At 65.8% G+C, this 451363-nt stretch carries 409 protein-coding genes, 5 tRNA genes and 2 pseudogenes (2 of these 416 running past the window's edge); 227 read left to right on the top strand and 189 right to left on the bottom strand.

The annotated features are described in order from the left end of the window. The 3 genes in view from CBY09_RS05940 to CBY09_RS05930 are tightly spaced (each overlapping or abutting the next) and all read left to right on the top strand, a layout consistent with a single transcriptional unit that may run on beyond the window. Window positions 1-500 carry the 3' portion of a response regulator gene (locus tag CBY09_RS05940; protein ID WP_094288052.1) on the top strand. The gene continues 184 nt to the left of window position 1, outside the view, so the window shows 500 of its 684 coding nt (coding positions 185-684); the start codon falls outside the window, past its left edge; the stop codon is at window positions 498-500. Further along, complete coding sequence (locus tag CBY09_RS05935) at window positions 497-1969, top strand: sensor histidine kinase (RefSeq protein ID WP_205734097.1); 1473 nt, start codon at window positions 497-499, stop codon at window positions 1967-1969. The genes CBY09_RS05940 and CBY09_RS05935 overlap by 4 nt, the downstream gene beginning before the upstream one ends. Beyond that, the gene (locus CBY09_RS05930) at window positions 1966-2400 is read left to right on the top strand and encodes an RNA-binding S4 domain-containing protein (protein ID WP_094287374.1); all 435 of its coding nucleotides are present in this window, start codon (window positions 1966-1968) and stop codon (window positions 2398-2400) included. Before CBY09_RS05935 ends, CBY09_RS05930 begins: the two co-directional genes overlap by 4 nt. 54 nt (window positions 2401-2454) lie before the next feature. Here the strand turns inward: CBY09_RS05930 and CBY09_RS05925 are convergent, their stop codons facing one another. The 8 genes and pseudogenes from CBY09_RS05925 to cysS form a co-directional block, all read right to left on the bottom strand. Then, window positions 2455-2985, bottom strand: coding sequence for a hypothetical protein (locus tag CBY09_RS05925; protein ID WP_094287372.1), 531 nt, complete (start codon window positions 2983-2985; stop codon window positions 2455-2457). Window positions 2986-3541: 556 nt separating this feature from the next. Continuing rightward, window positions 3542-3634, bottom strand: a tRNA-Ser gene (locus CBY09_RS05920). Between the two features lie 33 nt (window positions 3635-3667). Then, a pseudogene (locus CBY09_RS05915) lies at window positions 3668-4180 on the bottom strand (ACT domain-containing protein); the annotation flags it as partial. A 69-nt stretch (window positions 4181-4249) separates the two neighbouring features. Next, complete coding sequence (tilS, locus tag CBY09_RS05910) at window positions 4250-5200, bottom strand: tRNA lysidine(34) synthetase TilS (RefSeq protein WP_094287368.1); 951 nt, start codon at window positions 5198-5200, stop codon at window positions 4250-4252. Window positions 5201-5343: 143 nt separating this feature from the next. Further along, entirely contained in the window at window positions 5344-7194 is a 1851-nt protein-coding gene (locus tag CBY09_RS05905; protein ID WP_094287366.1) for a methyl-accepting chemotaxis protein, read from the bottom strand. A 198-nt stretch (window positions 7195-7392) separates the two neighbouring features. Continuing rightward, window positions 7393-8370, bottom strand: coding sequence for an acetyl-CoA carboxylase carboxyltransferase subunit alpha (locus CBY09_RS05900; RefSeq protein ID WP_094287364.1), 978 nt, complete (start codon window positions 8368-8370; stop codon window positions 7393-7395). 99 nt (window positions 8371-8469) lie between these two features. Next, entirely contained in the window at window positions 8470-9144 is a 675-nt protein-coding gene (locus CBY09_RS05895) for a DNA-3-methyladenine glycosylase family protein (protein ID WP_205734095.1), read from the bottom strand. Between the two features lie 47 nt (window positions 9145-9191). Then, complete coding sequence (gene cysS, locus CBY09_RS05890; RefSeq protein ID WP_094287362.1) at window positions 9192-10571, bottom strand: cysteine--tRNA ligase; 1380 nt, start codon at window positions 10569-10571, stop codon at window positions 9192-9194. A 225-nt stretch (window positions 10572-10796) separates the two neighbouring features. On the opposite strand from cysS, the gene CBY09_RS05885 reads away from it, so the two are divergent. From CBY09_RS05885 to CBY09_RS05850, 8 genes are all read left to right on the top strand, one after another. Then, window positions 10797-11873, top strand: a complete 1077-nt coding sequence (locus CBY09_RS05885; protein ID WP_094287360.1) for a L,D-transpeptidase Cds6 family protein — start codon at window positions 10797-10799, stop codon at window positions 11871-11873. A 75-nt stretch (window positions 11874-11948) separates the two neighbouring features. Beyond that, complete coding sequence (locus CBY09_RS05880) at window positions 11949-13238, top strand: L,D-transpeptidase family protein (protein ID WP_094288046.1); 1290 nt, start codon at window positions 11949-11951, stop codon at window positions 13236-13238. Continuing rightward, window positions 13235-13819 (top strand): peptidylprolyl isomerase, encoded by a 585-nt coding sequence (locus CBY09_RS05875; RefSeq protein ID WP_094287358.1) that lies wholly within the window; start codon window positions 13235-13237, stop codon window positions 13817-13819. The genes CBY09_RS05880 and CBY09_RS05875 overlap by 4 nt, the downstream gene beginning before the upstream one ends. A 22-nt stretch (window positions 13820-13841) precedes the next feature. Beyond that, entirely contained in the window at window positions 13842-14369 is a 528-nt protein-coding gene (locus CBY09_RS05870; RefSeq protein WP_094287356.1) for a peptidylprolyl isomerase, read from the top strand. A 35-nt stretch (window positions 14370-14404) separates the two neighbouring features. Then, window positions 14405-15193 carry a UDP-2,3-diacylglucosamine diphosphatase gene (locus CBY09_RS05865; protein ID WP_094287354.1) on the top strand — a complete coding sequence of 263 codons (789 nt, stop codon included), beginning with the start codon at window positions 14405-14407 and terminating at the stop codon, window positions 15191-15193. Between the two features lie 37 nt (window positions 15194-15230). After that, complete coding sequence (locus CBY09_RS05860) at window positions 15231-16061, top strand: M90 family metallopeptidase (protein ID WP_094287352.1); 831 nt, start codon at window positions 15231-15233, stop codon at window positions 16059-16061. A gap of 147 nt (window positions 16062-16208) precedes the next feature. Further along, window positions 16209-16892 (top strand): helix-turn-helix transcriptional regulator, encoded by a 684-nt coding sequence (locus CBY09_RS05855; protein ID WP_094287350.1) that lies wholly within the window; start codon window positions 16209-16211, stop codon window positions 16890-16892. Window positions 16893-16961: 69 nt separating this feature from the next. Then, window positions 16962-17936, top strand: coding sequence for a threo-3-hydroxy-L-aspartate ammonia-lyase (locus CBY09_RS05850; protein ID WP_094287348.1), 975 nt, complete (start codon window positions 16962-16964; stop codon window positions 17934-17936). A gap of 36 nt (window positions 17937-17972) precedes the next feature. Here the strand turns inward: CBY09_RS05850 and CBY09_RS05845 are convergent, their stop codons facing one another. Together CBY09_RS05845 and CBY09_RS05840 are read right to left on the bottom strand one after the other, a co-directional pair. Next, window positions 17973-18206: a hypothetical protein gene (locus CBY09_RS05845; protein ID WP_063463142.1), complete on the bottom strand. Its 234-nt coding sequence runs from the start codon at window positions 18204-18206 to the stop codon at window positions 17973-17975. Between the two features lie 424 nt (window positions 18207-18630). Then, window positions 18631-19149 (bottom strand): DoxX family protein, encoded by a 519-nt coding sequence (locus CBY09_RS05840; protein WP_094287346.1) that lies wholly within the window; start codon window positions 19147-19149, stop codon window positions 18631-18633. A 121-nt stretch (window positions 19150-19270) separates the two neighbouring features. Between CBY09_RS05840 and CBY09_RS05835 the strand changes: the two genes are divergently transcribed. Continuing rightward, window positions 19271-19936 carry a TetR/AcrR family transcriptional regulator gene (locus CBY09_RS05835; RefSeq protein ID WP_094287344.1) on the top strand — a complete coding sequence of 222 codons (666 nt, stop codon included), beginning with the start codon at window positions 19271-19273 and terminating at the stop codon, window positions 19934-19936. A gap of 73 nt (window positions 19937-20009) precedes the next feature. On the opposite strand, the gene mdeB is transcribed toward CBY09_RS05835, so the two are convergent. Next, window positions 20010-22688, bottom strand: a complete 2679-nt coding sequence (gene mdeB / locus CBY09_RS05830) for an alpha-ketoglutarate dehydrogenase (protein WP_094287342.1) — start codon at window positions 22686-22688, stop codon at window positions 20010-20012. 103 nt (window positions 22689-22791) lie between these two features. On the opposite strand from mdeB, the gene CBY09_RS05825 reads away from it, so the two are divergent. Next, window positions 22792-23265, top strand: coding sequence for an Lrp/AsnC family transcriptional regulator (locus CBY09_RS05825; RefSeq protein WP_094287340.1), 474 nt, complete (start codon window positions 22792-22794; stop codon window positions 23263-23265). Here CBY09_RS05825 and CBY09_RS05820 read toward each other — a convergent pair. After that, on the bottom strand, window positions 23213-24505 hold the full coding sequence (locus CBY09_RS05820; protein ID WP_094287338.1) for a methionine gamma-lyase: 1293 nt from the start codon (window positions 24503-24505) through the stop codon (window positions 23213-23215). The two genes, CBY09_RS05825 and CBY09_RS05820, sit on opposite strands and share 53 nt — an antisense overlap. A 150-nt stretch (window positions 24506-24655) precedes the next feature. On the opposite strand from CBY09_RS05820, the gene CBY09_RS05815 reads away from it, so the two are divergent. After that, window positions 24656-25123 carry an Lrp/AsnC family transcriptional regulator gene (locus CBY09_RS05815; protein ID WP_063463138.1) on the top strand — a complete coding sequence of 156 codons (468 nt, stop codon included), beginning with the start codon at window positions 24656-24658 and terminating at the stop codon, window positions 25121-25123. 33 nt (window positions 25124-25156) lie between these two features. Here CBY09_RS05815 and CBY09_RS05810 read toward each other — a convergent pair whose 3' ends face one another. The 5 genes from CBY09_RS05810 to CBY09_RS05790 form a co-directional block, all read right to left on the bottom strand. Further along, entirely contained in the window at window positions 25157-25828 is a 672-nt protein-coding gene (locus tag CBY09_RS05810) for an alpha/beta hydrolase (protein WP_094287336.1), read from the bottom strand. Window positions 25829-25880: 52 nt separating this feature from the next. Next, entirely contained in the window at window positions 25881-26702 is an 822-nt protein-coding gene (locus tag CBY09_RS05805) for a DODA-type extradiol aromatic ring-opening family dioxygenase (protein ID WP_094287334.1), read from the bottom strand. Window positions 26703-26825: 123 nt separating this feature from the next. Further along, window positions 26826-27239 carry an alternative ribosome rescue aminoacyl-tRNA hydrolase ArfB gene (gene arfB / locus CBY09_RS05800; RefSeq protein WP_094287332.1) on the bottom strand — a complete coding sequence of 138 codons (414 nt, stop codon included), beginning with the start codon at window positions 27237-27239 and terminating at the stop codon, window positions 26826-26828. A gap of 30 nt (window positions 27240-27269) precedes the next feature. Then, the gene (aroQ, locus tag CBY09_RS05795) at window positions 27270-27746 is read right to left on the bottom strand and encodes a type II 3-dehydroquinate dehydratase (RefSeq protein ID WP_094287330.1); all 477 of its coding nucleotides are present in this window, start codon (window positions 27744-27746) and stop codon (window positions 27270-27272) included. Window positions 27747-27931: 185 nt separating this feature from the next. Continuing rightward, window positions 27932-28273 (bottom strand): hypothetical protein, encoded by a 342-nt coding sequence (locus CBY09_RS05790; RefSeq protein WP_094287328.1) that lies wholly within the window; start codon window positions 28271-28273, stop codon window positions 27932-27934. Between the two features lie 173 nt (window positions 28274-28446). Here CBY09_RS05790 and CBY09_RS05785 point away from each other — a divergent pair, with 173 nt between their 5' ends. From CBY09_RS05785 to CBY09_RS05765, 7 genes are all read left to right on the top strand, one after another. After that, complete coding sequence (locus CBY09_RS05785; protein ID WP_094287326.1) at window positions 28447-30285, top strand: glutamine--tRNA ligase/YqeY domain fusion protein; 1839 nt, start codon at window positions 28447-28449, stop codon at window positions 30283-30285. Between the two features lie 63 nt (window positions 30286-30348). Next, window positions 30349-31650 (top strand): MarR family winged helix-turn-helix transcriptional regulator, encoded by a 1302-nt coding sequence (locus tag CBY09_RS23630; protein WP_133066240.1) that lies wholly within the window; start codon window positions 30349-30351, stop codon window positions 31648-31650. 6 nt (window positions 31651-31656) lie between these two features. Next, the gene (locus CBY09_RS23625) at window positions 31657-31881 is read left to right on the top strand and encodes a hypothetical protein (RefSeq protein WP_133066239.1); all 225 of its coding nucleotides are present in this window, start codon (window positions 31657-31659) and stop codon (window positions 31879-31881) included. Window positions 31882-31898: 17 nt separating this feature from the next. Then, window positions 31899-32207 carry a nucleotidyltransferase family protein gene (locus tag CBY09_RS05780; RefSeq protein WP_094287324.1) on the top strand — a complete coding sequence of 103 codons (309 nt, stop codon included), beginning with the start codon at window positions 31899-31901 and terminating at the stop codon, window positions 32205-32207. Further along, window positions 32197-32541 (top strand): HepT-like ribonuclease domain-containing protein, encoded by a 345-nt coding sequence (locus tag CBY09_RS05775; protein WP_094287322.1) that lies wholly within the window; start codon window positions 32197-32199, stop codon window positions 32539-32541. Before CBY09_RS05780 ends, CBY09_RS05775 begins: the two co-directional genes overlap by 11 nt. An 83-nt stretch (window positions 32542-32624) precedes the next feature. Further along, window positions 32625-32927 (top strand): putative quinol monooxygenase, encoded by a 303-nt coding sequence (locus tag CBY09_RS05770; protein ID WP_094287320.1) that lies wholly within the window; start codon window positions 32625-32627, stop codon window positions 32925-32927. A 203-nt stretch (window positions 32928-33130) separates the two neighbouring features. Continuing rightward, a complete protein-coding gene (locus CBY09_RS05765) occupies window positions 33131-33448 on the top strand; it encodes a hypothetical protein (RefSeq protein ID WP_094287318.1) in 318 nt (105 codons plus the stop codon). 92 nt (window positions 33449-33540) lie between these two features. Here CBY09_RS05765 and CBY09_RS05760 read toward each other — a convergent pair whose 3' ends face one another. Beyond that, window positions 33541-34662: a hypothetical protein gene (locus CBY09_RS05760; protein WP_094287316.1), complete on the bottom strand. Its 1122-nt coding sequence runs from the start codon at window positions 34660-34662 to the stop codon at window positions 33541-33543. Window positions 34663-34789: 127 nt separating this feature from the next. Next, complete coding sequence (locus tag CBY09_RS05755; RefSeq protein ID WP_094287313.1) at window positions 34790-35734, bottom strand: M14 family metallopeptidase; 945 nt, start codon at window positions 35732-35734, stop codon at window positions 34790-34792. 78 nt (window positions 35735-35812) lie between these two features. Between CBY09_RS05755 and CBY09_RS05750 the strand changes: the two genes are divergently transcribed. From CBY09_RS05750 to CBY09_RS05720, 7 genes are all read left to right on the top strand, one after another. Continuing rightward, window positions 35813-37234 (top strand): S1 family peptidase, encoded by a 1422-nt coding sequence (locus CBY09_RS05750; RefSeq protein ID WP_094287311.1) that lies wholly within the window; start codon window positions 35813-35815, stop codon window positions 37232-37234. Continuing rightward, window positions 37231-38229: an FHA domain-containing protein gene (locus tag CBY09_RS05745; protein ID WP_094287309.1), complete on the top strand. Its 999-nt coding sequence runs from the start codon at window positions 37231-37233 to the stop codon at window positions 38227-38229. Before CBY09_RS05750 ends, CBY09_RS05745 begins: the two co-directional genes overlap by 4 nt. Window positions 38230-38311: 82 nt before the next feature. Continuing rightward, on the top strand, window positions 38312-38818 hold the full coding sequence (locus CBY09_RS05740; protein WP_094287307.1) for a helix-turn-helix domain-containing protein: 507 nt from the start codon (window positions 38312-38314) through the stop codon (window positions 38816-38818). Further along, complete coding sequence (locus CBY09_RS05735) at window positions 38808-39521, top strand: nucleotidyl transferase AbiEii/AbiGii toxin family protein (protein ID WP_094287305.1); 714 nt, start codon at window positions 38808-38810, stop codon at window positions 39519-39521. Before CBY09_RS05740 ends, CBY09_RS05735 begins: the two co-directional genes overlap by 11 nt. Window positions 39522-39544: 23 nt before the next feature. Next, window positions 39545-39874, top strand: coding sequence for a hypothetical protein (locus CBY09_RS05730; protein WP_094287303.1), 330 nt, complete (start codon window positions 39545-39547; stop codon window positions 39872-39874). 132 nt (window positions 39875-40006) lie between these two features. Further along, a complete protein-coding gene (locus CBY09_RS05725) occupies window positions 40007-40324 on the top strand; it encodes a DUF2322 family protein (protein ID WP_094287301.1) in 318 nt (105 codons plus the stop codon). Between the two features lie 144 nt (window positions 40325-40468). Continuing rightward, complete coding sequence (locus CBY09_RS05720; RefSeq protein ID WP_094287299.1) at window positions 40469-40930, top strand: SRPBCC family protein; 462 nt, start codon at window positions 40469-40471, stop codon at window positions 40928-40930. Between the two features lie 36 nt (window positions 40931-40966). On the opposite strand, the gene CBY09_RS05715 is transcribed toward CBY09_RS05720, so the two are convergent. Then, window positions 40967-41752: a transporter substrate-binding domain-containing protein gene (locus CBY09_RS05715; protein WP_094287297.1), complete on the bottom strand. Its 786-nt coding sequence runs from the start codon at window positions 41750-41752 to the stop codon at window positions 40967-40969. Between the two features lie 236 nt (window positions 41753-41988). Between CBY09_RS05715 and CBY09_RS05710 the strand changes: the two genes are divergently transcribed. The 3 genes from CBY09_RS05710 (at window position 41989) to CBY09_RS05700 (ending at window position 43967) form a co-directional block, all read left to right on the top strand. Beyond that, complete coding sequence (locus tag CBY09_RS05710) at window positions 41989-42237, top strand: hypothetical protein (RefSeq protein WP_094287295.1); 249 nt, start codon at window positions 41989-41991, stop codon at window positions 42235-42237. 88 nt (window positions 42238-42325) lie between these two features. Next, the gene (locus CBY09_RS05705) at window positions 42326-43258 is read left to right on the top strand and encodes a M23 family metallopeptidase (RefSeq protein ID WP_240515595.1); all 933 of its coding nucleotides are present in this window, start codon (window positions 42326-42328) and stop codon (window positions 43256-43258) included. A 28-nt stretch (window positions 43259-43286) separates the two neighbouring features. Continuing rightward, window positions 43287-43967, top strand: coding sequence for a pseudouridine synthase (locus tag CBY09_RS05700; protein ID WP_420807441.1), 681 nt, complete (start codon window positions 43287-43289; stop codon window positions 43965-43967). On the opposite strand, the gene CBY09_RS05695 is transcribed toward CBY09_RS05700, so the two are convergent. Continuing rightward, a complete protein-coding gene (locus CBY09_RS05695) occupies window positions 43889-44599 on the bottom strand; it encodes a glutathione S-transferase family protein (protein ID WP_094287291.1) in 711 nt (236 codons plus the stop codon). The two genes, CBY09_RS05700 and CBY09_RS05695, sit on opposite strands and share 79 nt — an antisense overlap. Continuing rightward, the gene (gene gstA / locus CBY09_RS05690; protein WP_094288045.1) at window positions 44596-45204 is read right to left on the bottom strand and encodes a glutathione transferase GstA; all 609 of its coding nucleotides are present in this window, start codon (window positions 45202-45204) and stop codon (window positions 44596-44598) included. Before gstA ends, CBY09_RS05695 begins: the two co-directional genes overlap by 4 nt. A 133-nt stretch (window positions 45205-45337) precedes the next feature. On the opposite strand from gstA, the gene CBY09_RS05685 reads away from it, so the two are divergent. Then, complete coding sequence (locus CBY09_RS05685; RefSeq protein ID WP_420807439.1) at window positions 45338-46228, top strand: LysR family transcriptional regulator; 891 nt, start codon at window positions 45338-45340, stop codon at window positions 46226-46228. A 360-nt stretch (window positions 46229-46588) separates the two neighbouring features. Here CBY09_RS05685 and CBY09_RS05680 read toward each other — a convergent pair whose 3' ends face one another. Further along, window positions 46589-47026: an Lrp/AsnC family transcriptional regulator gene (locus CBY09_RS05680; protein WP_094287289.1), complete on the bottom strand. Its 438-nt coding sequence runs from the start codon at window positions 47024-47026 to the stop codon at window positions 46589-46591. 137 nt (window positions 47027-47163) lie between these two features. Between CBY09_RS05680 and CBY09_RS05675 the strand changes: the two genes are divergently transcribed. Next, entirely contained in the window at window positions 47164-47703 is a 540-nt protein-coding gene (locus CBY09_RS05675; protein ID WP_094287287.1) for an RBBP9/YdeN family alpha/beta hydrolase, read from the top strand. A 42-nt stretch (window positions 47704-47745) separates the two neighbouring features. On the opposite strand, the gene CBY09_RS05670 is transcribed toward CBY09_RS05675, so the two are convergent. Then, window positions 47746-48369: a DUF2242 domain-containing protein gene (locus tag CBY09_RS05670; RefSeq protein WP_094287286.1), complete on the bottom strand. Its 624-nt coding sequence runs from the start codon at window positions 48367-48369 to the stop codon at window positions 47746-47748. Window positions 48370-49070: 701 nt separating this feature from the next. Between CBY09_RS05670 and CBY09_RS05660 the strand changes: the two genes are divergently transcribed. Then, window positions 49071-49508, top strand: a complete 438-nt coding sequence (locus tag CBY09_RS05660; RefSeq protein ID WP_094287284.1) for a thermonuclease family protein — start codon at window positions 49071-49073, stop codon at window positions 49506-49508. 20 nt (window positions 49509-49528) lie between these two features. On the opposite strand, the gene CBY09_RS05655 is transcribed toward CBY09_RS05660, so the two are convergent. Then, entirely contained in the window at window positions 49529-51232 is a 1704-nt protein-coding gene (locus CBY09_RS05655; RefSeq protein WP_094287282.1) for a flagellinolysin, read from the bottom strand. 255 nt (window positions 51233-51487) lie between these two features. On the opposite strand from CBY09_RS05655, the gene CBY09_RS05650 reads away from it, so the two are divergent. From CBY09_RS05650 to CBY09_RS05640, 3 genes are all read left to right on the top strand, one after another. Then, the gene (locus CBY09_RS05650) at window positions 51488-52759 is read left to right on the top strand and encodes an MFS transporter (protein WP_094287280.1); all 1272 of its coding nucleotides are present in this window, start codon (window positions 51488-51490) and stop codon (window positions 52757-52759) included. Window positions 52760-52907: 148 nt separating this feature from the next. Further along, the gene (locus CBY09_RS05645; protein WP_094287278.1) at window positions 52908-54521 is read left to right on the top strand and encodes a DUF1800 domain-containing protein; all 1614 of its coding nucleotides are present in this window, start codon (window positions 52908-52910) and stop codon (window positions 54519-54521) included. Between the two features lie 10 nt (window positions 54522-54531). Continuing rightward, the gene (locus tag CBY09_RS05640; RefSeq protein WP_094287276.1) at window positions 54532-55749 is read left to right on the top strand and encodes a DUF1501 domain-containing protein; all 1218 of its coding nucleotides are present in this window, start codon (window positions 54532-54534) and stop codon (window positions 55747-55749) included. Between the two features lie 87 nt (window positions 55750-55836). Here CBY09_RS05640 and CBY09_RS05635 read toward each other — a convergent pair whose 3' ends face one another. Further along, window positions 55837-56754 carry a DHH family phosphoesterase gene (locus tag CBY09_RS05635; RefSeq protein WP_094287274.1) on the bottom strand — a complete coding sequence of 306 codons (918 nt, stop codon included), beginning with the start codon at window positions 56752-56754 and terminating at the stop codon, window positions 55837-55839. Between the two features lie 141 nt (window positions 56755-56895). Between CBY09_RS05635 and CBY09_RS05630 the strand changes: the two genes are divergently transcribed. Together CBY09_RS05630 and CBY09_RS05625 are read left to right on the top strand one after the other, a co-directional pair. Then, entirely contained in the window at window positions 56896-57360 is a 465-nt protein-coding gene (locus CBY09_RS05630) for a tellurite resistance TerB family protein (RefSeq protein WP_094287272.1), read from the top strand. Window positions 57361-57428: 68 nt separating this feature from the next. Then, window positions 57429-58256, top strand: coding sequence for an alpha/beta fold hydrolase (locus CBY09_RS05625; protein WP_240515593.1), 828 nt, complete (start codon window positions 57429-57431; stop codon window positions 58254-58256). Window positions 58257-58299: 43 nt separating this feature from the next. On the opposite strand, the gene CBY09_RS05620 is transcribed toward CBY09_RS05625, so the two are convergent. After that, the gene (locus CBY09_RS05620; RefSeq protein WP_094287268.1) at window positions 58300-58635 is read right to left on the bottom strand and encodes an ankyrin repeat domain-containing protein; all 336 of its coding nucleotides are present in this window, start codon (window positions 58633-58635) and stop codon (window positions 58300-58302) included. 156 nt (window positions 58636-58791) lie between these two features. Next, window positions 58792-59385, bottom strand: a complete 594-nt coding sequence (locus CBY09_RS05615; protein ID WP_094288041.1) for a DUF6151 family protein — start codon at window positions 59383-59385, stop codon at window positions 58792-58794. Between the two features lie 150 nt (window positions 59386-59535). Here CBY09_RS05615 and CBY09_RS05610 point away from each other — a divergent pair, with 150 nt between their 5' ends. Together CBY09_RS05610 and CBY09_RS05605 are read left to right on the top strand one after the other, a co-directional pair. Then, entirely contained in the window at window positions 59536-60327 is a 792-nt protein-coding gene (locus CBY09_RS05610) for a pseudouridine synthase (protein ID WP_094287266.1), read from the top strand. A 69-nt stretch (window positions 60328-60396) separates the two neighbouring features. Then, window positions 60397-61347, top strand: coding sequence for an NAD(P)H-dependent flavin oxidoreductase (locus CBY09_RS05605; RefSeq protein ID WP_094287264.1), 951 nt, complete (start codon window positions 60397-60399; stop codon window positions 61345-61347). A 27-nt stretch (window positions 61348-61374) separates the two neighbouring features. Here CBY09_RS05605 and CBY09_RS05600 read toward each other — a convergent pair whose 3' ends face one another. From CBY09_RS05600 to CBY09_RS05580, 5 genes are all read right to left on the bottom strand, one after another. Continuing rightward, window positions 61375-61965, bottom strand: a complete 591-nt coding sequence (locus tag CBY09_RS05600; protein ID WP_094287262.1) for an NAD(P)H-dependent oxidoreductase — start codon at window positions 61963-61965, stop codon at window positions 61375-61377. A gap of 250 nt (window positions 61966-62215) precedes the next feature. Then, window positions 62216-66847: a DUF7948 domain-containing protein gene (locus CBY09_RS05595; protein WP_240515592.1), complete on the bottom strand. Its 4632-nt coding sequence runs from the start codon at window positions 66845-66847 to the stop codon at window positions 62216-62218. A 59-nt stretch (window positions 66848-66906) separates the two neighbouring features. Next, entirely contained in the window at window positions 66907-67425 is a 519-nt protein-coding gene (locus CBY09_RS05590) for a phage tail protein (protein ID WP_094287260.1), read from the bottom strand. 24 nt (window positions 67426-67449) lie between these two features. Continuing rightward, a complete protein-coding gene (locus CBY09_RS05585) occupies window positions 67450-67944 on the bottom strand; it encodes a phage tail protein (protein WP_094287258.1) in 495 nt (164 codons plus the stop codon). 4 nt (window positions 67945-67948) lie between these two features. Then, window positions 67949-68455 (bottom strand): phage tail protein, encoded by a 507-nt coding sequence (locus CBY09_RS05580; protein ID WP_240515591.1) that lies wholly within the window; start codon window positions 68453-68455, stop codon window positions 67949-67951. A gap of 371 nt (window positions 68456-68826) precedes the next feature. On the opposite strand from CBY09_RS05580, the gene CBY09_RS23945 reads away from it, so the two are divergent. Continuing rightward, complete coding sequence (locus CBY09_RS23945; protein ID WP_205734093.1) at window positions 68827-69096, top strand: DUF6916 family protein; 270 nt, start codon at window positions 68827-68829, stop codon at window positions 69094-69096. A 70-nt stretch (window positions 69097-69166) separates the two neighbouring features. On the opposite strand, the gene CBY09_RS05570 is transcribed toward CBY09_RS23945, so the two are convergent. Together CBY09_RS05570 and CBY09_RS05565 are read right to left on the bottom strand one after the other, a co-directional pair. Next, the gene (locus CBY09_RS05570) at window positions 69167-69649 is read right to left on the bottom strand and encodes a GNAT family N-acetyltransferase (protein WP_240515589.1); all 483 of its coding nucleotides are present in this window, start codon (window positions 69647-69649) and stop codon (window positions 69167-69169) included. Between the two features lie 76 nt (window positions 69650-69725). Next, window positions 69726-70049, bottom strand: coding sequence for a DUF6916 family protein (locus CBY09_RS05565; protein ID WP_133066237.1), 324 nt, complete (start codon window positions 70047-70049; stop codon window positions 69726-69728). A 268-nt stretch (window positions 70050-70317) separates the two neighbouring features. Between CBY09_RS05565 and CBY09_RS05560 the strand changes: the two genes are divergently transcribed. Further along, window positions 70318-71199 carry a DMT family transporter gene (locus tag CBY09_RS05560; protein WP_094287248.1) on the top strand — a complete coding sequence of 294 codons (882 nt, stop codon included), beginning with the start codon at window positions 70318-70320 and terminating at the stop codon, window positions 71197-71199. 120 nt (window positions 71200-71319) lie between these two features. Then, entirely contained in the window at window positions 71320-71859 is a 540-nt protein-coding gene (locus CBY09_RS05555) for a DUF924 family protein (protein ID WP_094287246.1), read from the top strand. 24 nt (window positions 71860-71883) lie between these two features. On the opposite strand, the gene CBY09_RS05550 is transcribed toward CBY09_RS05555, so the two are convergent. Further along, window positions 71884-72819 (bottom strand): M14 family metallopeptidase, encoded by a 936-nt coding sequence (locus tag CBY09_RS05550; protein ID WP_094287244.1) that lies wholly within the window; start codon window positions 72817-72819, stop codon window positions 71884-71886. Window positions 72820-72922: 103 nt separating this feature from the next. On the opposite strand from CBY09_RS05550, the gene CBY09_RS05545 reads away from it, so the two are divergent. After that, window positions 72923-76087: a hypothetical protein gene (locus CBY09_RS05545; protein ID WP_094287242.1), complete on the top strand. Its 3165-nt coding sequence runs from the start codon at window positions 72923-72925 to the stop codon at window positions 76085-76087. Window positions 76088-76117: 30 nt separating this feature from the next. On the opposite strand, the gene CBY09_RS05540 is transcribed toward CBY09_RS05545, so the two are convergent. Next, complete coding sequence (locus CBY09_RS05540; protein WP_094287240.1) at window positions 76118-76501, bottom strand: glyoxalase superfamily protein; 384 nt, start codon at window positions 76499-76501, stop codon at window positions 76118-76120. Between the two features lie 219 nt (window positions 76502-76720). After that, window positions 76721-77743, bottom strand: coding sequence for an OmpA family protein (locus tag CBY09_RS05535; RefSeq protein ID WP_094287238.1), 1023 nt, complete (start codon window positions 77741-77743; stop codon window positions 76721-76723). 259 nt (window positions 77744-78002) lie between these two features. On the opposite strand from CBY09_RS05535, the gene CBY09_RS23820 reads away from it, so the two are divergent. After that, window positions 78003-78146 carry a hypothetical protein gene (locus CBY09_RS23820; protein WP_165773866.1) on the top strand — a complete coding sequence of 48 codons (144 nt, stop codon included), beginning with the start codon at window positions 78003-78005 and terminating at the stop codon, window positions 78144-78146. Between the two features lie 130 nt (window positions 78147-78276). Here CBY09_RS23820 and CBY09_RS05530 read toward each other — a convergent pair whose 3' ends face one another. Both CBY09_RS05530 and ylqF read right to left on the bottom strand, forming a co-directional pair. After that, complete coding sequence (locus tag CBY09_RS05530) at window positions 78277-80562, bottom strand: putative bifunctional diguanylate cyclase/phosphodiesterase (protein WP_094287236.1); 2286 nt, start codon at window positions 80560-80562, stop codon at window positions 78277-78279. Between the two features lie 127 nt (window positions 80563-80689). After that, window positions 80690-81667: a ribosome biogenesis GTPase YlqF gene (gene ylqF / locus CBY09_RS05525; RefSeq protein ID WP_094287234.1), complete on the bottom strand. Its 978-nt coding sequence runs from the start codon at window positions 81665-81667 to the stop codon at window positions 80690-80692. Window positions 81668-81762: 95 nt separating this feature from the next. On the opposite strand from ylqF, the gene CBY09_RS05520 reads away from it, so the two are divergent. Both CBY09_RS05520 and CBY09_RS05515 read left to right on the top strand, forming a co-directional pair. Next, window positions 81763-82014, top strand: coding sequence for a hypothetical protein (locus tag CBY09_RS05520; RefSeq protein WP_094287232.1), 252 nt, complete (start codon window positions 81763-81765; stop codon window positions 82012-82014). 8 nt (window positions 82015-82022) lie between these two features. Then, complete coding sequence (locus CBY09_RS05515; protein WP_094287230.1) at window positions 82023-82253, top strand: oxidoreductase-like domain-containing protein; 231 nt, start codon at window positions 82023-82025, stop codon at window positions 82251-82253. A gap of 116 nt (window positions 82254-82369) precedes the next feature. Here the strand turns inward: CBY09_RS05515 and gshA are convergent, their stop codons facing one another. Both gshA and CBY09_RS05505 read right to left on the bottom strand, forming a co-directional pair. After that, entirely contained in the window at window positions 82370-83896 is a 1527-nt protein-coding gene (gene gshA, locus CBY09_RS05510) for a glutamate--cysteine ligase (protein ID WP_094287228.1), read from the bottom strand. A gap of 71 nt (window positions 83897-83967) precedes the next feature. Next, window positions 83968-84876 (bottom strand): SDR family NAD(P)-dependent oxidoreductase, encoded by a 909-nt coding sequence (locus CBY09_RS05505; protein WP_094287226.1) that lies wholly within the window; start codon window positions 84874-84876, stop codon window positions 83968-83970. A gap of 967 nt (window positions 84877-85843) precedes the next feature. Here CBY09_RS05505 and CBY09_RS05500 point away from each other — a divergent pair. The 11 genes from CBY09_RS05500 to tolA all read left to right on the top strand — a co-directional run bounded on the left by CBY09_RS05500 (window position 85844) and on the right by tolA (window position 93839). After that, window positions 85844-86125, top strand: a complete 282-nt coding sequence (locus CBY09_RS05500) for a DUF427 domain-containing protein (RefSeq protein ID WP_094287224.1) — start codon at window positions 85844-85846, stop codon at window positions 86123-86125. A gap of 545 nt (window positions 86126-86670) precedes the next feature. Next, on the top strand, window positions 86671-87309 hold the full coding sequence (locus tag CBY09_RS05495) for a DUF938 domain-containing protein (RefSeq protein ID WP_094287222.1): 639 nt from the start codon (window positions 86671-86673) through the stop codon (window positions 87307-87309). A 12-nt stretch (window positions 87310-87321) separates the two neighbouring features. Continuing rightward, window positions 87322-87618: a 2Fe-2S iron-sulfur cluster-binding protein gene (locus tag CBY09_RS05490; RefSeq protein ID WP_056064834.1), complete on the top strand. Its 297-nt coding sequence runs from the start codon at window positions 87322-87324 to the stop codon at window positions 87616-87618. Window positions 87619-87844: 226 nt separating this feature from the next. Then, on the top strand, window positions 87845-88966 hold the full coding sequence (gene ribBA / locus CBY09_RS05485) for a bifunctional 3,4-dihydroxy-2-butanone-4-phosphate synthase/GTP cyclohydrolase II (RefSeq protein ID WP_094287220.1): 1122 nt from the start codon (window positions 87845-87847) through the stop codon (window positions 88964-88966). A 19-nt stretch (window positions 88967-88985) separates the two neighbouring features. Continuing rightward, on the top strand, window positions 88986-89450 hold the full coding sequence (ribH, locus tag CBY09_RS05480) for a 6,7-dimethyl-8-ribityllumazine synthase (RefSeq protein ID WP_094287218.1): 465 nt from the start codon (window positions 88986-88988) through the stop codon (window positions 89448-89450). Next, window positions 89447-89986, top strand: coding sequence for a transcription antitermination factor NusB (nusB, locus tag CBY09_RS05475; protein WP_094287216.1), 540 nt, complete (start codon window positions 89447-89449; stop codon window positions 89984-89986). Before ribH ends, nusB begins: the two co-directional genes overlap by 4 nt. Window positions 89987-90077: 91 nt before the next feature. After that, the gene (locus CBY09_RS05470) at window positions 90078-91262 is read left to right on the top strand and encodes a pyridoxal phosphate-dependent aminotransferase (protein ID WP_094287214.1); all 1185 of its coding nucleotides are present in this window, start codon (window positions 90078-90080) and stop codon (window positions 91260-91262) included. A gap of 4 nt (window positions 91263-91266) precedes the next feature. After that, on the top strand, window positions 91267-91686 hold the full coding sequence (gene ybgC, locus CBY09_RS05465; protein WP_094287211.1) for a tol-pal system-associated acyl-CoA thioesterase: 420 nt from the start codon (window positions 91267-91269) through the stop codon (window positions 91684-91686). Continuing rightward, window positions 91683-92396: a protein TolQ gene (gene tolQ / locus CBY09_RS05460; protein ID WP_063462830.1), complete on the top strand. Its 714-nt coding sequence runs from the start codon at window positions 91683-91685 to the stop codon at window positions 92394-92396. Before ybgC ends, tolQ begins: the two co-directional genes overlap by 4 nt. Before the next feature lie 15 nt (window positions 92397-92411). After that, window positions 92412-92840 (top strand): ExbD/TolR family protein, encoded by a 429-nt coding sequence (locus tag CBY09_RS05455; protein WP_063462831.1) that lies wholly within the window; start codon window positions 92412-92414, stop codon window positions 92838-92840. A 30-nt stretch (window positions 92841-92870) separates the two neighbouring features. After that, complete coding sequence (gene tolA, locus CBY09_RS05450) at window positions 92871-93839, top strand: cell envelope integrity protein TolA (protein ID WP_094287209.1); 969 nt, start codon at window positions 92871-92873, stop codon at window positions 93837-93839. Window positions 93840-94053: 214 nt separating this feature from the next. Here tolA and CBY09_RS05445 read toward each other — a convergent pair whose 3' ends face one another. Further along, the gene (locus CBY09_RS05445) at window positions 94054-95394 is read right to left on the bottom strand and encodes an MFS transporter (RefSeq protein ID WP_094288037.1); all 1341 of its coding nucleotides are present in this window, start codon (window positions 95392-95394) and stop codon (window positions 94054-94056) included. Between the two features lie 242 nt (window positions 95395-95636). Here CBY09_RS05445 and cyoA point away from each other — a divergent pair, with 242 nt between their 5' ends. From cyoA to CBY09_RS05410, 7 genes are read left to right on the top strand one after another with little or no spacing between them, the layout of a single operon-like run. After that, window positions 95637-96701: a ubiquinol oxidase subunit II gene (gene cyoA / locus CBY09_RS05440; protein WP_094287207.1), complete on the top strand. Its 1065-nt coding sequence runs from the start codon at window positions 95637-95639 to the stop codon at window positions 96699-96701. Between the two features lie 24 nt (window positions 96702-96725). After that, entirely contained in the window at window positions 96726-98735 is a 2010-nt protein-coding gene (cyoB, locus tag CBY09_RS05435; protein ID WP_094287205.1) for a cytochrome o ubiquinol oxidase subunit I, read from the top strand. Then, the gene (gene cyoC, locus CBY09_RS05430) at window positions 98728-99372 is read left to right on the top strand and encodes a cytochrome o ubiquinol oxidase subunit III (protein WP_063462836.1); all 645 of its coding nucleotides are present in this window, start codon (window positions 98728-98730) and stop codon (window positions 99370-99372) included. Before cyoB ends, cyoC begins: the two co-directional genes overlap by 8 nt. After that, window positions 99373-99813 (top strand): cytochrome o ubiquinol oxidase subunit IV, encoded by a 441-nt coding sequence (cyoD, locus tag CBY09_RS05425; RefSeq protein WP_094287203.1) that lies wholly within the window; start codon window positions 99373-99375, stop codon window positions 99811-99813. Further along, on the top strand, window positions 99813-100631 hold the full coding sequence (locus CBY09_RS05420; RefSeq protein ID WP_094287201.1) for an SURF1 family protein: 819 nt from the start codon (window positions 99813-99815) through the stop codon (window positions 100629-100631). Before cyoD ends, CBY09_RS05420 begins: the two co-directional genes overlap by 1 nt. Further along, window positions 100628-101968 (top strand): ATP-binding protein, encoded by a 1341-nt coding sequence (locus tag CBY09_RS05415; protein ID WP_094287199.1) that lies wholly within the window; start codon window positions 100628-100630, stop codon window positions 101966-101968. The genes CBY09_RS05420 and CBY09_RS05415 overlap by 4 nt, the downstream gene beginning before the upstream one ends. 3 nt (window positions 101969-101971) lie before the next feature. Beyond that, a complete protein-coding gene (locus CBY09_RS05410; RefSeq protein WP_094287197.1) occupies window positions 101972-102535 on the top strand; it encodes a response regulator transcription factor in 564 nt (187 codons plus the stop codon). Window positions 102536-102548: 13 nt separating this feature from the next. Here CBY09_RS05410 and sbmA read toward each other — a convergent pair whose 3' ends face one another. The 6 genes from sbmA to CBY09_RS05380 form a co-directional block, all read right to left on the bottom strand. Next, window positions 102549-103538, bottom strand: a complete 990-nt coding sequence (sbmA, locus tag CBY09_RS05405) for a peptide antibiotic transporter SbmA (RefSeq protein WP_094287195.1) — start codon at window positions 103536-103538, stop codon at window positions 102549-102551. 318 nt (window positions 103539-103856) lie between these two features. Further along, the gene (locus tag CBY09_RS05400; protein ID WP_094287193.1) at window positions 103857-106406 is read right to left on the bottom strand and encodes an ankyrin repeat domain-containing protein; all 2550 of its coding nucleotides are present in this window, start codon (window positions 106404-106406) and stop codon (window positions 103857-103859) included. Between the two features lie 206 nt (window positions 106407-106612). Continuing rightward, window positions 106613-109213 (bottom strand): bifunctional aconitate hydratase 2/2-methylisocitrate dehydratase, encoded by a 2601-nt coding sequence (gene acnB, locus CBY09_RS05395; protein WP_094288035.1) that lies wholly within the window; start codon window positions 109211-109213, stop codon window positions 106613-106615. Between the two features lie 130 nt (window positions 109214-109343). Next, entirely contained in the window at window positions 109344-110000 is a 657-nt protein-coding gene (locus CBY09_RS05390; protein WP_094287192.1) for a hypothetical protein, read from the bottom strand. A 35-nt stretch (window positions 110001-110035) separates the two neighbouring features. After that, window positions 110036-111127 (bottom strand): HpcH/HpaI aldolase/citrate lyase family protein, encoded by a 1092-nt coding sequence (locus CBY09_RS05385; RefSeq protein WP_240515587.1) that lies wholly within the window; start codon window positions 111125-111127, stop codon window positions 110036-110038. An 18-nt stretch (window positions 111128-111145) separates the two neighbouring features. Further along, entirely contained in the window at window positions 111146-112132 is a 987-nt protein-coding gene (locus tag CBY09_RS05380) for a malate dehydrogenase (protein WP_094287188.1), read from the bottom strand. A gap of 226 nt (window positions 112133-112358) precedes the next feature. On the opposite strand from CBY09_RS05380, the gene CBY09_RS05375 reads away from it, so the two are divergent. The 12 genes from CBY09_RS05375 to CBY09_RS23815 all read left to right on the top strand — a co-directional run bounded on the left by CBY09_RS05375 (window position 112359) and on the right by CBY09_RS23815 (window position 123301). Next, a complete protein-coding gene (locus tag CBY09_RS05375) occupies window positions 112359-113147 on the top strand; it encodes a GntR family transcriptional regulator (RefSeq protein WP_094288033.1) in 789 nt (262 codons plus the stop codon). 134 nt (window positions 113148-113281) lie between these two features. Continuing rightward, window positions 113282-113716, top strand: a complete 435-nt coding sequence (gene sdhC / locus CBY09_RS05370; RefSeq protein WP_094287186.1) for a succinate dehydrogenase, cytochrome b556 subunit — start codon at window positions 113282-113284, stop codon at window positions 113714-113716. A 65-nt stretch (window positions 113717-113781) separates the two neighbouring features. After that, window positions 113782-114147 (top strand): succinate dehydrogenase, hydrophobic membrane anchor protein, encoded by a 366-nt coding sequence (gene sdhD / locus CBY09_RS05365; protein WP_094287184.1) that lies wholly within the window; start codon window positions 113782-113784, stop codon window positions 114145-114147. Between the two features lie 29 nt (window positions 114148-114176). Beyond that, window positions 114177-115982: a succinate dehydrogenase flavoprotein subunit gene (gene sdhA / locus CBY09_RS05360; RefSeq protein WP_094287182.1), complete on the top strand. Its 1806-nt coding sequence runs from the start codon at window positions 114177-114179 to the stop codon at window positions 115980-115982. Window positions 115983-116007: 25 nt separating this feature from the next. Then, window positions 116008-116712: a succinate dehydrogenase iron-sulfur subunit gene (locus tag CBY09_RS05355; RefSeq protein ID WP_094287180.1), complete on the top strand. Its 705-nt coding sequence runs from the start codon at window positions 116008-116010 to the stop codon at window positions 116710-116712. Window positions 116713-116741: 29 nt separating this feature from the next. Next, on the top strand, window positions 116742-117068 hold the full coding sequence (locus tag CBY09_RS05350; protein ID WP_094287178.1) for an FAD assembly factor SdhE: 327 nt from the start codon (window positions 116742-116744) through the stop codon (window positions 117066-117068). Window positions 117069-117130: 62 nt separating this feature from the next. After that, window positions 117131-118441: a citrate synthase gene (locus CBY09_RS05345; RefSeq protein ID WP_094287176.1), complete on the top strand. Its 1311-nt coding sequence runs from the start codon at window positions 117131-117133 to the stop codon at window positions 118439-118441. A gap of 226 nt (window positions 118442-118667) precedes the next feature. After that, window positions 118668-118937: a metal/formaldehyde-sensitive transcriptional repressor gene (locus tag CBY09_RS05340; protein WP_094287174.1), complete on the top strand. Its 270-nt coding sequence runs from the start codon at window positions 118668-118670 to the stop codon at window positions 118935-118937. A gap of 47 nt (window positions 118938-118984) precedes the next feature. Continuing rightward, entirely contained in the window at window positions 118985-120100 is a 1116-nt protein-coding gene (locus CBY09_RS05335; RefSeq protein ID WP_094287172.1) for an S-(hydroxymethyl)glutathione dehydrogenase/class III alcohol dehydrogenase, read from the top strand. A 13-nt stretch (window positions 120101-120113) separates the two neighbouring features. After that, a complete protein-coding gene (fghA, locus tag CBY09_RS05330) occupies window positions 120114-120998 on the top strand; it encodes an S-formylglutathione hydrolase (RefSeq protein ID WP_094287170.1) in 885 nt (294 codons plus the stop codon). A 35-nt stretch (window positions 120999-121033) separates the two neighbouring features. Beyond that, complete coding sequence (locus CBY09_RS05325) at window positions 121034-122782, top strand: phosphoethanolamine transferase (RefSeq protein WP_094287168.1); 1749 nt, start codon at window positions 121034-121036, stop codon at window positions 122780-122782. A gap of 363 nt (window positions 122783-123145) precedes the next feature. Continuing rightward, window positions 123146-123301 (top strand): hypothetical protein, encoded by a 156-nt coding sequence (locus CBY09_RS23815; protein ID WP_165773865.1) that lies wholly within the window; start codon window positions 123146-123148, stop codon window positions 123299-123301. Between the two features lie 21 nt (window positions 123302-123322). Here CBY09_RS23815 and CBY09_RS05315 read toward each other — a convergent pair whose 3' ends face one another. Next, window positions 123323-124222, bottom strand: a complete 900-nt coding sequence (locus CBY09_RS05315; RefSeq protein WP_094287164.1) for a LysR family transcriptional regulator — start codon at window positions 124220-124222, stop codon at window positions 123323-123325. 86 nt (window positions 124223-124308) lie between these two features. Here CBY09_RS05315 and CBY09_RS05310 point away from each other — a divergent pair, with 86 nt between their 5' ends. Further along, window positions 124309-125367 carry a sodium-dependent bicarbonate transport family permease gene (locus CBY09_RS05310; protein WP_094288031.1) on the top strand — a complete coding sequence of 353 codons (1059 nt, stop codon included), beginning with the start codon at window positions 124309-124311 and terminating at the stop codon, window positions 125365-125367. Window positions 125368-125520: 153 nt separating this feature from the next. Here CBY09_RS05310 and CBY09_RS05305 read toward each other — a convergent pair whose 3' ends face one another. Next, window positions 125521-126687, bottom strand: a complete 1167-nt coding sequence (locus CBY09_RS05305) for a PA0069 family radical SAM protein (RefSeq protein ID WP_094287162.1) — start codon at window positions 126685-126687, stop codon at window positions 125521-125523. 298 nt (window positions 126688-126985) lie between these two features. Here CBY09_RS05305 and CBY09_RS05300 point away from each other — a divergent pair, with 298 nt between their 5' ends. Next, complete coding sequence (locus CBY09_RS05300) at window positions 126986-128170, top strand: GGDEF domain-containing protein (RefSeq protein WP_094287160.1); 1185 nt, start codon at window positions 126986-126988, stop codon at window positions 128168-128170. Window positions 128171-128240: 70 nt separating this feature from the next. Here CBY09_RS05300 and CBY09_RS05295 read toward each other — a convergent pair whose 3' ends face one another. Continuing rightward, on the bottom strand, window positions 128241-129140 hold the full coding sequence (locus CBY09_RS05295) for a LysR family transcriptional regulator (RefSeq protein WP_094287158.1): 900 nt from the start codon (window positions 129138-129140) through the stop codon (window positions 128241-128243). 66 nt (window positions 129141-129206) lie between these two features. Between CBY09_RS05295 and mdlC the strand changes: the two genes are divergently transcribed. The 4 genes from mdlC to CBY09_RS05275 all read left to right on the top strand — a co-directional run bounded on the left by mdlC (window position 129207) and on the right by CBY09_RS05275 (window position 133064). After that, window positions 129207-130805, top strand: a complete 1599-nt coding sequence (gene mdlC, locus CBY09_RS05290) for a benzoylformate decarboxylase (RefSeq protein ID WP_094287156.1) — start codon at window positions 129207-129209, stop codon at window positions 130803-130805. An 86-nt stretch (window positions 130806-130891) separates the two neighbouring features. Further along, a complete protein-coding gene (locus tag CBY09_RS05285; RefSeq protein ID WP_094287154.1) occupies window positions 130892-131893 on the top strand; it encodes a Bug family tripartite tricarboxylate transporter substrate binding protein in 1002 nt (333 codons plus the stop codon). Between the two features lie 99 nt (window positions 131894-131992). Next, the gene (gene rnk, locus CBY09_RS05280) at window positions 131993-132406 is read left to right on the top strand and encodes a nucleoside diphosphate kinase regulator (RefSeq protein ID WP_063462866.1); all 414 of its coding nucleotides are present in this window, start codon (window positions 131993-131995) and stop codon (window positions 132404-132406) included. Window positions 132407-132674: 268 nt separating this feature from the next. After that, on the top strand, window positions 132675-133064 hold the full coding sequence (locus CBY09_RS05275; RefSeq protein ID WP_094288029.1) for a hypothetical protein: 390 nt from the start codon (window positions 132675-132677) through the stop codon (window positions 133062-133064). A 28-nt stretch (window positions 133065-133092) separates the two neighbouring features. Here the strand turns inward: CBY09_RS05275 and CBY09_RS05270 are convergent, their stop codons facing one another. The 9 genes from CBY09_RS05270 to CBY09_RS05230 form a co-directional block, all read right to left on the bottom strand. Continuing rightward, a complete protein-coding gene (locus CBY09_RS05270; protein ID WP_094287152.1) occupies window positions 133093-134211 on the bottom strand; it encodes an acyltransferase family protein in 1119 nt (372 codons plus the stop codon). 171 nt (window positions 134212-134382) lie between these two features. Beyond that, window positions 134383-135516 (bottom strand): ABC transporter substrate-binding protein, encoded by a 1134-nt coding sequence (locus CBY09_RS05265; RefSeq protein ID WP_094287150.1) that lies wholly within the window; start codon window positions 135514-135516, stop codon window positions 134383-134385. 253 nt (window positions 135517-135769) lie between these two features. Continuing rightward, window positions 135770-136723 carry an NAD(P)H-dependent flavin oxidoreductase gene (locus CBY09_RS05260; protein ID WP_094287148.1) on the bottom strand — a complete coding sequence of 318 codons (954 nt, stop codon included), beginning with the start codon at window positions 136721-136723 and terminating at the stop codon, window positions 135770-135772. A gap of 133 nt (window positions 136724-136856) precedes the next feature. Further along, window positions 136857-138647 (bottom strand): acyl-CoA dehydrogenase, encoded by a 1791-nt coding sequence (locus CBY09_RS05255; protein ID WP_094287146.1) that lies wholly within the window; start codon window positions 138645-138647, stop codon window positions 136857-136859. 78 nt (window positions 138648-138725) lie between these two features. Beyond that, a complete protein-coding gene (locus CBY09_RS05250) occupies window positions 138726-139658 on the bottom strand; it encodes an electron transfer flavoprotein subunit alpha/FixB family protein (RefSeq protein WP_094287144.1) in 933 nt (310 codons plus the stop codon). After that, entirely contained in the window at window positions 139659-140408 is a 750-nt protein-coding gene (locus CBY09_RS05245) for an electron transfer flavoprotein subunit beta/FixA family protein (RefSeq protein ID WP_094287142.1), read from the bottom strand. It abuts the gene before it with no gap. 214 nt (window positions 140409-140622) lie between these two features. Continuing rightward, the gene (locus CBY09_RS05240) at window positions 140623-141951 is read right to left on the bottom strand and encodes a mechanosensitive ion channel family protein (protein WP_094287140.1); all 1329 of its coding nucleotides are present in this window, start codon (window positions 141949-141951) and stop codon (window positions 140623-140625) included. A 17-nt stretch (window positions 141952-141968) separates the two neighbouring features. Next, the gene (locus CBY09_RS05235; RefSeq protein WP_094287138.1) at window positions 141969-142760 is read right to left on the bottom strand and encodes an enoyl-CoA hydratase; all 792 of its coding nucleotides are present in this window, start codon (window positions 142758-142760) and stop codon (window positions 141969-141971) included. 160 nt (window positions 142761-142920) lie between these two features. Continuing rightward, window positions 142921-143826: a histone deacetylase family protein gene (locus CBY09_RS05230; RefSeq protein WP_094287136.1), complete on the bottom strand. Its 906-nt coding sequence runs from the start codon at window positions 143824-143826 to the stop codon at window positions 142921-142923. A 90-nt stretch (window positions 143827-143916) separates the two neighbouring features. Here CBY09_RS05230 and CBY09_RS05225 point away from each other — a divergent pair, with 90 nt between their 5' ends. The 4 genes from CBY09_RS05225 to mltB all read left to right on the top strand — a co-directional run bounded on the left by CBY09_RS05225 (window position 143917) and on the right by mltB (window position 149333). Then, window positions 143917-144837: an AAA family ATPase gene (locus tag CBY09_RS05225; RefSeq protein WP_094287134.1), complete on the top strand. Its 921-nt coding sequence runs from the start codon at window positions 143917-143919 to the stop codon at window positions 144835-144837. Between the two features lie 29 nt (window positions 144838-144866). Continuing rightward, a complete protein-coding gene (locus CBY09_RS05220; RefSeq protein ID WP_094287132.1) occupies window positions 144867-145892 on the top strand; it encodes a DUF58 domain-containing protein in 1026 nt (341 codons plus the stop codon). A 304-nt stretch (window positions 145893-146196) separates the two neighbouring features. Then, entirely contained in the window at window positions 146197-148245 is a 2049-nt protein-coding gene (locus CBY09_RS05215; RefSeq protein WP_094287130.1) for a transglutaminase TgpA family protein, read from the top strand. A gap of 8 nt (window positions 148246-148253) precedes the next feature. Then, window positions 148254-149333: a lytic murein transglycosylase B gene (gene mltB, locus CBY09_RS05210; RefSeq protein ID WP_094287128.1), complete on the top strand. Its 1080-nt coding sequence runs from the start codon at window positions 148254-148256 to the stop codon at window positions 149331-149333. Here the strand turns inward: mltB and CBY09_RS05205 are convergent. The 9 genes from CBY09_RS05205 to CBY09_RS05165 all read right to left on the bottom strand — a co-directional run bounded on the left by CBY09_RS05205 (window position 149273) and on the right by CBY09_RS05165 (window position 160134). Further along, window positions 149273-150358: an LLM class flavin-dependent oxidoreductase gene (locus tag CBY09_RS05205; protein ID WP_094287126.1), complete on the bottom strand. Its 1086-nt coding sequence runs from the start codon at window positions 150356-150358 to the stop codon at window positions 149273-149275. The two genes, mltB and CBY09_RS05205, sit on opposite strands and share 61 nt — an antisense overlap. Window positions 150359-150360: 2 nt before the next feature. Next, the gene (locus CBY09_RS05200; protein ID WP_094287124.1) at window positions 150361-151305 is read right to left on the bottom strand and encodes an ABC transporter substrate-binding protein; all 945 of its coding nucleotides are present in this window, start codon (window positions 151303-151305) and stop codon (window positions 150361-150363) included. Between the two features lie 24 nt (window positions 151306-151329). Then, entirely contained in the window at window positions 151330-152265 is a 936-nt protein-coding gene (locus CBY09_RS05195; RefSeq protein ID WP_094287122.1) for an ABC transporter substrate-binding protein, read from the bottom strand. A 285-nt stretch (window positions 152266-152550) separates the two neighbouring features. Beyond that, window positions 152551-154416, bottom strand: a complete 1866-nt coding sequence (locus tag CBY09_RS24210; protein ID WP_094287120.1) for an amino acid ABC transporter permease/ATP-binding protein — start codon at window positions 154414-154416, stop codon at window positions 152551-152553. A 42-nt stretch (window positions 154417-154458) separates the two neighbouring features. Further along, a complete protein-coding gene (locus CBY09_RS05185; protein WP_094287118.1) occupies window positions 154459-154971 on the bottom strand; it encodes a GNAT family N-acetyltransferase in 513 nt (170 codons plus the stop codon). 13 nt (window positions 154972-154984) lie between these two features. Next, window positions 154985-156178: a M20 aminoacylase family protein gene (locus CBY09_RS05180; RefSeq protein ID WP_094287117.1), complete on the bottom strand. Its 1194-nt coding sequence runs from the start codon at window positions 156176-156178 to the stop codon at window positions 154985-154987. Beyond that, a complete protein-coding gene (locus tag CBY09_RS05175; RefSeq protein ID WP_094287115.1) occupies window positions 156178-157542 on the bottom strand; it encodes an LLM class flavin-dependent oxidoreductase in 1365 nt (454 codons plus the stop codon). The genes CBY09_RS05180 and CBY09_RS05175 overlap by 1 nt, the downstream gene beginning before the upstream one ends. Window positions 157543-157577: 35 nt before the next feature. After that, window positions 157578-158579, bottom strand: a complete 1002-nt coding sequence (locus CBY09_RS05170) for an LLM class flavin-dependent oxidoreductase (RefSeq protein ID WP_094288027.1) — start codon at window positions 158577-158579, stop codon at window positions 157578-157580. Between the two features lie 208 nt (window positions 158580-158787). Beyond that, entirely contained in the window at window positions 158788-160134 is a 1347-nt protein-coding gene (locus CBY09_RS05165; RefSeq protein WP_094287113.1) for a branched-chain amino acid ABC transporter substrate-binding protein, read from the bottom strand. Window positions 160135-160227: 93 nt separating this feature from the next. On the opposite strand from CBY09_RS05165, the gene CBY09_RS05160 reads away from it, so the two are divergent. Beyond that, the gene (locus CBY09_RS05160) at window positions 160228-160617 is read left to right on the top strand and encodes an Hsp20/alpha crystallin family protein (protein ID WP_094287111.1); all 390 of its coding nucleotides are present in this window, start codon (window positions 160228-160230) and stop codon (window positions 160615-160617) included. Window positions 160618-160710: 93 nt separating this feature from the next. Here the strand turns inward: CBY09_RS05160 and CBY09_RS05155 are convergent, their stop codons facing one another. From CBY09_RS05155 to CBY09_RS05135, 5 genes are all read right to left on the bottom strand, one after another. Continuing rightward, entirely contained in the window at window positions 160711-161916 is a 1206-nt protein-coding gene (locus CBY09_RS05155) for an ABC transporter permease (protein ID WP_094287110.1), read from the bottom strand. Further along, a complete protein-coding gene (locus CBY09_RS05150) occupies window positions 161916-162692 on the bottom strand; it encodes an ABC transporter ATP-binding protein (protein ID WP_094287108.1) in 777 nt (258 codons plus the stop codon). Before CBY09_RS05150 ends, CBY09_RS05155 begins: the two co-directional genes overlap by 1 nt. Continuing rightward, window positions 162689-164077, bottom strand: a complete 1389-nt coding sequence (locus CBY09_RS05145) for an efflux RND transporter periplasmic adaptor subunit (RefSeq protein ID WP_094287106.1) — start codon at window positions 164075-164077, stop codon at window positions 162689-162691. Before CBY09_RS05145 ends, CBY09_RS05150 begins: the two co-directional genes overlap by 4 nt. 69 nt (window positions 164078-164146) lie before the next feature. Beyond that, on the bottom strand, window positions 164147-165556 hold the full coding sequence (locus CBY09_RS05140) for an efflux transporter outer membrane subunit (protein WP_094287104.1): 1410 nt from the start codon (window positions 165554-165556) through the stop codon (window positions 164147-164149). Between the two features lie 222 nt (window positions 165557-165778). Next, entirely contained in the window at window positions 165779-166774 is a 996-nt protein-coding gene (locus CBY09_RS05135) for an AraC-like ligand-binding domain-containing protein (RefSeq protein WP_094287102.1), read from the bottom strand. Between the two features lie 219 nt (window positions 166775-166993). Between CBY09_RS05135 and CBY09_RS05130 the strand changes: the two genes are divergently transcribed. The 6 genes from CBY09_RS05130 to CBY09_RS05105 all read left to right on the top strand — a co-directional run bounded on the left by CBY09_RS05130 (window position 166994) and on the right by CBY09_RS05105 (window position 173141). Beyond that, the gene (locus tag CBY09_RS05130) at window positions 166994-168202 is read left to right on the top strand and encodes an amino acid ABC transporter substrate-binding protein (RefSeq protein ID WP_094287100.1); all 1209 of its coding nucleotides are present in this window, start codon (window positions 166994-166996) and stop codon (window positions 168200-168202) included. A gap of 4 nt (window positions 168203-168206) precedes the next feature. Beyond that, window positions 168207-169085, top strand: coding sequence for a branched-chain amino acid ABC transporter permease (locus tag CBY09_RS05125; protein WP_094287097.1), 879 nt, complete (start codon window positions 168207-168209; stop codon window positions 169083-169085). Next, window positions 169082-170014, top strand: a complete 933-nt coding sequence (locus CBY09_RS05120) for a branched-chain amino acid ABC transporter permease (RefSeq protein ID WP_094287049.1) — start codon at window positions 169082-169084, stop codon at window positions 170012-170014. The genes CBY09_RS05125 and CBY09_RS05120 overlap by 4 nt, the downstream gene beginning before the upstream one ends. After that, window positions 170007-170765 carry an ABC transporter ATP-binding protein gene (locus CBY09_RS05115; protein ID WP_094287047.1) on the top strand — a complete coding sequence of 253 codons (759 nt, stop codon included), beginning with the start codon at window positions 170007-170009 and terminating at the stop codon, window positions 170763-170765. The genes CBY09_RS05120 and CBY09_RS05115 overlap by 8 nt, the downstream gene beginning before the upstream one ends. Then, entirely contained in the window at window positions 170762-171472 is a 711-nt protein-coding gene (locus CBY09_RS05110) for an ABC transporter ATP-binding protein (RefSeq protein ID WP_094287045.1), read from the top strand. Before CBY09_RS05115 ends, CBY09_RS05110 begins: the two co-directional genes overlap by 4 nt. Before the next feature lie 217 nt (window positions 171473-171689). Beyond that, window positions 171690-173141: an aldehyde dehydrogenase gene (locus CBY09_RS05105; RefSeq protein ID WP_094287043.1), complete on the top strand. Its 1452-nt coding sequence runs from the start codon at window positions 171690-171692 to the stop codon at window positions 173139-173141. Window positions 173142-173205: 64 nt separating this feature from the next. Here CBY09_RS05105 and tsaD read toward each other — a convergent pair whose 3' ends face one another. Together tsaD and CBY09_RS05095 are read right to left on the bottom strand one after the other, a co-directional pair. Continuing rightward, the gene (tsaD, locus tag CBY09_RS05100) at window positions 173206-174249 is read right to left on the bottom strand and encodes a tRNA (adenosine(37)-N6)-threonylcarbamoyltransferase complex transferase subunit TsaD (protein WP_094287041.1); all 1044 of its coding nucleotides are present in this window, start codon (window positions 174247-174249) and stop codon (window positions 173206-173208) included. Window positions 174250-174359: 110 nt separating this feature from the next. Beyond that, window positions 174360-175520 carry a branched-chain amino acid ABC transporter substrate-binding protein gene (locus CBY09_RS05095; RefSeq protein ID WP_094287039.1) on the bottom strand — a complete coding sequence of 387 codons (1161 nt, stop codon included), beginning with the start codon at window positions 175518-175520 and terminating at the stop codon, window positions 174360-174362. Window positions 175521-175753: 233 nt separating this feature from the next. On the opposite strand from CBY09_RS05095, the gene CBY09_RS05090 reads away from it, so the two are divergent. The 4 genes from CBY09_RS05090 (at window position 175754) to CBY09_RS05075 (ending at window position 180001) form a co-directional block, all read left to right on the top strand. After that, window positions 175754-176380, top strand: coding sequence for an ANTAR domain-containing response regulator (locus tag CBY09_RS05090; RefSeq protein WP_094287037.1), 627 nt, complete (start codon window positions 175754-175756; stop codon window positions 176378-176380). A 505-nt stretch (window positions 176381-176885) separates the two neighbouring features. After that, complete coding sequence (locus CBY09_RS05085) at window positions 176886-178130, top strand: CmpA/NrtA family ABC transporter substrate-binding protein (protein WP_094287035.1); 1245 nt, start codon at window positions 176886-176888, stop codon at window positions 178128-178130. 66 nt (window positions 178131-178196) lie between these two features. After that, window positions 178197-179165 (top strand): nitrate ABC transporter permease, encoded by a 969-nt coding sequence (gene ntrB / locus CBY09_RS05080; protein WP_094287033.1) that lies wholly within the window; start codon window positions 178197-178199, stop codon window positions 179163-179165. Continuing rightward, window positions 179162-180001, top strand: coding sequence for an ABC transporter ATP-binding protein (locus tag CBY09_RS05075; protein ID WP_094287031.1), 840 nt, complete (start codon window positions 179162-179164; stop codon window positions 179999-180001). Before ntrB ends, CBY09_RS05075 begins: the two co-directional genes overlap by 4 nt. 227 nt (window positions 180002-180228) lie before the next feature. Here CBY09_RS05075 and CBY09_RS05070 read toward each other — a convergent pair whose 3' ends face one another. Then, window positions 180229-180666: a CBS domain-containing protein gene (locus tag CBY09_RS05070; protein WP_063462898.1), complete on the bottom strand. Its 438-nt coding sequence runs from the start codon at window positions 180664-180666 to the stop codon at window positions 180229-180231. A 597-nt stretch (window positions 180667-181263) separates the two neighbouring features. On the opposite strand from CBY09_RS05070, the gene CBY09_RS05065 reads away from it, so the two are divergent. Then, window positions 181264-181551, top strand: a complete 288-nt coding sequence (locus CBY09_RS05065) for a DUF4148 domain-containing protein (protein ID WP_094287029.1) — start codon at window positions 181264-181266, stop codon at window positions 181549-181551. A 79-nt stretch (window positions 181552-181630) separates the two neighbouring features. Then, complete coding sequence (locus tag CBY09_RS05060) at window positions 181631-181924, top strand: DUF4148 domain-containing protein (protein ID WP_094287027.1); 294 nt, start codon at window positions 181631-181633, stop codon at window positions 181922-181924. Between the two features lie 142 nt (window positions 181925-182066). Here the strand turns inward: CBY09_RS05060 and CBY09_RS05055 are convergent, their stop codons facing one another. From CBY09_RS05055 to CBY09_RS05040, 4 genes are read right to left on the bottom strand one after another with little or no spacing between them, the layout of a single operon-like run. Beyond that, entirely contained in the window at window positions 182067-183086 is a 1020-nt protein-coding gene (locus CBY09_RS05055; protein ID WP_094287025.1) for a TRAP transporter substrate-binding protein, read from the bottom strand. Between the two features lie 47 nt (window positions 183087-183133). Beyond that, window positions 183134-184435: a TRAP transporter large permease gene (locus tag CBY09_RS05050; protein WP_240515585.1), complete on the bottom strand. Its 1302-nt coding sequence runs from the start codon at window positions 184433-184435 to the stop codon at window positions 183134-183136. Beyond that, on the bottom strand, window positions 184435-184947 hold the full coding sequence (locus CBY09_RS05045; RefSeq protein WP_094287023.1) for a TRAP transporter small permease: 513 nt from the start codon (window positions 184945-184947) through the stop codon (window positions 184435-184437). Before CBY09_RS05045 ends, CBY09_RS05050 begins: the two co-directional genes overlap by 1 nt. After that, entirely contained in the window at window positions 184944-185429 is a 486-nt protein-coding gene (locus tag CBY09_RS05040) for a gluconokinase (protein WP_094287021.1), read from the bottom strand. Before CBY09_RS05040 ends, CBY09_RS05045 begins: the two co-directional genes overlap by 4 nt. Before the next feature lie 204 nt (window positions 185430-185633). Here CBY09_RS05040 and gntR point away from each other — a divergent pair, with 204 nt between their 5' ends. Continuing rightward, window positions 185634-186659 carry an HTH-type transcriptional regulator GntR gene (gene gntR, locus CBY09_RS05035; RefSeq protein ID WP_094287019.1) on the top strand — a complete coding sequence of 342 codons (1026 nt, stop codon included), beginning with the start codon at window positions 185634-185636 and terminating at the stop codon, window positions 186657-186659. 223 nt (window positions 186660-186882) lie between these two features. Here the strand turns inward: gntR and CBY09_RS05030 are convergent, their stop codons facing one another. Beyond that, a complete protein-coding gene (locus CBY09_RS05030) occupies window positions 186883-188544 on the bottom strand; it encodes a methyl-accepting chemotaxis protein (protein WP_094287017.1) in 1662 nt (553 codons plus the stop codon). Window positions 188545-189041: 497 nt separating this feature from the next. On the opposite strand from CBY09_RS05030, the gene CBY09_RS05025 reads away from it, so the two are divergent. Then, on the top strand, window positions 189042-190256 hold the full coding sequence (locus tag CBY09_RS05025; RefSeq protein ID WP_094287015.1) for an MFS transporter: 1215 nt from the start codon (window positions 189042-189044) through the stop codon (window positions 190254-190256). Window positions 190257-190532: 276 nt separating this feature from the next. Here CBY09_RS05025 and CBY09_RS05020 read toward each other — a convergent pair whose 3' ends face one another. Then, window positions 190533-192293, bottom strand: coding sequence for a bifunctional protein-serine/threonine kinase/phosphatase (locus tag CBY09_RS05020; protein ID WP_094287013.1), 1761 nt, complete (start codon window positions 192291-192293; stop codon window positions 190533-190535). Between the two features lie 320 nt (window positions 192294-192613). Here CBY09_RS05020 and nirB point away from each other — a divergent pair, with 320 nt between their 5' ends. The 8 genes from nirB (at window position 192614) to CBY09_RS04980 (ending at window position 203801) form a co-directional block, all read left to right on the top strand. Next, entirely contained in the window at window positions 192614-195058 is a 2445-nt protein-coding gene (gene nirB, locus CBY09_RS05015; RefSeq protein WP_094288023.1) for a nitrite reductase large subunit NirB, read from the top strand. A gap of 20 nt (window positions 195059-195078) precedes the next feature. Continuing rightward, window positions 195079-195891 (top strand): type IV pili methyl-accepting chemotaxis transducer N-terminal domain-containing protein, encoded by an 813-nt coding sequence (locus tag CBY09_RS05010; RefSeq protein ID WP_094287011.1) that lies wholly within the window; start codon window positions 195079-195081, stop codon window positions 195889-195891. Between the two features lie 56 nt (window positions 195892-195947). Beyond that, window positions 195948-196349 carry a nitrite reductase small subunit NirD gene (gene nirD, locus CBY09_RS05005; RefSeq protein WP_094287009.1) on the top strand — a complete coding sequence of 134 codons (402 nt, stop codon included), beginning with the start codon at window positions 195948-195950 and terminating at the stop codon, window positions 196347-196349. A 117-nt stretch (window positions 196350-196466) separates the two neighbouring features. Further along, entirely contained in the window at window positions 196467-199304 is a 2838-nt protein-coding gene (locus CBY09_RS05000) for a nitrate reductase (protein WP_094287007.1), read from the top strand. 168 nt (window positions 199305-199472) lie between these two features. Then, window positions 199473-200396 carry a DNA-binding protein YbiB gene (gene ybiB, locus CBY09_RS04995; RefSeq protein ID WP_094287005.1) on the top strand — a complete coding sequence of 308 codons (924 nt, stop codon included), beginning with the start codon at window positions 199473-199475 and terminating at the stop codon, window positions 200394-200396. Beyond that, entirely contained in the window at window positions 200393-201226 is an 834-nt protein-coding gene (gene cobA / locus CBY09_RS04990) for a uroporphyrinogen-III C-methyltransferase (RefSeq protein ID WP_094287003.1), read from the top strand. The genes ybiB and cobA overlap by 4 nt, the downstream gene beginning before the upstream one ends. A 253-nt stretch (window positions 201227-201479) precedes the next feature. After that, a complete protein-coding gene (locus CBY09_RS04985; protein ID WP_094287001.1) occupies window positions 201480-202184 on the top strand; it encodes a methyl-accepting chemotaxis domain-containing protein in 705 nt (234 codons plus the stop codon). 186 nt (window positions 202185-202370) lie between these two features. Then, a complete protein-coding gene (locus CBY09_RS04980; RefSeq protein WP_094286999.1) occupies window positions 202371-203801 on the top strand; it encodes a glycoside hydrolase family 5 protein in 1431 nt (476 codons plus the stop codon). Window positions 203802-203870: 69 nt separating this feature from the next. On the opposite strand, the gene CBY09_RS04975 is transcribed toward CBY09_RS04980, so the two are convergent. Further along, on the bottom strand, window positions 203871-204359 hold the full coding sequence (locus CBY09_RS04975; protein WP_094286998.1) for an acyl-CoA thioesterase: 489 nt from the start codon (window positions 204357-204359) through the stop codon (window positions 203871-203873). A gap of 118 nt (window positions 204360-204477) precedes the next feature. Between CBY09_RS04975 and CBY09_RS04970 the strand changes: the two genes are divergently transcribed. After that, window positions 204478-205611, top strand: a complete 1134-nt coding sequence (locus CBY09_RS04970) for a sterol desaturase family protein (protein ID WP_094286996.1) — start codon at window positions 204478-204480, stop codon at window positions 205609-205611. A 41-nt stretch (window positions 205612-205652) separates the two neighbouring features. On the opposite strand, the gene CBY09_RS04965 is transcribed toward CBY09_RS04970, so the two are convergent. Beyond that, window positions 205653-206135 carry a DUF4124 domain-containing protein gene (locus CBY09_RS04965; protein WP_094286994.1) on the bottom strand — a complete coding sequence of 161 codons (483 nt, stop codon included), beginning with the start codon at window positions 206133-206135 and terminating at the stop codon, window positions 205653-205655. A 204-nt stretch (window positions 206136-206339) separates the two neighbouring features. Between CBY09_RS04965 and CBY09_RS04960 the strand changes: the two genes are divergently transcribed. The 4 genes from CBY09_RS04960 to CBY09_RS04940 all read left to right on the top strand — a co-directional run bounded on the left by CBY09_RS04960 (window position 206340) and on the right by CBY09_RS04940 (window position 211822). After that, window positions 206340-207515, top strand: a complete 1176-nt coding sequence (locus CBY09_RS04960) for an ABC transporter substrate-binding protein (RefSeq protein ID WP_094286992.1) — start codon at window positions 206340-206342, stop codon at window positions 207513-207515. Between the two features lie 239 nt (window positions 207516-207754). Beyond that, window positions 207755-209956, top strand: coding sequence for a TonB-dependent siderophore receptor (locus tag CBY09_RS04955; protein ID WP_094286990.1), 2202 nt, complete (start codon window positions 207755-207757; stop codon window positions 209954-209956). A gap of 198 nt (window positions 209957-210154) precedes the next feature. Further along, window positions 210155-211408: a BaiN/RdsA family NAD(P)/FAD-dependent oxidoreductase gene (locus tag CBY09_RS04945; RefSeq protein WP_094286986.1), complete on the top strand. Its 1254-nt coding sequence runs from the start codon at window positions 210155-210157 to the stop codon at window positions 211406-211408. A gap of 99 nt (window positions 211409-211507) precedes the next feature. Then, window positions 211508-211822 carry a hypothetical protein gene (locus CBY09_RS04940; RefSeq protein ID WP_094286984.1) on the top strand — a complete coding sequence of 105 codons (315 nt, stop codon included), beginning with the start codon at window positions 211508-211510 and terminating at the stop codon, window positions 211820-211822. A gap of 30 nt (window positions 211823-211852) precedes the next feature. Here CBY09_RS04940 and CBY09_RS04935 read toward each other — a convergent pair whose 3' ends face one another. Then, window positions 211853-215131 carry an EAL domain-containing protein gene (locus CBY09_RS04935; protein ID WP_094286982.1) on the bottom strand — a complete coding sequence of 1093 codons (3279 nt, stop codon included), beginning with the start codon at window positions 215129-215131 and terminating at the stop codon, window positions 211853-211855. Between the two features lie 308 nt (window positions 215132-215439). On the opposite strand from CBY09_RS04935, the gene rpsU reads away from it, so the two are divergent. Then, window positions 215440-215652 (top strand): 30S ribosomal protein S21, encoded by a 213-nt coding sequence (gene rpsU / locus CBY09_RS04930; protein ID WP_007833691.1) that lies wholly within the window; start codon window positions 215440-215442, stop codon window positions 215650-215652. 220 nt (window positions 215653-215872) lie between these two features. Further along, complete coding sequence (locus tag CBY09_RS04925) at window positions 215873-216319, top strand: GatB/YqeY domain-containing protein (RefSeq protein WP_094286980.1); 447 nt, start codon at window positions 215873-215875, stop codon at window positions 216317-216319. 82 nt (window positions 216320-216401) lie between these two features. Here CBY09_RS04925 and CBY09_RS04920 read toward each other — a convergent pair whose 3' ends face one another. Continuing rightward, entirely contained in the window at window positions 216402-217340 is a 939-nt protein-coding gene (locus CBY09_RS04920) for a LysR substrate-binding domain-containing protein (protein WP_205734090.1), read from the bottom strand. Window positions 217341-217464: 124 nt separating this feature from the next. On the opposite strand from CBY09_RS04920, the gene CBY09_RS04915 reads away from it, so the two are divergent. From CBY09_RS04915 to CBY09_RS23605, 4 genes are all read left to right on the top strand, one after another. Then, window positions 217465-218571: a tartrate dehydrogenase gene (locus CBY09_RS04915; protein ID WP_094286976.1), complete on the top strand. Its 1107-nt coding sequence runs from the start codon at window positions 217465-217467 to the stop codon at window positions 218569-218571. A 124-nt stretch (window positions 218572-218695) separates the two neighbouring features. Beyond that, entirely contained in the window at window positions 218696-219115 is a 420-nt protein-coding gene (locus tag CBY09_RS23615) for a hypothetical protein (RefSeq protein WP_165773864.1), read from the top strand. Between the two features lie 42 nt (window positions 219116-219157). Further along, the gene (locus CBY09_RS23610) at window positions 219158-220135 is read left to right on the top strand and encodes a hypothetical protein (protein WP_205734089.1); all 978 of its coding nucleotides are present in this window, start codon (window positions 219158-219160) and stop codon (window positions 220133-220135) included. Between the two features lie 39 nt (window positions 220136-220174). Then, window positions 220175-220633: a hypothetical protein gene (locus tag CBY09_RS23605; RefSeq protein WP_133066234.1), complete on the top strand. Its 459-nt coding sequence runs from the start codon at window positions 220175-220177 to the stop codon at window positions 220631-220633. Window positions 220634-220953: 320 nt separating this feature from the next. On the opposite strand, the gene CBY09_RS04905 is transcribed toward CBY09_RS23605, so the two are convergent. Beyond that, window positions 220954-221337: a VOC family protein gene (locus CBY09_RS04905; RefSeq protein ID WP_094286972.1), complete on the bottom strand. Its 384-nt coding sequence runs from the start codon at window positions 221335-221337 to the stop codon at window positions 220954-220956. 444 nt (window positions 221338-221781) lie between these two features. Between CBY09_RS04905 and CBY09_RS04900 the strand changes: the two genes are divergently transcribed. Next, complete coding sequence (locus CBY09_RS04900; RefSeq protein WP_094286970.1) at window positions 221782-222678, top strand: LysR family transcriptional regulator; 897 nt, start codon at window positions 221782-221784, stop codon at window positions 222676-222678. 22 nt (window positions 222679-222700) lie between these two features. Here the strand turns inward: CBY09_RS04900 and CBY09_RS04895 are convergent, their stop codons facing one another. The 4 genes from CBY09_RS04895 to CBY09_RS04875 all read right to left on the bottom strand — a co-directional run bounded on the left by CBY09_RS04895 (window position 222701) and on the right by CBY09_RS04875 (window position 225303). After that, window positions 222701-222946 carry a hypothetical protein gene (locus CBY09_RS04895; RefSeq protein ID WP_094286968.1) on the bottom strand — a complete coding sequence of 82 codons (246 nt, stop codon included), beginning with the start codon at window positions 222944-222946 and terminating at the stop codon, window positions 222701-222703. Then, the gene (locus CBY09_RS04890) at window positions 222943-223368 is read right to left on the bottom strand and encodes a VOC family protein (RefSeq protein WP_094286966.1); all 426 of its coding nucleotides are present in this window, start codon (window positions 223366-223368) and stop codon (window positions 222943-222945) included. Before CBY09_RS04890 ends, CBY09_RS04895 begins: the two co-directional genes overlap by 4 nt. 287 nt (window positions 223369-223655) lie before the next feature. Beyond that, window positions 223656-224192, bottom strand: a complete 537-nt coding sequence (locus CBY09_RS04880; protein WP_240515583.1) for a helix-turn-helix domain-containing protein — start codon at window positions 224190-224192, stop codon at window positions 223656-223658. Between the two features lie 88 nt (window positions 224193-224280). Continuing rightward, complete coding sequence (locus CBY09_RS04875) at window positions 224281-225303, bottom strand: saccharopine dehydrogenase NADP-binding domain-containing protein (protein WP_094286957.1); 1023 nt, start codon at window positions 225301-225303, stop codon at window positions 224281-224283. A 94-nt stretch (window positions 225304-225397) separates the two neighbouring features. On the opposite strand from CBY09_RS04875, the gene CBY09_RS04870 reads away from it, so the two are divergent. Beyond that, window positions 225398-226066, top strand: a complete 669-nt coding sequence (locus tag CBY09_RS04870; protein ID WP_094286955.1) for a TetR/AcrR family transcriptional regulator — start codon at window positions 225398-225400, stop codon at window positions 226064-226066. A 97-nt stretch (window positions 226067-226163) separates the two neighbouring features. On the opposite strand, the gene pmbA is transcribed toward CBY09_RS04870, so the two are convergent. Continuing rightward, window positions 226164-227606 carry a metalloprotease PmbA gene (gene pmbA / locus CBY09_RS04865; RefSeq protein ID WP_094286953.1) on the bottom strand — a complete coding sequence of 481 codons (1443 nt, stop codon included), beginning with the start codon at window positions 227604-227606 and terminating at the stop codon, window positions 226164-226166. 65 nt (window positions 227607-227671) lie between these two features. Here pmbA and yjgA point away from each other — a divergent pair, with 65 nt between their 5' ends. Beyond that, a complete protein-coding gene (gene yjgA, locus CBY09_RS04860; RefSeq protein WP_094286951.1) occupies window positions 227672-228343 on the top strand; it encodes a ribosome biogenesis factor YjgA in 672 nt (223 codons plus the stop codon). Then, window positions 228336-228938 (top strand): molybdopterin adenylyltransferase, encoded by a 603-nt coding sequence (mog, locus tag CBY09_RS04855; RefSeq protein ID WP_094286949.1) that lies wholly within the window; start codon window positions 228336-228338, stop codon window positions 228936-228938. Before yjgA ends, mog begins: the two co-directional genes overlap by 8 nt. Before the next feature lie 97 nt (window positions 228939-229035). Here mog and cysE read toward each other — a convergent pair whose 3' ends face one another. After that, the gene (cysE, locus tag CBY09_RS04850) at window positions 229036-229818 is read right to left on the bottom strand and encodes a serine O-acetyltransferase (RefSeq protein WP_094286947.1); all 783 of its coding nucleotides are present in this window, start codon (window positions 229816-229818) and stop codon (window positions 229036-229038) included. Window positions 229819-229863: 45 nt separating this feature from the next. Beyond that, window positions 229864-230667 carry an RNA methyltransferase gene (locus CBY09_RS04845; protein WP_094286945.1) on the bottom strand — a complete coding sequence of 268 codons (804 nt, stop codon included), beginning with the start codon at window positions 230665-230667 and terminating at the stop codon, window positions 229864-229866. A 175-nt stretch (window positions 230668-230842) separates the two neighbouring features. Between CBY09_RS04845 and CBY09_RS04840 the strand changes: the two genes are divergently transcribed. Next, on the top strand, window positions 230843-231799 hold the full coding sequence (locus tag CBY09_RS04840) for an inositol monophosphatase family protein (RefSeq protein ID WP_094286943.1): 957 nt from the start codon (window positions 230843-230845) through the stop codon (window positions 231797-231799). 201 nt (window positions 231800-232000) lie between these two features. Here the strand turns inward: CBY09_RS04840 and CBY09_RS04830 are convergent, their stop codons facing one another. The 5 genes from CBY09_RS04830 to CBY09_RS04810 all read right to left on the bottom strand — a co-directional run bounded on the left by CBY09_RS04830 (window position 232001) and on the right by CBY09_RS04810 (window position 245152). Then, complete coding sequence (locus CBY09_RS04830) at window positions 232001-233131, bottom strand: response regulator (RefSeq protein ID WP_094286939.1); 1131 nt, start codon at window positions 233129-233131, stop codon at window positions 232001-232003. Between the two features lie 47 nt (window positions 233132-233178). Then, on the bottom strand, window positions 233179-238050 hold the full coding sequence (locus CBY09_RS04825; protein WP_094286937.1) for a PAS domain S-box protein: 4872 nt from the start codon (window positions 238048-238050) through the stop codon (window positions 233179-233181). Window positions 238051-238134: 84 nt separating this feature from the next. Beyond that, complete coding sequence (locus CBY09_RS04820) at window positions 238135-241440, bottom strand: EAL domain-containing protein (RefSeq protein WP_094286935.1); 3306 nt, start codon at window positions 241438-241440, stop codon at window positions 238135-238137. A gap of 160 nt (window positions 241441-241600) precedes the next feature. Further along, window positions 241601-244543 carry an aconitate hydratase gene (locus CBY09_RS04815; protein WP_094286933.1) on the bottom strand — a complete coding sequence of 981 codons (2943 nt, stop codon included), beginning with the start codon at window positions 244541-244543 and terminating at the stop codon, window positions 241601-241603. A 198-nt stretch (window positions 244544-244741) separates the two neighbouring features. Next, window positions 244742-245152, bottom strand: coding sequence for a hypothetical protein (locus tag CBY09_RS04810; protein ID WP_094286931.1), 411 nt, complete (start codon window positions 245150-245152; stop codon window positions 244742-244744). Window positions 245153-245279: 127 nt separating this feature from the next. Between CBY09_RS04810 and CBY09_RS04805 the strand changes: the two genes are divergently transcribed. Then, on the top strand, window positions 245280-246155 hold the full coding sequence (locus CBY09_RS04805; protein WP_094286929.1) for a helix-turn-helix domain-containing protein: 876 nt from the start codon (window positions 245280-245282) through the stop codon (window positions 246153-246155). A 161-nt stretch (window positions 246156-246316) separates the two neighbouring features. On the opposite strand, the gene CBY09_RS04800 is transcribed toward CBY09_RS04805, so the two are convergent. After that, window positions 246317-246619: an H-NS histone family protein gene (locus CBY09_RS04800; protein WP_063462523.1), complete on the bottom strand. Its 303-nt coding sequence runs from the start codon at window positions 246617-246619 to the stop codon at window positions 246317-246319. 349 nt (window positions 246620-246968) lie between these two features. Here CBY09_RS04800 and CBY09_RS04795 point away from each other — a divergent pair, with 349 nt between their 5' ends. Next, a complete protein-coding gene (locus CBY09_RS04795) occupies window positions 246969-247814 on the top strand; it encodes a symmetrical bis(5'-nucleosyl)-tetraphosphatase (RefSeq protein ID WP_094286927.1) in 846 nt (281 codons plus the stop codon). 100 nt (window positions 247815-247914) lie between these two features. Here the strand turns inward: CBY09_RS04795 and CBY09_RS04790 are convergent, their stop codons facing one another. The 3 genes from CBY09_RS04790 to ypfJ form a co-directional block, all read right to left on the bottom strand. Beyond that, window positions 247915-249432: a DEAD/DEAH box helicase gene (locus tag CBY09_RS04790; RefSeq protein ID WP_094286925.1), complete on the bottom strand. Its 1518-nt coding sequence runs from the start codon at window positions 249430-249432 to the stop codon at window positions 247915-247917. Between the two features lie 403 nt (window positions 249433-249835). After that, a complete protein-coding gene (locus CBY09_RS04785) occupies window positions 249836-251998 on the bottom strand; it encodes a cyclic nucleotide-binding domain-containing protein (protein ID WP_240515582.1) in 2163 nt (720 codons plus the stop codon). Window positions 251999-252043: 45 nt separating this feature from the next. Next, window positions 252044-252928: a KPN_02809 family neutral zinc metallopeptidase gene (ypfJ, locus tag CBY09_RS04780; RefSeq protein ID WP_094286923.1), complete on the bottom strand. Its 885-nt coding sequence runs from the start codon at window positions 252926-252928 to the stop codon at window positions 252044-252046. Between the two features lie 117 nt (window positions 252929-253045). Between ypfJ and pcp the strand changes: the two genes are divergently transcribed. From pcp to CBY09_RS04765, 3 genes are all read left to right on the top strand, one after another. Further along, on the top strand, window positions 253046-253720 hold the full coding sequence (gene pcp / locus CBY09_RS04775; RefSeq protein WP_094286921.1) for a pyroglutamyl-peptidase I: 675 nt from the start codon (window positions 253046-253048) through the stop codon (window positions 253718-253720). 98 nt (window positions 253721-253818) lie between these two features. Continuing rightward, window positions 253819-254778, top strand: a complete 960-nt coding sequence (locus tag CBY09_RS04770; protein WP_094288019.1) for a delta(1)-pyrroline-2-carboxylate reductase family protein — start codon at window positions 253819-253821, stop codon at window positions 254776-254778. A gap of 11 nt (window positions 254779-254789) precedes the next feature. Next, window positions 254790-256490, top strand: coding sequence for a sensor domain-containing diguanylate cyclase (locus CBY09_RS04765; protein WP_094286919.1), 1701 nt, complete (start codon window positions 254790-254792; stop codon window positions 256488-256490). 44 nt (window positions 256491-256534) lie between these two features. Here CBY09_RS04765 and CBY09_RS04760 read toward each other — a convergent pair whose 3' ends face one another. From CBY09_RS04760 to CBY09_RS04710, 11 genes are all read right to left on the bottom strand, one after another. Next, window positions 256535-256819, bottom strand: a complete 285-nt coding sequence (locus CBY09_RS04760) for a hypothetical protein (protein ID WP_094288017.1) — start codon at window positions 256817-256819, stop codon at window positions 256535-256537. A 138-nt stretch (window positions 256820-256957) separates the two neighbouring features. Beyond that, window positions 256958-257530, bottom strand: coding sequence for a dCTP deaminase (gene dcd / locus CBY09_RS04755; protein ID WP_094286917.1), 573 nt, complete (start codon window positions 257528-257530; stop codon window positions 256958-256960). 85 nt (window positions 257531-257615) lie between these two features. Further along, window positions 257616-258914, bottom strand: coding sequence for a guanine deaminase (gene guaD / locus CBY09_RS04750; RefSeq protein ID WP_094286915.1), 1299 nt, complete (start codon window positions 258912-258914; stop codon window positions 257616-257618). Between the two features lie 97 nt (window positions 258915-259011). Next, a complete protein-coding gene (locus CBY09_RS04745; RefSeq protein WP_094286913.1) occupies window positions 259012-260112 on the bottom strand; it encodes a BMP family ABC transporter substrate-binding protein in 1101 nt (366 codons plus the stop codon). A gap of 112 nt (window positions 260113-260224) precedes the next feature. Further along, window positions 260225-261277 carry an adenosine deaminase gene (locus CBY09_RS04740; protein WP_094286911.1) on the bottom strand — a complete coding sequence of 351 codons (1053 nt, stop codon included), beginning with the start codon at window positions 261275-261277 and terminating at the stop codon, window positions 260225-260227. Next, entirely contained in the window at window positions 261277-262257 is a 981-nt protein-coding gene (locus CBY09_RS04735; RefSeq protein WP_094286909.1) for an aromatic ring-hydroxylating dioxygenase subunit alpha, read from the bottom strand. The genes CBY09_RS04740 and CBY09_RS04735 overlap by 1 nt, the downstream gene beginning before the upstream one ends. A 107-nt stretch (window positions 262258-262364) precedes the next feature. Beyond that, the gene (locus CBY09_RS04730) at window positions 262365-263531 is read right to left on the bottom strand and encodes a BMP family ABC transporter substrate-binding protein (protein ID WP_063462501.1); all 1167 of its coding nucleotides are present in this window, start codon (window positions 263529-263531) and stop codon (window positions 262365-262367) included. 109 nt (window positions 263532-263640) lie between these two features. Next, window positions 263641-264561: an ABC transporter permease gene (locus CBY09_RS04725; RefSeq protein WP_094286907.1), complete on the bottom strand. Its 921-nt coding sequence runs from the start codon at window positions 264559-264561 to the stop codon at window positions 263641-263643. 84 nt (window positions 264562-264645) lie between these two features. After that, complete coding sequence (locus tag CBY09_RS04720) at window positions 264646-265722, bottom strand: ABC transporter permease (RefSeq protein WP_094286905.1); 1077 nt, start codon at window positions 265720-265722, stop codon at window positions 264646-264648. Further along, the gene (locus tag CBY09_RS04715; protein ID WP_094286903.1) at window positions 265715-267325 is read right to left on the bottom strand and encodes an ABC transporter ATP-binding protein; all 1611 of its coding nucleotides are present in this window, start codon (window positions 267323-267325) and stop codon (window positions 265715-265717) included. The genes CBY09_RS04720 and CBY09_RS04715 overlap by 8 nt, the downstream gene beginning before the upstream one ends. Before the next feature lie 79 nt (window positions 267326-267404). After that, on the bottom strand, window positions 267405-268337 hold the full coding sequence (locus CBY09_RS04710) for a LysR family transcriptional regulator (RefSeq protein WP_094286901.1): 933 nt from the start codon (window positions 268335-268337) through the stop codon (window positions 267405-267407). Window positions 268338-268447: 110 nt separating this feature from the next. On the opposite strand from CBY09_RS04710, the gene xdhA reads away from it, so the two are divergent. Next, window positions 268448-269956, top strand: a complete 1509-nt coding sequence (xdhA, locus tag CBY09_RS04705) for a xanthine dehydrogenase small subunit (protein WP_094286899.1) — start codon at window positions 268448-268450, stop codon at window positions 269954-269956. Beyond that, a complete protein-coding gene (gene xdhB / locus CBY09_RS04700; RefSeq protein ID WP_240515580.1) occupies window positions 269953-272301 on the top strand; it encodes a xanthine dehydrogenase molybdopterin binding subunit in 2349 nt (782 codons plus the stop codon). Before xdhA ends, xdhB begins: the two co-directional genes overlap by 4 nt. Window positions 272302-273367: 1066 nt before the next feature. Here xdhB and CBY09_RS04695 read toward each other — a convergent pair. Next, window positions 273368-275488: a sensor domain-containing diguanylate cyclase gene (locus tag CBY09_RS04695; protein ID WP_094286897.1), complete on the bottom strand. Its 2121-nt coding sequence runs from the start codon at window positions 275486-275488 to the stop codon at window positions 273368-273370. Between the two features lie 183 nt (window positions 275489-275671). Next, on the bottom strand, window positions 275672-276295 hold the full coding sequence (locus tag CBY09_RS04690; protein ID WP_094288002.1) for a Crp/Fnr family transcriptional regulator: 624 nt from the start codon (window positions 276293-276295) through the stop codon (window positions 275672-275674). 313 nt (window positions 276296-276608) lie between these two features. Here CBY09_RS04690 and CBY09_RS04685 point away from each other — a divergent pair, with 313 nt between their 5' ends. The 6 genes from CBY09_RS04685 to CBY09_RS04660 all read left to right on the top strand — a co-directional run bounded on the left by CBY09_RS04685 (window position 276609) and on the right by CBY09_RS04660 (window position 282383). Beyond that, window positions 276609-277658 (top strand): porin, encoded by a 1050-nt coding sequence (locus tag CBY09_RS04685; protein WP_094286895.1) that lies wholly within the window; start codon window positions 276609-276611, stop codon window positions 277656-277658. Between the two features lie 151 nt (window positions 277659-277809). After that, window positions 277810-279687, top strand: coding sequence for an EAL domain-containing protein (locus tag CBY09_RS04680; RefSeq protein WP_240515579.1), 1878 nt, complete (start codon window positions 277810-277812; stop codon window positions 279685-279687). Window positions 279688-280140: 453 nt separating this feature from the next. Continuing rightward, complete coding sequence (locus CBY09_RS04675) at window positions 280141-280833, top strand: ASCH domain-containing protein (RefSeq protein ID WP_240515578.1); 693 nt, start codon at window positions 280141-280143, stop codon at window positions 280831-280833. Between the two features lie 31 nt (window positions 280834-280864). After that, window positions 280865-281419, top strand: a complete 555-nt coding sequence (locus tag CBY09_RS04670; protein ID WP_094286891.1) for an AacA4 family aminoglycoside N(6')-acetyltransferase — start codon at window positions 280865-280867, stop codon at window positions 281417-281419. Between the two features lie 6 nt (window positions 281420-281425). Beyond that, the gene (locus CBY09_RS04665; protein ID WP_094286889.1) at window positions 281426-281914 is read left to right on the top strand and encodes a hypothetical protein; all 489 of its coding nucleotides are present in this window, start codon (window positions 281426-281428) and stop codon (window positions 281912-281914) included. Window positions 281915-281999: 85 nt separating this feature from the next. Beyond that, window positions 282000-282383 carry a RidA family protein gene (locus tag CBY09_RS04660; RefSeq protein ID WP_094286887.1) on the top strand — a complete coding sequence of 128 codons (384 nt, stop codon included), beginning with the start codon at window positions 282000-282002 and terminating at the stop codon, window positions 282381-282383. A 64-nt stretch (window positions 282384-282447) separates the two neighbouring features. Here the strand turns inward: CBY09_RS04660 and CBY09_RS04655 are convergent, their stop codons facing one another. Next, a complete protein-coding gene (locus tag CBY09_RS04655; protein WP_094286885.1) occupies window positions 282448-283719 on the bottom strand; it encodes a urate hydroxylase PuuD in 1272 nt (423 codons plus the stop codon). A gap of 265 nt (window positions 283720-283984) precedes the next feature. Then, window positions 283985-284803 (bottom strand): xanthine dehydrogenase accessory protein XdhC, encoded by an 819-nt coding sequence (xdhC, locus tag CBY09_RS04650; protein ID WP_094286883.1) that lies wholly within the window; start codon window positions 284801-284803, stop codon window positions 283985-283987. Between the two features lie 61 nt (window positions 284804-284864). Here xdhC and CBY09_RS04645 point away from each other — a divergent pair, with 61 nt between their 5' ends. Further along, window positions 284865-285410: a hypothetical protein gene (locus tag CBY09_RS04645; protein WP_094287998.1), complete on the top strand. Its 546-nt coding sequence runs from the start codon at window positions 284865-284867 to the stop codon at window positions 285408-285410. A 45-nt stretch (window positions 285411-285455) separates the two neighbouring features. Here CBY09_RS04645 and uraH read toward each other — a convergent pair whose 3' ends face one another. Further along, window positions 285456-285806 (bottom strand): hydroxyisourate hydrolase, encoded by a 351-nt coding sequence (uraH, locus tag CBY09_RS04640; protein WP_094286881.1) that lies wholly within the window; start codon window positions 285804-285806, stop codon window positions 285456-285458. Window positions 285807-285914: 108 nt separating this feature from the next. Between uraH and CBY09_RS04635 the strand changes: the two genes are divergently transcribed. From CBY09_RS04635 to CBY09_RS04620, 4 genes are read left to right on the top strand one after another with little or no spacing between them, the layout of a single operon-like run. Continuing rightward, window positions 285915-286583, top strand: coding sequence for a GntR family transcriptional regulator (locus tag CBY09_RS04635; RefSeq protein ID WP_063462488.1), 669 nt, complete (start codon window positions 285915-285917; stop codon window positions 286581-286583). 21 nt (window positions 286584-286604) lie between these two features. Then, a complete protein-coding gene (gene puuE, locus CBY09_RS04630) occupies window positions 286605-287564 on the top strand; it encodes an allantoinase PuuE (RefSeq protein WP_094286879.1) in 960 nt (319 codons plus the stop codon). Between the two features lie 2 nt (window positions 287565-287566). Beyond that, window positions 287567-289345, top strand: a complete 1779-nt coding sequence (uraD, locus tag CBY09_RS04625; protein WP_094286877.1) for a 2-oxo-4-hydroxy-4-carboxy-5-ureidoimidazoline decarboxylase — start codon at window positions 287567-287569, stop codon at window positions 289343-289345. Continuing rightward, the gene (locus CBY09_RS04620) at window positions 289342-290577 is read left to right on the top strand and encodes a M20 family metallopeptidase (protein WP_094286875.1); all 1236 of its coding nucleotides are present in this window, start codon (window positions 289342-289344) and stop codon (window positions 290575-290577) included. Before uraD ends, CBY09_RS04620 begins: the two co-directional genes overlap by 4 nt. Window positions 290578-290590: 13 nt before the next feature. Here CBY09_RS04620 and pdxR read toward each other — a convergent pair whose 3' ends face one another. Beyond that, complete coding sequence (pdxR, locus tag CBY09_RS04615; protein ID WP_094286873.1) at window positions 290591-292087, bottom strand: MocR-like pyridoxine biosynthesis transcription factor PdxR; 1497 nt, start codon at window positions 292085-292087, stop codon at window positions 290591-290593. A gap of 140 nt (window positions 292088-292227) precedes the next feature. Here pdxR and CBY09_RS04610 point away from each other — a divergent pair. Together CBY09_RS04610 and ggt are read left to right on the top strand one after the other, a co-directional pair. Beyond that, window positions 292228-292935: pseudogene (locus CBY09_RS04610) on the top strand (GNAT family N-acetyltransferase); the annotation flags it as partial. A gap of 194 nt (window positions 292936-293129) precedes the next feature. Next, entirely contained in the window at window positions 293130-294908 is a 1779-nt protein-coding gene (gene ggt / locus CBY09_RS04605; protein WP_094286869.1) for a gamma-glutamyltransferase, read from the top strand. A 110-nt stretch (window positions 294909-295018) separates the two neighbouring features. On the opposite strand, the gene glxR is transcribed toward ggt, so the two are convergent. From glxR to gcl, 3 genes are read right to left on the bottom strand one after another with little or no spacing between them, the layout of a single operon-like run. Beyond that, window positions 295019-295933 carry a 2-hydroxy-3-oxopropionate reductase gene (glxR, locus tag CBY09_RS04600; RefSeq protein WP_094286867.1) on the bottom strand — a complete coding sequence of 305 codons (915 nt, stop codon included), beginning with the start codon at window positions 295931-295933 and terminating at the stop codon, window positions 295019-295021. A gap of 50 nt (window positions 295934-295983) precedes the next feature. Then, window positions 295984-296763, bottom strand: a complete 780-nt coding sequence (gene hyi, locus CBY09_RS04595; protein ID WP_094286853.1) for a hydroxypyruvate isomerase — start codon at window positions 296761-296763, stop codon at window positions 295984-295986. 41 nt (window positions 296764-296804) lie between these two features. Further along, window positions 296805-298595: a glyoxylate carboligase gene (gene gcl, locus CBY09_RS04590; RefSeq protein ID WP_094286851.1), complete on the bottom strand. Its 1791-nt coding sequence runs from the start codon at window positions 298593-298595 to the stop codon at window positions 296805-296807. A gap of 166 nt (window positions 298596-298761) precedes the next feature. On the opposite strand from gcl, the gene CBY09_RS04585 reads away from it, so the two are divergent. Continuing rightward, a complete protein-coding gene (locus CBY09_RS04585) occupies window positions 298762-299679 on the top strand; it encodes a LysR family transcriptional regulator (protein ID WP_094286849.1) in 918 nt (305 codons plus the stop codon). A gap of 105 nt (window positions 299680-299784) precedes the next feature. On the opposite strand, the gene CBY09_RS04580 is transcribed toward CBY09_RS04585, so the two are convergent. Then, a complete protein-coding gene (locus tag CBY09_RS04580) occupies window positions 299785-301125 on the bottom strand; it encodes a glycerate kinase type-2 family protein (RefSeq protein ID WP_094286847.1) in 1341 nt (446 codons plus the stop codon). A 216-nt stretch (window positions 301126-301341) separates the two neighbouring features. Here CBY09_RS04580 and CBY09_RS04575 point away from each other — a divergent pair, with 216 nt between their 5' ends. From CBY09_RS04575 to CBY09_RS04560, 4 genes are all read left to right on the top strand, one after another. Next, complete coding sequence (locus tag CBY09_RS04575) at window positions 301342-302673, top strand: C4-dicarboxylate transporter DctA (RefSeq protein WP_094286845.1); 1332 nt, start codon at window positions 301342-301344, stop codon at window positions 302671-302673. Next, window positions 302670-303356 (top strand): GntR family transcriptional regulator, encoded by a 687-nt coding sequence (locus CBY09_RS04570; protein ID WP_094286843.1) that lies wholly within the window; start codon window positions 302670-302672, stop codon window positions 303354-303356. Before CBY09_RS04575 ends, CBY09_RS04570 begins: the two co-directional genes overlap by 4 nt. Before the next feature lie 203 nt (window positions 303357-303559). After that, a complete protein-coding gene (locus CBY09_RS04565; protein WP_094286841.1) occupies window positions 303560-305047 on the top strand; it encodes a nucleobase:cation symporter-2 family protein in 1488 nt (495 codons plus the stop codon). Between the two features lie 179 nt (window positions 305048-305226). Further along, window positions 305227-307533, top strand: coding sequence for an NADP-dependent malic enzyme (locus tag CBY09_RS04560; protein WP_094286839.1), 2307 nt, complete (start codon window positions 305227-305229; stop codon window positions 307531-307533). A 68-nt stretch (window positions 307534-307601) separates the two neighbouring features. On the opposite strand, the gene CBY09_RS04555 is transcribed toward CBY09_RS04560, so the two are convergent. Beyond that, a complete protein-coding gene (locus CBY09_RS04555) occupies window positions 307602-308420 on the bottom strand; it encodes an HDOD domain-containing protein (protein ID WP_094286837.1) in 819 nt (272 codons plus the stop codon). A gap of 458 nt (window positions 308421-308878) precedes the next feature. On the opposite strand from CBY09_RS04555, the gene CBY09_RS04550 reads away from it, so the two are divergent. The 11 genes from CBY09_RS04550 to otnI all read left to right on the top strand — a co-directional run bounded on the left by CBY09_RS04550 (window position 308879) and on the right by otnI (window position 319610). Then, window positions 308879-309910, top strand: a complete 1032-nt coding sequence (locus CBY09_RS04550) for an ABC transporter substrate-binding protein (protein ID WP_094286835.1) — start codon at window positions 308879-308881, stop codon at window positions 309908-309910. A gap of 80 nt (window positions 309911-309990) precedes the next feature. Then, entirely contained in the window at window positions 309991-310815 is an 825-nt protein-coding gene (locus CBY09_RS04545) for an ABC transporter ATP-binding protein (protein WP_094286833.1), read from the top strand. Between the two features lie 24 nt (window positions 310816-310839). Continuing rightward, the gene (locus tag CBY09_RS04540; protein ID WP_094286831.1) at window positions 310840-311607 is read left to right on the top strand and encodes an ABC transporter permease; all 768 of its coding nucleotides are present in this window, start codon (window positions 310840-310842) and stop codon (window positions 311605-311607) included. Then, a complete protein-coding gene (locus CBY09_RS04535; RefSeq protein WP_276208243.1) occupies window positions 311600-312088 on the top strand; it encodes a nucleoside deaminase in 489 nt (162 codons plus the stop codon). The genes CBY09_RS04540 and CBY09_RS04535 overlap by 8 nt, the downstream gene beginning before the upstream one ends. A gap of 130 nt (window positions 312089-312218) precedes the next feature. Beyond that, a complete protein-coding gene (locus tag CBY09_RS04530; protein ID WP_094286827.1) occupies window positions 312219-313262 on the top strand; it encodes a patatin-like phospholipase family protein in 1044 nt (347 codons plus the stop codon). 110 nt (window positions 313263-313372) lie between these two features. After that, window positions 313373-314152 (top strand): FadR/GntR family transcriptional regulator, encoded by a 780-nt coding sequence (locus CBY09_RS04525; protein WP_094286825.1) that lies wholly within the window; start codon window positions 313373-313375, stop codon window positions 314150-314152. Window positions 314153-314483: 331 nt separating this feature from the next. Next, on the top strand, window positions 314484-315851 hold the full coding sequence (locus CBY09_RS04520) for a GntP family transporter (RefSeq protein WP_094286823.1): 1368 nt from the start codon (window positions 314484-314486) through the stop codon (window positions 315849-315851). A gap of 35 nt (window positions 315852-315886) precedes the next feature. Continuing rightward, entirely contained in the window at window positions 315887-316798 is a 912-nt protein-coding gene (ltnD, locus tag CBY09_RS04515; RefSeq protein WP_094286821.1) for an L-threonate dehydrogenase, read from the top strand. Continuing rightward, window positions 316795-318072 (top strand): 3-oxo-tetronate kinase, encoded by a 1278-nt coding sequence (gene otnK / locus CBY09_RS04510; RefSeq protein ID WP_094286819.1) that lies wholly within the window; start codon window positions 316795-316797, stop codon window positions 318070-318072. The genes ltnD and otnK overlap by 4 nt, the downstream gene beginning before the upstream one ends. Before the next feature lie 17 nt (window positions 318073-318089). Further along, window positions 318090-318779: a class II aldolase/adducin family protein gene (locus CBY09_RS04505; protein WP_094287996.1), complete on the top strand. Its 690-nt coding sequence runs from the start codon at window positions 318090-318092 to the stop codon at window positions 318777-318779. A 33-nt stretch (window positions 318780-318812) separates the two neighbouring features. Beyond that, window positions 318813-319610, top strand: coding sequence for a 2-oxo-tetronate isomerase (otnI, locus tag CBY09_RS04500; RefSeq protein ID WP_094286817.1), 798 nt, complete (start codon window positions 318813-318815; stop codon window positions 319608-319610). A 39-nt stretch (window positions 319611-319649) separates the two neighbouring features. Here the strand turns inward: otnI and CBY09_RS04495 are convergent, their stop codons facing one another. Continuing rightward, entirely contained in the window at window positions 319650-320645 is a 996-nt protein-coding gene (locus tag CBY09_RS04495) for an isopenicillin N synthase family dioxygenase (RefSeq protein ID WP_094286815.1), read from the bottom strand. 445 nt (window positions 320646-321090) lie between these two features. Here CBY09_RS04495 and CBY09_RS04490 point away from each other — a divergent pair, with 445 nt between their 5' ends. From CBY09_RS04490 to CBY09_RS23600, 13 genes are all read left to right on the top strand, one after another. Beyond that, a complete protein-coding gene (locus CBY09_RS04490; RefSeq protein ID WP_369804331.1) occupies window positions 321091-321606 on the top strand; it encodes a nucleoside deaminase in 516 nt (171 codons plus the stop codon). A 67-nt stretch (window positions 321607-321673) separates the two neighbouring features. Next, window positions 321674-322330 carry a TetR/AcrR family transcriptional regulator gene (locus tag CBY09_RS04485; RefSeq protein ID WP_056747723.1) on the top strand — a complete coding sequence of 219 codons (657 nt, stop codon included), beginning with the start codon at window positions 321674-321676 and terminating at the stop codon, window positions 322328-322330. A gap of 189 nt (window positions 322331-322519) precedes the next feature. Beyond that, window positions 322520-322822 carry a 2Fe-2S iron-sulfur cluster-binding protein gene (locus CBY09_RS04480; protein ID WP_094286813.1) on the top strand — a complete coding sequence of 101 codons (303 nt, stop codon included), beginning with the start codon at window positions 322520-322522 and terminating at the stop codon, window positions 322820-322822. A 25-nt stretch (window positions 322823-322847) separates the two neighbouring features. Then, window positions 322848-323435, top strand: coding sequence for an NAD(P)H-dependent oxidoreductase (locus CBY09_RS04475; RefSeq protein WP_044398955.1), 588 nt, complete (start codon window positions 322848-322850; stop codon window positions 323433-323435). Between the two features lie 23 nt (window positions 323436-323458). Further along, window positions 323459-324799 (top strand): amidohydrolase family protein, encoded by a 1341-nt coding sequence (locus tag CBY09_RS04470; protein WP_094286811.1) that lies wholly within the window; start codon window positions 323459-323461, stop codon window positions 324797-324799. Beyond that, a complete protein-coding gene (locus tag CBY09_RS04465) occupies window positions 324796-325272 on the top strand; it encodes a RidA family protein (protein ID WP_094286809.1) in 477 nt (158 codons plus the stop codon). Before CBY09_RS04470 ends, CBY09_RS04465 begins: the two co-directional genes overlap by 4 nt. A gap of 30 nt (window positions 325273-325302) precedes the next feature. Next, on the top strand, window positions 325303-326166 hold the full coding sequence (locus CBY09_RS04460) for a creatininase family protein (protein ID WP_063463091.1): 864 nt from the start codon (window positions 325303-325305) through the stop codon (window positions 326164-326166). An 85-nt stretch (window positions 326167-326251) separates the two neighbouring features. Further along, a complete protein-coding gene (locus CBY09_RS04455; protein ID WP_094286807.1) occupies window positions 326252-327250 on the top strand; it encodes an ABC transporter substrate-binding protein in 999 nt (332 codons plus the stop codon). A 198-nt stretch (window positions 327251-327448) separates the two neighbouring features. Next, window positions 327449-328279 carry an ABC transporter ATP-binding protein gene (locus CBY09_RS04450; protein WP_094286805.1) on the top strand — a complete coding sequence of 277 codons (831 nt, stop codon included), beginning with the start codon at window positions 327449-327451 and terminating at the stop codon, window positions 328277-328279. Then, a complete protein-coding gene (locus CBY09_RS04445; protein ID WP_420807438.1) occupies window positions 328276-329196 on the top strand; it encodes an ABC transporter permease in 921 nt (306 codons plus the stop codon). Before CBY09_RS04450 ends, CBY09_RS04445 begins: the two co-directional genes overlap by 4 nt. A 225-nt stretch (window positions 329197-329421) precedes the next feature. Next, a complete protein-coding gene (locus CBY09_RS04440; RefSeq protein ID WP_094287992.1) occupies window positions 329422-330807 on the top strand; it encodes an FAD-binding oxidoreductase in 1386 nt (461 codons plus the stop codon). A gap of 246 nt (window positions 330808-331053) precedes the next feature. After that, window positions 331054-331890, top strand: a complete 837-nt coding sequence (locus CBY09_RS04435) for an urease accessory protein UreD (RefSeq protein ID WP_094286802.1) — start codon at window positions 331054-331056, stop codon at window positions 331888-331890. Window positions 331891-331932: 42 nt separating this feature from the next. Beyond that, window positions 331933-332808 carry a hypothetical protein gene (locus CBY09_RS23600; protein ID WP_133066233.1) on the top strand — a complete coding sequence of 292 codons (876 nt, stop codon included), beginning with the start codon at window positions 331933-331935 and terminating at the stop codon, window positions 332806-332808. 179 nt (window positions 332809-332987) lie between these two features. On the opposite strand, the gene alaC is transcribed toward CBY09_RS23600, so the two are convergent. Then, entirely contained in the window at window positions 332988-334214 is a 1227-nt protein-coding gene (gene alaC, locus CBY09_RS04425; protein ID WP_094286798.1) for an alanine transaminase, read from the bottom strand. Between the two features lie 159 nt (window positions 334215-334373). Then, window positions 334374-335597, bottom strand: coding sequence for an MFS transporter (locus tag CBY09_RS04420; RefSeq protein WP_094286796.1), 1224 nt, complete (start codon window positions 335595-335597; stop codon window positions 334374-334376). A 257-nt stretch (window positions 335598-335854) separates the two neighbouring features. On the opposite strand from CBY09_RS04420, the gene CBY09_RS04415 reads away from it, so the two are divergent. Beyond that, the gene (locus tag CBY09_RS04415; RefSeq protein ID WP_094286794.1) at window positions 335855-336583 is read left to right on the top strand and encodes a haloacid dehalogenase type II; all 729 of its coding nucleotides are present in this window, start codon (window positions 335855-335857) and stop codon (window positions 336581-336583) included. 27 nt (window positions 336584-336610) lie between these two features. Here CBY09_RS04415 and CBY09_RS04410 read toward each other — a convergent pair whose 3' ends face one another. The 4 genes from CBY09_RS04410 to CBY09_RS04395 form a co-directional block, all read right to left on the bottom strand. Beyond that, a complete protein-coding gene (locus tag CBY09_RS04410) occupies window positions 336611-337693 on the bottom strand; it encodes an adenylate/guanylate cyclase domain-containing protein (protein ID WP_094286793.1) in 1083 nt (360 codons plus the stop codon). 370 nt (window positions 337694-338063) lie between these two features. Beyond that, a complete protein-coding gene (locus tag CBY09_RS04405; protein WP_094286791.1) occupies window positions 338064-339101 on the bottom strand; it encodes a fumarylacetoacetate hydrolase family protein in 1038 nt (345 codons plus the stop codon). Beyond that, window positions 339098-339931: a cyclase family protein gene (locus CBY09_RS04400; RefSeq protein ID WP_240515577.1), complete on the bottom strand. Its 834-nt coding sequence runs from the start codon at window positions 339929-339931 to the stop codon at window positions 339098-339100. Before CBY09_RS04400 ends, CBY09_RS04405 begins: the two co-directional genes overlap by 4 nt. A 34-nt stretch (window positions 339932-339965) precedes the next feature. Continuing rightward, window positions 339966-340958, bottom strand: a complete 993-nt coding sequence (locus CBY09_RS04395) for a tripartite tricarboxylate transporter substrate-binding protein (RefSeq protein ID WP_094286789.1) — start codon at window positions 340956-340958, stop codon at window positions 339966-339968. Between the two features lie 169 nt (window positions 340959-341127). Between CBY09_RS04395 and CBY09_RS04390 the strand changes: the two genes are divergently transcribed. Both CBY09_RS04390 and CBY09_RS04385 read left to right on the top strand, forming a co-directional pair. Further along, the gene (locus CBY09_RS04390; RefSeq protein ID WP_094286787.1) at window positions 341128-341871 is read left to right on the top strand and encodes a TetR/AcrR family transcriptional regulator; all 744 of its coding nucleotides are present in this window, start codon (window positions 341128-341130) and stop codon (window positions 341869-341871) included. Between the two features lie 298 nt (window positions 341872-342169). Continuing rightward, complete coding sequence (locus CBY09_RS04385) at window positions 342170-343354, top strand: porin (RefSeq protein ID WP_094286785.1); 1185 nt, start codon at window positions 342170-342172, stop codon at window positions 343352-343354. 79 nt (window positions 343355-343433) lie between these two features. Here CBY09_RS04385 and CBY09_RS04380 read toward each other — a convergent pair whose 3' ends face one another. Continuing rightward, entirely contained in the window at window positions 343434-344228 is a 795-nt protein-coding gene (locus CBY09_RS04380) for a metallophosphoesterase family protein (RefSeq protein WP_094286783.1), read from the bottom strand. Window positions 344229-344240: 12 nt separating this feature from the next. Further along, a complete protein-coding gene (locus tag CBY09_RS04375) occupies window positions 344241-345305 on the bottom strand; it encodes a diacylglycerol/lipid kinase family protein (protein ID WP_094287988.1) in 1065 nt (354 codons plus the stop codon). A gap of 279 nt (window positions 345306-345584) precedes the next feature. Between CBY09_RS04375 and CBY09_RS04370 the strand changes: the two genes are divergently transcribed. Next, complete coding sequence (locus tag CBY09_RS04370) at window positions 345585-346460, top strand: phosphatase PAP2 family protein (RefSeq protein WP_094286781.1); 876 nt, start codon at window positions 345585-345587, stop codon at window positions 346458-346460. Between the two features lie 4 nt (window positions 346461-346464). Here CBY09_RS04370 and urtE read toward each other — a convergent pair whose 3' ends face one another. The 5 genes from urtE to urtA form a co-directional block, all read right to left on the bottom strand. Then, window positions 346465-347157 (bottom strand): urea ABC transporter ATP-binding subunit UrtE, encoded by a 693-nt coding sequence (urtE, locus tag CBY09_RS04365; protein WP_094286779.1) that lies wholly within the window; start codon window positions 347155-347157, stop codon window positions 346465-346467. 1017 nt (window positions 347158-348174) lie between these two features. Beyond that, entirely contained in the window at window positions 348175-349050 is an 876-nt protein-coding gene (gene urtD, locus CBY09_RS04360; RefSeq protein ID WP_094286777.1) for an urea ABC transporter ATP-binding protein UrtD, read from the bottom strand. Next, the gene (gene urtC / locus CBY09_RS04355; RefSeq protein ID WP_094286775.1) at window positions 349047-350186 is read right to left on the bottom strand and encodes an urea ABC transporter permease subunit UrtC; all 1140 of its coding nucleotides are present in this window, start codon (window positions 350184-350186) and stop codon (window positions 349047-349049) included. The genes urtD and urtC overlap by 4 nt, the downstream gene beginning before the upstream one ends. 20 nt (window positions 350187-350206) lie before the next feature. After that, the gene (gene urtB / locus CBY09_RS04350; RefSeq protein WP_094286773.1) at window positions 350207-351790 is read right to left on the bottom strand and encodes an urea ABC transporter permease subunit UrtB; all 1584 of its coding nucleotides are present in this window, start codon (window positions 351788-351790) and stop codon (window positions 350207-350209) included. A gap of 101 nt (window positions 351791-351891) precedes the next feature. Beyond that, on the bottom strand, window positions 351892-353154 hold the full coding sequence (urtA, locus tag CBY09_RS04345; RefSeq protein WP_094286771.1) for an urea ABC transporter substrate-binding protein: 1263 nt from the start codon (window positions 353152-353154) through the stop codon (window positions 351892-351894). 347 nt (window positions 353155-353501) lie between these two features. On the opposite strand from urtA, the gene CBY09_RS04340 reads away from it, so the two are divergent. Continuing rightward, window positions 353502-355772: a xanthine dehydrogenase family protein molybdopterin-binding subunit gene (locus CBY09_RS04340; protein ID WP_094286769.1), complete on the top strand. Its 2271-nt coding sequence runs from the start codon at window positions 353502-353504 to the stop codon at window positions 355770-355772. Between the two features lie 19 nt (window positions 355773-355791). Beyond that, window positions 355792-356256: a (2Fe-2S)-binding protein gene (locus tag CBY09_RS04335; protein ID WP_094286767.1), complete on the top strand. Its 465-nt coding sequence runs from the start codon at window positions 355792-355794 to the stop codon at window positions 356254-356256. A gap of 9 nt (window positions 356257-356265) precedes the next feature. Here CBY09_RS04335 and CBY09_RS04330 read toward each other — a convergent pair whose 3' ends face one another. Both CBY09_RS04330 and CBY09_RS04325 read right to left on the bottom strand, forming a co-directional pair. Beyond that, window positions 356266-357306, bottom strand: coding sequence for a sensor domain-containing diguanylate cyclase (locus CBY09_RS04330; protein WP_094286765.1), 1041 nt, complete (start codon window positions 357304-357306; stop codon window positions 356266-356268). Window positions 357307-357386: 80 nt separating this feature from the next. Continuing rightward, window positions 357387-358571 carry an S-methyl thiohydantoin desulfurase domain-containing protein gene (locus CBY09_RS04325; RefSeq protein WP_094286763.1) on the bottom strand — a complete coding sequence of 395 codons (1185 nt, stop codon included), beginning with the start codon at window positions 358569-358571 and terminating at the stop codon, window positions 357387-357389. Between the two features lie 186 nt (window positions 358572-358757). Between CBY09_RS04325 and CBY09_RS04320 the strand changes: the two genes are divergently transcribed. Together CBY09_RS04320 and CBY09_RS04315 are read left to right on the top strand one after the other, a co-directional pair. Further along, window positions 358758-359444, top strand: a complete 687-nt coding sequence (locus CBY09_RS04320) for a DUF3334 family protein (protein ID WP_063463065.1) — start codon at window positions 358758-358760, stop codon at window positions 359442-359444. Between the two features lie 121 nt (window positions 359445-359565). Continuing rightward, the gene (locus tag CBY09_RS04315) at window positions 359566-360243 is read left to right on the top strand and encodes a phytanoyl-CoA dioxygenase family protein (RefSeq protein WP_094286761.1); all 678 of its coding nucleotides are present in this window, start codon (window positions 359566-359568) and stop codon (window positions 360241-360243) included. A gap of 8 nt (window positions 360244-360251) precedes the next feature. Here CBY09_RS04315 and CBY09_RS04310 read toward each other — a convergent pair whose 3' ends face one another. Together CBY09_RS04310 and CBY09_RS04305 are read right to left on the bottom strand one after the other, a co-directional pair. Next, a complete protein-coding gene (locus tag CBY09_RS04310) occupies window positions 360252-361319 on the bottom strand; it encodes a response regulator (protein WP_094287986.1) in 1068 nt (355 codons plus the stop codon). A 17-nt stretch (window positions 361320-361336) separates the two neighbouring features. Continuing rightward, window positions 361337-364957 (bottom strand): hybrid sensor histidine kinase/response regulator, encoded by a 3621-nt coding sequence (locus CBY09_RS04305; RefSeq protein WP_094286759.1) that lies wholly within the window; start codon window positions 364955-364957, stop codon window positions 361337-361339. Between the two features lie 298 nt (window positions 364958-365255). Here CBY09_RS04305 and CBY09_RS04300 point away from each other — a divergent pair, with 298 nt between their 5' ends. The 9 genes from CBY09_RS04300 (at window position 365256) to CBY09_RS04260 (ending at window position 371090) form a co-directional block, all read left to right on the top strand. Next, window positions 365256-365558, top strand: coding sequence for an urease subunit gamma (locus CBY09_RS04300; RefSeq protein ID WP_044397060.1), 303 nt, complete (start codon window positions 365256-365258; stop codon window positions 365556-365558). Between the two features lie 30 nt (window positions 365559-365588). Next, the gene (locus CBY09_RS04295) at window positions 365589-366203 is read left to right on the top strand and encodes a HupE/UreJ family protein (RefSeq protein WP_094286757.1); all 615 of its coding nucleotides are present in this window, start codon (window positions 365589-365591) and stop codon (window positions 366201-366203) included. Between the two features lie 22 nt (window positions 366204-366225). Continuing rightward, complete coding sequence (locus tag CBY09_RS04290; RefSeq protein ID WP_094286755.1) at window positions 366226-366531, top strand: urease subunit beta; 306 nt, start codon at window positions 366226-366228, stop codon at window positions 366529-366531. 93 nt (window positions 366532-366624) lie between these two features. Beyond that, on the top strand, window positions 366625-368343 hold the full coding sequence (ureC, locus tag CBY09_RS04285; protein WP_094286753.1) for an urease subunit alpha: 1719 nt from the start codon (window positions 366625-366627) through the stop codon (window positions 368341-368343). A gap of 7 nt (window positions 368344-368350) precedes the next feature. Beyond that, window positions 368351-368839, top strand: coding sequence for a GNAT family N-acetyltransferase (locus tag CBY09_RS04280; protein WP_094286751.1), 489 nt, complete (start codon window positions 368351-368353; stop codon window positions 368837-368839). A 74-nt stretch (window positions 368840-368913) separates the two neighbouring features. Then, the gene (gene ureE / locus CBY09_RS04275; RefSeq protein ID WP_094287984.1) at window positions 368914-369582 is read left to right on the top strand and encodes an urease accessory protein UreE; all 669 of its coding nucleotides are present in this window, start codon (window positions 368914-368916) and stop codon (window positions 369580-369582) included. A gap of 10 nt (window positions 369583-369592) precedes the next feature. After that, window positions 369593-370303: an urease accessory protein UreF gene (locus tag CBY09_RS04270; protein ID WP_094286749.1), complete on the top strand. Its 711-nt coding sequence runs from the start codon at window positions 369593-369595 to the stop codon at window positions 370301-370303. Then, window positions 370300-370983, top strand: a complete 684-nt coding sequence (gene ureG, locus CBY09_RS04265; RefSeq protein WP_094286747.1) for an urease accessory protein UreG — start codon at window positions 370300-370302, stop codon at window positions 370981-370983. Before CBY09_RS04270 ends, ureG begins: the two co-directional genes overlap by 4 nt. 19 nt (window positions 370984-371002) lie before the next feature. Beyond that, window positions 371003-371090 (top strand) — tRNA-Ser (locus tag CBY09_RS04260). A gap of 108 nt (window positions 371091-371198) precedes the next feature. Here the strand turns inward: CBY09_RS04260 and CBY09_RS04255 are convergent. Both CBY09_RS04255 and CBY09_RS04250 read right to left on the bottom strand, forming a co-directional pair. Further along, complete coding sequence (locus tag CBY09_RS04255; protein WP_094287982.1) at window positions 371199-371387, bottom strand: hypothetical protein; 189 nt, start codon at window positions 371385-371387, stop codon at window positions 371199-371201. 304 nt (window positions 371388-371691) lie between these two features. Continuing rightward, window positions 371692-373428, bottom strand: a complete 1737-nt coding sequence (locus tag CBY09_RS04250) for a sensor domain-containing diguanylate cyclase (protein ID WP_094286745.1) — start codon at window positions 373426-373428, stop codon at window positions 371692-371694. A gap of 282 nt (window positions 373429-373710) precedes the next feature. On the opposite strand from CBY09_RS04250, the gene CBY09_RS04245 reads away from it, so the two are divergent. Continuing rightward, window positions 373711-374046, top strand: a complete 336-nt coding sequence (locus tag CBY09_RS04245; protein WP_094286743.1) for an I78 family peptidase inhibitor — start codon at window positions 373711-373713, stop codon at window positions 374044-374046. Window positions 374047-374178: 132 nt separating this feature from the next. On the opposite strand, the gene hemW is transcribed toward CBY09_RS04245, so the two are convergent. The 5 genes from hemW to CBY09_RS04220 form a co-directional block, all read right to left on the bottom strand. Continuing rightward, window positions 374179-375426, bottom strand: a complete 1248-nt coding sequence (gene hemW / locus CBY09_RS04240; RefSeq protein ID WP_094286741.1) for a radical SAM family heme chaperone HemW — start codon at window positions 375424-375426, stop codon at window positions 374179-374181. A 172-nt stretch (window positions 375427-375598) separates the two neighbouring features. Then, window positions 375599-376201, bottom strand: a complete 603-nt coding sequence (gene rdgB / locus CBY09_RS04235; RefSeq protein WP_094286739.1) for an RdgB/HAM1 family non-canonical purine NTP pyrophosphatase — start codon at window positions 376199-376201, stop codon at window positions 375599-375601. Between the two features lie 49 nt (window positions 376202-376250). Further along, a complete protein-coding gene (gene rph / locus CBY09_RS04230) occupies window positions 376251-376985 on the bottom strand; it encodes a ribonuclease PH (protein WP_094286737.1) in 735 nt (244 codons plus the stop codon). 121 nt (window positions 376986-377106) lie between these two features. After that, window positions 377107-378009 carry a PP2C family protein-serine/threonine phosphatase gene (locus CBY09_RS04225; RefSeq protein ID WP_094286735.1) on the bottom strand — a complete coding sequence of 301 codons (903 nt, stop codon included), beginning with the start codon at window positions 378007-378009 and terminating at the stop codon, window positions 377107-377109. A gap of 82 nt (window positions 378010-378091) precedes the next feature. Further along, window positions 378092-379108, bottom strand: a complete 1017-nt coding sequence (locus CBY09_RS04220; RefSeq protein ID WP_063463038.1) for a serine/threonine protein kinase — start codon at window positions 379106-379108, stop codon at window positions 378092-378094. Window positions 379109-379183: 75 nt separating this feature from the next. Between CBY09_RS04220 and CBY09_RS04215 the strand changes: the two genes are divergently transcribed. The 4 genes from CBY09_RS04215 to CBY09_RS04200 all read left to right on the top strand — a co-directional run bounded on the left by CBY09_RS04215 (window position 379184) and on the right by CBY09_RS04200 (window position 383355). Beyond that, window positions 379184-380101: a YicC/YloC family endoribonuclease gene (locus CBY09_RS04215; RefSeq protein WP_094286733.1), complete on the top strand. Its 918-nt coding sequence runs from the start codon at window positions 379184-379186 to the stop codon at window positions 380099-380101. 36 nt (window positions 380102-380137) lie between these two features. Then, window positions 380138-380758, top strand: a complete 621-nt coding sequence (gene gmk, locus CBY09_RS04210; protein ID WP_094286731.1) for a guanylate kinase — start codon at window positions 380138-380140, stop codon at window positions 380756-380758. A 16-nt stretch (window positions 380759-380774) separates the two neighbouring features. Next, the gene (gene rpoZ, locus CBY09_RS04205) at window positions 380775-380978 is read left to right on the top strand and encodes a DNA-directed RNA polymerase subunit omega (protein WP_005794722.1); all 204 of its coding nucleotides are present in this window, start codon (window positions 380775-380777) and stop codon (window positions 380976-380978) included. 97 nt (window positions 380979-381075) lie between these two features. Continuing rightward, window positions 381076-383355 carry a RelA/SpoT family protein gene (locus CBY09_RS04200; protein ID WP_094286729.1) on the top strand — a complete coding sequence of 760 codons (2280 nt, stop codon included), beginning with the start codon at window positions 381076-381078 and terminating at the stop codon, window positions 383353-383355. Window positions 383356-383434: 79 nt separating this feature from the next. On the opposite strand, the gene greB is transcribed toward CBY09_RS04200, so the two are convergent. The 4 genes from greB to hrcA form a co-directional block, all read right to left on the bottom strand. Next, window positions 383435-383992, bottom strand: coding sequence for a transcription elongation factor GreB (gene greB, locus CBY09_RS04195; RefSeq protein WP_094286727.1), 558 nt, complete (start codon window positions 383990-383992; stop codon window positions 383435-383437). A gap of 79 nt (window positions 383993-384071) precedes the next feature. Further along, window positions 384072-384148, bottom strand: a tRNA-Arg gene (locus tag CBY09_RS04190). A gap of 207 nt (window positions 384149-384355) precedes the next feature. Beyond that, window positions 384356-384432 (bottom strand) — tRNA-Ile (locus CBY09_RS04185). A gap of 50 nt (window positions 384433-384482) precedes the next feature. After that, window positions 384483-385487, bottom strand: coding sequence for a heat-inducible transcriptional repressor HrcA (gene hrcA / locus CBY09_RS04180; RefSeq protein ID WP_094286725.1), 1005 nt, complete (start codon window positions 385485-385487; stop codon window positions 384483-384485). Window positions 385488-385515: 28 nt separating this feature from the next. Between hrcA and CBY09_RS04175 the strand changes: the two genes are divergently transcribed. From CBY09_RS04175 to rapZ, 3 genes are read left to right on the top strand one after another with little or no spacing between them, the layout of a single operon-like run. Continuing rightward, complete coding sequence (locus CBY09_RS04175) at window positions 385516-386415, top strand: NAD kinase (protein WP_063462566.1); 900 nt, start codon at window positions 385516-385518, stop codon at window positions 386413-386415. A gap of 2 nt (window positions 386416-386417) precedes the next feature. After that, window positions 386418-388088 (top strand): DNA repair protein RecN, encoded by a 1671-nt coding sequence (gene recN, locus CBY09_RS04170; protein WP_094286723.1) that lies wholly within the window; start codon window positions 386418-386420, stop codon window positions 388086-388088. Continuing rightward, the gene (rapZ, locus tag CBY09_RS04165; protein WP_094286721.1) at window positions 388088-388951 is read left to right on the top strand and encodes an RNase adapter RapZ; all 864 of its coding nucleotides are present in this window, start codon (window positions 388088-388090) and stop codon (window positions 388949-388951) included. Before recN ends, rapZ begins: the two co-directional genes overlap by 1 nt. A gap of 49 nt (window positions 388952-389000) precedes the next feature. On the opposite strand, the gene mutY is transcribed toward rapZ, so the two are convergent. From mutY to mutM, 3 genes are all read right to left on the bottom strand, one after another. Beyond that, entirely contained in the window at window positions 389001-390074 is a 1074-nt protein-coding gene (gene mutY, locus CBY09_RS04160) for an A/G-specific adenine glycosylase (protein ID WP_094286719.1), read from the bottom strand. Beyond that, window positions 390071-391927, bottom strand: coding sequence for a dynamin family protein (locus CBY09_RS04155; protein ID WP_240515576.1), 1857 nt, complete (start codon window positions 391925-391927; stop codon window positions 390071-390073). Before CBY09_RS04155 ends, mutY begins: the two co-directional genes overlap by 4 nt. Before the next feature lie 256 nt (window positions 391928-392183). Next, on the bottom strand, window positions 392184-392999 hold the full coding sequence (mutM, locus tag CBY09_RS04150) for a bifunctional DNA-formamidopyrimidine glycosylase/DNA-(apurinic or apyrimidinic site) lyase (RefSeq protein WP_094286715.1): 816 nt from the start codon (window positions 392997-392999) through the stop codon (window positions 392184-392186). 29 nt (window positions 393000-393028) lie between these two features. On the opposite strand from mutM, the gene CBY09_RS04145 reads away from it, so the two are divergent. From CBY09_RS04145 to pth, 7 genes are all read left to right on the top strand, one after another. Then, on the top strand, window positions 393029-394807 hold the full coding sequence (locus tag CBY09_RS04145; RefSeq protein ID WP_094286714.1) for a tetratricopeptide repeat protein: 1779 nt from the start codon (window positions 393029-393031) through the stop codon (window positions 394805-394807). Beyond that, window positions 394807-395337: a lipoprotein insertase outer membrane protein LolB gene (locus CBY09_RS04140; RefSeq protein WP_205734087.1), complete on the top strand. Its 531-nt coding sequence runs from the start codon at window positions 394807-394809 to the stop codon at window positions 395335-395337. Before CBY09_RS04145 ends, CBY09_RS04140 begins: the two co-directional genes overlap by 1 nt. Window positions 395338-395377: 40 nt before the next feature. Continuing rightward, the gene (gene ispE / locus CBY09_RS04135) at window positions 395378-396235 is read left to right on the top strand and encodes a 4-(cytidine 5'-diphospho)-2-C-methyl-D-erythritol kinase (RefSeq protein WP_094286712.1); all 858 of its coding nucleotides are present in this window, start codon (window positions 395378-395380) and stop codon (window positions 396233-396235) included. A gap of 30 nt (window positions 396236-396265) precedes the next feature. Then, window positions 396266-396342: transfer RNA gene (locus CBY09_RS04130), tRNA-Gln, on the top strand. A 48-nt stretch (window positions 396343-396390) separates the two neighbouring features. Then, window positions 396391-397365, top strand: coding sequence for a ribose-phosphate pyrophosphokinase (locus CBY09_RS04125; protein WP_094286710.1), 975 nt, complete (start codon window positions 396391-396393; stop codon window positions 397363-397365). Between the two features lie 161 nt (window positions 397366-397526). Further along, a complete protein-coding gene (locus tag CBY09_RS04120) occupies window positions 397527-398162 on the top strand; it encodes a 50S ribosomal protein L25/general stress protein Ctc (protein ID WP_094286708.1) in 636 nt (211 codons plus the stop codon). Between the two features lie 155 nt (window positions 398163-398317). After that, window positions 398318-398926: an aminoacyl-tRNA hydrolase gene (gene pth / locus CBY09_RS04115; protein ID WP_094286706.1), complete on the top strand. Its 609-nt coding sequence runs from the start codon at window positions 398318-398320 to the stop codon at window positions 398924-398926. A 101-nt stretch (window positions 398927-399027) separates the two neighbouring features. Here pth and CBY09_RS04110 read toward each other — a convergent pair whose 3' ends face one another. Then, a complete protein-coding gene (locus CBY09_RS04110) occupies window positions 399028-399285 on the bottom strand; it encodes a YfhL family 4Fe-4S dicluster ferredoxin (RefSeq protein ID WP_094286704.1) in 258 nt (85 codons plus the stop codon). A 204-nt stretch (window positions 399286-399489) separates the two neighbouring features. Between CBY09_RS04110 and CBY09_RS04105 the strand changes: the two genes are divergently transcribed. The 10 genes from CBY09_RS04105 (at window position 399490) to CBY09_RS04060 (ending at window position 411037) form a co-directional block, all read left to right on the top strand. Continuing rightward, window positions 399490-400452, top strand: coding sequence for an ABC transporter permease (locus CBY09_RS04105; RefSeq protein WP_094286702.1), 963 nt, complete (start codon window positions 399490-399492; stop codon window positions 400450-400452). A 5-nt stretch (window positions 400453-400457) separates the two neighbouring features. Beyond that, window positions 400458-401336, top strand: a complete 879-nt coding sequence (locus CBY09_RS04100; RefSeq protein WP_094286700.1) for an ABC transporter permease — start codon at window positions 400458-400460, stop codon at window positions 401334-401336. A gap of 34 nt (window positions 401337-401370) precedes the next feature. Further along, complete coding sequence (locus CBY09_RS04095) at window positions 401371-402390, top strand: ABC transporter ATP-binding protein (protein WP_094286698.1); 1020 nt, start codon at window positions 401371-401373, stop codon at window positions 402388-402390. Beyond that, the gene (locus CBY09_RS04090; protein WP_094286696.1) at window positions 402387-403259 is read left to right on the top strand and encodes an ATP-binding cassette domain-containing protein; all 873 of its coding nucleotides are present in this window, start codon (window positions 402387-402389) and stop codon (window positions 403257-403259) included. Before CBY09_RS04095 ends, CBY09_RS04090 begins: the two co-directional genes overlap by 4 nt. Before the next feature lie 105 nt (window positions 403260-403364). After that, entirely contained in the window at window positions 403365-404855 is a 1491-nt protein-coding gene (locus tag CBY09_RS04085) for an ABC transporter substrate-binding protein (protein WP_094286694.1), read from the top strand. 379 nt (window positions 404856-405234) lie between these two features. Further along, window positions 405235-406638, top strand: a complete 1404-nt coding sequence (locus CBY09_RS04080) for an amidase (RefSeq protein WP_094286692.1) — start codon at window positions 405235-405237, stop codon at window positions 406636-406638. A 124-nt stretch (window positions 406639-406762) separates the two neighbouring features. Next, window positions 406763-407371, top strand: coding sequence for a hypothetical protein (locus tag CBY09_RS04075; protein WP_094286690.1), 609 nt, complete (start codon window positions 406763-406765; stop codon window positions 407369-407371). A 23-nt stretch (window positions 407372-407394) separates the two neighbouring features. Beyond that, window positions 407395-408738: a tetratricopeptide repeat protein gene (locus CBY09_RS04070; protein ID WP_094286688.1), complete on the top strand. Its 1344-nt coding sequence runs from the start codon at window positions 407395-407397 to the stop codon at window positions 408736-408738. Between the two features lie 296 nt (window positions 408739-409034). Next, window positions 409035-409931 (top strand): hypothetical protein, encoded by an 897-nt coding sequence (locus tag CBY09_RS04065; protein WP_240515574.1) that lies wholly within the window; start codon window positions 409035-409037, stop codon window positions 409929-409931. Window positions 409932-410092: 161 nt separating this feature from the next. Beyond that, window positions 410093-411037, top strand: coding sequence for a hypothetical protein (locus tag CBY09_RS04060; RefSeq protein ID WP_133066232.1), 945 nt, complete (start codon window positions 410093-410095; stop codon window positions 411035-411037). Between the two features lie 15 nt (window positions 411038-411052). Here the strand turns inward: CBY09_RS04060 and CBY09_RS04055 are convergent, their stop codons facing one another. The 8 genes from CBY09_RS04055 to CBY09_RS04020 form a co-directional block, all read right to left on the bottom strand. Continuing rightward, window positions 411053-411724, bottom strand: coding sequence for a histidine phosphatase family protein (locus CBY09_RS04055; RefSeq protein ID WP_094286684.1), 672 nt, complete (start codon window positions 411722-411724; stop codon window positions 411053-411055). Window positions 411725-411832: 108 nt separating this feature from the next. After that, the gene (locus tag CBY09_RS04050) at window positions 411833-412051 is read right to left on the bottom strand and encodes a hypothetical protein (RefSeq protein WP_094287976.1); all 219 of its coding nucleotides are present in this window, start codon (window positions 412049-412051) and stop codon (window positions 411833-411835) included. 84 nt (window positions 412052-412135) lie between these two features. After that, window positions 412136-412984, bottom strand: coding sequence for a DUF429 domain-containing protein (locus CBY09_RS04045; RefSeq protein ID WP_094286682.1), 849 nt, complete (start codon window positions 412982-412984; stop codon window positions 412136-412138). Further along, entirely contained in the window at window positions 412981-413862 is an 882-nt protein-coding gene (locus tag CBY09_RS04040; RefSeq protein WP_094286680.1) for a DMT family transporter, read from the bottom strand. The genes CBY09_RS04045 and CBY09_RS04040 overlap by 4 nt, the downstream gene beginning before the upstream one ends. A 198-nt stretch (window positions 413863-414060) precedes the next feature. Further along, a complete protein-coding gene (locus tag CBY09_RS04035) occupies window positions 414061-414483 on the bottom strand; it encodes a BLUF domain-containing protein (RefSeq protein ID WP_063459884.1) in 423 nt (140 codons plus the stop codon). A 3-nt stretch (window positions 414484-414486) separates the two neighbouring features. Further along, on the bottom strand, window positions 414487-415215 hold the full coding sequence (gene folE, locus CBY09_RS04030; protein ID WP_094286678.1) for a GTP cyclohydrolase I: 729 nt from the start codon (window positions 415213-415215) through the stop codon (window positions 414487-414489). Window positions 415216-415415: 200 nt separating this feature from the next. Then, on the bottom strand, window positions 415416-416654 hold the full coding sequence (clsB, locus tag CBY09_RS04025) for a cardiolipin synthase ClsB (protein ID WP_205734086.1): 1239 nt from the start codon (window positions 416652-416654) through the stop codon (window positions 415416-415418). Between the two features lie 4 nt (window positions 416655-416658). Continuing rightward, the gene (locus tag CBY09_RS04020; protein WP_094286659.1) at window positions 416659-417396 is read right to left on the bottom strand and encodes an endonuclease/exonuclease/phosphatase family protein; all 738 of its coding nucleotides are present in this window, start codon (window positions 417394-417396) and stop codon (window positions 416659-416661) included. Between the two features lie 116 nt (window positions 417397-417512). On the opposite strand from CBY09_RS04020, the gene CBY09_RS04015 reads away from it, so the two are divergent. After that, window positions 417513-419282 carry a response regulator gene (locus tag CBY09_RS04015; protein ID WP_094286657.1) on the top strand — a complete coding sequence of 590 codons (1770 nt, stop codon included), beginning with the start codon at window positions 417513-417515 and terminating at the stop codon, window positions 419280-419282. A 43-nt stretch (window positions 419283-419325) separates the two neighbouring features. Here the strand turns inward: CBY09_RS04015 and hpaH are convergent, their stop codons facing one another. The 5 genes from hpaH to CBY09_RS03990 are packed head-to-tail and all read right to left on the bottom strand — an operon-like array spanning window position 419326 to window position 424516. Further along, on the bottom strand, window positions 419326-420141 hold the full coding sequence (gene hpaH, locus CBY09_RS04010; protein WP_094286655.1) for a 2-oxo-hept-4-ene-1,7-dioate hydratase: 816 nt from the start codon (window positions 420139-420141) through the stop codon (window positions 419326-419328). Between the two features lie 10 nt (window positions 420142-420151). Next, entirely contained in the window at window positions 420152-421147 is a 996-nt protein-coding gene (locus tag CBY09_RS04005) for a Bug family tripartite tricarboxylate transporter substrate binding protein (RefSeq protein ID WP_094286653.1), read from the bottom strand. 27 nt (window positions 421148-421174) lie between these two features. Next, window positions 421175-422119, bottom strand: a complete 945-nt coding sequence (locus tag CBY09_RS04000; protein WP_094286651.1) for a fumarylacetoacetate hydrolase family protein — start codon at window positions 422117-422119, stop codon at window positions 421175-421177. After that, window positions 422116-423015: a DODA-type extradiol aromatic ring-opening family dioxygenase gene (locus CBY09_RS03995; RefSeq protein ID WP_094286649.1), complete on the bottom strand. Its 900-nt coding sequence runs from the start codon at window positions 423013-423015 to the stop codon at window positions 422116-422118. Before CBY09_RS03995 ends, CBY09_RS04000 begins: the two co-directional genes overlap by 4 nt. 25 nt (window positions 423016-423040) lie before the next feature. Then, a complete protein-coding gene (locus CBY09_RS03990; RefSeq protein WP_094286647.1) occupies window positions 423041-424516 on the bottom strand; it encodes an aldehyde dehydrogenase family protein in 1476 nt (491 codons plus the stop codon). Between the two features lie 152 nt (window positions 424517-424668). Here CBY09_RS03990 and CBY09_RS03985 point away from each other — a divergent pair, with 152 nt between their 5' ends. After that, window positions 424669-425574: a LysR family transcriptional regulator gene (locus CBY09_RS03985; protein WP_094286645.1), complete on the top strand. Its 906-nt coding sequence runs from the start codon at window positions 424669-424671 to the stop codon at window positions 425572-425574. Between the two features lie 37 nt (window positions 425575-425611). Here the strand turns inward: CBY09_RS03985 and nudB are convergent, their stop codons facing one another. From nudB to serA, 14 genes are all read right to left on the bottom strand, one after another. Further along, window positions 425612-426070 (bottom strand): dihydroneopterin triphosphate diphosphatase, encoded by a 459-nt coding sequence (nudB, locus tag CBY09_RS03980; protein WP_094286643.1) that lies wholly within the window; start codon window positions 426068-426070, stop codon window positions 425612-425614. A 15-nt stretch (window positions 426071-426085) separates the two neighbouring features. Then, window positions 426086-426895: a CsgG/HfaB family protein gene (locus CBY09_RS03975; RefSeq protein ID WP_094286641.1), complete on the bottom strand. Its 810-nt coding sequence runs from the start codon at window positions 426893-426895 to the stop codon at window positions 426086-426088. Window positions 426896-427031: 136 nt separating this feature from the next. Then, window positions 427032-428849 carry an aspartate--tRNA ligase gene (gene aspS, locus CBY09_RS03970; protein WP_094286639.1) on the bottom strand — a complete coding sequence of 606 codons (1818 nt, stop codon included), beginning with the start codon at window positions 428847-428849 and terminating at the stop codon, window positions 427032-427034. Window positions 428850-428890: 41 nt separating this feature from the next. After that, window positions 428891-429514: a DUF502 domain-containing protein gene (locus tag CBY09_RS03965; RefSeq protein WP_094286637.1), complete on the bottom strand. Its 624-nt coding sequence runs from the start codon at window positions 429512-429514 to the stop codon at window positions 428891-428893. An 8-nt stretch (window positions 429515-429522) separates the two neighbouring features. Continuing rightward, a complete protein-coding gene (locus CBY09_RS03960; protein ID WP_094286635.1) occupies window positions 429523-429864 on the bottom strand; it encodes an FmdB family zinc ribbon protein in 342 nt (113 codons plus the stop codon). A 91-nt stretch (window positions 429865-429955) separates the two neighbouring features. Then, window positions 429956-431407 (bottom strand): high affinity choline transporter 1, encoded by a 1452-nt coding sequence (locus CBY09_RS03955; RefSeq protein WP_094286633.1) that lies wholly within the window; start codon window positions 431405-431407, stop codon window positions 429956-429958. Window positions 431408-431621: 214 nt separating this feature from the next. Continuing rightward, the gene (gene ubiB, locus CBY09_RS03950; RefSeq protein WP_094286631.1) at window positions 431622-433187 is read right to left on the bottom strand and encodes a ubiquinone biosynthesis regulatory protein kinase UbiB; all 1566 of its coding nucleotides are present in this window, start codon (window positions 433185-433187) and stop codon (window positions 431622-431624) included. Continuing rightward, window positions 433184-433798 carry a hypothetical protein gene (locus CBY09_RS03945; RefSeq protein WP_094286629.1) on the bottom strand — a complete coding sequence of 205 codons (615 nt, stop codon included), beginning with the start codon at window positions 433796-433798 and terminating at the stop codon, window positions 433184-433186. The genes ubiB and CBY09_RS03945 overlap by 4 nt, the downstream gene beginning before the upstream one ends. Window positions 433799-433855: 57 nt before the next feature. Beyond that, a complete protein-coding gene (locus tag CBY09_RS03940; protein ID WP_094286627.1) occupies window positions 433856-434899 on the bottom strand; it encodes a Tim44 domain-containing protein in 1044 nt (347 codons plus the stop codon). A gap of 36 nt (window positions 434900-434935) precedes the next feature. Continuing rightward, the gene (gene ubiE, locus CBY09_RS03935) at window positions 434936-435667 is read right to left on the bottom strand and encodes a bifunctional demethylmenaquinone methyltransferase/2-methoxy-6-polyprenyl-1,4-benzoquinol methylase UbiE (protein ID WP_094286625.1); all 732 of its coding nucleotides are present in this window, start codon (window positions 435665-435667) and stop codon (window positions 434936-434938) included. Window positions 435668-435848: 181 nt separating this feature from the next. Then, the gene (locus CBY09_RS03930) at window positions 435849-436271 is read right to left on the bottom strand and encodes a gamma-butyrobetaine hydroxylase family protein (RefSeq protein WP_094286623.1); all 423 of its coding nucleotides are present in this window, start codon (window positions 436269-436271) and stop codon (window positions 435849-435851) included. Window positions 436272-436368: 97 nt separating this feature from the next. Further along, the gene (locus CBY09_RS03925) at window positions 436369-436800 is read right to left on the bottom strand and encodes an HIT family protein (RefSeq protein WP_094287972.1); all 432 of its coding nucleotides are present in this window, start codon (window positions 436798-436800) and stop codon (window positions 436369-436371) included. Between the two features lie 8 nt (window positions 436801-436808). After that, window positions 436809-440693, bottom strand: coding sequence for a DUF3683 domain-containing protein (locus CBY09_RS03920; RefSeq protein ID WP_094286621.1), 3885 nt, complete (start codon window positions 440691-440693; stop codon window positions 436809-436811). Between the two features lie 122 nt (window positions 440694-440815). Beyond that, a complete protein-coding gene (gene serA / locus CBY09_RS03915) occupies window positions 440816-442045 on the bottom strand; it encodes a phosphoglycerate dehydrogenase (RefSeq protein ID WP_094286619.1) in 1230 nt (409 codons plus the stop codon). A 298-nt stretch (window positions 442046-442343) separates the two neighbouring features. Here serA and ugpB point away from each other — a divergent pair, with 298 nt between their 5' ends. From ugpB to ugpQ, 5 genes are all read left to right on the top strand, one after another. Next, a complete protein-coding gene (gene ugpB / locus CBY09_RS03910; protein WP_094286617.1) occupies window positions 442344-443660 on the top strand; it encodes a sn-glycerol-3-phosphate ABC transporter substrate-binding protein UgpB in 1317 nt (438 codons plus the stop codon). Window positions 443661-443780: 120 nt separating this feature from the next. After that, window positions 443781-444662 (top strand): sn-glycerol-3-phosphate ABC transporter permease UgpA, encoded by an 882-nt coding sequence (ugpA, locus tag CBY09_RS03905; RefSeq protein WP_094286615.1) that lies wholly within the window; start codon window positions 443781-443783, stop codon window positions 444660-444662. A 146-nt stretch (window positions 444663-444808) separates the two neighbouring features. Next, entirely contained in the window at window positions 444809-445660 is an 852-nt protein-coding gene (ugpE, locus tag CBY09_RS03900) for a sn-glycerol-3-phosphate ABC transporter permease UgpE (RefSeq protein WP_094286613.1), read from the top strand. Window positions 445661-445731: 71 nt separating this feature from the next. Further along, complete coding sequence (locus CBY09_RS03895; protein WP_094286611.1) at window positions 445732-446736, top strand: sn-glycerol-3-phosphate import ATP-binding protein UgpC; 1005 nt, start codon at window positions 445732-445734, stop codon at window positions 446734-446736. Window positions 446737-446899: 163 nt separating this feature from the next. Further along, window positions 446900-447643 (top strand): glycerophosphodiester phosphodiesterase, encoded by a 744-nt coding sequence (ugpQ, locus tag CBY09_RS03890; protein WP_094286609.1) that lies wholly within the window; start codon window positions 446900-446902, stop codon window positions 447641-447643. A gap of 97 nt (window positions 447644-447740) precedes the next feature. Here the strand turns inward: ugpQ and CBY09_RS03885 are convergent, their stop codons facing one another. Both CBY09_RS03885 and CBY09_RS03880 read right to left on the bottom strand, forming a co-directional pair. Further along, window positions 447741-448727 carry a Bug family tripartite tricarboxylate transporter substrate binding protein gene (locus CBY09_RS03885; protein WP_205734085.1) on the bottom strand — a complete coding sequence of 329 codons (987 nt, stop codon included), beginning with the start codon at window positions 448725-448727 and terminating at the stop codon, window positions 447741-447743. A 167-nt stretch (window positions 448728-448894) separates the two neighbouring features. Further along, a complete protein-coding gene (locus tag CBY09_RS03880; protein ID WP_094286607.1) occupies window positions 448895-449170 on the bottom strand; it encodes a hypothetical protein in 276 nt (91 codons plus the stop codon). 71 nt (window positions 449171-449241) lie between these two features. Between CBY09_RS03880 and hemA the strand changes: the two genes are divergently transcribed. Then, window positions 449242-450573, top strand: coding sequence for a glutamyl-tRNA reductase (gene hemA / locus CBY09_RS03875; RefSeq protein ID WP_094286605.1), 1332 nt, complete (start codon window positions 449242-449244; stop codon window positions 450571-450573). Between the two features lie 115 nt (window positions 450574-450688). Continuing rightward, window positions 450689-451363, top strand: the 5' portion of a protein-coding gene (prfA, locus tag CBY09_RS03870; RefSeq protein WP_094286603.1) for a peptide chain release factor 1. The gene runs 411 nt beyond the window's last position; the window shows 675 of its 1086 coding nt (coding positions 1-675); the start codon lies at window positions 450689-450691; its stop codon lies beyond the right edge, outside the window.

The following is a 451363-nucleotide window of genomic DNA, read 5'->3' as shown; positions in this document are numbered from 1 at the left end:
TGCTGCAGCAGGCGCGCAACCGGGGCCTGCGCACCCCTGTGCTGATCCTGACCGCGCGGGGCACGGTGGGCGACCGCGTGATGGGCCTGAATGCGGGCGCCGACGACTACCTGCCCAAGCCCTTTGACCTGGACGAGCTGGAGGCCCGCCTGCGCGCCCTGGTGCGGCGCAGCGCCGACCCCACCGTGGCGCCGCTGGCACCCAGCACCCTGCAGATCGGGGCCATCCGCTACGACAAGGACAGCGGCGCGCTCTACCTGAATGGCGAGGTGATGGAACTCACCCCCCGCGAGCTGGCGCTGATGCATGCGCTGCTGGCCCAGCCCGGCCACGCCGTGACCAAGGAGCGGCTGTATGAGCTGGTGTTCCCCGGCCAGCTCGACGTGCAGTACGAAGCCATCGAGGTGGTGGTGTACCGGCTGCGCAAGAAGCTGGCGGGCACGGGCCTGACCCTCATGACGCTGCGTGGCCTGGGCTATCTGCTGCGGGCCGACGCATGAACCCAGGCAAAACCCAGAATGTGACACGCCACCACTCGCTGCGGCGGCGGCTGCTGCTGGGCATCCTGCTGCCGGTGGCGCTGTTCATTGGCTTCAACACCTGGAGCCTGTACCGCCAGACGCTGGCATCGCTCAACACTGCCTACGACCGCACCCTGCTGGCATCGGCCAAGAGCATCAGCGAGCAGCTCGATGTGAAGGGCTTTGACGACGCGGCGCAGCTGCGCGCCATCGTGCCCTATTCGGCCCTGGAGGCCTTTGAGGCCGACAACCAGAGCCAGATGTTCTACCGCGTCTCCACCCTGGGCGGCGAGATGGTGTCGGGCTTTGAAGACCTGCCGGTATGGCGCGGCAGCATCCCCGACAAACCGCCCTATGCAGCCCTGGTGGATTTTTACGACGACCGGTTCCGCGACCGCGACGTGCGCGTGGCCGTGCTGCTGCAGCCGGTGGCCAGCTCGCAAGGCCGGGCCATGGCCGTGATCCAGGTGGCCGAAACGCTGGAAGTGCGCGAAACCCTGGCCCTGCAGATCCTGTGGAACACGCTGCTGCGCCAGGCGCTGCTGATCGCCGTGATCGCCTTCACCGTGGTGCTGGTGGTGCAGCGCGCCACCCGACCGGTGCGCCAGCTCAGCCAGCAGCTGCAGGCCCGGCGCGAGGGCGACCTGAGCCCCATCGCCGCCCCCACGGCCCCGCGCGAGCTGCAGCCACTGGTGGATGCCACCAACGAAGTCATGCAGCGCTTGCGCCACCTGCTGCGGCACCAAAAGCGTTTTGTGCGCGATGCATCGCACCAGCTGCGCACGCCCTTGGCCGTGCTCAAGACCCAGGTGCAATCGGCCCTGCGTGGCGATGTGGAACCGCACCAGGCCCTGCACGAGATCAGCGACACCGTGGACCGCGCCACCCAGCTCGCCAACCAGATGCTGGCCCTGGCCAAGGTGGAGCAGCTGCGCCAGCAAAGCGCCCCACCCGCCACCCGGTTCGACGACATCCTGCGCGCCGTGGCGCTGGAGATATCGCCCCTGATCGCCCAGCGCGACCTGGACTTCGGCATCCACACCGAGCCCGCGCTGGTGCAGTCCCACGAATGGATGCTGCGCGAGCTGAGCCGCAACCTGCTGCACAACGCAGTGCGCCATGCGCCGCCAGGCAGCGAGCTCACGGTGGACCTGCGCAGCGACGGACGGCATGTGGCGCTCACCATCAGCGACCACGGCCCCGGCATCGACGACGAACTGGCCGCCCGGCTGTTCCAGCCGTTCTCGGCGGGTGATGTGCGCACAGGCAGTGGCCTGGGCCTGGCGATTTGCCACGAAATCGTGCAGGCGCTGGAGGGCAGCATCACGCTCACCAACCGCATGGTGGGCCATCGAGTGGCGGGCCTGGACGCTGTGGTGCGCCTGCCGCTGCCCAGCGCTGCGGCCGATGGCCCACCCGAGGCACAAGCGGCACAATCACGCCCATGAGCAACCTGGAGACAATGCGCCTGGACAAGTGGCTCTGGTGCGCCCGCTTCTACAAGACCCGCAGCCTCGCAACCGACGAAATCGGCAAGGGCCGGGTGACCGTCAACGGCCAACTGGCCAAGCCCGCACGCGACCTGCGCTGCGGCGACACCGTGGCACTGCGCCAGGGGCCCGTGGCGCGCACCGTGCGTGTCCTGGGCCTGAGCGGCGCGCGCGGCCCGGCGCCTGTCGCGCAACAACTGTACGAAGAAACCGCCGACAGCATCGCCGCGCGTGAAAAAGCCGCCGAGCTGCGCCGCCTCGCCCCCGAGCCCGCCGCCACCCTGCAAGAAGGCCGCCCCACCAAACGCGACCGCCGCGAGATCGACAAGGTCAGCCGCCCCGGCGGCGGCGACTGGGGAAGCCGCTGGAGCGCTTCGATCGACGAGTGAGCGGGAGCGCGAAAAGGCCCATGCCATCGCACTGCGCAGTGGGCGGGGCCTCTCTCACAGACAAAGTGGAACCCGGTTCAACGGGCGCATCCGCAGCCTGAACCGGGACATCACCAACACCGCATGGGGCGCACTGCGCGGCAGCAACTCTTCCACACACCCGGTGGCTGCGGGAGGCACAAAACCCGACGCAATGCCCCCCATGGCCGCCTTGGAGCCCCCCGTCCAGTCCCCGCCCCACTCCGGCCCTTCAATGCCCCCTGCGAAAAGCAGCGCACCTTCTGCCGAACCGCCTGCGCGGATCTCGATCCCCATACTGTTGGCCAGAGGACCCCGCCGATAGCCCGCCACAATTCGCAGCGCGAAAACAGGGTGCTGCCCCGGATCGAACACTGCGCCCGAGGTATTGGTGATGGTGGTCAGCGCAGGCATGGCGGTGCCGTTCCAGCCCTCGGCCATCACCACACCATCGCCAAAAACGATAAACCCCCGCGCTGTGGCCCACAGGTTCTTGCCATACCGGAAGATCGGGCCACAGTGCGGGTTGTAACTGCCCTGCCCGCCTTCACAATCGAGCGCGAACACGATGTGGTGCCCCCCCCCTTGGCAAAGAAGCGGGACGCATCCACAGTGCACACCAGTTCGCTGCCATGCGAGGGCGCAGAACTCGTAACCCGTGGCAGGTAGCAAAAATCCAGGTCATTGGGTGTCAGGCAGAGTTCGCGGGGGTGCGCTGTGCGGAGGGAAGTCATGGGTGCCCTTGTGCGGTGCATGCATCAACCGCCAGCATACAAGCCCATAAAAAGTGCCCTGCATCCCCGCACTGATCCGAACAGGAACACAGCGGCAAACGCAGCCAGGAGATCAACAGCACAAAAAAAGCCCGCACAGGGCGGGCTGAAACCTTGCCAGACTCTCAAGGACTTCACCACTCCACCACCCGAAGCGGCGGGCAGGGCCTGGAGTCCACAGAGATCGGACAAGGCTCTTAGGACTCTCTGATTGGGCACGCAACCCGACCGCTTGGCAATGCGGGAATCACCTATGCGCAGGCACGGAGCAATTGCAGGCCAACGCCGAGGGCTTGACCGAAGCGGCCAAAGAAAAAGCCCCAAGTGCGAGGAGCACTTGAGGCTTATCTTGGCGGAAACGGAGGGATTCGAACCCTCGATGAGGCTCTACACCCCATACTCCCTTAGCAGGGGAGCACCTTCGGCCACTCGGTCACGTTTCCAATCCCTCTATTATGCCTCATTTCGGAGGCGGTTCAGGCAGCCTGGGCGGCCTGGGCGGCCTGCGGCTTCAATGTGAAGGCCTCGCGCAGGCTGCGCACAGCCAGTTCCGCCTGCGTTTCATCGATCACGACCGAGGTCCTGGCCTCAAAGGTGGAGATCATCTGGGCCTGGATGCCCGCTTCACGGAGCGTGCCGAACACCTTGCCGGCCACACCCACTTGGCTGCGCGTGCCGGTGCCGACGATGCTGACTTCGCAAACACCGGCATCCCCCACGACTTCCAGCGCGCCCAGCGCGGGAAGCACTTGATCCAGCAGCAGCTCTACGGTGCGCACGCAGTCGCTGCGGTGTACCGTGAAGCTGAGATCGGTCTTGCCGTCCTTGCCCAAGTTCTGGACGATCGCGCCAGAGTCGATGCGGGCATCGGCCATGGTGCGCAGAACATGGCTGGCAATGCCGGGCTGGTGGGGCACACCGAGCACGGAGACCTTGGCCAGGTTGCGGTTGACGGCAATGCCGGAGACGACGGTTTGTTCCATTTTTTTGATTCTCAAGGTACTGCGGTGGGCGGCTTGTTGTGCACCGCCGTGTTGCGCGTCTGCAGGGCGGCCCACCTATGGGCTGAACCAATCAATCCCCGGGCCTGAGCGCACCACAAAACCACGCCCCACCTTGATATGGATCTGGTGGCCACGCGTGGTGCAGGCATGGATCTGGTCGAGCAACTCACCCAATTGCGCCGCAGCGGGCGTGGTGTGATGGGCCTGGCGCAGCCAGTGGCGCAGCACGTTGGCCTGCCTTGCACGGCTGAGTCCCTGCAGGGCCTTGATCAGCGGGGGCACACCCACCAGGGCCAGGTCCTGCTGCGCCAGCTCGTGCAGCAATTCGGCGGCCTGGGCGGCGTTGTCGGCCGAGCGCGCAAAGGTGTCGCGAAAGGATGGGAATGCCGCGTCCAGCGCAGGCAGTAACTGGGCACGGATGCGGTTGCGCGTGAAGCGCTCGTCGATGTTGGTGGGATCTTCTACCCAGGCCTGGCCCTGTGCGCGCAGCCAGTGGCGCACATCCGCCCCTGCCACCTGCAGCAAGGGGCGGTGCCAGACGATGCCCGCGCGCTCCCAGCGGGCGGGCATCGCGGCCAGGCCCGCCACGCCCGCGCCGCGCGACAGTGCCAGCAGCAGGGTTTCAGCCTGGTCGTCGGCATGTTGCGCAATTGCTATTGATTTGACAGCAATACCTTGGATATGGTCGCGCGCAAAGGCCTCAAAAGCCTGGTATCTGGCCTGCCGCGCCGCGTCTTCCGGGCTCTGGCCGGGGACATGGCGGGCATCGAGGCGCTGCACCACCAGCGGCACGTCCAGCCGCTGGCACAGCGCGGTGCAATGCTGCTCAAAACCATCGGCTGCGGCCTGCAAGCCATGGTGCACATGGATGGCCCGCACCTGGCCGGGCCAGCGCCGGGCACAGGCCAGCAGCAGGGCGGTGGAATCCGCGCCCCCGCTGAGTGCCACGGCCAGAGGCAACGCGGGCGCAAAAGCCTGCAGGGCGGCGTCGAAGGATTGGGTCATGCCAGGAGCCCTCGCGCCGGGCGGGGGACCAGCCGAGGGGCAGAGGCAGGATCATCAGCAAAACAAACAGGGCAGCGGGGCATGGGCGCCGATTATCGCGGGCGCCCTCGCCTGCTCTGCGCGCCCCAAAAAGCAAAACCGCCTCAACCGCCGGGCGCCGACAAACGCGGTGCCGCGTGCGACGCGTCGGTGGACAGGCGGAAGGTGCCCACCACTTCAGACAACCGCACCGACTGGTCCTTGAGGCTTTGCGCGGCTGCGGCGCTTTCCTCCACCAGTGCGGCGTTCTGCTGGGTCATCTGGTCGAGCTGTGCCACGGCCTGGCCGACCTCGTTGATGCTGGTGCTCTGCTCGTTGGTGGAGGCCGTGATTTCGGCCATGATGTCCGTGACGCGCTGCACCGAGGTGACGATGTCGTTCATGGTCGTGCCTGCGTCGTGCACCAGGCGCGAGCCGTTCTCGACCTGCTCCACCGAGGTGTTGATCAGCGTCTTGATCTCGCGCGCCGCCTCGGCACTGCGCTGGGCCAGGCTGCGCACCTCACCCGCCACCACCGCAAAGCCCCGGCCCTGCTCGCCCGCGCGGGCGGCTTCCACGGCGGCGTTCAGCGCGAGGATATTGGTCTGGAAGGCAATGCCGTCAATCACCCCGATGATGTCGTTGATCTTGCGGGAGGCTGCGTTGATCTGGTCCATGGTGGTGACCACATTGCCAACCACCTGGCCGCCGTGCTGGGCCACGTTGGACGCCTGGGCCACCAGCTGATTGGCCTGGCGGGCCGCATCGGCGTTGTGGCGCACGGTTTCGGTGAGCTGCTGCATGGAGGCCGATGTCTCCTGCAAGCTGGACGCGGTGAGTTCGGTGCGGCCGCTCAGGTCGTGGTTGCCGGTGGCGATCTCTTCCGCCGCCACGCGCACCGAGCTGCTGGCATCGCGGATCTGCGCCAACACACCCGAGAGCTTGCCTGCAAAGCTGTTGAAGCTGGCGGCGATCTGCGCCAGTTCGTCCTCGCCATGCGTGTCAATGCGGCGCGAAAGATCGCCATCGCCCGCTCCCACCTCGTGCATGGCGTCGCGCACCTGGGTGAGTCTGCGTAGCCGCTGGGTCAGTACCGTCGCCAGCAGGGCGACGGCTATCGCGAGCACCACGATGCTCGACAGCACCGAGGTAGTGAGCATGGTACGGATGGGAGCCATGGCTTCCGACTCATCCAGCGCCACCACCAGCATCCAGTTGGAGCCCGCGATCGGCGCCACTGTCAGAAGGCGCTGACGTCCATTGATTTCCACGGGCACCATCGTCTTGGACTGAACCGCTGCGGTGAGCTTGTTGCCGGACAGATCCTTGGACAAATCGGACAGGGGTTTCAGCGTCAGCGCGGCGTCCGGGTGCGCAATGATCTTGCCGTCGGCGGAGGCCATGAAGCCGAAACTTGTGGGCGTGGGCTTGACAGACGCTACGGTGGCCACGACCGACTCCATGGACACATCCCCGGCCGCCACGCCTTTGAGTGCACTGCCCGCCCCGACAGGGGTGGCAAACGTGACGACCAGCTTGCCGTCCGAAGCTGAAATGTAGGGCGGCGTGATGACGGATGCACCGGCCGCCGCCGCCTGCTTGTACCAGGGCCGAGCAGTGGGATCGTAGTCGGGGGGGAGGCTACGCTGCTCGGAGAACACGTACTTCTTGTCCGCATACCCGAAATACACGGTAGAGAACTTGCCAGCATCGCGCAGGATGGCCAGAGTTTTGACGGGATCCGGATCTTCAAAAGCGCTGATGGATGCCGCCACGATCATGGCCTTGGCACGCCCCCACTCCTCAATGGTTTCCACATGGCTCTTGGCGGTGGCCAGGCTCTCCTCTTGAAGCGCATCGCGCGCTTGGCTGCGCGCCACCAGAAAGTTCGCCACCGTCAGCACCAGCAGGGCCAGCACCAGGCAAATTGTGGACAACACCAAAATCTGCCCCTTGAGGGACTTGAACATCGACATGCGACACTCCTTTGGCCCGCAGCGAGCCATCGAAACATGCTACATCTTGTTGCAACATGTACGCCATAGGGAAATGCCGACGGCATGTCGCCCGCCACCACGCCCCCAACCCAAAGTGGCCCAGAAACGACAACGGCCCCTGTTGGGGCCGCATTGCAAGCAGGTCACCAGTGCGACCGGCTCAGGAAGCAGGGGTATTCAGCGGCTATCGGCCTTGGTGTCGGCGAAGCGGCCGTAGCTTTGCAGGCGCTCGTAACGGCGGTCCAGCAGGTCCTTGACCTTGAGGTCGGCCACCTGGCGGAAGGCATCGCCCAGCGCGCGCTTGAGGAAGGCGGCCATCTGCTTGTGGTCGCGGTGGGCGCCGCCCACGGGCTCGCTCACGATCTTGTCCACCAGGCCCAGCGCCTTGAGGCGGTGGGCCGTGATGCCCAGCGCATCGGCGGCCTCCTGGGCCTTGTCGCTGGTCTTCCAGAGGATGGAGGCGCAGCCTTCAGGGCTGATCACGGAGTAGATGGCGTACTGCAGCATCACGACCTGGTCGGCCACGCTGATGGCCAGCGCGCCGCCGGAGCCACCTTCGCCAATGATGGTGGTGATGATGGGCACTTCCAGCTGCGCCATCTCGAAAATGTTGCGGCCGATGGCCTCGGACTGACCACGCTCCTCGGCATCGATGCCAGGGTAGGCGCCGGGCGTGTCCACAAAGGTGAACACGGGCAGCTTGAACTTCTCGGCCGTCTTCATGAGGCGCAGGGCTTTGCGGTAGCCCTCGGGCTTGCTCATGCCGAAGTTGCGCATGGCGCGCTCTTTGGTATCACGGCCCTTCTGGTGGCCGATGACCATGCAGGCGTGGCCATTGAAGCGCGCGAGGCCACCCACGATGGACTGGTCATCCGCATAGTGACGGTCGCCGTGCAGCTCCACGAAGTCGGTGAAGATGTCGCGCACGTAGTCGAGCGTGTAGGGGCGCTCGGGGTGGCGGGCGATCTTGGTGATCTGCCAGGGGGACAGCTCGCTGTAGATGTCCTTGGTGAGTTGCTGGCTCTTCTTGCTCAGCTGGTCGATCTCTTCCGAGATATCGACGGCACTCTCGGTCTGCACGTAGCGCAGTTCTTCAATTTTGGACTCCAGCTCTGCGATGGGCTGCTCGAAATCCAGAAAGGTCTTTTTCGCCAACGTTGTTCTCCTTGGGGCTCGCGCCGGGCGGCTGCCACGATGAATGGCACGCACTGTAACCGACGGTTAACGATTTTTGGTCAAACGCGTCAGAGGGCGTCAGTAAGCAACCGGCTGCGGGTCGAGCGACCGCCAAATATACCAAGTCGCCACACTGCACCAGGGCTTCCAGGCCTCGGCCACCTCGCGGGCGTCGCTGCGGCTCACGGGGTCGCCCGAGAAGTAATTCTGGCTGATGCCGGTGATCAACCCCGGGTCGTCCAGGGGCAATACATTGGGCCGCATCAAATAGAAGATCAAAAACATCTCAGCCGTCCAGCGGCCGATGCCGCGAATGGCCACCAGCTCGGCAATGATGGCCTCATCCTCCATCGCCGCCCAGTCCTTCACATGCAGCTTGCCACTCTCGAAGTGCATGGCCAGGTCCACCAGGTAGTCCACCTTGCGGGCCGACAGGCCGGCGGCGCGCATGTCGTCGATCTTGAGCTTGAGCACGCTGGCGGGCTTCATGCCACGCGGCAGCAACGCCACCAGGCGCTCCCACACCGCCTGGGCGGATGCCACCGACACCTGCTGGCCCACGATGGAGCGCGCCAGCGTAATAAAAGGGTCGCCTTTGGTCTGCAGCGCGGCGTCGCCAAACTGCGGGATCAGGCGCTTCATCACCCGGTCTTTTTTGACAAGGTGCTTGCACGCCTCGGCCCAGTAGTCGGGCGTGGCCAGCACCAGCGGCGGCGTTGCAGCGTCGCCCGCTATTTTTTTTGAAGCTGCCACGGCTTACCCCATGCGCCGTAGCGTCATTTTTTGCATACAAATGGGGATCACTGCGCGGCTTCCCATGTCGTGCCTGCGGCAGAGTCCTTGAGCACGATGCCCTGGGCCAGCAGCGCCTGGCGGATGCGGTCGGCCTCGGCGAAGTTCTTGGCGGCCTTGGCGGCGGCGCGGGCAGCAATCTGCGCCTGGATGTCGGCTTCGTTCACACCTGCACCGGCCTGCAGGAAGGCCTTGGGGTCACCCTGCAGCAGCCCCAGGCAACCACCCAGCGCCTTGAGCAGTCCGGCCAGCTCGGCCGAGCGGGTCTTGTTGACCTCGCCCGCCAGCTCGAACAGCACGGCCACGGCCTCGGGGGTACCAAAGTCCTCGTCCATCGCGGCCTTGAAGCGGGCTGCGTAGGGGTTGCTCCAGTCGATCGCAGCCGCTTCGGCGGGGGCGACCAGGCTCAGCGCCGTGTACAGGCGCTTCAAGGCCTGGCGCGCGTCGTCCAGGTGGGCGTCGCTGTAGTTCAGCGCGCTGCGGTAGTGGGCGCGCACCATGAAAAAGCGCAGCGTCTCCGCGTCGTAGCTCTTGAGCACGTCGCGGATGGTGAAGAAGTTGCCCAGGCTCTTGGACATCTTCTCGTTGTCCACGCGCACGAAGCCGTTGTGCACCCAGAACTTCGCCAAAGGCTTGCCGGTGGCGCCTTCGCTCTGGGCGATCTCGTTCTCGTGGTGGGGGAACTGCAGGTCTGCGCCGCCGCCGTGGATGTCAAACGTTTCGCCCAGCGTGGCGCCGCACATGGCCGAGCATTCGATGTGCCAGCCGGGGCGGCCCGCGCCGAATTCGCTGTCCCACTTGGCCTCGGGCGGCTCCTCGGGCTTGGAGGCCTTCCACAGCACGAAGTCGAGCGGGTCTTCCTTGCCATCGAGCACGGCCACGCGCTCGCCGGCACGCAGCTCGTCCAGCGATTTGCCCGAGAGCTTGCCGTAGCCGTCGAACTTGCGCACCGAGTAGTTCACATCACCGTTGCTCGCTCGGTAGGCGAGGCCTTTGCCTTCGAGCTGGCCGATGAGCGAGAGCATCTGGGGCACGTATTCGGTGGCGCGCGGCTCCACGGTGGGTGGCTCGATGCCCAGCAGGCCGATGTCCTGGTGCATCGCGGCAATCATCTCGTCGGTGAGCTGGCGGATGGTGATGCCCCGCTCCAGCGCGCGCTTGATGATCTTGTCGTCGATGTCGGTGATGTTGCGTACATAGGTGACGCGCAAGCCGCTGCTTTTGAGCCAGCGCTGCACCACATCAAACGCCATCATCATGCGGGCGTGGCCGATGTGGCACAGGTCGTAGATGGTCATGCCGCACACATACATGCGCACATGGCCAGGTTCGAGCGGGGAAAAGTCCTCCAATGCACGCGACAGCGTGTTGTAGATGCGCAAACTCATGGGATTTCAGTCACGGGGAAGGGGTGGTTGGGTGAAGCGATTCACCCGGTAGCAAAGGGCCTGGAACAGGTTTTCAGAGCCCTCGGCGGGGGTTGGCCCGGCAGGGGGCCTACAGCGAAATCACCCGCGGCAACAGCGTTCCGTCATGACAACCCCCTCAGCTACAATCCGCCGCAGTATAAGCCCCCGCCCCGGCGGGCCGCTGCCCAACACCCCGGAACCCCCATGAAGCCAGTCCTCCGCACCCTTCCACAACTCCTGCGCCTGGTGGCGCTGACCGCGCTGCTGGGCGCGGGCGTGGCCCATGCCGAGGACTACTCCGACATCACCCAACTGCTGAAAACCGGCAAGGCCGCCGAAGCCCTGGTGAAGGCCGACCAGCGCCTGGCCGCCACCCCGCGCGACCCGCAGCTGCGCTTTCTGCGCGGCGTGGCACAGGCCGACAGCGGCAAGCAGGGCGAGGCCATCACCACCTTCACCAAGCTGACGGAAGAGTACCCCGAGCTGCCCGAGCCCTACAACAACCTGGCTGTGCTCTACGCCAACCAGAACCAGCTGGACAAGGCCCGCACGGCGCTCGAAATGGCGATCCGCACCAACCCCAGCTACGCCACCGCGCACGAAAACCTGGGCGACATCTACGCCAAGCTGGCCAGCCAGGCCTACAACAAGGCCCTGCAGCTGGACGCCAACAGCGCCAACTCGGTCAAGCCCAAGCTGGCCCTGATCCGCGAACTGTTCTCTGCCGACGCAGCCAGCAAATCCGGCCGCCCTGCGGCGGCAGCCCCCGCACCCGCCGCCGTGGTGGCCACCCAGCGCCCGGCGCCTGCCGCAGCAGCGCCTGCACCCGCAGCCCCCACCCCGGCCCCGGCAGCAGCGGCAGCCCCTGCGCCCGCCGCTACCCCGGCGGCTGCAGCGCCCGCCGCTGCCCCCGCTCCGGCCCCTGTAGCCGCCAGCGACGCGTCCACCCAGGCCGTGACAGCCGCCGTGCAGGCCTGGGCCGCCGCCTGGGCCGCCAAGGACATGAAGGCCTATCTGGGCGCCTACGACAAGTCTTTTGATCCACCGGGCAACCAGAACCGCTCCGCCTGGGAGAAAGAGCGCGAAGCCCGCATCGTCGGCAAGTCCAAGATCAGCGTGAAGCTGTCCGACATCGCCGTGTCGGTCCAGGGTGACAAGGCCACGGCCCGCTTTCGCCAGGCCTACAGCGCCGACGCGCTCAACGTGACCAGCCGCAAGACCCTGGATCTGGTGAACAGCAACGGCCGCTGGGCCATTGTTCGCGAATCCACAGGCGGTTGACCGTGAACCCCGGCGCGGCGCCTGCGCCTCTTGCGCGGGCTTTTTTTTTGCCCTGACCCGACCCTGATGCCGCGCATGTCCGTGCCTTTGTCCGCACCAGGCCGCCTGGTGGCCACTGCCGCCCTGTGCCTGGCGGGCCTGCTGCTGGCCGCCCCCGCGATGTCCCAGGGCGACAAGGAGAAGAAGAAGCGGCGCGCAACAGCCTCTGCACCACAGCCTGTCTCCGTCGAAGCCCTCCGCGACGGCCAGGCCGAAGCCCGCCTGATGGCGGTGTACAAGCTCGTGGCCGAAGGCCGGGGCCGCGAGGCCCTGGTGCAGGCCGAAAGCCTGGCGCGCGACTACCCCAACTTCCAGCTGGCCCAGCTCGCCGTGGGCGATCTGCTCATGTCGCGCACGCGCCCCATCCGCCACCTGGGTGATGTGGCGCCCGAACCCGACTCGGCCCGCAGCCTCCAGGCCGCCGCCACCCTCACCGAGCTGCGCACCGAATCGCGCCAGCGGGTGGACGCACAACGCAGCCGCCCGCCGGAGAACAGCGTCCCTGCCCAGTTCCTGGAGCTGTCCCCCCGCTCGCGCCACGCCATTGCGGTGGACGCATCGCGCTCGCGCCTGTACCTGTTCGAGAACACCCCCAAGGGCCTGCAGCTGGTGGCCGACTACTACGCGTCGGTGGGCAAGCTCGGCATCGAAAAAGAGGTGGAGGGTGACCAGCGCACACCGCTCGGGGTGTACTTCATCACCAGCCGCCTGGACCCCGCCACGCTCAAGGATTTCTACGGCGCGGGCGCCCTGCCCATCAACTACCCCAACCCGCTGGACCAGAGCCGGGGCAAGACGGGCAGCGGCATCTGGCTGCACGGCACGCCTCCCGACCAGTTCGCGCGCGCGCCCCTGGCCACCGACGGCTGCCTGGTGCTGGCCAACCCCGACCTGGAGCGCATCCTGCGCACGGTGGAGCCCCGCTCCACGCCCGTGGTGATTGCACGCCAGCTGCAATGGGTACTGCCCCACAGCGTGGCGGCCGAACGCAAATCGTTCGAGGCCGTGCTCAACGCCTGGCGCACCGCCAAGACCGAAGGCGACATGAAGCGCCTCTTGAGTTTTTACGCCCCCGACTTCCAGAGCTACCGCAAGAAGCCGCTGGAGGAATGGGCCCAGGTGCTGCAGGCCGAAACCCGGGCGCTCAAGGGCCGGGAACTCCAGCTCAAGGACAAGTCTTACCTGCGCTGGACAGACTCGGCCGACACCATGGTGGTAACGTTCGGCGAAGTCGCCGAAGGCGCCCGCACCGGCCCGACCAAGCGCCAGTACTGGACGCGGCGTGGCCCACATTGGCAGATATTTTTCGAAGGAGTGATTGGATGATTTCCAGAAGAAATTCGACCCTGGCGCTTGCCAGCATTGCCCTGGCAGCTATTTTTTCAGTAGCACCCGCCTACGCGCAAGACGCAGCCCCCAAGGTCAAGCTGGCCACCTCGATGGGTGACATCGTGGTGCAGCTCGATGCCGCCAAGGCGCCCAAGACGGTCGAGAACTTCCTAGCCTATGTGAACAGCAAGCACTACGACGGCACGATCTTCCACCGCGTGATCGACGGCTTCATGATCCAGGGCGGCGGCTTCACGGCCGACATGCAGCAAAAGCCCACCAAGGCCCCCATCGCACTCGAAGCCAAGAACGGCCTCAAGAACGACACCTACACCATCGCCATGGCCCGCACAGGCAACCCCGACTCGGCCACCTCGCAGTTCTTCATCAACGTGAAGGACAACGCCATGCTCAACGCCCCCAGCCCCGACGGCCACGGCTATGCCGTGTTCGGCAAGGTCGTGGAAGGCACCGCCGTGGTGGACAAGATCAAGGCCGTGGCCACTGGCAACAAGGGCCCGCACCAGAACGTGCCCACCACCCCCATCACCATCACTTCGGCCACCGTGGTGAAGTGAATTTTTTCAAGAAAGCACTGCAATGAGCAATCCACAAGTTGAACTCCACGTGACCATCAACGTGGCAGAAACCGCCACCCAGGGCGTGATCACCATCGAACTGGACGCCGTGAACGCGCCCAAGTCCACGGCCAACTTCCTGAGCTACGTGAACAGCGGCTTCTACAGCGGCACCGTGTTCCACCGCGTGATCAAGAACTTCATGATCCAGGGCGGCGGCATGACAGCCGACATGAAGCAAAAGGAAACCCAGGCCCCCATCGAGAACGAAGCCAAGAACGGCCTGAAGAACGACAAGTACACCCTGGCCATGGCCCGCACCGGCGACCCCCACAGCGCCACGGCCCAGTTCTTCATCAACACGGTGGACAACGGCTTCCTGAACCACACCTCGCCCACCGCCCAAGGCTGGGGCTATGCCGTGTTCGGCAAGGTCGTGAAGGGCCAGGACGTGGTGGACGCCATCAAGGCCGTGCGCACCACGCGCAAGGGCTACCACGATGACGTGCCATTCGACGCTGTCGTGATCGACAAGGCCGTGGCCCTGTAAATCCACAGCCTGCTCGGGCCTTGACTGCCGCCCCGTTGACGACCGTGCCCCCGTTCGAGGAGCTTGCCGCTCCCTCGCACTGGCGCACGGTCGAATTCATTTCGGACCTGCACCTGCAGGCCAGCGAGCCCGCCACCGTGGCCGCCTGGCAGCACTACCTGCAGACCACGCAGGCCGACGCCCTCTTCATCCTGGGCGACCTGTTCGAGGTGTGGGTGGGCGACGATGCCCTGCAGGAGCCCGGCAGCTTCGAGGCCACATGCTGCGCCACCCTGCGGGCCGCCGCGCAGCGCCTGCCGGTGTACTTCATGCACGGCAACCGCGATTTTCTGGCGGGCCCGGCCTTTCTGGCGCATTGCGGCATCACCGGCCTGGCCGACCCTACCGTGCTGGCGTTTGGTGACCAGCGCTTTGTGCTCAGCCATGGCGATCTGCTGTGCCTTCAGGATGTGGACTACCAGCGTTTTCGGGTGCAGGCGCGCAGCGCCGAATGGCAGCAGCAGTTTCTGGCCCAGCCCCTGGCCACACGCCGTGCGCAGGCACGCGGCATCCGGCAGGAGAGCGAGGCGCGCAAACAATCCGGCGCCAGCTATGCCGATGTGGACGGCCCGGCCGCCATTGCCTGGCTGCAGGCCGCAGGCGCCCGCACGCTCATCCACGGCCACACCCACAAGCCTGCCAGCCACCTGCTGGCCCCGGGCTTGCAGCGCGTGGTGCTCAGTGACTGGGACGCCGCCGCATTGCCTCCTCGCTTGGAAACACTGCGTTTGTCCGGCGCGGGCTTGGAACGGGTCACCTTGGCCCCCAGCTACCAGCGATCCTGAACTGCGCGGGGCCTGACCGCCTTGCAGCCTGATCGTCATGCCCCCTTTTCTCAACCGGCTCTGGCGCCACGTGCGCTCCACCGTGGCCCCGGTGCCCGACATCTCCGCCACGCTGTGGCTGCAAACACTGCAGCGCTACCCCTTCCTGGCGGCGCTGTCGCTGCACGACCAGTCCAAGCTGCGCGCGCTCAGCGCCCTCTTCCTGCACCACAAGGAGTTTCACGGTGCCCACGGCCTGGTGGTGACCGACGCCATGGCCATCGACATTGCAGCCCAGGCCTGCCTGCCCCTGCTGCATTGGGGCGATCCTGCCAAGGCGCTGGCCTGGTACGACGACTTCGTGGGCATCGTGCTGCACCCCGGCGAGGCCGTAGCCCGCCGCAAAACCATGGACGAAGCCGGTGTGGTGCATGAACACACGCAGGTGCTGCTGGGCGAAGCCATGGAGCGCGGCCCCATCATGCTGAGCTGGGAACATGTGGCCAACGCCACCGAAAACACCGCGCGCGGCCACAACGTGGTGGTGCACGAATTTGTGCACAAACTCGACATGAAAAACGGCGAGCCCAACGGCTGCCCGCCCCTGCCCGCCGGCTTCATGGGCGCGCGCACCGGCCGCGCTGCCTACGAAGCCTGGTGGAACGCCTGGGAGCCCGCCTACCAGGACTTCCGCGAGGCCGTCATCAAGGCCGAGCGCTTCGGCGCAGAACGCCCCTGGCTGGACGCCTACGGGGCCACCTCGCCCTCCGAATTCTTCGCTGTGGCCTGCGAGGCGTACTTCGTGAACCGCGAGCGGTTTGCGCAAGAGTTTCCGGGGCTGATGCCGGTGCTGGACACTTTCTTTCAGCGCCCCGCCCACGCGAACTGACGAGCAAAGCCGCACGCGGAGCGAGAAGCCCCCGCAGGCATTGCCTCTGCTTGCTGATGCCAGGGCGTTGCAGACATGGAATTGCCTGCCCACAAGACAAAAAGTCCATATTTTGACAATTTATACAATTCTGGATAAATTGCCGCTATGCCTGCACATGTCCCCGCACCCGCCCACCCCCGTCCCCGCACCCGCCGGGGGACTCCACAGCGCACCGCCGAACAAGCCGCCCTTCTCTCCCAGATCGAACAGGTCGCCCAAGGCCTCGCCGCCACGTTTGCCCCCTTCTGCGAGGTGGTGGTGCACGATCTGCTGGACCCCAAGCACTCCATCCTGGCCATCCACAACAACCTGTCGGGGCGCATGGTGGGTGACCCCACCACCGAGATGGGGCTCACACGCATCGCGGATCCGGACTATCCGCAGGTGGTCGCCAACTACGCCAATCAGTTCGCTGACGGCCGCCCGGCCAAGAGCACCTCGGTGGGCATCAAGGACGCGTCGGGCCACTACATCGCGGCGCTGTGCCTGAACGTGGACATGACGCTGTTTCGCAGCCTGCAGAGCGTGGTGGGCCAGTTCATCGCCACGGACGGCGACACAGGGCTCAAGGAATCTCTGGACCCCGCCGGGGCCGAAGCCATCCGCCAGCGCATTGACCAGTTCGCGGCGCGGCTGTCGTCGGCACCGCGCGCCCTCAAGGCGGCCGAGCGGCGCGCGCTGCTGCGCGAACTCAAAGCCTCGGGCAGCCTGGAAGTGCGCCGCGCCATGGAGGTGGTGGCACAGCACCTGGGCGTGTCGCGTGCCACGGTGTATGGCGACGTGAAATGACACGGCCCCACAACCCGGCCTGCCGCACCCGCCGCATCTGATTTTTTCACTTCCCACCCGGACTTCACCATGACCCCAACCCTCCCCGCCCTTCCCACCTACGACGACGTGGTGGCCGCCGCTGGCCGCATTGCGGGCGTGGCCCATCGCACACCGGTGCTCACCTCGCGCACCGTCAATGAAGAATTTGGCGCCCAGGTGTTCTTCAAGTGCGAGAACCTGCAGCGCATGGGCGCGTTCAAGTTCCGGGGGGCTTACAACGCGCTCGCAAAATTCAGCCCCGCGCAGCGCAAGGCTGGTGTGGTCGCGTTCTCCTCAGGCAACCACGCGCAGGGCATTGCGCTGGCCGCGCGCGAGCTGGGCATCCCGGCCACCATCGTCATGCCACAAGACGCACCCGCCGCCAAGGTGGCGGCCACGCAGGGCTACGGCGCCACCGTGGTGTTCTACGACCGCTACACACAAGACCGCGAGCAGATCACCCGCGACCTGGCGGAGCAGAATGGCCTCACGCTGATCCCGCCCTACGACCATGCCGATGTGCTGGCCGGCCAGGGCACGGCTGCCAAGGAGCTGTTCGAGGAGGTGAGCCCGCTCGATGCATTCTTTGTGTGCCTGGGCGGCGGCGGGCTGCTGTCAGGCTCGGCCCTGGCCACGCGCGCACTCTCGCCCCAGACCAAACTCTATGGCGTGGAGCCTGCAGCGGGCAACGATGGGCAGCAGTCGTTCCGCAGCGGCTCCATCGTGCACATCGACACGCCCACCACCATTGCCGATGGTGCCCAGACGCAGCACCTGGGCCACATCACCTTCGCCATCATCCGCCGCGACGTGGACGACATCCTCACGGTGACGGACGAACAGCTGGTGGATGCCATGCGCTTTTTTGCCGAACGCATGAAGCTGGTGGTGGAGCCCACCGGTTGCCTGGGTTTTGCTGCGGCGCGGGCCATGCAGAGCGAACTCAAGGGCCAGCGCGTGGGCGTGCTCATCAGCGGCGGCAACGTGGACCTGGCACGGTTTTGCGCCTTGGTGGCAAGGTGACGGGCCCCCGCCCGGCCCCGCCAGCCTGAAAACACCTCAGGCCGACAGCGCCTGCTCCACCGCTGCCTGGGCCTCTTCCAGGCTGCTGAAGAACCGCATCGGCTGGGGCATGGCCTTGGGCAAGTGGGCCGGTGCGGGCCAGAGGCGCTCGTCCTCCCAGGCGGCAGTCCATCCGCCGATGTCTTTGCGCTTGACGGAGCAGATCGCTTGCCCGTCCACCATCGCGGTCCAGGTGGTAGGCGGGTTGTGGTCCCAGCTGACATGTGCCATGGTGCCCTCCGGCAGTTGCTCGGTTACAACCCATTCTAGGAAGCTGTTACAGGCTGGGCAATGTGTTCGACCCTAGGGATCCTCTGCACGAATCGAGCGGTAAGTGTGCGCTGCGGATCGGGATGGGCTGCAAGGCGCAAAACGCAGCAATAGCCGTAGCTATTGCGAGTATTTGCAACGCCGCAGACCGCCCGAGACCGCAGATGCACACGGCGCGATGATTTGCGCAGAGGATCCCTAGGGGAGGCAGGTGGGACTGCCCGGTGGCCGGGGCTCGGTGCACGAAGGCAAAAAGTTAGAGCGAAAACGGCCTTCTCCGCCCATCCAAATTGCCTCATTAGCTATCAAATATGTAGCACTCAGGCCATACCAGGATTGAATTCGCCGCTCTGCATCCATCTTCGCCCGACGCGGAAAGATGACCCTAGCGTCCATCGGCGGGGACAGCCTCCCTTGCAAACCCCGCCCAGACGCCCGAGCAGTACAACGCCCACAAAACGAACACCGGCTGCAGCAAAGGCCGCACCCAGTAGTACCAGGCGCCAAACGGCAGCCCATGCACCTGCTGGCCCTGCTGCGCCACATGGACGTTGGCCACCACCACACACACCAGCAGCGCCGCCAGCCCCAGCCCGGCCAGTTGGTGCAGGCGCGGCAACCCCACGCGATCCAGCAGGCGCTGGGGCAGCAGCAGGGCCAAGCCCCCGGCCAGTTCGGCCACCCCCGTCAGATACACCCAGAACAGCGCCTGCGCCGCCAGCAGGTCGGGAATCATGGGCACATAGCGCAGTTGCGCGTTCACAAAATGGTCCACCCCCGTGAACACAAAACCCAGGCCCATGCCCCAGCGCATGGCCCACCGCAGGCCGGGGCGCCCCCCCGCCAGCCGACGCACCAGCCAAGCCAGCGCACTGGCACCCATGATCAACAGCAGAAAACTCATGGCAGACACCTTGATGTTAACAATGGAAACATTCTAGAGTGTTAAAGTTTCCACCGTCAACATTCAATGTTTTCCTGTCGTTTTCTTTTTCTGCACTTTTTGTGTCCGCCAACGCCTATCCATGACCAGCCCCTACCACCACGGCGACCTCAAAAGCACCCTGCTGGCCTACGCGCTGGAGCAGATGGAAGGCGCCGGGCTCGACGGCCTGTCGATGCGCGAGATGGCCAAGGCGGTGGGGGTTTCGCACACAGCGGCCTACCGCCACTTTGCCGACAAGCAGGCCCTGCTGGACGCCATGGCCGAACAAGGCTTCGAGGCCCTGCGCCAGGCCAGCAGCGAGGCGATAGCAGCCGCCCAGGGCAGCCCAGACCGGCTGCTGGCCAGCGGTCTGGCCTATGTGCAGTTCGGGCGCCAGCACCCCCGGCAACTGGCCCATATGTTCGGCGCTGCAGCCCGGGCCACAGCGCCACCGCGCCTGCGCGCCGTGGCGGCCGACCTGTTCAACGACCTGCAGACCCTGGTGGCCGAGGGCCAGCAGCACGGCAGCTTCCGCACAGGTGACCCGCGCGCACTGGCCCACGCATGCTGGGCCATGGTCCACGGCTTGGCGCTGTTGCAGGGCGGGCACCTGCTGGGCCAGCCGCCTGGTGTAGGGGCGGAGATCGGCTCGCCCACCGCCGCTCCACTATCGCCTGACCATGCCGCCAGCCAACAGACGCGCGCGGCGCTGCAGGTGCTGATGCAGGGGTTGCTGGCGCCCCTCCAACTGCCCCCCGACTCCTGAGCCCCTGTCCTTCGGCGCCCGAGGTGGCACAGCGCGCGGGGCGCGGCTCGCTCGCAGGCTTATGCCTTCTGCCTTAGGCCTTGAGCCGACCGATTGCGCTGCGGGCAGCACGCGCCACGGCCTGCGCATCCACCCCAAAAAATTCCCGCAGCGCCGCCCGCGTGTCGCTGCGGCCAAAGCCGTCGGTGCCCAGGGTGATGTACTTGCGCCCTTCGGGGATAAATGCGCGCACTGTCTCGGGCACGGCGCGCACGTAGTCGGTGGCGGCCACCACGGGCCCGCTGGTGGCGGCCAGTTGGGCGGCAAGCCAGGGGGTGCCGGGCTCCACCCCTTCTTCACCCGCCAGCGCGCGCTGTTCGCAGGCCACGCCGTCGCGGGCCAGTTCGCTCCAGCTGGTGACGCTGAGCACGGTCACATCCAGGCCTTCGCTGGCGAGTTGTTCTGCGGCCTTGACCACCTCGGTCAGGATGGCGCCGGAACCCATCAGGGTGACGGAACTTTGAGAAGAAACAAGGCCTTTGCGCGCGTCCACATTGCCCTGGTAGCTCCTGAAAACATAGCACCCACGCAAGACCCCGTCTGCAGCGCCTGCGGGCAGGTCGGGCTGCGCGTAGTTCTCGTTCATCAGCGTCACGTAGTAGAAAACGTCGCGCTGCTCGGTCACCATCTCGCGCATGCCAGCGTCGATGATCACGGCCATCTCGCCCGCGTAGGCCGGGTCGTAGGCCTTGCAGTTGGGGATGGTGGCGGCCACGAGGTGGCTGGTGCCGTCCTGGTGCTGCAGGCCCTCGCCGCCCAGCGTGGTGCGGCCCGAGGTGGCGCCCAGCAAAAAGCCACGCGCACGCTGGTCGGCAGCCGCCCAGATGGCGTCGCCCACGCGCTGGAAGCCGAACATGGAGTAGTAGATGTAGAACGGCAGCATGGCCAGGCCGTGCACGCTGTAGCTGGTGGCGGCTGCTGTCCAGCTCGCAATCGCACCCGCCTCGCTGATGCCTTCTTCAAGGATTTGCCCGTCCAGCGCCTCGCGGTAGCTCAGCACCGAGCCGATGTCCTCCGGCGCGTAGCGCTGGCCCACGCTGCTGTAGATGCCGACCTGCTTGAACAGGTTGGCCATGCCAAAGGTGCGCGCCTCGTCGGCCACGATGGGCACGATGCGGGGGCCTAACGTGGCGTCCTTCAGCAGCGTGCCCAGCATGCGCACAAAGGCCATGGTGGTGCTCATCTCCTTGCCGTCGGCCTGCAGCGCAAACTGGGCGTAGCCGGCCAGGGGCGGCACGGGCAGCACGTCGCAGGCCGTCTGGCGGCGCGGCAGGTAGCCACCCAGCTGCTGGCGGTGGCGGCGCAGGTACTGCATCTCCGGGCTGTCTTCGGCAGGCTTGTAGAACGCTAGGCTGGTCGCCTGCGCGTCCGTGAGCGGCAGGTTGAAGCGGTTGCGGAATTCGATGAGGTCGGTGTCGTCCAGCTTCTTCTGGCTGTGCGTGGTCATCTTGCCCTGCCCCGCCGTGCCCATGCCGTAGCCCTTTTTGGTGTGGGCCAGGATCACCGTGGGCTGGCCCTTGTGGGCAGCGGCGGCAGCGTAGGCGGCGTGGATCTTCACCAGGTCGTGCCCTCCGCGCTTGAGGCGATCGATCTGCTCGTCCGTCATGCCCTGGGCCAGCGCGGCCAGTTCGGGGTTCTGGCCGAAGAAGTTGTCGCGGTTGAAGCGGCCGTCCTTGGCGGCAAAGGTCTGCATCTGGCCGTCCACCGTGCCTTCCAGCGTGCGCACCAGCGCGCCGGTCAGGTCGCGGGCAAACAGGCCGTCCCAGTCGCTGCCCCACACCAACTTGACCACGTTCCAGCCCGCACCGGCAAACAGCCGCTCCAGCTCGTCGATGATGCGGCCGTTGCCGCGCACCGGGCCGTCCAGGCGCTGCAGGTTGCAGTTGACCACCCAGACGAGGTTGTCCAGGCCTTCGCGCGCGGCGAGCGTCAGCGCACTCATCGACTCGGGCTCGTCCATCTCGCCGTCGCCAAACACGCCCCACACCTTGCGGCCCTCACAGTTGAGCAGATTACGGTGCGTGAGGTAGCGCATAAAGCGCGCGTGGTAGATGCTGCTGATGGGGCCGATGCCCATCGAACCGGTGGGGAACTGCCAGAAGTCGGGCATCAGCCAGGGGTGCGGGTAGCTCGACAGGCCCTGCGCGCCTGCGCTGGGGGCCGTGATTTCCTGCCGGTAGTGCTGCAGGTCGTTTTCCGTCAAATGCCCTTCCAGAAACGCCCGCGCATACACGCCCGGCGCGCTGTGCGGCTGAAAGAACACCAAATCGCCCCGGTGCTGGCCCTCGCCCACGCCTTCGCGGGCGCGGAAGAAGTGGTTGAAGCCGCTCTCAAACAGATCGGCCGCGCTGGCGTAGCTGGCGATGTGGCCGCCCAGCTCGCCGTAGGCTTGATTCGCCCGCACCACCATGGCCAGCGCGTTCCAGCGCATGAGCGACGCCAGCCGCTCTTCAATCGCGAGATCGCCCGGGAAGGTGGGCTGCGCCTGGGCCGCCACGGTGTTCACATACGGCGTGTTGAGCTGCGGCTGCCAGCCCACGCGCTGGGTGCGGGCCAGGCGCACCAGCTCCTGCAACACAAACCGCGCGCGCTCGGGGCCTTCGGTGGCCACCAGGGCCAGGAAGGCATCGCGCCATTCGGCGGTTTCTTGCGGGTCGATGTCGGCCAGGGTGTCCTGGGGGCTGAGGAGGTGGGGGGGCAGTGGGGCGTTCATGGGAGCACACTGTAGAAGGGTTGGGCAAAAATGTGATGCCGAAACGCGCCAATCAAGCGCCATTAAAAGCACAATATGCTGCACCAACAAAATATTGCAGCATATGAAGCTTGACGTGACCGATCTGCGCATTCTGGCCGAGCTGCAGGCCGACGGTTCGCTCTCCAATGTGGAGCTGGCGCGGCGCGTGCACCTGTCGCCCTCGCCCTGCCTGGCGCGGGTGAAGGCGCTGGAGGCGGCGGGCGTGATCGCCCGCTATGTGGCGCTGGCCAACGCGGCGGCGCTGGGGCTGGGGCTGAATGTGTTCATCAGCATCAGCCTGAAGACGCAGAACAAGGAGGCGCTGGCCGACTTCGAGCGGCGCATTGCCGAGCACGACGAGGTGATGGAGTGCTACCTGATGAGCGGCGACTCCGACTACCTCATCCGCGTGGCGCTGCCCGACATTGCGGCACTGGAGCGGTTCATCCTGGAGCAGCTTTCGCCGATCCCGGGGCTGGAGAAGATCCGCTCCAGCTTCGCGCTCAAGCAGGTGCGCTACAAGACGGCTCTGCCGCTGCCACACGCTCGGAGCTGAGCCCGGCGTTGATGCCAGCGCTGAGATCCATGGCGTGGGCCAGGTCCAACGCCTGGCCGATGTCGGCCAGCAGGTCGTCCAGGTCTTCCAACCCCACCGACAGGCGCACCAGGCCTTCGGCAATGCCGTGGGCGGCACGCTGCTCGGGGGTGTAGGTGGAATGGGTCATGCTGGCCGGGTGCTGGGCCAGGGTTTCGGCGTCGCCCAGGCTCACGGCGCGGGTGACGAGTTGCAGCGCGTCCATGAAGCGCACGCCCGCCTGCAGGCCGCCGCGCAGCTCGAAAGCGATCATGCCGCCCATCTGGCGCATCTGCTGCTTGGCCAGCGCATGCTGCGCAAAGCTGGGCAGACCGGGGTAGTGCACGGCCGCCGCAGCGGGGTGGGCGGCGATGAATTCGGCCACCTTCTGCGCGCTTTGGCAGTGGCGGTCCATGCGCAGGGCCAGGGTTTTCAGGCCGCGCATCACCAGGTGGGCGTCTTGCGCCGACATCACCGCGCCGGTCATGTCTTTCAGGCCGTACAGGCGCACGCGCTGGGCCAGCTCGGCATCGGCAAACACCGCTGCGCCTGCGGTCAGGTCGCCATGGCCGCCGAGGTATTTGGTCATGGAGTGCACGCTCACATCCGCCCCCAGCAGCAGCGGCTGCTGCAGGTAGGGCGTGCAGTAGGTGTTGTCCACCACCACCTTGGCGCCCTGGGCATGGGCCAGGGCCGACACGGCGGCGATGTCCACTAGGCGCATGTTGGGGTTGGCGGGGGTTTCGAGGTACAGCACGCGGGTCTTGGCGGTCAACGCCTCGGCCACGCGGGCGGGGTCGGTCATGTCCACATGGCGCACCGTCACGCCAAAGCGGCCCAGGCCGTGGTGCAAAAACGAGAAGGTGCAGCCATAGAGCGTGAGGTCGGCCAGGATCTCGTCGCCCGGCTCCAGCATGGACCACAGCGTGGCCGTGATGGCGCCCATGCCCGAGCCGAACACCACGGCGCCTGCGCCCTCTTCCAGCGCCGCCAGCCGCCCTTCGAGCAGCGCCAGCGTGGGGTTGGCGATGCGGGTGTAGAAGTAGCCGGGCTCCTGGCCCGCAAAGCAGCGCGCGCCGTAGGCCACATCCGGGAAGGCATAGGTGGCCGAGGTGTGGATGGGCGGCACCAGTGCGCCCTGGTGGTCGGCCGGGTTGTAGCCGTGGTGGATGGCGCGGGTGCTGAAGCCGGTGGCGGGGCTGCGGTCGGTGCTGCGGGTCATGTTTGTCTCCTGGTGGGCCGACCACAGACGGAATGCGGGGGTCGGATGCGGAGATTCTTGAACTCATCGACAGGCAAAATTTCGCCTTCTTTGCCTCATAAATCAATCCAAAGGGCAAAATTTGCCCCAAACCCTCACCACCCCACCACCATGCACCCCTACCCGCTCGACCCCGTGGACCGAACCCTGCTCAACGCCCTGCAGCGCGACGGCCGCGCCACCGTGGGCGACCTGGCCGAGGCGGTGTCACTTTCCACCTCACCCTGCTGGCGGCGCGTGCGGGCGCTGGAAGAAGCCGGGGTGATTGCGGGCTACCACGCCCACCTGCACCGCCAGCGCGTGGGCTGGGGCGTGCTGGGTTTTGTGCAACTGGCGCTGCACGACCACACCGCCGAGACCACGTCGGCCCTGGAGCGCGAGGTGATGGCCATGCCCCAGGTGCTGTCGTGCCACAACCTCTCGGGCCGGTACGACTACCAGCTGGAAGTGGTGGCGGCCGACCTGGAATCGTTTGCCGAATACGTGCGCACCCATGTGCGCAGCCTGCCGGGCGTGCGCGAGATTTCGACGAGCTTTTCGCTCAAGGAGGTGAAGCGCACCATGGCGCTGCCGGTGTGAGGCTGGGGCGCTGCGGCGAGACGGTGCCTTCGCTCAGAAAGCGGTGGGCGTGGTCGAGAGCGACTCCAGCCAGGTCACCGTGGCCGCCAGCTCCGATGGCCGGATCTCGTGCGCGCTGGGGAACTCGTGGTAGCTCACCGCCACCGGCAGGGGCGCCATGTGGTGCGCAATGGCCTGGGCGTTGGCCAGGGGGATCACGTTGTCGTGCGTTCCATGGCTCAGCCACAGCCGCTTGCCCCGCAGCGCATCGGCCGGGGCCGTCAGGGGCACCACCTGCGGCAGCAGGCGGCTGTGCCACACCAGGCCGGCGTGCATCAGTTCGGGCTTTGTCAGCAGCAGCGACAGCGCCATGATGCCGCCCTGGCTGAAGCCGCCCACCACCACGCGCTCAGGCGGGATGCCCAGTTGCGCGCTGGCGGACTCCACCGCCTGGGCCACCAGGGCGCGGCTTTGGGCCTCTTGCTCTTCGTTGATAGTGCGGTCGCCATTGGGCTCGATGGAAAAATCAAACCACGCGTGCGAGCCCGGCCCCATGCGGAACGGCGCGCGCAGGCTGAGCACATGAAAGCGCTCGGGGATCTGCGGCGACAGGCTGAACAGGTCCTGCTCGTTGCTGCCCACACCGTGCATCAGCACCAGCAGCCAGGGGCGGGGCGTGGTGGCAGCAGCGGGGCGCTGCAAAAATGTGAGCGGTAGATTGAGCATAGACAGGCGCCAGGGGCAGTTTTGACTTAGAAAATGCAGGACCGATGCACCATCAATGCACCGGCTCCAGCGCAAACGCATCCATCGACAGCATGCTGTACATCACCTCGCGGCTCAAGTAGTTTGCGTGCAGGTCGTCGCCCGCCGCACCCAGTGCAAAGAAGATGGGCAAAAAGTGGTCTTCGGTGGGGTGCGCGCGGTGGGCATGGGGCGCCTGGCTGCGATAGTTGAGCAGCGCGGCCATGTCGCCACGGGCCAGCGCGTCTTCGATCCAGCGGCTGAACTCCAGCACATAGGGCGCGGGCGCACGCTCGCCGCCAAAAAACTCGGCCAGGTTGTGCGTCATGCTGCCCGAGCCCACCACCAGCACGCCCTGGGCGCGCAGGCTGCGCAAGGCGGCGCCCAGCGCATACACCTCGGCCGGGCCCGCACCCACGGGCAGGGCCACCTGCACCACGGGCACATCGGCCTCGGGGAACAAATGCATCAGCGGCACCCAGGCGCCATGGTCAAAGGGGCGCGCGGCATCGCCCTGCGCGGCCACACCGGCCGCCTGCAGCAGGCCCAGCACCTCCTGCGCCAGCGCGGGCGAGCCGGGGGCGGGGTACTGCAGCTCGTACAGCGCGGGCGGAAAGCCGCCAAAGTCGTGCCAGGTGGCGGGCTGCGGGCCGGTCATCACCTGCACCGAGCGCACCATCCAGTGCGGCGACATCACCACCACACCGCGCAGGCCGGGCACCTGCGCCTTCAGGCCCTGGCCCCATTGCGTGAGCGCGGGGCCGGTGGTGCCAGCGTCCACCGCAAACAGCGGCGCGCCGTGGGATACGAACAGGGCTGGAACAGTGGGCAAAGGGGTGTGGGCAGCAGCGGTCATGGCAGTTTCATCCGTGAATGCCCCACTGTAGGCCGGACGGGCGCCCACACCAAGCCCTGCGGGGCAGACAGATTGTTCTACGGGTGATGCTAATCAAGCCCTGGCAGCATCCCACCGACGCTATCAGGAGCCGTCGCGCACCCGCCCCCGCAGCGCCTTGGTCTCGCTGCGCTGGGTCTTGCCCTGCAGGCGGCGCTGTTGCGACCCGTAGGTGGGCTTGGTGGCGCGGCGCACCCGGGGCGGCACGGCCACGGTGTTGACCAGCGCGTTGAGCCGCGCCAGCGCATCGGCGCGGTTCTGCTCCTGGCTGCGGAACTGCTGGGCCTTGATGACCACCACGCCCTCTTGCGTGATGCGGGTGTCGCGCAGGGCCAGCAGGCGCTCTTTCACGCCCTCGGGCAGCGACGAGGCCGCCACGTCAAACCGCAAGTGGACAGCGCTCGACACCTTGTTGACGTTCTGCCCGCCCGCGCCCTGGGCGCGCATGGCGGTGATTTCAACCTCGTCCTCAGAGACCTGCAGGGGCAGCGGGGCCATACAAATAGAAAAGGCCCGCGCGCCCGGCCATCAGGCCGCAGGCTGCTGCTGGGCCAGCAGTTGTGCCAGGCCGTCAATCGCCAGGCCATAGCCCAGCACGCCAAAGCCACACATCACCGCCTTGGCGGCGGCGGCCATGTACGAATGGTGGCGGTAGGCCTCGCGCGCATGCACATTGCTGATGTGCAGCTCGATCAGGGTGATGCCCGTGCCCTTGATGGCGTCATGCAGCGCAATGCTGGTGTGGGTGTAGGCACCGGCGTTCAGCACCACCCCAGCCAGCTCGCCCGCCGCGTGCAGGCGGCCTGCCTCATGAATCCAGTCCACCAGCGCGCCCTCGTGGTTGCTTTGGTGAAAACGCAGCGCATAGCCATGGCGCTGGCAGGCGTCGGCACAGAGCTTTTCCACATCGGCCAGTGTTTGGGCGCCGTAGACGGCGGGCTCTCGCGTGCCCAGCAGGTTCAGATTGGGGCCATTCAGGACAAAAACGGTTTTATGGGCAGTCACAGACAGGGTCTCCGGGGCAATGCGCCTGCCACGCTGGCAGGCCAGAGTGCGGGATTATGCGGCGCCCAGCGCAGGGGCCGCCCCAATAAAAAAGCGGCCCCGAAGGACCGCTATAAAAGGCAGCCTGTGCAACGCTGCCTGTGAGCGACTCGCGCCCAAGAGGTTGATGGCACGCCCTAGGCTGATCAACGGTCCCAGTGGCGACCGTGGCCGTGACCATGGTGGCGGTGATGGCGATGGTGCCGGTAGCCATGGCCGTAATACACCACCGGTGGGGGGGCGTAATAGGCGGGCGGGGCGCTGTAATACACGGGCCGGGGCGGCGCGTAATACACCGGTGGGGGCGGCGCCACGTAGACCGGGGCGGGGGCGTAGTAGCCATTGCTGGCACCGATCACCACGCCGGGCACGCCAACGCCAACCGACCAATTGACGTCACGGGCCTGGGCGGCGCCAGCACCGGCCAGCAAAGCCAGGGCCACGCCAGCCGAAGCGGCCATGGCATAAAGAGAACGGGTTTTCGTCATGGAAATCTCCTGGTAAATGAAAGCCCGCCGCCAGGTGGCAAGGGCCCTCACCGGTACACAACGCACCAAGTAGCCAAAAGGATGGCATAAAAGCGTCTTTACGTTGTGTCTGAACGTACACGCGCTTGTTTTAATGCGTAAACCGTCACGAAACCGCCGCCTAAAATGGCTGGATGAGCACCCCCTCCCCCGCCAATACCCCCGCCAGCGCCGCCGCTGCGGACACCGCTGAATCCACCAAGCCCAGCAACTTCCTGCGCCAGATCATCGAAAAAGACCTGGAGCAAGGCACTTACGCCACCCGCCGCTGGGCTGGCGCCCCTGGCGACGCCGCCCACCACGCCCAGGGCGAGCCCGACCCCGCCAAGATCCGCACCCGCTTCCCACCCGAGCCCAACGGCTACCTGCACATCGGCCACGCCAAGAGCATCTGCATCAACTTTGGCCTGGCGCGCGACTACGGCGGCGTGTGCCACCTGCGCTTTGACGACACCAACCCCGAAAAAGAAGACACCGAATACGTCAACAGCATCATCGACGCCGTGAAATGGCTCGGTTTTGACTGGGCCCAGCTCGGCCAGGCGCCCGGCAGCGCCGCGCCCTACCAGGCCAGCGACTACTTCGGCTTCATGTACCGCGCCGCCGAATATTTGATCGAAGCAGGCCACGCCTACGTGGACGAGCAGACCACCGAACAAATGCGCGCCAACCGGGGCGACTTCAGCAAGCCCGGCGTGGACAGCCCCTTCCGCAGCCGCACGCCCGAAGAAAACCTGCGCATCTTCCGCGAGATGCGTGATGGCCAGCATGAGGATGGATCGATGGTGCTGCGCGCCAAGATCGACATGGCCAGCCCCAACATCAACATGCGCGACCCGGCCATCTACCGCATCCGCCGCGCCACGCACCACAACACGGGCGACACCTGGTGCATCTACCCCATGTACACCTACGCGCACCCCATCGAGGACGCGCTGGAGCAGATCACTCACAGCCTGTGCACGCTGGAATTTGAAGACCAGCGCCCCTTCTACGACTGGCTGCTGGAGCGCCTGACCGAAGGCGGCCTGCTGGCCAGCCCCCCCCCCCGCCAGTACGAATTTGCGCGCCTGAACCTCACCTACGTCATCACCAGCAAACGCAAGCTCGCCCAGCTGGTGTACGACCACAAGGTCAGCGGCTGGGACGACCCCCGCATGCCAACAATAGTCGGCCTGCGCCGCCGTGGCTACACACCCGAAGCGCTGCAGGTGTTTGCCGAACGCATCGGCGTGACCAAATCCGACAGCTGGATCGACTACAGCACCCTGGAAGGCTGCCTGCGCGAAGACCTGGAGCTGAAGGCCCACCGTGGCATGGCCGTGCTCAACCCCGTCAAGCTGGTGCTGACCAACTGGGACGACGTGATGGGTGCAGGCCACCTGGAGCCCTGCAGCCTGCCCGCCCTGCCCCACCCACCAGAGGGGGTTGAGAGCCCCGTGCGCCACTTCACCATCGGCAAGGAAGTGTGGATTGAACGCGAAGACTTTGAAGAAGTGCCGCCCAAGGGCTACAAGCGCCTCTTCCCCGGCAACAAGGTGCGCCTGAAGGGCGGCTACGTCATCGAATGCACCGGCTGCACCAAGGACGCCGACGGAGTCATCACCGAAGTGCTGGCCACCGTGGTGCCCGACACCAAGAGCGGCACCCCCGGCGCCGACAGCGTGAAGGTCAAAGCCGCCATCACCTGGGTGGGCGTGGCCGACGGCGTGAACGCCGAAGTGCGCATGTACGACCGCCTGTTCCTGGACGCCCACCCCGACGCGGGCGGCAAGGACTTCATCGAAAGCCTGAACCCGAACAGCCTGAGGGTGGTGACCGCCATCGTGGAGCCGTCATTGGCCAATGCCCAACTGGACGACAAGTTCCAGTTTGAGCGGCATGGGTACTTTGTGGCGGACCGTGTGGATCACCGGGCGGAGAAGCCGGTGTTTAACTTGGCGGTGGGGTTGAAGGATTCTTGGGGCAAGTAGCTCAAGATTTACCATTCAAACGACCCAACCAGATAAATATAAAAATAAAACCAAGGAAATAAAATGGCGAATGCGGGCTTCTACAAACAATGGGGTTTTTTAGACAACCCCTTTTCGCCGATGCCACTTAGTGGTGATGCATTTGGAAGTCAACTATTAATCGGCAGAGATGTCGAGTTGAATTCGGTTCTTTTTCGACTAAAATCTGGAGGCGAAGCAATTTGCCTTGATGGTCCAGTCGGCGTGGGAAAGACAAGTCTTGCAAATGTTGCAGCGTTCCGCGCCGAACAAGATTTCGCCAGTGATTCGAACGCAAATCCGCTATTACTGCTATGCAGGAAGCCATTTCAGATTTCAACCAAGCAGTCACCCGAAGAACTACGATTCCACATTCTTACGGAAGTAGCACAGACATTAATTGAAAAGGCAGCTTTCTACAAATCTCGTGGCTCGATGTCCTCATTAAAGGGCATAGATAGTTGGCTCAATAACCCGATGCTTTCGCAAGTTGAAGGGCAAATATTAGGTTTTGGACTTGGCGGCTCCTCGCAACCAAATGAGTCACAGGGATTTCGAGATAGCGGCTTCACCAAACTTATTACCCAATGGCTTGAAACGGTATTTCCTGACAGAACAACAGGAGGTGTCATTTGTGTCATTGATAATTTGGAATTACTCGAAACATCAGAGGCCGCCAGAAAAACGATAGAGTCGCTGAGGGATACACTTTTTACCATCTGCGGGATCCGATGGGTACTTTGCGGTGCACATGGAATAATTCATAGCGTAGTAGAATCACCTCGGCTTGTTGGCTATTTAGGCCAACCGATTACAGTAAAGCGACTACGACTCCAACAGGCCCAAGCAGTTTTTGATGCTCGCGTATCAACATTCAAAGACCACACGAGCAGAAATCAATATCTACCACTACTCGCCGACGATTTCCACAACCTTTACATGATTCTTGGCGAAAATCTTCGACAAGCGCTTGCCTCGGCTCAGGCGTATTGCCTTCACGTTGCGGAACAGGGTAACTATCCAGAAGATGACGAAGCCAAGAAGCAACGTTTCGAAACTTGGTTGCGGTCAAATGCATTAGCCACAAAAAGCAGCCTCGAAACACATGTTGGGAAAAAGGCACTGGAACTATTGCGAAATGTAATCCTCAACATGTCGGGAGAATTCAATCCAAGTGATTTTTCCGCACTAGGATTCAATAGTATTCCAGCCCTGAGACCACATGTTAAGAGCCTAGAAGATTTCGGTTTAGTTGAGGCCACGAGAGACGAAACAGATCAACGTCGCCGCACCATTACCGTGACTGGAAAAGGATGGTTAATGCACTGGGCATCTATAATCACCTAGGTAATCATGAGCCAAGTAGTAAAAATCCGTTCCGCCTTCAGCGTTGACCCAGCTCAAGCAGCATTGGCGGCGCTATTACGCGCCGGGTTGCGTGCAGCCGAAGAGGCGCGGCGCGCCAACACCTACATGGTGGTAGAGGAAAACGGCAAAGTGATGCATGAGAGTCCACAGGAGTATTTGCGCAAGCGCAGCGAGCAATCCCCGCCTTCAAGCTCCAAGACCAGCGCCTGATTGATTGACACCGCCCAATGCACCCCGCCATCGCCCAACACCGCTCCGGTATTGCCGCCATCTGCCAGCGCTACGGCATCCGGCGACTGGAGGTGTTTGGCTCGGCTGCCCGGGCCACAGACTTTGACCCAGACCGCAGCGACGCCGACTTTCTGGTGGAGTTTGCGCCGGACGTTGACCCTGGGCTCCACACGATTTTTGGTGCCAAAGCCGATCTGGAAGCCCTGCTAGGCCGAGGCGTAGACCTGGTGGAGCCCGGCGCGGTGCGCAACCCCTATGTGCTGGACAACATCAACCGCCACCGCGAGGCCGTTTATGCAGCGTGACCCGCGTGCTTTTTTGTGGGACGTGCGCGAGGCGGCGCTGGCGATCCAGTCGTTCACCACGGGCATGGACGCAGCGGCCTATGCAGCCAATGCAATGGCGCAAGCGGCTGTGGAGCGCAAGTTTGAAATCATTGGGGAAGCGCTCAACCAACTGTCCAAGCTAGATACGGCCATGGCCGCCCGCATTCCTGACCTGGCGCAGATCGTGGCGTTCCGCAACCAGCTCATTCACGGTTATGCGACGGTGAATGTCAGCACTGTGTGGAACATCACTCAAACCGCACTGCCCGCGCTGCGGGATGCCGTGCAGGCTCTTCTCGACGAACTTGGCTAGCTAGCGCGCCTAGCAGCAAGTGCCCTGTGCACGGCGAGGGCGCAGTGCTAGCATGGCCCGACCACCATCACAAGGAGTGGGCCATGACTGCAATGAACGTCGTGCACATGCGTGTGAAACCGGGCAAAGAGGACGACTATGTCCGCCTGCACCAGGAGATGGACATCCGCTCCATGCCCGGGGGGCGCAACTTCTGGCTGATCCGTTCGGGCGAACGCAGCTTTGTTGTTGTGGGTGAGTGGGACAGCCTGGAGGCGATGGCAAACGCCCGCCCCGCGATGGTTGCCAATCTGGACAAATTGCGCCCCTTGCTGGAAGACCTTGGCGGTGGCCGTGGACTCACCGAGCCGTGGTCGGGCGAGGTGTCGCTGCATGTGAAGCCCTGAAGGTGGCGGCGCAGGCGGACAACAGGATCGCCAAGCGCATGGAAACCGCCAGTTCATCCCGCCCGCCCAACGGGCCATCAGCAGCCCCCATGCCTCGTCTGCGCCCAGCGATACCGACTGGGCGCGTCATCTTGTGCGGCAGGGCCCAGGGCCCGCTTGGCGCTGGGCAGTGGGCGCCGGGCTTTTGAGATACAAACACCGCCATGCTTCAGCCCCAACCCCAGCCAAACCACTTCACCCCCACCTTCGCCCACGTACCACCCGGCCCGCTGGCAGGCCCCCTGCAGTTGCTCCCCATCAACGCCACCGCAGTGTCCGTCCACACCACCAATGGCGCGCATGTGGGTTCGCTCAAGCTGGTTGGCGGGGTGTGGAAGTTCAAGGCCATGGGCTACGACGCAGCCGGGCGCATGGAGCCGGGCCACGGGCCACTGACGGATCAACACAACATGCAGTTCGCCACGCTGGATGCGGCCGAGGTGAGTGCGCGGTTGCTGGGTGCTTTGGGAAGCCATCCGTAGAAGGCACTTGCACTTACTCGCCAAACCCTTGGCGCTTTCAATTTGATAGCAAAAAAGGCAATACCATCAGGCGGAAACGGCCCATTTCGCCTCTATTTCCGCTCCACTAACGCCCGCAACGGCTGCCCGCCTATTGAGAGCTGAAACACCAGCCCCATGGCCTGCACCTGCCAGCCTTGTTTGGCCACGGTGGGGCTGAGCTGGAAACCCGCCATCACGCAATCGGTCGTGCGCACCTCGCCTGCTTCGGGCGGGCTGCCCAGCATCTGGGTGTAGGTCTGCGGCGGTTGCTGCATCGGCGCTTGCTGTGGCTGCGCCGCCTGCCCTTCTTTCACCAGCACTAGGTACGCCCTCTCACGCGCGATGGGGGCGGCGGGGTCGGCGCCGTCGGGGCGCAGGGTGAGGGGGAAGTCGGGTACGGGGGTGGCCGGGTCGAACGCCAGCTGGGGCGTGAACTCGGCCTTAGTGGGTGCGCCGTTGCTCTGTGCCCAGTGCAGGCGCAGGTAGGGTGGGGGTTCCTGGGCGGACCACATCAGGTGCACGTTGTTGCCGTGGGTGCAGTAGCTGGGGTGGGCCACGGGGTGGGGGTGGGCGGGCCATTGGCCGCCGCCGTGGCGTTGCTCCACGCGCAGCAGGCGGGTGTCGGGGGTGCCCAGCAGTGACTGGGTGTAGATGAGCCCCACGCCGGGCAGGTGGTAGCGCTGCACGGGCTGCACGGTGTGGGCCAGCGGGGGGTTGCTGGCGGGCAGCTCGCGGCGCTGGGCCACGTCGCGTGCGGCGGTTTGCAGGGCACTTTGCGCCAGCAGGCTGGCGTAGACGGGCACGGCGGCAATGGCCAGGCCGGTGAGGCCCAGCACCAGGCTTTCGGCGCGCGAGAGTGCGGGCCGCACCCAGCGCCCGGCCAGCACATGGCCGCCAAACCACACCACAGGGCCCAGGGTGTAGAGCGACAGCACAAACACACCCAGCGCGGCGGGCCCACCGACGGCGCGCGCGGGCAGCAGCACGGCCGCTACCGCCAGCAGCGCGGCCAGCACCGACACCAGGCGCACCGCCAGCCAGCTGCCCACGCGGCGGCTGGGTTTGAAGTAGCGGCTCTCCAGCCACAGCAGGGCCACCACCACGGCCAGCAGCCCGGCGGCCATGCGCCACCAGGCCTGCTGCTCGGCGGCGGGCATGCGGGCGAAGGTGTCCAGCATCTGGGGCAGGTCCACAGTCAGTTCCTTTCAATGCGGGTGGTTGGTGGGCTTGGGCTCTAGCGCTTTATTGCTTCAATTTTTATAGCTATCAGTGCTTATCCATCAGGCGGTAGAAGCCAATTTGACTCAAAGAATTTCAGGTTTACTGCGCCCCACACACAAACTCCACCGCCGCACACACCGCCGCCACCTGTGCGGCGATGCACTGCTCGGGTGTGGCGCGGGGGCTGTCGGGGTAGACCTCGGTGGTGGTGGTGTAGCGCGCGCCGCTCACGCTGGCGCAAAGGCCCCAGGCCTTGAGCTGGTAGCGGATCACGCCCGGGGCCACCACGGGCGAGCCGATGATTTCGTTCTTGTCGTCGGCAGGCGCGATGTGCGTGACGCGGCCCACGGCGTCGATGATGGATTGCTGGAAGGCGGGCTGCGGGTTCTCGGTGTCGTCCACCAGGTAGAAGCCGTCGGGGATGCTGCCGGGCTCGAACACCTTGCCGTCGCGCGCGGCCACGGCGGGGCGGTATTCGGATTCGTCGGTGTCGGTGGTTTCGTGCAGGTCGATGTGGGCGGCGAATGGGCCGTATTGGGCCTGGTGCTGTGCCACCAGTTGCATGAGGGCGGCGGATTCCTGTGCGGGCGAGCCTTCCTTGAACGCGCGGTTGGGGTCGATGGCGTCGAAGTTCCAGCGCTGAATGCGCTCATACGCCCAGGGGCTGACGCAGGGCACCACCAGCAGGTTGGCGCGGCCCGCAAACTCGGCCGCATGCTGTTGTGCAAAGCGCAGCGCGCCGTGCACCCCGCTGGTTTCGTAGCCGTGCACGCCACCCGTCACGAGCACGCTGGGCAGGCCGGGCTGCCAGGGGTGGCTGCGCAGGGCCTGCAGGGGGAAGTGCTCGGGCGCGTGATGGGTGTTGGCATAGGCCACCTCGCCGTAGGGCAGCACATCCCACTGGCTGCGCAGGGCGTCGATGGCGCGCAGCACGTCTTCGGCATGGCTGCGCTGGCGCACCTGGCGCGCGCGCCACTGGTCGCGTTCGGCGTCGCCCCAGGGTTGGCCGGGCGTGCCGATGGGGTAGGAGGGAGTGGGTTGCATGGGTGTGTGGGCAGGTATGAGAAGAACCCGTGGCCGACAGGGCCCGGGCAGGTCGCAGAGCGTTCATAGAATACCGCGATGCCCTTCCCCCTGATCCGGCCCTTGCGGCTGGCCACCTCGTCCCTGGTTCTGCTGGTTTGCGCCCTGGCGGCCCATGCACAGAACGCCCCTTCAACCGCCACCGCATCCACCCCGGCCCCACGCCCGGCGGGTAGCAGCCCGGTGGATGGCGCAGCGCAGACATCTGCAGCCGCCGCCCCCACAGCGACCGATGCCGCCCTGCTCTCGCGCGATGCGCGGCGCATTTACGAGCTGTCGCGCGACAAGCTGGTGCAGATCCGCACGCTGCTGCGCAACGCGGGCACGCAGGCGTCGATTGGCTCGGGCTTTTTTGTGTCGGCCGATGGGCTGATCGTGACCAACTTCCATGTGGCCAGCCAGCTGGCGCTGGAGCCCGAACGCTACCGGGGCGTGTACGTGACGATGGAAGGCCAAGAGGGCGAGGTGGAGCTGCTGGCGTTTGACGTGCAGCGCGACCTGGCCGTGCTGCGCGCCAAGGGCCGCACGGCCGCTGCGCCGGTGCTGGGCTTTCGGCCCGCCGACGAGGCGCTGGCGCAGGGCGAGCGCATTTACTCGCTGGGCAACCCGCTCGATATCGGCTTTGCCGTGACCGAGGGCACGTACAACGGGCTCGTCAAGCGCAGCTTTTACCCGCGCATCTTTTTTGGCGGCACGCTCAACCCCGGCATGAGCGGCGGCCCGGCGGTGGACGACGCAGGCCGCGTGCTGGGCGTGAATGTGGCCAAGCGGCTGGATGGCGAGCAGGTGAGCTTTTTGATCCCGGCCGAGTTTGCGCAGGCGCTGGTGCAGCGCGCGGCCAACGCCCAGCCCATCACCCAGGCCGCATATGGCGAAGTGACGCGGCAGCTGGTGGAGCACCAGCAGGTGCTGACCGACCGGTTTTTGAAAACGCCGCTGCGCGAGCAGCGCCACGGCAGCTACCGTGTGCCCGTGCCCGACGACGCGCTGGCGCGGTGCTGGGGCTCGGGGCGCGACCCGTCCTTCCCCGGCCTGAACCTGGAGCGCACGCAGTGCCGTGCCGACAGCGATGTGGTGGCGGGCGACTTCAACACCGGCGCGGTGCGCCTGTCGTACGAGGCCTACAACGCGCCCACGCTGGGCGCCGCGCGGTTTGCGCGCATGTATTCGCAAAGTTTTGCCAACGAGCAGTTGCCCACACGCGGCAACCGCCACCAGACGGCGGCCGAGTGCACCGAGCGTTTTGTGGACCCCGGCAGCCTGCCGCTGCGGGCCGTGGTGTGCCTGTCGGCCTACCGCAAGCTGACCGGCCTGTACAACATGACGGTGCTGGTGACCTCGGTGAACCAGCCCACGCAGGGCGTGCTGGGCCGCCTGGATGTGCAGGGCGTTGCGTTTGACAACGGCATGAAGCTGGCCGGCCACTACCTCAAGGCCTTCCGCTGGGAGGCCGCACCATGAGCACGATGCCGACAACGACCACCCTGGGCCTGATCGAAGCCCATGACCGCCACGGCGCCCTGCTGGCACGCGCGCCCATCACCCGCTGGCCCGTGACCGTGGGCCGCGCGCTGGACTGCGACTTGGTTCTGGACGACCCGTTTGTAGCCCCCCGGCACCTGCGCATCGACCGCACGGTGGACGAACACCGCACGGTGCAGGTGGAGGTGCTGGAGACCCGCAACGGCGCCCGCCTGCAGCGCAAGCGCCATGCCCAGGGCGAGCGGTTTGACTGGCCCGGCGGCACGCCCATCGACCTGGGCCACACCCACATCACGCTGCGCCTGGCCGATGCGCCCATTGCCGACGAGCAGGCGCTGCCGGAGTTTCCGTGGCGCACCGTGGGCACCACGGCCGCGCTGGTGGTGCTGGTGGGGGCGGCGGCCATGGCCTCGTCGTGGCTGGAGTCGCGCGACAGCTCGCAGTACCTCAAGTCGCTGCCCAGCGTGCTGCTCATGCTGCTGCTGGTGATGAGCGCCTGGTCGGGCCTGTGGGCCGTGGCCAACAAGATGTTTGCGGGCCGCCTGCAGTTCTGGCGCCATGTGCGCATTGCCTGCACGGTGTACCTGGCCAGCGAAGCCCTGCGGCTGGTAGCCAACCTGGCGGCGTTCTCGTTCTCGCTGGAGGCGCTGTCGCAATTCGCCAGCGTGCTGGGCGTGCTGGTGCTGGCCTGGGCGCTGTATGCCCACCTGGCCACCGTGCTGCCCCGCCGCCGCGTGGGCCTGGCCTGGACGGTGGCCGCCGTGGTGGCCCTGGGCTTGCCCGCATGGCTGGGCGCACAGTGGCTCAACCGCATGCGGCTGACCAACGAGATGTACATGAGCAGCCTGTTCCCCCCCAGCCTGCGCGTGGCCCCGGCCGCACCGGTGGACCAGCTGCTGCAAGACGCCGAAGCCCTGCGCGCCAAGCTGGACCGGCGCCTGAAGGACGATGGGCTGGCGGACGAGGACGAATGAGTGGGTGGGTGGGTAGATGCCACATTGAAAAGTGTTTCTTATATTTGACAATAATACGTTTTTGCAAATAATAAGAAACACTATGCCCACCCCATCGCCTGCTACACCAGAAAACTGCACCGCCCTGCTCCAGGCCCTCGGCGCACAGATTCGCAGCCAGCGCAAGGCGCTGCGGCTGAGTGCCACGGTGACGGCCGAGGCGGCCGGGGTGTCGCGGGTCACGCTGCACCGCATCGAGAAGGGGGAGCCTTCGGTCACCATGGGCGCCTGGTGCAACACGCTGGCTGCACTGGGCATGGTGCTCCAAGCGCACGGCGGCAGCGAGGTGCCGTTGGCAGGCGCCGCGCCCGACCTCACGGGCTGGATTCCGGCACGTGTGCCGCTGGCCGACTACCCCCAGTTGCGCGCGTTGGCCTGGCAGGTGCATGGCACCGATACGCTGACGCCCGCTGAAGCCCTGGGCATCTACGAGCGCAACGCGCGGCACCTGGACATGCAGGCCATGCCCGCCCACGAACAGGCGTTGTTGGAGGCGCTTCAGTTGGCGCTATCGCCCAACGTAGCAACCAGGGCTACCGATGCAGTTTGAACGCCCGCACCACCAGCGCATTGCGCATGTGCTGGGCGCGCTCAACGGAGCCACGCTGCGGCAGCACGGCTGCCTGTTTGGCGGCGGCACCTGCATTGCGCTGCGCCATGGCGAGTACCGCGAGTCCGTGGACATTGACTTTCTGGTGTCCGACGCCGGAGGCTACCGCGCGCTGCGGCAGCTGCTCACCAGCCCCGATGGGCTGGCCGCCATCTGCCACAGCCATGCTCCACCACTGGTGCTGCTGCGCGAGATCCGTGCCGACCAGTACGGCATCCGCACCCAGGTGCAGATGGATGGGCAGGCGATCAAACTGGAGATCGTGCGCGAGGCGCGCATCGTGCTGGAGCCCCCTGCGGCCAACGACACCTTGTGCGGCGTGAGCACCCTGACCCACCTGGACCTGGCGGCATCCAAGCTGCTGGCCAACTCCGACAGGCAGGCCGACGACGGCGTGTTCAGCCGCGACGTGATCGACCTGGCCATGATGGAGCTGCCCCTGCCCGCCTTGCGCGCAGCGCTGGCCAAGGCCGCCGACGCCTATGGCGCATCGGTGGCGCGCGACCTGGGCAAGGCAATTGACCGGCTGCACACCCGCACCGGCTGGCTGGAGCGCTGCATGCAGGCCATGGCCATGCAAATGCCCAAGGCGGTGCTGTGGAACAAGGTGCGCGCGCTGCGGCGCATCCTGCCCGATGCGTGAAACAGAAGCCCCCAGCCAGCCCCATGCGCCGCCGCAAGCCCCACCACCACGTCTACGTGGTCGAACTCTCCAAAGACGTGCTGCTGGAGCCGCGCTTTCGCAAGAACAACCCAGGCTACATCGATGGCAAGCCCTGTGTGTATGTGGGCATGACCGGGCTGGACCCGGATGTGCGGTTTGACAAGCACAAGGCGGGTATCCAGGCCAACCGGTTTGTGACGCAATACGGCCTGCGGCTGCTGCCAGACCTGTACGAGGGGTTCAACCCCATGAGCTACGAGGAGGCGGTGGACCGGGAGATCGAGATCGGCATCGACCTGCGCTCGGCGGGGTTTGGGGTGTGGCAGGCGTGAGCACCCGCCGCCACGCTGACACGCCGACACGCATATACCATCGGCATTTACTCCTCTTTTGGTAGCTACCAGCGCTTACCCATAGCGCGGAAGCAGCCAATTTCATTCAAACTTTTCTTCCATCACCATCCCATGAACTTCGCAGACCGCCTGAAACAACTCCCCTCCGCCAGCCACCTCGCCGCCCTGCACCTGCTGGGCACCGACGGTCAGGTCCTCGCCACCATTGAGAACAAGCCCGGCCAGGGCGGATCGCTGGTGGTGTATGCCGCGCTGGGGGCGCTGTATGGCGGCCGCATCACGCCCGCAGCCGCCAGCCTGGGGCTGGAGTGGTATGCCGAGCATGTGGCGGATGCGCGCGCCTTTCCCGGCAAGCATCCCAACATCGACCGGCTGCTGGCCTGGGCGCAGGGCAGCGAGAGCTTTGGGGTGCAAGTGGTTTTGGTCTGAGAAAAAAAACTGCCGTGGCAGCGGCAGGTTGTCGAAAACGCACAGGCCCGTTCGTCGTAGGGGTGTGAACACGTTGAATGAGCGATATCGTTTGGCGGTTCACGCTTTCATCCACCCTGATGCCCACCCTCAAGGAGACCCTGCATGACCACCACCACTACCACCGGCACCGTCACCCTGCACCGCGTGCTGCGCGCCCCGGCCGAGCGCATCTACCGCGCGTTTCTCGACCCCGATGCCATGTGCAAATGGCTGCCGCCCCATGGCTACACCGGCCGGGTACTGAGCCTGGATGCGCGCGTGGGCGGCAGCTACCGCATGCAGTTCACCAACATGAGCAGCGGCGGCACGCACGCGTTTGGCGGCGAATATGTGGAGCTGGTGCCGGGCGAGCGCATCGTGCACACCGACCGGTTTGACGACCCCAACCTGCCGGGCGAAATGCGCACCACCGTCCAGCTGAAAAAGGTGATCACGGGCACCGAAGTGTCCATCGTGCAGGCGGGCATCCCGGCGGTGATCCCCACCGAGATGTGCTACCTGGGCTGGCAGGAGTCGCTGCAGCTGCTGGCGCTGCTGGTGGAGCCGGAGATTCCGGGCGAGTAACGCCCACAGCCCCCGGCCCTGGTCACTTCAACCGCATCACTTCAACCACTTGTCAGCCGCCTGCTTGATGGTGCCTCGGCTGTCCACCAGGCCCCACACAAAGCCCATCACACGCACGTAGTCGGCATCGTCGGTGGGCAGCATGAATCCCAGGTAATTCTTCGGGGTCAGCGGCGCATCGACGAATGCGGCGTGCAGGCGCGGGTCGGCCTTGGCGTAGTGCAGGGCTTCGTAGGTCTCGGTGATCATCACGTCGCCCTTGCCCTCGGCGATCAGCGCGGGGATCTCGGCGTTCTTGTCGTGCGTGCTGACCTGGGCGGCCTTGAGGTTGGCCAGCACATAGGTCTCGTTGGTGCCGCCGGGGTTCTTGATGACGCGCACGGCGGGCTGGTTCATGGCGTCCAGGCTGGTGTACTTTGCCTTGTCGGCGGCGCGCACCAGGGCCACTTTGCCAAACGGGGCGTAGCCGGGCAGCATGTCAAAGATGCGCATGCGGTTGACGTTGCGGGTGATGCCGCCCACGGCCACGTCAAACTTGTCGCCCTGCAAATCCTTCACCAGGTTGGGCCACGAGGTCTGCACATATTCGATCTTCACCCCCAACTCCTTGGCCATGGTTTCGATCACGTCGATGTCGTGGCCGCTGTAGCCCGCGTCGGTCTTGATGGCAAACGGGCGGTAGTCGCCGGGCGTGCCCACGCGGATCACCTTGGCCTCCATGATCTTGTCGAGCCGGGGGCCTGCCTGCGCGGCCTGGCTGAAAAAGGACAGGGCAGTGGCCAGGGCAGCGGCAGCCACGGCAAGCGTTTTCTTGGGGATCATGTGGGAAGTGCTCCAGAGGACAAAAAGGATAAAACCAGCCGCCAAAGCAACGCTGCATGCACCACCCTGGCAAAGCCACAAAAAGGATACGCCAACCACAAGCACGCAACATGCCACGCGCGACCGGTGGTGGCATGTTGCGGGCACTGCCGTCGTGCTGGGTTACCCTCCGGGGCCTGAAGACCATTCCCCCGGCTTGCCCCACAGCAAGCCACACCCATTACCCGAGGAACACCATGAAAAAACTCAACGTCACCATCCAGCTCGAAATGACCGTGCCCGACGACTGGGAGCTGGTCGAAACCTCCGAAGGCACGCCGGTGATCCAGATGGCCGACGGCAAGTTTCTGGACATCGCCATCGAGCCGCTGTTTGCCACCGACCCCGAAGACATGTGGAGCAGCACCGACAGCGAGGAAGAACTCCATGAAGTGCTGGACATGGTCGAAAGCGAAGCCGTGACCTATGAGTTTGTGACGCACTGACCAAGGCTTGGCCTCCGGCCCGCCATTTCCTCGTTTGCCCCCCCGGCCACAGTCCCACTGCAGCCTCCTCGCCACGCCAGACTCTCCCGTGCCAGCACCTTCGCCCCATCCTGTTCATCTCCCCCTCCTCACCCGCCGCACCGCACTGGCCAGCGCGGGCGGCCTGCTGCTGGCACCCGCCATGGGCCTGCACGCCAAGCCGCAGCCTGCATCTCCCGCCAAGCCACCTGTAGCACCCGCCGTATGGCCCCAGGCGCTGCAGGTGCCGGGCGGTGTGGCCCGCCTCTCGCTGGGCCCTGCCGCCGCGCGGCCCCGGGCCCTGGTGCGCCAGGGTGACGTGGATGTGCCGGTGCTGGTGGTGGGCGATGTAGTCGAGTGGACGGCCATCGTGGGCATTCCGCTGGCCGCAGCGCCCGGCGACGCGTTCATCACCGCGCTGGCCGACGGCGGCAGCCCCCGCCCGCTGCACTACACGGTGGCGCCCAAGCGCTACAAGGAGCAGCACTTGCAGGTATCGCCGCGCACGGTAGACCTCTCGCCCGAAGACCAGGCGCGCTACGAGCGCGAGCGCGACCACCAGGCGCGGGTGATGGCCACCTTCACCGAGCTGCCTGCGGGCCAGGCCCAGCCGTCGCTGCGCATGCGCGTGCCGGTGCCCGGGCGGCGCTCCAGCTCGTTCGGGCTGCGCCGCGTGTTCAACGGCCAGCCGCGCAACCCGCACAGCGGCATGGACATCGCTGCGCCCACAGGCACGCCCATCGTGGCCCCGCTGGCAGGCCGGGTGATCGACGTGGGCGACTACTTTTTCAACGGCGGCACGGTGTGGCTGGACCACGGCCAGGGCCTGCTCAGCATGTACTGCCACCTGAGCCGCATGGATGTGCGCGTGGGCGATGTGCTGCAGGCGGGCGACGCCTTCTGCCAGGTGGGCGCCACCGGCCGCGTGACGGGGCCGCACCTGCACTGGGGCGTGATGCTGAACCGCAGCATGGTGGACCCGGCCCTGTTCATCCCTGCATAACTACAATTTTGATAGCTGCTTGCGCATGATGGACGAGCGCAAGCAGCCCATTTCATTCAAAACCTACGCCCCGCCCGCCCCCATGACCCCGCGCCTGATCCGCTTCAACAAACCCTATGGCGTGCTGAGCCAGTTCACGGCCGAGGGCAAGTGGCAGGGGCTGAAGGACTACATCGCGCTGCCCGGCGTGTACGTGGCCGGGCGCCTGGACGCCGACAGCGAAGGCCTGCTGCTGCTGACCAACGACGGCCAGTTACAGGCCCACATTGCCGACCCGCGCTTCAAGATGGAGAAAACCTACTGGGTGCAGGTGGAGGGCATCCCGGATGAGGCCGCGCTGGCCGCGCTGCGCAGCGGCGTGGTGCTGAACGACGGCCCCACCCTGCCCGCCCGCGCGCGCCTGCTGGAACCCGCACCCGCCGTGTGGGACCGCACCCCGCCCATCCGCGAGCGCAAAGCCATCCCCACCGCGTGGATCGAACTCATCATCCGCGAAGGCCGCAACCGCCAGGTGCGCCGCATGACCGCCGCCGTGGGCCACCCCACGCTGCGGCTCATCCGCGCAGCCATCGGGCCGCACACGCTCGACGGGCTGGCGCCCGGTGCCTGGGCCGATGCGGACGTGGGGAGCTACGCCGCCACGGCGCCCATGCGCCGCGAAAGCGCCGAGCCCCGCGCGCGCAAGAAGGTGCGCAAGCCCTCGGCATAGTCCGCGCCCACGGCCTGCTGTACCGATGTGCGGGCGGCCAGCGCCGCACGCCAGTGCGCCACGCGGGGCAGGCCCTGCCACAACCCCAGATCTGCCATGCCTGGCAAGGGGTCGATGACATCGAAGTAACGGAACACGGGGCCGAACACCGCGTCCACCATGCCGAAGTCTGGCCCGGCAAAGTACGGCCCCGGCCCGCTGCGTTGCCCCAGCGCGTCCTCGATCTGCACAAAGCGGCCGCGCAAATCGTGCGCGCGGGCCTGCAACGTGGCCTCGTCGGGCGCCGAGTAGAACGCGCCGATGCTGCCCAGCACCGCAGAGCCAAACTCCATCCACGCGCGGTGGCGGGCTCGCTGCAAGGGGTCCTGCGGGTGCAGCGCCGGTGTGGCGACTTCGTCCAGGTATTCGCAGATCACGGCCGACTCGAACAGGCTCTGGCCGCGCACCTGCAGCACCGGCGTCTTGCCCAGCGGCGACAGGGCCAGAAACCAATCGGGCTTGTGCGCCAGATCAATGGTGCGGCGCTCAAACGCAAGGCCTTTTTCGTGCAGCACGATGGCCACGCGCTGCACATAGGGGCACAGCGCATGCGAAACCAGCGTGAGCCCAGGTGCGGCCACTGCACCGGTCACGACAACAGCCCCTCGGCGCGCAGCGCGGCCTGCACCTGCGGGCGGGCTGCCACGCGCGCCATCCAGGCCTGCAGGTGCGGGTAGGCGGTGAGCGGGATGCCCAGCAGGTTCGACCAGTTCACGATGGTGAAGCCATAGGCGTCGGCCACGCTGTAGGCCCCCGCCAGGAAGTCGCTGCGCGACAGCACCGCATCCAGCTCGGCAAACCGGGTGGCCAGCTTGGCCCGCGCGGCCTGGCGCGTGGAGTCGGCGGTTTCCTTGTGCCACAGCCAGGGGCTGAAACCCTTGTGCAGCTCGGTGCTGATGAAGGTAAGCCATTCCAGCACGGCCAGGCGCTCGCGCGAGCCGGGTTGGCCAATCAGCGCCCGCGCCGGATCCAGGTCGGCCACGTACTGCAGCAGCGCCGCGCCCTCGGTGTGGCGCGACTGGTCGGCAAGCTCCAGCAGGGGCACGTAACCGCGCGGTGAAATATCGAGGAAGTTGGCGCCGGCCTCGGTGGTGTGGCGCGCCAGGTCCACCTTCACCAGGTCAAAGGTGGCACCCACCTCGCGCAGGGCAATGTGGACGGCGAGCGAGCAGGCGCCGGGGGCGTAGTAGAGCTTCATCATGGTGGCGGGGCTTTCTGTCAAAAAGAGGTGGAAGGTCGTCACCCGGATGCATGCGGCCTGGATCGGATCGGGCCGGCAGGGGCGACAGGCAGAATTTATGATTGCACTAGCGCAAACGAAATTCGCAGCCATGAAATCATTGATTGCAACAACGCAATACCGTCTGGGCGCCGCCGAGCTGGAGGTGCTGCTGGCCATGGTGCGCACCGGCACGCTGGCGGCGGCCGGCGAGCGCCTGGGGGTGGATGCCTCCACCGTGTTCCGCGCGATCCAGCGCATCGAGAGGGGGCTGGGGCAGTCGCTGTTCGAGCGCTCTCGCGCGGGCTACCGCGCCTCGGAACTGGCCCAGGCCCTGGCCGAGCAGGCAGAACGGGTAGAGGCCGCCCTGGAGGCCGCGCGCACCGCCACCCAGGCGCAGCCTGAGCAGATCACGGGCACGGTGCGCATCTCCACCACCGACACCCTCCTGCACGGGCTCATCGCACCGGCACTGCAGCGGCTGCAGCCCCGGCACCCGGCGCTGGTGTACGAGCTGCATGCGGGCAACGAGCTGGTGAGCCTCACACGGCGCGACACCGACATCGCCGTGCGCGCCACCAAACGCCCGCCGCAGCATCTGGTGGGCCGGCAAATCGGCACGATCCGCTCGGCGCTCTACACCGCCCACACCAGCACGCTGGCCTTGTCCGATGTGCAGGCGGGCCGCGCGGCCTGGGTCGCGCCCGACGACTCCATGCCCGACCACCCCTCGGTGCGCTGGCGCAAGAAGCAGTACCCCAAGGTGCAGCCCACCTACCGCGTGAACAGCCTGCTCACGGTCATGGAGCTGGTGGCCCGGGGTGCGGGCGTGGGCGTGCTGCCGACCTTTCTGGCCCAGGGCCGCAGTGACCTGCGCCCGCTCACCGGGTCGCTGGCCGAATGTGACAACGAGCTGTGGCTGCTCACGCACCCGGAGTCGCGGCACCTGCGGCGCATCGCAGCGGTGTACGGGCATCTGGCAGACACGGTGGAGCTGCCCTGAGGGCTCCACGAAACGACCGATGATTGCTATGCATTCAATAGCTGTCAGCGCTTAGCCATTGCGCGGAGTCGGTCATTTCAGCGCCCCCTTAGAACCTGTTCAAGATCTTTTCGAGGATCGCATTGGAGTGCAATCGGGATGAGTGGATGCTTCGGATGCACAGCATGGGCTCATGCCCATGCAAGCAGCCGGAGCGGCCTTGTCGCCCGATTTCACTCCAACCCTGCGGGCAAGTGCCTTGCCGGGCGGTCTGCGGCGTTGCGGCGCTTGCCAATAGCCGAGCTATTGGCTGCGCACCGCGCCTAGCATCCCATCCCGGCAAGGCACTTGTGCGACCCCGAAAAGATCTTGAACAGGTTCTTACACCAGCGGCACCGCCTTGTTCACCGGGTGCGACAGCACCAGCGAAGTGGACACGCTGCCATACGCCGCCAGCGCATCCACCACACGCTCCAGGTCGGCGGGCTGGCCGAAGGCGCAGCGCACCACAAAACAGTCTTCACCGGTCACACGCACGGCCTCGAGCACCTCGGGCATGGACTGGAACAGTTGCACATAGCGCTGGATATGCTCGTGCGTGGTGCGCACCCGCACCACGGCCTGCAGGCCCAGCCCCACGGCGGCGAGGTTGATGCGGGCGGAGTAGCCCGCAATCACGCCTGCGTCTTCGAGTTTCTTCACGCGCTCGCTCATCGCGGGCTGCGACAGGCCGATCTGTTTGCCCAGCGCCGACAGGCTCTGGCGCGCGTCGTGCTGCAGGGCCGTGAGGATCTGCCGGTCTTTTTTGTCCAGTTCCACAGCAGCGTTTCCTTTGTGTTTGCGATGACTTCAAGGTTTGGGCGGGCGATTTCCGATGGCTGCCACTGGCCGAGGTGGCCGCAGATTCCTATCGTGGGCGGGCAGTGATGGATCTGCTTTGACAACAAGGAATTTGGATGACGACGCGACCTGTTTTGCTCATTCCGGGCATCTACAACTCGGGCCCCACCCACTGGCAGTCATTGTGGCAAACGCGGCACGCGGGCGTGGCGCGGGTGGAGCAGGCCGACTGGGACCACCCCGTGTGCGACACCTGGGTGCGTGCACTCGATGACGCGATTGCCGCGCTGCCGCAGCCCCCGATTCTGGTGGCGCACAGCCTGGGCTGCCTGGTGGCGGTGCACTGGGCCGCACGCCACCGCCGGTCCGTACATGCGCTGCTGCTGGTGGCGGTGCCCGACCCCAGCGGGCCGAACTTCCCGGCCGACGCCCACGGTTTTGCGCCGCTGCCTGGCACCTTGCCCGCCGGGCCCCGGCGGGTGCTGATGAGCAGCACCACCGACCCCTATTCCACCCCCGGCTTTTCAGCGCAATGCGCCAGCGCCTGGAACGCCGAACCTGTGGTGCTGGGCGCGCGGGGCCACCTCAATGCCGACAGCGGGCTGGGCGACTGGCCCGAGGGGTGGGCGCTGGTGGAGCGCTGGCGCGGCGAGTGATGCCTGCTGCTCTATCGCTGCGGGGCGCCTGGCCTCACACGTTCAGCCGCCACTAGTCTGGGCTTGGTCGATGATGAGGTAGCGCTTCACTAGGTCGAAGAAGCTTTCGTAGAAGGTGTCTTTGGAAATGGTCTCGCTGCCCACCTTCACCAGCGATTCGCTGCTGGAGGAAAACGGCAGCGACACCGAGCCGATGGCGCCCACGCCCACGCTGGCGGAGTTGTTGGTCTTGCGCAGGGCGTAGGTGTCCTGCAGCGCGGTCACAAAGCCCAGGCTCACCTTGCCGTCATTGGCCTCGGGCACACACACCACGCGCACCACCATCTGCAGGTGCGATTCGGCCTCGGGCTGGAAGCTCTTCTTGCCCTCGATCAGCTCGGCCTGCTGGGTGGAGATGACATAGCCCTGGCTGAGCAGCGCACGGCGCGATGCCTCGCAGGTCTGCTGCGGGGTAGCGTCAAAAAGGCGCGAATAGGTGGCCACGGAGCCAAAGTTTTCCTGCACTTCGAAGGTCTTGACGGTGGTGCCCACGCAGCCCGCCAGCAGCAGGGCCGATGCACCGCCTGCCACGGCCAAGGCCAGCGCCCGCAGCGGGGCACGGGCTGGCGCGCTGGCCGCCGTTGCGGCGGGGGGCAAGGGGCAATGCGTCTGGGGTTTTGGTGTCATGTCGGGTTGTTTTCTTCACGCTGCGCAACAGGGTGCTCTGACGGCACAGGCCCGGCGCGGTTCCATCGATTTTAGGGAGCGGCCAGCCCACCGGCCGCTACATGGCCAGGGTTTGGACGGGGTTGTTCGCCGTGCCCACCATCTTCCGGCAAGTTATACCCGCAGCATGTGCAACAGGTTGTGGATAAACCCCGGAACAACCTTCAGAACGTGTTCACGATCTTTTCGGGGCCGCGTTGGGGCGCAATCGGGATGAGTGGATGCTTCGGGTGCGCTGCATGGGCTCGTGCCCATGCAAGCAGCCGGGGCGTCCAATCGCCCGATTTCGCCCCAACCCTTCGGGCAAGTGCCTTGCCGGGCGGTCTGCGGCGTTGCGGCGCTTGTGGATAGCCGAGCTATCCACCGCGCACCGCGCCTTGCATCCCATCCCGGCAAGGCACTTGCGCGGCCCGGAAAAGATCGTGAACACGTTCTCAAACCCGCGCCGGTGTGTGGTTTCAGCAGGCTGCACAAAAAACCGGCATTCCTGCACCCCATGGGCCACACCCCCCGGCTTGCCCCGGAGCCTGCTCCACAGCAGCTACACTATTGATAGCTATCAGCGCTTATCCATTGCGCCCAAGAGGCCAAAAAAGCTTGTAAAGCTGCCGCCTCCCGTCAACGCAGCCTTTCGCCCACCTCTCCCAACCCCACCACCGCCCGTGCCCCTTGCTTCCCTGTTCTGCCTGGTCGTCGCCATCAGCGACGGCGACACCCTCACCGCGCGCTGCGGCGCGCCCGGCGCCTACCAGCAGGTGAAGGTGCGCATTGCCGCCATCGACGCACCCGAGTCGCGCCAGGCGTTTGGCCAGAAGTCGCGGCAGCACCTGGCGCGGCTGTGCTTCAGGCAGCGCGCCACGCTGCAGCCGGTGGATGAAGACAGCTACGGCCGCACGGTGGCCCATGTGCGCTGCGGCAGTGCCGATGTGGCCACGGCCCAGGTGCGCGCGGGCCTGGCCTGGGTGTACACGCCCTATGCCGAATCTCGCCCACAGCTGGCGGCGCTGCAGCAGCAGGCGCGCAGCAGTGGCACCGGCCTGTGGTCGCAGAAGCGGCCGCTGGCGCCGTGGGACTACCGGCACCGGCGCAGCCAGCGCTGAGCTGGCTGCAGAGGGATGGATCAGGTGCGCAGCAAAGCCAGCACGCCCTGGGGCATCTGGTTGGCCTGCACCACCATGGCGTTGCCCGCCTGCTGCAGGATCTGCTGGCGCGCCAGGGTGGCGGTCTCCACCGCAAAGTCGGTGTCGGTGATGCGCGCCCGGCTGGCCGAGAGGTTCTCGCTGCCGATCTGCAAGTTGGTGATGGCCGACTCCAGACGCGACGACTGCGCGCCGATGACGGCACGCTGGCTGTTCACGTAGTCCAGCGCGCGGTCTACCGACACGATGGCCTGCGCGGCCGAGGTGGTCACGTCCAGCGTGTTGCGCAGCCCCATGGCGCCCAGACCAATTGCGCCCACGCGGGTTTCCAGGGTCTGGTTGGCGTTGGCGCCCACCTGGAAGACCTTGGTGCTGATGGCGCCGCTGGTCGAGGCGATGTTTTCGTAGGTCTCGGTGAAGCCCTGCAGCGCGTCCTTGCCCGAGCGGCTGCCCTGGTTGGGCAGCGCCGCCTTGGCGTCGCGCACCATGCCGCCGTCCACGTCGGCGCCGCCAATGGCGCCGGTGTCGGCATTGTTCAGGTCAAAACTGCCGATGAAGGCCGCCCCGTTGAGCCCGTACTGCGTGAGCACATCGCCCGCGTTGGTGAAGGCCCCGGCCGAGGCTGCGCCAATGGCCGCGTCCAGCGTGGAGCCGGGGTTGTTGCTCATGTAGGTGAGCACATCTTTGATGCCGGTGCCGCCCGCCGTCTTGATGCGCTCGTGCATGTAGCGCACGGCCGAGTAGCTGGACGAGTAGAACTCGCTGGTATTGCTGGGCCCGCCAATGGCCGCCACCACCGCGGCCACGCCCAGGTTGGCCACGTCGGCGCGCACCCGTTCTTCGGCGCCGTGGATGAATTCGGCCGCGCCTTCGGCAAACCACAGGTGGCTGCCAGTGATGTTCTGCCAGTTGGTGGAGCGGGCCATCACCGCGTGCACCATTTCGTGGGCAATCACACGGTCGTTGTAGAACGGCGCAGAGCCCCCATTGGGCGGGTTGGGCGGCACGAAGTCGGCCATGTCCACCTGCAGCACCAGGTTGTTGCCCCGCCCCTGCCCGTCAAACCCGGTGACCTGCACATAGGCAGCCACACCGCCCGCGTTGTCGGTAAAGCCGGTGTAGCGGATGTCGATGGCCGCCCCATCGCCCTGCAGGCCAAAATAGGTGCGGATAAGGTTTTCGCTGCTCTCCAGCCAGCTGCCCGCGCTGGTCAGGCCATCAAACACGGACAGCAGGTTCTCGTCGCCCACCACGCTGGCGTCAGAGCGGTCGAACACGTCCATGCCGTTGAACTGCGTGGTGCGCCCGGTACGGTCAATCTCTTGCGCCAGCCGCGTCACCTCGGCCTGGATCGCCTGGCGGTCGGACGCGCTGTTGGTGTCGTTGGCGGCCTGCACAGCCAGCTCGCGGATGCGCTGCAGGCTGGCCGTGACGCTCTGCAGCGCGCCCTCGGCCGTCTGCATGAGCGACAGGCCGTCGTTGGCATTGCGCGCCGCCTGGTTCAGCCCGCGGATCTGCGAGGTGAAGCGCTCGGAGATCGCCAGGCCCGCGGCGTCGTCCTTGGCGCTGTTGATGCGCAGGCCCGAGGACAGGCGCTGCACGGTCGTGGCCATATCGCTCTGCGCATTACCAAGCCGGCGCTGCGCATTCAGCGACATCACGTTGGTGTTGATCGTCAACCCCATGGCCAGCCCCGCAGCTCCTGGTGAGTGGTGGATAAATACACAGGCACCGCGCCCCACGCCACAGCGCCGGGGGCCCGGAAACCCGCTTCTCTGTCTCCTTATCGACGCGCTCCGGCAAAACCTGAATGGCGATTTCTGCGGGTCTTTACCTAAGCCGCCAGCGCGCAGGGGGCATCGCCGATAGCATCGTGGGGTCTTTCTCCCTCCTGGCTCCACCGCGCACAGCGCCCCGGTGCCAACCCGTCCCCGTTTGTCATGACCGCCCCCCCATCCCCTTTTGCGGCGCCCACTGCCGAGCCCACCAGCGTCTACCGCCATTCCGGTTTTGTTGCTTTTCTGATCGCCCGCGTGGTGGCCGTGGTGGCCACCCAGGTGCAGGCCGTGGTGGTGGCCTGGCAGGTGTACGACCTCACCCGTGAACCCCTGGCGCTGGCCTATGTGGGGCTGGCGCAGTTTCTGCCCATGCTGTGCCTGCTGCTGCCGGCGGGCGATCTGATCGACCGGTTTGCGCGCAAGCGCATCCTGGCGCTGGCCTGGGCGGTGGGCGGGGTGTGCAGCGCACTGCTGTGGTGGCTGTCGGGCCACGGGGCCAGCGGGGTGGCGGGCATTTATGCGGTGCTGGTGCTGTATGGCTGTTCGCGCGCGTTCTCGGGCCCGGCCATGCAAAGCCTGCTGCCGCAGATCGTGCCGCGCGGGCATCTGGCGCAGGCCATGGCTGCCAACAGCATGCTGATGCGCGTGGCCAGCATCGGCGGGCCCCTGCTGGGCGGGCTGCTGTATGCGCTGGGCGGCGGCGAGCTGACCTATGCCATGTGCTGCGCCTGCTTTGCGCTGGGGGTGGCGCTGGTACTGCGGGTTCCGGTGGCACACGGCACCGCCCCCGGGCCCACGCAGGGCACGATGTGGCAGCGTTTTGGCGCGGGCATCGGCTTCATCCGCTCGCGGCCCATCATCCTGGGCACCATTTCGCTGGACCTGTTTGCCGTGCTGCTGGGCGGCGTGGTGGCCCTGCTGCCCATCTACGCGCAAGAGGTGCTGCACGTAGGCCCGGCCGGCCTGGGCGCGCTGCGCAGCGCCATGGCCGTGGGCGAGGTGGGTGCCGGGCTGTACCTGAGCATGCGGCCCTTCAACCGCCATGTGGGGCGCACCATGTTCATCGCCGTGGCGGTGTTTGGTGTGGCCAACCTCGTGTTTGCGCTCTCACACTGGTTCTGGCTGTCGTTTGCGGCGCTGATGGTGGCGGGAGCGGCCGACATGGTGAGCGTGTACATCCGGGGCGCGCTGGTGCAGTTCTCCACGCCCGACACGATGCGCGGGCGGGTGAACGCGGTGAACATGCTGTTCATCGGCTCGTCCAACGAGCTGGGCGAGTTCCGCGCGGGCACCAGCGCCGCCTGGCTGGGCGTGGTGCCCGCCGCCGTGGTGGGCGGGCTGTGCACGCTGGGCGTGGTGGGTGGCTGGATGCTGGCGTTCAAGACCCTGCGTACGGTAGACCGTTTCGAGGAAGCTGCGCAGGCCAGCAGCTGAGCAGCTGAGCGGTTCAGCGACGGCGCGACAGCCCTTGTAAACAAGCTCCGGGGCGTTTGTGTCGCGCAGGTAAAACCCGCGCGGCAGGCTTGCACGGCGCGTTGGGGCGGAGCACCATGCGCTCCACTGCCTGCCCCCTGTGCGCCCCATGAACGCTCCTTCCGCCCCGCTCCCCGGCCCTCTTCACCGCCGCACCGTGCTCGCTGGCCTGCTGGGCATGGCTGCCACCGCCCCGCTGGGCCTGGCACGCGCCGCTGCCCCGGCGGGTACCGCTGGCTGGGCCAGTGCAGACGAAGCCACGCAAACCCGCCTGCTGGACCGCGTGACCTGGGGCAACACCGCCCAGGGCGCACAGGCGCTGCCACCGCAAGGGGTTGCCGCCTACCTGGCCGCGCAGCTGTGCCCCCCGCCCGCCACGCTGCCGCGCGCGGCCCAGGCGCAGATCGACGCCATGGCCATCACCCGCACGCCCCTGCCCGAGCTGGCCGCGCGCATGGAGGCGCAGCACCAGGCCGCCAAGGCCCAGCCCACCGAGGATGGCCGCAAAGCCGCGCTCAAGGCCTGGCAGCAGGACATGCGCGCGCTGCAGCAAGAGGCTGCCGAGCGTTTTGTGCTGCGCGCGCTGTATTCGCCCACCCAGCTGCGCGAGAAGATGACCTGGTTCTGGATGAACCACTTCAGCGTGTTTGCGGGCAAGGGCCACCTGCGTGTGCTGGTGGGCGACTACGAGGAACGCGCCATCCGCCCCCACGCACTGGGCCGCTTTCGCGACCTGCTGGGTGCCACGGTGCGCCACCCGGCCATGCTGCATTACCTGGACAACGCCCGCAACGCAGCGGGCCGCATCAACGAAAACTACGCGCGCGAGCTGATGGAGCTGCACACGCTGGGCGTGGACGGCGGCTACAGCCAGCAGGACGTGCAGGAGCTGGCACGCGTGCTGACCGGTGTGGGCATTGCGCGCCAGCCAGACAGCGACGAGCACCCGCGCATGAAGCCCGCGCTGCGCCGCCACTACGTGCGCGATGGCCTGTTCGAGTTCAACCCCCAGCGGCACGACTGGGACCCCAAGACCCTGCTGGGCCAGCCCCTGCGCGCCGAAGGCCTGGCCGAGGTGGACGAAGCGCTGGACCGACTGGCACGCGCACCGGCCACAGCGCGTTTCATCACGCGTAAGATCGCGCTTTTCCTAGTGGGCGACAAGCCACCGCCCGCGCTGCTGCAAACCCTGGCCCGCACGTTCGAGCGCACCGATGGCGACATCGCCGCCGTGCTGGAGGCACTGTTCAGCGCGCCGGAATTTCGTGCATCGCTGGGCCAGCGCTTTCGCGACCCGGTGCACTATGTGCTGGCCAGCCTGCGCCTGGCCCATGGCGACGCCGTGCTGCCCGGCGCCGAGCCCGCGCTGAGCTGGCTGCAGCGCCTGGCCGAGCCCCTGTATGGCCGCGCCACGCCCGACGGCTACCCGCTGGACGCGGCGGCATGGGCAGGCTCAGGGCAGATGTCCACGCGCTTCGAGATCGCCCGCGCCATCGGCGCCGGGGTGGCCACCGTCCCCGTGCCCACCCCGCGCGAGAAGGAGATGAGGATGGCCGAACAGTCTGCATCGCAGCGCACACCCCCACCGCTGGCGCAGAGTGCCTATGTGCGCGCCCTGCAGCCCACCTGGTCGGCCGCCACGCGCAATGCGCTGGCGCAGGCGGCATCGCCACGCGAGTGGAACCTGTTGTTCCTTGCATCACCGGAATTCATGCACGGCTGAGGAAATCACCATGCGACGCAGACACCTTCTTCAAGCGCTGGGCACCAGCGCCCTCGGCGTGCACAGCGCCAGCGCGATGGCCGCCCCCGGCGCGCAGGACGTGCGTTTTCTGCTCGTGTTCTTGCGCGGTGGTTATGACTGCACCAGCCTGCTGGTGCCCACGGCCAGCAGCTACTACTACGAGACACGGCCCAACATCGCCATTGCCCGCCCGGGGCAGGACGGCGGCGCGCTGCCGCTCACGCCCGACTGGGGCCTGCACCCCGTGCTGGCAGATTCGATGCTGCCGCTGTACCAGCAGCGCCAGCTGGCCTTTGTGCCCTTTGCGGGCACCGACGACCTCTCGCGCAGCCACTTCGACACGCAAGACAGCATGGAGCTGGGCCAGCCCGTGGGCGGGCGGCGCGACTACCGCTCAGGTTTTTTGAACCGGCTGGTGTCCGAGCTGAACCCACGCACCGGCAACACCCCGGCCACGGCCGCGCTGCAGCCCATGGCCTTCACCAGCACCCTGCCCCTTGTGCTGCGCGGCGCAGTGGATGTGCCCAACACGCTGCTGAGCGCGGCGGCGGGCCGCAGTGGCGTGGATGCGCGGCAGGCGCAGCTCATCGAATCCATGTACCGGGGCACGCCACTGGCCACACCCGTGGCCGAAGGTTTTGCCACGCGCGAAGAAGTCGCCCGCACCATGCAGGGCGAGATGGAGGCCGCCAGCCGCAACGCACTGAGCACCAAGGGCTTTGAAGGCACGGCCCGGCGCATGGCAAAGCTGATGCAGACGCGCTACCAGATCGGTTTTGTGGACGTGGGCGGCTGGGACACCCATGTGGGCCAAGGCGCGGCCACCGGCGCGCTGGCCAACCGGTTTGAAGAGCTGGGCCGGGGCCTGGCAGGCTTTGCCGACGAGATGGGCCCGGCGTGGAAGCACACCGTGGTCGTGGTGGTCAGCGAGTTTGGCCGCACCTTCCGCGAGAACGGCAACCGGGGCACCGACCACGGCCACGGCACCGTGTTCTGGGTGCTGGGCGGCGGTGTGGGCGGCGGCCGCATAGTGGGCGAACAGCAGGCGCTGACGGCCACCACCTTGTTCCAGAACCGCGACTACCCCGTGCTCAACGACTACCGCGCCGTGCTGGGCGAGTTGTTCGCCAGGTTGTACGGGTTGAACGCGGCGGCCGTGGCGCGGGTGTTTCCAGGGACGAAGGGGGCGGACTTGCGGCTGGTGTAGCTTGCGCCGAATGCTATATATTTAATAGCTATCAGCGCTTATCCATAGCGCGCAAAGGCCGATTTTTATTCAAAACCGGCGCCTGCTTCAGGCATTGAAGGTGCCAGAGAGCAGCTCGGGCAGGCGCTCCACCTTCATCTTGAAACCGCAGGCCTGCGCATGCCCGCCGCCGCCCATGCTTTCGGCCAGCGCGATGCAGTCAAAGTTGCGCTGCGCACGCAGCCCCACCTTCACACCTTTTTCGCCAGCGCTCCACATCAGCGCAAAGGTGCCAGTCTTGGCCGAAAGCATGTCGCCCACCAGGCTGTGGAACATGCCGGGCGCATTCACCATCAGGCCTGCAATGCCGTTGAACACCAGGGGCTGCGCGCCCTCGGCGATGTCGGCGCAGAGCTTCTTGTACTTCTCGTCCATGGCCGCGCCGCGCACCATGAACTGCGCAAGCTGCTCGGGGCTGAAGGTGGCAATCTCGCTCCAGCGCGCAAAATCCTGCGACTCCATGTCGAGCGCCGACAGGAAACGTGCGCTCTCTTCAAACTCCCATTTCCAGATGTCGCGGTCTTCCACATACTGCAGCAGCGGCGGTATGGGGGTATGCGGGTGGAAGAACTCCCAGGCCAGGCGCGCACCCGACTTGCTCATGTCAAAGTGCACCACCCCGCAGCGGCAGGCAAAGCCAGTGAGCTTTTCGGCCGCGCTCTTGTGGTGGTCCAGCATCACAAGCTTGGCGGCGCGCTCGTCAATGGCCTGCAGGATCTCGGCCGAAAACGAGAAGTCGAGGATGTAGACAGTGCGGCCCGCCACGGGCGGCAGGTCGTCCACCGAGAGCACATCGCCATGGTCCAGCCCCCGGTACTCGGCGCTGTCGCCGTAGTACAGCCAGGCCGCCAGCGCGGCGCCAAAACCATCGGGGCAGTTTCGCCCGTGGTACAGGATCAGCGGTGCGGGGTCGTTCTTGTCGGGGGCAACCAGCAGTTGCAGGGGGAGTATGGTTTTCTTCGTCATGACCCCCAATTGTCACCGGGGCAGTAGTCAGCCGCGAGCGCAAAGTGCGCAACCGCCTGCGCGCACGGCGGGAACCAACCGGCGCGACCACACCTCCACCCCCTTGCGCCACACGGCGAAAGCCCTCCCCAAAGGTCCCCGATGTTCCAAACCCTCAAAGACCTGTTCGACAGCTTCACGCAGCCCACGCCGTCACAGTCACCCGCCGAGCGCGCACACACCGTGCAGCTGGCCACCGCCGTGCTGCTGGTGGAGGTGGTGCGATTTGATGCCTCCATGGACGACGCCGAGCGCACCACCGTAGTGGCCGCCCTGCGCAGCAAGTTTGCGCTGAGCGACGACGAACTGGCCCGCCTGCTGGAGCTGGCCGTGACCACATCCCAAACCGCCTACGACTACCAGCGCTTCACCAGCAGCCTGAACGAGCACTTCACGCAGGACCAGAAGATTCAGCTGGTCGAAGCCATGTGGCAGGTGGCCTATGCCGATGCGCGCCTGGACGAGAACGAGATGCACACCATCAGCAAGGTGGCCGGGCTACTGCATGTGACGCATGGGGAGTACATAGCCGCCAAGATGCGGGCGAAGGAAACCGCGCTGCTGTGACCCTGTGCGGCGAGCCGCCTGACACCTCGCATTGACACCCCGAGTCGGCGGTCGGTATCTTCCCCCGCATGACAACTAGGAAAACGATGCAGGTGAAAGTCAGCGGTGCGTTGCTGGCTGTGGAGCAGGACGCTCACCCCGGCGCTGCGGGTGTACCGGTCCTTTTCCTGCACGCCAACGTCGCGGACCGACGCATGTGGCAGGCCTCCTGCAGCTGGCTGGCCTCGTTCCGCCCTGCCATCAGCTATGACCGCCGAGGGTTTGGCGAATCGCGCACTCTCGCACCCACGCCGCATTCCCACGTGGCCGACCTGTGGTCGGTAATGGATGCTCTTGGATATGAGCAGGCAGTTCTCGTCGGCTGCTCCACGGGCGGTCGTATTGCCATCGATGCAGCCATGGCTCAACCTGCGCGCGTGGGTGGCTTGGTGCTGGTGTCGCCCGGTGTCGGCGGCGCACCGACGCCAGAGCCCGTCGCCACGGTGAAAGAGCTCATGGACACCATCCATGCAACCGCATCGCGTGGCGACCTGGATGCAAAAAACGAACTGCAGGCCCAGCTGTGGCTGGACGGCCCCCTGAGCCCGCCGGGCCGGGTCGGAGGCGAGGCACGCTCCCTTTTTCTGTCGATGAACGGGACCGCACTGCGGGCGCCGCACCCGGGAGTGGCCGTCGAAGAGCCATCGGCATGGGCGCGGCTGGAGTCCATCCAGGCCCCCACGGCCGTGCTGTGGGGCGATCTCGACCTGCCGCATTTGCAAGACCGATGCAGGCTGCTCGCTCAGCGCATCCCTGCCGCGCAAGGCACCATGCTGCCGGGCGTGGCGCATTTGCCTTCGCTGGAAGCCCCGGAGCAGTTCAATACAGCCCTCCAGCGCTGCCTCGCCGGCCTCTGAGAATCTGTGGGCAACGGGGTGATCCATCACCCCGCCGCATCGCCTACACCGGCAGCCAGCGCCACCAGAACGGCTTGCGCTCTTCCTTGGCACCCCGTGCCTGCAGCAAGGCGATGAACTCGGTGCGCCGGTACCTGCGTGCGGCCTCCAGCGGGGTCATGTCGTCAAAGTCGGAGCGCAGCCCGGGGTCGGCGCCGTGGGCCAGCAGGTAGTGCGCGATCTCGCTGTGCCCATGGATCAGGCTGGCCACCAGGGGCGTGCACAGAATCTCGGGGTGCTGGTAGTTGGGGTTGACGCCCGCACTGATGTGGTGGCGCACCAGCGCCAGGTCTCCCGCCACGGCGGCGGCGTACATGTCTTTCCAGTCTCCTGCCGACATGGGGTCTCCTTTTGGTGTTTTGGGGTTCGGCAGGGAACGCAGCACAACCCGACGCACCAGCATCCGGGCCCATGGCTCCCAAGCAAACCGTGGGCATTCTGGCATGCCCGGCCGCTCGGCCGGTGGCGCAGAGGCCCCATGCAACCGGCCTAGCGCCTACACCGCAGCCATGGCCCTTTCGCGCTCGGCGGCGGTCAGCACGCGCACAGCCACCACGGGCACACCAGTGGCTGTGAAGAAAGGTGTGCGGCGAAAGCTGCCAGTGAATCGCGCCGCCGCAATGCGGGGCATGAAGCCCAGCAACGCCCTCAGCTGGCTCCAACCTGTGCGAGGCGGCGTGCCCTGGGCGCTGGCGGTCTCCAGGTGCATCTGCACTGGCACAAACGCAGGCACAAGCGGTGCACCACCCGCCCGCAGGCACAGATGGACCAGACCCACATAGGGCATGCGCCAGTCGCGCCCCGTATTGGCCAAGGGGGTGTTGCAACAGCGCGCGTACCAGCGCAGCAAGCCGCCTTCGGACAATGACAGGCAGGCCAGCTGATCGATGCCACTGCTGAAAGACACGTTGCGGGCATGTGTGCCCACCACCTCGGTACCGGCCAGGGCGTCCAGCGCCGCGTCGGCCTGGCCCAGGTGGTGGGCATAGGCCTGGCAGTCGCGGCAGTAGCAGATGGCATGGATGGCAGACCGTGTGTGGGCCACCTCGCCAACAAGCTGGCCACACTGGCATTGAAAACGATGGTTCATGGCTCCCTCCATTGGAACCACCAGCTTATCGCCCCTGCTGCCAGAATCTGTCAGCAGTGTGCGGGCGCCATGTAGTAAAACGGCGCGCACGGCATCGCCGCCCGTGCGTGCTGCCTGCCTTTTTCCTGCCACCCTTCCCCGCTTTCTTCCATGCCCCCTCCCCTGCACATCCTCTGGCGCGACGAGCACCTGGTGGCCGTGTACAAGCCTGCGGGCTGGCTAGTGCACCGCACGGGGCTGGACGCGGGTGAAACGCGGTTTGTGATGCAGACCCTGCGCGACCAGCTGGACCAGCATGTGTTCCCGGTGCACCGGCTCGACAAGGGCACCTGCGGCGTGCTGGTGATGGCGCTGCACAGCGATGCGGCGCGTGCACTGTCGCAGGCGTTTGAGCATGGCGCCACGCACAAGCGCTACCTGGCGATGGTGCGCGGATGGGCGCCCGGGGCCATCGAGGTGGACCACGCGCTCAAGCCCGATGACGCCCCGGCCGATGCGGCTGTGCAGGACGCCCACACACGCTTTCGGCGGCTGGCGCAGCTCACGCTGCCCGAGGCCAGCGACGCGCGTTTTGCCACCACCCGCGCCTCGCTGGTCGAGGCCATCCCAACCACAGGGCGGCGCCACCAGATCCGCCGCCACCTCAAGCACCTGGCGCACCCCATCATCGGCGACGCCACACATGGCAAGGGCCCGCTCAACCGCTGGTGGGCCGAGCGGCTGGGCCAGCAGCGGCTGTGGCTGCACGCGTGGCAGCTCACGGTGCCGCATCCGGTGACGGGGGCGGCGATGAAGTTTGACAGCGGGCTGCGCTGGCCGGGGCCTGCGGACTGGGGCAGCGGGCACCGCCCCACCGACGAGTCCACGGCGCCGCCCTGCGCCGACTGGCAGCGCCTGTTTGTGCAGCTGCCCTGGCAAGAGACACCCGCCCCGGCCCCGTAACGCGGGCGACACGGCGTCGGCACACGCGTCGAAATAATGGGCGCTCCCAAAAATCAGGAGACACCGCCCATGACCACACCCGCCACCAACCGCGTCCTCGCCCACACCGGCGCGCGCTACCCCATCATCCAGGCGCCCATGGGCTGGATTGCGCGCACGCAGCTGGCTGCGGCGGTGTCGCGAGCAGGCGGGCTGGGCATCATCGAGACGTCCTCCGGCGAGACGGCCAACTGCCAGGCCGAGATCACCAAGATGAGCGCGCTGGGCCTGCCCTTTGGCGTGAACCTGCCCATCCGCTTTTTGAAGGACGATGCCATGCTGCGCTTTGTGTGCGCGTCGGGTGTGAAATTTGTGACCACCTCGGCGGGCAGCCCTGCCAAGTTCATTGCGCCGCTCAAGGACGCAGGCATCACCGTCTACCACGCCGTGCCCACGGTGGACGCAGCGCTCAAATGTGTGGACGCCGGCATTGATGGCCTGGTGGTCGAAGGTGGTGAAGGCGGCGGCTTCAAGAACCCCGAAGAGGTCTCCACCCTGGTGCTGCTGCAGGCCATCCGCGCGCGGGTGGATGTGCCGCTGGTGGCCGCCGGGGGCATCTGCGACGGGCGCGGCATGGCGGCGGCTTTTGCGCTGGGGGCCGAGGCCGTGCAGATGGGCACACGGTTTGTGAGCTGCGCCGAAAGCCCCGTGCACGCCAACTACAAGAACGCCATCGTCGATGCGGGCGTGACCGGCACCTGGATGCTCAACACCAAGGCCAGCCCCTGCATCCGTGCGCTCAAGTCACAGCGCACGCAGGCCATCCATGAGGCGGGCCTGATGCCCGCCGACAGCTTTGCGGGCATCCAGCGCGTGTACTTTGATGGCGACATGGAGGCAGCCCCTGCACTCGCAGGGCAGACGGCCGGGCTCATCGACTCCATCAAGACGGCGCAGCAGATCATTGAAGAGACGGTGGCAGAGTTCTTTGCGATCAGCCAGCGCATGGGCGCCCTGGCCGCAGCGCGGTCGTTTGGTTGACGGCCGTTGCAGTGCGGTGGCGGGGCCCTACGCCGCCTTGGCTCCCAGCACACGCATGCGCGCCTTCCACTTCGCCACGCCTGCATCGCCCAGTTGCTCCACATGGCCGACCAGGGTTTCATGCACCGGGGCGATGCCCACAAAACCCAGGATATTGCGCTCCAGCGACTTCACGCTGTGCGCGCGAAAGTACCAGCGGTACACCAGCGCCGGCATGCCCATGGTGACCACCACACGCGCGCTGCGGCCCGTGAGGCCCTTGCGGCCAAACGTGTTGCCGCCTTCGGTGCTGAAAGCGAACCCGGGCCGCGCCACCTGCTCCAGAAAGCCCTTGAGCAAGGCGGGCATGTCGCCCAGCCACAGCGGGAAGAACAACACGATGTGCTGCGCCCAGCCGATGTCGGCCTGCGCCGGTTTCAGCGAGGCGGGCAGCAAACCCAACTCCCACTCGTGCTGGCTGCGCAGCAGCGCAAAGTCGATGGTGGCGACATCGATCTGGCGCACCTCGTGCCCTGCAGCAGTGGCGCCGTCGGCATAGGCCTGGGCCAGCGCATGGCACAGGTGCGGCGCCAGGGCGTCGGGGTGGCCCTGGATAAGCACAATACGTTCTGGGTCCACCCCACCTCCTTGGGGGCCAACGCCCCCCAAGACCTAACGCCTTGTGACTCTACGCCACGTTTCACCGTTCGGCTAGACCGATGCTCCGTAGCACGAAGCCCAATGCCCCACAACGGCATACGGATCGTATACATCGCCATGTTTGGTAGCAGCCAGCGCTCTACCAGCAATCACCAAAGATCCATTTGGTCCGACCCTGATGGAGCGAAACCGCCGGGGGCGACCACTGCCCCCAATGCCCTGCGCGCGATCAGCGGGGAAATCGTTGGCGCAACACCCACCAGGAGAGAGATGCCATGAGCAACACCAGCACGATGCGTCCCCATTCCGAGAGGGAAGGAATGGCAGTTGCCCCACCCGCAGTCACAGCCAGCAATGCGGGGCCTCCGGGGTCGAGGATGATGGCATTGGCCTGCAAGTCGTCATCGCCCTGCTGTCCGTCCACTACCGTCAGCGTGATAGTGTTGCCCGAGATGACCGCTCCCGGGTAGGCATACCAGTGGGGTGTAGCGTTAGAGAGCGTAGGGCCGAACTTCCAGTACTGCGTGCCGGGAGGCAGTGGCGTGGGGTAAGTCAGTTTGACGGTGAAGGACGAGCCCGGCACGCCGCTCACGGCCACCAGATCAAACAAGCCCATGGGGAAAGACATCCCGGCAGGAGGAGGTACCGCAGGTGACTTGGGATGACCAGTCAACGGCATGAAACCAGCGTTTTGGTATTTCCCCGTACCAGCCTCAGCAAACACCCAGGCAGGCGTTGAAATATCGGCTGCCGCAGGGCCTGCTGGAGTCGCTCCCGTAACACCCGCGCCAGCTGTCACCGGAGGAGCCACCACGAAAGCCTGAACCACTTCAGTCGCGGCGTTGTAGTTGGCATCACCTGCCTGCGCCGCGATCACCCGGCAGGTCCCCATACCCACCAAGCGAACCACGGTGCCATTCACAGCACACACCAGCGGTGTGTCTGTACGAAAGCTCACCGGCAGCCCAGAGCTGGCCGTCGCTGATAACGTGAAGTCTGGATTTCCCAACACCTTGCCTGACAACGGTGCGAAGCTGATGGTCTGCAGAGCCTTGCCCACAGAAACAGACGCGGTGCTAGTAGCTGCCTCATAGGTTGGGTCTGCCGCTTTGGTGGCCGTGATTTCACACACGCCCACCGCCGTTCCGGTCAACGTCGTTCCCGCCACGGAGCAGACTCCCGCGCCAGATGCAACCACATAGGTTACCGCGCCAGTGCCCGCACCTCCACTGGTGGAAAGGGTGGCCGTACCGTTGAGCGCAACCGACGAGGGCGTGGCCACCACCACCAGGGCGGGCTGTACCGCCCGGTTCACCATGACGGCAACGGTGGCAGTCGCGGAGCCGTAGTTGGTATCAGCTGCCTTGGTGGCTGTGACGGTGCAGCTGCCGACGCCAATACCGGTCAGGACATTGCCAGACACCTGGCACAGCCCAGCACCCGCCGTCACTGCAAAGCTCACCGCTCCGGTGCCCGATCCGCCACTGACACTCAGCGAAGAAGTACCCAGGTAAGGAATCGACGAGGGGCTGGCCGTGGCGACCAAAGGTGCCTGAGCGGCCTGATCCACCTGGATATCCACGGTGGTGGAGACGGGCTCATACTGCGCATCGCCCGCGTTGGTGGCGGTCACGGTGCAAGTGCCCGGCTTCACCCCTGTGACCACGTTGCCCGCCAGCGAGCACGAGACAGCACCCGCCGTAACAGCCAGACTGACTGCGCCAGTGCCCGCACCACCTGAGGTCACCACCGTGGTCGTCCCGTTGACGGAAATGGTGGCGGATGGCGTAGCGCTGGCTGTCCAGCCAGGTTGCAAGGCCCGCGTGACCACCACCACCACCTGTCCAGAGACTTCGTTGTAGAGCGCATCGGAGGCGCGGGTGGCAGTCACGGTACACGAGCCCACGTCCGTCCCCGTGAGCACGCTGCCAGAGACGGAGCAAATGTTCGCGCCCGCCGTCACCGCAAAGCTGACCGCGCCCGAACCAGATCCACCTGCGGCGCCCAGCGTGGACGTACCGTGCAGCGCGATGGTGGTCGGCGAAGCCGACACAGTCAGCGGCGCCTGGTGGGCCTTGTTCACGGTGAAATCGACCGTTGCAGTAGCCTGCAGGTAGTTGTCGTCAGATGATTTTGTGGCTGTCACGGTGCAGCTGCCAACGCCAGTGCCTGTCACCGTAGAACCAGTAATCGCACAGTTGGAAGCCCCGGCAGTCACGGCATAGGTCACGGCCCCGGTGCCGGTTCCACCCGACACGGACAATGTGGAGGTGCCGTTGTAAACCAGCCCGGCAGGGCTGGCTGACACCGAGAGCGCAGCCTGCGCACCCTTGGCGTTTGTCAGCGCCAAGGTAGCCTGCACGGCACCGACCGTGGCGGTAATGTTGTACGTGCCAGCCAACATGTTTGCCGTAGCGTTCAGGGTGGCGATCCCGCTGGAGTTGGTAGTAACGGTACCGCCAGAATCCAGTACGGCCGAGGCGCCAGAGCCCGGTGCACTGAAACTCACCACCACGTTCGGCAGCGTCCGCGAATCAACGTCAAACACCTGCACCTGCAGGGGCGTGGCAAAAGCCTGTCCGATAGGGGTGGACTGGGGGGAGCCTGCCATCACGTCCATCCGATGCGGCGGGCCGAAGGGGTCGATGCGCAGCACCAGCCCATTGGCTGCAGCCACGCTAGCCGCAGCCCCTGTGGTGGGGTTCGTCAAACCCGCTGCGCCAGATGTGGTGACGCCGCCAACTGAGAGGATTGCGTCGGCATCGACCATCGTGGCGGCGAGCGCATGCATGGCATCTGCCCCACTCGTCCCCAGAAAACCCGAATACACCAGCGTCGAAGGTGAGGAGTATTCAATCTTGCTGAGGAAGCCATCTTGCTGACCGGGGCGCACGGTAGCAATGCCACTCTGCGCCACCACTGGAAACCCCGTGCCCACACTGGTAACCCCGGTGGCGTAGAGCGCCGATCCATCGTCCGCCAACGCCGAGACATGGTCGTAGCCCGACCCGCCCAGGTACGTCGCAAATGGGGCCGAGGGATGGAGTCGGACCACAAAACCGTCCATGTTGCCGCTCGGGTTGTTCTGTGCACCCCCTGCAATGAACCGGGTATTGCTGTCATTGGCCGGAAAATTAGGCGCGTTGGTCTCGCCGCCCACCAACAGCCCACCATCAGCCGCAGCCACGATCGCAAGCGCACGGTCCATGCCAACTTCGCCGTTTTGCGGCAGCGAGCCCGTCAGGATCATCGTCTGCGCACTAGCTCCGTTAGGTGCGACAAACGCTACAAACGCATCCACCGCATCGACCGAACGCACCGCGAAGGTGGTACGCGATCCTGTCAGGTTGGGCAGACCTGCGGTGGAGTCCGTGGCGCCTGCCACGGCCAGTCGGCCATCGGACAACAGCGCCAGAGCGTTACCCATTTCATCACCGCCATTGCCGCCAATAAAACCCGCGTACTCCAGTCCGCTGCCATCTGCCGCTACCCGCGCAACGAATGCGTCCATACCGCCCGAGCCAACCTGGTCGCCACCGTGACTCAGGCTGGGGCCTCCAATGGCCGGGAACGCAGGGGCAGCCGTGGTGCAGCCTGCCGCCGCCGTGGTGGTACAGACGGAAAAGCCCGTGACGTAGGCGCGGCCCAGCGCGTCCACCGCAATCGCGTTGGCCTGGTCGTCTTCAGCACCGCCGATGAAGCCTGAGTACGAAAGCGTCGAGCCATTGCTATTGAGCCTCATCACAAACGCATCGCGGTCGTCCTGTACCTTGGTGCGGCGCAGGCGATTGCTGGCATCCGTTCCCGCTGTGGGGAAATTCGTGGAATGCGTGGCGCCAGCGAGATAGATGCTGCCTCCAGCATCAACGGCCAGTCCATGGCAGGCATCGTTGGCGCTCCCGCCGAGGTAGGTTACGAACTCCGCCACGCCCTTAGGGCTGAATTTGACGAGGAAGGCGTCATCGCCCCCCCGCACGCCGGTGCCGCCCGTGGTCGGCAGATTCATGGATTGCGTGGCGCCACAAGCAAAGGTATTGCCATCATCATCACGGGCGACAGAGAACACCTGATCATCGGCATTCCCCCCCACCAGCCCAGAGTACCCCGTCCAGGCAGGGTCGATCACCAAAGGCTTGGCCGCGTCGTGGGCCGCCAATCCAAACCCGATGCGCCAGCTTCGCTCGCCGACCTGTTCCACCCTGTACTTCGCAGCGACAGGGATGCGGCGGCCTCCGTCGGGCTGAAACACCACTGGTGCGGCATCCACCAGAAGGTCATCGCCCACGCGCCATAGCAAGGACCCGTCGGGCTGGAGGCGAACCCCGTCTGCTCCATCCACGCGCCAAATCACACGCAACGGATCGGCACCAGGTGTCAGCTCGAACTGATACTTGAAGCCTCCGGCATCCCCCGCAAAAACGGCATCTACGCCAGGCCATACGCTGCGGTACACCACCGAGCCATAGCTCTTGAGGCCCGTCTGCCACTGCGCCCGCTCTCCCACCAGCCAGTGGTAGACCGTGGGCGATGCTTGCGTGCCTTGGGGAGTGGCTCCCGCCGTACCCTCGAAGGTATAACGCAAGGCACCATCATTTGCGACCTTCATGCCCAAGGACTTTGCCTGGGATGCCGCAGCCTGCGCACGCCGGGACTGCAATACAACGCCTGTGGAATCAAAGGCGATCTGCCGTCCCCCAGCCACCGCACGAAACCGCGCCGCATCGCTGGCTGGCATGGCCACAAAACGATTTTCGCGCCCTGCGAACTCGCGCTGCACAACAGGTTTGGTCTGCGACCAGGTAGGCATGGCGCTGACGATGAGCGCCAGGGCCAGAACGGAACAACGCATGATGGAGGTCACTACAGGGCAGATAGAGAAAACCGGTTGGGGAGCAAAGCTGAGAGCGCGGCCTATGCAGGTCAGGTCCGGGGAGGGAAAACCCCCTGCAGCGCGATGATGAAATACGCAGTCAGGTAGGGCGGCATGTTGTTATGCGGCTGACTGTTGCCCGACACGCTCACAGCCTCACTCGCCATCGGCTCGCTTGGAGACACGCTGGCATAAGCACGCGCAGGCGATGCCCCCAGGCTGGCGCCTGTGGGGTCTGCCACAGTCGGCCCTGACGCATCACCGCCGCGCAGCATGTGGGTATGAGAAGGTATCTCTGATTCCAGCAAACTCACGCTTTCCGCGCCGCCCGTTTGGCCGAGGTCATAAAGCGACAGGCCCGGGCCTTGCCCCGGCATCATGGGAGCGCGCCCTTGCAGGTCAGGCAAGGCAAAGTTGCTTTTGCCGTTGCCACCATAAGTGGTACCCAGCAACGAAAACAAAGCCGTGTTCTGCGACAAGGGCAGGAGTTGCCCATCGCACCATGCCCACCCTTTGGGAGCGAAATTGAAAGGCACGATACGGATTTCAGCAACAAAGGGGTCGGCCATAGAAAGTGTTCTCTCGTAGATCGATCAGGTTGCCGAAGGGAAGATGCCTTGCAGCGCGATCACAAAGTTCAAGGTCAGGAATGGGGGCAGGTTCAGGTGCGCCTGAGAGCCTCCCACAGACGTAATGGCGTCTGCGCGGACGGACGTTGTGGCCGATGCCGCATAGCTGCCACGGGATGCGGCGAAGACATTGCCAGCTGGCCCCGTAGCACGCCCCGTGGCGGAGGTCGCTAGGGGCACATGGGTATGCATCGGCATTTCATTGATTGACAGGGTGTGAGCCTCCTCACCACCACGCTCACCGAGCGTATGACTCTGGCCGACATGAATCGGCATACGCCCCCGGAAATCGGGCAGCGCGAAGTTCACGCGACCATCACCGCCGAAGGTCGTGCCCAGCAATGAAAACAGCCCCTGATTCTGGTTGATAGGCAGAAGCTGGCCATTGCAAAGGGCCCAGCCTTTGGGCGCAAATACAAACGAGACAATGCGAATCTCGGAGAGAAAAGGTTCTGCCATAGCGTCAGGTGGGAGACGGGAAAATACCGAAAAGCGAGATGATGAAGTTCACGCACAGGAAGGGCGGCCTGTTCTCATGCGGTTGGCTGCCACCAACCGGCGGCAGCGTTCCCAAATGCATGTTCTGCGCTGCGGGGACTGCATTCACGAACGCCTTGTAGTCGCGGTGTCGGGCGGGCAACGCCCCCACAGGAGAAGCCACGTAACCCGTGCCGGTCGATGCTCTCAGCACATGGTTGTGGTTGGGAATCTGGTTCACGGTCAGTGTGACTTCTTCCGCACCGCCCGTCTCCGCGAGGATGTAGCCGTTGCCCTGGTGAATCGGAATACGCCCGCGCAGATCAGGCACGGCGAAGGTGGCTTGCCCGTCACCGCCGTACGTGGTGCCGATCAACTGAAACAACGTATCGTTCTCAGAGATTGGCAGCAACTGCCCTTCACACAGAGCCCAGCCAGCAGGAGCAAAATTTCCGGCGAACATGCGTATTTCGCCAACGTAAGGTTGTGCCATGAAGCGCAGCAGGCCCGAAGGGCCGATGACATTGAGGGGGGATAACTGTCAGAGATAGGCCCGCCAAAACGAACCGGCGCGTCGATCATCTAAGCGCAACGCGCGGCGCCGAATATAGGATGGTCCGCGCACAGGAGCAAGACAAATGTGGCGCCGCAACAAAAACTGAGGCAAGATCGCTGCAGCGTGTCAGTGCTCTGAACCGACGCGACGCTGTCAGCCTCTTCAATATGAATCCACAAAGACGCACTCTTCTCAAAGCTGCTGGCCTAGCGCACGCCGCAGCATCTGCGGGACTGGCCCATGCCGCAACCACCTCTCGGCCCCAACAGTACACCCCGCACCCCGCCACGCTGCTGCGTAGCCACTTCGTGCCGCTGACCGGCGAGACGTTTGAGTTTCGCAAAGCCGATGGATTCCGAGCCACGGCGGTACTGCAACTGGCCAGCCCTTTACCAGGGGCGAATGATGGTGAAGCCAGCTTTCGGCTGGTCTTCCAGGCCACAGAGCATCAGCCGCTGAAGCAGGACACCTGGGATGTTTCTCACCCAGCCCTCGGCAGCCACGCAATCTTTGTAAGCCCCAATGATGCTGCGGGCTTTGAGTTGGAAGCTGTGTTCAACCGCCACCAGCCTGTCTAGAGTGCCGCCACATTTCTTGCTATCTCTCTCGGTGCCGCAGCCGCACAGCCCATGCATACCCTGCAGCGCCCTATCCGGGCAATCTCGATGGGTTCTCTGGTGGCAATTGGGACTTGGGCACATCGCCCTGTGACCAGACCTGACTGGCCGGGCGCCGCATGCGCACATAGACACCCTCAACCGCTTCAGGCACGAAGCCCTCGCGCACATACAAGCCATAGGCAGGGTTGCTCGCTTCCACAAACAAGAGAGTTTCTCGGCCTTCTCGGTCCGCCCGCTCAAGCACTGCGTGCACGAGGGCAGCCCCCCACCCGCGTCCGCGCGCGGCGGGCATAAGCGCAATATCCATTAGGCGCAGCGGGCCCGGTGCCGTTCCAAGGTACAGGCGGCCAACGCGCTCTCCCTCGTACTCCGCCACCAGGAACAGCGCCCCCGGGTAGTGAGAACGGTAGTGTTTGTCCTGCAGCGCGAACTGCGAATCAGAAAACGCCTGCTTCTGTGACTCCGTCCAAACAGTCATCGCCAGTTCCGGGTCCCGCACGGTGCGGTACAACGCACGTAGAAAAGGTAGATCCTCTTCGCCGACAGCTCTTAGCCGCATCCCCATCGGCAGGGGTGACAGACCCCACTCACACCACATGCGAAAAGCATGCCTCGTATGCGAACCCAGCAGGCAAGCGTGCAATAGGAGTCATGAACACAGCAAAATCGCCCAACTCGGCATGCCGCAGTTGATAGGTTCCCTGGGCAAGAAAATTGTCTGCCGGGCCTTCAAAACAGATGGCGAACTGGTGGACACCCGGTGCAGCGGGAGACTCGACGACACTACTAACTTCCAGTGTCACATCGACTGGGCCGACCGCCGTTGGCGCAATGGCCAGAATCTGCTGGCCAACAAAGCGCTGCGCATCAACCCACGTCAGTTGGCGAGCGTACAAGGCGGGTTCCAACACGGCAAAGCTCCAATTTTCAGCAGTAACAATACACCCCAGCCACCCGCACATTGCCTTGTGGTGGAGCCCAAGAAGTATAGCGAGGGGGGGCGCCCATGCAGGTGCCAGAGCGTCGCCAAGCTCTTGACGATAAGCATAGAGCACGCCCCTCGCCTACACTTTCGAGCGCTGGCACCGTGTCCCCACTCAACACGCCACGCGACGCGCCCGTCTGGCCCTCGATTTTTTTGTTTCCAGCATGACCCCACCCACAACCACTGCCGCCCCGATGCTGACCACCTCCTCCGGCAACCTGCGCGGCATCGTGGCCATGGTGGCCGCTGTGGGCTTCTTCTCGCTGATGGATGCGCTGCTCAAAACGCTGACCGCCCACTACCCGGCCATGCAGGTCGCCGCACTGCGGGGCTGGGCCGCGCTGCCGCTGGTGGCGCTTTATGCGCTGTGGCGTGGCGAGGTGCCCCGGCTGCTCCAGGTGCGCTGGCCGCTGCACCTGCTGCGCGGCGGACTCAACGTGGCCATGCTGGCGCTGTTTGCGTTTGCTATCCGCGAGCTGGCACTGGCCGAGGCCTACACGCTGTTCTTCATCGCGCCGCTGCTGATCACCGCGCTGTCTACCGTGGTGCTGCGCGAACGCGTGCGCGCCGCCCACTGGGTGGCCATTGCACTGGGCATGGTGGGCGTGCTGGTGGCGCTGCGGCCCAGCCAGGAGGCGTTCTTCACCCTGGGTGCGCTGGCGGTGCTGGCGGCGGCGGGCTGCTATGCGGTGTCGGCCATCACGGGCCGCCTGCTCACGCGCACCGACTCAAGCGCCAGCCTGGTCTTCTGGACCACCACCCTGCTGGCGCTGGGCGCGGGCACGCTGGCCTGGCCGCAGTGGGTGGACGTGGCCCAGGCGCACTGGCCGCTGGTGGCGGGGCTGGCCGTGACCGGTTTTGCGGGCCAGTTGGCCATCACCGAGGCGTTCCGCCACGGGCAGGCGTCGGTGGTGGCGCCGTTTGAATACACGGCCCTGGCCTGGGGCATGGGGCTGGACTGGGTGCTGTGGCAGACCGTGCCGGGCTACAGCACGCTGCTCGGGGGCGCGATCATCATCGGCAGCGGCCTGTATCTGGTGCGCCAGGAGCGCACGCAGGCCGTGTTGCCCCCCTGACAACGGCGCCGCCACTGCACAGTTGCCTGCGCACAAGATGCTATAAATTGAATAGCAAACAAGAGAATACCAGAGCGCGGAAACGGCCAATTTTTCTCAATAAAACCGGACACCCAGCCCATGCAAGCCCACGACATCCTGCACTTCTGGTTTGAAGAGCTCACGCCCGCGCAGCACTTTGCCCAGAGCGACGCGCTGGACGCGCAGATCCGCACCCGGTTTGGCGCCACCTGGCAGGCCGCGCGGCAGTGCGAGCTGTGGACCTGGCGCGCCACGCCCCTGGGGCGCCTGGCCGAGATCCTGGTGCTGGACCAGTTCTCGCGCAACCTGCACCGGGGTTCGCCCCTGGCGTTTGCGCAGGACGCCCAGGCCCTGGCGCTGGCCCAGGAGCTGGTGGCCGGGGGCCACGATGCTGCGCTGACGCCCGCGCAGCGCGCCTTTGCCTACATGCCCTACATGCACAGCGAGTCGGCCGCCATCCACGCGCAGGCCCTGGTGCTGTTTGACCAGCCGGGGCTGGAAAACAACCTGCAGTTCGAGGTGCGCCACCGCGACATCATTGCGCGCTTTGGGCGCTACCCGCACCGCAATGCGGTGCTGGGGCGCAACTCCACGCCCGAGGAGCTGGCGTTCTTGCAGCAGCCCGGTTCGTCGTTCTGAACCACCGGGCGCGTTGCGCTCCCGTCAGATCGGCCGGGTCAGGTACACCGCCTCACGCCCCACGATGGGCTCGCGCGTGGGCATCATCACCGTGCAGTCGTCGCACAGCGCGCGGATCTCGTGCGGGCCATCGGTGGCGATGAGTTCGCCGTTGGCAAACACCTCAAAGCCCTGCACAGGCCGCGCAAAGCGGAAGTCTGCCGTGCGCACCATGCAGGTCTCCAGCAGCTCGTAGCGGCGCTGTGCCTCGGGCGCGGGCCGGTCGGCCAGCGGGGCGATCAGGCCAAAGTGCGCCAGAAAATCCTGCGCCACCGCCGTGGCCACATCGGCGGCCGATTGCAGGAAATGCTGCCCACACTCCACCACCAGGGCCACGCCCGTGCCATCGGCCTGGCCGTGGCGGCCATGCTGGATAAGCGGCGTGCCCGAGCCCAACCCGCTGGGCATCACCAGGTGCACGGGCGGGCGGCCCAGGGCCAGCGCGGCCTCGGCGTTGCGCGGGTAGGCCGGGTAGACCCAGAAGGGCTGAACGTCCTGGCTGGTGGAATGGATGTCGAGGATATGGTCGGCCGCCGCCACCACCGGACGCAGGGCGCGGGCGCGTTGCAGTTCGGGGCTGTCTGTGGTGCCGTCCAGCTCGGCCGCCGACCACACGCGGTTGAGGTTGTGCACCAGCTGGCGGCTTTCAAACGGGCGGCTCGGGTCAAACGACTCGTAGGCGGCCACGTTGGCGAAGCTGATGGTCAGCGTGCCGATGAGGGGGCGCACGCCCGTGTCCAGCAGGTGCGTGGCGGCCACCATGCCGCAGATCTCGTTGCCATGCGTGAGGGCGTTGATGAGCACATGGGGGCCGGGCTTGCCGGATTCGAAGCGGTGCACATAGTCGATGCCCACATTGCCCTGGCGGTAGGCCGAGAGGTCGCGGGGCAGGACTTCAAAAACAGGGGGGTTCTGAGACATGGGGGGCAATTGATAAGACAACACATCATTGTCTGCGCAAAGCAGAAACCGCGTGGCCTGCGTGTACGATGCCCCGCCACTGGCACCACCACTTCAACGCCCGATGCCCACTGCCCGACTTTGCCCGCTGGCCGATGTGGCCGCCCTGATCCCCGCCGACTGCTGGATGGCCGAGCGCCTGGCGGAGGACCCCACCGCGCTGGCCGATGAAACCGTGCTGTGGATCACCGGCGACGTGCAATGGCCCGAGCTGCACCTGGACGCCCCCCTGGCCAGCGGCAGCCCGCAGCGTCGCTGGTGGCAAGGCCTGCAAACCGGCGCGGACAACACGCCCATCCCCCGCTCGCTTTTTCTCATCCTGGTGGACGGCCACCTGCGCATCGACGGCGCACTGACCTGCGACGACACCGACGGCGCGACCCACCTCATCGTCACTGGCAACGCCCAGGCGCACAACGCCGTGATCGGCGGGCAGCTGGTGCATGTGCAGGGCGCACTGCGGGTGCAAGACCTGTTGTGGGGCCACTACAACCACGGCGAGCTGCGCGTGCACGGCGGGCTGCAGGCCCGCGTGGCGCTGTTCACCGACGAATACCACCTGCACATCGCAGCACCCGAGCAGGTGGAGTTTCTGCTGGACGAGGTGCGCCCCGTTCCGCACCTGGCGGAATTCTCGTGCGAGGTGCTGGGCGCCGTGTTTGCCCCCGAGTTTCTTCATGGGGCAACGTCGGGCGAAGAGGGTCTGGCCGCGATGCTGGACCGATCCCAAGTGGTGGCCGCCGTGCGGGCTGGCGACAGCGCGGTGCACAGCAGCGCAGACATCCAGGCCGCCTGGCCGCTGGCGCACGACCTGTGCGCCGACAACCGCATCAGCGTGCCAAACGTCCTGGCCGTGGTGCACACGCCGGTCATCGCGCACAAGGAGCACAAGGCCTATGGCTGGTTCCAGCAAACCGACTTCTCGATCTGCCAGCGGCATGTGGACGAAGACGGTGACCAGCGCGACGACAACGTGTTCATCACCGTCTGGAAAACCTGGGACTTCTACCTCTCGGTCGAGCAGACGCCTGCGCCCCAGGGCCTGCTGCAGAGGCTGGCGGCTACGGTGTTGCGCCGCAGCGTGCCCACCACGCCGCAGCTCACGCTGCTGTACCGCCGCTACAGCCATGGCGAGGCGGGCGAATGGCAGGCGCTGGCCGAGGACACCGACCCCGACGCCTGGCAGGCCTGCCAGACCGCCTGGCGCGGTGTGCTCGACTACGTGCGCAAGGCCGTGGGCCAGCACCGCGCGCGCTACCCGCTCCACCAGCGTCTGGTGACCACGCTGACGGCGGAGCACATTGAGCGCTTCACCAGCCTGCCCGTGTTCACCGACCAGTACAACGACTGGTGGGACAGCGACCGCAACGGCTGGTGGGAGGGCGACATCTGGGTGGGCGCCCGCCAGCCCTGCATGCACGACGGCGAGCCCTGGGGCCGCGCGCTCAAGCTCAGCTGGCACAACGGCGACGACGCACCGGGCGACGAAGAAGACAACGCCCACAGCGCCTACCAGATCAACATCGACGAGGCCCGCGAAGGGCCGGCGGTGGTCGAGTTCACCTACGCGCAGCGCCAGAGCGACAGCCGCGCCCCCCTGCCCCGGGGGGCAGCCGACCACATCGCCCGCCTGCTGCGCTTTTATGGCGCTGTTGAGGCCCGTGTCCGCGCCAAGGCCGAGCAAGAGGCCGCCCGCCAGGCCGAGGCCCAGCGCATCGAGGCAGCCGTGCACCTGCTCGCCACCCCGCCCCTGGCGGCCGATGTGCCCGATGTGGCGGTCTTTCCGCTGGAGCTGATGGAACTCTCAGCCCGGTGGCAGGCCGACGGCCAGGCCTATGTGGCCGCCGTGCGCGCATACCAGCTGGCGCTAGACAACCCCGAGCCCACGGCGGGCGATGCGGCGGCGGCGGACGGCGAGAATGACGACGACGAGGAGGAAGACAACCCCCTGCCCCCCGACCCGCGCAAGGCCGCCGCCCCCACCGTGCTGCAACTGGCACGCGTGGTGCACCGGCATGCCGATGCCGACCTGGGCGAGCGCTTTCGCCAGCGTTTTGCGTTTGCCCCCGATGCCTTTGTGCAGCGCGCGGCCAATGCAGGCTGCTTTATCGGCCCGGTGTTTGCGCTGGACGACGGCCGTGTGGTGGCACGCATTGGCGCGGCCTACGACGACACCGCGCACTGGGTGGCCGTGCAGGGTCCGCACCACCAGCCGCTGCCCACGCTGCGCGGCCTGGGCCGCTCCCACAACCGGCACATCTTTGCCCAGAGCGACGGCCAGCAGATCACCACCCACCAGGGCTTTGGCGGCCCGGTGATTGCGCGTTTTGCCCTGCCCCGTGGCAACGAAGGCCTGCCACCCCATGTGCCCGTGGCGCCCGGCCCGCTGGGGCAGCGCTGCGACGAACTCATCCCCTTCAACGACGGCCAGCGCGTGCTGCTGCGCAACCCGACCGGCATCTACCTGCTCACCCCCACGGAGAGCGGCGGCAGCGATGGCCGCAGTGGCGGTGGCGGCGTGCAACGCCTGCACCCGCAAACCTTTGACGAAGACGGCCCCTACACCTGGCCCAAGAACCAGATGGACGAAGAGGCAGGCGGCCAGACCGTCACCGTGCTGGCCCTCGACATGCTGCACATGGCCCTCTCGCCCGACGAACACCGCATCGCCGTGGGCGACCAGGACAGCAGCCACATCCTGCTCGATGCCCGGGGCACCCTGGTGGCCGAGTACGACCCGCAATCGTCCTACCCGCACCACGCGGTGTTCTCGCACGACGGCACACGCCTGTTCGCCAACTCCTGCCATCTGTACTGGGGCAGCACGCTGTCGGTGCCGCTCTCGCCGCTCGCTGCGCAGGGGCAGCAAGATACACCGCAGCCCGCGCCCACCGACGCAGAAGACCTGCCCACGCTGGACGGCCGCTGCCGCGTGTACGCCTCGGCGACCCAACCCGGCCTGGTCGTCCTGGGCGACGCCGACGGCTACCTGCACGCCATCAGCGACGACGGCCAAGCCCTGTGGCGCCACCACATCGGCAGCACCATCAGCGGCATGGACATGGCCCCCGACGGCGGCGTGCTGTGGGCCGCCAGCTACGGCGGCTACCTGGTACGGCTGGAGCGCAGCGAGGCGGGCATGGACCCGTATTCGATTGGGACCTCGCTGTATGTGGAGACCAGCCGGTGGATTTTCTGGGGGGATGAGGCGGGGCCGGTGCGGTGGTGAGCGTTGGGCAAGTGTGAAAGCGGCGACGCGCTACAAGCCTTCGGCCACATCGATTCGGTTTCCATCGGGATCAGCGAAAACAAAACACCTCAGCCCGAAATCCGCGTCACGGATGGTCTTGATGATCTTGACCCTGCTCTCTTCCAAGTGCCGATACAGAGCGGCCGCATCTTGAACCATCAGGTGAGCCACATTCTGAGCCGTTGCCTTGTGACTCTTGAACAACGACAGGTGAAGCTCCGAAGCATCTTTTTCAAGAATGACGAAGCCGACGGGGCTCCCATTCTCAAAGACCTTTGAGAAGCCGAGTACGCGTGTGTAGAAGTCAACGGCCCGATCAATATTAGCGACCGACACCGTCGGCGCCATTCGGCCAAAGCCAACAGCATGAGACTGCAGGAGAGTCGATTGCATATTGCGCTCCAAATTGCGGAAACAGGGACCAAGTTCGAGACGGTGCTATCTGCCTAGCCTGTCGCCAAAAGGCGGAGCGGTGTCCGCAAGATTGACAATGAATTTTAGCGAGCGGTCAATGAGGGCAGCGCTCTTCGGCCACTACTCCTGAACGATAGTCCTTACTCACATTCTCATTCCATCCACCTGCGACCCCACCGCAGCGGTCAGCCCCGCCCCCTACTGCAGCACCAACTCCACCCGCCGATTCTTCGCCCGGCCTTCATCACTGCTGTTACTCGCCACAGGCGCCAACGAGGCCACGCCGTTGCCCACCATGCGGTTGGCGGCAATGCCATAGTCCTTGACCAGCGCCGCAGCCACTGCATCAGCCCGGCGTTTGGAAAGCGCCAGGTTGCTGTCGAAGCCGCCCACGCTGTCGGTGTGGCCCACCACGTGCAGCTTGACGGTCGGCTCGGCCTTGAGGAAGGCGGCAATCTGCTCCAGCGAGGGCTTGGATTCGGGCTTCACGTCGGCCTTGCCGGTGTCGAACAGGATGCCGTAGATGGCGACCTTGCCGTTGGCGGTGATGGATTTGCTGATGTCGGACGCGCTGACCACCACCATCTTCTGCTCCATGGCCTGGGTCTCCAGGATGTCCACAGCGATGTAGGCGCCCTGCTTGGCCTTGTAGGTGGGCTCGTCCTTGGGCCAGTCGATGGCGATCAGGCGCACGGTGGTGTTGCCCTTCTGGAAGGTGCCGGTGCGCAGGCTGCTGGCGCTGGCCGCGTACATCACGTATTCGCTGCGGTTGTTCTTGACGAAATCGCGGCGGCCGCTGCTCAGGCTGGCCAGAAAGTTGGTGTAGCTGCCGGCAGCGCTGTCGCGGGTGGAGTCGTACAGCGCCGCAAAACCGCTGGCCGTGAGCTCGTTCGCGTAGTTGCGGAACAGCTCCAGCGACCGCGTGGCGCCCGGGGCTTCGTACCACAGGCGGGTGAGCTTGCCTTCGAGCGCCAGGGGCGGCTGCACATAGATTCGCCGGTAGGCCTGCAGGTCAAACTCCTTGAAGGTGGAGGTCTGGAACTCCACAGCGTCGAAGTTGCGCACCTCGTAGCCCACGATGGTGCTGCCGCCAAAGCGCTTCACGGCCGGGTGGTCCTTGGCGCCGGGCAGGTCTTGCGCTGCGGCCGGTGCCTGGCTGGCCAGGGCCAGGAAGCCGAGGCACAGCGATGCGCCCCATTGGCGAAACAGTGTCTTGATCATGAACGCTCTCCGGTTGGCTGCACGGGTGCCAGATGGCAGCGCCATGATAGGAGAGGCCCTGGACGCACACTACCCTGCGCGCACGCGCGCCGCAGTGGCTGCCAGCGCCTTTCGCGCAAAACCTCACGGATTGGCGCGGGCTTGTCGCACCCGCCAGAGTGCGAAGCAAGCCCCCGCGCATGTCCCAGCGCACGGGACACGCCGGTTTGTGCCGTACCATGCGGCACGGTCCCATCCCGAGACCTTTCAAGGAAACCCCATGGCCAAAGGTGAACAACGCAGCAACAAGATGGCGAAGAAGCCCAAGAAGGACACATCGCCACCCAAGGAATACAGCGGCTCCGACCGCCCCATGCCACCCGTCACCAGCGTCATCCCCAAGGGCAAGGACAAGAACAAGTAGCGGCTGGGCATTGCGCACCAGGGGATTTGCTATCAAAAAAGCAGCAAGATCCCTTTTACCCTTGCGCGCAGACGGCCTTTTTTCTTGTATTTTTCGTGGATCCAGCCCCCATCGACCTCTCCTGCCCTCCTTACCGCAATGCCTCGGCAGGCACCAGGCGGGCCAGCCACTGGGTGTCGGGCTCGGGCCGGCCGAAGAGATAGCCCTGGTACACGATGTCGGGCGCGCGCTGGCTCAGGAAGTCAGCCTGTGCCTGGGTCTCGACCCCTTCAGCCACCACGCGCAGGCCAAAGTGGCGCGCCACCGACAGGATGCCTTCCACCAGCACGCCATCGTCGGCATCGGTGGGTGCATCGTGCACAAACGATCGGTCGATCTTGATCTCCTGGATGGGCAGGCGCTTGAGGTAGGCCAGCGATGAGTAGCCCGTGCCAAAGTCGTCGAGCGAGATGTCCACCCCCAGTTGGGCCAGCTCCCGCATCTTGGCCACCGTGTCGTCAAAGTCTTCGATCACCAGCCCTTCTGTCACCTCCAGCGTCAGCAGCCGGGGGTCGGCCCCGCTGGAGGCCAGCAGCGCGCGCACCTGCGGCACAAAGCCTGCCTGCCGGAACTGGCGCGCGCTGAGGTTGACCGACAGCCGCAGCCGCCGCTCGTGGAACGCAGGCTGCGCCAGCAGTCCGCAGGCATGGGCCAGCACCCACTCGCCCAGGCTCACGATGAGATCGGACTCCTCGGCGATGGGGATGAACACACCCGGCGGCACCAGCCCGTCGCGCGGGTGCTGCCAGCGCACCAGCACCTCGGCCCCGGTCAGCCGCCCCTCCACGTTGACCTGCGACTGCAGGTGCAAACGCAGCTCGCCCGCGCCAATCGCGTGGCGCAGCTCGCGTTCCAGCCGAAAGCGTTGCTCGGCGGCCTCGCCCATGCCCTGCTCAAAAAACGCGGCCCGCCCGCCACCTGCCTGCTTGGCCCGGTGCAGGGCCATGCCGGCGCGCCGCAAGGCGTCGTGTGCACTGTCGCCCGCGCTTTGTGGGTACAGCGTGATGCCCACGCTGGCGCCCAGCTGGGCGTCCTGCGCATCGCCCTCCAGGCGCAGGGGGTGCAACAGGGTGGCCTGCAGCCTGGCGGCAAAGGCCAGCGCGTGGCGGCTGGCCAGGGACACATCCACCCCCAGGCCGTGCAGCACCACGGCAAACTCGTCGCCCGCCACCCGCACCAGCAGGCTCTGGGCGGGCAGGATCTCGGACAGGCGCAGGGCCACGGCGCACAGCAGGCGGTCGCCCATCTCGCTGCCACGCGCGTCGTTGAAGGTGGTGAAGCGGTCCAGGTCCAGCAGCAGCAGCGCGTGCTGCATGGAGGGCGGGCGGCCCGCGCGGCCGTGCAGGGTCTGCAGCCGCTCCATCAGCGTGGAGCGGTTGGGCAGGCCGGTGAGGCTGTCGAAATGCGCGAGGCGGTGGATCTCGTCGGCCGCGCGCTTGCGCTCGGTGATGTCCTGCTTGAGTTCCACGTAGTGGCTCACGCGGCCGTCGGGCTGGCGAATGGGGGCCACCACCACCGACTCGATCAGCGCCTGCCCGTCCTTGCGGTAGTTGACCTGCTCGCCCGCCCAGCTGTCGCCCCGGGCCAGGGTGGTGCGCAGGCCCTCGCGCTGCGCGGGCGCCAGGCCGTTGCTTGAATACTCGGCCGACGCGCGGCCCACCACTTCTTCGCGTTCGTAGCCCGTGCGGCGCACGAAGGCGTCGTTCACATATTCGATGTCTTCGCGCAGGTCGGTGATGACGATGGCCTCGGGGCTCTGCTCCACGGCCCGCAGCAGCTTGCGCAGCGAGGCCTCACTGGCCGCGAGGTTGGCGGCCGTGCGCTGCGCCTCCTGCACACGGCTCATGTAGCTGCGGCGCGAAAGCAGCGTGGCCGCCGCCGTGAGCACCAGGATGCCCGCCAGGTACACGGCCCCGGCCACGCGGTTGGCCACCTGCACCGGCTTGAACATGCCCAGGATGTCGGCCCAGATAAAACCCAGGAACAGCAGTGCCGTGAGCCCCACCAGCGTGATCGTGGCGCGCCCCCCCAGCAGCCAGCCCGCCAGCACAATGATCACGGGGTAGTTGAGCAGGTTGGGGCCGTTGACGCCGCCATTGCGGGCCGCCACCAGCGACACCGACACCCACACGCCCCACACCAGCAAATGGGTGGCCTGCTTCCAGCGCTGGCGGCTTGCGAGCCACAGCGTTGCAGCCCCCACCAAGGACGCCACAAAGTTCAGCCCCACCCGCACCGGCGCCACGGGTTCGTCGAACATCAGCAGCACACCGATGGTGCCCGCCAGCAGCATCACGGCCCAGCCTGCCACCCGCACCAGGTTGCGCGTGATGGCATCTTCGTAGTCAGGCAACGGAACAGCAGAAGCTTCGGCCATGGCAACGGGTAGAGGGGGGAAGGAACCATCGTAACCGCAGCTTTCGCAAACGCCTACCAGCAAAATGCCTGCGGCGGCGCGCCTGCAACAGGGCTGCGGGCCTTGCCCAGGGCCCTTGAGGGCAAGGTCAGTCTGCGCTGTCTTCGCTGCCCGGGGCCGGTTCCCGCACGCCCGAGCCTTTGCCCTTGGCCTTGGCACGCGCGTCTTTCTTGGCCTGGCGTTTGGCGTCTTCGGCCAGGCCCGCGGCGCGCCAAGCCTCAAACTCAGCGGGCGTCTCCAGCGTGATGCGGCCCAGGATGGCCGAGCGGAAGTCGGTCATCACGATCTCGGCCGTCTTCTGCAGGTTGACCCGGCCACCGCCCAGCATGGCGCCGCGTTTTCGGCCAATGGCTTCCAGCAGTTCGTCGTCCTGCATGGTCGCCATGGCCCCGGCGGGCAGGCCCAGCTTGTAGCGCGCCTCCAACAGCGGGGCATAGTGCTGCTGCAGGCGGCGCAGCAGCTCCAGCGCCACCAGCTCCTCATCGTAGGCATTGCGGCCCACGGCGCCGCTGGCGGCCAGGTTGTAGCCACTTTCGGGCACGATGATGCGCGGCCACAGCATGCCGGGCGTGTCCCACAGGTAGAAATCGTCGGCCAGGGTGATGCGCTGCTCCAGCTTGGTGATGCCCGCCTCGTCGCCCGTCTTGGCCTGGCGCTTGTTGCTGAGCGTGTTGATCAGCGTGGACTTGCCCACGTTGGGCACGCCGCAGATCAGCACACGCATGGGCTTGGCCATGCCGCCCCGGTTGGGCGACAGCAGATGGCAGGCGTCGATGAGCTTGCGCGCGGGCGCGGCGTCGGACGCATCCAGCGGCACGGCGCGCGTGTCGCTCTGGGCGTTGTACCAGTCCACCCACAGGGCTGTGCGCTCGGGGTCGGCCACATCCTGCTTGTTGAGCACCTTGAGCGTGGGCTTGTGGCCCGTGATTTCGGCCAGCAGCGGATTGGCGCTGGAGCCGGGCAGGCGCGCGTCCAGCACCTCGATCACCACATCAATGTCCTTGATGCGTTCGGTGATGGCTTTCTTGGTCAGGTGCATGTGACCGGGGAACCACTGGATGGCCATGATGCGGGGGTACTTTCTTGTGTTTTTAAGACTGTCGGAGGGTGGCAAGGATAATCGCGCTCTTTGCCGCCACCCGCCACAGCGCTTTTTCTGCCATGCCTGCACCCACCGACAAACCCCGCAATGCCGCCGCCCGCAAGGCCGACAAGGAGCTACTGTTCAAGGCCGTGACCTGCTCCCTGATTGGCCTGGTCATCCTGCTGGCGCCGTATGTCGCCCGTTCGGACAGCGTGCGCGAGTTGATGGCGCAGGCCACGCTGGTGGGCTGGTTTGCGCTGGTGCTGGGCATTGGGTTCGGGGTGCTGTACGGCGTGCGCCGCGCCCAGGCCGGACGCCACCAGCCGTGACACCAACCATGGCAGCAGATGGCTTCACCGCCCCGGCCCGCGCCGTGGACGGCGCCTCGGCCCAGGCCCTGTTTGTCGCCTTGCAACAGCGCGCCGAAGAACTCGGGATCACCCTGCGCAACCCGCCGCCCGAGCCCACCACCTGCTGCGGCCGGGGCTGCAATGGCTGCGTGTGGGAGGGGTTTCTGGACGCGGCGGAATACTGGCGCCAGGAGGCCCTGCTGCAGTTGCAAGGCTAAAAAGATCAAGCCAAATTAGCCTCTACCGCCTGATGGGCAAGCGGTTCAAGCTATTAAATTTATAGCAAATGCATCTGCAGAGCGCCTGCAGAAGTTGACGCCAGCAGCTTCTTGCGTCAGCCCAGTTCCTTCACCGCCATGTACTGCTCGCGCCATTCCTCGAACGGCAGCGTATCCGCCGCCTCGATGGCTTTCTGCGCAGCGATGGACTCTGCGGCCATGGCCATGTAGCGGGCCTGTTGCGCGTCCGACCAGGGCAGACCCAGCAGCGCGTCCCGCGCAGCGATGGACTGCTGGCGCGCAAAGGACTCGAAGCTGTGGTGGTGCTGCTGCGTGATGTGGTCCAGCACGCGGGCCGACGGGGTGCGCTCGGGCGCGGCCATGAGCGCGCGGGCATCGCGCAGCGCGGCACTGTAGTCGCCCGTGCCATGGGTGGCATCCAGCGCGGCGGCCAGGGGCTCGCAGGCGGCCAGCACCTCGCTGCCCCAGTCGGTCAGCAGCACGCTCTGGCCGTTGCGTGTCAGGTGCAGGCCACTTTCGCGGCCGCGCTCGGCAGTAAGGTGCTGGTTCTGCTTGAGCTCGGCGATTTCGGCGGGCGTGTCCGGCGGGCTGTCGGACAGCAGGCAGTGCAGCAAAAACACGTCCAGCAGGCGCATGGTGGATGCCGTGATGCCCACGGGCACGAACGGGTCCAGGTCCATCAGGCGCACCTCCACATACTCCACACCGCGCTCGCGCAAGGCGTGCAGCGGGCGCTCGCCCGTGCGCACGGTGCGCTTGGGGCGGATGGTGCCGTAGAACTCATTCTCAATCTGCAGCAGGCTGGTGCCCAGCTGGTTGTAGTCGCCGCCCGGGTTGCGCACGCCCACGGTTTCATAAGCCGGGTAGGGTTTGGTCAGCGCCTCGTGCAGCGAGTTGGCGTAGCCGGTCAGGCCGTTGTAGCTCACGGCCAGCGTGGCCTGGGCATCGCTCTGGTAGCCCAGGCGGCCCATGCGCAGCGAGGTGGCGTGGGGCAGGTACAGCGCGCTGCCGCCCTCCATCTGCTGCAGGCCATGCTGGCGCCCTTCCACAAAACAGGGGCACAGCGCGGGCGAGGCGCCAAACAGGTACAGCAGGACGAACGCGTGGCGGCGGAAGTTGCGGATGAGCGAGAAATACTGCTCGCTCGTCACGCCGGGCAGCGACCAGTTGTAGTGGATGCCTGAAATGGTCTGCATGCGCCGCCCATAGCGGTGGCCCAGACCCATGCGGTACACGCTTTTGGCGCGGCCCACGTTGGAGCTGCCGTAGCGGCCGATCGGAATCGTCTCGTCCGTGGGCAGGCCGCAAGGCATGCTGGATGCCCAGAGCAGCTCGCCGCCGCTGTCCTTGAGGGTGCGATGCACGAACTGGTGCACCTCGGTCAGCTCATCCAGACAGGCCAGCACCCCCTTGTGGGCGCCGGTGATGAGTTCGAGCTGCGATTCGCTGTAGTCGGTGGTGATCAGCGGGTGCGTGAGCGCAGAGCCCAGCGCCAGCGGGTGGGGCGTAAGCGCCAGGCCGCCCGTGGGCAGCACGCGCAGCCCTTCCTTTTCAATGCCGCGGCGAATCCCCCCCAGGGCATCCGCCGGGTAGGCGGCCAGTCTCTCGTGCAGTTTGCTCATATGTTTATACCGATCCAACTTCTGTCGGCCCGGAACTTAGCACGTTGAGCGCTGGCCCGCCTTTGGGGAAATCAAGCCCTTGCGGCCATGGCCTTTCCTATTTCGCTGGTTCCCTGTGCAGCGCCACTTTGTGGTACCTGTTCGCCCGCACGCTCGGTCACCTCGGCCAGGCGGGCCGCAAGTTGCTCGGGCACGTCAGCGCCAGTCCCCAGGTGGATGCCCTGCGTGAGCGTGATGTGGGCCGCCTCGAAGCTGCCGCCGCCCGCGCACAGGACGGTGCGCGTGGGCGCGCTTTCGTGCGCCAGCACCAGCATGGCGGGCACCACGGACTCGGGGCGCAGGGCGTCGAGCATGTCCTTGGGGAACAGGTCTTCGGTCATCCGCGTGGCGGCCGTGGGCGCCAGCGCATTCACACGGATGTTGTTCTTCGCGCCTTCGATGGACAGCGTCTGCATCAGCCCCACCTGCGCCAGCTTGGCCGCACCGTAGTTGGCCTGGCCGAAATTGCCGTACAGCCCGGTGGACGAGGTTGTCATCACGATCCGGCCGTACTGCTGCGCGACCATGTGCGGCCACACTGCCTTGCAGCAGTGGGCCGCGCCCATCAGGTGCACATCCACCACTAGGCGGAAGTCGGCCATGTCCATCTTGGCAAACGACTTGTCGCGCAGGATGCCGGCGTTGTTGACCAGGATGTCCACCCGGCCCCAGGCGTCGATGGCCTGCTGCACCATGGCTTCGACGGCGGCAAAGTCGGTGACGGACGCGCCATTGGCGAGCGCTTCGCCGCCCGCAGCGCGGATCTCGTCGACCACAGCCTGCGCGGCCGTCACCGTGCCGCCGCTGCCGTCCACCGCGCCGCCCAGGTCATTGACCAGCACCTTGGCGCCGCGCTTGGCCAGCGCCAGTGCGTGCTGGCGGCCCAGGCCCCCGCCTGCGCCTGTGACGATGGCCACGCGGCCTTGGAAGTCGATACCCATGTGAGCTTCTCCTGTTGTTGGTTGGTTAGTTGGTTGTGTTGTGCAAAGACGGTCTGGGTGCCGGGAGGGAACGCTGCGCGTGGGACTTTAAGCGAGATGGGGGGTGGAGGGGGTTGCGCAGGTGACTGGAGGGGAGCTTGCTTTGTGTGCTGGTGCTGGTTGTGGCGATGTGCTTGTTTTACGGGCAGAGGCCGGGATGTCGCCCCGGCGGGCGAGTCCCTTTCTTTCGCGTCGCCGAAAGAAAGGAACCAAAGAAAGGGCGACCCTGCTGTCTGCGACCCCTTCGCTGCGCTGCGGGGCAACCTGGGGTGCTCGGCCGCGGGGTGCACCGCAGAACTCGCTGCGCGCCTTCGGCGCTCCGCTCGGACAACTGCGGTGAGTCAGTTCACGAAGCATGCGCGCTCCGACGCGCATGCCACCCCGCGCCCTGCGCGCCCCAGGCGCATCCAGAAGGGAACCCGCGAATCGGACATCCACACGGGCCATCGCTTTGCTCGGCACCATCTCGCGGGCGCAAGCGCCGCGCGCTGCGAAAGCTGGGCCGAGCGCAGCGATGGCCCGTGTGGCTGTTCGGCTGTTGGATGTTTGGTTGTCCACCCCTGCTGGCTGCGCCTGCGGCGGGGCGGTTGTGGGGTGGCATGGGCGTCGGAGCGCCCATGCTTCGTGCTCTGACTCGCCGTTGTTGTCCGAGCAGCGCGCGCAGCGCAAAGCGAGTTCCACGGCGCACCCCGCAACCGCCCCGCCGCAGGTTTGCCCCGGAGCGCAGCGCAGGGGTCGCAGACTGGGGGTCGCCTTTCTTTGGTGACTTTCTTGTCGAGCAAGCGAAAGAAAGTTACTCGCGCGCCGGGCGACTCCCGGCCTTCGCCCTCAAAAAAGCACGCAGCCAACCAAGCCCTCCCCAAAAGAAGCCAATCGAGTAAGGTATCTCCCCCGCAAACAAGCCCCGAAGAAAAGGAAAAGAAACCCCATGAAAGCAACCTGGAACGGCGTCGTCATCGCCGAGAGCGATGACACCGTGGTGGTCGAAGGCAACCACTACTTCCCCGAAAGCGCACTCAAGCGCGAGTTCTTCACCTTCAGCAACCACAAGACCATGTGCGCCTGGAAAGGCCAGGCCAGCTACCTGTCGCTGCTGATCAACGGCGAAATGCACCCCGATGCCGCCTGGTTCTACCCCGACCCCAAACCCGAAGCCGAAGAAATCCGGGGCCGCGTGGCGTTCTGGAAAGACGTCAAGGTCACGGCCTGAACCACAGCCTGTGGGTTATCCCTGCTGCCGCTGGACAATCATGTGGATAAGTTTTGGCAAGTCCTGTATGACAACTCCAAGTGCTTGATTTGTAAGGACACACCCCGCATTGCATATTTTTTAAGCAACCCCTCAAAAGCCAGCAGCGGTTATCCCTTTCTGCACTGGACAATCATGTGGATAACTTTGAACAAGCCCTGTATGACACCGCTAAGTATTTGATTCACAAAGAATATCCTTGAATTGATCAAAAAACAGGCAGCCAGAAGCACCGTCCAACCCCGGGACCAACCACCCACAGCCAAGACCTCCCGCGCCCCGGTTATCCCGCCCGACACTGGACAATCTTGTGGATAACTGTGAACAAGCCTTGTATGACAAGGTTAAGTGCTTGATTTGCAAGGAATATCCTTGCGCCGCTTAAAAAACAGGCACCCCGCCGGACAAGGCATCTGCGGTACATTGCACACCGGCACACCCACAAGCGCTCCTTATTTGATAGCTATCAGCGCTTGATAGACGCGCGCAAATAGCCAAAAACATTCATGTCCAACGCCCTCCTCCAGCACAGCCCTGCCGCAGAACGCAACCAGGGACCCATCCTGGCGCAGCTGCTGGCCCTGCTTGCGCCAGCGGGGGCGGCGCTGGAGATCGCCAGTGGCACCGGCCAACATGCCGCGCACTTTGCCGCCGCCCTGCCCGGCTGGACCTGGCAGCCCACCGACTTGCAGGACACCCACTTTGGCTCCATCACCGGGTGGGCCGCGCAGGCCGGTGCCCGCAACATGCAGGAGCCCCGGCGGCTGGACGTGCTGCACGACCGATGGCCCAGCGAGGGCCCGGCATTCGTCGCCGCATCGTTTGACCTGGTCTACTGCGCCAACATGCTGCACATCGCCCCCTGGGCCTGCTGCACCGGGCTGATGCAGGGCGCGGCGCGGCACCTGGCACCGGGCGGCCGCCTCGTCACGTATGGCCCCTACCTCGAAGACGGTATCCCTACCGCACCGGGCAACCTGGCCTTTGACGCCAGCCTGCGTACCCAAGACGCCGCCTGGGGCATTCGACGCATCGAAGACGTAACAACCGTGGCCGCCCAGGCCGGCCTGCAACTGGCCGCGCGGCACGCCATGCCCGCCAACAACCTGCTGCTGGTGTGGACCCACGCCGCCCGCCAACCCTGAAGAGACACGCCCATGACGACACCCACCGCCGCCCCTTTCTTCATCGCCAAGGTCGAGCCCGATGGCACCCAGTGCGACGCCTGGCCCGAGCAGCCGCTGCTGCTGTCCATGGAGCAAGGCGGCATCGACTGGCCCAGTTCCTGCCGCAACGGCACCTGCCGCACCTGCCTGGGCCAACTGGTCGAAGGCACCGTGCGCTACGCCATCGAATGGCCGGGCCTCACGGCCGAAGAAAAGGAAGAAGGCTGCGTGCTGCCCTGCGTGGCCTACCCCACGTCGGACGTGGTGTTGCAGGGCAGCGCCATCTGATCTGCGTCAGGGGCCGCGCCTTTCAGGCACGCAACCAGCCCCGGTGCACTAAAATCCAAGGTTTTGGGGCACGATGCCCCTTTGACGTGCGGCAGCGCCGCATCGCATGTTCTTTGGGGCGGTTTCTTGGGGGCACAGCAGCTGCCCCCGGCCACGGGAACCTGTGCTGCAGCACACCGCCAGCTGGCAAGCCGCCAGAGGCTCCCACAGAAAGCCCCAACCTTCCATGAACACCCCCCTCACCCCCGTGCCGATCTCGCCTGTCGAGGACATCGTGGCCGAGATGCGCGCCGGGCGCATCGTCATCCTGGTGGATGAAGAAGACCGCGAAAACGAAGGCGACCTCGTCCTGGCCGCCGACCATGTCACGCCCGAGGCGATCAACTTCATGGCCCGCTTCGGCCGGGGCCTGATCTGCCTGACGCTCACCCGCGAGCGCTGTGAGTTCCTCAAGCTGCCGCCCATGGCCGCGCGCAATGGCACGGTGTACAGCACGGCGTTCACCGTCTCCATCGAGGCGGCCGAGGGTGTGACCACCGGCATCTCGGCGGCCGACCGTGCCCGCACCGTGCAGGTGGCGGTGGACCGCAACTCCAAGCCCAGCGACCTGGTACAGCCTGGCCACATCTTCCCGCTGCAGGCCGTGGACGGTGGCGTGCTCATGCGCGCCGGCCATACCGAAGCCGGTTGCGACCTGGCCGCCATGGCGGGCTGCAGCCCCGCATCGGTGATCTGCGAGATCATGAAGGACGATGGCACCATGGCCCGCCTGCCCGATCTGCAGCTGTTTGCGGCAGAGCATGGCCTCAAGATCGGCACCATTGCCGACCTGATCGAATACCGCAGCCGCAACGAGTCGCTGGTCGAAAAGGTCGGCACGCGCACGCTGCAGACGGCCTATGGCGAATTCACCGCCCACGCTTTCCGCGACAAGCCCAGCCAGGCCGTGCACCTGGCGCTGGTCAAAGGCCAGTGGAGCACCGACGACGTGGTGCCCGTGCGCGTGCACGAGCCGCTGTCGGTGTTCGATGCGCTTGAAATCAACCGCTCCATGCACTCGTGGGGGCTGGACACCAGCCTGCAATACCTCGTTAAACAAGGCAAAGGCGTGGCCGTGCTGCTCAACTGCGGCGAAAGCGCTGCGCAGTTGCTGGCCCAGTTTGAAGGCACCGCCCGCTCCGCCCAGGCGCCCGAGCGCGGCCGCATGGACCTGCGCACCTACGGCGTGGGCGCGCAGATCCTGCGCGAATGCGGCGTGCACAAGATGGCCCTCATGGGCCAGCCGCGCCGCATGCCCAGCATGACCGGCTACGGCCTCGAAATCACCGGCTTCATCCCCAAAGAATAAAGACAGGAACAGGATCACTATGTTTGGCGCAGACAAAGGCACCGCAGATAAATTGGACGGCAAGAAGCTGCACATCGGCATCGTGCAGGCCCGCTTCAATGAAGGCATCACCAACACCCTGGCCGCCGCCTGCCGCGCAGAGCTTCTGGCCCTGGGCGTGCAAGAGAAGCACATCAAGCATGTGCTGGTGCCCGGCGCACTCGAAGTGCCCGTGGCCCTGCAAGCCATGGCCGAAAGCGATGAGTTCGACGCGCTGATCGCGCTGGGCTGCATCATCCGTGGCGAAACCTACCACTTCGAACTGGTGGCCAACGAATCCGGCGCGGGCGTCACGCGCCTGGCGCTGGACTACCAGATCCCGATTGCCAACGCCATCATCACCACCGAGAACCTCGAACAGGCGATTGCCCGCCAGACCGAGAAGGGCACCGACGCTGCCCGCGTGGCAGTGGAAATGGCCAACCTGCTGGACGAACTGTCATGAGCGAAAACACCCCCACGCCTTCGTCGCCCCGTCCGCCCAAGCAGAGCCGCACCGGCCTCAAGAGCACGGGCACGCGCAAAGCGGCCTCCAAATCCAACCGCAGCCGCGCGCGCGAATTTGCGCTGCAGGCGCTGTACCAGCACCTGGTGGGCGGCAACGACGCCCATGCCATCGACGCGTTCACGCGCGACTTGGCAGGCTTTCACAAGGCCGACTCGGTGCACTACGACGCGCTGCTGCATGGCTGCATTGCCAACGCAGCCGAGATGGACCTGCTTATCACCCCGCTGCTGGACCGCAAGATGGCTGAGATCTCGCCCATCGAGCACGCCACGATGTGGATCGGGGTGTATGAGTTTCAGCATTGCCTCGATGTGCCCTGGCGCGTGGTGCTCAACGAGTGCATCGAACTCGCCAAGGAGTTCGGCGGCACGGACGGCCACAAGTACGTGAACGCCGTGCTCAACGGCCTGGCACCGAAGCTGCGCGCCGTGGAAGTGGCGGCCGACAAGGCTGCAGGCGCAGGCGCTGCCTGACCCCGCACCGGCCCCACCGGTGCGGTCGGGGCCGCTCCACTGTTTTCTCCCTCCACGCCCCCACGCCCAGTCTGGGCAGGATGCCTTTGCCATGAAGTTTTCCACGCGCGCCGAGCGCATTGAACCGTTCTATGTGATGGAAGTGGCCAAGGCCGCGCAGGCCCTGGCCCGCGAGGTGGCTGGCACGCGCGAGCCGATGATCTTCCTGAACATCGGCGAGCCCGACTTCACCGCCCCGCCCCTGGTGCAAGAGGCTGCCGCGCGCGCCGTGCACAACGGCGCCACGCAGTACACCAACGCGCTGGGCCTCGATGCGCTGCGCGAGCGCATCAGCGGCTGGTACCAGAGCCGCTTTGGCGTCAACGTGCCTGCGCGCCGCATCGTGGTCACGGCCGGTGCTTCGGCCGCGCTGCAACTCGCGTGCCTTGCGCTCATCGAGTCCGGCGACGAGATCTTGATGCCGGACCCAAGCTACCCCTGCAACCGCCACTTTGTGAGCGCCGCCGAGGGCAAGGCCGTGCTGCTGCCCACCACGGCGGCCGAGCGCTACCAGCTGAGCGCCGACAAGGTGCGTGCGGCGTGGAATGACAAAACGCGCGGCGTGCTGCTGGCGTCGCCCTCCAACCCCACCGGCACCTCGATTGCACCCGACGAGCTGCGCCGCATCCACGACGTGGTGCGGTCACACGACGGCATCACGATGATCGACGAGATCTACCTGGGCCTGTCGTACGAGGAAGAGTTTGGTCACACCGCACTCGCCATAGACGACAACATCATCAGCATCAACAGCTTCAGCAAATACTTCAACATGACCGGCTGGCGCCTGGGCTGGATGGTGGTGCCCGAGGCCATGGTGCCCGTGGTCGAGCGCCTGGCGCAGAACCTTTTCATCTGCGCCAGCACCGTGTCGCAGCACGCGGCGCTGGCCTGCTTCGAGGCCGAGAGCATTGCCGAATACGAACGCCGCCGTGCCGAGTTCAAGGCGAGGCGCGACTTCTTCATCCCTGCGCTGCAGTCACTGGGCCTGACCGTGCCCGTGATGCCCGATGGCGCCTTCTATGCGTGGGCCGACTGCACGCAGGCAGCGCAGCGTCTGGGCGTGACCGGCAGCTGGGACTTTGCGTTCGAGCTCATGCGCCGCGCCCACATCGCGGTGACACCGGGGCGCGACTTCGGCACGGCCGAGCCCGAGCGTTTCATCCGTTTCTCCACCGCCAACTCGATGGCACAGCTGGAAGAGTCCGTGGCGCGGTTGCGCACGCTGCTCGGCTGAACCAATGGCGTTCGAGTTCCCGATCCGCATCTACTGGGAGGACACCGATGCCGGTGGCATCGTGTTCTACGCCAACTACCTCAAGTTCTTCGAGCGCGCGCGCACCGAGTGGCTGCGCTCGCTGGGCGTGGGCCAGCAACGCCTCAGGGAACAAACCGGCGGCATGTTTGTCGTAACCGATGCGCAGCTGCGCTACCACCGCCCCGCGCGGCTGGACGACGAACTCATTGTTACCGCCGCCCTGCATGACGCAGGCCGGGCATCGTTGACAATAGTGCAGCAGGCGCTCCTGAAACAAGAGCAGATGTCCGACCAGCCCCCCACCTTGCTGTCCGAAGCCACCATCCGTATCGGATGGGTCGATGCCGCCACGATGCGCCCTGCAAGAATCCCCAGCACCCTTCTGGAACAACTCACACCATGAACTCCCAAAACATGTCCATCATCTCCCTGGTGCTGCACGCCAGCTGGGTGGTGCAACTCGTGATGCTGCTGCTACTGGGCGTGTCGGTGGCCAGTTGGGCGGCCATCTTCCGCAAGCTGTTTGCCTTGAAGCGCGTGAAGACCCTGAACGAGGACTTCGAGCGCGAGTTCTGGTCAGGCACCAGCCTGAACGACCTGTATGCCGCTGCCGCGCAAAACGCCAAGCAGGCCGGCCCCATGGAACGCATTTTTGCCAGCGGCATGCGCGAGTACCAGAAGCTGCGCGAGCGCCGCATCGTGGACCCCGGCACCCTGCTCGACGGCGCGCGCCGCGCGATGCGCGCGAGTTTCCAGCGCGAGATGGATGTGGTCGAGTCCAGCCTTTCGTTCCTGGCCTCCGTCGGTTCCGTGTCACCCTACGTGGGCCTGTTCGGCACGGTGTGGGGCATCATGCATGCGTTCACCGGCTTTGCAGGCATGGAGCAGGTCACGCTGGCCACCGTGGCACCCGGCATTGCCGAAGCGCTGGTGGCCACCGCCATCGGCCTGTTTGCTGCCATCCCGGCCGTGATCGCCTACAACCGCTTTGCGCGCGACATCGACCGCGTGGCCACGCACCAGGAGACCTTCATCGAGGAGTTCTCCAACATCCTGCAGCGCAACCTGGGCGCGCAGCCCGCGTCCTCGGGCCACACGGCCTCGGGCCACTGATCCGGGAGGCGCCCCATGCCCGCCATGGCATCCCGCGGCCGAGGCCGCCGCACCATCAACGAGATCAACATGGTGCCCTTCATCGACGTGATGCTGGTGCTGCTCATCATCTTCATGGTGACGGCGCCCATGCTCACGCCGGGCGTGGTCGATGTACCCAGCGTCGGCAAGGGCAAGAACATGCCCAAGGTCGTCGCGCAGGTCATCGTGAACAAGGACGGCACGCTGCAGTTCAAGACACCTGAAGCCACCCGCAGCCTGAACCAGCGCGAGATCGGTGACGCCGCGAGCCGCTGGCAGAAGGCCCAGGGTGCCGACAGCGCCAGCGCGGTGGTCATCAGCGCCGACAAGGGCGTGCAATACGAAACCGTGGTGAAGGCCATGGATGCCTTGCAGAAGGCAGGCGTGCAGCGCGTGGGCCTTTCCGTCAAACAAGGCGGTTGAACCTCGTCCCCGCGCGCCGCTCTCACGCCCATGCAAGCCCACACCGACCGCGACCAGTTTGCCCCGCCCCGCCCTCCGGCGCGCCTGCGCGCCATCACGCTGGCGGTGCTGGTGCATGCGGTGCTGATTGGCGCACTCACCTGGGGCGTGAACTGGAAGAACACGGCCGACCAGCCCGCCGTGGAGGCCGAACTGTGGGCCGCCGTGCCCACCCAGGCCGCAGCGCGTGCGGTGGAGCCTCCGGCGCCCCCTCCACCGCCCCCCACGCCAGAACCGGTTGTTCCGCCCCCGCCTCCACCGCCGCCCGTGCGCGCCGTGCAGCCGCCCGACACGCGCGAAGCCGACATCGCCATCGAACGCGAGAAGAAGCGCCTGGAGCAGGAAAAGAAAGCCCGCGAACAACAGCAGGAACGCGAGAAGCGTGAACGCGAGCGCAAGGAAGAAGAACGCCGTGACCGCCTGGAGCAGGAGAAGAAAGAGCGCCTGCAAAAGGAAAAAGACAAGGAACAGCGCGAGAAGCTGCTGGCCGAGCAGAAGAAGGCCGAGCAGGAAAAGCAGAAAAAACTGGCCGAAGACAAGCGCAAGGCCGAAGAGGCCGCCAAGCGCAAGGCAGAAGCGGAAGAAAAGCAGCTGGCCAAGCTGCGCGAAGACAACATGCGCCGCATCCAGGGCATGGCAGGTGCCACTGGAGCCGAAAACGCCACAGGCACGGCCCAGCGCAGCGCGGGCCCCTCGGGCAGCTACGGCGGCAAGGTCGCGGCCAAGGTCAAGCCCAACATCGTGTACCCGGACGCCATCTCCGGCAACCCACGCGCCGAGGTGGAGGTGCGCCTGTCCCCCGACGGCACCATCGTGGGCAAGCGCCTGGTGCAGCCCAGCGGCAACAAAGCCTGGGACGACGCCGTGCTGCGTGCACTGGACAAGACCGAGACCCTGCCGCGCGATGTGGACGGGCGGGTGCCGTCTTCGCTGACCATTGGTTTCAGGCCCCAGGACTGACGTAGGCGGGATTACCCTCCACCGCCCCAACCGTTCGGGCTGGTTTTTTTGGCAAAGCCCTGGCACCGCACCGTGCTTCGACCCATTCAGAAACCAAAACGCCCGGTAGTTACCGGGCGTTTTTACAAGCCTTTTTGGCCTCTACCGCCTGATGGGCAAGCCCAAGCAGCTATCAATAGAGTAGCAAATCACTTGGACGGCCTCCATCAGGCTTTTACCGATCCCGCCGCTCCATGCGCCGGTTCAGGTTCAGCGCGCCCAGCGTGCAGGCCACGCCGGACAGCAGGTACACCGTCACGGCCAGCAGGCCGAACTGGGCCGACAGGTACAGGGCCACCAGGGGCGCAAAGGCCGCGCCGATGATCCAGGCCAGGTCGGCCGACAAGGCGGCGCCGGTGTAGCGGTACTGGGGCGAGAAATTGGCCGTCACGGTGCCGGAGGCCTGGCCATACGACAGGCCCAGCAGCACAAAGCCCAGCAGCAGGAACATGGTGCTGCCCACCTCGCCGGAGTTGAGCAGAACGGGTGCCATGAAGCTGAACACGCCAATCAGCACCGCCATGCCGCCCAGCAGCTTGCGGCGGCCCAGGTGGTCCGACAGCCAGCCGGACACCATGATGGCGCCCGCAGCCAGGAAGGCGCCAACGATCTGCACACCCAGGATCTGGGTCACGGGCTGCTCGGAATACAGCGTGATCCACGACAGCGGGAACACGGTGACCAGGTGGAACAGCGCAAAGCTGGCCAGCGCCGCAAACGCGCCCAGCAGCACATTGCTGCCTTCATCGCGCATGACTCGGCTCACGGGCACGGGCTGCAGTTCCCGGTCCTTGAGCAGCTCAGAGTACGACTGCCCCACCACTAGGCGCAAGCGCGCAAACAGGGCCACCACGTTCACGGCAAAGGCCACAAAGAAGGGATATCGCCAGCCCCAGGCCAGGAACTCCTGCACGGAGAGGCTGCTGTACAGGTAGGCAAACAGGCTCGCCGCCAGCACAAACCCCAGCGGGGCGCCCAACTGGCCGATCATGGCGTACCAGCCCCGGCGCTCCTTGGGGGCCGACATGGCCAGCAGCGATGGCAAGCCGTCCCACGAACCGCCAAGCGCCAGCCCCTGGCCAACGCGCAGGATCAGCAGCGCCACCACGGCCGTCAGGCCCACATCCTTGTAGCCGGGCAAAAACGCCATGCCCACCGTGCACACGCCCAGCAGGAAGAGCGCCACAGTCAGCTTGGTGCCCCGGCCCCATCGCCGCTGGATGGCCATGGAGATGGCTGTACCCACCGGGCGCACGACAAAAGCGACCGCCAGCAGCGCAAAGCCCATCAGCGTGCCGTCCAGGCGCGACAGGAAGGGGAACAGAAAGGACGGGAAGACGAGAACGCAGGCGATCCCGAAAACGAAGAAGTCGAAATACTCGGACGAGCGTCCAATGATCACGCCCACAGCGATTTCGCTTGGGGTGACGTCTTCATGCGTATCAGCCCGCGAGAGAGAGGCGGGGCTTTCTTCAAAACCGGCCGCAGGGTAGGTGGCAGAGGCGGGGCTGCTCATGAACAAGGCTCCTTGTCGTTGTGTGAATAAGACAACACCGTTCTACACGCAAGTCGAACCGCCCACAAGTGCGGTTTTACTGATCTGACTGCAGCACAACGCCCCTCGATGCACCAAATTAGGGCAAGCCTCGTTGACCTTGGACAAAATGTCCAATGTACAAATTCGCTAGGGCTATTACATTCGGCGGCACTTCGTTATCCGCGTTTACCCGTAATTAAACGCCCCGATTGCGCTTCCACATGCCCAAACTATCCCTCTCCCGCGTGCCCGCCTGGCTGGCCGCCATGGCTGCCCTGGGCAGCCTGGCTGGCTGCAGCAAGGCAGTCGTCCTCAACCCCGCTGGCGACATCGCTGCGCAGCAAGGCCACATGGTCATCCAGGCCACCCTGCTGATGCTGATCATCATCGTGCCGGTGATTGCGCTGACCCTGTGGTTTGCCTGGAAGTACCGCCAGAACAACACCGCCAACACCGAAGACGACTACGACCCCGACTGGCACCACTCCACCTCGCTGGAGCTGGTGATCTGGACGGTGCCTCTTTTGATCATCATCGCCCTGGGCGCGCTGACCTGGATCGGCACCCACAAGCTCGACCCCTACCGCCCGCTGGACCGCATCTCGGCCACCAAGCCGCTGGATGCGCAGTCCACGCCGCTGGAGGTGCAGGTGGTAGCCATGGACTGGAAGTGGCTGTTCTTCTACCCCGAACTGGGCATTGCCACCGTGAATGAACTGGCGGCACCGGTGGACCGCCCCATCCTGTTCAAGCTGACGGCCACATCCACCATGAACGCGTTTTATGTGCCTGACCTGGCCGGCATGATCTACGCGATGCCCGGCATGCAGACCGAACTGAACGCCGTGATCAATCAGGCCGGCGTGTACAAGGGCATGTCCTCGCACTACAGCGGCTCGGGCTTCTCGGGCATGACGTTCAAGTTCCATGGCCTGAGCCAAGGCGACTTCGACCAGTGGGTGGCCAAGAACAAGACCGAAGGCAAGCCGCTCACGCGCCAGACCTACTTGGACCTGGTCAAGCCCAGCGAGCGCGACCCCGTGCAGCGTTTTGCCAGTGTGGAAGACGGCCTGTACGACAAGGTGCTGAACCGCTGCGTCGAGGACGGCAAGATGTGCATGCACCACATGATGTCCATCGACGAGCGCGGCGGCGAGGCCTTCATGAAGGCCCAGGGCCTGAACCTGCCCCAGGACGTCTGCACCGTGGACAACGCCGCCCAGGTGGTGGCTGCCCTCGAAGCGCGCCACGCCACGGTCTACGACCGCACCCTCTCCCGCCAATGATCCGCGCATAAGAGACTGACGAACATGTCCACCTCACCCGTTGTAACCGAACCGCATTGGGCCCTGGGCCGAATCACCTGGGACTCCATACCGATGGCGCACGAGCCCATCGTGCTCTGGACCTTCATCGCCACCATGCTGGGTGGCCTGGCCGTGATGGCCGCCATCACCAAATTCAAGCTCTGGGGCCCGCTCTGGCGTGACTGGATCTGCAGCATCGACCACAAGCGCATCGGCATCATGTACATGATCCTGGGCCTGGTGATGCTGCTGCGCGGCTTTGCCGACGCCGTGATGATGCGCCTGCAGCAGGCCATGGCCTTTGGCGACAACATGGGCTACCTGCCGCCGCACCACTATGACCAGATCTTCACCGCCCACGGCGTGATCATGATCTTCTTCGTGGCCATGCCGCTGGTCACGGGCCTGATGAACTACCTCGTGCCGCTGCAGATCGGCGCGCGCGACGTGTCCTTCCCGTTCCTCAACAACTTCAGCTTCTGGATGACCACGGCCGGTGCCGTGCTGGTGATGGTGTCGCTGTTCCTGGGCGAGTTCTCCACCGCTGGCTGGCTGGCGCTGTCGAACCTGGGGGCGCAGAACCCGGGCGTGGGGCTGGACTACTACATCTGGGCGCTGCAGATTGCGGGGGTGGGCACGACGCTGTCGGGCATCAACCTGATCGTCACCATCATCAAGATGCGCGCCCCCGGCATGAACCTGATGCGCATGCCCGTGTTCACCTGGACGGCCCTGTGCACCAACGCGCTGATCGTGGCGTCCTTCCCCGTGCTGACGGCTGCCCTGGTGCTGATGTCGCTCGACCGCTACGCGGGCACCAACTTCTTCACGAACGACCTGGGCGGCAACCCCATGCTGTACGTGAACCTGATCTGGATCTGGGGCCACCCCGAGGTCTACATCCTGATCCTGCCTTGCTTCGGCATCTTCTCCGAAGTGGTGGCCACGTTCTGCCGCAAGCGCCTGTTCGGCTACACCTCCATGGTCTACGCCACGGTGGTGATCACCATCCTGTCGTACCTGGTGTGGCTGCACCACTTCTTCACCATGGGCTCCGGCGCCAGCGTGAACACGTTCTTTGGCATCACCACGATGATCATCTCGATCCCCACGGGCGCGAAGATCTTCAACTGGCTGTTCACCATGTACAAGGGCCGCATCCGCTTCGAGCTGCCCATGATGTGGACCGTGGCCTTCATGGTGACCTTTGCCATCGGCGGCATGACCGGCGTGCTGCTGGCCGTACCCCCGGCCGACTTCGTGCTGCACAACAGCCTGTTCCTGATCGCCCACTTTCACAACGTGATCATTGGCGGTGTGTTGTTCGGCCTGTTCGCGGGCATCAACTACTGGTATCCCAAGGCCTTCGGCTACAAGCTCGACCGCACCTGGGGCCTGCGCTCCTTCTGGCTGTGGGTGGTGGGCTTCTGGGTGGCGTTCGGTCCGCTGTATGTGCTGGGCCTGATGGGCGTCACGCGCCGTGCCAACCACTTTGAAGACCCGTCGCTGCAGATCTGGTTCGTGATCGCCGCCATCGGCGCCGCGATGATTGCTGCGGGCATCGCCTGCTTCCTGATCCAGCTGGTGGTGAGCTACCTCAAACGCGACCAGCTGCGCGACGTGACTGGCGACCCCTGGGACGCCCGCACGCTGGAATGGGCCACCTCGTCGCCCCCGCCCAACTACAACTTCGCCTTCACACCCGTGGTGCATGAAATCGACGCCTGGTGGGACATGAAGAAACACGGCTACCAGCGCCCGCTCACCGGCTTTGCGCCCATCCACATGCCCGCCAACACCGGCTCGGGTGCAGTCATCTCGGCGCTGTCGCTGGTGCTGGGTTTTGCGCTGATTTGGCACATGTGGCTGCTGGCCGGTGTGTCGTTCGTCGGCGTGATCCTGGCGTCCATCATCCACACCTTCAACTACAAGCGCGACTTCTACATTCCCGCCTCTGAAGTGACAGAGACGGAAAACCTCCGCACCCAACAACTGCGCGCCAGCCATGTCTGATATCCGTTACACCCCTGGCGCGGCAGGCGCCGCAAGCGCAGCCCTGCCGCTGCGCCAGTACCACCCCGCGCACGAGCCTCACCCCGAAAACGGCACGGCCCTGGGCTTCTGGCTCTACCTGATGAGCGACTGCCTCATCTTTGCCGCCCTGTTTGCCACCTATGGCGTGCTGGGCCGCAGCTATGCGGCGGGCCCCACCGGTGCGCAGCTGTTCGACCTGACGCTGGTGGCCATCAACACGGCCTTCCTGCTGCTGTCGTCCATCACCTTCGGCTTTGCCATGCTGCGCAAGCAGCAGAACGACGTGAAGGGCACGCTGGTGTGGCTGGCCGTGACGGGCTTTTTTGGCCTGTGCTTCCTGGGCCTCGAACTCTATGAATTCGCCCACCTGATCCACCAGGGCGCCACACCCCAGCGCAGCGCTTTCCTGTCGGCCTTCTTCACGCTGGTGGGCACCCACGGCCTGCACGTGACCTTTGGCCTGATCTGGCTGGTGGTGCTGATGGTGCAGATCGGCAAACACGGCCTGATCCACGAAAACAAGCGCCGCCTGATGTGCCTGTCGATGTTCTGGCACTTTCTGGACGTGGTCTGGATTGGCGTCTTTACCTTTGTCTACCTGATGGGAGTGCTGTAAATGAGCGCCGCACAACACACGGCACATGCCGGACATGACCACCACCACGGCCATGGCGGCCATGGCGACCACCATGGCGACGTGGGCCCCCACAGCAGCCTGCGCGACTACACGATCGGCTTTGTGCTGTCGGTCATCCTCACCGCCATCCCCTTCTGGCTGGTCATGGCCAAGGTGATTGCCGACCGCAACACCGCCGTGCTGGTGCTGGGCGCCTTTGCCGTGGTGCAGATTCTGGTGCACATGGTGTACTTCCTGCACATGAACGGCAAGGTCGAAGGCGGCTGGACCATGCTGTCCACCATCTTCACCGTGGTGTTCGTGGCTATCGCCATCGCTGGCACGCTGTGGGTGATGTTCCACATGAACGCCAACATGATGCCCGAGCACCCCACCCCCACACCACCGACGCACGAGGCGCCGGGCCACTCGACGCCCTGATGCCGTCCCACCCCACAGCCCCGAGGCCCCAGGCCCGGCGGCTTCGCCAGGCGGTGCTCGCGGTCGTGGGCATCGCCTTGTTTTTGGGTTTCACCGCGCTGGGCACCTGGCAGGTGCAGCGCCGCGCCTGGAAGCTTGCACTGATCGAGCGCGTGGAGCAGCGCGTGCATGCGGCCCCCGTGGCCCTGCCCCCCAGCCCCGAGTGGCCCCAGGTCAGCGCAGCCAGCCACGAATACCTGCCCGTCACCGCACAGGGCCAGTGGCTGCCCGAGAAAACCGTGCTCACCCAGGCACTGACCGAGCTGGGCTCGGGCTTCTGGGTAATGACGCCCCTGCAGCTGGCAGATGGCACCCAGGTGCTGGTGAACCGGGGGTTTGTGCCGCAGGAGCAGCGCGCAAAGTGGCTGGCCACGCCCCTGCCCGCCTCCGCTCCCACCACAGCAACCATTCAGGGCCTGCTGCGCATGAGCGAGCCGGATGGCGGCTTCCTGCGCACCAATGCCCCGGCGGAGCAGCGCTGGTATTCGCGCGACATTGCCGCCATGGGCCGCGCGCTGCAGCTGCCCCAGGCCGCCCCGTTCTTCATCGATGCAGGGTTGCCACCACCGCCGGGCAGCGCTCCCACCCCGGTGACTGAGTCCACTTGGCCACGCGCGGGCATGACGGTGGTCCGCTTCTCCAACAGCCATCTGGTCTATGCATTGACCTGGTATGGCCTGGCCCTCATGGTTGCGGGCGCAGGCTGGTATGTGGCACGCTACGAGCGCCGCCTGCGCGATGCCCGCAGCGCCCCACAGCCCGCCAGCCACCGCTCATGACTCCCACCCCGCGCGCAGAACCCACCGCCACGCCGCAGCAACAGCAGCAGCGCAGCCCGCGTGCGGCCGATGCGGCTGCGGGCATCAAGAACCTGCAGCAGCTCATCGAGCTGCGCTGGATTGCCGTGGTGGGCCAGGTGTTCACCATCGAGATGGCGCACTACAGCCTGAACCTGACCCTGCCGCTGCGCGAGATGCTGCTGGTGGTGGGCTGCCTGGCCATGTTCAACGTGGTGAGCCTGCTGCGGCTGCGCACGGGGGTCATGGTGCGGACCATCGAACTGTTCCTGGCCCTGCTGATCGACGTGGCCGTGCTCACCGTGCAGCTGTACCTGAGCGGCGGCACCACCAACCCCTTTGTGTTCCTGTACCTGCTGCAGATCACCATCGGCGCCGTGCTGCTGCGCGGGGCCTACATCTGGTCCATCGTCGTCATCACGCTGCTGTGTTTTGCGGTGCTGGCCACGCACCACCTGCCGCTGGATCTGCCGCAGGACCTGCACCAGGGGCTTTCCAGCCTGTATGTGCTGGGCCTGCTGGTGTGTTTTGTGCTCAACGCCACACTGGTGGTGGTGTTCATTACCCGCATCAACCTGAACCTGCGCGAGCGCGACGCGCGCCTGGCCGCCGCACGCCGCCGCCGCGTGGAAGAAGAACACATCGTGCGCATGGGGCTGCTGGCCTCGGGGGCGGCGCACGAGCTGGGCACGCCGCTGTCCACCTTGGCCGTGATCCTGGGCGACTGGCAGCACGACAAGCGCCTAGCCGACAACACCCCGCTGCAAGAGGACATCCGCGAGATGCAGGCCCAGGTGCAGCGCTGCAAGAGCATCGTGAGCGGCATCCTGCTGTCGGCGGGCGAGGCGCGTGGCGAGGAGTCGGTGCAGACCACCGTGTGCACCTTTGTCGATGCGCTGGCACGCGAATGGCGCGGCACACGCTCGATGCCCACGTTCGAATACGACAACCAGTTCGGCGCCGACACGCCCATGGTGTCGGACACCACACTGCAGCAGATGGTTTTCAACGTGCTGGACAATGCCCGCGACGCCTCGCCCGACTGGGTGCGCTTGGCCGTCACGCGCAATGCCGATGTGCTGAACATCACCGTGACGGACCGGGGCCCTGGTTTTGCACCCGACATGCTGGCCAAATTGGGAACCCCGTACCAGTCCACCAAGAACCGCCCCGGCCACGGGCTGGGCCTGTACCTGGTGCTCAATGTGGCCCGCACGCTGGGCGGCAGCGTGGCGGCACGCAACCTGCCCGAGGGCGGGGCGCAAGTGACCATAGAGCTGCCGCTGGCAGCCGTTGCCCTGCCCGGCACAAAGAACTGAGCCATGCACACCGAAGACAACGCACACGATGACGACGACGCGCGCCTGCTGCTGATCGTGGAAGACGACGAGGCCTTTGCGCGCACGCTCACCCGCTCGTTCGAGCGGCGCGGCTACCGCGTGCTGCAGGCCACCAGCCTGCCCGAGGTGGAAGCCCTGCTGGCCGACCACACACCGGGCTATGCGGTGGTAGACCTGAAACTCAAGGGCGATGCCTCCGGCCTGGCCTGCGTACAGCGGCTGCACGCGGCCGATGCCGACATGCTCATCGTGGTGCTCACGGGGTTTGCCAGCATCGCCACGGCGGTGGAGGCCGTGAAGCTGGGCGCCTGCCACTACCTGGCCAAGCCCTCCAACACCGACGACATTGAGGCGGCCTTCGGGCTCAAGGAAGGCAACACCGAGGTGGAGCTGACGAACCGCTCCAGCTCCATCAAGACGCTGGAGTGGGAACGCATCAACGAGGTGCTGGCCGAGACGGGCTTCAACCTGTCCGAAGCGGCCCGGCGCCTGGGCATGCACCGGCGCACGCTCACCCGCAAGCTCGAAAAGAAGCAGGTGCGGTAGCGCGCCACCGGCCCTAGGCAGAGGCAGGTGCGGCCTCCTGCATCTGCCGCTCAAACGCCCGCAGGCGCTTGTAGATCGATATCTGCTCCACCACCGTGCTCCAGTTGAGCACCAGGAACTGGAACGACTCCAGCACCTTGTCGAACGCCCGCGCAATCTGCTGCATCACCCCCAGCGTGATGGCACCTGCGATCAACGTGGGGCCGAGCGCGATCAGCGGCACCAGCACGCTCACCTGCAGGTACGACCACTTCACCACGTCAAAGTACAGGTAGTGGAAGAACAGCCGGAAGTAGTTGCGCCGCACGGCCGCAAACAGCTCAGCCGCCGTGGGCGGCGCAGCACGCGCAGGGTCGTCCTCGCCCAGCACCAATTCCTTGCGGTAGGCCGCCTCCACGCGCTGGTTGTGAAATTCGAGCCCCGGCAGCTTCACCCCTACGCAGGCCAGCAGCAGCGTGCCGCCCAGCGACCAGGCCAGCGCCACCCACACCAGCGCATGGGGCACGGTACCGATCAGCGGCAGTTCGGTGATCTTGTCCGACAGCGCCCACAGCACCGGCAAAAAGGCCGCCAGCGTCATGAGGCTGCGCATGAAACTCAGGCCCAGGTCTTCCATGGTGCGGGCGAAGCGCATGGTGTCTTCCTGCACACGCTGCGCCGCGCCCTCGATGTGCCGCAGGCGCGGCCAGGCGGCCATGTAGTGCTCGTTCATCGCCTGCCGCCAGCGGAAGATGTAATGCTTGCTGAAGAAATCCACCAGCACCGCCGTGGTCACATAGATCATGGCGATGCGCGCAAAGGTGGAGAGCTGGCCCCAGAACTGCTCGGCCGTGATGCTGCCGGGCTTGCCCAGCGCCTCCTGAATCAGGTCGTAAAAGCTGCCAAACCATTCGTTGATCTGCACATCCAGCTGCACCCGGTAGGCCGTGGCCAGCAGGATCACGGCAGAGCCCAGAACAGACCAAGCCCACCAGCGGCGGGCAAAAAAGAAGGACTTGAACATCGTGGGTGGGGTGTTGTTGTGGTGAAAAGGTTCGCCCGGCTCTGACAGCCACCGAGCCCGAACGTTCCGCAGCGGCGGCTGCCAGACGGGACATGGGGCGCACGCGTGGCGGGGGGTGCCGTGCTGCGCACCAAAGCAAAAACAGTGCGAAAAATAGGGCAAAAATAGCCGTTACCGCGCGATGGGTCTCAAGTATCGCTTCAAAAACAATAGCAAATACTACCTACGGTCCGCTGAAGCCCGCCCCCGGGTCTTCCCGCAGCCATCGCAGTGCAAGCAGGGCTTGTGCGGGGGCGGCTCCAGCCGTGCAAAGCGCCCCTACCGCTGGGGCCCCAGGTGCTCTGCCAGCCAACGCTCGGCATCGGCCTGCCCACTCCGCTGTGCCCAGTCCTGTGCATTCCGGCCCTGCCGGTCGCGCCAGGCCAGATCCACACCACGCGCCTGCATCCACTGCAGCACCGCCACACGGCCCTTGACAGCCGCCAGCATAGCCGGGGTTTCGCCCCGGCTTGCGGGCGCGGGCTCGTCCAGAGGCTGGCCCTGTTCGGCCAGCCATTGCAGGCACGGCACACAGCCGCTTTGCGCCGCCATGTGAACGGGCCCCCAGTCCCAGCGGTTGCGCACCTGCAGGCTGGCACCGGCCTGCACCAACCGCTGCGCCACGGCCAGGTGGCCGCCATAGAAGGCCCGCAGCAGCGCCGTGTCGCCGCGCTCGCTGTCTTTCTGGGTCTGGCGCAGGTCCGGCGTGGCGCCCGCCTGCAAAAGCAGCTCCACATGCGCCATCTGCCCCCGGTGCGAGGCGAGCATGAGCACCGACGAGCCGTTGTCGGCCAGCAGGTTGGGGTTGGCGCCAGCGCGCAGGGCCCGCTCCAGCGCGGCGGCATCGCCTGCGTTCTGCGCATCCAGCAGCTGCGCATCCGCTGGCGCCCAGACCCGCGCAGGCGCTGCGCCCATGCGGGGGCCACCCAACTCCAACGCGCCCTGTGGCGCCCACAGCGCCGCCGCCATCAGGGCAGCCACCAAGAGCCAGCCCCAGGCGGGGCGTGCGTGGTCACTGGTGGTGTGCCGCTGCGCCCCGGGCGCAAAGCGGCCGCGCCGGTCTTGCCAGGCCTGCGCGATGGCGCGCCCCACCGTGTCGGCAGCATTGGCGCCCCTGAGCCCCGGGGTGAGCCGCGCCAGCCCCCCACGGGCATGCCGCGCATACACCGCGTGGTAGCGCTGCTCACTGCTCCCGCTGCCTGTCGAGTACAGCAACTTGTGCACCAGCGCCTGGCTGGCTTCGCCCGGGACGGATTGCACCGACGACCACCACCAGGACCTGCGCTGCACCCGCACACCATCGTCGTGCACGCACAGCGTCCAGCGCCGGGTGCCTGCATGCAGCGCAAACGCCACCAGCACCACCATCACGCCCAGGCCCCCGGGGGAGCGTGGCAACACCAGGCCCTGCATGCCCACACGGCCCTGCAGGACCCACTCCAGCCCCAGCAGAACCAGCGCCACCCCGGCGGCCCAGCGCCATCCCGTCTGCGAAAAGTGCAGTTGCCAGGCGCCGGTTGTCTCGTGCACCCGCACACCTTGCGGCCACAGCGCGGTACTGTGATCACTCTCGACGCGCGTATTGTCCGGCAGCGCAACAGGCACTGCCTGCTCCCACGCCACACGGCGATCAAACCGGTCGGGAGTGGAGGCCACCAGGGCCGACGCATCGGCCTGCACCTGCAGGTCGTACGAAAGCTCCAGAGTGCCGCCGGGCCGCTGCAGCTCCACCCGCCAGTCCACGCGTTCGCCCGACCGTTGCGCACCGTGGGTGGGCGCGTCCTCGGGCAGTTCAAAACGGGCAGACAGGTGCAGGCCGCCGTCGGGAGTAGGTTGTAGTGAAGTGCTGGCCGCTACCACTTCCACCAACCGCTCGGGCGATCCCGAGCTGGATTCGTCCACCCGGTACTGCGCCAGACGCAGGCGCAGGGCCTGCGCACCGTCTTGCCCCGCCGCCCGGCCGGGCAGCCGCAGGGTGACGGCCACCGCCCGCCCCGCCTGGGGCCGGTGCGGCAGGGCCGTGAACGCCGAGCCCCGGTAGCGCCACACCTTGCGCGTCTGCCCTGCGGCCAGGCACAGCAGCATCAGCCCCACCCCCACAAACACCCCCATGAAGGCCTTGGCCCACCCCGACGCGCCCCTGTCGGACCAGAGCGCCCCCGCCATGGGGAACGCGATACCACACCAGAACAAGGCAAAAAACCAGGCTCTGGCGGCCGTGCCCTGCAAGGAGCTGCGCGCACCGGTATCCAGGCTCGGCCCCTGCGCGGCGCCCCCCTCCTGCGGCTGTTGGGCCACAGCCGCCCCGCCGCACCCCAGCAGCACCCACACGAAGACCCAGGCTGCCGCCAGCCCCACCCCGGTGAAAACAAATGCGAACGGCAGCCGGACCATCAGCAGCGGCCAGCGGATGTGCGGGTCGATCAGGGCGCGGGACGGCCGGGCCGGGTCTACCCAGACCGTGATGGCCTGGTTGTGCGACTGCGCCTCCTGCAGCCGCTGATGCCACTGCTGCTGCCAGTCGCCCAGGTTGTCGGCACCGCCTTGCGCGTCGAGCCCCACCTGCGTGCCCTCGTAGCGGGCCCCGCCGAATTCGTAGAGGTAACGTGCCTGCAGCTCGTAGGTGATGCCCCCTTCACTGCCCCGCCGCTGCCGCAGGTCCGCCTGGAGCACCTGGGCTGGCATGGCCACCCAGCTGCGCGCCTGCCACGCCGCCTGCAGGGTCTGCGCCAGCGGTCGCAAGCCCGCCCAGTAACCCCCGAGGCCAAAGCCGATCGCAAACACGGCACTGAAAAGCAGCGCCCCCGCCCGACCCACCATGGATGCCATGCCAGCCTCTCTTTCTTTTATTTGTTGTTGTGGCCGCAGCATAGGAACGGTTTCATGACAAAACCGTGACTGTCACATTTTTGCCTTCAGGGCCAAGAGACGAACACGGCCCAAGAAACGACCCAAGAAGCAAAAAAAACGGCCCCGAAGGGCCGTTTTTTGAGGCTGGAGGCGGTCTGCACCGCCGTCCAGGCATCCGCAGTGCGTCAGCAGGACGCGACCGCCGTCCCCTTGGCGGCTTCTGCGTACTCTTCGATCTGGTCGAAGTTCATGTAGCGGTAGACGCTCGCCTTGTCGGCATCGATCACGCCCATTTCCTTGAGGTACTCCTCCCGAGAAGGCAGGTAGCCCAGGCGCGAGGCGATGGCGGCCAGTTCGGCCGAGCCCAGGAACACGTTGGTGTTCTTGCCCAGGCGGTTGGGGAAGTTGCGGGTGGAGGTGGAGATCACCGTCGCGCCTTCGCGCACCTGTGCCTGGTTGCCCATGCACAGCGAGCAGCCGGGCATTTCGGTGCGTGCACCGGCCGTGCCGAAAGCTGCGTAGTGGCCTTCCTTGATCAGTTCGCTCTCGTCCATCTTGGTGGGGGGTGCCACCCACAGCTTGACGGGGATGTCGCGCTGGCCACCCAGCAGCTTGGCGGCTGCGCGGAAGTGGCCGATGTTGGTCATGCACGAGCCGATGAAGGCTTCATCGATCTTGGTGCCAGCCACTTCGGACAGGAACTTGGCGTCGTCCGGGTCGTTGGGGCAGCAGACGATGGGTTCCTTGATGTCGGCCAGGTCGATCTCGATCACGGCGGCGTATTCAGCGTCCTTGTCGGCTTCGAGCAGGTCGGGCTTGGCCAGCCAGGCTTCGACCTTCTCGATGCGGCGCTGCAGCGTCTTGGCGTCGGCATAACCGTCGGCGATCATGTTCTTCATCAGAACGATGTTCGAGGTCAGGTATTCCTTGATCGGCTCAGGGTTGAGCTTGATCGTGCAGCCAGCGGCCGAGCGCTCTGCGGACGCGTCGGACAGCTCGAATGCCTGCTCAACCTTGAGGTCTGGCAAACCTTCGATTTCCAGGATGCGGCCGGAGAAGGCGTTGATCTTGCCAGCCTTGGCCACCGTCAGCAGGCCCTGCTTGATGGCGTACAGCGGAATCGCGTGCACCAGGTCGCGCAGGGTCACGCCGGGCTGCATTTCACCCTTGAAGCGCACCAGGATGGACTCAGGCATGTCCAGGGGCATCACGCCCGTGGCGGCGCCGAAGGCCACGAGGCCGGAGCCTGCGGGGAAGGAAATGCCGATGGGGAAACGCGTGTGCGAGTCACCACCGGTGCCCACGGTGTCGGGCAGCAGCAGGCGGTTGAGCCAGCTGTGGATCACGCCATCGCCAGGACGCAGGGCCACACCACCACGGTTGGAGATGAACGCAGGCAGTTCGCGGTGCGTCTTCACGTCCACAGGCTTGGGGTAGGCAGCCGTGTGGCAGAACGATTGCATCACGAGGTCGGCGGAGAAGCCCAGGCAGGCCAGGTCCTTCAGCTCGTCGCGGGTCATCGGGCCGGTGGTGTCTTGCGAGCCCACGGTGGTCATCTTGGGTTCGCAGTAGGTACCGGGGCGCACGCCCTGGCCTTCAGGCAGGCCCACAGCCCGGCCGACCATCTTCTGCGCCAGGGTGAAGCCCGCATTGCTGGCTGCAGGCGCAGTAGGCAGGCGGAACACGGTGGATGCAGGCAGGCCCAGGAACTCACGGGCCTTGCCGGTCAGCGAGCGGCCGATGATGAGGTTGATGCGGCCGCCGGCGCGCACTTCGTCGAACAGCACGTCGCTCTTGAGCTGGAACTCGGCCACGGTCTCGCCGTTCTTGACGATCTTGCCGTCGTAGGGCATCACGTCGATCACGTCACCCATTTCCAGCTTGGACACATCCACTTCGATGGGCAGCGAACCGGAGTCTTCCTGCGTGTTGAAGAAGATGGGCGCGATCTTGCCGCCCAGCGTGACGCCACCAAAGCGCTTGTTGGGCACAAAGGGGATGTCCTGGCCAGTGGCCCAGACGATGCTGTTGGTGGCCGACTTGCGCGAAGAACCGGTGCCCACCACGTCGCCCACATAGGCCACCAGGTGGCCCTTCTTCTTCAGGTCGTCGATGAACTGCATCGGGCCGCGCTTGCCGTCCTCCTCGGGCTTGAAGGCCGCGTCGGGACGGGTGTTCTTCAGCATGGCCAGGTAATGCAGCGGAATGTCGGGACGGCTCCAGGCATCGGGCGCGGGCGACAAATCGTCAGTGTTGGTTTCGCCGGGCACCTTGAAGACGGTGACGGTGATCTTCTTCTCGACTTCGGGGCGCGAGGTGAACCACTCGGCGTCGGCCCAGCTCTTCATCACTTCCTGGGCCTTGGCGTTGCCCGCCTTGGCCTTGGTGGCGACGTCGTTGAAGAAGTCGAACATCAGCAGCGTCTTCTTGAGCGCATCGGCGGCCACACCCGCCACTTCGGCATCGTCCAGCAGCTCGATCAGAGGGTGCACGTTGTAGCCGCCCACCATGGTGCCCAGCAATTCGGTGGCCTTGGACTTGGAGATCAGGCCCACCTTCACATCGCCATGCGCCACGGCAGCCAGGAAGCTGGCCTTGACCTTGGCGGCGTCGTCCACACCCGGAGGCACGCGGTGCGTGAGCAGGTCCAGCAGGAAGGCGTCTTCACCCGCGGGTGGGTTCTTGATCAGTTCGATCAGTTCGGCCACTTGCTTGGCATCCAGCGGCAGCGGCGGGATGCCCAGGGCGGCACGCTCGGCCACATGGTCACGGTAGGCTTTCAACATCATTTTTCTCCGGTTGCGTTCTAAAGTGGGGCGGTGTGCCGGGCTGCAAGGGCATCAAAGGCCCTCACGCCAGCACACACAAGGGGTTCGTGGGTTTCTCGGGGGCGTTGGCGCAAAAAAAGCAAGCGGACTACTTGGCCGCAGGCAGGGGTTCCAGAACGCTCACAGGGGGGTTCTTCTTGATGGCTTCGGCCACCACCACCTGCTCGGCGCTCATGCACTCGTCGGCCAGGCGCTGGCCGAGCTTCTGGTTCATCAGCATGGACTTGTTGGCGATCTGCAGCCAGACGGCGCCGCCCTTCTGGTCTTCCAGGCGCACCGTGCCGGTGGTCGTGGCCACGGGCGACATGAAGTACTTGAAGCCCTTGCCTTCCACATGGAAGTGGCCGGGCGTGGCGGGGTCGGCCGTCACCGTGACAAAAGCGCCCAGCTCGCAGGGCATGCGGCCCGTGTGCACGCGTTCGGCGATGGCCAGTTCGGCAGGCGAGAGTGCCGCTTCTGCGGCAATGATGCCCGCTGCCACCTGATTGGTGGCGCTTTTCAGCTGGGTGCGGCTGCTGGTGGGCTCGGCCTTGGCCACTGCGGCCTTCTTGGCCGCTGGTTCCTTGGCCGCAGTCTTGGCAGGCTTGGCCTCGGACTTGGCTGCCGTCTTGGGAGCAGTTTTTGCGGCGGGCTTGGCTGCTGCAGCCTTGCTTTCGGACTTGGCGGCTGGCTGGGCCGACGCGGTTTGCGCCAGGGCGATGGCCGGGGCCAGCAACAGGAGAGCGGAGGCAATGATGGATTTCATGGAGGGTCCTGCGTAGGGGTGTTCAGGAAGGTGGTTCACGATGGAACAACCGCCGATGCGCCAAACCAGGGGCGCACAGACGGGGGAAGCGCGCGCCCGGTGTGGTGGGCGCGCTCAAGGGTCTGCCAGTAGAAACGGTAACTGGCACGGTCATGCAGCACACCTTCAAAACTGATCGGAGCCCAATCAGCCTGAGCGGCAGCCGCTATTATTTTTGAAGCATTTTCGATATCGTCCTGCTGTGGCGCAAAGGCCTGCAGGATGGGACGTATCTGCGCGGGGTGGATGCTCCACATGCGGGTGTAGCCCAGTTCCTGGGCAGCACGGCGGGCCGCAGCCTGCATGGCCACGGTGTCAGAGAACTCGGTCACCACACAATGCGAAGGCACCTTGCCATGGGCATGGCAGGCGGCGGCAATCTCCAGCTTGGCGCGCACCACCAGCGGGTGGGCAAACTGCCCAGCCGAGGTCATGCCCTGGGCCGGGATCGCACCGCCATGGGCCGACACAAAGTCCATGAGGCCAAAGCTCAGGCTCTGCACCCGGGGGTGGGCGGCAATCTCGAAGGCCCGGTGCACGGCAGCGGGGGACTCGATCAGCACGTGGATGGGAAGCCCCGGTGCCGAGGCGCGCTCCAGCGCACGCTCTACCTGCAGCACGTCGTCCACGGACTCGACCTTGGGCACCATGATGTGGCAGAGCCTGTGGCCTGCTTCGCCTGCAATCATGGCGACATCATTGGCAAATGCCGGGTGGTCCACCGCATGCACACGGGCGGCGACGCGGGCCGTGGGCGCGGCTTCCAGCGCCAGGCTGGCGACCAGCCGCGCATGGTCGGCCTCGAAACCAACCGGGGCACCGTCTTCACAATCCAGGGTCACGTCAAAGACGCAGGTGCCCAGCTCCTGCGCCATCTCGGCCTGCAGCTGCAGGCTTTTGCGCATGCGTGCTTCCACACCACTGTAGTGGTCGCACACGGGCAGAAATCCGGTCTGCGCCTGCGCCCCCAGCAGCACATCCCGAGGATGCGCGCTGCCGGAAGGCGGGGCAGAAGAAAGCGCAGCGCCCTGCCCCTGCGCGGGGACCGGGGCGGCCCGAAGGCCCGATGCCATGGGCGTCGGCTGCATGGGGTTCACCAGGCTTGTTTACAGCAGGTGCTTGACGCCGTCTTGCTCGCCTTGCAGTTCGGCCAGCGTTTTGTTGATGCACTCTTGCGAGAAGGCATCGATCTCCAGGCCTTCGACGATCTTGTACTCGCCGTTTTCCGTGGTGACGGGGAAGCCGAACACGATGCCGGCAGGAATGCCGTACTCGCCATTCGAGGGCACGCCCATCGTGACCCATTCGCCGTTGGAGCCCAGGGCCCAGTCACGCATGTGGTCGATGGCGGCGTTGGCGGCCGAAGCGGCCGACGACAGACCACGTGCGGCGATGATGGCCGCACCACGCTTGCCCACGGTGGGCAGGAAGGTTTCAGCGTTCCAGACCTGGTCGTTGATCAGGGCCTTGATGGACTGGCCGTTCGTGGTAGCGAAGCGGTAGTCGGCGTACATGGTGGGCGAGTGGTTACCCCACACGGTCAGCTTCTTGATGTCGCCGACCTTGGTGCCGGTCTTGGCGGCCAGTTGCGAGGCAGCGCGGTTGTGGTCCAGGCGCAGCATGGCGGTGAAGTTCTTGGCTGGCAGGTCAGGCGCCGACTTCATGGCGATGTAGGCGTTGGTGTTGGCGGGGTTGCCGACCACCAGCACCTTCACATTGCGCGAAGCCACAGCGTTCAGGGCCTTGCCCTGGGCCGTGAAGATCTGGGCGTTGGCAGCCAGCAGATCGGCGCGTTCCATGCCGGGGCCGCGGGGACGGGCACCCACCAGCAGGGCGTAGTCGGTGTCCTTGAAGGCCTGGAGCGGATCGCTGTGGGCTTCGATGCCGGCCAGCAGGGGGAAAGCGCAGTCTTCCAGTTCCATGATCACGCCCTTGAGCGCGTTCTGGGCCTTTTCGTCAGGGATTTCGAGCAGCTGAAGAATGACCGGCTGGTCCTTGCCCAGCATTTCGCCGGAGGCGATACGGAACAGCAGGGCGTAACCGATTTGACCAGCGGCACCGGTGACGGCTACGCGAACAGGCTTCTTGCTCATGATGAGAACTCCAGGGAAGTAAGGAAAACAGGTGTGTGTGCAACGCAAGCACCAGCGCCTGTTACCAGCAGCCCGTGCCCCGCAAAACAGCCTTGGAGTTTACCCCCGATTGGACGCCTCGGTCAATTTGTCTTATGTCTTATATAAGATATGATTGCAACCCGTTTGTCGTCCGGCTGTCATGTGGCAACCGGTGCGCCACACCACCAACCACGCGCCACCCGCCATGTCATCCCTGCCGTTCGCCGCCGACAACCCCGCCACGCCCCCGGGCGCTGCGGGCGCCACCACGCCGGCGTTCAGCCCGCTGTACCAGCAGATCAAGGGCCTGATTCTGCAGAGCCTGCAACAGGGCGAGTGGAAGCCCGGCGAAGCCATCCCCAGCGAAATGGAGCTGGCCGCACGCTTTCGGGTGAGCCAGGGCACGGTGCGCAAGGCCATCGACGAGCTGGCGGCAGAGAACCTGGTCATGCGCCGCCAGGGCAAGGGCACCTTCGTGGCCACCCATGCCGAGCAGCATGTGCAATACCGCTTCCTGAAGCTGCTGCCCGACACCGGCGACGCCCGGGTCGAGGGCCCGGCCCAGCGCCGCGTGATCGACTGCCGCCGCGTGCGCGCCAGCGCAGACGTGGCGCGCACCCTGGCGCTGCGCAGCGGCGACCCCGTGATGCAAGCCAAGCGCATCCTGTCGTTTGCCGGGGTGCCCACCATCCTCGAAGACATCTGGCTGCCCGGGCAGGCCTTCAAGGGCCTCACGGCCGAGCAGCTGGCCAACTACCAGGGCCCCACCTACGCCATGTTCGAGCTGGATTTCGGGGTGCGCATGGTGCGTGCTGAAGAAAAAATCCGTGCCGTGCTGCCCGACGCAGAGCAGGCCCAGCTGCTGCAGATCACCCCCGCCACGCCGCTTTTGAGCGTGGAGCGGATTGCCTACACCTACAACGATGTTCCGATGGAGTTACGCCGGGGCCTCTACCTCACCGATACCCACCACTACCGTAATGAATTGAGCTGACAGCAGGCTGGCACCCGAGCAAACACGTCGAAAATTCCGAAGGTGTCAGACGCCCCATTGTTGCGTTGCAATAGAATTTTGCGTTCTTTGCATCTCCGAATTACAAAGAAGTTACATCCACGAAAGCACTCAACATGACCGAGCTTGCCAAAAAACGGCCTGAATTCCGCAACATCAATGCCTTCAAGGACCTCACCACCTACCGCATGACCCCTGCGGCATGGGTCTCGATCCTGCACCGCGCCAGCGGGCTGATCATGTTCCTGCTGTTGCCTTTCATCATCTGGATGTTTGACACCTCGGTGTCGTCCGAAATCTCGTTCGCCAAATTCTCGGCGGCCTTCAACATCGGCATCGGCTTCGTGCCCGGCTGGTTCATCAAGCTCGTGGCCCTGGCGCTGATCTGGTCGTACCTGCACCACTTCTGCGCCGGCCTGCGCCACCTGTGGATGGATGTGAGCCACAGCGCCGTGAACAAGCAGTTCGGCAAGACCTCGGCCCTCTCCGTGTTTGCGGTGAGCATCGCCCTGGCCCTGGTGCTGGGCGCCAAGCTGTTCGGCCTGTACTGATCGGTCTCCATACAAGGCAGCGGCCGCTGCCTCCCAGTGCCCCACACAACAAGAGGAATACATCCATGTCCGTCAATTACGGTTCCAAGCGCGTCGTCGTCGGCGCCCACTACGGCCTGCGCGACTGGCTCAGCCAGCGCGTCACGGCAGTCCTGATGGCTCTCTTCACCCTGGCGCTGCTCGCCCAGGTGATCTTCTCCAAGGGCCCCATCGGCTATGACAAATGGGCCGGCATCTTCTCGGCCCAGTGGATGAAGGTGCTCACCTTCACCGTGATCATTTCGCTGGCCTGGCACGCCTGGGTCGGCGTGCGCGAAATCCTGATGGACTACATCAAGCCCGTGGGTCTGCGCCTGGCACTGCAGGTGTTCACCATCGTCTGGCTGGTCGGCTGCGCCGGCTGGGGCATCCAGGTTCTGTGGCGTCTCTGATTGATCCCCGCGACTGAAGGCAAACAACAATGAGCTACACCAACGCTAACATCACCAAGCGCAAATTCGACGTCGTCATCGTCGGGGCCGGCGGCTCCGGCATGCGCGCCGCGCTTGAACTCTCCCGCGCAGGCCTGAACGTGGCCTCGCTGTCCAAGGTGTTCCCCACCCGCTCGCACACCGTGGCAGCCCAGGGTGGCGTGTCCGCATCGCTGGGCAACATGAGCGAGGACAACTGGCACTACCACTTCTACGACACCATCAAGGGCTCTGACTGGCTGGGCGACCAGGACGCCATCGAGTTCATGTGCCGCGAAGCACCGAACGTGGTGGTGGAGCTGGAACACTTCGGCATGCCGTTCGACCGCAACCCCGACGGCACCATCTACCAGCGCCCCTTTGGCGGCCACACCGCCAACTACGGCGAAAAGCCCGTGCAACGCGCCTGCGCTGCAGCCGACCGTACCGGCCACGCCATGCTGCACACGCTGTACCAGCAAAACGTGAAGGCCAAGACGAACTTCTTCGTCGAGTGGATGGCCCTGGACCTGATCCGCGACGCCGACGGCGACGTGGTGGGCGTGACCGCCCTCGAAATGGAAACCGGCGACCTGTACATCCTGGAAGCCAAGACCGTGCTGCTGGCCACCGGTGGTGCAGGCCGCATCTTCGCCGCCTCGACCAATGCCTTCATCAACACCGGTGACGGCCTGGGCATGGCGGCCCGTGCCGGCATCCCGCTGCAGGACATGGAGTTCTGGCAGTTCCACCCCACCGGCGTGGCCGGCGCGGGCGTGCTGCTGACCGAAGGCTGCCGTGGCGAAGGCGCGATCCTGCTCAACAGCAACGGCGAACGCTTCATGGAGCGCTACGCGCCCACGCTGAAGGACCTGGCCCCCCGCGATTTCGTGTCCCGCTCGATGGACCAGGAAATCAAGGAAGGCCGTGGCTGCGGCCCCAACAAGGACTACGTGCTGCTCAAGCTCGACCACCTGGGCGCCGACACCATCCACAAGCGCCTGCCCTCGGTGTATGAGATCGGCGTCAACTTCGCCAACGTGGACATCACCAAGGAACCGATCCCTGTGGTGCCCACCATCCACTACCAGATGGGTGGCGTGCCCACCAACATCAACGGCCAGGTCGTCACGCACGACGGCACCAGCAACCAGGTCGTCAACGGCCTGTACGCGGTGGGCGAATGCTCCTGCGTGAGCGTGCACGGCGCCAACCGCCTGGGCACCAACTCGCTGCTGGACCTGCTTGTGTTCGGCAAGGCCGCTGGCCGCCACATCGTCGAGTTCAACAACAAGAACAAGGAGCACAAGCCCCTGCCAGCCGATGCGGCCGACCGCACGCTGGAGCGCCTGAACCAGCTCGACAAATCCACCGGCGGCACCTATTCGCAGGCCCTGGCAGGTGACATTCGCTCCACCATGCAGCAACACGCTGGCGTGTTCCGCACCCAGGCCAGCATGGACGAAGGCGTCAAGAAGATTGCCGAGCTGCGCACCCGCGTGGCCGGTGTCACGCTGCAGGACAAGTCCAAGGTGTTCAACACCGCGCGCATCGAAGCGCTGGAAGTGGACAACCTGATCGAAGTGGCCCAGGCCACGATGGTGTCGGCCGCTGCCCGCAAGGAATGCCGTGGCGCCCACACGGTGTACGACTACGAACAGCCTGCCGACCACCCCACGGCACCGCTGGGCCGCAACGACGCCGAGTGGATGAAGCACACCCTCTGGCACAGCGCCGACAACAGCCTGACCTACAAGCCAGTGAACCTCAAGCCCCTGACGGTGGACAGCGTGCCGCCCAAGGTCCGGACGTTCTAAACAGTAGCCCCACGAGAGCAGAACCATGCAAAAGCGCACATTCCAAATCTACCGCTACGATCCGGACAAGGACGCCAAGCCCTACATGCAGACCATCGAGATCGAACTCGACGGCCACGAACGCATGCTGCTGGACGCCCTGGTCAAGCTCAAGGAACAAGACCCCACGCTGTCGTTCCGCCGCTCCTGCCGCGAAGGCGTGTGTGGCTCCGACGCCATGAACATCAACGGCAAGAATGGCCTGGCCTGCCTCACGAACATGAACACCCTCAAGGGCACGATTGTTCTGAAGCCCCTGCCCGGCCTGCCGGTGATCCGCGACCTGATCGTGGACATGACGCAGTTCTTCAAGCAGTACAACTCGATCAAGCCCTACCTGATCAACGAAGGCCTGCTGCCCGAGAAGGAACGCCTGCAAAGCCCCGAAGAGCGCGAAGAACTCAACGGCCTGTACGAGTGCATCCTGTGCGCCAGCTGCTCCACCAGCTGCCCCAGCTTCTGGTGGAACCCCGACAAGTTCGTGGGCCCGGCCGGTCTGCTGCAGGCCTACCGCTTCATCGCCGACAGCCGCGACGACGCCACCGGTGCGCGCCTCGACAACCTGGAAGATCCGTACCGCCTGTTCCGCTGCCACACCATCATGAACTGCGTGGACGTGTGCCCCAAGGGCCTAAACCCCACGAAGGCCATTGGCAAGATCAAGGAACTGATGGTGCGCCGCGCCGTCTGAGCCAGCCCACTCCTGCTGAGCACCAGGCCATGGAATCCACGTCCACCACCACCACGCCAGCGGCGGCTTCGCCGCTGCTGGACGCGCGTGAACTGAGCAAGCTGCACTGGCGCTGCCGGCGCGGCCTGCTGGAGAACGACCTGTTCATCGAACAGTTCTTCACCCGCTACGAGTCGTCGCTGACCCAGCGCCACGCACAGGGCATGCGCGCACTGATGGACCTGGCGGACAACGACCTCCTGGACCTGCTGCTGCAGCGGCGCGAGCCAGCAGGCGAGCAAGACACAGAAGAAGCACGCGAAGTGCTCGGCATGCTGAGACAAAGTGGTGGCACCCCCACGGCCCTGCAGGCCTGACACCACACACAAGCACGCCCAAGACCGGATCACTATCGGCAACCTACCCAAGGAAAGTAACAATGAAGCTAGCTGACAACAAAGCCACCCTGTCCTTCAGCAATGGCAGCCCCAGCGTGGACCTGCCGGTCTACCAGGGCAGCATTGGCCCGGATGTCATCGACATCCGCAAGCTGTACGCGCAGACGGGCATGTTCACCTATGACCCCGGCTTCCTGTCTACGGCAGCCACCCAGTCCGCCATCACCTACATCGACGGCGACAAGGGCGAGCTGCTGTACCGCGGCTACCCCATTGAGCAGCTGGCTGAAAACTGCGACTTCCTGGAAACCTGCCACCTGCTGCTGTACGGTGACCTGCCGAACGTGGCGCAAAAGGCCGACTTCACCAGCCGCGTGACCAACCACACCATGGTCAACGAGCAGATGCAGTTCTTCCTGCGTGGCTTCCGCCGCGACGCGCACCCCATGGCCGTGCTGACCGGCCTGGTGGGCGCCCTGTCGGCCTTCTACCACGACAGCACCGACATCAACAATCCGCAGCACCGTGAGATCGCCGCGATCCGCCTGATCGCCAAGATGCCCACCCTCGTCGCCATGGCCTACAAGTACGGCATGGGCCAGCCCTACATGTACCCGCAGAACAACCTGTCCTACGCAGGCAACTTCCTGCGCATGATGTTCGGCACGCCCTGCGAAGAGTACAAGGTCAACCCCGTGCTGGAACGCGCACTCGACCGCATCTTCATCCTGCACGCTGACCACGAGCAGAACGCCTCGACCTCCACCGTGCGCCTGTGCGGTTCGTCGGGCACCAACCCGTTTGCGGCCATCGCTGCGGGCGTGGCCTGCCTCTGGGGCCCTGCCCACGGCGGCGCCAACGAAGCTGCCCTGAACATGCTGTACGACATCCAGGCCCAAGGCGGCGTGGAAAAGATCGGCGACTTCATCAAGCAGGTCAAGGACAAGAACTCCGGCGTCAAGCTCATGGGCTTTGGCCACCGCGTGTACAAGAACTACGACCCGCGCGCCAAGCTCATGCAGGAAACCTGCAATGAAGTGCTGGCCGAGCTGGGCCTGGAAAACGACCCGCTGTTCAAGCTGGCCAAGGAACTGGAAAAGATCGCCCTGGAAGACGACTACTTCGTGCAGCGCAAGCTCTACCCGAACGTGGACTTCTACTCCGGTATCGTGCAGCGCGCCATCGGCATCCCCGTGAACCTGTTCACCGGCATCTTCAGCCTGGCCCGCACCGTCGGCTGGATCGCCCAGCTGAACGAAATGATTGGCGACCCCGAGTACAAGATCGGCCGCCCCCGCCAGCTGTTCACCGGCTCCGTGCGCCGCGACGTGCCCCCACTGGCCAGCCGCTGATCGCTGGCACGGCGCCCAGCGCGCCGTCCCCCCCAAAAAAGCCCGCAGGCCTTGTGCCTGCGGGCTTTTTTCATGGGCGCCCCACACAGGCCAGGCCCCGCTGGGTACACATACTCCCCCCTAGTTAAAAGGTTTTTTAACGGCCTACCGCGCAACCAGTATGGGGCTATCTTTTATACTGCCACCCAGTACATAGGCAGCACCAGCACCACATACCCCGCAGCCCATGCCCCACACCCCCGAAGACAAGCAACGCGCCATCACCCGCCTGCGCCGCATCAAGGGCCAGGCCGAGGCGCTGGAGCGCGCCGTGGAGGCAGCAGGCAGCGACTGCGCCCCCATCCTGCAGCAGCTGGCCGCCATGCGCGGCGCCGTGCACGGGCTGATGGCCGACCTGCTCGACAGCCATGTGCGCGAGACGCTGGCCGAGAAACCCGCGCCATCCCAGGCAGCGATCGACGAAACCCTGGCCCTGCTGCGGTCGTACCTCAAATAGACAGACCGCCCACCCCCATTCACCCGATTGACCCAAAGGACCACCCCATGAAATCCCGCGCCGCCGTCGCCTTCAAAGCCGGAGAACCCCTGCAGATCGTCGAGATCGACGTGGCCCCGCCCAAAAAGGGCGAAGTGCTCATCCGCATCACCGACACCGGCGTGTGCCATACCGACGCCTTCACCCTGAGCGGTGACGACCCCGAAGGCCTGTTCCCCGTGGTGCTGGGCCATGAAGGCGCGGGCATCGTGGTGGAAGTGGGCGAAGGCGTGACCAGCGTGAAGCCGGGCGACCATGTGATCCCGCTCTACACCGCCGAATGCGGCGAATGCTTGTTCTGCAAGAGCGGCAAGACCAACCTGTGCGTGAGCGTGCGCGCCACGCAGGGCAAGGGCGTGATGCCCGACGGCACCACCCGCTTCAGCTACAACGGCCAACCCATCTACCACTACATGGGCTGCAGCACCTTCAGCGAATACACCGTGGTGGCCGAGGTCTCGCTCGCCAAGGTCAACCCCAACGCCAACCCCGAGCAGGTCTGCCTGCTGGGCTGCGGCGTGACCACGGGCCTGGGCGCCGTGAAGAACACCGCCAAGGTGCAAGAGGGCGACACCGTGGCCGTGTTCGGCCTGGGCGGCATTGGCCTGGCGGTGATCCAGGGCGCCAAGCTGGCCAAGGCCGGGCGCATCATCGCCATCGACACCAACCCCAGCAAATTCGACCTGGCCCGCACCTTTGGCGCTACCGACTGCATCAACCCCAAGGATTTCGACAAACCGATCCAGCAGGTCATTGTGGAGATGACCACCTGGGGCGTGGACCACAGCTTTGAGTGCATCGGCAACGTCAACGTGATGCGCGCCGCACTCGAGTGCGCGCACCGGGGCTGGGGCCAGAGCGTCATCATCGGCGTGGCCGGAGCCGGGCAAGAGATCAGCACCCGCCCCTTCCAGCTCGTCACCGGCCGCAAGTGGCTGGGCACGGCGTTTGGCGGCGTCAAGGGCCGCAGCGAGCTGCCCGGCATGGTCGAAGACGCGATGGCGGGCAAGATCCAGCTCGAACCCTTCGTGACCCACACCATGGGCCTGAAGGACATCAACGAGGCGTTCGACTTGATGCATGAGGGCAAATCCATCCGCTCAGTCGTCAAGTACGCAGCATGAGGCCCGGAGCGCCATGTCCACGCCATTTGAACTGCTCAGCGCCCACGCCTGCTTCGGCGGCGAACAGCGCTTCTACCAGCACGCATCCACCACCATCGGCCTGCCGATGAAGTTTGCGGTCTACCTGCCGCCCCAGGCGCAGCAGGGCCCCGTGCCCGCCGTGGTGTACCTGGCGGGCCTCACCTGCACCGAAGAGACCTTTATGGTCAAAGCCGGAGCCCAGCGCCTGGCCGCCGAGCTGGGCCTTGCCCTGATCGCGCCCGACACCAGCCCGCGCGGCGCCAATGTGCCGGGAGAGGCCGACAGCTGGGACTTTGGCGTGGGCGCAGGCTTCTACCTGGACGCCACCCAGGCGCCCTGGCGCACCTACTGGCGCATGGAGAGCTATCTGCTGGACGAGCTGCTGCCCCAGGTGGCGGCCCAGTTGCCCATCGACGGCAGCCGCCTGGGCATCACCGGCCACTCGATGGGCGGGCATGGAGCGCTCACGCTGGCGCTGCGCCACCCGGGCCGGTTCCAGTCGCTGTCGGCCTTTGCGCCCATCTGTGCCCCCACCCAGTGCCCCTGGGGCGACAAGGCCTTCACCGGCTACCTGGGCCCGGACCGCAGCACCTGGATCGAACACGACGCCACCGTGCTCATGCAGCACCAGCCCGTCGCCCCCTACCCGGCGGGCATCCTCATCGACCAGGGCCTGGCCGACAAGTTCCTGCCCGACCAGCTGCACCCCCACCTGCTTGAAGCCGCCTGCGCCGCCATCGGCCAGTCGCTCACGCTGCGCCGCCATGCCGGTTACGACCACGGCTACTACTTTGTGCAGAGCTTCATGGCCGACCATCTGCAGCACCACGCGCGGCAGCTCATGGCGCCCCCCTCCGCAGGGGCTTCCGCACGTTAATGCGCCCTTAAGTCTGGGGCGCCACAGTGCGCCCCATGCCTCTGATCCTGCAGCGCCTGCTGCACCCCCACCTGGCTGCAGGCGCAGCGCCGCAAGCCCCGTCCACCGCCCGCCGACCTGCGCCACCTGCGCACCTGCACCCCGTGTGGGTGGTGGTGCTCATCAGCACATGGCTGGCCACGGCCTGCAACGTGCCGTTGTGGCGCGAGGTGGCCCAACTGCCCGGCCACGGCAGCCTGCGCAGTTGGGGCTTTGCCATGGCGTTTGCCGTGATCGTGGCCGCAGGCAATGCCGCGCTGCTGAGCCTGCTGGCCTGGCGCTGGACGCTCAAGCCCGCCGCAGCGCTGATGGTGGTGATGGCCGCCTTCGGCGCCTACTTCATGCTCGCTTACGGCATTGCCATCGACGCCAGCATGCTCACCAACGTGCTGCAGACCGACGCCCACGAAGCCACCGACCTGCTGAGCTGGCGCATGGCCGCCACCGTGCTGGCCCTGGCCGCGCCGCCGCTGGTGTGGCTGTATCGCCGCCCCGTGCGCCGCCTGGGCGCCTGGCGCCACGCCGCCCACAACGGCCTGCTGCTGGTGGGCGCGGTGGCCCTCATCGTGGTGTGTGTGCTGGCGGTGTTCCAGGACTTTGCCTCCACCATGCGCAACCACACGCGCCTGCGTTACCTCATCAACCCGCTCAACAGCGTGTACGCCCTGGGCCACATCGCCACCCAGCCCCTGCGCATCAACACCCGCACCCTGCTGCCCGTGGGGCGCGACGCCCAGCTGGGCGCCAGCTACGCGGGCCAGGCCCAGCCGCCTCTGTTGGTGCTGGTGCTGGGCGAAACCGGCCGCAGCGGCAACTTCGGCATCAACGGCTATGCGCGCAACACCACGCCGCTGCTCTCGGCCCGTACCGACCTGGCGAGTGCAGGCAACGCCTGGTCCTGCGGCACCAGCACCGCTGCATCTGTGCCCTGCATGTTCTCGCACCTGGGCCGCACGGGCTACGAAGCACGCGCCGCCAATTTCGAAAGCCTGATCGACGTGCTGCAGCACGCAGGCCTGGCCGTGCTGTGGGTGGACAACCAATCCGGCTGCAAAGGCGTGTGCGACCGCGCGGGCCAGACCAGCACCGCCAGCTGGAGCGACCCCGCCCTGTGCCCCACCCCGGGCGAATGCCTGGACCGCGTGATGCTGAAAGACCTGGACGAACGCATCGCTGCCCTGCCCGCCGAGCAGCGCCAGCGTGGCACCGTGGTCGTGCTGCACCAGATGGGCAGCCACGGCCCGGCGTATTCCAAACGCTCGGCCCCCGAGCACAAGCGGTTCCTGCCCGAATGCACCTCCACCGCGCTGCAGGAATGCGAGCGCCAGCAGGTGGTGAACGCCTATGACAACAGCATCGTCGAGACCGATGCCTTCCTCGACGCGGTCATCCAGTGGCTCTCTGCGCGCGGCGGCAAGGCACAGACCGCCATGATGTACGTGGCAGACCACGGCGAATCGCTGGGCGAAAACAACCTCTACCTGCACGGCCTGCCCTACAGCATCGCGCCCGACGTACAAAAACACGTGCCCTGGATCACCTGGCTCTCCCCCGCCATGCAGGCCCGCACCCACATCGCCACCGGCTGCCTGCAACACGACCTGGCCGAGCGGCGCATCACCCACGATCACTACTTCCACTCGGTGCTGGGCCTGATGGACGTGAAGACCGGGGCGTACAGCGCGGGGCTGGATATGTTTGGGGGGTGCAGGCAGGGCGTGGGGGCCGGGACGGGAGTGTGGTAACGGGCCACGGAAGGTACACTTTTCGCTCCATCACGCGAAGTGAAGTGTCGCCCCATGCCCACCACCTCAGGCCACCCGATTCTGTCCCGCACGTTCGGCGAGGCCCAGTAGCGACGACTGCGCTCCCGTCCGCGCCAAATCTCGCCAGCACGCCCAACACCCATGAACCACGCCTGCCCCCATTGCCAGCGGTCCCTGCGGTGGTTGCCGGTCCTCCAGGCAGAGGGCGGGGCACTTGTAGGGAAGCGGTGGGAGCCGTTCCAGCGGTGTCCCCGCTGTGGCGGAACCATTCTCTCCAACCTGCCGCCCCGCAGCCTGCGTGAAGAGATGGGGTGTCTGCTGTTCGTACTGGGCATTTCCGCCGTGGCCCCATTGGTTGCACCGGGACCGCAGCGCTGGCTGCTGTGGGGAGCCGTGGTGCCCGTGCTGGTGTTTGTGATCTACCGCGATGCCAAGAGAGATCGGACGACCAAGACGCACCCGCGCTGGCTCGCAGGCAAGCCAGAAAACGAGTCGTAACGCGGCATACCTCCGGCAGGCCTACCCCCGCCCCATCCACCCCTCCACCTCCCCCATCAAGTGCCCGCGAAACACCTCCGCAATCGGGGACAGCTGTTTGCCCTTGGGCCAGACCAGGTGCCATTGCGAGCGGATGGGAAAGCCCACTACGTTGAGCACGGCCAGGCCCTCGTGGTGCGGGCCCAGGGCGTGGAGGGAGACGATGGAGAGGCCCAGCTGGCCCTCCACCGATTCCTTGATGGCTTCGTTGCTGCCCAGCTCCAGCACGGTGCGGGGCGCAAAGCCCTCCTCGCGCAGGTGGGCGTCGGTGGCCATGCGGGTGCCCGAGCCTTTTTCTCGCAGGATGAAGCGCTCAGACTGCAGCTGCTCCAGCCTGATGCGCTTTTTAGCCGCCAGCGGATGGCCTGCGGGGGCGATGACGACCAAGGGGTTGGGCATGAGGATCTGGTCTTCCAGCGGCAGGTCGGCGGGCGGCATGGACATGACGTAGAGGTCGTCCTGGTTGGCGCGCAGGCGGCCGATGACGTGGTCGCGGTTGAGCACTTCAAGCGAGATGTCGATGTGCGGGTGCAGCTTGCAGAAGCTGCCCAAAAGGCGGGGCACAAAGTATTTGGCGGTGCTGACCACGGCGACCTTGAGGCGCCCGCTGGTCAGGCCCTTGGCGCCCGCTATCCGCTGCTCGAACGCGTCCCACTCGCCCGCGATGGCGCGCGCGGTGCGGGCCAGGGCGTGGCCCGCTTCGGTGAGGTGCACGCGGCGCGAGATGACTTCGTACAGCGGCAGGCCCACGGCCTGCGCCACCTCGCGCAGCTGCATGGAGGCGGTGGGCTGCGTGACGTGCATGACCTTGGCGGCCGCGCTGACGCTGCCGGTTTCGGCCAGCGCCAGAAAAAGCCGCAGCTGGCGGAAGGTGATGTTCATAGATTTTTATCTATAGATATGCACATTCGAATCGATTTTACTTTGCACCCTGCGCTGCATAGCATTGGCGCCCAAGGAGTTGAATGATGCAAAGCTTGCTGGATCCGGCGATCCTGTTTTTTGCCCTGGGCATTTTTGCGGGCCTGGTGCGGTCCAACCTGGAGATGCCTGCGGCGATCTCGAAGTTCTTGTCGATCTACCTGCTGATGGCACTGGGCCTCAAGGGCGGGTTTGCGCTGGCGGCGTCGGGCTTCACGCCCAGCGTGGCGACCAGCCTGGGGCTGGCGGTGCTGCTGGCCATCGTGGTGCCGCTGGTGGGCTATGCGCTCTTGCGGCGGGTGCTGTCGGGCTTCAATGCGGCGGCGGTGGCAGCCACCTATGGATCGGTGAGCGCGGTGACGTTTGTGACGGCCACGCAGTACCTGGAGTCGCAGCACATCGCCTACGGCGGCCACATGGCGGCGGCGATGGCGCTCATGGAGTCGCCCGCCATCATCCTCGCAGTGCTGCTGGCCAATGCGCTGCGGCAAAAGCAGCAGGCGGTGGCCGTGGCCACTAGCGCCGCACCCGTGGTGGCGATGACCAGCGGGGGTGCCGCCACGCTGGGTGGTCACGGCCCGGGCAACGTCAGTGGGAAGAGCGGCCCGCACCTGTCGGTGGGCAAGATCCTGCACGAGTCGTTCACCGATGGCACGCAGTTGCTGCTGCTGGGCGCGATGCTGATCGGCCTGCTGACGGGCGATGCGGGCAAGGCGGCCATGCAGCCGTTTTCGGGTGATCTGTTCAAGGGCATGCTGTGCCTGTTCTTGCTGGACATGGGCTTATCGACCGCACGCAACCTGCCTGCGGTGCGCCAGCAGTCGCCCTGGCTGCTGGCCTATGCGGTGCTGGGCCCCATCACCCACGCCACGCTGGCGCTGGGCCTGGCCTGGCTGGTGGCGGTGCCTGCAGGCGATGCGGTGCTGCTGATGGTGCTGGCAGCCAGTGCCTCGTACATCGCCGTGCCTGCGGTGGTGCGCTATGCCATCCCCGAGGCCGACCCGTCGCTGTATGTGAGCCTGTCGCTGGGGCTGACGTTTCCGCTCAACATCGTGCTGGGCATTCCGCTGTACACGCAGGTGGTGCAAAGCCTGTGGGCCGTGTGAGGGGGCGATGCATACAGCCCACACGTGGCCCCTGGCGTGCGCTTGCGAAGCCTGGCTCAATAGCTATCATTTAGATAGCTATTGAGGCATACTGGACGGGCGGAAACGGCCATTTTTATTCAAACTTTCATCCCACCGCGCCACACAGCCGGGTCAGAACAGGCTGCTTTGCCCCCGCAGCAGTCCGGGGCGGAACTGGCCCAGGTCCAGCTCCACGCGTTCGCGGTTCAGGCCCAGCCTGCGGCAAGTGGTGGAAAAACGCTGGTGCACCAGGTCGGCCCACAGGCCGGTGCCTTTCATGCGGGTGGCGAAGTCGCTGTTGTAGGTCTTGCCTGCGCGGCGCTCGGCGTCGCTGAGGTGGTGCAGGTCTTGCACACGGGCCATCACGCGCGCGGCGCGCTGGGGATAGTGCACCTGCAGCCATTCGCGGAAGAGCGCGTCCAGCTCCCACGGCAGCCGCAGCACGGTGTAGAAGGCACTGCGCGCACCTGCCTCGCGCGCGGCCTCCAGCACCTGCTCCATGTCTTCGGTGATGAAGGGGATCTGCGGCGCCACGCTCACACCCACGGGCACACCCGCCTCGGCCAGCGCGCGGATGGTGCGCAGGCGCCGGTGGGGCGCTGCGGCACGGGGTTCCATGCGGCGGGCCAGGGTGGCGTCGAGCGTGGTGATGGTGACGTACACCGCAGCCAGGCGCTGCGCGGCCAGCGGGGCGAGCAGGTCCAGGTCGCGCTCCACGCCGCTGGACTTGGTGATGAGCGAAAACGGGTGGCGCGCGTCACGCATCACCTCGATCACGCTGCGGGTGAGCTTCAGCTCGCGCTCCACGGGCTGGTAGCAATCGGTGGCCGAGCCAATGTTCAACAGGCGCGGCACATAACGCGGCTGGGCCAGCTCGTGCCGCAGCACGCTGGCGATGTTGTGCTTGGCCACGATCTGCGTTTCAAAGTCCAGCCCGGGCGAAAAGTTGAGGTAGCTGTGCGTGGGCCGGGCGTAGCAATAGATGCAGCCATGCTCGCAGCCCCGGTAGGGGTTGACCGAGAGTTCAAAGAAGATGTCCGGCGAATCGTTGGCGCAGATGGCGCTGCGCGCTGTTTCGAGGTGCACCCGGGTGGCGGCGGGGGTGGCTGGGACATCGCCTGCACCGTCCTCATCACCAGGCGGCTGGCCCCAGCCGTCGTCTGCCACCTCGCGCGTGTCGCGCGCAAACCGGTGCGCCAGGGCTGTGGCCGCGCCCCGGCCACGGATGGCCTGCAGCGGGATGCGGACCTCTTCGGGCGGTGCGGGGATGTCGGACTTGTCTGTGAAGGTGCGGGGCATGGCTGCTTGCCTCCGTGTAGGGCGTGTCTGCGGGGCTCCAGCGCTGCAAATTTACTGGATAAAAAAACAGTATATTAAAACCGCTCCACAGGATCGGCAACGTGGCCGAAACTCTGGGTTTGCGAACACCTGCAACGGTATTGACCCTGAAGACAGGTTGCAAAAGGTAACGCGATACTTCCACTCAGTGGTCTGCCAGCCCGTGAATGCGCAGCGCGGCAGCAGCGCAGCAGCAACACAGCCACCTGGAAAGACAACCAAGACGCCGACATCCCCGCTGAGCAACGGAGCACCCAAAATGCCAAGCGAGATCGTCCACACCATCGGCTGTACCGCCTACTCTGTTTTTGCGATCCTGTTCCTGTGGATGAGCAGGGTGCCCCGAACCAACTCCGGGCCGGGCTGGTGGGCAGGGGCCATGGCATTCGCCCTGGCGGCGCGCCTGGCTTATCAGCTGTTGCTTGACCAGACGGACCTGGCGGAGGCTGTTTTTGCCTATGCCGCCTTGGTCGCCGTAGAGAAGACGCTGCTTGCCATCGGTCTGGTGGAGTTCCTGGGGCTGAAGCTGCGGCACCGCTGGTTCTGGGGTGCCTTGTTGCTGGCCGAAGCATGGGTGGTGATCGGGTGGCTGTCTGACATCCAGCCCATTGCCCGCAGCGTCGGTCTGGCGGTTTTCAATGCAGGATTCCTCGGCTATGTCGCATGGACGGCCTTCAGGCACCGCAGCGAAATACCCCACCACCTTCTGCTGCTGACCGCGGCGGCCAGTGCGATGCTGGTAGTGCATTGGATGTCGGCTTTCCTGATCTTCCAAGCCTTCCCCAACTGGCGTGTCACGGGGTTCCTGCTGGGAACGGTGCTGGTGCTGGTGCAATACCTGTCGCTGCTGGCCGCCGTGCTGGCGGAGTTTCAGCGGAGGTTGGTGCAAGCGGAGGCCAACGCGCTGGACATGGCGTTTCAGGATCCCCTGACTGGTTTGAACAACCAGCGCTACATGAACACCCTGTTTGAAAAGGCCCTGGTGCTGGCCAACCGGCCTCACCAATACTCCGCCGTCATCTTCATCGACCTGGACAACTTCAAGCCCATCAACGACCTTGCAGGCCACCATGCCGGTGATGAGGTGCTGCGGACGGTCGCGAATCGGCTGCGACGATGCACACGCAGCACGGACATCTGTGCCCGCATCGGAGGCGACGAGTTCGTGGTGATCTGCACCCAGCTGGAAGCCACAGAGCAGGTCGGAGACATTGCCACCAAGTTGCTCGGAGAACTGATTGCACCGATTGCGGTCGAGGACAAGCGCTTCGTGCTTGGCGCAAGCATTGGCATCAGCCTGTACCCCATCCACGGCAACAGCCTGGCGGAACTGCTTGAGCATGCAGACAAGGCCATGTACCAGATAAAACGCTCGGGAAAAAACGGCTACCGGATCTACTCAGACCAACCAAGTCAGACATCAGCGGGGCCTGCAGATCGCTGACGGTCTTGAACGGTTGGGTTCTGCGAACCTGCCCCTGCCCCGCAGACGCTCGCGCCGCACCGGCCCTGCTTCACTCCTTGAACAGTCGCTCGATCAGGCCGCGCATCCACTGGTTGCCGGGGTCGCTTTCAAAGCGGCGGCTCCAGTGCAGCGACACGGTGAAGTCGCGCAGCGGCAGCGCGGGCTCGATCAGGGTGTAGCCCCCGTCGGCCGCAAAGGTGCGCGCAATGTTGCGGGGCATGACCACGGCCAGGTCTGTGGCGCGCACGATGGCGGGCAGCACCATGAAGTGTTCGGTGGTCAGGCGGATGCGGTCCTGCAGCTGCTGCATCTCCAGGATGCGCAGGGTGTCCGAGTGGGAGCGCACGGCCACAAACTCCAGCTGCCGCAGGGCGCTGAGCAGTGCGGGGCCGCCGCGCCTGGCGGCCGCGAAGGGGTGGCCTGCGCGCAGCAGCACCACGTAGCGGTCCTGGAGCAGCTGCACACGCTGCGTGTCCTTCACCGTGGGCAAAAAGCCGAAGGCGAAGTCGATGGCGCCGCTGTCCAGCCGCTGCGGGATCTCGTGGCGCGGCACCGGCAATGTCTCCAGCCGCACGCCGGGCGCCTGGTGCTGCAGCGCCACCATCAGGTCGGGCAGAAAGCGGCCTTCGCCAATGTCGCTCATGTGGATGCGGAAGACCTTGTGCGACTGCAGAGGGTCGAACAAGGCGGACTCGTTGAGCGCTTCTTCCAGCAGGCCCAGCGCGCTGCGCACGGCGTTGGCCAGCCGGTCGGCCTTGGGGGTGGGCTGCACACCGCCGCCTGCACGCACAAACAGCGGGTCTTTGATGAGCAGGCGCAGGCGCGTGAGCGCCTGGCTGGCAGCGGGCTGGGTCAGGTCCAGCAGGTCGGCGGCGCGGCTCACATTGCGTGTGCGGTAAACCGCATCGAACAGCCGCAGCAGGTTGAGGTCGATGTCCTTGATATGCATTGTGCAAATACCGCTTAGTCATTTCATTGTATTGATGGATGAAGCAAGCCCCCCGAAGATGGCGGCATGCCTTCTGACGAAACCCCTTTGCCCACCGTGCGCGAGGCCGTGCTGGACCTGCTGCGCGGCTTTCACATCAACACCATCTTCGGCAACCCCGGCTCCACCGAGCTGCCGCTGTTTCTCGACTTCCCGCCGGACTTCCGCTACATCCTGGGCCTGCAGGAATCGGTGGTGGTCGGCATGGCCGACGGCTACGCCCAGGCCACGCACAACGCAGCCTTTGTGAACCTGCACTCGGCCGCAGGCGTGGGCCACGCCATGGGCAACATCTTCACGGCGCACAAGAACCGCACGCCCATGGTCATCACGGCCGGGCAGCAGGCGCGCTCCATCCTGCCGTTCGACCCCTTCCTGTTCTCGGGCCAGGCCACCGAGCTGCCCAAGCCCTATGTGAAGTGGAGCATCGAGCCCGCGCGCGCCGAAGACGTGCCCCTGGCCATCGCCCGCGCCTACTACATCGCCATGCAGCAGCCGCGCGGGCCGGTGCTGGTGTCCATCCCCGCCGACGACTGGGACAAGCCTTGCGAGCCGCTGCAGGCCCGCACCGTAAGCACCGAGTCGCGCCCCGAGCCCCGCGTGCTGCAGGCCATCGGCGATGCGCTGGATGGCGCACAGCGCCCCGTGTTTGTGGTGGGCGCCGCCGTGGACCGCGACCGCGCCTGGGACGGCGTGCTGGCGCTGGCCGAGCGGCACAACGCCGCCGTGTGGATCGCGCCCATGTCCGGCCGCTGCGGCTTTCCGCAGGACCACCGCCTGTTTGCAGGTGTGCTGCCTGCCATGCGCGAGAAGATCGTGGCGCTGCTGGGCGGGCACGACCTGGTGTTCGCACTCGGCGCCGCCGCCTTCACCTACCACGTGGAAGGTTTTGGCCCCCATGTGCCGCCCGGGGCGCAGCTGGTGCAACTGATCGACGACCCGGGCACGGCGGCCTGGACACCCGAAGGCACCTCGGCCGTGGGCAGCGTGCGCCTGGGGGTGCAGGACTTGCTCGCGCGCCCGGCGCCTGCAGTGCGCGCCCTGCCCCCACCCCGCGCCGCGCGGCCACGGGCCGAGGCTTCAGCGCCTGGTGCATTGATGAGCGTTCCCTATGTGATGCAGACACTGGCCGAGGTGCGCGATGCCGCCTCCATCGTGGTGGAGGAAGCCCCCAGCTCGCGCGCCGCCATGCACGCCTACCTGCCCATTTTGCAAAGCGAGACCTTCTACACCATGTGCAGCGGCGGCCTGGGCTATGGCCTGCCCGCCGCCGTGGGGGTGGCGCTGGCCAAGCCTGATCGCAAGGTCATCGGACTCATCGGCGACGGCTCGGCGATGTACTCCATCCAGGCGCTGTGGAGCGCGGCGCAGTTGCAGCTGCCCATCACCTTCATCATCCTGAAGAACCGGCGCTACGCAGCCCTGCAGGAGTTCGCCCCCACCTTCGGCTTCCACGAGGGCGACAAGCTCGAAGGCACCGACCTGCCCGACCTGGACTTCCTGGCGCTGGCGCGGGGCCAGGGCTGCGACGCCGTGCGCGTGAGCGATGCCAGCCAGCTGGCGCCGGTGCTGCGCGAGGCGCTGGCGCACCCCCGCGCCATTCTGGTGGAGGTGGATGTCGCCTGAGAAGGTGTGAACAAACCCACCATGCCTTCCAACTTTTTTGTTCATTGCACAAGACCCGGCACACCCGGGCTTTACCGGAGACACGCATGCATTCCTATCCCCCACGCTCCAAGCGCCACCTGCTGGGCGCGCTGGCCCTGGCTGGCATGGCCTTCAGCCTGCTGCTGCAGCCCGCCCAGGCCCAGACCGAGGCCTGGCCCGGCAAGCCGATCAAGGTGATCGTGAACTTCCCCGCAGGCGGCGCGGCCGACCAGATTGCGCGCGCAGTCACCGTGCCGCTGCAAGCTGCGCTGGGCCAGCCCGTGGTGGTCGAGAACCGGGGCGGCGCGGGCGGCAACATCGGCGGCGAGGCGGTGGCCAAGGCGCCGGCCGACGGCTACACCCTGCTCATGAGTTCGGGCGGCATGGTGTCGGTCAACCCGCACCTGTACCCCAAGATGCCGTTCGACCCCACCAAGGACCTGGTGCCCGTGGCGGCGGCTGCGCGGGTGCTGGTGTTCCTGGAGGTGCGGCCCACACTGCCGGTCAACAACATCCAGGAGTTCATGCAGTACCTCAAGGCCCACCCCGGCAAGCTGAGCTTTGGCACGCCGGGCAACGGCAGCTCGCCACACCTGGCTGCCGAGATGCTCAAGGCACAGGCCAATGTGTTTGCCGTGCATGTGCCCTACCGGGGTGCGGCCCCCGCCATGCAGGACCTGCTGGGCGGGCAGGTGGATTTCATGTTCGACCCCGGCATCGGACTCCAGCACGTGAAGGCGGGCAAGCTCAAACTGTTGGCGGTGGGCAGTGCCAAGCGCTCGCCCCTGTTCCCGGATGTGCCCACGCTCGATGAGGTGGGTCTCAAGGGCTTTGATGCCGACACCTGGTTTGGCTTTTATGCTCCCGCAGGCACGCCGCCCGAAGTGGTGGCCCGCCTGAACCGCGAGATCAACAAGGTGCTGGCCACCACCGCCGTGAAGGACCGCATCACCGCGCTGGGTGGCGTGCCCGCGCCGATGTCGCCCGCCGACTTCCACGCACGCGCCGCCATCGACAGCACACGGTTTGGCGCACTCATCCAGGCCCGCAACATCAAGGGCGACTGAACGCCGCCCACGCAGCCCCGAATGCCCGCGCACGGCAGTGCGAGATTCGCGATGGACTACAGTCCCGCGCTTTGTCACAACCATCCCAGAGGTACTGCCATGGCGCGCAAGCCCCAGATCATCCTGTCGTCACTCGACGTTGACCGCATCGAGGCCCTGCTGGCCGCGATTCCGGCCAGCGTCTTTCCAGGCAAGGCGGATCTGCAGGCAGAGCTCGATCGGGCGGACGTGGTGCCGCCCGAGGAGATCCCGCCCAATGTGGTGACCATGAACTCCACCGTGCAGTTCTCCATCCTGGAGACGGGCAAGGAGTTCTGCCTGACGCTGGTCTACCCACGCGACGCGGACGGCACCGCAGACCGCATCTCGATCTTTGCCCCCGTGGGCAGCGCCCTGCTGGGCCTGGCGGTGGGCGACGAACTGGCCTGGCCCGGACCGGGTGGCAAGTCGATGACGGTGCGGGTGAAGGACATCCTGTACCAGCCCGAGAGCGCTGGCGAATTGCACCGGTGAATTCGGAACACCCCCCTGAGCGGCTGCGCCGCCTCCCCCCGCTCTCGCAGCGCTGCGCTCTGCGGGCAGGGGGACGCAGCCCTCGCGGCGGGGCGGCCCTTGCTTGGCTGCCCTGGCCTTTGGGCGCGCCAGTCTCTGAGGTTACGGGGTAACAGGAGCCTCCTGGAGCGCTGAGCGCCGTCTGTTCCCATTGACCCCGTCTGGATGGCGTGGGTGCCATGGATTGGGGTGGTGCAAAGCGCCATGAGCCGCGACAATGGCAGCCGCCATGACCACACCGCCCGCCCGGAACACGCCAGACCTGCCCCCGTCCATCGATCAGTTCGACCCGGACTCCACCCTCGCCTTCCAGAGCCGCATGGAGCGGGCGCCCGAATGGTTCTGCTCCTTCCTGGCGGGTAACAGCCGTGAAAAGAGCCGTCTCAAGCGCGAGATGGCCACCATGAAGGGATCGGTGGTGTGGCTGGTGCAGCAGCGCCGCCAGGGCAACTGGACGACCGATGAACGCGCCCATCTGCGCGATGTGATGCGGTCGGCATCGTCCGTGAGCCCCTACCTGTTCATCTGGGTGATCCCGGGCTCGATGCTGATCCTGCCCTTCATGGCCTGGTTCCTGGACCGGCAGCGCAAGCGGCGCGAGCGCAAGCTGCAGCGTTGAAGGGCTCTTGGCGAGCCCTCACTCAGAATCAGAACCCGTTGTTGGAGACGGCGACCAGCAGACCAGTACCAACCAGCCCCGCCTGCCAGCGCAAGGCGGTTGACCAGGTGGGCACATGCTGCTCCACCCGCAGGTACAACAGACGCCCGGCAGCAAGGGACAGCACAAACGCCAGCAGCATGCCCAGCGCATTGGGCACCGGCGACGCAGGCCATAAATGGCTGACTACCGCGTTGACGAGCAGGCACACGGCAAAGTGCACAAGGAAGATGGAGTAGGATATCTGCCCCACGCGCACCAGCGGCGCAAAGCCCCCCCAGCCACGCACACGCTCAGACCGCAGCGCCACCACCAGGCACAGCGCCGTGACCAGCGCCACCACGATGCGGCCCCGGAAATCCATCGCCAGGGCCCCACCGCCCAGCAGCACGATGGCGCTCAGCCACCCCACCGGGCTGGGCGCGCGCACGGCCCAGAAGGCCAGCATGCCCAGGCCATAGGCGCCAAAGAAGTAGATGGCCCACATGTCGAGCCCCGCCATGCGGTTGAAGACCCACAGCGATGCCGCCACACCGGCCACGATGATCGCCCGGGCCAGCGCAGCCCCGTGCCGCTGCGCCCATGCGCCCGGCAGCGCCCGGACGCCCGCCCAGACCAGCACGCTCAGTGCAAACAGCTGGAAGTCGATAGCCACGTACCAGACCCCGGCCGACAGGGCATCTTCATCCACGATGTCCTGCAGCAGCAGGGCATTGGCCAGCAGCTGCGCCAGGGTCGGCTCCTCGGGCACCGAAGGATGCGCCATCCAGGGCCGCACCAGCGCGGCCACCACCACGGTCAACAACAGCGCCACCGCGTAGGGCACGACCAGGCGCACAAAACGCTTGGCCACCGCATTGCCCGCATGGTCAAACCGCGCCACGCCCTGGGGCGCCAGGCTGGCGGCAGCCAGGTAGCCGCCCAGCACCAGAAACACCTGCACCGCCATGCGCCCATAGTCATACAGCCACGCCATCAGGGCCGGGGCCAGGGGCTGGGCGATGTCCGACATGGGCCCGTAGAAGGCCAGGTGGTGCCACACGATGGTGATGCACGCCATGGCCTTGACCATGTCGATCAGGGGTGTGCGGGAGGGAGAGGACGACATGGCTGCGCGGGGTCGGTAAGGTGCCGGGGTATGGAGCCTTGCCGAGGCCGAAAAGGGCCGCAACAGCAGGCAAAAGCCTCTATTGTCCTCTGTCGGCACGATTTATGGGCAATCGCTCTGCGCTTGGCGCGACACCCCCTGTTCTGCGCAGGCCTGCGCACCCATCCAGACTCAGTACCGCAGGCTGCCTTCCGCATCCACGATCGCCAGCTCGACATAGGTGGAGCCGTTGTGGCTCTTGGGCGAATACTTCACGCTGAAGCGGCCGAACGAAATTTCGCCCGCGTCTTCCATGGTCTTGGTGAACGATTCGGTGGTCAGGTTGCGCCCGGTGCGCCGCAAGCCCTCCACCAGCAGGCGTGCATGCACAAACCCTTCGAATTGCGACGCAGAAGGTTGCGCGTTGGGCGACTTGGCGCGCAGCAGGCTCAGGTACTCGGCCACCACCGGGATGGTGGTGTTGCGCAGCGACGGCATGATCTGCGCGAGGATGATGCCGCGCGCCTTGTCCTTGAGTTCGCGGTTGATCACATCCAGGCTGGCGACCGAGAACCCGTAGTAGGCAGGCCGCGCGGCCGTGGCCTGCACGGCCTTGATGTAGTGCGTGAAGGTGGTCCCCGCCGTGGCCACGATCACTGCCTGCGGCTGCGCCTTTTCGGTGGCGGCGGCCGCAGCGGCGAAGTCGGGTTGTTTGGGGTCTACCTTGATTTCGGCGACGAAGGGCAGCTTTTCGTCGTCCGACGCCTTCTTCAGCTCGGCGGCCAGGGTCTTGCCCAGGCCGTCGTCCTGGTAGAACACCACCACCCGGCTGATGCCCTGCTGGCGCATCTGCGAGACGATCCTGCTGGCTTCGCTGGCATACCCCGCGCGCACATGGAACACATAGGGATTGAAGGTTTCGCGGAACACCGATGCACCGGTGACCGGGCCGAACAGCGGCGTGCGGTGCTCCTTGATCAGCGGCAGGATGGCGGCCGTCTGCGCCGTGCCCGTGCTGTTGTAGATCATGAAGACCTTGTCGGTCTCCAGCAGCTGGCGGGTGTTTTCCACCGCCTTTTGCGGATCGAAGCCGTCATCCAGCGTGGTGTAGCGGATCATGCGGCCATGCACGCCGCCTTGGGCGTTCACCGCGTCGAACATGAGCCGCGAGCCCTCGCCATACTGCGCCGTCTGCGGGCCCAACGGCCCCGACAGCACGGCCGATGCCCCGAGGCGGATCTCGTCGGCGGTCACGCCCTCGTTGCGGGCATGGCCCAACCCGGTCGCGCACAAGGCCGCCAGCAGCACTACCAAAGAACGAACCATCGCGCACCCACCTTGCAAAGAATGTGCTGAACCCGCCACCAAAGCCGGCTTGCTTTGGTTATTGTTCATCACCATTATCTGCAGCCACCGGGGGCCGGTTTATGGGGGTTTGCCCTTGCGCGAAGGTGCTTGAAACGACTTCGCCCACCGTGCGCGTGACGCGCTGGGTGGGCGAAACCGGTGTCTCTCGGGCCGCCACCACGCCATGCAACTGGCGTGGATAACGGCCGAAAAACAGAGGATCAGCGCAGCATCAGAGCTTCAGGCGCGCGCGTGCCGCCTCGTACTCGCTGCGCAGCCTGGCCACCAGCTCGGCGGTGCTGGTCACGGCGCTGATGGCGCCAATGCCCTGGCCGCAGCCCCAGATGTCCTTCCAGGCCTTCTTGGCGTCGCCGCCAAAGTTCATCTTGCTCGGGTCGGACTCGGGCAGGTTGTCCGGGTCCATGCCTGCGGCACGGATCGAGGGTGCCAGGTAGTTGCCATGCACGCCGGTGAACAGGTTGCTGTAGACGATGTCGTCCGAGCTGCCTTCGACGATGGCCTGCTTGTACGCATCGCTGGCGCGTGCCTCGTGCGTGGCAATGAAGGCCGAGCCGATGTAGCCGAAGTCCGCCCCCATGGCCTGCGCGGCCAGCACGGCGCCGCCGCTGGCGATGGAGCCGCTCAGGGCCACCGGGCCATCGAACCACTGGCGGATCTCCTGGATCAGCGCAAAGGGGCTCTTCACGCCCGCATGGCCGCCCGCACCGGCGGCCACTGCGATCAGGCCGTCGGCGCCCTTCTCGATGGCCTTGCGCGCGAACTTGTTGTTGATGATGTCGTGCAGCACCACACCGCCCCAGCCATGCACGGCCTGGTTCACGTCCTCACGCGCACCCAGGCTGGTGATGATGATCGGCACCTTGTACTTGGCGCAGACCTGCATGTCGTGCTCCAGCCGGTCGTTGCTCTTGTGCACGATCTGGTTGATGGCAAACGGCGCGGCGGGCTTGTCGGGGTTGGCCTTGTTGTAGGCGGCCAGGGTCTCGGTGATCTCGGCCAGCCATTCGTCGAGCAGTTCGGCAGGGCGGGCGTTGAGCGCGGGCATGGAGCCCACCACACCGGCCTTGCACTGCTCGATCACGAGCTTGGGGTTGCTGATGATGAACAGCGGCGAGCCGATGACAGGCAGCGACAGGTTTTGCAGCACGGGTGGCAGTTTGGACATGGCAACAACTTCCAGGACAAGAAATTAGGATGAAATGGGCCGCTACCGCCTGATGGATATGCGCTAGCAGCTATTATTTTTATAGCACCCTGCAGCACAGGGGTGCGTCTCCTCACAGCTCGCTCGCCGCGCCTCAGAAGGCGTCCAGCGCCAGCTCGGTCACGCTGGCCGCGCCTTCCACAATGCTGTCGCGCAGGCCGGGGGCCTTCACCAGGATGTGGTCGGCATAGAACTGTGCCGTGGTGATTTTTGCGCGCATGAAGGCTTGGTCCTGTCCCTTTTGCAACAGGTCCTGCGCCACCAGCAGGCTGCGCGCCAGCTGCCAGCCCGCCACCACATTGCCCGCAAGCATCAGGTAGGGCACGCTACCCGCAAACACGGCGTTGGGCTGGGCCTTGGTGCCACCAGCCACAAAGTCAATCACATCGAGCAGCGCCTTGCGCGCGGCCGTCAGGCGCTTGGCCACGGCCAGGGCAGCGGGCGTGCCACTGGCCAGCAGGTCGGCTTCGGTCTTTTCGATCTGCGCGGCGATGCCCTTGGCCGTCTGGCCGCCGTCGCGCGCCGTCTTGCGGCCCACCAGGTCGTTGGCCTGGATGGCGGTGGTGCCTTCGTAGATGGTGAGGATCTTGGCGTCGCGGTAGTACTGCGCAGCGCCCGTTTCTTCGATGAAGCCCATGCCGCCATGCACCTGCACGCCCAGGCTGGTGACTTCCTGGCTCATCTCGGTGCTGTAGCCCTTGACCAGCGGCACCATGAATTCGTAGAACGCCTGGTTCTGTTTGCGCGTGTCGGCGTCGGGGTGGTGGTGTGCAGCGTCAAACGCGGCAGCGGCCACCGTGGCCATGGCGCGGCAGCCTTCGGTGTAGGCGCGCATGGTCATGAGCATGCGCTTCACATCGGGGTGGTGAATGATGGGCGCGCTGGCGGCGATGCTGCCGTCCACCGGGCGGCTTTGCACGCGGTCTTTCGCGTACTGCACGGCCTTCTGGTAGGCGCGCTCGGCAATCGCGATGCCCTGCATGCCCACGGCGTAGCGCGCGGCGTTCATCATGATGAACATGTATTCGAGGCCCCGGTTTTCCTCGCCCACCAGATAACCGACGGCACCACCGTTATCGCCGAATTGCAGCACGGCGGTGGGCGATGCCTTGATGCCCAGCTTGTGCTCGATGCTCACGCAGTGCGCGTCGTTGCGCGCGCCCAGCGAGCCATCCTTGTTGACCAGGAACTTGGGCACCACGAACAGGCTGATGCCCTTCACGCCCTCGGGCGCACCCTGCACGCGGGCCAGCACCAGGTGCACGATGTTGGCGGCCATGTCGTGCTCGCCATAGGTGATGAAGATCTTGGTGCCAAAAACCTTGTAGCTGCCGTCGGGCTGCGGCTCGGCGCGCGAACGCACCAGCGCGAGGTCCGAACCGGCCTGGGGCTCGGTCAGGTTCATGGTGCCGGTCCACTCGCCCGTCACCAGTTTTTCGAGGTAGGTGGCCTTGAGCTCGTCGCTGCCAGCCGTGAGCAGCGCCTCGATGGCGCCGTCAGTCAGCAGCGGGCACAGCGCAAAGCTCATGTTGGCGCTGTTGGTCATCTCGATGCAGGCCGCACCGATGGTCTTGGGCAGGCCCTGGCCGCCAAAGTCGGCCGGGTGCTGCAGGCCCTGCCAGCCGCCCTCGCCGTACTGGCGGAATGCGTCCTTGAAGCCGGGGGTGGTGGTGACCACGCCGGATTGAAAGCTCGACGGGTTCTTGTCGCCTTCGAAGTTGAGCGGAGCCAGCACGCCCTCGTTGAACTTGGCGCACTCTTCCAGCACGGCGGCGGCGGTGTCCAGGCCGGCATCTTCAAAGCCGGGGATCTGCGCGATCTGTTCGATGTTGGCCAGGTGCTCGATATCGAACAGCATGTCCTTGACGGGGGCGGTGTAGCTCATGGGGGTCTCCGGGAAATTTCGTCAAAAAAAAGGCATCGCAAGCGATGCCTTTTGTAGCGGCTATGGGGCCAGGGCGCCTTACAGCGCCTTCACCAGTTCCGGCACGGCCGTGAACAGGTCGGCTTCCAGGCCGTAGTCGGCCACGCTGAAGATGGGGGCTTCGGGGTCCTTGTTGATCGCAACGATCACCTTGGAATCCTTCATGCCAGCCAAGTGCTGGATGGCGCCCGAGATGCCAGCGGCGATGTACAGCTGCGGCGCGACGATCTTGCCGGTCTGGCCCACCTGCAGGTCGTTCGGGGCGTAGCCCGCATCCACCGCAGCGCGGCTGGCACCGATGGCGGCACCCAGCTTGTCGGCCAGGGGGGTGATGACTTCGTCGAACTTTTCCTTGCTGCCCAGCGCGCGGCCACCGGAGACGATGATCTTGGCGGCAGTGAGTTCGGGGCGGTCGCTCTTGGCGATTTCGCTGCCCACGTAGCTGCTCTTGCCCGCATCGGCAGTGGCAGCAGCGGTTTCGACAGCGGCGCTGCCACCGGAGGCGGCAGCGGCGTCAAAACCCGTGGTGCGCACGGTGATGACCTTCACCGCGTCGCCCGATTGCACGGTGGCAATGGCGTTACCGGCGTAGATCGGGCGCTCGAAGGTGTCGGCGCTCACGACCTTGGTGATATCGCTGATCTGGGCCACGTCCAGCTTGGCAGCCACGCGGGGGGCGATGTTCTTGCCGCTAGCGGTGGCCGGAAACAGGATGTGGCTGTAGCTCGAAGCAATGGCCAGCACTTGCGCGGCCACGTTTTCGGCCAGGCCGTGGGCCAGGCTGGCAGCGTCGGCGTGGATGACCTTGCTCACACCAGCGATCTGGCCGGCGGCGGCGGCAGCAGCGCCCGCGTTGTGGCCAGCCACCAGCACATGCACGTCGCCACCGCAAGCGGCTGCGGCCGTCACGGTGTTCAGGGTTGCGCCCTTGATGGATGCGTTGTCGTGTTCAGCAATAACGAGTACCGACATTTAGATCACCTTCGCTTCGTTCTTGAGTTTCTCGACCAGGGCGGCCACGTCGGCCACCTTGACGCCAGCGCCGCGCTTGGCAGGCTCGCTGACCTTCAGGGTCTTGAGGCGGGGCGCCACGTCCACGCCGAGGTCTTCGGGCTTGACGGTGTCCAGCTGCTTCTTCTTGGCCTTCATGATGTTGGGCAAGGTGACGTAGCGGGGCTCGTTCAGGCGCAGGTCGGTGGTGATGACAGCAGGCAGCGACAGGGCCAGGGTTTCCAGGCCGCCGTCGATTTCGCGCGTCACGTTGACCTTGTCAGCAGCCAGTTCCACCTTGCTGGCATTGGTGGCTTGCGGCAGGTCGGCCAGGGCCGCCAGCATCTGGCCGGTCTGGTTGGCGTCGTCGTCGATGGCCTGCTTGCCCAGGATCACGAGCTGAGGCTGTTCCTTGTCCACCAGGGCCTTGAGCAGCTTGGCCACGGCCAGGGGCTGCAGTTCCACGTCGGTCTCGACCAGGATGGCACGGTCGGCGCCGATGGCCATGGCGGTGCGCAGGGTTTCCTGGCACTGGGCCACGCCGCAGGAGACTGCGATGACTTCGGTCACCAGGCCTTTTTCTTTCAGGCGCACGGCCTCTTCAACGGCGATTTCGTCAAAGGGGTTCATGCTCATCTTCACGTTGGCGATGTCCACACCCGTGTTGTCCGACTTCACGCGGACCTTCACGTTGTAGTCCACCACGCGCTTGACAGGGACCAAGACCTTCATTGCTGCGGCTCCTAGAGAGTTGGTTGAATTGACGTTTACGTAAACTGGAACATTCTATGCCGCACTGCAACGCAACTGCTACAGGACCGGGGCAGAGACTGCACGATCAAAAAAGAACGATCGTGCTTTTTGTCGATTATAGGCGAGTGCGCCGGACCACTGTCCAGTGTTTGTTGTCGCCTGCGGAACCCGGCACCAGGGCTGCATGCCGGACTCACTGCGCGGGAGCCGGTGCGGGTGCCACCGGAGCGCCGGGCGACATCGCCGCCGCCAGCCCCCCATCGACCTGCACGTGCATGACCCGCTGGGGGTACGGGATTTCGATCTGGTGGGCGCGCAAGGCGCTCAGGATGGCGCGGTTGATCTCCGAACGCAGGCCCAAGGCGCCGTTCTCGGGATCGGCAATCCAGAAGCCCACCGTGAACTCCAGCCCGTCGGCACCAAAGGCCGACAAGGCCACGCTGGGCGCGGGATCGCGTAGCACCCGGCTGCTGGCCAGGGCCGCCTCGCCCAGGAGGCGGGTGACCAGTTCCACATCGCTTTCATAGGCCACGCTCACCACGGTGGACAGCCACACGCGGGGGTCGGCCAGCGACAGGTTCTCCACCCGCTGGGTGATCAGCATTTCATTGGGCACGATGGATTCGCGGCCCGTGGAAGAGCGCACCACGGTGTAGCGGGCATTGATGGCGGTGATGCGGCCCTCGAAGTTGTCCACCCGCACGTTGTCGCCAATGCGCATGCTGCGCTCGGCCAGAATGACAAAGCCGCTTACATAGTTGGATGCAAGCTTCTGCAGGCCAAAACCGATGCCCACGCCCACCGCACCCCCCAGCACCGACAGGGCCGTGAGGTCGATGCCCACGGCCGACAAGGCCATCATGAGCCCCACAAACACCAACAGCGCGCGCACGGCATTGCTCACGGCCATGCGCAGCGACAGCTCGGCCCCGGTGGCCGAGCGCAGCAGGCGCGCCTCGATGACCGCAGAAATCCACAGCGCAATCAGCAGGACAGCACCCGCCGTCAACGCGCCTTCGATCATGGTGCGCACCGACAGCGTGGCACCGCCCACCTTCCAGTGGATCTGGTCCAGCTCGTCCAGCACCAGCGGCAGGAGCCCCGTGACCCACAGCACCATGCCCAGCCAGGCCAGCCAGGAGATAGAGCGCTCGATGGGCCGCACCCAGGCGGCATCGGGATACGCTACCTGCAGCACCTTCACGCCGATGCGTATCACGACCAGCGCCACCAGCACCGGGATCGCCACCTTGAAGGCCGCCAGCGCCACCCAGTGGTGCAGCACGGTGCGCGCCACATAGGCCAGGCCCAGCAGCAGCAGCGGGAACAGCGCGCCATCCACGATCCGCACACCAAACAGGATGGAACGCGGATCCCCCCGTTGCAGGCCGCGCTGCAGCAGCGCCACCAACGCCCAGGCCAGGGCCACACAGCCCGCCAGGGCCGCCAGCTCCACCAGCACGGTGGGGCTCAAAAAGGCCTGCACCCACAAGCCCACATCGTCCAGCATCGGTTTGTCCATTGCCATCGTGCGGGCCCTCAGCGCTTCCAGCCGGGCTGGCGCTTTTCCGCAAAGGCGCGTGCGCCCTCCTGCGCGGCCTCATCCATCATGTTGGTGGCCATGGCCTGGCCCGCCAGCTGGTAGGCGGCGTCCATGCCCAGCTCGCGCTGCTGGTAGACCAGCGCCTTGCCCATGGCCACGGCCACGCGGGGCTTCTGCAGGATGGACAACACCAGTTTTTCGACCTCAGCATCCAGGGCATCGGCAGGCACCACGCGGTTGACCAGCCCTTGCGCCAGCGCCGTGGGGGCGTCGATGAAATCGCCGGTGAGCAGCATCTCCATCGCCCGCTTGGCGGGCACGTTGCGCACCAGGGGCACGCTGGGTGTGGCACAGAACAGGCCGTAGTGGATGCCGCTGGTGGCAAAGCTGGCCGTGTCGGCCGCCACGGCCAGGTCGCACTGCGCCACCAGCTGGCAACCCGCCGCCGTGGCCATGCCCTGCACGCGCGCGATCACGGGCACGCTGAGCTTGTGGATGGTGAGCATCATGCGGCTGCACTGTGCAAACAGCTGCTGGTAGTACGCCAGATCGGGATGGGCCGCCATGTCCTTGAGGTTGTGGCCCGCGCAAAACGCCTTGCCCGCCGCAGCCAGCACCACCACACGCACCGATTCATCACGACCGGCATCGTCCAGCGCCCGCTGCAGCGCCGCAAGCATCTCGCTGCCCAGCGCATTGAAGCGGGCGGGGTCGTTCAGGGTCAGGGTGACCACGCCACGGGCGTCGCGGGTGGTTGTCAGCACATCATCGAAGTTCTTTGTCGTCATAGTTTGCTCCTGTCAGCCATCTGCACGCCGACTGAAACTGGCACGGCTCAGGCGAGGGCCGCCGCGCAAGGGCCGCCCCGCCGCGCTGGCGGCGTCCCCCTTCCGCATGGCACAGCGATGCAAGAGAAGGGGGAAGCGGCAAAGCCGCTCAGGGGGTTGGTCACAAGTCCGCCAGGACGCGCAGGTGCGTCTCCACACTGCGCGCCAGCGGCCCCATCACATAGCCACCTTCCAGGCAGGACACGATGCGGCCCTTGGCATAGCGCCGCGCCACGTCCTTCACACGCTGGGTGATCCAGGCGTAGTCCTGCTCGGTCAGGCCCAGCTGGCCCATGTCGTCCTCGCGGTGGCCATCAAAGCCTGCGCTCACAAAAATCATCTCGGGCTTGAAGGCTTCCAGCCGGGGCATCCACATCATCTCGATGATCTCCCGGATGTCCATGCCCCGCGTGTAGGCCGGTACCGGCACATTCACCATGTTGGGGGCCGGGTCCTGGTCGCCGCTGTAGGGGTAGAACGGGTGCTGGAAGATGCTGACCATCAGCGCGCGCGGGTCGCCCGCCAGGATGTCCTCGGTGCCATTGCCATGGTGCACGTCGAAGTCCACCACCGCCACGCGCTGCAGGTTGTAGCGCTGCAGCGCGTATTTGGCGGCCACGGCCACGTTGTTGAAGAAGCAGAAACCCATGGCCTTGTCGCGGCAGGCATGGTGGCCCGGCGGGCGCACGCTGCAAAAGGCGTTTTCGACCTCGCCCGCCATCACCGCGTCGGTGGCGGCCAGGGCGGCCCCGGCGGCGCGCAGGGATGCCTTCCAGGTGTGGGCGTTGATGGAGGTGTCGGTGTCGATCTGCGCGTAGCTCGGGCCACCGGCCATCAGCTCTTCGTTCAGCCGGTCCGACAGGCCCCGCAGCGCCGCAATGTGCATGCGGCCGTGGGCCAGCTCGATGTCGGCCAGCGAGGCCTCGGGTGCCTCGTAGCGCTCCAGCGCGTCGGCCACGCCGGTGATCAGCAAACGGTCTTCGATGGCATCGAGCCGTTCAGGACATTCGGGGTGCCCCGGGCCCATCTCGTGCTTCCAACAATCCCGGTGGGTGAAATAGCCCGTCTTGCTCACAGTCAATCCCCGTGTCTCAATTTTTTAGGATAACGTCGCGCCATGAATGCACAGCACAAGATCAAATCGCTTCTGGACCAGCTTAACACGGTGATTGTGGGCAAACAGGCCCAGGTGCAGGACTGCGTGGCCTGCCTGCTGGCGGGGGGCCACCTGCTCATCGAAGACGTGCCGGGCGTGGGCAAGACCACGCTGGCGCATGCGCTGTCGCACACCTTCGGCCTGCAGTTTTCGCGCGTGCAGTTCACCGCCGACCTGATGCCCAGCGACCTGACCGGCGTGTCGGTGTACGAGCGCGGCAAGGAAGCCTTTGTGTTCCACCCCGGCCCGGTGTTCGCCCAGGTGCTGCTGGCCGACGAAATCAACCGCGCCAGCCCCAAGACCCAAAGCGCCCTGCTCGAAGCCATGGAGGAAAAGCAGGTGTCGGTGGAGGGTGAAACCCGCGCCCTGCCCCACCCCTTCTTCGTGATTGCCACCCAGAACCCGCACGACCAGCTGGGCACCTTTGCGCTGCCCGAGTCGCAACTCGACCGTTTCCTCATGCGCATCTCCATCGGCTACCCCGACCGTGCGGCCGAGCGCCTGCTGCTGTCGGGCGCCGACCGGCGCGACATGGTGAGCAGCCTGCTGCCCCTGCTGTCGGCAGACGAACTGACCGAACTGCAGCGCCAGGTGCAGGCCGTGCACACGGCCGAGCCGCTGCTCAACTACGTGCAGGACCTGATCGCCGCCACCCGCTCGGGCCGCTGGTTTTTGCAGGGCCTGTCGCCCCGCGCGGGCATTGCCATGCTGCGCGCGGCCAAGGCCCAGGCCCTCATAAGCGGGCGCGACTATGTCGCGCCCGACGACGTGCAGGCCGTGCTGCCCCAGACCATCGCCCACCGCCTGGTGCCCGTGGGCGACGCCGGGCGGGGTGCGGTGGAGCAGGTGCGCGCCATGGTCGATGCCGTGCCCTTGCCCTGAGAAGGTGTGAGCACACCGTGGCAATCCCCATGGACCCGGCTGCCCCCGCCCCCTGGCGCACCGCCCTCGCCCGGCTGAGCCCGCTGGCGCCGTTTCGCAAGCGCTTCCAGAACTGGTGGCAGGCGCGCCTGCCGCTGAGCGACACCCTGCTGCTCACCCAGCGCAACGTCTACATCCTGCCCACCAGCTCGGGCTGGATGCTGGCGCTTACGCTGGCCGTGCTGCTGGTGGCGTCCATCAACTACCAGCTGAACCTGGGCTACCTGCTCACCTTTTTGCTAGCAGGCAGCGCAGCGGCAGGCATGCACATCTGCCACGCCAACCTGCGGGGCCTCACGCTGCACCTGAAGGCGCCCGAGCCCCAATTCATGGGCACAAGCACGGCGTTTGAGCTGCAGTTGTCCAGCGACCGCAAGTCGCCGCGCTATGGCATCGCGCTGTCGGTGCATGGCACGGGCAAGGCCGAGCACCACTGGGCCTGGACCGATGTGCCCGCCCAGGGGCAGGCCAGCGTGCAGGTGGCCTTCCGCCCCACGCGCCGGGGCCTGCACCGTGTGCCCACTCTCACGGCCGAGACGCGGTTCCCGCTGGGCACCTTCCGCGTCTGGACCTACTGGCGCCCCGCCTCCGAGGTGCTGGTCTACCCCGCACCCGAAGTGCCCGCGCCGCCCCTGCCCCCGGGCGAGCCCCGCGCGGGCGGCACGGGTAGCGCACCGTCGCAGGGCATTGGCGAATTCGATGGCGTGCGGGCCTACCGGCGCGGCGACCCGCTCAAGCTCGTGGTGTGGAAGAAAGCCGCCAAGTCGCTGGCCACCGGCACCGACGACCTGGTGAGCCGCGACGCCCAGCAGGCCCAGCGGCATGAACTGTGGCTGGACCTGGCCCGTGCCGCCCTGCCCGACCACGAAGCCCGCGTCTCGCGCCTGACCGCCTGGGTGCTGCAGGCCGACCGGCTGGGCCTGGACTATGGCCTGCGCCTGCCCGGGGTCGAGATTGCCCCCGACACCGGCGCCGCCCACCGCAGGCGCTGCCTGGAGGCACTGGCCCTGTGTTGATAGAGGACACCCCCCTGAGCGGCTGCGCCGCTCCCCCCGCTCTCGCAGCGCTGCGCGCTGCGGGCAGGGGGACGCAGCCCTCGCTGCGGGGCGGCCCTTGCTTGGCTGCCCTGGCGCTGGGGCGCGCCAGTTTCGTGGGCTGCGGGTGAAGCGCAGCGCAGTGGAGAGCAGAAATGACGGCAGGCAGTGAAACGTTGATAAAAAATTCAATCAAAACAGCCTCCTGCGCTCGACCATATTGCCTTTATAGCTACTACTTTTATAGCAAACAAATGATGCCGTGCCTGGGACCATCCCCACAACCATGACCCTGCGCCAAACCCTCCACGCCCTGCCCCGCGACGCCCGCGACACGCTGTTCCTGCTGTGTGTGATTGCCTGGGTGATCGCGCCGCAGGTCAACGTGTTGCCCGTCTGGGCGAGCCTGCTCGCGGGCGGCTTGCTGCTGTGGCGCGGCTGGCTGGCCTGGAAGGGGCGGCCCCTGCCCACGCGCTGGGTGCTGGCCATCCCGCTGATCCTGGCCGTGGGCGGCACGCTGTACACCCACCGCACCATCCTGGGCCGCGACGCGGGCGTGACGCTGATCGTGATGCTGCTGGCGCTCAAGATGCTGGAGCTGCGCGCGCGGCGCGATGCGATGGTGGTGTTCTTCCTGGGCTTCTTCACGATGCTCAGCAACTTCTTCTTCTCGCAGTCGCTGTTCACGGCCGCGGCCATGCTGGTCGCGCTGCTCGGGCTGCTGGCGGCCCTGGTCAACGCGCACATGCCGGTGGGGCGGCCGCCGCTCGCGCAAACGCTACGCACGGCAGGCACCATGGCCCTGCTGGGCGCGCCCATCATGGCGGCGCTGTTCATGCTGTTCCCGCGCATGGCGCCGCTGTGGGGCATGCCCAGCGACACCATGGCAGGGCGCAGCGGACTCTCAGGCGTCATGAAGGTGGGCAACATTGCCGAGCTGGCGCTGGATGACAGCGTGGCCATGCGCGTGCGTTTCGACACCCCCAACGGCGCGCCGCCTCCACAAAGCGATCTGTACTTTCGCGGGCCGGTGTTTGGCGCCTTCGACGGCGTCGAATGGCACCCGCTGGGCGCACGCAGCGGCGACATGCTGCAGTCGAGCCCCAGCACCCTGGCCAACCTTCAGGTGCGCGGCGAGCCCGTGCGCTACGAAGTGACCCTGGAAGCCCACCAGCGCCCCTGGCTGCTGCTGCTGGATGCCGCTGCAACCAAGCCCGCCATCTCGGGCATGGACACGCTCATGACGCAGGACCTGCAGTGGCTCACCAACCGCCCCATCACCGCCGTGGTGCGCTACAAGGCAGAAAGCCACCCCGATTTCAGCCATGGCCCCAGCGCGCCCACCCCCCGCCTGCGCGCCTACACCGAGCTGCCCGCAAGCTTCAACCCCCGCACGCTGGCGCTGGCCCAGCAGATGCGCAATGACCCGCAGATCGCCCCCAACCCCGCCCAGAACAACGCCGAAGCCCTGGTCAATGCTGCCCTGGTGCGCCTGCGCACCGGCGGCTACACCTATACGCTGGAGCCAGGCGTGTACGGCCAGCACACGGCCGACGAGTTCTGGTTTGACCGCAAGGCGGGGTTCTGCGAGCACATCGCCTCCTCCTTTGTGGTGCTGATGCGCGCGCTGGACATCCCGGCCCGCATCGTTACCGGCTACCAGGGCGGCGACCGCAACCCCGTGGACGGCCTCTGGACAGTGCGCCAGAGCGATGCCCACGCCTGGGCCGAGGTCTGGCTGGCCGGACGCGGCTGGGTGCGGGTGGACCCGACGGGCGCCGTGGCCCCTGGGCGCACCGGCGCCTTCGAGCGGCTGCGCGCGCCGCAGGGTGCGCTGGCTGCCGCCATGGGCACGGTGCTCAGCCCTGGCCTGGCCCAGAACCTGCGCGCCATGTGGGAGGCCGTCAACAACAGCTGGAACCAGTGGGTGCTCAACTACACCCAAAGCCGCCAGCTCGACCTGCTCAAGGCCCTGGGCTTTGAAGCCCCCAGCTGGCAGGACCTGACCATGGTGCTGGGTTTCCTGATCATCTTTGCGGCCCTGGCTGGCATGGCCTGGAGCCTGTGGGAGCGCAGCCAGCACGACCCCTGGCTGCGCCTGCTGGCCCGCGCCCGCCAGCGCCTGGCCCGCGCCGGGCTGGTGCTGTCGCCCACCCTGCCGCCCCGTGCCATGGCCGAGCGGGTACAGGCACAATTCGGCGCCCCGGCCGCAGCGGTGGCCGACTGGCTGCTGCGCCTGGAGCGCCTGCGCTACGCCCCCCAGCCCGATACCGAATGGAGCCACCTGCGGCGCGAGTTCAACACCTTGCCCTGGCCCCCTGCATCCAAACACTGACCCCGGACATGCCGAAGACCCACCGATCGATTGCCCTCATTGCTACGTTATTGATAGCTACTTGCGCAATACCAGCAGGCGCAAAGCCCGAAAAATCCTCAAAAACCACCGCCACCAGGCAGCCTGCGGTGCTCTACGCATCGCGCCCCGAGGCCCTGCAGTTTGCCGACGACCTGGCCGCGCGCCGTGACCTGGACCGCGAATGGGTGCGCCAGGCGATTGGCCAGGCGCATTTCCTGCCCCAGGTGCCCAGGCTCATGCTGCCGCCGGCCAAGGGCACGGCCAAGAACTGGCGCGTGTACCGCAGCCGCTTTGTGGAGCCCATCCGCATCCGCGCCGGTGTGCGCTTCTGGCAGCAAAACCAGGCAGCGCTGGAGCGCGCGGAGCGCGAGTTTGGTGTGCCCGCCGAAACCATCGTGGGCATCATCGGCGTGGAGACCATCTACGGCCAGCAGATGGGCAACTTTCGCGTGATGGACGCGCTGGCCACGCTGGCCTTCGACTTCCCTGCAGCCCACCCGCGCGCCAAGGAGCGCACCGAATTCTTCCGCCGCGAGCTGGAGCAGTTTTTGAGCTTCACCAACCGCAGCAACACCGACCCCTTCGAACCGCGCGGCAGCTACGCCGGGGCCATGGGCCTGGGCCAGTTCATGCCATCGAGCTGGGTGCGCTACGCCATCGACTTCGACGGTGACGGCCGCGTGGACCTGTTCAACAGCCCGGCCGACGCGATTGGCTCGGTGGCCAACTACTTCCGGGGCCACGGCTGGACGCCCGGCATGCCCACGCACTTTGGCGTGCAGTTCGACAACGCGCGGCTGCAACTGGACGACCTGCTCGCCCCCGACATCCTGCCCACCTTCAGCGCGGCCAGCATGCTGGCCAAGGGCGCTGTGCTGGATGCCCAGGGCGCGCAGCACACGGGCCCGCTGGCGCTGGTGGAACTGCAAAACGGCAACGATGCACCCAGCTACGTGGCGGGCACCGAGAACTTCTACGCCATCACACGCTACAACTGGTCCAGCTACTACGCGATGGCGGTGATCGAGCTGGGGCGCGAGGTGGCGGCGGCACGCGGCACGCCGTGACCGGCCGCTTCCACGGCCTGCGCCGGTGACCAGCCCAGCGCGGGCGCGATGTACCGCGCGGTGTCGCTCAGGATCTGGGCGTACTCCACGCCCGTGAAGTCGTACGGCAGCTCCAGCCGCAGCTCCTGCACGCTCGGCAGGATGGGATCCTGGCGCAGGCTCTCCAGGATTTCGTCGGAGGTGCCCACCAGGTCGCGCGCGAACAGCGTGCGGCGATCGCCCTGTGGCCCCAGCGTGCGCGGCACCCTGAGTGCAGCCCAGGCGCGGTAGCGTGCACGGGTGGCGGTGTCGGCGCTGTCCAGCGGCACGATGACGCGGCCCAGCGCCACGCGCGGTGCATAGGGCGCCGACCAGCTCGCGTGGAACAGGTCCAGCTGGCTGCGCTGCGCCTCGAAGAAATTGTCGGTCTGCTCGCCCCGGTTGAGGTTGCCGATCAGCAGGTGGTAGCCCTGCGCACCCGCCCACTGCGCCGATTTCAACGAGCCGCCGCCGTACCACAGGCGCTCCACCAGCCCGGTCGCATGGGGCTGCACGCGCGGACGGTGGCGGCCCGCGGGCGACTCCACGAAGAAGTCGTCATCGCCAAAAAAGTCACCCCGCAGGTTGCTGCGCAGGCGCTCCACACGCGCATGCGAGAAATCGATGCCCTGCGCATCGCCATCGAACAGGCGCCCGCCCAGCAGCGGCCCGTATGGCGGCGCCCCCGCACTCAGCCCCACCTGCAACCGCCCATGCGAGAGCACATCCACCGTCGCCAGGTCTTCCGCCAGCCGGAACGGGTTCTCATACCCCATCTGGATCACCGCCGTGCCCAGTGCGATGCGCCGGGTGCGCTGCGTGGCGGCAGCCAACAGCGTGGTGGCGGACGACACGGCCCGCTCCAGATGCCGCTGGCGCACCCACGCGCCCTGGTAGCCCAGGGCTTCCCCCTGCTCGAACAGGCGCAAGGTGTCTTCCAGCCCCTGGTAGGGACTGTCCTCGGCATAGTTGCCGGGCGTCAGAAATGCAAGGTGCGCAATCGCCATGGTCAGAACTTCGGCAGTCCAGGGGGGTTGGTCTCGGACTTGGGCAAGGCCTCTTCCAGAAGGCTCCAGCGCTGCAGCGCCTGTGTGTACTTGCCGCTCTTGATGAGCCCATTGGTCGCCAGAGTGAGCGCGTCGGCCAGGCCCGAACCCTTGCGCGTGGTGATGGCCACGTCGGACTTGAGCGGCCAGCCCGCGTTCACCGTGCCCACCAGCTTGATCTTGCCGTCCTTGGCCGCGTGGTAGGCCTGCGGCGCATTGGGGTTGAAGTTGGCATCGGCCCGGCCCGAGACCACGCCCAGCAGCCGCGCGGCGTCGTCGTCGAAGTACACCACTTCCACGGGTTTGAGGCCCGCAGCGATGTTCTGCTTGTTCCACTCCAGCAGGATGCGCTCCTGGTTGGTGCCCGAGCCGGTGATGACCTTGAGCCCGGCAATGTCCTTGGGCTCCTTGATGGACGTGATCTTGCTGTCGGCGCGCACGTAAAAGCCGTGCAGCCCCAGGCGGTAGGTGGAGAAGTCGTACTTTTCCTTGCGCTGCTCCGTCACGCCCACGTTGGAGATGACCGCGTCGTACTTACCCGAGGAGAGACCCAGCGGCCAGTCGGCCCAGGCAATCGGCAGCAATTCGAGTTTGAGGCCCAGCGCATCGGCAATGAGCTGCGCGTAGTCGGGGTCGAAGCCCACCACGGTCTTGGCGTCGCTCGCGTAGGTAGCAATGGGCGGCGCAAAGGGGGCGATGGCCACGGTGAACACGCCCTCCTTCACAAACTTGAAGTTCTTCGGGATCGCCTGGATGGCAGTGGCGTCCTTCTCGGCGCGGACACGGCCTTTCTGCTCGGGGCTGAAATCGAATGCGGCGGCAGCGCTGGCAACGGTCCAGGCGCAGGACAGCGCACACGCCGAGGCCAGGGCCACGAGGCTGCGGCGCGACAGGGAATGGAGAGTCATGGAAGGTCCTTGAACGCTGCAGGCTTACTTCTTGGGCAGGCCGGGTGGGTTGGTGCGCGCGACCTGGATGGCCTCGGACTGCAGGTTCCAGCGCTCCAGCGCCTTGGTGTAGTTGCCGTTCTTGATCTGTGCGTTCAGCGCTACCGTGATTGCGTCGGCAATGCCCGAGCCCTTGCGCGAGGTCACGGCGATCTCGGCCGCCTGGGGCCAGCCGCCCGAGAAGGTGCCCACCAGACGGGTCTTGCCGTCGCGCGCGTTGTGGGCGGCAATGCCGTTGGGGGCCAGGTACGCGTCGGCGCGGCCCGAGGCCAGGGCCAGGTACAACACCACATCGTCGTCGTAGTACTGGATCTCCACAGGCTTGAGGCCTGCCGCGATGTTCTGCTGGTTCCAGCGCAGCAGGATCTGCTCCTGGTTGGTGCTTGCGCCCACCACCACCTTCAGGCCCGCGACGTCCTTGGGCTCCTTGATGGACGTGATCTTGGAGTTGGCGGACACGTAGATGCCCAGTTGGTCGTTGCGGTAGGTGGAGAAGTCGAATTTCTCCTTGCGCTCCTCCGTCACGGTGACGTTGGAGATCACCACATCGAACTTGCCCGACTGCAGGCCCAGCGGCCAGTCGGCCCAGGCCACGGACACCAGCTCCAGCTTGCGGCCCAGGCTGTCGGCGACGAGCTGCGCGATGTCGGGCGCGTTGCCCACGGGCGTCTTGTTGTCGGTGGCGTAGGCACCAAATGGCAGGCGGCCTGTGGTGGTGCCCACGGTGAGCACGCCCTCCTTGGCGAACTTGAAGTCCTTGGAGACGAGCTTGATCGCTTCATCCACCTTTTGCGAGCGCGGGCGCCCGGGCTGCTCAGGGCTCAGGTCGATGGCCTGCGCCGAGGCGTGGATGGGCGCGAGGGCGGCAATGGAGGCAGCGGCCAGCGCGAGGGCGGCCAGAGTCTTGTTCACAAAGGTCATGGATGGGCTCCGGGATAAAAAAGGGTTGTCGGATGGTTGAGAAGAAAAAAATCAAACTGCGTCGCCCACGCTGCCGCCAGGCCTGGGCACAGGCCTGCCACAGCGGTGCGAGAGAGAGGTCTAGGGATCCTCTGCACGAATCGAGCGGTAAGTGGGCACTGCGGATCGGGATGGGCTGCTAGGCGCGAAACGCAGCAATAGCCGTAGCTATTGCGAGTATTTGCAACGCCGCAGACCGCCCGAGACCGCAGATGCACACGGCGCGGTGATTCGTGCAGAGGGTCCCTAGAGCACCTTGGCCAGGAAGGCCGCCGTGCGGGGGTGATCGGGCTGGCTGAACACCTTGGCGGGCGTTCCTGTCTCCACCACCCGGCCCTGCTCCATGAACACCACGGTGTCGGCCACTTCGCGGGCGAAGCCGATCTCATGGGTCACGATGACCAGCGTGGTGCCGGTGCGCGCCAGCTCCTTGATGACGTCGAGCACTTCGCCCACCAGCTCGGGGTCGAGCGCCGAGGTGGGCTCGTCGAACAGCAGCACTTTGGGCTTGAGTGCCAGCGCCCGGGCAATCGCCACGCGCTGCTGCTGCCCGCCGGAGAGTTGGCGTGGGTAACTGTGTGCCTTGTCCGACAGGCCGACGCGGGCCAGCAGCTCCAGCGCCAGGGCCTGCGCCTCTGCACGCGCCAGCTTGCGCACGGTGACCGGCGCTTCGACGATGTTCTCCAGCACCGTGAGGTGCGGGAACAGGTTGAAGTTCTGGAACACCATGCCCACGTCCACGCGGCGCTTGAGGATGTCTTTTTCGCCCAGCTCATAGAGCGTGTCCGCATCCTGGCGGTAGCCGATCAGCTCGCCGTCGATGGCGATGAAGCCGCCGTCCACGCGCTCCAGGTGGTTGATGGAGCGCAGCAGCGTGGACTTGCCCGAGCCCGATGGGCCGAGGATCACCGTCACGCTGCCGGGCAACACGGTCAGCGTCACGTCCTTCAAGACCTCCAGCGCACCATAGCGTTTGGACACGCCGTGGATGGTGACCTCGCCGCCGCGGTTGAGTGCGCCTGTCCAGCGCGGAACCGCCACAGGCGCAGGCGCTGCTGGCACCACAGGCTCCGGAGCCACAACGGCCCGCCGCGCAGGCCACAGCCGGGCCGCGACAGCGCTGAAGATAGAGGGCGGCGGGCTGCGCAGCGCACCCTTGGAGAAATGGCGCTCGATGTAGTACTGCAGCAGCGACAGCACCGTGAGGATCACGAGGTACCACACGGTGGCCACCATCAAGAGTGGGATCACCTCCAGGTTGCGGCGATAGATGATCTGGATGGTGTAGAACAGCTCGGGCAGGGCCAGGATGTACACGTTGGACGTGCCCTTGGCCAGGCCGATGATGTCGTTGAAGCCTGCGGGCAGGATGGAGCGCATGGCCTGCGGCAGCACAATGCGGAACGCCTGGCGGCGGCGCGGCAGGCCGAGTGCGGCCGCCGCCTCCAGCTGCCCCTGGTCCACCGACAGGATGCCACCGCGCACGATCTCCGAAGCGAAGGCCGCCTGGTTCAGCGTGAGCCCGATCAGCGCCGCCACGAAGGGGCTGATGAGCTGCGTGGTGGGGTACGAGAAGAACTTCCAGTCGGTGAACGGCAGGCCCAGGCTCACGGTCTCGTACAGGTAGCCCAGGTTGTTGATGATGAGCAGCAGCACGATGACCGGAATGGACCGGAAGATCCAGATGAAGGTCCACGACAGCCCTGCCAGCAGCGGCGAACGCGACACGCGGGCCAGAGCCAGCGCCGTGCCCAGCGTGAAGCCGAACAAGGCCCCCAGCGCCGTGAGCAGCAGGGTGCGGCCCAGGCCCACCAGCACGGGCTCCGAGAAGAAATACTCGCCAAACACCCCCCAGCCCCAGCGCGGGTTGGTCAGCACCGAGTACAGCACCAGCGCAATGACCACAGCGGCAAACACGGTGCCCACGGCCCGCGCCCTGTGCCGCGCGGGCACGACCCGGTAGTGCGAATAGTCGCCCTTGGCGGGCGCGGGCAATGGGGTTGCAGGGGGCGCACTGGGCGCGTGGGTGCCAACGGGTGCAGCAGGTGCAGCGGGATGCACAGGGCCTCGTGGCAGGCCTCCAGCGGCATCCAGGGTGGTGGTTGTGGACATGGTGGGAACTGGTTGGGAGTGATCGATCAACAGCGGGCGGAATCAGGCAGCGCGGGCCAGCGCGGCCACCCGCAGCCACTTCTCGAACGGCAGGTGCCGGTAGGTCTCGTGCGGCAGTGAGGTATCGAACAGGGCGGTGTAGCCGTGGCGCAGGTACAGCCCCACGGCCTCGGGCTGGCGAAAGCCGGTGGTGAGGTACAGCCGCGCGTAGCCCTGGCGCAGCGCCTGGGCCTCCAGCTCTTGCAGCACGCGGCCCGCCAGGCCCTGGCGGCGCTGGGCCGAGTGGGTCCACACGCGTTTGAGTTCGGCCGTATCGGTGTCGTCATGGCGCTTGAAGGCGCCGCCGCCAATGGCCTGCCCATCGCGCAGCAGGAGCACGAAGTTGCCGCCTTGCGCAGGCGAGAACAGCTCGGGCGCGTATTTGTCCATTTCGCGCGGGCCGCCGTCCTGCTGGTAGAACTCGCCGTAGCGGCTCTCGTACTCCTGCGAAAGCTCGTCGATCAGAGGCCGGGCCAGCGGGTCCAGCGGTGTGGTGTAGAGGAATCGGTCGCTCATGGTGGGCTCCGGGTCAGGCCAAAAACCGCTCGGCCAGGCGCACCCAGTAGGTGGCCGAGGGCGCGAGGATGGCGTCGTTGAAGTCGTAGTAGGGACTGTGCAGCGATGCACCATCGCCATTGCCCACAAACACATAGCTGCCCGGTCGTTTGAGCAGCATGAAAGCGAAGTCCTCGCTGGCCGTGCGTGGACGAAAGCCCGCATCGACGCGCACATCGCCGAAGGTGTCCCGCGCCACACTGCGCGCCAGTTCCGTCTCGGCTTCGTGGTTCAGCACGGCGGGGTAGCCCGGCAGGTACAACACCTCGGCGGTCGCGCCAAAGCTCTCGGCCTGCGCGCGGGCAATGGCGGGAATGCGCTGTTTGAGGATCTCGCGCACCTCCGGCTTGAAGGCGCGTGCGGTGAGCTTGAGTTCCACGCTCTCGGGCACCACGTTGGGCGCATTCCCACCATGGATGGAGCCCACCGTGACCACGCCCATGTCCAGCGGGTCCACATTGCGCGACACCACCGTCTGCAGCGCGGTGATGATGTGGGCGCTGGCCACCACCGGGTCCACCGTTTCGTGCGGCGCGGCGCCGTGGCCGCCCTTGCCGCGCACGGTAATGGTGATCTGGTCCACCGAGGCCATGGCCGGGCCGGTCACGCAGCCAAAGTGCCCCTCGCCCACGCAGGGCCAGTTGTGCAGCCCGAACACGGCGTCGCACGGAAAGCGCTCGAACAGGCCCTCGCCGATCATGCGGTTGGCACCGCCGCCATGCTCCTCGGCAGGCTGGAAGATCAGGTTCAGCGTGCCGTCAAAGCGGCCCGATTCCGCCAGGAAACGCGCGGCCGCCAGCAGCACCGTGGTGTGCCCGTCATGCCCGCAGGCGTGCATCACCCCGGCGTTGCGGCTGGCATAGGGCAGGCCCGTGGCCTCGGTGATGGGCAGTGCGTCCATGTCGGCGCGGATGCCCAGGGCCTTGCTGCCCTGCCCCCGGCGCAGCGTGCCCACAACCCCGGTGCCCGCGATGCCTGTGGTGACGGAATAGCCCCAGGACGCCAGGCGCTCGGCCACAATGGCCGAGGTCCGGTGCTCCCGGAACGACAGCTCGGGGTGCTGGTGCAGGTCGCGGCGCAATGCCTTGAACTCGTGGATGAAGGCGGCAATGCCTGCTTCCACACGTTCCACGTCCTGCTTCGGCGCGGCGGGCAACGCAGCTCCCATCACGCCACCTTCCGGGCTGGCGCCGGTGCAGCACCTGCATCGGCTTGCGCGTAGCGGCTGGCCTTGCGTGGCAACCCAAGGTGGTCGCGCAGGGTGTGGCCCGGCAGCGTGCGCTGGTAGCGTCCCCGCGCCTCCAGCACGGGGATCACGTGGGTGATGAAGTCATCCAGCCCCTGCGACAGCACCGGGAAGCCCAAGATGAAACCATCGGCCGCGCCTTCGTCCACCCAGCGGATGATCTCGTCGGCCACGCGTGCCCCGGTGCCCACGAACTGCGAGCGCGGTGTGGCGGCCTCCAGCGCCACCTGGCGCAGGGTGAGGCCGCGCGCCTTCGCATCGGCCTTGATGCGGTCGGTGGTGGAGCGAAAGCTGTTGCGCCCGATCTCGCCCAGCTCCGGGAAAGGCTCATCGAGCGGGTACTGGCTGAAGTCGTGGTGGTCGAAATAGCGGCCCAGGTAGGCCAGCGCTTCCTCGACCGTGAGCAGCTCGCGGATGGCCTGGTATTTGGCCTCGGCCTCTTCCTGCGTGGCCCCGACCACGGGCCCGATGCCCGGGAAAATTTTCACGTCGTCGGCCTGGCGGCCGTGCACCACGGCACTGGCCTTGACCTTGCGCAGAAAACTGCGGGTCTCTTCGATGGAGGGCGAATGGGTGAACACCGCATCGGCGTACTTGCCCGCCAGGCCAATGCCCGCGTCCGAAGACCCCGCCTGGAAGATCACTGGCTGCCCCTGAGGGGAGCGGCCAATGTTGAGCGGCCCCGCCACCTGGAAGAAACGCCCCTTATGGTTCAGCGTGTGCAGCTTGTCGCGGTCGAAGAACTGGCCGGTCTCGCGGTTGCGCACCAGGGCATCGTCGTCCCAGCTGTCCCACAGGCCCTGCGTCACCTGGAGGTACTCGTCCGCGATCTCGTAGCGCAGCGCATGGTCAGGGTGGTTGCGGCTGTAGTTGGTGGCCGTGCCCTCCAGCGGCGTGGTCACCACGTTCCAGCCTGCGCGTCCCTGACTGATGAGGTCCAGCGATGCAAATTGCCGGGCGACGGTGAACGGCTCGCTGTACGAGGTGGAGATGGTGCCCGCCAGGCCGATCTTGGACGTCGCCACGGCCAGCGCCGACAGGATGGAGATGGGCTCGAAGCGGTTGAGGAAGTGCGGGATGGACTTCTCGTTGATGAACAACCCGTCGGCCACGAAGGCAAAGGCAATGCCGTTGGCTTCGGCCTTCTTCGTGGTATCGATGTAGAAGCCCAGGTTGACGCTCGCGTCCGCCGGGCCTGCAGGGTGTTTCCACGAATTCATGTGGCCGCCCGCGCCGTGCAGCATGACGCCAAAGCGGATGGGGGACTTGTTGTTGTGGTGGCTCATGGTTTTTTCTCCAGGGGATGTGGGGGGGATCAAGCTCAGGCTTCGGCCGTGGCGTAAGCACCGGCCAGCAGCTCGACCGAGGCCAGCCGCTCGGCAAAACCCGTGACGGGCGTATCGATCACAAACTCCTCAATGCCGTAGCGCGCGCTGAGCGCATCAAGCTGTTCGCGCACATGCTCGGGCGAGCCTGCAATCACATGGGGGCGGGTCTCTTCCAGCCGGTAGTCCGCCACGCCCGCCTGGCGCGCAAACTCCGCTGCGGCCTGGGCGCTGGGCAGGTTGACGCTTTGCCCCGTGGAGAGGTGCAGCTTGAACACACGCAAGGCACCCACCAGGCTTTCGGCCTGCGCCTGCGTGGGGGCCACCAGGGCATACAGCGCCAGCGATGGAGAACGCCCCGAAGCCTCGCGGTACACGCGCACCGTGCGCTCGATGTTCACCGGGTCGCCGTTGAAATGGCCTGCGTAGGTGAAATGCCAGCCATGGCGCGCCGCCAGCGCGGCGCTGTCGGGGCTGCCACCCAGCAGGTGGCGCTCGGGCAGACTCGGGGGGCTGGGGAAGGCGATGGCGCCGGCCAGCGCATGCTCCGGGTCCAGCGTGTTGTGCAGGAAGGCGTCCAGCTCCGCAAAGCGCACATCGAAGCCTGAAGCCGGGGACTTGTCGTGCAGCGCCTGCAGCGCCCGGGTGGACAGCGGCAAGCCACCAGGGGCCTTGCCCACGCCCAGGTCCACCCGGCCCGGCGCGAGCGACGCCAGCACCTTGAAGACCTCGGCCACCTTGAACGGGCTGTAGTGCTGCAGCATCACGCCGCCAGAGCCGATGCGGATGCGCGAGGTGCGCGCCAGCAAGTGCGCCACCAATACTTCGGGGGCCGATCCGGCCAGGCCCGGGTTGCCATGGTGCTCGGCCACCCAAAAGCGGCGGTAGCCCAGTTGTTCTGCGCGCTGGGCCAGCGCTACGGTGCGCTGCAGCGCCTCGGCCGCCGTGGCCCCTTCGGGGATGGGACTTTTGTCGAGCAGGGAAAGGGCGTAGGACACGGTGGGAGCAGCAATTTGCGCATGAGTGATCAATGCGACAAATTCTGTGGCCCGGGGGCCTCCACCGGTTGCGCTAACTTTTCATATCGATATGCGGCGCGCGCTCCGTGCATGAGCACGGGCCCCGCCAGAGCCACCCTCGAACTGGTTTTGCCAGGCCACGGGTGGCCCCCTCGGGAGAGGGCGCCGAGGGCGGCTCAGGGCGGGTTTAGAACCTCGTCATGGTGCAGCTGTGCGGCTGCTGCGCCTTGGCAGCAGGGATCTGCCGCACCACGCGGAAGCCGTAGCCCGAGCCTTCCACGTCGAACTTCACGCCCGGCGCACCCTTCTTGTCCATCACGCCCACCACCAGCGCCTGCTGGAACTGGTGGTCTGCCGCGCGCATGGTGCCGCCCTGGCCGGAGAGCTGCACATTGGCGCTCTCCATTTGCCGGGCGATGGCGACGGTGTCGGTGCTGCCCGCGCGCTCGATGGACTGGGCCAGCGCCTCGATCATGAGCTGCATGCGCATGTGCACGTAGTCGTCCTGCGGCTTGGGGAAGCGGGTGCGGAAGGACTGGTAGAACGCCTCGCTCTGCGCGCCCGGCACATTGGGCAGCCAGTCGGCCACGGCCACCACCTTGCCGATGCCGGCGTCGCCGATGGCAGCGGGCGCTCCGAGTGCATTGCCGTAGAAGGTGTAGAAGCTGCCTTCGTAGCCCACCTCGCGCGCCGCCTTCACCAGCAAGGTCAGGTCATTGCCCCAGTTGCCGGTGACCACAGCCTGCGCGCCGCTGGTCTTGATCTTCACGGCGTAGGGCGCGAAGTCCTTGATACGGCCGATGGGGTGCAGCTCTTCGCCCACCACGGCCACGTCGGGGCGCTGCGCGGCCAGCTGCTTCTTGGCTTCGCGCAGCACGGCCTGGCCAAAGCTGTAGTCTTGGCCAATGAGGTACACGCTCTTGAGGCTTTTGTCCTCGCGCATCACATCCATCAGCGCGGCCATGCGCATGTCGGCATGGGCGTCGAAGCGGAAGTGCCAGAAGCTGCATTTTTCGTTGGTGAGGATGGGGTCCACCGCCGAGTAATTGAGGAACAGCACGCGCTTGTTCGGCTCGCGCTCGTTGTGCTTGTTGATGGCCTCGATCAGCACCGCCGCCGTGGCCGAGGAATTACCCTGCAGGATGATCTGTGCGCCATCGTCGATGGCAGCGCGCAAGGCCGACAGCGCCTCTTCGTTCTGGCCCTTGCTGTCGTAGCGCTCCAAGGCCAGCGGGCGGGGGCCGCCGCTGCTGGCGGGCAGCTGCACGCCACCGCGCGCATTCACGCGCTCCATGGCCCAGTACACATTGCGGTACACCGCTTCGCCGGTGTTGGAGAACGCACCCGACAGGCTTTCGATGAGTGCCACCTTGACGGGCTTGGCCTGGGCCGCAGCAGCGGCTGGCGCCGGGGCCTGCGCCCAGCTGGCGGACACGGGGGCCATGGCGCCCGCCAACGCCACCGCAGCGGCCCAAACGGTGTGACGTAATGCTGCTGCGCCCGATTTCAAGCCCACGGCTTGCAATTTATTCATGCCACTTTTTCCCTTGAAAAGCGACGCGGGCGTACACAACTCCTTGGCATGCGGCGACCACGTCGAGAGCCGCGCAGTTTATAGGAGTTACCCATGATCTTCGCCCCTGTGATCCGCCGCGCCGCCTACGCCCAGGCCCCCCGCTCCGCCGACCTCGCGCTGCAGCGTTTTCTGATGGGCGCGCTGGCAGAGCCCACCGCAGCCCGCTCTGCTGGCTGCACCGTGACGCAGGACGACAAGGCCACCACGCTGCAGTTGGATGTGCCGGGCCTGGCCCGTGAGCAGCTGCAAATCAGCATTGAAGGCAATGTGGTGCGTCTGCAGAGCGTGGAAGGCGCCCCGCGCCAGGTGCAGCGCGCCTGGGAGCTGGCGGCCGACATTGATGCAGCCAACAGCAGCGCCAAGCTGGAAAACGGCGTGTTGACGCTGACCCTGGCCAAGGTGGAACCCGCCAGCAAGGCCACCACGCTCACCATCCACTAAACACTACCGAATTGATAGCTATAAGTGCCCGCACCGCAGGCTGTACGGGCACTTTTTATTGAAAAACCGGATCGTTGTGCATGCACCCGCTGCTCACTCATGCCGCAGCGCATCGATGGGGTCCATGCGCGCCGCACGCCGCGCCGGGAAGTAGCCAAACACCACACCGATCCCGGCCGAGAACAAAAACGACAGCAGGTTCACGCCGGGGTTGAAGAGGTAGGGCACACCCATCAGCCCTGACAGCGCGAGCGACGCGCCCGTGGCCAGCACGATGCCGATGAGACCGCCTAAAGCGGCCAACACCACCGCCTCGATCAGGAACTGCAGCAGCACCTCGCGCTCCAGCGCGCCGATGGCCAGGCGCAGGCCGATCTCGCGCGTGCGTTCGGTCACGCTCACCAGCATGATGTTCATGATGCCGATGCCGCCCACCAGCAGACTCACGGCCGCCACGGCGCCCAGCAGCGTGGTCAGCACCTTGGTGGTGCCCGAGAGCGTGTCAGCCAGCTGCTTGGTGTCGAGCACGTTGAAGTTGTCTTCGTCCGAATCCGACAGCTTGCGCAGCTCGCGCAGCAGTTGCGTGAGGCTGGCCTTCACCCGCTCGGGGTCGCTGCCGTCCTTCATCGACACCAGCAGCGTGTTCACCCGCGTGTTGCCCGTCACGCGGCGCTGCAGCGTGCGCAGCGGCACCAGCACGGTGTCGTCCTGGTCGTTGCCAAAGGCGCCCTGCCCTTTGGACTCCAGCACGCCCACCACTTCGCACGAAAACGCCTTCACGCGCAGCTGGCCGCCCACGGCATCGGCTGTGCCAAACAGCTCGCGCCGCACGGTTTCGCCAATCAGGCACACGGCGGCACCGGCACGCAGTTCAGCGTCGCTGAAGACACGGCCATTTCGCACCGTCCAGTTGCCGGTCTCCAGCCAGGCGTTGGTGCTGCCGATCACGCTGGTCGTCCAGTTGCGCCCGCCCACCACGGCGGTGGCGGCGGCGCGCGCCTCGGGTGCCACGGCCAAGATGCCGCCGATCTGCTGCGCGATCATGTCGGCATCGGTGTCCTTGAAGGCCGGGGCGCCCGTGCCGCCGCCGGGCCCCATGCGTTGGCCGGGGCGCACCTGCAGCAGGTTGGTGCCCAGGCCCGAGATCTGGTTCTGGATGGCCAGCGTGGCGCCATTGCCCAGCGTGACCATGGTGATCACCGCGCTCACGCCGATCACGATGCCCAGGATGGTGAGGAACGAGCGCATGAGATTGCGCCGGATGGAGCGCAGCGCCAGCAGCAGGGTGTTGAGCAACATTAGTGGTCTCCCGCATCCGAACCGGCCACCGCCAGCTGGGCCGATGCCGCATCAGCGTCCAGGCCCTTGGGGTGTGGGTTAGCCGCATCGCGGTCCACCACGCCATCCACAAACCGCACGATGCGCCGCGCGTACTGCGCCATGTCGGGCTCGTGCGTGACCATCAGCACGGTAATCCCGTGGTCGGCATTCAGGCGCCAGAGCAGTTCCATGATCTCGTAGCTGCGCTGGGTGTCGAGGTTGCCGGTGGGCTCGTCGGCCAGCAGCACATCGGGCTCGGTGACGATGGCGCGCGCAATCGCGACGCGCTGCTGCTGCCCGCCCGACAACTCGGCGGGTGTGTGGTGTTCCCAGCCCTTGAGGCCCACCGCTTCCAGCGCACGCGCGGCCGCTGCGTGGCGCGCGGTGGCCGACTCGCCCCGGTACAGCAGGGGCAGCTCCACGTTCTCTTGCGCCGAGGTGCGCGCCAGCAGGTTGAAGCCCTGGAACACAAAGCCAAAGTAGCGCCGCCGCAGCCGCGCCCGCTCGTCGCGCGAGAGCGACTCCACATGCACGCCCTTGAACAGGTATTCGCCCGTGGTGGGCCGGTCCAGGCAGCCCAGCGTGTTCATGGCCGTGGACTTGCCCGAGCCGCTGGGGCCCATGATGGCCACAAAGTCGCCCTGCGCGATGTCCAGATCTACGCCCTTGAGCGCCTGAAAGGCCAGCGCCCCTTCGCCATAGACCTTGGTCACGCCGCGCAGGCGGATGAGTGGGATGTCGCCCGCCACGCTCATGGCTTGGCCCCTGCCGCGCGCTGGTCGGTGATCACGGCCATGCCGGGGGTGAGGCCGTCGCCAGTGACTTCGGTGTGACGGCCATCGCTGATTCCGACCTGCACGTCGATGGGCTTGGCAGCCCCGTCCTGCAGCACCCACACCTGACGCGTCTTGCCCGCGCCGTCGCCTGGATCGCCCCCCGCCCCCGGTTTGCGTGGGCCCGAGCCAGACCGTGGCATGCGCGGCATGAGCTGCGACATGATGCCGCCACCACTGCCGCTGCCCGACGCACCAGGCTTGGAGCCCCCCGCCCCCGGTTTCGCATCGGCCCCTGCGGCCTGCGCGGGCGTGAAGCGCAGCGCCGTGTTGGGCACCAGCAGCACGTCCTTGCGTTCAGTGGAAGTGATGGTGGCCGCCGCCGTCATGCCGGGGCGCAGGCTCATGTCGCTGTTGTTCACCTCCAGCCAGGTGATGTAGGTGACCACGTTGTCCGTCTTGGTAGAGCCAAACGACACGCGCGTGACCTGGGCCGGGTAGCGGTGCGAGGGGTAGGCGCTGACCGTGAAGCTCGCGTCCTGACCCACCTTGACCGAGCCCACATCGGCTTCGTCCACGCTCACATCCAGCCGCAGCTGCGTGAGGTCTTCGGCCACGGTGAACAGCGTCACTGCCTGCAGTGATGCAGCTACCGCGTTGCCGGGCTCCACCGTGCGGGTCAGCACCACACCGTCGATGGGCGAGCGGATGGAGGCCTTGGACAGGTTGGTCTCGTCGGTGGACAGCGCAGCGCGTGCGTCTTCCACCGTGGCGCGGGCGCTGGTTTCATCGGCGCGGGCGCGGTCCAGCGTCGCGCGGCCTGCGTCCAGCTCGGAGGCCGAGGGCACTTTGCCGCCGGAAAGGCGCGCCACGTCCTCCAGCCGGCCCAGGTTGGCAATGGCCTCCTTGGTGGTGGCCACAGCCTGGGCCAAGCGGGCCTGCGCGGACGCCAGCGAGGCGCGCGAGCGCAGCACCTGCGATTCGAGCTTGGCGGTATCCAGCTCTACCAGCAGCTGCCCTTTCTTGACCTTGTCGTTCACATCCACCAGCACATTCCGCACCGTGCCTGACAACTCGCTGCCAATGGTGACCGAGCGCGTGGGCTGCAGCGTGCCGTTGGCCGACACGGTGAGTGTGAGATTGCCCCGGCGCAGCTCTTCGGTGACATAGGTGGGTGCAGTGCTGGCACTCTGGCGCGACTGCCAGGCATACAAGCCGCCGCCCAGCACCACGAGCGCGGCCACCCCCAGCCACATGGTGGTGCGCTGCCACCAGCGGCGGGGCCGGTCAGCCCCCAGCAAGGCGCTCAGGTCGGAGGGGGCGGCTTTGGCGGGTGCAGAAGAAGCGGAAGTGTCGGTAATTGGCATGGGACGTGAATCAGAAAAATGGGGGCTGGCAGGCAATGAGGTGGGCGTGTGGAAGGGCCTGTCAGCTGTTCATTCGGCTACCGCCCAGCCGCCGCCCATCGCCTTGTAGAGGCGCACATGGTCTGCCGCGACGGCAGCGGTGGTGGTGGCCACACTCTCTTGCGTGGACAGCAGCGTGCGCTGCGTCTCCAGCACCGCCTGAAAGTCGATGAGCCCGCTGCTGTAGCGCTGCTGCGCCAGCAGGGCGGCGTTGCGGGCAGCGTCTGCGGCGGCCGTGAGGCGCTCCAACTTTTCGCGGTCGCCACGCAGGGCCACCAGCGCGTTCTCCACATCCTGCAGCGCCGTGAGCACGGTGGCTTCGTAGGCTACGCGGGCCTGCTCCAGCGCGGCAGACTGCACACGCACCTGCGCGCGGGCCGCGCCGCCATCCAGCAGCGGGATGGACACGCTGCCCAGCAAGGCACTGGTCACGGCACTGCCACCCGACAAGGCGCCCAGCGTGAGGGCGCGCAAGCCCAGCGAGCCACCGAGGGAGAAGCTGGGGTAGCGCGCCGCATCGGCCTGCGACACGCGCGCCAGGGCGGCGGCAATGCGCTGCTCGGCCGCACGCACATCGGGGCGTTGGCGCAAGGTCTCGGCCGGGATTGCCAGGGCCAGCTCTGCGGTCGGCTGAGGCACGGCGGCATTGGCGGCCAGGGTAGCGTCGAGCGCGCCGGGCACCTGGCCGGTCAGCACGGCCAGGCTGTAGCGCGACTGCGCCAGGCTGGCTTCCAGGCTGGGAATCTGCGCGGCGGTCTGCTCGGCCGCTGCACGGGCCTGCTCGGTGACGAGCGAGGTGGTGAGCCCGGCCTGCAGGCGCCACTGGGTGATCTGCAAGGTCTCCTGCTGGCTGGCCAGGTTGCTGCGCGCAATGGCCAGGCGCTGCTGCAGCCCGCGCATCTCGATGTAGTTGACGGCCACCTCGGCCGCCAGCGACACCTGCACGTCGGCCAGGCTGGCCTCGGCCGCGCGGGCGTCAGCCTCGCTGGCGCTCACGCCGCTACGCAGGCGGCCAAATACATCGGGCTCCCAGCTCGCATCAAAACCGGCCTGGAAGGTGTTGCCCGTGCTGTTGCTGGCCCGGCTGCGCTGCGCCGAGGCCGAGGCACCCACGCTGGGCAGTAGACCAGCGGACTGCACATCCACCTGGGCACGCGCTTGCCGCAACGCGGACTGGGCAGTGCGCACGCTGGTGTTGGCGCGCACGGCTTGCTCGACCAGCGTGGTGAGCACAGCATCGTCAAACCGCCGCCACCACTGGGCCAGCGATGTGGCTGCCGCGCCTTGCGCAGTGCCGCCGCCCCCTGCGGACCAGGCCGCCGGTACGGCCACCTCGGGCAAGGTACCTTCTGTTGGTGCAAGGCTTGCGCACCCCGTGACGGCCAGCACACACCAGATCAGCGCCGCACGCCTCCAGGGCACAGCGCGCAGGGTGGGCATTGCGCGGGCGGTGGGTGCGCTTTTTGAGGCCAGGGGGAAACAACGCATGGGCAATCGCTACACAAGGGAAAACCCCATTGTGGGCAGCGATTGCGGTCACCAGGTACCCACTGGGTCAAGCCCAGGTAAAGAATTGATGCAAAGCCGGTGCTGGACTGGTGCCTGACGCGGCACTGCATGCCGGGCGGCCCAGCACAGCGAACCGACAGGCTGGCAGGGAAGTCAGTGGGCGTGCAGCAACTCGCCCCGCAGCAGCACGACCGGCGCAAACGCCCGGGCCCGGTACTCGCTGGGGCTGCAGCCCACATGCGCGCGGAACGCCCGGCTGAAATGCGCGCTGTTGCTGAAGCCCCAGGACAGCGCAATGTCGGTGACCGAGCGCTGCGCATGCGCCGGATGGCGCAGGTCACGCAGACAGGCCTCCAGGCGGCGGCGCTGGATCATGGCGGCCAGGGTTTCCTCGTCGTCGGCCACAGCGTTGTACAGGTGCCGCTTGCTGCAGTTGAGCGCCTGGGCCATGCGGTCGATGGTGAGGTCGGGGTCGCCCAGGTGGCGGTCGATGTACTGGCTGATGCGATCGCGCAGCGCCTCGCGCTGCGACAGCAGGCTTTGCTGGCCGTTGCGCTCCAGCAGCGACAGCTGCACCAGGTGCGTGATCACATCGGCCACGCCATCGGCGGCGGCATCCGACATGGTGGGCAGCTCGGCAAACGCGGCGCGCATGGTGTCCCACGCCAAGCGCGACACGCCCGTGGTGCCCGAGAACCGCTGCACCATCAGGTCATCCAGCTTGAGCTTGCGCTCGGGCAGTTGCTCCTTGGGGATCATCAGCACCATCTGCCGCACGGCGTCAGGGTTGCTCACGGCATAGGCGCGTGTGGTGTCGTACACGCTCCACTCGCCAGGTGACAGCCACACCTGGCGCCCGTTTTGTTCAAAGCAGGCCCGCCCTTCGAGCTGCGCCACCACCTTGATGTAGGCCCGGTCGCTGCCCCGGATGAGGCTGGGGGTACGCACCACGCGGTGGCGGCTCACGTCCAGCTGGCACAGGTTCACATAGCCCGCCTGGCCCGAGGTGATGTGGCCTGCAAAGGCATCGTCACCAAACGCGTCGGACTCCAGCCCGCCAATGAGGCGCCACACGGCATCGCCCCACAGGTGCAGGCGGTCGCGCGCAGGCACGGCGTCGGTGGATACCTCGGTCAGGGGGTGGGCCATGGTGTCTCCAGTGCGGGTTGCGCAAGCCTGATGGTTATGCGGCTGAATTATCGGACGCCCAGGTACCCCGTGCCACCGAGGGAAATCCGGGTAAACCCGCTGCCGTCTGCACGCTGAGGCAAGCGTTTTGTGCACGCTGAGCGCAGCGCGCAGGGGCGGGTCTCCCTACGATTCCCGGCACGGCGTGCACCACGCAGGCCCCATCCGAGGAGACACACAATGACAGCACACCAACCCTCCAAGCGCCAGTGGATCAAAGGGGCCGCCGCCACGGTCGGCACCCTGGCAGTGGCCCCCCAGCTGTGGGCCCAGGGCAGCAGCGCAGCCCCCGTTCGCATCGGCTACGCCATTGCCCGCACGGGCCCCTGGGCGGCCGGTGCCCAGGTGAGCCAGGAGCCCAACTACCTGCTGTGGGCCGAGCAAGTCAACGCAGCAGGCGGCCTGAGCGTGAAGGGCACCAAGCGCCCCATCGAACTCATCGGCTACGACGACCGCAGCGAGACCGAGACCTGCGTGCGCACCTACGAAAAGCTCATGGGCAGCGACAAAGTGGACCTGATCCTGCCACCCTGGGGTTCGGGTGCCAACTTCGCCATCGCGCCGCTGGCCAACCGCTTTGGCTACCCGCTGCTGGCACCCACGGCGCTGTCGCGCAAGCTGATCGACATGAACCTGCCCTACTTCTTCTCGCTGCTGCAGCAGCCTGACAAGATGATGGGCGCGCTGGTGGACATGCTGGTGGCCAACAACGTCAAGACCATTGCCATCGTCTACATGGACGACCTGTTTGGCCTGGAGAACTTCGCCGCGCTGAACAATGCGCTCAAGAAGACCAGCATCCAGGTGGTGGAGCGCAAGAGCTACCCGCTGGGCGTGAAGGACCTGGCCCCCGTGCTGCGCGGCATCAAGGACCTGAACCCCGACGCGTTCATCGGCATCACCTACCCGCCCGACACCATCCTGGCCAGCCGCCAGGCGCGCGAGGTGGGGCTGAACCCCAAGTTCTTCTACGCCTCGGTGGGCACGGCCTTCCAGCTCTACAAGAACGTGATGGCCGCCAACACCGAGGGCGTGATTGGCATGGGATCTTGGAGCGTGAAGACAAGCCCCGAGGCCAAGGCGTACTTCGACGCCCACGTGAAGAAGTTCAACAAGGAGCCCGACCGCTGGGCCAGCGGCCATGCCTGGGCGGGCCTGCAGATCCTGCAGCAGGCGGTGGAAAAGGCGGGCCTGGACCGCAAGGCGCTGCGCGAGCACATCGCCAAGAATGAGTTCCAGACCATCCTGGGCGGCATCCGCTTTACGGGCAGCGAGAACGCCTCCATCCCCGGCACCGTGAGCCAGTGGCAGGGCAGCGACTTTGAAGTCGTGTGGCCCAAGGACCGCGCCACCGCACAGTTGAACACTAACAAACCTGCGTGGAAGTAACACTGTGTCTTTGACTTCCTGGGCCGAACTGGTCGCCAGTGGCCTCATTACCGGCGGCATCTACGCGCTGGTGGCCATGGGCCTGAATCTGCAGTACGGGCTGATGCGCATCATGAACATCTCGCATGGCGAGTTTCTGATGCTCGGCGCCTTCCTGACCTGGTGGGCGCACACGGCCACGGGCATCTCGCCACTGCTGCTCATGCCACTGGCCTTCATCGCATTGTTTGTGCTGGGGGTGGTGGTGCACGCGCTGTGCTTCAAGCGCCTGGCGGCGCGCGCGCCCAACGTGGACGTGTTCGAGGCCCGCAGCCTGATGGTGGGCTTTGGCCTCATGTTCCTGGTGCAGAACACCGCCCTGCTGATCTGGGGCGGCGATCTGCGCGGCTATGAGTACCTGGCCGACCCGGTGCAGATCGCGGGCATGCGCTTCACCGAGAACAAGCTGGTGCTGTTCGGCGTTGCGCTGGCGTTGTCGGCGGGGCTGATCGCGCTGCTCAAGCTCACGCTGCTGGGCAAGGCCGTGCGGGCGCTGATGCAGTCGCCCACGGGCGCGCAGCTGGTGGGCATCAACACGCGGCGGCTGCACCCGATGATGTTCGGCATTGGCCTGGGCCTCTCGGGCGTGGCGGGGGCGTTGCTGTCGATGACGTATGAGATTTCGCCGTCGATGGGCGAGCCCTACACCGTCACCGCGCTGATCGTCATCACGCTGGGCGGCTTCGGCAGCCTGGCGGGCAGTCTGGCCGGTGGCTTGCTGCTCGGCGTGGTCGAGGCGCTGGGCATGCACTTCAGCAGCCCGTCTCTCAAGATGCTGCTGAGCTATGCAGTGTTCATCGGCGTGCTGATCTGGCGCCCCAACGGTTTGTTTAGCAAGAAATGAAATTCCTCCCTTCCAACAAGCCCTGGCTTGCGCTCGCAGTGGGCGTGGCCGTGGTCGCCACCCTGCCCTGGCTGGTGTCCGAGTTCGTGGCCTCGGTGCTGCTCAGCTGCCTGATGTACATCGCGCTGGCCACCAGCTGGTCGTTGTTCTGCGGTGCCACGCGCTACCTCTCGCTGGCTACCTCGGCCTTCTTTGGTATCGGCGCCTACACCAGCGCCACCCTGCTGGCAGTGTTGCCCTGGCCCCTGGTCATCCTGGCCGGCGCTCTGATCGCCACCGTGGTGGCCGTGGTGATGGGTGCGGCCGTGCTGCACCTGCGCGGCACCTACTTTGCGGTGCTCACTTTCGGCATGACCGAGCTGATCCGCCACGCGGTGACTTTTGTGGAAAAGCAGGTGTCCGGCACCGTGGGCCGCGTGCTCACGGTGGTGCCCAGCAACGAGACGGTGTACCTGACGGTGCTGGTGATTGCGGCAGGTGCCATCGCCACCGCCATTGCCATCCAGCGCAGCCGGTTTGGCCTCGCACTGGCAGGGATCGGCGCCGACGAGCAGCGCGCCCAGACGCTGGGCGTGGACACGCGCCTGGCCAAGATCGCGGGCTTTGGCATCACCGCCGCCTTTGCGGGCGCCGTGGGCGCGGCCATGGCCGTGCGCTGGACGTACATCGAGCCCGCAGCGGTTTTCAGCCCCTTCATCGGCTTCCAGACTGTGCTGATCGCGCTGATCGGCGGCGCGACCAGCCTGGGCGGCCCCATCCTGGCGGCCATCGTGTTCAGCCTGCTGGCCGAAACGCTGCGCCTGCAGCTGCCCTACGGCTACATGATGGTGCTGGGCCTGCTGCTGATTTTGTGCGTGATGTACCTGCCCAATGGCCTGGCCACCCTGTGGCAACGGCGCAAACCTGCGGTGGAGGCACACCATGGCTGAAGCCCTGTTGACCATCGACGCCGTGACCGTGCGCTTTGGCGGCCTGACTGCCGTGGACGGCGTGAGCGCCACGCTGCACACGGGTGAGCTCATCGGCATCATCGGCCCCAACGGTGCGGGCAAGACCACATTCTTCAACGCCATCTCGGGCGTGCAGCCGCCCACATCGGGCACGTTGCACAGTAGCACCGACAACCTCACCGGCAAGGGCCCGCACCACTACGCCGCCCACGGCATTGCGCGCACCTTCCAGACGCCGCGCGTGTTCCCCGACATGACGGTGCGCGACAACGTGCGCTTTGGCATGCAGTTCGCAGGCCGCCACCGCCAGGGGCCCGAGGGCCTGCGCAGCGAAGGCGAAATCCTGGCCATGCTGGGCCTGGCCCATCTGGCCGACCGCCCGGCTGCGGACGTGACGCCTTCGCAGCAGCGCCTGCTGGAGATCGGCATGGCCCTGGGCACACGCCCGCGCCTGCTGCTGCTCGACGAGGTGGCCGCCGGACTGACCGAGGCCGAGGTGGACGCCATGGCCCAGCGCATCCGCCGCCTGCGCGACGACTGGGGCCTGACGGTGGTGTGGATCGAGCATGCGGTGGCCACGCTGCTCAAGTATGTGGAGCGCGTGCTGGTGCTGCACCAGGGCCGCAAGATTGCCGACGGTACGCCCGCCGAGGTGGTGCGCGACCCGCATGTGATCGAGGCCTATCTGGGTGACGAAATGGCAGCCAACAGCGAAGGAGCCACGGCATGAGCGGCGCACACCTCACCGTACAGAACCTGAGCACGGGCTACCACGGCTTTCAGGTGCTGCAAGACCTGTCGTTGCAGGCCGCGCCCGGAATCACCGTCATCGTCGGCCCCAACGGTGCAGGCAAGACCACGCTGCTCAAGGCGCTGGCCGGGCTGCTGCCGCGCACGGGCACCGTGGCGCTGGACGGCAGCGACCTGCCTGCCATGAACGCCACCGCCTGCGTGCAGCGCGGCCTGGCCCTGGTGGCCGAGGGCCGCCAGCTGTTCCCGCAGATGACGGTGACCGAGAACCTGGAACTGGGCGGCTGGCTGGTGCCATCACGCACCCGCGCCGACCGGCTGGCCCAGGCCTTCGAAGACTTTCCCCGCCTCAAGGAACGGACCACGCAGCTCGCCGGCACCATGAGCGGCGGCGAGCAGCAGATGGTGGCCGTGGCCCGCGCCATGATGAGCGGCCCGCGCCTGCTGATGCTGGACGAGCCCTCGCTGGGTCTGGCTCCGCGCATGGTCGATGAGCTGCTGGCCATCGTGCAGCGCATTGCGGCACAGGGCGTGACGGTGCTGATGGTCGAACAGAACGTGCGCAAGGCGCTGCAGATCGCGCAGCGCGGCTATGTGCTGGAGCGCGGGCGCATCGTGGCGTCTGGCGCGGCCGCTGACCTGCTGCAGTCCGATGTAGTGCGACAGGCCTACCTCGGCGTCGCCTGAAGTCTATGCAGCACCCCCTGAGTCGCTTCGCGCCTTCCCCCTCTCCTTCGGGAGGGGAACGCCCCCAGCGCGGCGGGGCGGCCCTTGCGCGGGGGCACTGGCCTCGGCACCGCCGGTTTCGCGGACCATAGGTCATTGCGAAAACCGTGCGGCGCTATCGCATCCCATCATTTCGATTGCTTTTATTTTCTTTTTTGCCCTCCAGGAGATTGATTCCATGACTGCCATTTCCATGCTGATCAACGGCGAGCGCGTGCAGGCCACTGGCGGTGCCACGTTTGAGCGCCGCAACCCGCTCGACGGATCGGTCGCCACCACGGCCCCCGCTGCCAGCGTGGCCGATGCCAAGGCCGCCGCCGACGCAGCCGCCAAGGCCTTCCCGGCCTGGTCGGCCCTGGGGCCCAACGCGCGCCGCGCGCTGCTGCTCAAGGCCGCACACGCGCTGGAGGCCCGCACGGCCGACTTTGCCGTGGCCATGGCGGCAGAGACCGGCGCGTCGGGCATGTGGGCGGGCTTCAACGTGCACCTGGCCGCTGGCCTGCTGCAAGAGGCCGCCGCGCTCACCACGCAGATTGCAGGCGAGGTGATCCCGTCCGACGTGCCAGGCAGCCTGGCCATGGGTGTGCGCCAGGCGGCGGGCGTGGTGCTGGGCATTGCACCGTGGAACGCCCCCGTCATCCTCGGCGTGCGCGCCATCGCCACGCCATTGGCCTGCGGCAACACGGTGATCCTGAAGGGGTCGGAGCTGTGCCCCGCCACCCATGGCCTCATCATCGAAGCGCTGCAGGAGGCCGGTTTGCCTGCCGGTGTGGTGAACTTTGTGACCAACGCCCCGGCCGACGCCGGTGCCGTGGTCGAGGCCATCGTGGCCCACCCGGCGGTGCGCCGCATCAACTTCACCGGCTCCACCAAGGTGGGCCGCATCATTGCGCAGACCTGCGCCAAGTACCTCAAGCCCGTGGTGCTGGAGCTGGGCGGCAAGGCCCCGCTGCTGGTGCTGGACGACGCAGACATCGACGCCGCTGTGGCAGGCACCGTGTTTGGCGCGTTCGCCAACTCGGGCCAGATCTGCATGTCCACCGAACGCATCATCGTGGACAACGCCGTGGCAGACGAATTTGTGGCCAAGCTGGGCGAGCGCGCCAAGGCCCTGCCCCTGGGCGACCCACGCAAGGGCCCAGTGGTGCTCGGCTCGGTGGTGGACATGACCACGGTGCAGCGCTGCAACGCCCTGATCGACGACGCACTGGCCAAGGGCGCCAAGCTGGTGTGTGGCGGCAAGAGCGACAGCACGCTGATGCAGGCCACGGTGCTCGACCACGTGACGTCCGCGATGGACATCTACCGCGAAGAATCGTTCGGCCCCGTCAAACCCGTGGTGCGCGTGAATGGTGTCGAGGAAGCCATTGCCTGCGCCAACGACAACGAGTTCGGCCTGTCCTCCGCTGTGTTCAGCCGCGACGTGGCCAAGGCCTGGAACGTGGCCGCGCGCATCGAGTCGGGCATCTGCCATGTGAACGGCCCCACGGTGCATGACGAAGGCCAGATGCCTTTTGGCGGCGTGAAAAGTTCGGGCTATGGCCGCTTTGGCGGCATGGCGGGGGTGCGTGAATTCACCGAACTGCGCTGGATCACGGTGCAGACCACACCCCGCCACTACCCTTTTTGAATATCAAAAAAGATAGCTACTACCGCTTGCTGGACGGGCGGTGGCGGCCTTTTCTATTCAAAAATCAAACCGTGATCGCATCCAGCGGCCAGCGCGGTTTCACGTCAAACGCATAGTCGCTGTTGGCCTGCTGCTGCCCCGCCTGCAGCCGCATGGCGGCGGCCATGGCGATCATGGCGCCGTTGTCGGTGCACAGATGCAGCTCGGGGTAATGCACACGCACCTTGGCAGCGGCGCAGGCGGCGTTGAGCTGGGCGCGCAGGTGCCGGTTGGCTCCTACGCCACCGGCCACGACCACACGCTTCAGGCCGGTCTGCTTGAGCGCGGCCAGTGTCTTTTTGACCAGCACCTCGACAATCGCGGCCTCGGTACTGGCGGCCAGGTCGGCCTTGCGCGCTTCCAGTTCGTCGCCCAGCTTCTTTGCCTGCGTGAGCACGGCCGTCTTGAGCCCGGCAAACGAAAAATCCAGGTCACCGCTGTGCAGCAAAGGCCGTGGCAGCTTGAAGGCCGCGGCATCGCCCTGCTCAGCCAAGCGCGACAGCGCAGGGCCACCAGGATAGCCCAGGCCCATGAGCTTGGCGGACTTGTCGAACGCCTCGCCCGCCGCATCATCGATCGTCTCGCCCAGGATCTCATAGCGGCCCACCCCATCCACACGCATCAGCTGGGTGTGGCCGCCCGAGACGAGCAGGGCCACAAAGGGGAACTCGGGCGGATCGGCGCTCAGGAAGGGTGACAGCAAATGCCCCTCCAGGTGGTGCACGCCCAGCACCGGCTTGTTCAGCGCAGCACCCAGCGCGCAAGCCACGCCCGCCCCCACCAGCAGCGCACCCGCCAGGCCCGGCCCGCGCGTGTAGGCCACCACGTCCACGTCCGCCAGCGTCTGGCCGGACTCAGCCAAAACCTGCGTGGCCAGCGGCAGCACCCGGCGGATATGGTCGCGGCTGGCCAGCTCGGGCACCACGCCGCCATAGGCCTGGTGCATCTCGATCTGGCTGTGCAGGGCATGGGACAACAAGGTGGGGATGGCGGCATCGCCCGTAGAACGGACCAATGCCACGCCCGTTTCGTCGCAGGAAGATTCGATACCGAGGATCAGCAAACTCATGCCCCGAGTGTAAAACCCAGCCCCCTGCCAAGCCGGATGGAAAAACCCCTGCGGGCAGTTACCAGCAGGGGTTGCGCGGATGAAGGGGGCCAGACGACCCGGCGGCTTGCCTACCAGCGGTCCGACCGCATGCGCAGCTCCCAGCTGCCCGCCCGCAGTTCATACACGCCCACAGCGCCGTAGCGCTGCTCGCCCTTGTCGTCCCAGGTCATGGTGCCGATCACGGGCGCGTAGCCGTTGATGCTGTGCATGGCCTTGGTGATGTCCTTGGGGGCGGCCGACTTGGCCTTCTGGATAGCAGCCGAGAGGACGTAGGTGCTGTCGTAGCTGTAGTGGCCGCCGTAGGCCGGGGGCTTCTTGTAGGCGGCGATGTATTTCTCCAGGAAGGGCTTGCCGGTGGCGAACTCCTTGGCCTCCAGCACGGGCGAGGTGGCGTAGATGCCCTGTACGATGCCCGCGCCCTTGGTCATGTCGGTGGTCTTGATGGTGTCGCCACCGAGCAGGCTGACCTTGGTGTGGTCCACCTTGCGCAGGGCTTCGAGCAGGGCCAGGGCCTGAAAGTCGTTCAGCGTGGAGACAATCACCTCCACCTTGGCGGCCTTGAGTTCGCCGGCCAGCTCGTCAAACGCCACGGTCTTGTCATCGAACGACTTGCGCACCACCACTTCTTTCTTCTCGGCCTTGAGCTGCTCGGCAGCGCCGTCGGCCAGGCCCTTGCCGTAGGGGGTGCCGTCGTCCAGCGCGGCATAACGTGCAGCGCCCAGCTGCGTGGCGGCAAACGAGCCGATGGCGCGGGCCTGCAGGGTGTCGTTGGCCACCATGCGGAAAGTGGTGGGGAACCCGAGCTGTGTGAACTTGGGGTTGGTGGAGATGGCGATCTGCGCGATGTCCTTGGCCGCGTAGATGGGCGCGGTCTCGATGCTCACGCCCGAGTTCAGGTGCCCGATCACGGCCACCACGCCCGCATCCACCAGTTGCTGGGCCACGGCCTTGCCGGTGGCGGCGTCGGCCTTGTCGTCCACCGACACCACCTCCAGCGTCACGCGCTTGCCATCCACCGTGTAGCCGGACTTGTTGAGTTCGTCCACCGCCAGGGTCACGCCGTTGAGCAGGTCCTGCCCCAGGGCGCCCAGCGGGCCAGAGAGGGGCTGCGCCACACCAATTTTGATGGTGTCCGGCACCTTGCCGCATCCGGTCAGGAGTGCGGCAGTCGCCACTGCGGTCAGGGCCAGGCTGGCCGAGAAGCGGCGCCGGTTGAAGTGCTTGTTCATGCAAAAAACTCCATATCTGAATGTCGAAGTGACCGGATGTATATGCGAGGCCACCCGGAGGCGCTATCGGGTATGCCCTCCCGCAGCGTCCTTTATTAGCAACTTTCAGGCCCCGCAAGGGAGTGCCGCCGCTGTGCGGGGGCCGGTCACAGCCCACCCGCCCAGCCCAAGCCGCCCCACGCACCGCTTCGGCGCACCAAATTGCGGCGTGAAAATTGCTTATGCTCGGGTCTATGAATGAGGCCTTGCGCATCGTGGTGGTCGCCCCGGATCTGGCGATCGCCGACCCACACGACGAACACGCCGTCCTGCAGGCGGAGCGGTCGCGTGCGCTGCGCATCGGGTTGCTGGAGAACAACTTCAACCTGGTGGCCACGCTGCCCGCCGATGTGTTTCTGAGCGAGCGCATCGCCCAGCTGCAGCCCGACCTGATCATCGTGGACGCCGAAAGCGAGGCGCGCGACGCACTCGAACATGTGGTGATGGCCACGCGCGACGAGCGCCGCCCCATCGTGATGTTCACCAACGACGAGGACACCTCGCACGTGAAGGACGCGGTGGCGGCGGGTGTGTCGGCCTACATCGTGGCGGGCCTGGCGCCGCAGCGCATCCGCCCCATTCTGGACGTGGCCATGGCGCGCTTCCAGCACGAGCAGGCCCTGCGCGCCGAGCTGGCCGACGCCAAGACCGAACTCAAAGACCGCAAGACCATCGACCGCGCCAAGGGCCTGCTGATGCAGCGCCAGGGCCTGACCGAACAGGCTGCCTACGAGAAGCTGCGCAAGACGGCGATGGACAAAGGCCTCAAGCTGGCAGATGTGGCGCAGCGCATGCTCGATGTGATGGATCTGCTGGGATAAACAAGTGACTTCCCCCTGAGCGGCTGCGCCGCTTCCCCCTTCTCTCGAATGTCTACGCCATTCGGGAAGGGGGACGCAGCCCTCGCTGCGGGGCGGCCCTTGCTCGGCTGCCCTGGCCTCGGCCGCGCCCAGATCCACCAGCTTCTCCCAGATGGTGCGCCGCACAAATGCAGTGCAGCCCGGCCCACATGCACCAGCCTTGGCCATTTCAAGCAAAAAAGGCCGTTTCCGCCTGCCCATCTTGCCTAAGCAGCTATCAAAAGCATAGTAATGGCAGCGCCAGACTGGCGCAACACAGGCTGGCACGCTGCTTGCATTAACCCTGGCAAGACCAAAGAAGGTCCCACCCTGACAGCACCGGCCCAATGGCGGGCCAGTGCTGACACAAAGCCCCCCAATGGGCTTTGCCATGGACAAAGGCGTCCCTCTCCGAGCCCGTTTGCGCATGCAACCCGGCCAGGGGAGGACGCCTTTTTTGTTTTCTAACGCACCGAGGAACCGCCCCATGACCGATCTGTTGAAAACCAGCCTCAACCGCCGCACCGTGCTGCAGGCCGCTACCGTGGGCGCCGTGGGCGTGAGCCCCGCCCTGCGCGCCCTGGTGCACGCCCAGGGCTCGGACGCCCCCGAGAAGAAGGAAGTGAAGATCGGCTTCATCCCGCTGACCGACTGCGCCAGCGTGGTGATGGCCTCGGTGCTGGGCATCGACAAGAAGTACGGCGTGACCATCATCCCCACCAAGGAAGCATCGTGGGCCGGTGTGCGCGACAAGCTGGTGAATGGCGAACTCGACTTTGCCCACGTTCTGTATGGCCTGGTCTACGGCGTGCACCTGGGCCTGGCGGGCCCCAAGAAGGACATGGCCGTGCTGATGAATCTGAACCACAACGGCCAGGCCATCACGCTGTCCAAGAAGCTGGCCGAAAAAGGCGCCGTCAACGGCGCTGGCCTGGCCAAGCTCATGGCCAGCGAGAAGCGCGAATACACCTTCGCCCAGACATTCCCCACCGGCACGCACGCCATGTGGCTGTACTACTGGCTGGCCGCACATGGCATCAACCCCATGAAGGACGCCAAAGTCATCACCGTGCCGCCACCCCAGATGGTGGCCAACATGCGCGTGGGCAACATGGACGGTTTCTGCGTGGGCGAGCCCTGGAACCACCGCGCCATCATGGACGGCATCGGCATCACCGCCACCACCACGCAGGACATCTGGAAGGACCACCCCGAAAAGGTGCTGGGCACCACGTCCGAATTCGTGCAGAAGTACCCCAACACGGCCCGCGCCGTGACGGCCGCCATCCTCGAGGCCAGCAAGTGGATCGACGATGGCCTGGCCAACAAGAACAAGATGGCCGAGACCATTGCCGGCAAGGCCTACGTGAACACGGGTGTCGATGCCATCAACCAGCGCATCCTGGGCCGCTATCAAGACGGCATGGGTAAGACCTGGGACGACCCCAACCACATGAAGTTCTTCAACGAAGGCACGGTGAACTTCCCGTACCTCACGGACGGCATGTGGTTCCTCACCCAGCACAAGCGCTGGGGCTTGGTGAAGGACCACCCCGACTACCTGAATGTGGCCAAGGCCGTGAACCGCATCGACGTCTACAAGCAGGCCGCCACTGCATCGAAGACACCGCTGCCCAAGAGCGACATGCGCAGCCACAAACTGGTGGACGGTGTGGTGTGGGACGGCAAGGACCCCGCCAAGTACGCCGACAGCTTCAAGATCAAAGCCTGATCGGGCACCCCACCCTGACCCGACCTGCACACCCGGCCTCTTCACAGGATTCACAGGAGAAACACCATGGTCAGTGCCGTTTTTCACTCACCCCTGGATGCCGCCCCCGCCGGGGCGGTACAGAATGCTATGAATAATGTAGCTGCAAACGCTTTACCAACAGGCGCAAGAGCCCAAAAAACCTTGAATCCTGCGCCAGCACCCAAGGCCACGACTGCACCTGCCGCCCCTGCAGCACGGGACTGGGCAGCACTCTCACGCAGCTTCTGGCTGGCCGTGCTGCCGCCGCTGTGTGGCCTGGGCCTGCTCATCGGCCTATGGGCGGTGGTCTCCACCACCACGGGCGGCAGCATCCCCAGCCCCAAAGACACCTGGCAACAGGCGCTGGAAGTGTTCAGCAACCCCTTCTACCGCAACGGCCCCAACGACCAGGGCGTGGGCTGGAACGTGCTGATGAGCCTGCAGCGCGTGGCCATCGGCTTTGGCATGGCGGCGCTGGTGGGCATCCCCGCAGGCTTCGTGATCGGGCGCTTCCACTTTCTGTCGCGCATGTTCAACCCACTCATCAGCCTGCTGCGCCCGGTGTCGCCGCTGGCCTGGCTGCCGATTGGCCTCTTGGTCTTCAAGGGTGCCAACCCGGCCGCCATCTGGACCATCTTCATCTGCTCCATCTGGCCCATGATCATCAACACCGCCGTGGGCGTGCAGCGCGTGCCACAGGACTACATGAACGTGGCCCGCGTGCTGAACCTGAGCGAGTGGAAGATCGCCACCAAGATCCTCTTCCCCGCCGTGCTGCCCTACATGCTGACCGGCGTGCGCCTGGCCGTGGGCACCGCGTGGCTGGTGATCGTGGCGGCCGAGATGCTGACCGGCGGCGTGGGCATCGGCTTCTGGGTGTGGGACGAGTGGAACAACCTCAACGTCAAGAACATCATCATCGCGATCTTCGTGATCGGCATCGTCGGGCTGGTGCTGGAGTTCGCACTCATCAAGCTGGCCACCGCATTTACTTTTGAAGAGGTGAAAGCATGAACACGACCACCACGGCAGCATCCACACACCCCTCCATGAGCACCAAGTTCATCGAGATCCACGGCGTTGAACAGACCTTCAAGACCGCCAAGGGCCTGTTCCCGGCATTGCGTGACATCAACCTGACCATCGCCAAGGGCGAGTTCGTGGCGCTGATCGGCCACTCGGGCTGCGGAAAGTCCACGCTCTTGAACCTGATCGCGGGCCTCACCACCCCCACCAACGGCGCGCTGTTGTGCGCCAACAAGGAGATCAAGGGCCCAGGGCCTGAACGCGCCGTGGTGTTCCAGAACCACTCGCTGCTGCCCTGGCTCACCTGCTTCGACAACATCTATCTGGCCGTGGAGCGCGTGTTTGGCGCCAAGGAAACCAAGGCCCAGCTCAAGGCCCGCACCGACGCCGCACTGGCGCTGGTGGGCCTGACCCACGCGGGGCAAAAACGCCCCGGTGAAATCTCGGGCGGCATGAAGCAGCGCGTGGGCATCGCCCGGGCCCTGTCCATGGAACCCCAGGTGCTGCTGATGGACGAACCCTTCGGCGCCCTGGACGCCCTGACCCGCGCCAAGCTGCAGGACGAGCTGCTGGAGATCGTCGCGCGCACACAAAGCACGGTGGTCATGGTGACCCACGACGTGGATGAAGCCGTGCTGCTGTCCGACAAGATCGTGATGATGACCAACGGCCCCGCAGCCACGATTGGCGAAGTGCTGACCGTCAACCTGGCCCGCCCCCGCAAACGCGTGGAGCTGGCCGAGGACCCGCAGTACGTGCACTACCGCAAGGCAGTGATCGACTTCCTCTACACGCGCCAAGGGCACGTCGAAAAAGCCGCTTGAGACGCAGTGCTCCAGTCCCAACAACACGGCAAAACATAAGGGCTCTGACCAGATCGGTCAGAGCCCTTTTTTTCAGCGTTGCGCCAAAGGAAGCCGCCCGCAGAACGCGCACGACCCAAGTCAGTGCCCCCGCGCAAGGGCCGCCCCGCCGCGCCGGGGTGCGTCCCCCTTCCCGCGCGCAGCGCGAGAGAAGGGGGAAGGCGCGCAGCGCCTCAGGGGGTTGCCCCTTAATGCGTTCCAGTGATGTAGTGCTCCAGCTGCTCGATGATGAATTTCTGCTCGGAGATGATGTCCTTGACCAAGTCACCGATCGAGATCATGCCCACGAGCTTGCCGTTGTCCACCACGGGCAGGTGGCGCAGGCGGCCCGTGCTCATGATCTGCATGCACTGCTCGCTGGTCTGGTCGGGCCGCACAAAACGCACGGCAGAGGTCATCACATCCCGCACCTGCGTGACGGACGAGGTGCGCCCCATGAGGGCGATCTTGCGGGCGTAATCCCGCTCCGTGAAGATGCCCGCAATGGCCTCGCCCTCGGTTACCAGCAAGGCCCCGATGCCCTTGTCGGCCATGAGCTTGAGCGCATCAAACACCAGTGCCGTGGGGGCGATGGTGTGCACGGTGGTGTCCGGTTTGGACTGAAGAATCTTGGCGACGCTGGTCATGGAAACCTCCCTCGTGAGAACAGAAACAGGCCTGGGGAGCCTCCACGCGGACCTGGCAGTCCGCCCCAGTCTGCAGCGCACAGCTGCCACTCAATTCGGGCTGAAGCCCCCTGGAGAGATTTCAGCCCATAAGCCCCGCGCGCGCAACCCGCGCAAGCCCGATTTGCCAGGCTTTTTGCCCCTGTGTCGCAGCCGCGATGCATATGTTTCGCCACTGTTGCATTCGGCGGAACGCGAAACAAACTGAAAAGAACCGAAACGGTGACGAGACGACGCCAAGGCGCGGGCTGGGCACGATACAACCCATGTCCAACGCACTTCGAAAGGATCCACCGCCCACTTTCCTGGCCCCCGCGCCCATCGCTTGCGCCCCCAACGGCCTTGTGGCCGCACAGGAAACAAGCACCTGGATTGTTTCCAATACTGGAACAGTTAATTCGCGACCCAATGGTTTTTCTGTGAACACCATCGGCGTACAGTTCAACCCATCGATGAGCCGATCCCGCAAGGCGACTCACCGAACCCAGGGTTGAAGCAGTTTTTGTTTTGTGTTTCTCCTGGTTTTTTTGAGACGCTTTTTTTAAGGACTTATCCATCATGAACAACACCGCCCGTTTCCTCTCCATCGCCGCTGTCGCTGCTTTCGCCTCTTTTGGCGCCCACGCTGACGAAGCCGATGCTTCGCAGTTCGCCACCAAGTTTGAAACCAACCGCACCCGCGCCGAAGTGGCCGCCGAAGCCGCCACTGTGGCCCAGACCCGCAGCCAAGAGCCTGCTGGTTCGCGTGTGGTGACCTACAAGAGCACCGCTGACCGCGCTGCCGTGCGTGCCCAGGCTGCCGACGCTGTGCGCACCGGCCAGATCGCTTACGGCGAACGTGGCTGAGCTGAATCCGCTGGATTCAACGCCCACATTCCCCGATCAATTGATACCCCAATTTTCTGAATTTCACCGGAGTTTCACCATGAACAAGACCGCACGTTTCCTGTCCATCGCCGCTGTGGCTGCTTTCGCTTCTTTTGGTGCCCAGGCTGACGAAGCCGATGCTTCGCAATTCGCCATCAAGTTCGACACCAACCGTACCCGCGCCGAAGTGCAAGCCGAAGCTTCGGCTGTGCCCCAGACCAGCGGTGCCATCCCCGTCGGTTCGCGCGCTCTGGTCTACACCTCCACGGCTGACCGCAGCGCCGTGAACGCCCAGGCCGCAGACGCCCTGCGCACCGGCAAGATCTCGTCCGGCGAAATCGGCTCCCTGTAATTGATCCCGCCTCCACCGCCAAGCGGTGTGGGCAGGCAGTTGCCAATGCAAAAGGCCGGGGCCCCGAAAGGGGCTCCGGCCTTTTTTGTCTTGAACACGGTACAGGCGCAGCAAAAGCCAGCGCCCGCCTCCCCACCGGGGCTTACTTCGCTGCGCGTGCCTGCGCCACAGCGCCCTGCACTTCCTTCCACAGGGCCTCGCCCACGTTGGCGGCGATGCCAGCGTTCACGGCGGCAAGCTTTTCGCGCATGCGGCTGGCTTCGGCGGCGGGCAGCTCGTTCACCTGCATGCCCTTGGCCTTCAGGTCGGCCAGGGCCTTGTCGGCTTCCGCTCGGGTGTCCTGGCGCTCGAAGTCGCGGCTCTTCTTGGCGGCGTCCAGCAGCACCTTCTGCTCAGCCTTCGACAGGCCATCCCAGTACTTCTTGCTCACCAGCACGATCCAGGGGCTGTAGACGTGGTTGGTCACGGTGAGGTACTTCTGCACCTCATAGAACTTGCTCGACAGAATGGTGTTGTAGGGGTTCTCCTGGCCGTCCACCGTCTTGGTTTCCAGCGCGGTGAAGAGTTCGGAGAACGGCAGCGGCACGGCGTTGGCGCCCAGGGTCTTGAAGCTATCGAGGAACACGTTGTTTTGCATCACCCGCAACTTGATGCCGTCCATGTCTTCCAGCTTGTTGACGGGGCGCTTGCTGTTGGTGAGGTTGCGAAAGCCGTTCTCCCAGTACACCAGGCCGACCAGGCCCTTTTCCTGCAGCTTGTCCATCACCTTCTGGCCCACGGGGCCATCCAGCACCACGTCAGCTTCCTTGGCGTTGTTGAACAGGAAGGGCGTGTCCCAGATCGCCATTTCTTTGGTGATGCCGACCAGCGTGGCGGTAGAGCCCACCATCATCTCCTGCGCGCCGCCGATCAGCGCCTGCTGCATCTGCACGTCCGAGCCCAGTGCAGCAGCACCGATGGCACGCACCTTCATCTTGCCGCCAGAGGCCTTCTCAACCTCTTCGGCAAACAGTTTGGTGGCGCGGCCCTGGTTGGACACCTCGTTAAGGCCGTAGCCAAAACGGATGATGCGCGGCTTGAAGTCTTGCGCAGCCACCTGGAACGAGCAGGTGATGGCAGCCACCGACAGGGCGGCGAGCAGGGTACGGCGGAAAGTTTTCATGGTTGTCTCCATTGGCGAGGGGAAAGGAAAAAGAGAGTGGATGGAAGTCAGCGCAGCCACACCACAGGCGCAGTCACGATCTGGGGAAACACGACCAGCAGCGCCAGGATCAGCACGTAGGTGAAAAGGAAGGGGTTCACCCCCTTGATGACGCTGTGCATCGAGATGCGCCCCACCCCGGCCACCACGTTGAGCACCGTGCCCACCGGCGGGGTGATGAGGCCGATGGCGCCGTTGAGCACGAACATCAGGCCGAAGTACACCGGGTCGATCCCCGCCTTGACGGCGATGGGCAGCATCACGGGCGCAAAGATCAGGATGGTGGGCGTGAGGTCCAGCGCCGTGCCGATGAGCACCAGCACGATCATCATCACGGCCATCAACAGGCGCGGGTTCTCCACCAGCGGTCCCAGCCAGCTGGTCAGCACATTGGGCAGGTCGGCCAGCGTGATCATGTAGCTGGCCACCTGGGCGCCGGCGCACAAGAACATCACGATGGAGGTCGTCTTGGCCGCGCGCACCAGCACGCCGTAGATGTCGGCCACCTTCATCTCGCGGTGGATGAACAGCGCCACCACCAGCGCATAGAACGCAGCCACCACGGCGGCCTCGGTGGGCGTGAACACGCCGGTCTTCATGCCGCCGATGATGATGAGCGGCATCAACATGGCCCAGAAGGCGCGGGCCGTGGCGCGCAGGCGGTCCTTGGCGGGCAAGGGCTCGCCCTTGGGCAGGTCCAGACCACGCAGCACCCAGCGCCAGGCAAAGATCAGGCCCACTCCCATCATCAGCCCCGGCACGATGCCCGACACAAACAACGCCGAGATTGAGGTGTTGGTAGTCACGCCATAGATCACGAACGGCATGGACGGTGGAATGATCGGCGCGATGATGCCACCCGAGGCGATCAGCCCCGCCGACGTGTTCATGGGATAGCCCTGCTGGCGCATCATGGGCAGCAGGATGGTGGCCAGCGCTGCCGTGTCGGCCAGGGCCGAGCCACTCATGCTGGCCATCAGCACCGCAGCGCCAATCGCCACATACCCCAGGCCACCCCGGATATGCCCCACCCAGGCCTGCGCCATGTCGATGATGCGGCGGCTGATGCCCCCCGAGTTCATCAGCTCACCCGCCAGGATGAAGAACGGCACGGCCAGCAGCGGAAAGCTGTCCACCCCGGCCACCAGGTTCTGCGCGAGCAGCTGCGCATCCCAGAAATCGAGCACCCAGGCCATGCCAGCGCCCGTGAGCACCAGGGCCAGGCCCATGTTCATGCCCGTGCCCATCAGCACCAGCATGCCCAGCGAAAAGACCACAAAGGCCATGGCTTCAGGCGTCAGTCCCAACATCACTCCACCTCCGCGCCGTGGCCCAGGTCCAAGGGCTTGCGTTGAATCAATTCAATGGTCGCCATCACACCAATGGCCACCGCGCACAAAAAGGCCGGCAGCGGCAACAGCGCCGCCGGGTAGGCCATGACCACCGAGCGGCTGCCCATGCCCACCACCACCTGCTGCCAGGCACCCCAGGCCAGCATGGCGCAGGCGGCCATCACCAGCAGCCGGATAACGGCGGTGAGCGCGGCAAATGCCATGGGGCGTTTGGCCAGCAGGCCCGCCAAGCTGGTGAAGGCCATGTGTTCACCCGCCGGGTAGGCCGCTGCGGCGCCGATGAACACCATCCAGACAAACAAGAGGCGCGACAGCTCTTCGCTCGCGGCCACGCCGCTGCCAAAGCCGTAGCGCAGCACCACATTGATGAACACGGCCACGGCCATCACGCCCAGGCAGCTCGCCATCAATACCTGGGAGACCCGGGCAAAGCGGCTCTGTGGCGTTGCGGGTTGTGCGGGGGAACTCATGCGGCCTCCTTCGTTGCCAGCCAGCTGGATGCCAGTTGCTGCAGGGTGGGCAGGTCCAGCAGCGCATCCAGGCGCAGCACGCCCGCCTCACCCACGGGTGATTCCAGCGTGGCAAACTGACTGTCCACCAGCGCGCTTGAGAAAAAATGGGTGCCCGCACGGGCCGCCACACGCAGGCCTGCGTGCGCGCGGTCAATCTCCAGAAAGGCGAAGCGCAACCCCGGGCAAGCGCTGCGCAGGCGGTCGCGGTACGCCTTTTTGAGCGCCGAGCAGGTCAGCACCGCCCCCTGCGGCTGGGCCTGCAGCAACTGCCCGAGGGTGGCCAGCCAGCCTTCGCGGTCGGCGTCGGTCAGCGCAATGCCCTGGCGCATTTTTTCGCGGCTGGCGGGGCTGTGGTGGTCATCCCCTTCGATCAGGGGCAGGCCTTCTGCCTGGGCCAGCGCAGCCCCCAGGCTGGACTTGCCACAACCGGCCACTCCCATGACGACCAGATAAACCGATGACGGCGTAAAACTCATATTGGTAGCGCTATCCAATGAATCCAAAAAAATGCATCTCTACAGATGCCTCCAAAATACCAGTGCTGATCACGCCAATGCGCCAAAAAAGACGCTGGCTGTCTTGCCCAGGCGTTTGGACAGCGCTATCCTAACCAGATCATTACCCATCCCCATGAGGGTTAACCCTTGAACAAATCCGAGACCCGGCGCCGCTCCAGTGGGCGCATCACGCTGAGCGACGTGGCCAAGGCGGCGGGCGTCAGCCCCATCACGGCGTCCCGCGCATTGCGCGGCGAGCGCGGCGTGGCGCAAGAACTGGTGCAGCGGGTCAAGGATGCAGCCCAGCAACTGGGCTATGTGCCCGACCCCGCCGCCCGCACGCTGGCCTCGCAGCGCAGTGTGCAGGTGCCGGTGCTGGTGCCCCTGCTGTCCAACGCCCTGTTTGTGGACGTGCTCGAATCCGTGCACCGCACGCTGTTCCCCGAGGGTTACCAGGCCCTGATCGGCGTGACGCACTACGACCCGCAGGAAGAAGAACAGCTGCTGCGCACCTACCTCGCCCACCGCCCGGCGGGCCTGCTCGTCACCGGCTTTGACCGCACCGAAGCCGCGCGCCAGCTGATTGCAGCCAGCGGCGTGCCTTGTGTGCACCTGATGGAAATGACCCCGGCCCCCGGCGTGTTCTGCGTGGGGTTCTCGCAGCAGGACGCGGGCCACAGCATGACGGCCCACCTGCTGGCGCGCGGCTATCAAAACGTGGCCTTTGTGGCCGCGCAGCTCGACCCGCGCACCATGCAGCGCGCAGAAGGCTACCGCCGTTGCCTGCGCGAGGCGGGCCGCTATGACCCCAAGCTGGAACTGCTGAGCCCCCAGCCCTCGTCGATGCGCCTGGGCGGCGAACTGCTGGAGGAGCTGCTGCGCACCCGCCCCGGCGTGGATGCCGTTTTCTTCTGCAACGACGACCTGGCCCAGGGCGGCCTGCTGGCCGCACAACGCCTGGGCCTGTCGGTGCCCGGCCAGGTGGCGATTGCGGGCTTCAACGACCTGGCAGGCAGCGACCAGATGCTGCCCCCGCTGACCACCGTGCGCACGCCCCGCTCCGCAGTGGGCGAGGCCAGCGCGCGCATGCTGCTGGCGCTGATGCGCGGCGAGGAGCCGGCGCACAACTCGGTGGATCTGGGGTTTGAGCTGACGGTGCGCGAGAGCACATAAGCCCCCTGACCCGTTGCGCGTCGTCCCCCGAGGCGGGCGCCACCCGTGGCCAAGCGATGACGTCGCGCCAGTTTTCAAGAACGGCGGGAAACCTGGGCCGACTCATGCCGGCCTGTATCCCCAAAAACAGAACCGTTCACGCTGGGCTTGTCGAAGCGCCGCGCGAGGCTTCGACAGGCCCTGCCTGAACAACTCTGCCGGGTCGAACGCCAATCAATCAGCCTCACACTGCCGCCAAGGCGCGGCTGGACGACGACGCGCCCTGGCTGCCCTTCATCTCCTTGCGCAGCGCCACCGCATCCCGTGTCTGCGACGGGGCCGAGGCATCGATGCGGAACACCTGCACGGTCTCGGTCATGGTCTGCGCCTGGCCGTTGAGCTGCATGGCCGAGGCGGCGTTTTCCTCCACCAGCGCCGCGTTCTGCTGCGTGATGGTGTCGAGTTGCGCCACGGCAGAGTTGACCTGCGAGATGCCGCTGAGTTGCTCGTTCGACGCACTGTGGATCTCGCCGATCAGCGTGTTCACGCGGCGCACCAGCTCCAGCGACTCAGCCATCGTCTTCTGCGCGGCGTCGGTCTTCTCGTGGCCCTCGCTCACCTTGTTGGCGGAGTCGTCGATGAGCTGACGGATTTCCTTGGCGGCCGACTGCGTACGGTGCGACAGGCTGCGCACCTCCGACGCCACCACGGCAAAGCCGCGCCCCTGCTCGCCCGCACGGGCCGCCTCCACCGCAGCGTTCAGCGCGAGGATATTGGTCTGGAACGCGATTGAATCAATCAGCTGCGTGATCTCGCTGATGCGGTTGGACGCTGTCTGAATCTGCTTCATGGTGTCGGCCACGCCATCTACCGCGCTGCTGCTGCGCTCGGTGACCTGGGTGGCCTGCGTGGCCAGCACAGTGGCCTGGCGGGCAGATTCTGCCGTCTGCTTGACGGTGCCGGTGATCTCTTCCATCGATGCCGCCGTCTGCTGCAGGTTGCTGGCCTGCGCCTCGGTGCGGGACGAGAGGTCCTGGTTGCCCTGCGCGATCTCGCGGGTGGAGAGCTGCATGTGCTCACTTTCCTGGCGCGCATCCCGCACGATGGACAGCAGGTTCACGTTGAGCTGCGCCAGCGCCTTTTGCAGCTGCCCCATGGTGTCGGTGCGCGTGGCCGAGAACTTCTGCGTGAGGTCGCCCGCCGCCATGCGGTTGGCCCAGCGCAGCATCTCCAGCAAGGGCAGCACCGTGACCCGGTGCAGGTACACCGCCATGGCAATGGCAGCCACCACCACGCCCAGCCAGGCCACGCCCGCCCCCAGCGTCATCGCATGCCCGCCCAGCGCAGCGGCTCCCCACGACAACAGCACCAGCAGCAGGGTGCACAGGGCGATCTTGCCCAGGGGCCCGGGCTGCAGTGCCGTCATCAGGCGGCCCATGAAGGTGTCGGTGATCAGCTGCCCGCCGCGCAGCACATGCACCAGCTTGCCCGCCTGCTTTTCGGCCTGCATGGTGCGGTAGAGCTGATCGGCCGCCTGGATCTGCTCGCGCGTGGCCTCGGTGCGCACCGACATGTAGCCCGTGGGCTGGTCACCCTGCATGAGCGGCGTGACGTTGGCCATCACCCAGTAGAAGGAGCCGTCCTTGCGCCGGTTCTTGACCGGTGCCGACCAGGGGATGCCTTTGGCGATGGTCTCCCACATGTCGCGGAAGGCCTCTTCGGGCATGTCCGGGTGCCGGATCATGTTGTGGGGCTGGCCCAGGAGTTCTTCTTTTTCGTAGCCGCTAACCTCGATGAACATCGGGTTGCAGTACAGGATGCGGCCCTTGAGATCGGTGGTGGACACCAGAGTCTGGCCTTTGGGAAACGCATATTCGTGCGTGCTGACGGGCAGATTGACGCGCATGAAACCCCTCCTTATGGAAAACCTTGTCACCCCAGAAAAAAACTGAACTGAAAAAAGCCTCGGAAAAGTCGGGTTCATCCTATGGTGAAAAATTTGTTTCTCAAACAAATAAATCGCTGCGTGCTGCAGATTCACCAAAATGGTGCATTCATCCAACACTTTGCCCCAAAGCGTGGCAACCCCTCTCCCAAACGCTCATATTTTTATAGCTACAAACTGAATATGGACGCGCGGTAATGGCTATTTTTTAATCAAGCCTTCGGAGCACCCTGGCTGGCATAGGCATTGCTTGCAGATTGGTGCGGCCAACGCTGGCCGTGTATCAGCCCGGTGCAATGGCGGATTGGGCGAACAGGACGATGGCGTCTTCATGGAATGCAACCTGGCCACAAGGCCTGCGCGATCCATGCAGGCGCCTTTTTGTTTTTTGCCCCGGCTGAGGCGCAGCCTCCAGCCTTCCCTATCTCCTTCTTGCGCGCGAACTGCGCACGATCGCCATGCTTCAATTCCGCGAGTTCCTCAAGTCCGGCCACGCCCCCACGCTGTGGTCGTCCTTCCTCTACTTCGGCTTCTCGTGCGCTGTCTGGGTGATCAACGGTGCCATGGCGCCGTTCATCCGCGACAGCTTCCAGCTCACGCCCACACAGATGGGCATGATGCTGTCCATCCCCATCTTTGCCGGTGCGCTCATGCGCTTTCCGCTGGGCATCCTGGCGCAGTACATCGGGCGCAAGAACGCCACGCTGGTCGAGATGGCGGGCATTTTTGTGGCCATGGGCTATGGCTACCTGTTTGTGCACGACTACGGCGACCTGCTGGCCATGGGCATCCTGCTCGGCGTGGCCGGAGCCAGTTTTGGCGTGGCGCTGTCGCTGGGCTCGGGCTCGTTCCCGCCGCGCTACAAGGGCCTGGCCATGGGCATCGTGGGCGCGGGCAACGTGGGCACCGCCGTGGCGGCCCTGCTGGCCCCGGCGCTGGCCCAGAAGTTCGGCTGGCAGGCTGTGTACGGCTTTGCCGCGCTGAGCGTGGCCGTGCCCGCCATCGTGATGGCGTTGTATGCCAAGGAGCCCTCGGACCTGCCAGCCCATTCGAGCTTCCGCGAACACATCGCCTGCCTGTTTGAAAAAGACGGCTGGGCATTCAGCCTGATCTATGCCGTGACCTTTGGCGGCTTCATTGGCCTCACCACCTTCTTACCCAGCTATTTTTACGACCAGTTCAACGTGAGCAAGGTGCAGGCAGGCCAGCTCACCATGCTGGCGGCCTTTCTGGGCGCGGCGCTGCGCATCTTTGGCGGCTGGCTGTCGGACCACTGGGGTGGCGTGAACACGCTCACGGCCGTGCTGGCCATCACGGCCGTGAGCATGGTGCTGTGTGGTCTGGCCGAGAACTCGCTGCCCATCACCATGCTGCTGTTCCTGGTGTGTTTTGCGGCGCTGGGCGCGGGCAATGGCGCGCTGTTCCAGCTGGTGCCCCTGCGCTGGCCGCTGACCACGGCAGTGGCGGGTTCGATGATTGGCGAGATCGGCGCCCTGGGCGGCGGCCTGATCCCGAGCGGCATGGGCCTCTCGCGCCAGTACACCGGCACCTACCTGTGGGGCTTTGTGGGCATTGCGGTGTGCGCGCTGGCCATGCTGGTGCTGTTGCGCGTGATGCAGATCCGCTGGACGCGGACATGGGCGGAAAAGGGCGGTCGGGCACGCAGTGCCTGAGCTGGAGTAGCCAGCCAATGCGCAGCATTGCCCGCACTTTCGCTAGAAGGGTGGACGTGCGCGCAGCGCATGACCGGCGCAGCCGTTAAGGCGCACAGCGCCTTTCCATCTTTCGCATCCCCCAACCGTTCGGGCTGAGCCTGTCGAAGCCGGGTGCCAGGCTTCGACGAGCTCAGCCCGAACGGTGGGTCGATATTCAAGAGGAAAAATGGCCTCTGCGCCTATCCAGCAAGCGCACGCAGCTATTCTTTTAGGAGTGAATCCAACGCCCCACCCTTACCTCGGCAAAAACAACAGCCAGTAAATCAGCAGCAGGTTCACCAGCACGCTCACCGCCAGCGCGATCTTCCACAGGGCCGTGGCGTCGCGCTGCATCAGCGGCTGCGGGCCGGGGGCTGACAGGGGGCGGGATGCGCCGCGCTCCAGCGCCAGCAGCAGTTCCTCGGCGGTCTCGAAGCGCTGAGCGCGGCTGCGGGCCACGGCCTTCAGGGCAATCTGGTCCAGCCAGATGGGCACGCCGGGGTTGTGGCGGCTGGGGGGCAGCGGGTCGCGGTGGTAGCGGCCCAGCTGGTACTGCACCACCTCGCCATAGGGCAGGCGGCCGTGGCTCAGCAGCTGGTAGAGCGTGACGCCCAGCGCAAACAGGTCGCTGCGCGCGTCGGGCAGCTGCCCTTCGGTGTCGCCGCTTTTTTCGTAGCCGGGCCATTGCTCGGGGTTCATGTAGCTGGGTGTGCCCGCGTGCAGCTGGCGCGTGGCCTCGGGCTCGCGGCCGGACAGGGCCACGCCCAAATCGAGCACGCGCAGCACGCCGTCGTCGCCCAGGTGCAGGTTGTCGGGCTTGATGTCGCGGTGCACCACCCCCTGGCGGTGCAGCCAGCCCAGCACGCGCGCGGCCTGCACCACCACCGACACGGCTTGCGGTATGGGCAGATGCTGGCGGCTGCGCAGGCGCTGGCCCAGGGTTTCGCCCGCGTGCCAGTCGTACAGCAGGTAGAACGCGCTGGCGCCCGGTCCGCCTCGCCCGTCATCGGCGGGCCAGGTGTGGAGCCACGCCAGGTGGGCGGCGGCGTGGCCGGACTGCATGCGCCGCGCCACCCAGGCCTCGTGCGCGAGCGTGGCGCGCTCCTCGGCATCGTGGGCGCGCGTGGGCAGCAGGGTCTTGAGGGCATACAGGCGCTGCGTGGCGCCGTCGCGCACCTGGTACAGCCGGTGAATGCCGTTGTCGGCCACGATGGCCGTGACCGTGAGGCCGTCCACGGTATCGCCCACCTTGAGCAAGGGCAGCACGGGCAGGTCCTGTGCACGGCGGGATTCGTCCTGCAGCGTGGCCTCCAGCGCGCCCTGCACCCGCACCACCAGCGCAGTCACGTTGTCGCTGCTGCCCCGGCGCAGCGCGGCCTGCACCAGCTCGTCGCTGAGTGCCTGGGCCGCCACGCCCTCCTGGCGCAGCAGCTGCCGCAGCTCGCGCTCGGGCAGACTGCCGTGCACGCCGTCGGACAGCAGCACAAACAGGTCGCCGCTGTGCAGCTCGCCCTGGCTGTAGTCCACCACCACATGGTCGTCGAGCCCCATGGCGCGGGTGAGCTGGTGCGCAAAGTCGCGCTGCGCCATCACATGGTCGGCCGTGAGCAGCTGCAGCCGCCCGCCGCGCAGCAGGTAGGCGCGGGTGTCGCCCACATGGGCCAGCGTGTACGACTGGCCGCGCAGCACCAGCGCCGTGAGCGTGGTCAGCCCCACGGCGGGCTGGCGGCGCCGGTTCATGGAGGCGAGCCAGCCGTTGTGGGCATTCAGGATGCGGTCCAGCGCCACGGTGGTGTCCCAGGTCTCGGGGGTGGCGAAGTAGTCGCCCACCAGGGTGCTCACCGTGGTCTGGGCGGCCTCGCGGCCCTTGCCGCCCGTGCTCACGCCATCGGCGATGGCGGCAATGGCGCCGCGCTCGCGGTCGCGCCCCTGCCCCACCACCAGGGCGGCAAAGTCCTCGTTCACCTCATTGCGGCCGGCCAGCGAGACCTGGCCCACATCCAGTTCAAAGCTCATGCACCAGCTCCACGCAGGTTCTGTGCCCAAGGTGGTGCATGCCGGGGCGTGGCCGTCCGCACCACCCTGCGCCTTTGACGGCCCTCGCCCCGGAACCCCCTCCTGGTTCACCCCAGTTCAGTGCAAAAAATCTGGCACGGCCATTGCTTAACAGGGGCAAGGGCCAGGCAGGCCCACGCAATTCAGCAGTGCAAAGGCGCACGGAGGAGTTGTACGGACGAAGGCGTCCCCACATGCGGTTTCGAGACCTCGAAGCAGCATCGTGTGGACGCCTTTTTTGTTTTGCGCATCGCTCCGGCGATGGAACCGATGGAGTCATGATGAAAAAGCTCAAACTGGTGATGGTGGGAAACGGCATGGCCGGTGTGCGCACGCTGGAAGAGCTGCTCAAGATCGCCCCCGATCTGTATGACATCACGGTGTTCGGTGCCGAGCCCCACCCCAACTACAACCGCATTCTGCTGTCCCCCGTGCTGGCGGGCGAGCAGACCATCGACGAGATCATCCTGAACGACTGGTCCTGGTACGCCGACAACCACATCACGCTGCACACCGGCTTCACCGTGACCGATGTGGACCGCATGCGCCGCGTGGTCAGCGCCACCAGCAGCGACGGCACGGTGATCAGCGCCGAATACGACCGCCTCATCCTCGCCACCGGCTCCAACCCGTTCATCCTGCCCATCCCTGGCAAAGACCTGAAGGGTGTGCTGGCCTACCGCGACATTGCCGACACGCAGGCCATGATCGACGCCGCCGCCACCTACAAGCACGCCGTCGTCATTGGCGGCGGCCTGCTGGGCCTGGAGGCCGCGAACGGTCTCATGAAGCGCGGCATGACCGTGAGCGTGGTGCACGTGATGCCCTCGCTGATGGAGCGCCAGCTGGATGACGTGGCGGGCAAGATGCTGCAGAAGTCGCTGGAAGACCGTGGCATGCGCTTCTTGATGGGTGCGCAAACCCAGGAACTGGTGGGCAACGCCGAAGGCCGCGTGGCCAGCGTGAAGTTCAAGGACGGCAGCGAGGTGCCCGCCGATCTGGTGGTGATGGCCGTGGGCATCCGCCCCAACACGGCTTTGGCCGAAAAGATGCGCTTGCATGTGAACCGCGGCATTGTGGTGAGCGACACGCTGCAGACCACCACCGACGCGCGCATCTACGCCGTGGGCGAATGCGCCGCACACCGGGGCATTGCCTATGGCCTGGTGGCCCCGCTGTTCGAGCAGGGCAAGGTGCTGGCCAACCACCTGGCGGAGTTCGGCATCGGTCGCTACCAGGGCTCGCTCACGTCCACCAAGCTCAAGGTGACGGGCATCGACCTGTTCTCGGCCGGAGACTTTCAAGGAGGAGACGACACCGAGGAGATCGTGATGAGCGACCCCTTCGGTGGTGTGTACAAAAAGCTCGTCATCAAAGACGACAAGCTGGTGGGTGCCTGCCTGTATGGCGACACGGTGGACGGCAGCTGGTACTTCAAGCTGCTGCGCGACGGCCGCAGCGTGAGCGACATCCGCGACAAGCTGATGTTTGGCGAATCGCACCTGGGCGACACAGGCCACCAGGGCCAGAGCAAGGCTGCCGTCATGCAGGACAGCGACGAGGTCTGCGGCTGCAACGGCGTGACCAAGGGCGCCATCTGCAAGGCCATCAAGGACAAGGGCCTGTTCACGCTGGACGAGGTGCGCAAGCACACCAAAGCCAGCGCGAGCTGTGGCTCGTGCACCGGGCTGGTGGAGCAGATCATCATGTTCACCGCAGGTGGCGACTACAGCGCCACGCCCAAGACCAAGGCCATGTGCGGCTGCACCGACCACGGCCACCAGGCGGTGCGCGACGCGATCCGCAGCAGCAAGCTGGTGACCATCTCCGACGTGTTCAAGTTCATGGAATGGAAGACACCCAATGGTTGTGCCACCTGCCGCCCGGCGGTGAACTACTACCTCATCAGCACCTGGCCCAAAGAGGCCAAGGACGACCCGCAGAGCCGCTTCATCAACGAGCGCAGCCACGCCAACATCCAGAAAGACGGCACCTACAGCGTGATCCCCCGCATGTGGGGCGGCGAGACCACGGCCGATGAGCTGCGCCGCATTGCCGATGCGGTGGACAAGTACAAGATCCCCACCGTCAAGGTCACAGGCGGCCAGCGCATCGACCTTTTGGGCGTGAAGAAGGAAGACCTGCAGAACGTCTGGAAAGACATCGGCATGCCCAGCGGCCATGCCTATGCCAAGGCGCTGCGCACCGTGAAGACCTGCGTGGGCAGCGAGTGGTGCCGCATGGGCACGCAGGACAGCACGCAGATGGGCAAGGACCTGGAACGCGCCATGTGGCGCATGTACGCACCGCACAAGGTCAAGTTTGCCGTGAGCGGCTGCCCGCGCAACTGCGCCGAGGCGGGCATCAAGGACGTGGGCATCATCGGTGTGGACAGCGGCTGGGAGATGTATGTGGCTGGCAACGGCGGCATCAAGACCGAGGTGGCGCACTTCTTCACCAAGCTGAAGACCGCCGAGGAGGTGCTGGAGTACACCGGCGCGTTCTGCGAGCTGTACCGCCAGGAGGGCTGGTACCTGGAGCGCACCGTGCACTACGTGAGCCGCGTGGGCCTGGACTACGTGAAGAAACGCATTCTGGAAGACCACGCAGGCCGCAGGGCGCTGTGGGAGCAGTTGCAGTTTGCGCTGGATGGCGAGCCCGACCCCTGGTTTGAATTTGACAAGGCGGCCGTGGACACGCGCCAGTTTGCGCCCCTGGGCGCCTGATCGAAAAGAAGGAGCCCACCATGCAACGCCGTACCCTTCTGACCTCTGCGGGCTACACCACGGCCTGGGGCGCCCTGGGCCTTCTGGTGCCTGGGGGCAAAGCCCAGGCCGAGGTGGCCGACCTGAACGACGCCATCAACAAGGCCGGGCGCCAGCGGATGCTGAGCCAGCGCATGGGCAAGGCCTGGCTGGCCCTGGCCCACAAGTCCGACACCCCGGCGGCACGCGCCGTGCTGGAGCAGTCCCTGGCGCTGTTCGAGCGCCAGTTGGGCGAATTGAAGGCCTTTGCACCTTCGCCCGCCATCCGCGACACCTACGTAAAACTCGAAGGCGCTTGGGCCGACCACAAGGCCACGCTGATGGGCACCACGCCCTCGCGCGACGGCGTGACCGCGCTGCTGCAAGCCGACGCCAAGGTGCTGGCCCTGGCCCACCAGGGCACTTCGCAGTACGAAGCCGCACTGGGCAAGCCCGTGGGCCACCTGGTGAACGTGGCCGGGCGCCAGCGCATGCTGAGCCAGCGCATGGCCAAGTTCTGCCTGTCGGCCATGCTCGGCGTGGACACGGCCGCCGCCACGACCGAGATCGCCAAGGCGCGCGACGAATTCCTGAAGGCCACCGAGTTGCTGCGCAACGCCCCGCAGGCTACCGTGCGCATCCGCCAGGAGCTGCTGCTGGCCGACAGCCAGTGGGTGTTCTTCGACGCGGCCCTGCAGCGGCTGGGCAACGCCAGCAACACCTTCCGCCAGGTGTCCGAAGTGTTCGTGAGCAGCGAGAACCTGCTGGCCAGCATGGACCGCGTGACCGGCATGTATGCCGCACTCGGCACCTGAGAACCGGCTATCGAGTCCGCCCCACACCACCACAACAACATCCCCAAGGACACCCCATGACCACGAACCAACCCACTCCCGACTGGAAGCTGATATGCAGCGTGGACGACATCCCCGTGCTGGGCGCACGCCGCGTGGCGCGCCCGCAGGGGCTGGATGTGGCGGTGTTCCGCAACGATGCGGGCGGCGTGTTTGCGCTGCTGGACCGCTGCCCCCACAAGGGCGGCCCGCTGTCGCAAGGCATCGTGTTTGGCACGCAGGTGGCCTGCCCCCTGCACAACTGGACCATCGGCCTGTGCGACGGGCAGGCATCTGCCCCCGACGAGGGCTGCACGCCGAAGTTTGCGGTGAAGGTGGAGAACGGCGCGGTGTACCTGGACAGCCACGAACTGGCCACGCTGGCCACCGACCTCGCCCGCCCCATTGCAGGGCCAGCGCGGCGCACCGCCACGGCATGAAACGCCGTGGCCGCACCACAGGCCACCAGCACCAAGATGCTATAAATTAAATAGCAATAAGCGCTTTATAGACGAGCGTAAGCACCCAAAAAAGATCACAAATCCAGGCCCCTCGCCATGCAAGAAACCAAATCCACCTGCCCCTACTGCGGCGTAGGCTGCGGCGTGATCATCGAAAGCAACGGCCCCCAGATCACCGGCGTGCGCGGCGACCCGAACCACCCCGCCAACTTTGGCCGCCTGTGCACCAAGGGATCGACCCTGCACCTCACGGCCAGCAGCCCCATCACGCTGCAGACCCGCTTGCTACAGCCCCTGCACCGCGCGCAACGCAGCGATGCTCCCCAGCCCCTGCCATGGGACGCCGCGCTGAACCTGGCCACCGAAAAATTCGCAAACACCATCCAGAACCACGGCCCCGATGCCGTGGGCTTTTACGTGAGCGGCCAATTGCTCACCGAGGACTACTACGTCTTCAACAAGCTGGCCAAGGGCCTGATCGGCACCAATAACATCGACACCAACTCGCGCCTGTGCATGAGCAGCGCGGTGGCGGGCTACAAGCAGACCCTGGGCGCTGACGCGCCACCCGCCTGCTACGACGATGTGAAACACGCGCAGTGCCTGTTCATTGTGGGCAGCAACGCGGCCTGGGCGCACCCCATCTTGTTTCGCCGCATTGAAGACGCACGCGCCGCCAACCCGGGCATGAAAGTCATCGTGGCCGACCCGCGCCGCACCGACACCGCCGGCATGGCCGACCTGTTCCTGCCCATCCAGCCTGGCAGCGATGTGATGCTGTTCAACGGCATGCTGCACCTGATGCTGTGGGAGGGTTGGACGGACGCCGAGTACATCGCCGCGCACACCACGGGCTTTGACGAGCTCAAGGCCCTGGTGCGCGACTACACGCCCGAACGCGTGGCGCAGACCTGCGGTATCAGCGTGGCCGACTTGACCACTGCCGCCCGGTGGTTTGCACGGTCCAAAGCCACGCTCAGCCTGTACTGCCAGGGCCTGAACCAGAGCAGCAGCGGCACGGCCAAGAACGCAGCGCTCATCAACCTGCACCTGGCCACCGCCCAGATCGGCAAGCCCGGCGCGGGCCCGTTCAGCCTGACCGGCCAGCCCAACGCCATGGGCGGGCGCGAAGTGGGTGGCCTGGCCAATCTGCTCAGCGCCCACCGCGACCTGGCCAACCCGCAGCACCGCGCCGAAGTGGCCGCGCTCTGGGGCGTGGCCGATGTGCCCAGCAAGCCGGGCAAGACGGCCGTGGAGATGTTCCAGGCCGCCGCCGACGGCGAGATCAAGGCCCTGTGGATTGCCTGCACCAACCCCGCGCAAAGCATGCCCGACCAGGCCACCGTGCGCCGCGCACTGCAGCGCGCCGAGTTTGTGGTGGTGCAAGAAGCCTTTGCCACCGCCGCCACCTGTGCCTATGCCGACCTGCTGCTTCCCGCCACCACCTGGGGCGAGAAGACTGGCACGGTGACCAACAGCGAACGCCGCATCTCGCGCGTGCGCACTGCCGTGTCCGCACCGGGCGAGGCCCGCCACGACTGGGCCATTGCGGTGCAGTTTGCGCACCAGCTGGAGGCCCGCCTGCGCCCCGGCCAGCCCACGCTGTTCCCCTACACCACTGACGACGCCGACCAAGGCGCCGAAACTGTGTGGAATGAGCACCGCGAGAGCACCCGCGGACGCGACCTGGACATCACCGGTCTGTCGTGGGAGACGCTCGAATCTGCAGGCCCCCAACAGTGGCCATTGCCTGAGGGATCCACCACGGGCAAGGCCCGCCTGTACGAAGACGGCGTGTTCCCCACCCCCGATGGCCGCGCCCGTTTTGCCGCGCACGCCTGGCAACCCACGGCCGAGCAGCGCGAGTCGCGTTACCCCTTCAGCCTGACCACCGGCCGCCTGCGCGACCAGTGGCACGGCATGACGCGCACCGGCACACTGGGCCGCCTGTTCGGCCATGTGGCCGAGCCCAGCGTGCAACTGCACCCGCAGGACATGGAACGGCGCGGCCTGAAGAACGGCGACCTGGTCTACGTGACGAGCAAGCGCGGCACCATCGTGGTGCCAGCGCAGGTCGACACCACGTTGGGCCTGTCGCAGGCTTTCATGGCCATGCACTGGGGCAGCGAATTCTTGAGCGGCTGCTCGTCCACCGGCGAGCGCTTGGCGGGCGTGAACGCGCTCACCACCTCGGCGTATTGCCCCACCTCCAAGCAACCCGAGCTCAAGCACGCGGCCGTCAAGGTGCTCAAGGCCGAGCTGCCCTGGACGCTGCTGGCCATGGCCTGGCTGCCCGCCGACAGCGCCCAGGCCACGCGCGAGGCGCTGTCCGCGCTGATGGCGCAGTTCCCGTTTGCGAGCTGCGTGCCCTTCAGCAACAACACACCGCTGGGCGAACCCGGCCGTGAGCGCGTGGGCGTGCTGCTGCGCGCCGCCGCGCACGAGGCACCGCCCGACGCCACCGTGGAGCGCATCGAATCCCTGATGGGCCTGACTGGCGCCGACACGCTGCGCTATGCCGACAAGAAACGCGGCCAGCGCCGCGCCGCGCGGCTGGCTCGCCATGGGGACACCACCACGCTCGAAGGCATAGTGCTCGCGGGCGACACCAGCGCCGAGGGCTGGCTCAAGACCCTGCTGCAGGAAGAACTGCCCGCGCAGACTTATGGCCGCCTGCTGCTCGTGCCCGGCGCCAAAGCCCCCGTGGCCGTACAGTCGCGCGGAAAATCGGTGTGCACCTGCTTCAACGTGACGGATGCGGCCATCACCGCCGAGCTGGCGCACTGCCACGGAACCGACGACGACCGCCTGGCGCAACTACAGGGCAAGCTGCGCTGCGGCACCAACTGCGGCTCGTGCCTGCCCGAACTCAAGCGCATGGTGCGCGCCACAGGGCCACTGGCGTCCAAGCCCCTGGCGCAGGCCACCATATAACCAAAAGTTCTCTGGGTTGCGAGAAAATAGCCTTCAAACCAACAAACCCCACCAGGACTTGTGCAACAGGGCTGCAGCCAGGCGCTTTCGGCACAGACAGTACTCCTGTACGGCAAGCCGAAACAACGACGCTGAAGCCCTGTTTCACAAGTCCCGCCACCAAGAACCATGGGCATCAGTCAGTACATCAAAGAGATTGGGCGCGGCGCGCGCGGCGCCAAGCCGCTGTCGCGCGAGCAGGCCACCGACCTGTTCGGCCAGGTGCTGGACGGGCAGGTGAGTGACCTGGAGATCGGCGCCTTCTGCCTGGCCATGCGCATCAAGGGCGAGACGTCCGAGGAGATGTGCGGTTTTCTGGACGCCACGCACAGCCGCCTGGCACCGCTGCCTGCCACCGACCGCCCGCTCATCGTGCTCCCCAGCTACAACGGCGCGCGCAAGTTGCCGGTGCTGACCCCGCTGCTGGCGCTGCTGCTGGCGCGCGAAGGCCTGCCCGTGCTGCTGCATGGCATGCGCACCGAGGCGCGGCGGGTTCTGGCTTCGGATGTGCTGCTGGCGCTGGATGTGCCTGCGCTTAAAGCTCCTGAAAAGATAGCGAACGGCACCGTGCGCCATATCCACACCCAGCACCTGCACGCGGGCCTGGCGCGCCTGCTGGCCGTGCGCGAGGTGGTGGGCCTGCGCAACCCGGGGCACAGCGTGGTCAAGCTGATGAGCCCCTGCGCGGGCGCCTCGGTGGTTGTCACGGCCTACACACACCCCGAGTATTTTGAAATGCTGCAAACCACCTTCCGCACGCTGGGCATGAGCGCCCTGCTCTCGCGAGGGCTGGAGGGCGAGGTGGCCACCGACCCGCGCCGCACACCCCGCTACGACGGTTTTGTGCGCGGCGTGCACCAAGTGCTGGATGCACAGCAACCCGGCACCGCCAGCGAGGTGCCCGGCCTGCCCGCCGAGATCGACGTGGCCACCACGGCCACCTACACGCGCCGCGTTCTGGCGGGCGAGTTGCCGATTCCCCCCGCCATCGAGCGGCAGGTGGAACATATCTTGCAGCTGGCTGATCAAACTGCTTCGGAGACATCCCCATGAGCCGCCCCACGCCTTCCACCACACCGCCCACGGCCCAACCGCACCTGGGCACCGGCGGCAGCTGCACGCTGGTGGGCGCAGGCCCGGGCGACCCGGAGCTGCTGACGATCAAGGCTCTCAAAGCCATCCAGGCCGCCACGGTGCTGCTGGTGGATGATCTGGTGAGCGATGCCATCGTGGAACACGCATCGCCCACGGCGCGCATCGTCTACGTGGGCAAGCGCGGCGGCTGCAAGAGCACGCCCCAGGCCTTTATCGAAAAGCTGATGCTGATGGCCGTGAACGAAGGCGAAAACGTGGTGCGGCTCAAGGGCGGCGACCCCTTCATCTTCGGCCGGGGTGGCGAAGAGGTGGAGCACCTGCGTGCCGCTGGCGTGCAGGTCACCGTCATCAACGGCATCACCGCAGGGCTCGCGGGCCTGACCTCGCTGGGCGCGCCGCTCACGCACCGTGAACATGCCCACGGCGTGGTGTTTGTCACCGGCCACGCCAAGCCCGGCGACGCGGGCACCGACTGGCGCCAGCTGGCCGCCACGGCCCGCGACGCCAAGCTCACGCTGGTGATCTACATGGGCGTGAGTGGGGCCGCCACCATCGAGCAGGAACTGCTCACCGGTCTGCCTGCAGACACACCGGTTGCCATCATCCAGCACGCCAGCCTGCCGCACCAGCGGCACGCCGTCACCACCCTGGGCACGTTGCACGCCACCATCACGCGCGAGGGGCTGGCCAGCCCTTCGGTGATCGTGGTGGGCGATGTGGTGCGGGGCGTTGCATTGGCTGTGCAAGACGCCAGCGCATTGCCGTTGCAGGCCCTGCGCGCGGGCTGAGCAGGCACCGCCATCCTCATCTTTCCATCGGCCCGCCTGCGTTCTGCGCAGGGCGGTGCCGGGTCGCGCGCCATCGCGATGCAGCGCGCGCCGATGCACACCCAGGCACATCGCGCATGCATGTTTGCACAGACATCACGCCCCCCACACAGAGCCACATTGACAGCACCGCATTGGGTCATCCCAACCGCACATCTTGGCCCGGGTATTGCTTGAAAAAACGTATCTGAATGCAACCCGCACAAGGAACACCATGGCAGCCTTTCCCCTCTCCGCACGCACCTCCAGCATGCCTACGCTGTCGTCTTCCACACAGGCTCCCTCGCGCGACGCGGGCATGTCACTCGTCAACATCGCGGCGCGTCAGCGCATGCTGTCGCAGCGCATGGTGCTGCAAACCGTTCTGGCCGCACGCGGCAGTGACCTGCACCTGAAAGCTGCCCGCAGCTCGCTCACCCTGTTCACCGACAGCCAGGCGCAGCTGTTGGACACGCCGCACCACCTTGATGCCACCAGCGCAGAGATCATCCGCAAGGCCTACCATGGCCCCCAGGGCGTGGGTGCCACCATCGATGCGTTTGCACAGCAGGTGGGCACGGCCCTGGACCTGGCCGAGCGCCAAAGCCCGCGCGTGGAAGACGCACTGGCCCGCCTCGTGGAAACCACCGATGGCGTGCTCGACGCCCTCAACACCGCCACCACGGCGTTTGACCAGGTGAGCAAGGCCCAGTCCGAAACCTTGATGAAAGAGCTGGCGGGCATCGTGGCCTCGATCCAGACCGTGGCCCGCGAGGCCAAGGTGGTCAGCTTCAACGCCCAGGTGATGGCCGCCCGCGCAGGCCAGCACGGCCGCGAGTTTGCCGTGGTGGCGAATGTGCTGTCCGGCATCACCAACGAGATCGATGGCCTGTCACTGCAGGCGGTGTCGCTGGCTGGGCGCAGCCGCGCAGGGGCTTGATGCCCCGATCACCAGGCCACGCGATGCCACGCGGTGGCCCGTCGCTCACATGCGCTTACAAGCAGGAGGCAAACCACTGCAGTTTCGCTGCAGGCGCCACCTATCATTCCTGAAAACATCGGTGTCCACGAGATGCCCCCTTGGCCCCACACCGCGTGCGCGGCCCATTCAGGAAGAGAGGATTTCATGAAGCTCACCCACCTATGCCAGAGCTTGGCCCTTGCCGGCTGCCTGCTCCTTGGCAGTAACGCGGCCTGGAGCTACGGCATCCAGGCGGGCAAGGTCGTCAACGATGCGGGCCAAGCCATTCAGCTGCGCGGCGTGAACTGGTTTGGGTTTGAAACCAACACGCATGTGGTGCATGGCCTCTGGGCCCGCAACTGGAAGGACATGATCACGCAGATGCAGGCCCAGGGCTTCAACGCCGTGCGCCTGCCGTTTTGCCCCGCCACCCTGCACGGATCGGCCCCACCAAGCAGCATCGACTACGGCCGCAACACCGATCTGCAAGGCCTCTCGGCCATCCAGGTCATGGACAAGGTAGTCAACGAGCTGAGCGCGCGCGGCATGTATGTACTGCTGGACCACCACACTCCGGATTGCCAGACCATCAGCGAGCTTTGGTACACCCCCAGCTACAGCGAACAGCAGTGGATCAGTGACCTGCGCTTTGTGGCTCAGCGCTATGCGGGCGTGCCTGGCGTCATCGGCATCGACATCAAAAACGAACCCCATGGCGCGGCCACCTGGGGCACGGGCAACAACGCCACCGACTGGAACCGCGCCGCGGAGCGTGCGGCCGCAGCGGTTCTGCAACTCGCGCCGCAATGGCTGATCGCCGTCGAAGGCATTGGCGAGAACCCCAGCTGCTCCAGCAGCAGCGCGCATTTCTGGGGCGGCAACCTGGAGCCCCTGGCATGCACCCCCCTGAACATCCCGGCCAACCGCCTGCTGCTGGCACCACACACCTACGGGCCGGACGTGTATGTGCAGTCGTACTTCAACGCCTCCGACTTCCCCAGCAACATGCCCGCCATCTGGGAGCAGCATTTCGGCCAGTTTGTGCAGGCTGGCTATGCGGTGATGCTGGGCGAGTTCGGCGGCAAGTACGGCCGGGGTGATGCGCGCGACGTGCAATGGCAGAACGCGCTGGTGGACTACATGGTCACCAAGGGCATGCGCAGCGGTTTCTACTGGTCGTGGAACCCCAACAGCGGCGACACCGGCGGCATCCTGGACGACGACTGGACCACCGTGCGCACAGACAAGGTCCAACTGCTGCAGCGCCTCTGGGGCGATGGCACCACAACACCTGCCCCCACGCCAACGCCCACCCCGACTCCCACTCCAACCCCCACGCCGGTTGCCAATTTCTCGGTGGTGCAGACGGTGAACAGCGACTGGGGCTCGGGCTACTGCCAGCAGGTCCAGGTCATCAACATGGGCAATGCCACCGGCAACTGGGCCATCAGCGTCCCGGTGAGCGGCACCATCAACAACCTGTGGAACGCTACCTGGTCCCAGGTGGGTGGCAACCTCAGCGCGTCGGGCGTGAGCTGGAATCAGACGCTTGCCCCCGGGGCCTCGGCAGAATTCGGCTTCTGCGCCGCCCGCTGACCAACCATCACCCCATGAACAAGGGCCCCTGTCATGCAGGGGCCCTTTTTTATCTCACTGCTATTTTCTCTACCCACCGGCCGTCTCGCGCACCTGCCGGAACCGCTCCGCAAGCTCCTTGCGCAAGGATTTGCGCAGCAGGGCCGCATCCCAGCGGCGGCGTTCGTCGGGGGTGGAGGGCGACAGCGGCGGCACCTGCACGGGCTTGCGCGACTCGTCCACAGCCACCATGGTGAAGAAGCAGCTGTTCACATGCCGCACCACCTGCGAACGGATTTCTTCGGCCACCACCTTGATGCCCACTTCCATCGACGAACTGCCCGTGTAGTTCACGCTGGCCAGAAAGGTCACCAGCTCGCCCACATGGATGGGCTGCAGGAACATCACCTGGTCCACGCTCAGCGTCACGGTGTAGCAGCCCGAATAGCGGCTGGCGCACGAGTAGGCCACCTGATCCAGCAGCTTGAGAATGGCGCCGCCGTGCACGTTGCCCGAAAAGTTGGCCATGTCGGGCGACATGAGCACGGTCATGCTCAGTTGGTGTGAAGGGATGTTCATGCAGCGATTTTAGGAAGCCGCGCGCGCTGCGTCGCGCGCAAATGGAGCCATAGGCACTGCAGGTGGCGGCTTCGCTACACTCGCGCAGCACCTGCCGACCGGGTGCAAGGAGGAACCGATGATCGAACTAGAAAAACTCAACGAATTCACCGAAAGCCACGGCGCATTGCGCACCGGCAAGGGGCTGGTATCGGGCGTGATTGCGCTCACACTGGCCATCCTGTGCTTTCTGGGCGTGCTGGCTTTCCACTTTCCCGAGTACCTCACCACGCCGCAACTGCGCAAGAGCTATGACGTGGCGGTGATCCGCAACATCATGCTGGTGGCCATGGCCATTGCGGGCGGCATCTCGCTGGTCAACATCCTGTTCAACCGCGCCCGCTGGCTGGCCACGTTTGCGTTTGCCATGGTGGCCCTCACGGCCTTCCTGGGCGGCCACAAGGTGGAGGTGGACCCGAACTTCCCCGACAACACGCCCTACATCGGCCTCGACTGGTTCATCCTCGACCTGCTGGGCAGCTCGCTGATCTTCATCTTCATCGAGAAGCTGTTCGCACTGCGCAAGGACCAGCCCATCTTCCGCGCGGAGTGGCAGACCGACTTTCACCACTTCATCGTCAACCACATGGTGGTGGGCTTTGTGCTGTTGGCCACCAACCTCATCGCGCACAAGTTCTTTGGCTGGGCGGCCAGCGACGGTATTCGCGGCTGGGTGCAAGGCCTGAACTTCTGGGTGGCACTGTTCCTCATCGTGCTGGTGGCCGACCTGGTGCAGTACTGGACCCACCGCGCCTACCACGAGGTGCCCGTGCTATGGCGCCTGCATGCCGTGCACCACAGCGTCAAAAGCATGGACTGGATGGCCGGATCGCGCCAGCACATCCTGGAACTGCTCATCACCCGTACCCTGGTGCTGGCCCCTATCTACGTGCTGGGCTTTTCCAAGGAAGTGATCGACGCCTACATCGTCATCGTGGGCTTCCAGGCCGTGTTCAACCACGCCAACGTGAGCGTGCGCCTCGGGCCGCTGCGCTACGTGCTGGTCACGCCCAACTTCCACCACTGGCACCACAGCCAGGACCAGGAGGCGCTGGACAAGAACTACGCCGCGCACTTCGCATTTCTGGACTACCTGTTTGGTACCGCCGTCAAAAGCACCAAACTCTGGCCCGAACACTATGGCGTGCTGGGTGACTACGTGCCCAACGGCTTCGTTAAGCAGTTCAAGTTTCCGTTCACCTGGAAAGGCTGAGGACGGAGGCCGACAGCCTCTGCCCACACCCGGCCGACGGCCTACAAGGCGCTGAGCTCCTCTTCCAGCTGCCTCAGCTGCTCACGCAACTCATTGCTGCGGGCATCACACGCCGCTTTGTCCTTGGCGGCGGCCGCTGCAAGGTCCTTCGGAAACTGATTGCCCGACGGCAGAGTGCTGCGTCGCAAAGGGCCCGCCTGGGTCGTGGCTTCCGCAGGCTGTGCCGTGCATTCTTGCTGGTTGCGCGCAAGGGCCGCGCGCGCCTGCGGGATGCCCTGGGTCTGCAGGTACTGCTTGCGTTGCCACGATGCGCCGAACGCCCCCTCCTTACCCGCAGAAGGTGCAGGCCGGACCGGGGTCGCCCCCTGGATGGCAGGCCGCACGTCGATCTTCTCGCCCTCGCCCACACAAGGCGCGTCCTGAAACGAGACCTTGCCGTTGGCATCCGTGCATTTGTTGACGGCCCAGGCCGGGGCCAGAAAGCCCAGCGCCAGGATGCTGGCAGCGTAACGGATCGAATTCATGACTCAGTCCTCGTCGGTTGGATGGCACATGCTACCGCGCAGCCTGGCACAGACCGGCGCGTATAGCCACGCAGGGGAGACAAGAGCTTGTCCCTCACATGACGCGCCCGGGTACAAACCCGGTGGGCGCGCAGCCTGCAGCCCTCCTACGATGCGTGGCCCCACTTCGCGGCCATGGCCACCCACACCAGGAGACTCTGCGCGATGACAACCCCCACTGTTTTTCCCACCGGCCAACACCCGACCCAGGCGCACCGCCGCAGCCTGATGCTCGCATTGGCAGGGGGCATGGCCTTGGCCAGCCTGCCCGCCCGGGCGCAGCCCGCTGCGGGTAAAAGCGACATCCTGATTGGCCGCTCCACGGCCTTGTCGGGTGGCATGGCGCCCTTTCTGTCTCCCATCCACGAGGGGCAGGACGCTGCCATCGAAGATGCCAACGCCAGGGGAGGCATCGGCGGCCGCAAGATCCGGCTGGTGACGCTGGACGATGGCTTCGACCCGCGCCGCGCACTCGACAACGCCAAACAGCTGAGCGAAAAAGACGGCGTGCTGGCCCTGTTCGGTGTGTCGGGCACATCGCAGGTCATGACGCTGCTGCCTTACCTGGCGCAGGCCAAGCTGCCACTGATCTCCGTGTACACAGGCAGCCCCGCCATCCGTGCGCAGCAGCACCCCTATCTGTTCACGACCCGCGCCAGCTATGCCGACGAGCTGGTGAAGATCGTGCGCAACCTCGTGGCGGTGCAGACCTCGCGCATCGCCGTGGCCTATGAGAACAACGACTTCGGCAAGCTGCTGCTGCCCCTGGTCGAAAAAACCATCGCGGCCGAGGGCGCGGCCCTGGCCGGGTCGCACGCACTGGCATCGTCGGGCGACGACGCCAACGATGCAGCCAAGGCACTGGCAGCGCAGAAGCCCCAGGCCGTGCTGCTGGTGGCGGCAGGCCCGTCGGTGGTGGCCTATGTGCGGGCCAACCGCGCACACCTGGGCGTGCCCATCTACACCCTGTCGCTGGGCGCAGGCACCGCCGTGCTCAAGGCACTGGGCGACGATGCACGCGGCCTGGCCGTGGCACGCACGGGCCCCTCGCCCAGCAAGCCCACGATTGCGCTCACGCGCGACTTCCAGGCATCGATGAAACGCCACGACAAGCCCGTGGACTACGACCGCTACACCGGCTACATGGACGCACGCGTGCTCATCGAAGGCCTGCGCGCCGCTGGCCCCAGCGTCACACGCGCCAGCCTGGTCCAGGCCATGGAAGGCCTGGGTAATCTGGATCTGGGCGGCTTTGGCTACCAGTTCAGCGCGCAGAACCACCATGGCTCCAACTATGTGGACATCGCCGTGGTGGGGTCTGGCGGGGTGTACCGGCAGTAAGAACCTTCTCCCCGGCATGCGCTCAGCCCTGTGTGGCTGCCTTGACCCGTGCCCGGCCATGTGCCAGCCCGTTGTGCCATTGCGACAAAACGGCAGGTATCGTGCTGCAGAACAATTAGTTGTCAACAATTATTCTCATTCGCGTTTACAATTTTTACAACTGTTCCCAGCCAGCCGTGCGTCCCGTAGGAAAAGCGCTGCAAGCCAGCCCGTCACCGCTTTCCCTCTGGAGCCCGTTCATGTCCGCACCCCGCAGGCGCTTTGTCTGTGCCGTTCACCCCCTGGCCATCGCTTCCGCACTTGCCGCCAATCTGGCGGGTGCCGCCTGGGCCCAGCAGCCCGCAGTCACAGACACCTCTTCGGCCACCACCACCGACCAGGTCGTGGCGCCCAAGGCACTCGATAGCGTCACCGTGTCGGGCGCGCGCGAAAGTGCTTCCACCCGGCTGCAGCTCACGGCGCGTGAAACGCCGCAGTCGGTCAGCACCGTGAACCGTGCGCAGATTGAGCGCCAGTCGCTCACCAGCATCGACAGCGTGCTGCGCAACGTGAACGGCATTGCTGTGAGCTTCTACGACACGCAGCGCCCGCTGTACTACGCACGGGGCTTCCAGATCACCGACTTCCAGACGGACGGCCTGCCCAGCTATAGCAGCAGCACCAACCAGGAGTTCGACACCGCGCTGTACGAGCGCATCGACATCGTGCGCGGCGCCAACGGCATCCAGACCGGTGTGGGCGTGCCTTCGGCCACCATCAACATGATCCGCAAGCGCCCGCAGCGCGAGTTCGCCGCCTCCGTGGCGCTCACGGCGGGTTCGTGGAGCCTTTACCGGGGCGAGTTGGACATCAACGCACCGCTCAACAGCGACGGCAGCGTGCGCAGCCGCCTGGTCGTGGCCCCGCAGAAGAAAGAGAGCTTCCGCGACCGCTACTCCGAGGACAAGACCGCCCTGCTGGCAGCGGTGGAAGCCGACATCGGCACTGCCACCGTGGTGTCGGTGGGCTACCAACGCCAGTCCAACGACCCCAAGGCGCCGATCTGGGGCACCATCCCCCGTTTTGCCACCACGGGCGCGCCCATCGACCTACCGATCTCCACCAGCTTCTCGCCATCGTGGACGCGCTGGGAGCGCACTTCCGGCACGCTCTACGCCACGCTGGACCACCAGATCAACGACGACTGGAGCCTGAAGGCCGCGCTGAACCACACCGAAGGCGACACCTTCCGCCTGAGCACCTACGGCTATGGCGCCACCACCGCCAAGGCGCCCTTCATCAACCCGGTGACGGGCGCAGGCACCACGCTGTATGCCGCTGTCAACGGCAGCAGCGAAAAGCAGGACACGGTGGATGCCTACCTGTCGGGCAAGTTCGAGCTGGGCGGCCGCAAGCACGACCTGGTGGTGGGCATGAGCTCCACGCGCACCGCCACGCGCACCGATGGCTACACCTCCGTGGCGGGCTGGAGCTATGTGATCCCCAACATCTACACCTGGGACGGCAACGCGCCTGCGCCCACGTACTCCAAGACCGGCGCCTGGCGCACGCAGATCACGCAGCAGACCGGCCTGTTCGCCTCGGCACGCTGGCGCCTGGCCGACCCGCTGTCAGTGCTCACCGGCCTGCGCCTGACCGACTGGCACCGCCACTCCGACACCTATGGCACCACAGGAGCCTATGCGGGCCGCTCGGCCGTGCAGGACGAGAACCGCAAGGTCACGCCCTTCATCGGCGCGGTGTACGACATCACGCCCACCCTGTCGGCCTACGCCAGCTACGCGCGCATCTTCAACCCGCAGAACTACAAGGACCGCCACAACAATCCGCTGTCGCCCGTCATCGGCAGCAATGCCGAGGCCGGCCTCAAGGCCGAGCTGTTCGAGCGCCGCATCCAGGCGCACTTTGCGGTGTTCCAGACGAAGCAGGACAACTTCGGCGTGCGCGACAGCGCCATCACCACGCCGCTGCCCGACGGCACCTTGCCCTACGTGGCCGTGAACGGCACGAAGTCCACCGGCTTCGAGCTGGAGTTCGCAGGCATGGCCACCCGGCATTGGCGCGTGAGTGCAGGCCTTACCCGCGCCAAGGTCACGCGTGCCCCCACCGACCTGATCTACGCCAACATGCCGGACTACCTGCTGCAACTGGGCACGGACTACCAGCTTTCGGGGGCCCTGGCGCCGCTGTCGGTGGGCGGCAACCTGACCTGGCAAAGCGCCATCGAAGGCTTCAACATCCCGCACCCCAGCGGCACGGTAACGGTGAAGCAATCGCCCAAGGCCATCCTCAACCTGCGCGCGTCCTGGCAGTTCAACCCCAAGCTCAGCGCCACGGTGGCCGTGAACAACGTGACCAACCAGAAGTACTGGGCCAACCTGGACTACGGAAACTACGCCGACCCGCGCAACCTGAGCGTGACGTTGCGCGCGAAATTCTGACCATCCCCCTGAGCGGTTGCGCCGCTTCCCCCTTCTCTCGAATTGCTACGCAATTCGGGAAGGGGGACACCGCCAGCGCGGCGGGGCGGCCCTTGCGCGGCGGTCACTGGCATGGGCCGCGCGTGCTCCACGGGTAGCAGGCAGCGGAGCGGTCAAAGTCGGCACAATCAGCCCCTTTCCCAACCGCATCCACACGCCGTGCCGACGATCCCATTTTTTGACGCCATCATCATCGGCGCCGGCGCGGCCGGCCTGTTCTGCGCGGGCCAGGCGGGCCAGCGGGGGCTGAAGGTTTTGCTCATCGACCATGCCGACAAGGTGGCAGAGAAGATCCGCATCTCGGGCGGCGGGCGCTGCAACTTCACCAACCGCGACCTGGACCCGGCCGCACCCCACAAGCACTTTGTGGGGCAGAACCCGCAGTTCTGCCGCTCGGCGCTGTCGCGCTACACGCCGCAGGATTTCATTGCGCTGGTGGACAAGCACGGCATCGCCCACCACGAAAAACACAAGGGCCAGCTGTTTGCCGACCGTTCGGCCGAGGACATCATTGCCATGCTGCTGGCCGAGTGCGCGGCGGGTGGGGTGACCCATTGGCAGCCTTGTACCGTCAGAAGCATAGCCTTTTTGGCCGCTACCGCGCATCCATCAAGCGCTGATAGCTATCAAATTGATACTGACCGGGGCCCGGTGCAAGCGCGGTCGCTGGTGATTGCCACGGGCGGGCTGTCGATCCCCAAGATCGGCGCCACGGACTTCGGCTACCGGCTGGCGCAGCAGTTCCAGATCCCGCTGGTGGAGCGCCGCCCGGGCCTGGTGCCGCTGACCTTTGACGGTGCGGACTGGGCGCCATATGCACAGTTGGCAGGGCTGGCGCTGCCGGTCCAGATCAGCACGGGTGCCAAAAAAGCCCGCATGGCGTTTGATGAAGACCTGCTGTTCACCCACCGGGGCCTGTCGGGCCCTGCCGTATTGCAGATTTCGAGCTACTGGCAGGAGGGCACGCCGCTGGCCATCAACCTTGCGCCCACCGTGGATCTGCCTGCGGCGCTGGCGCAGGGCAAGTCGCGTTCGCGCAAGCTGATTGCCAACGAGCTGGCCACCCTGGTGCCCAGCCGCCTGGCCGACGCCTGGGCCAGCCGCGAAGCCGACTGGCAGCGCCCCATCAACGAAGCCAGTGATAAGGCCCTGGCGCGCCTGGCCGAGCAGCTGGCGCGCTGGGAGCTGACGCCCACAGGCACCGAGGGCTACAAGAAGGCCGAGGTCACGCTGGGTGGCGTGGACACCAAGGCGCTGTCGCAGCAGACCATGGAGTGCAAGACGCAGCCCGGCCTGTATTTCATTGGCGAGGTGGTGGACGTGACGGGATGGCTGGGCGGCTACAACTTCCAGTGGGCCTGGGCCAGCGCGCATGCGTGTGCGCAAGCGCTGCCGCTGGCCGGTGGTGCATGACGCATCACTGAAGCGGAAGACACCACCAGGACAACGCGCCTACACTCCGGCCAGCCCACCGGGCTTTCACCCCGGGCGTCTTTTCATCAGGGGACCGGCATGGATGCGATGGAGCGCGCAGAAAAATTGCAGGCCGCCGCCACGGCCGTCGGTGCCCTCGTAGCGTTGGTGCCTGCGGCGAGCATCGGCGGCAACATCTTTGTCGCCATCCTCGCAGCGCTGGGTGTCGGATCGTTGGCCGGGGGCGCGGTCATGCTGCGCTGGCTGCTTACCGACGAAGGCGATGCCTACCTGCGGGCCGACTCGCGCATCTCGGGTCGCTCCACATCACGCCCCGCCGTGTGGCTGGGCAATCTGGCGCCGGGCGTGATCCTGACCGGACTGGCGGTTTTGCTCCACCTGCGCCTGGGCTGACCCCGGCAAGCCCCGCAGCGCGGCGCGGCGTCACCCCATCAGCGGTGCGGGTTGTGTGCTGGTGGCATCCAACGTACGCAACGATGCCCCCTGCAGCAAGCGGTGCTGCAGCGCCCAGGCCTCCAGGTGGTCCAGCGGCAAGGGGCGGCTGAAGTAGTAGCCCTGCAGCTCCTCGCAGTCCAGCGCGCCCAGCACCTGGGCCGTGGCCAGGTCTTCCACGCCTTCGGCCACGATGCGCAGCCCCAGCGTGTGGCCCAGCGCGATGATGGCGCGGGTGATGGCCATGTCGGCGGGGTTGGTCAGCATGTCGCGCACAAAGGACTTGTCCACCTTGAGTCGGTCGATATCAAAGCGCTTGAGGTAGGCCAGGCTCGAATACCCCGTGCCGAAGTCGTCGATGGACAGCTGCACGCCCAGTGCCTTGAGTGCTGCCAGTTGCTGCGCGGCGGCATGGGCGTTGTCCATGAGCTGCGATTCGGTGATCTCCAGCTCCAGCCGGTGGGCGGGCATGCCGGTGCGGGCGAGCAGCGCCTCGATGTCGGACACCAGCGCAGGGTCGGACAGCTGGGCGGCCGAGAGGTTGACGGAGATCGACACATCTGCCAGCGGGTGCGCGCCCTGGCCCTGGGGCAGTGCCTGCCAGCGCACCCACTGCTCGCAGGCCTGCTGCAGCACCCAGCCGCCAATCGCGCGGATCATGCCGCTTTCTTCGGCGATGGGGATGAACTCGCTGGGCGGGATGGCGCCCAGCACCGGGCTGTTCCACCGCAGCAGCGCCTCCACCCCCAGCAGGCGCGCGCCCTTGGCGGACAGGCGCGGCTGGTAGTGCAGGCTCAGCTCGTTGCGCTCCAGCGCGCGGCGCAGCTGCTGCTCCATGGTCTGGCGTGCCACGGCACGCAGGTCAGTTTCCATCGAGTAGAACAGCGCCATGTCGCGGCCGGTGGTCTTGGCCTCGTACATGGCGGCGTCGGCGCGGCGCATGAGTTCGTCGATGTCGCTGCCGTCCTCGGGGTAGACCGCAATGCCCACGCTGCACGACACGTTCAGCTCATGCCCTTCCACCGGGTGGCTCTGGCGGATGAGCGGGATCAGGCGCCGCTCCACCAGCTGCTGCACGTCCTCGCGCCCGGCCACGTCGCGCATCACCACCACAAACTCGTCGCCGCCCAGGCGGCTCACCGTGTCACGGCTGCGCACGGCCTGCGTGAGGCGCGCGGCCACCGAGCGCAGCAGGCCGTCGCCAATGTGGTGGCCCAGCGTGTCGTTGATGGATTTGAAGCGGTCCAGGTCGATGAACAGCACGGCCACCTTCTCGCCGGTGATGGGTGCCTGGGCCAGTGCCATCTGCAGGCGCTGCACACACAGCGAGCGGTTGGGCAGTTCGGTGAGCACGTCGTGGTGCGCGAGGAACTGGATGCGTTCCTCGTTGTGCTTGCGGTCGGTGATGTCGATGGCAATGCCGATGTGGTTGGCCACGGCGCCCCCCTTGCCCTCGCGCACGGCCGACACCATGAGCCAGGCCGGGTAGGTCTCGCCCGAGCGGCGGCGAAACCGCACCTCGCCCTGCCAGGACTCCTTGTCGGCCATGGTGCGGCGGATCTGCGCCGACAGCGGCTCGCCCCCGGCTTCTTCCAACAGCGAGCCCAGGCCTTCGCCGATGAGTTCGTAGAAGTCGTAGTGCGTGCTGCGGCAAAACGCCTTGTTCACGCTGATGATCTGCTGATCGGCGTTCATGATGATGATGCCTTCGGACGAGGCCTCGAACACCTTGGCCCACAGCTCCAGGCGCTGCTCCATGACCTTGAGCACATTGATGGGCGTGAACGCCGTGAGCACCGAGTCGCGCCCCTGGAACTGCAGGCGCCGCGCCGACAGCACGGCCCACGAAGGCTCAGGGCTGCCCTTCCAGCGCACTTCAAATTCATCAACCGAGCCCTGGTCCGCCAGGCGCTGAAAGAACCGCGCGCGCACGCCAGGCTCCAGCCCCACGGCCCAGGGGTCGGTCTTGCGACCACCCAGCCAATGGGCGGCGGGCGCGTTGGAGTGCAGCACCTCGTGCTCGGGGATGGACGTGACCACCATGGGGATGGGGAAGGCCTCCACCAGCTCGCGCTGCGCCTCGGCCGCGCGGGCGCTGGCGGCAAGCTCCTGCTGCAGCACGCGGTCGCGGTCGAGCTGCGACAGCATCTCGTTGAACGCGGTGAACAGGCGGCCGATTTCGTCGCGGCTGTTCCACTGCGCGCGCAGGGTGTGGTCGCCGCTCTTGCGCACCTCGTCAGCCACCCGCGCCAGCTGCTGCAGGGGCTTGGCGATCTGGCGTGCCACCAGCGTGACGAGCGAGAGGATGCAACCCAGCAGCACCAGGGCCGTGCCCAGGTGCAGCCACATGCGCGCAAACAGGCTGTCCACCCGCTGGTTCAACAGACGCTCCAGGTCCACGATGCCCACCGACCAGGCATCGCGCAGCGCGCCCAGCACCTGGGCCTGCTGCGCGCCCACCTGGGCCAGCGTCAGGCGCGATTCGCCAGCGGCAATGCCCTGCAGCAGGGCCTGCAGGCTCGCCAGCGACGCCTTGAGCGCCTCGCGCTGCGGGCCCAAGGCCGCGCGCATCTCGGGGGACCCTGCAATGAAGGCCTGGTTGTAGTCCGACTCAATGCCCTGCGCCACCGCGTCCAGCCGCCCCACCAGCGTGAGCAGCTCCGAGTTCCACTGCGGCCCCCGCGCCGAGGGCGCCGCACTCAGAAAACTCACCGTGTCGTGCACCGCCTGCAGCAGCTCCGGGAAGCGCAGCACCACCAGCGACATCACGTAGTAGCTGTCCAGGTCCGGGTCCAGGATCAGATTGGACTGGTTGCCCACGGTGGTGAGCAGCTCGCGCCCCTCGCGCAACAGCTGGCTGCGCTGCAGGGTGAGCGACGGGGTATTGCCCCCGGCGGATACCCCCGGGGCGGGCGATGCCGTGCCGGGCAACTGCTCCAGCGCGGTACTGAAGCGCTGGCCTGCATCGCCGGTGTGCAACTGCTCGTCATGGGCCTCGCGCACCACGGCCAGCCGGGCCAGCACCTCAGCCACCGGCGGTGGCTGCTGGGACGCATCCAGAAACTGCCCCAGCAAGCCGTCGCGCACCACCGCCGCATAGGTGGTGCCCACGATCTCCTTGCGCGTGAAGTCGATGGCCAGGTACTTCTCATGGATCAGGATGCTGGAGACGTAGATCACCGCCGTCAGGTCCAGCAGATAGATGAGCATGAGCTTGCGGCCCACACTGAGGCGGCCCAGCCAACCCGATACGCGGCGCATGAATGCCATGGTGTTGTGGCGGGGCCGCCCGGGCGGATGGCCAGGGCTCCCCACCGATGAGTAGGAGTGTTACAACATGAAGCAAATTTCGCGCCATTGCCGACCTGGCAACCGCCCCAGACGCCATCCTCGCGCAACATCCACCGAAAGGCGGGCGCCCCTTGCACCACTGGCGCGGATAGAGGCTATAATCTCCGGCTTTGCTGGCAATGCCCCGTCGGCCAAATACTAGTTACAGACGGGGAAACCGCTTTGTACGGACTTGAGGCCCGATCTCCCCAAGCCCCTCTGCAGGCACATTTGGAAAACATTAGCTAATGACTACGATCCGCGTAAAAGAAAACGAACCCTTTGACGTTGCCCTGCGCCGCTTCAAGCGCACCATTGAAAAGCTCGGCCTGCTGACCGACCTGCGCGCCCGTGAGTTCTACGAAAAGCCCACCGCCGAGCGCAAGCGCAAGAAGGCTGCTGCCGTGAAGCGTCACTACAAGCGCGTTCGCAGCATGCAACTGCCCAAGAAGCTGTACTAAGTACCGCTTTGGCCCCGTTCTGATACGGAGTGCCGACAAACCCGCGCTAGGGACGCCAAGCGCGGGTTTTTGTTTTTTCGGGTTTGCAAAAAGCCCCTCTGGCGTCGTTGTAGCGCCTTGCCGTAGCAAGACTACTGTCTGCGGCACTACGCCTAGCCAGAGGGGCTTTTTGCAAACCCTAAGTCCCTGCCTGACCCACACAAAGACAAGGAAAAGCCTCATGAGCCTCAAGGACCAGATCACCGAAGACATGAAAACCGCCATGCGCGCCAAGGACAGCGAGCGCCTGGGCACCATCCGCCTGCTGCAGGCGGCGATGAAGCAAAAGGAAGTGGACGAGCGCATCGTGCTGGACGACGCGGCCATCGTGGCCATCGTGGACAAGCTCATCAAGCAGCGCAAGGACTCGATCACCGCGTTTGAAGGCGCGGGCCGCCAGGATCTGGCCGACAAGGAAAAGGCCGAGATGGCCGTGCTGCAGGCCTACCTGCCCGAGCGCATGTCGGCCGAAGAAACGCTGGCTGCCGTGAAGGCCATCGTGGCCGAAATCGGCGCCTCGGGCCCCGGCGACATGGGCAAGGTGATGGGCGTGGTCAAGACCCGCCTGGCGGGCAAGGCCGACATGGGCCAGGTGTCGGCCGCCGTGAAGGCTGCGCTGGCGGGCTGATCGCCCCCTCACCACCACCCCATCAGTATCTTTTTGATAGCTGCTACCGCTTGCCAGACGGGCGGTAGCGGCTATTTTTTCTTCAAACGAGAGCGCTTGCGCCCGCGTCCGCACCCCGCGCCATCCACCCGGCGCGGAAATGCGCCTGCAGAAACTCCACACACACCCGCACCTTGGCCGACCGCTCCAGCCGCGTGGGGTACACGGCCCACACATTGGCTTCTTGCTGCCACTGCGGCAGCACCTGCACCAGGCGCCCCGTCTGCAGGTGCGCGCCCACGTCCCACAGCGAGCGCAGCACAATGCCGCGCCCATCCACCGCCCACTGCACGGCCATCTCGCCGTTATTGGCCGACAGCGGGCCGCGCACCTTGACCGATTCTTCCTGCGCGCCGCTGCGCAGGCGCCACACGCCAAACGGGTGGTCGCGCTCCTTGATCACCAGGCAATCGTGCGCGGCCAGATCGGCCACGGAGCGCGGCGCGCCCTTGCGCTGCAGGTAGGCAGGCGCTGCGCACAACACGCGGTGGTTGTCTGCCAGGCGGCGGGCAATGAGGTGCCGCGCAATCTCGTCGCCCACGCGCACGTCCAGGTCAAACCCTTCGCCCGCCACGTCCACCAGCCGGTCGAACACCTCCAGCCGCACCTGCACCCCCGGGTGCTGCTCCACCAGCCGCGACAGCGCGGGCGCCACGATCTGGCGGCCGAAGCCAAAGCTGCTGCTCACCCGCAGCAGCCCGCGTGGCTCGCTGCGCGTCACGGCCACCTCTTGCATCAGCTGTTCCATGTCGTCCAGGATGCGCTGCGCCCAGTGGAACACCCGCTCGCCCTCCTCCGTCACTGCCACGCGGCGGGTGGTGCGGTGCAGCAGCTTGACCTGCAGGTCCTGCTCCAGCAGGCGGATGCGCTTGCTCACGTAGGCAGGTGAAGTGCCCAGCTCGGTGGCGGCACCACCAAAGCTGGCCTTGCGCACCACGGCCGTGAACACGCGCAGATCTTCTGCAGCAGGATTTTTATGCACGATGTGTAAATGATGAAGCCACAGTCGGCGGATTGTAGTTTTCAACAGCGCTGGGAACAATGCACGCCAAACCGCTGGCTGCGCCTTGCAGCAGCGCTCCTCCCCACACCGCAAGGACTGCTTGATGACCTCTTCCGCCACCTCCAAAACCTACCGCATCGCCCTCATTGCCGGAGACGGCATTGGCAAGGAGGTGATGCCCGAAGGCCTGCGTGTGGTGCAGGCCGCTGCAGCGCGCTTTGGCATTGCGCTCGAAACCACCTCCATCGACTGGGCCAGCTGCGACTACTACGCCGCGCACGGAAAAATGATGCCCGACGACTGGAAGGCGCAGCTTGCGGGCATGGACGCGATCTTCTTCGGCGCCGTCGGCTGGCCTGCCACCGTGCCGGACCACGTGTCCCTGTGGGGGTCCCTCCTCAAGTTCCGCCGCGAGTTCGACCAGTACATCAACCTGCGCCCCGTGCGCCTGTTCGAGGGCGTGCCCTGCCCCCTGGCCGGCCGCCAACCCGGCGACATCGACTACTACGTGGTGCGCGAGAACACCGAGGGCGAGTACACGTCCCTGGGTGGCCTCATGTACGAAGGCACCGACCGCGAAATCTGCATCCAGGAATCCGTCTACTCCCGCCACGGTGCCAACCGCCTGCTGAAGTTCGCCTTCGACCTGGCGCAGAGCCGCCCTAAGAAGCACGTCACCCTGGCCACCAAGAGCAACGGCATCGCCATCAGCATGCCCTGGTGGGACCAGCGTGCCGACGATGTCGCCAAGGACTACCCCGAGGTCACGCTGGATAAGCAGCACATCGACATCCTCACCGCCCGCTTTGTGCTGCAGCCCGGCCGTTTTGACGTGGTGGCCGCCACCAACCTGTTTGGCGACATCCTCTCCGACCTGGGCCCGGCTACCACCGGCACCATCGGCCTGGCGCCGTCGGCCAACCTGAACCCTGAGCGCACCTTCCCCAGCCTGTTCGAGCCCGTGCATGGCTCGGCGCCCGACATCTATGGCAAAAACATCGCCAACCCGATTGCGATGATCTGGTCCGGCGCGCTGATGCTGGACTTCCTGACGCAGGGCCAGGGCGCAGGACGGGCGGCGCACGATGCCATCGTCAACGCCATCGAAGAAGTGATCAAAAGCGGTCCGCGCACGCCGGACCTGGGCGGCACGGCCAGCACCACGCAGGTGGGACGGGCCATTGCGGAGCGGGTCACCACAGCCGCATAGCGGCACCGAAGCTCGGAAACTTACCGCTGACAATGAACGGCAGGTCGCCAGCGATAACTTCACCCAGCTACTACTTCAATTCCGGTTGAGTAAATAGAAATCTGCCCATAACCAATCATTTTGAATGAGATCCAACATAAAACTCGCCACCACCATCGTCTACATCAGCGCCATGGCATCGGTCGCCATCGGCAACGCCCATGCATGCAGCTGCAGCCTGGCCTCCGCAGAAAGAGATGGCCCACAAACCACGATCATATTCAAAGGAATTGCAACAGAAGGACCCACCGATATCACTCAAGAAGCAGGTTATTATAAATTTTCACCCACAAAAATATACAAAGGCGATCAAGGAAAACCCATCACCATCTACAGCCCAAAGAATACCTGCGGACAGTTCTTTCAAAAAAATACAGAGTACATGGTGTTTGCCTATAATAATAAAGGCACGCTGACCACCAGCATCTGCCGTTCATGGCCTATTTCTGCAAGGTATTCAGCAAATACAAAAGAAGTTGAAGAATATTTCGACAAGAACAAGTAGCCACTCTCAGACCCAACACCCACCGGACTCCCCGCCATGCCCATGAAGTCACCCGCCCCATTGCCCGCCGAGGAAATCAGCAGGGCAGAGATCATCGAGAACTGGGCACTGTTCCTGGCAGTACTCGGGACCATTCCCTGGGCGGTCTATCTCATCAACGATGTCTTTCCGCGCTGGGACATCCGCTTCATGAAACTCGGAATACTGATTTTCAGCATCATCATTCCACCCCTGGCGATCTGGAGATTGGTGGGTATCCTGGCCCAAAAAATCTATCCTCCGAAAAATCCGCCCGTCCATCTCCATAAAAAATATTCAGCAGTGAGCAAAAGCACGACAAGTCATGATATGGGCTTCATCGCAGGCACCCCGGTTCACACCCGCAATGGCTTGGTGTCCATTGAGAAAATTCGCGTAGGTGATTGGGTCTGGACCAAGGCAGAAATGGGTGCCGAACTGCTGTGCAAACAGGTTACAAAAGTATGGGAATTTCCAGAACAACCCGCGCTGGCCATACAAGTGATCTTGAATGAAGATCGCATCAAGCGGCTTTCAGTACCGGATGAACAACTCGCCACACGAATGATCATCATGGGAGCCAAGCAACCTCTGCAAACCATGATGGGTGGCTGGATGGAAGCAGAAAGAATAGGCCGTGGCGAATGTCTAGGGATAAAAAATGAGGGCTATGCGTATGTTTCGGCCTCGGCCGCCGCTGTTTTAAAAACACACAATCCTCTTCATGGACTGCACTCTACGGATGATGCACCGGACTGCGGCTGGGGCCAGTTGATTGATTTCACTCGCTATCCGCATGTGGACTTCAGCCAAGCCACTGTGGAATTTGATTCATTTGAGGAAGGCTATCTTCCACCAGAGATGTGGCACCCCACATACAGCATCGAGATGGGAAACAGCGATATCTTCTTCGTTGGTGATCTACGTAGCCATCAATCACCCAAAGCACAAGCAGAAGGTTTAATTGCGCGCTGTGTCACACGCATTGAAAAATTCAATTAAAAGAAGAATTTAGCATCAGATATTATTTGGAATAAAAATATGAGACCATCCCGTTTAGGATTTACCATCACACTATGGCTGATGACCCTGGCAACCTTTTTTCTATTTGCAAGCAAAATAACTCCGTGGATTCAATTTCATTATTTTTCCGAGCCTGCGGTTCTGCATTATGGTCCAGAGCCAGATCTCGACAGCTTTGAAAAAGCGCAAAAATATAAAATTCAAATGGAAAAAAAAGGAAGCTCGGTCGTTCTTAAGATGAATTCTGGCAACAGCGTGACAGCCTTTGCACACGTCGCAGGAGACAAGGCGCACCATAAGGCGCAAACCAGAGAGGGATTGCCCGTCTATTTTATAAAAAAAGGGGTGGACACGGTGAGCATCATTGGCAGCTTAGATGAGCTTGAATCACCCTGGCCGCCATTTATTTTATTTATTCCATTTCTCGTTGTTTCTATCTTGGCCACGAAGCTATTTCGTCGAGAGATAAACGACTGATCGGAGAGGCTGCTGAAATGCAGCCCCCATAGTCACCCAACCAACCGCGCGTCTCAGGAATGATGCCTGAGGCGCAACTTGTAGAAAAGCCTTGTTGGCGTCGATTGCGAAGGCCATTAGCCTGCGGGTAAAAAGCCCTCACCCACCACCCAGCGACACCGGACCTGGGCGGCACGGCCAGCACCACGCAGGTGGGCGAGGCGATTGCGGCGCGGGTGGCGGGGCGCTGAGCCACGGCCCTCAGCCTCACGCTCCTATTTCAATAGCTTTAAAGGCATACCCACCGCGCGGCAACGGCCTTTTTCGCCTGAAAAAACGGGTTATGTGGCAATGTCCTCGTGCAGACAGAGGTAGTTGCCCTCGGTGTCCTTGAACCACGCGGCCTTCTCGGCGCCCAGCACACACACGTGATTGACGGTCTTGAGGCCCGGGAAGTCGTAGTCCTCGAAGACCACCTTCGCGCGTTTCAGTGCCTCGATGGTGGCCGCTATGTCGGCCACCTGGAAACTGATGGCCGTGTGGTCGGCCTTGGTGCCTTCCGGCTTGGGGAACAGCGCCAGCGTGCTGCCCCCCACCGCATAGACAAACTTGCCATCGGGCCGGAACCCACCGGGCTTCAGGCCCAGACAACCCTCGTAGAAGGCGCGGGCGCGGTCCATGTCCATCACAGGCAGCATGGTGGTTACGGAAGCATCGGACAACATACCAGGTCCTTTCGCTCAATCCGGCCCCGGGCCTTGCAGCCCCCTGGTGCACACCAGGCCCCGGTTCGGGCCGCCTGACCGGTGGTGCAGTGTAGGCCGATCCCCTCCGCCTCACCAGTGCACGCAGTGCAGGCAGTGAGGAGGCCCGCCCCCGTCACCCCCCATGGGGCGGCACCCGGAAGTTCTCGCTGATGTGTTTTTCCGCCCGCGCAAGGGCGGCACCCAGCGCCCGCTGCCACCGCCCGCCCAGACGCCGCACCCGCCGGGGCCAGCGGCCCCCAGGGGCCGGGTGCTCTGGCACAACCCCCGGCGGCTGGCAGGCCTGGGATTGGCGGGTCGTGCTTTCGGGGTCCAGACGGGTGGGATGCAACATGGCCCGGATGCTCGGGCTTGGCATACCATCTGTAAAGTTGAATTCAATGAAGCCTCAATTCATAAAAACTGATGCGTAACTTCAACCTGGACCACTTGCAGACGCTGATCGCCATTGCCGACCTGGGCAACTTTGCAGCGGCCGCACAGGCGCTGCACCTGGCGCCGCCCACCGTCAGCCTGCACATCAAGGAGCTCGAGTCGCGCCTGCAGGCCGACCTGGTGGTGCGAGGCCGACGGCAGGCCGAGCTGACGCCCGCAGGCGAAGTGCTGGTGCAGGAGGGGCGCCAGCTGCTGCTTGCCTGCGACGACCTGATGGAGCGCGTGCGCCGCCGCGCCTCGGGGCGCGAGGGCATCGTGCGTGTGGGCGTGTCGGCGGGCGTGAGCACGCGCCTGCTGCCGCGCATGCTGGAGGCACTGGCGGCGCGCTGCCCCGGTGTGGAGATCCGGCTGGAGGCCGTCGGATCGGCCGAGTCCATGCAGCGGCTCAAGGCAGGCACGCTGGACATTGGCATCATCGCCAGCCCCCAGCCGCCTTTGGCCGAGGTACGCCAGGCCCCTTGGCGCAACGACCCCATGGTGGCGTTGCTGCCTGCGGCCTGGGACGCGCCCGCGTTCGCAACCCCCGACTGGCTGGCCACTCGCCGCTGGGCGTCGTTTGCGCCCGCCACGCAAATGCACGGGCTGATTGCCAACTGGTTTGGCCAGGCGGGCCACCACCCACGCCCCTTTCTGGCGCTGAGCTACCCCGGCGCGCTCAAGAGCCTGGCCGTGGCCAGCCAGTGCGCCGCGCTGCTGCCGATGGAGGAGGTGGAGGACCTGCAGGGCACGCCTGGCGTGCAGATCCGCCCTCTGCAGCCCCTCCTCATGCGCCCCATGGCTGTGGCGCACCGCCACCAGCCACCGCCCTCACCTGCGGTGGAGGGCGTGCTGCAACTGCTGGCCGAGTTTGCGGACTGTGGGGAGTAACAGCTGGGCTTGCCGCCTGCCATCACACGGGTGGCAAGACCGGAGCGCCTGGGGCACGCCGAGCCGCAGGCCGCCGCAAATAGGGCTGCACAAACAGGTACAGCCCCGTCAACAGCAGCAGCGCCAGCGGCGGCAGGGGTGCATAGGTCACCCAGTCGGGCGGGTTGCCCGGACCCATCCCCCGAGCCACGAAATTGGCGATGACAGTCAGCGTGAACGCCATCGACACCCAGCGGTGAAACCGCCGAATGCCCACACCGGCGCTCATTGCGCACCTCCGGCCGCGAGTTGGATCATCTTCCAGCCATTGCCCGCCGGGTCCCGAAAACCCGCATCCACATTGCCGTACCGGTCCACGGGCTCCTGCGTGAACTCCACACCCTGGTCGCGCAGCCGGGCATACGCAGCGCGGCAATCTGCCACATGCAACACCAGCGGCGGCATGGCGCCCTTGGCCACCATGGCGCGCAGCGTCTGCGCCGTGGCGGCATCGTGGATGGGCGGGCCGGGTGTGAACAGCCCCAGCTGAAAGCCCGGCTGGTCAGGATGCTGCACTGTCAGCCAGCGGTAGGGGCCGTTGCGCACGTCCGTGTGCACCTGAAACCCGAGCTTGCCCACATAGAACGCAAGCGCTTCGTCCTGGTCGTCCACATACACCCCCACCACACCAATGCCTTGGTTCTTCGTCATCAGATCTCCTTGGTTGCTAAGAGCCTGTTCAAGGTCTTTTTGGAGATCGCATTGGAGTGCAATCGGGAGGAGTGGATGCTTCGGATGCGCCGCATGGGCTCGTGCCCATGCAAGCAGCCGGGGCTTCCAATCGCCCGATTTCACTCCAACCCTTCGGGCAAGTGCCTTGCCGGGCGGTCTGCGGTGTTGCGGCGCTTGCCAATAGCCGAGCTATTGGCTGCCCACCGCGCCTTGCATCCCATCCCGGCAAGGTACTTGTGCGACTCCAAAAAGACCTTGAACAGGCTCTAGGACCGATTTGTACCTTCCGCCAGGCGGCGGCGCTTCTCCAAAACTGCTGTGGTGAGGTCGGGGCGTTGCGCGGCCTTCAACACACAGGCGGGCACCTGATCCAGGGGCGTGGCACTGGCCTGGGCCTCCAGCCGTACCGCACTGGGGCTCATCCCCGTGATGTCGCGAAAGATGCGCCCGAAGGTGCCCAGGCTCTCCCAGCCGGTGGCAAACGCAATCTCGGTGATGGGCAGGTTCGTATCGCGCAGCAGCGTGGTGGCCTGCTCGATGCGGCGGGTCAGCAGGTAGCGGTGGGGCGGAATGCCAAACGCCTGCCGAAACGAGCGGGCGAAGTGCGCCTCTGAAACGCCGCTGACCTCGGCCAGCCGCTGAACTGGCCAGGCCTCGTGCGATGCGGCGTCCATGCGGTCCTTGGCGCGCAGCAGGCGGCGCAACAGGGCCGGGTCCTGCGGCGCAATAGCCGCACCCGACGCCTGTTCCGACGGCGCGGCGGGCGCGCTGGAGGGCAATGGGTGCGGGCGCTCAGAGGGCATGCGCGAAGCATATCGCCTTGGGGTCTGGCGACCCGCCCGATCTTCCCGGGCAGGGACTGCTGCTGGCACACACACTCGGAGTCGCTTTTCAGGCTACCTGCACATCGCCAAAGACTTCGAGCGCCTGGCCGTTCAACGCCCGCAACGTGTCCATGGAGTCCACCGCCTCGCCCAAGGCCAGCGCACCGCTGCGCTGGTACGCCGGGGCCATCAGGCGCTGCGCGGCCTCCAGCACGAGGGGCGCCGTCACGGCATAGATGTCCTGGCCGCGCACACCGGCCGTCCGCACCACGCCGTTCTGCACCAGCCGCACCACCAGTTCAAAACGCTGGGCCGACCGGCCGCTGCCATCCACCGCCGTGGGCGGCGGGGTGCTGGCATCGCGGATGTCGGCCAGGGCCGAGCGGTTGATGAGCGAGCGGATGGTGTCGGCCTGCAGGTGGTGGGCCAGGGTGATGGTCTCGCTGAACGGCAGCTCGACCATGGCATAGGTCGCCAGAGGCGCGGCAAAGGTCCAGTCGGGCACGTCGGCGGCGGGCACCAGCGGCACCAGGCGCCCGCCCTGCACCACCTGGCGCTGCGCCTTGTTGCGCTCGCCCGTCAGGCGCGTGCCTTCGGTGGGCCACCAGCGGTCCAGCCCCATGGCGACGGTGATCTCGTCGATGGGGCCGGGCGCGGCGAGCGCGCTGGCCAGCAGGTCAGCCAGGCCGCCATAAAAACCAGCGGCGGGCACCACCGCGCGCCCGGCGGCCACGGCGGGCGCCTGCAGATCGGCAAAGGTGGCCTGGGCGCTGGGCTGCTCGGCGGTCACATCGATGTAGTGGGCGCCCGCCTGCAGCGCGGCCTGCGCCACTGGGGTGGCCGTGTCCATGAAGGGCCCCGCGCAGTGGATGACCACGCCACAACCGGCAAAGGCCTGCACCAGCGCCGCCGGGTCGTCCAGCGCCGCCACGCGGCACTCCACCCCCGAGGGAAACAGCGCAGCCAGCCGGGTGGCATTGCGCCCCACGGCCACCACGCGCAGGCCACGGCGCAAGGCCTCCTGCACCACAAACTGGCCGGTATGGCCGCTGGCACCGTACACCGCGATGGAAGAAACAGAGGATGTCATGGAGAACCTTTCGGGAAAGAAGTGGAGGGAAAAATTGACGATACAGACCTGTCTGTTGTTTGAAGATTACAGACAGGTCTGTATCATGTCAAGCATGGCTGCACATTCTTTTTCCCATCCCCTCCCGGCAACCACGCCCGGCGCCCGCCCCAAGCCTGCGTCACGGCGCGCTGCGACGGCCTCCAGCGAGCCCGTGCAGGACTTGCGCGAGCGCATCCTCGACACGGCGTCGAGCTTGTTCTACCAACGCGGCGTGCGTGCCGTGGGGGTGGACCTGGTGGTGGCCGAAGCGGCCGTGGCCAAGACCAGCCTGTACCGCTACTTCCCCACCAAGGACGACCTCATCGTGGCGTTTCTGGAGCGTGAAGACGTGGACTTCTGGGGCCTGTGGGATGCGGTGGCGGCGCAGCATGCCAACGACCCGGCCGCCGAGCTGCAGGCCCATATGCAGTGGATCGGCGAGCGGCTGGGCCGGTCCAACTACCGGGGCTGCCCGCAAATCAACGTGGCGGCCGAATTTGCCGAGCAGGACCACCCGGCCCGCCAGGTGGCCCGGCAGCACATGGTGGCGCTGCGCAGCCGCCTGCACGGCATTGCCCAGCGGCTGGGCGTGCCCCGGCCCGAGGCCCTGGCGGCCCAGCTGGCTGTGCTCATCAATGGGGCTTTTGTGAGTTCAGGCCTGCTCAGCGGCGAGGAGGCAACCCCTGTGCTGCAAGCAGCAGTGCAGGCCTTGCTGGCGGGTGCGCGGGCAGGCAACACGTAGCGCAACAGCTGCTCAAAAAACAAAAAGGCCCTCGCTCGTCGCGAGGGCCTTTTGCATCAGCGTAGCCCTTTGCTGCGGCTGCGCTGCGAACCAAACATCAGCTCCCCGCCACCTTCATGCGGTTGACCAGGATGGAGCCCACGGTTTTGGCGCCGTAGTTGTAGGCGTCGGCGCCCACGGCCTCAATGCCCTTGAGCATGTCCTTCAGATTGCCCGCGATGGTGATCTCGTGCACGGGGAAGGCGATCTTGCCGTTCTCCACCCAGAACCCGCTCGCGCCGCGCGAATAGTCGCCCGTCACGTAATTCACGCCCTGCCCCATCAGCTCCACCACAAACAGGCCCGTGCCCAGCTTTTGCAGCATGGCGTCCAGGTTGTCGCTGGCCTGGGTGAGGCGCGAGGTCATCACCAGGTTGTGCGAGCCACCAGCGTTGCCCGTGGTCTTCATGCCCAGCTTGCGCGCCGAGTAGCTCGACAGGAAGTAGCCTTCCACCCGCCCGCCCTTGACCACCTTGCGCGGTGCCACGCGCACGCCTTCTTCATCGAACGGCGAGCTGCCCTTGCCGCCCAGGATGAACGGATCTTCGAGGATGTCGATGTGCTTGGGGAAGACCATCTTGCCCAGCGAGTCGAGCAAGAAACTGCTCTTGCGGTAGAGCGCGCCGCCACTCACGGCCTGCACAAACCCTCCCAGCAGGCCTGCGGCCAAGGTCGATTCGAACAGCACGGGGCATTGCGTGGTGGGGATCTTGCGGCTGCCCAGGCGGCTCAGCGCTCGTTGCGCGGCGTAGCGGCCCACGGCCTCGGGCGATGCCAGTTCGGTGGCGTCGCGCATGGAGCTGTACCAGGCATCGCGCTGCATCTCGCCGTTCTTGCCGGGCAGGGACGCAATAGGTGCCACCGAGAAGCTGTGGCGCGAGCTGGCATAACCACCGCGAAAGCCGCGCGTGTGGGCGCTGAAGAAATGGCTTTGCTGGGCCGACACACCCGCGCCTTCGCTGTTGGTGATGCGGCGGTGTGTCTTGAACGCAGCGGCTTCGCAGGCCTTGGCCATCTCGGCCGCTTCTTCGCTGGTGATGGCCCAGGGGTGGAACAGGTCCAGGTCACGGTGCGTGTCGGCCTGGGCGATGTCATCGGCGTCCGGCAGGCCTGCCATGGGATCTTCAGCCGTGAAACGGGCGATGTCGTAGGCTGCCTGCACGGTCTGCTCGATGGCCTTGTTCGAGAAATCGGAAGTGCTGGCATTGCCACGGCGTTTGCCAAGGTACACCGTCACGCCCAGCGATTTGTCGCGGTTGCGCTCTACGTTCTCCAGCTCGCCCTTGCGCACGCTGACCGACAGGCCGCAGCCTTCAGACGCCTCGGCGCCAGCGTCGGTGGCGCCCAGCTTCTTGGCATGCGCCAGGGCGCGGTCCACCAGCTCTTCAAAAAACGGGCGGCTGTAGCTGAAGCCGCTGTCGGGGGTGCGGGAGGTGGCTGCTGCGGGCGCAGCAGCCAGCGCGCCGGGGGTGCGCGGGGCGCGGTTGGAGGGTTTATTCATAGCGGCGGCTATGATACTTGCCACTTTGGCGCACTCGCTGCCACCTCTCTCTTTGCCCCCACCCCATGTCACGCAAACCCAAAAAAGGCTACTTTGTGAAGGGCCATTTTGTTGCCGAAGGCAGCGAACTGGACATTCAACTCAAGGCCGAACTCAAAGGCACGCCCGATGCCAGCCGCACCGATCTCAAACGCGAGAGCGATGAACTGCAAGACCTGGGCAAGGAGTTGCTGACCCTGCGCGCTGACCTGTTCGACGCCGTGGGCCTGCCCGACAAACTGGTGGAAGCGCTGGCCGAGGCCAAGCGCATCACCAACTTTGAAGGCAAGCGCCGCCAGATGCAGTACGTGGGCAAGCTCATGCGCAAGCTGGAGCCCGAACTGGTGGACGCCGCCCGCCAAGCCCTGGAAGAGCAACACAAGGGCTCTGCCACCGAAAAGCTGCAGCTGCACCTGGCCGAACAATGGCGCGACCGGCTGATTGCCGACGACGACACGCTGGCCGCCTGGATGGCCGAGCACCCCACCACCGACACGCAGCAGCTGCGCGCGCTGATCCGCCAGGCCCGCAAGGACGCCCAACCTGCGGGCAAGGAGGCCAATGTCCAGGTCTCGCAAGGTCTGGCCCCGCGCAAGGGCCGCGCATACCGCGAACTGTTCCAGCTGGTACGCGAGCACCTGGGTGGCACGGGCATGGCAGATGCCAGCGACACCAACGAGGACAACAGCGATGAGTGAGCCCCTGCACGACCCGGTAAAGATCGGCATCGTCTCCATCAGCGACCGCGCCAGCACCGGCGTCTACGAGGACAAGGGCCTGCCTGCGCTGCAGGACTGGCTCACACGCGCGCTGCACAACCCCATCACCTTCGAGCCGCGCCTCATCCCCGACGAACAGGCGGGCATCAGCGCCACGCTGATCGAGCTGGTGGACGCCGGTTGCGCCTTGGTACTCACCACCGGCGGCACCGGCCCTGCGCTGCGCGACGTGACGCCCGAGGCCACGCTGGCCGTGGCGCACAAGGAGATGCCGGGCTTTGGCGAGCAGATGCGCCAGATCAGCCTGAAGTTCGTGCCCACCGCCATCCTCTCGCGCCAGGTGGCCGTGGTCCGTGGGCAAAGCCTGATCATCAACCTGCCGGGCCAGCCCAAGGCGATTGCCGAGACGCTGGAGGGGCTGAAGGATGCGGACGGACAGCAGATCGTGCCGGGCATCTTTGCCGCCGTGCCCTACTGCATCGATTTGATCGGCGGGCCGTACCTGGAGACGCGCGATGAGGTGTGCAAGGCGTTCCGGCCCAAGACAGCCATTCGCGCACCGCGCACGGCCTGACCAGAGAACATTCAAAGAAAAATAGCTGCTACCGCCCGTCCATCAAGCGATAGCAGCTATATTTTCAGGAGCAGAACAATTCAGCGGACCGGGCTGCCTACTTGCCCACCAGCTCGTTGAGCTTGCCCGCCTCGAACTGCTCCTTGAGCGCCGCGTCGCAGGGCACGCAGTCCTTGGCCTGCTGGTTGGCGGCCGAGAGCTTTTCAATGGCCTGCCACAAAAGCGCAATCTGGTGCTCTTGCGACGAGGCGTTGTCGATCAGGCCGCGCATGGCCTGCGACAGTGGGTCGTCCTCCTGCGTGATGCCGTAGGCCGTGAACTTGCGGGCCTGCTGCGGCTCGGTCACGTCGGCGCTCTGGCCCTCTTTGGACGGAATGATGCGCGCCGGAATGCCCACGGCCGTGGCGCCCGCAGGCACGGGTTTGATGACCACGGCATTGCTGCCGATCTTGGCGCCGTCGCCCACTTCGAAGCCGCCCAGCACCTTGGCACCGGCGCTCACCACCACATCCTTGCCCAGCGTGGGATGGCGCTTGGCGCCCTTGTAGAGCGAGGTGCCACCCAGGGTCACGCCCTGGTAGATGGTGCAGCCGTCGCCAATCTCGGCCGTCTCGCCCACCACCACGCCCATGGCATGGTCGAAGAACACACGCTCGCCGATCTTCGCACCAGGGTGGATCTCGATGCCGGTAAGCCAGCGCGAGAAGTTGGAGATGAAGCGGCCGGGCCATTTGAGGCCGTTGTTCCAGCACCAGTGCGCGGGGCGGTGCAGCCAGATCGCGTGCAGGCCCGGATAACAGGTGATCACCTCCCACGTGCTGCGTGCGGCAGGATCGCGGTCGAGGATGCACTGGATATCGGAACGCAGGCGGGCGAGCATCGGCGGTTTCGTTTCTTTTGGTTATGTGTTTATGGGCTGCACAGTCTATCGTTTCGCCTGCGCCGTCTCGATCATGGCTTTGGCGACACCTCTCAAGATGTGGATTTCCTCGGGGCTGAGCTGCGCGCGGTTGAAAAGCTGGTTAAGGCGGGGCATGAGCTTCTTGGGCGCGGCCGGGTCCAGAAAACCGATGGAGGTGAGCGCCTGCTCCCAGTGGCCCAGCATGCCCGCCACCTGCGCAGCATCGGCCAGCGCGCGGGCAGGCGTGGCGTCCTGCACCGCAAACCCGCCCAGCGCCTGGCGCCATTCGTAGGCAATCACCTGGATGGCCGCGCCCAGGTTGAGCGAACCGAAGCCGGGATTGGTGGGAATCGACAGCGCCACATGGCAGCGGTAGACATCTTCGTTGGTCATGCCAAACCGCTCGGAACCAAACAGAAAGGCCACGCCCGCCTGATGGGCGGCTCCGGGCTCAGAGGCCTCTGGATTTGAAGCATTTTCAGCCTCTTGCGCGCATCCATTCTGCCTTGATAGCTCCTGATTCAATAGCATTTCAAAGTGGGCACGCGGCGCAGCCGTGGGCGGACCGAAGTCGCGTGGCGTCATGGCCGTGGCGCACAGGTGGCTCATCCCGTCCAGGGCCTCGTCCAGCGTGTCCACGATGCGCGCGTTGTTCAGCACATCCAGGGCGCCACTGGCGCGCTGGATGGTTTCCTCGCGCCTGAGCACGTTGGCCCAGCGGGGCGCCACCAGCACTAGGTCGTCAAACCCCATGGTTTTCATGGCGCGGGCGGCGGCACCCACATTGCCGGCGTGGCTGGTGTTGATCAGGACAAAACGGGTCTTCATGGGCGGGCGGGGAGAGAGGGGAAAAGCGGCCGGTTAGGCAAAAAAGGGCACTGCGGGTAAAATCCCGCCCTCTATTGTCGCCGCCCGCATCGCCGGGACGGGTCTGACCTCCCCGCTCATCCTGTACGCAGACACCCACGCCGCCCCGGCCGTGCGCTGCCAACCACCACAATTTATGTCGTCCAATCTGCACCCCATGCTCAACGTGGCCATCAAGGCTGCACGCGCCGCCGGCGCCATCATCAACCGCGCGGCCCTGGACGTGGAATCGGTGCGGATCTCGCAAAAGCAGATCAACGACTTTGTGACCGAGGTGGACCACGCCTCCGAAAAAATCATCATCGAGACGCTGCTGACGGCCTACCCCGGCCACGGCATCCTGGCCGAAGAGTCGGGCAAGGAATACGGCGCCAAGGATTCGGAATTTGTCTGGATCATCGACCCGCTGGACGGCACCACCAACTTCATCCACGGCTTTCCCGTCTACTGCATTAGTATCGCGCTGGCCGTGAAGGGCAAGGTCGAGCAGGCCGTGGTGTACGACCCCACGCGCAACGACCTCTTCACCGCGACCAAGGGCCGCGGCGCCTACCTGAACGAGCGACGCATCCGCGTGAGCAAGCGTACCCAGCTCAAGGACTGCCTGATCTCCACCGGTTTCCCCTTCCGCCCGGGCGACAACTTCAAGAGCTACCTGAACATGATGGCCGACGTGATGCAACGCACCGCCGGCCTGCGCCGCCCCGGCGCCGCCGCGCTGGACCTGGCCTACCTGGCTGCGGGCTTCACCGACGGCTTCTTTGAAACCGGCCTGTCGATCTGGGACGTGGCCGCAGGCTCGCTGCTGGTGACCGAGGCCGGTGGCCTGGTGGGCAACTTCACGGGCGAGGCCGACTTCCTGGAGCAGCGCGAGTGCCTGGCGGGCAGCCCGCGCATCTATGGCCAGCTGGTGCCCATCCTGGGCAAGTACAGCAAGTTTGCGAGCGCTGGCGACAAGGCGGCTGTGCGCCAGGCGGCTGCGGCAGACGCACCCGAAGCCGGGAACACCCCAGAGGCAGAAGGCGCTGCGGACGCCGCTGAATCGGTGGCTCCCCAAGCAGACGCCGCCAAGGGCGAAGACGCGCCGTTCTAAATCCATCCATCGCGCACAGCGGTGAAGCCGACGCACGATGACCCCTGGTGAGGTCTGGTAGCTGGACCGTGCAGCGGGCGAGACGCACACCAGGGCAGCCGCGCAAGGGCCGCCCCGCCGCGCTGGCTGCGTCCCCCTTCCCGAATTGCGCAGCAATTCGAGAGAAGGGGGAAGCGACGAAGTCGCTCAGGGGGTTGTCCGCTACGCCGGGTCCGGGTATTTCTGGGCAATGCTGCGGAAGTCTTCCGCAATGTCCACAAACGCGTCCACCATGTCGGGGTCAAAGTGGGTGCCCTTGCCCCGCACGATGGTGCTGCAGGCCTGATCGTGTGAAAACGCGGGCTTGTACACACGCTTGCTGATGAGCGCGTCGTACACATCGGCCACGGCCATCAGGCGTGCCGACACCGGGATCGCATCACCCGCCAGCCCCTGCGGGTAGCCCGAGCCGTCCCACTTTTCCTGGTGGCTGTAGGCGATCTCCTTGGACACGCTCAAAAACGCCACGCGCATGCCCAGGCGCCGCTCGGCCTCTTCGATGGCGTCGCGGCCCAGCGTGGTGTGGGTCTTCATCACTTCAAACTCTTCCACCGTGAGCTTGCCGGGCTTGAGCAGGATGCTGTCGGGGATGCCGATCTTGCCAATGTCGTGCAGCGGGGCGGACTTGTAGAGCAGCTCGATCATGCGGTCGTTCAGCACATGCTCGAAGCGCGGGTGGTGGCGCAAGCGCTCGGCAAGCGTCTTCACATACAGCTGGGTGCGGCGGATGTGGTTGCCGGTTTCGTTGTCGCGCGTCTCGGCCAGCGAGGTCATGGCCATGATGGTCACGTCCTGGATGGCCTGCACCTCCAGCGTGCGCATCGCCACCTCGCGCTCCAGGTAGGAGCTTTTGTCGCGCAGAAAGTCGGCCGTGGCCTTGAGCGCCAGGTGGGTGTTGACGCGTGCCAGCAGGATGGGCGGGCTGATGGGCTTGGTGATGTAGTCCACCGCGCCCAGTGCCAGGCCCATGCGTTCGTCATCGGGGTCGGAGCGCGCGGTCAAAAAGATCACCGGGATGTCGCGGGTGGCGGCCGCTGCCTTCAGGCGCCGGCAGACTTCGTAGCCATCCACCTCGGGCATCATGATGTCCAGCAGGATCAGGTCGGGTGGTGTGCCCGACTGGGCGATTTTGATCGCCTTTTCACCATGGTTGGCCACTTTCACCAGGTAGTGCTCGCGCAGCAGGCTGCCCATCAAGGTGAGGTTCTCGGGCGTGTCGTCCACCACCAGCACCGTGGCGATCGGCTTGTCAACGAGTGTCGCCTGGGGGGCGGCAAAGGGCGCGTTGTCCATGGGTGTCCTGCTTGTAATGCCGTTGTAGGGTGCCGTTGGCGGGCCGTTCAGGAGAGCGGGGCCGCCAGGGATTCGGAACCCGGCACGGCTGCCATGGCCTCCAGGGCCAGCTCGAAATCAAAGTTCAGGGTGTGCATCTCGACGGTCTTGAAAACATCCCCCAAGGCCGCGCCCAGAGTTTTACCATTGTGTTGGAAAAATTCCGTGGCTGCAGGGTCATCCTGCTCCAGCAGATGGCGCAGGCGCTGCACGGCCTGCGCTACCGCCTCCGCCGCCAGCTCCCCGCCCGGTTCCGGCACAGCAGGCACGGGCTCCGCCACCACCACCGACTCCACCACCCACGCCTGCAGCCCAGTGAGCAGCGGCACCAGGGCCGCGCGCAGCTCGGCCAGCACGTGGACGATGGCCTCGTTGCCATGGCGAAACCGCAGCGCATGCTCCAGCGCCTGGGCGCGCTCCGACACGGCAGGCGCCCCGATGTTGGCGGCCACCGACCGCAGTGTGTGGGCCAGGCGCTCGGCCACGCCCAGGTTGTTGGCGGCCAGGGCCTGCTGCAGCTCGGCCAGCACCGGCGCCTGCCCCTCGGCAAACCGGCGCAGCAGCTCAACATAGAGCACCGGCTTGCCCAGTGCGCGCTGCAGGCCCAGGGTCGTATCGAGCCCGGCCACGGTGGGCAACGGCACGGATGGGGGTGGCACGTCGGGCTTGCGCGTCAACGGCAACAAGGCGGCGTCTTCACCCGTGCGCCCGGAGGGCACTCCGGCCTTGGCAGCGGCAGCCCCCAGGCCAGCGCGGGGCCGTATCCAGCGGCCCAGGGCCGCCCACAGGGCTGCGGGTTCGATGGGCTTGGCCACATGGTCGTTCATGCCCGCCGCAAAGCAGCGCTGGCGGTCGGCCTCCATGGCGTTCGCCGTCATCGCAATGATCGGCAGCTGGGCATGCCGGGGGTTGCTGCGCAGGGTCCGGGTGGCGGTTTCGCCATCCATGACGGGCATCTGCATGTCCATGAGCACGGCGTCGTAGTGCTTGCGCTCGATGCGGTCGATGGCGATCTGGCCGTTTTCGGCCACGTCCACGGTAAACCCGGCGTCCAGCAGCAGCTCCATGGCCACCATCTGGTTGAGTTCGTTGTCTTCCACCAGCAGCACCTGGGCGCCCCGGATCTCCAGCGGCAGCTCATCGGCTGCCGGTGCGGGGGCGGCGGTGCGGCGCCCGGCGGCCGTGGAATGCTCCAGCGGCTGCATGAGGGTGTCGAACAGCACCGAAGCGTTGACCGGCTTGATGAGCACGGTCTCGATGCCCTGGGCCCGCGCGGCGCGCATCACGTCCTCGCGGCCATAGGCGGTGACCATGAGCATCTGCGGCACCTTGGGCATGCCCAGGCTGCGGATGTGACCCGCCAGCTCCACACCGTCCATGCCGGGCATATGCCAATCGAGCAGCAACAGCCCAAACGGCTTGTGCTGGGCCATGGATTCGCGCAGCCGGTCCAGCGCCTCCAGGCCGGAATGGGCCTGCTCGACCTCAAAACCCATGGCGTGCAGCATGTCGGACAGCACCGTGGCCGCCGTGTGGTTGTCGTCCACCACCAGCACGCGGCTGCCGCGCAGGTCGGGCGGCGGCAGCAGCACCCGGGCCGCTGCGCCGCGCTCCAACGGCACGGCCACCCAGAAGGTGGACCCCTGGCCAAACACACTCTCGACCCCCACCTCACCGCCCATGAGTTCGGCCAGGCTCTTGCAGATCGCCAGCCCCAGCCCCGTGCCGCCATAGCGGCGGGTGGTGGAGGTGTCGGCCTGCTGGAAGCTCTGGAACAGGCGCCCCATCTGCTCCTCGGTCAGGCCGATGCCGGTGTCGCGCACCTCAAACCGCAGGCGCACCTGCTGACCCGCTTGCGCCAGCAGCCGCACGGCAATGCTGATCTCGCCCGATTCGGTGAACTTGATGGCGTTGTTGGCGAAGTTGATGAGGATCTGGCCCAGACGCAGGGCGTCGCCCACCAGGTTGGGCGGCACATCGGCCGCCACGTCGCAGACCAGCTCCAGCCCTTTGGCGCCCGCCTTGTAGCCCACCACGTCGGACACGCTCTCCAGCATGCGGTCGAGCAAAAACGGCTGGCGCTCCACCACCAGCTTGCCCGCCTCGATCTTCGAAAAATCCAGGATGTCGTTGATGACCCCCAGCAGATGCTGGCCCGCCTGCTGGATCTTGCTCACGTAGTCGTGCTGGCGCGGGCTCAGGCCCGACTTGAGCGCCAGGTGCGACATGCCGATGATGGCGTTCATCGGCGTGCGGATCTCGTGGCTCATGTTGGCCAGGAAGTTGGACTTGAGCGCGGTGGACTCCTCGGCCAGCTCCTTGGCGCGGCGCAGTTCCTGTTCCGCGCGCTGGCGGTCGGTGATGTCCACAAACGTGCCGATGGTGCCACCGGGGCTTCCGTCTGCGCGCCGGAACCCATGCAGCCAGAACAGCGTGTGGTGCATCTCGCCGTCGGCATAGGGCAAGTCCACCTCGCGGTGCACCGACTGCTCACCCGCCAGGACCAGCGCGTTGTCGCGCTCGAACAGCACGCGCGAGGCGTGGGGCAGGAACTCCAGGTCCATCACGGTCTTGCCCACCAGGGTTTCGCGCTCCACACCAAAGGCCTGCTCGTAGGCACGGTTGACGCCCACATAGCGCCCGTCGGCCCCCTTGTAGAACAAGGGCACGGGGATGGCGTCGATCAGGGCCTGCTGGAAGTCCAGCTGCCCGGCCACCTGCTCTTCGAGCAGCTTCTGGTCGTGGATGTCCACATTGACCCCGACCACCCGCACCGGCCGCCCCTGCCCGTTGCGGAAGATGCGAGCGGCCTCCAGGAACCAGCGCACCTCGCCATCGGGGCGCACGATGCGCCAGGAGTCGCGCAAGTGGTCTTCGGTTCCGGCCAGGCAGCTGTCGAAATAGGCCGCCGCCTGCGCGCGGTCCTCGGGGTGCAGGCAGTTGAGCCAGAAATCGCGGCCATCGGGCTGGGTGCCAGGCGGCAGGCCCATCATCTGCGCGAGCTTGTCGGACCACAGGATCTCGCCGGTCAGCAGGTTCAAGTCGAACACGCCGATCTTTCCGGCCTCCTGGGCCAGCTCCAGGCGCTCCTTGGCCTGCTGGATGGCCAGCTCGGCCCGCCGCTGGTCGCTCACATCCTCGATCACCCAGATGGAGGCGGCACCGAAGTCGTCCATCTTGAGACTGCGCCCTGCCAGCCGCGCCTCGAAGCGGCTGCCGTCCAGGCGGAACAAGGTGGCCGTCTCGCGCAGCGCCTGGCCAGAGGCCAGGCTGGGCGCCACCCGGGCGGTGAACAGGTCCGAGTGGCCCGGACCACCAAACAGCACCGACACCCCAAGCCCCAGCAGTTGCGAAGCCGTGCCGCCCATGAGTTCGACAAACGCCGGATTGAACTGCCGGAAATGCCCATCGCACACCAGCACGATGGGCGGAGCGTTGTCAAAGATGGCCGTCTGCTGCTCCAGCAGCTCGTTGAGCAGGCGCTCGCGCCGCTCCAGCTCCTTCTGGGCCTCGATGCGCGCGGACACATCCTCGTGCAGGCCCACGATGCCGATGCGCCGCCCCTTGCCATCGAACACCGGCGACAGCGTGGCTTCGTCGTGGTAGGTGCTGCCGTCCTTGCGCCGGTTCACAAAATGGCCCTGCCACGACTGCCCCGACAGCAGCGTGGACCACATGACCTGGTAGGTCTGCGCCGGGGTTTGGCCGCTGGAGACCAGCGATGGCTTTTTGCCGCGCACTTCCTCCAGCGTGTAGCCGGTGTTGCGCTCGAACTGGGGGTTGACCCAGTCGATGTAGCCTTCGCCATTGGTGATGACCACCGAGACCGGGCTGCTCTCCAGCGCTGCGCCCAGCACGCGGAACCGCTCCAGCGCCGACGCCACCCGTGCGCGGCTGCGCAGCAAGTCCAGCAGCAGCAGGCCCAGCAGGCTGATGACCACAAACGCGACGGCCCCTACCTGCACCCGCTGGGTGGATGTCATCAGAGCGCTGATGTCGTCGAGCATCACCAGTTGCCACTGGCCCCCGGGGTCGTTCCATTGGATGGCGCGGTGGGCCACCGCATAGGCCACGCCGTTGAGCACCACCTCGCCCGCATCGGTAGCAAACGGCAGGGCCGAGGCCACGCCTTTCTCGAAGAACTGCCCGAACTGACCCGATGCGCGCAGAGCGTCGATGCGCGCCTGGGTCAGCGGCGGGGCCACGGCAAACTGCCATTCGGGGCGCGTGGAGGAAAATACAGCCCCCTGGGGCGAGAGCAGCACCGTGGGCAACCCCGCCCGCTTGAGCAGCAGGTCCACCGGCTCGAAACCCTGCTTGAACATCACCACCCCGATGATGGAGCCGGTCGGCGTGTCGCCTTCATACAGCGGTGCGGCATAGTACAGGCCCCGCTCCTGCGTGTTGCTGCCAACGGCGGGGTACACGCTGACGGCCCCCCGGATGGCCTGCTGAAAATATGGCCGGAACGCCAGGTTGAGCCCCGTGGACCGGGTGCCTGGCGTTTCATGCGCCACCACCGTGCCATCGGCCGAGATCACATAGACGCCGTTGACCAGAAAACGCCCGCGTGCCACGGCCAACTTCGCCAGTGCGTCGGGATTGTCCGGGGGCAGATGGCCCAGGGCCATGTCCTTGAGCAAGGGTTCGCTCAGGCCCAGCAGCGAGACCGCACCCAGCATGGAGCCGCCCGTGGTTTGGCTCATCAGGGCCTCGGCCGTCTGCTGCAGCAGGCGCGACCGCTCGGCCGCGCGCTCGGTGCTCCGCCACTGCAGAGCCCCTTGCACCACCAGCACGGCCCCCAGCAGGGCGGCCGCCAGCACCAGGAGCAATCCACGGATTCCGGGGGCCTCGCGGTCCAGCAATTTGTCAAAAAACATGCCTACGCCTTCACGTGCAACACACACCAGCGCTCGGTCATGCCGTCTGTGGCGACCACCGCACGTTGACTTGCCGCAGCCCCGTCAGCGGTGTGGGTGCAGGAAAACATCCATTTCCCCCACCGGCCCGGGCCGCCCAAACAAATACCCCTGGAACCCCTCACACCCGTGCAGCCTCAGAAAGCTCAGCTGCCCCGTCGTCTCCACCCCCTCCGCCACCACCTCCAGGTCCAGGCTCTTGGCCAGCGCCAGGATGGTCCGCACGATCGCCGCGTCGTTCGGGTCCGAGAGCACGTCCCGCACGAAGCTCTGGTCGATCTTCACCTGGTCCAGCGGCAGCCGCTTGAGGTAGGAGAGAGACGAGTACCCGGTGCCGAAGTCGTCCAGCGCAAAGCCCACGCCTTCGCTCTTGAGCTGCACCATGCGGGCGATGGTGTCTTCGATGTCTCCCAAGAGCAGGCTTTCGGTGAGTTCGAGTTTGAGTTTGCGGGGGTCGGCGTTGTGGTTCTTGAGGGTTTGCAGCACTTCGGCCACGAAGCCGGGTTGGCGGAACTGGCGGGCGCTGACGTTGACGGAGATGGACAGGTGGGCGGTGTTGTCGTGCTGGCTCCAACGCTGCAGTTGTTCGCAGGCGGTCTGGAGGACGTATTGGCCCAGGGGGAGGATGAGGCCGGTCTGTTCTGCCAGGGGGATGAAGTCGCCGGGGCTGATCATGCCGCGCTGGGGGTGGCGCCAGCGCACCAGGGCTTCTGCGCCCATGAGGCGGGCGTGGTGGTCTACCACGGGCTGGTAGTGCACGAGCAACTCGCCCCGGGCCAGGCCCTGGCGCAGGTCGGCTTCGAGGTTGGAGCGGGCATTCACTGCCGCCTGCATGTCGGGGTCGAAGAAGCGCTGGGTGTTGCGCCCTGCGGCTTTGGCCTGGTACATGGCCAGGTCGGCGCGTTTGAGGAGTTCGTCCACGGTGAGGCGTTCGTCGCCAAACAGGGTGATGCCGATGCTGGGGGTGCTGTAGTGCTGTGCGCCGTCCAGGTCGAAGGGCTGGTTCAGGTTGGCCAGGAGTTTCTCGGCCACGGTTTCTGCCTGGGTGGCGGCGTTTTGCAGGTCGGGGGCCAGGGCTTCGAGCATGACGACGAATTCGTCGCCGCCAAAGCGCGCCACGGTGTCGGCTTCGCGCACGCTGCCCACCAGGCGGGCGGCCACTTGCGACAAGAGCTGGTCGCCCATGTCGTGGCCCAGGGTGTCGTTGAGGTCTTTGAAGTTATCGAGGTCGATGAACAGCAAGGCGCCCAGGCTTTTGGTGCGCTGGCAGGCGGCGATGGAGCGTTGCAGGCGGTCCAGCAGCAGGCGCCGGTTGGGCAGGCCGGTCAAGGCGTCGTAGAAGGCCAGGCGTTCGATTTCCTGCTCGGCACGTTTGCGGTCGGTGATGTCGCGGCACACGCCCAGCACACCGGTCACGCGGCCGTGCAGGTCGCGGATGGGGGTCTTGATGGTTTCGAACTGGCCCTGGTAGCCGTCTTCGGCAAAAGTGAGCGTTTCTTCATACACCAGCGGCTGCCAGGCCTGCATGGCACGCTGGTCGTACTTGCGAAAGCGCTCGGCCTCGGCCGGGTTGGTCAGGTCGTAGTCGTTGCGGCCCACCACATCGCGTTCGGGCCGGCCCGCAAAGCGCTCGAACACGGGGTTGACCGACAGGTACACGCCCTCGGCATCCTTGAGAAACACCATGTCGGGCATGGCGTTGACCACGCGGGCCAGGTGCGCCTTCTGGTGCGCCAGCTCCTGCTCGACGCGCTTGAGCGCCGTGAGGTCGTAGGCAAACAGCACCACGGCCGATGTTCCCTGCCCTGCAACGGCCTCGGGTGCAATGGTGGTGTGGCGGTACTGCATGCCATCAGGGCCATCGATGCGGTTCTCAAACACTGCCATCTCGCCCGCAAAGGCTTTCTCGAAATGGGGCTGCATGCGCACGAAGACTTCGGGCGGAATCACGTCCTGCAGCAGTTGCCCCTGCAGGTCCTGCGGCGTCTTGTACAGCCAGCGTGCCTGTTGCTCGTTGACATACAGAACCCGCAGATCGCGGTCGAGTCGGGCCACACCGCCCGGCACCAGGCGCAACATGTTGGCCATGAGCGCATCCTTGGCGTGCGCCGCCTCAGCGGCCTGGTGGTGGGCGGTGATGTCGGTCTGCACGCCATCCCACAGCACCCGGCCGTCGTCCAGCCTTCGGGGAGACGAACTCAGGTGCATCCAGCGCACTTCCCCATCGGTGCGGCGAACCCGGAAAACCGCCTCCAGGCTGGTCATCGACAGGAATGAATGCCGCTCTGCCTCGCGCAGGCGGCCCATGTCTTCCTCCAGGATCTGGCGATACAACACGCTGGGGTCGTCCAGCACCTCTTGCACGCGCACCCCGTTGAGGCGCTCGATGGCTTCGCCCATGTGCACAAAGTGCACACGGCCATCGAGTTCACGCACCACCTGAAACAACACGCTGTGGGGCAGATTGCGGCCCAGCAGCGACAGGCGGCCTTCGCTTTCGCGCAGGCGGCTCTCGGCGGTCTGGATGCGGGCAAAGGGCCGGCGGATGCCAGCATCGAACACCGCCTGGTACAGCAGCGCATAGGCCACCACCCGCAGGCCATGGGCCAGTGGCCCACCGACGGGGGAATGGCCGCCCAGCACCCCCACGGTGATTTCGCCACACACAAACGCCATGGCCGCCCAGGCAAACAGGCGGTCACGGGGCCGGTTTTCGTCCTCCGGGACCGCCTGGCCATCGCGGCGGCTCCGGCGGTACAGCACCCCGGCAATCACGGCCAGCGCCAGCGCCAACCCCGCCGCCAGCGCCTGGCGCAGCACCCCGCCAGCGGCCTGGGCAAACCAGCCCGGCAAGGGGCCCATGGCCGCCCCCACCACCAGCAGCGTGATCCCCCCGGAAACCGCCAGCCAGGCCTGGGGCGCCCCCGGCGCCGCCAGCCGCGTGGCCACGAGCCCCAGGGTGAGCACCTCGGCCAGACGCGCCCAACTGCTAAGCCACAGGGAGATATGGGCAGTGCCCACCGGCATGTGCACCGGGCCGGAGTGCACCAGCACGCCATGCAGAAAATTGCAGGCCGCCGCAACCCCCACCCCCACCACCAGCACGTTAGCCCGCGCCTGTTCATGCGCTTCGAGCGCGTGCAGCGACACCGACACCACCAGCAGCCCCAGCAACACCGCCGCCATCTCCAGCAGCGGCTCCAGCCCGTGCTGCGCCCCGGCGCCGTCCCCCAGCAGCTGCACCAGCGGCAGGATCACCAGAGCCAGCACCGCCACCACCAGCACCACCGTGACAGCGGGCGCGTCCGACAGGTAGGAGCGCGCGGTCAGGGGGGGTGGGGAAGGGGCCATGGGCAGCGTGGAGAAGCGGTGCAGAAACGGGGCGGGGTGTGATTCCGGAAGTACGTCACAAGTGTATCGAGGCGTAAGGAAATGACCAGACCACCGCCACCGGTCGCCCCCTCCTGGGTCACCCAAGAAAAACGGGGCCGAAGCCCCGTTGTGCAACAGCTCAACCCTCCAGCAACTGCCGCAGCACAAAGGGCAGAATGCCCCCGGCGCGGTAGTAGTCCACCTCGATGGGGGTGTCGATGCGCAGCGTGACCACCACCTCGCGCACTGTGCCATCGGCGCGGCGGATGACCAGCCGGGCATCGCTTTGGGGGGTGAGCGCGGCGTCGGGCACCACGTCGATGACTTCGTTGCCCACCAGGCCCAGCGTCTCCCACGAATCGCCCACCTTGAACTGCAGCGGCAGCACGCCCATGCCCACCAGGTTGGAGCGGTGGATGCGCTCGAAGCTGCGCGCCACCACGGCCTTGATGCCCAGCAGCTGCGTGCCCTTGGCCGCCCAGTCGCGGCTGGAGCCGGTGCCGTATTCCTCACCCGCAAACACCACGGTGGGCGTGCCCTGGGCCATGTACTGCATGGCGGCGTCGAAGATGAACATCTTCTCGCCCTGCAACGCCCCCTCGTTCTGGAACAGCGTGACACCGCCCTCTTCGCGCGAGCCGTCGGCCGTGGGGGGAATCATCAGGTTCTTGATGCGCACGTTGGCAAAGGTGCCGCGCACCATCACGTCGTGGTTGCCGCGCCGCGCGCCGTAGCTGTTGAAGTCGGCTTTCTGCACGCCGTGCTGCCGCAGCCACTGGCCTGCGGGCGAACTCTCCTTGATGGAGCCTGCAGGCGAGATGTGGTCGGTAGTGATGGAGTCGCCAAACAGCGCCATGATGCGTGCGCCCAGCACCGACGGAAGTTGGGCATCATTTTGGCCTTCTCCCCCCGTCCCGCTTGCCTTACCAGCTCCTTTTTCAAGAGCAAACTGAGCAAAAAACGGTGGCTCGGCAATGTAGGTGCTGGCGGGCCAGGTGTAGGCCGTGCCACTCACGCCCTGGATCTTCTCCCACAGCTTGCCGGGGTCGGTCGCCACCTTGGCGTAGTTGTCGCGGAAGGCCTTGCCCTTCATGGCGAATTTCAGCAGCGCATGCACCTCGTCGCTGCTGGGCCAGATGTCGCCCAGGTACACGTCGCGCCCCCCCTTGCCTTTGCCCACGGGCTCGGTCATCAGGTCCTTGAGCACCGTGCCCGCAATGGCGTAGGCCACCACCAGCGGCGGGCTGGCCAGAAAGTTGGCCTTGAGGTTGGGGTGGATGCGTGCCTCGAAGTTGCGGTTGCCCGACAGCACTGCCGCGCAGACCAGATCGTTGCTGGTGATGGCCTCATTCAGCTCGGGCGTGAGGTCGCCCGCATTGCCGATACAGGTGGTGCAGCCATAGCCCGCAATCGAAAAACCCAGCTTTTCCAGGTAGGGCAGCAGGCCGGTTTCAGTGAGGTACTCGGTCACGATGCGCGAGCCAGGCGCCAGCGAAGTCTTGATGTGCGGCTGCACCTTGAGCCCCGCCTCCACCGCCTTCTTGGCCAAAAGGCCCGCTGCCAGCAGCACGCTGGGGTTGCTGGTGTTGGTGCAGCTGGTGATGGCGGCAATCAGCACATCGCCATTGCCCACCGTGGGGTCGGCGCCCTTGGCGGGCGACGTGGCACTGCGGGCCTCGGCATGCGCGGTGGCCAGGGCCGGTTTGTTGGCCTCCATCTCGACCACCGAACGCGGTGCACCCGCCGGGGTGGGCTTGCCGTCGGGTGCCACATCGGCCACCCCCTCTGCCGCGCGGTGAACGTGGAAACGGGTGTGCAGCAGTTCGGCGGGGCGGTTGAAGCCGTTGTGTGCCGCAGGTTGGCTGAACAGGTCGGCAAACTGGCGGCTGACCTGGCCCAGCTCGATGCGGTCCTGCGGGCGCTTGGGGCCGGCCAGGCTGGGAGTGACACTGCCGAGGTCGAGTTTGACAACCTGCGAATAGTCCACCTCGCCCGCCAGCGGCACGCCGAACAGACCCTGGGCCTTGAAGTAGGCCTCGAAGGCTTCGATCTCGGCCTTGGTGCGGCCCGTGCCCTGGAAGTAGTCGATGGTCTTTTCGTCCACCGGGAAGAAGCCCATGGTGGCGCCGTACTCGGGCGCCATGTTGCCGATGGTCGCGCGGTCGGGCAGCGCCAGGGTGCGGGTGCCTTCACCGAAAAATTCGACAAATTTGCCCACCACCTTGTGCTTGCGCAGCAGCTCGGTCACCGTGAGCACCAGGTCGGTGGCCGTCACGCCTTCGCGCAGCCGCCCCGTCATCTCGAAGCCCACCACATCGGGCGTGAGGAAGTACACGGGCTGGCCCAGCATGGCGGCCTCGGCCTCGATGCCGCCCACGCCCCAGCCCACCACGCCAATGCCGTTGATCATGGTGGTGTGGCTGTCGGTGCCCACCAGGGTGTCGGGGTAGTAGACGTTGTCCTTGCGCTTGTGCACCCCACGCGCCAGGTATTCGAGGTTGACCTGGTGCACGATGCCGAACCCCGGTGGCACCACACCAAAGGTGTCAAAGGCCTGCATGCCCCACTTCATGAACTCGTAGCGCTCGCGGTTGCGCTGGAATTCGAGCTTCATGTTCAGGTCGAGCGAATTTTTCTTGCCGTAGTGGTCGATCATGATGGAGTGGTCCACCACCAGGTCCACGGGCACCAACGGCTCAATCTTCTTGGGGTTCTTGCCCAGTTTCACGGCCACGCTGCGCATGGCGGCCAGGTCGGCCAGCAGCGGCACGCCGGTGAAGTCCTGCAGCACCACGCGCGAGACGACGAAGGGGATCTCGTCCTTGCGCTCGGCATTCGGCGCCCAGCGGGCCAGCTGCTCCACATGCTCCGGCGTCACCTTGCGGCCGTCGCAATTGCGCAGCACCGATTCGAGCACGATGCGGATCGACACCGGCAGGCGCTTGATCTCTGGAAACTGTTTGGCCAGCGCGGGCAGCGAGTAGAACTGGCCTTCTTTGCCGGACGCTGTCCTGAAGCTCTTGAGGGTGTTGGCAAACGCGTGGCGGGCGGGCTGGGGCGACGACTTGCGTGAAGTGGCCATGGCGGACTCCTGTGAAAGGCAACACGACCTATTCTGGCAGTCCTGCATGGCGGTGCAATCGTGGGGCCTTACCGCCCCGGGGTGTGGCGACGGCCTCCCGCCATGCGGCGGGGGGCATTTCTCAAGCAAAAAAGGCCGTTTCCGCCTGACAGACAAGCAAAGTAAGCTATATTTTTTATAGCAGACAAAGATGCGCCATCATGCTGCCGCCCACACACGCAGGCGGCGCACGCCCCACCACTGCAGCTCGGCCAGCAGCGCCACCGACACCACATGCACCAGCAGATAGGCCTGGCCCAGCAGCGTGGGCGTGAGCGTGGAGCCCAGCAGCAGGGCCAGGCTGGCCACTGCCCAAGCAAAGTTGCCCACGATCAGCACCCACAGCCAGCCCCGGGGCATGGGTTCGGACCGGGCAATCGCAATGGCCAGCGCGGCGTAGCCCAGCAGCATCACACCCGTGGCCTGCAGCAGCCCTGCAGGCAGGCCCAGCCATTCGGCCAGCGGCGCCGTGAGCAGCAGGTGCAGCGCGCCCAGCAAGACGCCCGTCGAGGCATCAAACCAGACCACGGCACGCAGAAATCGGGGGGAAGACATCAGGTTGGCAAACATGGAAAACTCCTTGGTGGATGAAACAACGGATGGAAGGAAGAGGCCTCCATCGTTCCCGCCCCGGCGCATGCCGTCGATGACCTGGCAGGTAATGGCCCGTGCGCGGTTTGCACCTAGGATGCGGTACATGACCTCTACCAACTCCGCACCGCACCGCCCCCCGCGCCATCCGCTGCCGCACCGCGTGGCGCCAGCGGGGCCCGCCTCGTTTGGCGACCACCTGCGCACCTGGCGCCAGCAACGGCACCTGAGCCAGCTGGAGCTGGCCGACGAGGCAGACATCTCCACCCGACATGTGAGCTTCATGGAAACCGGCCGCACCAACCCCAGCCGCGACATGGTGCTGCGCCTGTGCGAGCGCCTGGCCATCCCGCTGCGCGAGCGCAATGCCCTGCTGGTGGCCGCAGGCTATGCACCGATGTACCGCGAACGCGCGCTGGACGACCCGGCCCTGGCCGCCGCCCGCCAGGCGGTGGAGCTGGTGCTCAAGGGCCACGAGCCCTGCCCTGCGATTGCGCTCGACCGCTGCTGGAACGTGGTGGCCACCAACCGCGCCGCGCTGGCCCTGCTGTCTGCCCATGTCAGCCCCGAGCTGCTGGCGCCGCCCATCAATGTGTTCCGCCTGAGCCTGCACCCCCAGGGCCTCGCGCCCCGCATTGCCAACCTGGCGCAATGGCGCGCGCATCTGTTCGAGCGCCTGCGCCAGCAAATCCAGGCCACGGCCGACCCCACCCTGATCGCCTTGCAAGCCGAGTTGCAGGAATACCCCGCCCCCGAAGAAACCACGCCGCTGGTATTGGCCGGGGAAATGCTGGGCGTGGTCATGCCGTTTTGTTTCGAGAGCGTGCACGGCATGCTGTCGCTTATCAGCACCACCACGATATTCGGCACCCCGGTGGATGTGACATTGCAGGAGTTGGCTGTGGAGTCGTTCTTTCCAGCCGACGATTTCACCGCCCACGCACTGCGCGAACTGGCCCGTCAGCAAAATGCCGGCGACTGAAACCCACAAACCAGCAGATACGGAATCTGCAGATACCGACAGAACCGCAGCAAGCATCTCCGTCTTGGGAACTGCGGCTCGCAGCCATGTCTTCACCTCTGCACGCACCCATAAAAAAAGCCCGCATCAGCGGGCTTTTTGGTCGCAGGGGTTGTACACCCTCAAATCGCGAACTTCTCGCGGTTTTCGTTTTGAATCCACTTGGGCGCCTTGCCACGGCCGGTCCAGGTCTGGCCGGTTGCGGGGTCGCGGTACTTGGGTGCCACCTTGGAACCTGCCGTGGAGCTGCGGCCGGTTTTGCCTGCGGCCTTGCCGGCAGGGAATACATCCTGGGCGGTCAGGCCATATTCGGCGACCAGTGCACGAACCTGTGACACAGCGTCGGACAACTCGCGGCGCCGTGCTTCGCTGATTTGTTGCTCAAGGGCTTCCCGCTGCTTCAAAAGTTCTTTGTAGCTGGTCATGGTGTCTGAATAAGAAGTGTGAGGTTGGTGACGACGCGATTATAGGAATAATCCCTCGACAGGGAAGCACGGCCTGCAAATTTTCTCCGAGAAAACCACAAATAACCGGGGTCTATATTCATCCAGCGCGAATACCCGGGCCTCGCATTGGGGAGTGTTTGTCTTTTTCAAGCCCCTGAGACGGGTACTGCGGCACCTTTTCACGAATATCCCCCTACACCAAACTGGAGCCCCGCACGGACAAGGCGCCAAGGGACGCGCGCCGACTTGCAGGCCCCTGCTGCGCTCCTGGTGTAATCCCCCACCTCCTCGGCAGAAAATCCACACTCCATCCCATCCACACTACACCATGGCCATTTATTGCATCGGCGATATCCAGGGCTGCGACAGCGCCCTGGGCCGCCTGCTGGACACCATCGGCTTTTCTGCCAGCCGCGACACCGTTTACCTGCTCGGCGACCTAGTCAACCGGGGGCCCGATTCAGCCGCCGTGCTGCGCCGCAGCATGCGCCATGGCGACGCCATCCGCTGCCTGCTGGGCAACCACGACCTGCACCTGCTGGCCGCCGCCGCAGGGGCGCGCAAGCCTTCGCGGCGCGATACGCTGGCCTCCGTGCTGGACGCCCCCGACCGCGAGGCCCTGCTCGCCTGGGTGCGCCAGCAGCCCCTGGCCCGCGCGCACACACATGCCGGGCAAACCTTGCTGATGGTGCACGCCGGTGTCTTGCCCGCCTGGTCGGTGGCCGACACGCTGGCCTATGCCGATGAGGTGCAGGCCGTGTTGCGCAGCCCCGAGCTGCCCGCCTTCTTGCAGGCCATGTATGGCAACACCCCCGACCGCTGGAGCGACCCACTCACCGGCACCGACCGGCTGCGCGTGATCGTGAACGCGCTCACCCGGCTGCGCTTTTGCTCGGCCGACGGGGTGATGGATTTTGAAAGCACTGAAAGCGCCAGCGCCGCCCCGCCCGGGCTCATGCCCTGGTTCGACGTGCCAGGGCGCCGCACAGCAGGCACCGTGATGGCCTTTGGGCACTGGTCCACATTGGGCTGGCTCAACCGCAGTGACCTGCTGGGACTGGACACCGGCTGCGTCTGGGGTGGCTGCCTGAGCGCCGTGCGTTTTGGCTCCACGCTGACCGAGCGGGAATTGCTGCAAGTGCACTGCGAACAGGCGCAACAGCCCGGCGGGTAAATCCGGGCTACGCCTGCTGGCAATAATTTGCTATCTTTTCGATAGCTTGTAGCGCTTAATCAGAAGGCGCTAGAGCGCAATCTGGCTCAAAAAAATCCAATCAGGACTGTGCCGTCGACTCTGGCTGGGCTGCAGCTTTGAACAGTGCGGCCACCTTGCGCTTGGGCTTGATGTTGGCCGAGATGCTGCTGCGCGGCGCAGACTTGGTGGCGGCCTCCCAGGCGGGGGCTGCATCGGAGGCCGCGCTGGCCTCGTAGGGTTTCTCGAAGAACGGGTCGCGCGAGATTGCGGCGGGACGGAAGCCCCGGTGCTGATCGCGCGGATCGCGGGATTCGCGGGACTCACGCCCCCCCCGGTAGTCACGATCACGTTCGCGGCGGGGGGCCGATGCACCCAAGGCATCGCGGCCATCGCCCGTCTCGCCCGCTTCGCGCCAGGCGCGGCGGCCGTCGTTGATGCGGCCCCGGGGCTGGTCTTCGTCGTACTCGACGGCTTCCAGCTCGATCTTCTTCTTGATGAGCTTCTCGATGTCCGCCACCAGGCGGGCATCGCTGCCCGACACCAGGGTCACGGCCAGGCCCGATGCGCCTGCACGGCCCGTGCGGCCGATGCGGTGCACATAGTCTTCGGCGTTGAAGGGCACGTCGAAGTTGAACACAGCGGGCACGTCCTTGATGTCCAGGCCGCGCGCGGCCACGTCGGTACACACCAGCAGGTCCACTTCGCCCTTCTTGAAGGCTTCGAGTGCCTTCAGACGTTCATCCTGGCTCTTGTCGCCATGCAGGGCCGCCGTCTTGAGACCTTCGCGCTCCAGGCTGCGCGCCAGGCGGGCGCAGCCGAGCTTGCTGTTCACGAAGATGAAGGCCTGCTTGATGCCGCGCGTCTTGAGCACCTGGTGGATGGCGCGGCGCTTGTCGTCGTCATTGGCGCTGTAGAAGCGCTGCTCCACCGTGGAGGCCGTCTCGTTCGGGCGGGCCACCTCGATGGTGATGGGGTTCTGCAGGTAGCTGCTGGCCAGGCGCTTGATCTCGGGCGAGAACGTGGCGCTGAAGAGCAGCGTGGTGCGCTGCTTGGGCAGGTAGCTCAGGATGCGCTGCAGGTCGGGCAAAAAGCCGATGTCCAGCATGCGGTCGGCCTCGTCGAGCACCACGTACTCGACCTGGTTGAGCACCGCGTTCTTGGCCTCGATGTGATCCAGCAGGCGGCCCGGCGTGGCCACCAGCACCTCGACGCCTTTTTTCAGCTCGATGGTCTGGGGCTTCATGTCCATGCCGCCAAACACCACGGTGCTGCGCAGCTTGGTGTGTTTGGCGTACAGCGCGATCTGCTGGGCCACCTGGTCGGCCAGTTCGCGCGTGGGCAGCAGCACCAGGGCGCGCACCGGGTGGCGCGCAGGTGATGTGGAGCTGTTTTCGTGCTTGAGCAGGCGCTGCAACAGGGGCAGCGAGAAGGCGGCGGTCTTGCCGGTGCCGGTCTGGGCGGCACCCATCACGTCCTGGCCGGTGAGCACGACCGGAATGGCCTGCTGCTGGATGGGCGTCATGGACTCGTAGCCCATTTCGGCCACGGCACGTGCCAGCGGCTCGGCCAGCGATAGATTGGAGAAGGAACTAGTCATTAAAAGCGTGTTTGTAGGCGACGCTGAATTTATGTCTGAGCAATGTGGCACGCCCTTGGGAGGGGGCTGGCTGCAAGGCGCAAACCGCAGCCGGGCTGGTGGCCCGGCGAGGAGTGCAACGCCGCAGAGAGGGCCCCAGCGGGCAATGTGCCGTGCGCCGGGGACTGTTGGGGCGTTGCGCTAGAACCTGCTCACGATCTCCCGCGGCACCGGGGCCGCGCGAGGTCATGAACAGGCTCGCAGCCCTCTATTGTCGCACCGGTGGCCCAAAAAGCGATTTTTTGCGGTACGGAGCGGCACGCCACACCGGCACGCGGGCGGTGCGGGGTACATATTCACTACTCTTTTGATAGCTAAAAAGACTTAGCCATTGCGCGCAGAGGCCGATTTTTGCTTGTGAAAATCATTCCAGCACGGCCCGCAGCTGGCGCGTGGTCACCGCCAGCCGCCTCGCCCCGATCTGCGCGAGGTTATTCATCACCGTGAGCGCGGCCTCGGGGTATTGCCGGGCCCAGGCGTCAAAGTGCGCGCGCGACAGCCGCACCAGGTGTGCGGGGCCGCGCTCGGCCCCGGCGCAGGCGCTGCGGGCCGCGCCGTTGAGGAAAGCCATCTCGCCAAAGGCCATGCCCGGCCCCACGGTGGCCAGGCGCAGGCCCTTGTCGGGCGGCCACAAGGTCACCAGGGTGATGTGGCCCGACTTGACCACCAGCAGGTCGTGGTCGGTGTCGCCCGCGCGGAAGACCACGCCGTGGGCGGGCACGTCCAGCGGCTCCAGCAGGGCCATGAGCGCGTCGGCGGCGGCGCGGGGCACGCCTTCGCCGATTTCGCCCAGCAGGTCGCGCTCGGGGCGCGCGGGGCGCTGCTCGATGGGGCGTTGCGCCATGATGCCGGCCTCGGCCCATTCCAGCGCACGGTCCAGGTCGGCAAAGGCGCGCACCTGTTCGCCCGCGTGTTCGGCGGCCAGGGGGTCGAGCGCCGCCACGGCGGCGGCAATGCCCTGCTGGCCCAGGTCGCGCACCAGCGCGCGCAGCTGGGCCAGGGCCGTGCTGTCCCAGGCGGGCACACGGCCCGCGTCCAGAATCACCCAGCGGTGGCGCGGCTGCAGCAGCATGCGCACCTGCTCGGCCAGGTGGGCCGCCACGCCAAACGACATCACGCCCTGCAGCTCGAACACAGCCACCTGGTTCATGCGCGGCGCCAGCCAGGTGTCAGACCCCGCCCGGCGCAGGCGCCGCGAACGCAGCTCGCCATCCAGCCGCACATGGCGCAGCACCGTGGCGGCCGAGTCGTGCAGCAGCACAAAGGTGGCCACCACCAGGCCCGCCACCAGCGCACCCACACCGCCCATCACCGCAAACACCAGGGCCACCAGCCAGCTCTGCGCCCAGGTCACGCGCGAGCGGCGCGCATAGCCCAGCGACCACATCAGCCCCGGCACCTGCATCAGCCCGGCCAGCACCAGCCCCCCCGCCAGACAGGCCATGGGCACCCAGTGCAGCCACCACGGCCCCGTGATGGCCACGCCCAGCATGATGGCGGCGTGCCAGCGCGGGGCATCGCGTGATGTCCCGGCCTGCGCCAGCACGATGCGCGAGCGCGACGCGCTGGTCGATGCCGGGATCATGCACGCCAGGCCGCACAACGCGCCCAGCAGGCTCTCGCGGCGCAGGGCCAGATTGGCGTCGCCGCGCAGGCCATGGTCCAGCTCCAGCTCCTGGTTGAAGACCAGGATTTCCAGGCTGTTGACCAGCGCCATCAGGAGCGCCAGCACCACCAGGGCCGAGCCCTGCTGCTGCGCCAGGGCCATCCAGGGGATGCCGCGCCAGTCGGGCAGCGGCGGCCAGGCGAATGCGCTGGGCTGCACGGCGGGCACAAACACGGCCCCCAGCCCGGCGCCCCAGAAGCCCGCCAAAGCCACGGCCAGCGCCACCACGGCCACCGCCGTCAGCAGGCCGGGCATGCGGGGCCAGCGGCCCCGCAGCCACCAGGCCAGCCCCACCACGGCCACGGCCGCCAGCGCATGCCAGCCCAGCTGGGCATCCCAGGGTGCGGCCGCCCCCGCGCCAAAGCCGTTGCGCACCTGGCCCAGCACCATCGACAGGCCCACGCCCGCCGCAAACCCGTGGGTGACTGAAATCGGCAAGAACCGCGCCACCGAAGCCAGCCGCAGCACGCCCAGCAGCCACTGGAAGACAAACGCCAGCGCCACCGTGGCCCCGCTCACGGCCAACACCTGCCGCGCGCTCAACCCCAGCGCGGGTGCCGCACCATGGGCCGTGGCCAGCACCGCAGCAAACAGCAGCGCCACCACCGTGGTAGGCGCATACACCACGCCCGCGCGGGGCGCCAGCAGGGTGAGCAGCAGGCCCGGCAGCGCAGCCGACCACAGGGCCAGCGCCGCCAGGGAATAGTCGCCCGCCAGGGGCGCAAAGGCCAGCAGCCCCAGGCCCACCGCATGGGGCACGGTGACCGCCGCCGCCGACCACGCCGCCGCCGCGCCCGAGGGCTGCGTTGCCGGGTCAGGCGCCCGGTGGGAAGGCGCCGCCAGGGGCGCTGCGGAGGACATGGGCCGTGGTCTTCAAAACCCGTGCGGGCTGCGGTGGCCTACAGCCTACAGGCTGCGCGCAGCGAAGGTGTCGCAGGCTTTCACGCTGCCGTTCTGCAGGCCGTTGTGGAACCAGCGCTGGCGCTGGGCGCTGGTGCCGTGCGTGAAACTCTCGGGCACCACGGCGCCGCCCTGGGCGCGCTGCAGCGCGTCGTCGCCAATCTTGGCCGCCGCGTTCATGGCCTCTTCCACATCACCCTGCTCCAGGATCTGGCGCGCATTCTGCGCATGGTGGGCCCACACGCCCGCAAAACAGTCGGCCTGCAGCTCCAGCCGCACCGACAGCGCGTTGTATTCGGCCTTGCTCACGCGACCGCGCATCTGGTCCACCTTGCCGCTGATGCCCAGCTGGTTCTGCACATGGTGGCCCACCTCGTGGGCAATCACATAGGCCTGTGCAAAGTCGCCAGGTGCGCCCAGGCGGTTCTTGAGGGTTTCGTAAAAGCCCAGGTCGATGTAGACCTTCTGGTCGGCCGGGCAGTAGAACGGGCCCATCGCCGCCTGGCCTGTGCCACAGGCCGTGGGCGTGGCGCCCCGGAACAGCACCAGGCGCGGCTCCTGGTAGCGGCCGCCCCCCTGGCGGAACACCTGGCCCCACACGTCCTCGGTGTCAGCCAGCACGGTGGACACAAACCGGGCCATGGTGTCGTCTGCGGGCGGGCGCTGCGCAGGCCCCGGCTGCTGCACATGGGTCGGTGGCCCGCCACCGCTGAGCAGCCCCAGAATCGTCAACGGATTGATGCCCAGCACCCATCCCCCCAGCAGGGCGATGACGATGGTGCCGATGCCAATGCTGCGCCCGCCGAATACCGGCGATCCGCCCCCTCCACCGCCACCATCGCCACGGCGGTCTTCCACGTTGTCGGATTCGCGATTGCCTTCCCATTTCATGCCAGATCTCCTGGGCCCTCCTGCGGGTGGAAGGCCAATGCTGGATATTACGCGCCGTGCAGGCGCAGCCCGGGCGAACTACGATGCACGCCTGCCACAGGTCCGCCCCCACCGCCCATGATCAACGACACCCGCCATCTCACGCCCGCACCCGACCAGGTGATCCTGCTCACCGGCTTCGACCCCTTCGGCGGTGATCCGCTCAACCCCAGCTGGCTGATTGCCCAGGCGCTGCACGGCCAGCGGATTGGCGGCCACCGGGTGGTGGCTGCGCAGCTGCCCACGGTGTTTGGGCTGTCGCTGCAGCGGCTGGCTGCGCTGGTGCACACGCACCAGCCTGCACTGACCGTGTGCCTGGGCCTGGCGGGCGGTCGCAGTGCGCTGTCGCTGGAGCGCATCGGCATCAACATCAACGACGCCCGCATCCCCGACAACACCGGTGCCCAGCCCATCGACACCCCTGTGGCGACCGAGGGGCCCGCCGCCTACTTTGCCAGCCTGCCCATCAAGGCCATGCTGCGCGCCGTGCAGCGGGCGGGCCTGCCCTGCGAGGTGTCGCAGACGGCTGGCACCTTCGTATGCAACCATGTGCTGTATGGCCTGCTGCACCTGCTGGCCCAGGGTGCGGGCCCTGCCGGGGCAAGGGGAGGCTTTGTGCATGTGCCCTGGCTCACCGGGCAGGGTGCACCCCACCTGCCGCTGCGCGACATGGTGCGCGGCATCCACGCCGCGCTGTGGGCCGCTGTGCTGGCGCCCCAGGACATCAGCTTGCAGGCTGGCGCAACGCACTGAGCCAACCCGGGATCCAGCGCCCCGGGAATGCCCTGAAAAACGGGGAAATGCACCCGCCAAACAGCCCGGAAGCGCTGGCCGCTGTGTACAGTCAGGCCATGTCTTTTGCCCCCTCTACCCTGGTCGCTGGCACCCTGGATGCCGCCGCCACCGCGCAGCGCTTGCCCTGGTCGGCCCTGGCCGACGAAATTGCCAAGCTGCTGCACGACAGCACCGTCTCGGTGCCTGCCCGCAGCGTGCTGCCCCTGGCCCAGGGCGGCAGCCTGTTCCTGATGCCTGCTACCGACCGCAGCGTGGCCATGACCAAGCTCATCACCTTCACGCCCGCCAACGCGGGCACCGGACGCCCCTCGATCCAGGGCGACGTGGTGGTGTTCGACATTGCCACCGGCGCACGCCAGCTGGTGCTGGACGGCCCCACCGTCACGGCCCGGCGCACGGCTGCAGTCTCTCTGCTGGCGGCGCGGCACCTGGCACCCGCACCGCAAGGCCCCTTGCTCATCGTGGGCGCCGGGGTGCAGGGCCTGGCGCATGCCGAGGCATTTGTGCTCGGGCTGGGCGTGCAGGAGGTCTGGATCAGTTCACGCAGCGCCGCCAGCGCCGAAACCCTGGCCACGCAGGTGCGTGGGCTGGGCGCCCAGGTGCGGGTGGTGGCCGACGCCGACGCGGCCCTGACCCACTGCCCCCTGGTGGCCGTCTGCACCACGGCCAGCAGCCTGGTGCTGCACGCCACGCCCCGGGCCGATGCGTTCATCACGGCGGTGGGCGCCTTCACCCCCGCCATGGCTGAGCTGGCGCCCGCGCTGTGCCAGCACGTGGCAGAGCACGGCAGCATCGTGGTGGACACGGCCGACGCCAGCCACGAGGCGGGCGATCTGCTGCAAGCGGGGCTGGACGTGGCAGCACTGCCCGTGCTGCGGGACGTGGTCTGCGGCCCCTGGAAGCCCCGTGCCCCCTCCGGGCCGGTGCTGTTCAAGAGCTGTGGCTGGGCCGGCTGGGACCTGGCCGCCGCACGCCTGGCACTGCGCCAGGGCGCTGCACAGCCCCCCGCCACCTGAGAGGCCCGCCCATGGCCCTGCTCGCACGCTTTTCCGACCACAGCCTGCGCATGCAGATTGCGCTGGTGTTCGGCACGCTGGTCATCGTGCTGGCCGTGCTGCTGTCGCTGGGCTTTGGCGAGCTGCTCAAACACCACATCCGGCGTGACGCGGGGCTTTCGCTTCAGACCGTGGCCGACAACGCGAGCAAGCTGCTGGCCAATGGTCTGATGCAGCGCAGCCTGGAGGCCGAGGTGCTGGCGAGCGCCGCAACGATCTGGTCCGCAGGACTGGATTCACCCGAGGCCCAGCACATGCTGGCGCGCAGCCAGGCCATGGAGCCGAGCAACCTCTGGATCGGCGTGGCCGACGCACAAGGTGTGGTGCGCAACGCCACGGGCGGCCTGCTGCAGGGCCATAGCGTGGCGCAGCGCCCCTGGTTCCAGCGCGGCTTGCAGGAGGTACATGTGGGCGATGTGCACCCTGCCCAGTTGCTGGAGAGCCTGCTGCCTCCCACCGCTTCGGGCGAGCCGCACCGGTTTGTCGATTTCGCAGCCCCCATCCGCATCGGCCCGACCACCGTGGGCGTGCTGGGCATCCACGGCAGCTGGGAATGGACGCGCGAGGTGCTGGAAGGACTCGCGCCGTCCACCTCGGCAGAAAACGCGGTGGAACTTTTCATCTTCGACCGCCAGGGCCAGCTGATCCTGGCCCCCCGGCGGCACAGCACCACGCTGCAAGCCGCTGGCCAGCGCCTGCCCGAAGGCATCCACGTCAACAACAACCGCGATGGCGGGCGCCTGCAGACTGCCGTGGTGCCCTGGCTGGACGGCAAGCACTACCTCACGGCCGCCACGCAGCTGCAGGCCCGCAATGCTGCCAGCGACCTGGGCTGGCGCATCGTGGCGCGCCAGCCGGTCGAGCTGGCGTTTGCCGAGGCCGACGGTACCGTGCGCCTGGCCCTGGCCATCGGCCTGGCCGCAGCGCTCATGGCGTCGGGCCTGGCCTGGATGGCCGCACGCCGCCTGAGCGAGGACCTGTATGCGCTGGCCGATGCCGCCAGCGCCGTGGAGGCGGGCCGCCCCGGCAGCAACATCCCGGCCATGGACAGCAACCGCGAGGTGCACCAGCTCTCCCAGGCACTGGGCCAGATGACCCACCGGCTGCTGGCCGCGCGCGAGGCCATGGAAGAAAAGGTGCGCCTGCGCACCCTGGAGCTGGAGGCCGCCAACCGCGCCCTCGACTTGCAGGCCCGAACCGACGCCCTCACCGGGCTGCTGAACCGGCGCGGTTTTGAATCGCAGATGGCGTTTGCACTGGCGCTGGCCCGGCGCAGCACCCGGCCATTGAGCGTGATCGCCGTGGACGTGGACCATTTCAAGCGCGTGAACGACACCTACGGCCACGAGGCCGGGGACGAGGTCCTGCGCCGACTGGCGCGCACGCTCGAAACCCGGCTGCGCGGCTCGGACGTGATCGCCCGGCTGGGAGGGGAGGAGTTTGTGGCGCTGCTGCCCGACACCGACCTGGAAGGCGCGCGTGCGATTGCCCAGACCCTGGTCACCGCCATGGCCCAGCAGCAGGACCCGGTGGTGGGCACCATCACCGTGAGTGCTGGCGTGGCCAGCATGCGGGGCGCCGACGACAGCGGCGCGGCCATCCTGCGGCGCAGCGACATGGCGCTCTACGAAGCCAAGGGCCAGGGCCGCAACCGGGTGTGTGTGGAGGCCTGAGTACCCTCAGCCGCTTGGCTAAATAGCAGGCCATCGGCCCCCAGCTACCCCGGCCGGGGGCTGTCGAAGTAGGCCTGCAACTGGGCGGCCAAGTGGTGCAGTTCGCCATCTGCCGCCCCGCGCGCCAGCGCCAGCTGCTCCAGCGCATAGGGGCGGTGGCCCAGCATCATGGACATGTTCACACAGTGGCCACTCGCGGCCATCTTCAGCGCGAACGCATTGAGCAGCTCGCAAGGCCAGTAGGTGGCCGGCGGGCCCCCGGCAGCCAGCCCCGGGCACGGGGCCTCGGCCTGGGTGGCGGGCGCAGAAGGTGCAGCAAAGGTCAGCATGGCAAGGCTCCATCCAGCCGCCAGACCGCGCGGCGGCATGGGTTCATGCTAGAAAAAACACTGTGGCCTGCCATTCAGCCAAGCGGCTGAGGCCACGTAGGACGAAAGCCCGGGGGCCACACCGCGCCCCCTGCCGAATCAGGCCTTGGGCAGCGTCACACCCACCTGGCCCTGGTACTTGCCGCCCCGGTCGCGGTAGCTGACCTCGCAGACATCGTCCTTGTCGCTCTCGAAGAACAGCACCTGGGCACAGCCCTCGCCCGCGTAGATGCGTGCGGGCAGCGGGGTGGTGTTGCTGAACTCCAGCGTCACATAACCTTCCCATTCGGGCTCGAACGGGGTCACGTTGACGATGATGCCGCAGCGCGCGTAGGTGCTCTTGCCCAGGCAAACGGTCAGCACGTTGCGCGGGATGCGGAAGTATTCGACCGTGCGCGCCAGCGCAAAGCTGTTGGGCGGGATGATGCAGCTCTCGCCCTCGAAATCCACAAAACTCTTCTCGTCGAAGTTCTTCGGGTCCACCACCGTGCTGTGGATGTTGGTGAACACCTTGAATTCGGGCGCGCAGCGGATGTCGTAGCCGTAGCTGCTGGTGCCGTAGCTGATGATCCTGCGGCCCTCCGCCTCGCGGACCTGGCCGGGTTCGAAGGGCTCGATCATGCCGTGCTCGGCCGCCATGCGGCGGATCCATTTGTCGCTCTTGATGCTCATAGCAGAACTCCCTGCGCAATGGCCTGGCGGCTTTTCATGAAAACCGCCGGGCGCTATTAAATGTGTAGCTGCCAGCGCTTGATGATCAGGCGCGGGAGCCGTATTTTGCTTGAGAAATCACGGTTTGCTCCACCACCCGGTCGTCGCCGAGCACGATCAGCGCAAAGAGCAGCTCTTCCAGGTTGCGCGCTTGGCTGCTCTTGCGCGCCAGCAGCGGCGTGGCCGCCGGGTTGAGCACCACAAAATCGGCCTCGCAGCCGGGCTGCAGGTTGCCCACCACGCCCGCAAGGCCCAGCGCCCGGGCAGCGCCCGCCGTGTGCTGCCACCACAGCTGCTGGGGCGACAGGCTCAGACCCTGCTTGGTCTGGCCCTCTCGCCCCACATAGTAGGCCGCCAGCATGGTGTGGAAGGGGCTGAAGCTGGTGCCCCCGCCCACGTCGCTGGCAAGGCCGTAGCCAAAACCCACGCGGTCGGCGCCGGCGTAGTCAAAAAAGCCGCTGCCAAGAAACAGGTTGCTCGTGGGGCTGACGGCCGCCGTGGCGCCCGTGTCGCGCATCAGTGCGCGGTCGTCGTCGTCAAAGTGGATGCAGTGGGCGTACACCGCGCGCTCGCGCATCAGGCCGAAGTCGTCGTACACGCCCAGGTAGCTGCGCGAGGCCGGGAACAGCTCGCGCGCCCAACGGATTTCATGAAGGTTCTCGGCCACATGCGACTGGATCCACACATCGGGATAACGCGCGGCCAGCTCGCCCGCGCCGCGCAGCTGCTCGGGGGTGCTGGTGGGCGCAAAACGCGGGGTGATGGCATAGCCCAGGCGGTCCACGCCGTGCCAGCGCTGGATCAGCGCCTCGGTGTCGATCAGGCTCTGCTCGGTGTCGTCGCGCACGCCGTCGGGCGAGTGGCGGTCCTGCAGCACCTTGCCGGTGATCAGGCGCATCTGTTGGCGCTGCGCCTCGGCAAACAGGGCATCGGCCGACGCGGGGTGCGAGGTGGAAAACGCCAGTGCCGTGGTCACGCCGTTGCGCAGCAACTCGGCCACAAAAAATTCGGCCACCTGCTGGCTGTAGCCTGGGTCCGCAAACCGCGACTCGTGGGGGAAGGTGTAGTTCTCCAGCCAGGGCAACAGGCCGTCGGCAGGGGAGCCGATCACATCGGTCTGCGGAAAGTGGATGTGCATGTCCACAAACCCCGGCGCCAGGATGCGCCCTGGCAGGTGCACCACGGGCTCGCCTGCAAATTGCGGCGCCAGGGCCTGCCAGGCACCCGCCGCCAGCACACGCTGGCGTCCCCGGGCATCGGGACCCACGGCCAGCAGGCCATCTTCGTCATACAGGGCGCGGCCGTCGTCGGCAAAGCGCAAAAGGGCAGATCGGTATACAGGCATGGGGGCGAGCTTAGCGGCAGGGGGCGCTGCTTGTATACGGCGCGCCCCATAGTGGCTATGGGGGTTGGCGGCAAACGCGTGGTGGTGATGGCCGCTGCTAGCGCGCCAGCTTGCCCACCACGCCCTCCACCAGCCAGTTCATCTGCAGGATCTGCGCGTCCGCCAGCACCTGGCCGGGGGCAATGCGCTCCTGCCCTTCGTTGTCGCGCACCGGCGCCTTGCCCGCACGGAAAGGCTGGAGCTTGCCGCTTCCGATGGTCTTTTGCGCGGCCAGCACCTCCTGCTGCACGGAGGCAGGCACCTTGGTGCCGAAGTCACCGACGCGGATCATGCCCTCGCGCACGCCGCCCCACACATTGGCGCTTTTCCAGCTGCCGTTTTGCACGGCGCGCACGCGCTCGGTGTAGTAGGCGCCCCACTGGTGCGTCACTGCCAAGATCTGAGCATCCGGCCCGGTCTTGCGCATGTCCGAGTGGTAGGCCACCGCCATCTTGCCACGCTCCTGCGCAGCCGCCATCACGGCGGTGGAGCCGGTGTGGAACGCAATCACATCCACGTCCTGGTTGAACAGCGCCATGGCCGCGTCACGCTCCTTGGGCGGGTCGAACCACACGTTGAGCCACACCACCTTGACAGTGGCCTGCGGGTTCACCGAGCGCATGCCCAGGGTGAAGGCATTGATGCCCTGCAGCACCTCGGGGATGGGGAAACCCGCCACAAACCCGGCCACACCGGTCTTGCTCATGCGGCCTGCCGCAATGCCGGCGAGGTAGCGGCCTTCGTAGTAACGCGCGTTGGCCGTGGCCACATTGGCGGCCTGCTTGTAGCCGGTGATGGACTCAAACTTCACGCCCGGGAAGTCCTGCGCCACCTTGAGCGTGGGCTCCATGTAGCCAAAGCTGGGCGTGAAGATGATCTGGTGGCCCGTGGCCGCCAGGTCGCGGATCACGCGCTCGGCATCGGCCCCCTCAGCCACGTTCTCGACAAAGGTGGTTTTCACCTGCGGGCCCAGCGCCGCCTCAACGGCCTTGCGGCCTTCTTCGTGCTGGCGCGTCCAGCCCGCCTCGGTAATGGGCGAGACATAGACAAAACCGGCCTTGACGGGCTCGGCGGCGTTGCCCTTGGCGGGTGTGGTCTGGGAAAAAACGGGGGAAAAAAAACAGGCGGCCACGAGCGTGGCTGCGAGGTTTTTGTACATGGTGGTCCTCTACATGGTCCCGAAAACAGAAAAAACAAAAGGCTGCCGGGACAGCAGCCTTTGTGGCGTATTTTACCGTGAAGGCCTCCAGGGCAGAGGCCTGCCGCAGGCTTCAGTAGTCGTGCTCCACACACCGCTCAAAGGTTTCCTTGAGCTTGTGCTCCCACACCCGCTTGTCGGCATTGCCCGCAAAACTCGCCTCGAAGCTGTTGAACGCCAGCTGGTAGGCATGTTTGGCCGTGAGGCCCGTGGCGGCAAACACCTGGGTGAAGTTCTCGTTGATGTAGCCACCAAAGTAGGCCGGGTCGTCGGAGTTGACTGTGGCGGCCAGCCCCGCATCGAGCAGCTGGCCGAGGTTGTGGTCGGCCAGGTTGGGGAACACGCACAGCTTCTGGTTGGACAGCGGGCACACCGTGAGCGCAATGCGCTCCTGCGCCAGGCGCTGCATCAGCGCAGCGTCATGAACGGCCTGCACGCCGTGGTCGATGCGCTCGACCTTGAGCACATCGAGCGCGCTCCAGATGTAGGCAGGCGGCCCCTCCTCGCCCGCATGGGCGACCAGGTGCAGGCCCAGTTCGCGGCAGCGCGCAAACACACGCGCAAACTTCTCGGGCGGGTGGCCCACTTCGCTGGAATCGAGGCCCACACCCACGATCTTGTCGATGAGCGGCATGGCCTGCTCCAGCGTTTCAAACGCAGACTCCTCGCTCAGGTGGCGCAGGAAACACAAGATCAGCGTGGCACTGATGCCCAGCTCGGTGCGCGCATCTTCACAGGCCCGGTGCAGGCCGTTGATCACGGTCTCCATGGCCACGCCGCGTGCGGTGTGGGTCTGTGGGTCGAAAAAGAGTTCAGCATGCAGCACGTTGTCGCGCGCCGCGCGGCCCAGGTAGGCCCGTGCCATGTCATAAAAATCCTGCTCATGAATCAGCACACTGGCGCCCGCGTAGTAGATGTCGAGAAAACTCTGCAGGTTGGTGAACGCATAGGCACTGCGCAGGGCCTCCACGCTGGCGTAAGGCAGTGTCATTTCATTGCGCTGCGCCAGGGCAAAGATCAGTTCGGGCTCCAGCGAACCTTCGATGTGGATGTGCAGCTCGGCCTTGGGCATGGCACGCAGCAGCCCGGGCAGGCGCTCGGCGGAGATGGGAGGGATCTTGAACATCAGCAGACTCCAAAGGTGATGCCACTCTGGCGCAGAAAGCGGCGGTAGGCAGATGATGCCTTGTCGGCGGCGGTATGCAACTCCGCACGCAGATCGAGCGGCAGGCACTGTGGCATTTGCGACTCCAGTACGGGCTGGTCCTGCGTGAAGATGGTGTGCTGGAAGGCCTGCAGTTTCTCGTCGGGTGAGTCGAAATCGGCCACGGCCAGGCGGAACCACACGCGGCTGCGTACCGGAGTGATCGGGCAGATGAAAAGCGCAATGGACTCGCGCCAGCCATCCACCGCCGTAGTGCCCGCCTCGGGCACCTTGGTCAGCACAGCCGCATACGGGGCCGTGACTTCGTAGGTGTATTCGACCTGGGCGGCTGCGGTGGAATGCAGATTGGACTGGGGTTGCCAGGCCTTGCAGCCCGTGGCCAGCAGGCCGGTGGCGGTGGGCTCCACGCGGTAGTCTTCGATGGCGGTGGCTTCGCGGCTGCCGAGCCAGCCTTCGTGCACAAAACCAAAGTGCGCCATGTCGAGAAAGTTCTCGATGATGCGCGGCGCGCTGGCCGCCACGTCGTAAGGGCCGCAGTTGAGCTTGCGCAAGCGTACGTCCTCTTCGGCGGCGAATGGGGGCAGCGCTGCACTGCCTGGCGCAAGGCGCACCCACACCAGGCCATGGGCCTCGCAGGTCTCGTGGCGCCGGGCGCAGTGCGTGGCGGGCGGCACAAACGCGGGCAGTGCGGGCACATGTGTGCACTGGCCCGAACCATCGAACTGCCAGCCGTGGTACGGGCACTCCAGCCGCCCCTGCACCGTCACCCGGCCCAGCGACAAGCGCGCACCCCGGTGCGGACACCGATCGGCCAAGGCCTGCACTACACCCAGGCCATCACGCCACAGCACCAGCGGCTGCTCCAGCAACTGCACGGCCAATGGGCTGTTCCCCACATCACCCGCCAGTGCCACGGGGTGCCACAACGTCGATTCGACCATCGTCTCTGCTCCAAAATGCACTGAACCAACGAAAAAGGGCCACCCAAGAAGGTAGCCCTTTTGAACGGACAGCCCCAAAAGGCCGCCCGATGACGGGTGAGAAGTGCTTACTTCTTTTCGCCGCCAGGGATCTTGCCTTCCACGCCCTTGACGTAGAAGTTCACGCCGCCGAGGAACTTGTCATCGGCAACAGCGTCTTTCGCCAGCACTTCCTTGCCGTCCTGGCCCACGATCGGACCCTTCCAGATCACGAAGCTGCCGTCGGCCAGGCCCTTCTTGATGGACTCGACCTTGGCCTTGGTGTCGGCAGGCACGTCTTCAGCGATGGAGACGATGTCGATCGCGCCTTCCTTCACACCCCACCAGCTTTGGCCCGAAGCCCACTGGCCTTCCAGCGCGTCCTTGGTGGCCTTGATGTAGTACGGGCCCCAGTTGATGATGGCCGATGCCAAGTGGGCCTTGGGGCCGTAGGCGGTCATGTCCGAATCCCAGCCGAAGGCGCGCTTGCCCTTCTCTTGCGCCGTCTTCAGCACGGCGGGCGAGTCGGTGTTCTGGAACAGCACGTCGGCACCACCGTTGATCAAACTGGTGGCGGCTTCGGTTTCCTTGGGGGGGCTGAACCACTCGTTCACCCAGACCACCTTGGTCTTGATCTTGGGGTTGACCGACTGCGCACCCAGCGTGAAGCTGTTGATGTTGCGGATCACTTCAGGGATTGGCACCGAGCCGACCACGCCCAGCGTGTTGGACTTGGTCATGGCGCCGGCGATCACGCCGGCCATGTAGGCACCTTCGTAGGTGCGGCTGTCGTAGGTGCGCATGTTCTCGGCGGTCTTGTAGCCGGTGGCATGCTCGAACTTGATGCCCTTGTTGTCTTCAGCGACCTTGAGCATGGATTCCATGTAGCCAAAGGTGGTGCCGAAGATCAGCTTGTTGCCCTGGCCAGCCAAGTCGCGCAGCACGCGCTCGGCGTCGGCGGACTCGGGCACGCTTTCCACAAAGCTCGTCACGACCTTGTCGCCGAATTCCTTCTCGATGGCCTTGCGGCCGTTGTCGTGGGCAAACGACCAGCCACCGTCGCCCACCGGGCCGACATAGGCAAACGCGATCTTCAGTGGCTCTGGCTTGGGGGCCGGTGCTTCTGCAACGGGGGCCGGTGCAGGCGCGGGGGCCGGTGCCGGTTCTTCCTTCTTGCCACAGCCCACAAGGGCAGCAGCGGCCACGGCGGAGAGCGCTGCCACCTTGAGCATGGAGCGTTTCTGCAGATCAGTCATGTCGGTTTCCTTATCGAAGAAGTAAGACTTGCAAAGGTTGGGGGACGAAAACGGTGATTATGGTGCGATCTACCGCAGGGTAACCAGATTTTCACGCGGACAACCCCTTTCAGGAGCCCGGATAAAACGGCTTGCCCAGCGATGCCGGCATGTTGATGCGGATCCACGTGGGATTGCGCGAGATCAGCGCCAGCACCACGATGGTGGCCACATAGGGCAGCATGCTCAGCAACTGGCTGGCCACCTGCACCCCTGTGGCCTGCAAATGGAACTGCAGCATGGTCACGCCACCAAACAGATAAGCCCCAAGCAACACCCGTGCCGGGCGCCAGGTGGCAAAGGTGGTGAGCGCCAGTGCGATCCAGCCGCGCCCGGCCACCATGCCCTCGACCCACAGCGGGGTATAGACGGTGGAGATATAGGCACCCGCCAGCCCGCACAGGGCGCCACCCACCACCACGGCCAGCAGGCGAATGCGGCGCACCGGGTAACCCAGCGCGTGGGCCGACTCGGGCGATTCGCCCACCGAGCGCAGCACCAGCCCAGCGCGCGAGCGGTAGAGGAACCAGATCAGCCCCGCCACCAGCAACATGGTGAGGTACACCAGCGGGTGCTGCTGGAACAGTGCGGGCCCAAGCAGCGGCACGTCACTCAGCACGGGAATCGCGTACTTGGGCAGCTCAGGCAGCTTGGCCTGCACGTAGCTGATGCCCGCAAAGGCCGAGAAGCCCACGCCAAACAGGCTGAGCGCCAGCCCCGTGGCGTACTGGTTGGTGTTGAGCCAGATCACCAGCACACCAAAGATGGCTGCCAGCACGGCGCCAGCGGCCATGCCTGCAGCAAAACCCAGCCAGGTGTTGCCCGTGTGCACCACGGTGGCAAAGCCCGCGATGGCGGCGCAGAGCATCATGCCCTCGGCCCCCAGGTTGACGATGCCGGCCTTTTCGTTGATGAGCAGGCCCAGGGCCGCGATGGCCAGCACAGTGCCCGCGCTGAGAGTGGCACCGATGAGGAGTGCGTAGGATTCCATATCAAGCCTCCCGCCGGGCCGCCCCAAGGGAGGCTTGCACCCCCATGGGGGGCAACGAATACACGAAGTGATGAGTGTGGGGGCTCATGTCTTTACCACCTTCTTTGTGCCCACCCAGCGGATGCGGTAGGCAATCAATGTGTCACAGGCCAGCAGCGTGAACAGCAGCAAGCCCTGGAACACGCCGGTCAGAGACTTGGGCAGGCCCAGGCGCGACTGCGCCAGCTCGCCACCGATGTAGAACATGCTCATGAGGATGGCCGAGAGAATCATGCCCACCGGGTGCAGCCGCCCCACGAAGGCCACGATGATGGCCGCGAAGCCGTAGCCCGCGGGCACATAGGGCGTGAGCTGGCCGATGGGCCCGGCCACCTCCAGCGCACCCGCCAGGCCCGCTGCGCCGCCCGAAATCAGCAACGCCGTCCACAGCGCGCGGCGCGACGAGAAGCCCGCATAGCGCGCCGCCGCCGGTGCCAGGCCGCCCACCTGCTGGGCAAAGCCCGCTCGGGTACGGAACAAGAACACCCACAGCGCAGCCGCCCCGGCCAGCGCCAGCAGCAGGCCGATGGACATGCGCGAACCCTGCATCAGGCGCGGGATCTGCGTGACCTTGTCGAAGGTCTTGGTCTGCGGAAAGTTGTAGCCCATGGGGTCTTTCCACGGGCCATAGACCAGGTAGCCCAGCACCAGCGTGGCCACATAGACCAGCATCAGGCTGACCAGGATTTCGTTGGCGTTGAACTTGTCGCGCAACAGGGCCGTGAGCCCCGCCCACACCATGCCGCCCAGCACCCCGGCGAGCAGGATGGCGGGCACAATCCAGGGGCCGGTGGTCTTGTCGGCCAGCAGCGCCACACCACCCGCCACCACGGCACCGATCACGAATTGGCCCTCAGCGCCGATGTTCCACACGTTGGAGCGGAAGCACACGGCCAGCCCCAGCGCAATCAGCAGCAGCGGCGTGGCCTTGACCATGAGTTCGCCAATGGCGTACTGCGTCTTGATGGGCTCCCAGAAGAACACCTGCAGCCCGCGCACCGGGTCCTTGCCCAGTGCGATGAACAGGGCCACACCAATCAGCACTGTGAAGGCCAGCGCCAGCAGCGGCGAGCCATAGGTCCAGAGTTTCGACGCCTGGGGGCGTGGTTCCAGCTTAAGCATGCTGCACCTCCCCGGCCTGGTTCTGCTCAAGTTGCTGCTGGTGCTGCTGCGCCAGATGGGCCTGCACGTCGGCATGCCACAGGCCACTCATCCATTCGCCAATGCGCTCCACCGTGGCCTCGGCGCGTGGCACAGACGGCGACAGATGCCCCTTGGCCACCACATGCAGCCGGTCGCAGATTTCAAACAATTCGTCCAGCTCCTCACTCACCACCAGCACGGCGCAGCCCGCATCGCGCAGCGCCAGGATGGAGCCCCGGATCTGCGCCGCCGCGCCCACATCCACGCCCCAGGTGGGTTGCGAGACGATGAGCAGCTTCGGGTTGGCGTCGATCTCGCGGCCCACGATGAACTTCTGCAGGTTGCCGCCCGACAGCGACTTGGCTGCCGAATGCGGGCCACCGGCCTTCACATTGAAGCGCTGGATGATGTCCCGGGCATGCGCTTCAAGCGCGCCCACCTTGATCCAGCCGCTGCCCGACACTGCGTTCTTGCGCGTGAGCAGCAGGTTGTGCGCCAGGCCCATGGTGGGCACGGCGCCCCGGCCCAGGCGCTCCTCGGGCACAAAGTGCAGGCCCAAAGCGCGGCGCTGACCGGGGCCCATGCGACCCGCGTTCTGGCCCGTCACCTGGATGCTGGCGGGCTCCGCGCGCTGGTCTTCGCCCGACAGCGCGTAGAGCAGTTCTTTTTGCCCATTGCCCGACACCCCGGCAATGCCCACCACCTCGCCCGCCCTCACTTCAAACTGCAGGTCGATCAGGTCCACACCAAACTGGTCGGCGCGCGGCAGCGACAGGCCCTTGACGCGCAGCACGGTGGCGCCGGTCTGTACTGCGCGGTGTTCCAGCGCAGGCGGCTCGGCGCCAATCATCAGGCGCGACAGGGAGGCATTGGACTCCTCGGCCGGGTTGCACACGCCCGTGACCTTGCCGCCGCGCAGCACGGTGCAGGCGGTGCACAGCGCGCGTATCTCGTGCAGCTTGTGGCTGATGTAGAGGATGCTGCAGCCCTCGCTGGCCAGCTTGCGCAGCACCACGAAGAGCTTTTCGACCGCCTGGGGCGTGAGCACCGAGGTGGGCTCGTCCAGGATCAGCACCTTGGGGTTGGTGAGCAGGGCACGGATGATTTCCACGCGCTGCATCTCGCCCACAGAGAGCGTGTGCACGGGGCGCAGGGGGTCGATGTCGAGGCCGTATTCGGCTGCCTTGGCGCTGATACGCTGCGTGACTTCGGCCAGCGTCAGGCTCTTGTCCAGGCCCAGCCACACGTTCTCGGCCACCGTCAGGGTGTCGAACAGGCTGAAGTGCTGGAACACCATGGCGATGCCCAGGGCGCGTGCCTCTTGCGGGTTGCGCACCTGCACGGCCTGGCCGTTGAAGAACACGCTGCCCTCGTCGGGCTTGACCGAGCCGTAGATGATTTTCATCAGCGTGGATTTGCCCGCGCCGTTTTCGCCCAGCACCGCATGGATTTCACCCGGCAGCACGGTGAGCGAGACACCGCTGTTGGCCACCACGGCCGGGTAGCGCTTGGTGATGCCCACAAGCTGCAGCCGGGGCGGCGGCGACGCCCCCGGGGCGGAGGGAATAGGAGGTGAACTCATGCGGGGATTGTCTCTCAGTTTTACAACTTGTTATAGGAACGAAAACACCTTCTTGCGCTTGTTCAGCATGCCCAAGCAGCTATTCTTTTCGTAGCGAAGACGCGACAGCCTTCACACACTCGCGCAGCCACACGGCTGCCGCCGAATGGTGGGTGCGCGCGTGCCAGAGCTGGTAATACATGAGCCGGGGAAACGGCACCGGGCAGGGCAGGATGGCCAGCGGCAACTGCTCCACATACCGCTCGCAATACTGGCGGCCCGTGGTCAGCACAAGCAAGCTGGATGCCACGATACTGGGGATGAGGCTGAAATGCGCGCAGCGCGCCGTGATGTGGCGCTGCATGCCCAGGCTGTCCAGGTGCACGTCGATCACGCCGCGTGCACCCGGGTGGGTGGGCGTGGGCGCGATGTGCTCGGCAGCCAGCCAGCTTTCCACATCCCAGCCGCGCCGCACGGCGGGGTGGTCCTTGCCCACCAGGCACACCACCTCGTCGCCAAACAGGCGACCCATGTGCAGGTCGTCCGGCGGTTGCGGCCAGTTGCCGATCACCACATCGACCTCCCCCTGCGCCAGATGCGCGTGGTAGTGAGCGTCGGCCGACAGCGGCAGTATCTCGATGGGGCACAAGGGCGCTTCGACCTTGATGCGGGCCACCAGCTGGGGCAGGAACAGCGGGTCGAGGTAGTCGCTGGCGGCGACGCGGAAAGTGCGGGTGGCTGTGCGCGGGTCAAACCCGCGTGCATCCGAAAACAGCGCCTCTGCCGCCCGCAGGATGGCCCCTGCGGGCTCCACCATGCGCAGCGCGGCATCGGTGGGCATCATGCTGGCGCCGGAGCGCACCAGAAGCGGGTCGCCCGACAGGTCGCGCAGCCGTTTGAGCGCAGCCGACACCGCCGGCTGGTGCATGCCCAGGCGGACGGCGGCCCTCGATACGCTGCGTTCTGTGAGCACGGTGTGCAAGACCCTTATGAGATGGAGGTCTATCTTGTCGAAAAGGGCGTGGTCTCTCATAGCAGTGCGTGCATTGATGTCATAAGCTTGTACTTATGCTGAAGGCCTCGGGGCGCCCTACCCTCTGATGAATTGAAGAATTGATAGCAATCGAAAAAGCGGCATCCGTCATGACCACCCAACCCTTGCAATTCCTGCGCCGAGGCCAGCCCGTGGCGCTGGGCAATGTACCACCCGACCGCACCCTGCTGGAGGTGCTGCGCGAAGACCTGGGCTGCACCGGCACCAAGGAGGGCTGCGGCGAAGGCGACTGCGGCGCCTGCACCGTGGTGCTGGGCGAAGAACGCGGCGGCCGTCTGCACTACAGCGCCGTGAACAGCTGCATCCGCCTGGCCCATTCGGTGAATGGCATGGCGCTATGGACGGTAGAGGACCTGGCGGAAGACCCGCTGATCCAGCCGGTGGGCGATGCCCCCGCCGCCCCACAAACGATCACGCTCCACCCCGCGCAGGAAGCGATGGTCCAGTGCCACGGCTCCCAATGCGGGTTCTGCACTCCCGGCTTCGTGATGAGCCTCTTCGGCATGTACCAGAACCACGTTTGCCATGGTGAACCCATCACCCGCGAACTGGCGCAGGAAGAACTCTCGGGCAACCTGTGCCGCTGCACCGGCTACCGCCCCATCCTCGATGCCGCCCAGCAGATGGCTGCGCTGCCCGGCATGGCAGTCAATGAAGCCGAAGTGCTACAAAAACTGAAGCTTCTGGCGCAAGACCTGAGCGCGCAGGCAGCCAATTTTTCTTATATCGCCCCCACCAGCCAGGCCGCCCTGCTGGCCGCGCGTGCCGCCCACCCCGGCGCGCAGATCGTGGCGGGTTGTACCGACGTGGGGCTGTGGGTGACCAAGCAGCACAAGCAATACACGCAGGTGATCGACGTGACCCGCGCGGCCGAGCTGCGCGAGGTGGCGCAGCACGCTGAGGCCATCCACATCGGTGCGGCCGTGAGCCTGACCGACGCATTTGCAGCCCTCACCGCGCAGTGGCCGCAGTTGCACCGATTTGCCACGCGGTTTGCAGGGCTGCCCGTGCGCAACTCCGGCACGCTGGGCGGCAACGTGGCCAACGGCTCTCCGATTGGCGACTCCATGCCGCTCTTGATCGCGCTGCGCGCCCAGGTGGTGCTGGCGAGCCAGGCCCGGGGCGAGCTCCAGCTGCCGCTGGAAGACCTCTACACCGGCTACCGGCAGAACGTGATGGCGGCGGATGAGTTGCTGGTGCGCATCGTGGTGCCCCGCCCCACGGCGCAAGAACAGCTGCGCGCATACAAGATTTCGAAGCGCTTTGACGACGACATCTCTGCCGTCTGCCTGGTGCTCAACCTCGACATCGCGGACGGCACCGTGCAGCGCGCCAGCATTGGCGCGGGCGGCGTGGCCGCCACGCCGGCCCGCGCGCGGCAGACCGAGGCTGCGCTGGCAGGCCAGCCCTGGACCGAGGCCACCGCGCAGCGCGCTGCCGCGGTGCTGCAGGCCGAGTTCAGCCCCATCTCGGACATGCGCGCCAGCGGCGCCTACCGCCGCCAGGTGCTGGGCAGCCTGCTGCAACGCTACTGGCTGGAGAGCCAGGGCCACCCCTCGGTGAGCCTGGACACCTTGACGCTGGAGGCCACGGTATGAACGCCCCCGAACACATCCCCACCCAGGCCCTGCCCTCGCCCACCCGGGCCGCCATGGGCCATTCGCACATCCACGAAAGCGCCCGCGCCCAGGTGGCAGGCGCCGCCCACTACATCGACGACCTGCCCGAGGTGAAGGGCACGCTGTATGCGGCACCCATCCTCTCCACGGTGGCGCATGGCCGCCTGAACGGTGTGGATGCCAGCGCCGCGCTGGCCCTGCCCGGCGTGCGTGGCGTGGTGCTGGCGAGTGATGTGCCGGGCGACAAGATTTTGGCCGCCTTCGCGCACGACGAACCGGTGTTTGCCATTGATAGCGTGCAGTTTGTAGGCCAGGTGATCGGCTTGGTGGTGGCCGACTCGGTCATGCAGGCGCGCCGTGCGGTGCGCGCCGTGAAGCTCGACATCACCCCCCTGCCTGCCGTGCTGACGGTGCAGGACGCGCTGAAAGCACAAAGCTATGTGCTGCCCCCCGTGTTTGTGCGCCGGGGCGATGCGGCCACGGGCCTGGCGCAATCCGCCCACCGCCTGAGCGGCGCATTCGAGGTAGGCGGGCAGGAGCATTTCTACCTCGAAGGCCAGATCGCCTACGCCATGCCGCTGGAGCAAAAGCAGTGGTGGATCTACTCCAGCACCCAGCACCCCGGCGAGGTGCAGCACTGGGTGGCGCACGCGCTGGGCATCGACAACCATGCGGTCAAGGTGGAATGCCGCCGCATGGGCGGTGGCTTTGGCGGCAAGGAGACGCAGGCCGGGCACCTGGCCGTGTGGGCTGCCGTGGCCGCCCACAAGCTGGGTCGCCCCGTCAAGCTGCGGCTGGACCGGGACGAGGACTTCATGGTCACCGGCAAGCGCCACCCGTTTGCGTACGAATACGACGTGGGCTTTGACGACACCGGCCGCATCACGGGCCTGAAGCTGCACATGGCTGCCAACTGCGGCTTCAGCGCTGACCTGTCGGGCCCCGTGGCCGACCGCGCCGTATTCCACAGCGACAACGCCTATTACCTGAGCGATGTCGAGATCGCGTCGTACCGCTGCAAGACGAACACCCAGAGCCACACCGCGTTCCGCGGCTTTGGCGGCCCACAGGGCGTGATCGTGATCGAGGCCATCCTGGGCGACATCGCGCGCGCGCTGGGCCTGGACGCACAGGACGTGCGCCTGGCCAACCTGTATGGCAAGGACGCGAGCAGCGGCCGCAACGTCACCCACTACCAGATGGCGGTGGAAGACAACATCCTGCACGAGCTGCTGCCCACGCTGGAGCAGACCTCGGGCTACCGCCAGCGCCAGGCCGAAATTGCTGCTTGGAACGCGCACAACCCGGTCATCAAGCGCGGCATCGCCATCACGCCCGTCAAGTTCGGCATCAGCTTCACCGCCACGCTGTTCAACCAGGCCGGCGCGCTGGTGCATGTGTACACCGACGGCAGCGTGCAGGTGAACCACGGCGGCACCGAAATGGGCCAGGGCCTGCACACCAAGGTGGCGCAGATCGTGGCCGACGAGCTGGGCGTGCCCCTCGCCCGCGTGCTGGTCACGGCCAGCGACACCAGCAAGGTGCCCAACGCCAGCGCCACCGCCGCCAGCAGCGGCACCGACCTGAACGGCCGCGCCGCCCAGTACGCCGCACGCAACGTGCGCGACAACCTGGCCTCGTTCGTGTGCGGCCTGGACGGCTGCGGCGCAGGCGCGATCCAGTTCGCGGGCGGCCAGGTGATCTCGCCCAAGGCCGTGCGCAGCTTCGACGCCGTTGTGAAAGAGGCGTACGCCAACCGCATCCAGCTGTGGAGCGACGGCTTTTATCGCACGCCCAAGATCCACTACGACAAGGCCACGCTCACCGGGCGCCCCTTCTATTACTTTGCCTACGGCGCCGCCTGCACCGAGGTGGCCATCGACACCCTCACCGGTGAGAGCCGCGTGCTGAAGGTGGACATCCTGCACGACGTGGGCCACAGCATCAATCCGGCCATCGACATCGGCCAGATCGAGGGCGGGTTTGTGCAGGGCATGGGCTGGCTCACGACCGAGCAGCTGGTGTGGAACGACAAGGGCTACCTGGCCACCCACGCGCCCAGCACGTACAAGATCCCGGCAACGGGAGACATCCCGGCACACTTCAAGGTGGACTTGTGGCCCGAAGCCAACCGCGAGGACAACGTGGGCGGCAGCAAGGCGGTGGGGGAGCCGCCGTTCATGCTGGCGATCAGTGTGTATGAGGCGCTGCGCAATGCGGTGGCGGCTGGGCGCAGTGGGGTGGATGCTACGGTGCCGGTGGTGTTGACGGCACCGGCGACTGCGGAGAATGTGTTGAGGGCGTTGGGGCAAGTGAAGGACTGAGGCTTTTTTGGCGTCTACCGCCTGCTGGCTATGCCTTTTTAGCTAGTTTTTTCATAGCATTTTGATTTCTGCTCGGCGTTCGGGTTGGGTGGATCGGAACCAGTTCAACATCTTCCGTTCGTTCGGGCTGCGTCTCTGTCAAAGCCTGGGTGCAGCCTTCGCCCGTTCGGGCCTGTCGAAGCCGGGGCAAGCTCGTTCTCTGGTTTATGCAGCGTGCTTGGGTCAAGGGCGGAGGCCGGGAGTCGCCCGGCATGCGAGTCCCTTTCTTTCGCGTCGCCGAAAGAAAGGAACCAAAGAAAGGGCGACCCTGCTGTCTGCGACCCCTTCGCTGCGCTGCGGGGCAACCTGCGGTGCTCGGTCACGGGGTGCACCGCAGAACTCGCTACGCGCCTTCAGCGCTCCGCTCGGACAACTGCGGTGAGTCAGTTCACGAAGCATGCGCGCTCCGACGCGCATGCCACCCCGCGCCCTGCGCGCCCCAGGCGCATACAGAAGGGGACCCGCGAATCGGACATCCACACGGGCCATCGCTGCGCTCGGCCCAGCCTGCGCAGCGCGAGGCGCTTGCGCCCGCGAGAGGGGGCCGAGCGAAGCAATGGCCCGTGCGGCTGTTCGGCTCCCCCCCTGCTGGCTGCGCCTGCGGCGGGGCGGTTGTGGGGTGGCATGGGCGTCGAAGCGCCCATGCTTCGTGCTCTGACTCGCCGTGGTTGTCCGAGCGGCGCGCGCAGCGCAAAGCGAGTTTCACGGCGCACCCCGCAAGCGCCCCGCCGCAGGTTTGCCCCGGAGCGCAGCGAAGGGGTCGCAGACTGGGGGTCGCCTTTTCTTTGCTTACTTTCTTTTGGCGAAGCAAAAGAAAGTGAGTCGCCTGCCGGGGCGACAACCCGGCTCCCGCACTCAACCCGAGCATGCTTTTCAAACCAGCACGCCCCAGCTTCGACAAGCTCAGCCCGAACGGTTTGCGAGCCACATGAACTTAGGCAGACCCAATCTTCACAGCCAGGAAACATTCACTACAAAAACAATAGCTACAAAGACATACTCATCAGGCGCCAGCAGCCAAAATACCTCAAACCGGCCCTAGCGCCATCCGCCCCGAAGCCGACACCGTCGCCTGGCTCGCATGCCGCGTCTCCACCCGGTTGCGCCCCGCCCGCTTGGCGTCATAACAAGCCATGTCCGCCGCATACAGCACCGACGGCACATCCTGCAGGCTCGCATCCAGCACCACCAGCCCGATGCTCACCCCCAGCGTGAAACTGCGCCCCTGGTACGACGGCTCCCAGGCATGCACCGCCACGCGCAGTTGCTCCGCCACCGCCTGGCCGCGTGCCAGGGCGCAGCCGGGCAGCACCACCGCAAACTCGTCGCCCCCCAGGCGCGCCGCCCAGCCGATCTGGCGCACCTGCGATGCCAGCAGGCGGGCCACATGGCGCAGCACATCGTCACCCGCGTCATGGCCTGCAACGTCGTTGACCACGGTGAAATGGTCCAGATCGAGGAACAACACCACCCCGTCGCCCTGCGGCTCGTTGCCGTCTTCGTCCTCTGCGGCACTGCGCTGGCGCGTGGAGCGCTCGGCCATCAGCAGGCCCAGGCGCTCGTCAAAAGCAGCGCGGTTGTAGAGCTGGGTGAGCGCATCGTGCGAGCGCTCCCAGGCGTGCTGCACCTGGGCCTCGCGGGCGGCGGTGATGTCTTCCAGGATCCACACGGTGCCGCCGTGCATCTCGTCGGGCCGCACGCTGCGCCCCTGCACACGGGCCCACACGGGCGTGCCGTCCTTGCGCATGAAGCAGATGTCGCCGTCGAATGCGCCATGTGCGGCCATCTCGGAGCGCACGCGCTCGCCCACCTGGGCATAGTCGGCGTCGCTGGCGTACACAGTGCGTGCGGGGCGCCCCTGCAGCTCCTGCGCGGTGTAGCCCAGCATCACGCAGGCCTGGCGGCCCACCACGTCGAGCATGCCGTGGCGCGAGATGATGATGCCCACCGAGGCGCTGTCGAGCACGGCCTGGAACTGGCCATCGAGCGTGTCCTTGCGCTGCTGTTGCTGCTGGCCCTGCTGCACCAGGCCCTGGAACACGCGCACCAGCTCGCCGACCTCGCCGCCCGCGCGGGGCCAGTCCTGGTCGGTCGGGGGCTGCTGGTGCCGGGTGCTGGTCTTGAGCAGCTGGCGCGCCTTGTGGGTGAGCTGCGCCAGGGGCTGGGCCATCCAGCCCATCAGGGCCACGGCCAACAGCATGCACAGCAGCATGCTGGCCACGGCCAGCCACCAGGCCTCGCGCTGGGCGCCGCGCAGGGGTGCAAGCAATGCCTGCGAGGTGCTGACCCGCGCCACGATCCACTGCGGCAGGGGCATGCCCGCCATGCTCACGATGTGGTCGGGCTGCACATGGCTCATGCCCCGCCCCACCACAGGCTGGGCCTGGGTCAGCCAGCGCGCATACACCGGCGCCAGCCCGGCTTCATCACGCACCTGGCCCAGGATGCGGGACGAGTCGGAGTGCGAGAGGATGGTGCCGTCGCGCGTGAACACGATGAGCTGCGAGTCCTCGCGTGCGGGCAGTGTCATGGACGGGGGCAGCAGGCTTTGCGACTGCAGGCGCAAGGCCCCGGCCACCACGCCCAGCACGGTGCCGTCTTCGCGGTGCAACGGCATGGTGAACATCACACGCGGCTCGCCACCGCGCCCGGCGATCAATTCGGACACCAGGGGTTTGCCGTCCACCAGGGTGCGGCGCAGGGCGTCGCGCTCGGCCGGGTCCAGGTCGGCGGCTTTTTGCTGCTGCCCGGCACGCAGGTTCAGGCGCAGCTCGCCGTTGTCGCGGGCCACCTGCATGGTGTCGAAGAACTGCACGGCGGGCAAACCCTGCTGCAGCAGCCATTCTAGCGACGAGGGGGATTCGAGCATGCCGGGCGTGATGCCTGCGGCCACGGTGCGCAGCACCTTCTGGCTTTGTTCGATCTTGCTGGCCAGCAGGCGGGCCACCACCTCGACTTCATCGGTCTGCTGGTTGACCACCCGGCGCACGGCCTCTTGACCCGATGCGCGCGTGACCAGCCAGGCCGCAACCGCCCCCGACAAGGCCACGGCCAGCGCCGCCACCAGCATGAGCCGCAGCACCAACGCACCCGGCACCAGCCAGCCGGGTGCGTCGTCGGGCGCAGCCGAGGGTGCGGGGGCCGTCATGGACACCCCGGCACAGGAGCGTCGCAGGCACGCGGAAGGTTAGGCATGGGGACGGGTCACAACAGACATGTCCCAACAAATATACGCAGCCCCCGGGGCCGGGGGCTTGGGTGGAACCCTTGGAAAAACGCAAGGAAAAACCCTGAGTGCGGCGCCGCCCCGCTGCGCGGGGAAGGCGCGCCCTCAGCACCCCGCCATCGACTGCAACGCCCGGGGTTGGGGCAGGTTCAGCACGTTGCCGGTGCCATGGATGAGGCCCAGCTCCCGCAAATGGCGCAGCACGCGCGAGAAGGTCTCGGGGGCAATGCCCAACTGGGCGGCAATCAGGCGCTTGCGCTGGTGCAGCGTGACCTGCATGGCGCCCGAGGGGTCGGGTTCAGCGTGCTTGAGCAGCCATTGCGCACAGCGCGATTCCGCATCTTGCGCGAGGCGGCTTACCGCCAGTTCGGACTGCTGCCGGTAGCCTTGGGCCATGTCCAGCAGCAGGCCGCGCGCGCCTGCTGGCATGGCCGCCAGGCTGCGGCGGAATGCTTCAATCGGCAGGCGCCGCACCTGCAGGCGCGTGTCGGCCACCATGTCCACCGGAAAGGGCATGCCCATCAGGGCCGACGCGGCATCGAGCCAGAACGGCCCTTCCACCGCGCCTAGCTGGTGGCGCAAAAAGCCGTCATCCAGCACACCGCGCAGCACGCGGCCGCTTTCCAGATGCAACACGGAGGTGAGGACCTCGTTGCGCCTGCGCAGCACTTCGCCGGGGGCGATCACCTCGGTGTCAGCGGGCAGGGAGAAAAGGGTAGAGGGCAGCATGGAAGCCACTTTGCCGCGCCGCCGCGCCCGGGGCATTGAGCAAGATCAAAGGCCCACAACGTCGCAAGCCGCGTCCTGCCAGGGTTTGCGCAAAAACACAAGAAAGCTGCGCGCGGACCTGCTACCGCCCACATGCCTGCACCCTGCCCTGCTTGCACTGCGATGGGATGTGCAGCTGTAAGAACCTGTGTCAGCAGAGGCACGGAAATTGCGGATTCCTGCGTGCGGGCCCGCCGCTGCACCACGGTGCACACCGGGCCGCAATCCCCTCCTCCCAACGCCGGGCGTCCGGCATTTCACTCCAGGAAAATCCATGAAAAAAAACCTGTCCACACTGTCTCTGTCCCTCTCGCTGGGCGGCGCCCTGCTGCTGTGCACCACCGGGGTCCAGGCCCAAAGCTCGGTCCAGCTGATGGGGCTGACCGACGTGTATGTGGGCTCCATGAAAAATGCCGGTGATGCGGGCCGCAGCGCTGTAGTGGGCAGCGGCGGCATGACTACGTCGTGGTTTGGCGTCAAGGGCACGGAGGACCTGGGCGGCGGGCTCAAGGCCAACTTCGCGCTCACCTCCTTCATCAAGGTGGACAGCGGCATCCAGGGCCGCTTCGCCAACGACACCTTCTTCTCGCGCGACGCCAACGTGGGCCTGTCGGGCGGCTTCGGCAGCGTCACTGTGGGCCGGGGCCTGGCGCCCAACTTCCTGCCTTCCATCCTGTCGAACCCGCTGGGCGACTCGTTCACCTTCGCGCCCGTGATCCTGCACATGAACGTGCCGCTGTTCAACGGCACCGGCTGGGGTTCCACCACGCCATCCGACACCGGCTGGGCCAACGAGATCATCTACAGCACGCCCAACTTTGGCGGGCTCTCGGCCAACCTGCACTACCAGTTTGGCGAGATCGCGGGCGACAGCGGCAAGAAGAACGTGGGCATCAACGCGCTGTACTTCAACGGCCCCATCACGCTCACCGGCTTTTACGAGCGCGACCAGATGAGCAACCCCGCCGTGCCCAGCACCTACCTGGGCACGACCAAGACCGACTGGATGCTGGGCGGCGCCTACGACTTCACGGTGGTCAAGGCCTTTGCCAGCTATGGCCAGGCCAAGGCCGACAACACCACCAACAAGGCCAAGACCACGCAGCTGGGCGTGTCGGTGCCCGTGGGCGCCACCGGCAAGGTGCTGGCATCGTGGGCACAGACCACGCTGAGCGCCACCGACATCTCGCGCAAGACCTTCACCGTGGGCTACGACCATTTCCTGTCCAAGCGCACCGACCTGTACGTGATGGCCATGGCCGACCGCATCACCAACCAGGCCAAGGGCAGCAGCGTGGGCGTGGGCGTCCGCCACCGTTTCTGAGGCTCTTGAGCGGGCTTTTCGTGAAAAAAAGGCCCTCTCCGCGCTACAGACATGCCATGCAAGCTATCAAAAATATAGCAACCTGGATTCTGTAACCAAACCGTCACGGCGGCTGGGTATCTTTGCGTCCTTGCTCAGGGACCACAACGCGATGCAGAACACCCAATGGAGCCGGCTGGAGGCGATGATGGCGCTGCTGTCGCCCGCTGCACGCCATGGCACCGGCCCGCTGGCCCGGCTGATGCAGGCGGGTGGGCTGCACTGCGTCTTCCAGCCCCTGGCCGATCTGCGCGAGGGCAACATCCATGCCCATGAGGCCCTGATCCGGGGCCCCCAGGACTCACCCCTCCACACCCCCGACGTGCTGCTGAGCCTGGCGCGGCAGGAGGGCATCCTGCAGGACTTCGAGCTGCTGTGCGTGTTCACCGCACTCGCCCAATGGGGCCAGCACGAAGCGCCGGGCCGCCTGTTCGTCAACATCAGCGCCGATGCACTGGTGCACGGCGTGGCGCTGGTGGGCGCAGAGATGCTGGGCGAGACCGTGCGCAGCTTTGGCCTGAGCGCCCGCATGCTGGTGCTGGAGATCACCGAACACGAGCGCGTGAGCGATATGCCCGTGTTGCGCCAGGCCATCAAGGCCGTGCACGCCTGCGGTGCGCGCGTGGCGCTGGACGATTTTGGCGACGGTCGCTCCAGCCTGCGGCTGTGGTCCGAGGTCAAGCCCGACTTCGTGAAGATCGACAAATACTTCATCCACGACATCAGCGACCACCCTGAGAACCTGCAGATGCTGCAAGCCATCAAGGGCATTGCCGATGTGTTTGGCACCAAGCTGATTGCCGAAGGCATCGAAACCCGCGACGACCTGCGCGCGCTGCGCGACCTGGACATCCCCTACGGCCAGGGCTGGCTGCTGGGCCGCCCGGCACGCGAGCCACGCGACACGGTAGAGGGCCCGGCGCTGGAAGTGATGCAGGACCGCCGCGTGGCCGTGCTGCCACACCTGGGCCAGACCGCACGCCCGGGCATCCTGCGCAGCCTGCTGGTGGTGCAAGCGCCCACCGCATCGCCCGCCACCAGCAACGATGCGGTGGCCGCGATCTTCCACCAGCACACCGACCTGCACGCGCTGGCCGTGGTGGACGGCACCCGCCCCGTGGCGCTCATCAACCGCCAGCAGTTCATGAACCACTACGCCACGCTGTACTTCCGCGAGGTGCATGGCCGCAAATCGTGCCTGGCGTTTGCCAACCTGGCGCCGCGCGTGGTGGAACTGGACTGCGATGTGGATCAGCTCGTGGGCATCCTCACGTCGCAGGACCAACGCTACCTGAGCGACGGCTACATCGTGACCGACAACGGCCGCTACCTGGGCCTGGGCACGGGCGACCAGCTGGTGCGCGCCGTGACCGAGACCCGCATCGAGGCCGCGCGGCACGCCAACCCGCTGACCTTTCTGCCCGGCAACATCCCCATCAGCCTGCACATGCAGCGCCTGCTGGAGAGCGGCACCGAGTTTGTGGCCTGCTATGCCGACCTGAACAACTTCAAGCCCTTCAACGACCACTATGGGTACTGGCGCGGCGACCAGATGATCCGCCTGGTGGCGCGCCTGGCCACGGCCCACTGCGACGCACGCCGCGACTTCGTGGGTCATGTGGGCGGGGACGATTTCATGCTGATCTTTCAGAGCAGCAACTGGCTGCAGCGCTGCAAGAACATCGTGGACGAATTTGCGCGCGAGGCCGTCACGCTGTTTGACGACGGCGCCCGGCTGGCGGGCGGCATCCACGCAGAAGACCGGCATGGCGTGCGGCGGTTCTTCCCGTGCACCACGCTGGCCATTGGCGCAGTGCGCATCACCCCCGGGCGCTTCCGGCACGCCGAAGAGGTGGCCAACCTGGCCGCCGTGGCCAAACACGAGGCCAAGCTCGCCGCCACCGGTGTGGTGCTGCACGGCGGCTTCACCGAATCCAGCCTGGGCGCGCTGGCCGCCACGCGGGCGCTGCAGGATGTGCTGGCGGCGTAGGGAATGGAGGGAGCAGCGCAGGTTCAGTCAGGTACAGGGGCCGTGCGATTCACGCTGCAAGCCAGTTCGCCTCGGTCCCAGGCGCACCGAGGAGCGCCTGGGAGCGCCTAGGAGCACCGTCCCATCTGTTCATGGGTTCTGTGCGCGGCTCGAATTGGAGGTGTGATTACCTTGCCTTTCAACTTCGCAAGCTATAGTTTGTACGGCTGGGGCAAGCGTGTTTCGCAGAATTTTTGAACGCAAAGCCCGAAGGCTACGAGCTCCTCCACGACCCCAAATCTGAACGCAGAGGTGATGATGAAATTGAAGGCGCCATCTATCGATCCAGCGGTTGGCTAGCCTTCGAGAATGGCAGCATCCAGCCCCACCTAGCTGCTCTTGAGCGTTGGATGGGAAAACGGGCCCGAGTGCAGGGAATAGTTCAAACCAAAAACACCATGCCCATCGCATCCCGTGAGTTCCATCATCACGGTGGCTTTGGTCCCCCTGGTTTCTGGCCTGCGCGATTGGAGCCGTGTTCGATTCAGCGTGTTACTTCGGAAATCCGTCGTGAAGAAAGTGTCTGACCCTGCAGTCCAGCAGGACAGCCACCAGCTGAGCTTGTGGTTCCCACCCCTTCGCGCCAGCTGCTCCTCACTTCCACATCAGGCCGTAAACCAACCTATGCCCGTCCCCCCACACCTTCTTCCGTTCTGGAACGAGTTCCTGCTCGCCACAGGGACGGCCGATCATGGCCGCTACTACGACGTCTGCATCTTTGGCGACAGCGAGGAGCTTGCCGACGAACTGGCCGACCTGGTGCTACGCGGCATCAAGCGTGCAACCGCAGGCTCGTTGTGGTCCTACGAAGACCAGGGAATACGGCCCCCAAGGCCGGGAGACCTCAGCATCGTCACAGCCTGGTCAGGCCAGCCGCTGTGCATCATTGAGACGCAAGCCGTCGATGTTGTGCCCTACAACGAAGTCACCGCAGAGTTTGCCGCCGTCGAAGGTGAAGGCGACGGGTCTCTCGCCTACTGGCTTGAGGGCCATCGACGGTACTTCGAGCAGGAGTGCGCCAGAGCCGGGCGACAGTTTGACGAGAGGATGTTGCTCGCCTGTGAGAAATTCAAAGTCATCTATCAACCTCAGCCCCGCACGGCCTAGCCCGTCGTTGGGCAACACGGAGTCCGTTTTCATGAGTACCAACCATGGCTCAGTCACACTGCGCCTCATGACCGAGCAGGACCTTCCCATGCTCCATGACTGGCTGAACCGGCCTCACATCGTGGAGTGGTGGGGCGGAGAAGAAGCACGGCCGACACTCGCTGAAGTGCAGCAGGAGTACCTGCCAAGCGCTCTGGCGAAAGAGTCTGTCACGCCATACATCGCCATGCTGGACAACGAACCGATGGGGTACGCGCAGTCATATGTCGCACTTGGAAGTGGTAGCGGGTGGTGGGAAGACGAAACCGATCCTGGAGTCCGTGGAATAGACCAATCCCTGGCAGATCCATCGCAGTTGGGGAAAGGCCTTGGAACCAAGCTGGTTCGGGCGCTTGTTGAGATGCTGTTCAACGACCCTGAGGTAACCAGGATTCAGACCGACCCGTCTCCGGACAACCTGCGAGCCATCCGCTGCTACGAGAAGGCGGGGTTCGTGCCGCAACAGACGATAAACACCCCCGATGGGCCGGCTGTGTACATGGTTCAAACACGGCGGGCATTCGAGCTGGCGCGCGGTGCTGTCTAGCCCCCCATGCGACCCATCCTGAACTTCGCAAAAGCCATCGCGCTTGCGAGCGTCCTTGCAATCCTGCTCGCCTGCACCACGGCCAAGCCAGCAGGTGAGTTCAGCACAGCCCTCGGAAAGCTGGTTCGATCCGGGAAAGTCCATGAGGTAGATCTGGCAAACGTACTCCCACTGGACTGGCATGAACTGTTCGCCTTTGGCCCGTACTCAACCCGCGACAGCAACTGCCAGGCGTTGCAACTTGGCTGGCTCCAATGCCGCATGACGCTGCCTGCCGAGGTGAATGAAGGCGAATTCGTCCTGGTCTTCCGATCAAGCTCCAAAGTCGTGCACGTGGAGTACCATCGACGGTGGAATGGCGACTTCAGCTCGCGGACTAGTCCGCGACCCCAACCGATACTGCGGTCAGCTGCAAAGTTCTCTGTCAGTCTGGTGTCCAACCGGGCGCCAGAGAGTGAGCAGTGGTACCAACTTGAGCATCAGGCCCACGACTGAGCACCAGCAATGACGAGGCCTGAGTCTCATGCCAAACGCTAGGCGTCACAAAAGAACTCGCGCCACATCTCACTCTGCACCACCCATGAACGAAGCCGAATCCGCCGCAGGCCTGCCAAGCACACCGGACTATCAGTACGCGCAGCGCGTGGGGAGTCAGCTTTTCCTTGCGGGCCAGGTGCCGCAGGCCACCGATGGTTCGATCTTGGCGCCCGGAGACCCGAGCGCCCAGGCATCGCAGTGCCTGGCGAATCTGAACAAGGTCCTGGCTGTTCACGGGTTTGCCACGCCAGACATTCGCCGCCTGGTTGTCTACGTCGTCGGCGAGCAGGCCGACCTCTCAGCTGCCTGGGGTGCCGTGACCGCGCACTTTGGCGGGCAAGTGCCTCCGGCAACGCTCCTAGGTGTCGCCCGCCTGGGATACCCGGGGCAGGTGGTGGAGATCGACGCCACCGTCGTCAAGGGCTAGGAGTCTGCACGGCTTCGCTTGAGCGCAGAGTGACGCCGCACTCAGCACTCCACACTACGCGGCCTCAAGGCCCCGTGGGCGCCCCTGCCTCGAACCAGCGCTTGACCAGCGCACGCTCGGCATCCGTCATACCCGTGGCGTTGTTCATAGGCATGAGCTTTTGCACCACCACCTGCTGGTAGACGGCCTGGGCATGCTGCTGGGCCAGCGCGGGCGAATCGAGCCGCAGGTTCTTCATCTGCACCTGCTCGCCGTGGCACATGTAGCAGCGCTGCTCCAGCACAGCCTGCACCGATTTGAAGTCAATTTGGCTGCCTGCGCCCGCTGCACCTGCCCCGGTAGCTCCTGAAACAGGAGCAACACCGGCAGCTGGCGCGGGGGTGGCCACGGCTGCAACAGCGGCGACGGGTGCCGGGCGCATCCAGGCGATGGCGCCCACGATCACCGCCACGCCCACCAGCGCATAGGGCAGCGGGTTGCCGTTGCGGCCCAGCTTGTAGCCGTGGCGCATCACGAAGAACTGGCGGATGGCCGCGCCCGCAAACATCATCAGGATCAGCACCAGCCAGTTCTGCGGGTGGCTCCAGGTAAAGCTGTAGTGGTTGCTGAGCATGGCAAACAGCACGGGCAGCGTGAAGTAGGTGTTGTGCACGCTGCGCTGCTTGCCGCGCTTGCCGTGGATGGGGTCCACGGGCTCGCCCGCCTTGATCTGCGCGATCACGGTGCGCTGGCCGGGGATGATCCAGAAGAACACGTTGGCGCTCATGGCCGTGGCGATCATCGCGCCCACCAGCAAGAAGGCCGCGCGGCCCGCAAACCAGTGGCAGGCTAGCCACGAGGCAATGCACACCAGCACCAGCACCAGCGCGCCCACAATGGCGTCACCGTTCTTCCTCTGGCCAAAGATGCGGCAGATGGCGTCGTACAGCAGCCAGAACACCACAAAGAACGCCAGCGCCACGACGATGGCTGTGGCGGGCGCCCAGTCCATGCGCGACTTGTCGATGAGGTAGGTACTGGCGCTGTAGAGGTAGGACACCGTGAACAGCGCAAAGCCGCTGATCCAGGTGCTGTAGCTCTCCCAGAAGAACCAGTGCAGGTGCCCAGGCAGCTTGGGTGGTGACACGGCGAACTTGACGGGGTGGTAGAACCCGCCGCCGTGCACGGCCCACAGTTCGCCGCTCACGCCCTGTTTCTTGAGGTCTTCGTCCTCGGGCGGCGTGAGGCTGCTGTCAAGGAAGACGAAGTAGAACGACGAGCCGATCCAGGCGATGGCGGTGATGACGTGGACCCAGCGCAAGAGCAGGTTGGCCCAGTCGAGAAGGTAGCTTTCCATAGTTCTCAACCTTGGCAGCGTGCGGGCGAATGTGCCGCGCATGCCGCTTGTACAACCTGCTCACCACTGCGGGCGCTCTGAGCAGAAGAAGGGGGTCGCGCACCTGGGCAGAGAGAATCTGCTGGGCACCGCTGCGACCGGTGAATCAAAGTGTATGCAGAAATTGTTCCCGATTCCAGCCCCAGTCTGGTGCCTGCGGGGCGGGAATTACCCGCATTCAAGCTGTTGTGACGGCAGGTGCATGAATCGTTCCAGCCATAGGTTCTCAGGCCACCTTCAGACTGAGCAGCAGCTGCGCCGCCACGGCCACGGCGATCACCTCGGGCTCCTTGCCCCCGATGCCGGGGATGCCGATGGGGCAGGTCACCTGGGTCAGCTCGTCTTGGCTGAATCCCCGGCTGCGCAGGCGGCTGCCGAAGGTGGCCCACTTGGTCTGGCTTCCAATGAGACCGATGAAGGGCAGGTCCCGCTGCTGCCGCTGGCGCTGCAGGCAGGCGGCCACCACGTCCAGGTCTTCGGCGTGGCTGAAGCTCATGATCAGCACGCGGCTGCCCGGTGCCAGGCCTGGCACGGCCCCCTGCACGGGGTCGGAATGCTCGCAGACCGCGCCGTCGGGCGGTGGCTCGGGGAAGATGCCGTCGCGGCTGTCGATCCAGGTCAGCGCAAACGGTAGCGGCGCCAGCACACGGGCCAGCGCATGGCCCACATGACCGCCGCCAAACAGTGCCACGGGGTGGTGGCGGGGCGCCAGGCGAGTGGCGAGGCCTGGGGTATCGGCCGCCGTGAGCAGTGCAAATCCCAAGTGCACCACACCGCCACAGCATTGACCCAGCGCAGGGCCCAGTGCGTACCGCACGGGCGCGGGGTTGTTGACGGCCGTGCCTGCCAGCCGCAGGCGCGCTTCGGCAATGGCCTGCAGCTCCAGGTGCCCCCCGCCGATGGTGCCCACCAGGCGGTCGGCAAACACGGCCATCCAGGCCCCGGCCTCGCGGGGCACCGACCCTTGGGTAGACTCTACGGTTACCAGGCATGCTGACCCGGCGGCCAAACCGTCCAACAGCAAACGCAAATTTGTCACCGCCATTCCTTTGTCGTTAACGCCCTTGGCCGCTGACACCGCTGGCGGCCCCTGCCACACCCACACCATGCCCGACACGCCCCCCCACCGCTCCCCCGGCCCGCGCAGCCACTGGCTGCTGGCAGGCATCATGGCCCTTGGCGCCGCCCTGGTATCGGCCTGCAAATCGCCACCTGAACCCACCCCGGCACCTCCTGACAGCGTGCCGTCCACCAGCGCGGAGCCCAGTGGCGTGAAGGGCCCGGTGCCCGCTGCCGCCGGGTCGGCACGCCCCTCGGCCGCCGCCACGCCCCAGGCCTACCGGCAGGATGCGGCCACGCACCTTTATGGGCTGAACCGTGAACGCATCTTCAAAGGCAAGCTGCCCGCCCAGTTGTACGCCATCGGCGTGCTGCAGGTAGACATCGACCGCAGCGGCAAGGTCACCCGCCTGCACTGGATGCGCGCCCCGCGCCACGCGCCCGAGGTGGTGGCCGAGATCGAGCGCACCGTGCGCGCTGCGGCGCCCTTTCCTGCGCCCACGCGCATGGGCAAGGTCACCTACACCGACACCTGGCTATGGGACAAGGGCGGGCACTTTCAGCTGGATACCCTGACTGAAGGACAGTTGTAAGTACATCCCTCCGAGCGGCTTCGCCGCTCGGCGCGGCCGCGATGCCTACGAACCTCGGTAGGTCGAATAGCTCCACGGGCTCACCAGCAGGGGCACGTGGTAGTGCTGGTCGGCATGCGCAATGCCGAAGTCCAGGCTCACCTGGTTCAAAAAGTTGGGTTCGGGCAACTGCACGCCCCGGGCCTTGAAGTAGCCCGCCACATCAAAACGCAGCCGGTAGGTGCCGGTGCGGAGGCTGGCGTTGTCGAACAGCGGCGCATCGGTGCGGCCATCGTGGTTCAGCACCAGGCGCTTGATGAGGGTGGCGGCGTCGCCATCGGTGGCATACAGGGCGACCTCCATGCCAGCGGCGGGGCAGCCGTTCATGGTGTCGAGAACGTGGGTGCTCAATCCCATAGGGAATCTCCTGAAGTGGGGACCACGGCCGATCGGCGAGGATTGCCAGATCGCAGCGTGTAGACCAAAAGTGTATACACTTTTCGCCATCCAACGTATCATGCCACCATGGAATCTTCATCCACCAGTGCGATTGTCGAGGCGCTGACCCGCGCCATCGTGGAGCACCGCCTGCAGCCAGGCACCAAATTGGCCGAGCAGAAACTGGCAGACCACTTCGGCGTGTCGCGCACGCTGGTGCGCCAGGCGCTGTTCCAGCTCGCGCAGAACCGCCTCGTCACGCTGGAGCCCGCGCGCGGCGCTTTTGTCTCCACGCCTTCCGTCGAAGAAGCCCGCCAGGTGTTTGCCGTGCGCCGCATGCTCGAAACCGAGATGACGCGCGCCTTTGTACAAACCGTGACCCCCGCCAAGATCAAGGCCCTGCGCGCCCATGTGGCCAGTGAGAAGGCCGCCATGGGCACGGCCGACGCGAGCAGCCGCACCGAGCTGCTGGGCGACTTCCATGTGCGCATGGCCGAACTCATGGGCAACGAGGTGCTGGCGCAGATGCTGGGCGACCTGATCTCGCGCTGCGCGCTGATCACGCTGATGTACCAGTCCGCCAGCGCCGCCGAGCACTCGCATGAAGAGCATGGCGACATCGTGGCGGCGCTGGCCGCGCGTGACGAGGCGCTGGCCGTCTCGCTCATGCAGTCGCACCTCGAACATGTGGAAGCCAGCCTGACGTTTGACCGCAAACGCCCGGCCAGCGACCTGGCCGCCGCGCTCATGCCGTGACCCTTTGAACCCCTGACGCCCATGATCTACGACTCCACCCAGCACTACCCCCGCGACCTCATCGGCTACGGCAAGAACCCGCCCCACGCGCAATGGCCAGGCGGTGCGCGCATTGCCGTGCAGTTCGTGCTGAACTATGAAGAAGGCGGCGAGAACGCCGTGCTGCACGGCGATGCAGGCAGCGAGCAGTTCCTGTCCGAAATGTTCAACCCCGCGAGCTACCCCGAGCGGCACATGAGCATGGAAGGCATCTACGAATACGGCTCGCGCGCTGGCGTGTGGCGCATCCTGCGCGAGTTCGAAAAACGCAAACTGCCCCTGACCGTGTTTGGCGTGTCGAGCGCGCTGCAGCGCCACCCCGAGCTGACCCAGGCCTTCGTGCAGCTGGGCCACGAGATCGCCTGCCACGGCCTGAAGTGGATCCACTACCAGCACATCCCCGAGGAAGTCGAGCGCGCCCACATGGCCGAGGCCATGGAGATCATCGAACGCATGACGGGGCACCGTGCGCTGGGCTGGTACACCGGCCGTGACAGCCCCAACACCCGCCGCCTGGTGGCCGACTTTGGCGGCTTCGAATACGACAGCGACTACTACGGTGACGACCTACCGTTCTGGATGAACGTGAAGAAGAGCAACGGCGCCACCGTGCCCCAGCTCATCGTGCCCTACACGCTCGACTGCAACGACATGCGCTTTGCGCTGCCGCAGGGCTATTCGCACGCCGACCCATTCTTTCAGTACATGAAGGACACCTTCGACGCGCTGTACGCCGAGGGCGACCCGGCGGGCGACAACGCGCCCAAGATGATGAGCATCGGCATGCACTGCCGCCTGCTCGGGCGCCCTGGCCGCATCACGGCGCTGCAGCGCTTTCTGGACCACATCCAGCAGCACAGCGACGTGTGGGTGTGCCGCCGCATCGACATCGCGCGCCACTGGAAACAGACGCACCCCTACCCCACGCAGAAAGCAGGCTGAGCATGGCCCTGACCCTGGAACAACTCAACGCCGCCAGCGCTGCCGAGGCATTGCAGCTGCTGGACGGCCTGTACGAACACTCGCCCTGGATCGCCGAGCAGGCGCTCGCCCAGCGCCCCTTCCGCTCGCAGGCCCACCTGCAGCATGCGCTGGCCCAGGTGGTGCGCACGGCGGGGCAGGACGCGCAGCTCGCGCTGATCCGCGCCCACCCCGAACTGGCGGGCAAGGCCATGGTGGCAAAAAATCTCACGGCCGAATCCACCAATGAGCAGAGCAAGGCGGGCCTCACGCAGTGCACGCCCGAGGAGTTCGCGCGCATCCAGCAGCTCAACGCCGCGTACAACGAGCGCTTCGGCTTTCCGTTCATCCTGGCGGTGCGCGGGCCGCGCGGCACGGGCCTGCCCAAGCAGGAAATCATCGACACCTTTGCGCGGCGGCTCGACAACCACCCCGAGTTCGAGCTGGCCGAGGCCCTGCGCAATGTCCACCGCATCGCCGAGATCCGCCTGAACGACAAGTTCGGTGCCGAGCCCGTGCTGGGCAACGACGTGTGGGACTGGCAGGAAAAGCTTGCCGAGCACTCCGACCCCGGCTTTGCCGAAAAAGGCCAGCTCACCGTCACCTACCTCACCGACGCGCACCGCGCGTGCGCCCAGCGCATCAGCCACTGGATGCGCGACTGCGGCTTTGACGAGGTGGAGATCGACGCCGTGGGCAATGTGGTGGGGCGCTACCACCCCGCCACAGAAGGCGCGCGTTATCTCATGACCGGCAGCCACTACGACACCGTGCGCAACGGCGGCAAGTACGACGGCCGCCTGGGCATTTTTGTGCCCATGGCCTGCGTGCGCGAGCTGCACCGCGCCGGCAAACGTCTGCCTTTCGGCATCGAGGTGGTGGGTTTTGCCGAAGAAGAAGGCCAGCGCTACAAGGCCACCTTCCTCGGCTCGGGCGCGCTCATTGGCGACTTCAACCCCGCCTGGCTTGACCAGAAGGACGTGGACGGCGTGACCATGCGCGCGGCCATGCAGCACGCGGGCCTGTGCATCGATGACATCCCGAAGCTCCAGCGCGACCCCGCGCAGTACCTGGGTTTCATCGAGGTGCACATCGAGCAGGGCCCGGTGCTCAACGAGCTGGACCTGCCCCTGGGCGTGGTCACCTCCATCAATGGCAGTGTGCGTTTTCTGTGCGAGATGATCGGCACCGCCAGCCACGCGGGCACCACCCCCATGGACCGGCGCCGCGACGCGGCCGTGGCCGTGGCCGAGCTGGCGCTGTATGTGGAGCAGCGTGCCGCGCAGGACGGCGACTCGGTGGGCACTATCGGCCAGCTGCAGGTGCCCGCAGGCTCCATCAACGTGGTGCCCGGCCGCTGCCAATTCAGCCTCGACCTGCGCGCGCCCACCGACGCCCAGCGCGATGCGCTGGTGAGCGATGTGAAGGAACAGCTCGCCAAAATCGCCGCCCGGCGCGGCCTGCGCTACACGCTGGAAGAATCCATGCGTGCCGCCGCTGCGCCCAGCGCGCCCGCCTGGCAACACCACTGGGAGCGTGCTGTGGAGACGCTGGGCGTGCCCGTGTTCCGCATGCCCAGCGGGGCAGGACACGATGCGATGAAGCTGCACGAAATCATGCCGCAGGCCATGCTCTTTGTGCGCGGGCTGAACTCGGGCATCAGCCACAACCCGCTCGAATCCACCACCAACAACGACATGCAGCTGGCCGTGGACGCCTTCACCCAGGTGCTGCGCCAACTTGCAGAGGAACAAAAACCATGACCACCCCTAACCAATACGCCGCGCTGGACGCCTGGATCGACCAGCACTTTGACGAGGAAGTGCGCTTTTTGCAGGCCCTGGTGCGCGTGCCCACCGACACGCCACCCGGCAACAACGCCCCCCACGCCGAACGCACGGCCGAGCTGCTGAAGGAATTTGGCTACGAGGCCGAGAAACATTCCGTGCCCGCCGCCGACGTGTTGGCCTACGGCATGGAATCCATCACCAACCTCATCGTGCGCAGACCCTACGGCAGCGGCGGCAAGACCATTGCCCTGAACGCCCACGGCGACGTGGTGCCGCCCGGCGAGGGCTGGACGCACGACCCTTACGGCGCAGAGATCGAAGGTGGCGCCATGTACGGCCGCGCCACTGCCGTGAGCAAGAGCGACTTTGCGAGCTTCACCTTCGCGGTGCGCGCGCTGGAAGCCGTGGCCAAGCCCGCCCAGGGCGCGGTGGAACTGCACTTCACCTACGATGAGGAATTCGGCGGCGAACTGGGCCCCGGCTGGCTGCTGCAAAAGGGACTGACGAAACCCGACCTGATGATTGCCGCAGGCTTCAGCTACGAAGTGGTCACCGCCCACAACGGCTGCCTGCAGATGGAAGTGACCGTGCACGGCAAGATGGCCCATGCCGCCGTGCCCCACACGGGTGTGGATGCACTGCAGGGCGCGGTGCACATCCTGAACGCGCTGTATGCGCAGAATAATGAGTACAAGAAGGTCACGTCCAACGTGGCGGGCATCAAGCACCCGTACCTGAACGTCGGCCGCATCGAAGGCGGCACCAACACCAACGTCGTGCCCGGCAAGGTCATGTTCAAGCTCGACCGCCGCATGATCCCCGAAGAGAACCCGGTCGAGGTCGAGGCCGCCATCCGCCGCATCATCGAGCAGGCAGCGGGTGAGCGCGACGGCATCCGCGTGGAGATCAAGCGCCTGCTGCTGGCCAACGCAATGACCCCACTGCCAGGCAACAAACCGCTGGTCGATGCGATCCAGAAACACGCACAGTCCGTGATCGGCGAGCCCGTGCCCGCCGTGGGCACGCCGCTGTACACCGACGTGCGTCTGTATGTGGAGCGCGGTATTCCCGGCGTGATCTACGGTGCGGGCCCGCGCACCGTGCTTGAGTCGCACGCCAAGCGCGCCGACGAGCGCCTGCAGCTCGAAGACCTGCGCCGCGCCACCAAGGTGATTGCGCGCTCGCTCAGCGACCTGCTCGCCTGACGCGGTTTCGTGCTCAGGCGCTGCGGTGTGCCCGCTGCGCCTGGGCCAGCCGCGCAAGCCGCTGCACCAGGGCCGGGTACTGCGACTCGGACGTGTTGCCGTAGCCCAGCACCAGGCCGTTGTCTTCGGGCTGTGCGCGCAAGGCAAAGCGTGACAGCGGCGCGGGCGCCATGTCGTAGGCGCGGGCCGCCTCGGCAATGGCCTGGTCGGGGTATTCGGGCGGCAGGCGCACCGTGAGGTGCATGCCGCTGTCGCCCCCCAGCACCGTGTGGGGCACGGCCAGGTGCTGCGCCAATGCATCGCGCAGCAGCGCCTGCCGGCTGCGGTACAGGCGCCGCATGCGCCCCAGGTGCCGGCTGAATTGCCCGCTCTCGATGAACTCTGCCAGCGCCAGCTGCTCGTGGCGGTGCCCACCGCGCAGGGTCTCCTTGAGCAGGGGCGCGGCCACGGCCGCCAGGGCCTGCGGCAGCACCACAAACCCGAGCCGCAACGACGGGAACAGCGTCTTGCTGAACGTGCCCACGTACATCACCGGCGCTTCAGGCACCAGGCCCTGCATGGCGCCGATCAGCTCGCCCGCGTGGCGGAATTCGCTGTCGTAGTCGTCCTCGATGATCCAGGCACCGCAGGCCTGGGCCTGGCGGATCAGCGCCAGCCTGCGCGCCACCGGCAGCACGGCGCCCGTGGGGTACTGGTGGGACGGCGTGGCGCAGATGAGCCGGGGGGGCATTGCCGCCCAGGCCTGGGCGGGCACCAGCAAGCCCGCATCATCAACCCGCATGGGTTCCACGCGCAGGTCCCCACACTGGAAGGCCGTGTGTGCGCCCCGATAGCCCGGGTCTTCCACCCAGGCGGTGTCGCCCGGGTTGGTCACCAGCCGCACGCACAGGTTCAGCGCCTCCTGCGCACCTTCGGTGATGACCACCTGCTCCGCCTCGCATCGCACACCCCGTGCCACCGCCAGATGCCGCAGGATGGCGCCGCGCAAGGCAGCTTCACCCGCAGGGTGGCCGTAGCCCAGGGCCGACACGCCCGCCGTTCTGAAAGCGCGGTCGAAACAGCGCTTCCACGCACTCACCGGAAACCGCGCCAGCGCAGGCACGCCCGGTTTGAAGGCCAGGGTGTCGGCGGCATCGGCAAAGCGGCTAACCACCTGCGCACTGCGCTCGGACAGGCGCGGCGGCGCCGCGCGGGCCGCGTCCGCACGGCCCCGGGCGCGGCTGCGGCCCAGCGCGGCCACCTTGGTGCCCCGGCGGTTCAGCTCGATATAGCCCTCGGCCCCCAGCTGCTCGTACACCGCCGTCACGCTGTTGCGCGACACCCCCAGGTCCGCCGCCAGATCCCGCGACCCTGGCAGGCGGCAGCCCGAGGGGAAACGCCCATCCAGGATGGCGTCGCGGATGCGGGCCAGGAGCTGGCGCTGCAGCGAATCGCCCTGCCGCCCCCGCACCAGCGGGGCCTCCAGCAGGACATGGCGGACAGGGTCGGTGACAGGGGTGGGTGGTGTCATGGGTACCTGCAAAAAAAGCCCCTGGTTGGCAAACTCAGTGGCACCATCAGATTGTGCCCTGGTGGATCTTTTTGATGATCCACAAGCCCCCTAAAGTCACACGCTCCATTTCTCTTTTTTCCGCTTCGACTGCACGATCCATGTCCACCTCGATCAACGATTTAACCCAGCCCATCGGCGCCCCCGTGCCCGGTTGGACGCCCCGCCCCCAACCCACCGGCGTCACCCTGGCGGGCCGCCACTGCCTGCTGGAGCCCCTGCAGGCCGAGCGCCACGCGGCCGACCTGGACACCGCCTACCGGCTCGCGCCCGACCCGCGCGCCTGGACCTACATGTTCACCGGCCCGTTCGACACGCCGCAGGACTACCTGCGCTACGCCCAAGGCGCGGCGCAGAGCACCGACCCGCGCCACTTCGCGGTGGTGAACCGCAGCACCGGCAAGGCCGTGGGCACGCTGGCACTGATGCGCATCGACCCCACCCACGGCGTGATCGAGGTGGGCAACGTGATGTTCTCGCCCCTGCTGCAGCAGACCCCCGCGTCCACCGAGGCGCAGTTCCTGCTCATGGCCTATGTATTCGACACGCTGGGCTACCGCCGCTATGAGTGGAAGTGCGACAGCCTCAACGCCCCCTCGCGGCGCACCGCAGCGCGCCTGGGTTTCCAGTTCGAGGGCATCTTCCGCCAGGCCGTGGTCTACAAGGGCCGCAACCGCGACACCGCCTGGTTCTCCATCATCGACACCGAATGGCCGCTGCTGCGGCAGGCGTTCGAGGCCTGGCTGTCGGACGACAACCAGGACGCCCAGGGGCGCCAGCGACGCTCGCTGACGCAAGTGCGCGAATCCCTGCCACGTTGAGCAGGGCGTGTGCCCGGGCCTGTGCACGCCGCGCAGCGATGACACACGCGTATGGGCTGAATACGCAATGGCAGCACTGCCGCCTGCAATGGGGCAAGCGCCCCCTACACTTGCTGCGGCCCCCCAGCGGGGCGGCATTCCCTTTCTTTTCCTTCCAAGCAAAAAACCAAGGAGCTACTTCCATGAACATCCGACACACGCTGCTGGCCTCCAGCCTGGCGCTGGCCCTGGCCAGCCTCACGGCCTGCGGCAGCGCCCCCACCACGGCAGCCGCGCCCGCCGTTCAGCAGACGGCCGCCGCGCAGGCCGCCAGCGCAGCCTACGACTTCAGCATGGACGTGTTCCACCCCGTAGTGGCGCGCAATGGCATGGTCGCCACCGAGCAGGAGTTGGCCTCGCAGATCGGCCTCGACATCCTCAAGGCCGGTGGCAACGCGGTGGATGCAGCCGTGGGCATCGGCTTTGCGCTGGCCGTGGCCCTGCCCAATGCGGGCAACCTGGGTGGTGGCGGGTTCATGGTGGTGCACGATGCCAAGAGCGGCAAGAGCGTGGCGCTCGACTTCCGCGAAGTGGCTCCATCGAAGGCCACGCGCGACATGTACCTGGACGCCAAAGGCAATGTGGTGGACGGCAAGTCGCTCTACACCCACTACGCCGTGGGCGTACCTGGCACCGTGGCCGGCATGGAGCATGCGCTCAAGACCTGGGGCACCCTGCCCCTGTCGCGCGTGATTGCCCCCGCCATCGAGTTGGCGGACAAGGGATTCCCGGTGAGCGAGACACTCGCCAAGATCCTGCAACAAGAGAAGAAAAACATGGGCAAGTGGCCTGCCACCCAGGCCATCTTCTGGAAGAACGGCGAGCCCTTGAAGGTGGGCGACCCGCTGGTGCAGAAAGACCTGGCCCAGTCCATGCGCCTGATCGCCCAGCAGGGCGCCAAGGCGTTCTACGAAGGCGAAATCGCCCAGAAGATCGCCGCCGAGATGGCCCCCCACGCGGGCGCCATCAGCCTGCAGGACCTGCGTGAATACAAGGTGGCCGAGCGTGTGCCCACGCGTGGCACCTACCGCGGCTACGAGATCGTGACCATGCCGCCACCCTCTTCCGGCGGCCCGCACCTGGTGCAGATCCTGAACATGCTGGAGCCCCTGCCGCTGGCCCAATGGGGCCCCAACAGCGCACAGACCATCCACTACATGGCCGAGAGCAGCAAGCTGGCCTACGCCGACCGCTCCGAATACTTGGGCGACCCGGACTTCGTGAAGATTCCGCTCAAGGGTCTGACCTCCAAGCGCTATGCCGAATCTCTGGCCAAGGGCATCGACGCCAACCGCGCACGCCCTGCCAAGGAGATCAAGCCCGGCCAGCCCCAACCGTATGAAAGCGACCAGACCACCCATTACTCGGTGGTGGACAAGGCGGGCAACGCCGTGGCTGTGACATACACGCTGAACACCAACTTCGGCAGCGGCATCGTGGCCAAAGGCACGGGCATCCTGCTCAACAACGAGATGGACGACTTCTCGGCCAAGCCCGGCGTGGCCAACGCCTACGGCCTGGTCGGCGGCGACGCCAACGCCGTGGCCGCCAAGAAGCGCCCCCTGTCGTCCATGACACCCACCCTGGTGCTGAAAGACGGCAAGCCCACGCTGGTCACCGGCAGCCCCGGCGGCGCGCGCATCATCACCACGGTGCTGCAGACGGTTGTCAACACCATCGACTTCGGCATGAACCCTGCGGAAGCCGCAGCAGCACCGCGTGTGCACCACCAATGGACGCCGGACGAGCTGCGCGTGGAAAAGGGTCTCTCGCCCGACACCCTGGCCCTGCTCAAGCAGCGCGGCCACAACATCGCCGTGAAGCCCTCGATGGGCCGCACGCAGACCATCCAGATCCGGGGCGGCGCGCTGTATGGCTACTCAGACCCGCGCAACCCGGATGGGAAGACGCTGGGGTATTGATTGCTATTAAGTTGATAGCTACTACTGCTTGATGAACGAGCGGTAGCGGCCATTCAAACCAAAAATCCCGCTCGCCGAAAGGCCAGCGGGATTTTTCATGCCCGTCTGCGTCAGGCTGGCGATGCCTGCCCCATCTCAAAATTCGCCATCTTCTCCAGCGCCCGCACCATCGCCGAGTGGTCCCAGCCCTGCCCGCCATGGGCCACGCAGGCATTGAACAGCTCCTGCGCCATCGCCGTATTGGGCAGCGGCACGCCCAGCGCCCGTGCACTCGACAGCGCAAGGTTCAGGTCCTTTTGGTGCAGACCGATGCGAAAGCCCGGCTCGAACGTGCGCTTGATCATGCGCTCGGCATGTACCTCCAAAATCTTGGACGATGCGAAACCGCCCAGCAGTGCCTGGCGCACACGGGCCGGATCGGCGCCCGCGCGGGCGGCAAACAGCAGCGCCTCGGCCACGGCCTCGATGTTCAGCGCCACGATGATCTGGTTGGCCACCTTGGCGGTCTGGCCGTCGCCGTTGCCGCCCACCAGGGTGATGTTCTTGCCCAGGCGTTCGAACAAGGGCCTGATGCGCTCGAACACCGCCTCGGGGCCACCAACCATGATGGACAGCGTGGCGTTCTTCGCGCCCAGTTCGCCGCCCGAAACGGGGGCATCCAGGTACTGCGCGCCAGCGGCCTCGATGCGGCGCGCGAAGTCCTTGGTGGCCACGGGCGAGATGGAGCTCATGTCTACCACCACCTTGCCCACGCTGCCTTTCAAGCCTTGCGCCACGCCATCGGCGCCGAACAGCACCTTCTCCACATCGGGCGTGTCGGGCAGCATCAGAAAGACGATGTCGGCCCGCTCGGCCACGCCACGCGCCGTGGTGCACTGCGTGGCGCTGCTCTCGGCAATCTGCGGCGCCACGCGGCCCCGGGTGTGCACATACAGCTGGTGGCCTGCGGCGATGAGGTGGCCGCACATGGGTGCGCCCATGATGCCCAGGCCGATGAAACCGAGTTTGAGGGGGGTGTCGGTCATGTTCTTGTTCTCCTTGTGTGGTGGTGATTCGTCGATTCGTGGGTGGTGGCTCATGCGGTGAGCGCCGTGCGCCACCCCAGGCCGATTTCCGTGGTGCGTGCAGGCCGGTACTCGCAACCCACCCAGCCGTCGTATCCGATGCGGTCCAGGTGCGCGAACAAGTAGCGGTAGTTGATCTCGCCCGTACCCGGCTCGTTGCGGCCGGGGTTGTCGGCCAGCTGCACGTGGCCGATGCGTTCCAGGTGCTTTTGCAGCGTGGCCGCGATTTCGCCTTCGGTGCGCTGCGCGTGATAAATGTCGTATTGCACAAAGGCGTTGCTGGCATCCACTTCGTCCAGGATGTCCAGCGCCTGATCCGTGCGGGTCAGGTAGAAGCCCGGGATATCGAAGGGGTTGATGGGCTCAATCAGCAGGCGCAGCCCGGCCGCCCTCAACTCCGTGGCCGCGAAGCGCAGGTTCTCGACCAGGGTGCTGCGCAGCACCGCAGCATCCACCCCTGCCGGTGCCTTGCCCGCCAGGCAGTTGAGCTGCGGCACGCCCAGCGCCTGGGCATAGGTGATGGCCTGGGCCACACCGGCGCGAAACTCCACAACGCGCGCCGGGTCGCAGGCAATGCCGCGCTCGCCAGCGGCCCAGTCGCCTGCGGGCAGGTTGTGCAGCACGATCTGCAGCTGGTGTTTGTCAATGCGCGCGCAGATGTCCTCCGCCGCAAAGTCGTAGGGAAAGAGGAACTCCACAGCCTCGAAGCCGGTGCGCGCGGCGCGCTCAAAGCGGTCGAGAAAGGGAACCTCGGTAAACAGCATGCTGAGGTTGGCAGCAAAACGGGGCATGAAAAGTCTCCGGTAACACGAGGGGGAAAATGCGGCTCGCCTCAGTCCAGCAGGGCCAAGGCAGTGGGTGCGTCGTAGGGCTGCATTGCCAGTTCCTCAAACTCGACGATGTTGTCGATCTCGGTGCCCATGGCGATGTTCGTCACGCGCTCCAGGATCACCTCGATGACCACGGGGGTGCGGTGCTCGGCCATCCAGGCCTCGGCCTGGGCGAGGGCGGGCGCGAACTCCTCGGGGCGGTGCACGCGGATGGCCTTGCAGCCCAGGCCCTCGACCACCTTCACGTGGTCCACGCCGTAGCCACGCGCCACCTCGCCTTCGGCCATGTTCACGTTGTCGAACGCGAGCTGCACGCAGTAGTCGATGCTGAAGCTACGCTGCGCCTGGCGGATCAGGCCCAGGTAGCTGTTGTTGACCAGCACGTGGATGTAGGGCAGCTTGAACTGCGCGCCCACGGCCAGCTCTTCGATCATGAACTGGAAGTCGTAGTCGCCCGACAGCGCCACGATCTTGCGCGCCGGGTCGGCCACGCGCACGCCCAGGGCGGCAGGCACCGTCCAGCCCAGCGGGCCGGCCTGGCCGCAGTTGATCCAGTGGCGCGGCTGGTACACATGCAGAAACTGCGCGCCCGCGATCTGCGACAGGCCGATGGTAGAGACGTAGCACACGTCCTTACCCAGCGCGCGGTTCATGCACTGGTACACACGCTGTGGCTTCATGGGCACGCTGTCGAAGTGGGTCTTGCGCAGATAGTCCACGCTGTTCTTGCGGCCCTGGCACTCGGCCGCCCAGGCGCTGCGGTCGCGCAGCTGGCCCACGGCCTTCCATTCACGCGCCACCTCCACAAAGAGCTTGAGCGCAGCGCCCGCGTCGGAGACGATGCCGAAGTCGGGCGCAAACACGCGGCCGATCTGCGTGGGTTCGATGTCCACGTGCACGAACTTGCGGCCCTTGGTGTAGACATCGACCGAACCCGTGTGCCGGTTGGCCCAGCGGTTGCCGATGCCCAGCACGAAGTCGCTGGCCAGCAGGGTGGCATTTCCATAGCGCTGGCTGGTCTGCAGGCCACACATGCCGACCATGAGCGGATGGTCGTCGGGGATGCTGCCCCAGCCCATGAGTGTGGGGATCACCGGCACGCCCAGCACCTCGGCAAACTGCACCAGCAGGTCCGACGCATCGGCGTTGATGATGCCGCCCCCCGCCACGATGAGCGGTCGCTCGGCGGCATTGAGCATGCTCAGTGCCTTCTCGATCTGCGCACGCGTGGCGGCGGGCTTGTAGGGCACCAGCGGTTCATAGGTGTCGGGGTCAAACTCGATCTCGGCCAGCTGCACGTCGATGGGCAGGTCGATGAGCACCGGCCCGGGCCGGCCAGAGCGCATGAGGTGAAACGCCTGCTGGAACGCCTGCGGCACCTGAGCGGGCTCCAGCACGGTGGTGGCCCACTTGGTCACGCTCTTGGCGATGCTGGCAATGTCCACGGCCTGGAAGTCTTCCTTGTGCAGGCGGGCGCGCGGCGCCTGGCCGGTGATGCACAGAATGGGAATGGAGTCCGCACTGGCCGAGTACAGGCCAGTGATCATGTCGGTGCCTGCGGGGCCGCTGGTGCCGATGCACACACCGATGTTGCCAGCCACAGCACGCGTGTAGCCCTCGGCCATGTGGCTGGCGCCCTCCACATGGCGGGCCAGGATGTGGCCGATGCCGCCATGCGCCTTGAGCGCCGCATACAGCGGGTTGATGGCCGCGCCGGGCACGCCGAACGCGACGCTCACGCCCTCTTTCTCCATCACCTTCACGGCGGCCTCGATGGCCTTCATTCTTGCCATTGCACATCTCCTTCGGTTTGTGGTCGGTTGAATCGGTTGGATGGGGCAACTCTAGGCAAGCACCCTCTGCGGCGGAAGGCGGCGGCAGACCATAAAATTTATTCCACACAGGAATAAGCCACGGCGCACGCCCGCGCCACCATGCACAACACAGGAGGCAACCACGATGGACCGGCTCGATGCCATGGAGATGTTTGTGCGTGTGGTGGAGACCGGCAGCTTCACCAAGGTGGCGCAGGAGTTCGCCACCACGCAGCCCACGGTGACCAAGCAGGTGGCAGCGATGGAGGCACGCCTGAAGGTACGGCTGCTCAACCGCAACACGCGCGGCGTGAGCCTGACCGAGCCCGGCGCGCTGTACTACGAAAAGTGCAAGGCCATCGTGACCGACGTGGCCGAGGCCGAGAGCGTGGTGCGCGTGCGCCAGACGCAGGTGCACGGGCAGCTGCGGGTGGGCAGCTCGGTGGCCTTCGGGCGGCGTGTGGTGGTGCCGCTGGCGCTGGAGTTCATGGCGCAGAACCCGCAGGTGCAGCTGGACCTGAGCTTTGAGGACCGCTACACCGACCTGGTGGCCAACGGCATCGACGTGGCGATCCGCCTGGGCAAGCTGGCCGACTCGGCGCTGGGCGCGCGCACGCTGGGCATGAACCCTTGGGTGCTGGTGGCCTCGCCCACCTACCTGCGCCGCCACGGCACACCGCGCAGGCCGTCGGACCTGAAGGACCATTCAGCGCTGATCTACAGCAGCGTGCAGGGCAACGACCTGTGGCGGCTGCGCAATGCGAGCGGCGAGGCGGTGTCGGTGCCCGTCACGGGGAGGCTGCGGTCCAACAACCTCTCTGCGCTGCTGGCGGCGGCGCGCGCGCACATGGGCATTGCGGCACTGCCGCACTATGTGGCGGTGGATTCGCTGGCGGCCGGGCGCGTGGTGGAGGTGCTCAAGACCTGCCGCCTGCCCGAGCAGGAGATCCACGCCGTGTACCCCTCGCCCCGCCTGGTGCCGCAGAAGGTGCAAGCGTTCGTCGCGTTTCTGCAGGGGCGGTTTGCCAAAGACTGGTGGGAGGAGAAGCGGCCATCGCCCTGAGCCAGGCACTACCGGGCGCGGTCCGCGCCAGCGGCGCGCCTGGTGCTACAGAAGAAGAATCCCAATAAAAACAGGCGTCACCGCTTATCCACTATGGATTTACAGCTACAAAATCAATAGTGCACGAAAGTCATTGACGTTGGTGTGTGTGGGTCCGGTGATGACCAGGTCGCCCAGCGCATCGAAGTAGCCATAGGCATCGTTGCGGTCCAGGTGGTCCGCGATGGACAGGCCCTGCGCCGCAGCACGCGCCAGGGTGTCGGGTGCCACGCGGGCACCGGCGTTGTCTTCCACGCCGTCGATGCCGTCGGTATCGGCCGCCAGCGCCCACACGCCCGCCTGGCCTTGCAGCGCCTGCGCGAGCCCCATGCAGAACTCCCCCGCCCGGCCGCCCCGGCCCTTGGCTGCGCCGGGTGCGCGCGGGCGGATGGTGACGGTGGTCTCGCCGCCCGAGAGGATCACGCAGGGCCGCGCAAACGGCTGGCCATGCCGCGCCACGGCCCGTGCCAGCGCGGCGTGCACCTTGCCCACCTCGCGCGACTCGCCTTCGATCTCGTCGGAGAGGATGTACGCCGCCACACCGGCCGCACGAGCGGCCTCGGCGGCGGCCTGCAGCGACTGCTGGGGTGTGGCCGTCATGTGCACCACATGGTTCGCAAACACCGCGTCGCCGGGTTTGGGAGTTTCCAGCGTGCCTGCCTCCAGTGCAGCGCGCACTGCGGGGGGCACGTCGATGCCATAGCGCGCCAGGATGGCCAGTGCTTCGGCGCAGGTGGTGGCATCGGACACGGTGGGGCCACTGGCGATCACCGAGGGGTCGTCGCCCGGCACGTCACTGATGGTGAGCGTGACCACGCGCGCAGGGGCACAGGCCGCAGCCAGCCGCCCGCCCTTGATGCGCGAGAGGTGCTTGCGCACGCAGTTCATTTCGTCGATGGCAGCGCCGCTCTCCAGCAGAGCCTTGTTGATGCGCTGCTTGTCTTCGAGCGTGAGCCCGTCTGCCGGGAGCGTGAGCAGGGCCGAGCCCCCGCCCGAGATCAGGCACAGCACGAGGTCGTTCTCGGTGAGGCCCTCGGTGAGCGCCAGGATGCGCTCTGCGGCCGCCAGCCCCGCCGCATCGGGCACCGGGTGCGCGGCCTCGACCACCTCGATGCGCTGGTGCAGCCCCTCGGGCCGGGGCGGCGTGTGGTGGTAGCGCGTGACGACCAGGCCCGACAGCGGCGCATCGGCCGGCCACAGCGCCTCCACGGCCTGGGCCATGGCGCCACCGGCCTTGCCTGCGCCCAACACCAGGGTGCGGCCGCCGCTTTCGGGGCTAGGCGGGGCAGGCAAGAAGGCCGCCGTGTTGTGCAGCGGCAGTGCGCGCCGCACGGCCACGCGGTAGAGGTATTCGAGGAAATCCCCGCTCTGGCGAACAGGGTCGGGCACGGCGTCGGTGATGTTCATGGGATGGTCTCCGCGGGCGATTGTGGGGCCATGGTCACCCGCACAGCAGTGCGCCAAAGTCAAAACTACTTCAACCCAGGCAGGGGATGGCAACACGCCAGAGCGGTGCACAGCACGGGATAACCCCATGTTCTGGCCCTCAACAGTTGTCTACAGTTCTTGTATGCAAGATTGATTGCAGCGCACCTCCATCCTTTTTCTCAGCAAAGGGTTCCCATGCTCCGCTTCTTCAACTCCCTCTTCGGCCGGGTGATCCTGGCCTTGATTGCCGGCGTGGCCATCGGGCTGCTCTGGCCTGACACGGCCGTGCAGCTCAAGCCGCTGGGCGACGGTTTCATCAAGCTCATCAAGATGCTGATCCCGCTCATCGTGTTCTGCGTGGTGGTGCATGGCATTGCGGGCACGGGTGACTTGCAGCGTGTGGGGCGTGTAGGGGTCAAGTCGCTGATCTACTTCGAGGTGGTCACCACCATCGCGCTGGTGCTGGGCCTGGTGCTGGCGTTCTGGTTCGAGCCTGGCGTGGGCATGAACGTGGACCCCAAGGCGCTGGACCCCAAGGCCATGGGCGCCTATGCCGAAAACGCCAGCAAGCTCACCGGTGGCGGCTTCAGCGACTTTTTGCTCAAGCTCATCCCCACCACGGCCGTGAGTGCGTTTGCCAACGGTGATGTGCTGCAGGTGCTGCTGTTCTCCATCGTGTTCGGCTGCGCACTGGCGCTGATGGGCGAGCGCGGGGCGCGGGTCACGGGCCTCATCGAAGACCTGTCGCATGTGCTGTTCAAGACCATGGGCCTGATCATTAAGCTGGCGCCGCTGGGCGTGCTGGGTGCGATCGCGTTCACGGTGGGCAAGTACGGCATCGGCTCGCTCAAGCAGCTGGGCATGCTGGTGGTGCTGTTCTATGCGGCGGTGGTCATCTTCGTGGTGGTGGTGCTGGGCCTGATCATGCGGTTCTCGGGCTTCAGCCTGTTCAAGCTGCTGCGCTACCTGCGCGAGGAGCTGGCCGTGGTGTTCGCCACCACGTCGTCGGACAGCGTGCTGCCCCAGATCATGGCCAAGCTCAAGCACATGGGCATCCGCGATTCGACCGTGGGCCTGGTGATCCCCACGGGCTACTCGTTCAACCTGGACGCGTTCTCGATCTACATCACGCTGGCGGCCGTGTTCATCGCCCAGGCCACCAACACGCCCATCACCATGACCGACCTGCTCACCATCCTGGCGATCTCGCTGGTCACCTCCAAGGGCGCGCACGGCGTGCCGGGCTCGGCCATCGTGGTGCTGGCCGCCACGCTGCACGCCATTCCGGCCATCCCCGCCATCGGGCTGGTGCTGGTGCTGTCGGTGGACTGGTTCATGGGCATTGCCCGCGCATTGGGCAACCTGATTGGCAACTGCGTGGCCACCGTGGCCATTGCCGCATGGGAAGGCGACATCGACCGCGACCGCGCCCATGCAGTGCTGGACGGGCAGAGCCTGCCCCCCTTGCAGCCCCCGCTGCAGCCATCGCCTGCGCAGCCACAACCCGCGCCACAATCGGCCGCATGAGCACCAACCAGACCCAGATCGCCCAGCAGGTGGTGGAATCCATCCTTGCGCAAAAGCTCTCACCCGGCGAGCGGTTGGGCGAGCAGGAACTGGCCGACCTCTTCGGCGTGAGCCGCACCCTGGTGCGCGAGGCGCTGATGCAGCTGCAGGCCCGTGGTTTTGTCGAGGTGCGCCCGCGCCGGGGCTGGTATGTGGTGGAGCCCTCGGTGGACGATGCGCGCGATGCATTCTCGGCCCGGCGCATCATCGAGTCGGGCATCCTGGCCGATGCCGGGCGCCCGTTGCAGGCGGTCATCCCCCGGCTGCGCGCCCACATTGCCGACGAGCAGCGCGCCATCGAAGGTGCTGATGCCGCCACGCGCGCCTTCCTGCTGGCCGACTTCCACGTGTGCCTGGCCGAGGCCATGGGCCACCGCAGCCTGAGCGACATCCTGCGCGACCTCACTGCGCGCACCACGCTGGCGGCATCGCTTTACCAGTCGCGCCACGAAGCCAGTCAGTCGTGCGCGGAGCACGAGTCCATCGTCGAGGCGCTGGAGGCAGGCAACGCGGCCCTGGCTCGCGAGCGCCTGCTGGCCCACATCGGCCATGTGGAAGCCGCACTCAACCCCGGCCAGCCGCTGGTGCGCGACCGCCTGCGCGAATCGCTGGCCCCTTTGGCGGCGCCGCGCGGTTCCACCTGACCCCCCAGGCACAGAGTCGGCCCCAGCGCCCCTGATCTCCCCCTCCACCGCCCGGCGCGCTGGAGGGCGCTGCTGCTGCACCTAGGGTTTACCGGGATAAGGCGTTTCGCATATTTTGTATACGATTTTTGTATGGACTGCTGTGCACCGCATTGCACACAGATTGCCGCCCATCCCTCAGGCCCCGTACAAAAGGAATTCCCATGACCCCACCCGTGCATCCCGTGGACGAACACCTGCCCCTGGGGCGCCTCACGGCGCTGGGCCTGCAGCATGTGCTGGTGATGTATGCCGGCGCGGTGGCCGTGCCGCTCATCGTCGGCCGCGCGCTCAACCTCACGCCCGACCAGGTGGCCAAGCTGATCTCGGCCGACCTGTTCGTCTGCGGCCTGGTCACGCTGATCCAGGCGCTGGGCGCCTCGCAGTGGTTCGGCATCCGCCTGCCGGTGATGATGGGCGTGACATTTGCTTCGGTGGCGCCCATGGTGTCCATGGCGCAGAGCACAGGGGGCACGGCCGGGGCCGGGCTGATCTTTGGCTCGGTGATTGGCGCTGGGGTGATCTCCATCCTCATCGCGCCCCTGGTCAGCCGCATGCTGCGGTTCTTCCCGCCGGTGGTCACCGGCACCATCATTGCGGTCATCGGCATCAGCCTGATGCGCGTGGGCATCAACTGGATCTTTGGCAACCCGGTGGGGCCAACCGCACCCAGCGTGGTGAACCCCGAACATCTGAAATGGCTCAGCGAGATGCAGTCCGCCGCCGGTGCACCCGGCTCATCGCTGCCGCCCGTGCCCAAGGGCTTTGCGGTGGTGCCCACGGTGCCCAATCCCAAATACGCCGACCTCACGGGCGTGGGCATCTCGGCCGTGGTGCTGGTGTCCATCCTGCTGATCGCCAAGTTTGCCAAGGGCTTCATCGCCAACATCTCGGTGCTGCTGGGCATCGTGATTGGCGCCGTGATTGCGGTGGCCATGGGCCTGATGTCGTTCGAGAAAGTGGCCAAGGCCCAGTGGTTTGACCTGGTGCTGCCGTTCGAGATCGCGGGCCCGGTGTTCGACCCCATCCTGATCCTGACCATGACGCTGGTGATGATCGTGGTGATGATCGAATCCACCGGCATGTTCCTGGCCCTGGGCGAGATGACCGACCGCAAGATCGAGCAGGCCGACCTCACACGCGGCCTGCGCACCGACGGCCTGGGCACGCTGCTGGGCGGCATCTTCAACACATTCCCATACACCAGCTTTTCGCAGAACGTGGGCCTGGTGGCCGTCACGGGCGTCAAGAGCCGCTTCGTGTGCGTGACCGGTGGCGTGATCCTGATCGTGCTCGGGGTGCTGCCCAAGATGGCGGCGCTGGTCGAATCGCTGCCCACCATGGTGCTGGGCGGCGCAGGCCTGGTGATGTTCGGCATGGTGGCCGCCACCGGCATCCGCATCCTGGGCGGGGTGGACTTCAAGCACAACCGCTTCAACGCGATGATCGTGGCCGTGTCCATCGGCGTGGGCATGATCCCGCTGATCGCCCCCAATTTCCGCCAGTGGATGCCGCATGCGATCCATCCCCTTATCGAATCCGGTATCCTGCTGGCCTCGATCACGGCCGTGGCCCTGAACGTTTTCTTCAATGGCGCCAGCCGCGACACCTCCGCCGCTGTGAACGCCGCACGCCAGGCCGACGCCCACTAGCGTCCCGCCTGCCCGGTGCCGAAGAACCCTGCCCCGCACCCCGGGGCCCTGCCCTCTTGCCGGCCTTGCCGCAAGAGGGTTTTGGCTTCATGCCGCATCCGCATAAACCGGCATGCGCACCCACCCCACCATCGGGTACGCTTGTTTTGCATTCCGCCGAGGACTTCCAGGATTTCCGTATGACCCAGAAACTTTCCGCCGCCGAAGAATCGCTGCGCGACGCTGCGCGCGAATACCACCGCAACCCCGGCCGGGGCAAGATTGCGGTGACACCCACCAAACCTTTGTCCAACCAGCGCGACCTGTCGCTGGCCTACTCGCCCGGCGTGGCCTACCCCTGCCTGGACATCCAAGCCGATCCGTCCAAGGCATTCGACTACACCTCGCGCGGCAACCTGGTGGGCGTGATCACCAATGGCACGGCCGTGCTGGGCCTGGGCGATATCGGCCCGCTGGCGGGCAAGCCGGTGATGGAAGGCAAGGGCTGCCTGTTCAAGAAGTTCGCGGGCGTCGATGTGTTCGACATCGAACTGGCCGAGCGCGACCCGGACAAGCTCGTGGAGATCATCGCGGCCATGGAGCCCACGCTGGGCGGCATCAACCTCGAAGACATCAAGGCGCCCGAGTGTTTCTACATTGAGCGCGAACTCTCCAAGCGCATGAACATCCCGGTGTTCCATGACGACCAGCATGGCACGGCCATCATCAGCAGCGCAGCGTTGCTCAATGGCCTGGAGCTGGTGGGCAAGCAGATCGACCAGGTCAAGATTGCCGTGTCGGGCGCAGGGGCTGCCGCCATTGCCTGCCTGAACGTGATGGTGGGCCTGGGCGTGAAGGTGGAGAACATCTTTGTGTGCGACTCCAAGGGCGTGATCTACGAGGGCCGCCCCGGTGGCTACGACGAATCGAAGGCGCGCTATGCCCAGAAGACCGACGCCCGCACGCTGGCCGATGCGGTCAACGGCGCCGACGTGTTCCTGGGCTGCTCGGCCCCCGGCGTGCTCACCGCCGAGATGGTCAAGACCATGGGCCCCAAGCCCATCATCCTGGCGCTGGCCAACCCCGAGCCTGAAATCCGTCCCGAGCTGGCCAAGGCCATTCGCCCCGACTGCATCATCGCCACGGGCCGCTCGGACTACCCCAACCAGGTCAACAACGTCCTGTGTTTCCCTTACATCTTCCGCGGCGCGCTGGACTGCGGCGCGACCAAGATCACCGAAGCCATGAAACTGGCCTGCGTGCGCCAGATCGCCGACCTGGCCAAGGCCGACATCAGCGAGGAAGTGGCCAGCGCCTACGCAGGCAAAGAGCTGACTTTCGGACCCGACTACCTCATCCCCACCCCGTTCGACTCGCGCCTGATCCTCAAGATCGCACCCGCCGTGGCCAAAGCTGCAGCGGAATCGGGCGTGGCCACGCGCCCCATCGAGGACATGGAGGCCTACAAGGAGACTCTGTCGCGCTTCGTGTACCAGACCGGCATGCTGATGCGCCCCGTGATCAACGCGGCCAAGGCCCTGCCCGATACGAAAAAGCGCGTGGCCTACGCCGACGGCGAAGACGAGCGCGCCCTGCGCGCCGCACAGATGGCGATTGACGACAAGATTGCCCAGCCCATCCTCATCGGCCGCCCTGCGGTGATCGCCGCGCGCATTGCCAAGGCCGGCCTGCGCATGCAGCTGGGCAAGGACGTGGAGGTGTGCAACCCCGAGGACGACCCACGCTTTCGCCAGTACTGGGAGCACTACCACAGCCTCATGAAGCGCAACGGCGCAACGCCCGAAGTCGCCAAGGCGGCCGTGCGCCGCTCCAACACCATCATCGCCTCGCTGATGGTCACGCTGGGCGACGCCGATGCCATGATCTGCGGCCTGGTGGGCACATATGAGACGCACCTGGAGCGCATCCACAGCATCATCGGCCGCCAGGAGGGCGCACGCGACTACGCCGCGCTCAACGCGCTGATGACCAACCGGGGCACGCTGTTCATTGCCGACACCTATGTGAACGAAGACCCCACGGCGCAGCAACTGGCCGACATCGCCTGGATGTCGGTGCAGGAAGTGCAGCGCTTTGGCCTGCCACCCAAGGTGGCCTTCCTGTCGCACTCCAGCTACGGCTCGTCCAAGCGCGCCTCGGCCCGCAAGATGCGCGAGGCACGCGACCTGTTCGTGGCAGCCCACCCCGAGATCGAGTGCGATGGCGAGCTGCACGGCGACGCCGCGCTGGAGCCCAACATCCGTAACGCCTACATGGCGGACTCCACGCTCACCGACTCGGCCAACCTGCTGATCTGCCCCAACCTGGATGCCGCCAACATCCTCTACAACGTGCTCAAGACCACCACCAGCGGCGGCGTGACCGTGGGCCCCATCCTCATGGGCGGCGCCGCCACGGCGTACATCCTGACCCCTGCGGCCACCGTGCGCCGGGTGTTCAACATGACGGCCCTGGCCGTGGCCAGCGCTGCAGCACGCGCGGGCTGACGGATAGCGTTGATCGCTATACAAAAAAGAAAGGCCTCTCGGGGCCTTTCTTTTTGGGTGAGACGGCTTTAACGAACAGAGACGTCCACATAGTCCGCCACCGGCGGCAGGTGCTCGGCCAGCCAGTGGGAGTCGAGTTGCAGCGCCTTCTTGATCTCGGCGGGCAAGCTGGCAATGGTGTCGGCGGGCGACATGGGCTCTTCCAGCCCGATCTCGGCCAGCAGCGTGGCCACATGCAAGATCCCGCCCAGGCGGCAGAACGGGGTGGCGGCCACGGGGTCTTCGGCCGTCTCCAGCGCCCGGGTGATGGTGTCGGGGAAGCGCCAGCGCCGCGCCAGCTCAGCCGTCACCTGGGCTTCGGTGAAGCCCAGCAGCGTGCGTTCACGCTCCCAGCGGCCGCCCGCATGGTGGGGCAGCTGCTCGATGGCCGGAATCTGCTCGGGCGCCTTCTGGGCAATGATCAGTTCACCGAGCCGCACCAGGAAACCCGCGAGCCACGACTCCTGCACGTTGGAGCCCAGCGTGCGGGCCAGCCACTGCGAATAGCCCGCAATGGCCATGCTCTCCTTCCAGAACGCATCGGCATCCACCCCGGGCGCGTCCTTGAACACGCCAGACATGCACGACGCCAGCGCCAGCGTGCGCACCTGGTTGAGCCCCACCATGGTGATGGCATCGTCCAGTGACGCCACCTGCCGGGGCAGGCCAAAACGCGCGCTATTGGCCAGCCGGATCAGCTTGGCCGTGAGGGCCGGGTCTTTGGAGATCGCCGCCCGCACCCTTTCGAAAGGGATGTCATCGTCCTTCATGGTGGCGATCAGCTCGCGCGCCACGTCGGGGATGGTGGGTAGTTGCACGTTCTCGAAAAAAGCCTGGATGTCCGCCATGAGAAGCCCTCCCAAGTGCTGGTATGGATATGGATGTGGATGCCGGTGAATCGATCGCCAAAAAATGGATACAGGGCAGTTGTTGTACCACCGGCGCACAGGCCTGACCTGCGCGTTTGCACCTATGCGTGGCACCGATGGGCTGCGGCGTTGCCGCGCCCACTGCAGGCAACGGCCACAGCCCCCATGACGCTATCGCCCAACGCCCCCGCCCACCTGCCAAAACCCCTTTGCACCATTTCGGGAAAGCCTGTAGAACCGCATGCACCAAACTGGCGAACAATAGTCCGCACCCTCTCCCCGCCGCAGTGAAACCAGGCATCGTTTTTGCTGGCTGGATCACCATGGCGTGGTAGCGAACCATTGGGGCGCCCCGTGCTTCGGCTTTTGCTTTCGCCTGTGCCCCCCGCTGTCTGTTGCTCCCACTTTCCACGCCGTCTTCTGACAGGAACCTATCCATGAAAAAACGCACCCTCCTGCAAGCCGCCCTTCTGCTCGCCACCGCCAGCACCTTCAGCACGGCCCAGGCCCAAGCCACCACGCCCATCAAGTTCCAGCTCGACTGGCGCTTTGAGGGCCCCTCCGCCCTGTTCCTGCAGCCCGTGGCCAAGGGCTACTTCAAGGCGGCGGGCCTGGATGTGGCGGTAGACGCAGGCAACGGCTCCGGCGGCGCGGTGCAGCGCGTCGCCTCGGGCACCTACGACATGGGTTTTGCCGACCTGGCCGCCGTGATGGAGTTCCATGCCAACAACCCCGACGCGCAGAACAAGCCCGTGGCGGTGATGATGGTCTACAACAACACGCCAGCCTCGGTCATGGCGCTCAAGAAGAGTGGCATCGCCAAACCCGCCGACCTGGCCGGCAAGAAGCTGGGCGCCCCCGTGTTCGACGCAGGCCGCCGCGCGTTTCCCATCTTTCAGAAGGCCAACGGCATTGGTGCCGTGACCTGGACCGCCATGGATCCCCCGCTGCGCGAAACCATGCTGGTGCGCGGCGATGTGGACGCCATCACCGGGTTCACCTTCACCTCGCTGCTGAACCTGGAAGCGCGTGGCGCCAAGGCCGCCGACGTGGTGGTGCTGCCCTATGCCGACTTCGGCGTGAAGCTGTACGGCAACGTCATCATCGCCAGCCCCAAGCTCATCAAGGAGAACCCGGCCGCCATCAAGGCCTTCCTGTCGGCCTTCGCCAAGGGCGCCAAGGAAGTGATCGCCAACCCCGCCGCCGCCATCGAGCATGTGAAGGCGCGCGACGGCATCGTGAACGTGCCGCTCGAAACCCGCCGCCTTCAGCTGGCCATCGACACCGTGATCAACAGCCCCGACGCGCGCGCCGAAGGCTTCGGCAAGGTGGTGCCCGGCCGCCTCTCGCTGATGGCGTCGCAGGTGTCTGACGCGTTCAACACCAAGACGCGCGTGAACGCCGACGATGTGTGGAACCCCAGCTTCCTGCCCAGCACGGCTGAACTCAACATCCTGCCGAAGAAGTAAAACTATCAATTTGATAGCTGCTTGCGCATGCTGGACGCGCGCAAGCAGCCTTCTTTATTCAAAAAATAGAACTACTTTCCATGCAGGCTGCCGATTCCTATTTTGTGGACTTCCGTGACGTCTGGCTCGCCTACAACGACGAGCTGCGCGCGAAGAACCAGTTTGCGGTCGAAGCCATCGACCTGCAGGTGCGGCGCGGCGAGTTCATCGCCATCGTTGGCCCTTCGGGCTGCGGCAAGTCCACCTTCATGAAGCTGGCCACGGGCCTGAAGATGCCCTCGATGGGCAAGATCCTCATCGACGGCCAGCCGGTGACCGGGCCACTCAAGGTGTCGGGCATGGCCTTCCAGGCACCTTCGCTGCTGCCCTGGCGCACCACGGTAGACAACGTGCTGCTGCCGCTCGAAATCGTCGAGCCCTACCGCAGTAACTTCAAGCAAAAACGCAAGGAGTACGAAGAACGCGCCCGCAAGCTGCTGCAAAAGGTGGGCCTCGCGGGCTATGAAGACAAGTTCCCCTGGCAGCTGTCGGGCGGCATGCAGCAGCGCGCCAGCATCTGCCGCGCGCTGATCCACGAGCCCAAGATGCTGCTGCTCGACGAGCCCTTCGGCGCACTCGATGCCTTCACCCGCGAGGAGCTGTGGTGCATCCTGCGCGACCTGTGGACCGAGCAGCAGTTCAACGTGATCCTGGTCACGCATGACCTGCGCGAATCGGTCTTCCTGGCCGACACGGTGTATGTGATGAGCAAGAGCCCCGGCCGGTTTGTGGTGCGCAAAGAGATCGAGCTGCCCCGCCCGCGCGACCTGGAGGTGACCTACACCAAGGAGTTCACCGACATCGTGCACGAGCTGCGCGGCCACATCGGTGCCCTGCGCAAAGCGGGCGCGCCCATCCAGCAATAAGAACAAAGAAAGCGCCTCATCCCCATGCACAAGAAAACCGTGGAGCGCTGGTCCCCCTGGATCTTGCTCGTAGCCACCATCCTGCTGTGGCAAATCGTCTGCTCGGCCTTCAGCATCCCCGAGTACCTCTTCCCCAGCCCCTGGGCCATCGGCGTGCAGCTGGTGGAGTTCAGCGGCGTCATCGCAGGCCATGCCTGGCGCACCTTCTGGGTCACCATGGCGGGCTTCGGCATCGCCATCGTGGTGGGTGTGCTGCTGGGCTTTGTGATCGGCAGCTCGCGCATCGCCTATGCCGCCGTGTACCCGCTGATGACGGCCTTCAACGCACTGCCCAAGGCCGCCTTTGTGCCCATCCTGGTGGTGTGGTTCGGCATCGGCGTGGGCCCGGCCATCCTCACGGCGTTCCTCATCAGCTTCTTCCCCATCATGGTCAACATCGCCACCGGCCTTGCCACGCTGGAGCCCGAGCTGGAAGACGTGCTGCGCGTGCTGGGCGCCAAGCGCTGGGACGTGCTGACCAAGGTAGGCCTGCCCCGCTCCATGCCGTACTTCTACGGCTCGCTCAAGGTGGCCATCACGCTGGCCTTTGTGGGCACCACCGTGTCGGAGATGACCGCTGCGAACGAAGGCATCGGCTACCTGCTGATCAGCGCGGGCTCATCGATGCAGATGGGCCTGGCGTTTGCGGGCCTGATGGTGGTGGGCGCCATGGCCATGGTGATGTACGAGCTGTTCAGCTGGATCGAAAAACGCACCACGGGCTGGGCGCACCGGGGTTCTCAAGGTGAATAACCCGACGGCGTTGAGCGAAGCCCAGGCAGCCACACTGCTGCGCCGCGCCAACGCCGTGGCCCAACGCGCCAAGGACATGGGCCGCCACCCCTTCGGCGCGCTGCTGGTTGCGCCCGATGGCGAGACCGTCCTGGCCGAGCAGGGCAACATCGATACCGTGAACCACGCCGAGAGCACGCTGGCCCGCACGGCGGCGGCCAACTACCCCGGCGCCTACCTGGCCCAGTGCACGCTGGTCACCACCTTCGAGCCCTGCGCCATGTGCGCTGGCACCATCTACTGGGCGGGCATTGGCCGTGTGCTGTATGGCGCCGAGGAAACCGCCCTGCTCGCCCTGACGGGCGACCACCCCGACAACCCCACACTGGCCCTGCCTTGCCGCACGGTGTTTGCCAGCGGCCAGCGCCCCACCGAGGTGCTGGGCCCGGTGCCTGCGCTGCAGGACGAGATCACGGCCCTGCACCGCGACTTCTGGCGGTAGTGGGCTCTAGCGCTTGTATATCAAGTGCAAGCAGCTCCTCTTTCAGTAGCAAAAGACACCATCAACGGGTGCCCCGGCACCCTGCCGCTATACTGCCCGCCCCGTTTGGACGACAGCAGGATCACACCGCATGCGCTTGACCCATCTTTTGCGCCTACTGGCCCTTGGGGCCGCAGCAGGTCTGGCCGCATGCGGCGGCACGGCACCGACCCAGCCAGCGGCGGGCGACGCCACACTGGTTGCAACGAACCCGTCCACCACGCCCCCCATCCGCATCGGCATCGCCCTGGGCGGGGGTGCGGCCAAGGGCTTTGCCCACATCGGCGTGATCAAGATGCTGGAGGCCAACGGCTTCGCCCCCGCGGTTGTCTCCGGCACCAGCGCGGGCAGCGTGGTGGGCGCGCTGTATGCCAGCGGCATGAACGCGTTCGAGATGCAGGAAAAGGCCGTGGCGCTGGACGAAGCCAAGATCCGCGATCTGCAGCTCTCGTCCGGCGGCCTGGTGCTGGGGCAGAAGCTGGAAGACTATGTGAACGAGCAGGTGCGCCGCAAACCGCTGGAGCAGATGGCCAAGCCCTTTGTCGTCGTCGCCACGCGGCTGGAAGACGGCGAGCGCACCGTGTTTGCACGCGGCAACACCGGCCAGGCCGTGCGCGCATCGAGCAGCGTGCCGGGCGTGTTCCAGCCCGTCACCATCGGCAAATACCACTTTGTGGATGGCGGCATCGTGAGCCCCGTGCCGGTGGATGCCGCACGCCAACTGGGCGCGGACATCGTGATTGCCGTGGACATCTCCAACAAGGCCCGGGGCCAGACGCCCGGCAACATGCTGGGTGCGCTCAACCAGTCGATTGCCATCATGGGCCAGAAGCTGGGACAGGCCGAGCTGGCGCGGGCCGATGTGATCGTCCGCCCGCAGGTATTGGACATTGGTGCCGCCGACTTCAGCCAGCGCGCCAATGCCATCGTGGAAGGCGAAAAGGCCGCGCTGGCTGTGATGCCGCAGATCCGAGAACGTGTGACCCAGCTGCAGGCCGACCGCGCCAAGGCGGCGGCGCAGGCCCAGCAGAAAGCGGCCGAGGCGCAGTACCAAGCCTGCCTGGACAACCGCAGCCGGCTGCAGAAGCTGGCGGGCCTGGCCAAGCTGGACGACTCCTGTCAGGCGCCCAAGTAGCGCGGCAAACAAACGATTCCGGCGTAGTGCCCTTCGGGTAAAGTCAACTGCGCCCCGGCCTGCCAGCATCACCCGGCACCGACTTCACGCCCCCAATGCCCGCCCCACCCATGTCTTCGCCGTTCTCCGCCGTCAAACCCAGCGCCAAGCTCTCCGACCAGGTGGCCAGCGCGCTGGAGGCAGAGATCCGCGCGGGCCGCATCCAGGCTGCGCAGAAGCTGCCTACCGAGGCCGTGCTGGCGCAGCAGTTTCAGGTCAGCCGCACAGTGGTGCGCGAGGCGATCTCGCGCCTCAAGTCGCTGGGGCTGGTGGACTCACGGCAGGGCAGCGGCGTGTATGTGCTGGCGCCGGGCATCGAACCGCTGCAGTTTGATGTGCCCCTTGCGGCATCTCGCGAGGCGGTGATGCAGATTGTGGAAGTGCGCCGAGCGCTCGAAGCTGAGGTGGCCGAGCTGGCAGCCCTGCGCCGCACCGATGAAGACATTGTCGCCATCCGCGCCGCCATGCAGCGCATTGCCGATGCCGTGCGCGCGGGCCGCGACGGGGTGGAGGAAGACGTGCTGTTCCACCGCGCCATTGCGCAGGCAGCGGGCAACCCGTTCATGATCAGCACGCTGGACTACCTCGCCCAGTTCCTGAAAGGCGCGACCCTCGTGACCCGCGCCAACGAAGCGCGGCGCGAGGACTTTGCCGACGCCGTGACCCACGAACACACGCAGATCGTGCGCGCCATCGAGGCGGGCGACCCGGTGGCCGCGCGCGCCGCCGCCGCGCAGCACATGAAGAACGCACTGGTCCGCATCGAGCAGGCCGACCTCACCTTCTGGGCGCAGGACGGCGCGCGACTGGCCCAGCCGCTGGTGGCGGCATCCGCGCCGCTGGTGTTCTGAACCCGGCGGAGACCCGGCTCCCGCAGCACACGGCCGTTGCGCAGGCGGATCAGACGATGCTTTTCCCCGCAAAAGCTATTAAATTGATAGCTTACATCGCTTACCAGTTGCGCGCAGAGGACCAAAAAACCTTCAAATAGCGCCGCCCAAGCCGCCGCTCTAGTCCGTGCATGCGGGTTAACCCGAACCAAAATGGTGCGCAATAATTTGTATGATAACCATATAAACACACCAACCAAGGTGCAACCAGGCACCAAAACCAGGCCGTCCCAGGGCCTGCTTTTTTGGGCTGCCTGGGCCTGTCCCCTTCCATCCCGGAGATACCCCGTTCATGTCCACCCTCGCACTTCTCGGCATCGGCGCCGGCAGCATTGCCCTGCTCCTGTTGCTCATCATCCGCTGGCAGGTCCACGCTTTCGTGGCGATGATGCTGGTGAGCTTTCTGGTGGCGTTTGCCACCGGCATGCCCATTGGCGACATCATCAGCACGCTGATTGCGGGCATGGGCGGCACGCTGGGTTCGGTGGCCATCCTGGTGGCCCTGGGCTCGATGCTGGGGCGGATGATCGAGGTGTCGGGCGGTGCGGCCAGCCTGGCCGACCGCTTCACGCAGTTGCTGGGGCCCACACGGGTGCCCATGGCCCTCACGGCCGCAGCGCTGGTTCTGGCCATCCCGGTGTTTTTTGACGTGGGCTTCATCATCCTGGTGCCCATCGTCTACGGCTTTTGCAAGGCGGCGGGTGTCAACCCGATCAAGTTCGGCCTGCCCGTGGCGGGCATCATGCTGGCCGCCCACGTGGTGGTGCCGCCGCACCCCGGCATCGTCGGAGGGGCGGCCATCGTCAAGGGCGACATTGGCTGGATCACCATCATAGGCCTGGCCATCTGCATCCCGCTGGCGGCGCTGTCCCAGGTCGTGTCGGGGTGGCTCAACCGCAAGGGCTACCCCCTGCTGCCCACCACGGCAGAGCAGTTTGCGGCCTTTGGCAACAGCGAAGACAGCACCGCGTCCAAGGCCCGCAGCGCACCGGGCGTGGGCACAATCATGGCGCTCATCCTGATCCCACTGGCCCTCATCATGGCAGGCACCACCGGCGCCACCCTGCTGCCCAAGGGCGACAGCCTGCGCAACGTGCTGGGCTTCATCGGCTCGCCCATCTTTGCGCTGATGGTGGCCGTGGGCCTGGCCATGTTTCTGCTGGGCCGCAACCAGGGCTGGAACCGTGAACGCACCAACGCCATCATGGAATCCGCCCTGCCCCCTGCCGCCACCGTGATCCTGGTGACAGGCGCAGGCGGCGTGTTTGCCAAGGTGCTCACCGCCAGCGGCATCGGCACGGCGCTGTCGCAAAGCCTCACCGCTACTCATCTGCCGCTCATCCTGCTGGCGTTCATCATCTCGCTGGCGCTGCGTGCCGCCCAGGGTTCGGCCACCGTGGCCATCATCACCACCTGCGGCCTGCTGGCCGATGCAATGGCCGGTGGCGGGTATTCCCCCTTGCAAGTGGCGCTGCTCACGGTTGCCATTGGCTTTGGCAGCCTGGGCCTGTCGCACGTCAACGATTCGGGCTTCTGGATCGTGACCCGCTACCTGGGCCTGAGCGTGGGCGATGGCCTGCGCACCTGGACCGTGCTGACCACCGTGCTGGGCATCGCAGGTTTTGCGATGACCGCTTTGCTCTGGGTTCTGGTCGCCTAAGCGCCCTATTTGAATTTCTTTGAAGGACTGACAACATGACAAAACCCACCGTCGGCATCATCGGCCTGGGCGCCATGGGCGCCGGCATTGCCAAGACCCTGCGCAACAACGGTTTCACCATCCACGTGTGCGACGTGCGCCCCGGCGTGGCCGATGCCTTTGTGGCAGACGGCGGCACGGCCCACGCCACCACCGCTGCACTGGCGGCGGTGAGTGATGTAGTGGTGTCGGTGGTGGTCAACGCCGCGCAGACCGAGAGCGTGCTGTTTGGCGACGACGGCAAGGGTGGCGCCGCCAGCACCATGCGCCCCGGCAGCACCTTCGTAATGTGCTCCACGGTGGACCCCAACTGGTCCGTGGCGCTGGAAGCGCGTCTCAATGCCCTGGGCCTGCACTATGTGGACGCGCCCATCTCCGGCGGCGCCGCCAAGGCCGCATCGGGCCAGATGACCATGATGACCTCGGCCAAGCCCGAGGCCTATGCCACTGCGGGAGCCGTGCTCGACGGCATGGCAGGCAAGGTGTACCGCCTGGGCGACAAGGCGGGCGCGGGCAGCAAGGTCAAGATCATCAACCAGCTGCTGGCCGGTGTGCACATTGCCGTGGCCGCCGAAGCCATGGCCCTGGGCCTGCGCGAAGGCGTGGAGGCCAGCGCCTTGTATGAAGTGATCACGAACAGCGCAGGCAACAGCTGGATGTTTGAAAACCGCATGGCCCATGTGCTGGCGGGCGACTACACGCCGCTGTCGGCCGTCGATATTTTTGTGAAGGACCTGGGCCTCGTGCTGGACACCGCGCGCGCCAGCAAATTCCCCCTGCCGCTGGCGGCCACGGCACACCAGATGTTCATGCAGGCATCCACCGCAGGCTTTGCCAAGGAAGATGACAGCGCTGTGATCAAGATCTTCCCCGGCATCACTCTGCCCGAAGGGAAGGACAAGGCATGACACGCGCACGTGCACTGCTGGGCTGCATTGCCGACGACTTCACCGGCGCCACCGACCTGGCCAACAACCTCGTGCGCGCAGGCATGCGCGTGGTGCAGGCCATGGGCGTGCCCACCGCACCGCTCGACGCCGAGGCAGACGCCATCGTGGTCGCGCTCAAGTCGCGCACCATCCCCAAAGACGAGGCGATCGCCCAGTCGCTTGAGGCGCTGCAATGGCTGAAAGCGCAAGGCGCCGAGCAGATCTACTTCAAATACTGCTCCACCTTTGACAGCACGGCCGAAGGCAACATCGGCCCCGTGACCGATGCGCTGATGCAGGCCCTGGGCACCGACTTCACCATCGCCACGCCCGCGTTCCCCGACAACAAGCGCACCGTGTTCAAGGGCTACCTGTTTGTGGGCGATGTGCTGCTGAACGAGAGCGGCATGCAGAACCACCCGCTCACGCCCATGACCGACCCCAACCTGGTGCGCGTGCTGCAAGCGCAAACCCCCAGCCGCGTAGGTTTGATTGACCACAGCGTGGTCGCGCAGGGCGAGGCCGCCATCCGCGCACGCATCGACCAACTCAAGGCCGAGGGTGTGCGCATGGCCGTAGTAGATGCTGTGTCGAACGCCGACCTGCTGCGCCTGGGCCCTGCCCTCAAGGGCATGCCGCTGGTCACCGCAGGCTCGGGCGTGGCGATTGGCCTGCCGGGCAACTTTGGCATGGCCCCCAGCAACGAGGCGGCCCGCCTGCCCGCAGCACAAGGGCTGCAGGCCATCGTGTCGGGCAGCTGCTCGGTAGCCACTAACCAGCAGGTGATGGATTTCATCAAGGCAGGCAAGCCTGCTCTCGCCATCGACCCGCTGCGCATCGCCGCGGGCGTGGACGTGGCCGCCGAAGCGCTGGCTTGGACGGAAGGCCACATCGGCCAAGGCCCGGTGCTGGTGTATTCCACCGCCGAGCCCTCGGCCGTGCGCGCCATTCAGGGCAAACTGGGCTCTGAAAAAGCCGGTGCCATGGTGGAAGACACCATTGCCGCCATTGCACGCGGCCTGGTGCAGCGCGGTGTGCGCCAGCTCATCGTAGCGGGTGGTGAAACATCCGGTGCCTGCGTGCAGGCCCTGGGCATCACGCAGATGCGCATTGGCGCGCAGATTGACCCCGGCGTGCCGTGGTGCCATGCCGTGGCCCCTGATGCCAAGGACGGGCTGCACATCACGCTGAAGTCGGGCAACTTTGGCAGCACCGACTTTTTCACCAAGGCTTTTGCACAATTGTTGGCATGACCGCTACCCCCGCCTTCATGGACGAGAGCCAGGCCCGCGACGAGATCTGCCACGTGGGCCGCAGCCTGTTTGAGCGGGGCTATGTGCACGCCACCGCAGGCAACATCAGCGTGCGCCTGGCCGATGGCTACCTCATCACCCCCACCGACGCCTGCCTGGGCACCCTGCAGCCCGAGCGGCTGGCGCGCCTGGACGCCCAAGGCCAGCAGGTGGCGGGCGACCGGGCCAGCAAGACCATAACGCTGCACCGGCAGATTTACGAGGCATCGGCATCGACAGCCGCACCGGCCCGCTGCGTGATCCACACGCACAGCACACACCTGGTGGCCTGCTCGCTGCAAGCCGACACGGCTGCAGGCGGCCAGCTGGCGCCCGATGCGCCATTGCTGCCGCCCATCACGCCCTACTTCGTCATGAAGGTGGGCCGCGTGCCGCACATCCCCTACCACCGCCCCGGTGACGCCGCAGCGGCAACGCTGGTGGCGCAAACCATCACCCGCTATGCAGCACAGGGCAGTCCTGTGCGTGCCGTGATGCTGGCGCGCCTCGGGCCCAATGTGTGGCACGACACCCCCGCCGCCGCCATGGCCGTGCTGGAGGAACTGGAAGAAACCGCACGCCTGTGGATGCTGTGCCAGCCCCGCCCCACACCGCTGACCGAGCCCCAGATCGAAGAACTGCGCCAAGCCTTTGGCGCGCAGTGGTGACTCCACACCCTGCCCCCATACAGAAAGACACCCATGCCCCGCTTTGCCGCCAATCTGTCCATGCTCTACAACGACGTGGACTTTCTCGACCGCTTTGCCGCCGCTGCCCGCGATGGGTTCCAGGCGGTGGAATACCTCTTTCCCTACGCCTACTCTGCGCAAGAACTGGCCACACGCCTGCAAGCCAACGGCCTGCAGCAGGTGCTGTTCAACGCCCCGCCCGGCAACTGGGACGCGGGCGAACGCGGGCTGGCCTGCCTGCCCGGGCGGGAGGCCGAGTTCCGCGAAGGCATTGCCAAAGCCATCGAATACGCCCAGGCGCTGCAATGCCCCCGCATCCACGTGATGGCCGGGCTGGTGCCCCAGGGTGCGGACGCGGCCACCGTGCGCGCCACCTACATCGCCAACGTGCGTTATGCCGCCGAACAGGCTGCACCGCACGGCATCCAGATCCTGCTGGAGCCCATCAATGGCCGCGACATGCCCGACTTCTTCCTGAGCCGCCAGGACCAGGCCCATGCGCTGATCGCCGAGATCGGTGCCGCCAACGTCAAGGTGCAGATGGACCTGTACCACTGCCAGATCGTGGAAGGCGACCTGGCCATGAAGGTCCGCCAGTACCTGCCCACCGGCAACGTCGGCCACTTCCAGATTGCCGGTGTGCCCGAGCGCCACGAGCCTGATGTGGGCGAAATCAACTACACCTACCTGTTCAAGCTGCTCGACCAGTTGGGCTACGAAGGCTGGATTGGCTGCGAATACCGCCCGGCACGCGGCGCGGCGCCCCATGCCACATCCGACGGGCTGGGCTGGCTCAAGCCTTGGCTGTGAGCAGGGGCGAGCAAACTCAGAGCTTCGTCTCCGGCTCGGTCAGTACGCCTTGAAGTTGGCTGCGACTCGCTGATTCAGGTAGTCACCCGCAGCAATCGCCGGGTACTTCTTGCCGGGCCCTTCGATGATGGCGTCGCGGTTGGCCTGGGCAAAGAAGGCGATGCTGTAGCGCGGCCCCATGTACTCGCCGGGCAGAGGGTTCTTCACACGGTGGAAGTTGCTGGGCAGCTGGTCGTCGCTCCAGCGCATCAGCATGTCCCCGATGTTGCAGGTGATGGCCTGCTCGTCGGGCTCCACCGAGGTCCAGGCCTGGGTGTCCATCTCCTTGCCCGGGCACACCTGCAGGCCGCCCTGGCCCTGGCGCTGAAAGAGCAGGGTCAGGCAATCAAAGTCGGTATGCGCCCCGGCGCGCCACAGGCCCAGGCTGGCTTGTTGCTCGGGCGGGGTCGCAAAGTAGTGCAGCAGGCGCAAGGTGCTTTGGTAGCTGGCCTGCGCAGGGTCGTGCGCTCGGGCAAAGAAGGCCTTGTCAAACCCCAGCTTCCACGCAAAGCATGACAGCACCTGCATGGCCACCTGCCAGCACTGGCCCTCAAACGCGAGCATGGTGGCCTGGAAGCCTGCCAGCTCCCCGTCGGTGGGCCACAGGCCTGCCATGTGCGGGCGGGTGATCTGGTACGACTCCTTCTGGTCCGGTGTGCCGGTGGAGGGGCGCACCTGCGCGCGGCTCTCCCAGCCCACGTTGAGCGCCTTCTTGAGCGGGTACTGCGCCTTCACGGCATCCGGCAGCGCAAAGAAACGCTCGGTCATCGCAAAGGCTTTGTGCACCTCGGCCAGGTCAATGCCGTGGTTCACGATCTGGAAAAAGCCGACATCGACGGCGGCGTCCCATAGCTGGTCGGCAATCTCGGTCTTGCGCTGAGCAAAGTGGCTGAGGTCGATGCGGCGGATCTCGCGGCTCGCGGTTTCCGAGCCCATCGCGCCCATGCGTGTTTCTTTTTGCAGCTCGGCGAGGTCGTAGGTGGCAGTGGTGGTCATGCAGTTCTCCTGAAGACAAGTGGAAGGAAGAAAGGCCCTCCCGCTGGGTGCTTCAAGAGCGTTTGGCACCGCCTGCTGCGGCCGGCCGTTCACCCCTTGAAGCCACGGTGTGCCAACGCACACCGCTGTGCGCACAGCGGGCTTCAAGAGCAATTTCCGACTGGCATCGCCTCGTGCAGGATGGCACAGGGACAACGCAGTGAACGCTTCTACTCTTGCCAATAGCGATGCAAGAAGAATGCCCGCGCGCCTTGCATGTGTGCCAGCGCAAAGTCAGAGCGCCTGTGCACAGTGCGTCCAAAGCCATGCATACATGTCACTGATTGTGATTGGCATGCCAAATGCATAGCGCCCTGCACCACAACGGCGGACGTGCAGACAGTCCGGCGTTGCACAACGACAGCAACCCACCCACCATCGACGGAGACACACCATGCACGCGCTCATGTCTGCACCCCCGGCCAGCTTTGACGACCCTACCCCCATCAACGACACCGACGGCACCTACCTGCGCCAGGCCATCGCGTGGTCGTGCACCGCCCGCGCGCGCGGCAACCGCCCGTTTGGTGCGGTGGTCATCAGCGCCGAAGGGCACCTGCTGGCCGAGGCCTACTGCAACACCACCGAGACAGGCGACTGCACCGGCCACGCCGAGACCAATGCCGTGCGCCAGCTCAGCCCCCGCGTGGGCCGCGATGCCCTGGCCAAGGCCACGCTGTATTCGTCGGCCGAGCCCTGCGTGATGTGTGCGGGCGCCATCTTCTGGTCGGGCATTGGGCGCGTAGTGTTTGGCATTGATGCCGAACGCCTGCGCGTGTTCCGGGGCGAACGTGCCGAACAGCGCGACGCCGAGCTGTCGTGCCGCGACGTGTTTGCCGCCTCGCCCCACGCCATCGAATGCATCGGCCCGGCGCTGGTCGAAGAAGCCAGCGCGCCCCATATCGGGTTCTGGAAAGTCTGACCCACTCCTGCGCGGGCAGAATCTGCGGCGCACACTCTGCAATCCCCCCATGCCTCGCACCAAAGCCATGACCGAATCCGAAGCCGAAGCCGCCTCCGGCGCGCTGCTCAGCCGCGCCAAACAGGGGCGCGAACGCATCCTGGGCGCCATCCGCGAGGCGGCCATTGCCGAGTTCAGCCGCCATGGTTTCAAGGGGGCATCCACCAAGGCCATCGCCGAGCGCGCGGGCCTGACCAAGCCCCAGCTGCACTACTACATCAGCAGCAAGGAAGAGCTGTATGAAGAGCTGCTGTACTCGGTGCTCAACGGCTGGTCGGGCGCCTTCATCTTTGACAGCAACAGCGACGATCCCAAGAAGGTGTTGAGCAGCTATGTGCGCAAGAAGCTCGACTACGCGCTGGACAACCCGGGCCTGTCGCGCATCTTCACCACCGAGGTGCTGGGCGGTGGGCGCAACCTGGGCAAGTACTGGCCGGTGGCCGTCAAGTCCACCCAGCAGAAGGTGGACCTCATCAACCGCTGGATTGCCGAAGGCCGCATGCGCAAGGTGGACGCCAAGGTTTTGCTGATGCAGATCTGGGGCATGACGCAGCACTACGCCGACTACGGTGTGCAGGTGCACATCATGCTGGGCCTGGCGCCCGACGAGCCCATCGACCGCGAGCCCATCGTGCGCGAACTCACCAGCTTTGTGCTGCTGGGCTGCGGCCTCGCACCAGACTAAGGCCCCCGCCCCATTCTGGGCATGCCTCGGGTGCCCGAGGTGCGAATCCCGGGCAATTTGCACCAGCACGCGGCGTCAAAAGCCGCTTTCAGGCCGCGTTGATCCACCACAAAGACGTTTGACCGATTTTTGTGGCTGGCACAGCCTTTGCAATAGTTTGACCAATCGATCAAATCACATGGTCAAACAATGCAGACAGCCCCTGACACCGCCAGCGCCGCCCGCACAGAACACACGTTCGAGCTGATCCTGCAGCGCAGCCAGATGCGCTTGCCCGTCGCCCCCGGCGAGAGCATGGCTGATGTGCTGCAGCTCGCTGGCGTACCGCTCGAAACCCTGTGCGAGCAGGGTGTGTGCGGCACCTGCGTGACCCGCTGGCTGGACGGCGAGCCCGACCACCGCGACAGCTGCCTGAGCGCTGCAGAGCAAGCCACCCACGTCGCCGTGTGCTGCGCACGCAGCCACGGGCCCACGCTCACGCTCGACCTCTGAACTTCAACAACCAGGAAGCCCCGCCATGCGCATCCTCGTGATCTATTGCCACCCGGTAGAGACCAGCTACAACGCCGCCCTGCACACCGAGGTGGTGCAGCAGCTGCGCGGCGCAGGCCATGAAGTGGACGACTGCGACCTGTACGCCGAGGGCTTCAACCCCGTGATGACACGCGAAGAGCGCCTGGGCTACCACGAGGTGCCCAGCAACCAGTTGCCCGTGCAAGGCTATGTGGATCGCTTGCTCTGGGCCGAAGCCGTGGTGTTCTGCTTTCCCACCTGGTGCTTTGGCATGCCGGCGATGCTCAAGGGATTTTTCGACCGCGTGCTCATGCCCGGCGTGGCCTTTGACATCAGCGATCCGCACAACGTCAAGCCCTCGCTCACGCACATCAAGCGCATCTCGGCCGTGGTCACCTACGGCCGCCCGCGCTGGACGGCCCTGTTCATGGGCGACCCGCCGCGCAAGTCCATCACCCGCTACATGCGCCTGCTCACGGGCGGCAAGGCGCGGGTGGACTACCACGCCTACTACCACATGAACGTGGCCACACCGCCCCGGCTGGCGGCCTTCAAGGCCCGTGTGGGCCAGGCGATGGCGCGCTTTGCATAAGACAACGTTCTAAGGGCCACGGCATGCACGCATCCAGCACTCCCGACCACATCCTGCGCGCAAGGTTGCCGCGCTGGCTGCTGCCCGCCACATGGCCGCAGCAGGGCCACCAGCCCGCACTGGCTGATCTGCACTTGGCCCAGGGCCGCATCGTGCAGGTGCTGCCCCATGGCACCCAGCCAGCGCCCCACGACACGGTGTGGGACGTAGCAGGCGCGCTCGTGCTGCCCGGCCTGGTGGATGCGCACACCCACCTGGACAAGGCCTTCACCCTGCCCCGCATGGGCGTGGTCCAACCCGGCCTGCTGGGCGCCATCGAGGCCATGATGGTGGACCGCCAGGGCTGGACCGAAGCCGACATCCACGCCCGCGCCAGCCGCGCGCTGCAATGGGCCTACGACGCCGGCACCGTGCACCTGCGCACCCACTGCGACTGGTGGGAGCCCGACGCGCAGCCACTGGCCTGGAACGTGTTGCGCGCACTGGCCCATGACTGGGCCGACCGCATCACGTTGGAGCGCGTGAGCCTGATCCCCTTGCACCTGTATACGGACCGCAGCGCCGCCCTGCGACTGGCCGCCACCGTGGCCGCCAGCGGCCCCGGCGCATTGCTGGGCGGCTTTGTGCATTCCACCAACTGGGACCCGCGGGCGCTGCGCCACCTGTTGGAAGCCGCACAACACCACGGGCTGAACGTGGACCTGCACGTGGACGAAGAACTACACCCCGGCGCCCAGGGCTTGGCGACCACGGCCGCACTGCTCAAGGAGCTGCGCTTTGAAGGCCATGTGGTCTGCGGCCACACCTGCGCGCTGGCCGCACAGGACGAGGCCACGGCCCTCGCCACGCTCGATGCCGTGGCGCAAAGCCCCATCACCCTGGTCACGCTGCCCATCACCAACCTGCTGCTGCAGGACGCCACCACCGGCCGCACGCCGCGCCAGCGTGGCCTGACGCTGGTGAAGGAGGCGCGCGCACGCGGCATACCGGTGCTGGTGGCCAGCGACAACGTGCAAGACCCGTTCTGCCCTGTGGGCAGCTTCGACCCGCTGGAAGCCCTGGCCACGGGCGTGCTGGCTGCGCAGCTGGATGCACCTTTCGACCAATGGAGCGAATCGCTGTGCCGCACCGACTGGTTGCGCACCGGCCGCACTGGCACCACGGCGCTGCCCCTGCAGCCCGGTGCGGTGGCTGACCTGTTGGTCTTCACCCAGGCCGATCACTGGGGCTTTCCGTCCCGCACACAAGGCGCGCAGGGCCGCGTGGTGCTGCGCCAGGGCCGCGTTGCCAGCGGCCATGCGCCGGCTGACTGGCATGTGCCCACCCACATGCCCAACAACTCATCCGCAAGGAGCCTCGCATGAGCCCCGCATCTTCCACCGCACCCGCGCCGGGCATCGCCAAGCCCCTGGCCCGCTACGCCGCATGGCGCCGCGCAGGCGACTTCATCTACCTGAGCGGGATCATCGCCGTGGACCCTGCCGCCAGCCGCATCGTGCGCGGTTACGACGACATCCCGCATGAAGCCGCCACGCTGATTGGCCGCACGGGCGAGTTCAGCAGCGACATCAAGGAGGGGCCCATCCTCGCGCAGAGCTGGTATGTGCTCGACCGCATCCGCCTGACCATCGAGGCCGCAGGCGGCCAGATGTCCGACGTTTTCAAGCTGGTGCAGTACTTCAAGAACCTGGACCACTTCCCACAGTACAGCCGCGTGCGCAAGCTGTTCTTTCCTGGCGAGCCCCCCGCATCCACCGTGGTGGAAGTGAGCGGCATGTTGCCCACGCCCGACATCCTGATCGAGGTCGAAGCCACGGCCTATCTGCCACAGCACTGATACACCCCAACACCTTCACGAAAGTCTTTCATGCTGCACGGCTACAACCCACCCCACCGCTACCTGCCCTACCTGAGCTGGACCGAGATCGCCGATCTGCCGGACAAGGAGAACACCGTCATCGTGCTGCCCACGGGCGCCACCGAGCAGCACGGCCCGCACCTGCCCTGTGCGGTGGACACCGTCATCAGCGCGGGCGTGGTGGGCCATGCGCTGGCGCGCCTGCCTGCCGATGTGCCCGCGTTTGCGATGGCCCCCATCACCTACGGCAAGTCCGAAGAGCACCTGCACTTCCCCGGCACGGTCACGCTCAGCGGCGAGACCCTGCTGGCCACCATGAACGAGGTGGGCGAGTCGGTGTACCGCGCGGGCTTTCGCAAGCTGCTGTTCGTCAACGGCCACGGCGGCCAGCCGCAGGTGATGGAGATGTGCGCCCGCGAGCTGCGCCTGCGCCATGGCGACTTCATCGTGGTGCCCAGCTTCACCTGGCGGGTGCCGCATGTGGCTGGCAAGTTCCTCTCCGACAAGGAAAAACGCCTGGCCATGCACGCGGGCCACGGCGAAACCGCACTCATGCTGGCCTTGGCCCCCGACACCGTGCACATGGAGCGCGCGGTGGTCAACTACCCGCCCGTATTTGATTCGCCCCTGCTCTCGCCCGACGGCCGCCCGGCCTGCGCCTGGAGTGCGCGCGACTTCGGCCCCAGCGGAATCATTGGCGACCCGCTGCCCGCCACTGCCGAGCAGGGCCACGCCATCCTCGAATCGCTGGCCGTGAGCTGGGCCGCTGCCATCACCGAGCTGCACAAGCTGCAGTGGGCACCGCGCGCTGAGCCCACCTGGGGCCGCGCCCAACACACCGGCCACATCGAGCACCCGTCCGCACTGGCCTGAAACCTGCGAACACCACCACCAATCCTTTTCACTTTTCCCTTCGTTGTCCCCTCGTTCCACCTCCATCCCCTACCGGAGTACCACCATGATGAAGACCGCCTCCCGCATTTCCAAAATTGGTGCAGCCGCGCTGCTCGCTGTTGGTGCCGTCGGCACCATGCAGGCCCACGCACAGGAAAAGTTCACCTACATGACCAACTGGTACGCGCAGGCCGAGCATGGCGGCTTCTACCAGGCGGTGGCTACGGGCCTGTACAAAAAGTACGGGCTGGACGTGACCATCAAGATGGGCGGCCCGCAGGTCAACATCGTGCAGATGATGGCCGCTGGCCAGGCCGAATGCGTGATGGGGTCGAGCGACCTGCAGATGATCCAGATGCGTGAAGGCGGCGTGCCCGTGGTCAACGTGGCGGCCGTGTTCCAGAAGGACCCGCAGGTACTCATCGCGCACGAGGACGTGAAGAAGTTCGAAGACCTCAAGGGCAAGACCATCCTGATCGCATCGTCGGCCCAGCGCGGCTACTGGCCCTGGCTCAAGGCCAAGTACGGCTTCACCGATTCGCAGACCCGCCCCTACACCTTCAACATCCAGCCCTTCGTGGCCGACAAGAACACCGCCCAGCAGGGCTACCTGACATCCGAGCCGTTTGCGATTGCCAAGGCAGGCGTCAAGGCCAACACGCTGATGTTCAGCGACCAGGGCTACCCCGCCTACGCCACCACCATCTCGTGCATGGAAAAGACGGTGAAGGACCGCAGCGCCGCCGTAGCCTCGTTCGTGAAGGCGTCGATGGAAGGCTGGAAGAGCTACTTGGCCGACCCGGCCCCCGCCAACGCGCTCATCAAGAAAGACAACCCCAACATGAGCGACGAGCAGCTCGCCTACAGCGTGGTCAAGCTCAAGGAAATGGGCATGGCCACGGGTGGTGACGCCGCCTCCATGGGCATCGGCATCATGACCGACGCACGCGCCAAGGCCAGCTACGACTTCCTGGTAGACGCCAAGCTCATCGACCCTGCCAAGGTGAAGCTGACCGAGACCTACACCACGTCGTTCGTCAAAGACCTCAAGGTTCTTCCTTGACACCCCCCTGAGTCGCTTCGCGCCTTCCCCCAAGGGGGACAACGCCCTCGCTGCGGGGCGGCCCTTGCTCGGCGTTCGCTGGCTCGGGCCGCGCCAGTTTCCAGCGGCTGGCGCCAAGCCAAGCGCTACGACAGATAAGCCCCATCGCCCTGACACAGCGGCCAGCCTCCCCGGCCACATCCATCGAAAGGCACCACCATGTCCATTCCCGCTGCCTCGCCACCTCTGGCACCCGCGCCGCGCCCCACACCCGCCGTGGAGGTGCTCTCGGCCGAAAAAACCTACCCCAATGGCACCCAGGCCCTGTTGCCGGTGGACCTGACCATTGAGGAAGGCGAATTCGTCACCCTGCTCGGCCCCTCGGGCTGCGGCAAGAGCACGCTGCTGAAAATGGTGGCGGGGCTGCTGGAGCCCACCGACGGTCGCCTGCACCTGTGGCGCAAGCCTGTGGCGCAGCTGGACGAAAGCGGCAAGAAGATGGCGTTTGTCTTCCAGTCGCCCACGCTCATGCCCTGGGCCAGTGTGCAGACCAATGTGCGCCTGCCGCTGGACCTGGCGGGTGTGCCACGTGCCGAGGCCGATGCGCGCGTGACCGAAGCGCTGGCGCTGGTGGGTTTGTCCAAATTTGCCAACGCCCTGCCCCGTGCGCTATCAGGCGGTATGCAGATGCGCGTATCGATTGCGCGCGGCCTGGTCACCCAGCCCGACCTGCTATTGATGGACGAGCCCTTTGGCGCACTCGACGAAATCACGCGCCACAAGCTCGACGCCGACCTGCTTGACTTGTGGCGCAAGAAGAAGCTCACCGTGATCTTCGTGACGCACTCGATCCACGAGGCGGTGTTCCTTTCCAGCCGCGTGGTCATGATGGCCGCGCGCCCCGGTCGCGTGGTCGAAGAGTTCCGCATCGACGCGCCCTACCCCCGCACGGCCGACTTCATGGTGTCGCCCGAATTCAGCCGCTACGCCAAGCTGCTGCAGGACAGCCTGCTGCGCGCCAGCGTGGACACCGAGGAGACCGTGGCATGAGCACCCCCTTCCCTTCCGCACCGATGGCGTCGCCCGTGGTCACCGCGCCCCCCGCAGCCGCCCCGCGCTCGACGCCTGCGTCAGCCGCTGCCAAACCTGCCACCAAGACAACGCCCAAACGCCCGCCGCTCATGGCCCAGCCCCGCGTGCAGCGCGTGGTCTACCCCGTGCTGGTTGGCCTGGTGCTGATCGCACTGTGGCAGGGGCTGGTCACAGCCATGGAGCTGCCGCCCTACCTGGTGCCCTCGCCCATCCTGATGATGAAGACGCTGTTCACCGACTGGGCCGCACTGGGCGGCTCGCTGTGGGTCACCGTCAAGATCACGGTGCTGGCCTTCGTGGTGGCCACGGTGGCGGGCGTGCTGATCTCGTTCCTGTTTGTGCAGAGCAAACGCATCGAGACCGCGCTCTTCCCCTACGCCGTGCTGCTGCAGGTCACCCCCATCGTGGCCGTGGCACCGCTCATCATCATCTGGGTGAAGGACCCGACGGCGTCGATGGTGATCTGCGCCGCACTGGTGGCCCTGTTCCCCATCATCAGCAACACCACACTGGGCCTGCGCAGTGTGGAGCCGGATCTGCAAAGCTACTTCCAGCTCAACCGCGCCACGCGGCTGCAGACCTTGCTGCGCCTGCGCATCCCCAGCGCGCTGCCCTACTTCTTTGGCGGGCTGCGCATCTCCAGTGGCCTGGCGCTCATCGGCGCTGTGGTGGCGGAGTTTGTGGCGGGCACCGGGGGCCAGGGTGCGGGGCTGGCGTACCAGATCCTGCAGGCAGGCTTTCAGCTCAACATACCGCGCATGTTTGCTGCGCTGCTGCTGATCTCGCTCACCGGCGTCGCGCTCTTCGTGCTGATGGCGTGGCTGACACGCGTCGCCCTGGGCGGCTGGCACGCCAGCGAAAACAGCATGGACTAACCCCCTGAGTCGCTGCGCGCCTTCCCCCAAGGGGACGCCGCCCCTGCGGCGGGGCGGCCCTTGCACGGCGGCGCTGGTAAGGCACCGCGCGTTCGACGCCTTGGGGTGGCGCGTGACGCTTTGAACCACCGAGCCATCCCTCCACGATAACCGCCCTGCTCGATCACGCGCGGCACGGGCTTCCTTTTGCCCAAAACGGCCACCAGCGGCCAAGGAGATACCGACATGACCACCACCGCCCAACAACTGCCCGACCTGTTGCCCGACCTCGACTGGATCGCCGACCCGCTGCGCGTGGGCCGCCTCTCGCAGGACTTTGCCTGGTTCAGCCCCGTGCTCAAACGCGACCTGGCAGGCAAGCGCGGCGACATCGCCGTGCGCCCGCGCACCGAAGCAGAAATCCGCCAGGTGGTGGCCGCCTGCGCCAATGCGGGCATCCCCCTCACCGTGCGCGGCAGCGGCACCGGCAACTATGGACAAAGCACGCCGCTGCACGGCGGCGTGATCCTGGACCTGTCCGGCTACAACGCCTTTGGCTGGGTGCGCGGCGGCGTAGGCCGCGCGCAGTCAGGCATCCGGCTGGCAGACTTTGATGCGCAGGCCAAGCCCCATGGGCAAGAGCTGCGCTGGCTGCCCAGCACCTACCGCAGCGCCACGCTGGGCGGGCTGTTTGGCGGCGGCTTTGGGGGGGCAGGCTCCATCAACCACGGCCCGCTGGCCGCGCCCGGCAACGTGCTGGCCGTGCGCGCGATGACGGTGGAGCCCGAGCCCCAGGTCATCGAACTGCGCGGCCCCGAGGCCATGCTGCTGCACCACACCTACGGCACCAACGGCATCGTGCTGGAGCTGGAAGTGGCCCTGACCCCCGCCGTGGAGTGGACCGAATGCATCGCCACCTTCGAGCAGTTTGACGCCGCACTGGAGTTTGCCGACCGCTTTGGCAGCGCCCCAGGGCTGGAGAAAAAAGAGGTGTGTTTTGTGGCCGCGCCCATCCCGCAGTACTTCACCAGCCTGGCCGAGCACCTGCCCGCCGACCAGCACGCGGTGCTGCTGCTGGTGGCCCCACACTCCGAGGCCGGCATGCGCGACATGGTGGCGCAGCACGGCGGCCAGGTCACCTACCGTAAGACCGCCGACGAAGTGGCCAGCAGCCACAAGACGCTGCTCGAATACACCTGGAACCACACTACCCTGCATGCCCTCAAGGTGGACAAGGGCCTGACCTATATCCAGAGCGGCTTCAATCCCATGCACCGCCTCAAGCAGGTGAAGGCGCTGGAGGCCGCGCTGAAAGGCGAGGTGATGATGCATCTGGAATTCTTGCGCACCAAGGAAGGCGCCTTCAACTGCAGCGGCCTGCAGATCATCCGCTACACCACCGAAGAGCGCCTGAACCAGATCATGCAGATCTACCGCGACCACGGCGTGCAGATCAACAACCCGCACGTGTACATCGTAGAAGACGGCAAGCAGAACAACCTGGACCCCGCCGTGGTGGGCATGAAGCGCCGCTTTGACCCGCAGGGCCTGCTCAACCCCGGCAAGTTGCGCAGCTGGTACTCGGCCGGGCAGTCGGCCCCCATAGCAGCGCCCGCACGACAGACCGCCTGACTATTCACAGCCCACGCCACGCGCCTCCGGTATTCCTCCCTCTCCCCTCGCGGGAGAGGGCCGGGGAGAGAGGGCAGCGTACCCAAGCAGCGCACAACCCCCTCTCCCCCGCCCTCTCCCACAAGGGGAGAGGGAGCCCAACGCCCCACAGCATCCGGCTCAGCGCAAACATGCGGCCAAAAAGCCCCCTTCCGCGCATCCACAGGGCATAATTAGCTACTCATTTAATAGCAAACCGTCCGCACCATGCCCTGGCACGCCCGCCTTCAGCTCGACTACACGGCGGAACAGAACGCCCGCACCGTCGCCCGCTACGAGCACAACGGGCCGCTGCGCATCCTGCAAAGCCTGTACCCCGAGGGAGACGCCATCTGCCACAACGTGTTGGTGCACCCCCCCGGCGGTCTGGTGGGCGGCGACACGCTGGACATCACCACCACCGTGGGCCCCGGCGCCCACGGCTTGGTCACCACACCCGGCGCCACGCGGTTCTACCGCTCCACGGGCCCGCTGGCTCTGCAGCGCAGCCACCTCACCCTGGCCGAAGGCGCACGCCTGGAGTGGCTGCCGCTCGAAGCCTTGTGCTACAGCGCCTGCCACGCCGAAAACCACCTCACGCTGAACCTGGCCCCCGGCGCGGAATGCATCGCCTGGGACGTGACCGCGCTCGGCCTGCCCCACGCGGGCCAGCCGTTTGAACAAGGCCGCTTCACCCAGCACCTCGAAGTGCCCGGCCTGTGGCTGGAGCGCGGCGTGATCGACGCCGCCGATGACCGGCTGCTGAGCAGCCCTTTGGGTTTGGCAGGCCACCGCTGTATGGCCAGCCTGTTCTTTGCCGCTGGCACGCCCCTGGACCGCACCCGCCGCGACGCGGCGTTGGACGCAGCCCGCGCGGTGATGGAACAACACCCCAAAGTCAAGGCGACAGCAGGCGCCACCAGCCCCAACGACCGCATGGTGGTGGTACGCGTGCTGGCGCCGCAGGTGGAGCCTGCAATGAAGCTGCTCAAGGCGGTGCGGGTGGCTTGGCGGGAGGTGTTGTGGGGGTTGGGGGGGGAGGCGCCTCGGATTTGGGCGATGTAGCTCCACCGGCGCGCTCTCACAAAGTCAATCTACATTCCGAGAATGGACACTCGCAAAGCTTCAAAGCACAGTTTTCGGGTCAATCACATTGCCATCATCGAATCCCTGCCGTCCCGAGAATTTCAAACCGGCAGAGAACTGGCAGGCTACCTCAGCGGCCAGCTTGAAGATTTACAGACGCCAATTACCGTGTCGCATGTTGACGTTGCGACGCCTCATGAATTCCGAGCTGTCATAGCGAATCTAGCGACGCAGGCTGCTCTGGAAGGTCTGCGCCCGATCGTCCACATAGAGGCTCACGGAGAAGACGATTTCGGGCTTCACTTCCGGGGAGGAGAAATCCGCTGGCGGGAGATATGCGATGCGCTGATTCCGTTAAATCGAGCCAGCGGATTCAACCTGCTTCTATCTGTTTCTGCGTGCTTTGGCGTGAGCTGTATCTCAGGAGTTTCGTTGCGCAGAGGAGCGCCTTGTTACGCGTTACTTGGTCCCTCGAAAGATCTCTCACCGAGCGATTTATTGAACAGGTTCAGGAGCTTTTATCGCGAAATCATTCACTCGCAGGACTTGGACCTGGCCTTGGCCACAATGAACAAAGACAAGCTTGAACGTGGGCAAATGGTGTTTGTTTCTGCGGAAGGCTGGTTCGAGGAATTGATGTTGGAGTATTTGACGAACGCAGCGCATCCAAAAGAGCTGAAAGCAGCGGCTATGCGCATCTTTCGCAAGTCAAGAAGTGAGGGCGCCACATTGACCCTCGGGGAGACAAAAAGACAGCTCGTCAAGAACAGGCCGCAGATTGCACGAGGCTATTTTTCTGAGTTTTTTATGGTTGGCCACATTCCCGAGAACGCACAGCGTTTTGGTGTTCTGCTTAGTGCCATGGAAGTCACAATCAAGAAAACCACTCCGTGCTAGCCCGGTGAACTCATAGGGCAACTGAGCTGCAGAAACGCTGGCACGACAACGATTGCGCCGCTGAGCTAAAGCATCACAAGAGGCGGATCACCACTCACAAGCACCAGCAAACCCCTACGAGTTCCGCAGAGGTTTTCTAGCAGCAATGATCCACCCGTTGTTCGATGTGTGATCCCCTTTTAGGAGGCGGGTGCTGCAGGCACCTTCAACAACCCATCCGCCTTGAACATCCCCCGAATCCCCCTTACCGCCTGCCGAATCCGTGCCTCGTTCTCGATCAGCGCAAAGCGCACGTACTCGTCCCCCTGGTCGCCAAACCCAATGCCCGGCGACACACACACCTTGGCCTTGTCCAGCAGCTGCCGTGCAAACTCCAGCGAGCCCAGCGCACGATACGGCTCGGGGATGCGGGCCCAGATGTACATGCTGGCCTTGGGGCAGTCCACGGCCCAGCCCGCTTCGGTGAGGCCCTTGTAGAGCACGTCGCGGCGGCGTTGGTACTGGGCGGCGATGTCTTTCACGCACTGCTGGTCGCCCTCCAGCGCGGCAATCGCAGCCACCTGCAGGGGCGTGAAGGTGCCGTAGTCGTGGTAGCTCTTGATGCGGGCGAGCGCGGCCACCAGGTCGGGGTTGCCCACCATGAAGCCCACGCGCCAGCCGGCCATGTTGTAGCTTTTGCTGAGGGTAAAAAACTCCACCGCCACGTCCTTGGCGCCGGGCACTTCCATGATGCTGGGTGCGCGGTAGCCGTCGTACACGATGTCGGCATAGGCCAGGTCGTGCACCACCAGGATGTCGTGCTTTTTGGCCAGGGCGATCACGCGCTCGAAGAAGCCCAGCTCCACACACTGCGCGGTGGGGTTGCTGGGAAAGCCGAAGATCATCATCTTGGGCTTGGGGTAGCTGCCGCGGATGGCCTTTTCCAGCTCGGCAAAAAAGTCCACATCCGGCGCCACGGGCACGCTGCGGATGTCGGCCCCGGCAATCACCGCGCCGTAGATGTGGATGGGGTAGCTCGGGTCGGGCACCAGCACGGTGTCGCCCCGGTCCAGCGTGGCCAGCATGAGGTGGGCCAGGCCTTCCTTGGAGCCGATGGTGACGATGGCCTCGGTGTCGGGGTTGATGTCCACCGCGTAGCGGTCTTTGTACCAGTGGCTGATGGCGCGACGCAGGCGCGGGATGCCTTTGCTGGCGCTGTAGCCGTGGGTGTCGGGCCGCTGGGCCACTTCAGTGAGCTTGGCGACGATGTGCGGTGGTGTGGCCCCGTCGGGGTTGCCCATGCTCATGTCGATGATGTCTTCGCCCCGGCGGCGGGCGGCGAGCTTGAGCTCGGCCGTGATGTTGAAGACGTAGGGAGGAAGGCGATCGATGCGCGCAAAACGGCGCTTGCCCTGCGATGCAGACATGCGGTGTGACTTTCACGTTAGCGCCCGGAACCGTCCGAGCGACGTGGCTGGCAGAAAGGCCAGCCCGCAGCCAATGTAACGCACAAGACAGCGCGAGCCCGCCAACCTGCGCGCGGCTGTCGCAAAGCCGCTACAGAGCGGTCGACCCGTAGTGTTGGGCTATGCGGTGGCCGAGGCGCGTGCGGCCGTTGCCTTTTCGGTGCCCATCGACCACGCAAAAATGGCCACGCCACCCAGGCCCAGCACCACGCCCACCCAGCCGGTAGACGTCCAGCCCATGCCTGCCGAGATCGCCACGCCACCCAGCCAGGCGCCGAGCGCATTGGCGGCATTGAAGGCCGAGTGGTTGAGCGCGGCGGCCAGGGTCTGCGCGTCGCCCGCCACGTCCATCAGGCGGATCTGCAGCGCGGGGCCAATGGCCACCACGGTACCCAAGAGGAACGTGGCTAGCGCGGCGCTGGCGGGGTGGTGTGCGGCGGGCACAAACAGCGCCATCACCAAAATGGACCACAGCAGCACCTTGCCGATGGCGGGCATGAGCGCCTTGTCGGCCATGCGCGAGCCCACCAGGTTGCCCGCCACCATGCCCAGGCCAAACAGCGACAGCACAAAGGGCATGAGTGCAGGCGGCATGCCCGCCACCTCCAGCAAGGTGGGCTTGATGTAGCTGAACACCGCAAACATGCCGCCAAAACCAATGGCGCCAATGCCCAATGTGAACCACACCTGCTTGCGCGCCAGCGCGCCCAACTCGCGCAGCGGGCTGGCACCGTGCGATGCGGGCATGGCGGGCACCCACAGGCGCACCATGACGACGGCGGCCACGGCAATGAGACCCACAAACACAAAGGCCGCGCGCCAGCCAAACGCCTCGCCCAGCGCGGCGGCTATGGGCACACCCACGAGCGTGGCAGTGGTCAGCCCCAGCATGACCCAGCCCACAGCGCGTGCGCGGCGGCCGGGCGGGGCCAGCGCGGCGGCCACCAATGCGGCCACGCCAAAGTAGGTGCCATGGGGAAGACCAGTAAACAGCCGCATGGCAGTGAGCGAGCCATAGCCCGGCGCCAGCGCCGATGCGAAATTGCCCAGCGCATACACCACCATCAGCGCCATGAGCAGCGCGCGCCGCCCCCAGTGGGCGCACAGCACGGCCAGCACGGGTGCGCCCACCACCACGCCCAGGGCATAGGCGCTGATGACGTGGCCCGCCTGCGGAATGCTCACGCCAATGTCGCGCGCCACCTCGGGCAGCAGGCCCATGATGACGAACTCGCCGGTGCCGATGGAGAAACCGCCCACCCCCAGGGCCAGCACGGCGCGCACCAGGGTGCGGTCGTCGGTGGGGGTGGAATCGATGGGCGTGGAGGGGAGGGGCGCAGTCATGGCAAGGGCAACAACAGGGGCAAGCCGCTGCGGCAGATGATGGCGCAGCGCAAGAATCAGTAAGGGTTCTGGGGCGGGAACGGGCCCAAAGAAGAAACGCAGTTACGGGGGTAAACCCGAATTTGGTAACCATAACATGCCCTGCGCGGACTTGCTGGTGCGGGGGCATGCCTTGCACTGAACACATGCCCACCACCAGGGCTGTTAGGCTGACTCCTCCTTACTCGCCCCCTCCCCCTTTTTTGCAAGGACAGCCAATGAGCATCAGCCCGAGCACAGCAGACACCATCGCCCGCACCGTCCAGGTGCTGGCCTTCGACATCTTCGGCACCGTGGTGGACTGGCACGGCAGCATCGTGCGCGAGATGCAGGCGCTGTACCCGGCGGTGGATGGCGATGCGTTTGCGCTGGCCTGGCGCGCGGGCTACCAACCCGCCATGGCGCAGGTGATGCGGGGCGAACGGGGCTGGACGCTGGTGGACGACCTGCACCGCAGCATCCTTGACGAGATCCTGCCGCGCTTTGGCCTGGCGCACCTGCCCGAGGCCGAGCGCCGCCACCTCAACCGCGTGTGGCACCGGCTCCATGCCTGGCCCGACAGCGCGGAGGGCCTGACGCGGCTGAAAAAACGTTTTACCATCACCACGCTGTCGAACGGCAACATCGGCCTGCTGACCAACATGGCCAAGCACGCCGGTCTGCCGTGGGACTGTGTGCTGAGCGCCGAGGTCTTCAAGGCCTACAAGCCCCACCCCGATACCTACCTGGGCGTGGCCCGCGTGTTTGATGTACCGCCCGAGCAGGTGGCGCTGGTGGCCACCCACCATGACGACCTGGCCGCCGCGCGGGCCTGCGGCCTGCGCACCGCCTACATCGAGCGCCCCCTGGAGCTGGGCGCTGCCCGGCCCAAGGACGGCACGCCACAGCCGGGCAACGATCTGCACGCCAAAGACCTAAACGATCTGGCGCAGATGCTGGGCTGTTGAATGTGCCCCGGGGCACACCCGCGCCGGTCAGTGCGCTACCAATAGCTGCACAAACATCTGCACCTTGGCATGGCATTCGGCGCTGATGGAGGTGAACTCCAGCCCGGCCACCCATTCGTCGCCCTCTGGCTTGAGGGTGATGACCCGCGCATACACATCGGCCACGCGGTAGTCCACCAGCGGCAGCTCAAACTCCAGCTTGACCTCGCTGTGCGGCTCCAGCGGCTCGATCAGCTCGACCAGCAGGCCGTGGTAGCCGATGTCGCGGATGGCGCCGTGCACGATGTGGGGCACCACGATCTTGTCCTGCATGCGCTGGCACAGGCAGGGCAGGCGTGCGTCCACGCGGTGGCTGCGGCGAAACTCCTGGCGCGGCACCTTGAGCTTGTGCGAGGGAATGGCGATCAGCTCGCGCAGGCTCACAGGCTGCGTGCGGCCTTTGACATAGACCTGCATCGGCGCCGACGCGGACACCAGGCCCCAGCAGCGCTGGTAGGTGGAGTCGCTGATGAGCACCTGGCCACGCAGGCTCAGCGCCTCGATGCGCGAGGCCAGGTTGACGGCCTCGCCGATCACGGTGTATTCGGAATACACGTCCGAGCCAAAACGCCCCGCCATCACCGTGCCCGTGTTCACGCCAATGCCCAGAAAGACCTCGGGCAGCCGCTCGCGCAGGTGCGCCAGGTTCAGCTCGCGCATGGCGATCTGCATCTCTACGGCGCAGAGCAATGCGCGGTCCACATCGTCGTCGCGCGCCACGGGTGCGCCGAACAGCACCATGATCGAGTCGCCCATGAACTTGTCGATGCTGCCCTGGTACTTGAACACCACTTCGGACAGCCGCGCCAGGCAGCGGTTGAGCGCCGCAATGACTACGGCTGCGGGCTGTGAGCCCGACAGCGCGGTGAACCCGCGCAGGTCAGCCAGCAGGATGGTGACCTCGCGCGGCACCACGTCCAGGCCCTCGCTGACCCCGCCATCGGGGCTTTGCATGCCGTGCAGGATGCTGGCCATCTCGGCCTGCGCCGCGTCGGAAAGGGTCGTCCCGGTCTCGCGCTCGATCAGCGACTGCAGGCGGCGCACGGCGTCGTGGTGGAATTCTTTGTGCATGGCGCGAGGGAGGTGGGGAGTGTGTTGGTATGGGGGCATCACGGGCCTCCTGCCAGCCAGAATAGGCGCCGCCCACCGGCTGGTCAACCGGTGAAAACACCCCGGGGCCGCGCGGCGGAAGCTGGCTTGGCGTGACCCCTCGCCCCTGGTTGGGAGGGGCCGGAGGAGAGGGGGCGACGCCGGGCCCCTGAGCGACCAGCCCCCTCTCCCCAACCCTCTCCCGCGAGGGGAGAGGGAGGAAAAACCAAGGCTGCGAGCCATGGAAGCTGAAGTGGCCAACCAAACCCAAGGCAAGGCCGGGTGGACTGGAGTGAGAAAAATCCAAGGTTTTTTGGCCTCTACCGCTCGACCATCATGCCCCAACAGCTATCTAATCAGTAGCATTCTCAATACTCATCCGCTCCGGGCCAGCAGCGCCGCACGGCACCACCATCTGATCGATCACGCCAAACGGCGCGGGCTGGTCCTGCCCGTCCAGCGCCACCATGCGCACCCGCTCGCCAAAGCGCAGAAATGGTGTGTGCGGCGCGCCGTCGGCCAGCGCCTCGACCATGCGGCGCTCGGCGATGCAGGACGAGCCCACCGCCACATCCGCATTCGACACGGTGCCCGAGCCGATCAGGGTGCCTGCTGACAGCCTGCGCGTGCGCGCTGCATGGGCGATGAGCTGGCCGAAGTCAAAGTGCATGGCACCGCCGTGCGGGTGGCCAAACCATTCGCCGTTGCGCTGCGTCTGCAACCGCAGGTGCACGCGGCCGCCGGTCCACGCTGCGCCCAGTTCGTCGGGCGTGACGGCGATGGGCGCGAATGCGGTGGAGGGCTTGGCCTGCACAAAGCCGAAGCCGCTTTTGGCCTCGCGCGGGCCGAAGGCGCGCAGGCTCCAGTCGTTGATGAGCACGATGAGGCGCACATGCTGCAGCGCCTCTTCGGCGGCGACGCCCAGGGGGGTTTCGCTGAGCACCACGCCAAATTCGCCCTCAAAGTCGATCTGGTCGGCTTCGGACGGCAGGGCCACATCGTCGTGTGGGCCCAGGAAGTCGTCGGCCGCGCCCTGGTACATGAGCGGAATGGTCTCGAAGTCGGCCACCGGCGGCACCTTGAAGGCGCGCTCCATGAGGTGGCCGTGGTTCAAAAAGGCCGAGCCGTCCAGCCATTGCCAGGTGCGCGGCAGCGGTGCCAGACACTGGCGCACATCAAAGGGCATGGCGCCCTGGGCGGCGGGCGCATTCACCGTACGGGCCAGGTCGTGCAACGCGGGCTCCACCACGCTCCAGCGCTCCAGGGCATCGAGCAGCGTAGGGGCCACCGGGCTGGCATCGATGCAACGGCGGGCATCGGCCGACACGACCACCAGGCGGCCATCGCGCTGGCGATTGCGCTGGTCATCGCGCAGGGTGGCGAGTTTCATGGCGCCACTCCGGCGGCAGGCTGCAGCGGCAGCACCGGGTCAAAAATAGCCACGGCCCGCGTCCAGCCTGCCGAGGCGCCGCGCACCTTGACCGGAAAGCACGAGATATAGAAGCCGCTGGCGGGCAGCGCCTCCAGGTTGTGCAGTTTTTCGAGGTGGCAGTAGCCAATGTCGCGCCCGGCCTTGTGGCCCTCCCAGATCAGCGATGCGTCGCCGCTTTCGGCATAGCGCTGCGCGGTATAGGCGAAGGGGGCATCCCAGCTCCAGGCATCGGTGCCGGTCAGGCGCACGCCGCGCTCCAGCAGGTACATGGTGGCCTCGTAGCCCATGCCGCAACCCGCTCGGGTATAGCCCGCCGTGCCGTAGGCGCTGCCGGCGCGGGTGTTGACCACCACGATCTGCAGCGGCTGCAGCGTGTGGCCGATGCGGGCGAGTTCGGCCTCCACATCGGCGGCCTGCACCACGTAGCCGTCGGGCAGATGGCGAAAGTCCAGCTTCACGCCGGGTTGAAAGCACCAGTTCAGATCCACCTCGTCGATGGACAACGCGCGCTGCCCGCCGTCCATGGTGGACGCAAAGTGGTAGGGCGCGTCCAGGTGGGTGCCGTTGTGGGTGTTGAGCTGCACCTCCTCCACCGCCCAGGATTCGCCATCGGGCAGGTCTTCCTTCTTCAAGCCAGGGAAGAACTGCGCCAGGTCCGCAAAGCTCATCTGGTGGTCGATGTAGTGGATGCGCGGCCCCAGGCCGGGCGGGTCGGAGACAACATCGTTTTCAAGGTGCATCGAGATATCGACGATGCGGCGCGCAGGTGTGGCGAGCGTGGTGGTCATGGCAGGGTCGGGTGGAAAGGTCGAAACCAGGCGATCAGGATTCGGCCGTGAAGCCGGTCTGCTTGATGAGGCCGCGCCACTGGTCGGCATCGGCCTTGAGCATCTGCGCCAGTTGCGCGGCGGTGGAGGGCTTGACCTCCAGGCCGTACTGCTTGCCGTACTCCACCACCTCGGGCTGGCTCAACGCAGCCTGCAGGGCATCGGATGCGCGCTTGATGGTCTCGGGAGTGGCCTTGCCAGGCAGAAAGAAGCCGTACCACTCGCTGACCTTGAGGGGGTAGCCCAACTCCGTCAGCGTGGGCACCTGCGGCAGGAACGGCGAGCGCTTGCTGCCCGCAATGGCCAGCACGCGCAGCTTGCCGCCCTTGCCATGCTGCAGGTAGTCGCCAATCGGCCCCCAGAACGCAGGGATCTGCCCGCCCAGCAGGTCTTGCATGCCGGGCACCGTGCCCCGGTAGGCGATATGGCGCATGTCGATCTTGCTGAACTGCCCCAGCAGCACGCCCACCATGTGCGGCATGGAGCCCGCACCGGGGCTGCCGTAGTTGGCGCTGCCGGGGTTGGCGCGCATCCAGTCCAGCAGGTCGGCCAGCGTGCGCACGCTGTCGGGCACACCGGGGCCCACGGCCAGGCCGTGGTCGAACATGGCGCCTAGTGACACGGGCGCCACGTCGTCGAGCGTGTACCGCAGCTTGGGGTAGGTGTAGGGGTAGATGGACAGCATGGACGACGGCGTGATGAGCAGGCTGGTGCCATCGGCCGGGCTGTCGCGCAGGTTGAGGATGCCGATCTGCCCGCCTGCGCCAGGCTTGTTGTCCACCACCAAGGATGCTGCGTAGTGGCCGCGCATGCGGTCGCCCACACGGCGCGCCAGCGCATCGGCCGTGCCCCCGGCCGGAAAGCCCGAGATGATGCGCGCCATGTCGGGCATGGCGTCCTTGCCCGCCTGCGCCCAGGCGGCAGGAGCACCGCCCAGGGTGGGCAGCAGGGCGGCAGAAAGCTGGGTAAAACAGCGGCGGGTGATCATGGTGTCTGTCTCCGGTTGGATTGGATGGAATTTGCAGCGAAGCCCCGCAAGCCCTGCATGAGCTGGCCTGCAGCGGGTGGCATGAAAAAATTATACGAACGTACAAATTCAAATCGACTGGGGTTTGTACGAGTGTTCAATAAATTTATACAGCCGTATAAATCAGCCTATGCCCAAATCCCGCTCCACCCCCCAGACTGCGGCCGCCGTGCCCGCAGCCCCTGCCGCGAAAGCCCCGGCGCGCAAGCGTGCTGCGGCCCGCAGCGCCACCAGCGAAGAAGAACTCGCCCCCAACCGCCAGGCCAACATCCTGCAGGCGGCCGAGCGGCTGTTTGCCACGCGCGGTTTTCATGGCGTGTCGATCCGCGACATTGCCGACGAAGCCGGTGTGCCGCTGGCGCTGGTGGGCTACTACTACGGCCCCAAGCTCTCGCTGTACCACGCCATCTTCCGCGCGCATGCGGGCTACATCGATGTGCGGCTCAAGTCGCTGGCCGATGCCCAGCAGAAGGCACCGCCCGGCCAGTTGTTGGACGAAATCGTCAAGGCCTTTGTGCTGCCCGTGTTGGAAGTCGCCAGCCAGCCCGCAGGCCACCACTTTCTGCGACTGCTGTCGCGCGGCATGAACGACCACCTGGAAGAAGACGAGCCCATCATCCGCGAGCTGTTCGACCCACTGGCCCATGCGTTCATCGATGCCATTGCAGCCGCCCTGCCCCAGGCCACGCGCAGCCAGGCCGCGTGGTGCTACCAGTTTGCACTGGGGGCCCTTCTGCACCACGTGAACGATCAGCGCATCGAGCGCCTGTCGTACGGCCAGAACCAGCCCGGCGACGAAGCCACGGCAGGGCCGCTGCTGGTGCGTTTCATCGCACAAGGCATGCGCGGCGCCTGTGAAGGCGCAGTGCACTGACGCCAAGCAGCTGACATCCCCCGCTCCCACTACAGCACTGCCGCGCGAGCGCCGCATGCCTGGCACAGCCACGCCCATTTTCCTGGCCCCGGCCCACCGCCACCCCCGGTGGCTGGGGCCCTGCGCCGCCGCCCCACCCCAGGCGTCGGCGCGGCAGACCGGCGCGCCCTAGCCGCCGCGAACCGGCGCACACAACGCGCTGACGCCCGCCCCCGTTTGAACTGCGTTTTCGGAACAGCCATGGCTGCGCCGTGGACCGGTTCGCCCTTTGCTTGTCCCTCCGCCATCGAAAGACACCATGAAACCTCGCACCTCTCCCGCGCCCCAACCCTTCCACTCTCGGGCCCGCCTGCATTGGGCACGCGCCCTGAGCACCGCCGCAGCCCTGTCTGCCACCACACTCGCCGCACAAGCCCAACCCGCAGCAGGCCCCGGCCTGCAGGTGTATGGCCTGGTCGATGTCGCCGTGGGCCGCTTCGCGGGCCCCGCCGCAGGCATCAATGCGCAAGACCGCGCCGTGACCAAGCTGGACGGTGGCGGCATGTCCACCAGCCACTGGGGCCTGCGCGGCACCGAAGACCTGGGCGGCGGGCTGTCTGCGCAGTTCGAGCTGTCGTCCTTTGTGCGCAACGACTCCGGCGCCACCGGCCGCAGCGACGCGCTGCCCGCGCCCGTGAATGTGGCGGCCGACCCGGTGTTCTCGCGCGCCGCCTGGGTGGGCGTGTCGCACCGCGACTGGGGCCGCGTGCGGCTGGGCAACGTCACATCGCTGCTGTTCCTGAACGCCATCACCTCCAACGCGTTGGGCGATTCCACCGTGCTGGGGCCGCTGAACCTGGTCACCTTCATCGGCAGCCCGCTCACCGGTGGCACGGCATGGGCCAACTCGGTGGTGTATGACAGCCCCAGCATTGCAGGCCTCAATGCCTCGGTGGCGCACGCTATCTCTGAAGGCCAGGGCGGCGGCAACAACGCTGCGCGCCTGGCCTACGCCCGAGGCCCGTGGGCCGCATCGCTGGCATGGCAGATCGTGAAGAAGAACCCCGGCACCTTTGCCGACGGCACCTCGCCCAACGACACCCGCGCCTGGCAGTTGGCCGCGTCGTACGACTTCGAGGTGGTCAAGCTGTTCGCCCACCTGGGCCGCATCGACAACCGGGGCACGGCTGCTGCGCCGCTCAACGTTTCATACCGCGTATGGGACATCAGTGCATCCATGCCCGTGGGCGCAGGCCGTGTGCTGGCAGGCTACGCCGTGCGCCGCACCAGCGACACCGTGGGCCCCGTGCCCGCCACGGTGGCGGGCGGCAACGTGGAACGCAAGGTGTTCACCTTGGGGTACGACTATTTCCTGTCCAAGCGCACGGACCTGTACGCCATGGTGATGCGCGACAGCACCCAGACCCGCACGCTGCCTGCGCCACCCTCGGTGGTCAGCGCTCAAGGCACCAGCTTTGCCGTGGGGTTGCGACACCGGTTCTAAGCCACATCACAACGGTTGTCTCCAAGTTTCAGGGCACCTTTGGTGCCCTTTTTTTTGGGTGGCAGGACTGAAGAACGCTTCAACCGGGCATCACAGGCTGGCGCAGCACACAGGCGAACTCTCCGATGGTGCTGTCGTAATCCCAGCGCTCGGCCACCCGCAGGCGCTGGCTGGGTGCCTCGCCCGACACTTCTTCGCGCAGCACCACCAGGCTGTTGGGGCAACCGTGCCGCAGGCGGCGCGACACCGCCGTGCCCGCGCGGCTGGCCCACAGGCCGGGCAGGGGCTGCAGCACACCGGGCTCGTGCACATGGCCCGACAGCAGCATCTGCGCACCGGCTATGCGCCAGCGCTGCAGGGCTTCATCGGCGCGGTGCGGGCGGTGGGCACGGTCGCTGGCATCGCGCGCCACCAGGGGGTGGTGGCTGGCCACGATGCGCCAGGCCTCGGGCGGGGCCCGCGCCAGCAGCACGGCCACGTGATCGATCTGTGCGGACGACAGGCTGCCACGTTCGTGCCGCCAGGCGCGTGTGGTGTTCACGCCCACCACATAGAAGGGGCCCATCTGGCGCACAGGCTCCTGGTCCACGCCAAACTGCTCGGCAAACCGCTCGTAGGCCCGGCCCCAGCGCAGCCACCAGGCAAACAGCGGCAGGTCGTGGTTGCCCGCCAGCACCAGCGTGCCGCGCGCATGCAGGCCCTGCACAAACCGCGCGGCCTGCGCAAACTGGCTGGCGGTGGCGCGCTGGGTGAGGTCGCCTGAGACCACGACCAGGGCCACACCCAGCCGCTGTGCCAGGCGCTGTGCAGCCGCACATACCTCGGGGTCGTGCGCCCCGAAGTGCAGGTCGGACAGGTGCATCAAGGCGGGCATGGCGTTGGGTGGTCAGACGGGTATCAGCCCCGGGGCAGGCGGTGCGCCGGTCTCGGCCACTGCTGCTGCCAGTGCAGGCTGCGCTGCATCATCGCGCACCAGCGGCGATGGCGCCACCAGCCACAGCGGCCGTTTGCCAACGCGAAAGTGCAGCGGCGGCGCCATCCACTCGCGCTCGCCATCAAACGCCACCTTGACCTGCGGCGGGCGCCAGCTGGCCGGGGCCACCGTCAGCTCGGTGCAGGCAATGCTGGTCACGGCACCGTCCTTGTCCAACTGGCCGGTGGCGGCGTTCCATACCGTGCGGGCCGTGGCCCAGCGGCCCTGGGGCTTGAGCATCACCACGGCCAGGTGCCCGCCGTCGGCCACCTGCTGCGCCTGCGGCAGGCCCATGCGGTCCAGCTGCAGCGGGTTGTTGCCCACAAACAGGGTGGCAACCAGATGCTCCTCGTGCTGCACCTCGGCGCCGTGGTGGGTGGTCATCACCACGCGCCAGCGCCTGCCTGCTGCGGGGCGGAACAGGCTCCACACCGCCGATGCCACCGCCACCCAGCGCGAGCGGCCAAACCGCTTGGAGGCCCGCTCGCGCTCTGCCAACAGCTTGGGGTACAGGCCCACGCTGGCGTTGACAACGAACATGCGGCGGTTGACATGGCCCACCTGCACGGGGCGCATGTCCCCCGCGTGCAGGGCCTGGAGCAGGTCTTGCACCGCCTGCTCCGGGTCCAGCGCCAGACCATGCTCGCGGCTGAAGTAGTTGAAGGTGCCCATGGGCACCACCCCCATGGGCACGCCCGCGTGCAGCGCGGCCGCCGCCACGGCGTTGATGGTGCCGTCGCCACCGGCGGCCACCACCAGGCCGCCATCGGTGCGCGCGGCCTCGGCAGCATCACGCGCCAGTTGCACGATGTCGCCGCGCTGGTGGGGCACATGCCACACCACGTCGTGCGCCTGCAGCGCCGCCACGCCTTCGAGCTTGGCGCGCAGCAGGTCCAGGTCGGCCCCCGGCCGCCTGGGCACCACCAGGTGGATGGGGCCACGGGGTTTGGGAGGATGGGGGTGGTCGGAAGGGGTCATGCAAAACTCTGCAACAAACAAGAACAGCCCCACACCACAAAGGGGCAGGAGCCGCAGGGTCGCCCATGGTCGCAGCCAGGCGCGGTGCCCGCAGCCGGTCGCAGCGCCATCGCCGTGTCAGCCTGCGCCGACACATGCCCGCACCGTGCACGCAATACACCCACCACGTCCCGGGATGCTGGGAACTTCGGTACAACCTGCGGCTTCTTTCCATGGGTAGTGCAGGCAACTGCATCCGAAAAAAGTGGGAAACCAAAAGAGAAAGGACCACCCCGCACCATGACGACGACCGTCCCTGCCGCGCCATCCACTGCCTCCACCGCATCCGAGCTGGGCACCTTGCTGGCGCAGCACCCCGTGGGCTGGTGGCTGGCGGGCGTATTGGCCCTGGTGCTGCTGGGCGCCACCGCACTGGCGGGTCTGCGCGCCCTGCGCCACCACACGGGCCCGCCGCTGAACCGATTCTTCCCAGCGCAGGCCCCCACCCTGATGCTGGTGGCCATGGCCGCATCGGCCTGCGTGCTGGTGCTGGCGGGCGCCACAATGGCCGATCTGGCCGAGAGCGGGCGCACCCAGGGCCCCTGGGGCGTGCTGGATGACACCATCGCTGCGGGCTTGCGGGCCCAGGCCGACACCGCCGTGCTGCAGGTGTTTGCCACCCTCACCCACCTGGGCGACACCTGGGTGCTGGCGGCCCTGGCACTGGTCGTGGCCGCCGCTCTGTGGTGGCAGCAGCACCGCCTGCTGGCCATGGGCTGGCTGGTGGCCATGGCGGGCAATGGCGCGCTGACCAAGGTGCTGAAAAACCTCTTCGAGCGCGTGCGGCCCGAGCACACGCACGGCCTTGCCGAGGCCAGCGGCTACAGCTTTCCCAGCGGGCACAGCAGCGCGTCGATGGTGGCGTATGCCATGCTGGCCTACCTGGCCACGCGGCTGCTGCCGCGTGGGTGGCACCTGCCCGCCGCGATGGTGGCCGGTGCGCTGATCTTCACCACCGGCTGGAGCCGCGTGGTGCTGCAGGTGCACTACGCCAGCGACGTGCTGGCAGGCTGGCTGCTGGGCGGCACCTGGATGGTGTGCACGGTGCTGATCATGGAGAGTGTGTCGCGCTGGCGCAGTCCGGCCCTTGCCACCGCTGCAGCGCAGCGCCCCTGAGCCTTCAGATCGCCACGAGGTTGCGAATGCCCTTGGCTTCCATCTCGCTGCCCGGACCGCGCGCGATGACTTCGCCGCGCTCCATCACCAGGTACTCGTCAGCCAGCTCCTGCGCAAAGTCGTAGTACTGCTCGCACAGCAGGATCGCCATCTCGCCCTTGTCGGCCAACATGCGGATCACGCGGCCGATGTCTTTGATGATGCTGGGCTGGATGCCTTCGGTAGGCTCGTCGAGGATGAGCAAACGCGGGCCGGGGGCCAGGGCGCGGGCGATGGCCAGTTGCTGCTGTTGCCCGCCCGACAGGTCGCCGCCCCGGCGCTTGAGCATCTGCTTGAGCACGGGAAAGAGTTCGTACAGGTGCGGCGGCACGGGCGTGGAGCCACTCTTGTAGGCCAGGCCCATGCGCAGGTTTTCTTCCACCGTCAAACGCCCGAAGATTTCGCGGCCTTGGGGGACGAAGCCGATGCCTGCGCGGGCGCGATCGTAGGGGGTGGCCTTGTCGATGGCTTTGCCGTCGAACTGGATGCTGCCGCTTTTGATGGGCACGAGGCCCATGAGGCTTTTGAGCAGCGTCGTTTTGCCGACGCCGTTGCGGCCGAGCAGGACGGTGACTTTGCCGGGGGTGGCGGTGAGGCTCACGTCGCGCAGGATGTGGGAGCCGCCGTAGTACTGGTTGATGTTTTGGACGGTGAGCATGGTGGTCTTTTGAGCTTTTTTGGCTGTTTGCGCCTGTCTAGCAAGCGTTTTTAGCTATTGATTTGAGAGCGTTTTTTGCCATCGCAGGAAAGGGCGTTGCGATGCTGTGGGGCGCCGTGTAACCGTTCGGGCTGAACCTGTCGAAGCCTTGGCCTACTGGTTTGAAAGGCGTGCTTGGGTTGAGGGCGGAGGCCGGGGTGTGCGCCCGGCGGCGCAGTAACTTTCTTTCGTCTCGCCGAAAGAAAGTCACCAAAGAAAGGGCGACCCTGCTGTCTGCGACCCCTTCGCTTCGCTGCGGGGCAACCTGCGGTGCTCGGTCACGGGGTGCACCGCAGAACTCGCTGCGCGCCTGCGGCGCTCCGCTCGAACAACTGCGGTGAGTCAGTTCACGAAGCATGCGCGCTCCGACGCGCATGCCACCCCACGCCCTGCGCGCCCCAGGCGCATCCAGAAGGGAACCCGCGAATCGGACATCCACACGGGCCATCGCTGCGCTCGGCCCAGCCTGCGCAGCGCGTGGCGCTTGCGCCCGCGAGAGGGGGCCGAGCGAAGCAAAGGCCCGTGTGGCTGTTCGGCTGTTCGGCTGTCCACCCCCTGCTGGCTGCGCCTGCGGCGGGGCGGTTGTGGGGTGGCATGGGCGTCGAAGCGCCCATGCTTCGTGCTCTGACTCGCCGTGGTTGTCCGAGCGGCGCTGCGCAGCAGCAAAGCGAGTTCCACGGCGCACCCCGCAACCGCCCCGCCGCAGGTTTGCCCCTTCGCAACGCGAAGGGGTCGCAGACTGGGGGGCGCCTTTTCTTTGCTCACTTTCTTTTGGCGAAGCAAAAGAAAGTGAGTCGCCTGCCGGGGCGACAACCCGGCTCCCGCCCTCAACCCCAGCACGCCCTCCAAACCAGCACGCCCCAGCTTCGACAGGCTCAGTCCGAACGGCTCCGAGGCAGCGCCCAGCCTTCGACAAGCTCACCCCGAACGGATAGCGGACGCTCACGAGTTCCAAAGAGCCAGGGCGAAAAGACACCATCACCGCCCCAAATAAACCTCAATCACCCGCTCATCCGCCTGCACCTGGTCCAGCGTGCCCTCGGCCAACACCGAGCCATCACACAGCACCGTCACCTTCTCGGAAATGGTGCGGATGAACCCCATGTCATGCTCCACCACCATGAGCGAATGCTTGCCCTTCAAGGTCAGGAACAACTCCGCCGTCCGGGCAGTCTCGTCATCCGTCATCCCCGCCACCGGCTCGTCCAGCAGCAACAGCTTCGGGTCCTGCATCAGCAGCATGCCAATCTCCAGCCACTGCTTCTGCCCATGGCTCAGATTGCCCGCCTGCCGCGTCACCCCATCGGCCAGATGAATCGTGTGCAGCACCTCCGCCAAGCGGTCCGACTGCGCAGAATCGAGGCGGAAGAACATGCTCGACTTCACCCCCTTGTGGGTCTTCAACGCCAGCTCCAGGTTTTCAAAAACCGTGAGCTGCTCGAACACCGTGGGCTTTTGAAACTTGCGGCCAATGCCCAGGCTGGCAATCTCGGGCTCGTTGTGGCGCAGAAGGTCAATCGTCGAGCCGAAGAACACCGTGCCTTTGTCGGGCCGCGTCTTGCCCGTGATGATGTCCATCATCGTCGTCTTGCCCGCACCGTTGGGGCCGATGATGCAGCGCAGCTCGCCGGGCGCAATGTCCAGGCTCAGGCCATTGATGGCCTTGAAGCCGTCAAAGCTGACATGCACGTCTTCCAGGTACAGGATGCGGCCGTGGGTCACGTCCACCTCGCCGGGCACGGCGATGCGCGAAAAACCTGCAGCACGGCCGCCGGATTCAGTCTGGCCCAGAGCAGCAGGCGCCAGCGTCTTCTGCAAACGCCGCGCGCCTTCTTCCATCAGGTCGGGCGTCATTGCGCAGCTCCCTTTTTGTTGTTGTTGCTATCTTTCAACTTCTTGACCAGGCCCACAACGCCGTTGGGCAGGAACAGCGTGACCGCAATGAACAGCGCACCCAGAAAGTACAGCCAGAACTCGGGCGCCGTCACCGTGAGCCAGCTCTTGGCGCCGTTGACGATGAAGGCTCCCACGATGGGCCCGATGAGCGTCGCGCGGCCGCCCACCGCAGCCCACACGGCGATCTCGATGGAGTTGGCGGCACTCATCTCGCCGGGGTTGATGATGCCAACCTGTGGCACATACAACGCCCCCGCCACGCCGCACATCATGGCGCTGATGGTCCAGATGGTGAGCTTGTAAGGCAGGGGCGAATAGCCCGAGAACATCACGCGGCTCTCGGCATCGCGCACGGCCTGCAGCACGCGGCCGAACTTGCTGCGCACCAGCCAACGTGCCAGCAGGAAGAAGCCCAGCAGCGTGACGCCCGTCAGCACAAACAGCGTCATGCGCATGTTCTGCGTGGCAATGGGCGTGCCCAGGATGCGCTTGAAGTCGGTAAAGCCGTTGTTGCCGCCAAAGCCGGTTTCGTTGCGGAAGAACAGCAGCATGGCCGCATAGGTCATGGCCTGGGTGATGATGGAGAAGTACACGCCCTTGATGCGCGAGCGGAAGGCGAAGTAGCCGAACACAAACGCGATCACGCCCGGCACGGCCACGATGAGGATCAGCGTGGCGATGAAGCTGTCAGACAGCGCCCAGTGCCAGGGCAGCTCCTTCCAGTCGAGGAACACCATGAAGTCCGGCAGGTCGCTCTTGTAGTTGCCGTCGCGGCCGATCTGGCGCATGAGGTACATGCCCATCACGTAGCCGCCCAGCGCAAAGAACAGGCCGTGGCCCAGGCTCAGGATGCCGGTGTAGCCCCAGATCAGGTCCATGGCCAGCGCGCAGATGGCGTAGCACATGATCTTGCCGAGCAGCGCCACGGCGTAGTCGCTGAGGTGGAACATGCTGCCTGCGGGCACCCACAGGTTGAGCACGGGGGCCACGGCACACACCACGATGAGCGCCACGATGAAGGCCGACCAGCCACCGCGCGTGAGCAGCGGCGCCGGTGCGGGCAGTTGGATGTTGGGAGAGGTTGGCGTAGTCATGATCAGTCGTCTCTGGTGCTTCAGTCGGCCGTACGCCCTTTGACCGCGAAGATGCCCTGGGGCCGCTTCTGGATGAAGATGATGATGAACACCAGCACCGCAATCTTGGCCAGCACCGCACCCGCCCAGCCTTCGAGGAACTTGTTCAGGATGCCCAGGCCCAGCGCGGCATACACGGTGCCCGCGAGCTGGCCCACGCCACCGAGCACCACCACCATGAAAGCATCGACGATGTAGCTCTGGCCCAGATCAGGCCCCACGTTGCCCACCTGGCTCAGCGCGCAGCCCGCCAGACCCGCAATGCCCGAGCCCAGTGCAAAGGCCATGGTGTCGATGCGCGCGGTGTTCACGCCCATGCACGAGGCGATGGGGCGGTTTTGCGTGACGCCACGCACAAACAGGCCCAGGCGCGTGCGGGCAATCAGGTAGCCCATGCCCAGCAACACGGCGATGGCAAAGCCGATGATGACCAGGCGGTTGTAGGGCAGCGTGAGGTTGGAGAGCACCTGCACGCCGCCGCTCATCCACGCGGGGTTTTCCACGCCCACGTTCTGCGCGCCGAAGATGGTGCGCACCAGCTGCATCAGCACCAGGCTGATGCCCCAGGTGGCGAGCAGTGTCTCCAGCGGGCGGCCGTACAGAAAGCGCAGCACGCCGCGCTCCAGCACCGCGCCCACGGCGGCGGATGCGCCAAAGGCCAGCGGCAGCGCGGCGACCAGGTACCAGTCGAACGCACCCGGAAAATACTTCTGGAAGATGCCTTGCACCACATAAGTGGCATAGGCGCCGATCATCATCAGCTCGCCATGGGCCATGTTGATCACACCCATCAGGCCGTAGGTGATGGCCAGGCCCAGTGCGACGAGCAGCAGGATGGAGCCCAGGCTGATGCCCGAAAACGCAGCGCCCAGGCGCTCGCCCCAGGCGAGCTGGCCGTCAATGGCTTTGAGCGCGGCTTGCAGTGCTGCCTTGACCTTGGCATCTTCTTCGACGGTAACGCGTTCGTTGAGCAGCAACCGCGTGTCGGGTGTCGCGCTGAGCGACAGCGCCTGCGCGGCAGCGATGCGCTGTGCGGCATCGTCGCTGCCCAGCAGCGTGGCGGCGCGGGCCAGCTCCAGCTGGGTCTTGATCTTGTCGTTGGTCTCCTGCGCCAGCGCCTTGTCCAGCAAAGGCAGACGGCCTGCATCAGGCTCTTTGGTCAGGGCCTTGGCGGCGGCCATGCGCAGCGCTTCATCCTTGCCAAACAGCGCCAGGCCCGCCAGGGCCGTGTCGATCTCGCCGCGCATGCGGTTGTTGTTGATGATGTCTTCGGCATCGGCGGGCACGGGCACCTCGGCACCCGTCACGGGGTCGATGCCCTTGTCGCCCTTCACGATCAGCGCCTTGCCGCCCGCCACACGCACTGCGTCGTCGGCCAGGGCCTGCAAAAAGGCGGCGACCCGATCACTGGGCTCGACCACTGCCTGCTGCACGGCCGCCACACGGTCGTCGGTCTCGCCCGCGGCCATGGCCAGGGCCTGCTCGGCGGTGAGGGCGTGGGCGCTGCCCGCCAGGCACAGCAGGCTGACCAGGCACCAGCGCATGGCCAGAAAACATCGCAACATAAGAAGAATTCCGTTCGGCCTGCTCTCGGTGGCAGGCGGGTGTCAAAGAAAAAGGGAGGGCGCACACAGGCGCCCTCCCCTCTTGGGCACACTGCAGGTGCTTACTTCTTTTCGGGCTCGTCCTTCTTCTTGTCGTTGCCTTCGATGTAGGGAGACCATGGCTTGGCCTTCACGGGGCCGGGGGTCTTCCACACCACGTTGAACTGGCCGTCGGCCTTGATCTCGCCGATGAACACACTCTTGTGCAGGTGGTGGTTCTTCTCGTCCATCTTGGAGACGATGCCCGACGGTGCCTTGAAGGTCTGGCCGGCCATGGCGGCAATCACCTTGTCCACGTCGGTGCTCTTGGCTTTCTCCACAGCCTGCTTCCACATGTTCACGCCGATGTAGGTGGCTTCCATCGGATCGTTGGTGAGTGGCTTGTCCTTGTGGCCAGCGATATTCTTGGCCTTGGCGTAGTCACTCCACTTCTTGATGAAGGCGGTGTTGTCCGGGCTCTTGATGGACTGGAAGTAGTTCCAGGCAGCGAGGTGGCCCACGAGCGGTTTGGTGTCCACGCCGCGCAGTTCTTCCTCACCCACGCTGAACGCGACGACCGGCACGTCCTTGGCCTTCAGGCCGGCGTTGCCCAGCTCCTTGTAGAAGGGCACGTTGGAGTCGCCATTGATGGTGGACACCACGGCCGTCTTGCCGCCCTGGCTGAACTTCTTGATGTCGGCCACGATGGTCTGGTAGTCAGAGTGGCCGAAGGGGGTGTACTTCTCGTCGATGTCGCTGTCCTTCACGCCCTTGCTCTTCAAGTAGGCGCGCAGGATCTTGTTGGTGGTGCGGGGGTACACGTAGTCGGTGCCCAGCAGCACCCAGCGTTTCGCGCTGCCGCCGTCCTTGCTCATCAGGTAGTCCACTGCGGGGATGGCCTGCTGGTTGGGCGCGGCGCCGGTGTAGAACACGTTCTTGGACAGCTCTTCGCCTTCGTACTGCACGGGGTAGAACAGCAGGCCGTTCATTTCTTCCACCACGGGCAGCACCGACTTGCGCGACACCGATGTCCAGCAGCCGAAGATGACCGAGACCTTGTCCTGCCCCAGCAGCTGCTTGGTTTTTTCGGCGAACAGGGGCCAGTTGGAGGCCGGGTCCACCACCACGGGTTCGAGCTTCTTGCCCAGCACGCCGCCCTTGGCATTGATCTCGTCGATCGCCATGAGCACGGTGTCTTTCAGCACGGTCTCGGAGATGGCCATGGTGCCCGACAGGCTGTGCAGGATGCCGACCTTGATGGTCTCCTGGGCATGGGCTGGCAATGCAGACAGGCCAGCGAGCGTAGCGACAGCCGCAAGGGCCTTGAGGGAATAACGACGTTGCATGTGTGCTTCTCCGGTAGGTAAGGGTTCAAACCGCCTCGCCCTGACCCTCGGTGGATTTCCGTGGGCTGTGTAGTGCGATGGAATGGATTCTGGAGAGCAGGGCTTGCTTGGGAAATACGCCGGGTGGCGTACGCGCTGGCACCGCCACGGAAAAGCGCAGCTTGCAGGCAACGCCTGTGTCGGGTAGGCGAAACGCTATGCATTTAATAGCTATTAGGGCATACCCAATGCGCGGTAACGGCCAAAAATAGTCAGAATCTTCGGCAACCACAGCGCCGTGGGGGAAATGCCCGCCCCGCCTACGATGGTGGCCACGGCCCCACACCCAGCCACAAAGGAACCGACCCATGGTGAAACGACGCACAGTGCTGCTTGGCGGCGCCGCAACAGCGGGCGCGCTGGTGATTGGCTGGGGCGTGATGCCCCCACGCCAGCGCCTGCACCCCGCAGACCCTCTGCCCGCCACCCCGGGCCAGGCCGCGCTCAACGGCTGGCTCAAGGTGGGCACCGACAACACCGTGACGGTGATGATGGCCAAGTCCGAAATGGGCCAGGGCACGCACACCGGCCTGGCCGCCATCCTGGCCGAAGAGCTGGACGCCGACTGGAAGCAGGTGCGGCTGGCGATGGCGCCCATCGACGACATCTACAACAACTTGGCCACCGTGGTGGACGGCCTGCCCTTCCACCCCGACAACGACGGGTCGATCAAGGCCGTGGCGGGCTGGCTCACAGCCAAGACCATGCGCGAAGTGGGCGTGATGATGACGGGCGGCTCCAGCAGCATCAAGGACCTGTGGCTGCCCATGCGCGAGGCCGGTGCCCATGCGCGTGCCATGCTGGTCCGCGCTGCCGCCGCGCAGTGGAAGGTGCAGGCCGCAGAGTGCACTGTCAACGCAGGCTGGGTGGAGCATGCCGCAGGCCAGCGCGCCAACTTTGGCGAACTCGCTGCGCTGGCCGCGCAGCAGCCCATGCCGGGCAAGGTGGTGCTGAAAGAAGCCGCGCAGTTCAAGCTGATCGGCAAGCCCCTCACGCGCATCGAGGCGCCCAGCAAGCTCGACGGCAGTGCAGTGTTCGGCATTGATGCGAACCCGCCCGGCCTGCTGCACGCCAGCGTGGTGATGTGCCCCACGCGGGGCGGCAAGGTGGCCCGGTTGGATGCCGCCGCCGCGCAAAAGCTGCCCGGCGTGAAGCAGGTGCTGGCCGTGGCGCCCTACCATGGCGGCACAGGCGGTGTGGCCGTGATTGCCGACACGCCCTGGCACGCCAAGAAAGCCGCCGCTGCCGTCACCGTGGAATGGGACCACGGCCCCGCCGCCACACTGTCGAGCGAGGCCGTGATGGCGCGGCTGGCCCAGGCGCTGGACGAAGCCAAGGGCTTTGGCTACCACAGCGCGGGCGATGTGGATCAGGCCATGCAGGGCGCCGCCACCAGCCTCACCGCCGACTACCGCGCGCCTTACCTGGCGCATGCGGCGCTGGAGCCCATCAACTGCACGGTGCAGGTCAAGGACGGCGCCGCCCAGGTGTGGACATCCACCCAGGTGCCGGGCCTGGCGCGCATGGCGGCGGCCAAGGCACTGGGCATGGACGAAGAAAAAGTGACCGTGCACCAGCTGCTACTGGGTGGTGGCTTCGGGCGGCGGCTGGAGGTGGACTATGTGGCCCAGGCCGCCGCCATTGCCCAGGCCGCTGGCGGCGCCCCCGTGCAGACGCTATGGAGCCGCGAGCAGGACACGCAGCACGACTTCTACCGCCCCGCCTGCATGGCGCGCTTCAAGGCGGGCTTTGATGCGCAGGGGCTGCTGGTGGCGTGGCACAACCTGTCGGTGGGCCAGGCCATCGTGCCGCAGGTGCTGGCGCGCACCTTCGGGCTGCCCGGCGCGGGGCCCGACAAAACCGCATCGGAAGGCGCGTTTGACCAGCCCTACGAATGGCCCCACGCGCGCATTGCGCACGAGATCATCGACCTGCCGTTGCCCGTGGGCTTCTGGCGCTCGGTGGGGCATTCACACCAGGCGTTCTTCAAAGAGAGTTTTGTGGACGAGGCGGCCCACGCGGCCAAGAAAGACCCGGTGGCCTTCCGCGCTGCACTGCTGCAAAAGCACCCGCGCCACCTCCAGGTGCTGCAAAAGGCGGCCGAGCTGGCGGGCTGGGGGCAGCCCTTGCCGCCCGATGCATCGGGCGTCCAACGGGCGCGCGGTGTGGCGCTGCACCAGTCTTTTGGCTCCATCGTGGCGCAGGTGGCCGAGGTGTCGGTGAGCGCCGACAAGGCCATCCGCGTGCACCGCGTGGTGTGCGTGATTGACTGTGGCGCGGCCATCAACCCCAACCTGATCGCGCAGCAGATGGAGAGCGCCGTGGTGTTCGGCCTCACGGCGGCGCTCTATGGCGAGGTCACGCTGAAAGACGGGCAGGTGCAGCAGAGCAATTTTCACGACCTGCCGCTGCTGCGCATGGCCGACTGCCCGCACGTGGAGACGCACATCATTGCCAGCGCCGAGCCTCCCGAAGGCGTGGGCGAGCCCGGCGTGCCGCCGATTGCCCCGGCGGTGGCCAACGCACTCTTTGCCCTGACCGGCCAGCGCCTGCGCGCCCTGCCGCTCAAACTTGCCTGAACCGATTCGAGGAACCACCATGTCCACCACCCTGCGCATCAACGGCAAAGCCGTCTCCGTCGCTGCCGAACCCGACACCCCGCTGCTGTGGGTGCTGCGCGGCGAGCTGCACATGAACGGCACCAAGTTTGGCTGCGGCATGGCGCTGTGCGGCGCCTGCACCGTGCACCTGAATGGCGAGCCCGTGCGCGCCTGCATCACGCCGCTGTCGGCCGTGGGCGATGCGGACGTGACCACCATCGAAGGCCTGCAGGGCCCCGAAGCCACGGCCCTGCGCGCGGCATGGACGGCGGTGGACGTGGCGCAGTGCGGCTACTGCCAGAGCGGGCAGCTCATGTCGGCCTGCGCACTGCTCAAGAAGACCGCCCGACCCAGCGATGCGGAGATTGACGCCGCCATGTCGGGCAACGCCTGCCGCTGTGGCACCTACCCGCGCATCCGGGCGGCCATCCACCAGGCGGCCCAGGCACCGCGCCAGGGCTAGACATCCTCTCTAGATCCCGCCGCCCAGATCCAGCTGCGTCGGTGCAGCCATGCCGCCGTCATCGGGCTGCGCATCAGCGACGTACACGGCGTTGCGCCCCGTGCCCTTGGCCTGGTAAAGGGCCTTGTCGGCACGGTTCACCAGTTCTTCAAAGTCGAGCCCCGAGCCCTTGTGCAGGGTCGCCACCCCGATGCTGACGGTGACCGCCACGTCCTTCCCCGCGTCGCCCACCGCCACCCGCAGCGCCTCGACATCCTGGCGCAGCGTTTCAGCCACGCGCAGTGCGCTCGGGCCATCGGTCTCTGGCAGCACAATGACAAACTCCTCGCCACCGAACCGCGCCACGATGTCCACACCACTGCGCTTGCGCGCTGCGCATGCCTGGGCCACGGCACAGATCACGCGGTCGCCCGCAAGGTGGCCATAGGCGTCATTGACGGCCTTGAACAGGTCGATATCCACCACCAGCAGCGACAGCGGGTGGCCAAAACGCTCGGTGCGCTTGTACTCCTTGGCGCCCAGCTCCATCAGCGTGCGGCGATTGGACAGGCCGGTGAGCGAGTCGTTGGCGGCCAGCCGCTCCAGCGCGGTGTTGAGCTGCTGCAGCAGGCGGTTCTGCTCGGTGAGCTGCTGGTTGATCTGGGCGATCTCGGTCTCGCGGCACTTGCGGTCGTGGATGTTGAACGTGACTCCGATCAAGCGTTTTCCCGGCGTGGCGCTGTGGCCGTCCATGATGCGGCCGTAGTTGGCAAACCAGACCCACTCGCCACTTTTGGAGCGCAGCCGGAACTCGCAGCGGTACTGCGGCGTGACACCCGTCAGGTGGTCTGCCACCGCCTTGCGCACGGTGTCGATGTCGTCGGGGTGGAACAGGCCGTAGATGTCCTGAACGCCCGAGACGATTTCATCTTCGGTAAAGCCCAGCTCCTCGAAAGTCTTGGTGGCCTTGCGCGTGACGTTGCCGGTAATGAGATCGTTCTCCCACAGATCCAGTCCGGCCGCCTCCAGGGCCAGTTCCAGCCGCTCCTTGTTCAGGTCTACTTCACCCATACCCGTGGCCATTGTTCACAGCGTTCCGTTTCGTTCAGATGTCTTGCGCCAGGCTTCGGGTTTCCGTCTTCAACCAATCTTCAGGCCGGGGGCATGCCACCTGCGTAGCCAATATTGCGCAACAGCGCTGCAAACGACGCCACCACCCCGGGGGTGTTGTAGAGCTGGGGTGCGGTCTGCACCGCAATCACGCTCACCATGTTGCCGGTGCTGCGGCCCGTGGCGGCATCGAAATACTGGGCCAGGTCGTCGCTGGCGTTCGAAAACCCGCGTCCCGTGCTTTCGGAGTAGTAGCAGATCGAGTCGGGCGCAATGATGTCGGGGGTGGTGCTCGCCGCCGAATACATGATCAGGTTCTCGTTGAGGTTGTAGAGGTAGTGCGTTTCGGTGCTCTGGGCCGGGTCCTGCGCATTGTCCAGCCGGATGATGCCCGAATCCAGCGACGCACTGGAGGTGGACTGGGTGACCGAGGTGATATAGAAGTTGCTGACCACGGCACGCGCGGTGCGGCCGGTGATCTCCTCAATGCCCGCAGCCACGGCCTGGGTGCTCAGCGGCGTGACCGCCTGCAAGAGCTGCAGGCCCAGCTGGCGTGCCTGCTCCAGCGTGCCCGGGATGTAGCTGCCCGACAACGCAAACTGGTTGCCCGCGTTGGAGGGCCACATCGCAATGCCCGAATACCCGCCAAAACCGCCCACCACGCCGCCTGCCAGTGACTCGATGCCGGACGCCGTGGCAGAGCCCAGCACCGCATATTCCGCCGCCACGAGCGTGGACGCATCGCTGGCCAGCACGGCGGGGCTGGGCGCTGGCCCGGTGGGGGCGGTGAAGGTGGTCTGGGGCAGTTCGGGCACGGCACGGCCCGCGCCGTCGCCATTGACCACCCAGACGCTGCCACCCGACATGGCCGCCCCGATCAGCGGCACCAGCGAATTGATGGGCCCGATCTCCACCGGGATGAAGGCGCCGGGCTGCATGCCGGTGTAAGCCTGCATCACGGCCACGGTGTTGCTGATGGAGTTCTGCACCGCCGTGAGGGTGAGGTTGTCGGCCGCGTCGGGCGAGCCCATGATGGCCAGCACGCAGGCGTTGGTGGCACCGTCGTAGTCCTGCACCTGCACCGTGCCGGTGTAGCCCTGGTCTGCCAGCTGCTGCACGATGGCGCAGGCGTCGTGGTAGCTGCCACCACCACCGCTGGCCAGCACAGCCGCCCCGGTGGCAATCGCCTGGAAATCGGTCAGGCCATAGAAATAGACATTGCCCATCAAGCACACCCCCTCTGTTGGATGGAAAGCACGATACCCAAGCCGGGTCGAAAGTCAATTGGCGTTGTGCTCCCCCCGCACCGGGTGGCGACGCGCGCCACGGCAGGGCCAACACTCTGGTTTCCGGGGGCGTCATCGCCTATGCTGTGCAACAAGTCGTTTTCTGGCCGACGGCCACACCCCACCATGAGCACCCCCGAAAAACCCTCCGTCTACAGCACCGAAGACCTCTTGATCAGTCTGTGCAACTCCGTCACCCGCGTGCTGGGCGTGGCCACCCACAGCCAGATCCACTACTCCGGCATGGTGCAGCGCATCAGCAAGACCTGCCTGCGGCCCGAAATCGGCTGTTTTGTGCTGTTCGACGGCGGCTTCTCGGGCCTGGTGATCATCAACTTCAGCGGCCAGGCTGCGATGGAGCTGTACGCCAACTACCTGCTGAACATGGGCATGTCCAAGGACGACCTGGTCAGCTCGTACACCTCCGACGAGGTCAGCAATGTGATGGGCGAGCTGATGAACCAGGTGGTGGGCGACTTCACCGGCAAGGTGCGGCGCGAACTCCAGACCCACATCACCCAGAACCAGCCCAAGATGCTGGTGCTGAACAAGCAGGTGCAGCTGAGCGTGGACGCCAACCTCGACAAGCCCGAGGCCCGGCGCGTGACCTTCTACACCGCCAACAACAACATCTTCTACCTGGAACTGGCGATTGACCGCACCGAGTTCATCAAGCTCTACGACTTCGAGGCCCAGGAAGCCCCGGACCCCGACGCCCTGATGGCCCAGTCGCAGGAAGGCCCCCCGGTGCCCGCGCCACCACCTGCCGGGCAGGACGACACCGACGCGCTGCTCAAGTCGCTGGGGATGTGAAGGCTGGAAGGTCTGCAGCAATTCAAAGTCAAAAACAATAGCGCCTTGCGCCCAATAGATATGCGCTACAGGCACTTTTGACTTGGCTTTTGCCCCATCTGTTGACACGGCCTGCACAGGAATGCTTCGCACTGCATTCGCCACCCAGGGTTTCGTGCTCCTGCCAGGCGTGCTCACAGCCTCCGAGTGTGCCGACCTGGCAGACCAGGTCGAAACCCCAGGCCGCAGCCGCAGCGGCGGCACCCGCAGCCTGCTGGCGCAGCCCTGGTGCATGGCATTGGCCCGGCGCCTGCGGAGCTTGCCCGCACTGTCCGTTGTTCTCGACGTGCAGTCCGTGGCCGTGCAATGCACCTTCTTTGAAAAGACCACCGCGCGCAACTGGCTGGTGCCACTGCACCAGGACCTGAGCATTCCCGTGGCAACGCAAGTCGCACACCCCGGCCTGCAGGGTTGGTCCGAAAAGGAGGGGGAATTCTTTGTGCAACCCCCGGTCCAGGTTCTGGAGCAACTGGTAGCGGTGCGTCTGCACCTGGACGCGTGTCAGGCCGATGACGGAGCCCTGCGCGTGGTGCCCGGCTCCCACAACGCCGGGGTGCTGTCCCCTGACAGCGCCCGCTCATGGCGGGACCAGGCTGGCGAGGTCGCTTGCAGCACGGCCGCCGGGACTGCATTGGTCATGCGCCCACTGCTGCTGCATGCATCCTCCAAGGCCACAGGCAGCAGCCGCAGGCGGGTTCTGCATTTCGTATTCGGCCCAAGGGAACTGCCACACGGCCTTGGCTGGCACCAGATGGCCTAGCCACGCAATCACCCCTCAAACTGCGGGTGCAGCTGGCGTATGCGGTTCATGGCCATCGCCGCCGCCGCCGTGCGCGTCTCCACCCCCAGCTTGGCGAACACGCGCTCCAGGTGTTTCTTCACCGTGGCGGGGCTGGCACCCAGGATGTCGCCGATGTCGCGGTTGATCTTGCCCTTGACCACCCAGTAGAGCACCTCGGCCTCGCGCGCAGTGAGCTTGAAGGACAGGCTCATGGATTCGATGATCTTGGCGTCCGACACCTCGCGCATCACGATGAGCCAGTCGCCACCGCCAGCGCTGTCGCCCGCTTGCTGGTGCAGGCGGAAAGTGAGGCGGCGCGCGCCCTGCTCCACGGCCAGGCGCGGCGGTTCAGCCAGCGATGCGGCCAGCAACTCGGCGGCGTTGTCGGCCAGCACGTGGCGGCGCAGCCAGGCCTGCACCGGCTCGGGCGCCCATTGGCCAAAGGCGGTGGGCGTGCCATCGGGGCCCACCTCGCCAAAGTAGCTTTGCAGCAGCTCGCGCGCCAGCGGGGTCTGCCACACGATGCGGCCGTCCACCGCGCGCACGGTGATGCTGGCGTAGCCAAAGGCATCGAGCGCGTTGCGCGCCTCGCGCGCCTGGCGGGCGTCCTGCCGGGCCTTGCGCGCTGCGCCCAGGTGCACGCCCATACGGGCCATCACTTCGCGCGGCTTGATGGGCTTGGTCACGTAGTCCACGCCCCCCGCCTCCAGCGCGGCCACCAGATGTTCTGTTTCGGTCAGGCCGGTCATGAAGATGATGGGAATGTGCGCGGTGGCGGGCGATGCCTTGAGGCGCCGGGCGACTTCAAAGCCGTCCATGCCGGGCATCATGGCGTCGAGCAAAACAATGTCGGGCAGGGCCTGCGCGGCGCGCTGCAGGGCGGCCTCGCCATGCGTGGCGACCAGCACGGTGTAGCCCGATTCGTCGAGCGCGTCGTGCAGCACGGCCAGGTTGTCGGGCACGTCGTCCACGATCAGCACCACGTCACTGTCGCTGCGGTCCAGCGCGGCCAGCGCGGGGGTTGCCGGGGTGGAAGGGGGCAAGGTCGCGGTCATGGGGGTGGTGCTCATCGTCACGAGGGGGCCTGCTCCAGGATCTGGCCCATGGCGTCGAACTGGAACTCGCGCGCCATCTGGCGCATGGTGTGCACAAACGCCTGGTGGGTGGGCTGGCTGCGTTCGATCTCGTCCAGGGTGTTGAGGATGCCCCGGTAGTAGCCCAGCGCCACGGCCTGGGCCAGCGCGGCCAGGGCGGCGGCGTTGGGGTAGCTCAATGGCTCGGCCGTGGGGAATGCCGGGTGCGGGGGCTGCGGGGCTGTAGGCTGCGCCAGCGCATCGCCCTCGTACCACCATTGCAGCCCCAGGCGGCGCTCCAGCCAGTCCAGCAGCTCGGTGTGGCGCACGGGCTTGACGATGAAATCGTCGGGGCGGATGTCCACGTCGTTGTCCAGCGCCTTGTCGAACGCATTGGCGGAGACGATGGCGCACTGGACATTCGGCAGTTGCATCTGCCGCACCCGCCGCAGCGTCTCCCAGCCGTCGATGCCGGGCATGGCCAGGTCCATGAAGATGGCATGCGGCCGGTAACCGGCGGCCAGCAGGTCCAGCGCATCGTGGCCGCTGGCGGCCTGGCGCAACTCGAAGCCCAGGGGTTCGAGCAACTGCACCAGCAGCTCGCGGTCGGGCTCTTCGTTGTCCACCACCAGGATGCGGCGGCGCTCACCCGCGTAGCCCTTGCGCGCCCGCCGGGCCTGCACGGCCACGGGCGCGGCGGCCTTGCCCAGGGCCTCGGCATGCACCTCGGGCAGAAACAGCTTGACCTGGAACACCGAGCCCTGGCCCGGGGTGCTGCTCACCGTCAGCTCGCCACCCATGAGCGCGGTGAGCATCTTGGCGATGGTGAGCCCCAACCCCGCGCCGGGGGCCGAAGGCGCACCGGCCGAACCGCCGCGCGCAAAGGGCTCGAAGATGCGCTCGATCTCGCCGGGCGTGAGGCCCGGCCCCGTGTCCTGCACCTCGATGCGCGCCATCTCGCGCGCATAGCGCACCCGCAGCGTGACAGTGCCCTGCGCGGTGAACTTGACGGCGTTGCCCAGCAGGTTGATGAGGATCTGGCGCAGGCGCTTGTCGTCGGCGCGCACAACTTCCGGAATCACCCCTTGTACATCGAACGTGAACGCCAAGCCCTTGGCAGCGGCCTGCAGCTCGAACAAAGCGGCCATCTCATGCAAGCCGTCGGCAAAGCGCATGGGCGCGACATCGAGCGTGAGCTTGCCCGATTCGATGCGCGCGATGTCCAGCGTGCCTTCGATCAGCGACAACAAATGTTCGCCGCCGCGCCGTATCACATGCACCGCCTGCTTGCGGTGCGGCGGCACGCCCGCGTCCTCGCCCATCAGCTGGGCGTAGCCCAGGATCGAGTTGAGCGGCGTGCGGATCTCGTGGCTGATGGCGCTGATGTAGCGGCTCTTGGCCTGGTTGGCCTGGTCGGCCAGGGCCCGCGCGGCCTCGGCCTGCTGGCGGGCCTGCTCGGCCACACTGCGCGCGGTCTGCAGCGCCTCGTCGGTCTGGCGGTGCAACTCGATCTCGCGCACCAAGAGGCCCGTCTGGCGGTTGGATTCCTCTTGTGCCACCTGGCGGCTCTTGTGCGCCAGCACCAGCCACCAGGCCACGATGCCCGAGATGACCAGCAGCGCCAGATACGCCTTGAGCAGGCCCGAGCGCAAGGCCACCTCGGGCGCGGCCGCCACTTCAGTGTCCGTCATGGCCTGGGCAATGGTGTTCAGCTCCTGGTGGTAGAGCAGCCCCATCACGGCCGCGAGCAGCGGCGCAATCACCAGCATCAGCAGCAGGAAGTGGCCCAGGCCCGTGTCCAGGTAGCGCCAGATGGCACGCGGCAGCACCCAGCGCAGCGCGGCCGACCATTGCACGGCCATGCTCGCATGCGGCTTGCACAGGTCACCGCAGCGCGCGTCGAGCGTGCAGCACAGCGAGCAGATGGCACCCCGGTAAGCCGGGCACTGCGCCATGTCGGGGGCCTCGTACTCGCGCTCGCAGATCACGCAGCGCTGCACCGTGAGGCGCTGGTAGCTGCCCAGGTCGGCCGCCCGGGCGCCGGGCACAGGGCCCTGCATGGGCACAGCCACGGGCTCGGGCACCGGATGGCTCTGGCGTGCGATGTAGTACTTGCCCCGAGTGGCCCAGGCGATCAGCGGCGCAGTCACAAAGGCCACGGCCATCGCGATCACGGCCGAGAACGCCTGCGGCAGCGGGCCGAACAGCCCCAGGTGGGCGCTGATGGACACGACGGACGCCAGCGCCATCGCGCCCACGCCCACCGGGTTGATGTCGTACAGGTGCGCACGCTTGAACTCGATGCCCTTGGGCGACAGGCCCAGTGGCTTGTTGATGACCAGATCGGCCACCACCGACATGATCCAGGCGATGGCGATGTTGGAGTACAGCCCCAGCACCTCGCCCATGGCGCGGAACACGTTCATCTCCATCAGCATGAAGGCGATCAGCGTGTTGAACACCACCCACACCACCCGCCCCGGGTGGCTGTGCGTGAGGCGCGAGAAGAAGTTGGACCAGGCCAGCGACCCCGCGTAGGCATTGGTCACATTGATCTTCATCTGCGACACCACCACAAACAGCGCCGTGGCCGCCACCGCCCAGCCGTAGTGCGGGAACACATATTCGTACGCCACCAGGTACATCTGGTTCGGGTCCACCGCACGCTCGGTGGGCACCATGTGCTTGAGGGCCAGCCAGGCCAGCAGTGCGCCGCCCAGCATCTTGAGCACGCCCAGCACCACCCAGCCCGGCCCGCCCACCAGCACGCCCAGCCACCAGCGCCCACGCGTGGTGGCGGTGCGGGCGGGCATGAAACGCAGGTAGTCGGCCTGCTCCCCCATCTGGGTAATGAGTGCAATACCCACGGTGAGCGCCGCACCAAACAAGGGCAGTTGGAACGTGGCACCGCGCGTCGATTCACCACCATAGTGCACAACGCCCGAGAATGCACCAGGATCGCGCATCAGCACATACACAAATGGCACCACCAGCATCACCAGCCACAGCGGTTGCGTCCACACCTGCAGGCGGCTGATGGCCGACACGCCGTGGGTGACCAGCGGAATCACCACAATGGCGCAGATCAGGTAGCCCCAGGTGGGCGGGATGTCGAGCGCCAGTTCCAGCGCGTAGGCCATCACGGCGGCTTCGAGCGCGAAGAAGATGAAGGTGAAGCTCGCGTAGATCAGCGAGGTGAGCGTAGAGCCGATGTAGCCAAAGCCCGCGCCGCGCGTGAGCAGATCCATGTCCACCCCGTAGCGCGCGGCATAGACGCTGATGGGCAACCCCGCCAAAAAGATGATGAGCCCCGTGGCAACGATGGCCCAGAAGGCGTTGATGAAGCCGTACTGCACCAGCAGCGTGGCGCCCACGGCTTCGAGGATCAGGAACGATGCCGCGCCGAACGCGGTGTTGGCCACGCGCCATTCGGACCATTTGCGAAAGCGCTGCGGGGTGTAGCGCAGCGCATAGTCCTCCATGGTCTCGGTGGCCACCCAGCTGTTGTAGTCGCGCCGGACCTTGACCACCTGCTGCGGCGCCTGCGCGTCGGCATCGGCCCCCAACGCGGGCGCCGAGGTCACATCGGGCGGTGCAAGGGAGGCAGTGGTGGGGGGCATGGGCAAAGGGGATGGAGGCCCGTGCAAGTGCAGTTTCCATGCCACCGGCGCCTTCGGCGCCCCGCTCGTCTTCGCCCTCTGGCGTATGGCGGGCACGGGGCTTGCTGCCTATGATGAATCCACTACCCTGAAGACCGCATGGCCATCGATGACGATTGCCCCGTGTGTCCGGCCGGAACAACCCGCTACACGAGCCCACCTCTCCTTACATTGAGCAGAACGACATGGAACTGACCCCTCGTGTTCGACCGCCTCGGCGGTCGCGCGAGCTATTGACCCCAGCTTTGAGTGAAACGAAATGGAATTAACTCCTCGCGAAAAAGACAAGCTGCTGATCTTCACCGCCGCCCTGCTGGCCGAGCGCCGCAAGGCCCGGGGGCTGAAGCTCAACTACCCCGAGGCCGTGGCCCTGATCAGCGCCGCCGTGATGGAAGGCGCCCGCGACGGCAAGACCGTGGCGCAGCTCATGAGCGAAGGCCGCACCGTGCTGACCCGCGCCGATGTGATGGAGGGCATCGCCGAGATGATTCCGGACATCCAGGTCGAGGCCACCTTCCCCGACGGCACCAAGCTCGTCACCGTGCACCAGCCCATCGTCTGACCCCTTTTCTCTCTTCTCCGTGGAGCCCCCATGCGCATCGCCCTCTCACACCGCCACACAGCCGCTCTTCTTTTCATAGCTGCCAGCGCAATCAGCACAGGCGCCAGCGCCCATACGGGTGCTGAATCCCACATCCACAACAGTTTTCTGAGCGGCTTTGCCCACCCCCTGTTCGGCCTGGACCACCTGGCCGCCATGGTGGCCGTGGGCCTGTGGAGCGCCCTGGCCGCGCGCAGCGCCGGGCGCGATCTGCTGTGGGGGCCCGTGGGCTTTGCAGCCATGCTGCTGGTGGGCGCCGTGCTGGGCCTGCAGGGTGTGGCGCTGCCTGCGGTGGAGCCCATGATTGCCGCGTCGCTGCTGGTCACGGGCCTGCTGGTCGTGTCGCGCCTGCGTGTGCCCGGCCTCGTGGCGGCGCTGGTGGTTGGTGTGTTTGCAGTGTTCCACGGCGTGGCCCACGGCTACGAACTGGCGGGTGACGACAGTGCCTGGTTGACCCTGGCAGGCATGCTGGCCGCCACCGTGCTGCTGCACAGCGCGGGCCTGGCGGCAGGCTGGGCGCTGCGCCACCGCCATGTGTGGCTGGCCCGCGCTGCTGGCGCAGGTGTTGCGGCGTTTGGTGGCGTGCTGCTGGCGCAAATGGCCTGAGCCTTCCTTCCAAGGAGCCTTCATGATCCCCGGCGAACTCATCACCGAACCCGGCGAGCACGCGCTCAACACCGGCCGCCGCACGCTCACCATCGTCGTGCGCAACACGGGCGACCGCCCCATCCAGGTCGGCTCGCACTACCACTTTGCAGAGACCAACAACGCCCTGGGCTTTGACCGCGCCGCCGCGCGCGGCATGCGGCTGAACATTGCATCCGGCACGGCCGTGCGCTTCGAGCCCGGCCAGGAGCGCACCGTGGAGCTGGTGGACTACGCGGGCGACCGCAAGGTGTTCGGTTTTCAGGGCCTGACGCAGGGCGCGCTGTAAAAACTTCAAGCCAAAACAGCCTCTCTCGCGCATCCCACAAGCGCTAGCAGCTATCAAAAACAGAGTAACCAGTTCTCGCGGAGCACCCTCACCATGGCAACCATTGGACGACGCGCCTATGCCGAAATGTTCGGCCCCACGGTGGGCGACCGCCTGCGCCTGGCCGACACCGACCTCATCCTGGAGGTGGAGGCCGATTACACCCTGCGCGCGGGCAGCTATGGCGAAGAAGTGAAGTTTGGCGGCGGCAAGACCATCCGCGACGGCATGGCGCAAAGCCAGCGCAGCAATGCCAGCGGCGCCGTAGACACCGTGCTGACCAACGCGCTCATCATCGACCACACCGGCATCGTCAAGGCCGACATCGGTCTGCGCGCAGGCCGCATCGCCGCCATCGGCAAGGCGGGCAACCCCGACGTGCAGCCGGGCGTGGACATCGTCATCGGCCCCGGCACCGAGGTCATCAGCTGCGAGGGCAACATCGTCACCGCAGGCGGCATCGACAGCCACATCCACTTCATCTGCCCGCAGCAGATCGAAGAGGCCCTGGCCAGCGGCGTGACCACCATGCTGGGCGGCGGCACCGGCCCTGCCACGGGCACGCTGGCCACCACCTGCACGTCGGGCCCCTTCAACATGGAACGCATGCTGCAGGCGGCCGATGCCTTCCCCATGAACCTGGGCTTTTTGGGCAAAGGCAACGCCAGCCTGCCCGAGGCGCTGCACGAGCAGATCGACGCGGGCGCCATCGGCCTCAAGCTGCACGAAGACTGGGGCACCACGCCCTCAGCCATCAGCAACTGCCTGGACGTGGCCGAGGCCACCGACACGCAGGTCGCCATCCACAGCGACACGCTCAACGAATCAGGTTTTGTGGAGAACACCATCGCCGCCGTGGGCGGGCGCGGCATCTGCGCCTTCCACACCGAGGGCGCGGGCGGCGGGCACGCTCCGGACATCCTGCGCGTGGTGGGGGAAGACAACTTTTTGCCGTCGTCCACCAACCCCACCATGCCCTACACGCAGAACACGCTGGACGAGCATGTGGACATGCTCATGGTGTGCCACCACCTCGATGCCAGCATCGCCGAAGACCTGGCCTTTGCCGAAAGCCGCATCCGCAAGGAGACGATTGCTGCGGAAGACATCCTGCACGACCTGGGCGCCATCAGCATGATGTCGAGCGACAGCCAGGCCATGGGCCGTGTGGGAGAAGTCATCCTGCGCACCTGGCAGACCGCACACAAGATGAAAGTGCAGCGAGGCAGTCTGCAGGGCGACACCGCGCGCAATGACAACACGCGCATCAAGCGCTATGTGGCCAAGTACACCATCAACCCCGCCATTGCCCACGGCATCGCCCATGAGGTGGGCTCGCTCGAAGTCGGCAAGTGGGCCGACATCGTGATCTGGAAGCCCGCGTTCTTCGGCGTGAAGCCCGCGCTCATCCTCAAGGGCGGCCTGATCGCCATGGCCGCGATGGGTGACCCGAATGCGTCCATCCCCACACCCCAGCCCGTGCACTACCGGCCCATGTTCGGCGCGTTTGGCGGGGCCATTGCCAAGACCTCGCTCACCTTCGTGTCGCAGGCTGGGCTGAACGCAGGCGTTGGCGAACGCTTTGGCCTGCGCAAGCAGCTCAGCGCGGTGCGCAACATCCGTGGCGTGCGCAAGCAGCACATGGTGCACAACAGCTACACACCCAGGATGGAGGTGGACGCACAAACCTACACCGTGCGCGCCGACGGCCAGCTGCTCACCTGCGAGCCCGCCACCGTGCTGCCCATGGCGCAGCGCTATTTCCTGTTCTGAGCAACGCATGGCCGCCCTCCCCGCCCCGCTGCAGATCCGCCTGGACGACCTGAGCGACCCGCGCATCGAAGCATTCATGCAGGAGCACCTGCAGGACATGTATGCGGTGTCGCCACCCGAAAGCGTGCACGCGCTGGACATGGACCAGCTGCGCCAGCCCGATATCGCCTTCTGGTCCGCCTGGCTGCCCGGGGCCGATGGCGGCACGCTGGTGGGCACGGGCGCCCTCAAGCGGCTGGATGCAGAGCATGCCGAACTCAAGTCCATGCGCACCAGCGCCCGCCACCGGGGCCAGGGCATCGCACGCCAGGTGCTGGCCCACCTGCTGCACGAGGCCCGCACACGCGGCTTCAGCCGGGTGAGCCTGGAAACGGGGCCCCAGCCCTTTTTTGAACCCGCGCGCCAGCTGTACTTTCAGCATGACTTTGTCGAATGCGGACCCTTTGCCGACTACGGCCCCGACCCGTACAGCTTCTTCATGACCCGCCCCGTGTGAGCAGCCCCTTGTGAGTAACCCCGCGCTGCCCCACCCGGGCCACAATGCGCGTTTTGCTGACCGAACAGACCTCCATGCTCCAAGCCTCCAAACTCCTCCCCCAGGGCCAAGGCCTGGCCCCCGTGCTGCTCAAGCGCGCCACCACGGTTGAACTGGACTGGGACGTGCGCCAGAAAAGCCGCTTTGCCGCCACCGACTCCGCTGGCCGCGAACTGGGCATCTTCCTGCCGCGCGGCACGCTGGTGCGCGGCGGCGATGTGCTGGTGGCCGAAGACGGCTCCATGGTCCGCGTGATTGCCGCGCCACAACCGGTGCTGGTCATCACCCATTGCCAAAGCCACGGCACACCGTTCGACCTGACGCGCGCTGCCTACCACCTGGGCAACCGCCATGTGCCCATCGAGCTGCAGACCGACCACCTCAAGATCGAGCCCGACCACGTGCTGGCCGACATGCTGCGCGCCATGCACCTGATCGTGACCGAGCAGAACTTGCCCTTTGAACCCGAAGGCGGTGCCTATGCGGCGGGACACGGCGGCGGGCACCACCACCATGGGGGGCATGACCACGGACATGACCATGGGCACGATCACAGCCACGAGCACGGCCACGATCACAGCCATTCGCACGCACAAACTCCAGCGGTTGCTGCGGCTTCAGCACCCGCCCGTGGCCGCACCGTGGCCATCCCCGTGGTCGCCCAGGGCCATGTGCACGGCCCCCACTGCAACCACGACCACTGAGCCCCGCGCCATGCGCTTTGACCGCCCCGCGCCCCTGCCCGCCGCCAGCTTCCTGCAGCTGATGTGGCTGGCCTCCCCCGCGCTGCCCGTGGGCGGGTTCTCGTACTCCGAGGGGCTGGAAAGCGCCATTGAAAACGCGGGCCTGGCCAGCGAAACCCCCGTGGGCGACTGGCTGCTGGACCAGCTGCACATCACGCAGGCGCGCGGCGACATGGCCCTGATCGCCAAGGCCGTGGGCGCCTGGCGCCGCGCCGACTGGGGGCATGTGCGCGAACTCAACGACTGGGTGCTGCACACCCGCGAAACGAGCGAGCTGCGGCTGCAGACCGAGCAGATGGGCCGGTCGATGGCCGACTGGCTGCGCAACCAGCACCAGGGCGATGAAACCCTGATGCCCGCCGTGCGCCACCTGGCCGCCCTGCCCCCCACCTACCCCGTGGCCTTTGCGCTGGCAGCCTCCACCACCCAGGCCCCCGTGCGCGATGTGCTGCTGGCCTACGCCTTTGGCTGGGCCGAAAACATGGTGCAAGCCGCGCTCAAGTCCATGCAGCTGGGGCAGAGCGCAGGCCAGCGCATCCTGGCGCGCTTGGCCGACGCCATTCCCACTGCTGCAGACCACGCCATCGGCCTCATGGACAGCAAGCGCCAGGCCTTTTCGCCCATGCTCGCCATCTTGTCGGCACAGCACGAAACCCAATACTCCCGCCTCTTCCGATCATGACCACCAGCACCCTGCACCACATCCCGAACCGCACCAAACCACTGCCCCCTTTGCGCGTCGGCATCGGCGGCCCCGTGGGCTCCGGCAAGACCACGCTGCTCGAAATGCTGTGCAAGGCCATGCGCGATGACTACGACCTGGTGGCCATCACCAACGACATCTACACCAAGGAAGACCAGCGCCTGCTGACCGTGAGCGGCGCCCTGCCCGCCGAACGCATCCTGGGCGTGGAAACCGGCGGCTGCCCCCACACGGCCATCCGCGAGGACTGCTCCATCAACCTGGAAGCCATCGACCGCATGCTGGGCGAGTTCCCCAACGCCGACATCGTGTTTGTGGAAAGCGGCGGCGACAACCTGGCCGCCACCTTCAGCCCCGAGCTGAGCGACCTCACCATCTACGTGATCGACGTGGCCGCCGGTGAAAAAATCCCGCGCAAGGGCGGCCCCGGCATCACCAAAAGCGACCTGTTCGTCATCAACAAGACCGACCTGGCCCCCCACGTGGGCGCCAACCTCGACGTGATGCATGCCGACACCACCCGCATGCGCACCAACGCCCAGGGCTTGCTCAAGCCGTTTGTGATGACCAATCTGAAGAACCTGAGCGGGCTGACCGAGGTGATCCGGTTCATCGAAACGCGGGGCATGCTGAAAAAATCAGCGCCTGCAGTCGGCTAGAATCCGCGCTTCCGTGCCCGGAGACGTGGGTGAGCGGTTTAAACCAGCAGTCTTGAAAACTGCCGACGGGCAACCGTCCGTGAGTTCGAATCTCACCGTCTCCGCCACCACACCAAACAAAAACGGGCCCGCGCGGCCCGTTTTTTCTTTCCCCCTCCAGCCTCCCTCCCGGTGGAAGCCGCCCCGCACAGCAGCAGGCACCGGAGCACACGCCATCAAGTGCGGCCCGGGCTCTCCGCCAAGTCCGAGCCCTGCGGCGCAATCGGCGTCAGGTCCTCGGGGCGGCACACCTCCTCGCTCTGGGCCAGGCGGATCCACAGGCCGGTCTTTCGGATGATGATGTAGTCCACGGTGACCCGTCGGCCTTTGTAGATGAATGGGGTGCCGGGTTTGTACAGGATCATTCTTGTTTTGTAGCGAGCGGCCGTTGCCTCGCCGTGACACCCAGGCTGGCAACCGATGATGGACCGATGGTGCCGCCACTTCATGTGGCGTGCATGGAGCAGGGTCAAAAGGCCCAGAGATAGGCCGACTTTTTTCAGGCAAGCATGCGATGTGCCAGGCAAAAAAAAGCCCGCAGGGTGCGGGCTGAACACTTGCTTGGAGCAAGCGGGAGGGATGTCGAAGGGGTATCGACGGCGTGATCGTAAAACGCACCAGCGCCTGCGTGTGTAGGACAGCGCCGATTGTGCGGCGCCCACCCCGCCCTCACATGCCGTAGATGCGCGCGCAGCCACGGCCGGAGGCCTTGGCCAGGTACATGGCGGAGTCGGCCTTGCGCAGGAGTTCTTCGGCGTCGGCCGCGTCCGCGGAGGCCATGACGATGCCCACCGAGGCGCCGATCTGGATGAAGTGGGATTCGATTTCGGTGGGCTGGCCGATGGCCTGCACCAGCCGCTCGGCCAGGCGGTAGGCGCTGTCGGGGTCCGAGACGCCGCGCTGCAGCAGGGCGAATTCGTCGCCGCCCAGGCGGGCCACCACGTCGTCGCCACGCGCGGCCTGCGTGAGCTGCTGGGCCACCCAGATGAGCAGCTGATCGCCCACCGCGTGGCCAAAGCGGTCGTTGACGGGCTTGAAGCCGTCCAGGTCCACATACAACACGGCAAAGCCCCGGCCCGGGCGCCGCGCGTCGGTCACTGCGGCCTGCAGGCTGTGCAGAAAGGCCGTGCGGTTGAGCAGCCCGGTGAGCCCGTCGTGCTCGGCCACATGGCGGATGCGCGACTCCGCCTCCTTGCGCTGGGTCACGTCGGTGAAGGTGCGCAGCGCGCCGCCGCCTTTGATGGGCACGGTCTGCACCTCCAGGATGCGCCCATCGGGCCGGGGGCGGTCGTATACCTGCTGCTGATCCACTCCGCCATCGCTGTGCAACAGCAGCTCCTGCACTTCCTGCGAAGCGCCGTCGAATTCGCCGCGCGCGCGCAGGTAGGCCAGCACATTCACAAGCGATGGCTTGGCGGCCATCAGCTCGGCGGGCAGCTCCAGCAGTTCCAGCGCGCGGCGGTTGCACAGCTCCACGATGCCCGTGGCACTGATCTTGGCCACGCCCTGGTCCATATGCTCCAGTGTGGCTTCCAGCAGGATGGATTTTTCGCGCAGCTGGGCCTCGCTGTCTCGCGCGCTGCGTTCGGCCTGGGCCAGCAGGTGCTGCTGGCGCTTGAAGTCGGTGATGTCCACATGCGCGTAGAACACGGTCCCGTCCGCCCCCTGCTTGGCAATCACCCGGCTCCAGCGGTTGCGCGGCAGGGGCACTTCGAAGGGCGCACCGGCAAAGCGCATGTTCTCCTGCAGGATCGAGAGGCCGTCAAAAAACGGCGCCATGTCGCCCGGGCCGTCGGCCGCCCAGGCGTGGCGGTAGGCCTCGTCAAAGGTGAGGCCAGTGGCGGCCGTCCGTTCGGTGAAACGGTACATCTGCATGAAGGGCTCGTTGACCCACTGGATGCGCTGGTCCTCGCCGCAAATCATCAGGCCGTCAGGGATGCGGTCGAACAGCTCGGTGCTTTCGATCAGCGGGCTGCGCAGGTAGCCCGGCTCGTGGATGTTGGGGGCGTCTGCCGCACCGGGAGCGTTGTCCAGGGCCTGGGCGCGCCACACACGCACGCGGCCCACGCCTGCAATGGGCAGCGACGCCACCTGCACGCGCAGGCCCCGGTGCTCGAAGCTGTATGGGCGCGTCTGGGCGCGGTGGCGGTCCACGCCTGCGGCGATGTAGCGCTCGATGTTGGGCAGCTCCTGCGCATCCAGCCGCCCGGTGTAGAACCGCCGCAGGTTGGCGTGGTACGGCTCGCCTGCGTACACATGGCCCTCGTGTTCGGGGAAGAACTTGAAGAAAGTCTGGTTCCAGGCGATGGTCCGGTCGCCTTCGTCAAAGGCACACAGGGCCACATCCAGGCCATCCAGGGTGTCGCCCAGGGTGTGGATGAGGCGGAGAACGAGGTCGTCGGACATAGGGAGCAGGGCTGCGGCAAAACACGGAAGCCAGAGGCCCACGCGGCGCGCAGATCCAGGCGCTTTCGATTTTGCCGGGCATGCCTTACGTCAAGCCATCACCCCGCCAGCGCGGGCCCCGGGCCGCGCGCTGGCGTTGCGGTCAGCCCACAGTGTCTTGACCGGCGTCAAGCCCCGGCCGCGCCCGGCGGTCTGCGCACGGTACCGGCGGTTACGCAGCGACACCCCTTTGGCGCACACCTTCCGGTATGGTCTGGCCCTGTTTTTGATGGAGATGGTTTCATGACAAACACCGCTTTGGTCGCTGCTGCTGCCAGCCTGGGTATGGCCGCACTAGTGGCGGGTTGTGCCAGCCACGGGCCCACCCCGGCGCCAGCCCCCACCCAGTCACAGGCGCAAGCGCCGGCCCCGGAAGCACTGTGCAATGCGCAACCGGCCCAGGCGGCAGTGGGGCAGAACAGCACGGCGTCGGTGGTCGAATCGGCGCGGGCCCGGTCGGGCGCGCGCATGGTGCGCATCCTGCGGCCGGGCCAGATGGTCACCAAGGAGTTCGACACCCAGCGGCTGAACCTGGAGGTGGATGCCAACGGGCGCATCCTGGCGGTGCGCTGCGGCTGATCGGCGCGCAGGCCGGGCGCCCAATGCAGCAGCCATCAATAGCTATTATTTTTATAGCAATAAACGCTTATCCATTGCGCGCAGACGGCCTTTTTTCTTGGAATCCCACGCACCCTACCCGGCTCAACCAGCTCAGTCGGCCAGGAACAGCTCCTGCAGATCGCTCAGGAAGTCAAAGCCCCGCTCGGTCGGGCGCACATGGGCCAGGTCGCGCTCAATCAGGCCCTTGCTCTCCGCCTCCTTCAGCCCCTTGGCAATCGCGGTGAGGGGCAGGCCCGTGCGGGCCATGAAGTCCTGCAGCGCAAAACCGTCGCGCAGGCGCAGGGCGTTGAGCATGTATTCAAACGGCAGGTGGGAGCGGCGCACCTCATCGTCCTGCGCCACGGCGCGCCCGGCCAGGGCGTTGTCCATGTAGCGTGCCGGATCGCGAAAGCGCACCTGCCGCACGACGCGGTGCGCAAAGCTGAGCTTGCTGTGTGCACCCGCGCCAATGCCCAGGTAGTCGCCAAACTGCCAGTAGTTGGTGTTGTGAAAACACTGGTGGCCCGGCTGCGCGTAGGCCGAGATCTCATAGCGCGCCATGCCCGCCTGGCCTGTCAGCTCGGTGATGCGGTCGAGCATGGCGTAGGCCTGGTCGTCCTCGGGGATGGCCGGGGGGAACTTGGCGAAGTAGGTGTTGGGCTCGATGGTGAGGTGGTAGATGGAGATGTGCGGCGGCTTGAAAGCCAGCGCCGTGCGCAGGTCCTGCTCCAGCTCCTGCTGCGTCTGGCCCGGCAGCGCGTACATGATGTCGAGGTTGAAGGTGTCGAAGGACGCGGCGGCCTCTTCCACCGCCGCCATCGCCTGGGCGCGGTCGTGCACGCGGCCCAGGGCCTTGAGGTGCTGGTCGTTGAAGCTCTGCACCCCCACCGACAGGCGCGTGACGCCCGCTGAGCGGAAGGCGCGAAAACGGTCTTTCTCGAACGTGCCGGGGTTGGCCTCCAGCGTGATCTCGCAGTCCGGCTCCAGCCGCAGACGGGCGCGGATGTCGCCGATCAGCCGGTCGATGGCGGCAGGCGAGAACAGGCTGGGCGTGCCACCGCCAATGAAGATGCTGTGCACGGTGCGGCCCCAGATGAGCGGCAACGCAGCCTCCAGGTCGGCCATCAGGGCGTCGATGTAGCGCTGCTCGGGCACCCCGTTGTCACCCGACCCGTCGCCACGGGCCTCGTGCGAGTTGAAGTCGCAGTACGGGCATTTCTTGAGGCACCAGGGCAGGTGCACATACAGCGACAACGGCGGCAGGCTGGGCAGCTGCAGCAGGCCCGGGCGCATGTAGTGCTGGATGTCGCGCACCACGGCGGGCGCATCGTCAGCAGCAGGGATGATAGGAATAGCCATTGCAAGCATCAAAGGTTCATAGCGCTCGCGCCGCAGTAGCCGCTTGCAGCGGGAGCTGTCGAGCGCACGACCGCCGCGCAGGGGCCGCCCACGTGGCGCAGCTGCGTTTCACTTGCGTGCGCTGGCGGTGTCCCCCCTTGGGGGGAAGGCGCGAAGCGACTCAGGGGGGATTTCATGCCAACCAGCGCTCGCGCATCAACGCCAGCATTTGCGCGGCCGAGCGGCCCCGGTGGCTATGGGCGTTTTTCACTTCCACGGGCAGCTCGGCAAAGGTCTGGCCGAACTCGGGGATGAACATCACGGGGTCGAAGCCAAAACCGTTGGCGCCCCGGGGTTCGGTGGTGATCTCGCCCACCACGCGGCCCACGGCAATCAGCGGCTCGGGGTCTTGCGGGCTGCGCACAGCCACCAGGGTGCTGACCATGGCGGCGCGGCGGTTGGCCACGCCCTGCAGTTGCTCCAGCAGGGCGCGCACGTTGTTGGCGTCGCTTTTCTCGTAGCCAAACTGGGTGCAGTAGTACGCCGTGTCCACGCCCGGCAAGCCGCCAAAGGCATCGACACACATGCCGGCGTCGTCGGCCAGCGCGGGCAGGCCCGTGTGCGCCGACGCAAACCGTGCCTTGGCCAGGGCGTTTTCGACAAAGGTGCGGAAGGGCTCTTCGGCCTCGCCCACGCCCAGGTCGGCCTGGCGCACCAGCTCCACGCCCAGCGGGGCGAACATGGCCTGCAGCTCGGCCAGCTTGCCACGGTTGTTGGATGCAAGAACAATTTTCATAGTCAAAATGGCCTCTACCGCTCGACCAGCATGCCTGAGTAGCTATAAATTAGTGAGTATCCTGAAGGGCTTGCTGCTGCAGCTGCACCAGCTGGGCGATGCCCTTTTCGGCCAGGCCCAGCAGCTGGTCCATCTCGGCGCGGGTAAAGGCCACGCCCTCGGCCGTACCCTGCACCTCCACATAGTGGCCCGCGCCGGTCATCACCACGTTCATGTCGGTGTCGCAATCCACGTCTTCCACATATTCCAGGTCCAGCAGCGGCGTGCCCTGCACGATGCCCACCGAGATCGCGGCCACGGGCTGCAGCAGGGGCGACTGGGTGATCCTGCCGCTGGCCAGCAGCTGGTTGACCGCGTCCTGCGCCGCCACCCAGGCGCCGGTGATGGCTGCGGTGCGGGTGCCGCCGTCGGCCTGGATCACATCGCAGTCGAGCTGAATGGTGCGCTCGCCCAGCAGCTTGAGGTCAAACACCGCGCGCAAGCTGCGGCCGATGAGGCGCTGGATCTCTTGCGTGCGGCCAGTCTGCTTGCCGCGCGCGGCCTCGCGGTCGCTGCGGGTGTGGGTGGCGCGCGGCAGCATGCCGTATTCGGCCGTGACCCAGCCTTCGCCACTGCCCCGCTTGTGGGGCGGCACGCGTTCTTCCACCGAGGCGGTGCACAGCACCTTGGTATTGCCGAACTCGATCAGCACCGAGCCTTCGGCGTGCATGGTGTAGTGGCGGGTGATGCGCACGGGGCGCAGCTGGTCAGCGGCGCGGTCGCCGGTGCGAAGGAATGTGGTCATGGTTCTTGGGTGTCCAGAAAATGCCTTCCATGCGCCGCCCAAGGCGCACGCCAGAAAACGAAACAGGTCAGATAGCAGGCCTGCGCCCGCTGCACGAGGCCGCGCAGCCGAGGCAGGTCAGTCAGGCTTTTCGAGCAGCAGAGCGACGAATCGCCTCGTTGATTTCGGCAATCGAACGCTCGATGGCCGCGTCGTCCAGGTCATCCACCAGCCCGTCGAGCGGCCCCGCCTGGATGGTGGATGCAAACACGTCTTCGCTGATGCTGTCGGTGGATACGCCCTGGGTGGACTCGAACGCATCGGGCGTCTCCCACTCCAGCGCCACCACGGTCACGTTGTCACTGCTGTCGCCCGCCTTGCGCAGGGCGTCTTCGACCAGGTCGGGCACGGCATGCGACACCGCGTTGCGCGAGAGCTGCTTGGCGATCTCGTCGTCGCTGAGCGTGCCCCACAGGCCGTCGGAGCACAGCAGGATGCGGTCGCCCTGCTCCAGGTACACGGGCCCGGTGATGTCGTAGATGGGCTTGGTGGGCGAACCCAGGCAGGTGAACAGCACGTTGCGGTTGATCCGCTCCAGCCCCGGCGGCGGGTTGTTGCGCAGCTCCATGTACGAGTGGTCGCGCGTGCGGGTGAGCAGGTCGCCGTCTCGCACCATGTACAGGCGCGAATCGCCGCAGTGGATCCAGGTGGCGGTGCCCGCCTGCAGCACAGCCGCCACCAGCGTGGTGCGGGGCGTGTCGAGCATGCCTTTGTCGGTGGCGTAGCGCAGGATCTGGTGGTGCGCCGCCAGCAGGGCGCCGGACAGGAATTCCTGCACATCCTTGAGCTGGGGCTTGGCCTCGCGCTGGAACAGCGCCGAGACGGTCTGCAACGCGATCTGCGCCGCGATCTCGCCCTCGGGGTGCCCCCCCATGCCATCGGCCAGAACAAACAGGCCCGATTCGCGCGTGTAGCAATAGCCCATGCGGTCTTCGTTCTTCTCGCGGCCACCGCGGCGGCTGATCTGGAATACGGAGAACTTCATAGTGATCCACGCAAACAAGGATGCACCAATGCATCGTTACTGAAACTGCGCCATGCCCGAACCCGCTTTGCGTGGGCCGTTTTCATTTGGGTTTGGCTCCGATGCCGGTGGCTTCACCCACCTTCTGTACATTTTTCTTGGTGTCGGACACCAGGGTGTCGAGCTGCAGGCGCATCTTCTCGGCCACCGAAAGCTTGGTGTAGCGGCGTTCGCCTTCGCGGCTCAGTTCCTTCTGCAGCGCAAACACCGACTGCGGGCGCGACAGCGGGTCGAGCGCCATGCACCATTCCACCACCTCGATCAGGTTGTCGGAGTACACGCCGCGCAGCTTGGTCAGCGCCAGCGAGAGCCGGTCCTTGTCGATGCGCTGCGGCGCCTCATTGGGCGGAAAACCCTGCATGCAGGCGTAGATGCAGGCGCCGATGGCGTAGATGTCGGTCCAGGGGCCCATGGACGAGTCGCGGCGGTACATCTCGGGCGCGGCAAAACCAGGGGTATACATGGGGCGGATGAAATTGCCCTCTTTGCTCAGCACCTCGCGCGCGGCGCCAAAGTCGATCATCACGGCCTTGTTGTCGTCGGTGATGAAGATGTTGGCGGGCTTGATGTCCAGGTGCAGCATCTTGTGCTGGTGCACGATGCGCAGCCCGCGCAGCACCTCGTCGAACAGCGAGCGGATGGTGGATTCGCGGAAGACCTTCTGCGTCTTCAGGTCGCGCGCGGTGATGATGAAGTCCTGCAGGGTCGCGCCCTCCAGGTAGTTCATCACCATGTAGACGGTTTCGTTCTCGCGGAAGAAGTTGAGCACGCTCACCACCGAGGCGTGCGAGATCTGCGCGAGCGCGCGGCCTTCTTCAAAGAAGCTCTTGAGGCCCAGACGGTAGAGCGAGAGCTTTTCGGACGGCACCTTGGGCAGCAGCTCGCCGGGCGCGCGGGTGGCCAGCGACGAGGGCAGGTATTCCTTGATGGCGACTTGCTGGCCTTCGGCATCCAGGGCCAGGTAGACCACACCAAAACCGCCGGAAGACAACCGGCGCACCACGCGGTAACCGCCAATTGCGGTATCGGGCGGCAAGGGTGCCGGCTTGATTTTTGACATATTTTGCGAAGATGATTCGGGGGCAAGGCGGAACCCGGATAATCGCCGGATCGCAAGCAACCATCAAAAAGTCCAATGCCAGTTTACAGCATGACCGGATACGCCAGCGCACAGCATGGCGCATCTGCCGCCGGCGCTGAAACCGACGCCCGCGCACCCCAATCGCGCCGGCTGGGACTGGAAATCCGCTCGGTCAACAGCCGCTTTCTGGACCTCTCGTTCCGCTTGCCCGACGAACTGCGCGCCCTGGAGCCTGCCCTGCGCAGGCTGCTCACGGCGCGCCTCAAACGCGGCAAGGTCGAGGTGCGCGCCGCCCTGGACACCGACGACAGCAACACCCTGCAGGACCCGCCCCCGCGGCTGCTGCAGCGGCTTAACTCCCTGCAGGATTCCGTGCGCGCCTGGCTGCCCAGCGCCGCCCCGCTCACGGTGGCCGACGCCCTGCGCCTGTGCGCCAACGCCCATTCCGGCACGGAAGACTGGAGCGAAGCCGTCCCCGCGCTGGCCGAAGAAGCGCTCACCGCCCTGCTGGCGGCCCGGGAACGCGAAGGCAAACGCCTTGCGACCATGCTGCTGGACCGGGTCAAGCAGCTGCGGACCCTGGCCCAGCAGGCGGTGCCCATGGTGCCACTGCTGGTCGAGCAACAGCGCCAGCGCTTCATGGAGCGCTGGAAGGAAGCCATGGCCCTGACCGACGGCGCCACCCTGCCCGAGGCCGCCCGCGACCGCGCCCTGACCGAGGCCACCGCCTTCGCCATCCGCATCGACGTGGCCGAGGAAATCACCCGGCTCGACTCGCACCTGGACGAGATCGAGCGCCTGCTCAAAAAAGGTGGCGAAGTGGGCAAGCGCCTGGATTTCCTCATCCAGGAACTGCACCGAGAGGCCAACACGCTGGGCTCCAAGTCGGCGGCTCTCGACCTCACGCGCATCAGCGTGGACATGAAGGTGCTGATCGAGCAGATGCGCGAGCAAGTGCAAAATATCGAATAACACTCATTTTTTGATAGCGCACAGCGCACATCAACTATGGACTATCCCGGAAATCTCATCGTAGTGGCGGCGCCCAGCGGCGCTGGCAAATCCAGCCTGGTCAAGGCGCTGCTGGAGCTGGACTCGCACGTTCACCTCTCGGTCTCCCACACCACCCGCGCCCCGCGCGGCCAGGAGAAACACGGCCGCGACTACTACTTCGCGTCGCAATCCGAGTTCGACGCGATGGTGCAGAGCAATGCCTTCGTGGAATGGGCGCATGTGCACGGCAACCGCTACGGCACCTCCAAGAAAGCCATTGAAGAGCGCATCACCCAGGGTTCGGATGTGATCCTGGAAATCGACTTCCAGGGCGCCCTGCAGATCAAGGAGGCCTTTGCCAACGCCGTGCTGGTCTTCATCCTGCCACCGAGCTGGGAAGAGTTGCGCTCACGCCTGGAGCGGCGCGGGGAAGACACGCCGGAGGTGATCGAAGTCCGCCTCAAGAATGCAGCCGAAGAGATGGCACAGGTCAGCAAATTCGACTTCGTTATAATTAACGAATTGTTTGAGCGCGCGCTTTTCGATCTGAAGGCCGTTGTTCACGCCCAGCGACTCAAGTACGTCGCCCAGCGCCGCGCACGTGCTGACACCTTCCAGTCGCTCAATATCACCTGAATCCCGGAGTAAAACGATGGCACGCATCACTGTAGAAGACTGTCTGGAAAAGATCCCCAACCGCTTCCAGCTCGTGTTGGCCGCCACGTACCGTGCCCGCATGCTGAGCCAGGGCCATGCCCCCCGCATCGAAAGCCGCAACAAGCCTGCCGTGACCGCCCTGCGCGAAATCGCCGAAGGCAAGGTGGGCCTGGAAATGCTCAAAAAGGTTCCTGGTTGAGCCGTTTTCTGGGCAACGCCCCCGAAAGAGCACCGCGACAGCGGTGCTTTTTTTTTCCCGGAATTCGTCCGATGCGCTCCCGCGCTACATTTAAGGCATGAACGCGGTGCTCAACTCACCTTCTGCAACGCAGCCCCGGCCTGGCGATCTGCCGACTGCAGGCAATCTCTCGGCTGCGGCCGCTGCCGCCAACGCAGCGGCGGCCAGCTTTGCCGCGCTGACAGACAGCCTCGACTATCTGGATGCATCCAGCATTGAGCAAGTGCGCCAGGCGTACCGCTTTGCCGACGAAGCGCATCTGGGCCAGTTGCGCAACAGTGGCGAGCCCTACATCACGCACCCGATTGCCGTGGCGGCCCAATGCGCCACCTGGAAGCTCGACGCCCAGGCCCTGATGGCCGCCCTGCTGCACGATGCCATGGAAGACTGCGGCGTCACCAAGGCCGACCTGATTGACCGCTTTGGCGCGCCCGTGGCCGAACTGGTGGACGGCCTGACCAAGCTGGACAAGCTGCAGTTCAACACCCGCGAAGAGAACCAGGCCGAGTCCTTCCGCAAGATGCTGCTGGCCATGGCGCGCGACGTGCGCGTCATCCTCATCAAGCTGGCCGACCGCACACACAACATGCGCACGCTGTCGGACATGCCGCGCAGCAAATGGGGCCGTATCTCGTCGGAAACACTGGAGATCTACGCCCCCATCGCCCACCGCCTGGGACTGAACCAGACCTACCGCGAACTGCAAGACCTGGCGTTCAGGCACCTGCACCCCTGGCGCTATGCCACGCTGTCGAAAGCCGTCAACAAGTCGCGCAACCGCCGCCGGGACTTGGTGCAGAAGGTGCAGACCGAAGTGGATGCCGCCTTCTCCAAGATCGGCATGAAGGTGCGCCTGGCGGGTCGTGAAAAAACCCTGTACGCCATCTACCAGAAGATGGACCTCAAGCACCTGAGCTTCGCGCAGGTCACAGACATTTATGGCTTTCGGGTGATCGTCCCCACCGTGACGGACTGCTACACGGCGCTCGGGGTGCTGCACCAGATGTACAAGCCGGTGCCCGGCAAGTTCAAGGACCATATCGCTATTGCCAAGCTCAATGGTTACCAGTCGCTGCACACCACACTGGTCGGCCCCTCGGGGGTGAATATTGAGTTCCAGATGCGCACCGATGAAATGCACGTCATTGCCGAGGCTGGCGTGGCCGCGCACTGGCTGTACAAGGCGCAGGACGGTGACGGCACTTCGGCAGAACGCCTGGGCACCAAGTGGCTGCAGTCACTGCTGGACATCCAGAACGAGACGCGTGATGCCGCCGAATTCTGGGACCACGTGAAGGTGGACCTGTTCCCCGACGCGGTCTACGTGTTCACCCCCAAGAGCCAGATCATGGCCCTGCCCCGGGGCGCGACCGTGGTGGACTTTGCCTATGCCATCCACAGCAATGTGGGCGACCGCACCACGGCAGCCAAGATCAACAACGAGCAGGTGCCGCTGCGCACCGAACTCAAGAACGGCGACGTGGTCGAGATCATCACGGCCCCCGTTTCCACCCCCAATCCAGCGTGGCTGGGGTTCGTACGCACCGGGCGTGCCCGCTCGAAGATTCGCCACTACCTCAAGACCCTGGCGCAGACCGAGTCAGAGGGCCTGGGCGAAAAGCTGCTGACGCAAGCCATTCGCGCCGAAGGCCTGGAGCAACTACCGCCTCTGAACGCAGAAACCCAGCCCCTGTGGGACAAGCTGTTGCGCTTTACGGGCAACCGCAGCCGCAGCGAACTCATGACCGATCTCGGCCTCGGCAAGCGCATCGCCAGCATCGTGGCCAAGCGGCTGATGGTGCTCATGTCTGAACACGGCCATCGCCCCGATGCCTTGCTCATGACCCGCGAGCGCTATACCTCGCACGAAACACTGTCGCAAGGAGCCGTCACGCTCGACGGCAGCGAGAACGCCTCGGTGCAGTACGCGTCCTGCTGCCGCCCGGTCCCCGGCGACAGCATCGTGGGCTACCTGGGCCGAGGTGAAGGCCTGGTTGTGCACAACGTGCATTGCAGCGTGGCCAAGCGCTTGCAGCACAAGGACAGCGAGCGCTTCATTGCGGTGGACTGGTCGGACGAACCCACACGGATGTTTGAAACGGGCGTGGTGGTCACCGTCACCAACGGCAAGGGCGTGCTGGCCCGGGTGGCAGCAGAGCTGGCGAACTCCGAAGCAGACATCACCCACGTCGATATGGACGATGAGGCAGCACTGGACACCACGGACCTGCGCTTCATCGTTGCCGTGCGCGACCAGGCGCATCTGGAGTCGGCGCTGCGCAACCTGCGCCGCACCCAGGCTGTTATTCGGGCAGCCCGCATCACACCCCAGGCCTGAGAAGCCTTCCAGCAGCACCACTCAGCAGAGGACGGGGCCGCGGAAACCGCCTCTCTGCGAGCAACGGTCCCAACAGGGCTCAAGGTGAAGGCGACGGGTAGCGGACCTCCACCACCTCCAGATGGCGAACGCCCCCAGGGGTTGGCAGCTGAACCTCATCCCCCACACGGGCCTTGAGCAGCGCGCGCGCCACTGGGGAAATCCAGCTGACCTGGGATTCGCGGCTGTCAGCTTCGTCAATGCCCATGATGGTGATGGTGCGCTCGACACCTTCATCGTCCAGATAGGTCACCGTCGCACCAAAATAGACTTGGTCGCTTCCTGCATGTTGACTGGGATCGACAACCTCGGCGATCTCCAGTCGCTTGGTCAGGAACCGGATGCGCCGATCGATTTCGCGCAGGCGCTTCTTGCCGTACAGATAGTCGCCGTTCTCGGAACGGTCGCCGTTGCTCGCCGCCCAGTGCACCACATCTACTATCTTGGGGCGCTCGTTGTCGATCAGGTCGAGCAATTCATCCCGCAAGCGCGCATACCCCTCGGGCGTGATGTAGTTCTTGCCGCCAGCAGGCAACGGTGGCAACGCCAACTCTTCATCGTCAGCACCATCGGTCTCTTTGGTAAAAGCCTTGCTCATCGCCAGATACTCCCGATCAGCGCAAAGCGCGCGGACAAATGAAAAAGCCTGCAATCTTGCGATTGCAGGCTTTAAACATTGGTGCGGCTGGCAGGAATCGAACCCACGACCCCTTGGTTCGTAGCCAAGTACTCTATCCAGCTGAGCTACAGCCGCTAAGCTTTGAATTATAGCATGATTTCTTGGCGACCCTTGAAATCTTTCTTTCTATTTGCACCCACTTGGTGGTGGCATGTCGCAAACAAAATCTAATTCAGCGCAAGCCACGATTGTAATGCACTCCAAGGCGTCTCCAAGAGAAACAGGGCACATTGCCGTTGAAAAATGGCTTTGATCACGATGATCACCCATGCGGGCAATGGGTGGTAGGGCGTGTTGGACTTGAACCAACGACCAAAGGATTATGAGTCCTCTGCTCTAACCAACTGAGCTAACGCCCCAAGCCATGCTCCAGCGCTATACAACGGGGCAAGCGCCGTATTGTAGGGGCTTACTTGCGATGGCTGAGCGCGTTGGAGACCAGCTTGGAGGTGATGTCCACAATCTGAATCATCCGGTCATACGGCATGCGCGTGGGGCCAATCACCCCCAGTGTGCCCACCACCGTGCCATCCACTTCGTAAGGGGCACTGACAATGGACAACTCTTCAAAAGGCACGACCTGGCTCTCCCCCCCGATGTAGATGCGCACACCTTCCGCCTGGCTGGAGATATCGAGGAGGCGCAAGATCTGCGTCTTTTGCTCGAAGAGATCAAAGGCCCGCCGCAGGTTGCCCATGTCACTGGAAAAGTCGCTGACTGCCAGCAGGTTGCGCTCGCCAGAGATGACGACTGCATCCTGTGCCTCCGACAATGCTTCGGACCCAACATTCACCGCCGCCTGCATCAGCGATGCAATTTCACCGCGCAGCACATCCACCTCAGACTTCAGTCGCTCGCGCACTTGCTCCATCGCGAGCCCCGCGTAGTGCGCGTTCAGGAAGTTGGAGGCTTCAATGAGCTGAGACTGGGAGTAGTCCGCTTCGGTAAAGATCACCCGGTTCTGCACATCGCCTTCGGGCGAGACGATGATGACCAGGAAGCGCCGCTCGGAGAGCCTCAAGAACTCGATGTGGCGAAACACGGAGGTGCGCCGAGGCGCCATCACGACACCCACAAACTGCGACAGATTGGAAAGCAACTGCGCAGCGTTGGCGATCACCTTCTGCGGCTGCTCGGGGGCAAGCTGGGGAGCCGTCAATGGATCCCGCTGCACGGTCAGCATGGTGTCCACGAACAGCCTGTAGCCCCGCGCAGTGGGAATTCGACCCGCCGAAGTGTGAGGGCTTGCGATCAGCCCCAGCTCTTCCAGATCAGCCATGACATTACGGATCGTGGCAGGCGACAAATCCAGGCCGGAAGCCCTGGACAGGGTCCGGGACCCCACCGGCTGTCCGTCGGCGATGTAGCGCTCGACCAGGGCTTTGAGCAACAACTTGGCGCGGTCATCGAGCATGGAATGATTTTAATGATGTAATTTCGCGATGACGTCCAATTTCCGCCATGTCGCACTCATAGGCAAGTACCAAGCTTCATCTGCGGGCTCCACAGGGGACAGCTCTCGCCAGGCTTTGGAAGACATCGCCCACTTTCTTGAACGCCAGGGCTGTGAAGTGGCGCTGGAAGCGGAGACCGCCAGCAATGCGGGGCTGACGCATGACTACCCATCGCTGAATGTAGACGAGATCGGTGCCCGGTGCGACTTGGGCTTGGTAGTGGGCGGGGACGGCACGATGCTGGGCATCGGCCGCAGGCTCGCACGGTTTGGTACGCCGCTGATCGGGATCAACCAGGGGCGGCTGGGGTTTATCACCGACATCCCCTTTGACACTTACCAGGCAACCCTCTCACCCATGCTCAAAGGTGCATACGAAGAGGATCTCCGCCCCCTGATGCATGCCACTGTGGTGCGCGATGAGCGAATAGTGTTTGAAGCCCTTGCCATGAACGATGTGGTCGTGAACCGCGGCGCCACCTCTGGCATGGTGGAATTGCGGGTGGAGGTGGGTGGGCGGCTGGTGGCCAACCAGCGCGCCGACGGGCTCATCATCGCCTCGCCTACCGGCTCGACGGCCTACTCGCTGTCAGCAGGCGGGCCGATGCTGCACCCATCCATCCCAGGCTGGGTGCTGGTGCCCATTGCACCGCACACCTTGTCCAACCGCCCCATTGTTTTGTCCGACGCCACGGAGGTGGCCGTGGAGGTGGTGAGCGGACGCGATGTCAGCGCCAACTTTGACATGCAGTCATTGGCCTCCCTGCTCCACGGCGACCGCATCCTTGTCAAACGGTCAGAGCACTGTGTGCGGTTCCTGCATCCCCAAGGCTGGAATTATTTTGCAACGCTGCGCAAGAAGCTGCGCTGGAATGAAGGGGGCTCCTGACCATGGCACTCCGGCGGATCACACTGCGTGATTTTGTGATTGTCCAGACGCTGGAACTTGAACTCCAGCCCGGCTTCACTGTGCTGACTGGCGAAACCGGGGCGGGCAAGTCCATTCTGATCGATGCTTTGCAACTGGCCCTAGGTGCACGATCGGATGCCGGGGTTGTGCGCGAGGGCTGCGCCCGCACAGACATTTGCGCTGAATTCGATTGCCCAAAGCATGTTCGGCCGTGGCTGGAAGAAGCCGGGTTTGACTCTGACGACATGCTATTGCTGCGGCGCACAGTGGATGTCCAGGGAAAAAGCCGCGCCTGGATCAATGGAACCCCCGCCACGGCAGCACAGTTGCGCGCACTGGGGGACATGCTGCTCGACATCCATGGACAACATGCCTGGCAGAGCCTTACGCGCCCTGAATCAGTGCGCGGATTGCTGGATGCGTTTGCGGGTACTAGCACGGCCGAGACCCAACTACGTTGGGCGCAGTGGCGGGCGGACCAGAAAGCCCTGCAGCAAGCGCGCCAGGCTCAGGCCACCTTGCAGCAGGAGCGTGAGCGTCTGCAATGGCAAATCGGTGAAGTGGAAAAGCTGGCCCCCGCCACCGATGAATGGGATGAGCTGGATGCGCAACACAAAAGGCTGTCGCATGCACAAGCGCTTCTGGATGCAGCCGACGGAGCTATCCAAACCCTCCAAGCAGATGACGCCGGCGCACTCAGCGCCCTGACGAAGGCCCACTTGCTTCTGCAAACCCAGGAGCACATCGAACCCGAATTTGCCAGTTTGGCCGATATCCTGGCATCGAGCCTTGCACAAGCCAACGACGTAGTCCATTCACTGCATTCGTACCTGCGGCATGCCGACATTGATCCACAGCGCCTGGCCGAACTGGATGCACGCATGTCGCAGTGGATGACCCTCGCCCGCAGATACAAGCGGGCCCCCGGGGATTTGCCTGCGCTGCTGCGGGACTGGAAGGCCGAGCTGCGCCAACTGGACGCCGCCACCGACCTGGATCAACTGCAAGCCGCCGAGGCGGCCAGTGCCAAGGCTTACCAGACGGCTGCCAGAACGCTATCGCAGGCACGCGCCAAGGCAGCACCCAAGCTATCGACGGCCATTACCCAGGCCATGCAAGGACTGGGCATGGAGGGCGGACGATTCGAAGCGTCCCTGACCCGTGCCGAGGAACCCGCAGCCCATGGAATGGATGATGTGGTCTTTCTGGTAGCTGGCCATCCGGGCATGAGCCCCAAACCGATTGGCAAGGTTGCCTCTGGCGGCGAGCTGTCACGCATCTCCCTTGCCATCTCTGTCACCACGAGCGAGCTGGGCATGGCGCCCACCCTCATCTTTGACGAGGTGGATTCTGGCGTGGGCGGCGCCGTTGCAGAAACCGTGGGCCGGTTGATGCAGCAACTGGGCCGGGACCGCCAGGTCCTGGCGGTGACCCATCTGCCCCAGGTCGCGGCCTGCGCGCACCACCATCTCAAGGTGGCCAAGCGCAAGAGTCCAGCAGGTACCACCAGCATGGTGCTGGCCGTTCAAGAAGATCAACGTGTTGCCGAGATTGCGCGTATGCTGGGCGGCGAGCGTTCAACGGCCACTACCTTGGCTCACGCCCGAGAGATGCTGGGCCATGTGACCACAACCCTGGCAGTGAATAGCTGATGGCACTTGAAATTGTCCTGATCACTGGGATGTCGGGCTCCGGGAAGTCCGTAGCCCTGCACGCGCTGGAAGACGCCGGGTACTACTGCGTAGACAACCTCCCACCCGAGCTGCTGCCCGCCTTCGTTGCGCTGGAGCATCGCCACCACGGGAACCGCGTAGCCATCGCCATGGACGTGCGCAGCGCAACCTCGCTGCACCAGGTCCCCCAGGAGCTGAATCGCCTGCGCAGCCTGGGCGTGGCCGTGCAATCGATCTTTCTGGATGCCACCATCGATACCTTGGTGCGGAGGTTCTCCGAAACGCGCCGCCGCCACCCCCTCTCCCATGACGACCTCCAGCAGGGACGACGGGCCCTGGTGCAGATCATCGAACTGGAGCGCGAACTGCTGGCGGACCTGCGTGAGCAGTCGCACGTCATCGACACCAGCACGATAAGGGCGTCGCAACTGCAAAGTTATGTCAAGAGCCTGATGTCTACTGTGCAGGGGCAATTGACTCTGGTGTTTCAGTCCTTCGCATTTAAACGCGGCATCCCCATGGATGCAGACTATGTCTTCGACGTGCGGATGTTGCCCAACCCCCACTACGAGCCGACACTGCGCGATCTGACGGGGCTGGACCAACCGGTTGCGGACTTCCTGCGCCTGCAGCCCGACGTCAGCCTCATGCGCGCCCACATAGAGCAGTTTTTGGCGCATTGGCTGGACATGCTCGACAGGAACCACCGCAGCTATGTGACGGTCGCCATTGGCTGCACTGGCGGGCAACACCGCTCGGTCTATCTGGTGGAACGGCTTGCCGAGGCCTTCAGCGACCGCTGGACGGCGTTGAAACGCCACCGGGAACTCGACGGTCGCTGACCATCGAGCTGAGATCGGGCTGCGGATCAGCCTCCGGCCCCACCACCTCTCACCACAACCGGGCTTGGGTCGCATCCAGCAGTTTACGGATAGGGGCAGGCAAACCCACAGACTGCCATTGGTCCGGCCCGAGCCACTCTCCATCCCCCAGGGCATCCACCGCAAAGTCCCCGCTGATCAGTATCGGATGGAGATGCAGGTCCCTGTGTGTGAGCACATGCAAAAAGGGAGACAGCTCTTCCCGCAAGTAACGTGACGGGTCGCCAAGGCCCTCGACAAAAGCAGCACACTCAGCTTCGCCCGAAAAGACAGGCACACAATGCATGCCTGCCCAAATGCCCGTTGGCGGGCGCCGCTGTAGCCAGGTGCGACCATGGCCATCACGAAGGATTACCAACTGCCACGACTCGGATCTGCGGACCAGCTTGCGCGTCCGGACGGGATAGCGCTCGGGGTCACCATCTGCCAACGCCTTGCAGGACGCCATCAAGGGACAGTCAGGACAAAGGGGAGCGCGTGGGGTACAAATCGAGGCCCCCAGGTCCATGAGCCCCTGGGTGTATCGGGGCATTGCTCGGACGAGGTCTTTGGTGGGTAGCAACGACTCCGCCATCCCCCACAGCAGGCGTTCGTTGGCGGCAGACGCCATGTCCTTGTCAAAGCCCAGCAAGCGCGTCAGCACCCGCCTTACGTTGGCATCCAGTATCGGCACACGCTCCGAGAAACAGAATGCCGCAATGGCTCCCGCCGTGGATCGGCCAATGCCTGGCAGGGTCGCCAAGACCTCCGCAGTGCGAGGAAACATTCCCCCGTGGTCAGCCACAACCTGCTGCGCGCAACGGTGCAGGTTGCGCGCCCGGCTGTAATAGCCCAACCCACTCCAAAGCCCCATCACCTCGTCCTGGGGCGCGTTCGCCAAGGCGCTGACATCCGGGAAGCGCGCCAGGAACCGTGCGTAGTAATCCAGCACGGTGCTGACCTGGGTTTGCTGCAGCATGATCTCTGACAGCCATACGCGATACGGGTCTCGGGTCTGCTGCCAAGGCAGGTGGTTGCGGCCATGGGTGGCCTGCCATGCCACCACGCGTTCGGCGACGCGCGTGCCCTCTGCGGGCGCACTCATGCCGACACAAGATACGCGTCGGAAGCTGCGGGCTCCAGGCCCGGCAAAGCAATCAGCTGAGAGGTTAGCTCCTGCAGCCTGCGCTCCAACGAGCCCAGCGCCTCTTCACCCGCCTCAATTTCCGAAATGCGCTCCACGAGCCCGCTGGCAGCTTGCTGTATGCGATCCACCGCCTCGATACGACGTGCAAAGCTGCGGCGGCGCTCGCGCAACTGCGCATCCAGTTGTGCCGTTGCCGACTTGCTCCACAGTTCCAGATCGTTGGCGGCCGACTCATACACCGTGCGCAACCGCATGGCCAAGGCCCGTACCAGCCGCTCGGCAAACTCCGGCTGCGCCAGTTTCAGCGCATTGCCCACCCCAAGGTACTGCAAATGGCTTTGTTCGATCTGATTCAGGTCGTGCGTGAAGTGCTCCAGTTGGGGGGGCGTGGGCACCTGAAGCGAAAAACCGAATTCGGCATTGAGCTGCCGGAATGTACCGCCCAGCATCGCCTGGATTTCTGTGCCCGATGCCTGCGCCTTGTCCAGCGTTCCACGCAGTTTGTCGAAGGTCTGCACATAGATCTTTTTGACGCCCAGCTTGAGGCCTTTTTGCTGCAGCGTTTGCGCCAACTCCGACAACTCCGCCTTGAGCGCTTTGGCGCCCAATTGCTGAAACACATCCCGCAATAGCTTGAGGTGCACGGCACGCACCGCCTGGATCTTGGCGGTGCTCAAATCGAACTCACGCTGCTCCTGCTCGATGCGGTGGCGCATGGATTCGATCACCGAGGCGTTCTTGCCCCGCAGGCTGCGCAACTCGGCCATCTGGTCATCCAGGTCACGGCGGCGAATGTTGATAACCCGCCCGGTCTCTGTGCGCAGGCTGGCCACCCCTGCGGAAACTGCCGCCCGCAAGATAGATCTGCGCCGACCCATGATGCCTTTGGCCAGTGCCTCTTCCAGAACAGGCAAACCACTGGTTTCGAGCAAGACATCATCCGCCGTGATCTTGGCAACCAACCCCTTCTGGGCGGATACGGGGACCACCCTTTCCAGCGGCACCCCCAGCATCTCCGCCGATGTTCTGCACTGGCGCTCCATCTGGGACTGCACCTGCTCGGCGCTGTTGAGCGTATCCCAGAGCGTGTCGATCTTGTTCAGCACGACGAGCCGTGCATCCATGCTGTCGGGCGATATCGCAAGATGCTCACGCCAGATGGACAGATCCGAGCGGGTGACGCCAGTATCGGCACTCAGAATGAAAACCACCGCATGCGCCTGCGGGATCAGGTTGACGGTCAACTCCGGCTCTGCGCCCACGGCGTTCAGGCCGGGAGTGTCCAGAATCACCAGCCCCTGCTTGAGCAGCGGGTGGGGAATATTGATGATGGCGTGCCTCCACATGGGCACTTCCACCAAGCCCTGGGCATCGGGCACGGGGTTCTCATCGGTCAGTTCATCGTGCCAGAAACCCAGCGCACGGGCATTGTCCAGACTGACCTTGCGCACCTCAGCCACTTTCTCCAGGGCCTTGGCGATCTGGTCCGCATTGCCAACATCCAAGGGAATTTCTGTCCAGCGTTCGGTTTTGAGCCGCCATTCCGCCAGACCTTGCATCTGCAGGCGGGTTTCGATAGGAAGCAGCCGGAGGCTGGGTGCCACAGTGGCGTCATAACCCAACTCTGTGGGGCACATGGTGGTGCGGCCTGCGCTCGCAGGCATGATGCGGCGCCCATAGTCGGCAAAGAAGATCGCGTTGATCAGTTCCGATTTGCCACGCGAAAACTCAGCCACAAAGGCCACCATGACTCTGTCGCTTCGGACCTGCTCCTCCAGGCGATGCAGTCGCTCCTGCACGGCGGCATCCATCAGGTCATGCGAGGACATCCACTCGGCCAGCCGCTTGAGCTGCTGGGCGAACTCTCGCCGCCAGGCGCCATGCTGGTCGAACTGTTCGTTGAATGAAGGTCCCACTTTGCTCCCACAGATCTATGAATGGCCTACAAGGTAGACATACACAAAATATAGCATCGACCACGCGCAGGCTGTTGCAAGCCCGGACACTGGTGCTTATCAGGGCCTCCACAGAGGCACCTCGACCCCGCCAATGCTGTGCAACGCTTTCCTAGGGCCGCTGGCACCGGGGACAGAAGTAGCTGCTCCTCTGCCCCTGGCGTAAAAGCCGTATCGCCGTGCCACAGGCGTGACAAGGGGCACCTTCACGCCCATACACGCTGGCAGTGGTCTGAAAATGCCCCGCCATGCCCTCCGCGTTCGAAAAATCGCGCAAGGTACTCCCACCCATATCCACGGCACGCGCCAGCACCACACGAATGGCTTCGTACAGACGGCGCACCCGCCCGGCTCCGATGCGAGAGGACACCGCCGTGGGCCGGATGCCCGCCATGAACAGCACTTCGGAGGCGTAGATATTGCCGACCCCCACCACCAGATGCCCCGCCAGCAGCAACTGTTTGATGGGCATACGGCTTTTTTTCAGACCTGCCTGGAAATCTGGCAAAGAAAAAGCGTCCGACAAAGGCTCCATGCCCAGGGCGCCGAGCAGCTTCACCGCCACAGGTGCTTGTTCATCTGCAGCAAACACGACCGCTCCAAACCGGCGCGGGTCATGCAGTCGCAGGGTTCCCTTGTCTGTCACCAGATCAAAATGATCATGTGGCCCGGCGGCTGGCAACCCATGCGCAAAGCGCAGACTGCCCGACATGCCCAGGTGAATCAGCAAAAGCCCCCCGCTGATATTTGCCAGCAGGTACTTGCCCCGCCGGCGCAGCTCCACGACTTGTTGACCCACCAACGACAGGGGATCACAGCCCAGGGGCCAGCGAAGTGGCTTACCCAGAACCACGGCTTGAATTTTGGCCCCCGCAATCGCTTCAGCAAAGCTGCGGCGGGTCACTTCCACTTCGGGCAACTCAGGCATACAAAAGGCCGGGCAACGGCTTCACAGGCATGGATTATTATGGCCCGATGGTGCTCTTTCACAGCTTTCGAACCGCCGCATTCGCTGCCGCAGTGGCGGTTGCCGCCCAATCCACGTGGGCCCAGCAACCCCGCAGTGACAATCGCGCCACCACCGGAGGACCACCGGCCACATCCAACCCGGCCCTGGACGCTGAGCTGTTCTACGAAATTTTTCTGGGCGAAGTCAGCGCTCGCACAGGCGACCCTGGCGCTGGCTACGCGTTCATGCTCGAAGCCGCGCGCCGCAGTGCTGACGGCCAGCTTTACCAACGGGCGGCGGACATTGCCCTGCAAGCCCGCTCTGGCGAATACGCTCTGGCTGCAGCCAGGGCATGGAAAGAGGCCCTGCCCCAATCCCGCGAGGCCAACCGCTATGTGCTGCAAATCCTGGTGGCACTCAACCGCATTGGAGAAACCCCGGACCTGTTGCGCCAGGAACTCGCACAGTCACCACCTCGCGCCAAGGCGGCCTCGCTGTCTGCGCTGCCCCAAATGTATGGACGCGCCAGCGACAAGGCGCTCGCAGCCAAGGTCGTCGAACAGGCCCTTGTAGATGAGCTGACCAACCCCGCCACAGGCCCTGCAGCCTGGGTCGCACTGGGGCGGCTGCGCTTGGCCGCTGGCGACAAGGGCGGAGCCCTGAATGCAGCGCGCAAGGCGCAGGACCTGGACAACGCCAGTGAGGACGCAGCACGGCTGGCACTGGAACTCTTGGATGACAGCATCCCAGAAGCCGAACCCATCGTGATTCAGGCGCTGGCCAAACAACCCGTGCCCGACCTGCGGATGGCCTACGCACGCGTACTGCTGGGCCTGCAGCGCTATCCCGATGCCAGCCGCCAGCTGGAGGCCGTGACCAAGGAGAAGCCCGATCTGGCGGAGGCCTGGCTCGTGGTCGCCACACTGCAGTTTCAGGACAACCGCCTGCCCGCCGCTGAAGGATCCCTGCAGCGCTTCATCGACCTGGCTTCTGCCGCATCTGATGCAGAAGTGCGACAAAAAAGCCTGACCCAGGCCTACTTGCTCTACGCACAAATTGCAGAGAAGAAGAAAGACTTCGCGGCCGCCGAAGCCTGGCTGGCTCGCATTGACAACGCAGAGGAAGTGTTTGGCGCCCAGATGCGCCGGGCCTCACTGCTGGCACGGCAAGGCAAACTCGCACAGGCACGGGCGCTGCTGCGCAATCTGCCAGGATCCTCGGCCGAAAACCAGCGCATGAAGCTGGCAGCTGAAGTGCAACTGCTACGCGAGCAGCGCCTGTACAAAGAAGCCTACCAAGTGCAGGTGGAGATGGTGGCACTGGCCCCAGACGACGCCGAACTGGTCTATGACCAGGCAATGCTGGCCGAAAAAATGGGCAACCCGGACACCATGGAGCAGTTGCTGCGTCAGGTGATCGCCCGCCAGCCGCAGTACCACCACGCTTACAACGCGCTCGGCTATTCGCTTGCAGACCGGGGGCTTCGTTTGGCCGAGGCCAAACAGTTGATCTTGAAAGCGCTGGAATTTGCGCCGAATGACCCTTTCATCATGGACAGCCTTGGCTGGGTGGAATTCCGCCTGGGCAACAAGGCCGATGCAAAGCGCCTTCTGGAAACTGCGTACAAGGCCCGCCCCGATGTCGAAATTGCAGCCCACCTGGGCGAAGTGCTTTGGAGCCTGGGCGACAAGGAAGGCGCCACCCGAGTCTGGAAAGAAGGGCAGCGCATCAGCCCTGACAACGACACACTCAAAGAAACACTCAAGCGGCTAGGGGCGGGGCTTTGATGCACACCCGCAGCAGAGGGCATCACCAGGAGTTGAGCGCTCCCCCTCACCACGGCTGGGTGGTGTCGTGGATCATCTGCTGTGCGCTGTGGCTCGCTGGTTGTGCACAACCAGTCTCAAGGGCATCCCAAGAAGAAGACAGTTGGCGCGGGCGGATTGCCCTGCAGGTCGATGGACAGGCTGCGCAGTCCTTCTCCGCCACGTTTGAACTGCAGGGGAACCCTGAGAGCGGCGGCTTGGTACTTTTGAGCCCGTTCGGAAATCGCATTGCCCAACTGGAGTGGAAAGATGGCCAGGCATCGCTGCAGAGCGGGCCAGAGACACGGACTTCGGACTCGCTGGAGACGCTGCTTCTGGATGTGACAGGCACGCGCATCCCGATTGCAGCCCTTTTCAGCTGGCTCAACGGCATCCAGGCCACGGCCCCCGGCTGGCAGGCCGATCTGTCTGGCATGCCGGACGGTCGCCTCACCGCGCGACGCGAACACCCCACCCCACAAGCCATCTTACGCATTGTGCTGACCCGCTGAGGGATCGCCCTCAGCCTACGCCACCCTTTCCCATTCTGCGATGCAAGCGCTGTACGACGTGCCGGCTCCGGCCAAGCTCAATCTGTTTCTGCACATCACCGGGCGACGCGCCGACGGCTACCACCTGCTCCAGTCAGTCTTCATGCTGGTGGACTGGTGCGACACCCTGCATTTCGAACGACGCGCCGATGGCAGCATCTCCAGGGAAGACCTGGGTGCCCCATTGCCCGAGATGGACCTGACACTGCGCGCGGCACATGCACTAAAAGCCGCTACGGGCTGCACGCTGGGCGCTCACATCGGCGTTCTCAAGCGCATTCCCGCTCAAGCCGGCATGGGTGGAGGCTCGTCCGACGCAGCGACAGCACTGCTCGCCTTGAACCGCCTGTGGGGTCTCGACCTGCCACGCAGCGCACTGGAAACGATCGGCTTGCAGCTCGGTGCAGACATTCCCTTTTTTTTACGCGGCAACAACGCTTGGGTAGAAGGAATTGGTGAGACAATCACGCCGCTTGAGAAAGCACACCAACTGCCGCAAGCGCGCTTTGCCATCGTGAAGCCCGCAGCAGGTTTGGAGACAAAATTAATTTTTTCGTCACCGAATTTGAAACGCGATTCAGATAGTGCTACAATCTTAGGCTTTGCTGCAGAACACTTTGACTTTGGTCGAAACGACTTGCAGCCAGTTGCTCAGGCCATCTGCCAAGAAGTCACACAAGCCATCGAATGGCTTCAGGACCGAGGATTACAGGCTAGAATGACAGGCTCTGGAAGTGCAGTGTTTGCGCGAATGTCACATGAAGTGGACTTGAACAACGCCCCCGAAGGCTGGCAAGTCAAAGCATGTGAAAACCTGATGATTCATCCTCTGGCAGGGTGGGCGTCAGACGAGAATTAAGGTTGGCTGCTTTCAGCAGTTGACCTGTGTAGGGGAGTCGCCAAGCTGGTTAAGGCACCGGATTTTGATTCCGGCATGCGAAGGTTCGAATCCTTCTTCCCCTGCCAAATAATCTTCTCGCGTACGGGCTTTTTTTTCAGATTGCTGGGACTCTCATGCAAGCCAATCACCCCGACTTCATGGTTTTCACTGGCAATGCCAATCCTGGCATGGCAGCTGAAATTGCCCAGCACCTCGGCACCACCCTGGGTGCAGCCGACGTGGGTCGCTTCTCTGATGGTGAAGTCACCGTCGAAATCAAGCAAAACGTGCGTGCGCGCGATGTTTTCGTGGTGCAGTCCACCTGCGCACCCACCAACGAAAACCTGATGGAACTGCTGATCATGGTCGATGCGCTCAAGCGCGCATCGGCTGAGCGCATCAGCGCCGTGATCCCCTACTTCGGCTACGCCCGCCAGGACCGCCGCCCCCGCTCCACCCGCGTGCCCATCACCGCCAAGGTCGTGGCCAACATGCTGCAGGCCGTGGGTGTGGCGCGCGTGCTGACCATGGACCTGCATGCTGACCAGATCCAGGGTTTCTTCGACATCCCCGTGGACAACATCTATGCCTCTCCGGTTCTGCTTGGCGATCTGCGCCAGAAGAACTACGAGGATCTGATCGTTGTCTCGCCCGACGTGGGCGGCGTGGTGCGTGCCCGTGCCCTGGCCAAGCAGCTGGGCTGCGATCTGGCCATCATCGACAAGCGCCGCCCCAAGGCCAACGTGTCGGAAGTCATGCACGTGATCGGCGAAATCGAAGGCCGCAACTGCGTGATCATGGACGACATGATCGACACCGCCGGTACGCTGGTGAAGGCTGCCGAAGTGCTGAAAGAGCGCGGCGCCAAGAGCGTGTACGCGTATTGCACGCACCCCATTTTCTCGGGTCCCGCCATTGAACGCATCGCCAAGGGCACGGCCCTGGATGAAGTGGTCGTGACCAACACCATCCCCCTGAGCGACAACGCCAAGGGATGCACCAAGATTCGCCAGCTCTCCGTGGCCCCGCTGATCGCCGAGACGATCCAGCGCATTGCCAAGGGTGAGTCGGTGATGAGCCTGTTCTCGGACCAAGACAACCTGTTCTGACCCGCTCCCGCCGGGAGCGATGCACAGCGGTTGCACACAAGCCTCCTGCGGGAGGCTTGTTGTCTGTTTGGGAACAACCAGTGGGCGGGCGGCGATGATGCTGCAAGCCTTTTTAAAACAGAGGATGACTGGTCGCGGTCGCCTCTTTCCAGGAGCTAACTATGAACTTCGTCGCTTTTGAGCGCGCCAAGCAGGGTACGGGTGCGAGCCGCCGTCTGCGCAACTCGGGCAAGACGCCTGGCATCGTGTACGGTGGCACCACCGAACCCCAACTGATCGAGATCGACCACAACGCCCTGTGGCACGCCCTCAAGAAGGAAGCTTTCCACTCCAGCGTGCTGGACATGGAAGTGGCGGGCGCCACCTCCAAGGTCGTGCTGCGCGACGTGCAATACCACCCCTACAAGCAACTGGTGCTGCACATCGACTTCCAGCGCGTGGACGACAAGACCAAACTGCACCTGAAAGTGCCACTGCACTACAGCGGTGCTGAAGAGTCCAACGCCGTCAAGGTGGACAAGTGCATGGTCAACCCGATCGTGAACGAACTGGACGTGACCTGCATGCCTTCGGACCTGCCCGAATTCATCGCTGTGGACCTGTCCAAGCTGGAAAAGGGTGCCTCCCTGCACCTGAAGGACGTCAAGCTGCCCAAGGGCGTGACGGCCAAGATCCGCGGTGGCCAGAACAACAATCCCGTGCTGGTGTCGGTTGTGCCTCCCGCCGTGATCGTCGAAACCCCTGCTGACGCAGCACCTGCTGCCGACGCCAAGGGCAAGGGCAAGGGCAAGAAGTAATCAATCAGCCCCTCGCTGATCCACTCGCCTTTCCATTCAGGCCCCGTCTCGGCGGATCCGGCCTGACCAACGGCCCACCTCGGTGGGCCGTTTGTTTTTCAGCACCCGCGTACCCCCGCCTCTCCGCCACTATTCGCACACGGATAATCCCGCCCATGATCAAGCTGTTTGTAGGCCTAGGAAACCCGGGGCCCGACTACGAAGCGACCCGCCACAACGCCGGATTCTGGTGGATTGATGCCCTGGCGCGCGAACTCAAGGCTACGCTGGTGCCCGAGCGCAGCTACCACGGGCTGGTGGCACGCACCACGGTGCATGGCCAGACCGTATGGTTGCTGCAGCCTCAGACCTTCATGAACCTTTCGGGCAAATCCGTCGCCTCGCTCGCGCGGTTCTTCAAGATCCAGCCCGAGGAAATCCTGGTGGTGCACGATGAGCTGGACATCCCCCCCGGCCAGGTCAAGCTCAAGCGCGGCGGCAGCCACGCGGGGCACAACGGCCTGCGCGACATCCACGGCCAGCTGGGCTCGCCCGACTACTGGCGCCTGCGCATCGGCATCGGCCACCCCGGCGTGAAGAGCGAAGTCGCCAACTGGGTGCTGAAGAAGCCGTCGCCCGACCAGCGCACACTGATCGAGGACTGCATCAGCCATTCGCTCAAGGCCTACCCCGCCATGCTGGCAGGCGAGATGGACAAGGCCACCCTGCTGATCCACACCACCAAGCCACCCCGCCCCAAGCCTGTGCGCCCGGTGGAAGACTGATCAGCGACCGGGACAGCGACTGGCTCAACTGCCAATCACTATATTTTTGATAGCTTAAAGCGCTTGATGGTCGCGCGGTAGCGGCCAAAAAACCTTGAGAATCAGCCTGCAGCCGACGCCTGCAGGCGCTGGAACTTCTGCCACAGCGTCTCGCGGTTTTCCACATGCTGCGGGTTCACGGGGATGCAGGCCACGGGGCAGACCTGCACACACTGGGGCTCGTCGAAATGCCCCACACATTCCGTGCACTTGTTCGGGTCGATTTCGTAGATCTCCTGCCCCAGATAGATCGCCTGGTTGGGGCACTCGGGCTCGCACACATCGCAGTTGATGCACTCGTCGGTGATCATCAGCGCCATACGGCCTCCCTGGGCGCGGGGCCAGACACAAGGGCAATGGGGTACACGGCGCAGTTCATGCTCCGTATTATCCCGCGCGGTGGCATGTGCCTTGCGTGCCACACTGCAACCCACCACCGCTGACGGGGACGTTTTTACCGTTATGCTGTGTATACACATTAATTTTTACGCGCTCGCGTATCACCCTCCTCCACCGCCTGCTCCATGGGTCTGTTTTTCCTCAAACGGTTTGCCACCCTCCTGGCCACACTGATTGGCGCATCCATTGTTGTGTTCCTGGTGCTGGAGATCCTGCCGGGCAACGCCGCGCAGATGCTCATGGGCCCCGACGCCTCGCCCGATGCCGTGGCTGCGCTGGCCAGCAAGCTGGGGCTGGACCAGCCCGCCAGCCTGCGCTACTGGCAATGGGTCAGTGGCCTGGTGGTGGGCAACATGGGCGACAGCTACGCCTACAGCTCGCCCGTGCTCGACCTGGTGCTGGAGCGCCTGGCCCTCACCGTGCCGCTGGCGCTGATGGCCATGGTCATCACCACGGTGCTGGCCCTGGCCGCTGGTGTGTACGCCGCGGCACGCCACAACAAGGTGGGCGACGTGGGCGTGATGGGCCTGGCCCAGATCGGCATTGCCATCCCCAACTTCTGGTTCGCCATCCTGCTGATCCTGCTGTTCTCGGTGAAGCTGCAGTGGTTCTCGGCCGGCGGCTTTCCGGGCTGGACGGAAGACGCCGGAGGCAGCCCGCTCGAAGCCCTAAAGGCACTGCTGCTGCCCGCCATTGCGCTGGCCGTGGTGCAGGCTGCCATCCTGGCGCGCATCACCCGCTCGGCCGTGCTGGAGGTGCTGCGTGAAGACTTTGTGCGCACGGCCCGCGCCAAGGGCCTGACGCAGCGCGCAGCGCTCTGGGGCCATGTGCTGCGCAACGCGATGATCCCGGTGGTCACCGTGATGGGGCTGCAGTTTGCCTCCCTGCTGGCGGGCACCATCGTGGTGGAGAACGTGTTCTACCTGCCCGGCCTGGGCCGTTTGATCTTCCAGTCGATTTCCAACCGCGACCTGATCGTGGTGCGCAACTGCGTGATGCTGCTCGCCGCCATGGTCATCATCGTGAACTTCGTGGTGGACGTGTTGTACGCCGTGATCGACCCCCGCGTGAAGGCATCCGACATCTGATCCCCATGAGCGCCGCTATTTCCTCCCCTTCCCCTGCAACCACCTCGGCACCGAGTTGGCTGTACCGCGCGCTGCGCCACCGCAGCTTTGTCATTGGTGCCGTGCTGTCGCTGCTGCTGGTGGCCACCGCTGCCCTGTCGCTGGTCTGGACGCCTTGGTCCCCCTACGACATGGATCTGGCGAACAAGCTGAGCGGCCCTTCCGGCAAGCACTGGCTGGGCACGGATGCGTTCGGGCGCGATGTGGCCTCGCTGCTGATGGTCGGTGCGCGCAACTCCATCCTGGTGGGCGTGATCGCAGTGGGCATCGGCCTCACCATCGGCACGGCGCTGGGCTTGCTGGCGGCGGCCAAGCGCGGCTGGGTGGAAGAAATCATCATGCGGCTGGCGGACTTCACGTTTGCCTTCCCCGCGCTGCTGCTGGCCATCATGATGACGGCGGTGTTTGGCGCAGGCATCGTCAATTCGATCATCGCCATCGGCATCTTCTATATCCCGACGTTTGCGCGTGTCACCCGCGCCTCGGCCAACGCCGTGTGGGCACGTGAGTACATCCTGGCCGCGCGGGCTTGTGGCAAAGGCACCTGGCGCATCACGCTGGAGCATGTGCTGCCCAACATCCTGTCGGTGCTCATCGTGCAGACGACCATCCAGTTCGCGCTGGCCATCCTGGCCGAGGCCGCCCTGTCGTACCTGGGCCTGGGCACACAGCCGCCCCAGCCCTCCTGGGGCCGCATGCTCAGCGAGGCCCAGACCTTGATGTTCCAGGCCCCGCTGCTGGCCGTGTGGCCGGGCGTGGCGATTGCGCTGGCCGTGCTGGGGCTGAACCTGCTGGGCGACGGCCTGCGTGATTTGCTCGACCCCCGCCTCTCTCGCAAGCGCTGACAGCCCCCGCACCGAAGACCACCCGCACCCCACGATGTCCCTGTTAGAAGTCTCCAACCTCCGCATCCGCCTGCAGACGCACCGGGGCCCCGCCGACGCCGTGCGCGGCGTGAGCTTTTCGCTGGCGCGCGGTGAAACCCTGGGCCTGATCGGCGAATCCGGCTGTGGCAAGTCCATCACCGCCATGTCGCTCATGGGCCTGCTGCCCGACAGCGCACAGGTCACCGGCAGCATCCGCTTTGACGGCCAAGAGCTGGTGGGACGCACCGATGCGCAGATGTGCCAGCTGCGCGGCAACCGCATTGGCATGGTGTTCCAGGAGCCCATGACGGCCCTGAACCCCGTGCACACCATTGGCCGCCAGGTGGCAGAGCCCCTGCGCCTGCACCGGGGCATGGACGCGGCCAGCGCCCGCAAGGAGGCCATTGCACTGCTGGACCGCGTGGGCATCCCCAACGCGGCGCAGCGCATCGATGCCTATCCACACCAGTTTTCCGGCGGGCAGCGCCAGCGCATCACCATTGCGATGGCGCTGGCCTGCGGGCCCGACCTGCTGATTGCCGACGAGCCCACCACGGCGCTGGATGTGACCATCCAGCAGCAGATCCTGGACCTCATCAGCGACCTGGTGGCCGAACGCAACATGGCCATGATCCTGATCTCGCACGACCTGGGCGTGATCTCGCAGAACGTGGACCGCATGATGGTGATGTACGGCGGCAGCGTGGTGGAGAGCGGCTCCACCGCATCCGTTTTCTCGGCCATGGCGCACCCCTACACCCGGGGCCTGTTTGCGGCGCGCCCCCACCTGGGTGCCGTGCATGCGCCCGGCCAGCGCCCCCGGCTGTCCACCATCCCAGGCACCGTGCCTGAACTGGTGGACCTGCCCGCAGGCTGCCCCTTTGCAGGCCGCTGCGGCTACACCATCGACGCCTGCCACCACGAGCCGCCCCCTGTCACGGTTGTGGCCACCGATGCTGACGGTGACCACGCTGTGCGCTGCCTGCGCCGCGAAGCCATTGCCGAAGCCCGCAGCGTGGAGGTGGCAGCATGAGCGACATCCAACATCAGGCCGGCCCGCTGCTCCAGGTGACCGACCTGGTGCGCGAATACACACTGCCCCGCGAGCATCTGTTTCGCCCGCCGGGCACGGTGCAGGCCCTCAATGGCGTGAGCTTTTCCATCGCCGCTGGCCGCAGTCTGGGTGTGGTGGGCGAATCGGGCTCGGGCAAGTCCACGCTTGCGCGGCTGGTGATGGCGCTGGATGCACCGACTGCTGGCACGGTGGAACTGCTGGGCCGCAACCTGCACCAGTTGCCCGCCGAGCAACTGCGCCAGGCGCGGCGCGACTTCCAGATGGTGTTCCAGGACCCCTACGGGTCGCTGGACCCGCGCCAGACCGTGGAGCGCATCGTGACCGAACCGCTGCAGGCGCAAGGCCAGACCACGCGTGCCGAGCAGCGCGAGCAGGCGGCCCAGGTGCTGTCGCAGGTGGGCCTGCGCACCAACGACCTGGGCAAATACCCGCACGAGTTTTCTGGCGGCCAGCGCCAGCGCATCGCGATCGCACGGGCCCTCATCACCCGGCCCCGCCTCATCGTGGCCGACGAGCCCGTGAGCGCGCTCGACGTGTCGGTGCAGGCCCAGGTGCTCAACCTGATGCAGGACCTGCAGCAGCAGTTCGGCATCACCTACATGCTCATCAGCCACGACCTGGCGGTGGTCAACCACCTGTGTGACGAGGTGGTGGTGCTGTACCAGGGGCGCATCGTGGAGCGCGGCTCGCCGGGCGAGCTGTTCCGCAACGCGCAGCACCCCTACACACAGTCGCTGGTGGGTGCCGTGCCGCAGGTGTTGCCAGGCCGCGCACGGGCGCGCCGTGCGGCTGCCGCCGCCGCAGCAGCAACGGCAAAAACCGCATAACCAAATACAGGTGTGATGGTGTAAAAAGCTTTTTTCCTCCCCGGTAACAAATTGCACCGGGGTTTTTATGGTTGTTGTCTGGTTTTTTGTCTGGAGAGTCCGAACATGCTGAACCGCCGTACCGTCCTTGCCACTGGCGCGATTGCCGCCGTGCCCCTGTCCACCCCGCTCAGCGCCCTGGCGCAGGGCCGCAAAGATGCGGTGACGCTCGCGATGACGCTGGAGCCCCCAGGCCTGGACCCCACCGCCGGTGCAGCGTCTGCCATCGCCGAGATCGTGCAGTACAACATCTTCGAGACGCTCACCAAGATCAACCCCGACGGCAGCGTGTCGCCCCTGCTGGCCGAAAGCTGGGAGGTCTCGCCCGACCTCAAGACCTACACCTTCAAGCTGCGCCGTGGCGTGAAGTTCCAGAACGGCGAGCCCTTCACCGCTGCGGCCGTCAAGTTCTCGTACGACCGCGCGGGCGGCGAGAAGAGCACCAACAAGGACAAGCGCACGTTCGCAGGCCTGACCACCCAGGTGGTGGACGACTACACCGTGGTGCTGCTCAACAAGGAGATCGACCCCGACCTGCTGTTCGTGCTGGGCCAGGCCACCTCCATCATCGTGGAGCCCAAGAGCGCCGACACCAATGCCAACAAGCCCGTGGGCACCGGCCCCTACCAGCTGCAAGCGTGGAACAAGGGCTCGTCCGTGGTGCTCACGGCCTGGGCCGACTACCGCGATGCCAAGGCCATCAAGATCAAGCGCGCCACCTTCCGCTTCATCTCCGACCCCGCTGCCCAGGTGGCTGCCTTGCTGGCGGGCGACGTGGACGCCTTCCCCCGCGTCACGCCGCGCAGCGTGGCGCAGTTCAAGGCCAATCCGAAATACCAGGTGATCGTGGCAGGCTCGCGTGCCAAGACCATTCTGGCGATCAACAACGGCAAGCAGCCGCTTCAGGATGTGCGCGTGCGCCGCGCCATTGCCGCCGCCATTGACCGCAAGGCGGTGATCGAAGGTGCGGGCGACGGCTACGGCGCGCCCATCGGCAGCCACTATGTGCCCGGCGCTTTTGGCTACGTGGACACCACGGGCGTCAACCCGTTTGACATCGAAAAGTCCAAGAAACTGCTGGCCGAGGCGGGCATCAAGACCCCGCTGGAGCTGACCATGACGCTGCCCCCCACGCCCTACGCACGCCAGGGTGGCGAGGTGATTGCCGCCCAGCTGGCCAAGGTCGGCATCATCGCCAAGATCCAGAACGTGGAATGGGCACAGTGGCTCAGCGGCACCTACGGCAGCAAGAACTACGACCTGACCGTGATCAGCCATGTCGAGCCGTTCGACCTGGGCAACTTTGCCAAGCCCGACTACTACTGGGCCTACAACTCGCCCAAGTTCAACGACCTGTTCAACCAGATCAAGAACGCCGCCCGCCCTGCTGACCGCGCCAAGCTGCTGGGCGATGCACAGCGCCTGCTGGCCGAGGACTCGGTGCACGCCTTCCTGTACTCCAACCAGTGGATCACGGTGGCCAACAAGAACCTCAAGGGCCTGTGGAAAGACATGCCGGTGTTCGTGAACGACATCTCGGCGCTGTCCTGGTCGTGACATTCGGACACCCCCCTGAGGCCCTACGGGCCTTCCCCCCGCTCTCGCATCGCTACGCGATGCGGGCAGGGGGACGCAGCCAGCGCGGCGGGGCGGCCCTTGCGCGGCTGCACGCGCCTGGGCCGCGCCGGTTTCAAGGGCTGCAGGTGGCGCGCGGCGCCATGGATCACTAAGAGCGGTTAACAAAACTCAGCGAAGCGGTTCTGGCTAGGCGCCGCGTCGCAGGCAGTACGAGTAGTACGACAAGACGCGGCAACAACGCCAGAAGAGTTCTGTTAGCCAATCTAAAACCTGCAGGAGCGGACTGCTCCTGAAACAATAGCTGCCAGCGCTTTACCAATAGGCGGTAGCAGCCTTTTTTGCTTGTAAAACTCCCGACATGACCGCCCTGCACGATCTGCCCGCCCACGAACTCCTGGCCGCCTACCGCCAGCGCACGCTGTCCCCCGTGGAGGTCACGCAGGCCGTGCTGGCGCACATCGAACGCTGGGAACCCCACATCCAGGCCACTTACCTGCTGCGTCCCGACGCTGCGCTCGCGCAGGCCCGCGCGTCCGAGGCCCGCTGGCTGCGCGGCGAGCCCAAGGGGCTGCTGGACGGCGTGCCCAGCACCATCAAGGAAAACATTGCCACCGAGGGCGACCCCACGCCGCTGGGCACGGCAGCGGTGGAGCTGGTGCCCGCCACAGCCGACGCCCCGCCCGCCGCCCGCATGCGCGAGGCGGGTGCCGTCATCGTCGCCAAGACCACCATGCCCGACTACGGCATGTTGTCCTCGGGCCTGTCCAGCTTCCACCCGCTGTCGCGCAACCCGTGGGATGTGAGCAAAGGGCCCGGTGGCTCCAGCGCAGGCGGTGGTGCTGCGGCCGCCGCTGGCTATGGCCCGCTGCACATCGGCACCGACATCGGTGGCTCGCTGCGCCTGCCCGCCAGCTGGTGTGGCATCTTCAGCCTCAAGCCCAGCCTGGGCCGCATCCCTATCGACCCACCCTACACCGGCCGCGCCGCTGGCCCCATGACCCGCACCGTGGCCGACGCCGCGCTGATGATGCAGGTGCTGAGCCAGCCCGATGCGCGCGACAGCATGAGCCTGCCCGCCCAGGACATCGCCTGGAGCCAGTTCAACAAAGGTGCCGAGCGCCTGCGCGGCCTGCGCATTGGCCTGCTGCTGGATGCGGGCTGTGGCCTGCCCGTGGAGCCCGAAGTGAAAGCCGCCGTGGAGCGCGCAGCCCAGCTCATGGAAGCCGCTGGCGCCACCATCGTTCCCATGGCACCGTTCATGACCCAGGCCATGCTCGACGGCATGGACCATTTCTGGCGCATGCGTTCGCACATCGACCTGCAGGCCCTGCCCGCTGAGCGGCGCGCGAAAGTGCTGCCCTACATCCGCGCCTGGGCCGAGAGCGCTGCGGGCATGGGCGGCACCGAGGTCTTCAACGCCAGCCAGCAGTTCCACGTCACCCGCGTGGCTGCCGTCAGGGCATGCAGTGCGTTCGACTACGTGATCTCGCCGGTAGCGCCCAACGTGGCCTTCCAGGCCGAGTTGCCCTCGCCCACCAACGACCCGCTGCGGCCGCTGGAGCACATCGGCTTCACCGTGCCATTCAACATGTCCGAGCAGCCCGCGGCCTCAGTCAACTGCGGCTACACCCGTACCGGCCTGCCGATTGGCCTGCAGATTGCAGGTGCCCGTTTTGACGATCTGGGCGTGCTGCAGGTGGCGCACGCCTTCGAGCTGATCCGCGAACCCCAGCGGGCATGGCCCCAGCCACCGGCGGGCTGAAAGCATGGACAGAGGTTGTTGGTAACCTTGGGGTTTGTTGGTAGCCGCGCACCGCCCCTGCGGCGCACGGCGCAGCCAACACCGCAACAGACCGACAACCCCTGCACACAAGCACCCCCACCGCATGGACATCCTCATCCTGGCGATCCTGATCGCCACCGGCACCTACATGCTCAACGCCAAAGAGCAGCGCAAGCGCATCGCGCTGCTGGGCAGCCATCTGGCCAACTACCAGATCGAAAAGCTCATGGAGGCCCTGACCGAGGGTTACCTGCGCGCCCTGGGCGAGAGCACCGACGAGCGCCGCCAGCAGATCTGGAGCCTGCTGAGCACCACCGAATCCCAGCTCGCCGAGCAATTCAGCCGCTTTGCCGCCGAGTTCGCCAAAGTCAGCGAAGCCGACGCGCGGGTCAGCCGCCTCTCCATTGCCCTGCCCTTTGCCGAAAAGCTGCTGCCCGCCGCCACCTTCGACATGCGCAAGGCCCTGGCTGTGCACGCGCGCGGCATTGCGCACGTGGTGCAGAACACCGGCCACCTGGCGCCCAAAGACCGCGCCTACATGATGACGGCCGAGCTGTTCCTCATGCAGCACACCTGCCACTGGTTCTGCAAGTCCAAGACCATCGCCACCGCCCGCATGCTGGCGCGCCACCAGACGCCGCATGAACAGCTCGTGGCCTCTGTCTCAGCGGAAACACGCAACGCCTACCTGACACTCATCAAAGGCAGCTGAGCCACCGCCCTCCACAATGCTCCATGCCATCCACCACGCACACCCGCACGACCGATAGCCTGGGCAATCCCCTCACGCTGCACGACGCGGCCAGCGCCGCCGCCGTGAACGACTTTGTGGAAGGCTTCATCGCCTGCGAAGCCCGCGCGGTGAACGTGCTGAACGCGGCAGCCGACACCAGCGCCATCGTGCAGGCCAGCTGCGCGGCGCTGCACATGTTTGCCGAGTCGGCCGACGCCCCGCGCAACGCCCGTCCCTTCATCGACCAGGCCCTGGCCCACGCCCCCGAGGCGACGGAGCGTGAACAACGCCTTGTGGCTGCCGTCGCCGCCTGGGTCAACGGCGACCTGCCCCGCGCCATTGCACTGCACGAAGAGCAAGCCCGCCAACACCCGCGCGACCTCGCCTCCCTCAAGCTCGGCCAATACCATTTGTTCAACCGGGGCGACTCGCCCGGCATGCTGCGCCTGGCGCTCCAGGCCCTGCCCGCTGCGGCCGAGGTGCCCTACCTGCACGGCATGCTGGCCTTCGGCTGGGAGCAGTGCCATTTGCTCGACCGCGCCGAGGCATCTGCCCGCCACGCCATCGCCCTGTGCCGCAAAGAACCCTGGGCCCACCACGCGCTGGCCCACGTCATGCTGACCCAGGGCCGCATCCGCGAAGGTACCGACTTCATGGCCAGCATGAGCGACACATGGACGGGCCTGAACTCCTTCATGGTCACGCACAACTGGTGGCACCAGGCGCTGTTCCTGCTGGAGCAGGACCGGCATGCCGAGGTGCTGGCGCTCTACGACCAGCAGGTGTGGGGCGTGGTCAAGGAATACACCCAGGACCAGATCAACGCCGTGTCACTGCTCGCCCGGCTGGAGCTGGCGGGCGTGGATGTGGGCCCGCGCTGGACCGACGTGGCCGACCACCTGGCACTGCGCCTGGCCGACCATGTGCTGCCCTTTCTGGACCTGCAATACCTCTACGGCCTGGCCCGCGCCGGGCGCATGGAGGCTGCAAGCACGCTAAAACGCAACCTTGAAGCCCACGCCGCTACCCGCACCGAGGCACAGGAGCACACCGTGTGGCAACAGGTGTGCGTGCCCGCCGCCCACGGCCTGCTGGCGCATGCGCAGGGCGACTGGGCGACGGCAGTGGAGAAGCTGGGCGTGGCCCTGCCCCGGCTGGTGGAGATTGGCGGCAGCCATGCGCAGCGGGATTTGTTTCACCAGATCTGGCTGGATGCGCTGCAGCTTAACGGGCAGTGGGCGGCGGTGCAGAACGTGTTGCAGCCGTTGGTCAATGGGCAGCCGGAGTCGGTGAGGCTGGCGCGGCAGGCAAAAGTTGTGAATGCAGCGCTGAGGTTGCCGGATTGAATCCCAAAACCGCGTCCCCAACGCGCTCTACAGCAAACGCAGGCCAGACCTAGATTTGCGTAACGACTCTCACACCCAGATACAGCCTCAGACTGGTCAATCCCTGTTTTCAGAGAATCTGGAAATGACAATTTCAGGCCATCTAACTTCATGCTGACCTGCGGGCTGTGCTACTCGACGCATCCACATGCAACCTCGTAGAGAGCAAGCGAGACACCCAGTCGGCACCCAACATGCCTCTCGTCATTTCCAGTCAGCCCGCAGGCCCACGCTTCTCTATCACCGCCGAGGCTGAGATGCCCACCATAGTGGTGACGGCGACACTACAAAACCAGCCCATGCCTTCGGGTGCAGCTCCCATATACGAATGGTCGGCCACCCTGGCTTTTGACGGTAGCTCACCGGCCACCAGTGCCACCTTCGGCGGCGGAAGAAGCACGCAGCACAGCCGCATCGCTCCGCAGGTCAGTGCCAACGCCAGTTGGCGAATTCCCTTTACCGAAGTACGCGGCGGCATGCTGACGGTTCAAGTCATTTTGCGCGCCGGAGGGACTGAGCAGCGCGCCCAGGCAACATGGACGATTGCCGGAACCAACCCCACGGGCACAGCCATCCGCGCTTTCGCCAACGGCATCGGAGCCAACCGTGCCGTGTTCCGCAAAAAAATGCGCCAGGAAAGCTCGCTCCAGCAATTCCGAACGCCCGGTAACTGGCCCAAGTACAGCAGCGATGGTCTTGGCGGAGTTGGCTTGTGCCAACTCACCCGCCCTGCACCTACTGCCGATCAAACCTGGAGCTGGAAAGAGAACGTACGCGGCGGCTGGGCGCTGTACTTGGAAAAGGAGCGCATTGCTCGCGCTTACCCCCGCAACGTGCGCAGCGGAGAGCGTTTTCGCAATCTGGTGACCGCATGGAACCGCGCTCGTACCGCACAAGGGCTACCCGCCTTGCCTGTGGAATTACCTGACTACACCCCTGAGCAACTTGAGCTGGACACACTTCGCGGCTTCAACGGATACGCCAATGGCTTGCATGAATACAGGGTGCGACTTGATAACGGCGCTCTTTTCGTCACGGTGGACTCCAGCGGACAACGGGGATTTGCAGAATGGGAGCGAGTGCCCGTAGCCGCCCGAGGCACGGTCGGCGATCCAAACTATGTGGAAAACGTGCTCGCTCAATCGGACTTCTGACCGTGCTGACAATCCCCAATCCCACGGCGACTCGCTCACACGGTCTGCCAGCTGTCACGGTCGTAATCGCCTTGTCCTGGGTTTTGGCCGCCTGCTCCCCACAGAATGCAAGCAGTTCATCTCCAATACGTGCCGCTGCAGCTGCCGACGGGAGAGAGAACATGCACCATCTGTATGTGGTGTATTGCAATGGCACCGTTGACCACCTGGATCTGGCGAAGCAGACCAAAGTAACCAGCTTCCAACTCTCAGACCACAGCGGCAGCCCTCCCTCTGTAGCCAAGCTGCCGGTAGCAGGCATGCGACCCGACAGCTGCTTGGCGAGACCTTTTACGCTAACAGATGCCAAAGCTCAGGATGAAGGGATGGCGTTCATCGTTGCGTCTGCCCAGTTGCAGCGCGACGACTCGAGCGGGCACAAGTCCTACAGCCTTCTCAACTTCTCAGTGCCTGCATGGACCTTGCAAGGCCAACAGGACCTGGGCAGCTTTGATGTACTCAACGGAACACCGCCCAGAATCACACGCGGGGCTGACGGCCGGTTGAGACCCCAACCGGCTGAAATCGACCCCGCGGCTGAGCTCCGAGCGGAACTCAACCAACATGCGGGCGGCGCAACGATGACATTTGCCACCCCGCTCGCGACATCTGCCAACACCGTGCTGATCGGATACACCGCTTCTCAGGATGCCCACGGTGCGGCTTACGCACTGCTGCACCGTACGCAGCGCAGCATCGTACAGATCGAGGGCGTTCCCGGCAGCGACCCTGAGCCTGCTCTCACACTGGCGCCGGGCGGGCAGTTTGTTCTGCACTCGGTGCGCGCTTTCAACTACAAGCAGGGCAGCCGACAACTCACGACCACAGGCGAACTGAAACTGTATGGAGCGGACGGCAGGCTGGTCAGCCAGCAAACCGATGAACGTGTCGCCGGAGACTGGCACCCAATCGCGCTGACTCCGCAGGGACTAGCCGTCTATACCGACCGACACGGCAACTACCGCTTTGTGTCACTGGGGCACATGTTTGGTGTGGAGCCCGTGCAGGACCCCAACACCGACGACCTGGACGGTACACGCCCGGGTGTCATCTATGCAGGCGGATAAAGACCACGGGCCTCCTTACCGCACCACCAACTTCGTCTGGTCATACACCGGCTGCTCCGGCAAATCCGCCAGGTGCCGCACATCGGCCCAGTCCAGCACCTCCACCGCCTCGCCGCTGACCCGCACGCGGTTGAGCCCCGCGTTGGGGATGTCGCTCTGGCGCGGGCCGTCCAGCCCCGTGCCGCGTGCAGTGCGCCAGATCATGTCGAGCACGCCGCCATGGGTGACCACCATCACGGTCTGGCCGCTGTGCTGCTGGGCGATGCGGTAGACGGCGTCCATCACGCGAGTGTGGAACTGGCGGGTGGTCTCGCCGCCGGGCATGCCGTAGTCGGCTTCAAAACGCAGCCACTGGTTCCATGCGTCGGCATGTTCCTGCTTGACGTCGTCCACGCGCTTGCCGTCCACCACGCCAAAGTTTTGCTCGCGCAGGGCGCTGTCGGTGAGGGTGTCGATGCGGGCCTCAGGGAACAGCACCTGCAGGCTGGGCGTGGCGGTCTGCTGGGTGCGGATGAGGTCGCTGCAGATGAGGTGGTGCACCACGGGGCGCTCTGCGGCCAGACGTTCGGCCAGGCGGCGGGCCTGTTCGTGGCCGGTGGCGTTGAGGGGTACGTCCACATGGCCCTGAAAGCGCAGCTCGCGGTTCCAGTCGGTCTCTCCGTGGCGGATCAGGATCAATTCAGTCATGCGTGCCATTATCGAATGTACACACATGATTGCAAGGTTTTTTGGCCGCTACCGCGCTTCCAGCAAGCCTTAATAGCTATTATTTTTATAACAAAACAACGGCGGACTCTACCGCATGGGCACGATGAGTACCTTGCGGCGCGGCTGGCAGCCAGGGCCCTCGTAGGCGGCGCTGTCCTGTTCCCAGCCTGGGCCGGGCGAGGTTTGCGCGCACACACGCTGGCCATCGACCAGGCTACGCCAGTAGTACCAGGGCGCGGGGGCGGCCTGTACCAGCAGCGGGGCCAGCAGAGCCAGGACTAGCAAGCGGCGGGGGACTAAAGACATGGGCATGCAATGCATCTGGCAATGTCCCTCCATGCTACGCAGGCCGCGCCGCATCAATGCCAGGAAAAGCGGTGGAATGGCCGGTCACGGCTTTTCAGCCGTCACGATCCAGCCTTCCAGTGGGTCGAGCCCCGGCGGCAAACCATAGAGCGCGTTGCCCTCGGCATGGCGCTGCTCGGCCCAGGCGGCCTGCAGCAGGCACAGCACGGCGTCCAGACTGTCACCGCTGGCGTCCTGCACCAGCGCATCGCGCTGGGCGTGGCTGAGCTTGAGGCGCAGGCCCAGGCGGGTCTGGCCCAGTTCCAGCGTGTTGACCAGGTCCTTGCGGGCGATGAGGCGGTCGGGGGTCTGCTTGGCGCGGTCGTCGCTTTTGTAGCTGCGCCGCTGCAGCACCTCGCGCGCGAGCAGGCCGGGGTAGGCCTCCAGCGCCACGCGGCGGGGGTCGCCTGCGCGCAGGCCAGGCAGGTGCACATCCGCGTCCAGCAGAAGCGGCAGGCCCGCGTGCAGCATGTAGGCCACGGGCGGGTTTACCCATTTCATTGAGGGGCTGGAGCCTGCGGGCCCGTCGGTGGCGCGGTGGGCAAACTTGCCGCCCACGGGGCGCGCATCGCAAAACGCCGCAAACTGCGCGCGGATCTGCTCGCGGCTCAGGCTGCGGTAGTGCTGCATGCAGGCGTGCCAATCGGTGGGCCAGCCCAGCGCCTGGACCAGCTCGCGCGGCAGGCCGAAGGGCAGGTCAAAACCGCCCACCCAGTCGCCGGGCTGCGCCAGCCACTGGCCGAATGCGGCCAGGGTGTCGAAGGGCTGCAGCGCGGTGAGCGCCACGCGCGCGCCCTGGCGCTGGCCCAGCGCCAGCACGATGGGTTTGCGCCGCGTGGGGCTGCTGGAGAAATCGCAGCCCAGCAGCAGGGGTTGTTGTGCGGCAGCTGTCATCCCAATGCCAACGCCGTGACGCCTGCCGCAATGCACAGCGCGCCAAAGATGCGCGCCACCCGGTCACCTTCACCCAGCAGATGCCCGCCAATCAGCGCAGCAAACAGCATGGACACCTCGCGCGCCGGGGCCACGTGCGACAGGGGCGCCTGCTGCATGGCGTACAGCACCAGCACATAGGCCACGGGGCTCACCACCGCCACGGCCAGGGCAAAACGCCACTGCGCCAGCCACAGCGTGCGGGCCATGGGCAGGTCGCGCAGCACCACGGGCGCCAGCAGGCCCACGCGCACAAAGTTGCCCATGTAGTCCACCAGGATGGGCGACATCAGCAAAAACTTGACCGCATAACCATCGACCACCGTGTAGCTGGCAATGAAGGCCCCCGTGAGCACCCCGTAGGCCATGCCCTTGTGCACCCGTGCACGCGCGGCAGGGTCGTGCGCGGCACGCAGCAGGCCCGGGCCGCCCGCGATCAAAAACACGCCCCCCACCACGCCCACGATGCCCAAAGCGCCCAGCGCAGAGATCTGCTCGCCCAGCAGCGTGATGGCCACCAGCGACGACAAGAGCGGCCCCGAGCCCCGCGCCAGCGGGTAGACCACGGTGAGGTCGGCCACGCGGTAGCCGCGCAGCAGGATAACGAAGTAAGCCACATGCAGCAGCCCGCTGGCGGCGACAAAACCCCACTCCACCGCGCCCCACAGCGGCACGGCGTCGCGCCCCAGGTACCAGCCTAGCGGCGCCCAGACGACCATCATGATCACCGAGGTGAAGAACGCAAACCGCGAGTCGCCCCCGGCCTTCTTGGCCACGATGTTCCAGCACGCGTGGATGAGGCCGGCGAGGATGATGAGGGCGAAGGCGGTGAAGGTCACGGGTAAAGATGGAGCGGCTTGAATGCAAAAAGCCGCAGCGCTTTGAGGCCGCTGCGGCTGGAGTACAAGCAGTTAAAAAGTGGGAGTGATTGGCGTAGCGAGCGGCCTCAGCCTGGGTTGAGGAACGCAGCCGCACTCCCGTGCGGCGAGTACCGCAGGCCCGAGATGTGGCCGCGCAGTAGCCAAGCGCCCCACTTTTCAGGCGCGACCAATGATCGACGCCGTGGCCATCAGCTCTTCGAGCAGCGCATAAGACACCTTGCCCGACACCGCATACGGGTCCAGTTCAGGCTTCTCCGAATACTTGAGCAGGATGGAATGGTTGATCTTGGAAAGATTGACCTGCCCCATGGTCCAGCCGCCAAAACGCCGCTCGGAGATTTCCTCGTAGTGCAGCAGCTCCACATTCTTGTGGCGCGGGTCTTTCTGGATGTGGCCGTACAGGTCGCTCACGGCCGAGCGGCCACCTTCGATGGCCTGCAGGAACACGCCGCCGCCATAGCACAGCACCCCGGTGATGCCGCAGCCCGGGTTGTGCTGGCGCGACTGCGTCAGGATGGCTTCGATGGCGGCGGGAGAGGTGTCCACCGCGCGGCTGGCATAAAGCAGGCGTACCAACATGGCTTAGTTCTTTCCGGGGATGAGGGACAAAAATTCGCGACGCAGCGCGCTGTCCTTGAGGAACACGCCACGCATCACGGAGTTGATCATCTTGCTGTCCATCTCGCGCACGCCGCGCCAGGACATGCAGAAGTGGCTGGCTTCCATCACGATGGCGAGGCCGTCGGGCTGGGTCTTTTCCATGATCAGGTCGGCCAGCTGCACCACGGCTTCTTCCTGGATCTGGGGGCGGCCCATGACCCAGTCCACCAGGCGCGCGTACTTCGACAGGCCGATCACGTTGGTGTGCTCGTTGGGCATGATGCCGATCCAGATCTTGCCGATGACGGGGCAGAAATGGTGGCTGCAGGCGCTGCGCACGGTGATGGGGCCGACGATCATCAGCTCGTTCAGGTGCTCGGCGTTGGGAAACTCGGTGATGGGCGGCTGCGCTACGTAGCGGCCCTTGAACACCTCGTTGATGTACATCTTGGCCACGCGGCGCGCGGTGTTCTTGGTGTTGTGGTCGCCCTCGGTGTTGATCACCATGCTGTCGAGCACGCCCTGCATCTTGGCCTCGACCTCGTCAAGCAGCTTCTCCAGCTCGCCGGGCTCGATGAACTCGGCAATGTTGTCGTTGGCGTGAAAACGCTTGCGGGCGGCGGCAAGGCGTTCGCGAATCTTCACGGAGACAGGCGTGCCTTCGTCATCCGGCGGGGTGGGCGTCATATCGGCGGCAGGTTGGCTGGACATGGCCGGAATCGTAACAGCGAACCGCGCTCTGCAGATTTCAAGGGTTTTAGGCCGTCTGCGCCTGTTGGATATACCTTGATAGCTATATTTTTTATAGCAACATCACAATGCGGGGCGCTACGCACCATCCACGGCCATCCAACGGGCGCGACCCAAGCCAGGGCAGCCGGGTGAGGGCTGCTCAAGGGCTGTGCCCTCTATCAATAGCGGTTGCCAGTCACCCACAGCGCCAGCCGCATCAGACCAAAGGCAATGCGGTCGAGCACGCGCTGGCGCAGCGGCCGGCCTGCGTAGCGCGCCGGGTCCATGCGGCGGCCCGCGTGCTGCATGGCGTGCACCAGGCGCTGGCGCAGGTCGGTGGCAAAGGCACCGTCTTCCACGACCACATTGGCCTCACGCGCCAGCAGCAGGGAGAGGGGGTCGAGGTTGGACGAACCCACCGTGGCCCAGGGCCGATCGCCCTGCGCGTCGATCACGGCCACCTTGGCGTGCAAAAAGCTGGGCGCGTATTCGTAGATCTCCACCCCCGCCGCCAGCAGCGCGCCATACACCGGCCGGGCCGCGTGGTACTGCATGAAGTACTCATAGCGCCCCTGCAGCAGCAGGCGCACACGCACGCCCCGGCGCGCGGCCATCACCAGCGCGCGGCGCAGCTTGCCGCCGGGCATGAAGTAGGCGTTGGCGATGATGATCTCGTGCCGCGCGGTGCCAATCGCACGGCGGTAGGCCTTTTCGATGCGGCTGCGGTTGCGCACGTTGTCGCGCAGCACCAGCGCGGCGCGCATGGGCGGGCCGGAGTCGGTGGCCGGGTCGGCCGCATGCCGGGCCTTGCTGGCTGCACGCAAGGCCTGCAGCGCCTCGGGCAGGCGGCGCTGCCGCGCATCGCGCACGGCCTGCATGCGCCACCAGAGCTGCTCCATGGTGTCGCTCGCGGCCGCTACCAGGCTGCCCGTGGCACGCACGGCAAAGTCAAACCGGGGAGCATCGAGCGTGCCGTGGTTGGGGTCGTGAAAATCGTCCAGTACATTGATGCCGCCGCAGAACAGCAGGCGGCCATCGACCACACACAGCTTGCGGTGCAGGCGCCGCCAGCGGTGGGGCAGCAGCAGGCCCAGGGGCCCCAGTGGCGAGTACACGCTGTATTGCACCCCGGCAGCCTGCAGCCGCGCGGCCCAGGCCTCGGGCAACGCGCCCGTGCCCACGCCATCCACCACCAGCTGGGTGCGCACGCCCCGCTGCGCCGCACGTATCAGCGCCTCGGCCACGGCCGCGCCCGAGCCGGTGAAGTCGAAAATGTAGGTCTCGAACTGGATGTCTGACAGCGCGGCATCCATGGCCTCGATCAGGGCCGGAAACAACTCCTCGGCGCCCTGCAGCAGGTGCACGCGGTGATCGTCCGAGAACTCCGTGCCACGGACCAGGGGCGGTTTCTTCTTCACGCGTTCACAGCCGGAATTCGGCAATCAGCGGCAGGTGGTCGGACATGCGCCACCAGATGCGGCCACGCGGCACATGCAGCGACAGGGGGGTGAGGCCCCGGGCATACACATGGTCCAGCTGGGTCAGGGGCAGCCGCGCGGGGTAGGTGAAGGCGCGTGGTTCCTCGAACTCGTACAGCGAAAACCCGCCCAGCATGCGCTTGAGCTGCTGCCCCCAGTCGTTGAAGTCGCCCGCCACAATCAGCGGCGCGCCGGGCGGCACCTCGCGGTCGATGAACCCCTGCAGGCGTTCGATCTGCCGCACCCGGCTGCCGGGGATGAGCCCCAGGTGCACCACGATCACATGCACATTGCGGCCATGGGCGTTGACCTCGACATGCAGCAGGCCGCGCTGCTCGAAGCGGTGGTCGGAGATGTCTTCGTGCTGGTGCCCGATCACGGGCCAGCGCGACAGCAGCGCATTGCCATGCTCGCCATGCTTGGTAAAGGCGTTGGTGCGGTACACCGCCTCGTAGCCCTCGGGCGCCAGGAACTCGGCCTGGGGCACATCGGGCCAGCGCTGAAAGTAGGCCGCCTCGCGCCGGTGCAGCTTGCGCACCTCCTGCAGGCAGACGATGTCGGCATCCAGCTGCTCCACCGCCAAGCCCAGGTTGTGAATCTCCAGCCGCCGCGCGGGACCGATGCCTTGCACACCCTTGTGGATGTTGTAGGTGGCTACCCGCAGGATGTCGTCGTGTTGCATGGTCCCAATTGTGTCGCAAGCCACGCGGGCAGCGGGTTTGCCCGACACCCACGGGCCGCCATGGGCCGGTACACTGGGGTTGTCTCCTTCACACCACATACAGGCCAGTTCAGCCCATGGCCACAGAGAACCGACAACCCGTCCCCCCACAGGTTCAGGCGCTGATTGTGGACAGCAATGCCACGTCACGCAGCATCCTGGTGGGGCAATTGCGCGAATACGGCGTGACCCGCATCGTGCAGTGCTCGCGTGTGCAGGACGCACGCAGTCGGCTGGAGCACACGGTGTTTGACTACGTGCTGTGCGACCAGTTTTTTGGCGATGCCAATTACTCGGGCCAGACCCTGCTGGACGACCTGCGGCGCGCACAGCTGCTGCCGTTTTCCACCGTGTTTTTTATGGTCACGGCCGAGGCGTCCTATGCCGCCGTGGCCGAGGCCGCCGAATCGGCGCTGGATGGTTACCTGCTCAAGCCCTTCACGCCCAGCGCACTGTTCGAGCGCCTGAGCCTGGCACGCCTGCGCAAGGTGCACCTCAAGCCCATCTTCGACGCCATCGAGGCCGAAGACTTCGAGCAGGCAGCCGCGCTGTGCGTGGAGCGCTTCGAAGCGCGCAAGCCCTACTGGCTGTACGCCGCGCGCATTGGCTCGGAGCTGCTGCTGCGCCTGGGCCGGCACGATGAGGCGCGCACGCTGTTCGAGGCCGTGATTGCCGCACGCGCCCTGCCCTGGGCCAAGCTGGGGGTGGCGCGCGCGCAGATCGAGTCGGGCCAGGCAGCGCGTGCCATCACCACCTTGCAAGAGCTGATCGGCGAAGACGCATCGTTTGCCGATGCCTACGACGTGCTCGGCCGCGCCCAGGTGGAGCTGGGCAACTTCGCGCAGGCCATCGAGACCTACCGCACCGCCAGCACGCTCACGCCCGACTCGGTGGTGCGGCTGCAGAAGCTGGGGATGATGTCGTACTACATGGGCGACCGAGAGACCGCCACCAAGGTGCTGGCCCGGGCCGTGGTGCTGGGGATCGACTCCAAGCTGTTCGACTACCAGTCGCTGGTGCTGCTGACCTTTGCCTACTACGCCGACAACGACCGCAAGGGCATTGAGCGCTGCATGGCCGACTTTGCGCGCATCCTGGAGCGGCACTCCGACAGCGCACGCATCCGCCGCTTTGCCGAGGTGGCGCGGGCGCTGCAGCTCATCCAGCAGCGGCAGTTCTCGCAGGCGGTGGAATCGGTGCGCGCCATGGCCCGCGAGATCACCACCGCCAGTTTTGACTTCGAGGCGGCCTGTAACCTGGGCAGCCTGCTGGCGGTGCTGGCCGTCACGTCCATCGAGTTGCCCGAGGGCGAAGGCTGGGTGCGCGCCCTGGGCATGCGCTACGCCAACACGCGCGGGCTGACCGAGCTGATGGCCAACGCCTGCAGCCTGCACGAACCCTATGGCGTGCTGGTGCGCGACTGCCTGCAGCAGGTCAACAAGGCCGCCGAAGTCGCCATGGCCCAGAGCCTGTCGGGCGACCCCGCAGGCGCCGTGCAGAACCTGTTGCAGCAGGCTGCCACCACCCTCAATTCGAAGCTGCTGGACCTGTCGCAGCAGGTGCTGCTGCGGCACGGCGCGCGCATTGCATCGCCCGAGCCGCTGCAGGAGGCCATTGATGCGCTGCGCCTGCGCATTGGCAATGCCCCCGCACGGGCCATCTTGGGACAGGACAACGAGCGGCGCCCCGGAGGGGTGGCCATCCGTTCACGCAATGCCGTGGAAGGCGCACCGGCTGCACCTCCCGTGCCCCCCGCAGGCGGCAGCGCCAATGGCAGTGATGACGCAGGGGAGCATGAAGGCACCGAGCCCGGCAGCGCCGCAGACAAGCTCCGTCTGCGCCCCTGAGGCCACACCAACCTCCACGTGCGGCGCACGCCCACCAATCCAGTCAAACGAACCGGAACGCGATGTTGCCCAGCGGCCCGTAGTCCGCATGGAAAGTGTCGCCCGCTGCAGCCGCCACGGGCCGCGTGAACGAGCCCCCCAGCACCACCTCTCCGGCCGCCAGCCCCTCGCCATACGGCGCGAGCTTGTTGGCCAGCCAGGCCACGCCCGTGGCGGGGTGGTTGAGCACGGCGGCCGCCAGGCCCGACTCCTCGATCACCCCGTTCTTGTAGAGCAGCGCGCCGCACCAGCGCAGGTCCACCGCATCGGGCCGCACGGGGCGCCCGCCGGTGACGATGCCCGCATTGGCCGCGTTGTCGGAGATGGTGTCGAAGACCTTGCGCATCACGCCCGTGTGGCGGTCGTGCTGCTCGATACGCGCGTCGATGATCTCGATCGCAGGCACCACATACTCGGTGGCGGCCAGCACATCGAAGATGCTCACCGGGGGCCGCCCCGGCTCGCCGCGCAGCGGCTTGTTGAGCACGAAGGCCAGCTCCACCTCCACGCGCGGCAGGATGAAGCGCTGCATGGGGATGTCGCCGCCCTCGGCAAAGAACATGTCGTCCAGCAGGGTACCGAAGTCGGGCTCGGTGATCTGGCTGGCCACCTGCATGGCGCGCGAGGTCAGGCCGATCTTGTGGCCGCGCACCGTGCGCCCCTCCGCGATCTTCATCGCCACCCAGGCGCGCGAGATGGCATAGCCATCCTGCACCGTCATGCCGGGGTGGCGCTTGGAGAAATGCTCCACCTGCACGCGGGTCTTCTCGGCCTGGTGCAGTTCGCTGGCCAGTTGCTGGATCAGTGGGTCGTCAAGCATCGGGGCACCCTCAGGATTCGGCGGTGAAGCCAATGGCCTTGACGATGGGCCCCCACTTGTCCCCATCGGCCTTGAGCAGAGCCGCCAGCTCGGCGGGGCTCGACGAGCGCGCCTCCAGCCCCATGGCGGCCAACCCGGCGACCACATCCTTGTCGGCCAGTGCCGTGCGGATGGAAGCATTGGCCTTTTGCACCACCTCGGCAGACGCCTTGCCCGGCAGGAAAAAACCGAACCACTCGCCATAGACCATGTCCTGCAAGCCCTGTTCGACCAGAGTACCGACGCCCGGCACGAACCTGTTGCGCGTGGCACCTGAGGTAGCAAGCACACGCAACTTGCCGCCCGAGAGGTGCGGCAAAAATTCGCCCACCGGTGCCGAGACGGCCGCGATCTGCCCACCCAGCAGGTCCAGGATGGCGGGCTGAGAGCCACGGAAGCCCACGTGGCGCATGTCCACCTTGCCCGCACGGCTGATCAGCTCGCCCACAAAGTGGGGCACCGAGCCCGGCGCGGGCGAGCCGAAGTTGGCGCCCGTGGGGTTGGCCTTGCACCAATCGAGGAACTCGGGCACGGTCTTGACCGAGGCGGGCACCTGCGGGCCCACGGCAAAGCCCATGTCGAACACCACGCCCAGCGAGACCGGGGTCACGTCGGCCACGGGGTCGTAGGGAAGCTTCTTGTAGGTATGGGGGTAGATGCCCAGCATGGACATGGGCGTGACCAGCAGCGTGGCGCCGTCGGCCGGGGCGGCCTTGAGCGTGGTGATGGCGATCTGCCCGCCCGCACCGGTCTTGTTCTCCACCACGGCGGACTTGGCATAGCCGCCCGTGATCTGCGTCGCCACGCGCCGCGCCAGCGTGTCCACCGTGCCACCCGCAGCAAAGCCCGCCAGGATCTTCACGGTCTCCAGCGCCTGGGCCTGGGCCAGGAATGGCGTGCCGCCCGCCGCACTGGCCAGGGCCCATTGCAGAGCGTCGCGGCGCGACAGGGATGTGGAAGGGATCATGGTTTGTCTCCTGTTAGTGGTTGTGGGTTACTTCTTTGCGGCCTGCCGGTAGTTGGCCTTGAGGTGCTCGGGCACGCGCTCGTCGAAGCCACAGGCCACGCGCCGCACCTCGGGGCTGTCGGTGGGCTGGTGGCCCACGCCCAAGGCCGAGGCGCGCGGCGCGGCGATGGCGACCACCGTGCCCGCCAGGCGACCCAGGCCGGTGATCTCGCACTCCACCCGATCGCCCGGGTCCACGGAGCGTGAATGGCAGGGCGTGCCCATGAGGATCACGTCGCCCGGCACCAGGGTGATGTGGCGCGCAATGTCGGCCACCACGTAGTGCGGGCCCCAGATGGTCTCGTCGCCGATGTGCGCCTCCTGCACCACCAGGCCGTTGCGGTAGGTGCGCAGCGTCTGCTCGAACAGGCTCACGCCGCGCACGATGCCCGGGCCGATGGGCAGCAGCGTGTCCGCTCCCTTCACGCGCAGCATGCTGCCCTGGTCGGTGTCGCGGTAGTTCTGCAGGCCCATGTCGAGCGCAGGGCAGAAGCCCTCGATGTAGTCCCAGGCCTCGTCGGGCAGCACGTTGCGGCAGGTCTTGCCGATGACCACGGCGTACTCGCCCTCGTAGTTCAGGTACTGGCTGTCGGCGGGCTTGTGGATCTCGCAGCCATGGCCGTTGACCGAGGTCGGCGGCTTGGTGAAGTAGGTCGGTGTCTCGGTGGGCTTGGGCTGATTGCGCGTCTCAAAACTGCGCGAGCTGTACGAGATGTGCACGGCGATGACCTTGCTGGGCGAAACGGGCGGCAGGTGCTGCACGCACGCCGGATCGATCACGCGGCCATCGTCCAGGCGCAACAGGCCCCGCTGCGCCCCCTCTTCCACGATGGTGCCCCAGCAGGCGCTGCCGCCCGCCAGCACACGGCGGCGCTCGACGCGCGGGCCGCGCATCACGGCGGGCAGTTCGGTGATCGGGAATTCGAAGTTCATGCCGCCACCTTTGCCGTTGCTTCGCTCGATCCACCATCGAACCACATGTGTACATTGCCCGTGCCGCGTGCGTTCTCGTACTCCGACAGGGCCACGCCCCGCGCCCGGCAGTTGGCCCCGCCCATGGCGCCCAGCATCTGCAGGTAGTGGGCGCCGAAGGCCTCCCAGGGCATCTTGCGGTACTCGTCCTGCCAGCGGTCCAGCACCATGTCGTGCCGGCCCTGCTCCATGAGCGCGATGGCGCCCTTGTCGCTCACGATGTTCTCGGGGCGCGAGACATTGCTCTCGTGGAAGATGCGCGGGTGCTTGGGCTTCCAGTCGATGGGGTTGAACTTGTGGCTGAGCGCGCCCGAGGCCAGCAGCAACACGCGCAGGTCGCTGCGGCGCACGGCTTCGGCAATCGCCTCGCCCGATTTCAGGAAGTGGCGCCAGTCGCAGTTCTGGCACGAGCTCACGGTGACCACGGGCGTGTCGCTGCGCTCCAGGCGCAGTTGCTTGACCAGGTTGATGGTGGCGTACTGCTTGCCCAGGTCGGGGTGGTTGATGACCCGGTTGTAGCCCTTCTGTTCGCGCGAGACGGCCTCGATGGCCAGGGCCAGGTCCGGGTGGCCCCGGTAGTCGTAAGGCACGCCATGCAGGTACCAGGGCATCTCGTCCGAGATGTAGGTGCCCTGGTAGCGCGGCGCCCCGTCCACCAGGTGGTAGCCCGTGGTGAACCAGTGCGAGTCGAAGATGATCGCCACGTCGGGCCGGGCTTTTTCGATGCGCTCGCGCAGGCGCGCGTAGCCGGGGATGAGGTCCGAGTCGGCCCCCGCGCCCTGCAGCACGCGGAATTCCTCGCACTGCATCAGGCCGGGGTGGTGCGAGACGATGGCGGCGCCAACGATGCTTCCCATGGTGTGTGTTTCCTCTGGATATGGTTTAGCGGTGGCTGAAGCTGGCGCGGAAGGGCTTCTTGGGGATCACAACGTCCTTGATGTCGCAGAAGAACTCAAAGCTCCAGTCCCCGCCCTCGCGGCCCACGCCGCTGCGCTTGATGCCACCGAACGGCGCGGCCAGGTCGCGGATGCCGAAGCTGTTGACCCAGATGAAGCCGGTGCGCACCTGCTGCGCCACGGCGCTGGCGTGTTCCGTGGCGCCGTAGCACACGCCGCCCAGGCCGTAGTCCGTGCCATTGGCCAGGGCGATGGCCTCCTCGTCGCTGTCGAAGGCCTGCAGCGTGAGCACCGGGCCGAAGACCTCGTTCTGCACGATCTCGCAGTCCTGGCGCACGCCAGTGAGCAGCGTGGGCTGGTAGTACTGCGCGCCGAAGGGGTGGTGCGCGCCGCCCCAGAGCAGCGTGGCGCCATCGGCCACGGCGCGCTGCACGAAGCCGTGCACGCGCTCGACCTGGCGCGGGTGGATGATGGGGCCGACCTCGGTGGCCTCCTCGCGCGGATCGCCCACGGTGAGCTTCTCTACGTAGCCACGCAGCGCCGCCACGAAGGCATCGTGCACCTTGCGGTGCACCAGGAAGCGCGTGCCCGCCAGGCACACCTGGCCGGCGTTGCGGTACATGAGTGCGCCAGTGGCTGCGGCATTGTCAATGTCGGCATCCTCCAGCACGATGAAGGCCGACTTGCCGCCCAGCTCCAGGCTGCAGGGCACGAGGTTGGCGCCGGCCGACTGGGCGATCCACTTGGCCGTGGGCACCGAGCCGGTGAACGAGATGCGCGCCAGGCGCGGATCGCTGACCAGGCGCGCACCGGTGCTGGCGCCTGCGCCCTGCACAATGTTGAACACCCCGGGCGGCAGACCGGCCGCGTGCGCGCAATCGGCCAGCAGGCTGCTGGTGAGAGGCGCCCATTCCGGCGGCTTGACGATGACGCAGTTGCCAGCAGCGAGGGCCGGGCCCAGCTTCCAGGTGGCCAGCATCAGCGGCGCGTTCCAGGGCGTGATGATGGCGACCACGCCGGCCGGGTCGTGGCGCACGATGTGGGTGGCCTGCTCGGTCTCGATGGGGCGGTCCTGCAGGGTCAGCGCATGCTCGGCGAACCAGGTGATGTTGAGCATGGCGCGCGGCACCACGCCATGCTTCATGCGCGAGAGCAGCACGCCCGCATCGTTGGATTCGAGCGCGCAGAAGGCCTCGGCGCGCTTTCCGATCTCGGCGGCAAAGCGGTCCAGATAAGGTTTGCGCTCGGCCGCCGTGAGCGCACTCCAGGCGGGAAAGGCGCGCGCCGCTGCGCTGACGGCTGCGTCCACATGCGCGGGCGAGCCTTCGCTGATGCGGCCCAGCAGCGCCTGGTCGATGGGCGAGTGCAGATCGAAGCGCATGTCGGACGCCACGCGCTGGCCGTCGATGTAGTGGTGGGGCGATACGGCAATGCCGGCGACGTTCAGGGTCTCGGTGCTCACGGGGTTCTCCGGTCAGACAACAAAGCAAAGGGGTCGAGTTGCCTGCCCCCTGTCGTCGCGGAGTATCTGTAGCCCCTTGCCTGACCACAATCAATGCTTTCTTACGGATTGTGAAGATGATCTAATGAATGACACCACCGCGATCTCCCCCCATGTCCCTGCCCCATTTCACGCTGCGCCAACTCGAAGCCTTCGTCACTGTGGCCGAGATGCGCAGCTTCACGGCCGCCGCCGACCGGCTGGCGCTCACGCCGTCGGCGGTGAGCCAGCTGGTGGGCGAGCTGGAGGATGTGCTGGACTTCAAGCTGTTCGAGCGCAGCACGCGCCGGGTGGGCATCACCAGCGCGGGGCGCGAGTTCCTCGCATCGGCCGAATCGGTGCTCAAGCACCTGCGCATAGCGCAGACGGCCGCGAGCGATGTACGCAACCGTGCGGCCGGGGTGGTGCGCATTGCGGCCCCCCTGGTGGTGGCCAGCGTGATCCTGCCCCGCGCCATCAAGGCCTACCAACAGACGCGGCCCAAGGTGCGCATCCACATCCGCGATGCGCCGGTGGAGAAACTGGTGGACGCCGTGGCCAGCGGCGACGCCGACCTGGCACTCGGGCCGGACCGCGCCTGCGGCGAAGACATCGCACGCACGCCCTTGTTCCAGAGCCCCTGGGTGCTGTGGTGCGCCCCCACCCACCCGCTGGCGCGCCAGCGCAGCGTGACCTGGGCCCAGCTGCACGCCCACCCGCTGGTGGCCGCCGGGCGCGACCACGAACGCAGCGTGGCCCAGATGCACACCGGCCTGCCCAGCGAGCAGCGCGTGACACCGGTGGAGATCGTGGACAACATCTCCACCGCGCTGGGCCTGGCAGCGGCCGACGTGACGGCCACACTGGCCCCTGACTATGTGGGCGCGCTGGCCAAGCCCCTGGGCCTGGTGCGGAGGCGCATTCTTGCGCCTGAAGCTATGCGCTATGTGTGCCTTTACAGCCCCACGCAGCGCGCCACCTCACCAGCCGCCGAGGGGTTTGCCGAACATTTGGTCAAGGTGCTGGCAAAGCAGCAGTGAGTCGTAGCCCCATCGGCCAGCCCGCAGCCGCAGCACTTCAAACAAAGCGCGGCAACAAGAGGCAAGCCTCGGCATTGGAAGCGGAAAAACAGCGGTCGGCTGCCTCACGCCAGGGCAGCCACTCGAACGCCACATGCTCACGCGGGCTCAGCACCACCGCCGTACCGGCGGGCACACACAGGCCGAACACCCGCTCGCGGTTGAACACCACGCCGGGTGCATAGCGGTGGCGCCACTGCGGCCAGATGTCGTAGATGTTCTCCAAGCACCAATCGGTGAGCACGACGCCGCAGCCGCTGGTGTCGATACCGGTTTCCTCGCGCACCTCGCGCACAGCCGTGGCCTCCCAGGCTTCATCCAGATGGTCTTTGCTGCCGGTGACCGACTGCCAGTGGTTGCCACCGTCGGCACGGTGCAGCAACAGCACATCGAGCGCGGGGGTATGGATCACCACCAGCACGGACTCGGGGATCTTGAAGGGCCGCTGTTGTTCCATCGCCGCCTGGGCAAGTCAAGGCTTGGTTTTCGTGGCCACCGGGGGCGGCAGCTCCTTGGCCTGCAGGGCACGCACCTGCACCACCAGCTGGTTGTGCGCGTCCAGGAAGGCGGCCGCGATCACCTTGCCTTCGTTGGTGTTGCTCCAGCCCGCACCCGCCGCGCCGCCCAGCTTGCCGAACACTAGGCCGCCCACTCCCAGGTCGGTGGTGCGGGCAGAGCCGGTCGCGGCCGCCACCTGTTCGGTGGTTTCGTTGTCGGACAGCAGCAGCGCCGTCTGCGCCTCCTTGAACTTGACCTGCTCCACCAGCCCGGCCAGACCGGCGATGTCACGCAGCACCGGGATCATGGCGATCACGCCAGCGAGCCCCCGCCCGGCGTCCTGCTCGCTGAAGGTGAGGCTGGGCGTGAGCGTGTACTGCGCCTCATAGCCCTTGCCCTTGGTCACCGTGGAGTTGTTTTTGCGCAGGATGCCGGAGTCCTTGAGATCCTGCTCCTGGATGGTGCCGCGCAGGCCCGCCGCACGGTCCACCACGCGGAAGCACCCACTTTGCTGGGCCAGCAGCTTGACCAGGGGCACGGGCGAGGACGGCAGCTGGTAGCCCGAGCCCATGGTGTAGCCGTTCGGGTTCTCGGCCAGCGCCAGTGTGGCCACCGGGGCTTCGCAGCGCACCAGTTCCTTGGCAGCGTTCTGCGCACCCTGGGGGCCCGCCGAGCCGGTGACCACCGAGCCGCCCTGCCCCAGTTCGGTTTTCTTCTCACCGCAGCCCGCCAGGGCCAGCAGTACCAGAGCGGCGGCAACCGCCCGCAACGCATGGGAACGCATGGAGAACTTCCTTTGAGCGCCAGCCAGGGCTGGCCAATAAAAAAGCGGCGCGGGCGCCAGGCCCGTGCCGCTTTGTGATGCGATGCCCCAGGAGAGCGCATCTGCAATGATCGACAGATCCGAAAAACGCCCCGGATCAGGCGGCCTTGATGGCGTCCGGGTTGCGCAGACGGATGTGCAGCTCGCGCAGCTGCTTCTCGTCCACGGGCGAAGGCGCCTGGGTCAGCAGGTCCTGCGCGCGCTGGGTCTTGGGGAAGGCGATCACGTCGCGGATCGACTCTGCACCCGTCATCAGCGTGATCAGGCGGTCCAGACCGAAGGCCAGGCCACCGTGAGGAGGAGCGCCGTATTGCAGCGCGTCCAGCAGGTAGCCGAACTTGGCCTGTGCGTCTTCGGGCGTGATCTTGAGCGCATCGAACACCTTCTTTTGCACATCGGCGCGGTGGATACGCACCGAGCCGCCACCCAATTCCCAGCCGTTGAGCACCATGTCGTAGGCCTTGGCGATGCACTTGCCCGGGTCCGTGTCCATCAGGTCTTCGTGGCCATCCTTCGGCGACGTGAAGGGGTGGTGCACTGCGGCCCAGCGGTCGTTTTCTTCGTCATGCTCGAACATGGGGAAGTCCACCACCCACAGCGGCGCCCAGCGGTCTTCGAACAGGCCGCCCTTCTTGCCGAATTCGCTGTGGCCGATCTTTAGACGCAGCGCGCCGATGGCGTCGTTGACAATCTTTTCCTTGTCGGCACCGAAGAAGATCAGGTCGCCGTTCTGCGCGCCCGAGCGCTTGAGGATCTCGGCCAGCGCTGCATCATGGATGTTCTTGACAATGGGCGACTGCAGGCCATCGCGGCCCTTGGAGAGGTCGTTGATGCGGATGTAGGCCAGGCCCTTGGCGCCGTAGATCTTCACGAACTCGGTGTAGGCGTCGATCTCGCCGCGGCTGATGCCGCCGCTCTCGGCCGAGCCCCCGGGCACGCGCAGCGCCACCACGCGGCCGCCCTTCATGTTGGCAGCGCCGGAGAACACCTTGAACTCCACGTCCTTCATCACCTCGGTCAGCTCAGTGAATTCGAGCTTCACGCGCAGGTCGGGCTTGTCGGAGCCGAAGCGGAAGGCCGCCTCCTGGTAGGTCATGATGGGGAATTCGCCCAGGTCCACTCCCAGCTGGGTCTGGAACACCTCGGTGATCATGCGCTGGAAGATGGCGCGGATCTCTTCCTCGTTCAGGAACGAGGTTTCACAGTCGATCTGGGTGAACTCGGGCTGGCGGTCAGCGCGCAGGTCTTCGTCACGGAAGCACTTGGTGATCTGGTAGTAGCGGTCATAGCCGGCCACCATCAGCATCTGCTTGTAGAGCTGGGGCGACTGGGGCAGCGCGAAGAACTGGCCGTCGTGCACGCGGCTGGGCACGAGGTAGTCGCGCGCGCCTTCGGGCGTACTCTTGCCCAGCATGGGGGTTTCGATGTCGATGAAGCCTTCCTTGTCCAGGAAGTTGCGCACCTGGATGGCGGTCTTGTAGCGCAGCATCATGTTGCGCTGCATGTGAGGGCGGCGCAGGTCCATCACACGGTGCGTGAGGCGTGTGGTTTCCGACAGGTTCTCGTCGTCCATCTGGAACGGCGGCGTGACGGACGGGTTGAGGACTTCCAGCTCCTTGGCAAATACTTCGACCTTGCCGCTCGAAATCTTCTCGTTGAGGGTCCCAGGCGTACGGGCCTTGACCTCGCCCTTCACCTGGATGCAGAACTCATTGCGCATGCCTTCGGCGCGCTTGAACTGCTCGCCGAGCAGGTCGGGGTCGCACACCACCTGCACGATACCTTCGCGGTCGCGCAGGTCGACAAAAATCAGTTGGCCGTGGTCGCGGCGACGGTTCACCCAACCGCAGAGGGTGACGGTTTGGCCCATAAGGGCTTCGGTCACAAGACCGCAATAGTGGGAACGCATGGCCATGGCAGAAACTTCCGGCGCCCGAGTGGCGCGTTAAAAGGGATTCACTTACTGGGGGAAACGAGCGTGGGGTCTGCAGGAGCGACCACGCCCATCGAAACAATGTATTTGAGGGCGGCGTCCACGCTCATCTCGAGCTCGACGCAGTCGCTCTTGCGCACCATCACGAAGTAACCCCCCGTGGGGTTGGGTGTCGTGGGTACGTACACACTCACGAATTCGTCACGCAGGTAGGCGGCCACTTCGCCATTGGGGGCGCCGGTGACAAAGGCCACCGTCCAGACGCCCTCACGGGGCCACTGCACCAGAACTGCCGTGCGAAAAGCGTTGCCGCTTTCGGAGAACAGCGTGTCGGACACCTGCTTGACGCTGGAGTAGATGGAGCGCACCACCGGGATGCGGTGCACCAGGGCATCGCCCCACTGCACCAGCTTGCGGCCTGCAAAGTTGCTGGCGATGGCGCCCACCACCAGCAGGATCAGCAGGGTGAGCACCACACCAAAGCCAGGCACATGCACACCCAGCAACTTGTCGGGATGCCATGCGACGGGCAGGATCTGCAGGGTCTGGTCGAGCGTGCTCACAATCCAGTTGAGCACCCATGCCGTGATGACACCAGGAACGATGACCAGAAGACCCGTCAACAGCCATTTGCGCAGGGCAGCCATGCCGGTCCTTAGCTCGACGAAACAGAAGATGCAGAACTGCCACTGGCGCCTGATGCGCTTGGGTTGGCAGCTTCTTTTTTAGGAGCATCGCTGGTGCTGGCGGATGCAGCCGTCTCGGAGGTGCTCGCCGACTTGGCTTCTGTGGCAGGCGCAGAGTTGCCCCCGTTACCACCCCGGAAATCGGTCACATACCAGCCCGAGCCCTTGAGCTGAAAGCCTGCCGCCGTGACCTGCTTGGAGAAGGCCTCTGCGCCGCAGGCGGGGCATACCGTGAGGGGCGCGTCAGAGATTTTTTGCAGCACATCCTTGGCATGGCCGCAGGAGCCGCATTTGTAGGCGTAAATAGGCATGTCAGTGTGTTGAGGGAAAGTGCAAAACCCTCAATTATAGGCGGCATGCCCACCCCTCAACCCCCATGCCCCGGGCACAGGGGCGGGGCATTCAGCGGGCGCTGCCTTCGTAGTGGGTGACGTGGCCCTTGTGGTCCTCGATCCACTGTGGCGCCAGAGAGCCCCCCACCATCCCCACCAGCGCGGCCAGCACACCGGCCAGTTGCTGCGGGAAGGCCTCCGACAGCATGGGACTGGCCACAAACAGCAGCCAGACCCCCAGGCCCATCGCCACCGCAAGCAGCGCCCCCTGGGTCGTCGCACGCTTCCAGTACAGGCCAAAAACCAGCGGCACAAAGGCGCCCACCAAAGGCACCTGGTAGGCACCGGACACCAGCTCATAGATCGAGGTGCCCTGCATGGTGATGGCATAGGTCAGCACACAGGCCGTAAACACCAGCACCGAGATACGCATGGCCTTGAGGGTCTGCTGGTCGGTCATGCCGGGGCGCAGGTTGTGCAGGATGTTCTCGACAAACGTGGTCGAGGGCGCCAGCAGGGTAGCCGACGCCGTGGACATGATGGCCGACAGCAATGCGCCAAAAAAGGCCACCTGCAGCATGATGGGCATGCGCTCCATCACCAGCGTAGGCAGCACCTTCTGCGGATCTTCATTGAGCAGCGTCTGCGCTGTCTCGGGCATCACCAGCACGGCGGCCGTCACCACAAACATGGGGATGAACGCAAACAGCAGGTACAGCACGCCGCCAATCACGGGGCCTTTACGCGCAGTTTCGGCACTGTTGGAGGACATCACGCGCTGGAACACGTCCTGCTGCGGGATGGAGCCCAGCATCATGGTGATGGCGGCGGCAATGAAGAAGGTCCACTCCTTGAGCCCCCCGCTCGGGAAGAACTGGAACTTGCCTTCGCGGGCGGCGTACTCCACCACCTTGCCCGCGCCACCGGCCAGGTCGGCAGCAAACCAGGCAATGGCCAGCAGCCCCACGCCAATCACGATCATCTGCACAAAGTCCGTCATGGCCACAGACCACATGCCGCCATACAGCGTGTAAATCAGCACCACCAACGTGCCGATGACCATGCCCATGGTGACCGACACGGCCCCCTGCGTGAGCAGGTTGAAGACCAGGCCCAGGGCGGTGATCTGCGCCGCCACCCAGCCCAGGTAGCTGAACATGATGATGGCCGAGCAGGCCACCTCGATCACCCGCCCGTAGCGCTGGCGGTAGTAATCGCCCAGCGTGATCAGGTTCTTCTGGTAGAGCTTGTAGGCAAAAAAGAACCCCACCAGCACCAGACACATGGATGCGCCGAAGGGATCTTCGACCACCGCCCCCAGGTTTCCGCTGACAAAGCGGGCCGACACCCCCAGCACGGTCTCCGATCCAAACCAGGTCGCAAACGTGGTGGCGATCACCACCGCCAGGGGCAGGCTGCGCCCCGCCACCGCATAGTCGGCCGTGTTGTGCACGCGGGTCGCGGCATACAGGCCCACACCAATCGAAATCAGCAGATACAGAACGATGAAAGACAACAGCATGGTGCCGCTCCGAAGCTCCAAGGGGGTTGCGAAATAAACAGGACACGCAGCGAGCACATCGTGCGGCCGCGCGGCTGTACCGGGAAGACCGAGGGGTTCTGGCCCCTTCTCCAAATTCGTAACAAAAGTTGCTGCGGATTATGAAGGCAACTTTTGTGCCGTAGAGCCTGTTTGCGATCTCCCAGGGGTCCCCCGCAAGATCGTAAACAGGCTCTTAGAAGACCCGTATCCGCATGAAAAGCTGCATGGCCAGCAGGCCCAGCACAAACCCGACCCCGCCATAAATGATGGACTGCAGCAGCCGGTTGGTGCGCTTTTGCGCATCCAGCAGCTCGCGCAGCACCTGCTGCTGGTCTGCCGGGCGCTGCCGCAGTGCGTCATAGACCAGGCGCGGCAGTTCGGGGATCAGCTTGGCGTAGTGCGGCGCCTCAGCGCGCAGCTCGCGCCACAGGCGCTGCGGGCCCATCTGCTCCAGCATCCATTTTTCGAGGAAGGGCTTGGCGGTGCTCCACAGGTCCAGCTCCGGGTCCAGCTCGCGGCCCAGGCCCTCGATGTTGAGCAGGGTTTTTTGGAGCAGCACCAGCTGGGGCTGGATCTCGACATGAAAGCGGCGCGACGTTTGGAACAGGCGCATCAGCACCATGCCCAGCGAAATTTCCTTGAGCGGGCGGTCGAAGTACGGCTCGCACACCGCGCGGATGGCCGATTCGAGGTCATTCACCCGCGTCTCTGGCGGCACCCAGCCGCTTTCGATGTGCAACTCGGCCACGCGCTTGTAGTCGCGCCGGAAGAAGGCCACGAAGTTCTGCGCCAGGTACTCCTTGTCCACTTCCGTGAGCGTGCCCACGATGCCAAAGTCCAGCGAGATGTAGCGCCCAAAGGTGGCAGGGTCCAGGCTGACCTGGATGTTGCCCGGGTGCATGTCCGCATGGAAGAACCCATCGCGAAACACCTGGGTGAAAAAGATGGTCACGCCGTCGCGCGCCAGCTTGGGGATGTCCACTCCCGCTTCGCGCAGGCGGTCGATCTGGCTGATGGGCACGCCGTTCATGCGCTGCATCACCATCACCTCGGCGTGGCAGAAGTCCCAGAAGATCTCGGGGATCAGCACCAGGTCCAGCCCCTGCATGTTGCGGCGCAGCTGCGCGGCGTTGGCGGCCTCGCGCACCAGGTCCAGCTCGTCGTGCAGGTAGTTGTCGAACTCGGCCACCACCTCGCGGGGCTTGAGGCGCTTGCCGTCGGCCGACAGGTTTTCCACCCAGCCTGCCATCATGCGCATCAGGCTGAGGTCCTTCTCGATCACGGGCAGCATGCCAGGGCGCAGCACCTTGACCGCCACCTCGCGCTCCACCCCCTGGCGGTCGCGCAGCGTGGCGAAATGCACCTGGGCGATGGAGGCACTGGCCACAGGCGTGCGGTCGAACGAGGTGAACACCTCGTCCACCGGCCTGCGGAAGGCGCGCTCGATGGTGGCCATGGCCACATCGGGGTCAAACGGCGGGACGCGGTCCTGCAGGCGGGCCAGTTCGTCGGCGATGTCAGCGGGCAGCAGGTCGCGCCGGGTGGACAGCACCTGGCCGAATTTCACAAAAATGGGCCCCAGACGCTCCAGAGCCTCGCGCAGGCGCTGACCCCGCGGGGCGTCCAGATTGCGCCCGATCGACACCACGCGGGAAATCATCCGCAACCAGGGCTTCTGGAAACTGTCGAGCACCAGGCCATCCAGGCCGTACCGGAAAACCACCCAGAGGATGGCCACCCCCCGCAAAAACCGCTTCATGCGTCGGCCCGGTCGGCGCCAGCCTGCGGCGATGGGTAAGCGGCCGGAGCCAGCGGAGCGGATGGGGCCGATGCCGCAGCGCCTGCGGCCATGCGCGCCCCCACAAACTGGCGCAGGGCCTGCGCGCCACGGCTGGCCACCTGGGCCACGGTGTGGGCGGGTGCATCACCGATCACGCGGGCCAGGTCTTCCTCGACATCCCAGCGCACATGGTCCACCAGCCAGTTGATCTCGGCCGCCAGCTGCACATCGCCTTCGATGCGGATGACAGGCTTGTCGCCGCGCAATGCGCCCTGGGCCAGGGTGAAGGGGGAGGTTTCGGTGACGTGCAACTGCAGATCCGGCGCAGCCGTCTCAGGGGCCAGGTTGAACAGGCCCGCAGGCGTGATGACCAGCGCCAGCGAGTACACCCGCCACTGCACGCGGGCGACGCGGCCCTTTTGCCGCACCAGGCGGTCCATGGCTTCCTGTTCCTGCATCAGCACATGGTTGAGGAACAGCACCAGACGCTGCTGCACCTCATGCACAAGCCATTGCGGGGGTTGCGGACCGGCGGCCACGCGCTCGAAAAGGCCGTCCAGAAAAGAGAAAGGGGACTGTGGTGTTGCCATAGTCCCCGATTATTCCCTGAACTGGAAAGCCCCTTGCACAGGGGCTTGCGTCTTTCTTTACTGGAGCGCCTGCACGCCCGCCACCAGCCAGCCGCTGCTGCCCGCCTTGGGCTTGGTCATGTTCCACACCTCGCGGAACGGGCTCGGGCCGGCCGAGGGTTCCTCGCGGATCATGCCGGAGAACTCGACGCTGGCCATGTAGCCGTCGCCCAGGTCCTCGATGCCCAGCAGCTGGGCTTCGATCATGACCACGTCCGTGTGGTTGGGCTGGGCACCCCGGTGGGCTTCACGCTCGGTCAGCTGCGTGCGGATCTCGTCCAGCATGCCGTCTGTCATCATGGAGCGCAGGGTGCTGATGTCCGAGCGGTCCCATGCAGCCTGCAGCGTGACAAAGTTGCGCTTGGCCGCCGACAGGAAACCTTCGGTGTCGAAATCGGCCGGAACGCCCCAATTCTGCGCGCCCGACAGGCCCGAACCAATGACCACACCCGCACCCGCGCCACCAGCCTGCGCAGCGCGAGAGGCATCAAAGGCCATGCTGTTGCGCTCCCAGGGGCGTGCCGAAGCGTCGTTGCCCACGTTGTTCGGGCTGTACTGGGGGGGCACTTGCGCCGCCGCAGGCGTTGCTGCCCCGGCACCCGCGCCGGCGCCCTGGAAGGCAAACGGTGATCCGCCAGCCGCTGCGCCACCGCCATTGCCCGCACCGCTGCGCGCGCGCATCACCAGCTTGAAGACCACGAAGGCGGCCACAGCCAGCAGCACAATCATCAGGATGTTGGCGAAACCCGCGCCCAGACCCAGCGAGCTGGCCAGCCATGCCAACCCGAGGCCTGCTGCCAGACCACCCAGCATGGCGCCCCAAGGCTTCTTCGCCGGTGCCGCAGGGGTAGCTGCGGGTGCAGCTGCCGGCTTGGCTGCTGCGGCACTGTTGACGTTCTGGGCAGGGGCACCCGGTGTGGCAGGCGGCGTTGCCGACTCGCGCTGCGTCACATTGCTCGACTGCTTGCCCGTCGATTTACCACCACCCAGCCGCCGGGCGTCGGCATCTGCGTGTGCCAACGCCAGCATCGCGACCAACACCACAGACCACAGTTTCATCATGACTTCTCCGTCTCCGTTAATCACCGAGCAACATGCTCAGCACTTGATTCCAACATGCAGGGCCACAATGCCCCCCGTCATGTTGTGATAGTCCACATGCCCAAAGCCATTTTTTTGCATGAGGCTTTTGAGTTCTTCCTGCCCCGGGTGCATGCGGATCGATTCGGCCAGGTAGCGGTAGCTGGAATCGTCGCCCGCCACCAGCTTGCCCAGCCGGGGCAACACCTTGAACGAATACCAGTCGTAGGCTTTCTCCAGCGGCTTGGCCACTTTCGAGAACTCCAGCACCAGCAGCTTGCCGCCCGGCTTGAGCACGCGGCACATCTCGGCAATCGCCTGGTCCTTGTGCGTCATGTTGCGCAGGCCAAACGCCACGCTCACCACGTCGAAATGCGCGTCGGGGAACGGCAGCCTCTCGGCGTCGCACACCAGGGTAGGCAGCACCACACCCGCGTTGATCAGGCGGTCGCGGCCCACGCGCAGCATGGCTTCGTTGATGTCGGTGTGCACCACCCGGCCCGTGGCGCCCACCTTCTTGGCAAAGGCCAGCGACAAGTCGCCCGTGCCGCCCGCGATATCCAGCACCTGGCTGCCTTCGCGCAGGTTCGCCACCATCACGGTGTAAGCCTTCCAGGCACGGTGCAGCCCCGCCGACATGAGATCGTTCATCACGTCGTATTTGGAGGCCACCGAGTCGAACACGCCGCGCACGTGGCGCGCCTTGTCCTGCTCGTCCACCGACTGAAAACCAAAGTGGGTCGTGCTCATAAGTTTCATGCTAGGCGCGCAAGCGCCAGAGGTACAGCGACAACCCCGCACTGAAATGGGGCTTGTGTCGCAATTTGGACAACGCCATTCAAAGAAAAATAGCCGTTACCGCGCATCCACATTGGCTTAACAGCTCTTCTTTCAATAGCACACTGATCAACAAGGGCTTCGGTGGCAACGCTCAGTGGCTGCTGCAGGCATGGCCGCCTGCACCACCTTTGGGCGCCATGGGTGCGTCACGGTCCACACCGGCGGCCGTCAGGCGCGCGGTGTACTCGGCCCACAGGGCCTCCTGTTTCTGCCCCAGTTCATAGAGGTAGTCCCAGGTGAAGATGCCGCTGTCATGTCCGTCAGAAAACGTGGGCTTGACCGCGTAGTTGCCCACGGGCTCCAGGTTCACCAGCGCCACGTCGCGCTTGCCGGTCTGCAGCACTTCCTGGCCCGGGCCGTGGCCCTGCACCTCGGCCGAGGGCGAATACACGCGCATCAATTCGAACGGAATGCGGAAGGTAGCACCGTCGGAAAACCCGACCTCCAGCACCCGCGAGGTCTCGTGCACCGTGAGTGCCTGCGGCGTGGGCGCGCCTGCTTTCAAACCTGCCATGGGACTCTCCTGACTAGAGAAAACTGTGTTGTGGATTGTGCCGGGGCCCCGCTGCAGCACCCGCCACGGGCCGGGTGCTGTGCAGCCAAGGGCGTGATCAAGGCAGCGGTAGCGCCGCCAGCCGGGGCTGCAGGGCCGCCTCCAGCGCGGGCAGCAACGCTCGCACGGCGTCCTCCTGCGCGGCCGGGCTGGGCCGCTGGGCGGGTGCCCACACGGGCGATGGAAAATGGCTGTCCCAACCGAACCGGGCAATCACATGCCAGTGCAGGTGGGGCACCACGTTGCCCAACGCGGCAAGGTTGACCTTGGTGGGAGCCAGGTGCTCGCGCAGGGCCTGCTCCACCAGCGCCACCGCCTCCATGCAGTGCGCGCGCTCGGCGGCCGACAGATCGGAGAACTCAGCCACATGCGCGTTCCACACCACACGGTAGAAGGCCGGAAAGCCCGCATCCTGGGCACGGATCACACGCAGGTGCTCACCGCGCCAGACGAGCGCACCGCCGTCTTCCGCGCACAGGGGGCACGCCATTTCCGCCATCAGACCAAGACCCGCTCGATGCCGCCGCCATTGGCACGCTCGACATACTCGGGCATCCAGTTCTCGCCCAGAATCTCGCGCGCCATCTCGACCACGATGTAGTCTGCTTCGAGCAAGCCGTTTTGCAGGTCATCCTGGTAGCGATTCAGGCCCTGCAGGCAGCTGGGGCAGCTGGTGAGGATCTTCACGTTGTCCTGGGCGGCCACGGCGCCACTCTCGCGCAGCTTGGCTTCGCCCTTGCGGATCTCTTCTTCCTTGCGGAAGCGCACCTGCGTGGACACATCCGGCCGGGTCACACCCAGCGTGCCCGACTCGCCACAGCAGCGCTCGCTCTTGAGCACCTGCTCGCCCACCAGCGCCTTCACGGTCTTCATCGAGTCCTGCTGCTTCATGGGGTTGTGGCAGGGCTCGTGGTACAGGTACGCACCCTTGCCCTGGAGCTGGATGCCCTTTTCGAGCAAATACTCGTGGATGTCGATGATGCGGCTGCCGGGGAAGATCTTGTCAAACTCGTAGCCCTGCAGCTGGTCGTAGCAGGTGCCGCAGCTCACCACCACGGTCTTGATGTCCAGGTAGTTGAGCGTGTTGGCCACGCGGTGGAAGAGCACGCGGTTGTCCGTGATCATCTTCTCGGCCTTGTCGAACTGGCCCGAGCCGCGCTGGGGGTAGCCGCAGCACAGGTAGCCCGGCGGCAGCACCGTCTGCACGCCTGCGTGCCAGAGCATGGCCTGGGTCGCCAGACCGACCTGGCTGAACAGGCGCTCCGAACCACAGCCCGGAAAGTAGAACACCGCCTCCGTCTCGGCCGTGGTGGTGGCCGGGTTGCGGATGATGGGCACGTAGTCCTTGTTCTCGATGTCCAGCAGCGCGCGGGCCGTCTTCTTGGGCAGGCCGCCGGGCAGCTTCTTGTTGATGAAGTGGATCACCTGCTCCTTGACCGGGGCCGTGCCCACCGTGGCAGGCGGCTTGGCCGTCTGCTTGCGGGCCACCTTGCGCAGCAGGTCCACCGCCATGCGCTGGGCCTTGAAGCCCACATCCACCATCGCGCTGCGCATGAGCTTGATGGTGTCGGGGTTGGTGGCGTTGAGCATGGTCATGGCCAGCGCATTGCCAGGCCTGAAGCTCTTCTTGCCCATCTTGCGCAGCAGGTTGCGCATGTTCATGGTGACGTCGCCGAAGTCGATCTTCACCGGGCAAGGGCTCTCGCACTTGTGGCAGACCGTGCAGTGGTCGGCCACGTCCTCGAACTCCTGCCAGTGCTTGATGGACACGCCCCGGCGCGTCTGCTCTTCGTACAGGAAGGCCTCGACCAGCAGCGAGGTGGCCAGGATCTTGTTGCGTGGGCTGTACAACAGATTGGCGCGTGGCACGTGCGTGGAACACACGGGCTTGCACTTGCCGCAGCGCAGGCAGTCCTTCACGCTGTCGGCAATCGCGCCGATGTCGCTCTGCTGCATGATCAGCGACTCGTGGCCCATCAGGCCGAAGCTCGGCGTGTAGGCATTGGTCAAATCGGCCTCTAGCGCCCGTCCATCTTGCGCAAGCAGCTCATTATTTCGTAGCAGTTTGCCCTTGTTGAACCGGCCTTCCGGGTCCACCTTCTGCTTGTACTGCGCAAACGGGCGCAGCTCGTCGTCGGTGAGGAACTCCAGCTTGGTGATGCCAATGCCGTGTTCGCCCGAGATTACGCCGTCCAGGCTGCGCGCCAGCACCATGATGCGTTCCACCGCCTCGTGCGCGGTCTGCAGCATCTCGTAGTCGTCGCTGTTGACGGGGATGTTCGTGTGCACATTGCCGTCGCCCGCGTGCATGTGCAGGGCGACCCACACGCGGCCCTTGAGCACGCGCTTGTGGATGGCGGTGGCCTCGTCCAGGATGGGCTTGAAGGCCGCGCCCGCAAAAATGCTCTGCAGCGGGGCGCGCAGCTGGGTCTTCCAGCTCGCGCGCAGGGTATGGTCCTGCAACTGCGGGAACAGCGTGGCCACGTCCCGCAGCCAGCCAGCCCACAGCGAGCGCACCTCGGCGACCTGCGCAATGGCCTGGGCCACGCGGTCTTCCAGCAGTTCGGCCGAGGGGATTTCGTTCGCATCGTCCTGCTTGCCCAGCGGCAGGTTGCCGCGCTCGAAGAACTCGGTGAGCGCGTCGCACAGCTTGAGCTTGTTGCGCAGGGAGAGCTCGATGTTGATGCGCTCGATGCCGTCGGTGTATTCGGCCATGCGCGGCAGTGGGATCACCACGTCTTCATTGATCTTGAAGGCGTTGGTGTGGCGGCTGATGGCTGCCGTGCGCTTGCGGTCCAGCCAGAACTTCTTGCGCGCCTCGGCGCTGATGGCGATGAAGCCTTCGCCGCTGCGTGAGTTGGCAATGCGCACCACCTCGCTGGTCACACGGGCCACCTCGTCGGCGTTGTCGCCCGCGATGTCGCCAATCAGCACCATCTTGGGCAAACCACCGTTGCCCTTCTTGCTCTTGGTGGCGTAGCCCACGGCCTTGAGGTAGCGGTCGTCCAGGTGCTCCAGGCCGGCCAGCAGCACGCCCGAGCGCTTCTGCTCGGCGAACATGTAGTCCTTGATCTCGACGATGCTCGGGACCGCGTCCTTGGCGTTGCCGAAGAACTCCATGCACACCGTGCGCGTGTGCTCGGGCATGCGGTGCACCACCCAGCGCGCGCTGGTGATCAGGCCGTCGCAGCCTTCCTTCTGGATGCCCGGCAGGCCCGAGAGGAACTTGTCCGTCACGTCCTTGCCCAGGCCTTCCTTGCGGAAGGTCTTGCCCGGGATCACCAGGGTCTCGGTGCGCACGGGTGTCTTGCCATCGGCCTCGAAATACTGCAGCTCGAAAGTGGCCACTTCCACGTCATGGATCTTGCCCATGTTGTGGTCCAGGCGCGTCACTTCCAGCCACTGGGCATCGGGCGTGACCATGCGCCAGCTGGCCAGGTTGTCCAGCGCCGTGCCCCACAGCACGGCCTTCTTGCCGCCCGCGTTCATGGCAATGTTGCCGCCAATGCACGAGGCCTCGGCACTGGTTGGGTCCACGGCAAATACAAAGCCCGCGCGCTCGGCCGCGTCGGCCACGCGCTGGGTGACCACGCCGGCTTCGGTCCACACCGTGCCGACTTCGCTGTCCATGCCAGGCAGGCGGCGCATCTCCACCTCGGTCATGGCTTCGAGCTTTTCGGTGTTGATGACCACGCTCTTCCAGGTCAGCGGGATCGCGCCGCCGGTGTAGCCCGTGCCGCCCCCCCGCGGGATGATGGTCAGGCCCAGCTCGATGCAGCCCTTGACCAGGCCGGCCATTTCGGCCTCGGTGTCGGGGGTGAGCACCACAAATGGATACTCGACGCGCCAGTCGGTCGCATCGGTCACGTGGGACACGCGCGAGAGGCCATCAAACTTGATGTTGTCCTTGGCCGTGAGGCGGCCCAGCGTGCGCTGGATCTGGCGGCGCAGCTGCGCGGCCTGCTCGAACTTGGCATCGAACTCGGTCACGGCGTGGCGAGCGGCCACCACCAGCTCGCCCACCAGGCGGTCACGCCCGGCGTCATCGGCCGGGGTGCGGCGCTTTTCGATCTCGGCCAGGCGGTGGTGCAGGGCCTCCACCAGCAGCTTGCGGCGGGCCGGGTTGTCCAGCAGGTCGTCCTGCAGATAGGGGTTGCGCTGCACCACCCAGATGTCGCCCAGCACTTCGTACAGCATGCGGGCCGAGCGGCCCGTGCGGCGCTCCTTGCGCAGTTGGTCCAGCACGTCCCAGGAGGCGGAGCCCAGCAGGCGGATCACGATCTCCCGGTCGGAGAACGAGGTGTAGTTGTAGGGAATCTCGCGCAGACGGGCGGGCTCGGCAGCCTGCGCCTGCAAGGCAGCCAACGCAATCGGAACATTCATGGGGGATCTACCTGGGGTGGGCGCCGCGCGCCCATGAGCCTCGGGGGGGCGATTTTAAGCCACTGGCCCTCCCCTTGCCGGGCCCGGGGCAGCGGCAAGGCAACAGCGACCGATGGCCGGGATCAGAAAAGCACGCGGCTTCTGAGCGTGCCGGTGACCCGCGCGAGCTTGTCCAGCGCCAGATCGGACGACGCTGCGTCGATGTCGATCACCACGTAGCCGATCTTCTCGTTGGTCTGCAGGTACTGGGCCGAGATGTTGATCGCGTTGTCCGAGAAGATGCGGTTGATCTCGGACAACACGCCTGGCACGTTGCGGTGGATGTGCAGCAGGCGGTGCTTGCCGGGGTGGGCGGGCAAAGCCACCTCCGGGAAGTTGACCGACGACGTGCTGGTGCCGTTGTCGCTGTACTTCACCAGCTTCTCGGCCACTTCGAGGCCGATGTTGGCCTGCGCCTCCATGGTGGAGCCGCCGATGTGCGGGGTCAGGATCACGTTGTCCAGCCCGCGCAGGGGCGACACAAACTCGTCCTTGTTGGTGCGTGGCTCCACCGGGAACACGTCGATGGCGGCGCCGAGCAGTTTTTTAGCCTTGAGCGCCCCGGCCAGCGCTTCGATATCCACCACCGTGCCGCGCGCGGCGTTGATGAGGATGCCGCCGGGTTTCATGGCGGCAATCTCGGCCGCGCCGATCATGCCTTCGGTGGACGGCAGTTCGGGCACATGCAGGCTCACGATGTCGCTCTGGCCCAGCAGGTCGTGCAGGTGCTGAACCTGGCGCGCGTTGCCCAGGGGCAGCTTGTTGACCACATCAAAAAATGCCACCTGCATGCCCAGCGCCTCGGCCAGCACCGACAGCTGCGTGCCGATGGAGCCATAGCCCACGATGCCCAAGGTCTTGCCCCGGATCTCGTAGGCGTTGTCGGCGCTCTTGAGCCAGCCACCCCGGTGCGCCACGGCGTTTTTCTCGGGCACGCCGCGCAGCAGCAGGATGGCCTCGGCCAGCACCAGTTCGGCCACGGAGCGGGTGTTGGAATACGGCGCGTTGAACACCGCAATGCCCCGCTCGCGCGCCGCGTTCAGGTCCACCTGGTTGGTGCCGATGCAAAAACAGCCCACCGCCACCAGCTTGTGCGCCTGGGCAAACACCTCTTCGGTGAGCTGGGTGCGCGAGCGGATGCCCACGAAGTGCACATCGGCGATCTTGCGCTTGAGTTCCTCGTCCGGCAGCGCGCCGGACACCGTCTCGATCTGGGTGTAGCCCGCCGCACGGATCACATCCACCGCAGAGGAATGGATGCCCTCCAGCAACAAAAATTTGATCTTGTTCTTGTCGAGCGAATTGAGGGCCATGGCAATAAGAATGAAGGTGAGAGAGGAAAGACTCCGGCGCGCTGCGGCGCGAACGAACCGGAAGAACGGAAACCAGCAAGCAGTCACCAGCATGGTGCATCGCACAAAACCTTGCAAGCCTCGGCAATTGCGCCACACATTGTCACAAAAGAGTCACAATCGCTCCCCTTGCGGGACCCCCAAGGGGTTTCCCCGGTTGTTGCAAGCGCTAGCGGTATGCGACAACGACATATCAATGTCACATCGGCTGCATAGCATCCAGCCTTTGTGCTTTTCGTCATCCTCGGAGGAAATATTCATGCAAACGAAGCATCTGGCGGTCTGCGCTGCCATTGCCCTGTCGGTCTGCGCACCTGTGCAAGCCCAGACACAGCCAGTCGAGATTCAGTGGTGGCACTCAATGAGCGCAGCGCTTGGCGAATGGGTCAACGACCTGGCCAAGCAGTACAACGCCAGCCAGACCAAGTACAAGGTCGTGCCCACCTACAAGGGCACGTATGACGAATCCATGACAGGCGCCATCGCCGCCTTCCGTGCAGGCAACGCGCCCCACATCCTGCAGGTGTTTGAAGTGGGCACGGCCACCATGATGGCCAGCAAGGGCGCCATCGTGCCCGCCGCCAAGGTGCTGAACGACGGCGGCTTCAAGTTCGAGCCCACCCAGTACGTGTCGGCCGTGGCCGGTTACTACACCGCCCCCAACGGCCAGATGCTGAGCTACCCGCTCAACAGCTCCACCACGGTGTTCTATTACAACAAGGACGCCTTCAAGAAGGCGGGCCTGGATGCCGACAAGCCGCCCAAGACCTGGCCCGAAGTGTTTGCCGCCGCCTCCAAGCTCAAGGCCAGCGGCCACAGCTGCCCCTTCACCACCAGCTGGATCAGCTGGACGCAGCTGGAAAGCTTCTCGCTGTGGCACAACACGCTGTTCGCGTCCAAGAACAACGGCTTTGACGGCACGGATGCCCAGCTGCAGCTGAACTCGCCGCTGCATGTGCGCCACTTCGAAAACCTGGCCAAGGCTTCCAAGGACGGCAGCTTCGTCTACAAGGGCCGGGGCAATGTGCCAGATGCCTCGTTCCCCTCGGGTGAATGCGCCATGATCACCGGCTCCTCGGGCCTGTACGCCCGCGTGGCCAAGGAAGCCAAGTTCGCCTATGGCATCTCCACCCTGCCCTACTACCCTGACGTGAAGGGCGCGCCGCAGAACACCGCCATCGGCGGCGCCAGCCTGTGGGTGATGGCTGGCAAGAAGGCCGATGAGTACAAGGGCGTGGCCGACTTCCTGAACTTCCTGAACGACACCAAGGTGCAGGCCGCCAGCCACCAGCGCACGGGCTACCTGCCTGTGACCATGGGCGCCTACCAGCTGACCGAGGCATCGGGCTTCTACACCAAGAACCCCGGCACCGATGTGGCCGTGACGCAGATGATCAAGAAAGCCACCGAAAAGTCGCGCGGCATCCGCCTGGGCAACTTCGTGCAGATCCGCTCCATCATCGACGAGGAAACCGAGCAGATCTGGTCGGGCAAGAAGTCGCCCAAGGAAGCCCTGGACACCGCCGTGACACGCGGCAACGAGCAACTGGCCCGTTTCGCACGCGCCAACAAGTAAGCGCTGCCTAGCGCCTGATGATGTTGCCTGGCTGCCCCGCCCGGTGGCATCGAAAGCCCGCCGCCCCGTCAACCAGCATGGTTCACGGGGCGGCGGGGTTTTCTTTTTGAGAGTTCCGACATGGAAAAACGCGTACTTTTTCGCTCTGCGTGGCTGCCCTGGGTGCTTCTGGCCCCCCAGCTGGTCATCATCAGCGTCTTCTTTTTCTGGCCTGCGGGCCAGGCCCTGGTGCAGTCCTTCCAGATGCAGGACAGCTTCGGCATGTCCACCGAATGGGTGGGGCTGGACAACTTCAAGCATCTGTTCGACGACCCGGGCTACCTCGCCTCGTTCAAGACGACGGCCTTCTTCTCGGTGCTGGTGGCGGCGGTGGGCATCAGTCTGTCGCTGATCCTGGCGATCTTTGCCGACCGCATCATCAAGGGCGCCATGGTCTACAAGACCGCGCTGCTGCTGCCCTACGCCGTGGCACCTGCCGTGGCCGGCGTGCTCTGGATGTTCATGTTCTCGCCTTCGCTGGGTGTGGTGGCCTACCTGCTGCGCCAGTCGGGCTTTGACTGGAACCACATGCTCAACTCCGACCATGCCATGGGGCTGATCGTGATCGCGGCGGTGTGGAAGCAGATTTCCTACAACTTCCTGTTCTTCCTGGCAGGGCTGCAGTCCATCCCCAAGTCGCTGATTGAAGCGGCCGCCATCGACGGAGCAGGCCCCTGGCGCCGCTTCTGGAGCATCCAGTTCCCGCTGCTCTCGCCCACCACCTTCTTCCTTTTGGTCATCAACGTGGTGTATGCCTTCTTCGACACCTTCGCCATCGTGGACGCCACCACACAGGGCGGCCCGGGGCGCGACACCGCCATCCTGGTCTACAAGGTCTACCACGACGGCTTCAAGGCCATGGACATGGGCGGATCGGCCGCGCAATCGGTGGTGCTGATGGCCATTGTGGTCGTGCTCACCGTCATCCAATTCCGCTACGTCGAGAAGAAAGTGCAGTACTGATATGAAGCACCCCCTGAGTCGCTTCGCGCCTTCCCCCTCCAGGGGGACGCCGCCCTCACGGCGGGGCGGCCCTTGCTCGGCGGCCCTCGCATGCGGCGCGCCATTCATTGGCGCAGTGAGCCATGCTTCGATCCTGAAAGATTCCAATGGTTGAACGTAGTCCTTATCTCACCGCGTTCTCGCACCTCATCATGGTGCTGGGCGTGATCATCGTCGGCTTCCCGCTGTACCTGGCCTTTGTGGCCTCCACCCACACCGCGCAGGACATCGTGCAGGTGCCCATGCCCATGGTGCCCGGCGGCAATTTCTGGAACACCTACCACGACACGCTGTTTGGCGGCGGCTCGGGCGCAGGCTCCACCGCCCCCGTGGCGCGCATGATGTGGGTGAGTTTTGTCACCGCCATCGTCATCACCGTGGGCAAGATCGCGATCTCGCTGCTGTCGGCGTTTGCCATCGTGTACTTCCGCTTCCCTTTCAAGGGTATCTGCTTCTGGCTGATCTTCATCACCCTGATGCTGCCCGTGGAAGTGCGCATCGGCCCCACCTACGAGGTCGTGTCCAACCTGGGCATGCTCAACACCTACGCGGGCCTCACGGTGCCACTGATCGCCTCGGCCACGGCCACCTTCCTGTTCCGCCAGTTCTTCCTCACCGTGCCCGACGAGCTGGTCGAAGCCGCGCGTGTGGACGGCGCAGGCCCGATGCGCTTCTTCAAGGACATCCTGGTGCCGCTGTCGCGCACCTCGATTGCCGCGCTGTTCGTGATCCAGTTCATCTACGGCTGGAACCAGTACCTGTGGCCGCTCTTGGTGACCACGTCCGAAGACATGTACCCCGTAGTGATCGGCATCAAACGCATGATTGCCGGTGGCGATGCAGGCAACGAGTGGAACATCGTGATGGCCACGGCCCTTCTGGCCATGCTGCCCCCGGCCTTTGTGGTCGTGGTCATGCAGCGCTGGTTCGTCAAGGGCCTGGTAGACACGGAAAAGTGACAAAAACACAAGCCAAACAAGCCCCTACCGCCTTATCCATCTGCGTTAGCAGCTACTAATTTAATAGCAAAATGGCATCTCTCTCTCTTCGCAACATCATCAAGCGCTACGGGCACGGCCCCAAGGCCAACCAGGTCATCCATGGCGTGAACGCCGAGATCAAGGACGGTGAATTCGTCGTGATCGTGGGCCCCTCGGGCTGCGGCAAATCCACGCTGCTGCGCATGGTCGCGGGCCTGGAAGAAATCTCCGGCGGCGAGCTGCGCATTGGCGACCGCGTGGTGAATGACCTGGAACCCGCCCAGCGCGACATCGCGATGGTGTTCCAGAACTACGCGCTCTACCCCCACATGACGAACTTCGAGAACATGGCCTATGGCCTGAAAATCGCCAAGGTACCCAAGGAAGAAATCAAGGCGCGCGTGGACAAGGCCGCCAAGATCCTCGAACTGGGCCACCTGCTGGAGCGCAAGCCCCGTGAGCTGTCCGGCGGCCAACGCCAGCGCGTGGCGATGGGCCGCGCCATCGTGCGCCAGCCCCAGGTGTTCCTGTTTGACGAGCCCCTGTCCAACCTGGACGCCAAGCTGCGCGCCCAGACCCGCCTCGAAATCCAGAAACTGCACCGCGAGCTGGGCATCACCAGCCTGTTCGTGACGCACGACCAGGTCGAGGCCATGACGCTGGCGCAGCGCATGATCGTGATGAACGCCGGCAACATGGAACAGTTCGGCACGCCCGAAGAGGTCTACCACACGCCCGCCACCACCTTCGTGGCCAGCTTCATCGGCTCGCCGCCGATGAACCTGCTCAAGAACGCTCCCGGCGCACAGCCCGGCACCATCCTGGGCATCCGCCCTGAGCACCTGGATGTGCGCAGCGAAGGCTGGGCCGTGACGGTGGAAACCGTGGAACTGCTGGGCGCCGAGCGCCTGATCTATGGCCGCATCAACGGCGAACAGATCATTGTGCGCGTGGAAGAAGGCACGCACGCTCCGGCCCCGGACACCGTGATCCACGTGCAGCCGCGCGCCGACCGCCTGCACGCGTTTGACGCCACGACAGGCAAGCGGAAATAACACACGCCTGAGCAGGCTACTCGGCTGCGCCACAGCCCCTTCTCCCGGCCACGCCGGGGAGGGGCCGACGCCTTCTGTGAGGGATGGCCCTTGTCCGGCATCCCACAGCGGGGCAGCGCGGGTTTCAGGCGCTGCGCCCGTCGCAAAGCTCAAGGAACAAGAGATGACAACTCCCTGGCCCTACCCCCGCTGGATCGCCCACCGAGGCGCTGGCAAGCTGGCCCCCGAAAACACACTGGCCGCGTTCCGCCTGGGCGCGCAGCACGGCTACCGCATGTTCGAGTGCGACGCCAAGCTCAGCAGCGATGGCGTGCCTTTTCTCATGCACGATGCCACGCTCAACCGCACGACCAACGGCCGTGGCACCGGTGGCGACCTGCCCTGGAGCCAGCTGGCCCAGCTGGACGCGGGCAGCTGGCATTCGCGCAGCCACGCGGGCGAGCCCCTGCCCACACTGGAGAACCTGGCGCGCTACTGCATCGCCAACGGGTTCCTGCTGAACATCGAGATCAAGCCCACGCCGGGCACGGAAGCCACCACCGGCAAGGTGGTTGGCGAACACGCCGCGCGCCTGTGGCAAGGCCAGGCCGTGCCGCCGCTGTTTTCATCCTTCCAGCCCGGGGCACTGGAGGGAGCGAAGGCCACCGCGCCACACATCCCGCGTGCGCTGCTGCTCGACACCCTGTGGGAGGGCTGGGCCGACGTGGCCCAGCGGCTGGGCTGCGTGGCCATCGTCTGCAACCACGCGCTGTGGGACACAGCCCTGGTAGCCCAGGTCAAGGGCCTGGGCATGCGCACGCTCAGCTACACCGTCAACGACGACTGGGCCGCACAGCGGCTCATCGCACTGGGCACGGACGGCATCATCACCGACCGCGTGGACTTCTTCTCTCCCGCCACGGCTTAAAGAACCCCACCCCAAGCCAGCGCCACCGTGGAACCGGCTTCGCCGGTCCAGGGGTGGCGTCCCCCTTCAGGGGGAAGGCGCGCAGCGCCTCAGGGGGTCAGTCCAGCTTCGCGCCTGACTTCTTCACCGCATCCGCCCAGCGTGGCATCTCGGTGGCCAGGAACTTCGCAAAATCGTCCGCGCCCAGAAACGCCGGGTCGGCCCCCTGGCTCACCATGCGGCTTTTCACATCGGGCGACTGCATCACCTGGCCGAAGGCATCGCTGAGCTTGGCCACCACGTCCTTGGGCGTGCCTGCCGGGGCCAGAAAGCCGTAAAAGCCCACCACCTCGAAGCCCTTGATGCCGCTCTCGATCACCGTGGGCACATCGGGCAGCGCGGGGTTGCGCTCCTTGCTGGTCACGGCCAGGGCGCGCACCTTGCCCTGCTTGTGGTACGCAGCGGCCTGCGGAATGCTCTCGGCCATGAACTGCACCTGCCCACCCATCAGGTCGGTGAACGCGGGCGCACTGCCCCGGTAGGGGATGTGCACCATGAACAGGCCCGTGGCGGTCTTGAACATCTCGGGCACCAGGTGGCTGATGCCGCCGTTGCCCGCCGAGCCAAAGTTGACCTGGCCAGGCCGCGACTTGGCGTATGCCATGAACTCCTGCAGATTCTTGGCAGGCACGCTGGGGTTCACCAGCAGCGCCAGCGGCTGCATGGCAGTGCGCGCAATCGGCGTGAAGTCCTTGAGCGTGGCATAAGGCAGGCGGCTGTAGAGCGCCGGGTTGATCACCATCACACCCGTGTTGGCCAGCATCAGGGTGTGGCCGTCGGCCGGGGCCTTCATCACATCCTGGGCCCCCACGGTGCCACCCGCACCTGCCTTGTAGTCCATCACCACCGGCTGGCCCAGCACGGCCTGCAGCCGGTCAGACAGCAGGCGTGCATGCTGGTCCAGCGGACCACCCGCCGGGAAGCCGACCACGATGCGCACCGGCTTGGAGGGAAAACTGGCAGCGGTCTGCGCCGATGCCGCCACCGACAGCAGCAGGCCAGCCGCCACGGCCCAGCAGGTTTTCAGCGCGATTTTCGATTTCATTGGGGTGTCTCCAGGGTTGGGGGAAATAAGTGCCTGCCGCGCGTTGCGCGCTCCCTCGGGCTACGCCCCGATTCTCATCGGCATTCGGCCCCTGCAAACTCCCTGAAAACACGGGCATCCCCAGCCACGATTTGCGGCCCCACGGCCCGGCAGGACACCCAGGGCAGTCAGCCCTTCCAGCCCCGCACCAGCACCCACTGGCAGGTGGCGGTGGCCACCACCAGCGCGGCATAGGTCAGCATCTTGCCGTCGCGCCCCCACAGCGCCAAGCCTGCGGCCAGCACCACCAGCCCCACCACAAACACCGCCGCCCACTGGCGCCAGCCCGCCAGGGCGCCCCCCTTGGCGCCCAGCAGCCGCCCGCCCAGCACCAGCAGCAGGGCCACAAAGGCGGCGGGCGCCACAAAGTTCAGCAGATGGTTGAGGATGTCGAGGGGACCCATGAATTGACCCAAATCAAGGCATGAACAGGCAAGGCCACCTGTCCGGGCCAACAATTTTATAATTGGCGGCTATGGCAGTCTGGGCCCTCGGCATCAACCACACCACCGCGCCGCTCGACCTGCGCGGCCGGTTCGCGTTTGCGCTCGACCAGATCGCTCCCACGTTGCACGGTTTGCGCCAGTCGCTGGGCCACTCTGGCGGCGGTGCCAGCCGCCACCCCGGGGTCGAGACCGCCATCATCTCGACCTGCAACCGCACCGAAATTTACTGCGCGGGCGACCAGCCTGCCATGGACCACACGCTGGGCTGGCTGGCCCACAGCGGCGGCGTAAGCCCCGCACTGCTGCGCTCGCACTCCTACACGCTCGAAGACAGCTTGGTCGCACGCCACGCCTTTCGCGTGGCCAGTGGGCTTGATTCGATGGTGCTGGGCGAGGCCCAGATCCTGGGCCAGATGAAAGACGCGGTGCGCGCCGCCGAAACGGCTGGCGCGCTGGGCACCACGCTCAACCAGCTGTTCCAGCGCAGTTTTGCCGTGGCCAAGGAGGTGCGCAGCAGCACCGAAATCGGCGCACACAGCATCAGCATGGCCGCCGCCGCCGTGCGCCTGGCGGGGCAGCTGTTTGAAGACCTTTCCAAGATCCGCGTGCTGTTCGTCGGCGCGGGCGAAATGATCGAGCTGTGCGCCACGCACTTCGCCGCCAAGAACCCCAAGCAGATCGCCATTGCCAACCGCACGCTGGAGCGCGGCGAAAAGCTCGCCACCCGTTTCGGCGGCGAGGTGATGCGTCTGGCCGACCTGCCCGAGCGCTTGCACGAGTTCGACGCCGTCATCAGCTGCACCGCCAGCAGCCTGCCCATCATCGGCCTGGGCGCTGTGGAGCGCGCACTCAAGAAGCGCCGCCACCGCCCCATCTTCATGGTCGATCTGGCCGTGCCACGCGACATCGAGCCTGAGGTGAAAGCCCTGGGGGACGTGTACCTGTACACCGTAGACGATCTGGCCACCGTGGTGCAGACCGCGCAGGCCAACCGCCAGGCCGCCGTGGCCCAAGCCGAAGCCATCATCGACGCCGGCGTGCAGAGCTTCATGCACTGGATGGAGCTGCGCAGCCCCGCCGCTGCCGAGGGGGGCGTGGTGCCGCTGATCCAGCAGCTCAACGCCCAGACGGACGAATGGCGCGCGCTGGAAATAGCCCGCGCCAAGAAGCTGCTGGCCAAGGGCGAGGATGTGGATGCCGTGCTCGAAGCACTCTCGCGCGGCCTCACGCAGAAGATGCTGCACGGCACCCTGGCCGAGTTGCGCGCGGGTGACGCCGAGATGCGCGCCCAGACGGCCCAGACCGTCTCGCGCCTGTTCCTGCGCGCGCAGAGCAAGACCCCCAACAACAACGTGCTGTAGCGGCGCTCGCCCGCTCCCCTGCCCGCCCCGATTTCAAGCCAAATCGGCCCCCGGCGTCTGATATACAAGCGTCAATAGCTACCAAATTGGTAGCACCCATTTTCTCCAGAATTCCATGAAACCTTTCCTCCGAAGCCAGCTGGAGCGCTACGCACAGCGCCTGGGCGAGCTGGACTTTCTGCTCTCGCGCGAAGACATCATGAGCGACATGGCGCAGTACCGGCGCATCTCCGTCGAGCATGCCGAGGTCACGCAGGTGGCGGGCCGCTACGCCCGCTACCAGCAGCGCGAGTCCGACCTGGCCGGTGCGCGCGAGATGCTGGCCGACCCCGACATGGCCGAGATGGCGCAGGAAGAAATCACCAGTGCCGAGGCCGAACTGCTGCAACTCGAAGACGAACTGCAGCGCCTGCTTTTACCCAAGGACCCCGACGACGCACGCAATGCGTTTGTGGAAATCCGCGCAGGCACGGGCGGTGACGAATCCGCCCTGTTTGCGGGCGACCTCACGCGCATGTACACCCGCTACGCCGCCAACGTGGGCTGGAAGGTGGAAGTGGTGAGCGAGAACGCCGCCGAGCTGGGCGGCTACAAGGAAATCGTGCTGCGCATCGAGGGCGACCACGTATATGGCGCGCTCAAGTTCGAATCCGGCGGCCACCGCGTGCAGCGCGTGCCCGCCACCGAGACGCAAGGCCGCATCCACACCAGCGCCTGCACCGTGGCCGTGATGCCCGAGCCCGACGAGCACGAGGCCATCAAGCTCAACCCGGCCGACCTGCGCATCGAC

Source organism: Acidovorax kalamii (assembly GCF_002245625.1).
GTDB classification, from domain to species: domain Bacteria; phylum Pseudomonadota; class Gammaproteobacteria; order Burkholderiales; family Burkholderiaceae_C; genus Acidovorax; species Acidovorax kalamii.
This window is presented reverse-complemented; position numbering and strand designations above follow the sequence as displayed.

What these genes read in the sequence shown, in the direction of transcription:
- CBY09_RS05935 (WP_205734097.1), top strand. Translation starts at nt 497, where the DNA reads ATGAACCCAGGCAAAACCCAGAATGTGACACGCCACCACTCGCTGCGG.
- CBY09_RS05930 (WP_094287374.1), top strand. Translation starts at nt 1,966, where the DNA reads ATGAGCAACCTGGAGACAATGCGCCTGGACAAGTGGCTCTGGTGCGCC.
- tilS (WP_094287368.1), bottom strand. Translation starts at nt 5,200, where the DNA reads ATGACCCAATCCTTCGACGCCGCCCTGCAGGCTTTTGCGCCCGCGTTG.
- CBY09_RS05905 (WP_094287366.1), bottom strand. Translation starts at nt 7,194, where the DNA reads ATGTCGATGTTCAAGTCCCTCAAGGGGCAGATTTTGGTGTTGTCCACA.
- cysS (WP_094287362.1), bottom strand. Translation starts at nt 10,571, where the DNA reads ATGAGTTTGCGCATCTACAACACGCTGTCGCGTGCATTGGAGGACTTT.
- CBY09_RS05885 (WP_094287360.1), top strand. Translation starts at nt 10,797, where the DNA reads ATGAAGCCAGTCCTCCGCACCCTTCCACAACTCCTGCGCCTGGTGGCG.
- CBY09_RS05880 (WP_094288046.1), top strand. Translation starts at nt 11,949, where the DNA reads ATGTCCGTGCCTTTGTCCGCACCAGGCCGCCTGGTGGCCACTGCCGCC.
- CBY09_RS05875 (WP_094287358.1), top strand. Translation starts at nt 13,235, where the DNA reads ATGATTTCCAGAAGAAATTCGACCCTGGCGCTTGCCAGCATTGCCCTG.
- CBY09_RS05870 (WP_094287356.1), top strand. Translation starts at nt 13,842, where the DNA reads ATGAGCAATCCACAAGTTGAACTCCACGTGACCATCAACGTGGCAGAA.
- CBY09_RS05860 (WP_094287352.1), top strand. Translation starts at nt 15,231, where the DNA reads ATGCCCCCTTTTCTCAACCGGCTCTGGCGCCACGTGCGCTCCACCGTG.
- CBY09_RS05855 (WP_094287350.1), top strand. Translation starts at nt 16,209, where the DNA reads ATGCCTGCACATGTCCCCGCACCCGCCCACCCCCGTCCCCGCACCCGC.
- CBY09_RS05850 (WP_094287348.1), top strand. Translation starts at nt 16,962, where the DNA reads ATGACCCCAACCCTCCCCGCCCTTCCCACCTACGACGACGTGGTGGCC.
- CBY09_RS05845 (WP_063463142.1), bottom strand. Translation starts at nt 18,206, where the DNA reads ATGGCACATGTCAGCTGGGACCACAACCCGCCTACCACCTGGACCGCG.
- CBY09_RS05840 (WP_094287346.1), bottom strand. Translation starts at nt 19,149, where the DNA reads ATGAGTTTTCTGCTGTTGATCATGGGTGCCAGTGCGCTGGCTTGGCTG.
- CBY09_RS05835 (WP_094287344.1), top strand. Translation starts at nt 19,271, where the DNA reads ATGACCAGCCCCTACCACCACGGCGACCTCAAAAGCACCCTGCTGGCC.
- mdeB (WP_094287342.1), bottom strand. Translation starts at nt 22,688, where the DNA reads ATGAACGCCCCACTGCCCCCCCACCTCCTCAGCCCCCAGGACACCCTG.
- CBY09_RS05825 (WP_094287340.1), top strand. Translation starts at nt 22,792, where the DNA reads ATGAAGCTTGACGTGACCGATCTGCGCATTCTGGCCGAGCTGCAGGCC.
- CBY09_RS05820 (WP_094287338.1), bottom strand. Translation starts at nt 24,505, where the DNA reads ATGACCCGCAGCACCGACCGCAGCCCCGCCACCGGCTTCAGCACCCGC.
- CBY09_RS05815 (WP_063463138.1), top strand. Translation starts at nt 24,656, where the DNA reads ATGCACCCCTACCCGCTCGACCCCGTGGACCGAACCCTGCTCAACGCC.
- CBY09_RS05810 (WP_094287336.1), bottom strand. Translation starts at nt 25,828, where the DNA reads ATGCTCAATCTACCGCTCACATTTTTGCAGCGCCCCGCTGCTGCCACC.
- CBY09_RS05805 (WP_094287334.1), bottom strand. Translation starts at nt 26,702, where the DNA reads ATGACCGCTGCTGCCCACACCCCTTTGCCCACTGTTCCAGCCCTGTTC.
- arfB (WP_094287332.1), bottom strand. Translation starts at nt 27,239, where the DNA reads ATGGCCCCGCTGCCCCTGCAGGTCTCTGAGGACGAGGTTGAAATCACC.
- CBY09_RS05790 (WP_094287328.1), bottom strand. Translation starts at nt 28,273, where the DNA reads ATGACGAAAACCCGTTCTCTTTATGCCATGGCCGCTTCGGCTGGCGTG.
- CBY09_RS05785 (WP_094287326.1), top strand. Translation starts at nt 28,447, where the DNA reads ATGAGCACCCCCTCCCCCGCCAATACCCCCGCCAGCGCCGCCGCTGCG.
- CBY09_RS23630 (WP_133066240.1), top strand. Translation starts at nt 30,349, where the DNA reads ATGGCGAATGCGGGCTTCTACAAACAATGGGGTTTTTTAGACAACCCC.
- CBY09_RS23625 (WP_133066239.1), top strand. Translation starts at nt 31,657, where the DNA reads ATGAGCCAAGTAGTAAAAATCCGTTCCGCCTTCAGCGTTGACCCAGCT.
- CBY09_RS05780 (WP_094287324.1), top strand. Translation starts at nt 31,899, where the DNA reads ATGCACCCCGCCATCGCCCAACACCGCTCCGGTATTGCCGCCATCTGC.
- CBY09_RS05775 (WP_094287322.1), top strand. Translation starts at nt 32,197, where the DNA reads ATGCAGCGTGACCCGCGTGCTTTTTTGTGGGACGTGCGCGAGGCGGCG.
- CBY09_RS05770 (WP_094287320.1), top strand. Translation starts at nt 32,625, where the DNA reads ATGACTGCAATGAACGTCGTGCACATGCGTGTGAAACCGGGCAAAGAG.
- CBY09_RS05765 (WP_094287318.1), top strand. Translation starts at nt 33,131, where the DNA reads ATGCTTCAGCCCCAACCCCAGCCAAACCACTTCACCCCCACCTTCGCC.
- CBY09_RS05755 (WP_094287313.1), bottom strand. Translation starts at nt 35,734, where the DNA reads ATGCAACCCACTCCCTCCTACCCCATCGGCACGCCCGGCCAACCCTGG.
- CBY09_RS05750 (WP_094287311.1), top strand. Translation starts at nt 35,813, where the DNA reads ATGCCCTTCCCCCTGATCCGGCCCTTGCGGCTGGCCACCTCGTCCCTG.
- CBY09_RS05745 (WP_094287309.1), top strand. Translation starts at nt 37,231, where the DNA reads ATGAGCACGATGCCGACAACGACCACCCTGGGCCTGATCGAAGCCCAT.
- CBY09_RS05740 (WP_094287307.1), top strand. Translation starts at nt 38,312, where the DNA reads ATGCCCACCCCATCGCCTGCTACACCAGAAAACTGCACCGCCCTGCTC.
- CBY09_RS05735 (WP_094287305.1), top strand. Translation starts at nt 38,808, where the DNA reads ATGCAGTTTGAACGCCCGCACCACCAGCGCATTGCGCATGTGCTGGGC.
- CBY09_RS05730 (WP_094287303.1), top strand. Translation starts at nt 39,545, where the DNA reads ATGCGCCGCCGCAAGCCCCACCACCACGTCTACGTGGTCGAACTCTCC.
- CBY09_RS05725 (WP_094287301.1), top strand. Translation starts at nt 40,007, where the DNA reads ATGAACTTCGCAGACCGCCTGAAACAACTCCCCTCCGCCAGCCACCTC.
- CBY09_RS05720 (WP_094287299.1), top strand. Translation starts at nt 40,469, where the DNA reads ATGACCACCACCACTACCACCGGCACCGTCACCCTGCACCGCGTGCTG.
- CBY09_RS05715 (WP_094287297.1), bottom strand. Translation starts at nt 41,752, where the DNA reads ATGATCCCCAAGAAAACGCTTGCCGTGGCTGCCGCTGCCCTGGCCACT.
- CBY09_RS05710 (WP_094287295.1), top strand. Translation starts at nt 41,989, where the DNA reads ATGAAAAAACTCAACGTCACCATCCAGCTCGAAATGACCGTGCCCGAC.
- CBY09_RS05700 (WP_420807441.1), top strand. Translation starts at nt 43,287, where the DNA reads ATGGACGAGCGCAAGCAGCCCATTTCATTCAAAACCTACGCCCCGCCC.
- gstA (WP_094288045.1), bottom strand. Translation starts at nt 45,204, where the DNA reads ATGAAGCTCTACTACGCCCCCGGCGCCTGCTCGCTCGCCGTCCACATT.
- CBY09_RS05685 (WP_420807439.1), top strand. Translation starts at nt 45,338, where the DNA reads ATGAAATCATTGATTGCAACAACGCAATACCGTCTGGGCGCCGCCGAG.
- CBY09_RS05675 (WP_094287287.1), top strand. Translation starts at nt 47,164, where the DNA reads ATGACGACGCGACCTGTTTTGCTCATTCCGGGCATCTACAACTCGGGC.
- CBY09_RS05670 (WP_094287286.1), bottom strand. Translation starts at nt 48,369, where the DNA reads ATGACACCAAAACCCCAGACGCATTGCCCCTTGCCCCCCGCCGCAACG.
- CBY09_RS05655 (WP_094287282.1), bottom strand. Translation starts at nt 51,232, where the DNA reads ATGGGGTTGACGATCAACACCAACGTGATGTCGCTGAATGCGCAGCGC.
- CBY09_RS05650 (WP_094287280.1), top strand. Translation starts at nt 51,488, where the DNA reads ATGACCGCCCCCCCATCCCCTTTTGCGGCGCCCACTGCCGAGCCCACC.
- CBY09_RS05645 (WP_094287278.1), top strand. Translation starts at nt 52,908, where the DNA reads ATGAACGCTCCTTCCGCCCCGCTCCCCGGCCCTCTTCACCGCCGCACC.
- CBY09_RS05640 (WP_094287276.1), top strand. Translation starts at nt 54,532, where the DNA reads ATGCGACGCAGACACCTTCTTCAAGCGCTGGGCACCAGCGCCCTCGGC.
- CBY09_RS05635 (WP_094287274.1), bottom strand. Translation starts at nt 56,754, where the DNA reads ATGACGAAGAAAACCATACTCCCCCTGCAACTGCTGGTTGCCCCCGAC.
- CBY09_RS05630 (WP_094287272.1), top strand. Translation starts at nt 56,896, where the DNA reads ATGTTCCAAACCCTCAAAGACCTGTTCGACAGCTTCACGCAGCCCACG.
- CBY09_RS05625 (WP_240515593.1), top strand. Translation starts at nt 57,429, where the DNA reads ATGACAACTAGGAAAACGATGCAGGTGAAAGTCAGCGGTGCGTTGCTG.
- CBY09_RS05620 (WP_094287268.1), bottom strand. Translation starts at nt 58,635, where the DNA reads ATGTCGGCAGGAGACTGGAAAGACATGTACGCCGCCGCCGTGGCGGGA.
- CBY09_RS05615 (WP_094288041.1), bottom strand. Translation starts at nt 59,385, where the DNA reads ATGAACCATCGTTTTCAATGCCAGTGTGGCCAGCTTGTTGGCGAGGTG.
- CBY09_RS05610 (WP_094287266.1), top strand. Translation starts at nt 59,536, where the DNA reads ATGCCCCCTCCCCTGCACATCCTCTGGCGCGACGAGCACCTGGTGGCC.
- CBY09_RS05605 (WP_094287264.1), top strand. Translation starts at nt 60,397, where the DNA reads ATGACCACACCCGCCACCAACCGCGTCCTCGCCCACACCGGCGCGCGC.
- CBY09_RS05590 (WP_094287260.1), bottom strand. Translation starts at nt 67,425, where the DNA reads ATGGCCGACCCCTTTGTTGCTGAAATCCGTATCGTGCCTTTCAATTTC.
- CBY09_RS05585 (WP_094287258.1), bottom strand. Translation starts at nt 67,944, where the DNA reads ATGGCAGAACCTTTTCTCTCCGAGATTCGCATTGTCTCGTTTGTATTT.
- CBY09_RS05580 (WP_240515591.1), bottom strand. Translation starts at nt 68,455, where the DNA reads ATGGCACAACCTTACGTTGGCGAAATACGCATGTTCGCCGGAAATTTT.
- CBY09_RS05560 (WP_094287248.1), top strand. Translation starts at nt 70,318, where the DNA reads ATGCTGACCACCTCCTCCGGCAACCTGCGCGGCATCGTGGCCATGGTG.
- CBY09_RS05555 (WP_094287246.1), top strand. Translation starts at nt 71,320, where the DNA reads ATGCAAGCCCACGACATCCTGCACTTCTGGTTTGAAGAGCTCACGCCC.
- CBY09_RS05550 (WP_094287244.1), bottom strand. Translation starts at nt 72,819, where the DNA reads ATGTCTCAGAACCCCCCTGTTTTTGAAGTCCTGCCCCGCGACCTCTCG.
- CBY09_RS05545 (WP_094287242.1), top strand. Translation starts at nt 72,923, where the DNA reads ATGCCCACTGCCCGACTTTGCCCGCTGGCCGATGTGGCCGCCCTGATC.
- CBY09_RS05540 (WP_094287240.1), bottom strand. Translation starts at nt 76,501, where the DNA reads ATGCAATCGACTCTCCTGCAGTCTCATGCTGTTGGCTTTGGCCGAATG.
- CBY09_RS05535 (WP_094287238.1), bottom strand. Translation starts at nt 77,743, where the DNA reads ATGATCAAGACACTGTTTCGCCAATGGGGCGCATCGCTGTGCCTCGGC.
- CBY09_RS23820 (WP_165773866.1), top strand. Translation starts at nt 78,003, where the DNA reads ATGGCCAAAGGTGAACAACGCAGCAACAAGATGGCGAAGAAGCCCAAG.
- CBY09_RS05530 (WP_094287236.1), bottom strand. Translation starts at nt 80,562, where the DNA reads ATGGCCGAAGCTTCTGCTGTTCCGTTGCCTGACTACGAAGATGCCATC.
- ylqF (WP_094287234.1), bottom strand. Translation starts at nt 81,667, where the DNA reads ATGGCCATCCAGTGGTTCCCCGGTCACATGCACCTGACCAAGAAAGCC.
- CBY09_RS05520 (WP_094287232.1), top strand. Translation starts at nt 81,763, where the DNA reads ATGCCTGCACCCACCGACAAACCCCGCAATGCCGCCGCCCGCAAGGCC.
- CBY09_RS05515 (WP_094287230.1), top strand. Translation starts at nt 82,023, where the DNA reads ATGGCAGCAGATGGCTTCACCGCCCCGGCCCGCGCCGTGGACGGCGCC.
- gshA (WP_094287228.1), bottom strand. Translation starts at nt 83,896, where the DNA reads ATGAGCAAACTGCACGAGAGACTGGCCGCCTACCCGGCGGATGCCCTG.
- CBY09_RS05505 (WP_094287226.1), bottom strand. Translation starts at nt 84,876, where the DNA reads ATGGGTATCGACTTCCAAGGCCGCGTGGCCATCGTCACAGGCGCAGGC.
- CBY09_RS05500 (WP_094287224.1), top strand. Translation starts at nt 85,844, where the DNA reads ATGAAAGCAACCTGGAACGGCGTCGTCATCGCCGAGAGCGATGACACC.
- CBY09_RS05495 (WP_094287222.1), top strand. Translation starts at nt 86,671, where the DNA reads ATGTCCAACGCCCTCCTCCAGCACAGCCCTGCCGCAGAACGCAACCAG.
- CBY09_RS05490 (WP_056064834.1), top strand. Translation starts at nt 87,322, where the DNA reads ATGACGACACCCACCGCCGCCCCTTTCTTCATCGCCAAGGTCGAGCCC.
- ribBA (WP_094287220.1), top strand. Translation starts at nt 87,845, where the DNA reads ATGAACACCCCCCTCACCCCCGTGCCGATCTCGCCTGTCGAGGACATC.
- ribH (WP_094287218.1), top strand. Translation starts at nt 88,986, where the DNA reads ATGTTTGGCGCAGACAAAGGCACCGCAGATAAATTGGACGGCAAGAAG.
- nusB (WP_094287216.1), top strand. Translation starts at nt 89,447, where the DNA reads ATGAGCGAAAACACCCCCACGCCTTCGTCGCCCCGTCCGCCCAAGCAG.
- CBY09_RS05470 (WP_094287214.1), top strand. Translation starts at nt 90,078, where the DNA reads ATGAAGTTTTCCACGCGCGCCGAGCGCATTGAACCGTTCTATGTGATG.
- ybgC (WP_094287211.1), top strand. Translation starts at nt 91,267, where the DNA reads ATGGCGTTCGAGTTCCCGATCCGCATCTACTGGGAGGACACCGATGCC.
- tolQ (WP_063462830.1), top strand. Translation starts at nt 91,683, where the DNA reads ATGAACTCCCAAAACATGTCCATCATCTCCCTGGTGCTGCACGCCAGC.
- CBY09_RS05455 (WP_063462831.1), top strand. Translation starts at nt 92,412, where the DNA reads ATGCCCGCCATGGCATCCCGCGGCCGAGGCCGCCGCACCATCAACGAG.
- tolA (WP_094287209.1), top strand. Translation starts at nt 92,871, where the DNA reads ATGCAAGCCCACACCGACCGCGACCAGTTTGCCCCGCCCCGCCCTCCG.
- CBY09_RS05445 (WP_094288037.1), bottom strand. Translation starts at nt 95,394, where the DNA reads ATGAGCAGCCCCGCCTCTGCCACCTACCCTGCGGCCGGTTTTGAAGAA.
- cyoA (WP_094287207.1), top strand. Translation starts at nt 95,637, where the DNA reads ATGCCCAAACTATCCCTCTCCCGCGTGCCCGCCTGGCTGGCCGCCATG.
- cyoB (WP_094287205.1), top strand. Translation starts at nt 96,726, where the DNA reads ATGTCCACCTCACCCGTTGTAACCGAACCGCATTGGGCCCTGGGCCGA.
- cyoC (WP_063462836.1), top strand. Translation starts at nt 98,728, where the DNA reads ATGTCTGATATCCGTTACACCCCTGGCGCGGCAGGCGCCGCAAGCGCA.
- cyoD (WP_094287203.1), top strand. Translation starts at nt 99,373, where the DNA reads ATGAGCGCCGCACAACACACGGCACATGCCGGACATGACCACCACCAC.
- CBY09_RS05420 (WP_094287201.1), top strand. Translation starts at nt 99,813, where the DNA reads ATGCCGTCCCACCCCACAGCCCCGAGGCCCCAGGCCCGGCGGCTTCGC.
- CBY09_RS05415 (WP_094287199.1), top strand. Translation starts at nt 100,628, where the DNA reads ATGACTCCCACCCCGCGCGCAGAACCCACCGCCACGCCGCAGCAACAG.
- CBY09_RS05410 (WP_094287197.1), top strand. Translation starts at nt 101,972, where the DNA reads ATGCACACCGAAGACAACGCACACGATGACGACGACGCGCGCCTGCTG.
- sbmA (WP_094287195.1), bottom strand. Translation starts at nt 103,538, where the DNA reads ATGTTCAAGTCCTTCTTTTTTGCCCGCCGCTGGTGGGCTTGGTCTGTT.
- CBY09_RS05400 (WP_094287193.1), bottom strand. Translation starts at nt 106,406, where the DNA reads ATGGCATCCATGGTGGGTCGGGCGGGGGCGCTGCTTTTCAGTGCCGTG.
- acnB (WP_094288035.1), bottom strand. Translation starts at nt 109,213, where the DNA reads ATGTTGAAAGCCTACCGTGACCATGTGGCCGAGCGTGCCGCCCTGGGC.
- CBY09_RS05390 (WP_094287192.1), bottom strand. Translation starts at nt 110,000, where the DNA reads ATGAAATCCATCATTGCCTCCGCTCTCCTGTTGCTGGCCCCGGCCATC.
- CBY09_RS05385 (WP_240515587.1), bottom strand. Translation starts at nt 111,127, where the DNA reads ATGCAGCCGACGCCCATGGCATCGGGCCTTCGGGCCGCCCCGGTCCCC.
- CBY09_RS05380 (WP_094287188.1), bottom strand. Translation starts at nt 112,132, where the DNA reads ATGAGCAAGAAGCCTGTTCGCGTAGCCGTCACCGGTGCCGCTGGTCAA.
- CBY09_RS05375 (WP_094288033.1), top strand. Translation starts at nt 112,359, where the DNA reads ATGTCATCCCTGCCGTTCGCCGCCGACAACCCCGCCACGCCCCCGGGC.
- sdhC (WP_094287186.1), top strand. Translation starts at nt 113,282, where the DNA reads ATGACCGAGCTTGCCAAAAAACGGCCTGAATTCCGCAACATCAATGCC.
- sdhD (WP_094287184.1), top strand. Translation starts at nt 113,782, where the DNA reads ATGTCCGTCAATTACGGTTCCAAGCGCGTCGTCGTCGGCGCCCACTAC.
- sdhA (WP_094287182.1), top strand. Translation starts at nt 114,177, where the DNA reads ATGAGCTACACCAACGCTAACATCACCAAGCGCAAATTCGACGTCGTC.
- CBY09_RS05355 (WP_094287180.1), top strand. Translation starts at nt 116,008, where the DNA reads ATGCAAAAGCGCACATTCCAAATCTACCGCTACGATCCGGACAAGGAC.
- CBY09_RS05350 (WP_094287178.1), top strand. Translation starts at nt 116,742, where the DNA reads ATGGAATCCACGTCCACCACCACCACGCCAGCGGCGGCTTCGCCGCTG.
- CBY09_RS05345 (WP_094287176.1), top strand. Translation starts at nt 117,131, where the DNA reads ATGAAGCTAGCTGACAACAAAGCCACCCTGTCCTTCAGCAATGGCAGC.
- CBY09_RS05340 (WP_094287174.1), top strand. Translation starts at nt 118,668, where the DNA reads ATGCCCCACACCCCCGAAGACAAGCAACGCGCCATCACCCGCCTGCGC.
- CBY09_RS05335 (WP_094287172.1), top strand. Translation starts at nt 118,985, where the DNA reads ATGAAATCCCGCGCCGCCGTCGCCTTCAAAGCCGGAGAACCCCTGCAG.
- fghA (WP_094287170.1), top strand. Translation starts at nt 120,114, where the DNA reads ATGTCCACGCCATTTGAACTGCTCAGCGCCCACGCCTGCTTCGGCGGC.
- CBY09_RS05325 (WP_094287168.1), top strand. Translation starts at nt 121,034, where the DNA reads ATGCCTCTGATCCTGCAGCGCCTGCTGCACCCCCACCTGGCTGCAGGC.
- CBY09_RS05315 (WP_094287164.1), bottom strand. Translation starts at nt 124,222, where the DNA reads ATGAACATCACCTTCCGCCAGCTGCGGCTTTTTCTGGCGCTGGCCGAA.
- CBY09_RS05310 (WP_094288031.1), top strand. Translation starts at nt 124,309, where the DNA reads ATGCAAAGCTTGCTGGATCCGGCGATCCTGTTTTTTGCCCTGGGCATT.
- CBY09_RS05305 (WP_094287162.1), bottom strand. Translation starts at nt 126,687, where the DNA reads ATGCCCCGCACCTTCACAGACAAGTCCGACATCCCCGCACCGCCCGAA.
- CBY09_RS05300 (WP_094287160.1), top strand. Translation starts at nt 126,986, where the DNA reads ATGCCAAGCGAGATCGTCCACACCATCGGCTGTACCGCCTACTCTGTT.
- CBY09_RS05295 (WP_094287158.1), bottom strand. Translation starts at nt 129,140, where the DNA reads ATGCATATCAAGGACATCGACCTCAACCTGCTGCGGCTGTTCGATGCG.
- mdlC (WP_094287156.1), top strand. Translation starts at nt 129,207, where the DNA reads ATGCCTTCTGACGAAACCCCTTTGCCCACCGTGCGCGAGGCCGTGCTG.
- CBY09_RS05285 (WP_094287154.1), top strand. Translation starts at nt 130,892, where the DNA reads ATGCATTCCTATCCCCCACGCTCCAAGCGCCACCTGCTGGGCGCGCTG.
- rnk (WP_063462866.1), top strand. Translation starts at nt 131,993, where the DNA reads ATGGCGCGCAAGCCCCAGATCATCCTGTCGTCACTCGACGTTGACCGC.
- CBY09_RS05275 (WP_094288029.1), top strand. Translation starts at nt 132,675, where the DNA reads ATGACCACACCGCCCGCCCGGAACACGCCAGACCTGCCCCCGTCCATC.
- CBY09_RS05270 (WP_094287152.1), bottom strand. Translation starts at nt 134,211, where the DNA reads ATGTCGTCCTCTCCCTCCCGCACACCCCTGATCGACATGGTCAAGGCC.
- CBY09_RS05265 (WP_094287150.1), bottom strand. Translation starts at nt 135,516, where the DNA reads ATGGTTCGTTCTTTGGTAGTGCTGCTGGCGGCCTTGTGCGCGACCGGG.
- CBY09_RS05260 (WP_094287148.1), bottom strand. Translation starts at nt 136,723, where the DNA reads ATGTCCAAACTGCCACCCGTGCTGCAAAACCTGTCGCTGCCTGTCATC.
- CBY09_RS05255 (WP_094287146.1), bottom strand. Translation starts at nt 138,647, where the DNA reads ATGAGCTACACCGCCCCCGTCAAGGACATGCTGTTCGATATCGAGCAC.
- CBY09_RS05250 (WP_094287144.1), bottom strand. Translation starts at nt 139,658, where the DNA reads ATGTCGGTACTCGTTATTGCTGAACACGACAACGCATCCATCAAGGGC.
- CBY09_RS05245 (WP_094287142.1), bottom strand. Translation starts at nt 140,408, where the DNA reads ATGAAGGTCTTGGTCCCTGTCAAGCGCGTGGTGGACTACAACGTGAAG.
- CBY09_RS05240 (WP_094287140.1), bottom strand. Translation starts at nt 141,951, where the DNA reads ATGGACAAACCGATGCTGGACGATGTGGGCTTGTGGGTGCAGGCCTTT.
- CBY09_RS05235 (WP_094287138.1), bottom strand. Translation starts at nt 142,760, where the DNA reads ATGACGACAAAGAACTTCGATGATGTGCTGACAACCACCCGCGACGCC.
- CBY09_RS05230 (WP_094287136.1), bottom strand. Translation starts at nt 143,826, where the DNA reads ATGGGCCCGGGGCACCCCGAATGTCCTGAACGGCTCGATGCCATCGAA.
- CBY09_RS05225 (WP_094287134.1), top strand. Translation starts at nt 143,917, where the DNA reads ATGAATGCACAGCACAAGATCAAATCGCTTCTGGACCAGCTTAACACG.
- CBY09_RS05220 (WP_094287132.1), top strand. Translation starts at nt 144,867, where the DNA reads ATGGACCCGGCTGCCCCCGCCCCCTGGCGCACCGCCCTCGCCCGGCTG.
- CBY09_RS05215 (WP_094287130.1), top strand. Translation starts at nt 146,197, where the DNA reads ATGACCCTGCGCCAAACCCTCCACGCCCTGCCCCGCGACGCCCGCGAC.
- mltB (WP_094287128.1), top strand. Translation starts at nt 148,254, where the DNA reads ATGCCGAAGACCCACCGATCGATTGCCCTCATTGCTACGTTATTGATA.
- CBY09_RS05205 (WP_094287126.1), bottom strand. Translation starts at nt 150,358, where the DNA reads ATGGCGATTGCGCACCTTGCATTTCTGACGCCCGGCAACTATGCCGAG.
- CBY09_RS05200 (WP_094287124.1), bottom strand. Translation starts at nt 151,305, where the DNA reads ATGACTCTCCATTCCCTGTCGCGCCGCAGCCTCGTGGCCCTGGCCTCG.
- CBY09_RS05195 (WP_094287122.1), bottom strand. Translation starts at nt 152,265, where the DNA reads ATGACCTTTGTGAACAAGACTCTGGCCGCCCTCGCGCTGGCCGCTGCC.
- CBY09_RS24210 (WP_094287120.1), bottom strand. Translation starts at nt 154,416, where the DNA reads ATGTCCACAACCACCACCCTGGATGCCGCTGGAGGCCTGCCACGAGGC.
- CBY09_RS05185 (WP_094287118.1), bottom strand. Translation starts at nt 154,971, where the DNA reads ATGAGCGACCGATTCCTCTACACCACACCGCTGGACCCGCTGGCCCGG.
- CBY09_RS05180 (WP_094287117.1), bottom strand. Translation starts at nt 156,178, where the DNA reads ATGGGAGCTGCGTTGCCCGCCGCGCCGAAGCAGGACGTGGAACGTGTG.
- CBY09_RS05175 (WP_094287115.1), bottom strand. Translation starts at nt 157,542, where the DNA reads ATGAGCCACCACAACAACAAGTCCCCCATCCGCTTTGGCGTCATGCTG.
- CBY09_RS05165 (WP_094287113.1), bottom strand. Translation starts at nt 160,134, where the DNA reads ATGAATAAATTGCAAGCCGTGGGCTTGAAATCGGGCGCAGCAGCATTA.
- CBY09_RS05160 (WP_094287111.1), top strand. Translation starts at nt 160,228, where the DNA reads ATGATCTTCGCCCCTGTGATCCGCCGCGCCGCCTACGCCCAGGCCCCC.
- CBY09_RS05155 (WP_094287110.1), bottom strand. Translation starts at nt 161,916, where the DNA reads ATGTTGCTCAACACCCTGCTGCTGGCGCTGCGCTCCATCCGGCGCAAT.
- CBY09_RS05150 (WP_094287108.1), bottom strand. Translation starts at nt 162,692, where the DNA reads ATGAGCGTGGCGGGCGACATCCCACTCATCCGCCTGCGCGGCGTGACC.
- CBY09_RS05145 (WP_094287106.1), bottom strand. Translation starts at nt 164,077, where the DNA reads ATGCCAATTACCGACACTTCCGCTTCTTCTGCACCCGCCAAAGCCGCC.
- CBY09_RS05140 (WP_094287104.1), bottom strand. Translation starts at nt 165,556, where the DNA reads ATGCCCACCCTGCGCGCTGTGCCCTGGAGGCGTGCGGCGCTGATCTGG.
- CBY09_RS05135 (WP_094287102.1), bottom strand. Translation starts at nt 166,774, where the DNA reads ATGGCCCACCCCCTGACCGAGGTATCCACCGACGCCGTGCCTGCGCGC.
- CBY09_RS05130 (WP_094287100.1), top strand. Translation starts at nt 166,994, where the DNA reads ATGACAGCACACCAACCCTCCAAGCGCCAGTGGATCAAAGGGGCCGCC.
- CBY09_RS05120 (WP_094287049.1), top strand. Translation starts at nt 169,082, where the DNA reads ATGAAATTCCTCCCTTCCAACAAGCCCTGGCTTGCGCTCGCAGTGGGC.
- CBY09_RS05115 (WP_094287047.1), top strand. Translation starts at nt 170,007, where the DNA reads ATGGCTGAAGCCCTGTTGACCATCGACGCCGTGACCGTGCGCTTTGGC.
- CBY09_RS05110 (WP_094287045.1), top strand. Translation starts at nt 170,762, where the DNA reads ATGAGCGGCGCACACCTCACCGTACAGAACCTGAGCACGGGCTACCAC.
- CBY09_RS05105 (WP_094287043.1), top strand. Translation starts at nt 171,690, where the DNA reads ATGACTGCCATTTCCATGCTGATCAACGGCGAGCGCGTGCAGGCCACT.
- tsaD (WP_094287041.1), bottom strand. Translation starts at nt 174,249, where the DNA reads ATGAGTTTGCTGATCCTCGGTATCGAATCTTCCTGCGACGAAACGGGC.
- CBY09_RS05095 (WP_094287039.1), bottom strand. Translation starts at nt 175,520, where the DNA reads ATGAACAAGCACTTCAACCGGCGCCGCTTCTCGGCCAGCCTGGCCCTG.
- CBY09_RS05090 (WP_094287037.1), top strand. Translation starts at nt 175,754, where the DNA reads ATGAATGAGGCCTTGCGCATCGTGGTGGTCGCCCCGGATCTGGCGATC.
- CBY09_RS05085 (WP_094287035.1), top strand. Translation starts at nt 176,886, where the DNA reads ATGACCGATCTGTTGAAAACCAGCCTCAACCGCCGCACCGTGCTGCAG.
- ntrB (WP_094287033.1), top strand. Translation starts at nt 178,197, where the DNA reads ATGGTCAGTGCCGTTTTTCACTCACCCCTGGATGCCGCCCCCGCCGGG.
- CBY09_RS05075 (WP_094287031.1), top strand. Translation starts at nt 179,162, where the DNA reads ATGAACACGACCACCACGGCAGCATCCACACACCCCTCCATGAGCACC.
- CBY09_RS05070 (WP_063462898.1), bottom strand. Translation starts at nt 180,666, where the DNA reads ATGACCAGCGTCGCCAAGATTCTTCAGTCCAAACCGGACACCACCGTG.
- CBY09_RS05065 (WP_094287029.1), top strand. Translation starts at nt 181,264, where the DNA reads ATGAACAACACCGCCCGTTTCCTCTCCATCGCCGCTGTCGCTGCTTTC.
- CBY09_RS05060 (WP_094287027.1), top strand. Translation starts at nt 181,631, where the DNA reads ATGAACAAGACCGCACGTTTCCTGTCCATCGCCGCTGTGGCTGCTTTC.
- CBY09_RS05055 (WP_094287025.1), bottom strand. Translation starts at nt 183,086, where the DNA reads ATGAAAACTTTCCGCCGTACCCTGCTCGCCGCCCTGTCGGTGGCTGCC.
- CBY09_RS05050 (WP_240515585.1), bottom strand. Translation starts at nt 184,435, where the DNA reads ATGTTGGGACTGACGCCTGAAGCCATGGCCTTTGTGGTCTTTTCGCTG.
- CBY09_RS05045 (WP_094287023.1), bottom strand. Translation starts at nt 184,947, where the DNA reads ATGAGTTCCCCCGCACAACCCGCAACGCCACAGAGCCGCTTTGCCCGG.
- CBY09_RS05040 (WP_094287021.1), bottom strand. Translation starts at nt 185,429, where the DNA reads ATGGGAGTGGCCGGTTGTGGCAAGTCCAGCCTGGGGGCTGCGCTGGCC.
- CBY09_RS05030 (WP_094287017.1), bottom strand. Translation starts at nt 188,544, where the DNA reads ATGCGCGTCAATCTGCCCGTCAGCACGCACGAATATGCGTTTCCCAAA.
- CBY09_RS05025 (WP_094287015.1), top strand. Translation starts at nt 189,042, where the DNA reads ATGCTTCAATTCCGCGAGTTCCTCAAGTCCGGCCACGCCCCCACGCTG.
- CBY09_RS05020 (WP_094287013.1), bottom strand. Translation starts at nt 192,293, where the DNA reads ATGAGCTTTGAACTGGATGTGGGCCAGGTCTCGCTGGCCGGCCGCAAT.
- nirB (WP_094288023.1), top strand. Translation starts at nt 192,614, where the DNA reads ATGAAAAAGCTCAAACTGGTGATGGTGGGAAACGGCATGGCCGGTGTG.
- CBY09_RS05010 (WP_094287011.1), top strand. Translation starts at nt 195,079, where the DNA reads ATGCAACGCCGTACCCTTCTGACCTCTGCGGGCTACACCACGGCCTGG.
- nirD (WP_094287009.1), top strand. Translation starts at nt 195,948, where the DNA reads ATGACCACGAACCAACCCACTCCCGACTGGAAGCTGATATGCAGCGTG.
- CBY09_RS05000 (WP_094287007.1), top strand. Translation starts at nt 196,467, where the DNA reads ATGCAAGAAACCAAATCCACCTGCCCCTACTGCGGCGTAGGCTGCGGC.
- ybiB (WP_094287005.1), top strand. Translation starts at nt 199,473, where the DNA reads ATGGGCATCAGTCAGTACATCAAAGAGATTGGGCGCGGCGCGCGCGGC.
- cobA (WP_094287003.1), top strand. Translation starts at nt 200,393, where the DNA reads ATGAGCCGCCCCACGCCTTCCACCACACCGCCCACGGCCCAACCGCAC.
- CBY09_RS04985 (WP_094287001.1), top strand. Translation starts at nt 201,480, where the DNA reads ATGGCAGCCTTTCCCCTCTCCGCACGCACCTCCAGCATGCCTACGCTG.
- CBY09_RS04980 (WP_094286999.1), top strand. Translation starts at nt 202,371, where the DNA reads ATGAAGCTCACCCACCTATGCCAGAGCTTGGCCCTTGCCGGCTGCCTG.
- CBY09_RS04975 (WP_094286998.1), bottom strand. Translation starts at nt 204,359, where the DNA reads ATGAACATCCCTTCACACCAACTGAGCATGACCGTGCTCATGTCGCCC.
- CBY09_RS04970 (WP_094286996.1), top strand. Translation starts at nt 204,478, where the DNA reads ATGATCGAACTAGAAAAACTCAACGAATTCACCGAAAGCCACGGCGCA.
- CBY09_RS04965 (WP_094286994.1), bottom strand. Translation starts at nt 206,135, where the DNA reads ATGAATTCGATCCGTTACGCTGCCAGCATCCTGGCGCTGGGCTTTCTG.
- CBY09_RS04960 (WP_094286992.1), top strand. Translation starts at nt 206,340, where the DNA reads ATGACAACCCCCACTGTTTTTCCCACCGGCCAACACCCGACCCAGGCG.
- CBY09_RS04955 (WP_094286990.1), top strand. Translation starts at nt 207,755, where the DNA reads ATGTCCGCACCCCGCAGGCGCTTTGTCTGTGCCGTTCACCCCCTGGCC.
- CBY09_RS04940 (WP_094286984.1), top strand. Translation starts at nt 211,508, where the DNA reads ATGGATGCGATGGAGCGCGCAGAAAAATTGCAGGCCGCCGCCACGGCC.
- CBY09_RS04935 (WP_094286982.1), bottom strand. Translation starts at nt 215,131, where the DNA reads ATGGCATTCATGCGCCGCGTATCGGGTTGGCTGGGCCGCCTCAGTGTG.
- rpsU (WP_007833691.1), top strand. Translation starts at nt 215,440, where the DNA reads ATGACTACGATCCGCGTAAAAGAAAACGAACCCTTTGACGTTGCCCTG.
- CBY09_RS04925 (WP_094286980.1), top strand. Translation starts at nt 215,873, where the DNA reads ATGAGCCTCAAGGACCAGATCACCGAAGACATGAAAACCGCCATGCGC.
- CBY09_RS04915 (WP_094286976.1), top strand. Translation starts at nt 217,465, where the DNA reads ATGACCTCTTCCGCCACCTCCAAAACCTACCGCATCGCCCTCATTGCC.
- CBY09_RS23615 (WP_165773864.1), top strand. Translation starts at nt 218,696, where the DNA reads ATGAGATCCAACATAAAACTCGCCACCACCATCGTCTACATCAGCGCC.
- CBY09_RS23610 (WP_205734089.1), top strand. Translation starts at nt 219,158, where the DNA reads ATGAAGTCACCCGCCCCATTGCCCGCCGAGGAAATCAGCAGGGCAGAG.
- CBY09_RS23605 (WP_133066234.1), top strand. Translation starts at nt 220,175, where the DNA reads ATGAGACCATCCCGTTTAGGATTTACCATCACACTATGGCTGATGACC.
- CBY09_RS04905 (WP_094286972.1), bottom strand. Translation starts at nt 221,337, where the DNA reads ATGTTGTCCGATGCTTCCGTAACCACCATGCTGCCTGTGATGGACATG.
- CBY09_RS04900 (WP_094286970.1), top strand. Translation starts at nt 221,782, where the DNA reads ATGCGTAACTTCAACCTGGACCACTTGCAGACGCTGATCGCCATTGCC.
- CBY09_RS04895 (WP_094286968.1), bottom strand. Translation starts at nt 222,946, where the DNA reads ATGAGCGCCGGTGTGGGCATTCGGCGGTTTCACCGCTGGGTGTCGATG.
- CBY09_RS04890 (WP_094286966.1), bottom strand. Translation starts at nt 223,368, where the DNA reads ATGACGAAGAACCAAGGCATTGGTGTGGTGGGGGTGTATGTGGACGAC.
- CBY09_RS04880 (WP_240515583.1), bottom strand. Translation starts at nt 224,192, where the DNA reads ATGCCCTCTGAGCGCCCGCACCCATTGCCCTCCAGCGCGCCCGCCGCG.
- CBY09_RS04875 (WP_094286957.1), bottom strand. Translation starts at nt 225,303, where the DNA reads ATGACATCCTCTGTTTCTTCCATCGCGGTGTACGGTGCCAGCGGCCAT.
- CBY09_RS04870 (WP_094286955.1), top strand. Translation starts at nt 225,398, where the DNA reads ATGGCTGCACATTCTTTTTCCCATCCCCTCCCGGCAACCACGCCCGGC.
- pmbA (WP_094286953.1), bottom strand. Translation starts at nt 227,606, where the DNA reads ATGAATAAACCCTCCAACCGCGCCCCGCGCACCCCCGGCGCGCTGGCT.
- yjgA (WP_094286951.1), top strand. Translation starts at nt 227,672, where the DNA reads ATGTCACGCAAACCCAAAAAAGGCTACTTTGTGAAGGGCCATTTTGTT.
- mog (WP_094286949.1), top strand. Translation starts at nt 228,336, where the DNA reads ATGAGTGAGCCCCTGCACGACCCGGTAAAGATCGGCATCGTCTCCATC.
- cysE (WP_094286947.1), bottom strand. Translation starts at nt 229,818, where the DNA reads ATGCTCGCCCGCCTGCGTTCCGATATCCAGTGCATCCTCGACCGCGAT.
- CBY09_RS04845 (WP_094286945.1), bottom strand. Translation starts at nt 230,667, where the DNA reads ATGAAGACCCGTTTTGTCCTGATCAACACCAGCCACGCCGGCAATGTG.
- CBY09_RS04840 (WP_094286943.1), top strand. Translation starts at nt 230,843, where the DNA reads ATGTCGTCCAATCTGCACCCCATGCTCAACGTGGCCATCAAGGCTGCA.
- CBY09_RS04830 (WP_094286939.1), bottom strand. Translation starts at nt 233,131, where the DNA reads ATGGACAACGCGCCCTTTGCCGCCCCCCAGGCGACACTCGTTGACAAG.
- CBY09_RS04825 (WP_094286937.1), bottom strand. Translation starts at nt 238,050, where the DNA reads ATGTTTTTTGACAAATTGCTGGACCGCGAGGCCCCCGGAATCCGTGGA.
- CBY09_RS04820 (WP_094286935.1), bottom strand. Translation starts at nt 241,440, where the DNA reads ATGGCCCCTTCCCCACCCCCCCTGACCGCGCGCTCCTACCTGTCGGAC.
- CBY09_RS04815 (WP_094286933.1), bottom strand. Translation starts at nt 244,543, where the DNA reads ATGGCCACTTCACGCAAGTCGTCGCCCCAGCCCGCCCGCCACGCGTTT.
- CBY09_RS04810 (WP_094286931.1), bottom strand. Translation starts at nt 245,152, where the DNA reads ATGTTTGCCAACCTGATGTCTTCCCCCCGATTTCTGCGTGCCGTGGTC.
- CBY09_RS04805 (WP_094286929.1), top strand. Translation starts at nt 245,280, where the DNA reads ATGACCTCTACCAACTCCGCACCGCACCGCCCCCCGCGCCATCCGCTG.
- CBY09_RS04800 (WP_063462523.1), bottom strand. Translation starts at nt 246,619, where the DNA reads ATGACCAGCTACAAAGAACTTTTGAAGCAGCGGGAAGCCCTTGAGCAA.
- CBY09_RS04795 (WP_094286927.1), top strand. Translation starts at nt 246,969, where the DNA reads ATGGCCATTTATTGCATCGGCGATATCCAGGGCTGCGACAGCGCCCTG.
- CBY09_RS04790 (WP_094286925.1), bottom strand. Translation starts at nt 249,432, where the DNA reads ATGACTAGTTCCTTCTCCAATCTATCGCTGGCCGAGCCGCTGGCACGT.
- CBY09_RS04785 (WP_240515582.1), bottom strand. Translation starts at nt 251,998, where the DNA reads ATGTCCTCCGCAGCGCCCCTGGCGGCGCCTTCCCACCGGGCGCCTGAC.
- ypfJ (WP_094286923.1), bottom strand. Translation starts at nt 252,928, where the DNA reads ATGAAATGGGAAGGCAATCGCGAATCCGACAACGTGGAAGACCGCCGT.
- pcp (WP_094286921.1), top strand. Translation starts at nt 253,046, where the DNA reads ATGATCAACGACACCCGCCATCTCACGCCCGCACCCGACCAGGTGATC.
- CBY09_RS04770 (WP_094288019.1), top strand. Translation starts at nt 253,819, where the DNA reads ATGTCTTTTGCCCCCTCTACCCTGGTCGCTGGCACCCTGGATGCCGCC.
- CBY09_RS04765 (WP_094286919.1), top strand. Translation starts at nt 254,790, where the DNA reads ATGGCCCTGCTCGCACGCTTTTCCGACCACAGCCTGCGCATGCAGATT.
- CBY09_RS04760 (WP_094288017.1), bottom strand. Translation starts at nt 256,819, where the DNA reads ATGCTGACCTTTGCTGCACCTTCTGCGCCCGCCACCCAGGCCGAGGCC.
- dcd (WP_094286917.1), bottom strand. Translation starts at nt 257,530, where the DNA reads ATGAGCATCAAGAGCGACAAATGGATCCGCCGCATGGCGGCCGAGCAC.
- guaD (WP_094286915.1), bottom strand. Translation starts at nt 258,914, where the DNA reads ATGCCTGTATACCGATCTGCCCTTTTGCGCTTTGCCGACGACGGCCGC.
- CBY09_RS04745 (WP_094286913.1), bottom strand. Translation starts at nt 260,112, where the DNA reads ATGTACAAAAACCTCGCAGCCACGCTCGTGGCCGCCTGTTTTTTTTCC.
- CBY09_RS04740 (WP_094286911.1), bottom strand. Translation starts at nt 261,277, where the DNA reads ATGTTCAAGATCCCTCCCATCTCCGCCGAGCGCCTGCCCGGGCTGCTG.
- CBY09_RS04735 (WP_094286909.1), bottom strand. Translation starts at nt 262,257, where the DNA reads ATGGTCGAATCGACGTTGTGGCACCCCGTGGCACTGGCGGGTGATGTG.
- CBY09_RS04730 (WP_063462501.1), bottom strand. Translation starts at nt 263,531, where the DNA reads ATGACTGATCTGCAGAAACGCTCCATGCTCAAGGTGGCAGCGCTCTCC.
- CBY09_RS04725 (WP_094286907.1), bottom strand. Translation starts at nt 264,561, where the DNA reads ATGGAATCCTACGCACTCCTCATCGGTGCCACTCTCAGCGCGGGCACT.
- CBY09_RS04720 (WP_094286905.1), bottom strand. Translation starts at nt 265,722, where the DNA reads ATGCTTAAGCTGGAACCACGCCCCCAGGCGTCGAAACTCTGGACCTAT.
- CBY09_RS04715 (WP_094286903.1), bottom strand. Translation starts at nt 267,325, where the DNA reads ATGAGTTCACCTCCTATTCCCTCCGCCCCGGGGGCGTCGCCGCCGCCC.
- CBY09_RS04710 (WP_094286901.1), bottom strand. Translation starts at nt 268,337, where the DNA reads ATGAGAGACCACGCCCTTTTCGACAAGATAGACCTCCATCTCATAAGG.
- xdhA (WP_094286899.1), top strand. Translation starts at nt 268,448, where the DNA reads ATGACCACCCAACCCTTGCAATTCCTGCGCCGAGGCCAGCCCGTGGCG.
- xdhB (WP_240515580.1), top strand. Translation starts at nt 269,953, where the DNA reads ATGAACGCCCCCGAACACATCCCCACCCAGGCCCTGCCCTCGCCCACC.
- CBY09_RS04695 (WP_094286897.1), bottom strand. Translation starts at nt 275,488, where the DNA reads ATGACGGCCCCCGCACCCTCGGCTGCGCCCGACGACGCACCCGGCTGG.
- CBY09_RS04690 (WP_094288002.1), bottom strand. Translation starts at nt 276,295, where the DNA reads ATGCTGCCCTCTACCCTTTTCTCCCTGCCCGCTGACACCGAGGTGATC.
- CBY09_RS04685 (WP_094286895.1), top strand. Translation starts at nt 276,609, where the DNA reads ATGAAAAAAAACCTGTCCACACTGTCTCTGTCCCTCTCGCTGGGCGGC.
- CBY09_RS04680 (WP_240515579.1), top strand. Translation starts at nt 277,810, where the DNA reads ATGCAGAACACCCAATGGAGCCGGCTGGAGGCGATGATGGCGCTGCTG.
- CBY09_RS04670 (WP_094286891.1), top strand. Translation starts at nt 280,865, where the DNA reads ATGAGTACCAACCATGGCTCAGTCACACTGCGCCTCATGACCGAGCAG.
- CBY09_RS04665 (WP_094286889.1), top strand. Translation starts at nt 281,426, where the DNA reads ATGCGACCCATCCTGAACTTCGCAAAAGCCATCGCGCTTGCGAGCGTC.
- CBY09_RS04660 (WP_094286887.1), top strand. Translation starts at nt 282,000, where the DNA reads ATGAACGAAGCCGAATCCGCCGCAGGCCTGCCAAGCACACCGGACTAT.
- CBY09_RS04655 (WP_094286885.1), bottom strand. Translation starts at nt 283,719, where the DNA reads ATGGAAAGCTACCTTCTCGACTGGGCCAACCTGCTCTTGCGCTGGGTC.
- xdhC (WP_094286883.1), bottom strand. Translation starts at nt 284,803, where the DNA reads ATGGCGGTGACAAATTTGCGTTTGCTGTTGGACGGTTTGGCCGCCGGG.
- CBY09_RS04645 (WP_094287998.1), top strand. Translation starts at nt 284,865, where the DNA reads ATGCCCGACACGCCCCCCCACCGCTCCCCCGGCCCGCGCAGCCACTGG.
- uraH (WP_094286881.1), bottom strand. Translation starts at nt 285,806, where the DNA reads ATGGGATTGAGCACCCACGTTCTCGACACCATGAACGGCTGCCCCGCC.
- CBY09_RS04635 (WP_063462488.1), top strand. Translation starts at nt 285,915, where the DNA reads ATGGAATCTTCATCCACCAGTGCGATTGTCGAGGCGCTGACCCGCGCC.
- puuE (WP_094286879.1), top strand. Translation starts at nt 286,605, where the DNA reads ATGATCTACGACTCCACCCAGCACTACCCCCGCGACCTCATCGGCTAC.
- uraD (WP_094286877.1), top strand. Translation starts at nt 287,567, where the DNA reads ATGGCCCTGACCCTGGAACAACTCAACGCCGCCAGCGCTGCCGAGGCA.
- CBY09_RS04620 (WP_094286875.1), top strand. Translation starts at nt 289,342, where the DNA reads ATGACCACCCCTAACCAATACGCCGCGCTGGACGCCTGGATCGACCAG.
- pdxR (WP_094286873.1), bottom strand. Translation starts at nt 292,087, where the DNA reads ATGACACCACCCACCCCTGTCACCGACCCTGTCCGCCATGTCCTGCTG.
- ggt (WP_094286869.1), top strand. Translation starts at nt 293,130, where the DNA reads ATGAACATCCGACACACGCTGCTGGCCTCCAGCCTGGCGCTGGCCCTG.
- glxR (WP_094286867.1), bottom strand. Translation starts at nt 295,933, where the DNA reads ATGACCGACACCCCCCTCAAACTCGGTTTCATCGGCCTGGGCATCATG.
- hyi (WP_094286853.1), bottom strand. Translation starts at nt 296,763, where the DNA reads ATGCCCCGTTTTGCTGCCAACCTCAGCATGCTGTTTACCGAGGTTCCC.
- gcl (WP_094286851.1), bottom strand. Translation starts at nt 298,595, where the DNA reads ATGGCAAGAATGAAGGCCATCGAGGCCGCCGTGAAGGTGATGGAGAAA.
- CBY09_RS04585 (WP_094286849.1), top strand. Translation starts at nt 298,762, where the DNA reads ATGGACCGGCTCGATGCCATGGAGATGTTTGTGCGTGTGGTGGAGACC.
- CBY09_RS04580 (WP_094286847.1), bottom strand. Translation starts at nt 301,125, where the DNA reads ATGAACATCACCGACGCCGTGCCCGACCCTGTTCGCCAGAGCGGGGAT.
- CBY09_RS04575 (WP_094286845.1), top strand. Translation starts at nt 301,342, where the DNA reads ATGCTCCGCTTCTTCAACTCCCTCTTCGGCCGGGTGATCCTGGCCTTG.
- CBY09_RS04570 (WP_094286843.1), top strand. Translation starts at nt 302,670, where the DNA reads ATGAGCACCAACCAGACCCAGATCGCCCAGCAGGTGGTGGAATCCATC.
- CBY09_RS04565 (WP_094286841.1), top strand. Translation starts at nt 303,560, where the DNA reads ATGACCCCACCCGTGCATCCCGTGGACGAACACCTGCCCCTGGGGCGC.
- CBY09_RS04560 (WP_094286839.1), top strand. Translation starts at nt 305,227, where the DNA reads ATGACCCAGAAACTTTCCGCCGCCGAAGAATCGCTGCGCGACGCTGCG.
- CBY09_RS04555 (WP_094286837.1), bottom strand. Translation starts at nt 308,420, where the DNA reads ATGGCGGACATCCAGGCTTTTTTCGAGAACGTGCAACTACCCACCATC.
- CBY09_RS04550 (WP_094286835.1), top strand. Translation starts at nt 308,879, where the DNA reads ATGAAAAAACGCACCCTCCTGCAAGCCGCCCTTCTGCTCGCCACCGCC.
- CBY09_RS04545 (WP_094286833.1), top strand. Translation starts at nt 309,991, where the DNA reads ATGCAGGCTGCCGATTCCTATTTTGTGGACTTCCGTGACGTCTGGCTC.
- CBY09_RS04540 (WP_094286831.1), top strand. Translation starts at nt 310,840, where the DNA reads ATGCACAAGAAAACCGTGGAGCGCTGGTCCCCCTGGATCTTGCTCGTA.
- CBY09_RS04530 (WP_094286827.1), top strand. Translation starts at nt 312,219, where the DNA reads ATGCGCTTGACCCATCTTTTGCGCCTACTGGCCCTTGGGGCCGCAGCA.
- CBY09_RS04525 (WP_094286825.1), top strand. Translation starts at nt 313,373, where the DNA reads ATGTCTTCGCCGTTCTCCGCCGTCAAACCCAGCGCCAAGCTCTCCGAC.
- CBY09_RS04520 (WP_094286823.1), top strand. Translation starts at nt 314,484, where the DNA reads ATGTCCACCCTCGCACTTCTCGGCATCGGCGCCGGCAGCATTGCCCTG.
- ltnD (WP_094286821.1), top strand. Translation starts at nt 315,887, where the DNA reads ATGACAAAACCCACCGTCGGCATCATCGGCCTGGGCGCCATGGGCGCC.
- otnK (WP_094286819.1), top strand. Translation starts at nt 316,795, where the DNA reads ATGACACGCGCACGTGCACTGCTGGGCTGCATTGCCGACGACTTCACC.
- CBY09_RS04505 (WP_094287996.1), top strand. Translation starts at nt 318,090, where the DNA reads ATGGACGAGAGCCAGGCCCGCGACGAGATCTGCCACGTGGGCCGCAGC.
- otnI (WP_094286817.1), top strand. Translation starts at nt 318,813, where the DNA reads ATGCCCCGCTTTGCCGCCAATCTGTCCATGCTCTACAACGACGTGGAC.
- CBY09_RS04495 (WP_094286815.1), bottom strand. Translation starts at nt 320,645, where the DNA reads ATGACCACCACTGCCACCTACGACCTCGCCGAGCTGCAAAAAGAAACA.
- CBY09_RS04490 (WP_369804331.1), top strand. Translation starts at nt 321,091, where the DNA reads ATGTCTGCACCCCCGGCCAGCTTTGACGACCCTACCCCCATCAACGAC.
- CBY09_RS04485 (WP_056747723.1), top strand. Translation starts at nt 321,674, where the DNA reads ATGACCGAATCCGAAGCCGAAGCCGCCTCCGGCGCGCTGCTCAGCCGC.
- CBY09_RS04480 (WP_094286813.1), top strand. Translation starts at nt 322,520, where the DNA reads ATGCAGACAGCCCCTGACACCGCCAGCGCCGCCCGCACAGAACACACG.
- CBY09_RS04475 (WP_044398955.1), top strand. Translation starts at nt 322,848, where the DNA reads ATGCGCATCCTCGTGATCTATTGCCACCCGGTAGAGACCAGCTACAAC.
- CBY09_RS04470 (WP_094286811.1), top strand. Translation starts at nt 323,459, where the DNA reads ATGCACGCATCCAGCACTCCCGACCACATCCTGCGCGCAAGGTTGCCG.
- CBY09_RS04465 (WP_094286809.1), top strand. Translation starts at nt 324,796, where the DNA reads ATGAGCCCCGCATCTTCCACCGCACCCGCGCCGGGCATCGCCAAGCCC.
- CBY09_RS04460 (WP_063463091.1), top strand. Translation starts at nt 325,303, where the DNA reads ATGCTGCACGGCTACAACCCACCCCACCGCTACCTGCCCTACCTGAGC.
- CBY09_RS04455 (WP_094286807.1), top strand. Translation starts at nt 326,252, where the DNA reads ATGATGAAGACCGCCTCCCGCATTTCCAAAATTGGTGCAGCCGCGCTG.
- CBY09_RS04450 (WP_094286805.1), top strand. Translation starts at nt 327,449, where the DNA reads ATGTCCATTCCCGCTGCCTCGCCACCTCTGGCACCCGCGCCGCGCCCC.
- CBY09_RS04445 (WP_420807438.1), top strand. Translation starts at nt 328,276, where the DNA reads ATGAGCACCCCCTTCCCTTCCGCACCGATGGCGTCGCCCGTGGTCACC.
- CBY09_RS04440 (WP_094287992.1), top strand. Translation starts at nt 329,422, where the DNA reads ATGACCACCACCGCCCAACAACTGCCCGACCTGTTGCCCGACCTCGAC.
- CBY09_RS04435 (WP_094286802.1), top strand. Translation starts at nt 331,054, where the DNA reads ATGCCCTGGCACGCCCGCCTTCAGCTCGACTACACGGCGGAACAGAAC.
- CBY09_RS23600 (WP_133066233.1), top strand. Translation starts at nt 331,933, where the DNA reads ATGGACACTCGCAAAGCTTCAAAGCACAGTTTTCGGGTCAATCACATT.
- alaC (WP_094286798.1), bottom strand. Translation starts at nt 334,214, where the DNA reads ATGTCTGCATCGCAGGGCAAGCGCCGTTTTGCGCGCATCGATCGCCTT.
- CBY09_RS04420 (WP_094286796.1), bottom strand. Translation starts at nt 335,597, where the DNA reads ATGACTGCGCCCCTCCCCTCCACGCCCATCGATTCCACCCCCACCGAC.
- CBY09_RS04415 (WP_094286794.1), top strand. Translation starts at nt 335,855, where the DNA reads ATGAGCATCAGCCCGAGCACAGCAGACACCATCGCCCGCACCGTCCAG.
- CBY09_RS04410 (WP_094286793.1), bottom strand. Translation starts at nt 337,693, where the DNA reads ATGCACAAAGAATTCCACCACGACGCCGTGCGCCGCCTGCAGTCGCTG.
- CBY09_RS04405 (WP_094286791.1), bottom strand. Translation starts at nt 339,101, where the DNA reads ATGAAACTCGCCACCCTGCGCGATGACCAGCGCAATCGCCAGCGCGAT.
- CBY09_RS04400 (WP_240515577.1), bottom strand. Translation starts at nt 339,931, where the DNA reads ATGACCACCACGCTCGCCACACCTGCGCGCCGCATCGTCGATATCTCG.
- CBY09_RS04395 (WP_094286789.1), bottom strand. Translation starts at nt 340,958, where the DNA reads ATGATCACCCGCCGCTGTTTTACCCAGCTTTCTGCCGCCCTGCTGCCC.
- CBY09_RS04390 (WP_094286787.1), top strand. Translation starts at nt 341,128, where the DNA reads ATGCCCAAATCCCGCTCCACCCCCCAGACTGCGGCCGCCGTGCCCGCA.
- CBY09_RS04385 (WP_094286785.1), top strand. Translation starts at nt 342,170, where the DNA reads ATGAAACCTCGCACCTCTCCCGCGCCCCAACCCTTCCACTCTCGGGCC.
- CBY09_RS04380 (WP_094286783.1), bottom strand. Translation starts at nt 344,228, where the DNA reads ATGCCCGCCTTGATGCACCTGTCCGACCTGCACTTCGGGGCGCACGAC.
- CBY09_RS04375 (WP_094287988.1), bottom strand. Translation starts at nt 345,305, where the DNA reads ATGACCCCTTCCGACCACCCCCATCCTCCCAAACCCCGTGGCCCCATC.
- CBY09_RS04370 (WP_094286781.1), top strand. Translation starts at nt 345,585, where the DNA reads ATGACGACGACCGTCCCTGCCGCGCCATCCACTGCCTCCACCGCATCC.
- urtE (WP_094286779.1), bottom strand. Translation starts at nt 347,157, where the DNA reads ATGCTCACCGTCCAAAACATCAACCAGTACTACGGCGGCTCCCACATC.
- urtD (WP_094286777.1), bottom strand. Translation starts at nt 349,050, where the DNA reads ATGACGCCCGACCTGATGGAAGAAGGCGCGCGGCGTTTGCAGAAGACG.
- urtC (WP_094286775.1), bottom strand. Translation starts at nt 350,186, where the DNA reads ATGACTACGCCAACCTCTCCCAACATCCAACTGCCCGCACCGGCGCCG.
- urtB (WP_094286773.1), bottom strand. Translation starts at nt 351,790, where the DNA reads ATGTTGCGATGTTTTCTGGCCATGCGCTGGTGCCTGGTCAGCCTGCTG.
- urtA (WP_094286771.1), bottom strand. Translation starts at nt 353,154, where the DNA reads ATGCAACGTCGTTATTCCCTCAAGGCCCTTGCGGCTGTCGCTACGCTC.
- CBY09_RS04340 (WP_094286769.1), top strand. Translation starts at nt 353,502, where the DNA reads ATGGTGAAACGACGCACAGTGCTGCTTGGCGGCGCCGCAACAGCGGGC.
- CBY09_RS04335 (WP_094286767.1), top strand. Translation starts at nt 355,792, where the DNA reads ATGTCCACCACCCTGCGCATCAACGGCAAAGCCGTCTCCGTCGCTGCC.
- CBY09_RS04330 (WP_094286765.1), bottom strand. Translation starts at nt 357,306, where the DNA reads ATGGGTGAAGTAGACCTGAACAAGGAGCGGCTGGAACTGGCCCTGGAG.
- CBY09_RS04325 (WP_094286763.1), bottom strand. Translation starts at nt 358,571, where the DNA reads ATGGGCAATGTCTATTTCTATGGCCTGACCGATTTCCAGGCGATTGCC.
- CBY09_RS04320 (WP_063463065.1), top strand. Translation starts at nt 358,758, where the DNA reads ATGAGCACCCCCGAAAAACCCTCCGTCTACAGCACCGAAGACCTCTTG.
- CBY09_RS04315 (WP_094286761.1), top strand. Translation starts at nt 359,566, where the DNA reads ATGCTTCGCACTGCATTCGCCACCCAGGGTTTCGTGCTCCTGCCAGGC.
- CBY09_RS04310 (WP_094287986.1), bottom strand. Translation starts at nt 361,319, where the DNA reads ATGACCGCGACCTTGCCCCCTTCCACCCCGGCAACCCCCGCGCTGGCC.
- CBY09_RS04305 (WP_094286759.1), bottom strand. Translation starts at nt 364,957, where the DNA reads ATGCCCCCCACCACTGCCTCCCTTGCACCGCCCGATGTGACCTCGGCG.
- CBY09_RS04300 (WP_044397060.1), top strand. Translation starts at nt 365,256, where the DNA reads ATGGAATTAACTCCTCGCGAAAAAGACAAGCTGCTGATCTTCACCGCC.
- CBY09_RS04295 (WP_094286757.1), top strand. Translation starts at nt 365,589, where the DNA reads ATGCGCATCGCCCTCTCACACCGCCACACAGCCGCTCTTCTTTTCATA.
- CBY09_RS04290 (WP_094286755.1), top strand. Translation starts at nt 366,226, where the DNA reads ATGATCCCCGGCGAACTCATCACCGAACCCGGCGAGCACGCGCTCAAC.
- ureC (WP_094286753.1), top strand. Translation starts at nt 366,625, where the DNA reads ATGGCAACCATTGGACGACGCGCCTATGCCGAAATGTTCGGCCCCACG.
- CBY09_RS04280 (WP_094286751.1), top strand. Translation starts at nt 368,351, where the DNA reads ATGGCCGCCCTCCCCGCCCCGCTGCAGATCCGCCTGGACGACCTGAGC.
- ureE (WP_094287984.1), top strand. Translation starts at nt 368,914, where the DNA reads ATGCTCCAAGCCTCCAAACTCCTCCCCCAGGGCCAAGGCCTGGCCCCC.
- CBY09_RS04270 (WP_094286749.1), top strand. Translation starts at nt 369,593, where the DNA reads ATGCGCTTTGACCGCCCCGCGCCCCTGCCCGCCGCCAGCTTCCTGCAG.
- ureG (WP_094286747.1), top strand. Translation starts at nt 370,300, where the DNA reads ATGACCACCAGCACCCTGCACCACATCCCGAACCGCACCAAACCACTG.
- CBY09_RS04255 (WP_094287982.1), bottom strand. Translation starts at nt 371,387, where the DNA reads ATGATCCTGTACAAACCCGGCACCCCATTCATCTACAAAGGCCGACGG.
- CBY09_RS04250 (WP_094286745.1), bottom strand. Translation starts at nt 373,428, where the DNA reads ATGTCCGACGACCTCGTTCTCCGCCTCATCCACACCCTGGGCGACACC.
- CBY09_RS04245 (WP_094286743.1), top strand. Translation starts at nt 373,711, where the DNA reads ATGACAAACACCGCTTTGGTCGCTGCTGCTGCCAGCCTGGGTATGGCC.
- hemW (WP_094286741.1), bottom strand. Translation starts at nt 375,426, where the DNA reads ATGGCTATTCCTATCATCCCTGCTGCTGACGATGCGCCCGCCGTGGTG.
- rdgB (WP_094286739.1), bottom strand. Translation starts at nt 376,201, where the DNA reads ATGAAAATTGTTCTTGCATCCAACAACCGTGGCAAGCTGGCCGAGCTG.
- rph (WP_094286737.1), bottom strand. Translation starts at nt 376,985, where the DNA reads ATGACCACATTCCTTCGCACCGGCGACCGCGCCGCTGACCAGCTGCGC.
- CBY09_RS04225 (WP_094286735.1), bottom strand. Translation starts at nt 378,009, where the DNA reads ATGAAGTTCTCCGTATTCCAGATCAGCCGCCGCGGTGGCCGCGAGAAG.
- CBY09_RS04220 (WP_063463038.1), bottom strand. Translation starts at nt 379,108, where the DNA reads ATGTCAAAAATCAAGCCGGCACCCTTGCCGCCCGATACCGCAATTGGC.
- CBY09_RS04215 (WP_094286733.1), top strand. Translation starts at nt 379,184, where the DNA reads ATGCCAGTTTACAGCATGACCGGATACGCCAGCGCACAGCATGGCGCA.
- gmk (WP_094286731.1), top strand. Translation starts at nt 380,138, where the DNA reads ATGGACTATCCCGGAAATCTCATCGTAGTGGCGGCGCCCAGCGGCGCT.
- rpoZ (WP_005794722.1), top strand. Translation starts at nt 380,775, where the DNA reads ATGGCACGCATCACTGTAGAAGACTGTCTGGAAAAGATCCCCAACCGC.
- CBY09_RS04200 (WP_094286729.1), top strand. Translation starts at nt 381,076, where the DNA reads ATGAACGCGGTGCTCAACTCACCTTCTGCAACGCAGCCCCGGCCTGGC.
- greB (WP_094286727.1), bottom strand. Translation starts at nt 383,992, where the DNA reads ATGAGCAAGGCTTTTACCAAAGAGACCGATGGTGCTGACGATGAAGAG.
- hrcA (WP_094286725.1), bottom strand. Translation starts at nt 385,487, where the DNA reads ATGCTCGATGACCGCGCCAAGTTGTTGCTCAAAGCCCTGGTCGAGCGC.
- CBY09_RS04175 (WP_063462566.1), top strand. Translation starts at nt 385,516, where the DNA reads ATGACGTCCAATTTCCGCCATGTCGCACTCATAGGCAAGTACCAAGCT.
- recN (WP_094286723.1), top strand. Translation starts at nt 386,418, where the DNA reads ATGGCACTCCGGCGGATCACACTGCGTGATTTTGTGATTGTCCAGACG.
- rapZ (WP_094286721.1), top strand. Translation starts at nt 388,088, where the DNA reads ATGGCACTTGAAATTGTCCTGATCACTGGGATGTCGGGCTCCGGGAAG.
- mutY (WP_094286719.1), bottom strand. Translation starts at nt 390,074, where the DNA reads ATGAGTGCGCCCGCAGAGGGCACGCGCGTCGCCGAACGCGTGGTGGCA.
- CBY09_RS04155 (WP_240515576.1), bottom strand. Translation starts at nt 391,927, where the DNA reads ATGGATGCCGCCGTGCAGGAGCGACTGCATCGCCTGGAGGAGCAGGTC.
- mutM (WP_094286715.1), bottom strand. Translation starts at nt 392,999, where the DNA reads ATGCCTGAGTTGCCCGAAGTGGAAGTGACCCGCCGCAGCTTTGCTGAA.
- CBY09_RS04145 (WP_094286714.1), top strand. Translation starts at nt 393,029, where the DNA reads ATGGATTATTATGGCCCGATGGTGCTCTTTCACAGCTTTCGAACCGCC.
- CBY09_RS04140 (WP_205734087.1), top strand. Translation starts at nt 394,807, where the DNA reads ATGCACACCCGCAGCAGAGGGCATCACCAGGAGTTGAGCGCTCCCCCT.
- ispE (WP_094286712.1), top strand. Translation starts at nt 395,378, where the DNA reads ATGCAAGCGCTGTACGACGTGCCGGCTCCGGCCAAGCTCAATCTGTTT.
- CBY09_RS04125 (WP_094286710.1), top strand. Translation starts at nt 396,391, where the DNA reads ATGCAAGCCAATCACCCCGACTTCATGGTTTTCACTGGCAATGCCAAT.
- CBY09_RS04120 (WP_094286708.1), top strand. Translation starts at nt 397,527, where the DNA reads ATGAACTTCGTCGCTTTTGAGCGCGCCAAGCAGGGTACGGGTGCGAGC.
- pth (WP_094286706.1), top strand. Translation starts at nt 398,318, where the DNA reads ATGATCAAGCTGTTTGTAGGCCTAGGAAACCCGGGGCCCGACTACGAA.
- CBY09_RS04110 (WP_094286704.1), bottom strand. Translation starts at nt 399,285, where the DNA reads ATGGCGCTGATGATCACCGACGAGTGCATCAACTGCGATGTGTGCGAG.
- CBY09_RS04105 (WP_094286702.1), top strand. Translation starts at nt 399,490, where the DNA reads ATGGGTCTGTTTTTCCTCAAACGGTTTGCCACCCTCCTGGCCACACTG.
- CBY09_RS04100 (WP_094286700.1), top strand. Translation starts at nt 400,458, where the DNA reads ATGAGCGCCGCTATTTCCTCCCCTTCCCCTGCAACCACCTCGGCACCG.
- CBY09_RS04095 (WP_094286698.1), top strand. Translation starts at nt 401,371, where the DNA reads ATGTCCCTGTTAGAAGTCTCCAACCTCCGCATCCGCCTGCAGACGCAC.
- CBY09_RS04090 (WP_094286696.1), top strand. Translation starts at nt 402,387, where the DNA reads ATGAGCGACATCCAACATCAGGCCGGCCCGCTGCTCCAGGTGACCGAC.
- CBY09_RS04085 (WP_094286694.1), top strand. Translation starts at nt 403,365, where the DNA reads ATGCTGAACCGCCGTACCGTCCTTGCCACTGGCGCGATTGCCGCCGTG.
- CBY09_RS04080 (WP_094286692.1), top strand. Translation starts at nt 405,235, where the DNA reads ATGACCGCCCTGCACGATCTGCCCGCCCACGAACTCCTGGCCGCCTAC.
- CBY09_RS04075 (WP_094286690.1), top strand. Translation starts at nt 406,763, where the DNA reads ATGGACATCCTCATCCTGGCGATCCTGATCGCCACCGGCACCTACATG.
- CBY09_RS04070 (WP_094286688.1), top strand. Translation starts at nt 407,395, where the DNA reads ATGCCATCCACCACGCACACCCGCACGACCGATAGCCTGGGCAATCCC.
- CBY09_RS04065 (WP_240515574.1), top strand. Translation starts at nt 409,035, where the DNA reads ATGCCCACCATAGTGGTGACGGCGACACTACAAAACCAGCCCATGCCT.
- CBY09_RS04060 (WP_133066232.1), top strand. Translation starts at nt 410,093, where the DNA reads ATGCACCATCTGTATGTGGTGTATTGCAATGGCACCGTTGACCACCTG.
- CBY09_RS04055 (WP_094286684.1), bottom strand. Translation starts at nt 411,724, where the DNA reads ATGACTGAATTGATCCTGATCCGCCACGGAGAGACCGACTGGAACCGC.
- CBY09_RS04050 (WP_094287976.1), bottom strand. Translation starts at nt 412,051, where the DNA reads ATGTCTTTAGTCCCCCGCCGCTTGCTAGTCCTGGCTCTGCTGGCCCCG.
- CBY09_RS04045 (WP_094286682.1), bottom strand. Translation starts at nt 412,984, where the DNA reads ATGACAGCTGCCGCACAACAACCCCTGCTGCTGGGCTGCGATTTCTCC.
- CBY09_RS04035 (WP_063459884.1), bottom strand. Translation starts at nt 414,483, where the DNA reads ATGTTGGTACGCCTGCTTTATGCCAGCCGCGCGGTGGACACCTCTCCC.
- folE (WP_094286678.1), bottom strand. Translation starts at nt 415,215, where the DNA reads ATGTCCAGCCAACCTGCCGCCGATATGACGCCCACCCCGCCGGATGAC.
- CBY09_RS04020 (WP_094286659.1), bottom strand. Translation starts at nt 417,396, where the DNA reads ATGCAACACGACGACATCCTGCGGGTAGCCACCTACAACATCCACAAG.
- CBY09_RS04015 (WP_094286657.1), top strand. Translation starts at nt 417,513, where the DNA reads ATGGCCACAGAGAACCGACAACCCGTCCCCCCACAGGTTCAGGCGCTG.
- hpaH (WP_094286655.1), bottom strand. Translation starts at nt 420,141, where the DNA reads ATGCTTGACGACCCACTGATCCAGCAACTGGCCAGCGAACTGCACCAG.
- CBY09_RS04005 (WP_094286653.1), bottom strand. Translation starts at nt 421,147, where the DNA reads ATGATCCCTTCCACATCCCTGTCGCGCCGCGACGCTCTGCAATGGGCC.
- CBY09_RS04000 (WP_094286651.1), bottom strand. Translation starts at nt 422,119, where the DNA reads ATGAACTTCGAATTCCCGATCACCGAACTGCCCGCCGTGATGCGCGGC.
- CBY09_RS03995 (WP_094286649.1), bottom strand. Translation starts at nt 423,015, where the DNA reads ATGGGAAGCATCGTTGGCGCCGCCATCGTCTCGCACCACCCCGGCCTG.
- CBY09_RS03985 (WP_094286645.1), top strand. Translation starts at nt 424,669, where the DNA reads ATGTCCCTGCCCCATTTCACGCTGCGCCAACTCGAAGCCTTCGTCACT.
- nudB (WP_094286643.1), bottom strand. Translation starts at nt 426,070, where the DNA reads ATGGAACAACAGCGGCCCTTCAAGATCCCCGAGTCCGTGCTGGTGGTG.
- CBY09_RS03975 (WP_094286641.1), bottom strand. Translation starts at nt 426,895, where the DNA reads ATGCGTTCCCATGCGTTGCGGGCGGTTGCCGCCGCTCTGGTACTGCTG.
- aspS (WP_094286639.1), bottom strand. Translation starts at nt 428,849, where the DNA reads ATGGCCATGCGTTCCCACTATTGCGGTCTTGTGACCGAAGCCCTTATG.
- CBY09_RS03965 (WP_094286637.1), bottom strand. Translation starts at nt 429,514, where the DNA reads ATGGCTGCCCTGCGCAAATGGCTGTTGACGGGTCTTCTGGTCATCGTT.
- CBY09_RS03960 (WP_094286635.1), bottom strand. Translation starts at nt 429,864, where the DNA reads ATGCCTATTTACGCCTACAAATGCGGCTCCTGCGGCCATGCCAAGGAT.
- CBY09_RS03955 (WP_094286633.1), bottom strand. Translation starts at nt 431,407, where the DNA reads ATGCTGTTGTCTTTCATCGTTCTGTATCTGCTGATTTCGATTGGTGTG.
- ubiB (WP_094286631.1), bottom strand. Translation starts at nt 433,187, where the DNA reads ATGAAGCGGTTTTTGCGGGGGGTGGCCATCCTCTGGGTGGTTTTCCGG.
- CBY09_RS03945 (WP_094286629.1), bottom strand. Translation starts at nt 433,798, where the DNA reads ATGGCAACACCACAGTCCCCTTTCTCTTTTCTGGACGGCCTTTTCGAG.
- CBY09_RS03940 (WP_094286627.1), bottom strand. Translation starts at nt 434,899, where the DNA reads ATGATGAAACTGTGGTCTGTGGTGTTGGTCGCGATGCTGGCGTTGGCA.
- ubiE (WP_094286625.1), bottom strand. Translation starts at nt 435,667, where the DNA reads ATGAGCACGACCCACTTTGGTTTTCAGTCGGTGGACGAGCAGGACAAG.
- CBY09_RS03930 (WP_094286623.1), bottom strand. Translation starts at nt 436,271, where the DNA reads ATGGCAGGTTTGAAAGCAGGCGCGCCCACGCCGCAGGCACTCACGGTG.
- CBY09_RS03925 (WP_094287972.1), bottom strand. Translation starts at nt 436,800, where the DNA reads ATGGCGTGCCCCCTGTGCGCGGAAGACGGCGGTGCGCTCGTCTGGCGC.
- CBY09_RS03920 (WP_094286621.1), bottom strand. Translation starts at nt 440,693, where the DNA reads ATGAATGTTCCGATTGCGTTGGCTGCCTTGCAGGCGCAGGCTGCCGAG.
- serA (WP_094286619.1), bottom strand. Translation starts at nt 442,045, where the DNA reads ATGGCCCTCAATTCGCTCGACAAGAACAAGATCAAATTTTTGTTGCTG.
- ugpB (WP_094286617.1), top strand. Translation starts at nt 442,344, where the DNA reads ATGCAAACGAAGCATCTGGCGGTCTGCGCTGCCATTGCCCTGTCGGTC.
- ugpA (WP_094286615.1), top strand. Translation starts at nt 443,781, where the DNA reads ATGGAAAAACGCGTACTTTTTCGCTCTGCGTGGCTGCCCTGGGTGCTT.
- ugpE (WP_094286613.1), top strand. Translation starts at nt 444,809, where the DNA reads ATGGTTGAACGTAGTCCTTATCTCACCGCGTTCTCGCACCTCATCATG.
- CBY09_RS03895 (WP_094286611.1), top strand. Translation starts at nt 445,732, where the DNA reads ATGGCATCTCTCTCTCTTCGCAACATCATCAAGCGCTACGGGCACGGC.
- ugpQ (WP_094286609.1), top strand. Translation starts at nt 446,900, where the DNA reads ATGACAACTCCCTGGCCCTACCCCCGCTGGATCGCCCACCGAGGCGCT.
- CBY09_RS03885 (WP_205734085.1), bottom strand. Translation starts at nt 448,727, where the DNA reads ATGAAATCGAAAATCGCGCTGAAAACCTGCTGGGCCGTGGCGGCTGGC.
- CBY09_RS03880 (WP_094286607.1), bottom strand. Translation starts at nt 449,170, where the DNA reads ATGGGTCCCCTCGACATCCTCAACCATCTGCTGAACTTTGTGGCGCCC.
- hemA (WP_094286605.1), top strand. Translation starts at nt 449,242, where the DNA reads ATGGCAGTCTGGGCCCTCGGCATCAACCACACCACCGCGCCGCTCGAC.